General features: G+C 71.7%; 335 protein-coding genes, 2 tRNA genes, 1 pseudogene and 3 riboswitches. Of the genes and pseudogenes, 131 read left to right on the top strand and 207 right to left on the bottom strand.

Annotation, left to right across the window (positions count from 1 at the left end):
* Positions 1-99 precede the first annotated feature (99 nt).
* Positions 100-173, bottom strand: a tRNA-Pro gene (locus tag B0I32_RS28245).
* A gap of 94 nt (positions 174-267) precedes the next feature.
* On the opposite strand from B0I32_RS28245, the gene B0I32_RS28240 reads away from it, so the two are divergent.
* The 4 genes from B0I32_RS28240 to B0I32_RS28225 all read left to right on the top strand — a co-directional run bounded on the left by B0I32_RS28240 (position 268) and on the right by B0I32_RS28225 (position 2,395).
* Positions 268-693: a helix-turn-helix domain-containing protein gene (locus B0I32_RS28240; RefSeq protein WP_106244861.1), complete on the top strand. Its 426-nt coding sequence runs from the start codon at positions 268-270 to the stop codon at positions 691-693.
* Between the two features lie 68 nt (positions 694-761).
* On the top strand, positions 762-1,313 hold the full coding sequence (locus B0I32_RS28235) for a hypothetical protein (protein WP_181307860.1): 552 nt from the start codon (positions 762-764) through the stop codon (positions 1,311-1,313).
* Between the two features lie 113 nt (positions 1,314-1,426).
* Positions 1,427-2,188: a hypothetical protein gene (locus B0I32_RS28230; RefSeq protein WP_146178344.1), complete on the top strand. Its 762-nt coding sequence runs from the start codon at positions 1,427-1,429 to the stop codon at positions 2,186-2,188.
* A 6-nt stretch (positions 2,189-2,194) separates the two neighbouring features.
* Positions 2,195-2,395, top strand: coding sequence for a hypothetical protein (locus tag B0I32_RS28225; protein ID WP_106244858.1), 201 nt, complete (start codon positions 2,195-2,197; stop codon positions 2,393-2,395).
* 103 nt (positions 2,396-2,498) lie between these two features.
* Here the strand turns inward: B0I32_RS28225 and B0I32_RS28220 are convergent, their stop codons facing one another.
* Positions 2,499-2,912, bottom strand: a complete 414-nt coding sequence (locus tag B0I32_RS28220) for an ATP-binding protein (protein WP_106244856.1) — start codon at positions 2,910-2,912, stop codon at positions 2,499-2,501.
* 16 nt (positions 2,913-2,928) lie between these two features.
* The gene (locus B0I32_RS28215) at positions 2,929-3,699 is read right to left on the bottom strand and encodes a SigB/SigF/SigG family RNA polymerase sigma factor (RefSeq protein WP_106244855.1); all 771 of its coding nucleotides are present in this window, start codon (positions 3,697-3,699) and stop codon (positions 2,929-2,931) included.
* A gap of 175 nt (positions 3,700-3,874) precedes the next feature.
* On the opposite strand from B0I32_RS28215, the gene B0I32_RS28210 reads away from it, so the two are divergent.
* Positions 3,875-4,231, top strand: a complete 357-nt coding sequence (locus B0I32_RS28210) for an STAS domain-containing protein (RefSeq protein WP_106244853.1) — start codon at positions 3,875-3,877, stop codon at positions 4,229-4,231.
* A gap of 13 nt (positions 4,232-4,244) precedes the next feature.
* Here the strand turns inward: B0I32_RS28210 and B0I32_RS28205 are convergent, their stop codons facing one another.
* A complete protein-coding gene (locus B0I32_RS28205; RefSeq protein ID WP_106244851.1) occupies positions 4,245-4,964 on the bottom strand; it encodes a GAF and ANTAR domain-containing protein in 720 nt (239 codons plus the stop codon).
* Between the two features lie 58 nt (positions 4,965-5,022).
* Here B0I32_RS28205 and B0I32_RS28200 point away from each other — a divergent pair, with 58 nt between their 5' ends.
* From B0I32_RS28200 to B0I32_RS28170, 6 genes are all read left to right on the top strand, one after another.
* A complete protein-coding gene (locus B0I32_RS28200) occupies positions 5,023-6,855 on the top strand; it encodes a PP2C family protein-serine/threonine phosphatase (RefSeq protein ID WP_245956074.1) in 1,833 nt (610 codons plus the stop codon).
* A 107-nt stretch (positions 6,856-6,962) separates the two neighbouring features.
* Positions 6,963-8,066 carry a glycosyltransferase gene (locus B0I32_RS28195; RefSeq protein ID WP_106244847.1) on the top strand — a complete coding sequence of 368 codons (1,104 nt, stop codon included), beginning with the start codon at positions 6,963-6,965 and terminating at the stop codon, positions 8,064-8,066.
* A 139-nt stretch (positions 8,067-8,205) separates the two neighbouring features.
* Positions 8,206-8,937 (top strand): glycoside hydrolase family 16 protein, encoded by a 732-nt coding sequence (locus tag B0I32_RS28190; RefSeq protein ID WP_181307858.1) that lies wholly within the window; start codon positions 8,206-8,208, stop codon positions 8,935-8,937.
* Positions 8,938-9,013: 76 nt separating this feature from the next.
* Entirely contained in the window at positions 9,014-9,868 is an 855-nt protein-coding gene (gene lgt, locus B0I32_RS28185) for a prolipoprotein diacylglyceryl transferase (protein WP_106244844.1), read from the top strand.
* A gap of 314 nt (positions 9,869-10,182) precedes the next feature.
* The gene (locus B0I32_RS28175; RefSeq protein ID WP_106244842.1) at positions 10,183-10,590 is read left to right on the top strand and encodes a hypothetical protein; all 408 of its coding nucleotides are present in this window, start codon (positions 10,183-10,185) and stop codon (positions 10,588-10,590) included.
* A gap of 88 nt (positions 10,591-10,678) precedes the next feature.
* Complete coding sequence (locus B0I32_RS28170) at positions 10,679-11,554, top strand: alpha/beta fold hydrolase (RefSeq protein ID WP_106244951.1); 876 nt, start codon at positions 10,679-10,681, stop codon at positions 11,552-11,554.
* Positions 11,555-11,558: 4 nt separating this feature from the next.
* Here B0I32_RS28170 and B0I32_RS28165 read toward each other — a convergent pair whose 3' ends face one another.
* Positions 11,559-12,716, bottom strand: a complete 1,158-nt coding sequence (locus tag B0I32_RS28165; RefSeq protein ID WP_106244840.1) for a PucR family transcriptional regulator — start codon at positions 12,714-12,716, stop codon at positions 11,559-11,561.
* A gap of 77 nt (positions 12,717-12,793) precedes the next feature.
* Between B0I32_RS28165 and B0I32_RS28160 the strand changes: the two genes are divergently transcribed.
* The 3 genes from B0I32_RS28160 to B0I32_RS28150 all read left to right on the top strand — a co-directional run bounded on the left by B0I32_RS28160 (position 12,794) and on the right by B0I32_RS28150 (position 16,069).
* Positions 12,794-13,711 carry a proline dehydrogenase family protein gene (locus B0I32_RS28160; RefSeq protein ID WP_106244838.1) on the top strand — a complete coding sequence of 306 codons (918 nt, stop codon included), beginning with the start codon at positions 12,794-12,796 and terminating at the stop codon, positions 13,709-13,711.
* Entirely contained in the window at positions 13,712-15,337 is a 1,626-nt protein-coding gene (gene pruA / locus B0I32_RS28155) for an L-glutamate gamma-semialdehyde dehydrogenase (protein WP_106244836.1), read from the top strand.
* A 108-nt stretch (positions 15,338-15,445) separates the two neighbouring features.
* Positions 15,446-16,069: a DJ-1/PfpI family protein gene (locus tag B0I32_RS28150; protein WP_106244834.1), complete on the top strand. Its 624-nt coding sequence runs from the start codon at positions 15,446-15,448 to the stop codon at positions 16,067-16,069.
* A 78-nt stretch (positions 16,070-16,147) separates the two neighbouring features.
* Here B0I32_RS28150 and B0I32_RS28145 read toward each other — a convergent pair whose 3' ends face one another.
* Entirely contained in the window at positions 16,148-16,756 is a 609-nt protein-coding gene (locus tag B0I32_RS28145; RefSeq protein ID WP_106244832.1) for a winged helix-turn-helix domain-containing protein, read from the bottom strand.
* A gap of 67 nt (positions 16,757-16,823) precedes the next feature.
* On the opposite strand from B0I32_RS28145, the gene B0I32_RS28140 reads away from it, so the two are divergent.
* Together B0I32_RS28140 and B0I32_RS28135 are read left to right on the top strand one after the other, a co-directional pair.
* A complete protein-coding gene (locus tag B0I32_RS28140) occupies positions 16,824-18,113 on the top strand; it encodes an MFS transporter (protein WP_106244831.1) in 1,290 nt (429 codons plus the stop codon).
* Between the two features lie 56 nt (positions 18,114-18,169).
* Positions 18,170-18,976, top strand: coding sequence for a serine/threonine-protein kinase (locus B0I32_RS28135; RefSeq protein WP_106244829.1), 807 nt, complete (start codon positions 18,170-18,172; stop codon positions 18,974-18,976).
* A 48-nt stretch (positions 18,977-19,024) separates the two neighbouring features.
* Here the strand turns inward: B0I32_RS28135 and B0I32_RS28130 are convergent, their stop codons facing one another.
* Both B0I32_RS28130 and B0I32_RS28125 read right to left on the bottom strand, forming a co-directional pair.
* Positions 19,025-19,771 (bottom strand): lysophospholipid acyltransferase family protein, encoded by a 747-nt coding sequence (locus B0I32_RS28130; RefSeq protein WP_106244828.1) that lies wholly within the window; start codon positions 19,769-19,771, stop codon positions 19,025-19,027.
* A gap of 18 nt (positions 19,772-19,789) precedes the next feature.
* Entirely contained in the window at positions 19,790-20,956 is a 1,167-nt protein-coding gene (locus B0I32_RS28125) for a cytochrome P450 (RefSeq protein ID WP_245956073.1), read from the bottom strand.
* 54 nt (positions 20,957-21,010) lie between these two features.
* Here B0I32_RS28125 and dhaK point away from each other — a divergent pair, with 54 nt between their 5' ends.
* The 3 genes from dhaK to B0I32_RS28110 all read left to right on the top strand — a co-directional run bounded on the left by dhaK (position 21,011) and on the right by B0I32_RS28110 (position 23,127).
* Positions 21,011-21,991 carry a dihydroxyacetone kinase subunit DhaK gene (dhaK, locus tag B0I32_RS28120; RefSeq protein ID WP_106244825.1) on the top strand — a complete coding sequence of 327 codons (981 nt, stop codon included), beginning with the start codon at positions 21,011-21,013 and terminating at the stop codon, positions 21,989-21,991.
* Positions 21,991-22,608: a dihydroxyacetone kinase subunit DhaL gene (gene dhaL, locus B0I32_RS28115; RefSeq protein ID WP_106244949.1), complete on the top strand. Its 618-nt coding sequence runs from the start codon at positions 21,991-21,993 to the stop codon at positions 22,606-22,608. Before dhaK ends, dhaL begins: the two co-directional genes overlap by 1 nt.
* 144 nt (positions 22,609-22,752) lie before the next feature.
* Positions 22,753-23,127 carry a PTS-dependent dihydroxyacetone kinase phosphotransferase subunit DhaM gene (locus tag B0I32_RS28110; RefSeq protein ID WP_106244823.1) on the top strand — a complete coding sequence of 125 codons (375 nt, stop codon included), beginning with the start codon at positions 22,753-22,755 and terminating at the stop codon, positions 23,125-23,127.
* Between the two features lie 102 nt (positions 23,128-23,229).
* Here B0I32_RS28110 and B0I32_RS28105 read toward each other — a convergent pair whose 3' ends face one another.
* The 5 genes from B0I32_RS28105 to B0I32_RS28085 all read right to left on the bottom strand — a co-directional run bounded on the left by B0I32_RS28105 (position 23,230) and on the right by B0I32_RS28085 (position 28,073).
* Positions 23,230-24,996, bottom strand: coding sequence for a thiamine pyrophosphate-binding protein (locus tag B0I32_RS28105; protein ID WP_106244822.1), 1,767 nt, complete (start codon positions 24,994-24,996; stop codon positions 23,230-23,232).
* Positions 24,993-25,766 carry a cyclase family protein gene (locus tag B0I32_RS28100; protein WP_106244820.1) on the bottom strand — a complete coding sequence of 258 codons (774 nt, stop codon included), beginning with the start codon at positions 25,764-25,766 and terminating at the stop codon, positions 24,993-24,995. Before B0I32_RS28100 ends, B0I32_RS28105 begins: the two co-directional genes overlap by 4 nt.
* A gap of 64 nt (positions 25,767-25,830) precedes the next feature.
* Positions 25,831-26,733, bottom strand: coding sequence for an endo alpha-1,4 polygalactosaminidase (locus B0I32_RS28095; RefSeq protein ID WP_106244818.1), 903 nt, complete (start codon positions 26,731-26,733; stop codon positions 25,831-25,833).
* 206 nt (positions 26,734-26,939) lie between these two features.
* Positions 26,940-27,608, bottom strand: a complete 669-nt coding sequence (locus B0I32_RS28090) for an Rv1352/Rv1906c domain-containing protein (RefSeq protein WP_483870143.1) — start codon at positions 27,606-27,608, stop codon at positions 26,940-26,942.
* Between the two features lie 36 nt (positions 27,609-27,644).
* Positions 27,645-28,073 carry a CBS domain-containing protein gene (locus B0I32_RS28085; RefSeq protein WP_106244948.1) on the bottom strand — a complete coding sequence of 143 codons (429 nt, stop codon included), beginning with the start codon at positions 28,071-28,073 and terminating at the stop codon, positions 27,645-27,647.
* Between the two features lie 138 nt (positions 28,074-28,211).
* On the opposite strand from B0I32_RS28085, the gene B0I32_RS28080 reads away from it, so the two are divergent.
* The 11 genes from B0I32_RS28080 to B0I32_RS28030 all read left to right on the top strand — a co-directional run bounded on the left by B0I32_RS28080 (position 28,212) and on the right by B0I32_RS28030 (position 39,425).
* Positions 28,212-29,618 carry an aminopeptidase P family protein gene (locus B0I32_RS28080; protein ID WP_106244815.1) on the top strand — a complete coding sequence of 469 codons (1,407 nt, stop codon included), beginning with the start codon at positions 28,212-28,214 and terminating at the stop codon, positions 29,616-29,618.
* A gap of 152 nt (positions 29,619-29,770) precedes the next feature.
* On the top strand, positions 29,771-30,562 hold the full coding sequence (locus B0I32_RS28075; RefSeq protein ID WP_106244946.1) for an MlaE family ABC transporter permease: 792 nt from the start codon (positions 29,771-29,773) through the stop codon (positions 30,560-30,562).
* A 13-nt stretch (positions 30,563-30,575) separates the two neighbouring features.
* Entirely contained in the window at positions 30,576-31,430 is an 855-nt protein-coding gene (locus B0I32_RS28070; protein ID WP_106244813.1) for an ABC transporter permease, read from the top strand.
* 5 nt (positions 31,431-31,435) lie between these two features.
* Entirely contained in the window at positions 31,436-32,455 is a 1,020-nt protein-coding gene (locus tag B0I32_RS28065; protein ID WP_106244811.1) for an MCE family protein, read from the top strand.
* 1 nt (position 32,456) lies between these two features.
* The gene (locus B0I32_RS28060) at positions 32,457-33,500 is read left to right on the top strand and encodes an MCE family protein (protein WP_106244809.1); all 1,044 of its coding nucleotides are present in this window, start codon (positions 32,457-32,459) and stop codon (positions 33,498-33,500) included.
* Positions 33,500-34,540 (top strand): MlaD family protein, encoded by a 1,041-nt coding sequence (locus B0I32_RS28055; protein ID WP_106244807.1) that lies wholly within the window; start codon positions 33,500-33,502, stop codon positions 34,538-34,540. Before B0I32_RS28060 ends, B0I32_RS28055 begins: the two co-directional genes overlap by 1 nt.
* Positions 34,537-35,562 carry an MCE family protein gene (locus B0I32_RS28050; protein WP_106244805.1) on the top strand — a complete coding sequence of 342 codons (1,026 nt, stop codon included), beginning with the start codon at positions 34,537-34,539 and terminating at the stop codon, positions 35,560-35,562. The genes B0I32_RS28055 and B0I32_RS28050 overlap by 4 nt, the downstream gene beginning before the upstream one ends.
* The gene (locus B0I32_RS28045; protein WP_106244803.1) at positions 35,559-36,557 is read left to right on the top strand and encodes an MCE family protein; all 999 of its coding nucleotides are present in this window, start codon (positions 35,559-35,561) and stop codon (positions 36,555-36,557) included. The genes B0I32_RS28050 and B0I32_RS28045 overlap by 4 nt, the downstream gene beginning before the upstream one ends.
* Positions 36,554-37,984, top strand: a complete 1,431-nt coding sequence (locus B0I32_RS28040; protein ID WP_106244801.1) for an MCE family protein — start codon at positions 36,554-36,556, stop codon at positions 37,982-37,984. Before B0I32_RS28045 ends, B0I32_RS28040 begins: the two co-directional genes overlap by 4 nt.
* Positions 37,981-38,805, top strand: a complete 825-nt coding sequence (locus tag B0I32_RS28035) for a hypothetical protein (RefSeq protein WP_106244799.1) — start codon at positions 37,981-37,983, stop codon at positions 38,803-38,805. Before B0I32_RS28040 ends, B0I32_RS28035 begins: the two co-directional genes overlap by 4 nt.
* A gap of 17 nt (positions 38,806-38,822) precedes the next feature.
* Complete coding sequence (locus tag B0I32_RS28030) at positions 38,823-39,425, top strand: 4'-phosphopantetheinyl transferase family protein (protein WP_106244798.1); 603 nt, start codon at positions 38,823-38,825, stop codon at positions 39,423-39,425.
* On the opposite strand, the gene B0I32_RS28025 is transcribed toward B0I32_RS28030, so the two are convergent.
* Positions 39,409-40,335 (bottom strand): cation diffusion facilitator family transporter, encoded by a 927-nt coding sequence (locus B0I32_RS28025; protein ID WP_106244796.1) that lies wholly within the window; start codon positions 40,333-40,335, stop codon positions 39,409-39,411. The genes B0I32_RS28030 and B0I32_RS28025 overlap by 17 nt on opposite strands.
* A gap of 34 nt (positions 40,336-40,369) precedes the next feature.
* On the opposite strand from B0I32_RS28025, the gene B0I32_RS28020 reads away from it, so the two are divergent.
* The 3 genes from B0I32_RS28020 to B0I32_RS60095 are packed head-to-tail and all read left to right on the top strand — an operon-like array spanning position 40,370 to position 43,272.
* Positions 40,370-40,828, top strand: a complete 459-nt coding sequence (locus B0I32_RS28020; RefSeq protein ID WP_106244794.1) for a MarR family winged helix-turn-helix transcriptional regulator — start codon at positions 40,370-40,372, stop codon at positions 40,826-40,828.
* Positions 40,829-40,888: 60 nt separating this feature from the next.
* Positions 40,889-41,539 (top strand): LppX_LprAFG lipoprotein, encoded by a 651-nt coding sequence (locus tag B0I32_RS28015; protein WP_106244793.1) that lies wholly within the window; start codon positions 40,889-40,891, stop codon positions 41,537-41,539.
* The gene (locus tag B0I32_RS60095) at positions 41,536-43,272 is read left to right on the top strand and encodes an MFS transporter (RefSeq protein ID WP_245956072.1); all 1,737 of its coding nucleotides are present in this window, start codon (positions 41,536-41,538) and stop codon (positions 43,270-43,272) included. Before B0I32_RS28015 ends, B0I32_RS60095 begins: the two co-directional genes overlap by 4 nt.
* 118 nt (positions 43,273-43,390) lie before the next feature.
* On the opposite strand, the gene aspS is transcribed toward B0I32_RS60095, so the two are convergent.
* The 5 genes from aspS to B0I32_RS27980 all read right to left on the bottom strand — a co-directional run bounded on the left by aspS (position 43,391) and on the right by B0I32_RS27980 (position 49,148).
* On the bottom strand, positions 43,391-44,713 hold the full coding sequence (aspS, locus tag B0I32_RS28000; protein WP_106244791.1) for an aspartate--tRNA(Asn) ligase: 1,323 nt from the start codon (positions 44,711-44,713) through the stop codon (positions 43,391-43,393).
* Between the two features lie 266 nt (positions 44,714-44,979).
* A complete protein-coding gene (gene der / locus B0I32_RS27995; RefSeq protein WP_106244789.1) occupies positions 44,980-46,371 on the bottom strand; it encodes a ribosome biogenesis GTPase Der in 1,392 nt (463 codons plus the stop codon).
* Positions 46,372-46,410: 39 nt separating this feature from the next.
* Complete coding sequence (gene cmk, locus B0I32_RS27990) at positions 46,411-47,112, bottom strand: (d)CMP kinase (protein ID WP_245956071.1); 702 nt, start codon at positions 47,110-47,112, stop codon at positions 46,411-46,413.
* Positions 47,113-47,163: 51 nt separating this feature from the next.
* Positions 47,164-48,525, bottom strand: a complete 1,362-nt coding sequence (locus B0I32_RS27985) for a carotenoid oxygenase family protein (protein ID WP_106244788.1) — start codon at positions 48,523-48,525, stop codon at positions 47,164-47,166.
* Complete coding sequence (locus B0I32_RS27980; RefSeq protein WP_106244786.1) at positions 48,522-49,148, bottom strand: TetR/AcrR family transcriptional regulator; 627 nt, start codon at positions 49,146-49,148, stop codon at positions 48,522-48,524. Before B0I32_RS27980 ends, B0I32_RS27985 begins: the two co-directional genes overlap by 4 nt.
* A gap of 117 nt (positions 49,149-49,265) precedes the next feature.
* On the opposite strand from B0I32_RS27980, the gene B0I32_RS27975 reads away from it, so the two are divergent.
* Together B0I32_RS27975 and B0I32_RS27970 are read left to right on the top strand one after the other, a co-directional pair.
* Entirely contained in the window at positions 49,266-50,141 is an 876-nt protein-coding gene (locus B0I32_RS27975; protein WP_106244784.1) for a glycosyltransferase family 2 protein, read from the top strand.
* 20 nt (positions 50,142-50,161) lie between these two features.
* Entirely contained in the window at positions 50,162-50,356 is a 195-nt protein-coding gene (locus tag B0I32_RS27970) for a DUF2795 domain-containing protein (RefSeq protein WP_106244783.1), read from the top strand.
* A 73-nt stretch (positions 50,357-50,429) separates the two neighbouring features.
* On the opposite strand, the gene B0I32_RS27965 is transcribed toward B0I32_RS27970, so the two are convergent.
* The 10 genes from B0I32_RS27965 to B0I32_RS27920 form a co-directional block, all read right to left on the bottom strand.
* On the bottom strand, positions 50,430-51,587 hold the full coding sequence (locus B0I32_RS27965; protein ID WP_106244781.1) for an NAD(P)/FAD-dependent oxidoreductase: 1,158 nt from the start codon (positions 51,585-51,587) through the stop codon (positions 50,430-50,432).
* A 106-nt stretch (positions 51,588-51,693) separates the two neighbouring features.
* Complete coding sequence (locus B0I32_RS27960; protein ID WP_106244780.1) at positions 51,694-52,782, bottom strand: prephenate dehydrogenase; 1,089 nt, start codon at positions 52,780-52,782, stop codon at positions 51,694-51,696.
* A gap of 63 nt (positions 52,783-52,845) precedes the next feature.
* Positions 52,846-53,205 (bottom strand): chorismate mutase, encoded by a 360-nt coding sequence (aroH, locus tag B0I32_RS27955; RefSeq protein ID WP_106244778.1) that lies wholly within the window; start codon positions 53,203-53,205, stop codon positions 52,846-52,848.
* A gap of 68 nt (positions 53,206-53,273) precedes the next feature.
* Complete coding sequence (locus B0I32_RS27950) at positions 53,274-55,556, bottom strand: pseudouridine synthase (RefSeq protein ID WP_245956070.1); 2,283 nt, start codon at positions 55,554-55,556, stop codon at positions 53,274-53,276.
* Positions 55,553-56,143 (bottom strand): SMC-Scp complex subunit ScpB, encoded by a 591-nt coding sequence (gene scpB, locus B0I32_RS27945; protein ID WP_393269016.1) that lies wholly within the window; start codon positions 56,141-56,143, stop codon positions 55,553-55,555. The genes B0I32_RS27950 and scpB overlap by 4 nt, the downstream gene beginning before the upstream one ends.
* Before the next feature lie 619 nt (positions 56,144-56,762).
* Positions 56,763-57,581 carry a segregation and condensation protein A gene (locus tag B0I32_RS27940; RefSeq protein WP_106244777.1) on the bottom strand — a complete coding sequence of 273 codons (819 nt, stop codon included), beginning with the start codon at positions 57,579-57,581 and terminating at the stop codon, positions 56,763-56,765.
* On the bottom strand, positions 57,578-58,513 hold the full coding sequence (locus tag B0I32_RS27935; protein WP_393269013.1) for a ParA family protein: 936 nt from the start codon (positions 58,511-58,513) through the stop codon (positions 57,578-57,580). Before B0I32_RS27935 ends, B0I32_RS27940 begins: the two co-directional genes overlap by 4 nt.
* 123 nt (positions 58,514-58,636) lie before the next feature.
* Positions 58,637-59,542, bottom strand: coding sequence for a site-specific tyrosine recombinase XerD (locus B0I32_RS27930; protein ID WP_106244773.1), 906 nt, complete (start codon positions 59,540-59,542; stop codon positions 58,637-58,639).
* A gap of 15 nt (positions 59,543-59,557) precedes the next feature.
* Positions 59,558-60,166: an NUDIX domain-containing protein gene (locus B0I32_RS27925; protein ID WP_106244939.1), complete on the bottom strand. Its 609-nt coding sequence runs from the start codon at positions 60,164-60,166 to the stop codon at positions 59,558-59,560.
* A gap of 146 nt (positions 60,167-60,312) precedes the next feature.
* The gene (locus B0I32_RS27920; protein WP_106244772.1) at positions 60,313-61,980 is read right to left on the bottom strand and encodes a CTP synthase; all 1,668 of its coding nucleotides are present in this window, start codon (positions 61,978-61,980) and stop codon (positions 60,313-60,315) included.
* A 111-nt stretch (positions 61,981-62,091) separates the two neighbouring features.
* Between B0I32_RS27920 and B0I32_RS27915 the strand changes: the two genes are divergently transcribed.
* The 3 genes from B0I32_RS27915 (at position 62,092) to B0I32_RS27905 (ending at position 64,918) form a co-directional block, all read left to right on the top strand.
* Positions 62,092-62,736: an acyltransferase gene (locus B0I32_RS27915; RefSeq protein WP_106244770.1), complete on the top strand. Its 645-nt coding sequence runs from the start codon at positions 62,092-62,094 to the stop codon at positions 62,734-62,736.
* A 118-nt stretch (positions 62,737-62,854) separates the two neighbouring features.
* Positions 62,855-63,979: an NAD(P)H-dependent flavin oxidoreductase gene (locus B0I32_RS27910; protein ID WP_106244768.1), complete on the top strand. Its 1,125-nt coding sequence runs from the start codon at positions 62,855-62,857 to the stop codon at positions 63,977-63,979.
* Positions 63,980-64,159: 180 nt separating this feature from the next.
* Entirely contained in the window at positions 64,160-64,918 is a 759-nt protein-coding gene (locus tag B0I32_RS27905) for a GntR family transcriptional regulator (protein WP_106244767.1), read from the top strand.
* On the opposite strand, the gene B0I32_RS27900 is transcribed toward B0I32_RS27905, so the two are convergent.
* Positions 64,896-67,256: a GcvT family protein gene (locus B0I32_RS27900; RefSeq protein ID WP_106244765.1), complete on the bottom strand. Its 2,361-nt coding sequence runs from the start codon at positions 67,254-67,256 to the stop codon at positions 64,896-64,898. The two genes, B0I32_RS27905 and B0I32_RS27900, sit on opposite strands and share 23 nt — an antisense overlap.
* Before the next feature lie 69 nt (positions 67,257-67,325).
* On the opposite strand from B0I32_RS27900, the gene B0I32_RS27895 reads away from it, so the two are divergent.
* A complete protein-coding gene (locus B0I32_RS27895; protein ID WP_106244763.1) occupies positions 67,326-68,231 on the top strand; it encodes a choline kinase family protein in 906 nt (301 codons plus the stop codon).
* Between the two features lie 4 nt (positions 68,232-68,235).
* Positions 68,236-68,835: a DUF4126 domain-containing protein gene (locus B0I32_RS27890; RefSeq protein WP_106244761.1), complete on the top strand. Its 600-nt coding sequence runs from the start codon at positions 68,236-68,238 to the stop codon at positions 68,833-68,835.
* A 57-nt stretch (positions 68,836-68,892) separates the two neighbouring features.
* On the opposite strand, the gene B0I32_RS27885 is transcribed toward B0I32_RS27890, so the two are convergent.
* Positions 68,893-69,696 carry an alpha/beta fold hydrolase gene (locus B0I32_RS27885; protein WP_106244760.1) on the bottom strand — a complete coding sequence of 268 codons (804 nt, stop codon included), beginning with the start codon at positions 69,694-69,696 and terminating at the stop codon, positions 68,893-68,895.
* Entirely contained in the window at positions 69,697-70,506 is an 810-nt protein-coding gene (locus B0I32_RS27880; RefSeq protein ID WP_281262622.1) for a glucose 1-dehydrogenase, read from the bottom strand.
* Between the two features lie 138 nt (positions 70,507-70,644).
* Here B0I32_RS27880 and B0I32_RS27875 point away from each other — a divergent pair, with 138 nt between their 5' ends.
* Entirely contained in the window at positions 70,645-71,256 is a 612-nt protein-coding gene (locus tag B0I32_RS27875) for a hypothetical protein (protein ID WP_106244758.1), read from the top strand.
* A gap of 59 nt (positions 71,257-71,315) precedes the next feature.
* Positions 71,316-71,891, top strand: coding sequence for a Uma2 family endonuclease (locus B0I32_RS27870; protein ID WP_106244756.1), 576 nt, complete (start codon positions 71,316-71,318; stop codon positions 71,889-71,891).
* Between the two features lie 576 nt (positions 71,892-72,467).
* On the opposite strand, the gene B0I32_RS27865 is transcribed toward B0I32_RS27870, so the two are convergent.
* Positions 72,468-73,109 carry a PadR family transcriptional regulator gene (locus B0I32_RS27865; protein WP_181307856.1) on the bottom strand — a complete coding sequence of 214 codons (642 nt, stop codon included), beginning with the start codon at positions 73,107-73,109 and terminating at the stop codon, positions 72,468-72,470.
* A 59-nt stretch (positions 73,110-73,168) separates the two neighbouring features.
* Between B0I32_RS27865 and B0I32_RS27860 the strand changes: the two genes are divergently transcribed.
* Positions 73,169-73,930, top strand: coding sequence for an alpha/beta fold hydrolase (locus B0I32_RS27860; protein WP_245956069.1), 762 nt, complete (start codon positions 73,169-73,171; stop codon positions 73,928-73,930).
* 101 nt (positions 73,931-74,031) lie between these two features.
* Entirely contained in the window at positions 74,032-74,217 is a 186-nt protein-coding gene (locus B0I32_RS56655; protein ID WP_146178342.1) for a hypothetical protein, read from the top strand.
* A gap of 584 nt (positions 74,218-74,801) precedes the next feature.
* On the opposite strand, the gene B0I32_RS57915 is transcribed toward B0I32_RS56655, so the two are convergent.
* Genes B0I32_RS57915 through B0I32_RS27840 form a run of 3 tightly spaced genes read right to left on the bottom strand, consistent with a single transcriptional unit; the run spans position 74,802 to position 77,927 of the window.
* A complete protein-coding gene (locus B0I32_RS57915; protein WP_181307854.1) occupies positions 74,802-75,488 on the bottom strand; it encodes a PepSY domain-containing protein in 687 nt (228 codons plus the stop codon).
* Between the two features lie 57 nt (positions 75,489-75,545).
* On the bottom strand, positions 75,546-77,657 hold the full coding sequence (uvrB, locus tag B0I32_RS27845; RefSeq protein ID WP_106244932.1) for an excinuclease ABC subunit UvrB: 2,112 nt from the start codon (positions 77,655-77,657) through the stop codon (positions 75,546-75,548).
* Between the two features lie 36 nt (positions 77,658-77,693).
* The gene (locus B0I32_RS27840; protein WP_106244753.1) at positions 77,694-77,927 is read right to left on the bottom strand and encodes a helix-turn-helix transcriptional regulator; all 234 of its coding nucleotides are present in this window, start codon (positions 77,925-77,927) and stop codon (positions 77,694-77,696) included.
* 168 nt (positions 77,928-78,095) lie between these two features.
* Between B0I32_RS27840 and B0I32_RS27835 the strand changes: the two genes are divergently transcribed.
* Genes B0I32_RS27835 through B0I32_RS27825 form a run of 3 tightly spaced genes read left to right on the top strand, consistent with a single transcriptional unit; the run spans position 78,096 to position 81,745 of the window.
* Entirely contained in the window at positions 78,096-79,721 is a 1,626-nt protein-coding gene (locus tag B0I32_RS27835; RefSeq protein ID WP_106244751.1) for an SPFH domain-containing protein, read from the top strand.
* Complete coding sequence (locus B0I32_RS27830) at positions 79,721-80,962, top strand: SPFH domain-containing protein (RefSeq protein WP_106244750.1); 1,242 nt, start codon at positions 79,721-79,723, stop codon at positions 80,960-80,962. The genes B0I32_RS27835 and B0I32_RS27830 overlap by 1 nt, the downstream gene beginning before the upstream one ends.
* A gap of 9 nt (positions 80,963-80,971) precedes the next feature.
* The gene (locus B0I32_RS27825; RefSeq protein WP_106244748.1) at positions 80,972-81,745 is read left to right on the top strand and encodes a sporulation protein; all 774 of its coding nucleotides are present in this window, start codon (positions 80,972-80,974) and stop codon (positions 81,743-81,745) included.
* 1 nt (position 81,746) lies between these two features.
* Here the strand turns inward: B0I32_RS27825 and B0I32_RS27820 are convergent, their stop codons facing one another.
* Positions 81,747-82,553: a class I SAM-dependent methyltransferase gene (locus B0I32_RS27820; RefSeq protein ID WP_106244746.1), complete on the bottom strand. Its 807-nt coding sequence runs from the start codon at positions 82,551-82,553 to the stop codon at positions 81,747-81,749.
* A gap of 170 nt (positions 82,554-82,723) precedes the next feature.
* On the opposite strand from B0I32_RS27820, the gene B0I32_RS27815 reads away from it, so the two are divergent.
* The 4 genes from B0I32_RS27815 (at position 82,724) to B0I32_RS27800 (ending at position 85,524) form a co-directional block, all read left to right on the top strand.
* Entirely contained in the window at positions 82,724-83,752 is a 1,029-nt protein-coding gene (locus tag B0I32_RS27815; protein ID WP_245956068.1) for a hypothetical protein, read from the top strand.
* Entirely contained in the window at positions 83,749-84,366 is a 618-nt protein-coding gene (locus B0I32_RS27810; RefSeq protein ID WP_106244745.1) for a hypothetical protein, read from the top strand. Before B0I32_RS27815 ends, B0I32_RS27810 begins: the two co-directional genes overlap by 4 nt.
* Positions 84,367-84,378: 12 nt before the next feature.
* Positions 84,379-85,176, top strand: a complete 798-nt coding sequence (locus B0I32_RS27805; protein WP_106244744.1) for an inositol monophosphatase family protein — start codon at positions 84,379-84,381, stop codon at positions 85,174-85,176.
* A gap of 105 nt (positions 85,177-85,281) precedes the next feature.
* Positions 85,282-85,524, top strand: coding sequence for a hypothetical protein (locus tag B0I32_RS27800; RefSeq protein WP_146178341.1), 243 nt, complete (start codon positions 85,282-85,284; stop codon positions 85,522-85,524).
* 21 nt (positions 85,525-85,545) lie between these two features.
* On the opposite strand, the gene B0I32_RS27795 is transcribed toward B0I32_RS27800, so the two are convergent.
* The gene (locus B0I32_RS27795; protein WP_245956067.1) at positions 85,546-86,718 is read right to left on the bottom strand and encodes an ArsB/NhaD family transporter; all 1,173 of its coding nucleotides are present in this window, start codon (positions 86,716-86,718) and stop codon (positions 85,546-85,548) included.
* 105 nt (positions 86,719-86,823) lie between these two features.
* Between B0I32_RS27795 and B0I32_RS27790 the strand changes: the two genes are divergently transcribed.
* Positions 86,824-92,421: a WD40 domain-containing protein gene (locus B0I32_RS27790; RefSeq protein WP_106244741.1), complete on the top strand. Its 5,598-nt coding sequence runs from the start codon at positions 86,824-86,826 to the stop codon at positions 92,419-92,421.
* Between the two features lie 4 nt (positions 92,422-92,425).
* Here B0I32_RS27790 and B0I32_RS27785 read toward each other — a convergent pair whose 3' ends face one another.
* The 4 genes from B0I32_RS27785 to B0I32_RS27770 form a co-directional block, all read right to left on the bottom strand.
* The gene (locus tag B0I32_RS27785; RefSeq protein ID WP_106244739.1) at positions 92,426-93,823 is read right to left on the bottom strand and encodes a glycoside hydrolase family 43 protein; all 1,398 of its coding nucleotides are present in this window, start codon (positions 93,821-93,823) and stop codon (positions 92,426-92,428) included.
* 108 nt (positions 93,824-93,931) lie between these two features.
* Positions 93,932-94,534 carry a dephospho-CoA kinase gene (gene coaE / locus B0I32_RS27780; RefSeq protein ID WP_106244927.1) on the bottom strand — a complete coding sequence of 201 codons (603 nt, stop codon included), beginning with the start codon at positions 94,532-94,534 and terminating at the stop codon, positions 93,932-93,934.
* Positions 94,535-94,706: 172 nt separating this feature from the next.
* A complete protein-coding gene (locus B0I32_RS27775) occupies positions 94,707-95,225 on the bottom strand; it encodes a GNAT family N-acetyltransferase (RefSeq protein WP_106244737.1) in 519 nt (172 codons plus the stop codon).
* Between the two features lie 52 nt (positions 95,226-95,277).
* Complete coding sequence (locus B0I32_RS27770) at positions 95,278-96,966, bottom strand: alpha/beta fold hydrolase (protein WP_181307852.1); 1,689 nt, start codon at positions 96,964-96,966, stop codon at positions 95,278-95,280.
* 598 nt (positions 96,967-97,564) lie between these two features.
* Between B0I32_RS27770 and B0I32_RS57910 the strand changes: the two genes are divergently transcribed.
* Positions 97,565-97,741, top strand: coding sequence for a hypothetical protein (locus B0I32_RS57910; RefSeq protein ID WP_181307850.1), 177 nt, complete (start codon positions 97,565-97,567; stop codon positions 97,739-97,741).
* Positions 97,742-97,861: 120 nt separating this feature from the next.
* On the opposite strand, the gene B0I32_RS27760 is transcribed toward B0I32_RS57910, so the two are convergent.
* From B0I32_RS27760 to polA, 4 genes are all read right to left on the bottom strand, one after another.
* Positions 97,862-98,998, bottom strand: coding sequence for an epoxide hydrolase family protein (locus tag B0I32_RS27760; protein ID WP_106244734.1), 1,137 nt, complete (start codon positions 98,996-98,998; stop codon positions 97,862-97,864).
* Positions 98,999-99,439: 441 nt separating this feature from the next.
* On the bottom strand, positions 99,440-100,924 hold the full coding sequence (gene rpsA, locus B0I32_RS27755) for a 30S ribosomal protein S1 (protein WP_106244732.1): 1,485 nt from the start codon (positions 100,922-100,924) through the stop codon (positions 99,440-99,442).
* Positions 100,925-101,116: 192 nt separating this feature from the next.
* Positions 101,117-102,202, bottom strand: a complete 1,086-nt coding sequence (locus B0I32_RS27750) for a polysaccharide deacetylase family protein (RefSeq protein WP_181307848.1) — start codon at positions 102,200-102,202, stop codon at positions 101,117-101,119.
* Between the two features lie 157 nt (positions 102,203-102,359).
* Entirely contained in the window at positions 102,360-105,050 is a 2,691-nt protein-coding gene (gene polA / locus B0I32_RS27745) for a DNA polymerase I (RefSeq protein WP_181307846.1), read from the bottom strand.
* A gap of 143 nt (positions 105,051-105,193) precedes the next feature.
* Here polA and B0I32_RS27740 point away from each other — a divergent pair, with 143 nt between their 5' ends.
* From B0I32_RS27740 to B0I32_RS27715, 6 genes are all read left to right on the top strand, one after another.
* A complete protein-coding gene (locus B0I32_RS27740; RefSeq protein WP_106244926.1) occupies positions 105,194-105,538 on the top strand; it encodes a PaaI family thioesterase in 345 nt (114 codons plus the stop codon).
* Positions 105,539-105,970: 432 nt separating this feature from the next.
* Positions 105,971-107,257, top strand: a complete 1,287-nt coding sequence (locus B0I32_RS27735) for a branched-chain amino acid ABC transporter permease (protein ID WP_245956066.1) — start codon at positions 105,971-105,973, stop codon at positions 107,255-107,257.
* 11 nt (positions 107,258-107,268) lie between these two features.
* Complete coding sequence (locus B0I32_RS27730; protein ID WP_106244727.1) at positions 107,269-108,255, top strand: branched-chain amino acid ABC transporter permease; 987 nt, start codon at positions 107,269-107,271, stop codon at positions 108,253-108,255.
* Positions 108,256-108,259: 4 nt separating this feature from the next.
* Positions 108,260-109,183 carry an ABC transporter ATP-binding protein gene (locus B0I32_RS27725; RefSeq protein WP_245956079.1) on the top strand — a complete coding sequence of 308 codons (924 nt, stop codon included), beginning with the start codon at positions 108,260-108,262 and terminating at the stop codon, positions 109,181-109,183.
* The gene (locus B0I32_RS27720; RefSeq protein WP_106244724.1) at positions 109,180-109,971 is read left to right on the top strand and encodes an ABC transporter ATP-binding protein; all 792 of its coding nucleotides are present in this window, start codon (positions 109,180-109,182) and stop codon (positions 109,969-109,971) included. The genes B0I32_RS27725 and B0I32_RS27720 overlap by 4 nt, the downstream gene beginning before the upstream one ends.
* 88 nt (positions 109,972-110,059) lie before the next feature.
* Positions 110,060-110,461 carry a hypothetical protein gene (locus B0I32_RS27715; protein WP_146178338.1) on the top strand — a complete coding sequence of 134 codons (402 nt, stop codon included), beginning with the start codon at positions 110,060-110,062 and terminating at the stop codon, positions 110,459-110,461.
* A 75-nt stretch (positions 110,462-110,536) separates the two neighbouring features.
* Here B0I32_RS27715 and B0I32_RS27710 read toward each other — a convergent pair whose 3' ends face one another.
* Entirely contained in the window at positions 110,537-111,832 is a 1,296-nt protein-coding gene (locus tag B0I32_RS27710) for an ABC transporter substrate-binding protein (protein ID WP_106244721.1), read from the bottom strand.
* 352 nt (positions 111,833-112,184) lie between these two features.
* Between B0I32_RS27710 and B0I32_RS27705 the strand changes: the two genes are divergently transcribed.
* Positions 112,185-112,874, top strand: coding sequence for a hypothetical protein (locus tag B0I32_RS27705; RefSeq protein ID WP_106244720.1), 690 nt, complete (start codon positions 112,185-112,187; stop codon positions 112,872-112,874).
* Here B0I32_RS27705 and B0I32_RS27700 read toward each other — a convergent pair.
* Complete coding sequence (locus B0I32_RS27700) at positions 112,871-114,172, bottom strand: ABC transporter substrate-binding protein (RefSeq protein WP_106244718.1); 1,302 nt, start codon at positions 114,170-114,172, stop codon at positions 112,871-112,873. The two genes, B0I32_RS27705 and B0I32_RS27700, sit on opposite strands and share 4 nt — an antisense overlap.
* Positions 114,173-114,537: 365 nt before the next feature.
* Positions 114,538-115,752, bottom strand: a complete 1,215-nt coding sequence (locus B0I32_RS27695; protein ID WP_106244717.1) for an MFS transporter — start codon at positions 115,750-115,752, stop codon at positions 114,538-114,540.
* 100 nt (positions 115,753-115,852) lie between these two features.
* Here B0I32_RS27695 and B0I32_RS27690 point away from each other — a divergent pair, with 100 nt between their 5' ends.
* On the top strand, positions 115,853-116,938 hold the full coding sequence (locus tag B0I32_RS27690; RefSeq protein WP_106244715.1) for a helix-turn-helix domain-containing protein: 1,086 nt from the start codon (positions 115,853-115,855) through the stop codon (positions 116,936-116,938).
* A gap of 33 nt (positions 116,939-116,971) precedes the next feature.
* On the opposite strand, the gene B0I32_RS27685 is transcribed toward B0I32_RS27690, so the two are convergent.
* The gene (locus B0I32_RS27685; RefSeq protein WP_245956065.1) at positions 116,972-117,556 is read right to left on the bottom strand and encodes an ANTAR domain-containing response regulator; all 585 of its coding nucleotides are present in this window, start codon (positions 117,554-117,556) and stop codon (positions 116,972-116,974) included.
* Between the two features lie 116 nt (positions 117,557-117,672).
* On the opposite strand from B0I32_RS27685, the gene B0I32_RS27680 reads away from it, so the two are divergent.
* Both B0I32_RS27680 and B0I32_RS27675 read left to right on the top strand, forming a co-directional pair.
* Positions 117,673-117,750, top strand: a tRNA-Leu gene (locus B0I32_RS27680).
* A 60-nt stretch (positions 117,751-117,810) separates the two neighbouring features.
* On the top strand, positions 117,811-118,581 hold the full coding sequence (locus tag B0I32_RS27675) for a helix-turn-helix domain-containing protein (RefSeq protein ID WP_106244712.1): 771 nt from the start codon (positions 117,811-117,813) through the stop codon (positions 118,579-118,581).
* 21 nt (positions 118,582-118,602) lie between these two features.
* Here B0I32_RS27675 and B0I32_RS27670 read toward each other — a convergent pair whose 3' ends face one another.
* Together B0I32_RS27670 and B0I32_RS27665 are read right to left on the bottom strand one after the other, a co-directional pair.
* Entirely contained in the window at positions 118,603-118,968 is a 366-nt protein-coding gene (locus B0I32_RS27670) for a GntR family transcriptional regulator (RefSeq protein WP_106244710.1), read from the bottom strand.
* Positions 118,968-119,951 carry a hypothetical protein gene (locus B0I32_RS27665; protein ID WP_106244709.1) on the bottom strand — a complete coding sequence of 328 codons (984 nt, stop codon included), beginning with the start codon at positions 119,949-119,951 and terminating at the stop codon, positions 118,968-118,970. The genes B0I32_RS27670 and B0I32_RS27665 overlap by 1 nt, the downstream gene beginning before the upstream one ends.
* Before the next feature lie 183 nt (positions 119,952-120,134).
* On the opposite strand from B0I32_RS27665, the gene B0I32_RS27660 reads away from it, so the two are divergent.
* On the top strand, positions 120,135-120,557 hold the full coding sequence (locus B0I32_RS27660; RefSeq protein WP_106244923.1) for a pyridoxamine 5'-phosphate oxidase family protein: 423 nt from the start codon (positions 120,135-120,137) through the stop codon (positions 120,555-120,557).
* An 87-nt stretch (positions 120,558-120,644) separates the two neighbouring features.
* Positions 120,645-121,619 (top strand): 2,3,4,5-tetrahydropyridine-2,6-dicarboxylate N-succinyltransferase, encoded by a 975-nt coding sequence (gene dapD, locus B0I32_RS27655; RefSeq protein ID WP_106244707.1) that lies wholly within the window; start codon positions 120,645-120,647, stop codon positions 121,617-121,619.
* Positions 121,620-121,923: 304 nt separating this feature from the next.
* Here the strand turns inward: dapD and pyk are convergent, their stop codons facing one another.
* The 6 genes from pyk to gltB all read right to left on the bottom strand — a co-directional run bounded on the left by pyk (position 121,924) and on the right by gltB (position 133,676).
* Complete coding sequence (pyk, locus tag B0I32_RS27650; RefSeq protein WP_106244706.1) at positions 121,924-123,354, bottom strand: pyruvate kinase; 1,431 nt, start codon at positions 123,352-123,354, stop codon at positions 121,924-121,926.
* Positions 123,355-123,604: 250 nt separating this feature from the next.
* Positions 123,605-125,242, bottom strand: coding sequence for a S8 family peptidase (locus B0I32_RS27640; RefSeq protein ID WP_245956064.1), 1,638 nt, complete (start codon positions 125,240-125,242; stop codon positions 123,605-123,607).
* A gap of 132 nt (positions 125,243-125,374) precedes the next feature.
* A complete protein-coding gene (locus tag B0I32_RS27635) occupies positions 125,375-126,838 on the bottom strand; it encodes an MDR family MFS transporter (protein ID WP_106244701.1) in 1,464 nt (487 codons plus the stop codon).
* 98 nt (positions 126,839-126,936) lie between these two features.
* On the bottom strand, positions 126,937-127,518 hold the full coding sequence (locus B0I32_RS27630) for a TetR/AcrR family transcriptional regulator (RefSeq protein ID WP_106244699.1): 582 nt from the start codon (positions 127,516-127,518) through the stop codon (positions 126,937-126,939).
* Between the two features lie 98 nt (positions 127,519-127,616).
* Positions 127,617-129,095, bottom strand: coding sequence for a glutamate synthase subunit beta (locus B0I32_RS27625; RefSeq protein ID WP_106244698.1), 1,479 nt, complete (start codon positions 129,093-129,095; stop codon positions 127,617-127,619).
* A gap of 75 nt (positions 129,096-129,170) precedes the next feature.
* On the bottom strand, positions 129,171-133,676 hold the full coding sequence (gene gltB, locus B0I32_RS27620) for a glutamate synthase large subunit (RefSeq protein WP_181307844.1): 4,506 nt from the start codon (positions 133,674-133,676) through the stop codon (positions 129,171-129,173).
* Positions 133,677-133,934: 258 nt separating this feature from the next.
* Here gltB and B0I32_RS27615 point away from each other — a divergent pair, with 258 nt between their 5' ends.
* Positions 133,935-135,545 carry a bis-aminopropyl spermidine synthase family protein gene (locus B0I32_RS27615; protein ID WP_106244696.1) on the top strand — a complete coding sequence of 537 codons (1,611 nt, stop codon included), beginning with the start codon at positions 133,935-133,937 and terminating at the stop codon, positions 135,543-135,545.
* A gap of 46 nt (positions 135,546-135,591) precedes the next feature.
* On the opposite strand, the gene B0I32_RS27610 is transcribed toward B0I32_RS27615, so the two are convergent.
* From B0I32_RS27610 to B0I32_RS27530, 17 genes are all read right to left on the bottom strand, one after another.
* Entirely contained in the window at positions 135,592-136,350 is a 759-nt protein-coding gene (locus tag B0I32_RS27610; protein WP_106244694.1) for a DinB family protein, read from the bottom strand.
* Positions 136,351-136,560: 210 nt separating this feature from the next.
* Positions 136,561-137,601, bottom strand: coding sequence for a hypothetical protein (locus tag B0I32_RS27605; RefSeq protein WP_106244693.1), 1,041 nt, complete (start codon positions 137,599-137,601; stop codon positions 136,561-136,563).
* Positions 137,601-138,452, bottom strand: coding sequence for a hypothetical protein (locus B0I32_RS27600; protein ID WP_106244691.1), 852 nt, complete (start codon positions 138,450-138,452; stop codon positions 137,601-137,603). Before B0I32_RS27600 ends, B0I32_RS27605 begins: the two co-directional genes overlap by 1 nt.
* A gap of 1,283 nt (positions 138,453-139,735) precedes the next feature.
* Positions 139,736-141,151: a hypothetical protein gene (locus tag B0I32_RS61040; protein ID WP_146178337.1), complete on the bottom strand. Its 1,416-nt coding sequence runs from the start codon at positions 141,149-141,151 to the stop codon at positions 139,736-139,738.
* A 312-nt stretch (positions 141,152-141,463) separates the two neighbouring features.
* A complete protein-coding gene (locus B0I32_RS27590; RefSeq protein WP_106244686.1) occupies positions 141,464-142,168 on the bottom strand; it encodes a VIT1/CCC1 transporter family protein in 705 nt (234 codons plus the stop codon).
* Positions 142,165-143,448, bottom strand: a complete 1,284-nt coding sequence (gene lgt, locus B0I32_RS61450; protein WP_425438116.1) for a prolipoprotein diacylglyceryl transferase — start codon at positions 143,446-143,448, stop codon at positions 142,165-142,167. The genes B0I32_RS27590 and lgt (B0I32_RS61450) overlap by 4 nt, the downstream gene beginning before the upstream one ends.
* 110 nt (positions 143,449-143,558) lie before the next feature.
* Positions 143,559-144,323 carry a DsbA family protein gene (locus tag B0I32_RS27580; protein ID WP_106244682.1) on the bottom strand — a complete coding sequence of 255 codons (765 nt, stop codon included), beginning with the start codon at positions 144,321-144,323 and terminating at the stop codon, positions 143,559-143,561.
* Complete coding sequence (locus tag B0I32_RS27575) at positions 144,320-144,799, bottom strand: DoxX family protein (protein WP_245956063.1); 480 nt, start codon at positions 144,797-144,799, stop codon at positions 144,320-144,322. The genes B0I32_RS27580 and B0I32_RS27575 overlap by 4 nt, the downstream gene beginning before the upstream one ends.
* Positions 144,800-145,177: 378 nt before the next feature.
* Positions 145,178-145,972 (bottom strand): tryptophan synthase subunit alpha, encoded by a 795-nt coding sequence (trpA, locus tag B0I32_RS27570; RefSeq protein WP_181307842.1) that lies wholly within the window; start codon positions 145,970-145,972, stop codon positions 145,178-145,180.
* A gap of 287 nt (positions 145,973-146,259) precedes the next feature.
* Positions 146,260-147,483 carry a tryptophan synthase subunit beta gene (gene trpB, locus B0I32_RS27565; RefSeq protein ID WP_407674914.1) on the bottom strand — a complete coding sequence of 408 codons (1,224 nt, stop codon included), beginning with the start codon at positions 147,481-147,483 and terminating at the stop codon, positions 146,260-146,262.
* A 20-nt stretch (positions 147,484-147,503) separates the two neighbouring features.
* Positions 147,504-148,343 (bottom strand): indole-3-glycerol phosphate synthase TrpC, encoded by an 840-nt coding sequence (trpC, locus tag B0I32_RS27560; RefSeq protein WP_106244679.1) that lies wholly within the window; start codon positions 148,341-148,343, stop codon positions 147,504-147,506.
* Between the two features lie 122 nt (positions 148,344-148,465).
* Positions 148,466-148,897, bottom strand: a complete 432-nt coding sequence (locus B0I32_RS27555; protein ID WP_106244677.1) for a DUF2752 domain-containing protein — start codon at positions 148,895-148,897, stop codon at positions 148,466-148,468.
* Positions 148,898-148,943: 46 nt separating this feature from the next.
* Positions 148,944-149,492 carry a CD225/dispanin family protein gene (locus B0I32_RS27550; RefSeq protein ID WP_106244676.1) on the bottom strand — a complete coding sequence of 183 codons (549 nt, stop codon included), beginning with the start codon at positions 149,490-149,492 and terminating at the stop codon, positions 148,944-148,946.
* A 165-nt stretch (positions 149,493-149,657) separates the two neighbouring features.
* A complete protein-coding gene (locus B0I32_RS27545) occupies positions 149,658-150,308 on the bottom strand; it encodes a DUF4190 domain-containing protein (protein ID WP_106244674.1) in 651 nt (216 codons plus the stop codon).
* A gap of 109 nt (positions 150,309-150,417) precedes the next feature.
* A complete protein-coding gene (locus B0I32_RS27540) occupies positions 150,418-151,140 on the bottom strand; it encodes a Trp biosynthesis-associated membrane protein (RefSeq protein WP_106244673.1) in 723 nt (240 codons plus the stop codon).
* Between the two features lie 9 nt (positions 151,141-151,149).
* The gene (gene hisI, locus B0I32_RS27535; protein WP_106244671.1) at positions 151,150-151,497 is read right to left on the bottom strand and encodes a phosphoribosyl-AMP cyclohydrolase; all 348 of its coding nucleotides are present in this window, start codon (positions 151,495-151,497) and stop codon (positions 151,150-151,152) included.
* Between the two features lie 66 nt (positions 151,498-151,563).
* Positions 151,564-151,914 (bottom strand): STAS domain-containing protein, encoded by a 351-nt coding sequence (locus B0I32_RS27530; protein ID WP_106244669.1) that lies wholly within the window; start codon positions 151,912-151,914, stop codon positions 151,564-151,566.
* A gap of 118 nt (positions 151,915-152,032) precedes the next feature.
* Here B0I32_RS27530 and B0I32_RS27525 point away from each other — a divergent pair, with 118 nt between their 5' ends.
* Together B0I32_RS27525 and B0I32_RS27520 are read left to right on the top strand one after the other, a co-directional pair.
* Positions 152,033-152,890, top strand: coding sequence for an MEDS domain-containing protein (locus B0I32_RS27525; RefSeq protein WP_146178336.1), 858 nt, complete (start codon positions 152,033-152,035; stop codon positions 152,888-152,890).
* The gene (locus B0I32_RS27520; protein ID WP_106244666.1) at positions 152,883-153,272 is read left to right on the top strand and encodes an ATP-binding protein; all 390 of its coding nucleotides are present in this window, start codon (positions 152,883-152,885) and stop codon (positions 153,270-153,272) included. The genes B0I32_RS27525 and B0I32_RS27520 overlap by 8 nt, the downstream gene beginning before the upstream one ends.
* Before the next feature lie 64 nt (positions 153,273-153,336).
* On the opposite strand, the gene B0I32_RS27515 is transcribed toward B0I32_RS27520, so the two are convergent.
* Positions 153,337-155,118 carry an ABC transporter ATP-binding protein gene (locus tag B0I32_RS27515; RefSeq protein ID WP_106244665.1) on the bottom strand — a complete coding sequence of 594 codons (1,782 nt, stop codon included), beginning with the start codon at positions 155,116-155,118 and terminating at the stop codon, positions 153,337-153,339.
* Entirely contained in the window at positions 155,115-156,917 is a 1,803-nt protein-coding gene (locus tag B0I32_RS27510) for an ABC transporter ATP-binding protein (protein ID WP_181307867.1), read from the bottom strand. The genes B0I32_RS27515 and B0I32_RS27510 overlap by 4 nt, the downstream gene beginning before the upstream one ends.
* Positions 156,918-157,034: 117 nt before the next feature.
* On the opposite strand from B0I32_RS27510, the gene B0I32_RS27505 reads away from it, so the two are divergent.
* The 3 genes from B0I32_RS27505 (at position 157,035) to B0I32_RS27500 (ending at position 159,585) form a co-directional block, all read left to right on the top strand.
* Positions 157,035-157,664 (top strand): TIGR03085 family metal-binding protein, encoded by a 630-nt coding sequence (locus B0I32_RS27505; RefSeq protein ID WP_106244662.1) that lies wholly within the window; start codon positions 157,035-157,037, stop codon positions 157,662-157,664.
* 336 nt (positions 157,665-158,000) lie between these two features.
* Complete coding sequence (locus B0I32_RS57905; RefSeq protein WP_181307840.1) at positions 158,001-158,162, top strand: hypothetical protein; 162 nt, start codon at positions 158,001-158,003, stop codon at positions 158,160-158,162.
* A 61-nt stretch (positions 158,163-158,223) separates the two neighbouring features.
* Entirely contained in the window at positions 158,224-159,585 is a 1,362-nt protein-coding gene (locus B0I32_RS27500; protein WP_106244660.1) for a glutamine synthetase family protein, read from the top strand.
* Between the two features lie 61 nt (positions 159,586-159,646).
* Here the strand turns inward: B0I32_RS27500 and hisF are convergent, their stop codons facing one another.
* The 9 genes from hisF to hisD form a co-directional block, all read right to left on the bottom strand.
* The gene (hisF, locus tag B0I32_RS27495; protein WP_106244659.1) at positions 159,647-160,408 is read right to left on the bottom strand and encodes an imidazole glycerol phosphate synthase subunit HisF; all 762 of its coding nucleotides are present in this window, start codon (positions 160,406-160,408) and stop codon (positions 159,647-159,649) included.
* Positions 160,405-160,815, bottom strand: a complete 411-nt coding sequence (locus tag B0I32_RS27490) for a Rid family hydrolase (protein ID WP_106244657.1) — start codon at positions 160,813-160,815, stop codon at positions 160,405-160,407. Before B0I32_RS27490 ends, hisF begins: the two co-directional genes overlap by 4 nt.
* 21 nt (positions 160,816-160,836) lie before the next feature.
* The gene (gene priA, locus B0I32_RS27485; RefSeq protein WP_106244655.1) at positions 160,837-161,559 is read right to left on the bottom strand and encodes a bifunctional 1-(5-phosphoribosyl)-5-((5-phosphoribosylamino)methylideneamino)imidazole-4-carboxamide isomerase/phosphoribosylanthranilate isomerase PriA; all 723 of its coding nucleotides are present in this window, start codon (positions 161,557-161,559) and stop codon (positions 160,837-160,839) included.
* Complete coding sequence (locus tag B0I32_RS27480; RefSeq protein ID WP_106244653.1) at positions 161,560-161,889, bottom strand: hypothetical protein; 330 nt, start codon at positions 161,887-161,889, stop codon at positions 161,560-161,562.
* Between the two features lie 97 nt (positions 161,890-161,986).
* On the bottom strand, positions 161,987-162,625 hold the full coding sequence (hisH, locus tag B0I32_RS27475; RefSeq protein ID WP_106244915.1) for an imidazole glycerol phosphate synthase subunit HisH: 639 nt from the start codon (positions 162,623-162,625) through the stop codon (positions 161,987-161,989).
* Positions 162,619-162,774 (bottom strand): hypothetical protein, encoded by a 156-nt coding sequence (locus tag B0I32_RS57900; RefSeq protein WP_181307838.1) that lies wholly within the window; start codon positions 162,772-162,774, stop codon positions 162,619-162,621. Before B0I32_RS57900 ends, hisH begins: the two co-directional genes overlap by 7 nt.
* Positions 162,771-163,364, bottom strand: a complete 594-nt coding sequence (gene hisB, locus B0I32_RS27470) for an imidazoleglycerol-phosphate dehydratase HisB (RefSeq protein ID WP_106244651.1) — start codon at positions 163,362-163,364, stop codon at positions 162,771-162,773. The genes B0I32_RS57900 and hisB overlap by 4 nt, the downstream gene beginning before the upstream one ends.
* Entirely contained in the window at positions 163,361-164,431 is a 1,071-nt protein-coding gene (locus tag B0I32_RS27465) for a histidinol-phosphate transaminase (protein WP_106244650.1), read from the bottom strand. Before B0I32_RS27465 ends, hisB begins: the two co-directional genes overlap by 4 nt.
* Entirely contained in the window at positions 164,428-165,744 is a 1,317-nt protein-coding gene (gene hisD, locus B0I32_RS27460) for a histidinol dehydrogenase (protein ID WP_106244648.1), read from the bottom strand. The genes B0I32_RS27465 and hisD overlap by 4 nt, the downstream gene beginning before the upstream one ends.
* A 384-nt stretch (positions 165,745-166,128) precedes the next feature.
* Here hisD and B0I32_RS27455 point away from each other — a divergent pair, with 384 nt between their 5' ends.
* From B0I32_RS27455 to B0I32_RS27445, 3 genes are all read left to right on the top strand, one after another.
* Positions 166,129-166,323 carry a hypothetical protein gene (locus B0I32_RS27455; RefSeq protein WP_106244646.1) on the top strand — a complete coding sequence of 65 codons (195 nt, stop codon included), beginning with the start codon at positions 166,129-166,131 and terminating at the stop codon, positions 166,321-166,323.
* A gap of 48 nt (positions 166,324-166,371) precedes the next feature.
* Positions 166,372-167,382: a non-homologous end-joining DNA ligase gene (gene ligD, locus B0I32_RS27450; protein ID WP_106244644.1), complete on the top strand. Its 1,011-nt coding sequence runs from the start codon at positions 166,372-166,374 to the stop codon at positions 167,380-167,382.
* A gap of 139 nt (positions 167,383-167,521) precedes the next feature.
* Entirely contained in the window at positions 167,522-169,153 is a 1,632-nt protein-coding gene (locus B0I32_RS27445) for a trypsin-like peptidase domain-containing protein (RefSeq protein WP_106244643.1), read from the top strand.
* Between the two features lie 110 nt (positions 169,154-169,263).
* Here the strand turns inward: B0I32_RS27445 and B0I32_RS27440 are convergent, their stop codons facing one another.
* Positions 169,264-170,421, bottom strand: a complete 1,158-nt coding sequence (locus B0I32_RS27440) for an MFS transporter (protein WP_245956062.1) — start codon at positions 170,419-170,421, stop codon at positions 169,264-169,266.
* Positions 170,422-170,474: 53 nt separating this feature from the next.
* On the opposite strand from B0I32_RS27440, the gene B0I32_RS27435 reads away from it, so the two are divergent.
* Positions 170,475-171,281 carry an AraC family transcriptional regulator gene (locus B0I32_RS27435; RefSeq protein ID WP_106244641.1) on the top strand — a complete coding sequence of 269 codons (807 nt, stop codon included), beginning with the start codon at positions 170,475-170,477 and terminating at the stop codon, positions 171,279-171,281.
* Between the two features lie 20 nt (positions 171,282-171,301).
* Positions 171,302-171,796, top strand: a complete 495-nt coding sequence (gene ybaK, locus B0I32_RS27430; protein ID WP_106244640.1) for a Cys-tRNA(Pro) deacylase — start codon at positions 171,302-171,304, stop codon at positions 171,794-171,796.
* Between the two features lie 20 nt (positions 171,797-171,816).
* On the opposite strand, the gene B0I32_RS27425 is transcribed toward ybaK, so the two are convergent.
* Together B0I32_RS27425 and murA are read right to left on the bottom strand one after the other, a co-directional pair.
* Entirely contained in the window at positions 171,817-174,294 is a 2,478-nt protein-coding gene (locus B0I32_RS27425; RefSeq protein ID WP_106244638.1) for a transglycosylase domain-containing protein, read from the bottom strand.
* 209 nt (positions 174,295-174,503) lie between these two features.
* Positions 174,504-175,814 carry a UDP-N-acetylglucosamine 1-carboxyvinyltransferase gene (gene murA / locus B0I32_RS27420; protein ID WP_245956061.1) on the bottom strand — a complete coding sequence of 437 codons (1,311 nt, stop codon included), beginning with the start codon at positions 175,812-175,814 and terminating at the stop codon, positions 174,504-174,506.
* 63 nt (positions 175,815-175,877) lie between these two features.
* On the opposite strand from murA, the gene B0I32_RS27415 reads away from it, so the two are divergent.
* Positions 175,878-176,396 carry a hypothetical protein gene (locus tag B0I32_RS27415; protein ID WP_106244636.1) on the top strand — a complete coding sequence of 173 codons (519 nt, stop codon included), beginning with the start codon at positions 175,878-175,880 and terminating at the stop codon, positions 176,394-176,396.
* A 33-nt stretch (positions 176,397-176,429) separates the two neighbouring features.
* On the opposite strand, the gene B0I32_RS27410 is transcribed toward B0I32_RS27415, so the two are convergent.
* Together B0I32_RS27410 and dnaE are read right to left on the bottom strand one after the other, a co-directional pair.
* The gene (locus B0I32_RS27410) at positions 176,430-177,812 is read right to left on the bottom strand and encodes an amidase (RefSeq protein ID WP_106244634.1); all 1,383 of its coding nucleotides are present in this window, start codon (positions 177,810-177,812) and stop codon (positions 176,430-176,432) included.
* A 284-nt stretch (positions 177,813-178,096) separates the two neighbouring features.
* Positions 178,097-181,624 carry a DNA polymerase III subunit alpha gene (gene dnaE / locus B0I32_RS27405; RefSeq protein ID WP_106244633.1) on the bottom strand — a complete coding sequence of 1,176 codons (3,528 nt, stop codon included), beginning with the start codon at positions 181,622-181,624 and terminating at the stop codon, positions 178,097-178,099.
* Positions 181,625-181,813: 189 nt separating this feature from the next.
* On the opposite strand from dnaE, the gene B0I32_RS27400 reads away from it, so the two are divergent.
* Both B0I32_RS27400 and B0I32_RS27395 read left to right on the top strand, forming a co-directional pair.
* Positions 181,814-183,175: an amino acid permease gene (locus B0I32_RS27400; RefSeq protein WP_106244631.1), complete on the top strand. Its 1,362-nt coding sequence runs from the start codon at positions 181,814-181,816 to the stop codon at positions 183,173-183,175.
* Between the two features lie 194 nt (positions 183,176-183,369).
* The gene (locus B0I32_RS27395) at positions 183,370-184,308 is read left to right on the top strand and encodes an SGNH/GDSL hydrolase family protein (protein WP_245956060.1); all 939 of its coding nucleotides are present in this window, start codon (positions 183,370-183,372) and stop codon (positions 184,306-184,308) included.
* A gap of 82 nt (positions 184,309-184,390) precedes the next feature.
* Here the strand turns inward: B0I32_RS27395 and B0I32_RS61445 are convergent, their stop codons facing one another.
* Positions 184,391-185,317 carry a chorismate mutase gene (locus B0I32_RS61445; protein ID WP_106244629.1) on the bottom strand — a complete coding sequence of 309 codons (927 nt, stop codon included), beginning with the start codon at positions 185,315-185,317 and terminating at the stop codon, positions 184,391-184,393.
* A 284-nt stretch (positions 185,318-185,601) separates the two neighbouring features.
* Between B0I32_RS61445 and B0I32_RS27385 the strand changes: the two genes are divergently transcribed.
* From B0I32_RS27385 to B0I32_RS58995, 6 genes are read left to right on the top strand one after another with little or no spacing between them, the layout of a single operon-like run.
* Positions 185,602-187,467, top strand: coding sequence for a serine/threonine-protein kinase (locus B0I32_RS27385; RefSeq protein WP_181307835.1), 1,866 nt, complete (start codon positions 185,602-185,604; stop codon positions 187,465-187,467).
* Between the two features lie 10 nt (positions 187,468-187,477).
* Complete coding sequence (locus tag B0I32_RS27380) at positions 187,478-189,109, top strand: serine/threonine-protein kinase (RefSeq protein ID WP_106244625.1); 1,632 nt, start codon at positions 187,478-187,480, stop codon at positions 189,107-189,109.
* A complete protein-coding gene (locus B0I32_RS27375) occupies positions 189,106-189,960 on the top strand; it encodes an AraC family transcriptional regulator (protein ID WP_181307833.1) in 855 nt (284 codons plus the stop codon). Before B0I32_RS27380 ends, B0I32_RS27375 begins: the two co-directional genes overlap by 4 nt.
* An 11-nt stretch (positions 189,961-189,971) precedes the next feature.
* Positions 189,972-190,634 carry an AzlC family ABC transporter permease gene (locus tag B0I32_RS27370; RefSeq protein ID WP_106244623.1) on the top strand — a complete coding sequence of 221 codons (663 nt, stop codon included), beginning with the start codon at positions 189,972-189,974 and terminating at the stop codon, positions 190,632-190,634.
* On the top strand, positions 190,631-190,942 hold the full coding sequence (locus tag B0I32_RS27365) for an AzlD domain-containing protein (protein ID WP_106244621.1): 312 nt from the start codon (positions 190,631-190,633) through the stop codon (positions 190,940-190,942). The genes B0I32_RS27370 and B0I32_RS27365 overlap by 4 nt, the downstream gene beginning before the upstream one ends.
* A gap of 10 nt (positions 190,943-190,952) precedes the next feature.
* The gene (locus B0I32_RS58995) at positions 190,953-192,332 is read left to right on the top strand and encodes a serine/threonine-protein kinase (protein ID WP_106244619.1); all 1,380 of its coding nucleotides are present in this window, start codon (positions 190,953-190,955) and stop codon (positions 192,330-192,332) included.
* A 103-nt stretch (positions 192,333-192,435) separates the two neighbouring features.
* Here B0I32_RS58995 and B0I32_RS27355 read toward each other — a convergent pair whose 3' ends face one another.
* The 3 genes from B0I32_RS27355 to B0I32_RS27345 all read right to left on the bottom strand — a co-directional run bounded on the left by B0I32_RS27355 (position 192,436) and on the right by B0I32_RS27345 (position 194,409).
* Positions 192,436-193,365: an RluA family pseudouridine synthase gene (locus B0I32_RS27355; protein WP_106244617.1), complete on the bottom strand. Its 930-nt coding sequence runs from the start codon at positions 193,363-193,365 to the stop codon at positions 192,436-192,438.
* Positions 193,358-193,951 carry a signal peptidase II gene (gene lspA, locus B0I32_RS27350; protein WP_106244615.1) on the bottom strand — a complete coding sequence of 198 codons (594 nt, stop codon included), beginning with the start codon at positions 193,949-193,951 and terminating at the stop codon, positions 193,358-193,360. The genes B0I32_RS27355 and lspA overlap by 8 nt, the downstream gene beginning before the upstream one ends.
* Before the next feature lie 68 nt (positions 193,952-194,019).
* Positions 194,020-194,409 (bottom strand): TraR/DksA family transcriptional regulator, encoded by a 390-nt coding sequence (locus B0I32_RS27345; RefSeq protein ID WP_106244614.1) that lies wholly within the window; start codon positions 194,407-194,409, stop codon positions 194,020-194,022.
* A gap of 470 nt (positions 194,410-194,879) precedes the next feature.
* On the opposite strand from B0I32_RS27345, the gene ileS reads away from it, so the two are divergent.
* Entirely contained in the window at positions 194,880-198,026 is a 3,147-nt protein-coding gene (gene ileS / locus B0I32_RS27340) for an isoleucine--tRNA ligase (RefSeq protein ID WP_106244908.1), read from the top strand.
* A 76-nt stretch (positions 198,027-198,102) separates the two neighbouring features.
* Here ileS and B0I32_RS61035 read toward each other — a convergent pair whose 3' ends face one another.
* Positions 198,103-198,687, bottom strand: a complete 585-nt coding sequence (locus tag B0I32_RS61035) for a histidine phosphatase family protein (RefSeq protein ID WP_281262621.1) — start codon at positions 198,685-198,687, stop codon at positions 198,103-198,105.
* Here B0I32_RS61035 and B0I32_RS27330 point away from each other — a divergent pair.
* Complete coding sequence (locus B0I32_RS27330; protein ID WP_219912027.1) at positions 198,628-199,269, top strand: NUDIX hydrolase; 642 nt, start codon at positions 198,628-198,630, stop codon at positions 199,267-199,269. The two genes, B0I32_RS61035 and B0I32_RS27330, sit on opposite strands and share 60 nt — an antisense overlap.
* Before the next feature lie 267 nt (positions 199,270-199,536).
* On the opposite strand, the gene B0I32_RS56645 is transcribed toward B0I32_RS27330, so the two are convergent.
* From B0I32_RS56645 to mraZ, 18 genes and pseudogenes are all read right to left on the bottom strand, one after another.
* Complete coding sequence (locus B0I32_RS56645) at positions 199,537-201,798, bottom strand: hypothetical protein (RefSeq protein ID WP_146178335.1); 2,262 nt, start codon at positions 201,796-201,798, stop codon at positions 199,537-199,539.
* A gap of 62 nt (positions 201,799-201,860) precedes the next feature.
* A complete protein-coding gene (locus B0I32_RS27325) occupies positions 201,861-202,739 on the bottom strand; it encodes a DivIVA domain-containing protein (protein ID WP_106244612.1) in 879 nt (292 codons plus the stop codon).
* 106 nt (positions 202,740-202,845) lie between these two features.
* The gene (locus tag B0I32_RS27320; RefSeq protein ID WP_106244610.1) at positions 202,846-203,133 is read right to left on the bottom strand and encodes a YggT family protein; all 288 of its coding nucleotides are present in this window, start codon (positions 203,131-203,133) and stop codon (positions 202,846-202,848) included.
* Between the two features lie 80 nt (positions 203,134-203,213).
* Complete coding sequence (locus B0I32_RS27315) at positions 203,214-203,714, bottom strand: cell division protein SepF (RefSeq protein ID WP_106244609.1); 501 nt, start codon at positions 203,712-203,714, stop codon at positions 203,214-203,216.
* 139 nt (positions 203,715-203,853) lie between these two features.
* The gene (locus B0I32_RS27310) at positions 203,854-204,546 is read right to left on the bottom strand and encodes a YggS family pyridoxal phosphate-dependent enzyme (protein WP_106244607.1); all 693 of its coding nucleotides are present in this window, start codon (positions 204,544-204,546) and stop codon (positions 203,854-203,856) included.
* 119 nt (positions 204,547-204,665) lie between these two features.
* Positions 204,666-206,138: a cell division protein FtsZ gene (ftsZ, locus tag B0I32_RS27305; RefSeq protein WP_106244606.1), complete on the bottom strand. Its 1,473-nt coding sequence runs from the start codon at positions 206,136-206,138 to the stop codon at positions 204,666-204,668.
* A gap of 336 nt (positions 206,139-206,474) precedes the next feature.
* Positions 206,475-207,143: a cell division protein FtsQ/DivIB gene (locus tag B0I32_RS27300; protein WP_106244604.1), complete on the bottom strand. Its 669-nt coding sequence runs from the start codon at positions 207,141-207,143 to the stop codon at positions 206,475-206,477.
* 138 nt (positions 207,144-207,281) lie between these two features.
* Entirely contained in the window at positions 207,282-208,679 is a 1,398-nt protein-coding gene (murC, locus tag B0I32_RS27295) for a UDP-N-acetylmuramate--L-alanine ligase (RefSeq protein ID WP_106244602.1), read from the bottom strand.
* Complete coding sequence (murG, locus tag B0I32_RS27290) at positions 208,676-209,752, bottom strand: undecaprenyldiphospho-muramoylpentapeptide beta-N-acetylglucosaminyltransferase (RefSeq protein WP_106244903.1); 1,077 nt, start codon at positions 209,750-209,752, stop codon at positions 208,676-208,678. The genes murC and murG overlap by 4 nt, the downstream gene beginning before the upstream one ends.
* Positions 209,753-209,764: 12 nt before the next feature.
* Complete coding sequence (gene ftsW, locus B0I32_RS27285) at positions 209,765-211,054, bottom strand: putative lipid II flippase FtsW (protein WP_181307831.1); 1,290 nt, start codon at positions 211,052-211,054, stop codon at positions 209,765-209,767.
* Positions 211,038-212,414, bottom strand: coding sequence for a UDP-N-acetylmuramoyl-L-alanine--D-glutamate ligase (gene murD / locus B0I32_RS27280; protein ID WP_106244601.1), 1,377 nt, complete (start codon positions 212,412-212,414; stop codon positions 211,038-211,040). Before murD ends, ftsW begins: the two co-directional genes overlap by 17 nt.
* Positions 212,411-213,469, bottom strand: a complete 1,059-nt coding sequence (gene mraY, locus B0I32_RS27275) for a phospho-N-acetylmuramoyl-pentapeptide-transferase (protein WP_106244599.1) — start codon at positions 213,467-213,469, stop codon at positions 212,411-212,413. The genes murD and mraY overlap by 4 nt, the downstream gene beginning before the upstream one ends.
* A 1,367-nt stretch (positions 213,470-214,836) precedes the next feature.
* A pseudogene (locus B0I32_RS27265) lies at positions 214,837-216,072 on the bottom strand (UDP-N-acetylmuramoyl-tripeptide--D-alanyl-D-alanine ligase); the annotation flags it as partial.
* The gene (locus tag B0I32_RS27260) at positions 216,072-217,601 is read right to left on the bottom strand and encodes a UDP-N-acetylmuramoyl-L-alanyl-D-glutamate--2,6-diaminopimelate ligase (protein WP_106244598.1); all 1,530 of its coding nucleotides are present in this window, start codon (positions 217,599-217,601) and stop codon (positions 216,072-216,074) included. The gene B0I32_RS27260 and the pseudogene B0I32_RS27265, both read right to left, overlap by 1 nt.
* A gap of 40 nt (positions 217,602-217,641) precedes the next feature.
* Complete coding sequence (locus B0I32_RS62065) at positions 217,642-219,372, bottom strand: peptidoglycan D,D-transpeptidase FtsI family protein (protein ID WP_483870142.1); 1,731 nt, start codon at positions 219,370-219,372, stop codon at positions 217,642-217,644.
* A gap of 1,016 nt (positions 219,373-220,388) precedes the next feature.
* On the bottom strand, positions 220,389-221,189 hold the full coding sequence (locus tag B0I32_RS27245; RefSeq protein WP_146178334.1) for a hypothetical protein: 801 nt from the start codon (positions 221,187-221,189) through the stop codon (positions 220,389-220,391).
* A complete protein-coding gene (rsmH, locus tag B0I32_RS27240) occupies positions 221,179-222,144 on the bottom strand; it encodes a 16S rRNA (cytosine(1402)-N(4))-methyltransferase RsmH (protein WP_106244595.1) in 966 nt (321 codons plus the stop codon). Before rsmH ends, B0I32_RS27245 begins: the two co-directional genes overlap by 11 nt.
* Positions 222,145-222,367: 223 nt before the next feature.
* Positions 222,368-222,799 (bottom strand): division/cell wall cluster transcriptional repressor MraZ, encoded by a 432-nt coding sequence (gene mraZ / locus B0I32_RS27235; RefSeq protein WP_106244593.1) that lies wholly within the window; start codon positions 222,797-222,799, stop codon positions 222,368-222,370.
* A 397-nt stretch (positions 222,800-223,196) separates the two neighbouring features.
* Here mraZ and B0I32_RS27230 point away from each other — a divergent pair, with 397 nt between their 5' ends.
* Genes B0I32_RS27230 through B0I32_RS27220 form a run of 3 tightly spaced genes read left to right on the top strand, consistent with a single transcriptional unit; the run spans position 223,197 to position 227,949 of the window.
* The gene (locus tag B0I32_RS27230; protein WP_425438115.1) at positions 223,197-224,246 is read left to right on the top strand and encodes an AAA family ATPase; all 1,050 of its coding nucleotides are present in this window, start codon (positions 223,197-223,199) and stop codon (positions 224,244-224,246) included.
* Positions 224,243-225,508: a DUF58 domain-containing protein gene (locus tag B0I32_RS27225; RefSeq protein WP_106244590.1), complete on the top strand. Its 1,266-nt coding sequence runs from the start codon at positions 224,243-224,245 to the stop codon at positions 225,506-225,508. Before B0I32_RS27230 ends, B0I32_RS27225 begins: the two co-directional genes overlap by 4 nt.
* The gene (locus tag B0I32_RS27220) at positions 225,505-227,949 is read left to right on the top strand and encodes a transglutaminase TgpA family protein (RefSeq protein WP_106244588.1); all 2,445 of its coding nucleotides are present in this window, start codon (positions 225,505-225,507) and stop codon (positions 227,947-227,949) included. The genes B0I32_RS27225 and B0I32_RS27220 overlap by 4 nt, the downstream gene beginning before the upstream one ends.
* Positions 227,950-228,205: 256 nt before the next feature.
* Here the strand turns inward: B0I32_RS27220 and B0I32_RS27215 are convergent, their stop codons facing one another.
* The 9 genes from B0I32_RS27215 to B0I32_RS27175 form a co-directional block, all read right to left on the bottom strand.
* Positions 228,206-228,616: a DUF3040 domain-containing protein gene (locus tag B0I32_RS27215; RefSeq protein ID WP_106244899.1), complete on the bottom strand. Its 411-nt coding sequence runs from the start codon at positions 228,614-228,616 to the stop codon at positions 228,206-228,208.
* 230 nt (positions 228,617-228,846) lie between these two features.
* Positions 228,847-230,088: a DNA polymerase IV gene (locus B0I32_RS27210; RefSeq protein ID WP_106244587.1), complete on the bottom strand. Its 1,242-nt coding sequence runs from the start codon at positions 230,086-230,088 to the stop codon at positions 228,847-228,849.
* 72 nt (positions 230,089-230,160) lie between these two features.
* Positions 230,161-230,880: a methyltransferase domain-containing protein gene (locus tag B0I32_RS27205; protein ID WP_245956058.1), complete on the bottom strand. Its 720-nt coding sequence runs from the start codon at positions 230,878-230,880 to the stop codon at positions 230,161-230,163.
* A 528-nt stretch (positions 230,881-231,408) separates the two neighbouring features.
* Positions 231,409-231,819, bottom strand: a complete 411-nt coding sequence (gene nusB, locus B0I32_RS27200; protein WP_106244585.1) for a transcription antitermination factor NusB — start codon at positions 231,817-231,819, stop codon at positions 231,409-231,411.
* A gap of 1 nt (position 231,820) precedes the next feature.
* Entirely contained in the window at positions 231,821-232,381 is a 561-nt protein-coding gene (efp, locus tag B0I32_RS27195; RefSeq protein ID WP_106244583.1) for an elongation factor P, read from the bottom strand.
* 26 nt (positions 232,382-232,407) lie between these two features.
* Positions 232,408-233,445, bottom strand: a complete 1,038-nt coding sequence (locus B0I32_RS27190) for a M24 family metallopeptidase (protein ID WP_106244582.1) — start codon at positions 233,443-233,445, stop codon at positions 232,408-232,410.
* Between the two features lie 168 nt (positions 233,446-233,613).
* Positions 233,614-235,161 (bottom strand): serine/threonine-protein kinase, encoded by a 1,548-nt coding sequence (locus B0I32_RS27185; RefSeq protein WP_181307829.1) that lies wholly within the window; start codon positions 235,159-235,161, stop codon positions 233,614-233,616.
* A gap of 194 nt (positions 235,162-235,355) precedes the next feature.
* A complete protein-coding gene (locus B0I32_RS27180; protein WP_245956057.1) occupies positions 235,356-236,636 on the bottom strand; it encodes a dicarboxylate/amino acid:cation symporter in 1,281 nt (426 codons plus the stop codon).
* 218 nt (positions 236,637-236,854) lie between these two features.
* Positions 236,855-237,898 carry an LLM class F420-dependent oxidoreductase gene (locus B0I32_RS27175; protein ID WP_106244576.1) on the bottom strand — a complete coding sequence of 348 codons (1,044 nt, stop codon included), beginning with the start codon at positions 237,896-237,898 and terminating at the stop codon, positions 236,855-236,857.
* Positions 237,899-237,993: 95 nt separating this feature from the next.
* Between B0I32_RS27175 and B0I32_RS27170 the strand changes: the two genes are divergently transcribed.
* Positions 237,994-238,881, top strand: a complete 888-nt coding sequence (locus tag B0I32_RS27170) for an endonuclease/exonuclease/phosphatase family protein (RefSeq protein ID WP_245956056.1) — start codon at positions 237,994-237,996, stop codon at positions 238,879-238,881.
* A 48-nt stretch (positions 238,882-238,929) separates the two neighbouring features.
* On the opposite strand, the gene B0I32_RS27165 is transcribed toward B0I32_RS27170, so the two are convergent.
* From B0I32_RS27165 to B0I32_RS27150, 4 genes are read right to left on the bottom strand one after another with little or no spacing between them, the layout of a single operon-like run.
* Entirely contained in the window at positions 238,930-239,523 is a 594-nt protein-coding gene (locus B0I32_RS27165; RefSeq protein WP_106244575.1) for a nucleotidyltransferase family protein, read from the bottom strand.
* On the bottom strand, positions 239,520-240,647 hold the full coding sequence (locus B0I32_RS27160; protein ID WP_106244573.1) for an XdhC family protein: 1,128 nt from the start codon (positions 240,645-240,647) through the stop codon (positions 239,520-239,522). Before B0I32_RS27160 ends, B0I32_RS27165 begins: the two co-directional genes overlap by 4 nt.
* The gene (locus B0I32_RS27155; protein WP_106244571.1) at positions 240,640-241,716 is read right to left on the bottom strand and encodes a vWA domain-containing protein; all 1,077 of its coding nucleotides are present in this window, start codon (positions 241,714-241,716) and stop codon (positions 240,640-240,642) included. The genes B0I32_RS27160 and B0I32_RS27155 overlap by 8 nt, the downstream gene beginning before the upstream one ends.
* On the bottom strand, positions 241,709-242,575 hold the full coding sequence (locus tag B0I32_RS27150; RefSeq protein WP_106244570.1) for an AAA family ATPase: 867 nt from the start codon (positions 242,573-242,575) through the stop codon (positions 241,709-241,711). The genes B0I32_RS27155 and B0I32_RS27150 overlap by 8 nt, the downstream gene beginning before the upstream one ends.
* 240 nt (positions 242,576-242,815) lie before the next feature.
* Here B0I32_RS27150 and B0I32_RS27145 point away from each other — a divergent pair, with 240 nt between their 5' ends.
* Complete coding sequence (locus tag B0I32_RS27145; protein WP_146178333.1) at positions 242,816-243,055, top strand: hypothetical protein; 240 nt, start codon at positions 242,816-242,818, stop codon at positions 243,053-243,055.
* A gap of 78 nt (positions 243,056-243,133) precedes the next feature.
* Here B0I32_RS27145 and B0I32_RS27140 read toward each other — a convergent pair whose 3' ends face one another.
* The 29 genes from B0I32_RS27140 to pyrR all read right to left on the bottom strand — a co-directional run bounded on the left by B0I32_RS27140 (position 243,134) and on the right by pyrR (position 276,161).
* A complete protein-coding gene (locus B0I32_RS27140) occupies positions 243,134-243,592 on the bottom strand; it encodes a PH domain-containing protein (protein ID WP_245956055.1) in 459 nt (152 codons plus the stop codon).
* A 19-nt stretch (positions 243,593-243,611) separates the two neighbouring features.
* Entirely contained in the window at positions 243,612-244,079 is a 468-nt protein-coding gene (gene ribH / locus B0I32_RS27135; protein WP_106244567.1) for a 6,7-dimethyl-8-ribityllumazine synthase, read from the bottom strand.
* A gap of 67 nt (positions 244,080-244,146) precedes the next feature.
* Positions 244,147-245,364, bottom strand: coding sequence for a bifunctional 3,4-dihydroxy-2-butanone-4-phosphate synthase/GTP cyclohydrolase II (locus B0I32_RS27130; protein WP_181307827.1), 1,218 nt, complete (start codon positions 245,362-245,364; stop codon positions 244,147-244,149).
* On the bottom strand, positions 245,361-246,029 hold the full coding sequence (locus tag B0I32_RS27125; protein ID WP_106244563.1) for a nicotinamide mononucleotide transporter family protein: 669 nt from the start codon (positions 246,027-246,029) through the stop codon (positions 245,361-245,363). Before B0I32_RS27125 ends, B0I32_RS27130 begins: the two co-directional genes overlap by 4 nt.
* Positions 246,026-246,616, bottom strand: a complete 591-nt coding sequence (locus B0I32_RS27120) for a riboflavin synthase (protein ID WP_106244562.1) — start codon at positions 246,614-246,616, stop codon at positions 246,026-246,028. Before B0I32_RS27120 ends, B0I32_RS27125 begins: the two co-directional genes overlap by 4 nt.
* On the bottom strand, positions 246,616-248,076 hold the full coding sequence (ribD, locus tag B0I32_RS60075; RefSeq protein ID WP_245956054.1) for a bifunctional diaminohydroxyphosphoribosylaminopyrimidine deaminase/5-amino-6-(5-phosphoribosylamino)uracil reductase RibD: 1,461 nt from the start codon (positions 248,074-248,076) through the stop codon (positions 246,616-246,618). The genes B0I32_RS27120 and ribD overlap by 1 nt, the downstream gene beginning before the upstream one ends.
* 110 nt (positions 248,077-248,186) lie before the next feature.
* Positions 248,187-248,317: riboswitch (FMN riboswitch) on the bottom strand.
* Between the two features lie 77 nt (positions 248,318-248,394).
* Positions 248,395-249,204 (bottom strand): oxygenase MpaB family protein, encoded by an 810-nt coding sequence (locus B0I32_RS27105; protein ID WP_106244560.1) that lies wholly within the window; start codon positions 249,202-249,204, stop codon positions 248,395-248,397.
* A 153-nt stretch (positions 249,205-249,357) separates the two neighbouring features.
* The gene (gene rpe / locus B0I32_RS27100) at positions 249,358-250,020 is read right to left on the bottom strand and encodes a ribulose-phosphate 3-epimerase (protein WP_106244558.1); all 663 of its coding nucleotides are present in this window, start codon (positions 250,018-250,020) and stop codon (positions 249,358-249,360) included.
* 145 nt (positions 250,021-250,165) lie between these two features.
* A complete protein-coding gene (locus B0I32_RS27095) occupies positions 250,166-251,143 on the bottom strand; it encodes a phosphatase PAP2 family protein (protein WP_106244557.1) in 978 nt (325 codons plus the stop codon).
* Between the two features lie 138 nt (positions 251,144-251,281).
* Complete coding sequence (locus B0I32_RS60070) at positions 251,282-253,054, bottom strand: RsmB/NOP family class I SAM-dependent RNA methyltransferase (protein ID WP_245956053.1); 1,773 nt, start codon at positions 253,052-253,054, stop codon at positions 251,282-251,284.
* Positions 253,055-253,136: 82 nt separating this feature from the next.
* The gene (gene fmt / locus B0I32_RS27080; protein ID WP_106244555.1) at positions 253,137-254,063 is read right to left on the bottom strand and encodes a methionyl-tRNA formyltransferase; all 927 of its coding nucleotides are present in this window, start codon (positions 254,061-254,063) and stop codon (positions 253,137-253,139) included.
* A gap of 4 nt (positions 254,064-254,067) precedes the next feature.
* Positions 254,068-254,616, bottom strand: coding sequence for a peptide deformylase (gene def / locus B0I32_RS27075; protein ID WP_106244554.1), 549 nt, complete (start codon positions 254,614-254,616; stop codon positions 254,068-254,070).
* A 60-nt stretch (positions 254,617-254,676) separates the two neighbouring features.
* Complete coding sequence (locus tag B0I32_RS27070; protein ID WP_106244552.1) at positions 254,677-256,029, bottom strand: hypothetical protein; 1,353 nt, start codon at positions 256,027-256,029, stop codon at positions 254,677-254,679.
* 37 nt (positions 256,030-256,066) lie between these two features.
* Positions 256,067-257,536 (bottom strand): hypothetical protein, encoded by a 1,470-nt coding sequence (locus B0I32_RS27065; protein ID WP_106244550.1) that lies wholly within the window; start codon positions 257,534-257,536, stop codon positions 256,067-256,069.
* Between the two features lie 49 nt (positions 257,537-257,585).
* Entirely contained in the window at positions 257,586-260,390 is a 2,805-nt protein-coding gene (locus B0I32_RS60065) for a primosomal protein N' (RefSeq protein WP_425438114.1), read from the bottom strand.
* Between the two features lie 1,013 nt (positions 260,391-261,403).
* On the bottom strand, positions 261,404-262,591 hold the full coding sequence (gene metK / locus B0I32_RS27050; RefSeq protein ID WP_106244549.1) for a methionine adenosyltransferase: 1,188 nt from the start codon (positions 262,589-262,591) through the stop codon (positions 261,404-261,406).
* A 128-nt stretch (positions 262,592-262,719) separates the two neighbouring features.
* Entirely contained in the window at positions 262,720-263,082 is a 363-nt protein-coding gene (locus B0I32_RS27045) for a hypothetical protein (protein WP_181307825.1), read from the bottom strand.
* 129 nt (positions 263,083-263,211) lie between these two features.
* Positions 263,212-264,447: a bifunctional phosphopantothenoylcysteine decarboxylase/phosphopantothenate--cysteine ligase CoaBC gene (coaBC, locus tag B0I32_RS27040; protein WP_106244547.1), complete on the bottom strand. Its 1,236-nt coding sequence runs from the start codon at positions 264,445-264,447 to the stop codon at positions 263,212-263,214.
* 8 nt (positions 264,448-264,455) lie between these two features.
* Positions 264,456-264,725, bottom strand: a complete 270-nt coding sequence (gene rpoZ / locus B0I32_RS27035) for a DNA-directed RNA polymerase subunit omega (RefSeq protein ID WP_043638590.1) — start codon at positions 264,723-264,725, stop codon at positions 264,456-264,458.
* Between the two features lie 5 nt (positions 264,726-264,730).
* Positions 264,731-265,318: a guanylate kinase gene (gene gmk, locus B0I32_RS27030; protein ID WP_106244888.1), complete on the bottom strand. Its 588-nt coding sequence runs from the start codon at positions 265,316-265,318 to the stop codon at positions 264,731-264,733.
* Between the two features lie 121 nt (positions 265,319-265,439).
* Positions 265,440-265,763 (bottom strand): integration host factor, actinobacterial type, encoded by a 324-nt coding sequence (gene mihF / locus B0I32_RS27025; RefSeq protein ID WP_020541698.1) that lies wholly within the window; start codon positions 265,761-265,763, stop codon positions 265,440-265,442.
* Between the two features lie 487 nt (positions 265,764-266,250).
* On the bottom strand, positions 266,251-266,946 hold the full coding sequence (pyrF, locus tag B0I32_RS27020) for an orotidine-5'-phosphate decarboxylase (protein ID WP_106244546.1): 696 nt from the start codon (positions 266,944-266,946) through the stop codon (positions 266,251-266,253).
* Between the two features lie 121 nt (positions 266,947-267,067).
* On the bottom strand, positions 267,068-268,045 hold the full coding sequence (locus B0I32_RS27015; RefSeq protein WP_106244887.1) for a dihydroorotate dehydrogenase: 978 nt from the start codon (positions 268,043-268,045) through the stop codon (positions 267,068-267,070).
* On the bottom strand, positions 268,035-268,886 hold the full coding sequence (locus B0I32_RS27010; protein WP_245956052.1) for a dihydroorotate dehydrogenase electron transfer subunit: 852 nt from the start codon (positions 268,884-268,886) through the stop codon (positions 268,035-268,037). The genes B0I32_RS27015 and B0I32_RS27010 overlap by 11 nt, the downstream gene beginning before the upstream one ends.
* Before the next feature lie 39 nt (positions 268,887-268,925).
* Positions 268,926-272,213, bottom strand: coding sequence for a carbamoyl-phosphate synthase large subunit (carB, locus tag B0I32_RS27005; RefSeq protein ID WP_106244542.1), 3,288 nt, complete (start codon positions 272,211-272,213; stop codon positions 268,926-268,928).
* Between the two features lie 3 nt (positions 272,214-272,216).
* A complete protein-coding gene (carA, locus tag B0I32_RS27000; protein WP_106244540.1) occupies positions 272,217-273,365 on the bottom strand; it encodes a glutamine-hydrolyzing carbamoyl-phosphate synthase small subunit in 1,149 nt (382 codons plus the stop codon).
* A complete protein-coding gene (locus B0I32_RS26995) occupies positions 273,362-274,660 on the bottom strand; it encodes a dihydroorotase (protein ID WP_106244538.1) in 1,299 nt (432 codons plus the stop codon). Before B0I32_RS26995 ends, carA begins: the two co-directional genes overlap by 4 nt.
* Positions 274,657-275,574 carry an aspartate carbamoyltransferase catalytic subunit gene (locus B0I32_RS26990; RefSeq protein ID WP_106244537.1) on the bottom strand — a complete coding sequence of 306 codons (918 nt, stop codon included), beginning with the start codon at positions 275,572-275,574 and terminating at the stop codon, positions 274,657-274,659. Before B0I32_RS26990 ends, B0I32_RS26995 begins: the two co-directional genes overlap by 4 nt.
* Positions 275,571-276,161, bottom strand: a complete 591-nt coding sequence (pyrR, locus tag B0I32_RS26985; protein WP_106244535.1) for a bifunctional pyr operon transcriptional regulator/uracil phosphoribosyltransferase PyrR — start codon at positions 276,159-276,161, stop codon at positions 275,571-275,573. The genes B0I32_RS26990 and pyrR overlap by 4 nt, the downstream gene beginning before the upstream one ends.
* Positions 276,162-276,433: 272 nt before the next feature.
* On the opposite strand from pyrR, the gene B0I32_RS26980 reads away from it, so the two are divergent.
* The 6 genes from B0I32_RS26980 (at position 276,434) to bldD (ending at position 282,757) form a co-directional block, all read left to right on the top strand.
* Positions 276,434-277,678: an arginine deiminase gene (locus tag B0I32_RS26980; RefSeq protein ID WP_106244533.1), complete on the top strand. Its 1,245-nt coding sequence runs from the start codon at positions 276,434-276,436 to the stop codon at positions 277,676-277,678.
* A gap of 42 nt (positions 277,679-277,720) precedes the next feature.
* Positions 277,721-278,728 (top strand): ornithine carbamoyltransferase, encoded by a 1,008-nt coding sequence (argF, locus tag B0I32_RS26975; RefSeq protein ID WP_106244531.1) that lies wholly within the window; start codon positions 277,721-277,723, stop codon positions 278,726-278,728.
* Positions 278,729-279,664, top strand: a complete 936-nt coding sequence (gene arcC, locus B0I32_RS26970) for a carbamate kinase (RefSeq protein WP_106244529.1) — start codon at positions 278,729-278,731, stop codon at positions 279,662-279,664.
* A gap of 9 nt (positions 279,665-279,673) precedes the next feature.
* Complete coding sequence (locus tag B0I32_RS26965) at positions 279,674-281,098, top strand: amino acid permease (RefSeq protein WP_106244527.1); 1,425 nt, start codon at positions 279,674-279,676, stop codon at positions 281,096-281,098.
* Entirely contained in the window at positions 281,095-281,961 is an 867-nt protein-coding gene (locus tag B0I32_RS26960) for a universal stress protein (protein WP_106244525.1), read from the top strand. Before B0I32_RS26965 ends, B0I32_RS26960 begins: the two co-directional genes overlap by 4 nt.
* Positions 281,962-282,262: 301 nt before the next feature.
* Positions 282,263-282,757: a transcriptional regulator BldD gene (bldD, locus tag B0I32_RS26955; protein ID WP_026214021.1), complete on the top strand. Its 495-nt coding sequence runs from the start codon at positions 282,263-282,265 to the stop codon at positions 282,755-282,757.
* Between the two features lie 1,295 nt (positions 282,758-284,052).
* On the opposite strand, the gene B0I32_RS26945 is transcribed toward bldD, so the two are convergent.
* The 3 genes from B0I32_RS26945 to B0I32_RS26935 form a co-directional block, all read right to left on the bottom strand.
* The gene (locus B0I32_RS26945; protein WP_106244885.1) at positions 284,053-284,499 is read right to left on the bottom strand and encodes an SAV_6107 family HEPN domain-containing protein; all 447 of its coding nucleotides are present in this window, start codon (positions 284,497-284,499) and stop codon (positions 284,053-284,055) included.
* An 829-nt stretch (positions 284,500-285,328) separates the two neighbouring features.
* Entirely contained in the window at positions 285,329-285,520 is a 192-nt protein-coding gene (locus B0I32_RS26940) for a ferredoxin (RefSeq protein WP_106244522.1), read from the bottom strand.
* Between the two features lie 5 nt (positions 285,521-285,525).
* Entirely contained in the window at positions 285,526-286,719 is a 1,194-nt protein-coding gene (locus tag B0I32_RS26935) for a cytochrome P450 (protein ID WP_106244520.1), read from the bottom strand.
* A 96-nt stretch (positions 286,720-286,815) separates the two neighbouring features.
* Between B0I32_RS26935 and B0I32_RS26930 the strand changes: the two genes are divergently transcribed.
* Entirely contained in the window at positions 286,816-287,418 is a 603-nt protein-coding gene (locus B0I32_RS26930; RefSeq protein ID WP_106244518.1) for a TetR family transcriptional regulator, read from the top strand.
* A gap of 116 nt (positions 287,419-287,534) precedes the next feature.
* Positions 287,535-288,071 (top strand): hypothetical protein, encoded by a 537-nt coding sequence (locus tag B0I32_RS26925; protein WP_106244517.1) that lies wholly within the window; start codon positions 287,535-287,537, stop codon positions 288,069-288,071.
* Here the strand turns inward: B0I32_RS26925 and B0I32_RS26920 are convergent.
* Positions 288,046-288,942, bottom strand: coding sequence for an NmrA family NAD(P)-binding protein (locus B0I32_RS26920; RefSeq protein ID WP_106244515.1), 897 nt, complete (start codon positions 288,940-288,942; stop codon positions 288,046-288,048). The two genes, B0I32_RS26925 and B0I32_RS26920, sit on opposite strands and share 26 nt — an antisense overlap.
* A gap of 81 nt (positions 288,943-289,023) precedes the next feature.
* Here B0I32_RS26920 and B0I32_RS26915 point away from each other — a divergent pair, with 81 nt between their 5' ends.
* Positions 289,024-289,425 carry a winged helix-turn-helix transcriptional regulator gene (locus tag B0I32_RS26915; RefSeq protein ID WP_106244513.1) on the top strand — a complete coding sequence of 134 codons (402 nt, stop codon included), beginning with the start codon at positions 289,024-289,026 and terminating at the stop codon, positions 289,423-289,425.
* 8 nt (positions 289,426-289,433) lie between these two features.
* On the opposite strand, the gene B0I32_RS26910 is transcribed toward B0I32_RS26915, so the two are convergent.
* Entirely contained in the window at positions 289,434-290,285 is an 852-nt protein-coding gene (locus B0I32_RS26910; protein WP_245956050.1) for a L,D-transpeptidase family protein, read from the bottom strand.
* A gap of 73 nt (positions 290,286-290,358) precedes the next feature.
* On the opposite strand from B0I32_RS26910, the gene B0I32_RS26905 reads away from it, so the two are divergent.
* The 3 genes from B0I32_RS26905 (at position 290,359) to B0I32_RS26895 (ending at position 293,349) form a co-directional block, all read left to right on the top strand.
* Positions 290,359-290,835, top strand: a complete 477-nt coding sequence (locus B0I32_RS26905) for a YbaK/EbsC family protein (protein ID WP_106244511.1) — start codon at positions 290,359-290,361, stop codon at positions 290,833-290,835.
* 10 nt (positions 290,836-290,845) lie between these two features.
* Entirely contained in the window at positions 290,846-291,418 is a 573-nt protein-coding gene (locus tag B0I32_RS26900; protein ID WP_106244882.1) for a GNAT family N-acetyltransferase, read from the top strand.
* A 236-nt stretch (positions 291,419-291,654) separates the two neighbouring features.
* A complete protein-coding gene (locus B0I32_RS26895) occupies positions 291,655-293,349 on the top strand; it encodes a KOW domain-containing RNA-binding protein (protein WP_106244510.1) in 1,695 nt (564 codons plus the stop codon).
* A 132-nt stretch (positions 293,350-293,481) separates the two neighbouring features.
* Here B0I32_RS26895 and metF read toward each other — a convergent pair whose 3' ends face one another.
* Entirely contained in the window at positions 293,482-294,348 is an 867-nt protein-coding gene (gene metF, locus B0I32_RS26890; RefSeq protein ID WP_245956049.1) for a methylenetetrahydrofolate reductase [NAD(P)H], read from the bottom strand.
* A 148-nt stretch (positions 294,349-294,496) separates the two neighbouring features.
* Here metF and B0I32_RS26885 point away from each other — a divergent pair, with 148 nt between their 5' ends.
* Positions 294,497-295,564, top strand: coding sequence for a polyprenyl synthetase family protein (locus tag B0I32_RS26885; RefSeq protein WP_181307823.1), 1,068 nt, complete (start codon positions 294,497-294,499; stop codon positions 295,562-295,564).
* A gap of 121 nt (positions 295,565-295,685) precedes the next feature.
* Here the strand turns inward: B0I32_RS26885 and thiE are convergent, their stop codons facing one another.
* From thiE to B0I32_RS26870, 3 genes are read right to left on the bottom strand one after another with little or no spacing between them, the layout of a single operon-like run.
* The gene (gene thiE, locus B0I32_RS26880; protein ID WP_106244506.1) at positions 295,686-296,324 is read right to left on the bottom strand and encodes a thiamine phosphate synthase; all 639 of its coding nucleotides are present in this window, start codon (positions 296,322-296,324) and stop codon (positions 295,686-295,688) included.
* Entirely contained in the window at positions 296,302-296,676 is a 375-nt protein-coding gene (locus B0I32_RS26875) for an Rv2175c family DNA-binding protein (RefSeq protein WP_106244504.1), read from the bottom strand. The genes thiE and B0I32_RS26875 overlap by 23 nt, the downstream gene beginning before the upstream one ends.
* A 30-nt stretch (positions 296,677-296,706) precedes the next feature.
* Positions 296,707-297,876 (bottom strand): NAD(P)/FAD-dependent oxidoreductase, encoded by a 1,170-nt coding sequence (locus B0I32_RS26870; RefSeq protein WP_245956048.1) that lies wholly within the window; start codon positions 297,874-297,876, stop codon positions 296,707-296,709.
* A gap of 51 nt (positions 297,877-297,927) precedes the next feature.
* Positions 297,928-298,045, top strand: a riboswitch (TPP riboswitch).
* On the opposite strand from B0I32_RS26870, the gene B0I32_RS26860 reads away from it, so the two are divergent.
* The 4 genes from B0I32_RS26860 (at position 298,035) to pknB (ending at position 302,488) form a co-directional block, all read left to right on the top strand.
* Positions 298,035-299,381 (top strand): FAD-dependent oxidoreductase, encoded by a 1,347-nt coding sequence (locus tag B0I32_RS26860; RefSeq protein WP_245956047.1) that lies wholly within the window; start codon positions 298,035-298,037, stop codon positions 299,379-299,381. Its footprint overlaps the riboswitch before it by 11 nt.
* Positions 299,378-299,578 carry a sulfur carrier protein ThiS gene (thiS, locus tag B0I32_RS26855; protein ID WP_106244501.1) on the top strand — a complete coding sequence of 67 codons (201 nt, stop codon included), beginning with the start codon at positions 299,378-299,380 and terminating at the stop codon, positions 299,576-299,578. Before B0I32_RS26860 ends, thiS begins: the two co-directional genes overlap by 4 nt.
* Positions 299,571-300,326, top strand: coding sequence for a thiazole synthase (locus B0I32_RS26850; protein ID WP_106244499.1), 756 nt, complete (start codon positions 299,571-299,573; stop codon positions 300,324-300,326). The genes thiS and B0I32_RS26850 overlap by 8 nt, the downstream gene beginning before the upstream one ends.
* Positions 300,327-300,562: 236 nt before the next feature.
* Positions 300,563-302,488, top strand: coding sequence for a Stk1 family PASTA domain-containing Ser/Thr kinase (pknB, locus tag B0I32_RS26845; protein ID WP_106244497.1), 1,926 nt, complete (start codon positions 300,563-300,565; stop codon positions 302,486-302,488).
* A 49-nt stretch (positions 302,489-302,537) separates the two neighbouring features.
* Here pknB and alc read toward each other — a convergent pair whose 3' ends face one another.
* The 4 genes from alc to B0I32_RS26825 all read right to left on the bottom strand — a co-directional run bounded on the left by alc (position 302,538) and on the right by B0I32_RS26825 (position 306,718).
* The gene (gene alc / locus B0I32_RS26840) at positions 302,538-303,482 is read right to left on the bottom strand and encodes an allantoicase (protein WP_106244496.1); all 945 of its coding nucleotides are present in this window, start codon (positions 303,480-303,482) and stop codon (positions 302,538-302,540) included.
* Positions 303,479-304,792, bottom strand: a complete 1,314-nt coding sequence (gene allB, locus B0I32_RS26835; RefSeq protein ID WP_106244494.1) for an allantoinase AllB — start codon at positions 304,790-304,792, stop codon at positions 303,479-303,481. Before allB ends, alc begins: the two co-directional genes overlap by 4 nt.
* Positions 304,793-304,795: 3 nt before the next feature.
* Complete coding sequence (locus B0I32_RS26830; RefSeq protein WP_106244877.1) at positions 304,796-305,944, bottom strand: glycerate kinase; 1,149 nt, start codon at positions 305,942-305,944, stop codon at positions 304,796-304,798.
* A 150-nt stretch (positions 305,945-306,094) separates the two neighbouring features.
* Entirely contained in the window at positions 306,095-306,718 is a 624-nt protein-coding gene (locus B0I32_RS26825) for a hypothetical protein (protein WP_146178332.1), read from the bottom strand.
* A 192-nt stretch (positions 306,719-306,910) separates the two neighbouring features.
* Here B0I32_RS26825 and B0I32_RS26815 point away from each other — a divergent pair, with 192 nt between their 5' ends.
* Positions 306,911-308,080 (top strand): winged helix DNA-binding domain-containing protein, encoded by a 1,170-nt coding sequence (locus tag B0I32_RS26815; protein ID WP_245956046.1) that lies wholly within the window; start codon positions 306,911-306,913, stop codon positions 308,078-308,080.
* 81 nt (positions 308,081-308,161) lie between these two features.
* Here the strand turns inward: B0I32_RS26815 and B0I32_RS26810 are convergent, their stop codons facing one another.
* Genes B0I32_RS26810 through uraD form a run of 7 tightly spaced genes read right to left on the bottom strand, consistent with a single transcriptional unit; the run spans position 308,162 to position 312,791 of the window.
* On the bottom strand, positions 308,162-308,374 hold the full coding sequence (locus tag B0I32_RS26810; protein ID WP_106244487.1) for an EF-hand domain-containing protein: 213 nt from the start codon (positions 308,372-308,374) through the stop codon (positions 308,162-308,164).
* Between the two features lie 39 nt (positions 308,375-308,413).
* A complete protein-coding gene (locus B0I32_RS26805) occupies positions 308,414-309,796 on the bottom strand; it encodes an 8-oxoguanine deaminase (protein WP_181307819.1) in 1,383 nt (460 codons plus the stop codon).
* A complete protein-coding gene (locus B0I32_RS26800; RefSeq protein WP_106244485.1) occupies positions 309,793-310,266 on the bottom strand; it encodes a (2Fe-2S)-binding protein in 474 nt (157 codons plus the stop codon). Before B0I32_RS26800 ends, B0I32_RS26805 begins: the two co-directional genes overlap by 4 nt.
* Positions 310,266-311,126 carry an FAD binding domain-containing protein gene (locus B0I32_RS26795; protein ID WP_106244483.1) on the bottom strand — a complete coding sequence of 287 codons (861 nt, stop codon included), beginning with the start codon at positions 311,124-311,126 and terminating at the stop codon, positions 310,266-310,268. The genes B0I32_RS26800 and B0I32_RS26795 overlap by 1 nt, the downstream gene beginning before the upstream one ends.
* A 6-nt stretch (positions 311,127-311,132) precedes the next feature.
* A complete protein-coding gene (gene pucL, locus B0I32_RS26790) occupies positions 311,133-311,993 on the bottom strand; it encodes a factor-independent urate hydroxylase (protein ID WP_106244482.1) in 861 nt (286 codons plus the stop codon).
* 1 nt (position 311,994) lies between these two features.
* Positions 311,995-312,294 (bottom strand): hydroxyisourate hydrolase, encoded by a 300-nt coding sequence (gene uraH / locus B0I32_RS26785; RefSeq protein ID WP_106244480.1) that lies wholly within the window; start codon positions 312,292-312,294, stop codon positions 311,995-311,997.
* The gene (gene uraD, locus B0I32_RS26780) at positions 312,291-312,791 is read right to left on the bottom strand and encodes a 2-oxo-4-hydroxy-4-carboxy-5-ureidoimidazoline decarboxylase (RefSeq protein WP_106244478.1); all 501 of its coding nucleotides are present in this window, start codon (positions 312,789-312,791) and stop codon (positions 312,291-312,293) included. Before uraD ends, uraH begins: the two co-directional genes overlap by 4 nt.
* A 161-nt stretch (positions 312,792-312,952) precedes the next feature.
* Between uraD and B0I32_RS26775 the strand changes: the two genes are divergently transcribed.
* The gene (locus tag B0I32_RS26775) at positions 312,953-313,792 is read left to right on the top strand and encodes a deoxyribonuclease IV (RefSeq protein WP_106244477.1); all 840 of its coding nucleotides are present in this window, start codon (positions 312,953-312,955) and stop codon (positions 313,790-313,792) included.
* A gap of 371 nt (positions 313,793-314,163) precedes the next feature.
* On the opposite strand, the gene B0I32_RS26770 is transcribed toward B0I32_RS26775, so the two are convergent.
* From B0I32_RS26770 to B0I32_RS26750, 5 genes are all read right to left on the bottom strand, one after another.
* Positions 314,164-315,639 (bottom strand): sodium:solute symporter family transporter, encoded by a 1,476-nt coding sequence (locus B0I32_RS26770; RefSeq protein ID WP_106244475.1) that lies wholly within the window; start codon positions 315,637-315,639, stop codon positions 314,164-314,166.
* Positions 315,636-316,004, bottom strand: coding sequence for a hypothetical protein (locus B0I32_RS26765; protein WP_106244474.1), 369 nt, complete (start codon positions 316,002-316,004; stop codon positions 315,636-315,638). Before B0I32_RS26765 ends, B0I32_RS26770 begins: the two co-directional genes overlap by 4 nt.
* Positions 316,005-316,014: 10 nt before the next feature.
* Positions 316,015-316,755, bottom strand: a complete 741-nt coding sequence (locus tag B0I32_RS26760) for a LytR/AlgR family response regulator transcription factor (protein WP_106244874.1) — start codon at positions 316,753-316,755, stop codon at positions 316,015-316,017.
* Positions 316,756-316,821: 66 nt separating this feature from the next.
* Positions 316,822-318,042: a sensor histidine kinase gene (locus B0I32_RS26755; RefSeq protein WP_106244472.1), complete on the bottom strand. Its 1,221-nt coding sequence runs from the start codon at positions 318,040-318,042 to the stop codon at positions 316,822-316,824.
* A gap of 64 nt (positions 318,043-318,106) precedes the next feature.
* A complete protein-coding gene (locus B0I32_RS26750) occupies positions 318,107-318,703 on the bottom strand; it encodes a molybdopterin-dependent oxidoreductase (protein ID WP_245956045.1) in 597 nt (198 codons plus the stop codon).
* Positions 318,704-318,855: 152 nt separating this feature from the next.
* On the opposite strand from B0I32_RS26750, the gene B0I32_RS26745 reads away from it, so the two are divergent.
* Positions 318,856-319,143 (top strand): YiaA/YiaB family inner membrane protein, encoded by a 288-nt coding sequence (locus tag B0I32_RS26745; protein WP_106244469.1) that lies wholly within the window; start codon positions 318,856-318,858, stop codon positions 319,141-319,143.
* 39 nt (positions 319,144-319,182) lie between these two features.
* On the opposite strand, the gene thiI is transcribed toward B0I32_RS26745, so the two are convergent.
* From thiI to macS, 3 genes are all read right to left on the bottom strand, one after another.
* Positions 319,183-320,379 carry a tRNA uracil 4-sulfurtransferase ThiI gene (gene thiI, locus B0I32_RS26740; RefSeq protein ID WP_106244467.1) on the bottom strand — a complete coding sequence of 399 codons (1,197 nt, stop codon included), beginning with the start codon at positions 320,377-320,379 and terminating at the stop codon, positions 319,183-319,185.
* A gap of 63 nt (positions 320,380-320,442) precedes the next feature.
* Complete coding sequence (locus tag B0I32_RS26735; RefSeq protein WP_106244466.1) at positions 320,443-321,123, bottom strand: response regulator; 681 nt, start codon at positions 321,121-321,123, stop codon at positions 320,443-320,445.
* Positions 321,124-321,287: 164 nt separating this feature from the next.
* On the bottom strand, positions 321,288-322,388 hold the full coding sequence (gene macS / locus B0I32_RS26730; RefSeq protein ID WP_106244464.1) for a MacS family sensor histidine kinase: 1,101 nt from the start codon (positions 322,386-322,388) through the stop codon (positions 321,288-321,290).
* A 112-nt stretch (positions 322,389-322,500) separates the two neighbouring features.
* On the opposite strand from macS, the gene B0I32_RS26725 reads away from it, so the two are divergent.
* Both B0I32_RS26725 and B0I32_RS26720 read left to right on the top strand, forming a co-directional pair.
* Positions 322,501-323,349 carry an MHYT domain-containing protein gene (locus B0I32_RS26725; RefSeq protein ID WP_181307815.1) on the top strand — a complete coding sequence of 283 codons (849 nt, stop codon included), beginning with the start codon at positions 322,501-322,503 and terminating at the stop codon, positions 323,347-323,349.
* Between the two features lie 62 nt (positions 323,350-323,411).
* Positions 323,412-324,242, top strand: coding sequence for an MHYT domain-containing protein (locus B0I32_RS26720; RefSeq protein ID WP_106244463.1), 831 nt, complete (start codon positions 323,412-323,414; stop codon positions 324,240-324,242).
* 150 nt (positions 324,243-324,392) lie between these two features.
* Here the strand turns inward: B0I32_RS26720 and B0I32_RS26715 are convergent, their stop codons facing one another.
* From B0I32_RS26715 to B0I32_RS26705, 3 genes are all read right to left on the bottom strand, one after another.
* Positions 324,393-325,418 (bottom strand): 6-phosphofructokinase, encoded by a 1,026-nt coding sequence (locus B0I32_RS26715; RefSeq protein ID WP_106244870.1) that lies wholly within the window; start codon positions 325,416-325,418, stop codon positions 324,393-324,395.
* A gap of 169 nt (positions 325,419-325,587) precedes the next feature.
* Positions 325,588-326,967: a N,N-dimethylformamidase beta subunit family domain-containing protein gene (locus tag B0I32_RS26710; protein WP_106244461.1), complete on the bottom strand. Its 1,380-nt coding sequence runs from the start codon at positions 326,965-326,967 to the stop codon at positions 325,588-325,590.
* A 52-nt stretch (positions 326,968-327,019) separates the two neighbouring features.
* Positions 327,020-327,925 carry a lactonase family protein gene (locus B0I32_RS26705; RefSeq protein WP_181307813.1) on the bottom strand — a complete coding sequence of 302 codons (906 nt, stop codon included), beginning with the start codon at positions 327,923-327,925 and terminating at the stop codon, positions 327,020-327,022.
* Positions 327,926-327,989: 64 nt separating this feature from the next.
* On the opposite strand from B0I32_RS26705, the gene B0I32_RS26700 reads away from it, so the two are divergent.
* Positions 327,990-328,883 carry a bifunctional helix-turn-helix transcriptional regulator/GNAT family N-acetyltransferase gene (locus B0I32_RS26700; protein WP_245956044.1) on the top strand — a complete coding sequence of 298 codons (894 nt, stop codon included), beginning with the start codon at positions 327,990-327,992 and terminating at the stop codon, positions 328,881-328,883.
* Positions 328,884-329,555: 672 nt separating this feature from the next.
* Here the strand turns inward: B0I32_RS26700 and B0I32_RS26690 are convergent.
* Together B0I32_RS26690 and B0I32_RS26685 are read right to left on the bottom strand one after the other, a co-directional pair.
* Positions 329,556-330,578, bottom strand: a complete 1,023-nt coding sequence (locus B0I32_RS26690; protein ID WP_106244458.1) for an alkaline phosphatase PhoX — start codon at positions 330,576-330,578, stop codon at positions 329,556-329,558.
* Positions 330,579-331,021: 443 nt separating this feature from the next.
* Entirely contained in the window at positions 331,022-331,489 is a 468-nt protein-coding gene (locus B0I32_RS26685) for a Dps family protein (protein WP_106244456.1), read from the bottom strand.
* Between the two features lie 116 nt (positions 331,490-331,605).
* Here B0I32_RS26685 and B0I32_RS58985 point away from each other — a divergent pair, with 116 nt between their 5' ends.
* Both B0I32_RS58985 and B0I32_RS26675 read left to right on the top strand, forming a co-directional pair.
* Positions 331,606-332,589: a helix-turn-helix domain-containing protein gene (locus B0I32_RS58985; protein ID WP_106244455.1), complete on the top strand. Its 984-nt coding sequence runs from the start codon at positions 331,606-331,608 to the stop codon at positions 332,587-332,589.
* Entirely contained in the window at positions 332,586-335,114 is a 2,529-nt protein-coding gene (locus B0I32_RS26675; RefSeq protein ID WP_106244453.1) for a VIT domain-containing protein, read from the top strand. The genes B0I32_RS58985 and B0I32_RS26675 overlap by 4 nt, the downstream gene beginning before the upstream one ends.
* Positions 335,115-335,129: 15 nt before the next feature.
* Here B0I32_RS26675 and B0I32_RS26670 read toward each other — a convergent pair whose 3' ends face one another.
* On the bottom strand, positions 335,130-335,393 hold the full coding sequence (locus tag B0I32_RS26670; RefSeq protein WP_106244452.1) for a YciI family protein: 264 nt from the start codon (positions 335,391-335,393) through the stop codon (positions 335,130-335,132).
* Between the two features lie 74 nt (positions 335,394-335,467).
* Here B0I32_RS26670 and B0I32_RS26665 point away from each other — a divergent pair, with 74 nt between their 5' ends.
* Together B0I32_RS26665 and mmuM are read left to right on the top strand one after the other, a co-directional pair.
* Positions 335,468-336,136: a Crp/Fnr family transcriptional regulator gene (locus tag B0I32_RS26665; RefSeq protein WP_106244450.1), complete on the top strand. Its 669-nt coding sequence runs from the start codon at positions 335,468-335,470 to the stop codon at positions 336,134-336,136.
* Between the two features lie 201 nt (positions 336,137-336,337).
* Entirely contained in the window at positions 336,338-337,204 is an 867-nt protein-coding gene (mmuM, locus tag B0I32_RS26660) for a homocysteine S-methyltransferase (protein ID WP_106244448.1), read from the top strand.
* A gap of 165 nt (positions 337,205-337,369) precedes the next feature.
* On the opposite strand, the gene B0I32_RS26655 is transcribed toward mmuM, so the two are convergent.
* A complete protein-coding gene (locus tag B0I32_RS26655; protein WP_106244446.1) occupies positions 337,370-337,795 on the bottom strand; it encodes a DoxX family protein in 426 nt (141 codons plus the stop codon).
* An 82-nt stretch (positions 337,796-337,877) separates the two neighbouring features.
* Between B0I32_RS26655 and B0I32_RS26650 the strand changes: the two genes are divergently transcribed.
* Positions 337,878-338,351 carry a MarR family winged helix-turn-helix transcriptional regulator gene (locus B0I32_RS26650; RefSeq protein ID WP_245956043.1) on the top strand — a complete coding sequence of 158 codons (474 nt, stop codon included), beginning with the start codon at positions 337,878-337,880 and terminating at the stop codon, positions 338,349-338,351.
* A gap of 54 nt (positions 338,352-338,405) precedes the next feature.
* Here the strand turns inward: B0I32_RS26650 and B0I32_RS26645 are convergent, their stop codons facing one another.
* Positions 338,406-339,113: a lysophospholipid acyltransferase family protein gene (locus B0I32_RS26645; RefSeq protein ID WP_106244445.1), complete on the bottom strand. Its 708-nt coding sequence runs from the start codon at positions 339,111-339,113 to the stop codon at positions 338,406-338,408.
* A gap of 190 nt (positions 339,114-339,303) precedes the next feature.
* Here B0I32_RS26645 and B0I32_RS26640 point away from each other — a divergent pair, with 190 nt between their 5' ends.
* Positions 339,304-340,062 (top strand): alpha/beta hydrolase, encoded by a 759-nt coding sequence (locus B0I32_RS26640; RefSeq protein ID WP_106244443.1) that lies wholly within the window; start codon positions 339,304-339,306, stop codon positions 340,060-340,062.
* Positions 340,063-340,108: 46 nt separating this feature from the next.
* Positions 340,109-340,588 (top strand): hypothetical protein, encoded by a 480-nt coding sequence (locus B0I32_RS26635; protein WP_106244442.1) that lies wholly within the window; start codon positions 340,109-340,111, stop codon positions 340,586-340,588.
* Positions 340,589-340,687: 99 nt separating this feature from the next.
* Here the strand turns inward: B0I32_RS26635 and B0I32_RS26630 are convergent, their stop codons facing one another.
* The 7 genes from B0I32_RS26630 to B0I32_RS26600 all read right to left on the bottom strand — a co-directional run bounded on the left by B0I32_RS26630 (position 340,688) and on the right by B0I32_RS26600 (position 346,497).
* Positions 340,688-341,758 (bottom strand): hypothetical protein, encoded by a 1,071-nt coding sequence (locus B0I32_RS26630; RefSeq protein ID WP_245956042.1) that lies wholly within the window; start codon positions 341,756-341,758, stop codon positions 340,688-340,690.
* An 88-nt stretch (positions 341,759-341,846) separates the two neighbouring features.
* Positions 341,847-342,542 (bottom strand): endonuclease/exonuclease/phosphatase family protein, encoded by a 696-nt coding sequence (locus B0I32_RS26625; protein ID WP_106244441.1) that lies wholly within the window; start codon positions 342,540-342,542, stop codon positions 341,847-341,849.
* A gap of 15 nt (positions 342,543-342,557) precedes the next feature.
* Positions 342,558-343,490, bottom strand: a complete 933-nt coding sequence (locus tag B0I32_RS26620; RefSeq protein ID WP_106244439.1) for an ROK family glucokinase — start codon at positions 343,488-343,490, stop codon at positions 342,558-342,560.
* 14 nt (positions 343,491-343,504) lie between these two features.
* Complete coding sequence (locus B0I32_RS26615) at positions 343,505-344,011, bottom strand: DUF5304 family protein (protein ID WP_106244437.1); 507 nt, start codon at positions 344,009-344,011, stop codon at positions 343,505-343,507.
* A 44-nt stretch (positions 344,012-344,055) separates the two neighbouring features.
* Entirely contained in the window at positions 344,056-345,231 is a 1,176-nt protein-coding gene (locus B0I32_RS26610; RefSeq protein WP_106244435.1) for an ArsA family ATPase, read from the bottom strand.
* A gap of 1 nt (position 345,232) precedes the next feature.
* Positions 345,233-345,670: an SRPBCC family protein gene (locus tag B0I32_RS26605; protein WP_106244433.1), complete on the bottom strand. Its 438-nt coding sequence runs from the start codon at positions 345,668-345,670 to the stop codon at positions 345,233-345,235.
* Between the two features lie 59 nt (positions 345,671-345,729).
* Positions 345,730-346,497: a metallophosphoesterase family protein gene (locus B0I32_RS26600; RefSeq protein WP_106244431.1), complete on the bottom strand. Its 768-nt coding sequence runs from the start codon at positions 346,495-346,497 to the stop codon at positions 345,730-345,732.
* A 127-nt stretch (positions 346,498-346,624) separates the two neighbouring features.
* On the opposite strand from B0I32_RS26600, the gene B0I32_RS26595 reads away from it, so the two are divergent.
* The 5 genes from B0I32_RS26595 to B0I32_RS26575 all read left to right on the top strand — a co-directional run bounded on the left by B0I32_RS26595 (position 346,625) and on the right by B0I32_RS26575 (position 352,410).
* Positions 346,625-348,373: an AMP-dependent synthetase/ligase gene (locus B0I32_RS26595; RefSeq protein WP_106244430.1), complete on the top strand. Its 1,749-nt coding sequence runs from the start codon at positions 346,625-346,627 to the stop codon at positions 348,371-348,373.
* 258 nt (positions 348,374-348,631) lie between these two features.
* Complete coding sequence (locus B0I32_RS26590; RefSeq protein ID WP_106244428.1) at positions 348,632-349,051, top strand: coiled-coil domain-containing protein; 420 nt, start codon at positions 348,632-348,634, stop codon at positions 349,049-349,051.
* Between the two features lie 286 nt (positions 349,052-349,337).
* Positions 349,338-350,624, top strand: coding sequence for an ABC transporter substrate-binding protein (locus B0I32_RS26585; RefSeq protein ID WP_106244426.1), 1,287 nt, complete (start codon positions 349,338-349,340; stop codon positions 350,622-350,624).
* Positions 350,624-351,496, top strand: a complete 873-nt coding sequence (locus B0I32_RS26580) for a carbohydrate ABC transporter permease (protein WP_106244425.1) — start codon at positions 350,624-350,626, stop codon at positions 351,494-351,496. Before B0I32_RS26585 ends, B0I32_RS26580 begins: the two co-directional genes overlap by 1 nt.
* Positions 351,493-352,410, top strand: a complete 918-nt coding sequence (locus tag B0I32_RS26575) for a carbohydrate ABC transporter permease (protein ID WP_106244423.1) — start codon at positions 351,493-351,495, stop codon at positions 352,408-352,410. Before B0I32_RS26580 ends, B0I32_RS26575 begins: the two co-directional genes overlap by 4 nt.
* A gap of 9 nt (positions 352,411-352,419) precedes the next feature.
* Here the strand turns inward: B0I32_RS26575 and B0I32_RS26570 are convergent, their stop codons facing one another.
* From B0I32_RS26570 to B0I32_RS26545, 6 genes are all read right to left on the bottom strand, one after another.
* Positions 352,420-353,541 (bottom strand): glycosyltransferase family 4 protein, encoded by a 1,122-nt coding sequence (locus B0I32_RS26570; protein ID WP_106244422.1) that lies wholly within the window; start codon positions 353,539-353,541, stop codon positions 352,420-352,422.
* Positions 353,538-354,944, bottom strand: a complete 1,407-nt coding sequence (locus B0I32_RS26565; RefSeq protein WP_106244863.1) for a M48 family metallopeptidase — start codon at positions 354,942-354,944, stop codon at positions 353,538-353,540. The genes B0I32_RS26570 and B0I32_RS26565 overlap by 4 nt, the downstream gene beginning before the upstream one ends.
* 11 nt (positions 354,945-354,955) lie before the next feature.
* Entirely contained in the window at positions 354,956-355,795 is an 840-nt protein-coding gene (locus B0I32_RS26560) for a gluzincin family metallopeptidase (RefSeq protein WP_146178331.1), read from the bottom strand.
* Positions 355,796-356,068: 273 nt separating this feature from the next.
* Positions 356,069-356,590 carry a C40 family peptidase gene (locus B0I32_RS26555; protein ID WP_106244419.1) on the bottom strand — a complete coding sequence of 174 codons (522 nt, stop codon included), beginning with the start codon at positions 356,588-356,590 and terminating at the stop codon, positions 356,069-356,071.
* A 73-nt stretch (positions 356,591-356,663) separates the two neighbouring features.
* Positions 356,664-356,829, bottom strand: a riboswitch (cyclic di-AMP (ydaO/yuaA leader).
* Positions 356,830-357,363: 534 nt separating this feature from the next.
* Positions 357,364-358,338, bottom strand: a complete 975-nt coding sequence (locus tag B0I32_RS26550; protein WP_245956041.1) for a C40 family peptidase — start codon at positions 358,336-358,338, stop codon at positions 357,364-357,366.
* Positions 358,339-358,421: 83 nt separating this feature from the next.
* Positions 358,422-359,744: an NYN domain-containing protein gene (locus B0I32_RS26545; RefSeq protein WP_106244415.1), complete on the bottom strand. Its 1,323-nt coding sequence runs from the start codon at positions 359,742-359,744 to the stop codon at positions 358,422-358,424.
* Between the two features lie 144 nt (positions 359,745-359,888).
* Here B0I32_RS26545 and B0I32_RS26540 point away from each other — a divergent pair, with 144 nt between their 5' ends.
* A complete protein-coding gene (locus B0I32_RS26540) occupies positions 359,889-360,965 on the top strand; it encodes a phosphotransferase family protein (RefSeq protein ID WP_106244413.1) in 1,077 nt (358 codons plus the stop codon).
* On the opposite strand, the gene B0I32_RS26535 is transcribed toward B0I32_RS26540, so the two are convergent.
* Both B0I32_RS26535 and B0I32_RS26530 read right to left on the bottom strand, forming a co-directional pair.
* Positions 360,947-361,630, bottom strand: a complete 684-nt coding sequence (locus tag B0I32_RS26535) for a response regulator (protein WP_106244412.1) — start codon at positions 361,628-361,630, stop codon at positions 360,947-360,949. The two genes, B0I32_RS26540 and B0I32_RS26535, sit on opposite strands and share 19 nt — an antisense overlap.
* Positions 361,627-362,874: a sensor histidine kinase gene (locus B0I32_RS26530; RefSeq protein WP_245956040.1), complete on the bottom strand. Its 1,248-nt coding sequence runs from the start codon at positions 362,872-362,874 to the stop codon at positions 361,627-361,629. Before B0I32_RS26530 ends, B0I32_RS26535 begins: the two co-directional genes overlap by 4 nt.
* A gap of 109 nt (positions 362,875-362,983) precedes the next feature.
* Between B0I32_RS26530 and B0I32_RS26525 the strand changes: the two genes are divergently transcribed.
* The 3 genes from B0I32_RS26525 to B0I32_RS58980 all read left to right on the top strand — a co-directional run.
* Positions 362,984-363,211: a hypothetical protein gene (locus tag B0I32_RS26525; RefSeq protein ID WP_106244408.1), complete on the top strand. Its 228-nt coding sequence runs from the start codon at positions 362,984-362,986 to the stop codon at positions 363,209-363,211.
* Complete coding sequence (locus B0I32_RS26520) at positions 363,211-363,702, top strand: PH domain-containing protein (protein WP_106244407.1); 492 nt, start codon at positions 363,211-363,213, stop codon at positions 363,700-363,702. The genes B0I32_RS26525 and B0I32_RS26520 overlap by 1 nt, the downstream gene beginning before the upstream one ends.
* Positions 363,699-363,978: hypothetical protein (locus tag B0I32_RS58980; RefSeq protein ID WP_425438113.1), on the top strand; the 280-nt coding region annotated here is incomplete at its 3' end. The genes B0I32_RS26520 and B0I32_RS58980, both read left to right, overlap by 4 nt.

Raw genomic sequence — 363,978 nt, 5'->3', positions numbered from 1 at the left:
ACCCCACCCGCGACTACCAACCTCAGGCAAACCCCAACACGACGAAACCCCCGAACCCGTAGGTTCGAGGGTTTCCGATGTCGTGCGACATCACAACCGTCGGGACGACAGGATTTGAACCTGCGACCCCTTGACCCCCAGTCAAGTGCGCTACCAAGCTGCGCTACGTCCCGGTTGTGTCGGCCGCCCCCTGCGGGGCGGGACGTCATAACCTTAGCGCACATCGGAGGTGTACGCGTACACGGAGAGCGGGAGCGAGGGGGTCAGGTGGGGCGTAAGGCGACCATCGATCGCAAGGAGCTGGCCAGGCTCGTCGCCGAGGGCAGGAGTGTGCAGGAGCTGGCCGCTCACTTCGGGGTGAGTGAGTCGGGGGTGCTGCAGGCCAAGCGGGCCGCGGGGCTGGCCAAGCCGATGATGGACCACAGTGCCGCCCTGCCGTGGAAGCTGGCCCGTGAGCACTCCCAGTCCGGGCCGGCCACGAATCTGCGGAATCTGTCGGCGGCGGCGCAGGGCAGGCCGCCGGCGGCTGAGCGGTTGAACACCGCGCTGCGGTGGGCCGAGCGGCTGGTGGAGGCGGGGCTCGACGTCCGGTACGACCCCGCCGGCGGGTTCAGTGAGGTGGCCGCAGGGGAGGGCGGGTCGCACGTGGCGTCGGTGCTGGCGGCGGCCAGGAAAGCGCTCGACGACCGCTGAATCAGGCGTTTCGACACGCCGTCGGCGGGCAGTCGCTGGTCTCAACACATAGACCGGAGGCGAACATCATGACCACCTGGGCATGGGTGGCCGTCGTCGTGGTCGCGGTGCTGGCGCTCGCCGCAGTGGCTTATTTCGTGCTGCAGCAACAGAAGCGCCGCTCCCATCTCCGCGAACGCTTCGGCCCTGAGTACGAACGCATAGTCGCCGAGCATGACAACAACCGCCGGGAGGCCGAGCAGGAGTTGCTCGACCGGGAGCAGCGGCATTCGGAACTCGATATCAAGCCCCTGTCGGAGGAGTCGCGCGACTCCTACGCCGCCCGGTGGACCGAGGTCCAGGAACGCTTCGTGGACGCCCCCGGCTTTGCGGTCACCGAGGCCGATCAGCTGGTCACCTCGGTCATGGCGGATCGGGGTTACCCGACGGAGGACTTCGAGCAGCGCGTCTCCCATCTGTCGGTGGGTCACGCGGCGACGCTCGACCACTACAGGACCGCGCACGAGATCAGCGGGCGGGCCGCCAGGAAGGAGGCCTCCACGGAGGATCTCCGCCAGGCCATGGTCCACTACCGCGCGCTGTTCGAGGAGCTGCTGCACGAGACCAGCCAAGGACGGTGAAGGATATGAGCAGCGACGAGCTGAAGGTGCCGTCGCAACGCAACGACATCCCCGATGAGCAGCCTGATGAGCGGCCTTACGCAGGGGCCGAGGCAACGGCTGATGAGAAGAGGGTGCACGAGGATCGTCTCGTCGCCGGTGACCCGGATCGGGATCGGTACGAGGACGCGGGGCAGGGCGATCTCTACGGAGACGCGGGTGGCCCCTCCCATGACGCCGCGCGGGACGACTCGGTCGTCGGCGAGCGGGTCGACGACGATGAGCTCGCTCGTAGCGAGGCCGGGACCGATCGGCTGCCGCGGGACGGCGTCCAGGAGGACGTCCCCCTGGCGGGCGGTTCGCGTGATCACGACGCTTACCCCGCCGCCGCTCCCCGAGACGGTGCCGCCCCCGGCGACGAGGACGACGCGTCCTACCGGGACCCGTACGCCAGGACCGGCGGCGACATGCTGGCCGAGCCTGAGCACGCGCACGACGTCGAGCCCGAGCAGGCCGGTCCGGTGGTGCGCGACGGTCAGGCCGCCCCCGGCGAGGTCCCGGCGCATGCCGCCCCCGAGGAGATCGTGCTGTTCGAGCAGGACCCCACGCAGGTGCAGGCCCGCTGGCGCGACCTGCAGGCGTCGTTCGTGGACGATCCCGGCGAGGCGGTCCAGCGTGCGGACGGGCTGGTCGGCGAGGTCGTGGACGCGCTGACCAGCGCGCTGAACGACCGGACGGGCGCCCTGCGCGACCGCTGGAAGGACGCGGGCGGTGGCGACACCGAGCAGTTGCGGCTGGCGCTGCGCGAGTACAGGACCGTTCTGGAGCGGCTGCTCGCGCTCTCCGGCCAGCCCTCGGGGCAGTCCACGCCCGCTTCGAGTGAGGGAATGAGGTGACATGACATGCTCGCGGTTGTCGCAGCGATCGTCTTCGGGCTGGGCTTCCTGCTCGACCTGATCGGCGTGCGGATTCCCGGCGGGTTCTCCGGCATGACGTTCGTCCTGCTGGGGCTCACCCTGCTGGCCCTGCATCAGGCAGGCGTCGGTACGGCCAGCATCCGCACCGGATACAGCAACTGGCGCGGCGGCAGGGCCCGCCGATGACCTACAGGCCGGCCCCGTAGGCCGGTGGAAGACAGTGCGCCGTCCCCCCATCACTGGGCGGGGGCGGCGCGTTGCCATGTGGCCGCTTCGAGCGAACGGCCGGTCAGGCCTTGCCGGGGAAGCGCATGATGACCGTGCTGCCGCCGTTGCCCACCCGCAGCGTCAGATCGGAGGAGAGCAGGCGGGCCACCCACAGCCCCATCCCGCCCACCGCGCCGGGCATCGGCCCCGGTTTCCAGGTGCCCTCGTCGTGCACCTCCACGACCAGATCCCCGCCGGTCACCCAGGTGCGCAGGGCGGCCCGGTCGGCGCCGTGGGTGACGGCGTTGGTCGCGACCTCGTTGACGGCGATGACGAAGTCGCCGATGGCCTCTTCCGGCATGCCGGCGGCGCGGGCCTCGTCCTCGGCGAACTGCCGGACCTGGGGCAGGTCCGGCAGCCGGAAGTCGAGGTCTTTCACGGGCGCGCCGGGTGGCGGGCTCGTGTGGCCCGACTGAGGCTCGACGTCCTCGTTCACCCGGCGACCGTCCTTGTCAGCCGACCAGCTCGGTGCGCAGCTGGTCGAGAACCTTGCGGAGAATACGTGAGACATGCATCTGTGAGATCCCGAACTCGGCCGCGATCTCGGCCTGGGTCATGTTGCCGAAGAAGCGCAGCAACAGGATGTGCTTCTCGCGGGAGGGTAGCGCGTCGATGAGCGGTTTGACGGCTTCCCTGTCGACCATGTTGCTCAGCGTATCGTCGTCCTCGGGGATGACGTCGCCCAGTGAGGCGGCGTCGTCGTCGGTGCCGAGGGGCGCGTCGAGCGACAGGGTGCTGTACGCGGCGGAGGCGTCGAGCGTGAGCAGGACGTCCTCCTCGGTGATGTTCATCTTGGCGGCCAGCTCCGCCACGGTCGGGGACCGGCCGAGGTCCTGGCTGAGGTCGGCGACGAGGCGGTTGAGCTCGGAGCGCCGCTCCTGGTAGAGGCGGGGCACCCGGATGGCCCAGGTGCGGTCGCGGAAGTGACGCTTGACCTCGCCGGTCATCGTGACGACGGCGTAGCCCCTGAAGGCGTGCCCCAGGGTCGGATCGAAGCCGTTGACGGCTTTCATCAGGCCAACATACGCGGCCTGGAGGAGATCCTCCAAAGGTTCGCCCCGGTAGCGGTAGCGCCGGGCGATCTCCATGGCGAGCGGCCGGTGCATCTCGACGATGCGCTCACGCAGGCGCTCCCTCTGACTGCCGGGCGTGTCTTCCCTGACCATCTCGGCTAGGAGCTCTTCTGCGGTCATCTCCTCGAGGATGTATTCCTGCACAGCCATCGCTGCTCCTCATATGGGTCGCAGGCGGGCCGCAACATGCGAAAAAGCCCATGCAGAGGCACGCCTCGCTCGACTCTCGAGACCGAAGCCCTCTGCTGGACTTCGGATCCAGTATCCCCCATCTCGCGGGAAGTATTCCTCGATCGCGCGGTGACAGTAGGGTTGCCCCGTGACAATGCCGGAGAACGGCGGGGAGCCTGTGGCGGCCCTCAGCCTGACGTCGTCGACCGTGGACGAGATCACCGTGATCAGGGTCGACGGCGTGCTCGACGCCACGACACGCGCGCAGTTCGCCGACTATCTCGTGATGGCGGGCGCCGACCTGATCCTCGATCTGGCCGGGGTGACGTTCATGGATTCGCGCGCACTCGGGCTGATCGTTCATCACTGGCAGACGAGCCTGGCGTCGGGCGCCAAGTTCGCGCTGATCGGAGTCGAATACTCCAAGTCTAAGGTGATGTGGATCACCGGGCTGGCGCAGCGCCTGCCGCTCTACGACACCCTGGACGACGCACTCGCCGCCATCAAATAACGCCGGCGGGCTGTCAGCGTTTGGCCGACTTGCGCTGGTGCTCGTCGACCAGGAGCCGGGCCAGGTCGGCCACCTTGACCTGGTGGTGCTGGGAGATGCGGCGCAACTCCTCGAACGCGGCCTCGGCGCTGCATCCACTGGTCTGCATGATGATGCCCTTGGCCTGGTCGATCACGGAGCGCCCGGCGAGGGCCTCCTGGAGCTGCGCGGCGTCGGTGCGCACCTCCTCGAACTCCGACATGTTGGCCATGGCCACGCCGAGCTGCTCGGTCAGCATGTCGGCCAGGGAGTGGGCGCCCTGGGGCGAGAACGCGCCAGGCCGGACGGAGTAGAGGCCGACGACGAGCATGGCCGGCGGCGCCTCGATGGGCACGATCAGCACGGAACGCACGCCCCAGCGGGTGGCCAGGGCGTCGTAGCGGGGCCAGCGGGTCTCTTCGAGCACGTCGGTGATGGTGGCGCGGCCACCGCTCTGGCGGGCTTCGAGGGACGGTCCCTCGCCGAGCTGGCGTTCGCCCTCGACGAGCATGATGAGCTCGCTGTGGGAGCCCGAGACCATGACGCGGTGGTCGCGCCAGTGCTCGGCGGAGGATCCCGAGCAGCCGGGGACTCCGGCGGTCAACGCCGTGGTGAGTCCGCGCAGCACGCTTTCCGTCGAGGTGTCCTCGCCGAGTCTGCCCAGGGTGGCGAGGTCGCGGGCGAGTCCGGGGGTGATCATCGCGGTCGATTCCATAGCAACAAGCCTCTACCCCTTATGGCTAGCATTATCCCGAGTGGCGTAGCGTCAGACCATGACCATGCCGGACCTCGAACACGCGCTTGACGCACTGGCCGGGCGCGTCACCTCGTTGCGCGAGGCGAGGGCCGCCTACCCCGCGGACCTGGCGCCCACGCTCGACGCCGCGCTCGCCGAGCTCGACACCGCCGCCGAGCTGCTGGCCGAGGCGCGCGAAGAGCTGCGCAAGGCCCCCAAGCGGGCGGGAAGCAAGAAGGACGGGACCCAGCGCGAGCTGAAGCTGCTGCGCCAGGTGTTCCGCGCCTTCCCCGTGCCCGTCGTCGTGCTCGACGGCGGCGGCGTCGTCCGGCGGATCAATCCGGAGACCTCGCGGGTGCTGGGCAGCCCGGACGGCTACCTGGTGGGCCGCTCGTTCCCGCTGCTGGTGGACGTGTCGCGGCGGGCGGCGTTCCGCTCGCACCTGACGTCGGTGCTGCAGACGGGGCAGCCGGCGGCGTTCGAGACGCGGCTGGCGCATCAGGGGCGTACGCACACCGTGCAGATCGCGCTGACCAGGCTGACGATGCCGGGCGAGCCGCAGCAGATGGTCGCGGCGGTGGCCCTGCCGACGGAGGTGCAGCTGCCCGAGCCGGGCGTGCGCCGGGCCGAGCAGACCGACGGCGCGCTGCTGCTGGCCACGGCCAAGCGGCAGGACCTGCTGGTCAAGATCGCCAGGCTGCTGCTGGACGAGGAGGCGCTGCTGCGCCCGGTGGCGCTGCAGCGGGCGACGCGGCTGCTGGCGGCGGAGTGGGCCGACTGGGTGATCGCCGACATGGTGCGTGACGGGGTGCCGCGCCGGTCGGTCGTCATGGCGCCCAAGAACCATCCGCTGGGCGAGCTGGTACGGCGGGTGGAGACCGCCGATCCGGCGACCAGCCAGGTCGTGCTGCAGGTGTTGGAGCGCGGCTCCGGCGTGGTGCTGGAGATGGTGGACGACGAGACGCTGCTCGGCTTCAGCGCCGAGGGGCCGCTGCTGACCGTGATGGGCGCGGGCTCGGTGCTGAGCGTGGCCATCGGCCGCTCCGACGGCGTGCTGACGCTCGTCCGCGGGCACGACCGGCCGCCGTTCTCGCTCGCGGATCTGGCCGTCATGCAGGAGGTGGGGCTGCAGATCGGCCTGGCCGTACGCGCTCAGAGCAGTTTCCAGAGCCGTTCGCGGGCCGCGGACGCGCTGTCGGCCAGTGTCGCCCCGCGCAACCTGCCCGACGTGCCCGGCTACGAGGCCGCCGCCGTCTACCACCCGGGGTCGTCGGTCGGCGCCGAGTTCTACGACGTGTTCCCCGTCTCGGGCGGGTGGGGCTTCGCGCTGGGCGGGGCGGCGGGCAAGGGCGAGGAGGCGGCCTCGGTCAGCGCCATGGTGCGCGGCGGGCTGCGCGTGCTCAGCGCCTGGGAGTCCGATCCCGACCTGGTGATGCGCAAGGTCAACGAGGCGCTGGTCGCGCAGGGCACCGGCATGTTCGTGATGGCCGCGGCGGGCTTCGTGAAGGGGCGCCAGATCCGGCTGTCCTCGGCCGGTCACCATCCGGCCGCGCTGCTGCTGCCCGACGGCGGCGTACGGTTCGCGGCCGGCGGCGGCGTGCCGCTGGGCATCGCGCCGGAGGCGGAGACCGGCGTGGAGGTGCTGACGATCTCCCCGGGCGAGACGCTGGTGTTCTACTCGGAGGGCCTGATCTCCTCCAGGAACGAACGCGGCGAGCCGTACGGGGAGGAACGGCTGGCCGACGTGCTCAGCCGATGCGCGGGGCAGGCGCCGTCGACCGTGGTCAAGGCGGTGGAGGCGGACCGGCACGCGTTCTCGGGCGGCCAGGTATGGGATGAGATCGTGGTGTTCGCCCTCAGAGGTGTCTGATCTGTGGGGGTTTGCGATCGCGGGAAAACTGGGTAAGGTCAGAGACAGAGTAACGACGTGCCTAAGACGCAGGCACACCTTGAAGGCTTTCCACGCTGAGGTGTGCCATGAATATCGCGATCGTCGCTTCCACCAACGGTAACCAGCGCCACCGCATCCTGTCGGTCGCGCGTGAGCTGGGCCGCGATCACCACGTCACCATTTACTCCCGTCGTGACAACGCCGAGGGCAAGCCCAAGACGCGGGTGGCCCCGGGCGTCACCGTGGAGCACATCGACGTGGGCCCGGCCAAGCCGCTCACGAGTGACGACGTGGTCCCCTACCTCAACGAGGTCGGCACCCACCTGTCACGGCGCTGGAGCGAGGACAGGCCCGACGTGATCCACGCCCACTCGTGGACCGGCGGACTGGTCGCCGTGGCGGGCGCCAAGGGCATGGGCGTGCCGGTCACGCAGACGTTCCACGCGGTCGACACCGCGCACAAGGAGCTGGAGCGGGCGCTCGGCCGCCGGGCCAACGCGGTCATCGCGGGGTCGGGCGACGAGGAGTCGGCGCTGATCCGGCTGGGCGTCCCCCGCAACAACATCGCCGTCGTGCCGTACGGCGTGGACACCGAGCGCTTCCAGCGCCGGGGCGCGGTCGCCACGCGCGGGTCGCGCAAGCGCCTGGTGCACGTGGGACCGCTCACGGTCGAGCGGGGCGCGCACACGATCGTGCGGGCGCTGCAGGGTCTCGGCGACGTCGAGCTGGTCATCGCCGGCGGGCCCGAGCCCGACGACCTCGACCAGGACCGGGACGCGCGCCGCCTGCGCGCGCTGGCGGAGCAGCTCGGCGTGGCCGACCGGGTGACGCTGCTCGGCCAGGTCAAGCGGGCCGCCGTGCCGAAGCTGATGCGCAGCGCGGACGCCGTGGTGTCGGTGCCGCGCGAGGCCGGAACGGGCATCGTCGCGCTGGAGGCCATGGCCTGCGGCGTGCCGGTGATCGCCTCCGCCGTGGGCGCGCACATGGACTCCATCATCGACGGCGTCACCGGGCTGCTGGTCCCGCCGGACCGCCCCGCGCGCACCGCGCGGCTGGCCCGAGAGCTGCTGTACGACCCCACGCTGCGCACCGCCCTCGGCTACGCGGGCGCCGACCGGGCCCGCTCGCGTTACTCGTGGGAGCGGGTGAGCCAGGAGCTCGTCCGGGTCTACGAGGCGACCTGCGCCTGACATCGCGTCACCCCCATGGACACCGGCAGGTGGCACCGCCACCTGCCGGCACCATGTCCGGGGCCGTCCGGGCTGACGAAAGTGACAGATGGGACGGTTGGGGTGTTATCTGAGCGAGATCTTTGCTTCGATGGTCCGCATGCCTCAACGCAGCCCGATCGTGGCGGCGGCGATGCTCGCGAGCCTCGCCGTCCTTCCCCAGACCGCGCACGCGCAGACCCCGACGCATACTTCGAGGTGGGGAGCCCCCGTCCTGGTGGAGAACTTCTCCGGCTCCTCGATCGACACCCGAAAATGGATGATCTACCACTCGCCGCGGGCCGAGCGTAACCCCCGCACCGGCCGCGCCTCGACCGTCGCGAACGGCGTGCTGCGCCTCAAGGGCGGCAGGTACGGCGGCAAGGACCTGTCGGGCGGGGTGGCCACCAAGCTAGCGCAGCGGTACGGCCGCTGGGAGGTGCGCTTCAAGGCGGAGGCAGGGGCCGGGTACACGCCGGTGGCGCTGCTGTGGCCGGCCGCGCAGGGCGAGGGCTCCGGCTACGCGGAGGTCGACTTCGCCGAGATCGTGGACCCGAAGCGGCAGGGCGGCGGCATCTTCGTCCACGGCGGCCACGGCCGGGCCAGGAAGGTGCTGCGGGCGGACTTCACTCAATGGCACACGGTGGCGGTGGACTGGCTGCCGGGGCGGCTGACGTTCTGGCTGGACGGAAAGAGGCTCTGGGACTACCGCGGGCCGCACGTCCCCGACGGGCGGAAGATGGGGCTGGCGCTGCAGAACGACGTGGTGTGCGAGCCGAAGTGCCGCGACTCCACGACGCCGCGCACGGTCTCGATGTACGTGGACTGGGTCAAGATCTACCGCGCCCGGTGATCTGAAGCCTGTCGGTTCAGCCGCGATCAGGTCACGGAAAGGCCCGGGGCGGCCGGCGTTCGCTAGCCTCACCGGCATGGTCTTAGCCGCCATTCCCAGCCCTCCCCAAGGGGTGTGGCATCTCGGGTTCCTGCCGATCCGGGCGTACGCGCTGTGTTTCATCGTCGCCATCCTGTTCGGCGCCTGGCTGAGCGACCGCCGCTGGCGCGCCCGCGGCGGCGAGAAGGGCACGATCGCCGACATCGCCGTCCCGGGGGTGATCCTGGGGCTGATCGGCGCCCGGCTCTACCACGTCATCGTCGACTGGCAGACCTACTTCGGCCCGCGCGCGGTCAAGGAGCCGTACCAGGCGCTGTTCATCTGGGAGGGCGGGCTCGGCATCTGGGGCGCGGTCATCCTGGGCGGTGTGGGCGTGGCGCTGGCCTGCCGCCGCCGGGGCATCTCCGTCGGCGCCATGGCCGACGCGGTCGCGCCCGGCATCGCGTTCGGGCAGGCGATCGCCCGCTGGGGCAACTGGTTCAACCAGGAGTTGTACGGCAGCCCGACCACGCTGCCGTGGGGCCTGGAGATCGACCGGGCGCACGGCGGCGAGCCGGGTGTGCTCTACCACCCGACCTTCCTGTACGAGTCGATCTGGGACGCGGCACTCGGCTTCGCCCTGATCCTGGCGGGACGGCGGTTCGCGCTGCACCACGGCCGGCTGTTCGCCCTCTATGTCGCCGGTTACACGTTCGGGCGCTTCTGGATCGAGGGGTTGCGCATCGATCCGGTGGGCGGGGTGGACCACGCGGTGGAGTTCCTCGGGCTGCGGGTCAACCAGTGGACGTCGATCGTGCTGTTCGCCGGGGCGCTGGTCTACCTCTGGGTACGGCGCCGCGCGGACGACGAGGAGATCGTGGCGCCCGCGGCGCGGCCCGTCCATACGTCCTGAGGCAGGAGAACGCCCCGGCTGCTTCCCCACAGCCGGGGCGCCTCGGTGGGGTGGGCAATCGATCCCTACGGACTCCTACCCATTCTGTCCGCATTGTATGTATTTGTCCGTTTTGATGTGCTTCCACGGATTTCGAAGCGTGGGCATGAGGCGCGGCGGTGGCGATAGCATCTGGCGCCATGCATCCGCCCCAGCCGCCGTACGGACCACCACCAGGACCGCCATACGGACCACCGTCAGGGCCACCTGGGCCACCTGGGCCACTGCCAGGGCCGCACTCGGGACCGTGGAGTCACGGTCAGCCGCCCCCGCCGATGCCCCAGGGGCCGCAGGCGCAGCTCGTCCTCGACATCCAGCGGCACTGGCTCGGCTTCATGCTGTCCATGATCACACCCACCGTCGTCGTCGACGGGCGCCCGATGCCCGGCCGGTGGGGTCGCAACGCCATCGTGCTGCCTCCCGGCCGGCACCACCTGCACGTCCATCTGCCGTACCTGCTGCCCTCGCAGATCGGCCCGGCGGACCTGACGATCTGGCTGCAGCCCGGCATGTCGCTCGACGTCGAGTACCGCGCACCCATGTGGGCCTACTCCCGCGGCGCGCTCGGCCCCCCGCCTCAGCAGTGGAACGGGATGGGCATCACGATCGCCCTCATGGCGATCCCGCTCGGCCTGCTGGCGTTCCTGTTCCTGCTGATCATCGGGTCGGTGCTGTGGGCCTGAACACGGTCTGAGGGCATGATGGGTCACCTCGCCGATGAGTTTCACCGCGCCCGCCGGTCTGCATATCGTCATCGAGAAGGAGCGACCCATGACCGACCCCAAGACCCACACCATCGAGGTGCCGGGAGCGACCCTCCACTACGACGTGCGCGAGCCCGAGTCCGGCTCCGGCCGGCCGGTGCTGCTGATGATCGGCTCGCCGATGGACGCGACCGGCTTCACCACCCTGGCCGGGCACTTCCAGGACCGCACGGTGGTGACGTACGACCCGCGCGGCATCGGGCGCAGCACCCGCACCGACGGGCTCGTCGAGTCGACGCCCGACCTGCACGCCGACGACCTGCACCGGCTGATCGGCGCGCTCGGCGCCGGGCCGGTGGACATCTTCGCCAGCAGCGGCGGCGCGGTCAACGGGCTGGCGCTGGTCGCCCGGCATCCTGAACAGGTGCGCGTCCTCGTGGCGCACGAGCCGCCCGCGGCCCAGGAGCTGCCCGACCGCGAGCGGGCGCTGGCGGCCATCGCCGACATCCGCGCCACGTACGAGCGCGACGGTTTCGGCGCGGCGATGGCCAAGTTCATCGGCACCTCCGGGTGGCGCGGGGAACTTCCCGCCGACCTGTCCGAGCTGCCCGTCCAGGACCCGGCCGAGCTCGGGATGCCGACGGAGGACGACGGGTCGAGGGAGGACGTGCTGTTCGCGCAGAACCTCATCACCTGTACGCACCACCGGCACGACTTCGAGGCGCTGCGGGCCGCCTCCACCAGGATCGTCGTCGGCGTCGGCGTCGAGTCCGAGGGCGAGATGGCCTGCCGGTCGGCCGTGGCGGTGGCCGGGCGGCTCGGGACGGAGCCGGTGACCTTCCCCAGCAACCACGGCGGCTTCCTCGGGGACGAGTTCGGCATGCCCGGCGACCCCGACGCCTTCGCCGTCACCCTGCGCCGGGTCCTCGACGAGAGCGAGTGACGCCCTACGACGAGGCGTCGGCGCCGCGTAGCCGGGCCGCCTTGAGCCCCAGGTGGACGGCCAGGCGGTCGTCACCGTCCGACAGGTCCCTGTGCGTGAGGCGCTCGGCCTTGCCCAGCCGGTAATAGAGCGTCTGGCGGTGGATGCCGAGCTCGGCGGCGGTCTTCTGCACGTGGCCGCCGCGGTCCAGGTAGACCTCCACGGTCTGGGCCAGCTCGGCGTCCAGCGCCGCCGTCTCCTCGGCCAGCTCGCGCAGGTCCGTCTGGCTCAGCCGGGACAGCAGGCGGTGCACGCCGAGCTCCTCCCAGCGGGCGACGGGGGCGTGGCGGGGGAAGTGCTCGGCGATGCGCAGCGCCTGGCGGGCCTCACGCCAGCTCAGCCAGGCGTCGGCCGGATCGTCCCTGGGCGCGCCGATACCGGCCGCGGTGCCGTACGCGCTCTGCACGGTCTGCGCCACCTCTCCGGCCAGGTGGGCGGGGGCGAGCAGGGCGACCGGCGAGCCGGTGCGGGCCAGGACGCCGCGCGGGAGCGTCCAGAGGGCGGCCACCCGTTCCGGCGACTCGCGTACGGCGATGGCCGCGACCGGGCCGGGGACCTCCAGCGAGGCGCCCGCGCGCACCTCGGGGTCGGGCGACAGCAGCGCGCGCAGGCCGCGCCCGAGGTCCTGCCTGCTCCTGGCCTCCTGGGCGAGCGCGGCGGCGGCCCTGGCGACGAGCGGCGCCACCGCCCGCAGCCTGGCGTCGCTCAGCCCGCCCCGCTCGCCGTGGGGCCTCGGGTCGGCGCGCCCGCCCAGCTCGCCCTGCGGCGACTCCGGGTGCTCAGGGCCGTCGGCCAGCTCGCCCGGGTCCAGCAGCCACAGGTAGCCGTACGTGACGTCGGCGTGGCGCAACGGCCAGCAGACCCTGGCCAGGACCCTGAGCTCGGCGTCGGCGGGGATCCTGACCGGGCCGCCGGCCCGCGCGATGCCGTAGCGCTCGAAGTAGTCGCGCACCTCTCCCGTGGCGCGGCGGCGCAGGATCGACTCCTGGCGGACCGTGTCGATGTCACCGTGCTGCGCCCCGTAGGCGAGCAGCCGGAACGAGCGGTCCTCCAGCGTCGCGGACGCCCCCAGCCGGGCGGCGATCTCGTCGACGATCTCTTGTAGGTCTGCCGTGTTGTGCATTTGTACGACAGCCTGCCACATGCGGCGTTACGCCCGTCGATGGCCCCCGCTGAGCTGCGGTTTCTACACTGGGACACATGCTGGGTCAACTGCTGCTCGCCGCCTCCAGGAGCGGTGCCGTACGCCGTGCCGTGTCGGGTTTCCCGCCCACCAAGAAGGTCGTGGGCCGGTTCGTCGCGGGCGAGAGCGTCGAAGAGGCCCGCAACGCGGTCGAACGCCTGAGTGACGCGAAGCTCGCCGTGACCGTCGACCACCTCGGTGAGGAGACGCTCGACGCGCGGGCCGCCGAGGCGACCGCCGACGCCTACATCACGCTGCTCCAGGCGATCAGGCCGCTCGGGCTCGGATCGCGGGGCGAGGTGTCGGTGAAGCTGTCGGCCGTCGGCCAGCGGCTCGACGACGCCATGGCCCTGGAGCACGCCCGCGAGATCTGCGCCGCCGCGGCGGCCGGCGGCTCGACCGTCACGCTCGACATGGAGGACCACACCACGGTCGACTCCACCCTGTCCATCCTGCGCAAGCTGCGCGAGGACCATCCCGCGACGGGCGTGGCGATCCAGGCGTACCTGTTCCGCAGCGAGCAGGACTGCCGGGACCTGTCCGCGGAGGGCTCGCGGGTGCGGCTGGTCAAGGGCGCCTACCGCGAGCCGGCCTCCGTCGCGCACCAGGGCCGGACGGCCGTGGACAAGGCGTACGTGCGATGCCTGCGGATCCTCATGGCGGGGAAGGGGTACCCCATGGTGGCGACGCACGACGACCGCATGATCGCGATCACGGAGCTGCTCGCCGACCGGTTCGGGCGGGCGATCGGCGACCACGAGTTCCAGATGCTCTACGGCATCAGGACCGACCGGCAGGAGGCCCTGGCGGGGGCCGGCCACACGGTCCGCGTCTACGTCCCGTACGGCGACGACTGGTACGGCTACTTCATGCGCCGCCTGGCGGAGCGCCCCGCCAACGTCGCCTTCTTCCTTCGTGCCCTTGGGGGTAAGTAAATGGATGCCATCAGCAACGTCCCCACGCCGGCCAACGAGCCCGTGCTCGGCTACGCCCCCGGCAGCGCCGAGCGGGCGGCGCTGGAGAACCGCATCAAGGAGCTGGCCGGGGCCTCGATCGACCTGACCATGACCATCGGCGGCGAGCAGCGACAGGGTGGCGGCGCCCGCGTCGACGTCGTGCAGCCGCACAACCACGCCTCCGTCCTGGGCCGTACCAACGACGCTACGGCCCAGGACGTGCAGGACGCCGTCGGCGCCGCGCTGGCGGCGGCGCCCGCGTGGCGGGCCCTGTCGTTCGACGAGCGGGCGGCGATCTTCCTGAAGGCGGCCGACCTGCTGGCGGGCCCGTGGCGGCAGACGCTGAACGCGGCGACCGTGCTGGGCCAGTCGAAGTCGGCGCAGCAGGCGGAGATCGACGCGGCCTGCGAGCTGATCGACTTCTTCCGGTTCAACGTGGCCTACGCCCGCCGCCTCTACGCCGACCAGCCCATCTCGTCGCCCGGCGTGTGGAACCGGATGGAGTACCGGCCGCTCGAAGGCTTCGTGCTGGCCATCACGCCGTTCAACTTCACCGCCATCGCCGGAAACCTGCCGGCCTCGGCGGCGCTGATGGGGAACGTCGTCGTCTGGAAGCCGTCGCCCACCCAGCAGCTCGCCGCGCACCACACGATGCGGCTGCTGGAGGCGGCCGGGCTGCCGCCGGGCGTGATCAACCTGGTCACCGGCAACGGGCAGGCCGTATCCGAGGTGGCGCTCACCCACCCGGCGCTGGCCGGCGTGCACTTCACCGGCTCGACCGCGACGTTCCAGCACCTGTGGGGCACGATCGGCGCGAACATCGCCTCCTACCACGGCTACCCGCGCCTCGTCGGCGAGACCGGCGGCAAGGACTTCGTGCTCGCGCACCCGTCCGCCGACCCGGCGGTGCTCACGACGGCGCTGATCAGGGGCGCGTTCGAGTACCAGGGGCAGAAGTGCTCGGCCGCCTCGCGGGCGTACGTGCCGCGCTCGGTCTGGAACCGCATGCGTGACGACTTCGTCGCCACCGCCGAGTCGCTGACCGTGGGCGACGTGGCCGCCGACCTGTCGACGTTCATGGGCGCGGTCATCGACGCGCGGGCGTTCGCCAAGCACAAGGAGGCGATCGACCGGGCGAAGGCGTCCTCGAACATCGACGTGCTCACCGGCTCCTACGACGACTCCGTCGGCTACTTCGTCAAGCCCACCGTGCTGGAGTGCGCCGACCCGGCCGACGAGCTCTTCGTCAAGGAGTACTTCGGGCCGATCCTCGGCGTGCACGTCTACGACGACGGCGCCTACGACACGGTGCTCGACCAGATGGAGGGCATCGCCCCGTACGCGCTGACCGGCTCGATCATCGCCCAGGACCGCTACGCCATCGCCGCGGCGGCCGAGCGGCTGCGCTTCGCGGCGGGCAACTTCTACGTCAACGACAAGCCGACGGGCGCCGTCGTGGGCCAGCAGCCGTTCGGCGGCGGGCGCGCGTCCGGCACCAACGACAAGGCCGGCTCGATCCTCAACCTGACCCGCTGGGTGAGCGCCCGCGCGATCAAGGAGACGTTCGTGCCGCCGACCGACCACCGTTACCCGCACATGGGTTGATCTCTCCATCACCCATCTCCGGCGAGAGCCCCCGGTCCTGCCCCCGGGGGCTCTCGGCGTTCCGGGGTAGTTTCGAAGCGCACGTCTCCACCGAGGAAGGGCAGACCCATGCACGTGGCCATCCCCCTCTATCCCCGCTTCACCGCGCTCGACGCGGTGGGCCCGTACACGGTGCTGGCCTTCGCGCCCGGCTGGACGGTCACGTTCGTGGCCGCCGAGCGCGGGCCGGTCGCCGACGACAAGGGCACGCTCCTGCTGAACGCCACGGCCTCGTACGCCGAGCTGCCCCGCCCGGACGTGATCGTGGTCCCCGGCGGCTCTGGAACGCTCGACGTCCTGTCCGACGAGGCCCTGGTCGGGTGGATCAGGCAGGCGCACGAGCACACTCAGTGGACGACCTCGGTGTGCAGCGGCTCGCTGCTGCTCGGGGCGGCCGGGCTGCTGGAGGGGCGTGAGGCCACCACGCACTGGGCCATCCTCGACTTCCTCACCCGCTTCGGGGCCGAGCCGGTGAGCGAGCGGGTGGTGACGGCCGGGAAGATCGTGACGGCGGCGGGGGTGTCGGCGGGCATCGACATGGCGCTGACGCTGCTGGCGCAGGCCGCCGATCCGGTGACGGCGCAGAGCGTGCAACTGGCCATCGAGTACGACCCGCGCCCGCCGTTCGCCTGCGGCTCCCCCGGCACCGCGCCGGAGGGCCTGGCCGAACGCGCCCTCGGCCTCATCACGTGACCCCGCACGGCCTCCGCACCTGACGCCGGAGCCCGCGGCCTCGTCGCGTCAGGCCGAGCCGGTGAGTGAGCGGCCTGATCAGTCGTCGTCATCCGGCGCCGGGCGGCCGGCTCCCACCGGCAGGACGTCGAAGTGCACGATCACGCGCCCGAGGTCCTCCGGGGCCTCGGGCGGCCTGCCGTCGGAGACCGCGCGGTAGCGTTCCAGCACCGCGAACACCTCGTCCCGCATCCGCGCCGTCTCCGCCACCGTGAGCCGCAGCGAGCGCCGCCCGAAGACGCTCGCCGCCACCCACTCCTCCGGGGCCGTCGGCGACTCCTCGCGCCATCGGGACAGCTCCTCCCCGCGCTGGCGGACCAGGTCGTCGAGCAGGTACTCGACCGCTCCCGCCGCCTCCGGGTCGGCCTCGGACGGTTCGCCGTAGGAGAAGCCGCCCGGCGTGACGCGCCAGTACTTCTCCTTCCCCCGCCCCATCCCCTCCGCGATCTCGATCATGCCGTGTCTGGCCAGCTCGCGCAGGTGGTAGCTGGTCGCCCCCGTGTTCTGCCCGACCAGGCCGGCCAGCCGGGTCGCCGTGGACGGCCCGTGCTCGTCGAGCAGGTCGTAGAGCCGCAGGCGCAGCGGGTGCGCGAAGGACTTCATGGCGTTCGCGTCGAGCGTTCTGGCGGAAAAGCTCTTGCGTCTCATACTGTGCAAGCCTATCTTTGCAAAGAATTCTGTGCACACTTTCCCTTACACGATAGCGGAGGCTGCCATGGCGCGTCTCGGGCGTTCGTTCGCCTATCTGTGGTCCTCCACGGCCCTGTCCAACCTGGCCGACGGCGTGCTCAAGATCGGCACGCCGCTGCTGGCCGTCTCGATGACCCGCTCCCCCATCCTGGTCTCCCTGGTGGCCGCCGCGACCACGCTGCCGTGGCTGCTGCTGGCGCTGCACGCGGGCGCGATCGCCGACCGGGCCGACCGCCGCCGCGTCATGGTGCGCGCCAACCTCGTCCGGGCCGTGATCCTGGCCGGCGTCACGCTCCTCGCCGTGCTCGGCCTGCTCAACCTCTGGCTCCTGCTGGCCGCCGTGCTGCTGGCCGGGGTGAGCGAGGTCTTCGCCGACCTCTCGGCGCAGTCCGTCCTGCCCATGACCGTCCCTCACGAGGCGCTGACCAGGGCGAACGGGCGGGTGTCGAGCGCCCAGATGATCGGCAACGACTTCGTCGGCGCTCCGGTCGCGGGCCTGCTCGTGGCGACGCTGCCCGCCGTCGTCTTCGGCGCGCCCGCCCTGCTGTACGCCGCCGCCGGGCTGCTCCTGCTGGGGATGCGCGGCGCGTACCGGCCGCCGGGCGAGACCGGAACCACCACGAGGGGAGAGGGAACCGGGGACGGGGCGGAGGCTCGGCGGCCGATGCGTGCCGACATCGCCGAGGCCCTGCGCTTCCTGTGGTCCCACCGCGTCCTGCGCGGCCTGGCGGTCACCGCCGGGCTGCTCAACCTGGCCAACTCCGCCTACTTCGCCGTCTTCGTGCTGTGGGCGGTCGGCGACGGGTCCGAGATCGGGCTCGAACCGGCCGGCTACGGCCTGATGGCCACGGCCTTCGCCGCCGGCGCCGTGTTCGGCTCGCTGCTGGCCGACCGGGCGGCGGGGCTGTTCGGGGAGTTCAGGACGCTGGCCGGCTGCTGGCTGGTCAGCAGCCTGCTGCTGCTCGTGCCGGTGATCGTGCCCTCGCCGTGGACGCTCTATCCCACCGCCGTGCTGTGGGGGGTGATCGGCGCCGGGGGCAACGTGCTGGTGATCTCCACCCGGCAGCGGCTGATTCCGGCGAAATTGCTCGGGCGGGTCAACTCGGCATATCGGCTCGTCGGGATGGGTGGCATGCCGCTCGGAGCGGCCGCGGGAGGCGTCGTGGCCGAGTTCGCCGGGCTTGGAGCCGTCCTCGTGGGCGCGACTGGAGTATGTTTGGTCGGTGTCGGACTGATGCGGCGCGCCTTGTCAGATCAAATTTCTGGGCCTCTGACCAGCGAAGCTGCACTTTCCGACATGTCCGGATCACGTTAGGCACCCAAGAGCCTGTGCTGAGGTGACATGATTATCCCCGAGCTAGAGGGGATGGTATGCGGGAGATCGGCGGACGGTACCTCCTGAACGAGGAGGCCGGTCGTGGGGGTATGGGAGTCGTCTGGCGGGCGTTCGATCAGCTCCTCCACCGTACGGTGGCGCTGAAGGAGCTGACCTTGGCCGGTGAGGCCGAGATGGTCCGCCGCCGGGTGCTGCGCGAGGCCAGGATGGCCGCCGGGCTGACGCATCCCAACATCGTCACGGTGCATGACCTGATCGAGGAGGGCGGGAAGCTCTGGATCGTGATGGAATACCTTGACGGGCTCTCGCTGCACCAGTTGCTGTCACAGGTGGGCACGCTGCCCGCGCAGTCGGTGGCGGCGATCGGGCAGCACCTGCTCGCGGCGCTGCGCACCGCCCACCAGGCGGGCGTGCTGCACCGCGACGTCAAGCCCGCCAACGTCATGCTGACCGGTGACCGGGTGGTGCTGACCGACTTCGGGATAGCGACCGCCGAGGGTGACATCCGCATGACGACCTCGCGGCGGCTGCGCGGCACTCCGGCCTTCATGGCGCCCGAGCGGCTGCACGGGGGGCCGGCCAGCAAGGAGGCCGACATGTGGTCCTTCGGCGCCACGCTCTACAGCGCCATCGAGGGCCAGCCGCCCTACCCCGGCCAGGACGCCGCCACCGTCCTCGGCATGGCCAGGAGCGGCCCCTACCCGCCGCCGCGGCGGGCCGGGGTGATGCGGCCGCTCATCGAGGGCCTGCTGCACCACGACCCCGTGCGCCGCTACACGCCGGAGCAGACGGCGGGGTTACTCGCCGGCATGCGCGCCAGCGCCTACCAGGCGGCCATCTGACCCGCCGGCCGCCCCTCGCGGGACGGCCGGCCAGTGGTGGTCACGTGGTCACTCCTTCTTGGCGCGGGCCTCGGCCTCGGCGGCGTCCATCGCCGCCGCCTCCTCCGGGGTCGGCGCGGAGCCGCCGAGGTGGGCCGGCTGCCACCACACCCCCTGCGGCACCTCCGGATAGGTGCGCTGCGCCCGGTCCACCAGCTCCGACAGGCGCCGGTGCAGGTCGGTGGTGTGGTCGTTGACGTTCTCGCCGCGCTTGGGGTGCATCGGCTCGCCGACCAGGATGGTGACCGGCACGTGCCGCTGCAGCAGGTTGCGCGGCCGCCCCTTGGTCCACAGCCGGTGGTCGCCCCACAACGCCACCGGGATGACGGGCGTGCCGGTCGCCTGGGCCATCCGGATGGCGCCGTTCTTGATCTCCTTCACGGTGAACGACCGGCTGATCGTCGCCTCGGCGAACACGCCCACGACCTCACCGGCCTTCAGCATGCGCAGCGCCGTGGCGTAGGAGCCGGCTCCCGCCTCCCGGTCCACCGGGATGTGGTGCATGCCGCGCATCAGCGGCCCCGAGATCCGGTTGTCGAACACGTCCTGCTTGGCCATGAAGCGCACCAGCCGCTTCGACGGCAGCGCGGCGAACCCGGCGAAGATGAAGTCGAGGTAGCTGATGTGGTTGCTCACCAGCACCGCTCCCCCGGTGCGCGGCACGTGCTCGGTCCCCTCCATGTGGAACTTGATGTCGAGCACGCGAAACAGGGTCCGCGCGGCGGCGATCACCGGCGGGTACACGATCTCAGCCATGAGCAGAAGGTAACGTACTCAGGCGGGTTTCACGGACGTCGGGAGGCTCACCATGCCCCTGACGTTGCCGTGCGCGGTCCTCCTGATGCCGGCCGGATCGATGTCGTAGCCGGGGGAGACGGCCTTCGTCAGCTCCTCCAGCGCGATCCTGGCCTCCAGCCGGGCGAGAGCGCCGCCCAGGCAGTAGTGGCGGCCGACGCCGAAGCTGAGGGAGCGGGCGGTGTCGCGGCTCAGGTCGTAGTCGCCGGCGCCGGGGAAGACCCGCTCGTCGCGGTTGGCGGAGCCGATCAGCAGCCACATCTTGGCGTTCTCCGGGACGCGGACGCCGTACCACTCGCTCTCGCGGGTGAGCCGGCGGGCGGTGCCGTGGGCGGGGGTGTCGTAGCGCAGCGACTCCTCCATCCACGGCGTGATCGCCCCGTCGAAGGCGGCGGCGCGCTGGTCCGGGTTGCGCCAGGCCCAGTACCAGGCGGCGCTGAGCAGGTGGGTCGTGGTCTCCGCGCCCGCGCCGATGAGCAGGAACAGGAACGCCACGATGTCGTCGTCGCTCAGCTCCTCGTCCGCGACGAGGACGGAGACGAGGTCGTCGCGCGGCTCGGCCCGGCGTTCGGCGATGATCGAGCCGTAGTAGCCGCCGAGCGAGACCAGGCTCTTGAGCCCGTCGTCGGCCGTCTCGCCGTCTAGGGCGTACCCGATCAGGGCGCTGAAGTCACGGCGTACGCCCGCGCGCTCGGACGGCGGCACGCCCACCAGTTCGGAGATCACGTCCAGCGGCAGCCTGGCCGCGATGTCGCGGGCGAAGTCGAACGTGCCCCGATCCACCGCCCGGACGATGTGCTCGCGCGCGATCTGCCTGATCATGGGCTCCAGCGCGGCGACCCGGCGCGGGGTGAAGCCCTTGGAGATGGCGGCGCGCATGCGGGTGTGCTCGGGCGGGTCCATCGCCACGAACGACAGGAACCTGCGCGCCTCGGGACCCGAGGCGCCCGGCTCCAGCATGGGGCCGTGGTCGCTGGACAGCAGCGCGCTGTCGGCGAGGGCGGCCGAGACGTCGGCGTGCCGGGACAGCGCCCAGAAACCGAGCTCGGCGTTGTGGTAGAGCGGCGCTTCCGCCCTCAGCCGCGCGTAGACGGGATAGGGGTCGTCGTTGGTCGCGGCGTCGAAGGGACTGTAGACGATATCCACTCCGCCCACGCTACGACGCTTGCGCGGTCGTGAAAACGGGCAGATGTTTCGACCATGAAGAAGCTCATCAACACGGCAGAATCCGTCGTTGAAGACGCGCTGAACGGCATGGCCGCGGCCCACCCCTCGCTGCGGATCCGTGACCACGTGGTCTACCGCGCGCAGGGCCCGCGCCGCGGGAAGGTGGGCCTGGTCTCCGGCGGCGGCTCCGGCCACGAGCCGCTGCACGTCGGTTTCGTCGGCCACGGCATGCTCGACGCCGCCTGTGCCGGCGAGATCTTCACCTCGCCGGTGCCCGATCCGATCATCGAGGCGACCCTGGGGGTCGACGGCGGCGCCGGGGTGCTGCACATCGTCAAGAACTACACCGGCGACGTGCTCAACTTCGAGATGGCCGCGGAGCTGGTCGAGGGCGTCGAGGTGGCGAGCGTGCTGGTGGACGACGACGTCGCCGTCCAGGACTCGCTCTACACGGCCGGCCGCCGCGGCACCGGGGCGACGCTGTTCGTGGAGAAGATCGCGGGGGCGCTGGCCGAGGAGGGCGCGCCGCTGGCCCGGGTCGCGGCCGTGGCGCAGGAGGTGGACGAGCGCAGCAGGTCCTTCGGCATCGCCCTGACCTCCTGCACCACCCCGTCCGCCGGCAAGCCCACCTTCGACCTGCCGGAGACGGAGGTGGAGCTGGGCATCGGCATCCACGGCGAGCCGGGCCGGGCCAGGGTGCCGCTGGCGCCGGCGCGCGAGCTGGCCGAGGTGGCGATGGAGGCCGTCCACCGCGACCAGCCGCTGCGGGGCGACCTGCTGGTCATGGTCAACGGCATGGGCGGGACGCCGCTCATGGAGCTGTACGTCGTGTTCGCGGAGGTGGCCGCGTTCATCAAGGGCAAGGGAGCCCGGGTGACGCGCTCGCTGGTGGGTAATTACGTGACGAGTCTGGACATGCAGGGCTTCTCGGTCTCGGTCTGCCTGCTGGACGACGCGCTGACCCGGCTGTGGGACGCGCCGGTCGAGACGCCCGCGCTGCGCTGGGGGCGCTGATGGACACCGACCTGTTCGTGGCCTGGTTCGAGGAGACGGCCCGGCTCGTGCGCGAGGAGCGCGACCGCCTGACCCGGCTCGACGCGGCCATCGGCGACGCCGACCACGGCACCAACCTCGACCGCGGCCTCACCGAGGTGTGCAAGGCACTGGCCGACTCCGCGCCGGAGTCGGCGGCGGAGGTGCTGACGACGGCGGGCACGACGCTGATCCGCCGGGTCGGGGGCGCGTCGGGACCGCTGTACGGATCGGTGTTCCGGCAGATGGGCAAGGCGCTGCTGACGCCGGTGACGCTGGCCGGGTTCTCGGCGGCCTTCGAGGCGGGGGTGGTGGCCGTCGAGCGGCTCGGCAAGGCGGCCCTGGGCGACAAGACCATGGTGGACGCGCTCGCCCCGGCCTCACGGGCGCTGGCGCTGGCCGTACGTGACGGCGTGAGCGTCCAGGAGGCGCTCGACCAGGCGGCCCGCGCGGCCGCCGAGGGCGCCAAGGCGACCATCCCGATGCAGGCGCGCAAGGGGCGGGCCAGTTACCTGGGTGAGCGCAGCATCGGGCACGAGGATCCGGGGGCGGCGTCGGCGGTGCTGTTCATGACGGCGCTGGCCACCGTGGCGGGCTAGGCCCGTGACCGGACGGACTGTCACTGGACTTGGACGGGCTGCTGGGGGACGGGCTGCTGGGGGACGGGCTGCTGGGGGACGGGCCACTGCCGGAGAGGCCGATGGGGGACGGGCTGCCGCCGGAGCGACTGTGGAGGCGGTGTGATGGTGGGCGTGGTGCTGGTCTCGCACAGTGCCGGGCTGGCGGCCGAGGCGATGGCGCTGGCCCTCGGGATCGCGGGGCCGGACGCCCCCGTGGCGGCGGCCGGCGGCACCTCGGACAACGGGCTGGGCACCTCCATCGACCGCGTCGAGGCGGCGGTGCGCAGCGTCGATCAGGGCCACGGGGTGGTGCTCATCCCCGACCTGGGCAGCTCGGTGCTGACCGCCCGGCTGCTGGAGGAGGAAGAGCGGATCGTGGTGGCGGACGTGCCGTTCGTGGAGGGCGCGATCGCGGCCGCGGTGGCGGCGGGCGCGGGCTCGTCGCTGGCCGAGGTGCTGGAGGCCGCCGAGGAGTCCCGCGCCTTCCGCAAACTCTGATCCGCGCCCCTCGGACCGGGGGTCCCTGGACCAGAGACCCCCGGATCAGGGGTCCTTGGATCAGGGTGCTCGGATCAGGGTGTTCGGATCAGGGTGCTCGGATCAGTGGCCCTTGAAGGCCTCCTCCAGCCACCATGAGCCGCGTTCGCGTGTCACCTTGGCGTGCACCAGCAGCGGGCGGTCCCGTTCGCCTCCGGTCCACTCCGCCACGCCCGCCAGGTCGTCGGGCCCGGTGACGGTCACGGCGGCCAGGCCGTGGCCGCGGGCGATGGCGGCCAGGTCGGCCGGGGGGAACCTGACCGTGTCCAGCGGATGGCCGTGCGGGCCGAAGTGGTGCACCTCCGCCCCGTACGCCTCGTCGTCGTACACCACGATCACCATCGGCAGGCCGAGCCTGACCACGGTCTCCAGCTCCGCCAGCCCCATGAGCGCGCCGCCGTCGCCGAGCGCGGCCACCGGCAGCCGGTCGGGACGGGCCACGGCCGCGCCGATCGCGGTCGCCAGGCCGAGCCCGATCGACTGGAACGCCTGGGTGAAGCAGAACCCGTTCTCATCGGGGACGTCGAGGAACATCGACGGGTATCCCATGAAGTTCCCGGAGTCGATCGAGACGATCCGGTCCTGGGGCAGGAGGTCGTCGAGCGCGATGGTGAGCGTCCTCGGGTCGATCCGGCCGCCGCCGCTCTCGTCCTCGTACGGGACCGCCCGCCAGCGGCCCTCCGCCTCGATCCGGCCGGCCAGCTCCGGCGAGCGGTAACCAGGAGCGCCGGCCCGCACCCGGGCGGTCAGCGACCGGGCGACCTCCGCCACGTCGCCCACCACGCCCACGTCGGCGGGCACGTGCGTCTTGAGCGCCGCCGGGTCGAGGTCCACCTTCGCCACCCGCGTGCCGGGCGAGATCAGGGAGCCGTGCCGGGTGGTCCACATGTTCAGGGCGCAGCCCCAGCCGACGACGAGGTCGGCGGCGCGGATCAGCTCGGCCGTCAGGGGCGTGGCGAAGCCGCCGGAGACGTCGAGGTCCCACGGGCTGCCGCGGAAGAGCCCCTTGGCCACGGCGGAGGTCGCCAGCAGCGCCCCGGTCCGCTCGGCCAGCTCCTCCAGCTCCCGCCGGGCCCCCCGGGCACCGCGCCCGGCGATGAACACCGGCCGCCGCGCGGTTTCCAGAGCCCGCACCAGCTCCAGCAGCCCGTCCTCCGCTGAAGGCACACCTGTGGAAGGCGACGGCTCCGGCCCGGAACCCGCCCCGCCCGCCGGCTCCTCGCTGGAGCGCCCGGCCGGCGTGGGGGTGGAGCCGGTCGCGGTGGAAGCGGAGGGAGCGGTCGAGGGCGGGGCGGCGGTGAGGAGGCGGGTGGTCCGGGTGGTCAGGGTGGTGGGGTCGAGGTCGGGGCAGGGAGTGGACTGGACGTCGAGCGGAAGGTTCAGGAGGACCGTGCGGCGGTCCCCCACGGCCACCTGGTACGCCCGGACCACCTGCTCCACCACGTCCACGGCCCCCGTGACCCGCATCGCCACCGCGCCCACGGCGACGGCCAGGGCGGACTGGTCGATGTGGAAGTTCGACTGGGGCTCGGTGGCCTCGCCGGCCAGGACGATCAGCGGGGTGCGGCTCTTGGCGGCCTCGGTGATGCCGGTCATCGCGTTCGTGAGCCCCGGACCCTGGTGCACCGACACGATGCCGGCCCGGCCGCTCATCCTGGCGTACGCGTCGGCCATGGTGGCGGCCCCGCCCTCGTGGCGGGCGGCGACGAAGGGCACGCCGGCGGCCACGAGGGCGTTGGTGACGTGGAAGTTGCCGCTACCGACCACCCCGAAGGTGGTCCCGGCCCCGCACGCGGCCAGGACCCGGCCCACGGCCTCGGCGACGATCAACGCTCGACCAGGGCGAGCACGCGCACGGGGCTGCCCGAGCCGCCCTCGATGGGCAGCGGCGGCGCGACCACGACGGCGCCGGTCACCGGCAGGCGGTCGAGGTTGCGCAGCTGGGTGAGGCCGTACTTGCCCGCGCCGAGCAGGAAGGAGTGGCAGGGGAAGGGCGGGTCGAAGGAGTGGGCGGCGCCCGCGTCGGTGCCCACGGTCTCGACGCCGAGCCCGAGGATGGGGGTCTCGGCGGCCAGCCACTGGGCGCATTCGACCGAGATGCCGGGCGTGTGCGGGCCGGTCTCGTCGGCGTTCAGGAAGGCGGCCTGGTCGGCGGAGCGGGCGTCCCAGCCGGTCCGGTAGAGCAACCAGCCGCCCTCGGGGAGCGGGCCGTTGGCCCGCTCCCACTCCTTGACGTGGTCGATCTGGAGAAGGAAGTCGGGGTCCTTCGACGCCTCCGCGGCCAGGTCGAGCACCACGGCGGGCGCGATCAGGCTGCGCGCGGGCACCTGGGAGACGTCCTGGCCGTCGCGGGCGGTGACCCAGTGGACGGGGGCGTCGAAGTGGGTGCCGGTGTGCTCGCCGGTGTGGATGTCGTTCCAGTACCAGGCCGGGCCGCGATCGTCGTACCGGCTGATCTCCTCCAGCCGGAACGGGATCGTGTTGCCGAACGGCTCGGGCAGCTGCAGGATCGGCGTCTCCGCCGTCAGCGGCGCGGTGAGGTCGATCACCTCGATCGCCCCGTTGCGCACGCTGTCCACAAAGCTCTGCAACACCGACATGTCTTCCTCCTTGGTGGGCTGAGCGCATCCTCCTACGCTCGCCCTACCAGTGCAAACGCCTGTCCTACCGGCAGGCCACGCGGTAGGAGTCGAGGTCGTAGGTCTTCTTCAGCGAGTTGAAGTTCTGGGCGTTGGACTTCGAGCAGAACTTCGAGGTGGCCAGGTTGTACTCGACCTGGAACACGGCCTTGCCGGCCTTGACGAACTGGTCGTAGCCGTACGACCCGCCGTTCTGGGCGGTGGTGCACTCGGAGTGCTCCCAGCACTCCTCGTTGATCGCGAAGTCGAAGTACGGCAGCAGTTGCGGGATCTGCGCGACGTCGTTCTTCAGCGCCACGGACAGCCCGCGCTTGTGCGCCTCGTTGGCGAACCAGGCGTTGTAGGCGAGCTGGTCGGCGGCCTTGAGCGGGAAGCCGGTGCCGTTGGTGTAGCCGTCGACGTTGTCGGGCTCGACGGCGTCGAACCCGGCCGCCTTGCACATGTCGAGCCGGTCCTTCATGATCTGGCCCAGCTCGCCGGAGTAGCGGCGGATGTCCAGCCACCGCTCGCCCTCCCAGTCCTCCAGCGGGTCGCCGAGGACCGCGGCGGGGAAGCGGCCGGCGTCGGGGCGCCAGTCCTCGTACGTGCCCGCGCTGATGTAACAGACGACGCGACGGCCAGGTTTGCCGGCCTTGAGGGACTTGACGATGGTGCCGTCGTCGGCGGCGTCGAAGCCGTCGATGTCGAACATCTGCACGTTGGGGTACGGCTTCTTCGGCAGGGCGATGAGCTGCCAGTCCCAGCTGGTGTTGAGCGCGGGCTTCCAGCAGCCGTCGCAGGCGACCGGACTGGGCAGCGCGGCGGCCCCGGCCGCGGTCGCCAAGGCCGCTCCGGAGGCGGACCCGGCAGCGGCCGGGGCGGTGGTGAGTGAGGTGACGACGGTGACGGCCGCCAGGGCGGCGGCGGAGACGAGAGCGGACAGACGCATGGACACTCCTCGCGAACAGAACGGTTCGGGATCGGTGGCGACGCGCGCTGTTCCGCACTCTCCGCTACGCGTCCTGGCCAGGGACGCCGGAGTGGCGTGGCCCATGACCGCAGGGCGTCACGCCAGCACGCTGGGGCGTGCCTCCTTTCTGCCGGTGAGCAGAATTGCGCGTTTCTGCGCTGTTGTCCAGCGTTTCCGGCAGGAAGTTACGCCTTGCTCCACTCGACGCAACCACCGGTCTGGAACGCTTTGTCGGTGGCCAGGATGGTGACGCTGGCGGGCCCCGTCGGCATGCCGGAGGTGATGATGTCGCCGGTCGTGTTCCGCAGCCTGGCCCAGTAGCAGAGCGGGAACCCGGCGGTGGGGCCGGTGGTGCGGTAGGTGCCGGGCTGGATGTCCGTGCCGACGACGAGGGTACGCAGGGAGGCGCCGTTCAGCGGCGGCGTCGCCGCGTCACCGGCTCCCGGCGGGGTGGTCTGCCCGGGAGGCGTCGCGGGCGGAGTCTGTCCTGGCTGGGTCTGACCCGGCTGGGTCTGACCCGGCGTCTGCCCGGGTGGGGTCTGGCCGGGCTGCGTCTGACCAGGCGGGGCCTGGTCCGGGAGGGTCTGGCCGGGCGTGGGCTGCCCGTCCTGGGGCGGCGTCGCGGCGGGCACGCTGCTGTCCGGCAGACCCGGCTGACTCTCCTCGACCGTCACCGTGACCCGCGGCTCCGGCTCCTCGGCGGAGGTCGTCTGCGCGCCGAAGCCGACGAAGACGCCCAGCAGGAAGCCCAGCAGGGCGGCGAGCCCCGAGACGAGCACGATGATCGGCGGGCTGCTCGTGGCCCGGGGGTACTCAGGTAACCGCTGATGGTCAGGAGGGGGCGGCCCGTACATCACGGACCAAGCGTCCCATCCCTGTCAACGATGCTGTCAACGATGCAGGTAGTCGACCAGCGACGCCTTCTCCGTCTCCAGCTCCTCGATCGTGCTCTTGACCACGTCGCCGATGCTGACGATGCCGACCAGCCGGCCGCCGTCCACCACCGGCATGTGCCGGAAGCGCTGCGTGGTCATGGTCTGCCGGAGCGAGTCGACGTTCTCCCCCGGGCCGACCGTGGTCACCTCGGTGGTCATGATCGAGGAGACCGGGGAGTCGAGGATCGCGGCGCCGCGGTCGTGCAGGCGCCGCACCACGTCGCGCTCGGAGACGATCCCCTCGATGGTGACCCCGTCGGAGGAGACGACGACGGCGCCGATGTTGTGCTCGGCCAGCTGGGCGAGCAGCTCGCGTACAGTGGCGGCGGGCGCGACGGTCGTCACGTCACTGCCCTTGCCACGAAGGATCGTCCCGATGAGCATGTGCACCACCTCTTGCCCTCAGTGTTCCAACCCTGCGTCCAGGCAAACAACCCCCCGGGGCCCTCGTCAAGCGGTCCCGTAGGCTGCTCCCTGTACTGGATCACGACATCGACCGACATACCACTCAAGGAACGCTCCATGGCCGAGGCGCTCAACATCGGAAGCCACGATCTGCCCGTCACCGACGATCTTGCCGCGTTCATGCGCATCGGCTGGGCCCCTCAGGAGGCGAGCGCCGAGGCCGGGCCGCGGCCGATAGCGCCGTGGGCGGCCAAGCGGCGGGCCGCGCTGGCGCAGCGGTTCCCCGGTGAGCGGCTGGTGATCCCCGCGGGCACGCTGAAAGTGCGCAGCAACGACAGCGACTACCGGTTCCGGCCGCACAGCGCGTACTCCTACCTGACGGGGGCGGGCGAGTCGGACGACGTGCTGGTGATCGAGCCGTCCGGCGAGGCCGTCCTGTACGTCAGGCCGCGCGCTCCGCGCGAGGAGGGCCAGGAGTTCTACCGCGACCGCCGCTACGGCGAGTTCTGGGCCGGACCGCGCCCCGACCTGGCCGAGGCGGCGGCGCTCTACCAGGTCGAGTGCGCCCACATCCGCGACCTGGAGCTGGGCCGCCCGGCCCGGGTGCTGCGGGGCGTGGACGCCTCCGTGGACGCCGCTGTGGACGCCGCCGTCCCGAGGGGCGACGGTGACGCGGAGCTGGAGTCGTTCCTGGCGGAGATGCGGCTGGTCAAGGACGAGTGGGAGGTCGGCGAGCTGCAGTCGGCCGTGGACGCGACCGCGCGCGGTTTCGAGGACGTCGTCCGCGCGCTCCCCCAGGCGTTCGGCCATCCGCGCGGCGAGCGCTACCTGGAGGGCGTCTTCGGGCTGCGGGCCAGGCTGGAGGGCAACGCGACCGGTTACGACAGCATCGTGGCCGCCGGGGCGCACGCCTGCGTGCTGCACTGGATCCGCAACGACGGCGCGCTCGGCCGCGGTGACCTGCTGCTGATGGACGCGGGCGTCGAGGCGGACACGCTCTACACGGCCGACGTGACCCGCACCTTCCCGCTGTCGGGCCGTTTCAGCGGCGTGCAGCGGCAGGCGTACGAGCTGGTCCACCAGGCGCAGGAGGCGGCCATCGCCACGCTGCGGCCCGGCGCCCGCTTCCGTGACTTCCACCTGGCGGCCATGCGGGTGATCTGCGAGGGTCTGCGCGACTGGGGCCTGCTGAAGCAGAGCGTCGACACGCTGATGGAGACGGGCCTGTACCGGCGTTACACGCTGTGCAGCAGCGGCCACATGCTCGGTCTGGACGTGCACGACTGCGCCAGGTCGCGGGCCGAGGTCTACCTGGACGGCGTGCTGGAGGAGGGCAACGTGCTGACCGTCGAGCCCGGCCTGTACTTCCAGCCGGACGACCTGACGCTGCCCGAGGAGCTGCGCGGCATCGGCATCAGGATCGAGGACGATCTCGTGATCACCTCCGGCGGGGCCCGGCTGATGTCGGACGCGCTCCCCCGCGACCCCGACGGCATCGAGTCCTGGATGGGCGCCCTGCTCTGACAGGATGGAGCTGTAACGGGACGGTCACGTTTCGTACGTGGCTGACAAGGCGCGGCCCGGCCCTCATACCTTTTCCGCAAATTACCGCCAAGCCATGGCCTACTGGACAACCCGTCAGTAGGGTTGCTGATCCGTAGGCGGCGGAGGTGGTGATGGCCTGGTCCGGGTACGTCGGACGCCGCGCCGGCTCGGCCCTCGGCCAGGTCGGAGACCTGTTCGTCATCGTCCTGGAGGGCCTGCGCCGGAGCTGGGACGTCAGGCGCTGGTGGTGGGAGTTCGTCGACCAGTGCTGGTTCCTGGCCCGCGTCACCAGCGTCCCCGTGCTCCTGGTCTCCCTGCCGCTCGGTGCGACCGTGGCGCTGCAGGTGGGTGAGCTGGCCCGGCAGCTCGGCGCCGGCTCGGCCACCGGCAGCGCGGTCTTCGTCGGCCTGATCCGCGAGGTGGCGCCGCTGGCCAGCGCGCTGCTGATCGCCGGGGCCGGCGGCAGCGCCATGACCTCCGACATCGGCGCCCGCCACATCAGGGACGAGCTGAGCGCGATGGAGGTCATGTCGGTCAACCCGATCCACCGCCTCGTCACGCCGCGCATGTGGGCGGCCAGCACGATCGCGGTGTGCCTGTGCCCGCTGGTCATCCTGGCGGGCGCGACCGGCGGCTACTTCTTCAACGTCATCGTGCAGGGCGTCACGCCGGGCGCGTACTTCGAGGGCGCGCTGTCGCTGGTCGTGGCCTCCGACCTGTACGTGACGCTGTTCAAGGCGTGGATCTTCGGGTTCATCGCGGCCGGGGTGGCCTGCTACAAGGGCATGACGTGCGCGACCAGCCCGGTGGGCGTGGGGCGGGCGGTCAACCAGGCGACCGTGGTGACGTTCATGCTGGTGTTCACGTTCAACTACGTGATCTCCGCCGTGTACTTCCTGGCCTACCCGCCGAGGTCGCTGTGATGGTGACCGGCTGATGGCGACGCGGACGGCCGGCCTCAGACTCGCCCTCAGGGGGCGGGACGCCGCCGAGCGGTTCGCGGCCCTGGCCGACTGGCCGCTGTTCGTGTGGAAGGTCCTGTTCTACTCCGTCCGCGACGTGCTGCTCAGGCTCAAGTACGCCAAGGTCGTCCTGCGCCAGGTCAGCGACGTCGTGGTGGGCGTCGGAGCCACCGTCATCGGCGGCGGCATGGTCTTCGTGGTGTTCACGATGGCGTTCGTCGTGGGCGCGACCGTGGGACTGCAGGGCTACCAGGGGCTGCAGGCCATCGGCGCGGAGTCGTTCATGGGCCTGGTCGGCAGTTTCGCCAACGTCCGCGAGATCACCCCGATCATCGCGGCCACGGCGCTGGCGGCGCAGGTCGGCTCGTCGTTCACGGCGGAGCTGGGCGCGATGCGGATCTCGGAGGAGATCGACGCGCTGGAGGTGATGGGCATCAACGCCTTCACCTACCTGATCTGCACCCGCGTCGTCGCGGCGCTGCTGGCGCTGGTGCCGATCTACCTGATCGCGCTGTTCGCCAGCTTCTTCGCCACCCGGCTCATGTGCACGGTGCTGTTCGGGCTGGCGCCCGGGGTCTACGACTACTACTTCTACCTGTACCTGCCGGTCAGCGACATCCTGTTCAGCGTCTCCAAGGTCGCCGTGTTCGCCTTCGCCGTCATCGTCATCCACTGCTTCCACGGCTTCCACGCCACCGGCGGTCCGGTGGGCGTGGGGGTGGCGGCGGGAAGGGCCATCCGCCAGTCGATCGTCACGATCGTGCTGCTCAACCTGCTGCTGTCGTACCTGTTCTGGGGCGGCGGCGGCAACATACCGCTGACGGGGTGAGGCCGGTGAACCGAGCGGAACTCTCCCTCGCCACCCGGATGGGCATCGCGCTCGCCGTGCTGGCGGTGTTCGCCGCGGCCACCCTGTACGTGGTGCGCACCACCACCGAGTTACGCGGCACCCGCATCGACGCCGTGTTCGGCCGGGCCGGGCAGGGCCTCGACACCGCCTCGCCGGTCAAGATCCGCGGCATCACGGTCGGCGACGTGACGGGCATCGCGCTGGACGCCAAGGGCAGGGCCGTGGTGACCATGCACGTCGATCCGGGGGTCAAGGTTCCCACGACCGCGGTGGCCTCCGTGGAACCGGCGTCGGTGTTCGGCCCCAAGTTCGTCGATCTGCGGCCCGGCGCGGGCGAGACGACCGGCCCCTACCTGTCCGCCGGAGCCGTCATCACCGACACCGAGGAACCGCTGGACCTGTCCGACACGCTCGGCGACGCCTACCGCGGCCTGGACGCCGTGGACCCGCGCGAGGTCACGGTCATCGTGCACACGCTGGCCAAGGGGCTGGAGGGCGAGGGCGAGAACCTGCGCGAGCTGATCGGCGACGCCGGCACGGTCGTCGGCGTCGCGCACCGGCACCGGGCGGAGGCGCGGCGGTTCCTGCACGACGCGGCGCTGCTGGGCACGGCGCTGTCGGACAAGGGCGACGAGCTCGTCTCCATCTCCTCCGACGTCAACGTCATCACCCCCGACCTGCTCAAGCGGGCCGACAAGGTACGCGCCCTGCTCCAGGAGGTCACCTCGGTCTCCGGGCAGGTCTCGCACGGCCTGGCCAAGCACCGCGGGAACCTGCGGGCCGGCGTGCACTCGGGCGAGCGGGTCGCCGCGCTCATCTACGCCCAGCTCGGCCTGGCCGGAGACGGCGTACGCGGTTTCAACCGGCTGGTGGACCTGCTCAACGAGCTGATCGAGGCGCCGGGCCCGGGCGGCAACCGCCAGTTGCAGGTGGAGGCGTTCATCGCCACCGACGTCTGCGAGCTGATCGTGGGCGCCTGCGGCCCGACCGACGGGAGGCGCTGACGTGGAACGCCTGCGCCGCCGCTGGACCCTCGTGCGGTTCACGCTGTTCATCGGCCTCACCCTGTCGCTGATCGTGGTGATCGCGGTGCAGATCGAGCGGGTGAGCACGGGCGGCGGCTACCGCCTGGTCGCCGTGTTCGACGACGTGTCCGGCCTGATCGAGGGCGACCAGGTGAAGATCGCCGGCGCGCCCGTCGGGCAGGTGGACACGATCAGGGTCGTGAACGGCCGGGCCGAGGTGACCATGGAGGTGCAGGACGCGGTCAGGGTGCCCACTGACACCGAGGCCGCCGTACGCTGGCGCAACGCCGTCGGCCAGCGCGTCATCTACCTGCTGCCCGGCACCGCGCCCGGCCGGCTGCCGCCGGGGGCGCGCCTCACCCGCACCTCGTCCGTCGTGGACATCGGCGAGCTGATCAGCGACCTCGGCCCGCTCACCCGCAGCCTGGACCCCGACCAGATCAACCAGCTTCTGACCGCCGCCGCCAAGTCGCTCAAGGGCAACCAGCACAACATTCCGCGCCTGCTCGACAACGTCAACGCCATCACGACCACGGTCAACGAGCGCAAGCGGACCATCGAGCAACTGCTCAAGGACTACGCCACCGTCACCGGCGTGGTCGCCAGGCGGGACCGGCAGATCGAGCGGCTCGTGGACAACCTGGTCACGCTGACGGAGGCGTTCGCCGACAACCGCGAGCTGGTGGACGACGCGCTGGTGGAGCTGTCGGCCACCGTCCGCACCTCCAACGAGGTGCTCGGCAAGAACGCCGGCGAGCTCGGCCGGCTGGTCGACAACCTGTCCGGGCTGACCGGCGGCATCCGGCGGAACGTCGGCAGGATCGACAAGACGGTCAGCACGTTCCAGCCGCTGTTCGCGCGGGCGTACTCGAGCGTCAACCGCGGCCACTACTTCATCACCGCGGTCCCCTGCGTGGCGCTGAACGCCGCTCCGTGCCCGTACGGGATGAAGACGCCTCCGCCGCTGCGCAACACCAGGATCCAGAGCGAGCAGGACCTGCGGAAACTCCTGGTGGGCCGCTGATGGCGCTCAAGTCCTTCAGCGTCGGATCCTTCAGGGACCGCAACAAGCACGCCGTCGGCCTGGTGTCGCTGGCCGTGCTCGCCGCGGTCCTCGTCACCACGTTCCTGGTCGGCAACCTGGGCCTGCTGGAGGGCGGCTACACCGTGTCGGGCGTGTTCACCGACTCCGGCGGGCTGCGCACCGGCAACGACGTGCGGGTGGCCGGGGTGCGGGTGGGCAAGGTCACCGAGGTGCGCGCCGACTACGCGCAGGGCCACGTGGTGGTCACCTGGAAGGTGGACGACGGCGTGCGCCTCGGCCGGGCCACCCGCGCCGACGTCACCCTGTCCAACCTGCTCGGCGGCCGGTACGTCAAGCTCACCGGACCGGTCACGCCCCCGTACCTGGACCAGCTGCCCGAGGACCGGCGGCGCATCCCCGTGCAGCGGACCGGCGTGCCCACGCTGATCAACGACGCCATCAAGGACGCGACCCGGCTCGTCGAGCGGCTCGACACCGACGCCGTGGACGACCTGCTCGCCGAGCTGGACAAGCTGGACACCGTCAAGAAGGGGCGCGTCACCCGGCTGCTGGACAACATCGGCGACCTGTCCGACACGATCAGCAAGAGCGAGCCGCAGCTCCAGCGGCTGCTCGACAACGGCACCCGGATCATGGACGTGCTGAAGAAGAAGGACGCGCAGCTCGTCCGGCTCATCGACGCCGTCGAGATCATGCTGGACGAGTTGCGCAAACGGCGCGCCGAGCTGCGCACCCTGCTCGGCGACGGCAGCGACCTGGTCCAGAGCACGACCCGGCTGATCGACGAGCACGAGAAGTCGCTCGTCCAGGTGCTCGACGACAACGCGGCGATCACCACCCGGCTCAGCGGCAGCAACGAACGGCTCAACTCGCTGCTGGCGTGGGCGGGGCCGACGTTCTCCGGCCTGTCCACGATGGGCGGCCAGGGGCCGTGGCTGGAGGCCATCGCCACCGGCCTGGGGCCGATCAACCCGGAGGTGCTGGGGGCCATCGCCAAGGACAGGAAGAGCGACAGATGAGACGGCTCGTGGCGGTGCTGCTGGGGTGGGCGCTCCTGGCGTCGGGGTGCTCGGTGACGGGGGCGGAGCCGTACCGGCTGGTGGCCTTCTTCCGCGCCGCGCCCTCCCTGTACGAGGAGGCGCGGGTCAAGGTCATGGGCCTCGACGCCGGCTACGTGGACAGCATCACCATCGACGGGGACAGGGTGCGGACGGAGCTGCGGATCGACCCGCGGGTACCGCTGCCGTCCGACGTCAAGGCCGTGGTCGCGCCGCAGAACACGCTCGGCGAGCGCAACGTCGTCCTCTACCCCCCGTGGAAGCCCGGCGACCGGCGGATCGGCGCCGGGGCGACGATCCCGCTGGAGCGCACGGACCTGCCGGTGGAGATCGACGACGCGCTCGACGCGTTCACCAAGCTCACCGACGCGCTCGACGACGAACGGCTCGGCGACGTGGCGGGCGACCTGGCCGACGGCGTCAGGGGCCGGGGCAAGACGATCAACAACGCCATCGCCGACACCTCCGAGCTGACCGGCGTGCTGGCCGCGCAGGACCAGCGGCTCATCGACCTGGCCAAGGGGCTCAGCGAGCTGGCCGGCAGCCTCAACGAGCGCGAGAGCCAGGTGACGGGCGCCATCGACGCCTTCTCCGAGGCCAGCGCCATCCTGGCGGAGGAACGGCGGCGGCTGCGCGGCTTCGTCGCGTCGATGGCCGGGTTCGTGCGGCGCGGGGACGTGCTCATCGAGCAGTACGCCGAGCGGCTCCCCCAGGCCGCGACCACGCTGGCCGAGCTGGTGCTGACCGTCCGGGCCAACAGCGACTCCATGGCGCGGGCGGTCAAGGGCGCGGCCGACTTCGCCGACGTCCTGATCGACTCCTGGGATCGCGAGCAGCACGTGCTGAAGATCAGAATCGTGCTCAACGCGATGACCAGGGCGTGGCTCCGGCCGCTGTTCGACGCGCTGAACCTGGGCGAGGTGCCGTGCCTGCCCGCCGGGCTGAGCAACTGTCCCTTCTCCCGGAGGGGAGGCGCGCGATGAGGATCCGGCTTCCGGCCGCGCTGGCGGCGCTCGCGCTGACCGCGTCCTGCTCGCTGCAGACGCTGGGCGCGACCACCGGCGACATGACCCTGTACGCGGTCTTCGACGACGTGCAGAGCCTGGTGGCCGGGCACAGCGTGCAGATCTCCGACGTGCGGGTGGGCACCGTCACCGCCATCGCGCTGCAGGGCTACCGGGCCAAGGTGACGATGTCGGTCCAGTCCGCGCACCGGGTGCCCCGGGGCAGCACGGCCACCGTGGCCAAGACGTCCGTGCTGGGCGAGAACTACGTGCTGCTCAGCCCGCCGCCGGGCAAGGACCTGGCCTCGGGCCCCTACCTGAAGGACGGCGCCACCATCGCCGACACCTCGGTCGAACCGGACATCGAGCAGGTCACCGCCAAGGCGGGGCCGCTCATCGAGGCGCTCGGCGCGCAGGACGTCAACGCCGTCCTTGACGCCGCCTCGACCGCGCTCGACGGGCGGGGCGACGACGTCAACCGGCTGATCAGGCAGACGGCGCAGGTCACCGACGCCTACGCGGCCGCCCGCCGCGACCTCGGCACCAGCATCGACGCCCTGGCCAAGCTGGGCGACGACCTGGCCGAGGGCAGCGCCGAACTCGACCGGCTGCCCGGCACGCTGGCCGCGGCCACCGGACGCCTCGCGCACGGGCGCGGCCACGTGAAGAAGACCATCGTCGCGCTCACCGAACTGGCCGAGCAGGCCAACCTCACCGTGTACCCGCGCCACGCCGCCCGGCTGCGCACGCTGCTGCGCGAGCTGGAGGCCATCTCCTCGTCCATGCAGCGGGGCAAGGAGGACCTGAAGGCGCTGGTGGCCAAGCTGCAGAGGTTCATCGACGCACCGCCGATCACGGTGAACGGCCAGGTGATGATCTACGTCTGGCTGAAGGGCGTGCTGCCGTCGGTGCGCGAGGATCCCGTACGCAATCCGGTGGAGGACTTCCGCATGCTGCTGGAGCCGCCACGATGAGACACCGCATCCTCCTCAACCTCGGCTTCTTCGTGCTGCTCGGCATCGTCATGACGGTCTGGGCGTTCAGCACGATCATCAAGCTGGACGCGATCGAGCGGCCCTACCGGGTCTCGGCCGAGTTCGTCTCCTCCCCCGGGCTGATCCGCGGGTTCGACGTGGCCTACCTGGGCGTCCGGGTCGGCAAGATCGGTGACGTACGGCTGGCGCCGGGAAAGATCGTCGTGGGGCTGGACATCGACAGGGAGATCCGGCTGCCCAAGGGCGTCACCGCCGAGGTGCGGCGCAAGTCGGCCATCGGAGAGCCGTACGTGGAGCTCTCGCCGCCCGCCGCCGGCGTGACCGGGCCCGTTCTCGCCGCCGGCGACACGATCCCGCTGGCCAGGACGACGGTGCCGCTCGACTACAAGAAGCTGTTCGAGGGCGTCGGCAAGCTGCTGAACGCGGTCCCGCCGAAGGACGCCGACACCATCGTGCACGAGCTGGCCGTCGCGCTGGACGGGCGGGCGCCCGCGATCAGGCGCATCATCGACAACGCCCACACGCTGACCGGCACGCTCGCCGACAACACCGAGGTGCTCGACGACCTGTCGGTGCAGCTCACCCGGCTCACGCACACGCTGGCCGGCAAGCGCGGGCAGCTGGCCTCGGGGATCACGGACCTGAGCACGGTGACGGCCACGCTGCGGGAGTCCCGATCGGATCTCAACGCCTTCCTCGACCACGGGCCCGGGTTCTTCGCCCAGCTCGACGACGCGGTCAGGAAGTCACGGCCGGGCTTCTCCTGCCTGCTGACCGCGGCCGGGCTGCCGCACCGGCCCGCGTTCTCGGCCGCGACCGAGCGGAACGTGCACCACCTGCTGAGCATCGTGCCGACCGCGCTGAGCCTGTCCGACGACATCAGCGACCGGCGCGGGGACACGGTGTACGGCAAGGCGGCGTTCGTCTTCAGCGTGCCGGGCGGGCCGCAGCCGGCCGAGGAGTACGCGGGGCCGCTCGGCCCGCCCTCCGTGCCCAAGCTCCGCGCCTGCCCCGACCGCGCGCCGGAACCCGACCCGGACGGGGGCCGCGACGGAGGACCGCATCCGGACGCGGCCGGGCGGCCGGGCGGTGAGCGCCAGGACGTCGCCGCCCGGCCCCGCGACTCCGGCGGCCCGGTCTCGGCGAACGACCGGCCGGGCGGCCGCACACCGGAACCCGGCGCTAAGGAGGACAGCACGAACAGGAAGGACGCGGACGGCACGGACAGAACCCCGCGAGCCACCGGGTCATCGGCGGACGCGACCGCCGGCCGGGCCGCGTCCGGAACCCCCGCGAACACCGTCCCGCTGATTGCCGCGATGTTCCTCGCCGTGGTGGCGAGTGGTGGCATCGTGGGCTGGATCGCGGCGGGCCGGGCCGCCCGCCGCCGTGAGGAGTCGTCTTGACCACCAAAGAAGAGCTCGCCGAGCAGGCCCGCCCGGAGACCCCCACCACCCCGCCCGCCGAGGACACGGAGACGGTCGCCGAGGCGACCGGCACCACCGCTCCCGCCCCGGACGCCGAACCCACCGGGAAGTCCAGCGCCGAGTCCGACGCTGAACCCGCCGAGCCCGACGCTGTGCCCGACGCCGTGTCCGACGAGGAGCCCGACGAGGAGCCCGACGAGGAGCCCGGAGCTGAGCCTGCCGGGGAGCGGCGCGGGGGCGGGCGGTTCACGCGGGCCAAGGTGTTCGGCGCGCTGGCCGCCATGCTGGTGACCGCCGTCGCCGCCACCGCCGTGCTCCAGTGGGTCGCCGCCGGCCAGGCCCAGGACGCGCGGGCCGCGCTGGAGTCCGAGCGCGCGCTGCGCCTGGAGGTGTCCGGCGCGGCGAGCGCGTTCAGCCGGGCCCTGCTCAGCTACGACTACCGCGACCTGCAGACCACCCGCTCCACCCTGGCCGCCCAGGCCACGGGCGACTTCCTGGCCACCTACGACACGGCGTTCGGCGGCACGATGGCGCAGGTCATCGTCAAGCTCAAGGCCACCTCTCAGGCCACCGTGCGCGAGGTCTACCTGGCCGACGTGGACGAGGCCACCGCGCACGCCATCGTCGTCGTGGATCAGCAGGTGAACAGTTCGCAGGCGATCCGCTCGGTCAGGGATTCGCACCTTAAGATCAGTCTTGTGAAGGAGAAGGGCAGCTGGAAGATCCATGACGTGACCGCGCTCGGCGCGGCCTCGGAGGACCAGTACTCCCTCGACGGCGACAAGGACAAGAAGGACTGACGATCGGCCCCTTAGCGATGGGCGGGCGCCCCGACGAGGTCCGCGCCCCCGAAGACTGGCTCACCGACGTGGAGAAGGAGCGGGCCGCCCGCTTCGTGTACGAGCACGACCGCGCCTCCTTCGTCGCCGCCCACCTGCTCGTGCGGCTCTGCGCCGCCGCCGTGCTCGACGCCGACCCGGCCGGGCTGACACTGCTCCAGGTCTGCGACCTGCACGGCCCCGGCCACGGCAGGCCGTACCTCGAACAGGCTCCTGAGCTGGGCGTCAGCTTCAGCCACACGCGCGGCTACGTGTGCGCGGCGGCCGGCCCCGGCAAGGTCGGGGTGGACGCCGAACGGGTGCGCCCTGGGCCGCTGGACACGATGCTGGCCGACCGGGTGCTCACGCCGCGCGAGCGCGCGCTGGTGACCGGCAACGACGAGCTGATGCGCCACTGGACCCGCAAGGAGGCGCTGATCAAGCGCGGCGAGCTGACGCTCGACAAGCTCGGCGACGGCGGCGACGACCTGACCGGCCGGCACCTGCTGGAGTGGAGCGCGGGCCCGGACATCAGGGTGGCCGTCGTCACCGACGTGCCGGCGAGCCGGGCGCCCATCCCCGAGCTCAGCGGCGGCGGGTAGGCGTCGGGTCGAGGAAGACCTGCTCGACGCCGGGGAAGGACTCCCGCAGCCGCCGGTCCACCTCGTCGCAGGCGATCTCCACTCCGGCCGCGCTGGCCTCGTCCCTGAAGTCGATCTTGGCGGCGACCAGGACGGCACCCGGCCCGATCATCATCGTGAGCAGCTCGACCACGTTCTCGACCTCGGGCTGCGTCACCAGCACGGCGCGGATGCCGGTCTCCAGCTGCGGGGGCGCGGCCTGGCCGATGAGCAGCGACAGGTTCGCCTGGATCAGACTGAGCGCGATGACCAGGAGGAGCAGGCCGATCGCGACGGACGCGGCGCCGTCCCAGAGCGCCGAGCCGGTCAGGTGCGAGCCCAGCAGGCCGCCGGCCGCGATGAGCAGCCCGGCGAGGGCGGCGACGTCCTCGAACAGCACGGCCTTCAGCGCCGTGTCGGACGTGGCCCGCACCAGCCGGATCGGGGTGACCTCGTATCGCGCCGCCTCGGCACGCAGCTGCGACACCGACCTGGTCAGCGAGACGCTCTCCATGACGAACGAGACCGCCAGCACGACGTAGGACAGCGTGAGGTTCGACAGCCGCTCGCCGTGGGCGATCTCGTGCAGGCCGTGCGTGATCGAGAAGCCGGCCCCGCCCACCAGCGTCGCGACGGCCGCCATCATCGCCCAGACGAACCCCGCCTTGCCGTGCCCGAACGGATGCCGCCGGTCGGCGGGCCGCCCGGAACGGCGGACCGACACCAGCAGGAGGACCTCGGTCACGGTGTCGGCGGCCGAGTGGGCGGCCTCCGACAGCATGGCCGCCGAGCCGCCGACGACGCCGGCGACCAGCTTGGCCAGGGCGATGGTGAGGTTCGCCGCTCCCGCCACGAGTACGGTGGTGAGACTCTCGCCCGACTTCTCGTCCATGGCGCATCACCTTACGTGCGCTAGATTGGAGATCATGAGCGCGCCTCGCTGGCTTTCCCCCGCCGAACAGCGTGCCTGGCGTACACACCTGGCGCTGCACAAGCTGCTCATGCACCGGCTCGACCGCGAGCTGCAGGAGCATTCCCTCTCGTTGAACGACTACGAGATCCTCGTCAACCTCTCCGAGAGTCCCGGCCGCCGGATGCGGATGAGCGACCTGGCCGACGCGACGATCCAGTCGCGCAGCCGGCTGTCGCACCAGATCTCCCGCATGGAGGCCAAGGGCCTGGTCGTCAGGGAGGACTGCCGTGACGACCGGCGGGGCACGTACGCCGTGCTGACCGACGAAGGATGGGAGACGACGCAGCGGGTGGCGCCCGTCCACGTGGGCGGCGTGCGCGAGCACTTCGTCGACCGGCTCACCGACGAGCAGCTCGAAGCGATCGAGGCGGCGTACGCGCCGATCGTGGAGCACCTGAAGAAGCTGCGCTGACATCCAACCGATACCGGGGAAGCCTCACAGCGTTCCCGACCGGTCGCTAGCATCCCGGTCATGCTGAGAAAGCTAGTGATCGTGGCGGTCCTCGCCCTGGCGTCGGCGTGCTCGTCGGCGGGCGGCGGGGCCGAGCTGCCCGCCGGGCCCGATCTCATGAAGAAGGCCTCCGAGGCCATGAAGGCCGTCAAGTCGGCCGGCTTCTCGATCGCGACCGAGGGCAAGCCCAACGTTCCGGTCAAGAAGGCCGACGGCCGGCTCACCGCGGAGGGGAACGCCGACGGCACGATCACGCTCGACGTGCTGGGCACCCTGCAAGAGGTGAACTTCGCCCTGGTCGGCGACACCGTGCACTTCAAGGGGCCGACCGGCGGCTTCCAGAAGATGACACGCGCCCAGCTCGCGCAGTTCTACGACCCCTCGGTCATCCTCGAACCGACCAAGGGCATCGCGCAGCTGCTCGCCCGGGCCACCGACCCCAAGGTCGAAGCCGTCGAGAGCGGCTCCTACCGGGTCGCCACCACCTTCCCCGGCGACGTCGTGGGGCAGATCATCCCCGGCGTCACGCAGGGCGTGAACGGCAAGGTCTGGCTCGACCAGGCCACCAGCCGGCTCACCAAGGCGAGCCTGCCGCTGAAGGACGGCACGGTGACGGTGTCGTTCAGCGACTACGACGCGCCGGTCACGATCACCCCGCCCGCCGCGAAATGAGGCGCGCCCGCCGGGTCGTGCTCGGCGCGGGGGGCGCGGTGGTGCTGCTGGCCGCACTCGACGCGTACGTGGTGGTGACCGTCCTCATCGACATCGCCGAGGACGTCGGCATCCCGCTCAACCACCTGGAGCGCGCGACCCCGATCGTCACCGGCTTCCTGCTCGGGTACGTGGCCGCGATGCCGCTGCTCGGGCAACTGTCCGACCGCTACGGGCGGCGGCCGCTGATCCACGCCTGCCTGGCGGCCTTCGCGCTCGGCTCGGTGCTGACGGCGCTGGCGTCCGGCGAGGTCATGGTGGTGGCCGGGCGGACCGTCCAGGGGGTGGCCGGTGGTGCGCTGCTGCCGATCACGATGGCGCTCATCGGCGACCTGTGGGAGGAACGGGAGCGTCCGGTGGCCCTCGGGGCGGTGGGTGCGGCCCAGGAACTGGGCAGTGCGCTCGGGCCCCTGTACGGCGGGCTGGTGGCGCTGATCCCGAGCACGGTGGTGGCGGGGGTGGAGCTGGGGGAATGGCACGCGATCTTCTGGATCAACCTCCCCCTGGCCGCCCTCGCCGCCCTCGCCGTCCACCTCACCCTCCCGTCCCGCTCCCGGTCCGCGCCGCAAGCGGCCCTCCCGGCCGACACCGCCGCCGCACCCCACCGCGCCGACCCCGAACCGGCGCCCCAGCGCAGCTCAAGCCATGACCCGGTGCCCTCGGACACTGCGGGCGGCCGGCCGCTCTCCCCGGGCACCGAAACGGCCGTCGCGGCCACGCCGACCGGTGGGCCGGACGGTGGGCCGGACGGTGGGCCTGTCGGCGGGCCGGAGGGTGGGCCGGTCGGTGGTGCGGTAGTCGGGCGGGTGGATGTGGTCGGCGGGGTGCTGCTGGCGCTGGCGCTCGGGCTGCTCGTCGTCGGGCTCTACAACCCGGATCCGGCCGCCGCGGTGCTCCCCCCGTGGGGCCCGCCGGTGATCGCCGCCGGGGTGCTGACGGCCGCCGGTTTCGTCTGGTGGGAGATCCGCTCCCCCGTACGCCTGCTCGACCTCACCGGCGCCCGCAAGGGCCCGCTGCTCGCCACCCTGGCGGTGAGCTTCCTGGCCGGGGCGGCGCTGCTGGTCACCATGGTGTTCGTCCAGTTCACCGCCCAGACGCTGCTCGGCGCGGACGCGCTGGGGGCGGCGCTGGTGCTGGCCAGGTTCCTGGCCGCGCTGACCGTGGCCGCCCTGCTCGGCGGGCTGCTGGCGCGCCGGCTCGGTGACCGGCCCGTCGCGGTCGGCGGCCTGCTGCTGGCCGCGGCGGGTTACTGGCTGATGAGCCGCTGGCCGCTCGACCTGGCCGGGGCGGGCCTGGTGGTGGACCTCGACCTGGTCGTGGCCGGGCTGGGCCTCGGCCTGGTGATCGCCCCGGTGTCGTCGGCGGTGCTGCGGGTGAGTACGGCGGCGCAGCACGGCGTGGCGTCGGCGGCGGTCGTGGTGGCCAGGATGATGGGCATGCTGATCGGCATCGCCGCCGTGTCGGCGTGGGGCTTCTACCGGTTCCAGTCGCTGACCGCGAACCTGGACACGCCGCTGCCGTTCGGCGTGGACGCGGAGACCTACCAGCGCAGGCTGGCCGACTACACCGCGAAGGTGCAGGCGGCGCTGCACACCGAGTACACCGAGATGTTCCTGGTCACGGCGTTCATCTGCCTGCTGGGCGCGGCGGTGGCGGCGCTCATGCCGTCCCGGCCGCGAACCGGGACGGCATGAGCCCGCGCCCGATCGTGGGCCGCGACGGCATGGGCCCGTGCCCGGCCGCGCGCCGCGACGGCATGAAACGTCCGTCCGGCCGCGAGCCGGGACGGCATGGGCGTCCGCTACGCCGGGGTCACGGCGACAGGCGGTGCAGGTCGCGGGGGAAGGCGGTGCTCTGGCGGACGTTGGCGGCGCCGGTCAGCCGCGCGGTCCACCGCTCCAGCCCCAGCGCGAACCCGCCGTGCGGCGGCATCCCGTACCGGAACGCCTGCAGGTAACCCTCGTACGCCTCCGTCCCCTCGCCCCGGTCGGCCAGCGCCCGCACGTAGTCCTCGTACCGGTGCAGCCGCTGCCCGCCCGTGACCAGCTCCATGCCCCTGAACAGCAGGTCGAAGCCGTTGGAGTGACCGGGCCTGGCGGGATCGGGGTGGGTGTAGAAGGGCCGCTTGGACATGGGGTAGCCGGTGACGAACAGGAACTCCGACCCGTGCTCCCGCCGCGCCCACTCCCCCAGCCACCGCTCCTGTGCGGGCGCCAGGTCGGGCTCGCCGGACGAGGTCAGCCGCTGCGCCTCGGTGAAGTGCACGGCCGGGATCTCGGCGGGCACCACCGGCGGTTCGACGCCGAGCAGGTCGAGCGCGGGGGCGGCGCGGCGGCGTACCGACTCCAGCATGCCCGCCACCACCTCGCGCAGGACCGTCATCACGTCGCGGTGGTCCTCGATGAAGCCCAGCTCGGCGTCCAGGCTGGTGTACTGGGCCAGGTGCCGCACCGTGTCGTGCGGCTCCGCGCGGAAGACCGGCCCGACCTCGTAGACCCGCTCGAACACCCCGGTCATCGCCTGCTTGTAGAACTGCGGCGACTGCGCCAGGTAGGCGGGGCGGCCGAAGTAGTCGATGCCGAAGACGTTCGCGCCGGACTCGGTGGCCGACGCGACGATCTTCGGGGTGTGGATCTCGGTGAACCCGAGCCGGTCGAGCGTCTCCCTGAACCCGGCCACGCTCGCGGCCGAGATCTCCAGCGGCGCCCGCAGCAGCGGATGCCGCAGCGCGACCGGCGCGTGGTCGAGGACGGTCGGGAGCGTGGCCCCGACGATCGGCCGGTAGAGGTCGAACGGCGGCGCCGTGCGGGGCTCGGCCAGGACCTCGACCTCCGGCGCGACCAGCTCGTAGCCGCCGGGCGCCTGCGGGCTTGCCGTCACGGTGCCGGTGACCGCGACGACGCTCTCCTCGGCGGGCAGGTCTTGAGCGGGCAGGTCTTGAGCGGGCAGGTCTTGAGCGAGCAGGTCCCCCACGGGCGGGTTCGGGCCGGTCACCGCCTGGGCCAGCCCCGTACGGTCCCTGACGACCAGGAAGGACACGGATTTCAGGTGCCGGCGGCGATGGACCCAACCGGCGATCGTCACTCGTTGCCCGGCGTGCTCAGCGAGCTCCGCCGACATGACACGAGAGATCATCACAGCTCCTTGAGAAGGAAGTGCATGACCCCTTGGGAGTGCGGGGGAGAAGGGAGCTCCCGGTGCCACCGCACTTTCGCCGCCCCGTGCGAGGGCGGCCTCCACGACCCGATGACGGGGGTCAGACCGGCGGGGCATTTCCTCCCCGCACTCGGGAGTGTCTTCGCCAGCGGGACACGGCGCCGCCTTCGCAGCGTACGGCGGCTCTCTGGGGCCGTGGGCCCCGCTGGTTACTCGTCTCCGTCAACGCGTTGCCGCGGAGTTTATCACTTGTCCTTCTTGGCCCGCTTCTCGCGGATCTTCATCGACACGTCGATCGGGGAGCCGGCGAAACCGAACTCCTCGCGGATGCGCCGCTCGATGAAGCGCCGGTAGGTGTCCTCCAGCCAGCCCGAGGTGAACAGCACGAACTTGGGCGGCTCGATCGACGCCTGCGTGGCGAAGAGGATCTTCGGCTGCTTGCCCCCGCGCACCGGCGGCGGCGTCTGCTGCACCAGCTCGGTCAGGAACGCGTTGAGCCGGGACGTCGGCACCCGCGTGGCCCAGGAGTCGAGCGCCTTCTCCAGCGCCGGGACCAGCCGGTCTACGTGCCGGCCCGTCTTGGCGGAGATGTTGACCCGCAGCGCCCACGGCGTGCGGACGAGCTGGCGGTCGATCTCCTTCTCCAGGTAGTAGCGCCGGTCCTCGTCGACCAGGTCCCACTTGTTGAAGGCGACCACCATGGCCCGGCCCGACTCGATCACCAGGCCGATGATGCGCAGGTCCTGCTCGGTGAGCGGCTCGCTGGCGTCGATGAGCACGATCGCCACCTCGGTGCGCTCCAGCGCCGCGCGGGTGCGCATGGCGGCGTAGAAGTCGGCGCCCTGCAGCTCGCGGTCGCGCCGCCGGATGCCGGCGGTGTCGACGAAGCGCCAGGTGCGCCCGCCCAGCTCGATCAGCTCGTCCACCGGGTCGCGGGTGGTGCCCGCCATGGGGTCGACCAGCACCCGCTCCTCGCCGGCGAGCTTGTTGAGCAGCGAGGACTTGCCCACGTTGGGCTTGCCGAGCAGGGCGACGCGGGCCGGCCCGCGCTCGGCCTCGAACGTGACCTGCGGAGTCTCGGGCAGCGCGTCGAGCATCACGTCGAGCAGGTCGCCGCTGGAGCGGCCGTGCAGGGCGGAGACGGGGAACGGCTCGCCCAGCCCGAGCGACCACAGCGCGGCGGCCTCCAGCTCCAGCTGCTGGTTGTCGACCTTGTTGGCGGCCAGGATGACCGGCTTGCCGGACTGGCGCAGCACCGAGCCCACGATCTCGTCGGCGTCGGTGGCGCCCACGGTGGCGTCGACCACGAACACGATTACGTCGGCCAGCTCGACGGCGACCTGCGCCTGCTCGGCGATGCGCAGGTTCATGCCGGTCGCGTCGGGGTCCCAGCCGCCGGTGTCGACGACGGTGAAGCGGCGGCCGCGCCAGTTGGCGTCGTAGGTGACGCGGTCGCGGGTGACCCCGGGAACGTCTTCCACGACCGCTTCGCGACGGCCGATGATGCGGTTGACCAGCGTGGACTTGCCGACATTCGGCCGTCCGACGATGGCGACGACCGGCAGCGGCACACTCGGCTCGTGCTCGCCGATCTCAAGGTCGTCGAGGTCAGCCTCGACCCAATCCCCCGTTGTCACGATTTTTCATCCTTTGTGAGTACCGCACCTGAGTTCGGCTCAGGTGCGCTCGTGTATGCGGTCGCTCAAGGACTCGCTTGCCGAGCCCTCTCGCTCCGCGACCAGCCGCAACACCTCGGCGATGACCTCTTCCAGGGTCAGGTCGGAGGTGTCGAGCTCGACGGCGCCCACCGCCATCGAGAGCGGGTCGGTCTTCCGTGTCGAGTCGAGCGCGTCGCGCTTGGCCATGGCCTGCTGCTGCGCCTCCACCGTGGAGCCGGCCAGCTCGGCACTGCGCCTGCGGGCGCGGGCCTCGGGGCTGGCCGTCAGGTAGATCTTGACGGCGGCGTCCGGCCAGACGACCGTGCCGATGTCACGGCCCTCGACCACGATGCCGCCGTCGCCGATGATCTCCCGCTGCAGCGCGACGAGGCGCGCCCGCACCTCGGGCACCGCGGCGACGGCGGAGACCGCGCCGGTGACCTCGGCCTCCCTGATCGGCCCCGCCACGTCGACGCCGTCGACGTGGATCGCGGGGCCGTCGGGGTCGGTGCCGGAGAGCACGGCGGGCTCGCTGCAGCGGGCCGCGACCGCGGCGGGATCGGTCAGATCGACGCCCTGGCACAGCATCCACCAGGTCATCGCGCGGTACATCGCCCCGGTGTCGAGGTAACGCAGGCCCAACGCGCGGGCCGCCCCGCGCGACACGCTCGACTTACCCGACCCCGAAGGCCCGTCCATCGCGACGACCAGACCGGTCACGGCCTCTCCTTCTTCACGTTTTCCCAACCTGAGAAGGCTACCGCCTCCCGCTCAGTCGGCGATCCAGCTTCCGTGGAAGCCGAGCGGCACGCGGGCGGGCAGGTGGACGGTGGCGACGGGCTCGCCGGTGAAGTCCTGGCCGGCCAGGATCACCAGGTCGGCCGCTCCTCTGGCCGGATTGTTCACGTACGTCATGACGTAGCCGTCGTCCTCCGCCTCCCCCGAGCCGACGAAGACGGGCTCGCCCACGTACGCGCCGCGCCCGAACTGCCGCGACTCCTGCGTGCCCTGCCGCAGGTCGTGCTTGATGAGCGTGTTGTCGAACGTCTCGTCCGGCAGGTCCTCCATCTCGGCGCGGCCGGGGCCGACCACGTCGTGGATGTCACGGGTGGCGGCGGTGTAGCCGTAGCGGTAGTCCCGGCCCGTGCGGCGCTCGTCCATCCGCGGGAACTCCTGCGTCCGGTCGTCGAGCGTGCTGACGCTCACGCGGCCGGTGGTCAGGTCGATCCGCCACTGGTCGAGCGTGGGCATGCCGCCCAGGTCGAGCCGGGCGTCTACGAACCCCTTCGGATAGCTCACCAGGTCGACCACCACCTCGTCGCCGTCGTCGTAGGCGTTCAGCGTGTGGAAGACCCAGCAGGACGGCAGGTCGAACCAGCGCAGGTCGCCGCTCTCGCGCGACAGGAGCCCGACGCGGGCGGGGTGGGCCTCGTTCCACGCGTACGGCAGCAGCGTGCCCTTCTCCGCGTGGGGCATGCTGAACGTGACCGGCAGGTCGTAGATGACCACGAACCGCTCGGTGATCGCGAAGTCGTGCACCATGGGCGCGTCGGCGATCGGGATGTCCCTGACCTGCGTCACCGTGCCCTTGGGGTCGAGGACGACGTGCTGGTGGTGGTCCCAGCCGAAGAAGTAGGCCAGCGCGTGCAGCTCCCCGCTGACCGGGTCGAGGTGGGTGTGGGCGGCGAACCCGCCCGGCAGCCCGCCGTCGAAGTCGCAGGCGCCGATGGTGTCGAGCTCGTAGCTCAGCTCGTACGGCAGCGGCCCCGCCTCCACGGTCGCGAACGTGCGCCCGGCCAGCCCGATGACGTGGGTGTTGGGCGCGAAGTCCATGCCCCCGTGGACGGGCCCCGGCCGGACAGGCTCGCCGAGCCGCCCGGCGACGGCGGCGTTGCGCACCCAGCGGTTGCGGTACCACTCCGCGCGCCCGTCGCGCAGCCGCACCCCGTGGACCATGCCCTCGCCGAGGAACAGGTGACTGGCGGTGGGGTCGTCGAGGCTGAGCGGGTTGGGGCCGTTGCGCAGGTAACGACCGTTGAGCTCGGCCGGGATGCGGCCGCTGACCTCCAGGTCGAACGCGGTGACCTCCTCGGTCACCGGGGTGAATCCGTGCTGGAAGGGGGTGGTCGTCATGATGCGTCCTTCTCTGCTGAAGCCAGGAACGGCGTGAGCACCGAGGCGCACAGCAGCCGGTAGCGCTGCTCGGCCTCGCCCTGATCGAAGAAATCCGAGATTTCGAGACTTACGGCGCCGTGCATGGCCATCCACAGCACGTCGGCGATCTCGGTGGCCGTCCCGCCGCGCAGCACGCCGGCCTCCAGGCAGGCGGCCACTCCGCGTACCAGCAGGTCGAACGTGCGCTTGGCCACCCGCACCGACTCCTCGCCGGCCTTGAACCCCGGCATGGCGCCCTGGAACATGACCCGGTAGTAGTCGGGCTCGCTCAGGGCGTAGTCGCGGTAGGCGGCCAGCCCCTCGTGCAGCCGCGCCAGCGGGTCGTCGTGCGCGGGAACCTCCAGCAGCCGCCGCTCGAACCGGGCGAACCCCTCCAGCCAGAGCGCCTCGCTGAGCCCGTCCTTCCCGCCGAAGAGCGTGTAGATCACCTTGGTGGAGCAGCCGACCTCGGCGGAGATCCGCCGCACCGTCAGCGCGCCCGGCCCTTCGCCGACGAGCAGCCGTTTGGCCGCGTCGAGGATGACGTCCCTGACGACGCCCTGCCCCTGCCGCTGGGCCTGCTGATACGCGGTGACCGTCATGCTGGTAACGCCGTTTCTCTCGGGTAACACTGTTACCCTTCTTTTGTACGCCCCCTCCCCCCGCCCGTCAACAGCAGCGGGAGGACTAACGCCGTCCGGCCCGGTTAGTGACACGGTGTGAACGACGGAGCCAGGGTCACGGTGGTCGTGGCCAGCAGGGACAGGGTGCGGACGCTGACCCGTTCGCTCCCCCTGCATCCACGCCCGGTGATCCTGGTGGACAACGGCTCCACCGACGGGACCGCCCGGTTCGTGCACCGCCACTTCCCCGACGTCCACGTGGTCGACGCGGGCCGCAACCTCGGCGCGCCCGCCCGCAACCTCGGCGTCCAGCTGGCCGAGACGCCTTACGTGGCCTTCGCCGACGACGACTCCTGGTGGGCACCCGGGGCACTGGAGCGGGCCGCCGACGTGCTGGACGCCCATCCGCGCCTGGCGGTGCTCGGCGCGCGCGTGCTGGTGGGCCCCGAGGAGCGACTGGATCCCGTGTCCGCGCTGATGCGCGACTCGCCGCTCGGCGTCGAGCCCGACCTGCCGGGGCCGAGCGTGCTGGGGTTCCTGGCGTGCGGGGCGGTGGTGCGCAAGGAGGCGTTCCTGGAGGCGGGCGGCTTCGACGACGTGATCTTCTTCTTCGGCGAGGAGGAACGGCTGGCCCTCGACCTGGCCGCGCACGGCTGGGGGCTGGCGTACGTGGACTCCGTCGTGGGCCACCATCACCCGTCGCCCGCCAGGGACCATCAGGCCAGGAAGTCGCTGGCCGCCCGCAACGCGCTGCTCACGGCCCTGCTGCGGCGCCCGTGGCCCGTGGTGGCGCGGCGCGCGTTCGAGGCGCTGCGCGGCGGGCCCGCCGGCTGGAAGGGGCTGCGCGCCGCCCTGGGCCGGGCGCCCCGGGCCCTGGCCGAACGCCGTCCGCTGCCCGCCTCGGTGGAACGGGCACGGCGCGCATTGGACACCGGACGTACCGTTTCGCACATGGACGGTTACGTACCGTGACGGATGGGCAGCAAGCAGGTATGAGCACAGCACCTAACCCGATCGACCTGCAGCGGCACCTGAGCGGGGTCGACTATCCGGCCAGCAAGGAAGACCTCGTCGAGGCCGCGCGCGAGCAGGACGCGGACGACGACATCATCGAGGCCCTTGAGGCCATGCCGGACCGCCAGTACGACGGCCCCAACGCCGTCAGCCAGGCGATCACCAAACGCTGAACCACGCGTAACCACGCTGAACGCGGCGGGCGGGGCCTCCTGGCCCCGCCCGCCGTTCGCCGTTCGCCGTTCGTCAGAGGGTGTCGGTGAGGCGGAACATCCAGACGGGCACCAGGCCCCGCTTGAGCAGCTTGAACGTCGGCATCGCGCTCGCGCACAGCGTCTCCTTGTACCTGATGGCCGCGCGCCCGGTCAGGTACCACCTGCGCGGACTGTCGTCCTGGTGGGTGAACTGGACGACCGCGTCCCGGCGGCCCAGGCTGACGGGCTGATGCACGTAGCCGAACCGGAAGGCGGCCGGATCCTTCCCGCGCAGCGTGGCGGCCAGCGAGCCGGCCACGTGCAGCCCGGCCGGGATCCCGCCCTGGCAGGTGCCGTGCATGACCCCGAACTTCTGCGTGATCGCGGCGGCGTCGCCGACGGCGTACACGTCGGGGTGGGAGACCGAGCGCAGCGCGGAGTCCACCACGATCCGGCCCTGGGCGTCCACGGTGAGCCCCGACTCCGTGGCGACGGGCAGTCCCTTGGTGCCGGTGGTCCAGAGGGTGGCGTCGGAGTGGATCAGCTCGCCGCCGTCCAGTTCCACGCCGTCGGGCAGCACCTTGGTGACGTCCGCGCCCGAGCGCACCTCGACGCCGAGCCGCTCCAGGGCCGCGTCCAGGTACGCGCGGGCGCTCACTCCCATCATCGAGCCCGGCCGGCCCCTGGTCACCAGCACCACCCGCAGGTGCGGGCGGGTCTCGGCCAGCTCGGCCGCCGACTCGACCCCGGTCAGCCCGCCGCCGGCCACGACGACGGTGCCGCGCGTCAGATCGTCGAGCCGCCGCGAGAGCCGTACGGCGGAGTCGTGGTCGTCATAGGTGTAGGCGTGCTCGTCGACGCCGGGGACGGAGGTGTCGGTGACGGTGCCGAGCGCGTAGACCAGCTTGTCGTAGCCGAGCACCCGCTCGCCGCCGTCCCGGGCGTCGAGGCGCACCTGCCCGCGTACCGGATCGACCGCCGTCACCCGCCCGAGCTCCAGCCGGACGCCGCTGCCGGCGAGCAGCTCGGCCAGCGGATGATCGCCCAGCTCCTGCCCGGCGGCCGTCTGGTGCAGGCGCAGCCGCTCGGTGAAGGCCGGCGCGGCGTTCACCAGGGTGACCCTGCCGCCCGTCTTGCGCGTCAGCCGGGCGGCCCTGATGGCCGCCATCATGCCGGTGTAGCCCCCGCCCAGGACCAGAATGTCGCTCATTGTCCTTACCTCCTCGATTCTGACCTGAAGACGGATCGAGGAGGCACGGGCGTGACATCGTCCAGGAAATCGTCCGGGAACGCTTCCGGCTACGGGGTCGCCGGGGCTACGGGACCTGCCAGCCGCGTTCGCGCAGGGCGTCGGTGAGCGAGGCGGCGGCGTCGGGCTGCACCGCCAGCTCGGCGATGCCCAGGGGCAGGCCCGGCGCGTGTTCGAGGCGCACGTCCTCGACGTTGACGCCGACCTCGTCGCACACCCGGAACAGCCGGGCAAGCTGGCCGGGGCTGTCGCCGATGACCACCTGGACGGCGGCGTAGGAGGAGGCGGGGCCGCCGTGCTTGCCGGGGATGCGGTCGTGGCCCACCACACCGCGCTTGAGCAACTGGGTGAGCTCGCCGGTGGCGGTGCCGTCGCCGTCGGCCAGGGCGCGCAGTGCGCTCGCGGCGTCGGCCAGGTCGTTGGCCACGGCCTCCAGCACCTCGGCGACCGGGGAGGCGTTGCCGGACAGGATGCCCAGCCACAGCCCGGGGTCGCTGCCCGCGATCCTGGTGACGTCGCGCACGCCCTGCCCGGCCAGCCCCAGCGCCACGTCCGTGGCGTCGGCCAGGCGGGCGGCGACGGCGGAGGCGGCGACGTGGGGCGCGTGGGAGACCACGGCCACCGCGCGGTCGTGGTCCATCGCGCTCACCTCGACCGCGTTGGCCCCGCACAGGTCGATCAGCCGCAGCACGGCCGCCTTGGCCTCGGGGTCGGCCTCCTCCGTGGGGCACAGCGCCCACGGGCGGCCGAGGAACAGGTCGTCACGCGCCGCGCCGGGCCCGGACTTCTCGCGCCCGGCCAGCGGGTGGGAGGCGACGTAGGTGGCCAGGTCGCAGCCCAGCTGCGCGGCCCGGTGGATGGGCTCGGCCTTCACGCTGGCGACGTCGGTGTAGAACCGGGCCGCGCCGATCCGCTGCAGCTCCAGCAGCTCAGTGGCCACGTACGCCGGGGGCACCGCGATGATCGCGAGGTCCGCCGGGTCGGTGGCCGCCGTGCCGGGCTGCCAGTCCTCGCCCGCGCCGAGCTCCCGTGCCAGCCGTACGGCTCCCGGGTCGCGGTCGGCGAGCAGCACGCGCACGCCCCGCTTGCGCAGCGCCAGCGCCGCGGAGGTGCCGATGAGACCGGTGCCGACGACGAGCACGGTACGAAGTTCCATCTCGATGTCCTGATTTATCGGGCTATACGGATGTGGAGGGTCGTGCGTCCGGCTGGCCGGTGTTCACTGAGCTATGTCCTGGCGCAAGGCCACCGCCCCGCGCAGATAGACGTGCTGGATCTCCGACCGCGGGCGGTCGGTCTCGATGTGCGCCATCAGGCGTACGACGCGAGGCAGCGCGCCCGGCACGTCGATCTCGGTGCAGCAGATCAGCGGCACGTCGTGGAAGCCCAGCTTACGCGCCGCGAGGGCGGGGAACTCGGAGGTCAGGTCGGGCGTGGCCGTGAACAGCACGCTGATCACGTCGTCCGGGGTCAGCCGGTTACGCTCCATGATCGCGCTGACCAGCTCGGTCGTCCCGGAGATGACCGAGTCGCGGTCGTCGGCGTCCACCTGGATCGCCCCGCGGATCGCCCGCACCATGTGGTTCGTCCCCTCTTATGCCGGAGAGCCCGTGCGGAGGTTCGCACGGGCTCCTGCGTCCGGCCAGATTACAGCTTCACGGCCGCGTACAGCTCGCCGACTTCCTTCAGGCTCAGCGCCCTGACGGTGCCCGGCTTGGTCCGGCCCAGCTTCACCGGCCCGAACTCGATCCTGGCCAGGTCGATCACCCGGTGACCCGCCTCCTCCAGCATCCGCCTGACCACGTGCTTGCGGCCCTCGTGCAGCACCACCTCGACCAGCGCCTGCTGGCCGTGCTCCTGCACGATCGCGAAGGAGTCGGCCCTGGCCAGGCCGTCCTCCAGCTCGATGCCCTGCTTCAGGCGGCGGGCCAGGTCACGCGGGATCGGCCCCGGCACCTTGGCCCAGTACTTCTTCTGCACGCCGTAGCTCGGGTGCGTCAGCCGGTTGGCCAGCTCGCCGTCGTTGGTGAGCAGCAGCAGGCCCTCGGTCTCGGTGTCGAGCCGCCCGACGTGGAACAGCCGCGGCGCCAGCTCCTCGACGTAGTCGGCCAGGCACGGCCGGCCCTGCGGGTCGTCCATCGTGGAGACCACGCCGATGGGCTTGTTGAGCGCGTAGTAGACCAGGTCGGGGGCGGTCGGGATGCGCTTGCCGTCCACGTGGATGACCTGGGCGGCCGGGTCGACCTTGGCGCCGAACCTCCGTACCACCTGGCCGTTCACGGTGACGCGGCCGTCGCCGATCATCTCCTCGCAGGCCCTGCGGCTGGCCACGCCCGCCTGGGCGAGCACCTTCTGCAGCCGTACGCCGCCCGGCACCTCGGTGGTGTCGCGCTCGTCGGTGTAGCCCTCGGGGTAGAAGTCGTGGTCACGGAGCGGCTGGCGGGCGGCCTTCACCCGGTCGCGCTGCGGGCTGCCGAAGCCGTCGCGACCGCGCGAGGAGCCCTCAGAGCCGTCGCGCCCGCGCGGCGCGCCGCCGTAGCCCTCCCGGCCGCGCCCGGAGCCGCCGAAGCCGTCACGCCCGCGCTGGGAGCCACGGTAACCGTCGCGTCCGCCGCCGCCGAGCGTCTGCACCTCGTCACGGCGGGACGTACGCGTGCCGCGCCCGTCACCGCCGCGGCCGCCACCACCGCGCCTGTCACCGGCGGACCCGTCACCGGGCCTGCCGCCGCCGTATCTGGCACCGCGCCCGTCGCCGCCGGGCCTGCCGCCGCGGTCGTCGCCGCCGGGCCTGCCGTAGCGGTCGTCGCCGTCGCGCCTGCCGTAGCGGGAGCGGGTCGAGTTCGCGCCCCTGGGAGCGGCGTCCTCACGACGCCCGCTCCGCCCGGCCCTGAACCCAGCGCCACGCTCGTCACGCCCGCCGTCACGCCCGCCGTCACGGCCGCCGTCACGGCCGCCGTCACGGCCGCCGTCACGTCCACTGTCACGCCGGTCGCCACGGGAGTCGCCGTGCCCACCGTCACGCCGGTCGCCGTACCGGTCACCACGGGAGTCGTCCCGTGCGCCGTCACGCCGCTCGGAGCGGAAGTCGCCGCGCTCGCCGTCACGCCCGGCGCCACGGAAGTCACCGCGCCCGCCATCACGTGCGGCACCACGGAAGTCGCCGCGGCCACCGTCACCACGTCCGCCGTCGCGCCGGTCGCCACGGGAGTCGCCGTACCTGTTGTCCCGGCCCTCGGAGCGGTAGCCGCCCCGGTCGCCGTCGCGGGACCGCTCGTCGCGGCCGTACCGGCTCTCACGCCGATCGTCCCCGCCGCCGAAGCGGCTCTCACGCCGCTCACCACCGCCGAAGCGGCTCTGCCGGTCACCGCCGCCGGAAAGGGAGTCACGACCGTCCCCGCCACCGGAACGGCCGTCACGATCGCCACCGCCGAAGCGGCTCGTACCACGGTCACCGCCACCGAAGCGGCTGGTGCCACGGTCGCCACCGCCGGAACGGCTCGCGCCGCGGTCGCCACCGGTGGGGCGGCTCTCCCTGCGGTCCGCACCGCCGAAGCGGTCCTCGCGGTCGCCGCGCGGGGTGCGCTCGTCGCGCTGGAAGCGGCTCTGGCGGTCGCCGTCGCCGTAACGGGCGCGGGATCCGCCGCGGTCGGCGCGGAGGGAGTCGCGCGCGGGCCGGTCACGGAAGTCGTCGCGGCGGGATCCGCCGCGGTTGTCGTCGCCGCCGCGGGATCCGCCGCGGAAGCCGTTGTCGCCGCGGGACGCGCCGCGGGAGTCACTGTCACCGCGGTAACCACCGCGGGAGTCGTTGTCGCGGCGGAAGCCGCCGCGGCTGTCGTCGGAGCGGAAGGCGGGACGCCCGCCGCGGCCGGAGCCGCCGGTGCGTCCACGACCGCGTCCATCACCGGACGGGGTGCTGCGCCTGTTGATCACTTTGTCGTCTCCTCGAGATTCTCCAAGTCGTCGGGAAGGAAGGGCGCGAGCTCGGGAAGCTCGCTCAGGTCCCGCAGTCCCAGACGTTCAAGGAAGTATGAGCTTGTCCGGTAGAGCACTGCCTGGCTCTCCGGGTCGGAGCCGGCCTCTTCGACCAGTCCCCTGGCGACGAGCGTCCGCATGACGCCGTCGCTGTTGACGCCGCGCACGGCGGCGACTCGGGCGCGGCTCACCGGTTGCCGGTAGGCCACGACCGCTAGTGTCTCCAACGCGGCCTGGGTCAGCCGCGACTGCTGGCCGTCGCGTACGAACCGCTCGACCAGCTGCGCGCAGTCGGCACGGGTGTAGAAGCGCCAGCCGCCCGCGACCTCTCGCAAGTCGAAACCCCGCCCCGACGCGGTGTATTCCGCGGCCAGGCCACGCAGAGCGGCACCCACCTCGTGTGTGGGCCGCTCCAGCACCTGCGCGAGGGTCACCTCGGCGACGGGCTCGTCGACTACAAGAAGGATAGCCTCCAACGCCGCCGCAAGCGTCGGCCCACCCTCCGATCCCCCCTCCGCAGCCTGCTCCACCACATCCGGCCCCAGCCCACTCCGCCCCGGCGCACCAGCCCCCGGCCCCCCGAACCCCGCCACCTCCGGCCCCAGCCCACTGGCCTCCACCACACCGGACTCCGGCCCACCTCGCTCCACCACACCGGACTCCGGCCCACCGTGCTCCACCACGCCAGGCTCCGGCTCACCCTGCTCTGCCGCACCGGATTTCGAGGCGCCAGATCCCGCCACGTCCGGCTCCGGCCCATCCGACTTCGGCGCACCCTGCTCCACCGCAACCGCCGCAGGCTCGGCATCGCCCGTCGGCTCGTCCGCCGCATCCGGCTCCGCCACCACGGCATCCGCGAGCCGGGAATCCTCCGTGGCCTCCTCGGACGTCGCGCCGTCCCAAGCGCCGAGGCTCGGCACGCCCCCCTCGGAGCCGGAGTCGGAGTCCGTCCCGGCCTCCTGAGGCCCCGAGTCCGTCGTGGTCTCCGCGACGGACGCGGTGTCCTCGGCGGGAGCCGTGGCAGGCCGTGCCGGGTCGGGGGCGGTGGAGGTCTCCTCCACCGCGGGCGCGCCCGGTTGCACGAGGGAGCCGGGCAGGGTCATCCAGGCGGGCAGCGGCGGATCGGAGTCGGGTGACCTGCGCGGGTTGGGCAGGGGGTTGTCGTCAGTCATTCGATGGTCTCTCCGCGGATTCCTCGTAGTCGTCGCCCACCGCCACGTCCCCGTCGTCCGTCCCCGTCCAGGTCACGTGCAGATCGCCGAGCGGCTCCACCTGCTCGAACGTCACCGCCGACTCCCGGAACAGCTCCAGCACGGCCAGGAACCGCGCGATGACCTCGAACGTGCCCTCGCAGTCGGACGTCAGCGCCCGGAAGGTGGCCTGCCGGAGCCGGCGCAGGTGCATGACGAGGATCGCCGCCTGCTCCTTGACGCTGGCCAGCGGCTGGTAGATGTGCCCGACGTTGACGGTCGGCGGCAGTTTCGGGGTGAAGGCCCTGGCGGCGATCCTGGCCAGCTGCTCGGGCCCGATGCCGAGGATCAGCTCGGGCAGCAGGTTGGCGAACTGCTCCTCCATCGGCACGGTACGCGGGAAGCGCAGCGCCTCGGCCGCCATCCGCCCGGCGAAGATCTTGGCCACTTCCTTGTACGCCTTGTACTGCAGCAGCCGGGCGAACAGCAGGTCCCTGGCCTCCAGCAGCGCCAGGTCCTCCTCGTCCTCGACCTCGCCCGACGGCAGCAGCCTGGCCGCCTTGAGGTCGAGCAGGGTGGCCGCCACCAGCAGGAAGTGGCTGGTCTGGTCGAGGTCCCACTCGGGCCCCTTGGCCCGGATGTAGGCGATGAACTCGTCGGTGACCTTGGAGAGCGAGACCTCGGTGATGTCCAGCTTGTGTTTGGCGATGAGGCCGAGGAGCAGATCGAACGGGCCCTCGAAGACGTCCAGGTGGACCTGGAAGCCTCCAGGTGTGCTCTGCTCTTCGGTCACCTGGCCATTGTGGCAGGCGCCGGCCAGCGCGAGAGCACCTCGCGGGCCAGCTCACGGTAGGCGTTGGCGCCGAGGGACGACGGGTCGAACGTGGTGATGGGCTCGCCGGCCACGGTGGCGTCCGGGAAGCGCACGGTGCGGTTGATGACGGTGTGGAACACCTTGTCGCCGAACGCCTCCACCACCCGGGCCAGCACCTCGCGCCCATGGAGGGTGCGGGCGTCGTACATGGTGGCGAGCAGGCCCTCGATCTCGAGGTCCTCGTTGAGCCGCTCCTGCACCTTGGAGATGGTGTCCATGAGCAGCGCCACGCCGCGCAGGGCGAAGAACTCGCACTCCAGCGGCACCATCACGCCGTGCGCGCAGGTCAGCGCGTTGATGGTGAGCAGGCCCAGCGAGGGCTGGCAGTCGATGAGGCACACGTCGTAGTGCGGCAGCAGCGGCTTGATCACGCGCCCGAGCACCTGCTCGCGGGCCACCTCGGTGACGAGCTGGACTTCGGCGGCGGACAGGTCGATGTTGCTCGGCAGCAGGTCGAGCCCCTCGACGCCGGTTTCGAGCAGCACGTCCTCGGCGGTGACGCCGCGTTCCATGAGCAGGTTGTAGACGGTCAGGTCGAGCTGGAGCGGGTTGATGCCCAGGCCGACCGACAGCGCCCCCTGCGGGTCGAAGTCGACGAGCAGCACCTTGAGACCGCATTCGACCAGGGCGGCACCCAGGTTGATGGTGGTCGTGGTCTTGCCGACGCCACCCTTCTGGTTGACCATCGCGACCACGCGCGCCGGGCCGTGCACCGCCGGCGGCACCGGCTCGGGGAACACGGGTCTGGGCCGCTGCGTGGGGCCCAGGTTGACGCCGTTGGAAGGCGCGTTGGTCTTCGTGTCGCCCCAGGGGTTGTCGGGGGTCCCCGGGGTCGAACCCTTGGTCGTCACAGTCACCAGCTCGAACCTCCCTGACGATCCCGAACCGGACCGTCCGGACGGACACTATGGCGTCACCACTTAACGCGGCAAGGCGGCACGCCGAGGGTGGCGCACGTGTCAAAAGACTATAGATCACTGACGGGCACGCGGATGCGCGGCCGCGTACACCTCGCGGAGCTTGTCGACCGTGACCAGCGTGTAGACCTGGGTGGTCGTCACAGAGGCGTGGCCGAGCAACTCCTGTACCACCCTAACGTCCGCGCCGCCGTCCAAAAGGTGAGTTGCAAAGGAATGGCGGAGTACGTGGGGACTTATCCGGTCGAGTCCGGCGCGTTCGGCGGCGGCCTGAAGCACTTCCCAGGCTCCCTGCCTGGTCAGCCGCCCGCCGCGGGCGTTGAGGAAGACCCCGGGGGTGCCGCGGCCGTGGGCCAGGAGACCGGGACGGGCCCGTACGAGGTAGGCGTCCAGGGCTGAGCGGGCATAGCGCCCCAAGGGCACCACTCTGGTACGCCCGCCCTTCCCGCGCAGCCGTACCTGGTCGTCCTCCAGGTCGTCCACGGCCAGCCCGACGGCCTCGGAGATGCGGGCGCCGGTGCCGTACAGGACTTCGAGCAGGGCGCGGTTGCGCAGGGTGAGCGGGGCGCCGTCGGGGCCCGAGGCGGCGATGAGGCGTTCGACCTCGTCGACGGCGATGGCCTTGGGCAGCCGGCGGAGCTGGCGCGGCGGGCGTACCTCGTGGGCGGGGTCGTGGGCGGTCACGCCTTCGCGCAGGGCGAAGCGGTGCAGGCCGCGCACGGCGGAGACGGCGCGGGCGGCGGAGCTGGCCACGAGCGCGGGGTGCTCGCCGTCACCCTCGCGCAGCGCGGCGAGGAAGGCCAGCACGTCGGCCTCCCCCACCTCGCCCAGCTCCAGGCGGCCCCGCGCCTGGAGGTGCTCGAAGTAGCGGCGCAGGTCACGCCGGTAGGACGCGAGCGTGTTGGCAGCCAGGCCCCGTTCCACCGCGAGGTGGGCGAGGTAGCTGGAGAGCACCGCCTCCACGAACTGGTCCTTCCGTCACGCCTCCGGGGCGTCGGCGGGGCGCAACAAGGAGTACCCCTCGACCGAAGCCGCATATGCGGCGAGGATACCGGCCACGGCCGGGGAATTGTGGATCATTCCCATGAGCGCCTTCTCGACGGCGTCGGCGAGATGCACCCATTCGACCGGCATGTCGATCTCCTCGTGCCGGTGCACGAAGCCGTTCTCCTCGTCGGGGATCTTGGTCAGCTCGCGGGCCAGGAACACCCTGATCCGCTCGTCGCTCATGCCGGGCGAGGAGCGCAGGTCGACCAGCGTGTGCCAGACGCCGGCCCGGTAGCCGGCCTCCTCGGCGAGCTCGCGGGCGGCGGTGTCGACCAGCGGTTCGCCTTCCACGTCGCGCAGACCGGCGGGCAGCTCCCACATCAGCCGGCGGGTGGGATGGCGGTACTGCCTGATCATCAGGACGCGGTCGTGCTCGTCGAGGGCGAGCACCGCCACCGCGCCGGGGTGCACGACGTAGTCGCGGTCGGCGACCTCGTCGCGGGGCATCCTGACGGTGTCGGTGACGACCTCGATGACGTGACCCTTGAAGCGCGGTCTCGATTCGACGACTTCCCACGACTCGGGCGTGTCCGCGATCATGGTCGCGCTCCGCTCCCGCCGCGGCGCGGCCGGCGCGCCGCCGCCGTCGTACGGACCCTCGCCCTCGCGGTCGTACCGACCCCCGCCCTCGCCGTCGTACGGACCGGAGCCGTCGTACGGACCGGAGCCCTCCGCCCCGGCGCCGTTCACGGACCCACCTTGGTGGCGCCCACGCGGCTGTCGGCGTATTCGAGCGCGGCGCTGACGAGCCCCTTGAACATCGGGTTGGCCCGCGTCGGCCGGGAGCGGAACTCGGGGTGCGCCTGGGTGCCGATGAAGAACGGGTGCAGGTCGGCGGGCAGCTCGGTGTACTCGACCAGGCGGCCGTCGGGCGACAGCCCCGAGAAGATCAGGCCGACGCTCTCGAGCTTGTCGCGGTAGGCGTTGTTGACCTCGTAGCGGTGACGGTGACGCTCGTCGGCCTTGGCCTTGCCGGCGTAGAGCCGCCGCGCGAGCGTGCCCTCGCCGAGCTTGGCGGTGTAGCTGCCGAGGCGCATGGTGCCGCCCATGTCGCGCTCGCCGGCGACGACGTCCTCCTGGTCGGCCATGGTGGAGATGACCGGGTGCTTGGTGTCGGGGTCGAACTCGGCGGAGTTGGCGTCCTCGATGCCGGCCATGTTGCGCGCGGCCTCGATGACCATGCCCTGCATGCCGAGGCAGATGCCGAGGAGCGGGATCTTGCCCTCGCGGGCGTGGCGGATGGCGCCGATCTTGCCCTCGATGCCGCGCACGCCGAACCCGCCGGGGATCAGCACGCCGTCCACGCCGTCGAGCTCGCGGGCGGCCCCCTCCGGGGTCTCGCAGTCGTCGCTCTTGACCCAGCGGATGTTGACGCGGGCGTCGTTGGCGAAGCCGCCGGCCCGCAGCGCCTCGGTGACGGACAGGTAGGCGTCGGGCAGGTCGATGTATTTGCCGACCAGCGCGATCGTGACCTCCTTGGCCGGTCGGTGCACCCGGCGCAGGAGCTGCTCCCATTCCTTCCAGTCGACGTCGCGGAAGGGCAGGCCGAGCCGGCGCACCACGTACGCGTCGAGCCCCTCGGAGTGGAGCACCTTCGGGATGTCGTAGATCGAGGCGGCGTCGACGGCGGAGACGACGGCGTCCTCGTCCACGTCGCACATGAGACTGATCTTCCGCTTGATCGCGGTCTGCACGGGCCGGTCGGAGCGCAGCACGATCGCGTCCGGCTGGATGCCGATGCTGCGCAGCGCGGCCACGCTGTGCTGGGTCGGCTTGGTCTTCAGCTCGCCCGAGGGACCGATGTACGGCAGCAGCGAGACGTGCAGGAAGAACACGTTGTCGCGCCCGACCTCGTGCCGGATCTGGCGTACGGCCTCCAGGAACGGCAGCGACTCGATGTCGCCCACCGTGCCGCCGACCTCGGTGATGACGACGTCCACGTCAGGGCCGGCCATGCCCCGGATGCGGTCCTTGATCTCGTTGGTGATGTGCGGGATGACCTGGACGGTGTCGCCCAGGTATTCGCCCCGCCGCTCCTTGGCGATGACGTTGGAGTAGACCTGCCCGGTGGTCACGTTGGCCGAGCCGTGCAGGTCGGTGTCGAGGAAGCGTTCGTAGTGGCCGACGTCGAGGTCGGTCTCGGCACCGTCGTCGGTGACGAACACCTCGCCGTGCTGGAACGGGTTCATGGTGCCGGGGTCGACGTTGAGGTAAGGGTCGAGCTTCTGCATGGTGACCCTGAGACCGCGCCCTTTGAGCAGGCGACCGAGGCTGGATGCCGTGAGCCCCTTGCCGAGACTGGAGGCGACACCGCCGGTGACGAACAGATGCTTGGTTTGCGATGCGCTGCGCAAAGGGGCTCCCGTGGCTCGAGGTGTGGTCGAAGTGTCCACGGGCTCTCAGGATATCAAACAACGCCCCTCACATGCCCTAACGGCATGACCTAGCGGGTAACTTTGGTCCCTATGTCACTTGTACGCCGGGCTTTGGGCGCTTTTGTACACCGCGCCTACCGGGCGATCCGCCGGGCCGGCGAGATCACTCCGGCCACTCCATCCGGCTACCGGTTCCGCCGCCTCGGCGACGGCGTCAGCATCGCCTTCCCGCCCGGCGCGATCTTCGGCGAGCGGTGGATCGAGATCGGCGACCACACGCTCATCGGCGAGCGGGTGTCTATCTCCTGCGGCATGATGCCGGGCCCCGACCTCGGCCCCGACTCGATCCTGCGCATCGGCGGGAGCTGCTCGATCGGCAGGGGCACGCACATCGTGGCGCACCAGTCGATCGACATCGGCGACGACGTCTTCACCGGCCCGTACGTGTACATCACCGACCAGAACCACGTCTACGACGACCCCGACATCCCGATCGGGCGGCAGTGGCCGCGCAACAGCCCGGTCTCGATCGGCTCCGGCTCGTGGCTGGGCGCGGGGGCGATCATCCTGCCGGGCACCACGCTGGGCCGGCAGTGCGTGGTGGCGGGCGGCGCGGTGGTGCGCGGCGAGTTCCCCGACCACAGCGTGGTCGCCGGCGTGCCGGCCAGGCGGGTCCGCGGCTACACGCCGGAGCGGGGCTGGCACGCGCCCATCACACTGGACGCGACCACATGAGCGTTCCTGGACGCGACCGTACGAGACCCCGCGACCGTACGAGATCCCGCGGACGCGACCGCATGAGAACCCGCGCGGGGATGGACCGAACAAGGTTCTGACCGTTAGCGTCGGGGGCATGCGGACCGCCATTTGCGAGCGTTTAGGCATCGAGTTCCCGTTGTTCGCCTTCAGCCACTGCCGTGACGTGGTGGCCGCCGTCACCAACGCGGGCGGCTTCGGGGTGCTGGGGGCGGTCGCGTACTCGCCCGACCAGCTCGACACGGAGCTGACCTGGCTGGACGGGCAGGTGGGCGGCCGGCCGTACGGCGTGGACGTGCTCGTGCCGGGCAAGGTCGACCCCTCGGCCCACGACCGGCGCGTGCACCTCATGGACGCCGTGCCCGACCGGCACCGGGACTTCGTCACGCACCTGCTGGCCAAGTACGGCGTCAGCGCGCCCGGCCGGCCGATGACGCCGGTGGCCGACGAGATCGGCCGGCGGGTGACCGCGTCCGGCGCGACGGGGCTGATCGACGTGGCGCTCAAGCATCGCATCGGCCTGATCGCCAGCGCGCTCGGGCCGCCCCCGCCCGAGATGGTGTCCAGGGCCAGGGAGGCGGGCGTGCCGGTGGCCGCGCTGGTCGGCACCGTCGAGCACGCCCGCAGGCAGGTGGCCGCCGGCGCCGACCTCATCGTGGCGCAGGGCACCGAGGCGGGCGGGCACACCGGCGAGATCTCCACGCTGGTGCTGGTGCCGCAGGTCGTGGACGCGGTCGGCCCGATCCCGGTGCTGGCCGCGGGCGGGATCGCGTCGGGACGGCAGATGGCCGCCGCCATGGCGCTCGGGGCCGAGGGCGTGTGGTGCGGCTCCGTCTGGCTCACGACCGAGGAGGCGGAGACGTCGCCCGCGGTCAAGCAGAAGATGCTGGCGGCCTCGTCCCTGGACACCGTCCGGTCCCGCTCCCGTACGGGCAAGCCGGCCCGGCAGCTCAAGTCGGCTTGGACCGAGGAGTGGGACGCCGGGCAGGAGAGCCCTGGACCGCTCGGGATGCCGCTGCAGATGCTGCTGGCCGAGGGCGCGATGGGGCGCATCGTGGCGGCGGCGGAGAAGGGCGAGCCTGGGGCGCTGGAGCTGGCCAACTACTTCGTGGGGCAGGTCGTGGGCCAGCTCGACCGGGTCCGGCCGGCCAGGGACGTGGTCTACGAGATGATCGCCGAGTTCGGCGACGCGGTCGAACGGCTGCGACGCCTGTCGGAGTGAACCCGGCGCGCGCTCGGCGAGGCTCCGCGCCGGACCCGATGCGGCCCGGCACCGGAGGTACGGCCCGGCACCGGACCCCGTGCGGCCCTGCACCGGCCCCCGTGCGGCCCGGCGCCTGACCCCGTCCCGCCCGGCGCGGACCCCGTAGGGAAGATGTCCGGCAAAGGGTAATCTGCGCCTGTGGTCGGGATCCCGCCTGAGCTGGAGCGCGGCACCGGCGTCCCCGCGCACGTGCAGATCGAGCGCTGGCTGCTCGCCTCGATCGCCGGCGGCGAGCTGGCGCCGGGCGACCGCCTGCCCGGCGAGCGGGAGCTGGCCGGGCGCCTCGGCGTGAGCAGGATGACGCTCAGGCAGGCGCTGGCCTCGCTGGAGCGCGACGGCGTGCTGCTGCGCGTGCCCGGCAGGTCGGGCGGGGCGTTCGTGGCCGAGCCGCGGATCGAGTGCGACCTGACGGGGCTGGCCGGGTTCACCGAGCAGATGCGCCGCGCCCACCTGCGGGCCGAGGCGCGGGTGTTGGGAGCCGCGACCGTGCCCGCGCCCGCCGCCGCGGCCACCGCGCTCGGGGTCGCGGCCGGGGCACCGGTGCACGAGGTGGCGCGGGTGCGTTCGGCCGGCCGGTCGCCGGTGGCGCTGGAGCGCTCCTGGTTCCCCGCCCTGCCCGGCCTGCTCGACCAGGACCTCACCGGCTCCCTGTACGCGCTCCTGGCGGCCCGCTACGACCTTGAGCCGCGTACGGCGGTCGAGCGCCTCGACCCGGTGATCGCCCGGCCGGCCGAGGCCGCCGAGCTGGGCATCCAGCCGGGCACGCCGCTCATGCTGATCGAGCGCACCGCCTACGCGGGCGACGGGACCCCGGTGGAGTACGCGCTCGACCTGTTCCGCCCCGACCGGGTGCGCATCTCGGTGCGCAGCGGGGTCAGGGAACCACCGGCCCCTTGACCACGGTCCCCGCCACCCAGGCGCCCTCCACCTCGATCTCGACCGGCGTGCCGGGACCGGCTTCCAGGTAGGCGTAGGCGATGGAGGCGCGGGCGGTGTAGCCGTAGCCGCCCGAGGTGACCCGGGAGACCACGTCGCCCGCCACCCGTACCGGCTCATTCCCCAGCGCGACCGCGCGGGGGTCGTCCAGCGTCACGCAGCGCAGCCTGCGCTCAGGCGCCGGGTCCAGCGCGTCGCGGCCGAGGAACTCCTTGTCGTTCTTGACGCAGAAGCCCAGCCCGGCCTCGTACGGCGTGGTCTCCGGCCCGATGTCGGCGCCCCACACCCGATAACCCTTCTCCAGCCTGAGGCTGTCGATGGCCCGGTAGCCGCCGGCCACGAGCCCGAACGGCTCGCCCGCCCGCCACAGCGTCTGCCACAGGCCGAGCCCGTACTCGCTGGAGCAGTACAGCTCCCACCCGTGCTCGCCCACGAACGTCACCCGCAGCGCCAGCACCGGCACGTCGCCCACGGTCAGCTCCCGCGCCGACATGAACGGGAAGTCCAGCGGGTCGGGCGTCAGCCCGGCCATGACGTCGCGGGCGCGCGGCCCCCACAGGGCGAAGCAGGCGTACTGGCCGGTGACGTCGGCGATGCGAGCCTTCGACCCGGTCTGGGCGGCCTGCTTGCGCAGCCAGCCGAGATCGTGCGAGCCGAACGCGGTGCCGGTGACGATCAGGAACTCCTCCTCGCCGCGCCGGGTCACGGTGAAGTCGCACTCGATGCCGCCGCGCCGGTTGAGCGCCTGCGTGTACGTGACCGCGCCGGCCTCGCGGGCGACCCGGTTGTCGCACACCCATTCCAGCAGCGCGGCGGCGTCGGGCCCGGTGACCTCGATCTTGGCGAACGAGCTCTCGTCGAACAGCCCGGCGGCCGTGCGCGTGGCCCGGTGCTCGGCCCCGATCGCGGGCGACCAGAGCCGCCCGGCCCAGCCGCGCGGCCGTTCGTCCTGCCCGGCCTGTTCGTTGGAGGCGTAGTAGTTGACCCGCTCCCAGCCCGACTTCTCGCCGAAGACGGCGCCGTGGGCGGCGTGCCAGCCGTAGGCGGGCGAGAGCCGCAGCGGCCGCCCCGCCGTCCGTTCGTGGCCGGGGTAGCGGATGTCGTAGTACGTCTCGTAGTTCTCGACCGCCCGTTTGATCGTGTACGACGGCGAGCGGTACTGGCGGCCGAAGCGGCGGACGTCCATGTGCCAGACGTCCATGCTCGGCTCGCCGTCGACGATCCACTCGGCCATGATCCGGCCGATGCCGCCCGCGCCCGCGATGCCGTGCGCGCAGAACCCGGCCGCGACGTAGAAGCCGGCCACCTCGGTCTCGCCCAGGCAGAACTCGTTGTCGGGGGTGAACGCCTCGGGGCCGTTGATCAGCTTGCGGATGCCGACGTCGGCCATCGCGGGCACGCGGACCCTGGAGTTGTCGGAGATCTCCTCGAACCTGGGGTAGTCCTCGGGCAGCAGCCGGCCGTTGAAGTCGGCGGGCACGGCGTCGAAGGCGTTCGGCCCGGCCGTCCAGGGGGCGCAGGTGCGCTCGTATCCGCCCATGACCAGGCCCTGGACCTCCTGCCGGTAGTAGACGAGCAGGTCGGGGTCGCGCAGCGTGGGCAGGCCCGCGTGGTCGTGGAAGGCGTCGGTCACCACGTACTGGTGCGACATGGGCACGATCGGCACGCGGACCCCGGCCATGCGGCCGATCTCGGCCGCGAACATGCCGCCGCAGTTGACCACGATCTCGCAGTCGATGTCGCCCTGGTCGGTGCGCACGCCGGTGACCCGGCCGCCGGCCGTTCTGACGCCGAGCACCCGGGTGCGGGTGCGCAGCCGCGCGCCGCCCTCGCGGGCGCGGGTGGCGAGGGCGTAGCAGAGCTGGGAGGGGTCGATCTGCCCGTCCGTCGGCAGGTACGCCGCCCCCACCACGCCTTCGGGGTCCATGAGCGGGAACAGCTCCACCGCCTCGGCCACCGAGATCTCCTGCAGCGGCAGCCCGAACGTGCGCGCCCAGCCGATCTGGCGGCGGATCTCCTCCATCCGCTCGGGCGTCGAGGCCAGCTTGACGCCGCCGCACTCCGTCCATCCGGCGTCCAGGGTGCGGTAGAGCTCGACCGAGTACTGGTTCATCCTGGTCAGCGTGGGGTCGGCGCGCAGCTGCCCGACGAGCCCGGCCGAGTGGAAGGTGGAGCCGCTGGTGAGCTCGTCCCGTTCGAGCAGGACGACGTCGCGTTCGCCGAGCTGAGTGAGGTGGTAGGCGACGGACGCGCCGCCCACCCCGCCGCCGATGATCACGATGCGGGCCGAGTCGCTCATGGTCGCGAGGCTAACCGGCGCGCCGGTAAAGGTCTAGACCGTTCGCGGCGGGGCGGCCTAGCATCGAGCATGGCCGCGCCCGAGGTCCTCGATCGCATCCCCCTGCTGTCCGGCCTGCCGCGCTCCGTGGAGGAGTTGCCCGGCGGGCTCACCAACCACAACTACAAGGTGACCACGCCCGACGGCACGTACGTGGCGCGCGTGTGGGCCAGCGACGGCGAGCTGCTGGCCATCGACAGGGACGCCGAGCACGCCAACTCGATCGCGGCGGCGCGCGCGGGGGTCGGCGCGCCGGTGCACGCCTATCTGCCCGCGCTCGGGGTGCTGGTGGTGGGATACCTGCCGGGGCGTACGTTCACCGAGGCCGACCTGCGCGAGCCGGCCAACCTGCCCCGGGTGGCGCGGGCGTGCCGCCTGCTGCACGCCGGTCCGCGGTTCGTCCGCGACTTCGACATGTTCGACGTGCAGCGGCGTTACCTGAGCATCGTGCGTGAGCGCGGCTTCCGGCTGCCGCCGGATTATCTGGACTTCATGCCCACCGTCGCCCAGATCCAGAAATGTCTGGCGGTACGCGACGAGGGAACCGTGCCCTGCAACAACGACCTGCTGCCCGGCAACATCCTCGACGACGGCGAGCGCCTCTGGCTGATCGACTACGAATACTCCGGCAACAACGACCCCTGCTTCGAGCTGGGCAACATCTGGAGCGAGTCCGACCTGCCGCTCGGCCACCTGGAGGAGCTCGTCACGGCCTACTACGGCCGCCGCCTGCGCCACAAGATCGCCAGGGCGCGGCTGCTGGGCCTCATGTCCAAGTACGGCTGGACGCTCTGGGCCTCCATCCAGGACGGCGCCAACGCGACCATCGACTTCGACTTCTGGTCGTGGGGGATGGAGAAGTACGAGCGGGCGGTGGCCGAATTCACCCATTCCGGGCTGATCAGCCTCATGGACGAGGCGGCACGGGCAGACTAGGGGCATGCTCGCCGCATTGACCGGTATGGGCCTGTCCACGGCCGCCGGGCTGAACGCGTACATCCCGCTGCTGGTCGTGGGGGTGCTCGCGAACTTCACCGACACCGTGAAACTGCCCGACGGCTACTCCTGGCTGTCCGATTGGGGCGTGCTCGCCGTGATCGCGGTGCTGCTCGTCGCCGAGATGGTGCTGGACAAGGTGCCCGCCGTCGACAGCGTCAACGACGCCATCCAGACCGTGGTCCGGCCGGCCTCGGGCGGCGTGGTCTTCTCCGCCACGAGCGCGGCGGCCGAGTTCGAGAACTCGACCTGGATGACCGAGCACCCGTGGGTGGGCTGGCTGCTGGGCATCGGGCTGGCGCTCGTCGTCCACACGATCAAGACCGTCGCCCGTCCCGTGGTCAACGTGAGCACGGCGGGGACGGGCGCGCCGGTCGTGAGCGCGGCCGAGGACGCCGGCGCGTTCGGCATGAGCCTGATCGCGATCTTCCTGCCCGTGCTGGTGATCCTGGCGTTGCTGCTGCTGGCGGCGCTGGCGTGGTGGGTGCTGCGGCGCGTACGGCGGCGCCGCGCCCGGAAGAGGGCGGCCAGGGGTCACCCGTGAGGCCGACCCCGGCTCCGCCCGCGGGCTGATCCGCCGCCGCGAAACCCTTCGCGGCACTCAGAGCCTGCGCACCCAGCCCTCCAGGGTCTGGACGAAATCCCGCGGCCGCTCCTCGTGCAGCCGATGGCTGGCCCCCTCCCAGCACACCACCACGGATCCGGAGTTGTCGATCAGCCCCGCCTCCCAGGCTGCCCGCCCCTGATCGGCCCAGATCGACAGCACCGGGCAGCGCCGGCGGGCCAGGTACTCATCGCTGGCCGGGCGCACCCCGATCGCCTCGGGCCCGGTGAACATGGCCTCGAACGCCTCGGCGAGGACGTGCGGCGCCATCCCGTACAGCCTGCGTTTGTGCCAGCGCCTGATGACGTCGGGGGTGCCGGCGTTCGTGCACCACTCGTCGATGCGCTCGGCGGCGGCGTGCGGGTCCTCGCCGCGCAGCGACGCGATCATCTGGGGAAAGCCGCGGGCCAGGGAGGCGCTCATGCCGTAGCCGGGGTCGAGGGTGACGAGCGCGCGCACCCGCTCGGGGTGCTCGACGGCCAGGATGGAGACCACCTGACCGCCCATGGAGTGCCCGACGGCGATCACCCGGGGGATGCCGAGCCGGTCGAGCAGCACGTCGAGGTCCGCGGCCATCATGCGCGGCGTATTGCCCGTGTCGGGCACCGAGGAGTAGCCGTGGCCGCGCAGGTCCACGGCGATCACGCGGTGCCGGGCGGCGAGCGCGTCGATGTGCCAGGACCACTGGTGCGAATCGGCGCCCCAGCCGTGGACGAGCAGTAACGGGGGCTGATCGTCGTCCGCCTGCCCGTCGTCGGTGTAGAAGAGCCGGACGCCCGGCCCGACCTCCGCGTACGGCATCTACCCCGCGCTCCCCTCCGGCGTCCCCGGCTTTTCCGGTGCCTGCGGCCCTGCGGGCCGCTCAGGTGGGAGCATCAGCGCGCTCTCGCCCGCCGTCCAGCCACCGTCGATGGCCAGCTCCGCGCCGGTCATGTACGAGGCGGCGTCGGACAGCAGGAACGCGATCGCCTCCGCCACCTCCTCCGGCTCGCCCCAGCGCCCGGCGGGGGCCAGCGGGAACGTGCCGTCGCCCGACCGGGCGCCGAGCGGCTGCGTCATGGGGGTGATGATCATCCCGGGATGCACGGAGTTGACGCGGATGCGGTGCCGCCCGAACTCCAGCGCCGCGATCTTCGTCAGCCCGCGCACTCCCCATTTGGAGGCGCCGTAGCCGCCCGTGGCCGGCAGGGCGAACAGCCCCGCGACCGACGACAGGTTGACCACGGCGCCGCCGCCCGACTCGCGCATGGCGCCCACCACGGCCTTGAGCCCCAGGAAGGTGCCGACCAGGTTCACCTGGAGCACCCGCTCGAACTCCTCCAGCGACTGGTCCTCGATCATCGCGACGGAGGCGATGCCGGCGTTGTTGACCAGGCCGTCGAGCCTGCCGTACTCCCGCGTGGTCTCGGCGACGACCGCCGCCCACCCGTCCTGGCTCGTCACGTCGTGCTCGACGAAGCGGGCGCCCAGGTCCTTGGCCGTGGCCGTGCCCTCCTCCGCGAGGACGTCGGTGATCACGACCCGCGCCCCGGCGGCGACGCAGCGCCGGGCGGTGGCCGCCCCCATGCCCCGGGCTCCGCCGGTGATGATCACAACTTTGCCGTCAAGCACGCGCTATGCCTTTCTGGGGTGTTTCAGGAATCATGTGAACTGAAACACACCGCTTGCCCCTGATCAAGGGCTTGCTTGGGCGCGCGCGCCGGATCCCGTCCGGCCGACTATCCTTCAAGGCATCAACACCAACGGGAGGTGGCGGAGATCGGCGAGTTCCTAGTCATCGTGCTGGTGATCCTGGCGTTCCTCCTGCTGCTGGGAGGCGTGGGCATCTACCTCCTGGTCAAGCTGGGCAGGAAGGCCGCGGTGAAGGCCAAGGAGGCCACCACCCGCCTCACCACACACGTCAACGCCATGGGCACCGGCGACGCCGCCGAGGTCGAGCGCCTGCGCCTCGACCTGCGCCGCGAGGTCTCCCTCACCCGCCAGGCCGTCGAGCAGGCCCAGCGCCAGGGCTGGGGCCTGGGCGAGCTGCCCCGCCTGCTGGCCGACCTGACGACTCAGGCCGACGTCCACGACGGGCAGCTCGGCATGTACGCCCAGCAGCGCCGCGTGTCCCCGTACGTCGACCACGCCACCCTCAACCGGCTCAGAGAGCACCAGGCCAAGCTGACGGCCATGTGCGCCCGCATCCGCGCCGACCTCCTCGGCGACCAGGTGCACCACACGGCGACCGGCATCGCCGACCTCTCCTCCCGCACCGACCTGGAGATCGAGGCCCGCCGCCAGGCCCCCGTCAAGGACCCGCTCGACGAGATCGACGAGCTCTACCGCCGCACCATGGAGGAACGCAAAGACCGTCCCTGACGGTTACGCACTGTGGCATCATGGAAACGTCGTGTGAGATTCACTGAGGAGACGCTCTCATGAGCACTGCCTTGCCGGATTGGTTCTACCCCGGCCCTCCCGGTGGCTGGACTGCCGACATGCTCGACCGCCTTCCCCCTGACGCGCCTCGGCACGTTGAGCTGATCGATGGGTCACTCGTCATAATGTCGCCCCAAACCGCTTTTCACCTCTACGCGATTCGGCTGTTTGAGAATCGCCTCAAACCACCGCCGAACCTAGCGGTTATTCGCGAAATGACCGTGACTCTCGGACTACGCCAGCGGCCCGAGCCCGATGTCATGCTCGTCAACAGGCTGGCGATCAGGGAGGACACCACATCTTTCAGGCCGGAAGATGTCCACCTGGTGGTCGAAGTGGTCTCAGCCGAGTCCATCGACCGAGACAGGACTACCAAACCGATCAAGTACTCCAACGCCGGCATCCAGCACTTTTGGCGCGTAGAGAGAGACAACGGTTCGCCCGTCGTATACACCTTCGAACTGGAGCCCGCCGTCAGGGCCTACGTCCCGACCGGTATCCATCACAAGCGGCTGCAGACCCACATCGGCTTCGACGTGGACATCGACCTCCAACTCGACTGGCCGCCCAACTGACCGAGGCCGACAGGCTCCCGCGCCACCACCACACCCCCTCCCGCGCCCCACCGGGACCCCTCCGGCACGAACCACACCCCACCGCGACCCCTCCGGCACGAACCACACCCCACCGCGACTCCTCCGGCACGAACCACACCCCACCGAGACTCCTCCCGCACGAACCACATCCCACCGGGACCTCGCCCCGCCACCCGTTCCCAGCTCGGCGACTCGAGGAGTTCATCCGGACCCGGCCCACCCCTGCCGGCCACCAGGTCCGCGACCGGAGTCGCCCCGCCCCACGAATCTCACCCGCCGGCGGGAACCCTGCCACCCAATGAGAACCTTGCCCACCGCTGAGAACCTCGCCCACCAGTGAGAACCTTGCCCGTCGCAGCCCTCACGAGGGCCCTTCACGAGTTGGGCGAGGAGTTGCGGCGAGGGCTCCATGTGCGTGTGCTCCAGCATCACCCACACGCGGCGGCCGGCTCGTCCCACTCCCGCAGAGCCCGTATCGGCAGCAGACCACCGAGGTGATCCGCTCGCGCACCAGCCCTGATGCCAGGGTGGCTGAACGTCTGTCGAGAGGCCCACTCACTCCCCCGCGCCCGCACCCGCGTCTGCCTCTGCACCAGCACCGGCGCCGTCACCAGCACCACCAGCACCAGCACCAGCACCGGCACCGGCACCGGCACCGGCACCAGCCTCGCCGCGTTCCAGGGCTTCGATGGTGGCGCGGAGCCAGGCGAGCTCGGCCTGGCTGGTGGCGTGGGCGATGGTCAGCAGGCCCTGCCGGAACGGGTCGCCGAACTCCTCCGCCCCCATCGGCCGGTCGCCGTCGTCGTAGAAGAAGCTCGTCGGCTCCTCCAGGAAGGTCAGCCGCCTGCGCAGCACCGCCGCCTGATCACCGGGCTCGTCGAGATGACGCAGGAAGGCCAGCAGCACGAACCACCGGTTCTCATCGCTGATGTCGAGGTCGTCGGGGTCACGCAGCCGCCGCTCCAGCTCCGCCCGCCCGTCGGGCGTCAGGTAGAGCGTGCGCCGGGGCGCGGCGGCGATGCCCGGCTCGTCCTTCCTGATCAGCCGGCCGGACGCCTCCATCCGCTTGATCGCCGGATAGAGGGTGCCGTCGGCCACCGGACGCACGTGCCCCATCAGGGCCGCGATGCGCCGGCGCAGGTCGTAACCGTGTAACGGCCGATCCCTGAGGAACCCGAGTATCGCCAGCTCCAACACGTCTGCCACTATACCTCGAAGCCGATATATATTGAGCCCGATACACAAGGAGACTCGCCATGCACGATGCCATCGTCCATCCCAGCGGCGCTCGCATGCGCTGGGTGGAGTTGCCTGGGGCCGAGCCCGCCCGCGTCTACGTTCACGGCCTCGGTGCCACCTCGGCCCCCTACTACGCCCAGGTCGCCGCCCATCCCCTGCTCCCGCGCAACCGTTCCCTCCTGATCGACCTGCTCGGGTTCGGCATCAGCGACCGTCCCACCGATTTCTCCTACACCTTGGAGGCCCACGCCGACGCCTTGTCGACGGCCCTGCGCGCGGCGGGGGTCGAGGGCGCGTCACTGATCGCGCACAGCATGGGCGGAGCGGTGGCGACGACGCTGGCCGCCCGTGCGGCTGATCTGGTGGCCGGCCTGATCCTGGTGGACGCCAACCTCGACCCCTACCCGCCGTCCCCCGTCCGGCCGGGCACCAGCGGCATCGCGGCTTACGAGGAGGAGGAGTTCGTGGCGGAGGGCTGGAAGGACGTCCGCGACCGGGTGGGGCCGCACTGGTGGTCCACGATGCGCCTGGCCGACCCCCGCGGCCTGCACCGCACAGCGGTCAGCCTGGCCGGAAACACCACCCCCACGACCCGCGAGCTACTGCTCGGCCTGCCGATCCCCCGCGCCTACCTGCACCCCGATGGCGACGCCCCCGCCGGGGCGGAAGAACTCCGCAGGGCGGGCGTGCAGGTCCTGTCCATCCCGGAATCGGGCCACAACATCATGCTCGACAACCCCGAAGCCTTCGCCCAAACCCTACGGTCCCTCCTCCCCTGACCCCACCTCCTCTCCCACGCTCCCTGGCGCTTCCCGACGGTGACGAAGCGCACGATTGCGGCTGAAGGCCGTGGCGTGGTGCGGAGTAGCGGGGTTGCACGGTGACAGGACTGCACGGTGTCGGGCCGCAGGTGTCGGGCCACACGGTGACAGGGCTGCACGATGACGAATTGATGGTGGGCATCCAGGGCGTCGAGTTGGTGGTGGTGCCGGAGGGTGTCGAGTTGGTGGTGGGCGTTCGAGGTGGCAGGACGCGCAATGGCCGCGAGACGCTGAAGGACACGTAGCTGTGGAGGCGGTGGTGTCGTGTCAGGGTGGTGATGAGCGGCTCGTGTCGCGCAGGTACTGCCGGACGCCGCCGACCTGGATCCCAGCGCATCGGCCCGCACGGGACTGGATCGGCCCGTTACTGGACTGGATCGTCATCGGTTAGGCCCGCTGACCCAGACCCCCGCGTAGACCGCGTCGGGCCAAAGGTGACGAAAGTCAGGCAGTGGTGTCGTGTCAGGGTGGTGATGAGCGGCTCGCGTCGCGCAGGTACTGCCGGACGCCGCCGACCTGGATCCCAGCGCATCGGCCCGCACGGGACTGGATCGGCCCGTTACTGGACTGGATCGTCATCGGTTAGGCCCGCTGACCCAGACCCCCGCGTAGACCGCGTCGGGCCAAAGGTGACGAAAGTCAGGCGGTGGTGTCGTGGCCGGACGGCGAGCGGCTCATGCCACGTAGGCGCTGCCGGACGCCGCCGACCTGGACCCCACCCATCGGCCCGCACCGGACTGGATCGGCCTGTACTGGACTGGATCGTCTTCGGTTGGGCCCCGCTGACACGGACCCCCGCCCGGCCGCGTCGGGCCGGAGGTGGCGAAGGTCAGGTGGTGGGTTGGGATGGTTGGCCGGTGGTGGCGTCGATGGTCAGCTGGCGTTTGGTGCCGTTTGGGGTGATCACGTCTGACTCCCACACGGTCTTGCCGCGTTCCGTGTCCAGGTTGAGCTCTGTGATGCGCCCCTCCGGGACCGCGGCGGTGATCTTGTCGGCTGCCTGGGCGTAGTCGAGTTTGGCGGCTGCCACCCGATCCCGGTGCTCGGTCTTGTCGGACTGGTCCTCGTCCTCGGTGGTGGGGCCGTTGGCGATCTTGCCGGCCTCGACGTCCATCTGATGCTCGGTTCCGTCTTTGCCGACGACCTGGACCTCCCAGGTGCGTCCGCCCTCCTCCGTCTCGATGGAGATGAGCGTGGAGCCGGGCACCGCCGCCAGGGCCGCCTGGCCGGCCTGCTTCAGGTCGGCGAGGGTGTCCTGGCCCGGACTGCCCGGACTGCCGGGACCGCCTGGACCACCCGGGCTGCCGGGACCACCTGGGCCGCCTGGGCAGCCCGGGCAGTTCGGAGCGCCCGAGTCGTCCGGGTTGCCCGGGCCGCCGGGGGCCGTGGTCGAGGTGGGGGTGCCGAGGGAGGGGGAGGGCTGGGCGGCCAGCCGCTCCACCTCACGGAACGCGGTGCCGCAGCCGCCCGCGAGCACCGTCGCGCCGACCAGGGCACCGATGATCGTCTTGTTCATATCTGGACGCTGCCCGGCACCAGGTAAAGCATTCGCCCAGGTCAGGCGGGTTATGGTCTATTTGACCCCCGCCTCGCGCATGTCGCGCAGCTCCCGCTTGAGCTCCTTGATCTCGTCGCGCAGCCGCGCGGCCACCTCGAACTGGAGGTCGGCGGCCGACTGGTGCATCTGCTCGGTCAGCGACTCGATGAGCGACTCCATCTGCGCCCGCGGCATCTCACCGGCGATGGCCTTGGCGTGCTGGCCGGCCTGGCGGGCCGCGAAGCCGGGCACGGGGGCCTTGCCGCGCGACTGCTGCCGGCCGCTGCCGCCGAGCAGCTTGTCGGTGTCGGCGTCCTCGCGCTGGAGCGAGTCGAGGATGTCGGCGATCTTCTTGCGCAGCGGCTGCGGGTCGATGCCGTTGGCCTCGTTGTAGGCGATCTGCTTGGCCCGGCGCCGGTTGGTCTCGTCGATCGCCCGCTCCATCGACGGGGTGACCTTGTCGGCGTACATGTGGACCTGGCCCGAGACGTTTCGGGCGGCACGGCCGATGGTCTGGATCAGCGACGTCTCGGAGCGCAGGAAGCCCTCCTTGTCGGCGTCGAGGATGGCCACCAGCGACACCTCGGGCAGGTCGAGGCCCTCACGCAGCAGGTTGATGCCGACGAGCACGTCGAACTCGCCCGAGCGCAGCTCGCGCAGCAGCTCGATGCGGCGCAGCGTGTCGACCTCGCTGTGCAGGTAGCGGACCCGGATGCCCAGCTCCAGCAGGTAGTCGGTGAGGTCTTCTGACATCTTCTTGGTCAGCGTGGTGACCAGGACGCGCTCGTCGCGCTCGGCCCGCTCGCGGATCTCGTGCACCAGGTCGTCGATCTGGCCCTTGGTCGGCTTGACCACGATCTCGGGGTCGACCAGGCCGGTCGGGCGGATGACCTGCTCGACCACCTCGCCCTTGGCCCGCCCCAGCTCGTAGGGGCCGGGCGTGGCCGACAGGTAGACGGTCTGGCCGATGCGCTCCAGGAACTCCTCCCACTTCAGCGGCCGGTTGTCCAGCGCCGACGGCAGCCGGAACCCGTGGTCGACCAGGGTGCGCTTGCGGGAGGCGTCGCCTTCGTACATGGCGCCGATCTGCGGGACGGTCTGGTGGGACTCGTCGAGGACGAGCAGGAAGTCCTCGGGGAAGTAGTCGAGCAGCGTGTTGGGCGCGCTGCCGGCCTCGCGGCCGTCCATGTGACGCGAGTAGTTCTCGATGCCGGAGCAGGTGCCGATCTGGCGCATCATCTCGATGTCGTACGTCGTGCGCATCCGCAGCCGCTGCGCCTCCAGCAGCTTGCCCTGCCGCTCCAGCTCCGACAGCCGCTCGGCCAGCTCGGCCTCGATGCCGGCCACGGCGGCGGCCATGCGCTGCTCGCCCGCGACGTAGTGGGAGGCCGGGAAGATGTAGAGCTCCTCGTCCTCGGTGATGACCTCGCCGGTCAGCGGGTGCATGGTGGCGAGCTTCTCGATCTCGTCGCCGAACATCTCGATGCGCACGGCCAGCTCTTCGTACTTCGGGATGATCTCGATGGTGTCGCCGCGCACCCGGAAGGTGCCCCTGGTGAAGGCCAGGTCGTTGCGGGTGTACTGCATGTCGACCAGGCGGCGCAGCAGCTGGTCGCGGTCGACGTCCATGCCGACGCGCAGCCGGGCCATGCGGTCGACGTATTCCTGCGGCGTGCCCAGGCCGTAGATGCACGACACCGAGGCGACGACGATGGTGTCGCGGCGGGTGAGCAGCGAGTTGGTGGCCGAGTGGCGCAGCCGCTCGACCTCGTCGTTGATCGAGGAGTCCTTCTCGATGTAGGTGTCGCTCTGCGGGACGTAGGCCTCGGGCTGGTAGTAGTCGTAGTAGGAGACGAAGTATTCGACCGCGTTGTTGGGCAGCATCTCGCGCAGCTCGTTGGCGAACTGCGCGGCGAGGGTCTTGTTGGGCTGCATGACCAGGGTGGGCCGCTGCAGCCGCTCGATCAGCCAGGCCACGGTGGCGGTCTTGCCGGTGCCGGTGGCGCCCAGCAGGACGTTGTCCTTCTCCCCGGCCTTGACGCGGCGCTCCAGCTCGGCGATGGCCGTCGGCTGGTCGCCCGATGGAGTCATCTCGGTGACGACCTCGAAGGGCGCCACCTTCCGCTGCAAATCAGTGACCGGTCGCATGGTGCCCACTGTAGGTGGCGCCACCGACAGAAAGCGTCAGGCCGGACGCTCGCCGATGCGGGGGAAGGGCGTGGTGGAGAAGACGACCTCCACCGGAACCTCGAAATAGGCGGCGATGCGCAGCGCCAGGTGAAGACTGGGGCTGTATTCGCCGCGTTCGAGGTAGCCGATGGTCTGGTAGTGCACTCCCAGGGCGTCGGACAGCTGCCTGCGGGTCACGTTGCGCTCCGCGCGCAGCAGCGCGATCCGGTTGTGGACGCTCTCGCTCATCACGGCCTGACTTCCCAGCCCCTCTCATCGCACCCCCCGATAACCGGGATCTGACATCCATAGCATACCTGCGACGAATAGCAATACACCTGTGACACCGCATTGCAAGCGAACAGTAAGTCATACCCGATACGGTCGAATTCGCCTGTAGCGGAAGAGGAAGGTTTCATGTCACGACCCAGAGAGGCACTGATCCAGGCAGGACAGGGCATAGCCCGAACGGTGGCCCAAGGGGGTGACGTACGCCAGGCGGTGGGCCAAGCCGTGGGACAGGTCACCGGCCAGGCCAGCCAGATGCAGGGCCAGGCCCAGGGCTTCGCGCTGAACCCGCACGACTTCGCCGCGGCCCGCGACGGCGGTGTGTCCGTCGGCACCCTCATCGAGGCGCGCACCGCGTCGCTCAACGAGGCCGGCGAGATCGTCAACCGCAGCTTCGCCGAGAACGGCATGCACGTCATCTCCCCCGTGGTGATCCCCAAGGGCAGCACCGCCAAGGTGATCGTGCCGCTGGGCATCCTCGTGCTGCTCGGCCTCATCGGCGCGCTCGGCAACATCGTCCCGCAGGCGGACGTGGTGTTCGGCCCGCACTACTGGGTGGTGCTGGTGCTGTCGGCTGCGTTCCTGTGGTGGCGGCGCAGCGTGGTGATGGTCCCCGAGGGCTGCAAGGCGCTGATCACGCAGTTCGGCAAGCTGGTGCACATCGCGGACCCGGGCCGGGTGACGCTGTTCAACCCGTGGAAGCGGGTCAGCTACATCGTCAACACCACCCGCGAGTACCCGTTCAACGCGCCGATCAGCGAGGCCCCCACGCAGCAGGGCGTCAAGGCCAGCGTGGACCTGTTCCTGCAGTTCAGGATCGAGAACCCGGCGGAGTTCATCTTCGTGCTCGGCTCGGTCAGCGGCTTCCAGTCCAAGCTGCAGAACGCCATCAGCGAGGTCACCCGCTCCCTGATCTACGCCCAGCGCGCCGAGGAGATCTACGACCTGGTCGGCGAGAGCACGCTCGGCATGCTGGAGAGCCTCAACCAGCAGTTCCTGCCCGCCGTACGCCTCACCGACGTCAACATCACGCACGCCGAGCCGTCCAGCCAGGAGTACCGGATGGACCTGGCGGCGCCCGAGATGGTGCGCGTCGCCAAGGAGGCCTACACCTACGAGTACGAGCTCCAGCTGCGCAAGGAGCAGAACGAGGGCGACCTGATCAAGGAGCTGGCCGGGCTGCAGGAGACGCTGAGCGCCATCCAGGCCGAGATCGCCGGCTACCAGGCCCGCATGGACACCGCGCTCGAACGCGCCACCCACCAGGCCACCGCGCAGGCCAGGCAGCGCCTGGTCGAGGCCGAGTCCACGGCCAACGCCAACGCCGCACTGCTGGAGGCCCAGGCGCTCGACATCAGGGCGCTGTCGGCCGCCGAGGCGCCCGAGATCCTCGACTACCGCTTCCAGCAGGACCTGCTGACCAAGCTGGAGTCGGTCTCCACCAGGCTGCCGCAGGTCGTCCAGGTGGGCGACCAGACCGACATCGACTTCCTGGCCCTGGCCCAGCAGCTCGTGGGCGGCAAGGGCGCGGCGCTGTTCTCCGCCGAGGACATGGCCGCCATCCGGTCCAGGCTCGACGAGATCGGCCTGCGCGTACGAGGCCGCGAGGGCGAGATCGCGTCGCTGCTGGCCAAGACGGCCGCCGACGTGGAGCAGCCGCCGCAGGTGCCGGAGCCCGACTCCGACCTCGAATCCACCGTCGAACGGCTGCTGCCCGGCGGCAAGCACCACGGACAGGCTGGGAGTGGGATCTGATGAACCGCGACTTCTCCAAGATCAAGGAATCGGTCGCCTCCTGGGGCGACATCCGCCAGCTCCTGCGCGGCGGCGAGCAGGGCCAGCTCGTGCCGGTCGTCATCCCCAAGGACCGGCGCGGCTTCGCCTGGATGACGCTGATCTTCCTGGCGCTCTACTTCGCCGGCATGGCGGCGCTGACCGACTTCACCGTCTCCGCAGCGCTCGCCGCGCTGTTCTTCCTGCTCATCGCCCTGATCACGATGTGGCGCAAGGCCATCATCGAGATCGAGGAGGGCACCACGGGCGTGCGCAGCCGCTGGGGCGCCATCACCGGCACGCTGCCGCCCGGCCGGCACTACCTCTGGCTGCCGTGGGACCGGGTGGACGCGGTCGTCGACACCTCCACCGAGATCCCGTACTCGGCGCCGATCGTGGCCTGCCCGACCGCCGAGAACGTGCCGCTGAAGTCGATCGAGTTCTTCCTGAAGTTCCGGATCGTCGACCCGGTCGCGTTCGTCCGCACGATCGGCGCGGGCAACTTCGACCTGGTGCTGTCCAGCGCGGTGCAGGACGCGATCAGGCAGCGCAGCCGCAGGGTCAACACCGAGCGCGCGTACGACCTGCGCGGCTCCGACGTCGGCGACATGCAGGACGCGCTCAACCGCCAGCTGGGCCGCTACGGCGTGCGCGTCACCGGCTCCAACATCCCCGACGTGCAGCTGCCCGACCAGTACCAGCAGCACCTGGCCACCCGCGAGAAGGTGGCCAAGGAGCTGTCGGCCTACGAGCGCGAGTGGGAGCTGACCCGCAAGCGCCGCATCGACACCCTGCTGATGGAGATCGAGCGCTCCAAGAAGACCCGTGACGCCCGCGTCGTCGAGGTCAAGGCCGCCCACAACACGGCCCGCAAGGACGTGGCCCGCATGCTGGAGGAGCAGGAGACCGAGGCGCAGCGGGTGACGTGGGAGATCGAGGCGCGCGGCCGCGCCGAGCTCACCTCCGCCGAGAACGAGGCCAAGGCGCTGCGCCGGCTGGCCGAGTCGTATCGGGACAACCGGGCCGTGCTGCAGTACGAGCTGGCCCGCAAGCGTCTCGACGTGGGCGCGAAACTGGCGGAGAATGCCCCCCAGCCGCTGGTCGTACGCACCCAGCAGGGTCAGGCCGACTCCGCGCTGTCCACCCTCCTGCTCGCCCAGTTGCTCCCCCGCATCTCGGGTACGGGAGCGGGTCAAGTGAACGGCCGTACACCTTCCGCATAGGAGAACTCCATGGTGTTCCGCAAGCTGATGGCCGCGTTCGGCGCGGGCGTCGAGGTTGACACGGTGTTGACCGACACGGGCGTGCGCCCTGGCGACCTGCTGCGCGGCGTCGTCCACTTCCGTGGCGGCAACTCCGAGTACAAGGTCGAGGGCATCCACATCGACCTCACCGCCGTGGTCGAGGTCGAGCAGGGCGACAACGAGTACAAGACGTCCTACAGCTTCCTGCGCCAGCAGGTCGCGGGGACGTTCCAGCTCGCCGCGGGCGCGCAGCACCAGCATCCGTTCGAGGTCCCGATCCCGTGGGAGACCCCCATCAGCGCGATCGCGGGGCATCCGTTGCGCGGTATGCGGCTGGGCGTCCAGACGGAGCTGGCGCTGGCGGGGGCGCTCGACAAGGGCGACCTCGACCCGCTGTTCGTCAGTCCGCTGCCGGCGCAGGACCACGTGCTCGGCGCCCTCGACCGGCTGGGCTTCCAGTTCAAGAAGGCCGACCTCGAACGGGGCACCCTGTACGGCTCGACGATGCCGTTCTTCCAGGAGATCGAGTACTACGCGGGCGGTCAGTGGCGGCGGCACTTCAACGAGCTGGAGCTGACGTTCATCGCCGGGCCGCGGCAGGTTGACGTCATCCTGGAGGCCGACAAGCGGGGCGGCTTCCTCAGCTCCAGCCACGACGCCTACAACCGGTTCACCGTGCGGTACGACGACCCGCCGAACTCGGCGGACGCGGCCCTGCAGCGCGGCCTGGAGCAGATGGCCCGCCACCGCGGCTGGTTCTAGGTCACAGGTCTCCTACTGGGGTCACGGCGGGGGTCACGGCCAGCAGGTGGCCGCTGACCCCCAGGAGCGACGGTTCGCACTCAAGCCGCCGGGCGGCGTCGAGCAGCAGCTCGCGCCGCCCGTCGTCGTCCAGCCAGTCGTCCACGTCCCCGTAGAGCCAGAACGCGCCCTCCAGGCCGTGGACACGCGGCCGGGGCAGCCCCGCGTCGGTGAACTCGGCGACGATCTCCTCGGGACGATGGCCGTAACCACGGAAGCCGCCCTCCCGCGCCGAGACGATCTCCCCGGTCTCCAGGGTGCGGTACTCGACCTCCACCCGCCCGTCCAGCGGCAGCGTGCCCAGGCGGACGCTGTCGTGCAGGGCCGCGTACCGGCTGATGAAGGCCGAGACGACCAGCCCGCCCGCGCGGACGGCGCGGCGGGCCTCGCGCAGCGCGCGGACGCGGTCGGCGCGCTCGGGCAGGTGGTAGAGCGGGCCGAGCAGCAGCGCCACGTCGGCCGCGCCGTCGGGGACGGGCAGGTCACGGGCGTCCCCCAGGCGGGCGCGTACGCCGGGCAGCGCCGCGGCCTCCTCGACGTGCAGCGGCACGGGATCGATCACCTCGACGTCGTAGCCCTCGGCGGCCAGCCACTCGGCGTGCGCGCCGGTGCCGCCGCCCACGTCGAGCACCTTCGCCGGCGCCGGCGGCAGCGTGCGCAGCAGCACGTCACGGGTACGCCAGAACTCCAGCCGGCCCCGCCCCTGCCGCAACCTGGTCAGCTCGCCGCCCTGCTCGTAGTAGCGCAGAAGGTGCGGATCCATGATCATGCCGTCGGATCCTACAATCGCCGGTTTCGCGCAGGCGAGGCAATATTCCGGGCCACCTTCCGACAGGGGATCACTCCTTTGCGTGTGCTGGCAGTCGCATGGCGCGGTCGTTACCATGACGTCGGGAACTGACTGATCGTCGGACGGCGGGGCGAGCGATGGCACGGTTCATGGCGGCGTTGAGACAGGCCGCCTCATGGGCGGCGCACAACGCGGACGGCGCCATCGCGCTCGGGCTGGCGATCGTGGTCGGCGTGCTGGGCATCATGCCGGACGAGATCTTCGGCCCCGAGGGCGAGGACATCCAGCGCCAGCTCGTGACCGCCGCGACCCTGGTGATCCTGGCGCTGGTGGCCACCGCGCTGCTGCGCGACCGGGTCAGGCAGGCGCCCGTGGAGAAGACGATCACCTCGGGCGCGCTGGCCGAGCTCCCGCTGCGCCTGGCCAGGCTGGAGGAGCTGGAGAATCTGGCACACAGCACGCGCCGGGCCCTCGACGCGCTCGAACTCGTCAGGGTGCTGGGAAGCAGTCAGGAGATCGCCCAGTCCCACGCCGAGGCCCGTAAGGACACGACCAGGTGGAGCTTCAAGGGCGGCACCGGCACCTATCTGCGCGCGGTGACGCTGCCGGCGTGCGTGGCGGCCGCGCGCAGGGACAAACGCCACCTCACGGTCAGGGTCGAGGTCATCGACCCGACCAACGCGGAGGTGTGCGAGACGTACGCGCACTATCGCCGTTCGCTGCAGGACCATCCCGACGCCACCGGCGAGACGTGGACCACCGACCGGGCCAGGAAGGAGTCGTACGCGACCATCCTGGCCGCCTTCTGGCACCGCCAGCGCTACGGCCTGCTCGACATCGGGGTCGGCCTGTCGGCCACGATGACGACGTTCCGCTGGGACCTGTCCACGACCCGCCTGATCATGACGGTCGAGGACCCCAACATGGCGATGACCGCGCTGGCCGACACGTTCTACTACGAGAACTGCGACACCGAGCTGCGGCTCAGCTTCGAACAGGCGCGGCGGGTGCCGCTGGAGATGTACAAGAAGGTCCCGCTCGGCGACGAGCCCACCATCGAGGAGGTGCAGGAGCTGTTCGAGCGGATCGGGGTGCCCCTGCCCAAGTCGTACGACGGCCGTGACGTCGTCGACATCGCCCGCAAGGCGTTGCGCGCCGTCGATCCCTACGGGTCATGAGCTACTCCGGCGTACGTGACGTGCTGGCCGCGGGCGAGGCCAGGCGGTGGGCCCTGGACGTGCTGGCCCGGCCCGATCTGGGCGCGGTCCGGCATCCGCTGGGATTCGTCTGCCTGCCGCTGGAGCGTGACGGCGGTGAGGGGGTATGCCTCCATCTGTGGTCCGATTCGCTCGCGCACGCCGAGAGCACCACGTCGCAGATCCACTGCCACAGCTGGGACCTGGTCAGCCATGTGCTCTACGGCCAGATGCGCAACGTGCACGCGGTGGTCGCCGACGCCGGCGCGGACGCCACGCACCGGGTCTACGAGGTGGTCAGCGGCGCCGACGGCGACCGCATCTCGCCCACCCCCCGCACCGTGCGCCACGAGACGGGCCTGGTGGAGGTCTTCGGGCCCGGCGACACCTACACGCTGGCCGCCGGCCTCTTCCACAGCAGCGTCGTGCCCGAGGGCGGCGAGGCGGCCACGATCGCGCTCGGCAGTGGCCGCCCCGGCAGCCGCGACCTGTCCCTGGGCCCGCTGCACGGCGGCGCCCACCACGTGTCCAGGCAGCCGCTGGACCCCGGCGAGACGGCCACGGCCGTGCGCCTGATCACCGCGCACCTGACCTGAGAGGGCACCTCGATGGACCTGGACCACGCTCGCAAGATCGCTGTCGAGGCCGCGGAGGCGGCCGGCGCGCTGCTGCTGAAGGGCACGCGGGGGGCACTGGGCGTGCGGGCCAAGGGCGACGCGGGTGACGTGGTCACCGATCTCGACCTGGCCTCGGAGCGGCTGCTGCTGGACCGGATCCTGACGGCGTACCCGTCGCACACGGTGATCGCCGAGGAGTCGGGGCTGGTCGGCGCGGCGGGCGGCGAGTGGACGTGGCTGGTCGACCCGCTCGACGGCACCAACAACGTGGCGATCGGGCTGCCCGCCTACGTCGTGGGCCTGGCGCTGTGCCGCGACGGGCTGCCGCAGGTCGGCGTGGTGCACGACCCGGTGTCGGCGTGCACGTGGTCGGCCGTGCGGGGGCGGGGCGCGACGGCCTCGTCGGGCGCGCGCCTGACCGCCGTCCACCGGCCGCACTCGCGCGGGCCGCTGCTGGCCTGGATCCAGGGGTACGACGTCGCCAGGGACGATCCGACCCTGCGCCGGCTGAAGACGGCGCTCGACCTCGACGCGCGCCGGGTGCTGCAACTGTGGGCGCCGCTGCTGGCGTGGGCGATGCTGGCCCGCGGCGACATCGACGGCGTCGTGGGCTACCGGGCCGGGGTGATCGACCTGCCCGCGGGGGCGCTGCTGGCGATGGAGGCGGGCGCCGAGATCCGGGCGCTGGACGGCGGCCCGTACGAGGAGCGCGTGGACGCCGCGGAGACGCGCAGCTTCGTGGCGGCCCACCCCCGCTCCATGCCTGCACTTCTCTCCCTTCTGGGGTGAGGAAAAGTGCACGGATATTGTGTGTCTTTTGTCGATGAGTTTCGCCGCCGTTCGACGTCTTATTAGAGAGTGCCGCGGAAACGGCACCGCGGAGAGGAGCCCGACATGATGACCACCACCGAACTGGCGCAGGTGCTCTTCGCCACCCCCCTGCAGCCGTCCGACGACCTGTCCGCCTACCGGATCCGCGCGGCCGTGGACGAGCGGCTGTGCGCGTGCGGCGGCGACCCGGCGTGGTGCGCGGCGTACGTGGCGCAGGAGGCCGGCGACCACCCCGAGACGTACGTGCGCCGGATGCGCTGGGCCCTGGACGCGGTCACCGCCGCCTACGAGCCGGCCGCCGCCTGAGCCCCTGAGCCCTGAGCGCGTTCAGCCGAACGTGACCAGCGTCCACACCGTCACGAGCAGGCCGACGACGGCCAGCCCGGCGCCGGTGAGCAGGAAGCGCCGCATCGGGACCTTGACCCCGTGGCGGCGGCACGACTCGAACCACAGCAGCGTGGCCAGCGAGGCCCACGGGGTGACGACCGGGCCGACGTTGGTGCCGACCAGCAGCGCCAGCAGCAGGTCCCGGTCGGCGGCCGGGATGACGAGCTGGACGGCCTGGTAGGCGGGCAGGTTGTTGATCAGGTTGGACAGGCCCGCGCCGACCGCGGCGGCGCGATAGGGGTCGCCGTCGCCGCCGATCATCCAGGTCATGAGGGCGGACAGGCCGTGGTTGCTGAGCGTGGGCACGACCAGGAACAGGCCGGTCACGAAGATGAGCAGCTGCCAGGGCACCAGGCTCCAGGTCAGGCGTTCGCGGGCGCGCAGCAGGAAGGCCGCCAGGACGATGGCCGCCGCGGCGGTGGCGGCGACGGCGACGTGCGCCTTGAACAGCAGCAGGGCGATGAACAGCAGGCAGCCGGCCGAGGCGGCGGCGAACAGCGCGCGGTCGGCCACGGGCTCCAGGATCGGCGGGGTGTAGCGCAGGTCGCGGCGCTCGCCGCGGCGCCAGTAGAACGCCCACAGGAACGCCATCGTGACCGCGATGGCGGCGATCTGGGGGGCCCACATGCGGGCGGCGAACTCCTGGGCGTCGAGGCCGATCTTCCTGATGCCGAGCAGGTTCGTCAGGTTGGACACCGGCAGCAGCAGGCTCGCCGTGTTGGCCAGCCAGATCGTGGTCATGGCCAGGGGGAGGGCGGCGATGCGGGCGCGGGGGGCGAGGGCGAGCATGACCGGGGTGAGCAGCACCGCCGTCGTGTCCAAGTTCAGAAATATCGTGACAAAAGACGCGAAAGCGGTACAAAGAAAGAAGAGGGCGGCGTAATTGCCGCCGCCGAGCACCGCCATCCTCGCCGCGATGGCGTCGAAGACCTGGGCCTCCTTGGTCAGCTCGGCCAGCAGGATGATCGCGACCAGGAAGATCAGCAGCGGGCCGATCTCGGTGAGGCTCCCGACCGCCTCGGCCCAGGGCAGCAGCCCGGTCGCCACGAAGACCAGGCCGAGAAGCAGCAGCCCGACCCTGATCAGGTCGAGCACGCCGAGACGCCGCAACACCCGACGATGATCGCACAAGGCGGGAAGCCGCGACACCCGAGGACGACCGCACACCGCCGGGAAAATGCCGATCCCGTGCCCGCATCCCCGGGGGATACTGAGCAGATGGCACGTGACGGCAGGCCGACCGAGATCTTCGTCAGCTACTCCCCCGCCGACACGGCATGGGCGACCTGGATCGCCTGGGAGCTGGAGGCGGCCGGCTACAAGACCATGATCCAGGCGTGGGACTTCGTGCCCGGCACCAACTTCATCGACTTCATGGACCGCGGGGTCAGCGAGGCGCAGCTGGTCGTGGCCGTGCTCTCGCGCAACTATCTCGGCTCCCGCTACGGGCGCATGGAGTGGCAGGCCGCGCTGCGCGCCGACCCCGACAACCCGTCCAACAAGCTCGTCACGATCAGGCTGGAGGACGTCCAGGTCGAGGGCCTGCTGTCCACGATCACGTGGGTCGACCTGCTCGGGGTCACCGACCCGGGGCAGGCCAGGGCGCAGTTGCTGAGCCGGGTCAGGGAGGCGATGTCCGGCCGGGCCAAGCCGGAGGCCGCGCCGGCCTTCCCCGACGGCTCCCAGGTGCCGCCGTCCCCGCCGTCGCTGCCGCCGCCCGCCGAGCGGGCCAGGACGCGGCGCTCGCCGGTGACGGCGCCGAAGTTCCCGCCGGCGGCGGGCGACGACCGCGGGCGCGAGTCGATCAGCGTGCTGCACATCGGCGGCCCCAGGTTCGGCCGGGCGCTGCCCGACCCCGGCGACCCGTTCACGCCGGAGGACATGCAGGCGCACATCTGGGCCGATCTGACCGCCATGTACGACCGCGGCATGCCCCGCCCCGATCTCATGGTCGTCAGCGGCGACCTGACCGAGTCGGGCAGTCTCGGGCAGTTCGGGCAGGCCACGCGGTTCATCACCGACCTGCGGCTGCTGATCGGGCTGGAGCCGCACCGGCTGGTGCTGCTGCCCGGCCCGCGCGACGTGACCAAGGCCGCCGCGAGCGCGTACTTCATGACCTGCGAGGCCGACGACGTCAGCCCGCAGCCCCCCTACTGGCCCAAGTGGCGGCACTTCGCGAAGCTGTTCGGCGAGGTCTACCAGGGGCTGGACGACCGCGTGTTCGACGCCGCGCAGCCGTGGACGCTGTTCGAGATCCCCGATCTGAAGGTGGTCGTGGCGGGGCTCAACTCGACGATGGCGATGAGTCATCTGGAACGCGACGCGTACGCGCTGCTCGGGGAGGCGCAGGCGGCGTGGTTCGCCGAGCGGCTGCGGCAGTTCGAGGAGGACGCCTGGCTGCGCCTCGGCGGGCTCGGCCATCCGCCGGGCGAGCTGCGCGACGCCCAGACGTTCGAGCGGCTGCTGGGCCACCGGCTCAACCTGCTCCTCCACGGCGGTTCAGGAAGCGGCACAGCCACCGGGTCCGCCGTGGAGGGGCGCATCGCCGCGCCGCGCTCGGGGCGGCACCAGGTCGTCGAGATCGGCCCCGACGGGCTGCGCGTCTGGCTGCCGGAAGGCCGGCCGGACGGGCGCCCCGAGTTGATCCGCTCACGCTGGCGGGCCGCGCGGACCACGTTCACCGGCCAGAGCCCGCCCGCCGCCGCGCCCGCGCCCCAGGCGGCCGAACGCGAGCCGAGCCCGGTGGAGCTGCTGCTCGACCGCATCACCGAGGTGTGCGAGGCCCGGCACGAACGCGCCAGGATCCGCAGGTTCGGCACCCATCTGGTGGTCACCCATCCTGAGGACGGGTTCGTCCGCCAGACGATGATCGGCGCGTACGCGGGCGACGCGGCCGAGGAGGCCGCGAACGAGTTCGCCCGGCGGGCCCACGCCGCCGGCCTGCCCGCCGAGCTCGTCTACCAGGGGCCGCCCGCCTCCCGCGCGCTGCGCGACGAGCTGATGCGCAAGGGCGTACGGCTGCGCAGCTTCACCGAGTTCCAGGGGCTGCTCGATCTGAGCGGCTACGTCGGCGAGCAGACCGCCCGCCTGACCAACGACCGCCGCTACCCGCCCCACCTGTACGTGCCGCAGCGCTACCGCGAGCTCGACCGCCCCGGCAGCCAGGTCAAGCACGGCCTGACCGACGAGCTGATGCGGCTGCTGGCCGCCGACCACGGCCGGTTCCTGCTGCTGCTGGGCGACTTCGGCCACGGCAAGACGTTCGCGCTGCGCGAGCTGGCCCGCCGCATCCCCGCCGAGCTGCCGCACCTGACGCCGATCCTGATCGAGCTGCGCGCCCTCGACAAGGCCCACTCGGTGGACGCGCTGGTCGCGGCCCATCTGGCGAGCCACGGCGAGGAGGTGATCGATCTCAAGGCGTTCCGCTACCTGCTCCGGCAGGGCCGGATCGTGCTGCTGTTCGACGGGTTCGACGAGCTGGTGACCCGGCTGACCTACGACCGCGCGGCCGACCACCTGTCCACTCTGCTGGCGGCGGCCGACGACAAGGCCAAGATCGTGGTGGCCAGCCGCACCCAGCACTTCAAGTCGCACAGCCAGGTGCTGACCTCGCTCGGCGAGATGGTCGGCGTGCTGCCGCAGCGGCGGGTGCTCGGCGTCGAGGACTTCACCCACGACCAGATCCGCTCCTACCTGGCCAACAGGTTCGCCGACGGCGACGAGGCCGGCGCCCGCATGTCGCTGATGGCCGAGATCGAGGACCTGCTCGCGCTGGCGCAGAACCCGCGCATGCTCAGCTTCATCGCCGACCTCGACGCCGACCGGCTGCGCACGGTCGCCGAGGCCCGCCACACGATCAGCCCGGCCCTGCTGTACGAGGAGATCCTCACCTCGTGGCTGGCCTTCGAGGAGCGGCGCGCCCGGGTCCCCGGCTCGGCCGTGGCCTTGACCGTCGGGGAGCTGTGGCGGGTGGTGACGGCGCTGGCGGTGCGGCTGTGGGAGAGCGGCGAGTCACTGCTGGGCGTGGACGAGCTGACCGAGATCGGTGAGACGCTGACCGACCTGGCCGACGGGCAGCTCTCGGCCGCCCACGCCGCGTTCCGGATGGGCTCGGGCAGCCTGCTGGTCCGCACCGAGGAGGGGATGTTCGGGTTCATCCACGCGTCGGTGATGGAGTGGCTGATCGCCCGCCACATCGCCACGACCCTGGACAACCCGGTCCTGCTGTCGCTGCGGCCGCTGTCGGCGCTGACCGTCGAGTTCCTGTGCGACCTGGCCGACGTCCGAGCGCTGCGCGCCTGGGTGGCCGACCCCCAGCCCGACGACCAGGCCAAGGCCAACGCGGTCAAGATCGCCGCCAGGTTGCGCACGCCCGCCCGTACGGACCTGCGCGGCGCCAACCTGAAGGGCGAGGACCTGTCGGCCAGGGACCTGCGCGAGGTCGACCTCACCGGCGCCGACCTGTCGGAGACGACGCTGGCGGGCACCAACCTGTCCAGGGCGACCCTGCGCGAGGCCAGGCTGGTGGGCGCGCGGCTCGACGGCGCCCAGCTCACCGGGGCCGACCTGCGCGGCGCCGACCTGTCGGGGGCCAGGCTGGCCCGGGTCGACCTGAGTGACGCCGCGGTCGAGGGCGCCCGCTGGCACCGGGCCGCGCTGATCGACGTGACCGGCACGCTGCCGCACCTGCCGGGCGCGGCCGTGGTGCCGGGGCAGCCGGTCGAGGTGCAGTTCGCGCCCGCCGGCATCGGCGTCCCGTACGGCTACCACTTCCAGACCAGCCGCCTGCCCGAGCCGATCGCCTACAGCCCCGACGGCTCCACGCTCGCGATCGGCAACGAGGACGGCGGCGTGCTGCTGTGCGCGGGCGGCGCGCCCGTGCGCACACTGCAAGGACACCAGGGCCGGGTGTACGCGGTCACGTTCGGCGGCGGCATGCTGGCCACCGGCGCCAGCGACGGCAACGTGCTGCTGTGGGACGCGATGACCGGCGAGCCCCTGCGGGGCCTGCGCGGCCACCCCGACGGCGTCTGGCCGGTCCGCTTCGACGCCTCGGGCGAGCTGGTCGCCGCGGGCGGCGGCGACGGCGTCGTCCGCGTCTGGGAGAGCGCCACCGGCCGGCTCGTGCACGAACTGGCCGGACACCAGGCCCCCGTCTTCACCGCCTCCTTCGGCCGCTCGTCGCTGGTCATCGGCGACTCGGCGGGCGTGGTCCGCGTCTGGGACCTGCGCTCGGGCAAGGTGCGGGTGACGCTCGGCGAGCATCGGGGCAGCGTCTACCGCGCCGTGCACAGCCCCGACGGCTCGTTGCTGGCCACCGGCGACGAGGCGGGCACCGTCCGGCTCTGGGACACCGCCAGCTGGCGGCTGCTGCACGAGCTGCACGGGCACCTGGGCAGCGTCTACTGCGTGACCTTCGCCCCCGACGGCTCGCTGCTGGCGACCGGCGACACGGCGGGCAGCGTCCGCCTGTGGGACCCGTCGGGCGAGTCGCGAGGGGTGCACCTCACCCACGCGGCGGCCGTCTACCAGGTCGCCTTCAGCCCCGACGGGCAACTCCTGGCGACCGGCGACTCCGACGGCTCCGTACGCCTGCAGCGGCTCGGCGGCGGCCAGCAGATCGAGCTCACCGGGCACCGCAGCTCGGTGTGGCCGTTCGCGTTCAGCCCCGACGGCCGCCAGCTGGCCACCAGCAGCAACGACGGCACCGTGCGCCTGTGGGACCCCGGCAGCGGCCAGTGCCAGCGGGTGCTGCGCGGCCACGGCCGGCGGATCTCCTCGGTCAGGTTCAGCGCCGACGGCACCATGCTGGCCACCAGCGGCAACGACGGCATCGTCCGCCTGTGGGAGCCGCGCACCGCGCGGCGGCTGCGCGAGTTCACCGGCACCGCCGACCGGCTGGTCTCGGCCTCGTTCTCGCCGGCCGGGCCGACGCTGGCCACCGCCAGCAACGACGGCGGCGTGCACTTCTGGAACGCCGCCACCGGCGACTACGAGCGCGAGCTGCACGCCGAGACCGAGCACGTGTGGGCCGAGGCGTTCAGCCCCGACGGCAACCTGCTGGCCACGGCCAACGACGACGACAGCGTCCGCATCTGGTACCGCCCGACCGGGCGGCTGGCGGGCCACCTCACCGACCACCGGGGGCGGGTGCGCTCGATCGCGTTCAGCCCTGACGGCAACTACGTGGCCACCGGCTGCGACGACAAGCTCGTCCGTCTGTGGCACGTCGCCTCCGGCGGCCGGGTGGCGACCCTGGAGGGGCACACCGACCGGGTCTACTCCGTGGCCTTCTCCCCCGACGGCCGCCACCTCGCCAGCGCGGGCAACGACGGCAGGGCCCTGCTGTGGGAGCTGCGCCCCGGCCAGCCGTGGCAGCCCCGCCTGGTGCACACGCTCACCCACGCCGGCGGCAGGTTGTGGAGCGTGGCGTTCGACGCCTCCGGCCGCAGCCTGGCCACCGGCGGCGACGACCTGCTCGTCCGGGTCTGGGACACCGCCACCGGCCGCCCGCGGCACACCCTGGCCGGGCACGCCCGCCGGGTCCTCTCGGTCGCCTACAGCCCCGCGGCCGACCTGCTGGCCAGTGCCGGCGACGACGGCGTGGTCATCCTGTGGGAGGGCGGCGAGCGGCGGGCGACCCTGCTCGGCCTGGCCGAGGGGTGGGCCGCCCTGGCGCCCGACGGCCGGTACAAGGTGCAGGGCGACTTCGCCGGGCAGTTCTGGCACGTCGTCGGGATGTCGCGGTTCGAGCTGGGCGAGCTCGACCCGTACCTGCCCGGGGTGCGGCAGGTGCCGCTCGACTCTCCTTTCTGAGCGCTCAGAAGACCTCGATGCGGTCCATGCTGATCACCGTGCTGCCCGAGGCGGGGTTGCGCTCGCCGGTCACCCGGACCCGCAGCGTGTGCGCGCCGGGCGCCAGCACCGGGCTCAGATAGTTGAGCTGCTCTCCCACCCGGATGCCGCTGTAGTAGTCGACGCGCTGCTCGGGGCCGCCGTCGATGGAGATGGCCGCGATGCCGTTGCCCCGGTCTCGCACGCTCAGCAGCGCCACGCGGGTGCCGGTGAAGCTCACCGTCGCGGTCGCGCCGGCCTGGCCGCTCCAGTGGTCGTCGCTCCAGAAGCACTGGTTGCCGCAGCCCGAGCCGGACTGCCACGAGCCGGCGTAGACGACCTGCGGATCGAAGTCGTTGATCACCGACGTGGCCGCGCCCGGGTCGCCGGATGGCAGCTGCTGCGTGGCGCCCGCGGCGAGCGGCCGGCCGAAGCCCGGAGTGCCGTCGGCGTTCCAGCCGAACCGCTGCACCCGGGTGGTGCGGAAGTCGTAGGTGTACGTGCTCGTGTTCTTGCCGTGGTAGGCGATCCAGTCCTCGGTGCCGTCGGGCGAGCGGAAGAACGAGTGGTGGCCCGGCCCCCACACGCCCGTCGCGTCGTTGCGCGAGAACACCGGCCCGGCGTGCTGCCGCCAGTTCGCCGCCACCATCGGGTCGGCGCCGTCGGCGATGCTCTTCATCCAGAGCTGGTAGTCGGGCTTGCCGGTGTCGCAGGTGGAGTAGGTCAGGAACGTCCTGCCGTTGCGGTAGAGCGGCGTGGGGCCCTCGCGCACCTCCGTGCAGCCGCCGTCGGCCGGGATCGCCACCCGGCCGCCGGTGACCGTCCACGGGTTGCTCATCCTGGCGATGTAGAGCTGCGCGGGCCCGCCCATGCCGCGTCCCGGCCCCGTCCAGACGAAGTACGACTGGCCGTTGTGGGTGATGGGCTCGCCGTCGATGGCGTACTCGCCGAAGTCGGCGATCTTGGCCTTGAACGCGTACGGGCCCATGGGGTCGTCGCCGGCGGACTCCAGCACGTACATGCGGTGGTTGGCGTCCACGCCGTCGGAGGCGGTGTAGTAGATGTACCAGCGCGATCCGACATGACGGAAGGCCGGGGCCCACATCTGGGTGTTGCGGCTGCCGTCGCTGTCGCGCCAGACGACCTGCTCGGGGGCGGCCAGCAGCGTGGCCAGACTGGGCGAGCGCCAGATGCCGATCCGGTCGCCGCGCGTGGTGGCCACGTAGTAGTAGCCGGCGTGGTACATCAGGCTCGGGTCCGCCGACGGGTTGACCGGATTACGGAACGACCGCGTCGCGGCGGCGGCCGGAACCCCGGGGACGATCATGCCCAGGGCGACGGTCAAGGCCAGTAAGGCGGCACGCCAGGGGGTTGGGCGCGGCATCGGCGGTCCTTCCACGAACCTTGTCGGACGATCTTTCCGATGGTCATGGAAGAAAGTCATCCCGTCAACCGACGTACGACCCCGCCCAGCAACCCCCTCGGGTGCTGGTCAACCGCGGGCGGCGCGGCGGAGCAGCTCGGGCCAGACCTCCTCCACCCGCTCGTCCAGCTCCTCCAGCCGGCCGTCGTTGGGGATCACGATGTCGGCCGCGGCCAGCCGGTCCTCCCGGCTCGCCTGGGCGGCGATGCGGGCCTTGGCGTCGGCCTCCGGCATGCCGCGATGCTCGGCCAGCCGCCGGATGCGCAGATCGTCCGGCGCGTCGACGACGATGATCACGTCGTACATCGGGGCCAGGTTGTTCTCCACCAGGAGCGGCACGTCGTACACCATGATCGTGTCGTCGGCGGCCTCCTGCTGCAGCTCCGCCACCCGTTCCCCGACCAGCGGGTGAACGATCGCGTTGAGCGCCGCCAGCCGCTCGGAGTCGGCGAACACCACGGAGCCGAGCCGCTCCCGGTCGAGCGAACCGTCCGCGCGGAGCACCTCCTCACCGAACGTGGCCACCACCCTGGCCAGGCCCGGCGTGCCGGGCTCGACCACCTCACGAGCGATCTTGTCGGCGTCGATCACCATCGCACCCTTGGCCGACAGCCGCTTGGACACCTCGCTCTTGCCGGATCCGATGCCACCGGTAAGCCCGATTTTCAGCACCATCGCAGCCTATCGACCCTCGGGGCGCCCGGGTCCATCACGAGGGCCAGATCCCGACGACCTGAGCCGCCTTCACCGCGGCGGAAGGACTCGATCACGAACGTGACCTAGGCCGTCGTCACCGCAGCGAAAGGATCCGAACACGGAAACGACCTGGACCGGTGGACCTCCATCACCGCGATGGGAGAGCTCCATCCGGTGTCCGGCGCAGGTGGATCATCGTCAGGTGGTCGTCCATCCGCTCGCGGCTCGTCTCCCGATAGCCCAGACGACGGTAGAGCCGCAGATTCCCCTCCGACAGGTGACCGGTGAACAGGTCGAACGCCGTCGCCTCCGGCACCTGCTCGTGCAACGCGCGCAGCAGCGCCGTACCCACTCCCTGGCCCTGCCGGTCGGGAGCGACGACGAGGCGGCCGGCCAGACAGGTCGCGCCGGACATCTGCCCACGCACCGCACCGACGATCCGGGCTCCATCGAGCGCCTTGAGCACGACCGCGCTCTCAATGACCTTGCGCACCTGCTCCAGCGACTCGATCAGCGGCGGGATGTAGGGGTCGCCGTAGAGCTGCGCCTCGCTGACGTACGCCGCCCGCTGCAGGGTGAGGATCTCGCCCGCATCCGCCGCCACCGCCCGTTCGATCACCACGTCCAGCACCCTATCCCAGGGAGATACACCCGACCCCGAGCTCATCTCAGAGGAAGGCCGGACCGCAAGCTGATCTCGGGCCGACCATGAGCCCACCTCAGTGGAAGCGCCCGGCCGTGAGCTCTCCGGGGCACAGGGTGCGGGGCCTGGGCAGCACACCGTTGACGAGGTAGTCGTGGACACGGGCACGCAGACAGGCCGCACGCAACTTGCCGGCTCCCTGCAACAGATACGCGTCCTGCCCATCACCGTGCCACAACACCCTCGCCCCAGGAATCCGCCTGGCAGCCCTCGCCGCAGCGGCAGGCGGGTTACCCGCATCCAGCCTGCCGATGCCAACCAGCACCGACGACCTCCCACCCGCCGCCACCGACACCATGGAGTCCTCACCACCGGCCATCGTCCCCGGCAGCACTGATCCTTCACCTCCAGCCATCTCCAGCGGCAAGACGAAACCCCCGCCACCAGGCGCCATCCACACCACGGAGCCCTCGACCCCAGCCGCTGCCACCGGCGGCACTGCTCCCTCTCCACCAGCCATAGCCACCCGCGGCACAAAACCATCGCCACCGCGTGGCACCCCCACCACGGAGCCCCCGCCCTCAGCCGCCACCGGCGATACGGGGCTCTCGGCACCCGCCATCGCCCCCGGCACCACGGGGCTCTCGCTCCCAGGTATCACCGGCACTACGTCGCCCTCGCTCCCAGCCCTCGCCAGCAGCGGCACAGACCCCTCGCCACCGCGCGCCACCTGCCCCACGGAACCACCGCCCCCAGCCGCCGTCACCGGCACCACGGAACCGTCGTCACCGGTGTCATCCCCTGGGCCGCCGGCACTCTCTCCGACCGGTGTCGCCGCGTGGGGTGGCCGGGGTGGGAGGGGTCGTAGGCCGAGGCAGCGGGCGATTTCGTGGCGGCCGGTCAGCCATCCGACGCGCGGAGCCACCGCACGCAGGCGTGACTCCATCGCCAGGAAGCGCCGGTAGCCGGGCACGACCGGCATGAAGTCGTGGCACCACGTCGAGCGGGCCACTGTCCCGGGTTCCGCCGGGCGTGTCACGGACGCCATCGCGGCCAGGGCGCTCAGGTCGCCCGCTTCGGCCGCCGACAGTGCCCGTGCCAGCTCGGGCCAGCGCTCCGGGGTGAGTCCGGCGAGTACGGCGGCCACCACCTGGTAGCCGCTCACCACACCAGCCCCGTGCCCCGGGCCCGCCTTGCCCAGCCGGCCCGACGGGTTGGCGGCCGACGGCGCTCGTTCGAGGAGGTCGTCGAGCACCGCCACGGCGTCGTCGTCAGCGAGGGGGCAGCCCGGCTGGTTGGCGCACCAGTCGCTGAAGGCCGACAGCCGGCGTTCGGCCGCGCGGGCGTGGGCGATCAGCCGCCGTCCCAGGCCGGTACCGGGATGGTCGGGCAGCCCCTCCAGGTACATCCGCCCCACCCGGCGCGGGAACAGCTCCGCGTACGCCCGCCCGTACACCGCCCCGTACGCGTTGCCGAAGTACCGCAGCCGGTGCTGGCCGAGCGCGGCGCGCAGGGCGTCGAGGTCGTGCGCCACCTGCCAGGACGTGAGGCCGGCGTACGCGGGACCGGCGGCGAGGCGGCAACTGCGGTCGTAGGCGGCGTTGTCACGGGCGTAGGCGCGCCAGGCGGCCGGGCCGGGGGCGAGCTGGATCCGGCGCGGGTCGGGCGGCGGCACGGAGCAACGCACCATGGCGGCACTCCCCCGGTCGCCGATCCCGCGCCCCTCGACGAACACGACATCAAACCACCGCGCCAGCTCACTCACCGCATCGGGCCTGGCACGCACACTCTGAAGGGTGGACCCCTCACCGACGTTCACCACCAACGGGCCCAGACTCCGGGCGGGGTCACGCGCGGGCATCCTGGCCACATCGACCTCCGTACGGGGGCCGCGTGGAGCCGCCCAGTCCACAGGCACGGCCAGCTTCGCGCACTCCAGCCCGTCGCCACACCCCCGCCACACCACCCCGCTCCCGTCGTTCACCAATCCCCCCGAAGGAGGCGGCGAGGGCGAAACCCACGGCCGCGCTCCCCTGGACCCGGCCGCGACAGGCCCGGCCACCTCAGACCCGTTCACCCCAGGCCCGCTCACCCCGGGCCCGCTCACCCCGGGCCCCGTCACCACGGGTGTGCCGACGGGCCCGGCAGCACCCGTCTGCGCCCCGAAGAACCTCACGTCCCGCGCCTCCGCCCGGGACGACTCGTGCTCGCGCCCCTCCACGCCGAAGGCCCCCTGATCACGAACCCTCACCTCGGAGGACGCGTAATCCCGAACCTCCGTTTCAGAGAACCTCCGATCGCCGACTTGTGCCTCGGAAGACCCCTGATTGCGGGCTCCCACCCCGACGGTCGGTGGTGGAGCCGTGGCGGTGGCGGCTGTGGCAGTTGTGAAGGTGGCGGACGTGGAAGTGGCGGCTGTGGCAGCTGTAGAGGTGGAGGTCGTGGCGGTGGCTGGGGTCAGGGTCGGGGTTGTTGCCAGGGCTGTTGCCAGTGCCGTCAAGAAGAGCGGCCGGAGGGGTGTAACGCAGATCGTTCGTTGAACCATGCCCACCGCGCAGCCCCCGAGAAAGTCGTGACCAACAGCAGGACGACAGTCTCCCAGCAGCCAAGCGCGCAGGTCAGAGCCTTGCAAAGAGCGGTGGGTAAAATCTTGCCGCTCCTCAGCGGACTGTCCGGAAAAATGCGCGTATGCCGTCCACCAGCGGCTCGGGGGCCGCCATGGCGACCATGTGGCTGGGGCTCTGGGCTGTTCCCCAGTAGACGATGTCGTTCCCGTGCTCGGCGATCCGCCGCATCGCCGCGGGCCCGCCGTGTGTCACCCCGGTGGGTACGGCGCGCTGGTCGCGGGGCAGGCCGGCGGCCCCTTCGTAGTACGTCCAGGAGGAGGAGCCGCCGGTCTCCGTCAGCCAGTACAGGGTGGCGTTGGTCAGGACGAGGTCCCGGTCGATCGGCTCGGCCCCCGGCCCCCACCCGTCGAACTCCTTGTACCTCTCCACCAGGTACGCCAGCTGCGCCACCGGCGAGTCGGCGAACCCGTACGCGAGCGTCTGCGGCCTGGCGGCCAGGTACGGCCCGTACCCGCTGCCCTGGCCCATCCACTGCGTCAGCTCCTTCAGCTCGGCGAGCTCCTCGTCGGAGAGCCCGTCCAGCTCCCCCGGATCGCCTGTGGGGATGCCGAGGCCGGCCGTGATGAGGGAGCCCACCACGTGCTCGGGAGCCAGGGCGGCCAGCCGCGGGGTGACCAGCGCGCCCGCGTCGTTGCCGTGCGCGCCGTAGCGCTCGTACCCGAGCCGGCTCATCAGCTCGGCCCACGTGCGGGCCACGCGATCGACGCTCCACGGCCGCTCGTCGGCGGGGACGGGGAACGGCGAGAAGCCGAAGCCGGGCAGCGACGGGGCCACGACGTGGAAGGCGATGCCGGGGTCGAGCCCGTGCCCGCGCGGGTCGGTGAGCGGCCCGATGACGTCGAGGAACTCGGCGACGGAGTTGGGCCAGCTGTGCGTGATGATCAGCGGCAGCGCGTCCGGCTCGGGTGAGCGGACGTGCATGAAGTGGAGGGGCTGGCCGTCGATGGTGGTGGTGAACTGGGCGAACGCGTTCAGCCTGGCCTCCTGGGCGCGCCAGTCGAACCCGTCGGCCCAGTAGCCGGCCAGGTCCCGCAGGTACGCCACGGGCACGCCTCGGCTCCAGCCGCCGGGCAGTTGCGCCGCCCAACGGGTACGCCGCAGCCGTTCGCGCAGGTCGTCGAGGTGTGCTTGCGGGATATCGATGCGGAAGGGCTTGATGATCTCGTCCATGCCGACGACGGTAGAAGGACATGCGGAAAGCCTGCTTCCGCGTTACCCCGCCACACGCGATGATTTCGCCACGAATCGCCGACCAGGTCTACGAATCGCCGACAACGTCCACGAACCGCGGGCAAGGTCCGAAAATCATCGGCAAGGTCCGGAATCGTCGGCGAGGTCCGAGAGATCCTGCCCGGGCGGAGAGCTCGCGGGAACACACGGCTCGCACGAAACGCCGCGAGCCGCTCGCATCCAAATGCCCCACGCCGCTCGCACGAGACGCCGCATGCCGCACGGATGAAACATCGCACCCCGCTCGTACAGACATCCGTGCGGACCCGCCCGGGCAGACCGAGCCCGGCCCGAGCAGCCGGGCACGCGAAAGGCCCCGCACGACGTTCCGTGCGGGGCCTTTCGTTCTAGCGGTGCCTCAGGCGGCCGAAGTCAGGGACTTCAGCTCTGGCCACCCGCGAGCTTCTCGCGCAGCGCCGCGAGCGCCTCGTCAGAGGCGAGCGCGCCACTGGCCGGAGCCGACGAGGAGGAGCCGCCCTGCGGGGCCTGCGTCTCGCCGCTGTAGGACGAGGGAGCGGCCTCGCCGGCCTCCGCCTCGGCCTTGCGGGCCTCCTCGATCTGCTTCTTGTGGGCCTCGAAGCGGGTCTGGGCCTCGGCGTACTGCCGCTCCCAGTCCTCGCGCTGCTTGTCGAAGCCCTCGAGCCACTCCCCGGTCTCCGGGTCGAAGCCCTCGGGGTAGATGTAGTTGCCCTGGTCGTCGTACGTGGCCGCCATGCCGTAGAGGGTCGGGTCGAACTCGACCTCGGTGCCGACGCCCTCGTTGGCCTGCTTCAGCGAGAGGCTGATGCGGCGACGGTCGAGGTCGATGTCGATGATCTTCACGAAGATCTCGTCGCCGACCTGGACGACCTGCTCCGGAATCTCCACGTGGCGCTCGGCCAGCTCGGAGATGTGGACCAGGCCCTCGATGCCCTCCTCGACCCGGACGAACGCGCCGAACGGCACCAGCTTGGTGACGCGGCCCGGCACGACCTGGCCGATCTGGTGGGTGCGGGCGAACTGCTGCCACGGGTCTTCCTGGGTGGCCTTGAGCGACAGGGAGACGCGCTCGCGCTCCATGTCGACGTCGAGGACCTCGACCGTGACCTCCTGGCCCACCTCGACGACCTCGGACGGGTGGTCGATGTGCTTCCAGGACAGCTCGGACACGTGGACCAGGCCGTCGACGCCGCCGAGGTCCACGAACGCACCGAAGTTGACGATCGAGGAGACGACGCCCTTGCGGACCTGCCCCTTCTGGAGGGTGTTGAGGAAGGTCTGGCGGACCTCGGACTGCGTCTGCTCCAGCCAGGCGCGGCGCGACAGAACCACGTTGTTGCGGTTCTTGTCGAGCTCGATGATCTTGGCTTCGAGCTCACGGCCGACGTAGGGCTGCAGATCGCGGACCCGGCGCATCTCGACGAGGGACGCGGGCAGGAAGCCCCGCAGGCCGATGTCGAGGATGAGGCCGCCCTTGACGACCTCGATGACGGTGCCGGTGACGATGCCGTCCTCGTCCTTGATCTTCTCGATCGTGCCCCAGGCCCGCTCGTACTGAGCGCGCTTCTTGGACAGGATCAGCCGGCCCTCCTTGTCCTCCTTCTGGAGGACCAGGGCTTCGACGTGCTCTCCGACTTCCACGACGTCAGCAGGATCGACATCGTGCTTGATCGAAAGCTCGCGCGAGGGGATGACACCCTCGGTCTTGTAGCCGATATCGAGAAGAACCTCGTCTCGATCGACCTTGACGACGGTGCCCTCGACGATGTCGCCGTCGTTGAAGTACTTGATGGTCTCGTCGATCGCCGCGAGGAAGGCTTCCTCGGACCCGATGTCGTTGACCGCTACCTGCGGGGTGCTCGAGGTGGCCTCAGTGCTGGACGTCATGTGTGGAATTGCTCCGAACGCGGACAGGATGTCGATGTGGCGGATGCGCGGCAGGCCCTCTTCCGCATCAAGCCGAGGAATTACGACATCGACGTGACCGAGCGCGAGCCCGCTCCGTCTGAGGCGCGCGCGAGCCCACAGCGCAGCGATCAGCATATGAGACCTTCGCCACTGGGTCAATCCGGGGAGGATTCAGTAGGCGATGACCTGGAGCCCTCGCTTGGCGACGATATTACCCCGCCGTTTCTCCGGGATGGAGATCCGCTCCGGGTCGCCGTCGCTGACGTAGCGCTCACCAGGGTGCCTGTCCAGCCAGTCGAGCCAGTACTGCGAGCACCACTTGCGGCACTCGCCCTTCTTGCCGTTGCTCTGGATGCGCTGGATCGCACCACGATCGAACTTTTTCGCGTAGGGCGAAAGCGACGGCTCGGCTCCCGCGAGGAACACGCCCGCGAAATCATACCTCGTGCCGTCCCATGATCCGCTTCTGGCGGATTTCTTGCTCCGCGGCATGGATCCGTACGGCAGGGCCATGGTCTCCGACGGCGGCGCGCCGAGCTTCTTGAGCAGCCGTTCGACCCTGACGATCTGCTCGCGGACCTTCTTGCGTTTGAGCACGCGCAGGTTGGGGTGGGTCCAGGTGTGGTTGGCCACCTCGTAGCCGTGCTCGGTCAGCCACCGTACGGCGGCCGCCTGCGTGTCGTGCTCGCGCAGGCCGAACGGCTCCTTGTTGACCCAGAACGTGGCCACCGGCCGGAAGCCGGGATGGCGGGAGGCGACGTCCTGGATCACGCCGACGGCCGTGTCGGGCCGGGGATTGCCGCTCGCGTCCAGCCCGAAGTGGCTGGGGTGGCCGTCGTCGAAGGTCAGCACGACCGGGAACTTGCCCGCCGGCACGTGGATCTCCCCGCGGGCGAACTCCCTGGCGGTGATCGGCACGTAACCCCGCTTGGCCAGCTTCTCCAGCTCCTTCCTGAGCTGGGCGGGCGTCCGGTCGAGCGAGGCGAGCCGCTTGGCCAGGATGCGGTGGTACATCAGCACCGGCACCAGCCCCGCCTCGTTGGCGCGCACCTGCCGGGCGAACTCCGGCGTGGAGACCACGCCGGGCGGCAATCCGACGGGGGCCGGCGTGGCGGGCGGGCGGGCGGCCTCGTCGGCGCCCTTCACCGTGGCCGTCTCCTGAGGCTTGGCGTGTGGTCTCGGCTCGCCGGGTAAGAGGCTCAGCCCGACGATGGCGACCGAGATCACCACCACGTTCGCCAGCCCGATGATGCGCATGAGGGAAGCTGGTAGCCGCACAGAACTCCCGGCCGATCGGTGAAATCCGCTCCAGACTAGTGCAGAAGCCGCGCGCCGGCCCGCCCTGCCGCGGCGGCCGTCCGCTTCCGGCCCGCCGCGGCCGGCCGGAAGCGGCTCAGCGGCCCGCCGAGCCGGCTCAGTGGCCCGCGTCCTCCCACGTACGGCCGACGCCCACGGAGACCTCCAGCGGCACCCGCAGCGTGTACGCGGCGTTCATCTGGTCGCGGACGAGCTGCCTGAGCCGCTCCAGCTCGCCCGGCGCCACCTCGAACACGAGCTCGTCGTGCACCTGCAGCAGCATCCGGGAGGCCAGCCCCTCCTCGCCGAGCGCCTGGCGCACGTTGAGCATGGCGACCTTGATGATGTCGGCGGCCGAACCCTGGATCGGCGCGTTGAGCGCCATCCGCTCGGCCATCTCCCGCCGCTGGCGGTTGTCGCTGGTGAGGTCGGGCAGGTAGCGGCGGCGGCCCATGATCGTCTCGGTGTAGCCGTCGGTGCGCGCCTGGGAGACGATGGCGTGCAGGAAGTCGCGTACGCCGCCGAACTCCTGGAAGTATTCCTCCTTCAGCGCCCGCGCCTCGGCCACCGGGATGTTGAGCTGCCCGGACAGCCCGAAGTCGGACAGCCCGTAGGCCAGGCCGTAGTTCATCGCCTTGATCCGGGCCCGCAGCTCGCCGTCGATCTGCTCGGGCGGCAGGTCGAAGACGCGGGCGGCGGTGGCCTGGTGGAAGTCGTGGCCGGACTCGAACGCGGCGATCAGCGACTCGTCGCCGGACAGGTGGGCCATGATGCGCAGCTCGATCTGGCTGTAGTCGGCGGTCAGCAGCGTCTCGTATCCCTCGCCGACGGTGAAGCCCTGCCGGATGCGGCGGCCCTCGGCGGTGCGGATCGGGATGTTCTGCAGGTTGGGCTTCTCCGACGACAGCCGGCCCGTGGCGGCGATGATCTGGTTGAACGTGGTGTGGATGCGCCCGTCGTCGGAGATCTCCTTGATCAGGCCCTCGACGGTGGTGCGCAGCTTCTGCTGGTCGCGGTGCCGCAGCATGATCGTCGGCAGCTCGTGCTCGGTCTGGGCGGCCAGCCAGGCGAGCTGGTCGGCGTCGGTGCTGTAGCCGGTCTTGATCTTCTTGGTCTTGGGCAGGTTGAGCCGGGTGAACAGGATCTCCTGCAGCTGCTTGGGCGAGCCCAGGTTGAACTGCTCGCCGACCGAGCGGTGGGCCTCCTCCACGGCGTGCTTGACCGCGGCGCCGAACTCGGCCTCCAGGCCGGTGAAGTAGGAGCTGTCGACGGCGATGCCGGCGCGCTCCATCTCGGCCAGCACCGACAGCAGCGGCAGCTCCACGTCGGCCAGCAGCTGGGTGCCGCCGCGCCCGGCCAGGAAGGCCTCCAGGCTCTCGGCCAGCTCGCGCACGGCGTGGGCGCGCAGCGCGAGGTCCTTGGCGGGGGCGTCCTCGTCGTCGCCGAACAGCGCGGCCTGCCCGCTCGGCTCCTCCTCGGCCCGCAGGTCGCGGTGGAGGTAGCGGCGGGCGAGGTCTTCGAGGGCGAACGTGCGCTGCCCCGGCATCGCGAGGTAGGCGGCCAGCGCGGTGTCACAGCTCAGCCCGCGCAGCTCCATGCCCTGCGCCCAGAGGGCCAGGATGGGCCCCTTGGCGTCGTGGACGGCCTTGGCCTTGGTGTCGTCGCCCAGCCAGGCGCGCAGGGCCGCCTCGTCGGCCTCGGTGAGCTTGACGGGGTCGATGTAGGCGGCGGTGCCGTCGGGCGAGGCGACGGCGATGCCGTCGACGCGGCCGGTGCCGCTGCCGTAGGCGCCCTTGAAGGCGAGCCCGGCGCGGCCCTCGGGCAGGGCCGCCAGCCAGCCCTGGACCCGGTCGGGGCCGAGCAGCACGGTCTCGACCTCGAAGCCCTGCTCGGGCTCCTGCTCGCCGGTGCCGAGCACCTTGAACACCCGCTCGCGCAGCTCGCCGCGGATCTGCAGGGTGTCGAACAGCTTGTTGATCTCCTCGCGCTCCCAGGCGCCCTGGACGAGGTCGCCCAGCTCCACCTCCACCGGGACGTCGCGCAGCAGCTCGGTCAGCCGCCGGTTCATCAGCACCTGGGCGACGTGCTCGCGCAGCTTGTCGCCGACCTTGCCCTTGACCTCGTCGACGCGGTCGACGAGCGCGGTCAGCGAGCCGAACTCGCGCACCCACTTGGCCGCGGTCTTCTCCCCCACGCTGGGGATGCTGAGCAGGTTGTCGCTGGGGTCGCCGCGCAGGGCGGCGAAGTCGGGGTATTGCGCGGGGGTGAGGCCGTATTTCTCCTCGACCGCCTCGGGCGTGAAGCGGGTCATGTCGCTGATGCCGCGCCGGGTCATCAGCACGGTGACGTGCTCGTCGACCAGTTGCAGCGCGTCGCGGTCGCCGGTGACGATGAGGACGTCCATCCCCTCGCCGGCGGCGCGGGTGGCCAGCGTGGCGATGAGGTCGTCGGCCTCGAAGCCGGCCTTGGACAGGTGCGGCACGCGCAGCGTGTCGAGCAGCTCGTAGATGAGCTGCATCTGGCCGCGGAAGTCCTCGGGCGTCTCGCTCCTGTTGGCCTTGTAGTCGGCGTATTCCTCGTGGCGGAACGTCGGCTCCGACCGGTCGAAGGCCACCGCGACGTGCGTGGGCCGCTCGTCGCGCAGGATGTTGGTCAGCATCGAGGTGAACCCGTAGACCGCCTCGGTGTGCTGACCGTCGGTGGTCATCAGGTTGGCGTCCTTGAGCGCGTAGAACGCGCGATAGGCCAGGGAATGCCCGTCAAGCAGCAGCAGGCACGGGCGGCTGGGGGTCACTTCACTCTTCGGCACGTACGCAGCCTAGTCTGCGTCTGCGACAGAAAACCTGAGCTCGAAAGAGTGGAGGCGTCCCCTTGACGCAGACCGACCCCTTGAACCATCCGCTCGACGCCTCCCTGTTCAACGGCCTGCACGAGGGCACGCTGGCCGACCGGATGGGCATCGAGTTCCTCGAGGCCGGCCCCGAGCGGGTCGTGGGCCGGATGCCGGTCGAGGGCAACACCCAGCCGTACGGGCTGCTGCACGGCGGAGCCTCGGCGGTGCTGGCCGAGACGCTGGGCTCGGTGGGCGCGGCCGTGCACGCCGGTCCCGGCCGCATCGCCGTCGGCATCGAGCTGAACGCCACCCATCACCGCTCGGCGACCTCGGGCCACGTCACGGGGATCGCGACCAGGCTGCACGGCGGCCGCACCCTGGCGACGTACGACATCGAGATCTCCGACGAGCAGGGGCGGCGGGTCTGCACCGCGCGGCTCACGTGCATGTTGCGTGACCGCTGACCCTTACGTCACTTTCACCGACCCTTTGCGCATGCCCCCCGCGGGTCGCTACGGTTGTTGCACCAGAGCCCGCGGGGAGGCTTAGTAGAAAACGTGTCCGGCCCCGCGTACGCGGGAGGTCTTCCGCGCACGTCGAGGGATGAGACCGGACACGGCCCCAAAGGCCACCCCGCGGGCTCGTCGCGTGCTCCCGCGATCGTTACCGATTCGTTCCGTCGAAGCGCCAGGCGTCAAGCCCGATTTAGCCCCTGACCTGGCTCGTTGTTTGCTCACATCAGTGACACACACATGTCTCTAATTGGTGACGAACGATACTGAAACGGGCGACACCAGAATAGGCTCCCGCCATTGCATCCCAGTTGTGCCTGCGATGCGCGCGTGTCGAGATGGAGGGGCACAACCCCGCCTTGACTTACTTTCGAGGGAGCACCATTGCGCAGAGCCGTGATCGCGTTCACGGCCTTCCTGGGTGGACTCATCTTCCTGCTGGCCGTACCCGCCCATGCGGATCCGGCCGACTGCCAGGGACTGAGGGGAACACTCAAACTCCAAGGCCAGCCAGTGAACGGCGCCAAGATCTCTGTCACCACCGAAGGCGGACAACCCGTCGAGGAGGTAACGAGTAACGCACAAGGCACGTGGGACGTTCAGGTCGACGAACCGGGCAAGTACAAGGTCACCCTGGATCCGAGCAGCCTGCCGGCCGACTCCGAGGTCCGCGGCGGCAGCAACGTCCGCACGCCGACCGTCTACGAGGGCAACTGCTCCACCGTGCTGTTCGCGCTGCAGCCCAAGGCCGCCCCCGGGGCGGCCCCCGAGGACACCGGGCAGAGCACGTTCTGGGAGCAGGCGGCCCAGCTGACCTTCGAGGGCGTCAACCTCGGCCTGATCATCGCCCTCGGCGCGCTCGGCCTGTCGCTCATCTACGGCACGACCGGCCTGACCAACTTCGCCCACGGCGAGCTGATCACGCTCGGAGCCGTCATCGCCTACGCCTTCAACGTCGGGTTCGGCCTCCAGCTCATCCCGGCGGCGATCATCGCGATCATCGTCTCGGGCGCCCTCGGCTACGGGCAGGACCGGCTGTTCTGGGGCCAGCTGCGCAAACGCGGCACCGGCACCATCGCCATGATGATCATCTCGATCGGCATGGCGATCCTGCTGCGCAACCTCATTCAGTTCTTCTTCGGCGCGCAGAACGACAGCTACACCGACTACAACACCCAGGCCGGCATCGAGATCGGCCCGATCAGCGCCGCGCCCAAGAACCTCTGGGCCATCGGCATCGAGCTCGCGGTCCTGATCGTCGTGGGCATCGCCCTGATGAAGACCCGCACCGGCAAGGCGGCGCGCGCCGTGGCCGACAACCCGGCCCTGGCCGCCTCCTCCGGCATCAACGTCGACCGCATCATCCGCATCATCTGGGCCTCGGGCTCCGCCATCGCCGCGCTGGCCGGCATCATGCTCGGCCTGTCGCAGTCGCTGAAGTTCACCATGGGCCAGGACATCCTGCTGCTCATCTTCGCGGGCGTCACGCTCGGCGGGCTCGGCACGGCCTTCGGCGCCCTGGTCGGCTCGCTCGTGGTCGGCATCTTCATCCAGGTGTCCACCCTGTGGGTGCCGCCCGAGCTGAAGTCCGTCGGCGCGCTGGCCGTGCTGATCATCGTGCTTCTCTTCAGGCCGCAGGGCATCCTGGGCCGCCGCGAGCGGATCGGGTGACGGGGGTAACCATGGACTGGCTCACGATCATCACCACCACCGTCCACGCCGCCATCGGCTGGGAGTCCGTCGTCTACGGCCTGGCCGCGATCGGCGTCAACATCCACTTCGGCTACACCGGCCTGCTCAACTTCGGCCAGGCCGCGTTCATGGCCGTGGCCGGTTACGGCCTCGCCGTCGCCGTCACCGTCATGAACCTGCCGTTCTGGATGGGCATCGTGATCGGCCTGGCGGCCGCCGCGATCCTGGCGCTGCTGCTGGGCATCCCGACGCTGCAGCTGCGCGCCGACTATCTGGCGATCGTCACCATCGCCGCCGCCGAGATCGTCCGGCTCGTCTTCCGCTCGGTGTACTTCAAGGACATCTTCGGCGGCTCCGACGGCCGGCGCGGCTTCACCGGCGACTTCTACGCGATGAACCCGTTCCCGCCCGGCCACTACGGCATCGGCCCGTTCGGCTTCGACGAGCGCGTCATCTGGTTCCTCGCCGTCGGCTGGAGCGTGGTGCTGCTCAGCTGTCTCGTCGTCTACCTGCTGATGAAGAGCCCGTGGGGCCGCGTGCTCAAGGCCATCCGCGAGGACGAGGACGCCGTACGCGCCCTGGGTAAGAACGTGTTCTCGTACAAGATGCAGTCGCTCATGCTGGGCGGCATCATCGGCTGCCTGGCCGGCTTCTTCTACGGCCTCTACAACGGCGCCGTGCAGCCCGACATCTTCGGCACCGAGATGACCTTCTTCGCCTACACGATCGTCATCCTCGGTGGCGCCGCCCGCGTCTTCGGGCCCGTCGTCGGCGCGATGATCTTCTGGGTGCTGTTCGTCTTCGTCGGCAACACCCTCGCGGAGCTGGTCCGCAACGGGTTCATCCCGTTCATGACCACCACCCAGGTAGGCCCCATCCGGTACGCCCTGGTCGGTCTCGGATTCATCCTGTTGCTGGTCATCCGGCCACAGGGCATCTTCGGGGACAAGAGGGAGATCGCCATCAATGCCCGATGACACGATGACCACCAGCCGGAAGGCGTCCGCGCTGGCCGCGTTCAAGGACATGCCGCGCGAGCCGGGCGTGCCCAAGCCCGACCCCATCCTCGTGGTGGACAAGGTCGTGCGCCGCTTCGGCGGCCTGACCGCCGTCGACGTGGACCACGTCGAGATCCAGCGGGGCTCCATCACCGCGCTGATCGGTCCCAACGGGGCGGGCAAGACCACCTTCTTCAACCAGCTCACCGGCTTCGACACGGCCGACGCCGGCGCGTGGACGTTCAACGGCCGGGCCATGAACGGCGTCCCCGCGCACAAGGTCGCCAGGAACGGCATGGTGCGCACGTTCCAGCTCACCAAGGCGCTGTCGCGCCTGACGGTGCTGGAGAACATGCGCCTGGGCGCCCAGAAGCAGAAGGGCGAGAGCTTCTGGCGGGCGATGATCCCCGCCTTCTGGCGCGGCCAGGAGGACGAGATCACCGAGCGGGCCGAGGAACTGCTCGTCCGCTTCAAGCTGGACGCCAAGCGCGAGGACTTCGCCGGGTCGCTGTCCGGCGGCCAGCGCAAGCTGCTGGAGATGGCCCGCGCGCTCATGGTCGAGCCCGAGCTGGTCATGCTCGACGAGCCCATGGCGGGCGTCAACCCGGCCCTGACGCAGTCGCTGCTCGGCCACGTCAAGGACCTGCGCGAGCAGGGCATGACGGTGCTGTTCGTGGAGCACGACATGGACATGGTCCGCGACATCAGCGACTGGGTGATCGTCATGGCCCAGGGCACCGTCATCGCCGAGGGCCCGCCCTCGACGATCATGTCGGACGAGCGCGTGATCGACGCCTACCTGGGCGCCCACCACGACGCTCCGCTGTCGGACACCGAGCTGGAGTCTCAGCTGCACGAGGCCGAGGCGGCTCTGGAGGCCGAAATCGAGGAGGAGACGCAGAAGTGAACGCCGAAGAGCCGGCCGAGTCGAAGGCGGCCATCACCGACCGCTCCGCCCACCTGGCCGGGGCCGAGGACGCGGTGCTGCGCTGCGACGAGCTGATCGCCGGCTACCTGCCGGGCGTCAACATCCTCAACGGCTCCGACCTGTACGTGAAGCAGGCCGAGCTGATCGGCATCATCGGCCCCAACGGCGCCGGCAAGTCGACCCTGCTCAAGGCCATGTTCGGCCTGGTCAACATCCGCAGCGGCAAGGTCCTGCTCAAGGGCGAGGACATCACGAACATGAAGGCCCACTCGCTGGTCTCACGCGGCGTCGGCTACGTGCCGCAGACCAACAACGTCTTCCCCAGCCTCACCATCGAGGAGAACCTCGAGATGGGCGCCTTCCAGGTGCCGGGGAAGTTCAAGGAGCGCTTCGAGTTCGTGGCCGAGCTGTTCCCCGCGCTCGCGGAGCGGCGCAAGCAGCGCGCCGGCTCCCTGTCCGGCGGTGAGCGGCAGATGGTGGCCATGGCCAGGGCCCTGATGACGGAGCCGTCGGTGCTGCTGCTCGACGAGCCGTCGGCGGGCCTGTCGCCCAAACTGCAGGACCTGGTGTTCATCCAGGCCCAGCAGATCAACAAGGCCGGTGTGACGGTGATCATGGTGGAGCAGAACGCGCGGCGCTGCCTGCAGATCTGCCACCGCGGCTACGTGCTCGACCAGGGCCGCAACGCCTACACCGGGACCGGGCAGCAGCTCGCCAACGACCCCAAGGTCATCCAGCTCTACCTCGGGACGCTCGCCAAGGCATGACGGGACGCGGCGTCCGTACGTAACGAAACGGTCGAGAAGGCGAAGGGGCTCCTCCCGGGGAGCCCCTTCGCTGTTTTTAATACGCGATGTGAAACGTTTGGCGACAGTCGCGCTCATACTGCCCGTCCTGCTCGTCGGGTGCCAGGACGACGCCTCCTCGGCCGCGAAGTTCAGCACCGGCGGCGACCCCACCGACAGCCCGTGCGCCCGCGTGGTCTCCTCCATCGGGTACGCGGGCCTCATGCTGGAGCCGGCCGGCCGGGAGGAGCGGCAGACGTTCGAGGACGCCCTGACGGGCCGCCTGGCGGAGGTGCACGGCACGACGCTGGAGTTCGGCCCCAGGCTGCCGGACTCGCTCCAGGAGGCCGTGGAGGCCGTCAGGACGACCACTGAGGGCCTGTCGAAGAACGACGTGCCCAGGGAGCGGCGGGTGGCGCTGCTGAAGCGCTACCGGCAGGCGGCGGACCGGATCGTGGCCGGCTGCCGCTGAGCCCCCGCGGGAAGCGCACGCGAAAGGGGCCCGGTCGCGGACGACCGGGCCCCTGCCGTGCTGACCTGTGACCGACTAGCCGGCGATGTTGCCGGTGCGGTACTCCAGCGCCTTGGTGGCGTACTTGTTGTCGTCGCCGTACTGGTAGATGCCGATGGTGGCGACGGCCGGGTCACCGGCCTCGTTGAACTCGACCGGGCCGCTGACGCCCTCGTAGTCGATGTCCTTGCCGGCCTTCAGCAGGTCGACGCAGGCCTTGAAGCTGGTGCACTTCTCGCCGCCCTTGCTGACCTCGGCCAGCTTCGCCGCGATGTCGACGCCCGCGTCGCTCTTGGCGGCCTCGGCGGCCAGGGCGATCAGGTTGGCCGCGTCGTAGGACTCGGGGGCGTAGCTGAAGTCCTCGAGGTCCTTGTTGACCGACAGCAACTTCTTCTGGAACTCCTCCGGAGCCGCGGCGCCGGGGATGGTGCCCTTGACGCCGTCGAGCGTGCCCTTGGGCATCTTGATGTAGTTCGTGTTGGACGTGTTGCCGTCCACCATGTACCACTTGTGCTTGTCGGCGGGCAGGCCCTGCTTGACCAGCTCCTGGACGACCTTGGCCGTCTCCTCGAACCCGATGAGCACGATGCCCTTCGGGTTCTTGGCCTTGAGCTTGGCGACGTCGGCGGAGAAGTCGGCCGCCTTCGGGTCGTAGTCGACGCGCTCGACCACTTCGGCGCCGCCGTCGGTGACGGTCTTCTGGACCTGGTCGGCCAGGCCGGTGCCGTAGGAGTCCTGCATCGCCATGATGCCGACCGTGTCGTTGCCGTCGGCCACCACGAGGTCACCAAGCACACGCCCCTGCAGCTTGTCCGGCGGCGAGGTGCGGAAGTACAGGCCCTTGTCAGCGATGGTGGTGAACTTGTCGGAGGTGTTGGCCGGCGAGAAGTGCACCACACCGGCGCCCGTGATCTTGTCGATCACCGACTCCGACACCGACGAGGAGGCGGCGCCGATGATGGCGTCGGCCTTCTGCGCCAGCAGCTTGTCCACCGACTGCGAGGCGATGTTGGTCGTCGTGTCGCCCGAGTCGGTGTCGAACTTGGCCACCGGCTTGCCGAGCACGCCGCCGGCCTCGTTGATCTCCTTGAGAGCCAGGTCGACACCCGCGAACTCGGGCGGGCCGAGGAATGCCAGCGAACCGGTCTGGGGCAGCAGCGTGCCGAGGGTGAGCGTGCCGTCCCCCTGCGCCGCGGGCGCGGACGAGGCCGGCGCGGCGCTCTGGGACGTTTGCGTGGCGGTGTCGCCGCCGCCACCGCCGCAGGCTGTCAGGGCGAGGCTCGTGGCGGCCACGACAGCCAGCGCCCGTCCCACGGGAGCAATGCGGATCATGAAGTGTCTCCTTCAATCCAGGCCGGGATCCGTCAGCACCGCCGAGCGTTCCCGATCGAATGACGGAAACGTACAAAATGGTGAAGGACTGTAACTAGGTCCCCGTGGGAACTGTCGGCACTTGGATGCGGAGTCGTAATCACTCCTCAACTTACGGACCTGCGCAAGGACGCCTAATGTGCGACAGGTGAAGCGCATTAAGCCCCTCCTGGCGCTGACCGTCCTCGCCGCCGGTTGCGGTTCCGCCCAGGGGACCACTCCCCCGCCGTCGCCGCCACCGGCCGGACCGCCCGCCGGCGTATCCGTCTCCTTGGCCCAATGGCGTTCCGACGAGCCGGCGCACGCGCTTCAAGTGGCTGTCCGAAATACGAGTGAAACGCCCGTTTATTTCGCTGATGTCCAGCTTGTCACGGAGTCCTTCAGGACCCTCCCGCCGCGACGGGCCGACGCCGTCATCGGCAAGACCGAGCGGACCGACCTGCCCATCCCGTACGGCGCCGCCACCTGCTCCCCCGGCGCCCTGCCCGAGGTCCGCCCCGCCACCGTCGTGGCCCACGTCGCCACCGGCTCCGAGCCGCCGCACAAGGTCGTCTTCGACGTGCCGCACCCCGACCCTCTCCTGGCCAGACTGCTGCGCGACGAATGCTCCGAATTCCTCATCAAGCAGGCGGCCAGCATCGAGTTCGGCCCGGACTGGAAGCAGTCGGGCAAGGTCATGCGCGGGAGCCTCGTGGTCACCAGGCGCGGTCCCGGCGAGGTCTCGCTGAACGACATGGGCGGCACCACCCACTACATCGCCACGCCCCGCAGCAGGCCCATGGGCCTGCTGAAAGCCGGCGCGCGGCGGCTGGAGGCGCCGGTCGAGCTCACCCCCGGCCGGTGCGACCCGCACGCGTTCGCCGAGGCCAAGAAGGCCTTCCAGTTCCCGGTGCGGGCCGCCGTCGACGGCGGGCAGGAGCGCGTGGTCATCGTCACGCCGCCCAGGCCGCTGCAGGACCGGCTCATCGCCTACGCGATGGCCGCCTGCGGGCTCGGCTCCTAGCCCTCGATGTTGCCGGTACGGTACTCCAGCGCCTTGCCGGGGTACTTGTTGTCGTCGCCGTACTCGTAGACGCCGATCGTGGCCACGGCCGGGTCACCGGCCTCGTTGAACTCGATCGGGCCGCTGACACCGTCGTAGTCGATGTCCTTGCCCGCCTTCAGCAGGTCGGCGCACTCCTTGAAGCTCTTGCACTTCTCGCCGCCCTTGCTCACCTCCGGCAGCTTGGCCGCGATCGACTTGCCGGTGTCGTCCTTGGCCGCCTCCGCGGCCAGCGCGATCAGGTTCGTCGCGTCGTACGACTCGGCGGCGTAGGTGAAGTCGTCGAGCTCGGGATTGAGCTCCAGCAGCTTCTTCCTGAACGCGTCGGGAGCCTCGGCGCCGGGGATCGTGCCCTTGACGCCCTTGAGCGTGCCCTTGGGCATCTTCAGGTAGTTGGTGTTCGACATGTTGCCGTCCACCATGTACCACTTGTGCTTGTCCGCGGTCAGGCCCTGCTTGACCAGCTCCGCGACGACCTTGGCGCCCTCCTCGAAACCGATCAGCACGATCGCCTTCGGGTTCTTGGCCTTGATCTTGGCGACGTCGGCGGAGAACTCGGCCGCCTTCGGGTCGTAGTCCACCCGCTCCACGACGCTCGCGCCGGCCTCCTCGGCCGTCTTGGTGACCTGGTCGGCCAGGCCCGAGCCGTAGGAGTCCTGCATCGCCATGATGCCGATGGTGTCGTTGCCGTCGGCCGCGATCAGGTCGCCCAGCACCCGGCCCTGCAGCTTGTCCGGCGGCGCCGTACGGAAGTACAGGCCGTTGTCGCTGATCGTGCTGAACTTGTCGGAGGTGTTGGCCGGCGAGAACTGCACGACGCCCGCGCCCGTGATCTTGTCGATGATCGACTCCGACACCGACGAGGAGGCGGCGCCGATGATGGCGTCGGCCTTCTGCGCCAGCAGCTTGTCCACCGACTGCGAGGCGATGTTCGTGGTCGTGTCACCGGAGTCCGTGTGCTGCTTCTCGACCGGCTTGCCGAGCACGCCCCCGGCCTCGTTGATCTCCTTGACGGCCTGGTCGACCCCCGCGAACTCGGGCGGGCCGAGGAAGGCCAGCGAACCGGTCTGGGGCAGCACCGTGCCGATGGTCAGCGTGCCGTCGCCCGCAGCCGCCGGGGCCGAGGAGGCCGCCGTGGACGGCGCGGCGGTGCCTGACTGCTCGGCGGCCGTGTCGCCGCCACCACCACAGGCCGTCAGGGCCAGGCTCGCCGCGGCCGCGACGGCCAGCAAGCGCCCCGCTGGAGCAATGCGCATCATGAAAGAGACTCCCCCTATCTCAGCGAAGTGACGATCACCTTCGCCGGGTTTTCCGAGCTCAGCATGCCTCTTTTGGGCGGTTGTGGGGAGTTCTTCTGGGGCTTTTATGCCGATTCGTAATGTCCTAAACACCCATAGTAATGGTATGTTTCATGAGAGTTACGGACACTCCACGATTTGAGATGACCTGATCCGAAATTTCCGGATCTAGATAATATTGCCGGGAGACGCGGCCTCAACCGTGCGATGCCACCCTGAGGCGCCGGCTCGGAAAATCGGGCCATAAGCCCCGAACGGCGTCGATCCTCCTCCGGACGGCGTGGATCCTGCCCAGGACGGCGGTGATCCTGCCCTGACCGGCCTGGTCAATGCCGGTCATGATCGCGCCGCTCCCGGGACTCCCGGTCCGTCCCGACGGCGACGGCCGAGGCGGACAGCAGCGTCGCACCGGCGAGGCCGCCCCAGAGCACGGCCGGACCGTGCGACGCGAGCGCCGTGATGACCGCCGGGGAAACGGCCAGGCCGAAACCCGTGGAGAGCTGGAAGCGGGCCAGAGCGCGTCCCAGAACCCGCGCCGGGGCACGCGCCGCGACCAGCGCGGTGGCGCTGCCGGCATAGACGATCTCGCCCACGGTGCAGACCACGGACACCACCGCGACGGCCGGAGCGCCCCACCCTTGCCCCAGGGACATGGCCACGAGAAAACCGAGATAGGACACGGCCAGCACCACACCGGCGAGCGCCAGCACGATCCGCCGGCGGAAACGGGACAGCAGGACCGTGACCGGAACCTGCAGCGTGATCACCAGGACCGTGTTGGCCACGAAGACGGCCGCCGGCCAGACCGGCGAAGCGTGCAACTGCGTCACCAGGACCAGCGGAAGCGCGATCTCCGGCACGTTGAGGCAGAAGACGTAGATCACGTTGGCGGCCAGCAGCACGCCCATCCGCGGCGCGGGCTCGCCGTCCCCCTCCATGGCGACCGCCGGATGAGCGCGCACGCGGACCGACCACGCCAAGCCCGCCGCGGCGAGATAGGCGAACCCGGTGACGACCGCCGACACCCGCGATCCGGCGGCCCCGCCCGCCAGGCACACGGTGGCGAGCAGCGCACCCGCGCCCAGCCCGGCATTACGCAACGCGCGACCCGCCGCGAGGGCGGCATCCCGGTCCCGGCCATGCGCGACCGTGGCCACCAGAGCCGCATGGGCGGTCGGCCACGCCTGGTTGCCGACCCCGAGGAAGAGCGCCGCCGCCGCGAACAACCACACGTTCCCCGCCGGAGTGGCCACCAGCAGCACCACACCCACCACCCGTACCAGCATCGACGCCGCCACGACCGCGCTGCGCGCACCCCGGTCCAGCCACCGGCCGACCCCCGGCACACACACCAGACCCACGACGACACCCGCCGTCATGGCGACGCCGGCGACCGGCGCGGACAACCCCAGCACCGTCACCCCGTACAGCAGCAGAAAAGGCCGCAGCAGGCCCGTGCCGAGCGCGTCCACGGCAAGGGCGACGGCATAGCGAGGGCCTCCCGAGGCACGGACGAGGGCCCGAGTGTCGATGGTCGCCATGGCGTCAACCGTGCGTCCAGCCGCCCGGACCGGCCGCGACGATTGACGGATACCGTCAACCGACGCCGACCCCGGCCGTCCCACCAGCGATGATGAGAGGATGACGCTGCGGATCGACATCAGCGGCCTGCCGCCCGAACGACTGCGGTTCGCCGCCTCCCCCCTGGCCGAGCTGACCGCCATGCTGCACGTCCTGGCCGAACCCGGGCACCACCCGAAACTCGCCGGCTGGGCCGCGGACGTCTGGGCCCGGATGCGGCCCGAACTCGCCGAGCGGCTGCGCGAGGCGGAGTTCCTCTGGCGCTCCTCACGAGCCGACTTCCTCGTCCCCGCCCGCCCCCGGCCCACCCTCGCCGAAGAACTCGACGACGTGGACCGGATCGACGACGAGACCTACGTGACCGCCGCGCTCATCACCACCTGCGGCAGCAACCGCGTGCACTTCACCGCACCGTCACCGCTCACCGACACCACCGCCCGCGACCGGGCCATGAACCTGGCCCAGGCCCGCGGCACCCTCCAGGAGACCTTCGCCGAACGCCTGCTCGCCGACCCCGCCGCCGTACGGGCCCGAGTCCGTCACACCCTCGAACAGTGCGCCGAAGCCTTCTTCGACGCCACCTGGACCCGCGTCGCCCCGCAACTCGCCGCCGACCTGCGCATGAGACACGACCTGCGGCAACGCCACGGCATCGGAGCGGCACTCGCGTCGATCTCCGACGCCCTCACCCTGACCCCGGACGGCGACCACCTCATCGTCGACAAACTCCAGGACAACGCCACCACCGCCCGGCACACCGGCATCACCTTCCTGCCCAGCGTCTTCGGCCGCCCGCACCTCGTGGCGATCCACGCACCCGGCCGGCCGCCCGTCGTGCAGTACCCCGTGGCCGACGCGGACCCGCCCAAACCGGTGACGCTGGAAACCGTCACCCTCCGCCTGGAGGCACTCGCCCACCCCGTACGGCTACGACTCCTCCGCACCCTGGCCCGCGGCCCGCACACCACCGGCGAACTGGCCCACGCCTGGGAACTCACGCCCCCGGAGGTCTCCCGCCACCTCGCCGTCCTGCGCCGCGCGGGCCTGCTCACCACCCAGCGGCACGGCCGCCACGTCCGCTACAGCGTCAACCTCCCCGACCTCACGGCCCTCGGCGCCGACCTGCTCACAGCCGTACTGCGCTGACCATCCACGCCCCCGCCCCGACGGCGGACTCCCTCAGGACCGCTCAGCAGCGTCGTCTATAACGATCTGAGCAACCTCACGCATGCTCAACCGCCGATCCATCGACGCCTTCTGAATCCACCTGAACGCCTGCGGCTCACTCCAGCCGTGCTGCGTCATCAACTGCCCCTTGGCCCGCTCGACCAGCTTCCTGGTCTCCAGCCGCTCCGACAGACTCGACACCTCGGCCGCCAGCGCGACCATCTCCTCATGCCTGCTGACCGCCATCTCGATCGCCGGCACCAGATCCGCCTTCGTGAACGGCTTCACCAGATAAGCCATCGCCCCCGCGTCACGGGCCCGCTCCACCAGATCACGCTGGGAGAACGCGGTCAGGATCAGACAGGGGGCGATCCGGTCCGCCACGATCCGCTCGGCCGCCGAGATGCCGTCGAGCACCGGCATCTTCACGTCCAGAATCACCAGATCGGGTCTCAGATCGGCGGCCAGCCGGATCGCCTGCTCACCATCACCGGCCTCGCCCACGACGACGTAGCCGTCCTCCTGGAGCATCTCCTTGAGGTCGAGGCGGATCAGCGCCTCGTCTTCCGCGATCACTACTCGCCGCTGCGTACTCACGAGCAGAAGAGTACAGACGTCCGGTAGATTAGATCCACGCCGGATCGATGTGGCCCAGGTTGAGCTAAGCTTCAGGTCCGTGCATCACGGATGAATCTGGATTTCTCCGGATATCAGCCCCGGTACCCCAACTGGCAGCAGGGAACGGATTCAAAACCCGTACAGTGTGGGTTCGAATCCCACCCGGGGCACCATCAGCCGCCCGGCTTCCTGGCCGGGCGGCTTTTGTCGGACCCGACTGCGACACTCTCCGCATGCATGACCTCGCTCTGCGCGATCGGGCGCGCCGACTGCTGAGCTCCGGGCTGAGTGTCCATGAGACGAGCCGCCGGATCGGGGTCAGCCCTGCCACGGTTCGCAGGTGGCGCGACCGGCCGGGGGACGACTCGCCCATGACCGGCACCTGCCCTCGCTGTGCCGCCTCTCCTCGGCTGCCCTCGCCTCCTGAGGCCTACGCCTACCTCCTGGGCCTCTATCTGGGTGACGGCTGCATCTCCTGGGTGGGCGACCGCGCCAAGCAGGTCTGGGCGCTGCGGATCGCCTGTGCCGACACGTGGCCGGGCCTGGTCCAGGAATGTGTCGACGCGCTGCGCGCCGTCCGGCCGACCAACAGGGTCCGCGTGCTGCAGAAGCAGGGCTGCAAAGACGTCAACTCCTACTCGAAGCACTGGCCTCATCTGTTCCCCCAGCACGGCCCCGGCAAGAAGCACGAGCGTGCGATCGTGCTCGCCCCTTGGCAGCGAGAGATCGTCTCAGCACACCCTGGACGGCTGGTCAGAGGGCTCATGCACTCCGACGGCTACCGAGGCGTCAACCGCGTCCGCCGCGACCTGCCCAGCGGTGTCCACTGGTACGAATACCCCCGCTACCTGTTCAAGAACGAGTCCTCCGACATTCTCGCCCTCTGCGGCGAGGCGCTCGACCTGCTCGGGGTCGCCTGGCGCTTCAACAAGCGCAACGAGCTGTCCGTGGCCAGGCGGGAGGCCGTGGAGTTGCTCGATCGGCATGTCGGCCCCAAATACTGACCGTCTGAGGCCCGGCGCCGGTCAGCGGCTCAGGGTTTTCCAGGCCGCGCGAGCCGCCGCCACGGCTTCCTCTTCGGAGGCGCCGGTGTGGAGGGCGGCGCGGGCGAACTCCTCGGCTGCTTCGGCGAGCCGGAGCCGGAGCCGGTCGGCGTTGTCGGTGATGACGGCCGCCCGGCCGCGGCGCAGCTCCACCAGGCCTTCGTCGCGTAGTTGCTGGTAGCCGCGCAGGACGGTGTGCAGGTTGATGCCGAGCGTGGCGGCCACGTTGCGGGCCGAGGGGAGCCGGTCGCCGGGTGCCGCCGTGCCGCCGGCCAGCGCGGCGCGTACGGAGGCGGCCACCTGGTCGGCGAGGGGTTGGGGCGAGGCCGGGTCGATGCTGATGAGCATCAGGCCGTCTCTCCCTGGCGCTGCCTGCTGAGCCATCCGTTGACGAGTGCCGCGGCGGTCTCGGCGGCGCGGGTGGAGTAGACGAACTGGCGGTCGTCGCTCAGCCTCGCCACCAGGGCCGGTCCTTTCCCGCTGATGATTCCCCAGCCTTCGTCGCCGTCGTGCAGCCGGTAGCGTCCTGGGGGACGTCCGGCGCTGGCCTGCGCGAACCGTATCAGGGGGTAGGGCAGGGTCCGGTGCAGGGCGGGCAGCCAGGCGGCCCGTACGGTGATGCCCGAGTGGTCGATCTGCAGGCGGGTGCGCGCCTGCGCCACCTCGAAGATCGTCCATGCGCCCAGCAGTACCGTGCCCTGCCAGGTTCCGGAGCCGTAGGGGACGCTGAGCCCGGTCAGCATGCCCAGGACGGCGGCGACGGCCAGCCTGGGGGCCGACCAGGACGACGTCACGAAGAGGACGCGTTGCGTCGGTGCGAGTGTCATGGTGGGCGCGTGCGCGGGTGGTGCGGCGGTGGCTTCGGGCGGCGCCGGGATCCGGCCCGCGGCCAGGTAGCCCAGTGCGGCTGCCGCGATGGTCACGGCGATCTCCACGGCCCGGTGCCACGGTGGCGCGGGGACCGGGCCCGGCTGCCCGGCGAGCGCGGTCACGGAGAGCACGACGACCGCCGTGCGGGAGCCGCCGACGAAGAACGCCAGGGCCACCAGGCCGCGCTGCAGCTGGGGCAGGCGCCAGTAGCACACGAACGGGAAGAGGAGCGACGCCTCGAACAGCACCAGCGTGAACCACTGCTGGGAGAGCCAGCCTTCCCAGGAGGGCGCGTATTGGGGCAGGGCCGCCCAGCTGTCGACGTAGGCCCGGTCGGGCAGTCGCTCGCCGTACCAGCTGAGCATGATCATGGGTGCGGCCACCACCAGCAGCAGGGGAACCGCGGTCAGGGTCAGGCGGCGCAGGCGTCCTCGCGCCGCGAGATCGGAGGAACGGTTCATGGCGACCTCCAACTGTTTGCTTTTGACTATAACACTGCAAACAGTGGCTGCGGAGGCGCGTGGCCCCGAGTCCATCAGGTCGTTGCGAGCAGGAGCGGCCGGGCTGACGTGGGTGGGGACTTTTCGGGATCGCTCCCAGGGGGAATAGCCGTTTCAAGATCGATGAATACGGGGGTGGGCGGGATGCCGTTGAGCGTGGCGGCGCGGGAGGCGTTTCTGGCGGAGACGCACATCGCGGGTCTGGCCGTGGAGTCCGGCGAGGGGCGGGCGCCGCTGACCGTGCCGGTCTGGTACGACTACAGCCCCGGCGGCGAGATCCGGTTCCTGACCGACGGCGACTCGCACAAGGCCAGGCTGATCGCGAAGGCGGGCCGGTTCTCGATGCTGGTGCAGCGGGCCAGCCCGACCTACCGGTACGTCTCGGTGGAGGGGCCGGTCGTGTGGTCGGGGCCGACGACGCTGGAGGAGCTGACCCGCATCTCGGCTCGTTATCTGCCGCCCGACGCCGTGTCGGGATATGTGCAGGGCTCGGATCTGAACGTGCTGGTGACGTTCAGAATGCGTCCAGAACGCTGGCTCTCCGCGGACCTCGGCGCCCTGGGCTGATCTGCGATGTGCCGCTGACCTGCCGGGTGCCCGGAGCTGACCTGCCGGGTGCCGTGGGCTGACCTGCGAAACGGTAGTTTTGGGCCCGTGACTGCTATCGCTCCCGACTCGACCGGCGCCTTCGGCGTCGGCCTCGCGACCATCGCCGCCGACGGCACCGTACTCGACACCTGGTTCCCCGCTCCCCAGCTGGGCGCGCCGCCCGTGAAGGGCACCGAACGGCTCTCCGCTGAGGAGGCGGGGCAACTGGACGGGGAGCTGGCCGAGCTGGCCGGCCCGGACCCGGTGCGCGGCGTGGAGGTGGTGGCGGTGCGCACCGGCATCGCCGACCTCGCCGAGCCGCCGGTGGACACGCATGACGTCTGGCTGCGCCTGCACCTGCTGTCCTCCCGGCTGGTCCGGCCGCACGGCGTCAACCTCGACGGCTTGTTCGGCCTGCTGGCCAACGTGGTGTGGACGAACTTCGGCCCGTGCCCGGTGGCGGACTTCGAGCGCACGCGGGTGCGGCTGCGGACGAAGGGGCCGGTGTCGGTGTACGGGGTGGACAAGTTCCCGCGCATGGTCGACTACGTGATGCCGGCGGGTGTACGGATCGCCGACGCCGACCGGGTGCGGCTGGGCGCGCATCTGGCCGACGGCACCACGGTGATGCACGAGGGGTTCGTGAACTTCAACGCGGGCACGCTGGGCGCGGCGATGATCGAGGGCCGGGTCTCGGCCGGGGTGGTCATCGGCGACCACTCCGACGTCGGCGGCGGCGCGTCGATCATGGGCACGCTGTCGGGCGGCGGCAAGCAGGTGATCTCGGTCGGCGAGCGCTGCCTGCTGGGCGCGAACTCGGGGCTGGGCATCTCGCTGGGCGACGACTGCGTGGTGGAGGCGGGCCTGTACGTGACGGCGGGCACGAAGGTGGCCCTGCCTGACGGCACGGTGGTGAAGGCGGCCGAGCTGTCCGGCACGAACGGCGTCCTGCTGCGGCGCAACTCGCAGTCGGGCGCGGTGGAGGCGGTGCCGCGCAAGGGCGGCGGCATCGAACTGAACGCCGCCCTGCACGCCAACTGACCCCGGCTCAGCTTCACGGGGCCTGTGGTCGGCCGTCACTCCCCATGGGGTGACGGCCGGCGACTCGCCGTGGGGGTGACGGCCAGCCGGGGGCTCGCCATCGGCGTGACGGCCAGCCGGCCACTCGCCATCGGCGTGACCGCCTGATCGACCGCGGCGACCGGCCGCTGTAACCACGGAGAGGGCCCACAGGGCGCGCCGTGACGGCGCCCGGCCGGTGCAGGGTCAGCGGCCGTTTCCCTGGAGGGCCCTCAGGGATCTACGACGGGTGGCCGACCACGTCGCAGCGTAAAATATTCGAGCTCTAATGCGCGTGCGAGACGGCGGAGCCGATCGTGTGGACGCGCAGAGCGTTGGTGCTGCCCGGGGTGCCGGGAGGCGAGCCGGCCACGATGACCACCTTGTCGCCCTTCTCCAGCCGTCCGAGCGACAGCAGCGAGGCCTCCACCTGCCGCACCATGTCGTCGGTGTGGTGCACGAACGGCACGTGGAACGTCTCCACCCCCCACGTCAGCGACAGCTGACCGCGCACGTGCGGCGCGGAGGTGAAGGCGAGCAGCGGGATCGGTGAGCGGTAGCGGGCCAGCCGGCGCGCCGTCTCTCCCGACATCGTGAACGCGATCAGCGCCTTGGCCCCGACGATGGCGCCGACCTCGGCCGCGGCCCTGGCGATGGCGCCGCCGGTGGTCTCAGGCATGCGTTCGAGGGTGTGGGTGGCGTGCAGGAAGGACTTCTCCGCGGCACAGGCGATGCGGTCCATCGTGTTGACGGATTCGATCGGGTAGTTGCCGACGGAGGTCTCGCCCGACAGCATGACCGCGTCGGCGCCGTCCATGACGGCGTAGGCGACGTCGGAGGCTTCGGCGCGGGTGGGACGCGGGGCGTTCATCATGGAGTCGAGCATCTGGGTGGCCACGATGACCGGGTGGGCCTTCTCGCGGCACAGCTCGATGATGCGCCGCTGCACGATCGGGACCTCTTCGAGCGGCAGCTCGACGCCGAGGTCGCCGCGGGCGACCATGATGCCGTCGAAGGCGTCGACGATCTCGGGGAGGCGGTCGACGGCCTGCGGCTTCTCGATCTTGGCGATCAGCGGGAGGCGGACGGCCTCCTGCTCCATGATGTTGCGCACCACGTCGGCGTCGGAGGGGCGGCGGACGAAGGACAGGGCGATCATGTCGCAGCCGGTGCGCAGGGCCCAGCGCAGGTCGGCCTCGTCCTTGTCGGTGAGTGCGGGGGCGCTGACGTTGACGCCCGGCAGGTTGAGGCCCTTGTTGTCGGAGATCATGCCGCCGATGACGACGCGGGTGACGATGCGTTCGGGGTCGACGCGGGTGGCCTCCAGGACGAGGCGGCCGTCGTCGACCAGGATCGTGTCACCGGGGCGGACGTCGTTGGGCAGCCCCTTGTAGGTGGTGGAGACCTGCTCGCGATCGCCGGGGACGTCTTCGGTGGTGATGGTGAAGACGTCGCCGAAGCCCAGCCTGACGGGGCCTTCCTCGAACGTGCCGACACGGATCTTGGGGCCCTGCAGGTCGGCGAGCACGCCTACACCGCGGCCGAGGTCGGCCGCCACCTCCCTGACCCGGTCGTAGACCTCTCTGTGCATGTCATGATTGCCATGGCTGAGGTTGAACCGTGCCACGTCCATGCCTGCGGCGATCAGCTCGCGGAGGCGTTCTTTGCTGGAGGTGGCGGGGCCTAGGGTGCAGACGATTTTCGCGCGACGAGTCACGAGTCCTACCTTAATTGGTACAGACCACTTGGCAGTCATTGACGACGGAGAACGTACCCGACGGAGGCGAACAGAACGAGAACCGAGACCCCCAGACGTGCCAAGTTCGGGTACTCCTCCGGGTGGACGACGCCGTCGATGCGGTGGTCGATGAAGCCGCCGGCGGGCAGGCCCGGGTGACCTGCGCTGCGCCGGGCCCAGTCTTCCACGTGCGTGGGGCGGCGTCGGACGCCGGAGGCCGCGCGGCACGTCATCGCTCTACTGTGGCGGCCTTCCAGGCGTTCACGATGCCGTGGCCGTAGAAGCCGTTGTCGGACTCGCCGCCGTCGCAGGCGTGGGTCTCGCTCTGGCCGAAGGACTTGTAGACGTACTGGCGGGGGGTGGGGCAGGCCTTGGGCGTGGCGGTCTTGAAGAGGAGTTCCTCGGTGGTGGCGGGGGCGAGTTCGAGTCCGCCTCTGCCGGGCTTGCCGAAGCGGCTGATGAGGATCGCGGCGACGCCGGCGGCGTGCGGTGAGGCCATGGAGGTGCCTTCGAGGTACTGGTAGTAGGAGCAGACGCCGTTCTCGCAGTCCTTGACGACGTCGGCGCCCTTGGGTTCGCCCTTGGCGTCGATGCGGCCGGCGGCGCGCAGCACGCGTTCGGGCGCGGCGGCGAGGATGGTTCTGGTGACCTTGATGCCTTCGCCGTCGAGCGCGTCGCCGCCGGGGGCGGCCACGTCGGTCTGCTCCTCGCCGTAGTCGCTGTAGACGGCCTTGCGGCCGGAGGGCCCGACGGAGGAGACGGAGATGACGCCCTTGGACTCGGCGGGCACGTTGATGCAGGAGTTGTCGACCTGGCGGGTCTTCTCGTCGCCCTTGGGGTAGCCGGGGCTCTGCTTGTCGACGGTTGGGTGGCCGAGGTCGGTGGAGCCGTTGCCGAGGGCGGAGATGAGCGTGACGCCCTTCTGCCTGGCGTAGTCGAGGGCGCGCTGCATGCCGGTGATGATCGCGCGCTGTTCGAGCTGCTCTTTCTTGCTGTCGGCCTTGTTGGCGGCGCAGTTGAACAGCCAGGGGTCGACGTAGTAGCTCATGTTGACGACGTCCACGCCGATGTCGCCGGCGTAGGTGAGGGCGTCGAGGCTGGGCTTGAGGAAGAAGAAGCCGGAGTCCTGGCCGGCCCTGAGGTTGACGATCTGGACGCCGGGGGCGACGCCGGCGATGCCGATGCCGTTGATCGGGGAGGCGATGGTGCTGGCCACGTGGGTGCCGTGGCCGTCGTCGTCGGCGTCGACGGGGTCCTTGCAGTCGGCGGCCTCGCAGGGGCCGTCGAGGGTCTCGCCCTTGTCGTCCTTGGGCCGGTCGGTGACGAAGTTGCGGCTGAGCTCGCGGTTGAAGTTGGCGGCGATGTCGGGGTGTTTGCCGTCCACGCCGGTGTCGATGACGCCGACGAGGACCTTCTTGGTGCCGGGGGCCTTGGCGTTCGCGCGGTCGGCGCCGATCATCCGCATGTCCCACTGGCGGCCCGCCAGGGGCTCGCCTCTGGTCTTGGTGAACGACTGCTCGTCGGGGAACCGGCCCGACGAGCCGGTGCCCGAGGTGGCGGGGCGGGCGGTGGCGAAGCCGATCTGGCGGTCGGGGGAGACGCCGACGATGGACGGGTCCGCTCCGACGGCTTCTTCGAATCCGGCGCCCGAGCCGCCGGCGAGGAGGTAGCCGAGCTTGGTCTCGGCGGAGTACGTGGAGCCGCCGGCGCGTTCGATGGCCGCCTCCGCCTGATGCTGCTTGCCGTCGGCGTAGAAGACGAGGTATTCGGCTTTCCTGGGGGCGGGTTCGCGGGGGGTGGCCGACGCGCAGGCGCCGGCCGCGACGACGGCGGCCAGCGCCATAATGCCAGAGGCGACCCGCCGCATTGTTCCCCCATCCGCCGACTTGCCGCAGAACCTGCATCTTCCCGACAGTCATCGGCTGATGCAACTTAGTGGTGAAATTTCGGTTGATGGCGGGCGAAGCGGACCCCTTGCGGGGCCCGCTTCGTGGGCCTGTCAGGTGTGGTGGGTGAGGCGTACGTTCCGCAGGCACGCCAGCAGCACCGCGACCGCCAGCATGATCGGCCCGACCCAGGCGAACACCCCGGTGATCGCGTCGGAGAAGACCAGCTGGGTCGCGTGCCGCACCCCTTCGGGCAGCGCCTGGATCGCCTCGGGCGTGAGCGCGGCCTGCCCGCCGCCCAGCCGTCCGCTGAAGACGCCGCCCAGCACGGCCACCCCGACCGCCCCGCCGACGCCTCTGGCGAACGTGACGGCCGAGGTCGCCGCTCCCCTGTCGGCCTCGGGCGTGGTCGTCTGGACGGCGAGCAGCAGGTTCTGCCCGATGACGCCGATCCCGGCCCCGGCCAGCACCATGTACGCGCTGGAGGCGAACGTGCTCGTCTCCAGTCCCATGGTGGCGAACAGGAACCCGGCCGCGGCCGCCGACACCGCTCCCCCGACCATGAGCCACTTGTAGTGCCCGAGCCGGGTGACGATCTGCCCGCCCAGCGTCGAGGCCGCGATCATGCCGGCCATCATGGGCAGGAGCAGCAGCCCGGAGTCGGACGCGCTCGCGCCGGAGGCGAGCTGCAGGAACAGGGGCAGGAACGTGGCCGTGCCGAGCATCGCGGTGGCCAGCAGCACGACCGCTACCACGGGGATGGTGAAGGCCCTGTCGCGGAAGAGCCGCAGCGGCAGCACCGGTTCGGCGACCCGCCGTTCCACCAGGACGAACAGCACGGTCAGCAGCACCGCCCCGGCGCCGAGCCCGAGGATGACGGGCGAGGTCCAGGCGTAGGCGGAGCCGCCCCAGGAGGCGAGCAGGGTCAGGCAGGTCAGCAGCCCGGCGATGAGCGCGGCGCCGAGCCAGTCGACGCGGTGGGGGGAGGTGCGGCGGGGCAGCTTGAGCACGGTGAAGGCCACGGCCAGGGCGATGGCGCCGAGCGGCAGGTTGATGGCGAAGATCCAGCGCCAGGAGGCGTGCTCGGTGAGGTAGCCGCCGACGACGGGGCCGGCGATGGAGGCGATGCCGAAGACGGCGCCGAAGATGCCCTGGAACTTGGCGCGTTCCCGCGGGGTGGCCAGGTCGGCCGCGATGATCATGGTGAGCACCATCACGCCGCCCGCGCCGAGGCCCTGGAAGGCGCGGAAGGCGATGAGCTGGCCCATCGTCTGGGCCAGGCCGCACAGGGCCGAGCCGGCCAGGAAGACCACTATGGCCGTCAGGTAGAGGGTCTTGCGGCCGTACATGTCGCTGAGCTTGCCGTAGAGGGGGGTCACGATGCCCGAGGCCAGGGCGAACGCCGTGACCACCCACGACAGGTCCTGCAGGCCGTTCAGCTCGCCGGCGATGGTCGGCATGGCGGTCGCCACGACGGTCTGGTCGAGCGCGGCCAGGAACATGACCATGATGAGTGAGCCGATGCTCACCCAGAGTGATCGCCGAGGCGGAGCCTCGGGGGAGAGTGTCGCTACCATGGGGGTCGACTCCTTGCTTCTTTTCGCAGAGGGCAGGAGGAATCCGCGGCGATCGGGGGTGCCACCCCGGTCGCCGCTTTTTCACTGAGACATGGAGATCAGAGCCCGTTTTCCAGCAGGGTCAGCGCCTCCTCGAGCAGTTCTTCCACCGATCCGCCCGACTCGGCCGCCTCCTGGACGGCCGAGATCGTGGCGCCGAACGTCCCGATGACGAGCAGCCTGGCGTGCAGTTTGCCCGACACGCCCGGCCGGTCCCTGACGGCGGCGAAGACGTCCTCCATGAGCTTCGTCTCGTCGGCCGCCCTGACCTTGGCGGCCAGCTCGGGATGGCGCCGGCGCAGCTCTCCGAACAGCCGCGCGTCCGCCCAGATCGGGCCGACGCGGGCCGCGAGGATCCGCGCCACCGCCTTCAGCGACTCGAACGCGGGCTCGTCGTCAGGACGGGCGGCGAGCAGGCCGGTGAACTCCTCAGGGCGCCACAGGGGCTCCATGACGAGCGCTTCTTCCTTGACGGAGAAGTAGTTGAAGAACGTGCGCGGCGAGATGTCGGCCGCCGCGCTGATCGCCTCCACGGTCGCGGCTTCGAGACCCTGGTCGAGCGCGATCTTGACGGCGGCCGTCCTGATGGCCTGCCGCTTCTCGGCCCGGCGCCGGTCACGCCGCTCCTGTGGAGTCTCCATGCCTTGCACTCTACGCACCTTTTGCACACTCTGCAAGTTTTGCACGGGATGCAAAAGGAAACGGCCCGGCCGAAGCCGGGCCGTTCCGGGAAGCGGCGTCAGACCAGCGGACGCGCCGTCGGCAGGATCGGGTACGGCAGCGCCGTGTCCCCGGTCAGGAACCGGTCCACGCCGGAGGCGGCGGCCCGCCCCTCGGCGATGGCCCAGACGATGAGCGACTGCCCGCGCCCCATGTCACCGGCCACGAAGACGCCGTCCACCTTGGACATGTACGTCTTGTCGCGGGCCACGTTCCCCCTGGCGTCGTAGAAGCCGTCACCGGCGGCCTCGGCCAGGTCCTGCAGCAGCGCGCCCTTCTCCGGGCCGAGGAAGCCCATCGACAGGGTGACGAGCTCGGCGGGGATCTCCCGCTCACTGCCCGGGATCGGCTTGAAGCCGGCCTGCGGCCCCTCGACCTCGACCAGCCGCAGCGCGCGCACGTTGCCGTCCGCGTCGCCGACGAACTCGGTGGTGGAGACCGCGTAGACCCGCTCTCCCCCGCCGTCGGCCAGCTCCTCGTGGGCGCTCTCCATCTTGAACAGCATCGGGTAGGTCGGCCACGGCTGGCCGGCGGGCCGCTCCGCCGGCGGCCGCGGCATGATCTCCAGCTGGGTGACGGACGCGGCGCCCTGCCTGATCGCCGTGCCGATGCAGTCGGCGCCGGTGTCGCCGCCGCCGATCACCACCACGTGCTTGCCCTCGGCCGAGACCGGCGGGGTGGCGTAGTCGCCCTCCTGCACCTTGTTGGACAGCGGCAGGTATTCCATCGCCTGGTAGACGCCCTTGAGCTCGCGCCCGGTCACCGGCAGGTCGCGCCACTGGGTGGCCCCGCCGGACAGCACCACCGCGTCGAACTGCTCGCGCAGCTCGGCGGCGGTGACGTCGACGCCGACGTTCACGCCGGTGCGGAACTCGGTGCCCTCGGCCCGCATCTGGTCGAGTCGGCGCTCGATGTGCCGCTTCTCCATCTTGAACTCGGGGATGCCGTAACGCAGCAGGCCGCCGGCGCGGTCGGCCCGTTCGAACACCACCACGTCATGCCCGGCCCTGGTGAGCTGCTGGGCGGCGGCCAGGCCCGCGGGGCCCGAGCCGACGACCGCGACCCGCTTGCCGGTCTTCACCGCCGGCGGCTGGGGGGTGACCCAGCCCTCGGCGAACGCCCGGTCGATGATCTCGACCTCGACCCGCTTGATCGCCACCGGGTCGGAGTTGATGCCGAGCACGCACGCCGCCTCGCACGGAGCCGGGCAGAGCCGGCCGGTGAACTCGGGGAAGTTGTTCGTGGCGTGCAGCCGCTCGATCGCCTCGCGCCAGTCGGTGCGGTAGACGAGGTCGTTCCACTCGGGGATGAGGTTGCCCAGCGGGCAGCCGTTGTGGCAGAACGGGATGCCGCAGTCCATGCAGCGGGCCGCCTGCTTGGTCAGCTTCTCCTGGGAGAAGTCCTGGTAGACCTCACGCCAGTCGCTGATGCGGACGTCCACGGGACGGCGTGCCGGCAGCTCCCGGTCGTGCGTGAGAAAACCCTTCGGGTCAGCCATTCGGTACGCCTCCCTTGTCGTGAACATGCGTGTGCCGGGTCAGCCCGCCAGGACGGCGGGATTCGTGACGGCGGGTCATGACCGCACCGCGGCCGCCATGACGGCCTCGTCGATGTCCCTGCCCTCGATGCGGGCGGCCTCGGCGGCCTCCATCACCCTCTTGTAGTCGCTCGGCATGATCTTGCCGAACCGGGCCAGCGCCGCGTCCCAGTCGGCCAGCAGCTGCTTGGCGACCGGCGAGCCGGTCTCGGCGAAGTGCTTCTCGACCGTCTCCTTGAGGAACTCGGCGTCCTCCTCGGTGAGCGCCTCGATGGCGACCATCTCGCGGTTGACCCGCTCGGGCCGTACGTCCAGCAGGTACGCGATGCCGCCCGACATGCCGGCCGCGAAGTTGCGCCCGGTCGGGCCGAGCACCACGGCCTTGCCGCCGGTCATGTACTCGCAGCCGTGGTCGCCGACGCCCTCGACGACGGCCGTGGCGCCGGAGTTGCGCACGCAGAACCGCTCGCCCACGACGCCGCGGACGAACACCTCACCGGACGTGGCCCCGTACAGGGCGACGTTGCCCGCGATGATGTGGCCGTCCAGCGGGGCCTCGTCATGCGGCCGGACGGTGATCCGCCCGCCGGACAGGCCCTTGCCGAGGTAGTCGTTGGCGTCGCCGGTCAGCCGCAGCGTGATCCCGCGCGGCACGAACGCGCCGAACGAGTTGCCCGCCGAGCCGGTGAAAGAGATGTCGATCGTGTTGTCGGGCAGGCCCTTGCCGCCGTAGCGCTTGGTGACCTGGTGGCCGAGCATGGTGCCGACCGTGCGGTTGACGTTGCGGATGGGCAGCTCCAGCGTGACCGGGGTGCCGTCCTGGATGGCGCCCTCGGCGAGCTGGATGAGCGTGTTGTCCAGCGCGTGCTGGAGCCCGTGGTCCTGCTCGACGAGCCGGCGCAGCGCGGTGCCCGCGGGCAGCTCGGGCCGGTGCAGGATCGGCGACAGGTCCAGGCCGCTGGCCTTCCAGTGGTCCTCTGCCGCCGTCATGTCGAGCATCTCGACGTGCCCGATCGCCTCGTCGAGCGAGCGGAAGCCCAGCTCGGCGAGGTATTCGCGGATCTCCTCGGCGATGAACTCGAAGAAGTTGACCACGAACTCGGGCTTGCCGGTGAAGCGCTTGCGCAGCTCGGGGTTCTGCGTGGCCACGCCCACCGGGCAGGTGTCGAGGTGGCAGACCCGCATCATCACGCAGCCGGACACGACCAGCGGAGCGGTGGCGAAGCCGTACTCCTCGGCGCCGAGCAGCGCGGCGATGACGACGTCGCGGCCGGTCTTGAGCTGGCCGTCCACCTGCACCACGATGCGGTCGCGCAGGTCGTTGAGCAGCAGCGTCTGCTGGGTCTCGGCCAGGCCGAGCTCCCACGGGGCGCCCGCGTGCTTGAGGCTGGTGAGCGGGGAGGCGCCGGTGCCGCCGTCGTGGCCGGAGATGAGCACCACGTCGGCGTGCGCCTTGGACACGCCCGCCGCGACCGTGCCGACGCCGACCTCGGCGACCAGCTTCACGTGGACCCTGGCCTCCGGGTTGGAGTTCTTCAGGTCGTGGATGAGCTGGGCCAGGTCCTCGATCGAGTAGATGTCGTGGTGCGGCGGCGGCGAGATGAGGCCGACGCCGGGCGTGGAGTGGCGGGTCTTGGCGATCCACGGGTAGACCTTGTGGCCGGGCAGCTGGCCGCCCTCGCCGGGCTTGGCGCCCTGGGCCATCTTGATCTGCAGGTCGGCGGCGTTCACCAGGTATTCGGAGGTGACGCCGAAGCGGCCGGAGGCCACCTGCTTGATCGCGCTGCGCCGGGCCGGGTCGTACAGCCGCTCGGGGTCCTCGCCGCCCTCGCCGGTGTTGGACTTGCCGCCGAGCCGGTTCATCGCGATGGCGAGCGTCTCGTGCGCCTCCATGGAGATGGACCCGTACGACATCGCGCCGGTGGAGAAGCGCTTGACGATCTCGGAGACCGGCTCGACCTCCTCGATCGGGATCGGCTCGCCCGCGCGCAGCTTGAACAGGCCGCGCAGGGTCATCAGCCGCTCCGCCTGGGAGTCCACGAGGTTCGTGTACTCCTTGAAGATCTCGTAGCGGCGGGTCCTGGTGGCGTGCTGCAGCTTGAAGACGGTCTCGGGGTTGAACAGGTGCGGCTCGCCCTCGCGCCGCCACTGGTATTCGCCGCCCACCTGGAGCCTGCGGTGGGCGTTCTCCACCCGCGGGTAGGCGTGCGCGTGACGCTGGGCGACCTCGCCGGCCAGCACGTCGAAGCCGACGCCGCCGAGGCGGGAGGTGGTGCCGGTGAAGCAGGCGTCGATGACCTCCTGGCTCAGGCCGAGCGCCTCGAAGATCTGCGCGCCGGTGTAGGAGGCCACCGTGGACACGCCCATCTTGGACATGACCTTGATGACGCCCTTGCCGTACGCCTTGATCAGGTTGCGCACGGCCTTGCGCTTGTCCATCTGCAGGGCGCCGGTGTCGACCAGGTCCTCGATGGTCTCGATGGCGAGGTAGGGGTTGATCGCGGCGGCGCCGTAGCCGATCAGCAGCGCCATGTGGTGGCACTCGCGGGCCTCGCCGGTCTCGATCACCAGGCCGATCTTGGTGCGGGTCTTCTCCTGGATCAGGTGGTGGTGCACGGCGCCGGTCAGCAGCAGCGACGGGATCGGCGCGAGCGCGTCGGAGGAGCCGCGGTCGGACAGCACGACGATGCGCGCCCCGTCCGCGATGGCCTGGGACGCCTCGGCCCTGATCTCCGCGAGCCGGCGCAGCAGCGCCTCGCCGCCGCCGGCGACCTCGTACAGGCCGCTGATGACGTACGGGTGGAAGCCGGGCAGGTCGTGCTCGTCGTTGATGTGGATGATCTTCGCGAGTTCGTCGTTGTCGATCACCGGGTACGGCAGCACGAGCTGGCGGCAGGAGCTCGGCCCCGGGTCCAGCAGGTTGCCCTCGGGCCCGAGGGTGCTGGCCAGCGAGGTGACCAGCTCTTCCCTGATGGCGTCCAGCGGCGGGTTGGTGACCTGCGCGAACAGCTGGGTGAAGTAGTCGAACAGGAGCCGCGGCTTCTCGCTCAGCACGGCCACCGGCGTGTCGGTGCCCATGGAGCCGATCGGCTCCTGGCCCGCCTTCGCCATCGGCGACAGGATGATGCGCAGCTCTTCCTCGGTGTAGCCGAAGGTCTGCTGCCTCTTGACGAGCGCCTCGTGGGTGGGGATCTCGCGCTGGCGGGCCGGCAGCTCCTCGAAGCGGACGAGGCCGGCGTGCAGCCAGTCGGCGTACGGCAGCTCGGCCGCCAGCTCCGCCTTGATCTCGTCGTCCTCGATGATCTTGCCGCGGGCGGTGTCGATGAGGAACATGCGGCCCGGCTGCAGGCGGCCCTTGCGTACGACGTCCTCGGGCTTGAAGTCGAGCACGCCGGCCTCGGAGGCCAGCACGACGAGGCCGTCGGCGGTCACCCAGAAGCGCCCCGGGCGCAGGCCGTTGCGGTCGAGCACGGCGCCGGCCAGGGTGCCGTCGGTGAACGTGATCGAGGCCGGCCCGTCCCACGCCTCCATGAGGGTGGAGTGGAACTCGTAGAACGCCCGCCGCGCGGGGTCCATCTCGGTGTGGTTCTCCCACGCCTCGGGGATCATCATCAGCACGGCGTGCGGCAGGCTGCGCCCGCCGATGTGCAGCAGCTCCAGCGCCTCGTCGAAGCTGGCGGTGTCGCTGCCGTCGGGGTCGCAGACGGGGAAGAGCCGCGAGATGTCGCCGGGGATGCGGGCCGAGGCCAGCATCGCCTCGCGGGCGCGCATCCAGTTGCGGTTGCCCTTGACCGTGTTGATCTCGCCGTTGTGGGCGATGTAGCGGTAGGGGTGGGCCAGCGGCCAGCTGGGGAAGGTGTTGGTGGAGAAGCGCGAGTGCACCAGCGCGATCGCGCTCTCGTAGCGCTCGTCGCTCAGGTCGGGGAAGAACGGCTCGACCTGGTCGGGGGTGAGCATGCCCTTGTAGACCACGGTCCTGGCCGACAGCGAGGGGAAGTAGACGTCGGCCTCGTGCTCGGCGCGCTTGCGCAGGCAGAAGGCGAGCCGGTCGAGCTCGAGCCCCTCGTGACCGCCGGTGGAGGAGACGAACAGCTGGGCGAAGTGCGGCATGACGGCCCGCGCGCTCGGCCCCGGCAGGTCACGGTCGACCGGCAGCTCGCGCCAGCCGAGCACGGTGAGGCCCTCTTCGGCCGCGATCTCCTCGATGAGGCGGGTGGCCACGCCTCTGGCCTGCTCGTCGAACGGCAGGAACGCGATGCCGGTCGCGTACGACCCGGCGGCGGGCAGCGCGAACGGCACACTCGCGCGGTAGAACGTGTCGGGGATCTGCGTCAGGATCCCGGCTCCGTCGCCGGTGTCCGGCTCGCTACCCTTGGCCCCCCGATGGTCAAGATTGCACAGCGCCGTCAGCGCCTTCACCACGATCCCATGTCCACGGCGTCCCGCGACGTCGGCAACCATGGCGACACCGCAGGCATCGTGCTCATTGGCGGGGTGGTACAGGCCCTGGGGCTCGGGGATCCCGAGGTGGGCAGCAGGCATTGAATCCCTCCCGTCGTCTTCGTCTGTCTGAACTGCGCTACAGGCGGGGACGACGTTGGCCCTGCTGCATATCGTGGATAGAGGTTACCCCACCCTGCCGGAATGGTGCCCGCCGCGTCCGCATTGAGAACATTCGCACTACTCCGGCATCCGAACGCTCTATCCCAAACCTCCGGTGCAGGGCCCGAAATTCCCCGTGCAGGCCGCGGATTCGCGTCACGGAGATCGAGTGTCCCCGGCCCCCGATAGGGTTCACCCATGGAGCGTGACGGGGTCGAACGGCTGCTCGCCGGGGCAGGGGCCGACAGCAGGCGGCTGAGGCACGCGCTGGCCCTGCTCTGCGAGGGCCGCTGGTGGACGCTGGCCGAGCTGGTCAGGCAGAGCGCCACGTCCAGGCGCACGGTCGAGTCGCTGCTGCGCGAGGTCGTCCTGGAGCGCGACGGCGACCGTTTCCGCGTCGCGCTCGTCGACACCCCCTCCTACCAGGACCTGCTCGCCGTGGCCGCGCCTCCGGAAGACCCGGTCGCCCACCTGCTGCCGCACTACGCCCACGTGCTCGACCGCCTGACCGCCCTCGTGGCCAAGGCTCCGCGCGCCCGCCACGTGCTCGACCACGTCTCGGCCACGCCGGAGACCGTGCTGCGCCGGGCGCTGCTGCTCGGCGCCCGCTTCTGGCTGCCCGGGGCCCGCCTGTTGTGCGTGGGCGACCACGACCTGACCTCGCTGGCCGTCAAGCTCGTCCACCCCGAGACCGACGTGACGGTTGTCGACGTCGACGAGCGTGTCCTGGCCTACATCGACGAGCAGCGGCTGGGCGTCCGCACCCGCTGGGCCGACCTGCGCCTCGGCCTGCCCGCCTCGGCCAGGGACCACGACCTCGCCCTCACCGACCCGCCGTACACGCCCGAGGGGATCGGGCTGTTCGTGGCGCGCGCGGTGGAGGGGCTGAAGGACGACGGGCGGGTGCTGCTGGCGTACGGGGCGAGCGAGCGCACGCCGATGCTGGCCTTCAAGGTGCAGCAGGAGTTGTCGGAGCTCAACCTCGTGTATGAGGCCATTTATCCCGACTTCAACCGCTATTTCGGGGCGGAGGCGATCGGTTCCGCCGCCGACCTCTACCTCCTGCGCCCCACCACCAAGACCCGCCCCGCCGTCCAGTCCCGCCTCACCCGTCAGACCACCGCCATCTACACCCACGGCCCCCAGTCGGTCGAATCCACCTCCGAAGCAAAAGCCTCCTCCGGGGGAAGCGGCTCACCGCTCTCCGGACGACCGGCCTCCGAGGTCGTCGGGCCGGCGGGCTTCGAGGACGCGCTGGCGGGCTTCGACGCGGACCTCCTGGTGGGCGACTGGCCCAAGGGCCTCTCACAGCCGCGGGTCCGCCTCTCGACCTGGCTGGCCAAACCGTACGCCGCCGCACCGCAGCGGGTCGCCGTGGCGGTGCCGCCCGGCCTGGAGGCCGCACTCCCCCGGCTCCTCCTCGCCACCCGAGCCGCCCACGTCCGCCTCGTCGGCACCGCCCTCCCACCCCTGCCCAAGGCCCTGTCACCCGTCTACGAGGTGAACGAAGCAGGCGAAGGCATCCTGGACGCCGTACGCCGGCCGCAGCCGGAAGGCGAGGCGGACACGGTGCTGCGCCGCATCATGGACAACAGCCACGCCAAACTGGCCAACACCTGGCGCGAGGCCCTCATCGCGGTGGCCGCGGCACAGGGCACGTCCCTGACGAAGAACGAGGCCCGCTCCCTGATCCGCGAGGCCGCCGACTGGTCAGACGACCTGACCCCCCTGGACGCCCCTCTCCACCGCCTGTCCTCCCTCCGCGAAGCAGTCACCAGAACGATCACCGCCCTGACCACCACCACCTAACCACCCACGCGCCCGAAGACAAGCGCCGCCTCAGGCACCGGCTACCTCAGGCACCGGCTGCCTCGAGCACGGCGAGATCACGTACCGCATAACGATGGTGCTCGGCCTCCTCCTTCAGCACCACCTTGAGACACCTGCGCACGACATACTCCTGGTCGGGATACGGATCCGCAGGCTTGCGACCGCATACCCGATCGAGCTCAGCCTCGGTGAGCCCGTCGACGACACGCCGCATCGCGGCCATCCGGGCCAGCCGCGGCGCCAGCACCTCGTCCAGCGTCGGGGCAACATCGCGGGCGAGACCGAGCTTCGCCATCGCGTCGGGCGACATCCAGCCACCACAGAGGCCCAGCGGATGGTACGGCGCCTCCTCCTCCAGCACCGCACTGCCCAGCCAGGCATCGCCGGCGAACAGCAGGTGCCGCAGGGTCTCCACCAACGACCACTCGCCGTCGACCCGCTCGTGCAGCCTGGCCTCGGGCAACAGCCTGGCGCGGTCGAGCGTCGCCGCCCACAGCGTCTCGACGGCCTCCCAAGCAGCCCGGTAGTCGTCGGGGGACGCGGCATCACGCGCCAGCACCCGCGCGGGGTTCCGCCGGTCGAGCTCGGCCTCGACGTAGGCGGTCACATCGACGTCGTTGACGACGACCCGCTCGAAGTCACCACCGAGGTAGACATCGCTCCCATAGCAGTCGACGACCTTCAGCCCACTGACCTCACAATCCCGGATCTCCAGCCCGGCAAGATCGCACAGGTGAATGCGGCCACCACGGAACTGGTCACTGTGGGCGTACTCAGCAGTCATCGAGGCAGTATCCCGCGCTCCTCCCACCCACCGCCACGCTCGGCAACCAAGATTCGGACACCAACAGTGGGGCGTCCTCACGCCTGCGTCCCACCCGGCCGCACCAAAGCGAGCTTGACCACCGCCGACGCCGGCACTCGTCGACCGCACGACACCCTGACCAGTCCCAGCACGCCAAGCCTGAGCAGCATGGTGAGCGGCCCGAGGTCGTCAGGTGGCGGCGACGACGCGGCCCTGCACTGCTCGGCCGAGGCCGTCGAGCGCGACCAGGGCGGCGACCAGGTCCTGCGTAGGTTGGGCGGGTTGTGAAGCCTGCCCAGGATCCTGAGGCTGTGTGGACCCCGTCGGTTGCCCCGCCTGCCCAGCGTCCGCGGGCTGCTCCACCTCGCCGGGGTCCCCAGGTTGCCCCACCTGACCGGAGTCCGCCGGCTGCCCCGGCCGGCCGGTGCCCGCGAGTCGCCCTAGTTGGCCAGTGTCAGCCGGCTGCTCGGGCCGGCCGGCGTCCTCTGGCCGAGCCAGTTGACCGGTGTCCGCGGATTGCCCGGGCCGGCCGGTGTCCGTGGGCTGACCAGGCTGACCTGTTTCCGCGGATCGCCCAGGTTGGTCCGTTTCTGCGGATCGTCCTCTGCGGCCTGTATCTGTGGGCCGGCCCGGTTGGCCGGAGTCGTCGAGTTGCTCGGGGTGGGTGGGCTGGTTCAGCGGGCCGAATTGTTCGGAGCCGGCCGGCTTCTGGCCTGGTTGGGTGGGCTGGGTGGTGCCGGTCCAGCTCACCGTTACGTAGTGGCCCATCGCCCGGACCTGGGCCAGGCTGCCGGCGGGCTCGAACGCCACGTCCTGGCGTACGAACCCGTCCTTGCGCAGGGCGGACACGAGACCGTCGGCCGCGCGCCCGTCGCTGAGGTTGAAGATGACGAACTGACCCGCCATGGAGCCGCCCTCGTACGTGGCCTGCAGCGCCTGCGTGCACCCGGTGGCCGACGTGCCCCAGAGGAGTTCGTCGCAGTCGGTGAACTGGCGGGTGGCCACCTGCCCCATGCCCGCCAGGCTCTGAGCGGCCGGCGGGAACACCTCCTCGATCGTCAGCGGCGTGGCGTCACGCTGGCGGGTGTCGATGGCCGCGTAGAAGGCGGAGGTGAGCTCGGCGTGCAGGGTGGTGGGACGCGGGTCGTCGCCGCGCAGCCACAGCCAGCCCGACACGGCGGCGCCTGCCAGGACGGCGGCCACTGCGGGGAGGACGATACGGCGGGACATCAGGAGGACGGCCCCGTGATCGCGACGACGCGACGGTAGACGGCCTTCTCCGCCCCGCGCAGAGCCAGGGTGAGGGAGACGAAGTCGTCCTTGGCGGTGGGTTCGGTGCCGTCCAGCCTGCCGAGCCACACCAGCCCGACGTAATGGCCGAGCGCGTAGCCGCCCGCCTCCGAGTAGCCGCCCGGCGGGAAGGCCGCCTTGGAGGAGGTCAGCGGGCGGGCCCAGCCGCCGCGGTAGAGGGTCTTCAAGGACTCGACCAGTTCTGAGGCCGACTTGCCGTCCTTGAGGTTGAGCAGCGTGTACTGGCCGACGTACCGGCCGTCGGAGCTGGCGTACAGGCCGCGGGCGACCTGGGTGCAGCCGGCGTTCGACGTCAGTTCGTGCAGGCGCTCGCCCCAGAGGGCCGTGGAACAGTCGGCGTCGAGTTGCTTGGCGACGAGCTTGAGCTTCAGCTTCTTCGAGACGGCGAGCCCCTTCTGGCTGAACACCTCCTTCTCGGTGAGCGCCTTCGGGTCCTTGGCCCGCTCGGTGACGGGATTGAACAGCTTGGGCGAGTTCCAGCCGTGGAACACCTGCGGGACGGCCGCGTCGGGGCCGAGCACGGAGGCGGTGATCTGCCGTTCCGGCGAGTAGGTGCCGAGGGAGCTGACGACCGCGACGAAGGCTCCGGCGGCGACCAGCACTCCGGCGACCGTGGCGATGATGACGAACAGGCGCTGCTGCTCGGGGCGGAAACCCATGTCGGTGAGTACGGGGAACTGCCAGTCGGAACGTGGGGTCCGGCGCCGCTTGTGGTAGGCGGGCTCCCGTCGCCCGGATCCGTCGTCGTCACCCGCGCCACGGCCGGCCACCGTCAGCCCTTCGGCGTCGAACTCCCCGGTCGCAGGCCCACCAGCCTCCGCCTTCCGCCGCCCGGCCCCAGCTTTCCGCCTCCCGGCCACCGGCTCCGGCCCACCCGAGTCGGCTTTCCGCCTCCCGTGCGCAGCCTCCGGCCCGCTCGGCTCCCCCATCCGCGGCCCGGACGTCGCCTCCGACCCACTGGACTCCGCTGTCCGACGCCTGGACATCGCCTCTGAACCACCGGACTCGGCATGCCCACGCCCGGACGCCGCCAGTGCACCACCGGGCCCGGCCTGCCCACGCCCAGACGCCGCCAGTGAACCATCGGACTCGGCCTGCCGACGCCCGGACGCCACCTCCGGCGTACCGGATTCGGCCCTCCGCCCGCGCCCGAACACGCCCTTCGAACCGCCGGACTTGGCCTTCCGCCTCCCGGACGCCGCATCCGCACCGTCGGAGTCCTCTTCCGGCCACCCGAACGCCGACGCCCGGTCACTGTCCTCACCGTTCAGCCAGCCGGACTCCGCCTCCCCATCACCGGGCTCGGCCCCCCGCCCGCCGGACGCCGCCTTCCGCCCACGCCCGAACCGCCGCCTGCCCTCCGTCTCCGATGCCTGCCGCGCACCACCGTCCCCGCCACCAGCACCACCGACACCGTCGGCACCGCCGGCACCGCCGGTACTGCCAGCGCTGTCGACCGACCAGCCACCGTCAGCCGTTCCGGCCATGAACATGGCGCCACTGTCAGCACCCGCCGACCTGCCATCGCCCGGCCGCTGTCCTCCGGCCACACCCGCCGACCACCCATCGTCGGCCGACCGGCCGCCGTCCGGGTTCGCGCCCCGGCCACGAGCCGATCGCCGGCCACCGGTCCCATCCGCTGACCGCGCATCATTCGCCGAACGGCCACCGTCCGCACCCACACCTCTGCCACGACCACGGCCCCACCGCCGGCCGCCGGTCGCACCCTCCGGCCCACCGCCGGACGCATCCGCTGACCAGGCGTCATCCGCCGGTCGACCGCCGTCCGGGTTCGCGGCTCGGCTGTCGGTTGCTGACCGGTCGCCTGCCAGCAGTCCGGCGCCGGGTGCGTCGGTGGACCAGCCGTCGTTCGAGAGCAGGCCGTCGCCTGTGCTGGACGCCTGCCAGTTGCCGTTCACCGGCTCCTCGGATCGGCTGCCATGGAAGCGGCCGGCTCTGCGACCGCCGCGGCCGCCTTCCGAACGCCGGTCGTCCGGTTCGGCCGCCTGCGGGCCGCCGCCGGTGGCGTGCCAACCGCGGCCGTCGGTGCCTGTCAGGGGTTGGCCACCCTCCGCGCCCATACCCTCGGCACCGCCTGCCGGCCAGCCACCGCCGTCAGTGTGCGCGCCGGACCGGCCATGCCCTCGACCGAAGCCGCCACCGTCCGAACGGCGGCTCCGACCACCTGCGCCCGCTCCCGACCGGCCGTCACCAGCCGCCGGCCAACCACCACCATCCGTTCCGGCTGTCCCGGCCATCCCGGCCGTCCCAGCGGCTTGCCAACTGCCACTGTCCGGACCAGCAGTCCGCCGACCGTGACCATCCGTCCCGGCGGTCCCGGCCGTCCCAGCGGCTTGCCAACTGCCACTGTCCGATCCAGCAGCCCGCCGACCGCGACCATCCGTCCCAGCGGTCCCGGCCGTCCCAGCGCCTTGCCAACTGCCACTGTCCGATCCAGCAGCCCGCCGACCGCGACCATCCGTCCCGGCAGCGCGCCGACCACCGCCAAGCCCAGCGGCCTGCCTACCACCACCATCGGTCCCGGCGGCGGGCCAGCCACCGCCGTCGGTCCCAGCAGCCTGCCTACTACCGCCGCCATCGGTCCCGGTGGCGTGCCAGCCTCCGCCATCGGTACCGGCAGCCTGCTGAGCACCACCGCCGGTCCCAGCGGCGTGCCAGCCGCCACCACCGCCGGAACCGGCATCCGGCCAGCCTCTGCCATCCGTCCCGGCAGCCGGTCTACCGCCGTCGGACCCCGGCCCGCGCCGCCCAGCCTCGGGACCGACACCGTGCCGGCCCCCGTCCGCACCCGCGTAGGACCGGCCGCTGTCGGCACCGGCACCGTGCCGGCCGCCGTCCGCGCCCGCGTGGGACCGACCGCCGTCGGCGCTGGTACCGGGCCGAGCGCCGTCAGCGCCGACGCCGCGACGCCGGCTCTCTGGAGCGGCACCATGTCGGCCGCCGTCCGCGCCCATGCCCTCGGCGCCGCCTGCCGGCCAGCCGCCGCCGTCGGTATGCGCGCCGGACCGGCCACGACCCCGACCGAAGCCGCCACCGTCCGAACGGCGGCTCCGACCACCTGCACCCGCTCCCGACCGGCCATCACCCGCCGCCGGCCAGCCACCACCATCGGTCCCAGCCGCACCAGCGGCCTGCCAACTGCCACTGTCCGCAGCGGCAGGCCGACGACCGCTACCATCCGTCCCGGCAGCGCGCCGACCTCCGCCATCGCTCCCACGGGCCTGCCAACTACCACTGTCCATACCGGCAGCCCGGCGACCACCGCCATCCGTCCCAGCAGCCCGCCGGCCACCGCCGTCGGTCCCGGCAGCCTGCCAACTACCGCTGTCCATACCGGCAGGCCGACGACCGCTACCATCCGTCCCAGCAGCGCGCCGACCTCCGCCATCGCTCCCACGGGCCTGCCAACTACCACTGTCCATACCGGCAGGCCGACGACCACCGCCATCCGTCCCAGCGGCCTGCCAGCCACCGCCGTCAGTGCCGGGGGCGGGCCAGCCGCCGCCGTCCGTCCCAGGGCCGGGCCGAGGGCCTTCGGTGCCCGGGTCGTGGTGGCCGCCGTCCGGACCGGCAGCGGCGCCACGGCGGCCGCCCTCCGGGCCCGCGCCGTGCCACCCCGTGTCCGGGGGTGTGCCCTGAGAGTCGGTGGCGGGCCAGCCTGTGCTGTCTGTGGGCGGGGTCGAGCGGGTGCCTCTGGTGCGGCCGGTTCCGTCGTTGCCGCCCGTGCGGCCGCCCTTGGAGGGTGATCTTTTGCGGGCCATCACAGCCCCGCCGCCCCGACGAGGTTTCCGACGGTGAACGTGACCGCCGCCGCCAGCGCTCCGACCAGCAGCTGGCGTAGCCCGGAATACCACCAGCTGCGCGCCGTCACCACCGAGACGATCGCCCCGGCCGCGAACAGCGCCACGCCGGACACTCCGGTCGACCAGAGCAGGTCGTGCGCCCCCAGCAGGTACGGCAGCAGCGGCAGCAACGCCCCCACCCCGAACGACAGGAACGACGACACCGCCGCCACCACCGGCGACGGCAGATCGCCTGGCGCGACCCCGAGCTCGTTGCGCGCGTGCACCTCCAACGCCTGGTCAGGGTGGAGGGAGATCTGCCTGGCCACCTCGGCGGCCAGGTCGGGCGCCACACCCCTGTCCACGAACGTCTGCGCCAGCTCCTCCCGTTCGTCATCGGGATGGCTGGCCAGCTCGCGCCGCTCGACGGCGATCTCGGCCTGGGCCAGCTCGCGCTGGCTGGCCACCGAGACGTATTCGCCGCCCGCCATGGACAGCGCCCCGGCGGCCAGGCCGGCGGCTCCGCCGAGGGCGATGATGCGGGTGTTGGCGGTGCCGGCCGCGACGCCTGCGATGAGCGCGAAGTTCGACACCAGGCCGTCCATCGCGCCGAACACCGACGGCCGTAGCCAGCCTCCGGTGACGTCGCGATGTCGGTGGTGGGCCTCCGCGCGACCGCTCATCGCGAGTTCTTCTCCTTCGTCACGGGTTCAGGCTCGGCGAGCGGCTCGGGAGAGGTTGTTGTGCCGGAGGGCTCTCCTGGCTCGGAGGGCTCTCCCGAATCGTCGTCCGCTGCCTTGGTGCCCGTGTCGGCCTCAGCGGCTGGTGCGGAAGCCGTTTCGGTGGAAGCGGCGCCGGTGGAGCCGGTCGTGGTGGGTCCGGGGTCTGCCGGGGTGTCGTCGGCGGCATCCGCGGTGCTGCTCTGGGAGTCTTCCGTACGCGCCGCGTCCGCTGACTCGCCGGCGTCGGCCGTGCCCGGCTGCTGCTTCCCGGTCTCCGGCTGGTCGGAGGCCGCGGAGTCCTGCGCGGAGGCCGCCGGAGATTCTCCGGAGGTCGTCGCCGACGGCTTCGCGGCCGTCTCCGGGTCCGGCGTCTCGCCGGCCGTGGAGTCGCCTGGAGGGGCGTCGGTCGTGGAGGACTCGCCCGTGCCGGGATCGGCCTGGCCCGCCGCGTGTTCCGGGTCCGCTTCCGCCTGCGCGTCCGGGTCGTCCGCCGACGGCGGCGACACGATCTCCACGCCCGTCTTGTTGCGGGTGGCGAAGAAGTAGACCAGGGCGAGCACGAACAGCACGATCGAGGTCCACTGGTTGATCCGCAGCCCGAGGAACTCCACCGCGTGGTCGACGCCGCCGACCGGGTCGATGCGCAGCCCTTCGATCCAGAAGCGGCCGAGCGTGTAACCGGCGACGTAGAGGGCGAACAGCCGCCCGTGGCGCAGCGCCAGGCTGCGGCCCACGAAGATGAGCGCGAAGCCGAGCGCGACGTCCCACAGCGACTCGTACAGGAAGGTCGGGTGATAGAGCACGCCGGGCTCGCCGCCGTGCTCGATGTCGATCTCCAGCCCCCACGGCAACGTGGTCGGCGAGCCGTAGAGCTCCTGGTTGAACCAGTTGCCCCAGCGGCCGATGGCCTGCGCGAAGGCGATGCCCGGCGCGACCGTGTCGGCGACGGCGCCCATGGAGATGCCGCGCTTGCGCACGGACAGCCAGACGCCGAGGGCGCCGAGGGCGACGGCGCCCCAGATGCCGAGGCCGCCCTCCCAGATGAACAGCGCCTGGATGGGCTCCTTGATCGCGCGGCTGCCGAAGTAGGTCTGCCAGTCGGTGATGACGTGGTAGAGCCGGCCGCCGATCAGGCCGAAGATGACCGCGGGGACCGCGATGTCGATGATCGTCCCTTGCTGGCCGCCGCGGGCGCGCCAGCGCCGCTCGCTCAGCCAGACGGCGACGATGACGCCGAGCACGATGCATAGCGCATAAGCCCGGATCGGGATGATTCCGAGATACCAGACCCCCTGGGAAGGGCTGGGAATCGAGGCAAGGGGCATGTCAGGTGAGGGTAGCGGAAGCGAGGCTACTTGGCCGCCTTCGTAATCTCATCGCGAAGTTGCGACGGGCTGAACAGTACCGGATTGTCTATCTCTGTACCGTTCAATTTCACTGTCGGAGTGTGATCGAGCTTCTGCTCCTCGCTGACCTTCTTGCTGTACGCGAGCTGCACGTCGGCGTTCTTGTTCGAGGTCACGCACGCGTCGAAGCCGGGATCGGTGACGCCGGCGTCCTTGCCCCACTGCTTGAGCTGGTCGGCCGTGAAGCCCACCTCGCTCTCGGGGGGCTGGTTCTTGTACAGCAGGTCGTGGAAGGCCATCCACTGCTTGCCGTCCGCGATGCACCTGGCCGCGCTGCCCGCCCGTACGGAGTTGGACTTGGTCGGCTCCTGCGAGAAGATCGTGATCGGGTGGAAGACCACCTTGGCCTTGCCCTCCGCGGCCAGATTCTTGAACGTCGGGCCGCTGACCCGCTCCAGCTCCTTGCAGGCCGGGCACTGGAAGTCCTCGTAGATGTCCACCACGGGCGCGGCGACGCCCGCGTTGGCCATCACGACGCTGCCGTCGGGCTGCACGGTGACCGGCGCGAGCGCCGCCCCGGCCTCCTCGGAACGGGAGATGCTGGCGGCGTACCACACGCCGAGCCCGACGGCGGCCACCGCGACCACGCTCGCGGTCGTGTAGGCCACCACCCGGCGGCGCTTCTCCCGCGCCCGCGCCTCCGCCTGCTGCGCCTTGATCTTCTCGCGCGCCGACTGCGACTTCGTCTTGGTACGTTCGCCCTTGCTCATCGGTCGTCCCCCTCGTCGTCATCACCTGTGTCGCCCCCGATTCCGAGGGCACCGTCGAGCGCGAAGCGGCCCGGCGGGAAACGCACCGTCCAGACGCCGAGCAGGACGAGGCCGAAGTCGCGCAGGATGTCGAGCAGGTAGGTCGGCTCCTGGCCCACCCCCAGTTGCCCGCCGCCGCCGAAGCAGCCGCAGTCGATCCGCAGGCCGTTGGCCCATGCCCAGGCGATCCCGAACACGAACGCGAACATGAGCAGCCCGGCGATCACCGCGGCGACCCTGGTGAGCAGCCCGACGATGAGCAGCACGCCGACCACGATCTCCAGGATCGGCAGGGCGTATCCGACCGCGACGGCGACCGGCTCAGGCAGCAGCTGATAGGCCTTGACCGCCACGACGGAGTCGGCCGGGTTGCCGATCTTGAGCGCGCCCGCCGCGACCAGCACCCCGCCCAGCACGAGCCGGGCAACGGTTGTCACCCAGGGTATCGCCGTTGTCGCTCTCGGCAACGCTAGTGACGCGGCCACGTGTGTTCTCCTCTGGATCTGCGCGGAAGTCGCGCACAGTACCGGGATCTCCATCTGACCACGCCGGAGATAAGCATCAGCTAAGCGGGTTCCCCCTGGCCGACCTGGGAGAGTCACCGCTTTTCACGACAAACGACACGAAGGCTGCGCGGCACACTTCAGCGCATCGGGCGGCAGGCTCGCGCGGCGTCACGCGCCCGTACCGGCCCGCGCCTTCTGGCCGGCTCGCGTTCAGGCCACCGTCGTATCGCCCGCATGTTCTCGCGGGCTCGCGTTCAGGCCGCCGCCGTATCGCCCGCGTGTTCTCGCGGGCTCGCGTTCAGAACGCGGTCAGCGGCGTACGCCTCGCGCCATGTCCCTGGCCAGCGTGGCGACGGACTCGAGGCCGGCCGCCTCGTCGGGCGCGTCGAGGATGCGGCGGATGAACGCCGACCCGACGATGACGCCGTCGGCGTAGGCCGCCACCTCGGCCGCCTGCGCGCCGGTGCCGACGCCGAGCCCGACGCACACGGGCAGGTCGGTGTGGGCCTTGGTCCGCTCGACCAGGCCTTCGGCGGCGACGTTGACGCTCTCCCTGGCGCCCGTGACGCCCATGAGCGAGGCCGCGTACACGAAGCCGGTGCAGCAGTCGACGACGGCCTTGATGCGCTGCTCGGTGGAGCTGGGCGCGACCAGGAAGACCGTGTCGATGCCCGCCGCAGCGGAGGCGGCGCGCCACGGCTCGGACTCCTCGGGCGTCAGGTCGGGCGTGATGGTGCCGACGCCGCCCGCGTTGGCCAGGTCGCGCGCGAACCGGTCGGCGCCGTACTTGTCGATCGGGTTCCAGTACGTCATGACGAGCGTGGCGGCGCCGGTCGCGGCGACGCCCTCCACCGTGCGCATCACGTCGGCGATGCGGGTGCCGTTGGTCAGCGACCTGTGCACGGCGTCCTGGATCGTCGGCCCGTCCATGAGCGGATCGGAGTAGGGCAGGCCGATCTCGATGACGTCGCAGCCGGCTTCCACCAGGGCCGCGGCGGCGGCGATGGCGCCGTCCTTGGAGGGGAAGCCCGCGGGCAGGTAGCCGACGAGCGCGGCCCGGTTGTCCGCCTTCGCCTTGGCGAAAACCGTCTGAAGAGTCGTCATGTCTATCCGTTTCGAAGGTCGAGTCTCACCATGATGCCCTGCCCCCCGCCCGCCCCAGAATCCCCCGCGCCGGTCGGACGCCGATGTGTCGCGGGCGGCAACCCGGCCCGGCCCGGCGTGGGTCGTCAGCGGATCGTTCCGGGCCGCCACCGGCGCCCGGAGCCGGATCGCCCCGAGCCGCCGGCACCGGAGGCCGGGTCCGCCGGCATCCGGCGCCGTGTCACCCCGAGCCGCCGACGCCGGGAGCCGGGGCGCCCGTTCGCGGCGGGGTCACGGAGTCTCAGGTGTCAGAGGTTGAAGTACTTCATCGCCGTGCCCATGTCCTTGTCGCCGCGCCCGGACAGGTTGACCAGGATGGTCGCCGCGGGGCCGAGCTCGCGGCCCAGCTCCAGCGCGCCGGCCAGCGCGTGGGAGGACTCGATGGCGGGGATGATGCCCTCGGTCCTGGCCAGCAGCGAGAACGCGGCCATCGCCTCGTCGTCGGTGACGCCGTGGTAGGTGGCGCGGCCGGAGTCCTTCAGCCAGGCGTGCTCCGGGCCGACGCCCGGGTAGTCGAGCCCGGCGGAGATGGAGTGGGACTCGATCGTCTGGCCCTCGTCGTCCTGCAGGACGTAGGTGCGCGAGCCGTGCAGCACGCCGACCGAGCCGGCGGTGAGGGTGAGCGCGTGCTCGCCGCTCTCCAGGCCGTGGCCGGCGGCCTCGTAGCCGTGCAGCGCGACGTCCTGGTCGCCGATGAAGGCGTGGAAGACGCCGATGGCGTTGCTGCCGCCGCCGACCGCCGCGCACACCGCGTCGGGCAGCTTGCCGGTCAGCTCCAGCATCTGGCGGCGGGCCTCGACGCCGATGATGCGGGCGAAGTCGCGCACGATCTCGGGGAACGGGTGCGGCCCCGCGACGGTGCCGAACAGGTAGTGGGTGGTGTCGACGTTGGTCACCCAGTCGCGGAAGGCCTCGTTGATGGCGTCCTTCAGCGTCTGGGAGCCGTTGGTCACCGGCACCACGGTGGCGCCGAGCAGCTTCATCCTGGCCACGTTGAGCGCCTGGCGCTCGCAGTCGACCGCGCCCATGTAGATGACGCACTCCAGCCCGAGCAGGGCCGCGGCGGTGGCGGTGGCCACGCCGTGCTGGCCGGCGCCGGTCTCGGCGATCACCCGCTTCTTGCCGAGCCGCTTGGTCAGCAGGGCCTGGCCCAGCACGTTGTTGATCTTGTGGGCGCCGGTGTGGGTGAGGTCCTCGCGCTTGAGCACGATCCTGGCGCCGCCAGCCCGCTCGCTGAAGCGCGGCACGTCGGTCAGCGTGGTGGGCCGGCCGGCGTAGGTGCGCAGCAGGTGGTCGAACTCGCGCAGGAACTCCGCGTCGTTCTTGGCCTTCTCGTAGACGGCGGCCACCTCGTCGAGCGCCGGGATGAGCGCCTCGGGCACGTAGCGGCCCCCGAAGATGCCGAACTTGCCGTGCACGTCGGGGTCGTCGCCGCGCGCGCCGTTGCCGGCCAGGTCGGCGGCGGTCAGGATGGTGCCTTCGTTTGCCACTGCTATCCCTCTGCTGAGTGGTCGGGGCGCGTCGACGGGTGGGCGCCGGCGGTGACCAGCGCCTCCACTGCCTTGCGCGGGTCCTTTCCGGTGACCAGGCTCTCCCCCACCAGCACGGCGTCGGCGCCGCCACGGGCGTAGGCGAGCAGGTCGTGCGGCCCGCGCACCCCCGACTCGGCGATCTTGATCACATTATCGGGGATCTTCGGCGCCAGTTTCGTGAAGACGTCGCGGTCGACCTCGAGTGTCTTCAGATTGCGCGCGTTGATGCCGATGACCCGGGCGCCGGCGGCGACCGCCCGGTCGAGTTCCTCGTCGGTGTGCACCTCGACCAGCGGGGTGAGCCCGATCGACTCGGCCCGCTCGATCAGCGACACCAGCGCCTCCTGCTCCAGGCAGACGACCATGAGCAGGGCCAGGTCGGCGCCGTGGGCGCGGGCCTCCCAGAGCTGGTAGGAGGTGAGGATGAAGTCCTTGCGCAGGATCGGGATGTCGACGCGGGCGCGGACCGCGGCCAGGTCTTCGAGACTGCCCCCGAACTTGCGCCGCTCGGTCAGCACGCTGATGACGTGGGCGCCGCCCGCTTCGTAGTCGGCCGCCAGCGCCGCCGGGTCGGCGATCGCGGCGAGCGCGCCCTTCGACGGGCTGGAGCGCTTGACCTCGGCGATCACCGAGATCCTGTCGCCTCCGAGCGCGGCCATGGCGTCTCTGGGCGGCTGCGCCCGCTCGGCCCGCTGCTTGAGCTCGTCCATGGAGACGTCCCGCTGACGTGCGGCGAGGTCGGCGCGCACCCCGTCGAGGATGTCGTCGAGGACACTCGGCCCTTCCGTCCGCTCACTCACGCGCTTGAGGTCCCTCCGGTCGGCTGCTGGGGGTGGCGGAGAGTTCGCGTCGCGTCCGCTCTCTCGCCTTTATCCTGCGATGGTATCGGCCCGCATGGGGTCACCTCGCCACCGGCACCCGGTCAGGGAGCGAGGAACGCCCCGAAGGGCAGATTACGGACGACCCAGTAGACCATGACCACTCCGATGAACACCCACAGCCACGCCGGATGCGCCAGCGTCGTGCGCCGCGGCCGGCCCTGCCACGACCGCAGGACCCAGCGCCCCCACCAGAACAGCAGGAACGGGATCATCGCCAGGGCGAGCGGGTTGAGCCCGAGCGCGGCGACCGGGTCGAGGTGCGCCAGGGCGTGCATGGTGCGCAGCGTGCCGCAACCGGGGCAGTAGAGGCCGGTGATCATCAGGAACGGGCAGGTCGGGTAGTGACCCGGCTCGTTGGGGTCCACTGCGCCGACCACGGCGAACGCCAGGCCGGCGGCGGCCGCAACACCGAGCGGCGGAAGCAGGGCCTTGAGGCGTCTCGTGCCGCGCCGCTCGGTTGTTGCGAAACTCATGTCTCCAGTATCCGCCTTCCGGTACGTGCCCGTCGTCTTCCGCGGCCTAGTACGACGAGTACGAGGACATGCTGGCGGCGAAGATCACGAAGAACAGCACGTACGCGATGATCAGCAGACCGTAGCCGACGGCGCCGATGATCAGGCTGCGCTTCCACCACGTCTTGGCCTCCTCGGAGGCCTGCTGGGCGCCCGCGAAGTCGCCGATCTGCCACTTCTGGTTCACCTGCGACGACTTGACGATCGACACGACGCCGAGCGGGAGGCAGCAGAACAGGGTGGTGAGGATGGCGGGGACGAGGTGGTTGTCCGGCGGGTTGCCGCCGGGGCCGCCACCGTAACCGCCGCCGTAGCCACCGGGAGGCTGCTGGCCGTAGCCGCCGCCGCTCGGGGGCTGCTGCCCATAACCACCGCCGTAGCCGCCACCGCTGGGGGGCTGCTGGCCGTAGCCACCGCCACTCGGGGGCTGCTGGCCGTAGCCGCCACCGCTGGGCGGCTGCTGGCCGTAGCCACCGCCACTCGGAGGCTGCTGACCGTAACCGCCGCCGGGCGGCTGAGCGCCGTATCCGCCGTCGCCCTGGTTACCGTAACTCATGCTAATGACCCCTCATGTCGTCATCTTCGAGTCTGAGTTGCGCGCGGCAGCCTAGCGAGAAACCATCTACTACGAGGACTAACGTCCATCTTGCGGACAATTCGTAATCGGACCGCAAGCGGGTCGTCACGGTCCGGCTACGCGCGCCGCAGGTCACCGCCGGTTTCAGTAGTCGTACGAGGACGACGTGGCGGCAGCGCTCAGGCCCATCAGAGACAGCAGCATGCCGCCGAAGATGAGCCAGCACAACACCCAGATGGCAACCGTGATGTACGAAGTGACCAGACCGCCCACGGCCATGCCGGAGCCCTCCTCGCCCGTGCGCTTGATCCGGTTGAGCGCCACGTGGCCGAGGATCACGCCGGGGATGCTGGTGAGACCGCAGGCGACCAGGCCGATGATGCCCAGGACCAGCGAGGCCACCGCCATGCCGTTGGACGAGCGGGGCGGCCCGTAATAGCCCGGCTGCCCGTAGCCCTGCTGACCGTGACCGCCGTAGCTGGGGGGCTGCTGGCCGTAACCGCCGCTGGGCGGCAGTTGCCCGTAGCCGAGCTCCTGCGGATGGCTGGCCGGCTGCTGGCCGTAACCTCCATGGCCGGGCTGCTGCTGGCCGTAACCGCCGCTCTGGGGCTGCTGCCCGTAGGCCCCCTCGCCACTGTAGGGCTGCTGCCCGTAGCCGCCCCCCGACGGCGACTGCTGGCCGTACCCTCCGTTGCCGCCCTGAGGCTGGCCGTAGCCGGGTGGCTGCTGGCCATAGCCTCCCCCCGGCGGCTGGGCCCCGTAGCCGCCGTTTTCACCCTGATCCCCGTAGCTCATGAGCCGGCTCCTCAAATGTCCGTGGCGAGTTGCAACGGCAGCCTATTGAGGAAATGTTCGCCGGGCGGCCAAGGAATCAGAACAATGCGGGATTCGCCAGGGCCGGTGCTCAGCGGGAATCGGTCGGGTCGTCGCCGCGGTCGAGCGCGTCCCAGAGCGCCCTGTCGTCGGCGACCTGCGCCTCGCCGCCGGCCGGCGGGCGCCGCTCCCGGTCGTAGCGGGCCGACATGCCGCTCCACGCGCCCGCGCGCACGACCGCGACCGCTCCTCCGGCGATCATCAGTACGGCCCCCGCGCCGGACACGACGGGCCACCAGGCCACCGGCTCCCAGGGCAGGTCGGTGACGCCGTGCAGCACGTTGCGCTCGCGCAGCCAGCCGGTGACGCCGGCGTCGTCGAGCGCCGTCCACGTCCCGGCCGCGGCGGCCACGCCGCAGAGGGCGAGCAGCACGCCGACGACGCGGCGGCCGAGCCCCTTGGCGGCCAGCACGGCCACCACGCCGGCCAGCCCGGCCAGCGCCGCGGGTGTCAGCACCGGGCTGAGGTCGCCGCCGGTGGGCGCGGCCGTGTCGCCGTTCCCGAGCACCCGCGCCCAGGTCTGCCCGGCGGCGACGAGCACCAGGAGGCAGCCGAGCGCGGTCGCGACGACCCAGCCCCACAGCTCCCCGCGCCGGAGCGCCGCCCGGCCGGCCCCGCCGGCCTCGCCGGCTCCGCCGAGCCTGTCAGCTCCGCCAACGCCTCCGACCTCGTCAGCTTCGCCGACCCTGCCGGCGCCGTCAGCCCGGCCGGCGCCGTCAGCTCTGTCGGCCCCGTCTGATTTGTCAGCCCGCATGCCGTCCGCCTAACTCAGCACGACGTCGAGCCGGTCGGCGTCGAAGCAGGTGCGCTCGCCCGTGTGGCAGGCCGCGCCCTCCTGGTCGACCTTGACGAGCAGGGTGTCGCCGTCGCAGTCGAGCGCCACGGACTTAACATGCTGGACGTGGCCGGAGGTGTCGCCCTTGACCCAGAACTCCGCGCGGCTGCGCGACCAGTAGGTGGCCCGGCCGGTGGTGAGCGTGCGGTGCAGGGCCTCGTCGTTCATCCAGGCCAGCATGAGCACCTCACCGGTGTCGTACTGCTGGGCGATGGCGGGGATCAGGCCGTCGGGGTTGCGCTTGAGCCGGGCGGCGATCTTGGGGTCGAGCGACATGCTGCCATTCAACCAGCCCCGCCTCGTGCCCCCGTCACCGCTGTGCCGCACCCGCCTCCCCCGGTATCAGGCCAGGGCCTGGGAGAGCGTGTCGTAGATGGGGAAGAGCGGCGCCAGGTTGGTGCGCCGCAGCCGCCGCAGCACCAGCCCGTCGGGGACGACCAGCGCCATGGTGCCGTCGCGGTCGCGCAGCGCGGCCAGCTGCCGCACCAGCACGCCGAGCCCCGTGGTGTCGATGAACGTCAGCGCGCTCAGGTCGACCACCAGCCGGGGGCCGTGCGCGCGGACGGCCTCGTCGAGGCACTGGCGCACCCGGGAGACGTTGTCGACGTCGAGCTCCCCCGCCAGGCTGACCACCACCAGCTCCCCGTGTTGGTGTCGTGACATCTCCAGCACATCCACGCCCATGCTCCTCATGTCCCCTCCCACGGGTGGCCCCGCCGAAAAGGTACACCGGTCTGGGGCGCGTCACAGTGGGTTTTACTGAGAACGCGCTACGTGATGGCGTGGACCGGAGTAATTTCGGAGCCGACGCGTGCTAGGGGAGGACACGATCGTGGTGCACGTCGCGGGCTCCGTCCTCGATCCCGATCTGGGTGATCACGTCTGCCTGCCGTTCGAGGGCGAGCGGGAGCGGATGACGGCCGCGCAGGCGTTCACGATGAACGGCCTGCGCCGCCGCACCAGGGTGGTGCTCATCACGCACGCCGACAGCCCCGAGCGGACGCGCGCGTGGCTGGCGCCGCTGGTGCCGGGGTTCGCCGACGCCGAGCACGCCGGCCGGATCGAGATCCTGGCCTGCGCCGACACCTACTTCACCGGCGGTTCGCTCGATCTCCAGCGGGTGCAGGCGAAGCTGACCGGCGCCCACGACCGGGCCCGCGAGCACGGACAGCACGGCGTGTACGCGCTGATCGACGCCTCCTGGGGCGTGGGCGACGCCCGCAGGCAGGCGGCGTTCGAGGCGGCGACCAACGAGCTGTTCGGGGAGCGGTGGCTGGCCGCCGTGTGCCAGTACGACCGCCGGCTGTTCCCCCGCGACGCCCTCGACCGGGCCGCCTCGGTGCATCCGATCTCCCCCGAGCAGGCGCTGCTGCGCTTCGCCAACACCTGCTCGCCGCCGGGGCTGCGGGTGTGGGGGGACATCGACCTGACCAACCGGCCGGCGTTCGCCTCGCTGCTGGCGCGGCTGGAGCACGAGCCGGGCGAGGTCGTGGTCGACGCCACCGGGCTCGACTTCATCGACGCCGGCTCGGCCCAGCTGCTCACCGTCACGGCTCTGGCCAGGCCGTTCGGGAGCACCTCCGTGGTGTGCGGGGCGTCCGTGGCCCGGGTGCTCAGGCTGATCAGGGCCGACGAGGTCATCGCCGTGCGCCGGGTGGGCGATGTGTAGACAGGTGTTCTGCACGAGCTTCGCCCGGGGACGGATCACGTTCCTGCGCAGGGCCGTCGCCGAGCACGCCGGCCGCGCGGGGCTGACCGGCAGGGGTTTGGAGGACTTCGTGCTGGCGGTCAACGAGATCGTCACGAACGCGGTCGTGCACGGCGGCGGGCACGGGCGGCTGCGGCTGTGGACGCGGGGCGAGCGGCTGTGGTGCGAGATCACCGACGAGGGCCCGGGGCTGCCGGCGGGGTGGATGGGCGACATGCGCCCGCCCGCGGGGTTCGACTCCTGCGGGCGGGGGCTGTGGCTCACCAGCATGTTGTGCGAGCACATCACGATCGTGTCGGGTCCAGCGGGCACGAGCGTCACCTTCGCCGCCATGCGCGCCTGAGCCTCGACGCGTTCCTGAGCCCGCACGTCCGTGCACAGATAAGGCGTCCGTGCGGGCGGGAGCGTCAGGAGCGGGCGGCGGAGATCCAGGAGGCGTGCAGGTCGGCGTACACGCCGGGCTCGTCCACCAGCTTCGCGTGCGGCCCCCGCTGCACCAGGCGGCCGGAGTCGAAGACCAGCACCTCGTCCGCGTTCTCCGCCGTGGACAGGCGGTGCGCGATCGAGACGGCCGTGCGGCCCCTGGTGACGCCTTCCAGGGCGCGCGCCAGGCGTACCTCGGTGGCCGGGTCCACCGCGGAGGTGGCCTCGTCCAGCAGCAGCAGGTCGGGGTCGGCGAGGTAGGCGCGGGCCAGGGCGACGAGCTGGCGCTCGCCCGCAGACAGCGACTCGCCGCGCTGCCCGACCGGCGTGGCCAGGCCGGCGGGCAGGCCCTCCAGCCAGTCGGCCAGGCCGAGCTCGGTCAGCGCCAGCTCGATCTCCTCGGCGGTGGCCGCCGGCTTGCCGAAGCGGATGTTGTCCTCCAGGGTCCCGTCGAACAGGAAGCCGTCCTGCGGGACCATGACGATCCGTTCGCGCAGGGAGGAGAAGCGCACGTCGCGCAGGTCGTGGCCGTCCACCGTGACACGGCCTGAGCCGGGGTCCATGAGCCTGGTCAGGAGTTTGGCGAACGTGGTCTTGCCCGAGCCGGTCTCCCCCACGATCGCGACGCGGGAGCGCGGCGGGATCTCGATCGTGACCTCGCTCAGCACGGGCACGCCGCCGGGGTAGGAGAAGTGCACGTTCTCGAACGCGACCTCGATGGGCCCCCGGGGCAGCTGCACGCCCTGCTCGCCGGGGTCGGCGACGTCGGGCGGGGTGTCGAGGACGCCGAGGATGCGGCGCCAGCCGGCGACGGCGTTCTGCGCCTCGTTCAGCACCTCGGTGGCGGTCTGCAGCGGCGAGACGAACAGCGTCACGAGGAACAGGAACGCCACCAGCTCGCCCTGGGTGATGTCGCCCGACATGCCCAGCCGCACCCCGAGCAGGACGATGCCGGCGATGGCGAGCGCGGCCACGATCTCGGTCAGCGGGAAGACGAAGCCGACGATGGTCTGCGCCCTGGTCTGGGCCTTCTTGTTGGCGTCCACGGCCTGGTCGATGCGCTCGGCGGTGCGCCGCTCCGAGGCGTAGGCCCTGATGACGGCGGCGCCGACGACGGACTCGCTGACGGCGGCCAGCATGTCGCCGGTGCGCTCGCGCACGACCGTGTACGCCCGCGACAGCAGCCGCTGGAAGCGCGGCAGGGCGATCATGAGCGGGACGAAGCAGGCCCAGACCAGCAGCGTGAGCTGCCAGGAGTAGACGAACATCAGCACGGTGGCCACGAACAGCTGGCCGAACGCCACGATGATCATCAGCCCGCCCCACTGCATGAAGGTGCTGATCTGGTCGATGTCGTTGGTGACACGGGAGACCAGGGCGCCGCGGCGCTCGGTGTTCTGGGTGAGCACGGACAGGTCGTGGACGTGCCGGAAGCCCCGCACCCGCAGGGTGGCCAGGGAGGACTCGGTGGCCTTGTAGAGGCGCACGTTCATGACGTACGCGGCCAGGGCGGTGAGCACGACCGCGGCGGCGCAGATCACGACCGCGCGGGTGATGTACGGGACGTCGGGGGTGCCGCCCTTGAGGCCGGTGTCGATCGTCTGCTGCACCGCGACCGGCACGATGATCTTGCCGATGGTGGCGATGACGGCCAGCGCCAGCGTGCCGGCCAGGCCCTTGCGGAACTCGGGGGTCAGGGAGAGTCCGTGGCGGACCGTGGCCAGCGCGGAACGTTCCGAATCGCGCCGGATGCTCTGGACCGTCATGCGCTGATCTCTTCTTCCTCGATCGGGGGAATGTCGATGGCCGCGCGCTCGGCCTCCTCGCGCTCGTAGGCCGTCACCAGGTTGCGGTAGCCGGGGCAGCGCGCGAGCAGCTCCTCGTGCGTGCCGCGGTCCACGACGCGGCCCCGGTCGAGGTAGACGACCTCGTCGGCCAGCGCGATGGTGGCCATCCGGTAGGCGACGACCACGACGGTCGAGGCCTGGGCGGCGTCGCGCAGGCCGTGCAGGATCCTGGCCTCGACCTGGGGGTCCACGCTGGAGGTGGCGTCGTCGAGGACGAGCAGGCGGGGGCGGCGCACGACGGCCCTGGCCAGGGCCAGGCGCTGGCGCTGGCCGCCGGACAGGGTGGCGCCGCGCTCGCCGACGCGGGTGTCGAGCCCGGAGGGCATGCGGGCGACGAACCCGTCGGCCTGGGCCAGGCGCAGCGCGGCCCACACGTCCTCGTCGCCGATGCCGGCGTCGCTGTCACCGCCGCCGAGCGCGATGTTGCCGCGTACGGTGTCGTCGAACAGGAACGTCTGCTGGGGCACCAGCGCGACCGACTCCGCGACGCCGCCGTAGGGCAGCTCCCGCAGATCGACGTCGTCGAGCAGGACCTGTCCCGAGTCGGGGTCGACCAGGCGGGCCAGGAGCTGGACGAGCGTGGACTTGCCCGAGCCGGTGGGGCCGACGAGGGCGACCGTGCGGCCGGCGGGCACCTCGAAGGTGACGTCGTGCAGGACCTCGGCCTCGCCGTAGGCGTAGGAGACGTCGCGGATGCGCAGCTCCGCCGGGGCGGTCGAGGTGGCGGCGGCGGAGCCGTACTCCATGGAGCCGGTCGCGTCCAGGACGGCCTGCACCCGCTCCCAGCCGACCACGCTGCGCGGCAGCTCGGCCAGCACCCAGCCCAGCGCCCTGATGGGGAAGGCCAGCAGGGTGAACAGGTAGGCCACCTGCACCAGCCCGCCGGCGTCGATCGCGCCCGCCGACAGGCGGCCCGCGCCGACGGCCAGGACCGCGAGCACGCCCAGCGTGGGCAGGGCCTCCAGCATGGGGTCGAACAGGCCGCGCACCCGGCCGACGGCGATGTTGGCGTCGCGCAGCTCGTGGGCGCGCCGCCGGAACCGGTCGGTCTCCAGCTCCTCGCGGCCGAGGGTCTTGACGACGAGGGCGCCGTCGAAGCTCTCGTGCGCGATCTCGCTGACCTCGGCGCGCAGCTGCTGGGCGCGGGTGGCCAGCGGGCTGAGCCGGCGTTGGTAGACCAGGTTGAGCACGGCGATGGCCGGGAAGATGAGGAAGCCGACCAGGGCCAGCACCAGGTCGGTGAAGAGCATCGCGATCGCCGCCGTGACCAGCATGACGATCACGCCGACCGCCATCGGCAGCGGCGCGAGCGGCGCCCAGGCGGCCTCGGCGTCGGCGCTGGCGTTCGACAGGAGCTGGCCGGTGGGGTGGCGGTGGTGCCAGGACAGGGGCAGCCGCAGGTATTGCTTGGTCACGTCGCGGCGCGACCTGGCCTGCATGCGGTACTGCATGACTCCGGCCAGGATCCGCCGCCCGGCCACGCCGATGGCCTTGAGCAGCGCGGTGCCGAAGATGAGCAGCACGCCGGTCCACAGCGCGCCCGTCGTGACGTCGCCTGCGGTGAACGAGGTCAGCACCACGTTCTGCGTCGCCCAGCCGAGGGCCCAGGCGGAGGCGACGGTCATGCCTCCGTACAGGGCGCTGGCGGTGACCGCCAGTGTGAAAACCGCCTTTTCGGTGCGGATGGCCACCCCAAGGACACGGAGTCCTTGACGCATCACGGCCGAGGTGACCTTGCTCGCCACGCGGGGGATTTCCTCTCAGACTCGCACGTTTATACGTATGTCAGTATCACGTCTGATCACTTCGTTATTCCCACCGGTAGGGTTGGGCCCGTGACACATGCTCGTGGCGAACGCGCCGCGCTCTGCGACCTGCTCGACCGGCTCGGCCCGGACGAGCCGACCCTGTGCGCGGGCTGGACCACCGCCGACCTGGCCGCCCACCTCGCCATCCGCGAGCGCAGGCCGGACGCGATGCCCGGCATCGCGCTCAAGCCGCTGGCCGGCTACACCGCCTCGGTGCAGAACCGCCTCAAGACGCGCCTGCCCTACCCCGAGCTGGTCGGCCTGGTCCGCGAACCGGGCGGCGTGTACGGGCTGCTGCCCGCGCTCGACGAGGCGGTCAACACGCTGGAGCTGTTCGTGCACCACGAGGACGTGCGCCGCGCCCAGCCGGACTGGGAGCCGCGCGCGCTGCCCGACGACCTCGAACGGCTGATCTGGAAGCGGGTCTCCAGCGGGGCCCGGCTGACGCTGCGCAAGTCGCCGGTGGGCGTGGTGCTGCACCGGCTCGGCGGCGGCGTCGCGCTCGGCGGCCCCAAGGGCGGCTCCCGGGTCGAGGTCACCGGCCGGGCGGGCGAGCTGCTGATGTTCTGCTTCGGCCGGCAGGCGCACGCCAGGGTGGAGCTCACCGGCGAGCCCGACGCCGTCAGCGCGCTGCGCGAGGCGACCCTGGGGGTCTGACGACACGCCGACCGGCCGGGCCCCGCCGGCCGGGCCCCCGATCGGGCCACGCGACTCGTGCTCACGCCCGCCGAGCGACCCTCCGAGCGGCCCTCCGCTCAGGCCCGATGACCAGGCCGGAAGCCGATCAATCTTCTGTCATGAGGCACTCACCTGCTGCGCCCCGGCCGTCACGGAAATCCCGGCGCGGCAGGCGCTCGCGCGCGGATTCAAGCCCGTACCATGGCAACAGAAAGAAGCCCCCCGGTTAGGATCATGTACATCTTCACAGAAGATGCCTAGTGATCGCCCAGATCCGGGTATATACGGCTGGGAATGGACTGCAGGAGGCCCCCCATGCAGGTCAAGAAGGTGATCACCTACGCGGCTGTCGCGTTCGTGGTCTTCTACCTGTTCACCCGGCCGGCCCAAGCCGCCGCCGCGGTCAACGGTGTGTTCGACGGAATCATTCAGGGAGCCAATCAGTTGGCCGTGTTCTTCTCGAGTGTTCTGACCTGACGGATGGTTCTGTCTGCGTCAGGTGCTTCCCCGCGCTGCCGGATCGTGTTACGCAGGCAGGATGACAGATCGCCCGAGCGGCACCAAGATCAATCAGCTCGATCCCCACGCCCGGCGGATCCTCGAACGGGCTGAGCTCGAGGGTATCGAGCTGATCCGGTTCCTGTACGCCGACCACGGTGGCGTGATCCGTGGCAAGGCGGCGTCTCGGTCGCGGCTGGCCGAACGGCTCAGCACAGGCATCGGGCACACGGTGGCGATGATGGCGATGAACATGCTCGACCAGCTCCAGGACGTCGAGCACATGGGTCCGGTGGGTGAGGTGCGCATCGTTCCCGACCCCGCCACGTATGTGCCGCTGCCCTACGCTCCCGGCGCCGCGGCCATGCTGTCGGACCTGCGCCGTCCCGACGGCACTCCGTGGGAAGCGTGCGCGCGGACGTTTCTCAAGGACGCCATCGCCGACCTGGCGACCGAGGGTTACACCCTCATTGCCGCGTTCGAGCCGGAGTTCACCCTCGGCCGCAGGCTGCCCGACCCGTCGGGCGGGCCCGACCGGCTGGTGCCGATCGACGACTCGCTCTGCTACGCCGGGCTGGGCTTCGACACCGCCCACGACTACACGATCAAGCTGATGCGCGCCCTGGAGACGCAGGGGCTGCGCGTCGAGCACTACCATCCGGAGCTGGGTCCCGGCCAGCAGGAGCTGTCCGTGCGCCACGCGCCCGCCCTGCGGGCCGCCGACAACCACGTCATCTACCGCGAAACCGTACGCGGGGTGGCCCTGCGCATGCAGATGTGGGCCTCGCTGGCTCCCAAGCCGCTGGCCGACCAGGCCGGCAACGGCACCCATCTGCACCTGTCTCTTTGGAGCGACTCCCGTAACCTGTTCGCCGAGGACGGCGAGGTGCGCTCCGGCTTCATCGGCGGCCTGCTCGCCCACCTGCCCGCCCTCACCGCGCTGACCTGCGGCAGCGTCAACAGCTTCCGCCGGCTGGCGCCGCGCATGTGGTCCAGCGCGTACGCCGTGTACGGCCCCGACAACAGGGAGGCGGCCGTGCGCCTGTGCTCCCCGCTCGGCGACAGCGGCGAGCCGAACCTGGAGCTGAAGCCCTCCGACTCCTCGGCCAACCCCTACCTGGCGCTCGGCGCCGTCATCCACGCCGGGCTCGACGGCATCCGGCGCAAGCTCGACCCGGGCGAGGCCGTGGACGTCGACCCCGACACGGTGCCCGGCCGCTATCCCCGCCTGCCGGCCTCGCTGGACGAGGCGCTGGACGCGCTGGAGGGCGACGAGGTGCTCATGGAGGCGCTCGGGCCGCTGCGGCGCAGCGCGTACCTGACCGTCAAACGGTCCGAGGCGGCCGCGTTCGCCGCCAAGGACGTCTCCTACGAGCTGTTCAACCACCTGCGGGTGTTCTGAGGCCCGCGACAGGAGCGGAGCGGCGCTGACGCCCGGGGCGCCCCGGGCGTCAGTCCGTCGTTCAGCGGACCGGGTGGCCCGCCATCCGCAGGGTCTCCTTGACCTCGGAGATCTTCAGGGTGCCGAAGTGGAACACGCTGGCCGCCAGGACGGCGTCGGCGCCCGCCGCGACCGCCGGCGGGAAGTCCTCCAGCCGGCCGGCGCCACCGCTGGCGATCACCGGCACCCGGACGGCCGCCCTGACCGCGCGCAGCATCTCCAGGTCGTAACCGTCGAGCGTGCCGTCGCCGTCCATCGAGTTGAGCAGGATCTCGCCCACGCCCAGCTCTTCGCCCCTGGCGGCCCACTCCACCGCGTCGATCCCGGTGCCGCGCCGGCCGCCGTGGGTGGTCACCTCGAACCCGCTCGCCGTGCCCTGCGCCCGGCGGGCGTCCACGGACAGCACGACGCACTGCGCGCCGAAGCGCCGGGACGCCTCGGTGAGCAGCTCGGGCCTGGCGATGGCGGCCGTGTTGAGTGACACCTTGTCGGCTCCCGCGCGCAGCAGCCGGTCGACGTCCTCGACCGCGCGGACGCCGCCGCCGACGGTGAGCGGGATGAACACCTGCTCGGCGGTCCTGCGCACCACGTCGAGCATGGTCTCGCGCTCGCCCGACGACGCCGTGATGTCGAGGAAGGTCAGCTCGTCGGCGCCCTCCTCGTCGTAGCGCCTGGCCAGCTCGACGGGATCGCCCGCGTCGCGCAGGTTCTCGAAGTTGACGCCTTTGACCACACGCCCGGCGTCCACGTCGAGGCAGGGGATGACTCTTACCGCAACGGTCATGCTCGCAGTGCCTCTATCTCGATCTCGACCAGCATGCGCGGGTCGACCAGTCCTGCCACCCGCACCCCGGTGCAGGCGGGACGTACCTTGCCGAAGACCTCGTTGATGGCCCGCCCGGCGAGGTCGAAGTGGCGCTGCTCGACCACGTAGTAGCGGACCATGATGACGTCCTCCCGCGTCAGGCCGCCCATCAGGACGGCTTCGAGCGCGATGTCGATCGCGGTCATGGCCTGCCGGTAGGCGTCGCCGACGTGGCGCACCTCCCCGTCGACCGTGGACGTGCAACCGGACACGATCACCCGGTCACCCGCCACCACGGCACGGGCGTAGCCGTACTTCTCCTCCCAGATGCCGCCCGAGAACACCCTGTAGCCGGTGCTTTCCATACCGATGCTGCTGACGCTCATCTCGCCCCCTCCCGGCAAGAGCTACACGCGCACCGCGGCCAGCGCGTTTTCCAGTGTGAACGCGTGAGCGTAGAGCGCCCTTCCCACGATGGCGCCTTCCACTCCCTCGGGGACGAGGGAAGCGAGAGCCAGCAGGTCATCGAGGCTGGAAACGCCGCCGCTGGCCACCACGGGCCTGTCGGTACGGGCGCAGATGCGGCGGTAGAGGTCGAGGTTGGGGCCCTGCAGCATGCCGTCCTTGGTCACGTCGGTGACCACGTAGCGGGGGCAGCCGTCGGACTCCAGCCGGTCGAGCACCTCCCACAGGTCGCCGCCCTCCTCGGTCCAGCCGCGGGCGGCCAGCGTGGTGCCGCGCACGTCGAGCCCGACCGCGATCCGGTCGCCGTGCTCGGCGATGATCTTCCGGCACCACTCGGGGTTCTCCAGCGCGGCGGTGCCGATGTTGACCCGGCGGCAGCCGGTGGCCAGCGCGGCGGCCAGGGACTCGTCGTCGCGGATGCCGCCGGACAGCTCCACGTTCACGTCGACCCGGCCGATCACCTCGGCGATCAGGTCGCGGTTGGTGCCGCGACCGAAGGCGGCGTCGAGGTCGACGACGTGGATCCACTCGGCGCCCGCCTCCTGCCAGGCCAGCGCGGCGGCCAGCGGCTCGCCGTGGGCGGTCTCGGTCCCGGCCTCGCCCTGCGTCAGGCGTACGGCCTGGCCGTCGGAGACGTCCACGGCGGGCAGCAATACGAGTGACATTCAGATCCTCCGGTCGAAAGCGAGGGTCACGACAACGGGCGCGAGCAGCAGGGAGAAGATGAGGACGCCGAAGCTGACCGGGAGCGAGCCCCACATCAGCCAGGCGATCACCTGGACGATCAGGAAGCCGAGCGCCACCACCGCGTTCTGGGCGCGGTGGCGGCGGGCGAGCAGGCCGCCCTGGCGGTAGAACCGGATCGGCCGCGGGACCAGGCGGGCCAGCGAGGCGCGGCGGCGGGCCCTGCGTGCCTGCCGCTCCTCGTTGACCTGGATCGCGCGGGCCCGCTCGGCCTCGCGCTCGGCCCGCCGCCGGGCGCGTTCCTTGCTCACGGCGCCTCCCGGCGGCGGCGCACGGCGTGCCTGGCCGGGTGCACGGCGGCGCGGCGGCGGTCGGCGTGCCGGGCCGGACACGCGGCGGCGCGGCGGCTCATATCGTGCCGAGCCAGTTGCGCAGCAGCGCGGCTCCGGCGTCGCCGGACTTCTCGGGATGGAACTGGGTGGCCATGAGCGGGCCGTTCTCCACGGCGGCCACGAACGGCACGCCGTGCTCGGCCCACGTGACGAGCGGCTCGGCGAAGCCGTCGCCGGGGCGCAGCTCCCATTCGCGCACCCCGTAGGAGTGCACGAAGTAGAAGCGGGTGGCCGCATCGAGGCCGGCGAACAGCACGCTGCCGCCGGGCGCCTTGACGGTGTTCCACCCCATGTGGGGCAGCACCGGCGCTTCGAGCCGCTCGACCGTGCCCGGCCACTCGCCGCAGCCCTCGGTCTCGACGCCGTGCTCGACGCCCCTGGCGAACAGGATCTGCATGCCCACGCAGATGCCCAGCACCGGGCGGCCGCCGGCCAGCCTGCGCCCGACGATCTGCTCGCCGCGCACGCCCTTGAGGCCCTTCATGCACGCCTCGAACGCGCCCACGCCCGGCACGACGAGGCCGTCGCAGTCGAGCGCCGCGCCGAAGTCGGACGTCACGGTCACATCGGCGCCGATCCTGGCCAGGGCGCGCTCGGCCGAGCGCAGGTTGCCCGAGCCGTAGTCGAGCACCACCACGTTCTTCTTGCTCACCACCACAACACCCCCGCCGTGATCGCCAGCGCCGCGCCGACCGCGCACACGGCCGCGCCGATCTTCAGGCCCTGCTTGAGCAGGGAGAACACACCGCCGCCCAGGAACAGCCCGATGAACACCATCACCCCGGCGAGCAGGTTGTCGGTCATAGCACGCCCTTGGTGCTGGGCACCCCGGTGGCCCGCGGGTCGAGCTCGGACGCCTCGCGCAGCGCCCGGGCCAGCGCCTTGAACTGCGACTCCACGATGTGGTGGGCGTTGCGGCCGTAGGGGACGTGCACGTGCAGGCAGATCGCGGCCTGGGCGACGAACGACTCGAGGATGTGGCGGGTCATCGTCGTGTCGTATTCGGGGCCGATCATCGGCGCCATGCCCTCGGGCTCGGAGTGCACCAGGTAAGGGCGGCCGGACAGGTCGACGGTGACCTGGGCGAGCGACTCGTCCAGCGGGCACGACGCACTGCCGAACCGCCTGATGCCCGACTTGTCGCCCAACGCCTCGCGGAACGCCGCGCCCAGCGCGAGCGCGGTGTCCTCGATCGTGTGGTGGGAGTCGATGTGCAGGTCGCCCTCGGTCTTGACGGTCAGGTCGAAGAGCCCGTGCTTGCCCAGCTGGGCCAGCATGTGGTCGTAGAAGCCGACCCCCGTGGCCACCTCGACCCGGCCGGTGCCGTCGAGGCCCACCTCCACCAGGACCGAGGTCTCCTTCGTGACACGCTCGACGCGACCTACGCGACTCACAGGACTCCTTCCAGGGCGGCGCGGAACGCCGTCATCTCTTCGCCCGTGCCGATCGACACACGCAGCCATTCGGGCGGGCCCACCTCGCGGATGAGCACGCCGTGCTCCAGCATCCCCTCCCACACCTTCCGCCGGTCGGGGAACCGCCCGAACAGCACGAAGTTGGCGTCGGAGTCGGCCACCGACAGACCCTTGGCGCGCAGCCACGCCACCGTCTCGTCGCGTTCGCGCCGCAGCGCGTCGACCGTGCCGAGCAGCTCGGCCCGGTGCCGCAGCGCCACCAGCGCCGCGGTCTGGGTGAGCGTCGACAGATGGTACGGCAGCCGTACCAGCAGCAGCGCCTCCACCACGGCCGGATGCGCGGCCAGGTAGCCCAGCCGGGTGCCGGCCATCGCGAACGCCTTGGACATCGTCCTGGTGACGATCAGCCGCGGATGGGCGGGCAGCAGCGTCAGCGCCGACGGCGTGCCCTCGCGGGCGAACTCGGCGTAGGCCTCGTCCACCACGACCATGCCGGGCGCCGCGGCCAGCACCGCCTCGATCGTCTCCAGCGGCTGCGCGGTGCCCGTCGGGTTGTTGGGCGAGGTGAGGAAGACGACGTCGGGACGGTGCTCCTCGATCGCGGCGGTGGCCTTGCCCGGATCGAGGGAGAAGTCCTCCTCGCGCGTCGCCCTGACCCACTCGGTGCTGGTGCCGCCGGTGATGATCGGGTGCATGGAGTAGGACGGCTCGAACCCCAGGGCGGTGCGGCCGTGGCCGCCGAACGCCTGCAGGATCTGCTGCAGCACCTCGTTGGAGCCGTTGGCGGCCCACACCTGCTCGGTGCTCAGGCCGTGGCCGAGGTAGCCGGCCAGGCCGGCGCGCAGCGCCACCGCGTCCCTGTCGGGGTAGCGGTTGAGCGTGCCCGCCCGCTCCCCGATCTCGCGGGCCAGGTCGGCGACCAGCTCGGGCGAGGGCGGGTAGGGGTTTTCGTTGGTGTTGAGCCGGACCGGGACGTCGATCTGGGGAGCGCCGTAGGGCGTCTTGCCCCGCAGATCGTCGCGGATCGGCAGATCGTCCAGGTTCACGCGGTCTCCGTGGGCACTCGCCAGTCGAATCGGGCGCGGATCGCGGCGCCGTGGGCGGGCAGGTCTTCGGCGTCGGCCAGCACCGACACGTGCGCCGCCGCGCCCGCGAGCGCCTCGCGGCTGTAGTCGACGACGTGGATGCCGCGCAGGAACGACTGCACCGACAGACCGCTGGAGTGGCAGGCGCAGCCGCCCGTGGGCAGCACGTGGTTGGAGCCGGCCAGGTAGTCGCCGAGCGAGACCGGTGCGTAGGCGCCCACGAAGATCGCCCCCGCGTTGCGCACCCGCGCCGCGACGGCCGCCGCGTCGGCGGTGTGGATCTCCAGGTGCTCGGCGGCGTAGGCGTCGACCACCTTCAGCCCGTCGTCGATCGAGCCGACCAGCACGATGCCGGACTGCCGGCCGCTCAGCGCCTCGGTGATGCGCTCGGTGTGGCGGGTGGCCGAGACCTGGCCCGGCAGCTCCTTCTCGACCGCGTCGGCCAGCTCGGCGCTGGTGGTGACCAGCACGGCGGCGGCGATCGTGTCGTGCTCGGCCTGGCTGATCAGGTCGGCGGCGACGTGGACCGGGTCGGCCGTCTCGTCGGCCAGGATGGCGATCTCGGTCGGGCCGGCCTCGGAGTCGATGCCGATGCGCCCCTTGAGCAGCCGCTTGGCCGCCGCCACCCAGATGTTGCCGGGACCGGTCACCATCGTGGCCGCCGGGCACTCCTCGGTGCCGTAGGCGAACATGGCCACCGCCTGCGCCCCGCCCGCCGCGTAGACCTCGTCCACGCCGAGCAGCGCGCACGCGGCCATGATGGTCGGGTGCGGCAGCCCGCCGAACTCCTTCTGCGCCGGGCTGGTGACGGCCAGCGAGCCGACGCCGGCCTCCTGCGCGGGCACGACGTTCATCACCACGCTGGACGGATAGACCGCCCGGCCGCCGGGGACGTAGAGACCCACCCGATCGACCGGCACCCACCGCTCGGTCACGGTGCCGCCGGGCACGACCTCGGTGGTGACGTCGGCGCGGCGCTGGTCGCGGTGGACCAGCCTGGCCCGCCTGATCGACTCCTCCAGCGCCGCCCGCACCCTCGGGTCCAGCTCGGCCAGCGCCCGCTCCAGGGCCTCGGCGGGGACGCGGGCGGAGGCGATCTCGACACCGTCGAACCTGGCGGTCAGCTCCCGTACGGCTGCCGCCCCGCGATGGCGCACGTCCTCGCAGATGGGCCGCACCTTCTCCAGGGCGGCCTCGACGTCGAGCTCGGCGCGGGGCAGCACGTCGCGCAGATTCCCGGGCAGGGAAGCGCGCATGTCGATACGGGAAATCACCCTGACAGTCTACGGAGTCCGGACCCTGAATCCGGTTCTGTCCACATGGCGGAACGTCTCGGCGGTCGCGGGGCGGCGCTCGCCGACGCACGCCCCGCGACCACCGCACCCCGGACCGGGCCTGCCGGGGTGGCGCCGTGGCCGTCACGGGGGTACGGCCACGGCCGGGAAAAGCTCCGAGCAAGCACCACTGCCCCAGGCGTGGGCCGGCTAACGCGTCACACCAAGAAAAACGTGGAGTAACCCAAAGTTAACGTTGCGTCGTTTTTACCCGCTTCGCGGGCGCCGAGGGCGTGTTCACCGGCCTTTCCGGCCCTTCTCCGGCGACGGGTGGGTCCGGCGGCATTACGTGTCCATTATGTCCGGTCGCTTACGCTTACCGGCATGGGACAGTGGCACGGCCCCGACGGCATCCTGGTGGAGGCGATCATCCTCGACGATCGCCCGCTGCTGCGTGTCTCCCACCGCGTCAACGGCCGCACCTACCTCCGCGGCTACTGCGCCACCGTCTCCGAACTCGGCCAGCACGGCGTCGACCTGGCCGAACTCGTGGAACACACGCCACTTGACCATCTGTAGACGCCTCCCCGTCACTGTCGATCAAGCAGACGGGGTACGGCATGCACCATGTCGCGGCTGCCGGCCTACTCGCCGATGCTGGCCCAGCTCGGCACCCTGACCTCCGTCCAGGGTGCGGACTGGGCCGTGGAGATGAAATGGGACGGAGTGCGCGCCCTCGCCTACGTCGAGGACGGCGCCGTCCACCTGATGTCGCGCAACGGCAAGGACATCACCCCCGCCTACCCCGAACTCCAGCTCATGGCCGGCGCCACCGGCCGGCGCCCAGCCGTGATCGACGGGGAGATCGTCGCCTTCGACGAGGCCGGGCGGCCCAGCTTCGAGGCGCTGCAACCCCGCATGCACCAGCGCAACCCGGTCGCCGTCGCAGAGCTGGCCAGGGCCACGCCCGTCACGTTCATGGCCTTCGACCTGCTCCACCTCGACGACGACAGCGTCATCGCGCGCCCCTACACCGAGCGGCGCGAACTCCTGGAGAGCACGCTCACGCCGGGCTTCCGCTGGCAGGTGCCCGTCTGGTTCGCCGACCACGCCGCGCGGGCCTTCGACTCCTCGCGGCAGCTCGGGCTCGAAGGGGTCGTCTGCAAACGCATGACCTCGCCGTACCGGCCCGGCCGGCGCAGCGGCGAATGGACGAAGGTCAAGAACGTCAGCACCGTCGAGGTCGTCATCGGCGGCTGGAAACCCGGCGGCGGACGCCGGTCGGGGACGATCGGGTCACTGCTGCTCGGCGCGTACGACCCGCGCGGGCGGCTGCGCTACGTCGGCCACGTCGGCACCGGATTCACCGAGTCCATGCTGCGCGACCTGCTCGAACGGCTCACACCCCTGGAACGCCGCGACCCGCCGTTCGGCGAGCCGGTGCCGCGCGAGCACGCCCGCGACGCGCGCTGGGTGGAGCCACGGGTGGTCGGCGAGGTGCAGTACGCCGAGGTCACCGGCGACGGGCGGCTGCGGCACCCGTCCTGGCGCGGGCTGCGGCCCGACCGCGAACCGGCCGAGGCCGGCACGAACGAGATTCTGCCCCCGAACACGACCGGCGACGCAGCCGCCGGCTGACGTTTCCTCCCTTATCTGGATGAGGGGGTACGGACCGCGTTCGCCGCCATCCTCACGACACGCCACCCCCGGCCACCCTTCGCGCCCTTATGGTGACTTACAGTGATCGAGACGTCGATCGAGCTGCTCGGGGGCAACTGTGCGGAGAACTCTGGTCACCACCCTGATCACGCTGACGGGCGCCGCGCCCGCGCTGCCCGCGACGGCGGACCAGCCACCCGCGATGCCCGCCGCCCTGTCGGCCGATCAGCCGGCCGAGCAGATGGTCGAGCAGATGGCCGAGCAGGTGGCGGCTCCGATCCGGCCCGCCCGGCCCGTATGGGGCGCCGAGGCGTCGCCGCTGATGCGCCCAGGGCGGGCCGTGCGCTACTGGACGCCGGGCAAGCAGGCCAAGGCGACCGCCTCCGACCTGCCCGAGAGCCTGCGGAGCGCGAGGCGGGAGAGTGCGGGGCCGCGAAACACCGTCCACGGAAGCCCGGTCGCAGGGAAGGCGGTCCCAGGCAACGCGGTCCCAGGGAAGGCGGCCCCAGGCGACGCGACCCCCAAGAGCGCCGCCGCGCGGCACAGCGTCCCCTCGGCCAAGCGGATCACCCCGGGCGGCGACGACAACGGATACGCCCGCGTGCCCAGGCCGTACACCGGCGCGCCCTACAGCCGCATCAGCGGCCGGCTCTTCTTCGTCAACGCCGCCGGCAGCGGCGACTCCTGCAGCGCCTCCGTCATCCGCTCGGCCTCCAAGCTGCTCATCGTCACCGCCGCCCACTGCGTGTACGGCGTGCCGGAAGGATCGTCCACCGGCCGGTGGCACACCAGCTTCGCCTTCGTCCCGGCCTACGACGGCCGCGGAGCCGGCGTACGGGAGCGGGAGCCGTACGGGCGATGGGGCGGCCGGCGCGCGTGGAAGCCCGACGGATACACCGGCGCCGGCGGCGGCGACTGGAACAGCGTCTACGACATCGCCCTCATCGAGGTCGGCAAGCGCGACCGCACCCTTCAGGACGCCGTCGGCGCCTTCACCCCCATGCTCAACCAGGGCGGCAAGCACACCATCACCACCACCGGCTACCCCGGGCTGCTTGGCAGGAAGCCGTACGACGGCAGGGACCAGCTCTGGTGCCTGGGCAGGACCCGGCAGGCCGCCGGCGTCAGCCACGCGGAGAGCATGCTCTCCGCCCGCAGCGCCGCCGGGCAGGCGACGCGGGCGGGGCGGCTGGAGACGTACAACTGCCACCTGTTCAAGGGGCACAGCGGCGGGCCGTGGATCATCAAGGGCACCGGCGACCTGGTCGGAGTCCTGTCGGCGGGCAAGGAGGACGGCGAGGCCGACGGCAACTCCGTCGCCAACGCGCTCAACGTCGAAGGCTACGGCGCGATCGTCAAGCAGGCCGACCCGGACGGCGTCTACGACGCCCTGTCCGTCAAGCTGAGCGGCCCCGCGCGGCCGGTCGCGCGCGGCGGCTCGGCGACCGTCACCGCCACCGTCACCATGCGCGGGCTGGCCGCCGCCGCCCAGGTGCCGGTCCAGCTCACGTTCCCGGCCGGCCTGCGCCCCACCTCGGCCGGCGGGGCCGCCTGCAAGAGCACGGGCAGGAACGTCGCCTGCACGATCGCCGCCGTGCACCCGGGCAAGCCGGTACGGATCACCGCCCGGCTCGACGTGGCGGACGACGCCGCGCGCCGGCTGCCGATCACCGCCCGCGTCACCTCCACCCGCCTCGACCCGACCCAGCGCGACAACACCGGCACCCTGCGCCTGCACACCCGCGCCTGACCACCGCCTGGACACCGCCTGGACACCGCCTGGGCACCGCCTCGCCGCCTGCGCCAACGAGACCGTTCCCGGCGCGATCCCGGCGCGGAGGACGAAACGGACGGGCCGGGTCAGGCCGGGGACGGGGCGGAGCGGCCCTCGTCCGGCCGGGCCGGCACCGGAGCCGGATCCTTCAGCGTCCTGGCCAGCAGCCAGGCCAGGGCCGGGAACACGATCAGGCAGGCCAGCGCCACCCTGAGCGACGACGCCTCCGCCACCGCGCCCACCACCGGGCTGGCCAGCCCGCCCACGCTCACCGCCAGCCCCAGCGTCACCCCGCTGGCCGTGCCCACCCTGGTCGGCAGGAAATCCTGGCCGAGCGTGACATGCAGGGAGAACGGCGCGTACAGGGCGATCGACGAGGCCGCGACGAACGCGTACGCCACCGGCCCCGGCACCAGCACCACACCCGCCACCGCCGGGACGGCCAGCGCGTACGCCAGCCGCATCGTCCGCGCCCTCCCCCACCGCCCCGCCAGCCTGCCACCCAGCACCGTCCCCACCGCCCCGCCGGCGAACAGCACGAACAGCGCCACCGCCCCCGCCGCCCCGCCCCCCATGTAAAGGGCCACGAAGGCGCTCAAACCCACGTACACGACGGAACGGAACACGATCACCAGCGTCAGCCTGACGAACGACGGCCAGTCGTCACTCCCCGAGACCGGCGCGGCGGCCTCGGCCGCCCGCTCACCCCCGGACAGCGCCCTGATCGCCGGCAGCGTCACCACGGCCCCCAGCACCGCCGGCAGCAGCAGGAACGGCGAAGCCCCCAGACCCCACCCCGCCAGCAGCGGCGTCACCAGCACCGGAGCCGAGGCGAACCCCAGCGTCCCGCCCAGCGAGAACCAGCTCATCCGCACGTGACTGCCTTCGCTCGCGATCCTGGCCAGGCGCGCCGACTCCGGATGGTAGGCCGCCACCCCCAGCCCGGACAGCGCCACCGCCAGCCAGGTCAGCACGTACGAGTCCGTCACCCCGCCCGCCGCCACCCCCGCCCCGGCCAGCACCATGCTCACCGGGATCAGCCACGGCATGCGCCACCTGTCCGTCAGCACCCCGAACAGCGGCTGCACGATCGACGACAGCAGCGTGGCGGCCAGCACGATCCCGGACACGGCGACGTACCCGTAACCGCGCCCGGCCACCAGGAACGGCACGAGGGCGGGGACCGCGCCCTGGTAGAAGTCCACGGTGGCATGGCCGGCGGCGAGCATGGGGATCCTGTTCACCGCTCCATCGTTCATCAGGGTGTTCTGGCTCGCTTCCGATAAAATGCCAACTCATGCCGGAAATCCGCCACCTGCCCGAAGCGCCCACCGGCCGCCGCCCGCTCCCGCCCGGCGCGGGCATCGACGCGCACCGGCACGACACCCACCAGATCGTGTACGCCTGCCGCGGCGTCCTGTCCGTCACCACCGGCACGGGCATCTGGGTCGCGCCCGCGAACCGGGCCATCTGGGTGCCGGCCGGAACCGTGCACGAGCACCGCGCGCACGGGGACACCGACCTGCGGCTCGTGGGGCTCACCGGCAACCCGCTCGGGCTGGAACGGCCGGCGGTGCTGGTGGTACGGCCGCTGCTCCGCGAACTGATCATCGCCTACACCGACCCCACCGGCCCGTCGGGCGGCCCATCCGGCGGCGCGCCCGTCGGTCCGTCGTCAGGGCCGGCGGCCGGCGGGCGCGAGGGTGACGGCGGGGAGCGGGAGCGGTTGCTGGCCGTGCTGCTCGACCAGCTCAGCCGCGCCCCGGAACAAGCCCTGCACCTGCCCGCGCCCAGGGACTCCCGCCTGGCCGCCGTCTGCGCCCTGCTGCACCGCGACCCCGCCGACAACAGCACCCTCGACCAGCTCGCCGCCCGCGCCGGCACCAGCGGCCGCACCCTCGCCCGCCTGTTCAGGGCCGAGCTCGGCATGAGCTTCCCCCAGTGGCGCACCCAGCTCCGCCTGCACCACGCCCTGCTCCTGCTCGCCGACGGCGTCCCCGTGACCGCCGTCGCGCACCGGTGCGGGTGGGCGTCGGCGAGCGCGTTCATCGACGTGTTCCGGCGGGCGTTCGGGTACACCCCGGGCCGGGCCTTTACAATGTAGATTCGCTACACTGGGATGTCGTGAGCAAGACGAAAGGCAAGGGCGGCACCCCCGCCACCGTGGCGCTGACCAAGGCGAAGGCGGAGTTCACGCTCCATCCGTACGAGCACGACGCCTCGGCCCAGGCGTACGGCGAGGAGGCCGCCGACGCGCTCGGCGTGCCGTACGAGCGGATCTTCAAGACCCTGGTCGCCGAGGTCGAGAGCGGGCTCGCGGTGGCGGTCGTGCCGGTGGCGGGCAAGCTCGACCTCAAGGCCCTGGCCGGCGCGCTCGACAGCAAGCGGGCCGCGATGGCCGACGCCGCGAAGGTCGAGCGGGTGACCGGCTACGTCGTGGGCGGCATCAGCCCGCTGGGGCAGCGCAGGCAGCTGCCGACCGTGGTCGACTCCTCGGCGCTCGGCTTCGACACGATCTACTTCTCGGCCGGGAAGCGGGGGCTGCAGATCGAGACGGCTCCCGGCAACCTCATCACCCTCACCCGAGCCGTGACCGCACCCATCGGCAAGGCCGGCTGAGCGCGTCCCCGCACGGGCGCTCAGTGACCGGCGCGACGGCCCTCGCCGGCCTGTTCCGGACGCTCACGCACCGGCGGCCGGACGACCCGCTCGGGCCGCCGCGGAGCCTGAACGACCGGCCGCTCGAGACGGCTCCGTACCGGAGGCGGCACGGCGGGCCGCTCAGGACGGCTCGGAGGCTGAACGGCCGGCTGGGCGGGACGGCTCGGGGCCGGAACGGCCGGCTGGGCGGGGCGGACGCGTACCGGCGGCGGTGACGGCGCGAGGGCGTCGTCGGTGAGCCACTGGCGCAGCCGCTGCGACCGCAGCGGCCCGGGATCGTCCGTGGCCGAGTGGCCGAGCAGCCACTCGAACAGCCGCCGGTGCCGCCGGCCGAAGGGCCGCACGCCACGCTTCTTCCGTTCCTCCTCGGCGAGCGCCTCCTTCAGCCCCGGCGTGTGCCCGCCGCCGAATCGCGCCATGTCCGGCCCGGGGAACCCGCGCGGCTCCGTACGCCGCAGCGCGGGCCCCATCGACTCCACCCAGATCGGCCCGGGCAGCGACGCCCCCTGCACCGACCCGTACGAGCGGCCCCCGATCTCGACCCCCCGCAGCGGGAACTTGTAGGACCCGCGGATGTCCCCCACGCTGACCGCCGCCGCCAGGGCGGGCGTGTAGCCGGCGAACCAGGCCGAGGTGTAGCCGTTGTTGGTGCCGGTCTTGCCGGCGGCCGGCCGGCCGATGCTCTGCCCCTTCATCGTGCCCTGGTCGAAGACGCCCTTGAGCACGTGGTTGACCGCGTCGGCGATCGGCCGCTCGATGACCTGCTCGCACGAGGGCGGCACGTGCGTACGCCGCCCGTCCCTGCCGATGATCTCCATGATGGCCAGCGGCCGGCAGTAGAGCCCCCTGGCCGCGAACGCCGCGAACGACGCCGCCACCGTCACCGGGTCCATCTCGTTGACGCCCAGCGTGAACGTGGGCACCTCGCGCAGCGGCCCGCCGTCCGCGCGGGCGATGCCGAGCTTCTTCGCGGTGCGGACCACGTTGCAGAGCCCGACCTTGCGCTCCAGCATCATGTAGAAGATGTTCACCGACTTCCAAGTGCCCGTCTCGATGCTGTGCGGGCCGCCCGAGCCCTCGCCGCTGGCGTTCAGGATGCGGGTGTCGGGGTCGTTCACGGAGTTGCCCGAGCAGTCGCGGTAGCCCTGCGACGGCGACATCGCCCCCGGCGTCTGGAAGCCGTCGCCGAAGCGCCAGCCCTGCTGCAGGGCCGTGGCCAGGGTGAACACCTTGAACGTCGAGCCGGCCTGGAAGCCCTGGCCGCCCCCGTGCGCCACGTCGGCGGCCAGGTTGAAGGTGGTCCTGGAGCCGTTCTTGCGGTTGCCGGGGTTGCGGCCGAAGCGCTTGCTGGCCGCCATCGCCCTGATCCGCCCGGTCCTTGGCTCCACCATCGCCTCGGCGGCCACCTCGGTGTCATCGGGCGAGACGTGCTCGCGGATGGCGCGGTCGGCGGCGCGCTGGGCGATCGGGTCGAGGCTGGTCCTGATCACCAGGCCGCCTCTGGCCATCCTGGCCCCGCGCTCGCGGGCGGTGTTGCCGAAGACGGGGTTCGACAGCAGCTCGCGCTGCACGTACAGGCAGTAGTACGGGTAGTCGCTCTGCGCGCAGCCGCCCGGCTCGGGCTTGAGCCTGATGTTCAGCGGCGCGGCCTTGGCGTCCGCCGCCTGCTGCTGGCTGATCAGCTTGAGCCCGGCCATGCGGTCGAGCACGAGGTCGCGGCGCATCTTCAGCCGCGCCTGGTGCGTCGCGCCGAGCGAGGGATCGGTCGAGTACGGCATCCGCACCGCCCCGGCCAGCGTGGCCGCCTGGGTCAGCGTCAGCCGGGAGGCCGAGGTGGAGAAGAAGCGCCTGGCCGCCGCCTCGACGCCGTAGGCGCCCGCGCCGAAGTAGGCGATGTTCAGGTAACGCTCCAGGATCTCGTCCTTGCGGTACTTCTTCTCCAGCGCCAGCGCGTACCGCAGCTCGGTGATCTTGCGGGCCAGGTTCGGGGCGCGGGCCTTGTCCCGCTCGGCGTCGGTGCGGGCGCTCTCCACCAGGATGTTCTTGACGAGCTGCTGGGTCAGCGACGAGCCGCCCTGCTTGATGCCGCCGGCCTGGGTGTTGGTGAGCAGCGCCCGGAGCGTGCCTCTGACGTCGAGGCCGCCGTGCTCGTAGAAGCGGGCGTCCTCGATCGCCACGATGGCCTTGCGCATCAGCGGCGCGACCGCGGCGAGCCGGACGGCCGTCCTGTTCGCCTCGTAGAACTGGGCGAACTGGCGGCCGTCCTTGTCGAGCAGCCGGGTCACCTGCGCGAGCGGCTCCTCGTGCGGGGCGGGCGGCAACTCCACGAACGTGTTCGCGACGCTCATCGTGGCCAGGCCGCCCCCGCCGACCACGGGTGCGGCCACCGCGGCCACCAGCACTCCTCCGAGTGCCCCCGCCAGGCCGAGCGACACGACCGATCTGAGTAGGCTCACGCTAGATGATCTGCGACGTCCGGATCAGCGGCAAACGCCCGCTTGGCACCTCTTTACCGGGGCGTGTTCACCGTTGACGCGCCACGTCGGAAAGCCCGGGGCGTCACCGTTGACGCGCGACGTCGAGCTCGTGTGACGCGCCCGGCCTCACCGCTGGCGGGTGACGTCGCGCCCGGCCTCACCGCTGCGGGGTGACGTAGCGCCTGGCTTCACCGCTGGCGGGTGATGTTGAGCCCCAGCGAGGCGAACTGCTCGAACGGCCGGTGGTAGCCGCGCTCGATGTGGTGCACGCCGCGCAGCGTGGACGTCCCGTCCGCCACCGCCGCCGCCAGCACCGCCGAGAAGCCCGCCCTGATGTCGGGCAGCGTCACGTCGGCGCCCTTGAGCTTGGACACGCCGCGCACGACGGCCGAGTGGCGGGCGTTGGTGTCGTGGTAGCGGCAGGCCGGCCCGCCCAGGCACTGGTCGAACACCTCGATCTCGCAGCCCATCTTCTGCAGCGCGGGCACGTACACCAGGCGGTTCTCGAAGACCGTCTCGTGCAGCACCGACATGCCCTGGCTCTGCGTGAACAGCACCATCAGCGGCGTCTGCCAGTCCGTCATGAAGCCCGGGTGGGTGTCGGTCTGCACGGCCGCCGCGCGCAGGCCCTCGGGGGGCGCGGTGGCGCACACGTACTCGTCGTTGATGTCGAACCGGGCGCCCATCCTGGCCAGCGTGGTGATCGCGGTGACCAGGCGGTCCTGCGGGCAGCCGTGCACGCGTACCTCGCCCTGGGTGACCAGGCCCGCCGCCAGGTAGGAGAACGCCTCGATGCGGTCGCCGGTCAGCCAGGTGGAGGCGCCGCGCAACCGTTCGACGCCCTCGATGACGATCCTGCGGTCGGGCGACAGCTCGATCCTGGCCCCCATCCGCTGCAGGAACAGGGCCAGCTCCACCACCTCGGGCTCCATGGCGGCGTTCTTCAGCACCGTCTTGCCCTCGGCCAGCACCGCCGACATCAGGATCGTCTCCGTCGCGCCCACGCTCGGGTACGGCAGCTCGATCCTGGTGCCGTTGAGCCGCTTGGCCTTGGCGTAGATGCCGGTGTCGCCCACCTCCACCTCGGCGCCCATCGCGCGCAGCGCCTCGACGTGGAAGTTCACCGGCCGCCGCCCGATCGGGTCGCCGCCGACCAGCGGCACGAACGCCTCCCCCGCCAGGTGCAGGAGGGGGCCGAGCATGAGGATGGGGATGCGGTTCAGGCCCGTGAACGCGGCGGGCACCCGCGGCTCGATCTCGGGCCCCTGCTCGATCCTGATCTCGGTACGGGATATGTCCACGTTGATGCCGAGGGCGCGCAGCATGGCGGCGGTGATCTCGACCTCGCCCACCTCGGGGGCGTTGTGGATGCTGCTCTCGCCGTTGCCCAGCATGGCCGCGACCATGTGCTTGGACACGCCGTTCTTCGATCCGCGTACTTCGACGTCACCCCGGAGCGGGCCGGAGGGTTCTATGAGCCAGACCTCTTCTGCAATCACGAAATGAGCCTAACCGGGGGATACCATCGAGCTGATTCGGCCGTACATGCGAGGGGGAGTGGCGTGACGAGGGAAGTACGCGCTTTTGCGGTAACTGTCCTCACACTCGCCGCTCTCGGGGTCGCCGCCGGGCTGCTCTGGTCAGGGCTGACCCCTCGCGCTCCGTACCAGGTCACCGAGCGCGGCACGGTGCTGGCCGACCCGACCACGCAGGCGCTGATCGCGGCCGACGGCTGGTTCGCGGTGATCACGGGCGGGCTCGGGCTGCTGTGCGGGGGCGTCGCCTGGTTCTCCGGGCGGCGCTGGATGCTTCCCGTGCTGCTGGGGCTGTGCGCGGGCGGGGCGCTGGCCTCGTTCCTGACGTTGTGGACCGGGTCCACGTTCACGATCGGCGCGGTCACGGTCGAGGCCGCCGCGGCGCCCGGGGTGAAGGTCGTCCCCGGCGCGCTCAAACTGACGGCCTCCGGCGTGATGGTGTCGTGGCCGCTGCTGGCCGTGGGCTTCTTCGGGCTGCTCGAAGGCATGCACGGCTACCGCGACTCGCCCCTGCGGCAGCCGTACGGCGGCCTCGGCCCGAGCTGAACGCGCCGAGCCTGCCCGCTTCCGGGACCACCGTCACAGGGGTGGTCTGCGCAGGCCGTGGCCGGTGGCCTGTTCGAACGCCCGCGCCACCCGCAGCACCCTGGCGTCCTCGAACGGCCTGCCCACGATCTGCACCCCCACCGGCAGCCCGTCCCCGGTGAACCCGGCCGGCACGGAGGCGGCGGGCGCGTGCAGGACGCTGATCCAGTACGCCGAGCGCATCCAGGCCAGGTAGTCGGGCAGCGGCTCGCCGTTGATCTCGCTCACGTGCGGCTGCTCGACCGGGAAGGGCGGCACCTGGCTCACCGGCGCGATCAGCACGTCGTAGGTGTCGAAGAAGGCCGCCATGCGCTGGTAGAGGCCGCTGCGCGCCACCTCGGCCCGGACCAGGTCGGCGCCCGTGACCCCGCGGCCCTGCTCGACGTTCCAGGCGGTGTTGGGCCCGAGCCCGCTCTTGTCGCCGTGGGCGAGCAGGTAGAACCAGGCCCGGTAGGTCCTGAACGCCTCCTCCGCGCCGCTCAGATCCAGCTCCACCTGCTCGACATGAGCCCCGAGCCGCTCCAGGACGGCGGGCGCGGTCGCGGTCACCGCCGCCGTCCGCTCGTCCACGGGCAGCCCGCCCAGGTCGGGGCTCCAGGCGACGCGCAGCCCCGCCACGCCCTCCTCGGGCTCGGGCGCGAAGACCTCCTTGATCGAGTACGGGGAGCGCCGGTCGAACCCGGCGACGGCCCCGAGCATCAGCGTGACGTCGTCGACCGTCCTGGCCATCGGACCGGGCACGGACAGGGTGTACCAGGCGGCGGTCTCGGAGTGGCTGGGCACCCGGCCGGGCGTGGGCCGCAGGCCGACCACGTTGCAGAAGGACGCGGGATTGCGCAGGGAGCCGCCCATGTCGGAGCCGTCGGCCAGCGGCACCATGCCGGTGGCCAGCGCGGCGGCCGCTCCCCCGCTGCTGCCGCCGGCGGACTTGGACAGGTCGTAGGGGTTCCTGGTCGCCCCGAACACCTCGTTGACGGTGTGGGAGCCGGTGCCGAACTCGGGGGTGTTCGTCTTGCCCATGGTGATGGCGCCCGCCGCGCGCAGCCGCTGGACGACCACGTCGTCCCGGTCGGGCACGTTGTCGGCGAACAGCGGCGAACCGTACGTGGTGCGGATGCCGGCCGTGTCGGCCAGGTCCTTGTGCGCGACCGGCACCCCGTGCAGCGGCCCGGCGGGCCCCTCCCGCCGCAGCACGGCGTCGGCCGTCTCGGCCGCTTGGAGCGCCTGGTCGGCGACGAGGGTGACGACGGCGTTGACGTGCGGGTTGACCTGGTCGATGCGGTCGAGGTGGGCTCGGACGACGTCCACCGCGCTCACCTGCCTGGTCCTGATCAGCTGGGCCAGCTCGGTCGCGGTCAGGTAGTGCAGTTCACTCACGCCTGCGATCCTGCCCCAAGCCCGCCCGGAGAGCGACGGCGACCCTTGCCCACGAACAACCACCTCCCACAGGCGATCATTGCCCACCTCACCACGAACCAGGCCCACTGAGCGCACCTCATGACGGAACGGCCGGGGGTGCCCCCATCACCACGGACCCGGCCCACTGAGCGCGCGTCACGGCGGCCCGCCACGTCCACCTGGTGAGCGTCCCCCTGGACAGAGCCCAGCCCCGTACGGCGGCAGGAGCCGGCCGCCGCGGAGCCGTGAAGATGGAAAAGAACTCAGGCGCCCAGACAGGCAGGACCGAGCAACTGCTTGAGCTCGCCTATGAGAGCCGGGGAGGGTGTGACGCGGAGACGATCATCGAGGCGCAAAACAGTCGTCCTGGGGCCGTTGTGGATCTGGAGGTGCACTTCCGACGGGCCCGGATGCGTCGCCAGGATCTCCTTCAGCCGCGCCACCACCGGCGGCGTGCAGCGCCGCAGCGGCAGGCTGACCAGCAGCGGCCCGCCCGTCACCTGGGACAGGTCCGGCGCCGTCACCTCCATGGCGATCAGCTTGGCGACGTCCTCCCGCTTGTCTATGCGCCCCTTGACGAACACGATCGCGTCCTCGGCCAGGATCGTCGAGCACAGCTGGTACGCGGACGGGAAGATCATCACCTCGATCGCGCCCTCAAGGTCCTCCAGCTGGGTCAGCACCCACGTGTCGCCCTTCTTGGTGACCTTGCGCTGCATCCCGCTCAGGATGCCGCCCACGGTCACCACCTGCCCGTCGGCCCGGCTCTCGTCCTGCACGGCCGCGATGGAGCAGTCGGCTCCGGCGGCCAGGACGTGCTCGACGCCGAACAGCGGGTGGTCGGACACGTAGAGGCCGAGCATCTCGCGTTCGAACTGCAGCAGCGTGCTCTTGTCCCACTCCCCCACCGGGATCCGCACGTCGAAGGTCCGGTCCTCGCCGCCGTCGATCGCGCCGAACAGGGAGTCCTGGCCGATGGCCTCGTTCCGCTTGATGTCGATGATCGCGTCGATCGCCTGCTCGTGCACCATGACCAGGCCCTTGCGGACGTGGCCGAGCGAGTCGAACGCGCCCGCCTTGACCAGCGACTCGATGACGCGCTTGTTGCAGACGACGGCCGGCACCTTGCGCAGGAAGTCGGTGAAGTCGGTGAAGCGGCCCTTCCGCCCGCGCGCGGAGATGATGCCGTCGACGACGTTGCCGCCCACGTTGCGCACCGCCGACAGGCCGAAGCGGATGTCGGTGCCGCGCGGGGTGAAGTCGAAGTCGGAGTCGTTGACGTCGGGCGGGAACACCTTGATGCCCATGCGGCGGCACTCGTGGAGGTAGAGGGCCGACTTGTCCTTGTCGTCCTTCACCGACGACAGCAGCGCCGCCATGTAGGCGGCCGGGTGGTTGGCCTTGAGATAGGCGGTCCAGTAGGCGATGAGGCCGTAGGCGGCGGTGTGGGCCTTGTTGAAGGCGTAGTCGGAGAACGGCAGCAGGATGTCCCACAGCGCCTTGACGGCGGCATCAGGGTAGCCGTTGTCCTTCATGCCCTGCTCGAAGGAGGCGTACTGCCGGTCCAGCTCCGCCTTCTTCTTCTTGCCCATCGCGCGGCGCAGCAGGTCGGCGGCGCCGAGCGAGTAGCCGGCCACCCGCTGGGCGATGGCCATGACCTGCTCCTGGTAGATGATCAGGCCGTAGGTGGTGTCGAGGATGTCCCTGAGCGGTTCTTCCAGCGCCGGGTGGATCGGCGTGATCTCCTGCTGGCCGTTCTTGCGCAGGGCGTAGTTGGTGTGGGAGTTGGCGCCCATCGGGCCGGGGCGGTAGAGGGCGAGGGCGGCGGAGATGTCCTCGAAGGTGTCGGGACGCATGAGGCGCAGCAGCGAGCGCATGCCGCCGCCGTCGAGCTGGAACACCCCCAGCGTGTCGCCCCTGGCCAGCAGCTCGTAGCTCTTCCTGTCGTCGAGCGGCAGCCCCAGCAGGTCGACCTTCTCCCCCGTGGTCGCCTCGATCAGCTTCAGGCAGTCGTCCATGATGGTGAGGTTGCGCAGCCCCAGGAAGTCCATCTTCAGCAGGCCGAGCGCCTCGCAGGTCGGATAGTCGAACTGCGTGATGATCGCGCCGTCGCTGTCGCGGCGCATGATCGGGACGTGGTCGGTCAGCACCTCGGCCGACATGATCACGCCGGCGGCGTGCACGCCGGTCTGCCTGATCAGGCCCTCCAGGCCCTTGGCGAGGTCCATCGTCGCCCTGACGTCGGCGTCCTCGTCGTAGAGCCGGCGCAGCTCGCCCGCCTCGTCGTAGCGCGGGTGGTCCTGGTCGAAGATGCCGGCGAGCGGGATGTCCCTGCCCATGACGGCGGGCGGGAACGCCTTGGTGACGCGGTCGCCGAGCGCGTAGGGGTAGCCCAGCACGCGGCCCGCGTCCTTGATGGCGGCCTTCGCCTTGATGGTGCCGAACGTGGCGATCATGGCGACCTTGTCGGCGCCCCACTTCTCGGTCACGTAGCGGATGACGTCGCCGCGCCTGCGTTCGTCGAAGTCGATGTCGACGTCGGGCATGGACACGCGCTCGGGGTTGAGGAACCGCTCGAAGATCAGTCCGTGCGGGAGCGGGTCGAGGTCGGTGATGCCCATCGCGTACGCCACCAGCGACCCGGCCGCCGAGCCGCGCCCGGGCCCGACCGGGATGCCGCCGGCCTTGGCCCACATGATGAAGTCGGCGACCACGAGGAAGTAGCTCGGGAAGCCCATCTGCTCGATGACGCCGATCTCGTACTCGGCCTGCCTGCGGTGCTCCTCGTCGTAGCCGCCGGGCCAGCGGCGGTCCATGCCCTCCCAGACGGTCCTGCGGAAGAACTCGCTCTCCGTCATGCCCTCGGGGACCGGGTAGGTCGGCATGAGGTTCTTGAACGGGAAGAACCCGGCCGGATCGACCTTCTCGGCCACCAGCAGCGTGTTGCGGCAGCCCTCGGCCCACAGGTCGGAGGAGTCGGCGGCGCGCATCTCGCCGGCGCTCTTGAGGTAGTAGCCGCTGCCGTCGAAGCGGAACCGGTCGGGGTCGGACAGCTGCTTACCCGTCTGGACGCACAGGAGGGCGTCGTGGGAGGCGGCGTCGGACTCGTAGGTGTAGTGCGAGTCGTTGGTCACCAGCGGCGGGATGCCCAGCTCCCGGCTGATCCCGCTCAGCCCGTCGCGGACGCGGCGCTCCAGGTCGAGGCCGTGGTCCATGATCTCCAGGTAGTAGCCGTCCCTGCCGAAGATCTCCTGGTATCTCGCGGCGGCCCTGACCGCCTCGTCGTACTGCCCCAGCCGCAGCCGCGTCTGCACCTCGCCCGACGGGCAGCCGGTGGTGGCCATGAGGCCCTCGGCGTGCTCGGCCAGGATCTCGGCGTCCATCCGCGCCCACTTGCGCACGAAGCCCTCGGTGTAGGCGCGCGAGGACAGCCGCATCAGGTTGTGCAGGCCCGTCTTGTCGCGCGCCCAGATCGTCATGTGGGTGTAGTAGCCGCCCGCCGAGACGTCGTCGCGCTTCTGGTGCGGCTCGCCCCACAGCACCGGCTTCCTGTCGTGGCGCAGCCCCGGCGCGACGTAGGCCTCGATGCCGATGATCGGCTTGATCCCGGCGGCGGTGGCCCGCCGGTAGAAGTCGTGGGCGCCGTGCAGGTTGCCGTGGTCGGTGATCGCGATGGCGGGCATGCCCAGCTCGCCGGCCCGCCGGAACAGCTGCTCCAGCCGGGCGGCCCCGTCCAGCATCGAGTATTCGGTGTGGACGTGCAGGTGGACGAACGAGTCGCGGGACGACATGGAGCGGCGCCTCCCAGTCTCGAATCGGTGGGCGATCCGACTCTATTGGCCGCCACCGACAACTCCGGGCCCCCGGCCCGACCTGCGGGAGGACGCTCGCGCCGGCCCGCGGGACCGGCGCGCCGGGACCGCCGCGATCGGCCGCGCCGATATCCTCGTGGTCACGCTAGGTCATCGAGGAGTCACGCGATGCGCACGCAGACCGACGACGGTTACCTGCCCGCCCTGGGCAACCGGCAGATCCAGATGATCGCCATCGGCGGGGCGATCGGGGTGGGGCTGTTCCTCGGCGCGGGGGGCCGGCTGGCCGCCGCCGGGCCGGCGCTCGTGCTCTCCTACGCCGCCGCGGGGGTGGCCGCGTTCTTCGTCATGCGGGCGCTGGGCGAGCTCGTGCTCTACCGCCCGGTGTCGGGCTCGTTCGTCGAGTACGCGGGCGAGTTCATCGGTCCATGGGCCGCGTTCGCCAGCGGCTGGATGTACTGGATCAACTGGGCGTTCACCGGCATCGCCGAGCTGACCGCGATCGCCGCCTACGTCCATTACTGGGCCCCGGCCTTCCCCCAGTGGCTGACGGCCGTGCTCGCCCTCACCGTCGTCATGACGGTCAACCTGCTGTCGGTGCGGCTGTTCGGCGAGCTGGAGTTCTGGTTCGCCATGCTCAAGGTGCTCGCCATCTCGGTCTTCCTGGTCGTCGGGCTGGTGCTGGTGGTCTTCGCGGTGGGTCAGGCGGGGCCGCACAACCTGGTCTCGCACGGCGGGTTCTTCCCGACGGGGTTCCCGCTGGTGCTGATGAGCCTGCAGTCGGTGGTGTTCGCGTACGCCTCGATCGAGCTGGTCGGCATCACCGCGGGCGAGACGGCCAGGCCGCGCGAGGTCATGCCGAAGGCGATCAACGGCGTCGTGTGGCGGATCGCGATCTTCTACGTGGGCTCGGTGCTGCTGCTCGGCATGGTGCTGCCGTGGACGTCGTACGAGGCGGGCACGTCGCCGTTCGTGACGGTCTTCTCGGGCATGGGCGTGCCGTGGGCGGCCGACGCGATGAACCTCGTGGTGATCACCGCGGCGCTGTCGTCGTGCAACTCCGGCCTGTACGCCACGGGCCGCATCCTGCGCTCGATGGCGATGAAGCGGGAGGCCCCCCGCTTCGCCGGCGCCCTCAGCTCCAGGCACGTGCCGATCGGCGGCATCGTGTTCACCGCGGCCATGTTCCTGGCCGGGCTGGTGCTGTTCTACTTCATGCCCGAGCGGGCCTTCAACATCGCCACGGCCGTGGCCTCCCTGGGCGTGATCACCACGTGGGGCGTGCTGGTCTACTGCCAGCTGCGGCTGCGCCGCACGGGTCACCGCTCCGACTTCCCGATGCCGGGCACGCCCTGGACCAACTGGCTGACGCTGGCGTTTCTGGCCCTGGTGGTGCTGCTGATGCCGTTCGCCGACGCGGACCAGCGGCTGGCGTTCTACCTGGTGCCGTGCCTGTTCGTGGCCATCGCCGTGGGCTGGTGGCGGCGCACCGTCTACCGCCGCCGCGTCCCGGCCCAGGCCGAAGCCTAGCCCGCGCGACACGCCCGCCCGGATGATCGGCTGGGTAGTCTCGATGGCGCACGTACGAGGGAGCCGTCATCGGGGAGGTCGCGCTGGACGGGACGAGACGGAAGATCGTCCGGATCTCAGCGGCGGCGGCCATCGGCGTCGCGCTGGCGCTGGCGTGCCTGCCCCTGGGCGTCTACCCCAGGCTGGCCTGCGCCGTGCTCGACGCGGGCTGTCCCACGACCGCGGAGCCGCGCGGCGACCTGCCGAAGGTGGTGCCGATGACGGCGCTGCAGGTGGCCCAGGGCGGCACGTACGTCGCGCTCGGCGACTCCTACTCCTCCGGGGAGGGCGTCTACGACCTCGACAAGTCGCCGGTCAACGACGGGGCCGCGCGCTGCCACCGGGCGACCGGCTCGTACGTGCCGCTGGTGGCGGCGACTTACGAATTCGGCGGGGGCACCGCCTTCTACGCCTGCAGCGGCGCCACCACCCGCCAGCTCCTGACCGGCCAGCACGGCCAGCCGCCGCAGATCACCCGCGTCGGGCCCGCCGCCAGCCTGATCACGCTCAGCATCGGCGGCAACGACGCCGGCTTCAGCAAGGTGCTGACCGGCTGCATCGTCAAGATCCCGTGGTCGTCGGCCTGCGTCGACCAGGACACCGCCGTCCGCAGGCGCATCGACGAGCTGCGCACCGACATGGGCAAGGTGCTGCGGGAGCTGCGCGTGCGCGCCCCAGGAGCCCGTGTCATCGTGCTCGGCTACCCCCGGCCCTTCCCCGAGCACCCGGTGGCGAGCGTCGACAACATGAGCGTGGCCGACCAGCGCTGGCTGAACGGCATGACGCGGCGGCTCAACGACACCGTGGGAGCCGTGGTGGCGGAGTTCGACCGGGGCATCGCGGCGTTCGGCGCGCCGGGCAGCGCCGAGTACGTGGACGCCTACGCGGCCTTCTCCGGGCACGAGGTGGGGCAGCCGCAGCCGTACCTGAACGGGCTGGCGGTGAACATGGAGGAGCTGACGGTCAACGCGCGCAGCTACCACCCCACGGGCGAGGGCTACCGCCGCTTCGCCGACCTCATCACCAAGCAGGTCGCCGCCGGCCCCGGCCGCCCGATGCACAACCACCGCCTGGTCACCCCCGGCCCCGCCTGACCGCTCGCCTGCCGCTCGCCTGGCCGCCCGCCTGGCCGGCGCCTGCCCGCCGCCCGTCGTGCGCCCGCGATCCGGCGGCGGGTCACTCGGCGGCGCGTTCCTCGGCCAGGTGCAGGCCCGCCTCGATGACCGCGTTCATGATCGGGGCCAGCCGCGCCTCGCCCAGCGCGGGCGCGCGTACGGCCATCCGCGCGACCAGGGCCCGCTCCCTGCCGAGGTCGCGCCCCGCGAAGCCGCCCACGGGCTTGATCCGCTGCACGATGCCCGCCAGCTCCGCCCGCCGCTCCAGCAGCGTGGCGAGCGCGGCGTCCAGCCGGTCGATGGCCTGGCGGCACTCCGGCAGCGTGGCCGGCGCCTCGTCCCTGAGCAGCGCGCCCACGAGCACGACCGCCTCCTCGGCCACCAGCCGGTCCGCGCCCGGTCCCGGGCCCGCTGAGCCCGTTCCAGCGCCCGGGGAGGCCGTTCCTGCACCCGTTCCCTGAGCCAGGGCCGGATCGGGGGAGCCGACGATGAGCCCGTCGGCGCCGGCCGCGACGGCGGCGGCCGACAGGCCGACGTCGGCGGAGACGTCGGCCAGCACGGGACGCCCCGAGGCGACCTTGGCCGCCCGCATCAGCCCGAGGTCAGGCCGGCCGCCCTCGCACAGGATCACCTGCCCGTCACCCTCGGCCGCGCAGTAGTCGGCCAGCTCCAGCCACTCCGCCACGGACGCCTCCCGCCGCCGCTCGACCACCACGGGCAGCCCGAGCCCGGCCGCCGCGCGCACGAGCGGGATGTCGCGGGTCCACGACGCCCCCACCACCACGGCGTCCGCGTGCTCGGCGATGGCCGGCAGGTCGTCCGCCGAGTACGGCTCCACGAGGGTGGCCCCCTCGATCGCCACCGACCCCGCGCCCGCCTGCCCGCGCCGCGCCCGCAGGCTCACCCGGCCGCCGATCACCACGGCGGGCCCCTCGCCCACGAGCAGCCCGCCCACCGGCACCGCGCGCCGTTCCAACGTCGATGACATCCCGACTCCCTGCTCGGCCGGCCCAGGAGCCGGCGGACAACGAAAAAGGCAGAGACGGGTGTCTCTGCCTCGTGCCGACTCCAGGTGGTCGCTAGCCTGCGACCGGCTCTCCCGGAGCCGGCTCGGTAAACGCGTAGCGACGGCAAGTCATATCTGAACCCTACACCCCCGTCTCCACCTGCTGGGCAGCACATCTCGTATGGCGGACTGTCCTTCACGCGAGTCGCCGTTGATCCCTGCCTATGGGAGTATTTCTTGGCCTAGAGGAGGGTTTGAGGCCGTTGATGTCGGATCGCAAGCAGGACGGACGCCGCATCGCCGGCCGCTACCAGCTGCAGGAACCCATCGGCAGGGGCGGAATGGGCATCGTGTGGCGAGCCTACGACGAGCTCCTCGACCGCACTGTCGCGGTCAAGGAGGTCAGGTACGCCGCCGCCCTGGGCGAAGAGGTGCAGCTGCTGAACCGGCGCACAATGCGCGAGGCGAGGGCGGCGGCCAGGTTCGAGCATCCCAACGTGATCGTCGTTCACGACGTGATCGAAGAGGACGGCAGGCCCTGGATCGTCATGCAACTCGTCCAGTCACGCTCCCTCGGAGCCGTGATCAAGCAGGACGGGCCGTTGCCGGCCACAAGGGTGGCGGAGATCGGCCTGGCCATGCTCGACGCCCTGCACCGCGCCCATGAGGCGGGCGTGCTGCACCGCGACGTCAAACCCGAGAACGTGCTGCTGGCCGACGACGGCCGGGTCGTGCTCACCGACTTCGGCATCGCCACGCTGGAGACCGAGACGCAGCTCACGGTGACGGGCCTGGCGGGCACTCCGGCGTTCATCGCACCGGAGCGGCTCAAGGGGCTGCCCGCGCGGCGCGAGTCGGACCTGTGGTCGCTCGGAGCCACGCTCTACACGGCGGTGGAGGGCCGCTCGCCGCACGAGCGCGGGATGGCGCTGGCGACCATGCACGCCGTGCTCACCGACGAGCCCGACCCGGCGCAGAACCTGGGCCCGCTCGAAGGCGTGATCCACGGGTTACTGAACAAGGAGCCGGTGCAGCGGCTGACGTACGAGGAGGCGCAGCGCCAGCTGCGCAACGCCATCGCGCAGGCCGGCGCGCCCCCGACCGCCCAGTTCCCGGCGGCGCAGGAGCTGCACGTGCCCGCCCCGGCCAGGCCGAAGCGGCCGGCCGCCGCGACCACGCCGAAGCGGCCGGCCAAGGCCAGGCGCCCGTACGCCCCCGTCGAGGACGACACGCCGACCGACCCGGACCTGATCCCCGCGGCGGCGCCGGCGCCGGAGCCGATGGTGCCGCCCCAGACCGGGGCGCGCATCCCGCGCCCGCCGGCCGATCCCCCTCGCCAGGAGACCGCGTCCACGATCGAGTCGGGACGGCCCGAGCAGCAGCGCAAGGCCGGGACGATCATCGCCGCGGCCGTCGCGGTCGTGCTCGTCGCCGGTATCGGCGGCTACCTCGGCCTGCGCTCGGTCCCCGACGAGCCCGCGGACGACGCGCGCACCTCCGGGGCGACGGGCGCGACGGCGTCTCCGGCACAATCTCCGGCGCAGTCGCCGCCGGGCACGGCCTCCTCGCCGCCGCCCTCCCCTTCGGAGACGGCCGAGGAGCCCAGCCCGAGCGCGACCACGAGCCCGCCGGCCAGCCCGTCCCCGGAGAAGAAGAGCCCGATGGACGCGGCGAAGGCCGCGCTGCCCCCCGGGTGGAAGATGTACACGGACAAGAAGCTCGGCTTCTCCCTCGGGCTGCCCCCGAAGTGGGACGTGTGGACGCGCGGCGGCAGGCAGGTCAAGTTCAAGGGCCCCGGCGCGGCGTCCAACGCCTACGTCATGATCGAGCAGGCGGCCAAGCCGGGCAAGGACCCGTACAAGGACTGGAAGAAGCAGGAGCCGCGGCTCAAGCAGGGATTCGGCGGCTACAAGAAGATCGGCATCAAGAAGGTCGAGGGCTTCCACAAGGCCGCCGCGGACTGGGATTTCACCTGGAACACCAACACCGGGCCGACCCGCGTCCGCGACCGGGGCTTCGTCACCGAGAACGGCAAGGCGTACGCGATCTACTGGCACACGCTGAAGAGCCACTGGAAGGCGGACTACGACTTCTTCGAGGGCTTCTGCGCGACGTTCGTGCCCGCCAAATAGACTGCGCGGCGTGCACGTCAGCAAGCGCTACCGACTGATCGAGCCGCTCGGCGAGGGCGGCATGGGAGTGGTGTGGCGAGCCCACGACGAGTTGCTCGACCGTACGGTCGCGATCAAGGAGGTCCGCTACACCGGCGTCGGCGACGCCAAGCGGGCCGAGCTGAACCGCAGGACCATCAGGGAGGCCAGGGCGGCGGGCCGCCTCGACCACCCCTCGGTCGTCGTCATCCACGACGTGGTCGAGGAGGACGGCCGGCCGTGGATCGTCATGCAGCTCGTCCGCTCGCGTTCGCTGGCCCAGGTGATCGGCGAGAGCGGGCCGCTGCGCGAGGGCCAGGCCGCCGTGATCGGCGGCCGGGTGCTCGACGCGCTGCGGGCCGCGCACGCGACCGGGGTGCTGCACCGTGACGTCAAGCCGGAGAACGTGCTGCTGGCCGACGACGGCCGGGTGGTGCTCACCGACTTCGGCATCGCCACGCTGGAGACCGAGGCGGGGCTGACCGCGACCGGCGGGCTGGTGGGCACGCCCGCCTACATGCCGCCCGAGCGGCTCAACGGCGAACCGGCCCGACCGGAGTCGGACCTGTGGTCGCTCGGGGCGACGCTGTACGCGGCCGTCGAGGGGCGGCCGCCGTACAAGCGGGACTCGTGGGCGGCGACGGTGGCGGCGGTGCTGCGCGACGCCCCTGAGCCGCCGGTGCGGGCCGGGGCGCTCGAACCGGTCATCATGGGGCTGCTGCGCCGCGACCCCGCCGCCCGGATGCCCGCCGAGGAGGCCGCCAGGCTGCTGTACGCGATCGCCGCCGCCCCCCGCCCACCGGCCGTCCCCGATCTCCCCTGGAGGGAGGAACCGGCCGGCCGGACGGGCGGCCCGGCCGGACACCGCGGGAGTGACACGAGCGGATCCGTCCCCTCCGGCGGCGGGGCGCACCCGACGCTGCCCAAGCAGCGGCCGGCCCGGCGCGCGAAGGCGCTGTGGATCGGCGTGCCCTCGGCCCTGGCCGCCGTGGCGGCGCTGGGCACGGCCGGCGTGCTGCTGTCCGACCGCTGGTCCGCGCCGCCCGCGACGCCGCGCCCGACGCCGACCTCCGGCCAGGTCACCACCACGCCGAGCGGTGACGCCACTCCTGAGCCCACCCCGACGCGCACCCCCACGCCCGAGCCCACCGTCACGCGCACGCCGCTCCCGGCGGGCTGGAGCTCCTACAGCAACGCGGCGGGCCGCTTCCGCATCGCCCTGCCGCCGCGCTGGCAGGCCAGGAAGGACCCGGAACGCGACAGCATCCGCGTCACAGGACCCGGCAGCCCGGGAGCGCTGATCGTGGAGTGGACGGTCCCCACCATCCCGTGGGACGACCCGGTCGAGCACTGGGCCGGCCTGGAGAGGGAGATCAGGGCGAGGGGCGAGTTCGCCGGATACCGGCGGATCGGCATCAGGGCCACCGGCTACCTCGGCCTGCGGGCCGCCGACTGGGAGTTCACCAGGGTGCGCGGCGGCGAGACGATCCACGTGATCAACCGGGGCTTCCACACCCACGACGGCCGTCCCTACGCCCTCTACTGGGAGACCACGCACGCCCGGTGGAAGCAGGACCGGCGTTACTTCGACACGTTCGCCAGGACGTTCAAGCCGTCCCGATGAGCCCGTCCGCGAACGAGCAGGCCCGGTTCTGGCGGCATCCGGCGGTGCCGGAGACCGACCTGCTCAAGGCCCGCTACGTCACCCACCGCTTCGCCCGGCACGCGCACGACGGCTACGCGATCGGCCTCATCGTGTCGGGGGTGGAGGAGTTCGACTATCGCGGCACGCTGCACCGGGCGGGGGCGGGCGAGCTCGTGCTGGTCAATCCCGACATCGCGCACACCGGGCACGCGGGGGTGCCGGGCGGGTGGGCGTACCGGATGCTCTACCCGTCGATCGGCGCGCTGGAGACGATCGCCGCCGAGCTGGGCGCGCCCGCGGGCACGCCGCACTTCCCCGCGCAGGTGGCCCGGGACGACCAGGTGGCGCGGCTGCTGGCCCGGGCGCACGAGGCGGCCGAGCAGGGCGACGCGCTGGCCGCCTCGACGCTGAGCCGGACGCTGTTCGCCCGGCTGCTGACCCGGCACGCCGCGCCCCGGCCGCCCGGCGGCGGTCCCGCCGATGGTCCCGGGGTGGTCCGCGAGGCGCTCGACCTGCTGCACGAGAGCCTGGTCGATCCGCCGACGCTGGACGACCTGGCGGGCGCGGTGGGGGCGCGGCCGTTCGCGCTGCTGCGGGCGTTCAAGGCCGCGACGGGGATGCCGCCGCACGCCTACCTGATCTCGCTGCGGGTACGCCGGGCGGGCCGGCTGCTGCGTTCCGGCGTACGTCCCGCGCAGGTGGCCGCCGAGGTGGGCTTCACCGACCAGGCGCACCTGAACCGGCACTTCAAACGCATCATGGGCGTGCCGCCTGCCGCGTACCAGCGGGCCGCAGGATCGTACAAGACCGGCACATTTCCCACCACCTAACCTCGGGTGGCATGGAAGAGACAACACACCGCTCCGCCGCCGTGCGGGACGGTCTCGGCGTCGGCCTGGCGGTGGGGCTGTCCGGCCTCGCCTTCGGCGCCGCGGCGATCACCGCGGGCCTGTCGGTGCCGCAGGCGTGCGTGCTCAGCCTGCTGGCCTTCACCGGCGCCTCGCAGTTCGCGCTGACCGGCGCGGTCGGCGCCGGCGGCGACCTGGCCGCCGCCGCGCTCGGCGCGCTGCTGCTCGGCGGCCGCAACACCCTCTACGGCCTGCGCCTGGCCGACCTGCTCCGGGTACGCGGCCCGCGCCGCCTGCTGGCCGCCCAGGGCGTCATCGACGAGACCACCGCCGTCACGCTCGCCCAGCCGACCCCTGAGGCCGCCCGCACGGGCTTCGTGACCACGTTCGCCAGCCTCTACGTGACCTGGAACCTCACCACGCTGGCCGGCGCCTACGGCACCTCCTCCCTGGGCGACCCCGGCGTGCTGGGCCTGGACGTGGTCGGCCCGGTCGCGTTCCTGGCCATCCTGTGGCCGCGGCTGAAGGCCGGCGGCGAGCTGCCCGCGCTGGCCGCCGGCGCGGCGGTGATCGCGCTGTGCGCCACCCCGTTCTTCCCGCCGGGCGTGCCCGTGCTGCTGTCGGCCGTCGCCGTGCTGGTGGTGATGGCGCGATGACGCTGTGGTGGGCGATCGCCGTCGTCTGCGCGGGCTGCTACGCGCTGAAGCTGGCCGGGCTGGCCGCGCCGCGCAGGGTGCTGGACCATCCGACGGTGCGCAGGTTCGCCGAACTGGTGCCGGTGGCGCTGCTGGCGGCGCTGATCGCGGTGCAGATGTTCACGGAGGACGGCGCGCTGCGCTTCGACCCGGCCCGCGCGGCGGGACTCGGGGCGGCGGTCGTGGCGCTGCTGCTGCGCGCCCCTTTTCTGGTGGTTCTGGCGGCAGCGGCGGCCGTCACGGCGCTTGTCCGGATCGTTCTTGGGTAGTCGCCGGTGCATGTCCGATTCAGCGGTGATGGTCGGTGGGCGATATCGGCTGCTCAGGACGATCGGCCGGGGCGGCATGGGCACGGTGTGGCACGCGCACGACGAGGTGCTCGGCAGGGACGTGGCCGTCAAGGAGGTGCTGCCCCCGACCGGCCTGACGGGCGAGGAACGCGAGGAGTTCGCCGTCCGCACGTTCCGCGAGGCCCGGGCGGCGGGCCGGGTGGCGCACCCCGGCGTGGCCGCCGTCTACGACGTCCTGGAGGAGCAGGGTCACCCCTGGATCGTCATGCAGCTCGTGCACTCCCGCACGCTGGGCGAGCAGATCCGCGACGAGGGGCCCATGTCGCAACTCGACGTCGCGAGCGTCGGCCTGCAGCTCATGGAGGCGCTGCGCGCCGCGCACGCGGCCGGCGTGCTGCACCGTGACGTCAAGCCCGACAACGTGCTGCTCACCGAGGACGGCCGGGCGGTGCTCACCGACTTCGGCATCGCCACCACCGAGGACGAGGCCCCGGTCACGAGGACCGGCATCCTGATCGGCACCCCCTCCTTCATGGCGCCGGAACGCGCGGCCGGCGGGCGGGCCCGGCCGGCGTCGGACCTGTGGTCGCTGGGCGTGACGCTCTACATGGCGGTCGAGGGTCACTCCCCCTTCCACCGCGACAACGCCCTGGCCACGCTGGGGGCGGTCATGCACGCCGAGCCGGAGCCGCTGGCCCGGGCCGGCGTGCTCGCCCCCGTGCTGATGGGACTGCTGCGCAAGGATCCGTCCGAGCGCATGACGCTGGACGAGGCCGAGCGGCGGCTGAGCGTGATCCTGGCGGGCGGCTCGCCCGAGCAGACCAGCCCGGTCACCCTGCCCGCCGCTGGGCCCGGCGTGACGCGGCGTGGCGGGCCCAGCGGCGGACACGGTGGAAGGCGCGGGTACGGGCGGGCGCTGCCGCTGGCCGCCATCGCCGGGGGCGCGCTCGTCGTGGCCGTGGTCACGGGCGGCGCGGCCTGGTGGTCGAACCGCTCGGACGACCTGCCGCGCGTGCCGGACACCGTCCCCGCCGTGGTCGGCAGCTCGGCCCCCGGGACGACGCCGGCCGCCACCGACCCGGCCAAGTCCTCCAGCCCACCGGTTTCCCAGCCCCCTGAGCGCCGTACCGTACCCCAGAGCACCGTTCCGCAGCGGGCCGGACCCCGGAGCACCGGCCCGCGCAGCACCCCGCCGCCCACGCGCGAGCAGCCGAGGACGCCCGCCCCCAAGCGGAGCGCGACCCCGTCGCGGGAGGCCACGGACGACAAGAAGGACGACAAGAAGGACGACAAGAAGGACGACAAGAAGGACGACGAGAAGAAGGACGACACCCCGACCAGGACGCCCGGCCAGGTCGAAGGCCAGTAGCACGCCCTAGCGGCCGCTCAGGACTCCTCGCCGACGAGAGCGGCCGCTCAGATCTCCTCGCCGACGAGGCCGGCCCCCTGGGCCGGGCCTCGCGGACGACGCCTCAGGACTCCTCGCGGACGATGTCGAGCGCCTTCTGCAGGTCCTGCGGATAGTCGGTGCTGAACGAGATCCACTCCCCGCTCGACGGATGCTCGAACCCCAGCGCCACCGCGTGCAGCCACTGCCGGGTCACCCCCAGGCGGGCGGCCAGCGTGGGATCGGCGCCGTACATCAGGTCGCCCACGCACGGATGGCGCAGCGCCGACATGTGCACCCGGATCTGGTGGGTGCGCCCGGTCTCCAGTTTGATGTCCAGCAGCGACGCCGCCCTGAACGCCTCCACCGTGTCGTAGTGGGTGACGGACGGCTTCCCGCCGGCCACGACGGCGAAGCGGCCGTCGCCCGACGGATGCCGGTCGATGGGCGCGTCGACCGTCCCCCTGAACGGGTCGGGATGGCCCTGCACCAGCGCGTGGTAGCGCTTGTCGACCGTGCGTTCCTTGAAGGCCCGCTTGAGGTGGGAGTAGGCGTGCTCGCTCTTGGCCACGACCATGGCACCCGTCGTGTTGGCGTCGAGCCGGTGCACGATGCCCTGGCGCTCGGCGGCGCCGCTGGTGGCGATGGTGTGCCCGGCGCCGAGCAGCCCGCCGATCACGGTCGGGCCCGTCCAGCCGACGGTGGGGTGGGCGGCCACCCCGATGGGCTTGTTGACCACGATGACGTCGTCGTCCTCGTACACGATGGTCATGCCCGGCACCGGCTCGGCCACCGGCATCGGCGTGGTGACCGGCGGCGGCATCGTCACGTCGAGCCACGCTCCGGCGTGCACCCGGTCCGACTTGGCCGGCCGCTGCCCGTCCACCAGCACCTCGCCGGCCAGGATCAGCTCGGCCGCGCGGGTGCGGGAGAAGCCGAACAGCCGCGACAGCGCGGCGTCGAGCCGCTCTCCCTCGAGCCCGTCGGGCACAGGCAGGCTGCGCTGCTCACTCACCGTCGCCCGCCTCCTTCGACCCGTCGATCTGCACGTTGCGCCAGGCCAGGAACACCGCCAGGATGCCGCCGCAGACGATCGCGGAGTCGGCGATGTTGAAGACGGGGAAGTAGTCGATGACGGGGAAGTTCCCGGGCAGGACCTCGATGAAGTCGACGACGTGGCCCTGCAGTTGCGTGGAGCGCCCCCATCCCGACGGGTAACGCAGCAGCCTGTCGGTGAGGTTGCCGAGCGCGCCGCCCAGCAGCAGCCCGAGCGTGACCGCCCAGGCCCGGCTGCCGAGCTTGCGCGCGGTGCGCACGATGGCCACGACCACCCCGGCCGCGATCAGCGTGAAGACGAACGTCATGCCCGTGCCGATGCTGAAGGCGGCGCCCGAATTGAAGATCACCCGGAACTGCAGCACGCCGGGGAGCACGACCAGCGGCGGCTCACCTTCGAGCGTGCGCAGCGCCACCGTCTTGGTGACGAGGTCGGCCGCGTAGATCACGGCCGCCAGCGCCACGAGGACGGCGAACAGGCCCCGGCGCGGCCCGCGCCCCGCCGGGCCCTCCCCCTCCTGCCGGCCGGCGGAAGAGCCCCTCACCGGGTCTTCCGCCGAGCCCTTCTCCGGGCTTTCCGCCCGGCCCTCGGCAGGCTCGTCAGGGGTGCCCGCTACCGGCGCTCCTCCTTCTGCTTGCAGGCCACGCACAGCGTCGCCCTCGGGAACGCCTGGAGGCGTTCCTTGCCGATCGGCTTGTGGCACGATTCGCACACTCCATAGGTCCCTGCGTCGATCCTGGCGATCGCACGTTCGTTCTGCGCGACCAGATCGCGCGCATTCAGGGTAAGGGCGATCTCGCGTTCGCGCTCGTACGTCTTGGCTCCCGCGTCCGCCTGGTCGTCGCCGGCGCCCTGGGTGACGTCGCCGGAGGCTATCTCCGACTCGTGACGGTGGATGTCCGCCTCGAGCTCGTCGATCTCGGTCTGGAGCCGGTCGCGTACCTCGGCCAGCTCCTCCTCCGACCACATCGACGGTGTAGCGGTCTGCGTGACTGCCGCCATGCCTGTGCCTCCATGCTGAACAAGGGCCTAAAGGGTGCGGGCAGCTTAGGATCCTCATAACGGAACGGCAAACGACCCGCCGGACGGTTTACCTCCCCCGTACTATCCCGCCTCGCGCATTCAACTCCTTCTCAGCGGCGTCCATTCCCACAACTTTGCGCCGTTTACGACTCACGTACCGAAGCGCGGGCGCCGGCAGGGCCGCCACCCGGGAAAACCTGGAAGCCTTCGCTCCCGCTCTGCGTTATGGTTTGAGTCTGCAAGGTGTTGATGGGGCCCCGAATGTGAGGGATATCACCCCGGAGCCGCCGGAAGAACGGCTCTTCGAGCTCATTAGACCCGGCCGCAGTTTCAATGAAGAGGGCCCCGCCCCGGGCGAGGCCAAGAAGGGTGGTACCGCGGAGCCTCCTGGCTTCGTCCCTTCACGCAACAGCCCTGCCGGCCGATCAAGCGTGGAGGTCCCGCCCGAGATGTCTTCTCCGTATTTCCGCTCTCTTTCCGCGCAGGTCGACCTGCCCGCGCTCGAGCGCGAGGTCCTCGACCGGTGGAGGGACGGGAAGATCTTCGAGCGTTCGGTGGAGCAGAACGCCGGCAATCCCTCCTGGGTCTTCTACGAGGGCCCGCCCACCGCCAACGGCCTGCCCGGCGTCCACCACGTCGAGGCCCGCGTGTTCAAGGACCTCTTCCCCCGCTACAAGTCCATGCGCGGATTCAGCGTCCCGCGTAAGGCCGGCTGGGACTGCCACGGCCTGCCGGTCGAGGTCGGCGTCGAGCGCGAGCTGGGCCTGTCCGGCAAGAAGGACATCGAGACGTACGGCATCGCCGAGTTCAACGCCAAGTGCCGCGAGTCGGTGCTGCGGCACGTGGACGCGTTCGAGCAGATGACCGAGCGGATGGGTTACTGGATCGACCTGTCGCAGGCGTACCGGACGATGGACCCGTCCTACATCGAGTCCGTGTGGTGGTCGCTGAAGGTCGTCTTCGACAAGGGGCTGCTGTTCCGCGACTTCCGGATCACCCCCTACTGCCCGCGCTGCGGCACCGGGCTGTCCGACCACGAGCTGGGCCAGCCCGGCGGCTACGAGACCGTCTCCAGCCCGTCGGTCTACGTCCGCATGCCCGTGACCTCGGGCCCGCTGGCCGAGCTGGGCGCGGCGCTGCTGGTCTGGACGACCACGCCGTGGACGCTGGTGTCCAACACGGCCGTCGCCGTCCACCCCGACGTCACCTACGTGGCCGCCCGCACGGCCGAGGGCGAGGTCCTGGTCGTGGCCGAGCCGCTGCTGTCGGTGCTCGGCGACGACGTGACCGAGGTGTCCCGCCACACCGGCCGCGACCTGGAGCACACCACCTACACCCGCCCGTTCGACCTGGTCGACATCCCCGGCGCCCACTACGTGGTGCTCGGCGACTACGTCACCGTCGAGGACGGCACCGGCCTGGTCCACCAGGCTCCCGCCTTCGGCGCCGACGACCTGGCCGTCATCAAGCGCTACGACATGCCCGTCGTCAACCCGATCGGCCCCGACGGCCGCTTCCTCGACGACGTGCCCATGGTCGGCGGCCGGTTCTTCAAGGACGCCGACGAGGAGCTGACCGAGGACCTGCGGGCGCGCGGGCTGCTGTTCCGCGGCGGTCACTTCGAGCACAGCTACCCGCACTGCTGGCGCTGCCACACGCCGCTGCTCTACTACGCGCTCCCGTCCTGGTACATCCGCACCACCGCGGTCAAGGACCAGATGCTGGCGGAGAACTCCGGCACCAACTGGTACCCCGACACGATCAAGTGGGGCCGCTTCGGCGAGTGGCTGCGCAACAACGTCGACTGGTCGTTGTCGCGCTCGCGCTACTGGGGCACGCCGCTGCCGCTGTGGGTGTGCTCGCAGGACGAGTCCCACGTGACGTGCGTCGGGTCGCTGGAGGAGCTGAGCACGCTCGCGGGTCACGACGTCTCGGCGCTCGACCCGCACCGCCCGTACGTCGACGACGTCACCTTCGGCTGCCCCTCGTGCGGCGCCGAGGCCCGCCGCGTGCCCGACGTCATCGACGCCTGGTACGACTCCGGCTCCATGCCCTTCGCCCAGTGGGGCGAGCGCGGCAAGCCCGAGGGCCTCTACCCGGCGCAGTTCATCTGCGAGGCCACCGACCAGACGCGCGGCTGGTTCTACTCGCTGATGGCCGTCGGCACGCTCGTCTTCGGGCAGTCCTCCTACGAGAACGTGCTCTGCCTCGGCCTCATCCTGGCCGAGGACGGCCGCAAGATGAGCAAGCACCTGGGCAACATCCTGGAGCCGATCCCGCTGATGGACCAGCACGGCGCCGACGCGCTGCGCTGGTTCATGGCCTGCTCCGGCTCGCCCTGGTCGGCCCGCAGGGTGGGACACAACACGCTGGAGGAGATCGTCCGCAAGGTCCTGCTGACGCTCTGGAACACCTCCTCGTTCTTCACCCTCTACGCCAACGCCGAGTCGTGGACGCCCGAGCGGCTGCCGGAGGCCACCGCCCCGGCCGAGCGCCCGCTGCTCGACCGCTGGGCGCTGGCCGAGCTGCACCGGACGGTGGCCGAGGTCACGGCGGCGCTGGACGAATACGACACCCAGCGGGCCGGCCGCCGCCTGGCCGACTTCCTCGACGACCTGTCCAACTGGTACGTACGCCGCTCGCGCCGCCGGTTCTGGCAGGGCTCGCAGGACGCCTTCGCGACCCTGTACGAGTGCCTGGAGACGGTCATCAGGCTGATGGCGCCCATCACGCCGTTCGTCACCGACCACCTCTGGGACGTCCTGCGCACGCCGGGGGCGCCGTCCTCGGTGCACCTGACCTCCTGGCCGCAGGTGCGCGAGGACCTGCTGGACCCGGCGTTGTCGGACCAGATGGCCCTGGTGCGCCGCCTGGTGGAGCTGGGCCGCTCGGCCCGCGCCTCCTCGGGCGTCAAGACCCGCCAGCCGCTGCGGCGCGCCCTGGTGGGGGCGCACGGCTGGCCGGCGCTGCCCGCCGAGTTGCGCGGCCTGGTCGCCGACGAGCTCAACGTCCAGGCCATGGAGGACATGTCCGGCTTCAGCGCCGACCTCGTGTCCTACTCGGTCAAGCCCAACTTCCGGGCCCTGGGCAAGCGCTTCGGCTCCCAGACCAAGCTCGTGGCCGCCGCGATGGCCGCCGCCGACCCGGCCCGCGTGGCCCGCGCCCTGCGCTCGGGCGCCACGGTCATGGTGGAGGCGGACGAGCTGGGCGAGATCATGCTCGGCCCCGACGAGGTGATCGTCAACGAGCAGCCCCGCTCGGGCTGGGCCGTCGAGACGGGCGCGATCGGCACCGGCACCGGCGAGACCGTGGCCCTGGACCTGGAGCTCGACGACGACCTGCGCCGCGCCGGCCTGCTGCGCGAGGTCATCCGCCTGGTCCAGGAGGCCCGCAAGTCGACCGGCCTGTCCATCACGGACCGCATCGACCTGTGGTGGACCGCCACCTCTGCCGACCTGGCCGCGGCGCTGCGCACGCAGGGGCAGGTGGTGACGGAGGAGGTCCTGGCCACGACCTTCACGGAGGGCACCCAGACCGGCCTCCCGTCACACGTGGACGAGGACCTGGGCCTGACCTTCCAGCTCCGCCGCGCCTGACCTGGAGGGGCGCCCTGCCACAGGGCGCCCCTCTCGCTCTCCACGGGCTCAGCGACAGCACCGGAACAGGTCGAGGTCAGCCCGCTTCGGATTCTGCGGAGCCGAGATGGCGGATGTCACCCAGGCCGACGACCGCACGGTTGTGGAAAGAGTCGTCCTCGCGCAGCGTGGTGATGCTGCCGGACGGCACCGGGAAACCGACCTGGCCGACCGCCTGGATCGGCATCCTGATCCAGGACGCCACGACGAAGGTCAGCGAGCCGCCGTGCGTCACGATGACCTGGTGTTCGCAGGGCCGCCGCACGATCTCGTCCATGGCCGCGTAGACGCGCCGGGCCAACATCTCTTTGGTCTCGGCGCCCGCCACGCCCTCGTCGTGCTCCAGCCGCTCCCCGTCCGCCGGTGGCGGGACGAACCGCTGATCCAGCCACTCCTGCGGCCTCGGCCGGCCGCGCGGAGGCCGGCTGGTGTCAGCTGTGAGTCGTGCCGGCCGCCGACCACCCTCTCGACGTGGTGCGTCGCCTCCGGATGGGTGACGACGTAAAGGGTGCGCATGCGGGGTCTCTTCCTGTGTGAGGGGGACGGGCCGAGTTCGGCATCCATGACGGCGAGGCTGATCGTGGGCTTGCCGCTGGGGATCGTTACCGATCCGGCAGATCATATGACGCGGATCACCGGCTCGGGCCGCTCGTGCAGCAGGTTGTCGGTGGCGCCTGCGATCGTGTCCCGCATGGGTGAGCTGGTCGAGCGGGTGGACGAACGGGACCGCGTGCTGGGGGTCGTGGATCGCGCGGAGGCGGAGCGCCGGCGATGGACGCATCGGATCGCGACGACGATCTGCCGCGATCCGACGGGCCGGATCCTGGTGCTGCGCCGAGCGGACCGGCACCCTCGCTTTCCCGGCCGCTATGACGTGATGGTCGGGGGTGCCGTGAACGTCGGTGAGTCATATGAGGACGCAGCGGCTCGCGAACTGGCCGAGGAGCTGGGCGCCGGCGTTCCGGTGCGTTTCCTGTTCACGTTCCTGTGCCGGGACGGGGTCAGCCCGGTCTGGTTCGGCGTGCACGAGGCCGTGATCACCGAGCCGTTGGTGCCGGATCCGTCCGAGATCGCGTGGCACGCCTGGCTCACAGAGCTCGAATTGCGGGAAGTCGTGGATCGATGGCCTTTCGTTCCCGGTGGGCGAGAGGCGTTGCGCCGATATCTGGCATTCGGGAACGCGGACCGGCCGGCGGCCGGATGATCGGCGGCGTCGTGTCCTGTGGGTGGCTCAGCTGCATGGCCGGATTCCCCGACCGGGGGTCAGTCGTCATCCGTCACCGACATCCGGGTGGGCGACGGGTGACAAGATCCTTCACCCGCCGCCCAGCGGGCACCTCCCTGCGGTGAGAAGCCCGAGCCCCTCGGTCTCGCACCCGAAGCGTCGGTGTGTCGGACCGGCGTTCGGTCGAGGCAGAGGTGAGGGCGTGGGGGTGCTGGGTGGGCGGGGATGCTGGGTAGGCGAGCGGGGTCAGGAGACGGTCTGGCGGTCGTGCTGGCATACCGAGCAGCTGGTCAGGCCGGCTGCCTCGGCGGCGGCGAGGGTCATCGTCTCGACGCCGGTGTCGCCCGCGCCCCTGACCAGGGGGCAGGCGGTGCTGTGGTAGCGGCGGGTGCCGACGATGACCTTCACGACTCCCTGGCGTTCGCTACCACCGGAGCCGGAGGGGGGCTTGCCGCTACCGGGAGCCGTCTCGTTCTTGGCGCCGGACGCCGGGGGCTTCGTGGAAGCGTCGGAGGCAGGGGGTCGGGGTGCGCTCGCGGCAGGTCCGCCCTTGGTTGCGGGAGTGTCGCCCTGGGTTGCCGGGCCGCCGTCAGCTCGCGGTGTCTCTCCCTTGCCGGTCGCCGCCTTGGGGTCGTCGTTCTCGGCCTTTCCCGGAGCGGCGGCGGGCGTGGTGCCCGTCGGACGGGCCGGGGTGCCGGGAGGCAGCGGGCCCTTGGGCTTGGCCTGCGATTCGGACGAGGAGGCGGGGCGCTCGTGCAGGATCACGGTCTCCCCCTGCGACGGCCCCTGCTCCGGAGGCCCAGAAGGACGCTGGGACGGCTTGGCGCCGGCTCCGGTGCTTCCTGTACCTGTACGCCCCGATGCCGGTGAGATGGTGATACGAGGCTGCGGCGCCGTGGCGGGTCCTGGGCCGTCGTCATCCCGGTCATCCGCGTCCCCGGGCCGCCCTGTCTTGCCCGTGGACTGCCCGGGCTTGCCGCCGGACTGGCTGGGCGTGGGGCCCGACTGACCGCTCTTGCTCCCGGACTGACCGGACGTCGCACTCGACTGGCCGGGCGTCGAACCCGGCTGACCGGGCTTGCCCCCGGCCTGGCCCGGCGTCGTGCCCGACTGACCGCTCTTGCTCCCGGACTGGCCAGGCGTCGCACTCGGCCGGCCGCCCTTGGCATCAGAGCCAACGGTCCTGGAAGCGGGTTCGCCGGTCTGGCCGCCCTGAGAATCGGCTCCAGCCGGCTGTCCCGGTGTGGCGCCGGACCTGGGGCCGGACGGTTCCGGGGACGATCCTGGCCGCTGCGTGGTGCCCGTGGCGGGCTGACCAGGCTTGCCGGCACCCGTCTGCGACTTGCTCGGAGTGCCGTCGTCGCCGGGTGAGGTGTCGCCGGTGGAGGGCTTGCCTGGTGCGGGCGTGCCGGACACACCCGCACCGGCCGCCGGACTCGCAGCCCCCGTCCCAGAGCTGGGCTTCCCGGGCCCGGGCGTCCCGGAGGACGGCCGGCCCGAGGTGGGCGTGCCAGAAGACGGACGACCTGAGGCAGAGGTGCCGGAGGACGGGCGGCCGGAAGACGGCGATCCAGGGGCGGATGCGCCCGAGGACGGCCCGCCCGAAGCGGGCGTGGCCGGAGCGGGGCGGCCTGAGGAGGGCTTGCCGGACGTGGGCTTGCCCGCAGCGGACGTTCCTTCGGCTCTCTGGACGAAGGGGGGCGGCCGGAAGTATGAGGTCTCCGCCTGCGCGGCGGCCGAGCCGGGCTCGGGGGCGGCGGACGGAAAGTCGGTGCTGTCGGCCGAAGGACGGCCGAACCACCCGGGCGCGCCATCCTCGTGGGCGGCGGCAGGCTCCGGGTCGGGGGTGGAAGCCTTCGTGTCGGGCTTCGGCGGGGTGACCGGCGGACGGAGGTCGCGGGTCTCCGCGGAGTTTTCGGCCCGGCTCGCCGTGACGTCCTTGACGGGGGCGGAACCGGGGGCGACGACGGGCTCGGGGTCGGCGGCAGGCGGCAGTTGCCGTCCGCCGAGCGCTGCGTCCGGCAGGCACGCCGTGCAGGGCGTGAAGCCCTCCTCGCGTGCCTCCTCGTAGGTGAGCTCCTCGTGATCCCGGCCGGTCAGCTGCCTGCAGCCGGGTACGTGGTAGCGCTTGCGTCCCGGGATCACCAGCACGATCGCGTCCGGCGCGACGCCGCCCGCGGCGGGGCGGCGCATGGCGGGCGCGGGGACCGTGGCGGTCCGCTGCGGCGCCTGCGGCTGCGGTCGGGGGTGCGGCTGGGGCCGCATGGGTGGCTGGTGAGCCGTGGGACCGGTCTGGTTGTACGGCGGAGCCGGCGGCATGAGCCCCTTCGGGGGGGTGGCCGGCGCAGCGGCCTGCCCACCTCCGGGAAAAAGCTCGTTACGCCGTAGGAACGCCCCGATCACCAGGAACAGCGCGGACAGCACGCTGACCACGATGGACCACATGATCAGGAACGGCTTCGCCAGTACGAAGCCCGCGATCAGCAGAACCACTGCCGCGAGCACCAAACCAGCACTGATAAGGATCACAGAGGGCTCTTTCGAGTGACAGGTCCTAGTGACCCGTTACTTTACCGGCGGTCGTTGTGGGGACCGTCACCGCCGGGGAAGGCGCCCTGCGGAGCCTCGCCGCCGAACGGGTTGGGGCCACCGGGCAGAGGCTGCTGGCCACCCTGAGGCACGGCGTGCGACATGGCGGGAGCCTGACCCTGCGGGCCGCCGGACATGACCGGGAAGCCGCCGCTGCCCTCCGCGGACACGTTGAGCTCGGCGAGCTGGTTCTCCAGGTAGAGCTTGAGCCGGCTGCGGTATTCGCGTTCGAAGCTGCGCAGCTCCTCGACCTTGCGCTCGAGCTCGTCGCGGGTCTGCACGAGCGAGCCCATCGCCTGGCGGTGGCGCTCCTGCGCGTCGCGCTCGAGCGTCTCGGCGCGGGCACGGGCGTCGCCGATGACCTGCTCGGCCTGACGGCGAGCCTTGGTGAGGATCTCGTCGGCCTCGCGGCGGGCGCGGGTCACCGTCTCGTCCGCCTCCCGGCGGGCGTCGGCGATCGCCTGGTCGGCGGTCTGCTGGGCGAGCGCGAGAACGCGGGCCGCGGTGTCCATGTTGTCCTCGGCGGGAGGCATGTTCATGGCCACGGGGACCGGCGGCTGCTGCTGCACCGGCGGCGGCTCGGGGGCCCGCATGGGCTCCGGCTGCGGCGGCGCCATCATCTCGGGCTTGGGCTGCTCCTGGACCGGGGCGGAGGCCATGGGCATGTTCATGCCGCCCGGCACCTTCCCGCGCAGGCACTCGGCCAGCTTGGCGCGGAGCTCCTCGTTCTCTTGGATCAGGCGGTCGAGCTCAGCTTCCACCTCGTCGAGGAAGGCGTCGACCTCCTCCTCGTCGTAGCCCGGCCGCAACCGGGTGGTACTGAACTGCTTGTTCCGCACATCAGCGGGCGTCAGCGGCATTTTTTGGTCTCCTTGGCGCGCTTGGAGTCTGTCCGGAGGACGGTTACCCGAATCACCTCAGCGCGGACACGAGTTGGATCACGACCGAGCGCCGCACGGGCCCGGCTCATCGCAGCGTTCCGGCGATCTGGATCAGGATCAGCACCACGATGAACAGGACAGTGAAGCTTAGGTCAAAGGCCACCGTACCCAACCGGAGCGGAGGAATGAAACGGCGGAGGAACTTGAGGGGCGGGTCCGTGGCGGTGTATGTGGCCTCGGCCAGCACCAGTACGACGCCGGAAGGCCGCCACTGCCGGGCGAAAGCCTGCACCGTCTCGAAGATCATCCTGCCGATGAGCAGCACCAGATAGAGGGACAGGACAACGACCAAGATCCCACCGACGACATCCACGGCCCGGCCGCGCCTCCACTTCTGATGTGCCCGCCCGGCCTCGGTGAGACCGGGTTGGGTCCGATAGGCATACAGAGACTCTAACTCTGGTTGAAGAATCCGCGTTCCGCGATTCGGGCCTTGTCCTCGGCGGTCACCTCGACATTGGCAGGGGACAACAGGAACACCTTGTTGGTAACACGTTCAATGCTGCCATGTAGGCCAAAGACGAGACCTGCCGCGAAATCAACGAGCCGCTTGGCGTCGCTGTCAACCATCTCGGTCAGATTCATGATGACGGGGGTGCCGTCGCGGAAGTGCTCGCCGATCGTCCGCGCCTCGTTGTACGTCCTGGGGTGCAGGGTCGTGATGCGGGCCAGATCGGTCGTGCGGCGTTCCAGGATCGTCGTGGTGGGCCTGGGCGCGGGCACCCCTGCCTCGGGCTCGTCGTCGCGGTCCTGGACCGCCACGGGCCGTTCCTCACCGCTGCGCTGCACCTCGTCGTCGTAGGCGTAGTCGTCGGTGTAGGTCTCATATCTCTCGTAGCGGTCGTCCTCCACGAGACCGAGGTAGACCGCCATCTTGCGCATCGCGCCGGCCATCGCTACGTCGTCCTCCTGCTCATGGTCGCACTTCCCCGGGGCCCGTCACCGGGTCCGGGGCGGTAGGCGTGCCCCCTGGAGCTCACCGCTAGATCGACCTCTACTTGGTCGCGGGCTTGAAGACCCACTTGAGGGGACATTACCTGACGAAGGGCTTGCGACGACCGAGCAACGCCGTACCGACGCGCACGTGTGTCGCGCCGTACGCGACCGCCTGCGCGAGGTCCTCGCTCATGCCCGCCGAGATCATCGTGGCCCTGGGGTGCTGCTCCTGCAGGCGCAGCGCCAGGTCCCTGAGCCGGTCGAACGCCCTGGCCGGCTCCTCGCCCAGCGGGGCCACCGCCATCACGCCGCCCAGCCACACCCCGTCGGCCAGGGCCACCTCGTCGGCGAGCGCGAGCAGGTCGGCGGGGCGGGCGCCGCCCCTGGCCGGGTCGTCGTCGAGGGCCACCTGCAGCAGGCACCCGACCGAGCGGCCCTGACGCACCGCCTCCTTGCTGATCGTCTCCAGCAGCCTGAGGCGGTCGACGGAGTGGATCACGTCGGCGTACCCGACCACGGAGCGGACCTTGTTGGTCTGCAGCTGGCCGACGAAGTGCCAGGTGAGCGGCAGCCCGGCCAGCTCCCGCGCCTTGAGCGCGGCCTCCTGGTCGCGGTTCTCGCCGACGTCGCGCACGCCCAGCTCGGACAGGATGCGGACGTCTTCGGCCGGACGCGTCTTGGTGACGGCGATCAGCGTGACCTCGCCCCGGTCGCGGCCCACCGCGCGGCACGCCGCCGCGATGCGCGCGTCCACCTCGGCGAGACCGGCCGCGATCTCGTCCCTTCTCACGTGCCCTCTCCCCTCGCTCTCCTCGGTACGCCCACCCCGTGCACCCGGACGCGCACACGACGGCGCCGCTCCCGTGTCCCTGCGGGGAGCGGCGTCAGGCGATGTGCGGTTTCCGACGGTTATTTGAGGAAGTCGGGCACGTCGAGTTCCTCTTCCTGCTCCTCGAAGATCACCCGAGGACGTTTGGGCGGCTCCGACATGCGGGAGGTGATGGGCGTGGGCGGGGTGGTGGGCTCAGGCGTGGGCCGGGGGATCGAGACGGGGCCCGACGGCTCGTCCGCCGGCTCGTCGGCGACGGCCTCGGCCGACTGCGCGGGCTCCACCGGGCGCACGGGCTCGGGGCGCGGCTCGGGCCTGGGCTCGGGACGCGGCTCGGGCCTGAACTCCGCGCGCGGCTCCGGCCTGAACTCCGTACGCGGCTCAGGCCGCGGCTCCGCGCGGAAGTCGGAGCGCGGCTCGGGCCTGACCTCCCCGCGGGGCTCAGGACGCACCTCAGCGCGCGGCTCAGGGCGCAGCGCGGGCGGCTCGGACTTCACACTCGGGGACGCCATGCTCGGCCGTACAGGAGACGAAGGAGGCGGCGCGGCGGGCTGTGCGGCGGCGGGACGCCCGGCCGGGCGCGGCACCTGCTTCTCCGCCGGCCCGGGCACGTCGTCGAACCCGGCCGCGATCACGGTCACCCGCACCTCGTCGCCGAGCGCGTCGTCGATGACCGTGCCGAAGATGATGTTGGCGTCGGGCGCGGCGGCCATGGAGACGAGCTGGGCCGCCTCGTTGATCTCGAACAGGCCGAGGTCGGAGCCGCCCGCGATCGACAGCAGCACACCGTGGGCGCCGTCGATGCTGGCCTCCAGCAGCGGGCTGGACACCGCCATCTCGGCCGCCGCCACCGAGCGGTCGTCGCCGCGCGCGTGGCCGATGCCCATGAGGGCGGAGCCGGCGCCCGACATGACCGACTTGACGTCGGCGAAGTCGAGGTTGATCAGACCGGGAGTGGTGATCAGGTCGGTGATGCCCTGGACACCCGACAGCAGCACCTGGTCGGCCGCCTTGAACGCGTCGAGCACGCTCACCTGGCGGTCGGAGATCGACAACAGGCGGTCGTTGGGGATCACGATGAGGGTGTCGACCTCGTCGCGCAGGGTCTCGATGCCCGCCTCGGCCTGCGAGGCCCTGCGCCGCCCTTCGAAGCTGAAGGGCCTGGTCACGACACCGATGGTGAGCGCGCCCAGCGATCTGGCGATGTTGGCCACGACGGGCGCGCCGCCGGTGCCCGTGCCACCGCCCTCACCGGCCGTGACGAAGACCATGTCGGCCCCCTTGAGGACCTCCTCGATCTCCTCACGGTGGTCCTCGGCCGCCTTGCGGCCGACATCGGGGTTGGCGCCCGCGCCAAGCCCGCGCGTGAGCTCACGGCCCACGTCGAGTTTCACATCGGCGTCACTCATCAGCAGCGCCTGGGCGTCGGTGTTTATCGCGATGAACTCGACGCCCTTGAGTCCCTCTTCGATCATCCGGTTGACGGCGTTGACTCCGCCGCCGCCGATGCCGACGACCTTGATGACCGCGAGGTAGTTCTGCGGTGCTGCCACGACGAGGGGCCTTTCCGCTCGTTGACTTGCCATTTCGGTGCGGATCATCTCCGCTTTTTGTTAGTTCGGGTAACTCTCAACCTCAGGTTGAGATTTAGATTTATGTCAACCTGAGGATTGATACGGACAGTAGGAGTTACGCTCCAGGCGGGTCAACTAACCGCGCCGCAAGCACGTCCGGCGTGTCGCGGGCTGTCCGTTTCGCTCCGCAGTCACGCCTGGTCGCGGGCCTCCACTGCCGAAAGTCCGGCTTACAGGCTCTCACGGCGCGACCCCCGCCTCGCACAGGCTCGGCGATGCCGTTGCCCCTCGGTTGCCAGACCCTGACGATCACGATCACTTCAGGGTCACCACGTCGGGTGAGCTGACGTCGTACAGGGTGACCGCTCTCTCTTTCTTGAGCAGCGCGACCAGGATGCGGCCCTTCTCCCCCGGCCGGTCGGTGCCGCCCCACAGGACGGTGCGGCCGTCGGAGAGGATCAGTGTCACCCCCTCGGCCGTGCCCGCGCGGACCTGCCTGACCTTGGCCGCCACCTCGTCCGGCACGGACTGCACGACCTGCAGCGCCGCCGTCATGACCGGGTCGCCCTGGGCCGGGCGGTCCACCTTCAGCAGCGGCAGCATGGGCGGCACCGCGTTCTTCACCTCGATCACCACGCCCTGGCCGTCGACGATCGCCACCTTGTCGCCCGTCTGGACGGCGGCGACCGGCTCGCGCTCGATCACCTCGATCTTGAGCGTGCCGGGCCAGACCCGGTCCACCTTGGCGCCGGCGAGCTGTCTGATGGCCAGGACGCGGCTCTCCACGTCGGCCAGGTTGACGGTGGCGAGGGGGTGGAGGTCGGGCACGCCGGCCTGCTGTTTGATGCGCTCGCTCGGCACTGTGAGATTTCCCACGATCTCTATCGAACGCACTCCCAGCACGGGCGAGAGGAACACCAGCCACGCGGCCGTGCCCACCACCCCCGCCGTCAGCAGCACCAGGAAAGCCGTGCGCGCCTTCATCGCCCTCCCACCAGCATGCGCCCATGTCGGCACCGAACCTACGCCGACGCGCGGCCCGACACCGCGCGCCACGCCCAACCCGCGGCCCCGCCGCACCGCGCCCGGCGCCGCGCGGGAGAGGCGCCCGGGAACGAGGGCTCAGGACAGGCGCGCGACGATCTGCGGCCCGAGCTCGGTCACGTCACCCGCGCCCATGGTGAGCACGATGTCGCCGGGCCTGGCCCGCTCGGCCACCAGCCCGGGCACCGAGGACCGGTCGGGCGCGTACGCCACCCGCTCGGGCAGCAGCGGCACCCGCTCGGCCACCATCGCGCCGGACACCCCGGGCTCCGGATCCTCGCGGGCCCCGTAGACGTCGAGCACGATGGCCTCGTCGGCCAGCCCGAGCGCCGCCCCGAACTCGTCGGCGAAGAACCGGGTGCGCGAGTAGAGGTGGGGCTGGAAGATCGCGATGACCCGCCCGGTGCCGGAGTAGGAGGCCACCACGTCGCGGGCGGCCCGCAGGTCGGCGGCCAGCTCGGTCGGGTGGTGGGCGTAGCTGTCGAACACCGCGATGCCGCCCGCCTCGCCCTTGGCCTCGAAGCGCCGCTTGGCCCCGGTGAAGGCGCCCAGCCCCTGCCTGATCTCCTCGAACGGCAGCCCCAGCTCGTCGGCCACGGCGATCACCGCGGTGGCGTTGAGCGCGTTGTGGGCCCCGGGAACGGCCAGGCGCACCTCGCCCCTGCCCTCGACGGTGAACACCGTGCCGAACCCGTCGGGCCTGACGCCGGAGATCCGGTAGTCGTCGCCGGTCACGCCGTAGGTCTTGACCCGCAGCCCGCGCTCCGCCGCCCGGCGCGCCGTCTCCGCCGCGCCCGGGTCGTCCGCGCACGCGATGAGCAGCGAGCCGATCCGGTCGGCGAACCTGGCGAAGCTGTCGTGGACGGCCCGCGGGTCGCCGTAGTTGTCGAGGTGGTCGGCCTCGACGTTGGTCACCACGGCGATGTCGGGGGCGAGCATGAGGAAGGAGCCGTCGCTCTCGTCGGCCTCGGCCACGAACATCCGGCCCTGCCCGTCGTCGGCGCCCAGCCCGGTGGTGACGAGCTGGCCGCCCACGCAGTAGGACGGGTCGGCGCCGCACTTCTGCAGCGCCACGGTCAGCATGGACGTGGTCGTGGTCTTGCCGTGGGTGCCGGCGATGGCGACCGCGGTGCGCCCGGCCATGACGGAGGCCAGCGCGGCGGCCCGCGGGATGATCCGCAGCCCCTGCTTGAGCGCCTCGCCCAGCTCGGGGTTGGAGTCGCGGATGGCGGTCGAGACGACCACGGTGTCGACGTCTCTGATGTGGGAGGCGGCGTGGCCGATGTGCACGGTCGCGCCCAGCTCGCGCAGCTCGGTGATCAGCTCGGAACTGCGCGCGTCGCTGCCGGTCACCCGTACGCCGCGCTTGAGCAGGATGCGGGCTATGCCCGACATGCCGGCGCCGCCCACGCCGATGAAGTGCACCCGCCCCAGCTCTTCCACGGTGACGGGATCGACCAGCTTGACAAGACTCATCGGGCTATCTCCAACACTTTCCTGGCAAGCATGATATCGGCGTCCTTCCTCCCGAGTCTGGAGGCGGCCTCCGACATGACGACGACCCGCTCGGGGTCGCGGAGGACGGGCAGCACGTTGTGGATGATCCATTCGGGTGACAGCTCGGCGTCGTCGGCCATCAGGCCGCCGCCGCCGCGGACGATGCGCTCGGCGTTGATGCGCTGCTCGCCGTTGCCGTACGGGAGCGGGACGTAGGCGCCGGGCAGCCCGACCGCGGTCAGCTCGGCGCAGGTCAGCGCCCCGCTGCGGCACAGGGCCACGTCGGCGGCGGCGTAGGCGAGGTCCATGCGGTCGACGTAGGGCAGCAGCACGTATTGCGGGTCGCCGGGCGGCGGCTCGTGCTCGACGGTGTTCTTCGGGCCGATGACGTGCAGCACCTGCACGCCGGCCCGGCGCAGCACGGGCGCGGCGGCGAGCGCGGCCTGGTTGATCGACCTGGAGCCCTGCGAGCCGCCGAACACCAGCAGCGTCGGCCGGTCGTTCTCCAGCCCGAACCACGAGCGCGCCTTGTCGCCCGTGGACAGCCGGTCGAGCGTGACGATGTCGCGGCGCAGCGGCGTGCCGATGTATTCGGCCTTGGGCAGCGCGGTCTCGGGGAACCCGCTGAACACGTGGTCGGTCAGCCGGGCGCCGAGCCGGTTGGCCAGGCCGGGACGCGGGTTGGCCTCGTGGACGACGATCGGCAAGCCGCGCCGCTTGGCCGCCAGATAGGCGGGCGTCGCCACGTAGCCGCCGAAGCCGACCAGGACGTCGGCCTGGACCCGGTCGAGTATGGCGGCCGTGGCGTTGATCGCCCCGGCGAGCCTGCCCGGCACGGTGAGCAGGCTCGGAGTGATCGCCCTTGGCAGCGGCACGGCCGGCACCAGCTCCAGCTCGTAGCCCCTGGCGGGCACGAGCCGCGACTCCAGGCCGCGCTCCGTGCCCACGCAGGTGATGCCGACGCTCCGGTCAAGATGGCGCAGCGCGTCCGCAAGGGCCAACGCGGGCTCGATGTGCCCGGCCGTCCCCCCACCGGCGAGGACCACCCTCATCTCGGTCACTCCCTAACGTGTCGCTCGGCCTTTGGACGTACCCCCCAGGCCAAGCCAGCTTAGGGCCCGCACGGCCGGTCCGGGGCCACGAGCCGCCAAGGCCTCCCGCGCGCCGGGCTCGCGTTTGGCGAACGACAGCAGCATGCCGAGCGCGGCGAGCGTGGGCAGCAGCGAGGAGCCGCCGTACGAGACCAGGGGCAGGGGGATGCCGGTGATCGGCAGCACGCCGAGCACGGCCCCCATGTTGACGGTGGCCTGCCCGACGATCCAGGCCACCATGGCGGCGGCGGCGAGCCGGGTGAAGGCGTCGTTGACCCGCACGGCGACGCGCAGCCCCGCGTAGCCGAGCAGCCCGAACAGGGCGACCACGATCAGCGTGCCCATCAGCCCGAGCTCCTCGCCGAGGATGGCGAAGATGAAGTCGCTCTCGCCGTGGGGCAGCCAGTTCCACTTCTGCCGGCTCTCGCCGAGCCCGAGGCCGAACCAGCCGCCCGACCCCATCGCGATCTGCCCCTGCACGGCCTGGTAGCCCGCGCCCTGCGCGTCGGCCCACGGGTCGAGGAAGGCGCCGATGCGCGCCATCCGGTACGGCTCCACCTTGATCATTATCAACGCCGCCAGCACCGCCAGCGCCATGATGCCGCCGAACAGCTTGACCGGCGCCCCCACCACCCACAGCAGCGACAGGAAGATCATGAACAGGACCAGCGTGGTGCCCAGGTCGCGGCCGAGCATGACCATGACGGCCAGGATCGCGGTGCCGGGCATGAGCGGGATCAGCATCTGGCGCCACTCGATCCTGCCCTGCCGTACGCGCTTGGACAGCAGGTCGGCCCCCCACAGCACGAGCCCCAGCTTGGCCGGCTCCGACGGCTGCACGGTGAACGGGCCGATGTAGATCCACCGCTGCGCGCCCAGCTCGGCCGAGCCGATGAACAGCACCATGACCAGCGCGATGATCGACAGCGCCATCAGCGGGTAGCCGGCCCACCGGAAGAACTTGACCGGCAGGCGCGAGCACAGGTACATCACCGGCACGCCGACCGCGGCCGACAGCGACTGCTTGATGAACCACGAGAACGGGCTGCCGGTCTTGGCCAGCGCCTCGATGCTGGAGGCCGACAGCACCATCATCAGCCCCAGCGCCAGCAGCAGCGCGCTGCACATGATGATCAGGTAGTAGGTCGTCAGCGGCTTGTCCAGCAGCTCCTTGAGCGTGCCCAGCTGCTCGCGCGCCCAGCTTCCCGGCCCCTCCTGCGCGGCGGCGGGACGCCGCACCCGTTCCTCAGCGCTCGTGCTCACGCCGCGCCCTCAGCTCGCGTACGGCACGCGCGAAGGCCTCCCCCCGCGCGGGATAGTTGGCGAACATGTCCAGGGAGGCCCCCGCCGGGGAGAGCAGCACGGTGTCCCCTGGGGAGGCCAGCCGGGCGGCTTCGGTGACGACTCTTTCCATCGCACCAGTGTCCCGATCGGCGATGTCCACGAGGGGGACATTCGGCGCGTGTCGCGCGATGGCTTCGGCGATCCGGGCGCGATCGGCGCCCAGCAGCACCGCTCCGCGCAGTCGCGGCGCCGCCTGGCGCACCAGCTCGTCCACGTCCGCGCCCTTGAGCAGCCCGCCCGCCACCCACACCACCGACGGGTACGAGGCCAGCGCGGCGGCGGCGGCGTGCGGGTTGGTGGCCTTGGAGTCGTCGATGTAGTCGACCTCGCCGATCCGGTCCACGTGGGCCAGCCGGTGCGGGTCGGGCACGAAGTCGCGCAGCCCCTGCCGTACGGCCTCGGACGGCACGCCGAGCGAGCGGGCCAGCGCGGCGGCGGCGAGGGCGTTGGCCACGTTGTGCGGGGCGAAGGGGCGCACGTCGTCGAGCGTCGCGAGCTCCTCGGCCGCCTCGACCGGGTCGGCCACGAACGCCCGGTCCACCAGCAGGTCCTCGACCACGCCGATCTCGCCCCGCTTCGGCACCCGCAGGGTGAACCCGACGGCGCCGGGGTAGGGCGCGGCCAGCCGGGCGGCCTCGGGGTCGTCGGCGTTGAAGATCACGGTGCCGGCGCGTTCGAAGACGCGGCCCTTGGCGGCGGCGTACTCCTCCATGGAGCCGTGCCAGTCGAGGTGGTCGGGGGCCACGTTGAGCACGGCCGCGGCGTGCGGGGCCAGCGTGCTCGACCAGTGCAGCTGGAAGCTGGACAGCTCGACGGCCAGCGCGTCGTACGGCTCCGCCACCGCCCGCACCACGGGCGTGCCCACGTTCCCCACGGCCAGGGCCTTGTGCCCGGCCGCCAGCAGGATGGAGGTGAGCATGCGGACGGCGGTGGTCTTGCCGTTGGTGCCGGTCAGCGCCAGCCAGGGGGCCGCCTGGGCGGGCCGCAGCCGCCAGGCCAGCTCCACCTCGCCGACGACCTCGACCCCGTCGCGCAGCGCGGCGGCGATCAGGGGGTGATGCGGCGCCCACCCCGTGGTGATCACCCGCGTCACGCCTTCGGGCAGCGTCATCTCGCCGAAGCGGGTCTCGACGCCGACCCTGGCCAGCTCGGCCGCGGCGGCCAGCTGCCGCTCGCCCTCCGCGGCCTCCACGACCACGACCCGCTCGCCGCGCGCGGCCAGCACCCTGGCCACCGCGGTGCCGGACACGCCGAGCCCGGCCACGCAGGTGAGACTCATCGGGGCATCCACTCGACGTAGAACAGGCCCAGACCGAGCGCCGCGCACAACATCGCGATCAGCCAGAAGCGGACCACGATCGTGGTCTCCGCCCAGCCCTTGAGCTCGAAGTGGTGCTGCAGCGGCGCCATCCTGAACACCCGTTTACCGGTCATCTTGAAGAACCCGACCTGGATGATCACCGACAGCGTGATCATCACGCACAGGCCGGCCAGGATGATGAGCAGCAGCTGGGTACGGGTGGCGATGGCCAGCCCGGCCAGCACGCCGCCCAGCGCCAGGGAGCCGGTGTCGCCCATGAAGATCCGGGCGGGCGGGGCGTTCCACCACAGGAACCCGATCAGCGCCCCCAGCACGGCGGCTGCCACCACGGCCAGGTCGAGCGGATCTCGTACCCAGTAGCAGTTGGGGCCGAGCTGGTCGATGCAGTTGTTGCGCAGCTGCCAGTTGCCGATCAGCACGTACGCGGCCAGCACGACGCCGGTCGCGCCGCTGGCCAGGCCGTCGAGGCCGTCGGTGAGATTCACCGCGTTGGAGAACCCGACGATCATGATGAGCACCCAGATGGTGAACCCGACGATGCCGATCGAGGGCGGGCCGAAGTCGCGCAGGAACGACAGGCGGGTCTCGGCGGGGGTGATGCCGTACACGTTGGGCTGGCGCGTCACCAGGACGGCGAAGACCGCGCCCACGATCAGCTGGCCGAGCGCCTTGGCGCCGCTGCGCAGGCCGAGGCTGCGCTGCTTGTAGATCTTGATGAAGTCGTCCAGGAACCCGACCGCGCCGAGCCCCGTCATCAGGAACAGCACCAGGCCGCCCGACACCGTCGGGGGCTCCAGCATGGCCAGGTGGGAGGCGCCGTAGGCGAGCAGCGACGCCAGGACGAACACGATGCCGCCCATCGTGGGGGTGCCGCGCTTGCCGAGGTGGGCCTGTACGCCCTCCTCGCGGATCTCCTGACCGTAACCCCGCCGCGAGAACAGCCTGATCGCCAGGGGGGTGCCCAGCATCGAGAGGATCAGGCCGACCGCGCCGGCGATGATGATGTTGGTCACTGGGGGGAACCTCCGAGGATGATCTCGGCCGTGCGCTCCAGACCCATGGCCCTCGGTCCCTTGATCAGCACCGCGTCACCGGGCCGCAGCCACGAGCCCAGCTCGGCCGCCGCGGCCTCGGCGTCCGGCACGTGCACGATCCGCGTCGGCTGCCCGTAGTGCGCCCCTCCCCCAGGCCCCGCCGCCGGCCCACCGACCGGCGGCCCGCCCGGCCCTCCTGGCGGCATGCCCGGTGGCGTTCCCGGTGGCGTTCCCGGCGGCGTTCCCGGCGGGGGTCCGGACGGCATCCCTGACGGCAACCCGGGCGGAGGCCCGCCCGGCGCTCCAGCGGGAGTCCCGCCGGGCACACCAGGAGCTCCTCCCGGCGTCTCCGGCGCCATGCCCATCGGCACACCCCCCGACCCTCCGGGAAGCCCACCCATGACCGGCCCACCGGGCACCACGGGAGGCGCACCTACCGGGGACCCACCGGGGGGCGCGCCCACCGGGAGCCCGCCGGGCACCGTGGGAGACCCATCTGCCTGGGGCCCGCCGGGTGCTCCGGGAGGCCCGCTCACGGGGGCTCCGCCCGGCAGTCCGCCTATGAGCGGCCCTCCGGCGGCGGGAGGCCCCTGCCACCCCTGACCGGAGCCGTCATTTTCCTGCCCGTGCCAGCCCGGCCCAGGAGGCGCGGCGCCTTCGTCGGGCACCTGCCATCCCGGCCCAGGAGCCGGCTGCGGCACACCCGCCTCAGACCCGTACCACCCCTGCGGCTGCCCACCGCCCGCCTCGGGGCCGTGCCAGCCCTGCGGCTGTACGCCACCCGCCTCGGGCCCATGCCAGCCCGGCGACTGCGCGCTGCCCGCCTCAGGGCCGTACCAGTCCGGCGGCTGCGCGCCGCCTGCCTCTGGGCCATGACCGCCTTGCGGTCCGCCCGCGTCCGGAACCGGCCGGCCGGGCTGGGGCGCGCCGTGCTCGGCGGCCTGCCCATACCAGCCCTGCCCAGGAGGCACCGCGCCTTCGTCGGGCACCTGCCATCCCGGCCCAGGAGCCGGCTGCGGCACACCGGTGTCGGGCCCGTACCAGCCCTGGGGTGCGCCGTGCTCGGCGTCGGGCCCGTACCAGCTCTGGGCCGGCCCTTGCTCGGGGCCGGTCGGCTGCCGGTCCTGCGGCGCGGGCCCGTGGGGGCCGGAGAGCGGCCCAGGGGGCGTCTGCGCGGGCCCAGCGGGTGTCTGCGGGCCGGAAATCCCCGCGCCCGGCACCGAAGGCCAGGCGGGAGCCACAACGCCCGGCACCGCGCCACCCGGCCCGGCGCCCGTCGTCCCGGCACCGATCGGGCCGGGGGCTCCTTGGGAGAAGGTCGTGTGGGCGGCCGACTCCTGGGCGGTGGCCTGGGCGGCCTCGTGGGCGCCGTCGAGGACCGGGCCCGCATCGGGGCCGGCCACGATCAGCCCCGCGAGCCCCGCCCCGCCGGCCAGCCGACCGAGTTCGGCGTTGAGGGCCGGCCCCTCGTCGCCCAGTTCGCGCAGCGCCGCGATGACCGCGAAGCGCCGGCGTCCCTTACCGAGGGTGGCGAAGGCCGCGAAGGCCGCCTTCATGGAGTCGGGGTTGGCGTTGTAGGCGTCGTTGACCACGGTCACGCCGTCGGCCCGGTCGGTGACCTCCATCCGCCACCGGCTGCGCGGCGTGGCCTCCGACAGTTCCTCGGCGATGGTGGCCACGGGCAGCCCCAGCTCGTAGCCGGCCGCCGCCGCGGCGAGCGCGTTGGAGACCGCGTGCGCGCCGTACAGCTTCAGTGACACGTGCGCGGCCCCGGACGGGGTGCGCAGGGTGAAGGAGGCCCGCCCTCTGTTGTCGATCACGACGCCCTCGGCCCTGATCGCCGCGGCCTCGCCGCACCCGAAGTAGGTGACCCGCGCCTCCGTACGGGAGGCCATCCCCCGCACCAGCGGATCGTCGGCGTTGAGCACGGCGACGCCCGTGCGCGGCAGCGCCTCCACCAGCTCGCCCTTGGCCTTGGCGATGGCCTCCTTGCCGCCGAACACGCCCAGGTGCGCGGTGCCGACGTTGAGCACCACGCCGATCTGCGGCGGCGCGATGCGGGTCAGGTCCTTGATGTGGCCGATGTTGCGCGCGGCCAGTTCCAGCACCATGAAGCGGGTCTCGAGGTCGGCCCGCAGGACGGTCAGCGGATGGCCGAGCTCGTTGTTGAAGCTGCCGACGGGCGCGATGGTCGAGCCGATCCGCCCGGTGAGCTTGGCCAGGAGGTCTTTGGTGCTGGTCTTGCCGGCCGAGCCGGTCACGCCGATCACGGTGACCTTGGGCAGCGTGCGGACCTGGGCGGCGGCCAGTTCGGCGAGCGCCGCGGCGGCGTCGGGCACGATCACGGCGGGCGCGTCGACCGGCCGGCCGGCCAGCACGGCGACGGCTCCCGCGCGTACGGCCTGCGCGGCGTAGTCGTGACCGTCGACCCGCGCGCCCTTGATGGCGACGAACAGGGATCCCGGTTCTACGGCCCGCGAGTCGATCACGACGGGCCCGCGCACCACCGCGCGGGGATCGGCCATGCCCGACAGGGCGCCCGAGGTTATCTCGGCGATCCTGGCCAGAGGCAACGGGATCATTAGTGCTTCCTGCTTTCCTTGCGTGCGTCGATCGCTTCGGCGACCACTTCGCGGTCGTCGAAGGGGATCACCTCGCCTGAAACGTACTGACCCTGCTCGTGGCCCTTCCCGGCCACGACGATCACGTCGCCGCGCCCGGCCCGGGCGATCGCCAGGCCGATGGCGGCCGCGCGGTCGGGCTCAATGATCACATGAGCGCGGTCGTGCTGCGGAACGCGGAGGGCCCCCTCCATCATCGTCGCGAGGATGGCCAGCGGATCCTCGGATCGGGGATTGTCGCTGGTAAAAATAGCGACATCTGCCAGTTCGGCGGAGATTTCCCCCATGAGAGGGCGTTTGCCCTTGTCGCGGTCGCCGCCGCAGCCGAGCACGATCGTCAACGTCCCGGCGGTGACCGACCGCAGCGAGCGCAGCACCGACTCCACCGCGCCCGGCTTGTGTGAGTAGTCCACGACGGCCTGGAACTCGTCGCCCGCCTCGGTGACGCGCTGCATGCGGCCGGGCACGCCGGTCAGCGTGCCGACGCCGTGCACCGCCGTCTGCAGCGGCACGCCGGCCTCGACCAGCGTGACGACGGCCCCGAGCGCGTTGGCGACGTTGAACGGGCCGGGCAGCGCGATCTGCGCGTCGGCCTCGACGCCTCCCGGGCCGACCACGCGGAACGTGCTGCCGTCGGCCCCGAGCCTGGCGTCGACCGCGCGCCACTCGGCCTCGGGGTCGCCGAGCGCGGAGAACGTGGTCATCGGCACCTTGGCCAGGCCGATCAGCTCACGGCCGTAGCGGTCGTCGATGTTGGTCACGCCGGCCCGGCTCAGCTCCGGCTGGAACAGCTTCACCTTGGTCGCGAAGTAGTCCTCGAAGTCCTTGTGGAAGTCGAGGTGGTCCTGCGACAGGTTCGTGAACAGGGCGACGTCGTAGTAGAGGCCGTCGACCCGGCCGAGCGCGAGCGCGTGGCTGGAGACCTCCATGGCGGCGGCGCTGACGCCCTCCTCGCGCATGAGCGCGAACAGGCCGTGCAGCACGGACGCCTCGGGCGTGGTGAGCGTGGGCTGGAAGCTCAGCTCGCCGGCGTGGATCTCGACTCCGCCCACCAGGCCCGACCGGTGGCCGGCGGCCCGCAGGCCGGCCTCGATCATGAACGTGGTGGTGGACTTGCCGCTGGTGCCGGTGACGCCGAGGACCTGGATGTCGTGGGCCGGCTGCCCGTACACCCAGGAGGAGATCTGCCCGAGCAGGGCGCGCGGGTCGGGCACGATGAGCACCGGCAGCCCGGTGGCCACGGCCGCGTCGCGGCCGGCCCGGTCGGTGAGCACGGCGACGGCGCCGCCGGCCATCGCGTCGGCGGCGAACGTGGCGCCGTGGACGCGGTTGCCGGGCAGCGCCACGTACAGATCTCCGCGTCTGACGGCGCGGGAGTCGATCGTGACGCCGGTCAGGGCGGCGTGGGGCGACCTCGACGTGCCGGAATCGGCGTCGAGCATGGTCGCGAGCCCGGTCAGCGGGCGAGGCGGGCTGGTCGTGGGACGCATAGACGACGGGGGACGCACGGCGAGAGCGTACCTTCCCTGGTCACTGTCCCGCGCGCATCCGCACCTGCGGCGCGGCGGAGCCCGTGGGTGGAATCTTCATGCTCTTGATGGCGAACGTCATCACATCCTTGAACACGGGGGCCGCCAACTGCCCGCCGAAGTGGCCGTTCTTCGGGTTCTGCAGCACCGAGAGCACCACCAGCCGCGGATCGTCGGCCGGTGCGAACCCGACGAAAGAGGCGGTGTAGCCGTCGTAGCGGCCGAGCCTGGCGTCGTAGCGGTTGGCCGTGCCGGTCTTGCCCGCCACCCGGTAGCCGTCGATGGCGGCCAGCTGGCCGGTGCCCTCCTCGCCCACAGCGCTCTCCAGCATCGTCGAGATCTCCCTGGCCGTCGTCTCACTCACCACCTTGGTCTGCTTACCGGGAGGAGCGGGGACGAACCTGCCCGTCGCGTCCTTCGTGCCGGCCACGATCCGCGGCTCGATCTTGACGCCGCCGTTGGCGATGGTCTGGTAGACGCTGGCCATCTGCAGCGCGGTCACCGACACGCCCTGCCCGTAGGCGACCGTGCAGTTCTGGCTGCCCGACCACTTCTTGTAGTCGGGCAGCAGGCCCGCCTCGGCGCCGGGCACGCCGCCACCCGGCGTGCTGCCGAAGCCGAACGCGGTGAGCATCCTGTGCAGCCGCTCGCTGCCCACCTTACGCGCCGCCATGACCGTGGCCACGTTGCTGGACTGGGCCATGGCCTGCCGGAACGTCATCGACTCCGTCTTGTGCGCGTGGGCGTCGCGCAGCACCTGGTCGGTGCACCTGATCCGGTCGGGCACCTGGAAGACCGTGTCGGGCGTCACCTCGCCGGCCTCCAGCGCGGCGGCCGCGGTGATCACCTTGTTGGTGCTGCCGGGCTCGAAGACGTCGGCGGCGGCCTTGTTGACGTAGTGGGACTGCGGGGCCTTGCGCCAGTTGTTCAGGTCGAGCTCGGGGGCGTTGGCCATGGCCACGATCTGCGCCGTCCGCACGTCCATGACGATCACGGTGCCGCTCTCGGCGCCGGACTTGCGCACCTGGTCGCCGATCGACTTCTGGGCGGCCCACTGGATGTCGCGGTCGATGGTCAGCCGCACGTCCTGGCCGTCCTCCGGCGCGGTGCGCTCGCTGCTGGTCATCGGGATCTGCTGGCCGTCGCGGCCGGTCTCGACGCGTTTCTTGCCGTCGCGGCCGGCCAGCAGGGAGTTCTTCGCCTGCTCCATGCCGCCGAGGCCGCTGCCCTCGTCGCCGACGAACCCGATGAGGCTGCCCGCCAGGTCGCCCGCCGGGTAGAGCCGCCGGTACGTCTTCTTGGCCGCCAGCGCGGGGATGGGCGCCTGGAGCAGCCGGGTGGCCACGACGGGGTCGACGTCCCTGGCCAGGAGCTGGTAGTGGGTGCCGGTCCTGCTCAGCTTCGCGGCGATCTCCCGCTCGTCCTTGCCGAGCTGCTGGGCGAGGAGCTTGGCCGCGCCCGCGCGTACGGCCGCGGGGACCTTGGTCGGGTCGATCGACACCTCGCGGGCTTCGACCGTGACGGCCAGCTCGTTGCCGTGGACGTCGGTGATCGAGCCGCGCTTGGCCGGGATCGTCTCGGTGTGCTGGCGCTGGTCGGCCGCGGCCGCCGCGTACACCTTGGACTCCAGGCCCTGCATCTGGATGAGCCGCCCGGCGAAGATCGACAGCACGAACGTCATGCCGATGAGGCCGATGTTGATCCGCCTGCGCGGGCTGCCCAGCCGCAGCACCAGCGGCGGGCGCGGCGGCGGTGGCGGCCTGCGCGGGCCCCTGGGCGGCGGCCCGTCTCCGTCGCGGCGCCCCGTGGTCCGGCCCGTGGTCCGGCCCGTCGTCCGGCCCGTGGTCCCCGCCGTGGTCCGGCCGCGCGCCGCGTCCGGCCGGGATCCCCCTGCGGGGGGTCTGCTCGCGGGCGTACGGCGTCCGGGCGCGTCCTCCTGCCGGCCGGGCCTGCGCCGGTCCTCCGCCCGATCCGCGGCCCGATCCGCGGCCCGATCCGCGGCCCGATCCGCGGCCCGATCCGCGGCCCGATCCGCGGCCCGGTCGGCCGCCCTGCCGGCGGAGCCGTCACCCGGCCTGCCGGGGCCTCGCTCACCGGCCCTGTCACCGGCCCTGTCACCGGCTCGATCGCCGGAACGGCCGCTCGCGCGCTCGTCGCGGCCCTGGACACGTCCTCTGAGCCGCTCGTCCTCGTCGCGTGACCGGGGCGCGCGGCCTCTGGGCCGGTCGCCGTCGTCGCGCGACTGCGGGGCGCGCCTCCTCGGCGGGTCGTCGTCGTCGCGGTCGCGCGAGCGCCCGCGCGGGCCGTCGTCCCGTGAGCGGCCCTGTGAGCGTCCCCGTGAGCGGCCCTGTGGGCCGTCGTCGCCGGGCCGCGACCGGCCGCGCGGCTCCTCGCCCGGCTCGCGCGGCGGGCGGGTCCGGCCGTCGTCGTGCCCGAACGGCAGGTCGAGGGGGTCGAGCCGGTCGCGGGGCCGCCGCGGCGGATTCTCCGCCGAACCGGAGCGGCCCGTACCGGAGGAACGACCGCCGTCAGAACGGTCACCGTCGGACCGGCCGTCGTCGGAGCGCCCGTCGTCGAAACGATCCTCGTCGAAACGGCCACCGTCAGAACGGCCGCCGTCGGAGCGGCCGCCCTGACGCCCGCTCCTGCCCGGTCCCCCCGGCGTACGACGAGCGGCGCCTGGCCCTCCTTGAGAGCCGGCGCCGCCTGCGCCGCGGCCGGGTCCCTGCCCCCTGCCGCCCGAACCGCTCACCGTGTGCTGTCCGCCTGGCCGGGCTGTGTGTCGGTCGTGCCGCCGGTCCACGGGTTGACCTCGTCCCACCTGCGGCTGAGGCCCTGCTTGTCGGCCAGGTCGGCGATGACGCCGGGCTGCGTCTTGCGCTGGTACTCCTGCTCGATCTTCTCCTTCTCCTGCTCGGCCACCGCGATCTGCTCGCGCAGCGACGCGTCGGTGATCGCGTCCTGGGCCAGCATGGTGTTGAGCAGCAGCAGGCTGACGAGGCCGCCGCAGAGCAGGCCGACGACGAGCAGCACGAACGGCGCCCGCTGCCGGCGCGTCGGCTGCCGCCGTGCGGCGGGACGGGACGACGTCGCGGCACCGGTCTCGGGGCGTGCCGTACCGGCCGGCCGCTTGCCCGCGCCGGCGGGACGCGCCCGCTCGGCGGGCGGCGCGGTGCGGCTCGTCGCGGGACGCGTGCGGACCGGCGTCGCGCCCGCCTTGGCCCGGCCGCGCGCCGGCGCCTTGGGCTCGGCGCGCGGCCGTTCGCCCGGCGTCCTGCCCTCGGGGCGGGCCCGCTCGCCGACCGGGCTCTTGCCCTCGGCACGCTCGCGCTCACCGGCGGCTCTCCTGCCGTCGGCGCGCTCGCCCACGGGCCTGCTGCCGCCGGCGCGCTCACGCTCGCCGGCCGGCACCTTGCCGTCGGTCTCGGGGCGGGTGTCGGGACGGGGACGCGGCTTGGGCTGGTACGACGTCGCCGACCGGCGCGTGCCCGTCTTGGGCACGGCACGGCGGACAGGCGCACCCCTGCCGGTCTCCTGCTCAGTCGTCAACACGGATCCTCTCTGCCGCCCGTAGCCGGGCCGAGGCCGCCCGCGGGTTGCGGGCGAGCTCTTCGTCGCTTGGGAGCTCCGCTCCCCTCGTCAGCAGGCGGAACCTCGGCTGGTGAGCCGGTAGCGGGACGGGCAGCCCTGGTGGGCCGGTGTCCTTGGTTCGCGCCGTGAGGGCCTGCTTGGTGAGCCGGTCCTCGAGTGAGTGGTAGGAGAGCACGACCACTCGCCCACCGAGCGTCAGCGCGTCGAGTGCCGCGGGCAGCGCCGCCTCCAGGGCGGACAGCTCCGCGTTCACCTCGATACGCAGCGCCTGGAAAGTCCTCTTGGCGGGGTTGCCCCCGGTGCGCCGGGTAGCGGCGGGGATCGCGTCGCGCACGATGTCCGCCAGCCGCTTCGTCGAGGTTATTGCCTCTTTGGCCCGTTCTTTGATGATCAGGCCCGCGACACGCTGAGCGAATCTCTCCTCGCCGTAGTCGCGCAGGATGCGCGCGAGCTCCCGGGCGGAGTAGGTGTTGACCACCCGCTCGGCCGTCAGCTCCTGCGAGGTGTCCATCCGCATGTCTAGCGGGGCGTCATAGGAGTAGGCGAAGCCGCGCTCGGCCTCGTCGAGCTGCGGGGAGGAGACCCCCAGGTCGAACAGCGCCCCGTCGATGACCGGACGGCCCGCCTGGTCGAGCACCTCGGCCAGGTCGCCGGAGGAGGCGTGGACCAGGGTGGTCCGGTCCGCGTAGGGGCTGAGCCTGCGGGTGGAGAACTCGATCGCGAAAGGGTCGCGGTCGATCCCGATCAGGTGCAGTGCGGGGTGTGCGGCGAGCAGGGCCTCCGAGTGGCCGCCGAGGCCGAGGTTGGCGTCGACGACGACGGGTGCGGGCCCGGCCAGCGCGGGGGCGAGCAGCTCCAGAACGCGCTCGAGCATCACCGGAACGTGACCGCCCGTGCCGACGTTGTCGTCCATCTCCAACCCCCCTCTCGCGTCCTTGCTCGCGGATGACGCGTATCGCCGATCGTTCGCCGGTTCTTCCTGGGTCCCCACCCCGGCGCCGTCCGGCCAGGTCCCCATCCGCACCCTCTTCGTGGACGCCCGCCATCTGACACCGGGGAAGGTGCATCAGCTGGCGGACAGTGGTTGCGGGTGGAGACCTCGCCGAACGACATCACCGACGGATCGACCGTGGTCACTACAGAATCCCTGGCAGCACCTCCTCCGACAGCTCGGCGAACGCCTGCTCCTGCGCGCTGAGATAGGTGTCCCAGGCCTGCGCGTCCCAGATCTCCAGCCGGGTGTTGGCCCCGATGACGACGCAGTCACGTTCCAGCCCCGCGTACTGGCGGAGGCTCTGCGGGATCGTGATGCGTCCTTGTTTGTCTGGTTTCTCGTCGGACGCACTGGCGAAGAAGACGCGGCTGTAGTCACGCACCGCCTTGGCGGTGACCGGGGCGGTGCTGAGAGCCTCGGTAATGCGCTGGAACTCCTCCACGGGAAAGACGTAGAGGCATCGCTCCTGGCCTTTGGTGATCACAAGACCCTCCGCCAGCTCCTCACGGTACTTAGCCGGCAGGAACAGCCGTCCCTTGTCGTCCAGACGCGGTTGATGGGTGCCGAGGAACATCGGCCCCACCTCCCGTGCCTCGTGAAGCGCTCAGCGCTGGTGAGCCGGGCTCTCCACTGCGCACCACCATACTCCACTTCTCCCCACCGTCAACTGATTCGAACCGTCTTCATCATCGGTTTCCCTTGCGTTACCGCAGGTCAGAGCGATGGAGCGGAGTGGAGGGGGGTGAGCGCGCGGTCAACCCTCATGGGCGTGTCGAGGGTTTGAATCGCCGTGGAAATAGGGGCGGAGGGCGTACGGGGAGCCCGGCGGGGAGGAAAGTGGAGCGCTTGGCGGGTGCGCTGTGTCACGGGATTCGCACCTGTATGCGACATGAACCGGAACATCGCCGGGGTTCCCTGAATATCCACAAATGTCGCTGAAGAACCCACAGCGTCGTAGGGTCGTACAGACAATGGAAAAGGAATGGCATGGCTCCCGCAAAGGCACCGAACGGGACAGCCGTCGCACTTCTCATGGAGGCCTGGTGGCAGTAACCCATGACGTCCCTCCCCAGCTCGACGAGCTGGTCTCCACCGCCCACCGGATTCGGCAGGCGATCGAATCGGTGATCGAGGGTAAGAGCGACGCCGTCCGTCTGACGCTGACGGTCCTGCTCGCCGAAGGCCACCTGCTGATCGAGGACGTGCCCGGCGTCGGCAAGACGATGCTGGCCAAGGCGCTCGCGCGCTCCATCGACTGTCCCGTCCGGCGGGTGCAGTTCACCCCCGACCTGCTGCCCAGTGACATCACGGGGGTCAGCGCCTACAACCAGCAGACCCGGGAGTTCGAGTTCAAGCCCGGCCCGGTGTTCGCCAACATCGTGGTGGGCGACGAGATCAACCGGGCCTCCCCCAAGACGCAGTCCGCGCTGCTGGAGTGCATGGAGGAGCACCAGGTGACGGTCGACGGGAGGACGTACCCGCTGGACGCGCCCTTCATGGTGATCGCCACCCAGAACCCCATCGAGATGGAGGGCACCTATCCCCTCCCCGAGGCCCAGCGCGACCGCTTCACCGCGCGCGTGGCGATGGGCTACCCCGAGCCGCACGCCGAGCTGGAGATGCTCGACGTGCACGGGGGCACCTCGCCGCTCGACAAGCTCCAGCCGGTCGCGACGACGGCGGAGGTGCGCGCGCTCATCGAGGCCGTACGCGGCGTCTATGTCTCGCAGGCGGTCAAGAAGTACGCCATCGACCTGGTCGTGGCCACCCGCCACTCCCCCGACCTGCGGCTCGGCGCCTCCCCCCGGTCCACGCTGCAGCTCGTCCGGGCCGCCAGGGCGCACGCGGCGCTGACCGGCCGTGACTACGTCATCCCCGACGACCTGCAGGACCTGGCCATCCCCGTGCTGGCCCACCGGCTGCTGCCCAGCGTCGAGGCGCAGGGACAGCGGCGGCTGCCCGAGCAGGTGGTGACCGATCTGATCAGGCGCGTGCCGGTGCCGGAGACGCGAGCGTCGTGAGGGCCGGACTGCGGGCGCTGACCTCCAGGGGCAGGTCGTTCCTCGCCTCCGGGATCGCGGCCCTGCTCATGGCCGTCATCCTCGGGGAGAACGACCTGTTCAGGATCGGGGTCCTGGTGACGGCGCTGCCGCTGCTGGCCGCGATGGTGGTGGCGCGCACGCGCTACCGGCTGAGCTGTGCCAGGCGCCTGGACCCGCCGCGGGCCGAGGTGGGCGGCGAGGCCACCGTGACCCTCCGGCTGGAGAACGTGACCCGGCTGCCGACCGGCCTGCTGCTGATCGAGGACACGGTCCCGTACGCGCTGGGCGTGCGGCCCCGGTTCGTGCTCGACCGGGTGGAGCCGCGCGGCGTGCGCGAGATCGACTACCGGGTGCGCTCGGACCTGCGCGGCCGCTACACGATCGGGCCGCTGGCCATCCGCATCGCCGACCCGTTCGGGCTGGTCGAGCTGACCCGCTCGTTCACGATCAGCGACACGCTCGTGGTGACGCCGCACGTCGCGGCGCTGCCCCACGTACGGCTCTCGGGTGAGTGGACGGGCGGCGGCGACAGCAGGACCAGGAGTGTGGCGGCGGCCGGCGACGACGACGTGGCGCCGCGCGAATACCGGCAGGGCGACGACCTGCGCCGGGTGCACTGGCGCTCGACCGCCCGCTACGGCGAGCTGATGGTGCGCAGGGAGGAGCAGCAGTGGCAGAGCCGCGGCGCCCTCCTGCTCGACACCCGCAGGCACGCCCACCGCGGCGAGGGCCCGCGCTCGTCCTTCGAGGTGGCGGTCTCCGCGGCGGCCTCGATCGGCGTGCACCTCGCGCGTGAGGGCCTCGGCCTGCGGCTGGTGACCGACCAGGGCGCCGAGCACCTGACCGACGACGGGCTCAGCTACTCGCTGCTCGACACGCTCGCCGTGATCCGGCACAGCCCGGCCCGCTCCCTGGAGATGGGGGTGTCGGCGCTGCGGCAGGGCGGCGGCGACGGGCTGATCGTGGCGGTGCTCGGCGCGCTCGACCCCGAGGAGGCCAGGGAGCTGGCCCGGCTGCGGCACAGCGGCATCACGGGCGTGGCCGTCCTGCTCGACGTGGGCACCTGGGAGAGCGGCGGCGGCCAGGCCGCCGCCGAGAACCAGCAGGCGGTGGAGACGGTCCTGGCCGGGTACGGCTGGCGCATCGTCCGCCTGCCGGCGGGCACCTCGATCGCCTCCGTGTGGCAGGACGCCGCCAGCCGCGGCAGATATACGGTCGACCGCACGGGGGGCGCGGCATGAGACTCACGATCGCCTCGGGAGTGGCCTCGTTCACCGCGGCCATCCTGCTCTATCCGCTCTTCCAGGGCGGGACCTGGTTCTGGACGTCGCTCGGCGCCGTGCTGGCCGTGGTCGCGGCGGGCCTCATCAGCTCCCGCCTGTCCCTGCCCGCGTGGGCGGCGCCGCTGCTCGGCCTGGCCGCGACGTGGGTCTACCTGACCGTCGCGTTCGCCGCCGGCAAGGCGTGGGCGGTGGTGATCCCCACCAAGTCGTCGGTGCTGGAGCTGGCCAGGCTGCTGGGCACCGGCTGGGACGACATCCAGCGCTTCGCCGCGCCGGTGCCGGAGACGAGGGGCATCACGCTGCTGACCGCGGGCGGGGTGGCGGTCATCGCCATCGCGGTCGACCTGCTCGCCGCGCGCGTACGGCGGGCGGCCCTGGCCGGGCTGCCGCTGCTGGCGCTGGCCACGGTCCCGGCGACGATCCTGGCCGAGCCGATCAGCTGGCCCGCGTTCATCGTGGCCGCGCTCGGTTTCGTCAGCCTGCTGATCTCCGACGGACGCGAACGGGTCGGCCACTGGGGCCGGGCGGTGCTGGTGCGCAGGACGCGTTCGGCCACGTCGCCGTCCCCGTCCCGGTCCGCGCCGGGCGGCGCTCGCGCCGCGGCCGACACCAGGGGCCTGCGGCTGTCGGGCAAGCGCATCGGGTTCGCCGCGATCCTGCTGGCGGTGCTGCTGCCCGCGGCGCTGCCGGCGATGGAGCCGGTGTCGTTCTTCACGTTCGGCGTGGGCGGCAGGGGCTCGGGACCGGGCAACTCGATCAGCATCGCCAACCCGATCGCCAGCCTGAAGGGGCAGCTGGACCTGCCGGAGCGGCGGGTCGTGCTGACCTACACCAACAACGACGACACGCCGCGCTACCTGCGGATCTACGCGCTGGACACGTTCGACGGGCAGCAGTTCGGGATGACGCAGCCCAAGGGGGCGCCGCAGAACAGGACGGAGAACGGCCCGCTGCCGCCGCCGCCCGGGCTCGGTCGCGACCCGCAGATCACCAACGTGGTCACCAGCGTCCAGATCAGCGACGACCTGGCGCGGCTGCGGTTCCTGCCGCTGCCGTACCCGCCGCGGCAGATCAGGGTGGACGGCGACTGGCGGGCCGACGTGGACACGCTGATGGTCTTCTCCACCCGCGAGGAGGCCGCCGGCATCGAGTACGAGGTGCTCACCAGCGAGCCGAAGCCGACCGCGTCCCTGCTCGAATCGCTCGACGGCGCGCAGCCGAACACCGACCCGCGCTTCCTCCGGCTGCCGGAGAACCTGCCCCCCGAGATCGCCCAGCTGGCGGACGAGGTCACCGCGGGCGCCGGCACCACCTACGAGGCGGCGGTGAAGCTGCAGGAGTTCTTCACCAGGACCGGCGGCTTCACCTACAGCCTGCGCACGCAGGGGCACGGCAACTCGGCGCTGCGGGACTTCCTGCTGCGCGACCGGACGGGCTACTGCGAGCAGTTCGCCGCCTCGATGGCGGTGCTGGCCAGGCTGGTGGGCATCCCGTCGCGGGTGGCGATCGGCTACACCGGCGGCGTCAAGATGGGCGACCGGTGGGAGGTGGGCACGAACGACTCCCACTCCTGGCCGGAGCTGTACTTCGAGGGCGTCGGCTGGCTGCCGTTCGAACCGACCCCGTCGGGGGCGGCCGGGCAGGGCAGCGCCCGCGTGCCGGAGTACACGCAGCCCCGTCCTGAGACCACGGAGGAGTCCACGTCCCCGACGCCGGGGGCGACCAGCTCCTCGGCCGACGAGCCGCAGGACCCGTCGGCCCGCCGCAACCCGCGCGAGGTGGACCGCGAGGGCACGGTCCTGCCGGGCGAGCTGCCGCCGGACGACTCGATGCCGCTGATCGCCCAGATCGGCATCGGGGCGGCGGCGCTGCTCCTCGTCCTGCTGATCCCCGCGGGAGTGCGGATGGTGACCAGGAACAGGCGCGTGCGCAGCCTGGGCTTCAAGGTCGCGCAGCCCGCCGACGAGCTGACGGCCAGGATGGCGTCGAGCAGGAGTCACACGTCGGTGGCCGCCGCGTGGGCCGAACTGGACGACGTCCTGTACGACTACGGCATGGCCCGCGGGGCCAGCGAGACCCCGAGAGCGCTGGCGCGGCGGCTGACCCAGCAGTACGAGTTCGACGCCGGCTCCGCTGCGGCCATCACGAACATCGCCTCGGCGGTGGAGCGGGTGCTGTTCGCCAGGGACGCGGGCCGGATCGAGCCCATGCGCAAGGACCTGCGCAAGGTGCGGCAGGCGCTGGCGGCGACGACGTCACGCGGACGGCGGGTGCGCGCGGTCCTGCTGCCCCCGTCTACGCTGCGGCGGCTGCGGCTGCTGGGTGAGCGGCTGCTCGACGGGTTCGACCTGCTGGAGAACATCGGGTTGCGGCGGACGGCGGCCCAGAAGGGCTCCTGAGCGGCGGACGAGGCGACGCGGCCGTTTCCCCTGGAGGGGGCGGCCGCGTCGTCGTCTCCGGCACGGCCGTTACTCCGCGCGGGCCTTGTCGCGGTCCCGTCGCGGGCCTTTCGCAGCGGCGACCCTGACCTTTCGCAGGCCGTTCGCAGGTGGGGAACCCCGGTCTTCACGGGGCCTTCTGTGCAAGAAGGAACCCCGGCCCGACGCGGCCGCCCCTCCGTGCGGAGGGACGGCCGCGACCGGTCGGTCTGGCGGGTCAGCGCTCGTCGTGACGGCGGCGCCAGCGCTCTTCCATGCGTTCCATGAAAGTGCCCCGGTTGCTCCGGCGGGCCTGCTTGCCCGGAGGAGCGGCGGCGCCGGCGGCGGGGGCGGAGGAGTCACCGAACCCGTTCATCTTTTTCCAGCTGGACAAGCCCCACAGACACGCGGCGAGCATGACCACGAAACCGCCGACGCCGAGCGGGATCAGAGCGCTGCCGCTCATGACGACGCCGACCATCATCACCACGACACCGAGGGCAAAGCCGATGGAGGCTTTGACCAGGCGGCGCTTGTAATGGCTGCGCGGATCACTGATCCTTACGGTGTTGGCCCACTTCGGGTCCTCGGCGTAGAGGGCCTGCTCGATCTGGTCGAGCAAGCGCTGCTCGTGCTCAGAGAGCGGCACGGCGCCTCCCAAGGACGGCCCCAGGACGGGGAAGACGGCAACGGACGACACGGGGTGTCCGAACCTCGCGGTCGGTCATCCCCAGAATACGAGGCTGTAGACGTAGGCGAAAGCAAACGTCCAACGCAGACCAAACCGGAGGTGACGTCATGGCTCTATTGTGGACCATCTCGCCCCCCTCTCCCCAAAATCCTGACACGGATGCCCCCACCAAGTCCGGACATCGAACGTCATGTCTCTATTTCATCAAGCTTGCCACGTACTAGCGACGCCGGGAGCACCGCATCGGGTCCGAATCTCTGAATGGCCTTGTCCATGGCCTGCTCCGCCTCGCGCCACCCGGTCTCCTTCTCGCCGAGACCGAGCTGACGGGTGGCCTCCGCGGCCGGTCGCAGATTTTCCATCCTGACCCCTACCAGGCGCATGCGCACCCGATCGAGACCGGCCGCCTCGAACAGCTCGACGGCGGTGGCGTAGACGACCTGGGCCACGTCGGTGGGCTCACGCAGCGTGCGCGAGCGGGTGATCGTGCTGAAATCGGCTCGGCGTAGCTTCACACTTACAGTTCTTCCCACGTGACCGGCCTTACGCATCCGCGCCGCCACCCGCTCCGAAAGACGCAGCAGCTCCCGCTTGATCACCTCGGGATCGTCCACGTCCGCCGCGAACGTCTCCTCGTTGCCGATGCTCTTGTCGGGCACGTGGGAGGTCACCGGCCGCTCGTCGCGGCCCCAGGCCAGCGCGGCCAGATGGCCGCCCGCCGCCTGGCCCAGCTCGCGCTGGAGCGTCGCGGGCGGCACCCTGGCCAGGTCTCCGACCGTACGGATGCCCAGGCGCACCAGGGACTGCTCGGTACGCTCACCGACGCCCCACAGGGCCGAGACGGGCAGCGGATGGAGGAAGTCGACCACCTGACCGGCGGGCACCACCAGCAGCCCGTCGGGCTTGCACTGCTTGGAGGCGAGCTTTGCCACGAATTTGCTGCTGGCCACGCCCACGGAGCACGTGATGCCGAAGCGGTCGAGGACCTGCTCCCTGATCATGGCGGCCACGGCCGCGGGCGGGCCGAGCCGCCGCCTGGCGCCGCCGACGTCGAGGAACGCCTCGTCGGAGGCGATGGGCTCCACCAGCGGGGTGATGGCGTGGAAGATCTCCATGACGCCCTTGGAGACCTCGGCGTATTTCCCGTGGCTGGGCGGGATGATCGTGGCCTGCGGGCAGAGCCTGCGCGCCCTGCTCATCGGCATCGCGGAGTGGACGCCGTGGGCCCTGGCCTCGTAGGTGGCGCTGAGCACGACGCCGCGCCCGGCCGGCGAGCCCACGATCACCGGGCGGCCGCGCAGCTCCGGGCGCTCGAGCAGCTCGACGCTGGCGTAGAAGGCGTCCATGTCGACGTGGAGGATCGGGCAGCCGCTGTCATCGGCCCCGGTCCGTGGAGCGGGGCCGATGCCGGTGATCTGCTTGCGGGACACGCGACCGATTCTATCCGAACAGACGTTCTATACCGAGGGGGGCCACCATCGTTTCTTTCCTCTCCGCGAGCCCTAGATACGGTGCCCCAGGACGTGCAGCTGAGTCGCGACGTCACGCAGCACGGGATGGGTCGCGGCGGCCTGCTCCAGCGCCACCAGGGCCTCGGCCGCGCCGGGTTCGCCGTCCACCAGCCGGCTCGGCACCAGGTCGGCGAACACGCGCACGCCGTGGACGGGACCGGGCGAGAAGCCGGTCGCGGTCAGCAGCTCGACCAGCGTGCCGGCGGCGAACCGCCGGGGCGTGGGGTCGCGGTCGCCCCAGCTGCCCCGCGGATCGGTCAGCACCGCCCTGGCCTCGTCGAACTGCCCCGACAGCGCGCGGTGGATGGCGCTGGCCACGGGGTTGGCGGCCAGCACGCTGACGGCGCCGCCCCGGCGCAGCAGGCCCGCGACCGCGGTCAGCGCGCTGATCGGGTCTTCCACGTATTCCAGCACGCTGTGGCAGAGCACCAGGTCGGCGCAGTCGCGGCTGAGCAGCTCGCCGAGGTCGGCGGCGTCGCCCTGGAGGCCGCGCACGGCGACGCCCTTCTCCTTGGCGCGGCGCTCCAGCGCGGCCAGCGAGTCGGGGCTCGGGTCCACGACCGTGACGGCGTGCCCGAGCAGGGCCAGCGGCACCGCGAACCCGCCGGTGCCGCCGCCGGCGTCGACGATGTCGAGCGACTCGCGGCCGGTGGCCGCCGTGCGCTCGGCCAGCATGGACCGCAACGCGTCCCAGACGACGGCGGTCCGCACCGCCGGGGTCCTCGTGACGCCTTCAGCGCGCAACGTCGGCTCGCCTCCCTCTCCCTCGCGACGCCCGGACGACGACCGCCCTCGCGACCGTCGCCCTCGCGAACGTGCACGTCGCGCCGGGCTTTCCTCGTGGACTCGACTCGTGGACTGGTGGACGGGCCCAGCCTACGCCGTACGCGGGAGCTCCCGCTCGCCGTGGAGCACATGGGCTGCCGCGGATCGGAGGGAGGTGCGGGACACGCCCGGCCGGGCAGACCGGGCGCACAGGTCACACGGGCGCAGAAACGGCCACGGAAGCGGGGGTGCGGGGATGCGGGCACAGGACCTGGGCGCCGGTGTCGGTGTCGGACACACAAGCACGGAAAGGGGCGCGTCGCGGCTGGTGACGCGCCACTTGTCCGTACGGCCGCGAGGTGCGCGGTCACAGGCCGGGCGGATGTCGCCAGACCTGGCCACGCGTGCCCGCGCGGGCCGGCGTGGTTGGAACGTACCCCGAACTCGCCCTCCAGGCCCGCCGAAACGGGGTGTCTAAAGGGTGAGGCTTGGCTTGAGTTGTTTGAAGCGGGCCAGCAGCCCGTTGACGAACTGGGGTGATTCGTCGGTCGAGAGCTCTCCCGCCAGGTGCACCCACTCGCTGATGACCACGCCTTCCGGCACGTCGGGGATCCACAGCAGCTCGTAGGTGCCGCCACGCAGCAGGTTACGGTCGACCGCGGGCATCCGGTCGAGCGTCCAGCCCTCGGCGTAGGTGGTGATCAGTTCGTCGATGCGCGCGTGGTGCCTGGCGACGCCCTCGACGATGGCCGAGGTGTATTCGTTGACCGGCGGCTCCTGCCGCTCCACGCGCTCGGCGAGGATCTTCAGCGGATCCTCGCCGCGCAGCTCTGCCTCGAAGAGGATGTCGAGCGCTCTTCTGCGTGCTTTGCCGCGTGCCGACACCTCAGGCCCGGCCGAGGTATTCGCCGCTGCGGGTGTCGACCTTGACCCTCTCGCCGGTGGTGATGAACAGCGGGACCTTGATCTCGGCGCCCGTCTCCAGCGTGGCGGGCTTGGTGCCGCCGGTGGAGCGGTCGCCCTGCAGGCCCGGCTCGGTCTCGGAGATGGTCAGCTCGACGGCCGCGGGCAGGTCGACGTAGAGCGCGGAGCCCTCGTTGAACGCGACCGTGGCCAGAGTGTTCTCCAGCATGTAGTTGGCGGCGGTGCCGACGGTGCCCTGGGGCACGTTGACCATGTCGTAGGTCTCGGTGTCCATGAAGACGAAGTCGTCGCCGTCCTTGTACGAGTACTGCATCTCGCGCTTGTCGACGTTGGCCACGTCGACCTTGACGCCGGCGTTGAAGGTCTTGTCGACGACCTTGCCGGAGAGCACGTTCTTGAGCTTGGTGCGCACGAACGCGCCGCCCTTGCCCGGCTTGACGTGCTGGAACTCCACAACGGCCCACAGCTCCCCGCCGTCGAGCTTCAGCACCATGCCGTTCTTGAGGTCGTTGGTCGTCGCCACTCGTTCTTCTCCCGCGTGTGGCCGCTCTAAAGGACGAGCAGCTCCTTGGTCGTCTTGGTGAAAAGTTCCGGCCCGCCCTCACGTGTCACCAGGGTGTCCTCGATGCGAACCCCGCCCCGGCCAGGAAGATAAACCCCGGGCTCGACGGTGATCGGAACTCGATCCTCTAGTCTACCGGTCCTGGCGGGGCCGAGGAACGGCTCCTCGTGGATCTCCAGGCCGACACCGTGGCCGAGACCGTGCCTGAAGTGGCCTCCGTGGCCCGCCTCCGCGATGACGGAACGGGCCGCCGTGTCGACCTCCCTGGCCGTGGCGCCGGGGACGAGGGCGTGCCGGCCGGCCCGCTGCGCCGCGGCGACGAGGTCGTAGAGCTCGCGCTGCCAGGCGGCGGGCGCGCCGAGGCTGACCGTCCTGGTCATGTCGGCGTGGTAGCCGTCGTACCGTGCGCCGAAGTCCATCGTGACCAGGTCTCCCGCGCGCAGCTCCCTGGAGGTGGGGGCGTGGTGCGGGACGGCGCCGTTCTCCCCCGCGGCCACAATGGTGTCGAACGCCGGCTTGTCGGCGCCGAGCTCGGCCATGCGGCTCTCCAGCAGGCGCGCCAGTTCGCGCTCGGTCATCCCGGGGGCGATGGCGGGGCAGACGTCGGTGAACGCCTGGTCGGTGATCTCGCACGCGGTACGGATGCGGTCCAGCTCGGCCTCGTCCTTGACCGCCCGCAGCGGCTCCACCACCGGCCCCAGCGGCACGAGCCCCTCCCCGAGCCTCTGGTAGGCGGCCACGCTCATGCTCGCCGCCTCGATCCCCGTACCCGGCTCGGCCAGCCGGCCCGCCACGTCGGCCGCCTCCTCGCTGGGGACGTCGAGCGCGCGGGCCGCCTCGATGTAGCGGTTGTCGGTGACCAGCAGCGCGCCGCCGTCGGCCCGGACCAGGACGGCGGCGTTCGAGCTGGCCAGCCCGGTGAGGTAGCGGACGTTGACGGGCGAGGTGACGAGCAGGGCGTGGACCCCGTGGGCGGGCAGCAGCCCGGCCACCCGCGCCCGGCGCGCCGGATAGTCGAAGGTCATGAGATCAACCTACGCGGTATGCCCCGATCGTCACCGCCGTCCGCTTCGCCCTGTCGGGCGAGCGGGATCGCCACCCGTCACGCGAGCCGTTCAGCCCCGTCAGGCGGGCCGGTTCGCCGCCGTCAGGCGGGCCGCTTCACCTCGTAGGGCGGGCCGGTTCGCCCGCCGTCAGGCGCCCCGGCCGTACCGGTCGGGGATGCGCCAGTCGAGCAGGAACCGCGCCGCGGGGCCCGACCCGTTCATGTCGCCCTTCTCCTGGGCCCGCACCAGGTCGCGGTAGACGCCGGCGGCGTGGTCCAGCGCGGAGTCGACGTGCCCCTCGCGAGCCTTCCTGGCCGCCTTCCGCAGCTTCTCGTGGGCCTTGCCGGCGACCGCGGGGTTGATGCCGTTCACCTTCTCCTGCGCTGTGATCGCCTCGTCGAACCGCTGCAGCCACTTGCCGTACCCGCCGGCCGGCGCCACGTCCCCGAGGGTCGCCTTGGGCGCGGCGGTCTCGATCAGCGAGGTCGGCTCGTCGTCGGGATCGAGCGTGCGCACCAGGCCGGATCCGTCGTCATCGTCGGTGGGCGTGGGGAACGGCGTCGTGGGGGGCGGCTCCTCGGTCGTGAGTGTGGGGGTCGGCGTCGGGCTCAGCACCGCGACCGGCGGCTCTCTCCTCGCTCCCGCCCACATCACCATGCCCACCGTCACGGCCGCGATCACCAGCACGGCGACGCCGAGCTGGATCATCAGCTTGCGGTTGAGGCCTGAGGGCGGGGCGGGCTCCAGGTCGCCCGCCTGGTAGATGGCGGTGTCACCGGCACGCGGCGGCGGCCCGCCGAGGTGCTGGAACACCTCGGTGGCACCAGAGCCGGCGCCCTGCCCGGACCCGGCCACCGCCCCCATCGCCCCCGCCACACCGGGCGCCGCGCCCATCGCGCCCGTCTGACCGGGCGCCGCAGGAGGAGCCTGGGGGGCGGGTTTGGGCCGGGCGATGGCGGCCAGGGTCCTGCGGATGTTCTCCCCGCTGGTGGGCCGCTGCGCCGGATCCTCGGCGAGCATGGCCAGCAGCAGCCGGTCGAGCTCGGGCGAGACCTCGTTCCTGATCGCGCTGGGCGGGACGGGCCGTCCCCCGTTCTCCCCCGCCGTCTCCACGGGCACCCGCCCGCACAGCAGCTCGTAGCAGACGCAGCCGAGCGCGTACACGTCGCCGGGGGCCTGCGCGGGCTGGCCCGCGGCCCGTTCCGGCGCCGCGTACCGCTCGTCGCCCCGTACCGGCTCGCGGTCGTCCATCCCGAACCCGACGACCTTGAGCACCCCGCTGCCCGCCAGGCGGAAGCTGTCCGGATCGACCTGACCGTGGACGACGCCGGCGCGGTGCGCCGCGTCGAGCCCGGCCGCCGCCTGGCCGACCAGGTCGCACACCTCCATGATCCGCAACTGCCCGCGCGCGGCGCGCTCCTCGCGCAGGCTGTTCCCGGTGAGGTACTCCATCACCAGGAACGGCGCCCCTTCGTGCTCGCCGACGTCCAGCACCATGGCCACGTTCGGATGGATCACCCTGGCCACGGCCTGGGCGTGCTGCCTGAGCACCTCCCGGGTGCCGGCGCCGGCGGCCTTGGCGCCGAGCACCTTCACGGCCACCACCCAGTCGGCCCGCGTGTCGTATCCGCGCCACACCTCGCCCATCGGGCCGCTGCCGATGCGCTCGTCGAGCCGGTACCGGTCAGCGATCAAGGACGGCGCGCGCTCCGTCGCGTCGGACATATCCCCGCCAATTACTCGAAAGTTGAGATTTCCGACCACCATAGGCCCCCACGGCCACCGCCGCCCCTCCAACGCCCCGGACGCGTCCCGTGCGAAGTTCAGCGGCGTTCACGGGAACGCGAAAGGGAGGGGACGGAACTCCGCCCCCTCCCTTCGCCGCACTGTCAGGCCAGGGCCGGCTGCGGGACGCGCGGCGCGGGCGCGTCGTCGAGCGACTGCGGCGGCGCGTTGAAGACCGCCGTGTCCAGGCGGCCCTCCGACCGCGCCACCAGCACCGGCACCACCATCTGGCCCGTCACGTTGGTCGCGGTGCGGATCATGTCGAGGATCGGGTCGATGGCCAGCAGCAGGCCGACGCCTTCCAGCGGCAGCCCCAGCGTGCTGAGCGTGAGCGTCAGCATGACGGTCGCGCCGGTCAGCCCCGCCGTCGCGGCCGAGCCGATCACCGACACGAACGCGATCAGCAGGTAGTCACCCACCCCGAGCTGCACCCCGAACACCTGCGCCACGAAGATCGCCGCCAGCGCGGGGTAGATCGAGGCGCAGCCGTCCATCTTGGTGGTCGCCCCGAACGGCACCGCGAAGGCGGCGTAGTCGCGGTCCACGCCGTTGCGCTCGATGGTGACCCGCTGCGTCAGCGGCAGCGTGCCGACCGAGGAGCGGGAGACGAAGGCCAGCTCGATCGCGGGCCAGGCGTTGCGGAAGAAGGCGACGGGGCTGACCTTGCCCCAGAGCGCCAGCAGGGCCGGGTACACGGCCAGCAGCACCACGAAGCAGCCGATGTAGACCCCGGCGCTGAACTTGGCCAGCGGCGCGAGCAGGTCCCATCCGTACGTGGACACGGCCTTGCCGATCAGGCCCGCGGTCCCGATGGGGGCCAGGCGGATGACCCACCACAGCGCCTTCTGCACCAGCTCCAGCACGGAGCGGGCGAGGCCGAGGAACGGCTCGGCCTTCTCGCCGGCGGCGAGGGCCGCGGCGCCGAGCACGGCCCCGAGGAAGACGATCTGCAGCACGTTCATCTCGGTGAAGGCGGTGACGATGTTCGTCGGCAGGACGCCGGTGACGAAGTCGAGCCAGGTGCCGGCGTGCTCGGGGGCCTTGGCGGCGCCGGTGTCGAGGGTGACGCCCTGGCCGGGGTTGATGACCAGGCCGAGGGCGATGCCGACGACGACGGCGACCAGCCCGGTCGCGAGGAACCAGAACAGCGTCTTGCCCGCCAGGCGGGCCGCGCCGCTGACGTTGCGCAGGTTCGCCACGCTGACCAGCACGGCGGTGAAGACGAGGGGCGGGACGGCCAGCTTGAGCAGCTGGACGAAGATCTGGCCGACCCGGGTCAGGGTCTCGGTCAGCCAGGTCACGTCCCACGTTCTGGCGGCGAAGCCCAGCGCCACGCCGGCGACGAGGCCCAGCAGCAACTGCAGGGAGAAGGAGAATCTCTTCACGGAGGGGTACGACTTCCGGTGCGAGGGCATGCCGAGGGCGCGCCCGGGTGAGGACAGGGACGAACGCGGGGGCGGCGGTCAGTGACACATCGATCCGTGCCACCGGCACAGATCGATGTGCAGCCGCTCGACGAGCCACACGATCACCACGGAGAACCTCACGAGGCGCTACAACACCGGTAAATTCAGCCGGATTCCCCCATCCGGGGTGATTCACCTCACTCGGCGGCGATCTCCCTGATCGTCTCGATCAGCCGCAGCCGCTCCTCGTGCGTCCGGCCCAGCGGCGTCACGTTGAGCGTGGTCACGCCCGACTCCTTCAGCGCCCGCACGCGGTCGCGGACGAACCCCTCGCTGCCGATCAGCGACATCTTCTCCAGCAGCTCCGCCGGGACCTGCGCGGCCGCCTCCTCCTTCCTGCCCTCCAGGTAGAGCTCCTGGATCAGCTCGGCCTCCTTCTCGTAGCCGTAGCGCCTGGCCAGGTCGTTGTAGAAGTTCCTGCCCTTGGCGCCCATGCCGCCGATGTAGAGCGCCGCCATCGGCCGCCCGAACTCCAGCAGCCCCGACACGTCGTCGCCGATCGCCAGCGACGCCTGCGCGATCACGTCCAGCTCGCCCAGCTCGGGATCGCGCCTGGCCCTGCCCGCGGCCAGGGCGGGGCCCCAGACGTCGGCGGCCTTCTCGGGCACGTAGAAGATCGGCTCCCAGCCCTCCGCCACCTCGGCGGTCAGCTCGACGTTCTTGGGCCCGATCGCGGCGACCACGATGGGGATGCGGGCGCGTACCGGATGGTTGATCAGCTTCAGCGGCTTGCCCAGGCCCGTGCCCTGGTCGGCGGGGAGCGGCACGGTGTAGTGGCGCCCCTCGAAGCTGACCCGCTCACGCCGCCAGACCTGGCGGCAGATCTCGATGACCTCCCTGGTACGCCCGAGCGGCGCGGTGTACGGCACCCCGTGGAAGCCCTCGATCACCTGCGGCCCCGAGGCTCCGAGGCCGAGCGTGAAACGCCCGTCGGAGACGTAGTCCAGGCCCGCCGCCGTCATCGCCAGCAGCGTCGGCGTGCGCGAGTAGATCGGCAGGATGCCGGAGGCGATCTGCAGCCGCTCGGTCTTCGCCGCGATGTAGCCCATCTGGCTGACGGCGTCGAACGAGTACGCCTCCGCCACGAACACGATGTCGAGCCCGGCCCGCTCGTAGTCGGCCAGCTCGGCGACCGTCTCCTTGAAACCGCCCGAGTAATTGAGTGCCATCCCGATGCGCATGCCCGGCTCTCCCGCCCAACCGAATGATGTTCTGTTATGCCTGGACCACCCTATCGCGTCGGCGTGGCGCACCGGGAGCCGCTAGCCTGGATCAAGTGCTGAGCCGGGTCGTCGTCGTCGTATCCGCCGTGGTGGCCGTGGCCCTGGCGGGTCATCAGCTGATCCCCGCGTTCGGCGGATTCACCCCTGTCATGGAGAGCCTGCTGCCCTGGCTGGGGCTGGCGGTCCCGGTGCTGCTGGCGGCCGCCGCCATGGCACGGTCCACCAGGGCCGCCGCCGTCGCGCTGGTGCCGGGGGTGGTCTGGGCGGTGATGTTCGGCTCCGCGCTCCTGCGCACCCCGCCCGGCGGGCCCAGCGACCTCACCGTCGGCACCGTCAACGTGGGCGTGCGCAACAGCGCCTCGGGCGAGGCCGTACGTGCGATCGCCAAGGACCTCGACGTCCTGGCCGCCCAGGAGCTGACCAGCGGCGGGCCCGCGGCCAAACAGCTCAACAAGATGTTCAAGTACCACTACCCGGTCAGCACGGTCGGCCTGTGGAGCCGCTATCCGATCAGCGACACCAAGCCGCTCGACGTCGGCATGGGCTGGCCGCGCGCGCTGCGGGCGGTCGTCTCCACGCCCAAGGGCAAGGTGACCGTCTACGTCATGCACCTCGCCTCGGCCAGGCCCGGCCACACCACCTCGCGGGACGCCTCGCTGGCGCAGGCGCGCAGGCTCATCGACGCCGACCCGAGCAAGCGCATCCTGCTGCTCGGCGACCTCAACACCGCCACCACCGACCGGGGCATGCGCGGGCTGACGCCGCCCCTGACCGACGCCCAGAGCGCGGCGGGCGACGGGTTCGGGTTCACCTGGCCGGCCGAGTTCCCGATCACCCGGCCGGACCACATCCTGTTCAAGGGCATGACCGCCACCGAGGCGGGCGTCGCCCCGGCGACCGGCAGCGACCACCGCGCCGCCATCGCCTCCCTGCGCTTCTGAACGTCCGCGCGTCCGGGTACGCGCGCGTCCGCGCACCCGGGCGTCCGGCTAGGTGAGCGCCGCCCCCGGGCGGCCGGCCTTGAGCCGCAGGCGGTCCAGGTCCTGCGGGGTGTCGATGTCGGCGGGGTCGCCGTGCTCATCGCACGCCACCTCGGTGACCAGCTCGGGATGCGCCTTCATGAACGGCCGCGCTCCCACGTCCCCCACAGCCAGCGCGGACACCTCGGCGAAGTGCTCCCTGGCGATCAGCACCGGGTTCCTGCGCCGGCCGCCGTAGGTCGCGACCGCCAGCCCGGCCCCCGAGGCGATCAGCGCGCGGACCGCGCCCGGCCCGATCAGCGGCTGGTCCACCAGCGCCACCACCACCGACTCCGCCCCCTCCGGCAGCGCGGCCAGCCCCAGCCGCAGGGAGGAGCCCATGCCGGAGGCCCAGTCCGGGTTGCGCACCGTGACCGCCCCGCGTACCTGCACCGTGGCCGCGCCGAGCACGACCACGACCGGATGGCAGCCGCCCTCGTCCAGCAGCCGCACGCCGCGCTCCACCAGCCGCTCGCCACCGAACTCGACCAGCGCCTTCGGCCGGCCCAGCCGGGTGCCCTCGCCGGCGGCCAGCAGCAGCCCCGCGACCCCGCCGGTCCTCACGGCGTCTCGGGCCCGGCGCCGGGCCGGAGCTCGGGCTGCTTCTCGTGGTGGATGCGCCCCTCCGTCACCGACAGCGGGCGTCCTGAGCCGCCCCAGCGCAGCTGGATGAGCTCGGCGGCGATGGACACGGCCGTCTCCTCTGGCGTACGCGCGCCGAGGTCGAGGCCGATGGGCGAGCGCAGCCTGGCCAGCTCGGCCTCGGTCAGGCCGGACTCGCGCAGCCGTTCGAGACGGTCCTCGTGGGTGCGGCGGGAGCCCATCGCGCCCACGTAACCCGCGCCGGTGCGCAGCGCCACCTCCAGCAGCGGCACGTCGAACTTGGGGTCGTGGGTCAGCACGCAGATGACCGTGCGCTCGTCCACCTGCACGGAGGCCAGGTAGTCGTGCGGCCACTTGACCACGACCTCGTCGGCGTCGGGGAACCGCTTGGCGGTGGCGAAGACCGGCCGCGCGTCGCACACGGTGACGTGGTAGCCGAGGAACTTGCCCACCCTGGCCACCCCGGCGGCGAAGTCGATCGCCCCGAACACCAGCATCCGCGGCGGCGGCGCGAACGAGTGCACGAACACCGCCAGGTCGTCCAGCCGCCGCTCCCCCTGCCCCCCGTAGTGGCGCAGGCCGGTCAGGCCCTGGGCGAGCATGCCGCGGGCGTCGTCGTCCACGGCCTCGTCGAGACGGTCCAGGCCCAGCGTGCCCGCCGAGCGGTCGGTCCAGATGATCCGGCGCGCGCCCACCTGGCCGGGGCCGGAGACGATCGTGGCCACCGCGACCGGCTGGTGCGCCTCCACCGACGCGGCGATCTCCCCCAGCTCGGGGAAGGTCTCCAGCGAGACGGGCTCGACGAGGATGTCGATGATGCCGCCGCAGGTCAGGCCGACGGCGAACGCGTCGTCGTCGCTCACCCCGTACCGCTGCAGGACAGGGGTGTCGACCTCGGCGGCCAGCTCGAACACCGCGCCCTCGACGCAACCGCCGGACACGCTGCCGACCACCTCGTCACCCCGCACCGCCATGGCCGCCCCCGGCTGCCTGGGCGCGCTGCTCCACGTGCCCACCACGGTGGCCAGGCCGAACTTGAGCCCCGACCGCCACCACTTCATGATCTCCGGCAGCACGTCACGCATGGGCGAGCCTTTCGCTGAGTCGCTCGTAGGCGGCCAGGCTGTGCCCGGCCACCAGGTCGTCGAGGTGGGGCAGGGCGGCGCGCATGCCGCCGGTGAGCGGCTGGTAGTCCGCGTATCCCTTGTGCGGGTTGACCCAGATCACCCGGTACGCCTGCCGGGCCAGCCGGGCCATCTGGGTGCCCAGCAGCTCGGGATCGCCGCGTTCCCACCCGTCCGAGGCGATCACCGCGATCGCGCCCCTGGCGCTGTAACGGGTGAGGAATTCCTTGAGTTCCGCGCCCAGCCGGGTGCCGCCGCTCCAGTCGGGGATCACCTTGGACGCCTCGTTCAGCGCGGTGCCCGGGTCGCGGTGGCGCAGCTCGGCCGTGATCGGGGTGAGCCGGGTGCCGACCGAGTAGACCCTGGTGGCCCTGGGCTCGCTCCTGACCAGCGCGTGGGCGAAGCGCAGCAATGTCTCGGCGTACGGGGCCATCGAGCCGCTGACGTCCACCAGCAGCACGACCGTGCGCGGCCTGGAGGTGTGCCTGCGGCGGCGGAGCCTGGCCACCTCGCCCTTCCTGAGCGCGTCGCGGATCGTCCTGCGCTGGTCCAGGCCGCCTCGGTGGGCGCTCTCGAAGCGGCGCGAGCGCCGCCGGGCCCGGCCGCCCTTCAGCATGGCCAGCATCCGGTGCACCTCGGCCCGTTCGGCCTCGCTCAGCCGGGCCACGTCACGGTGGCGGAGCACCTCCATCCGGCTGGCGGTCGCGGGGGCCGTGGTGCCGTCGTCCTCGCCCGCCTCGCCGTCGCCGTCGCGCGCGGCCAGGTGCCGGGTGACGCTCGTGACCGTCGTCCGCGCCGGCGCCGCCCGTTGCCCGCCGAAGTAGGCGGCGAAGCAGCGGTCGTAGCGGGGCAGGTCGTCGGGCGTGGCGCACAGCGTCAGCCGCCCGGCCCAGTAGACCTCGCCGGGATCGTCCACGTCGAGGTGGTCGAGGGCGCGCAGCAGGTTCTGGGTCCGCTCTTGATCGGCCGCGACGCCCGCCGCGCGCAGCGTCCTGGCGAACCCCGTCATGGTGGCGGCCAGCTCATTCATGGGAGAGCAGCCCGTTGCCGAGCACCGCCGCGACGTCCTCCCGGTATTTCAGCGCCGCGCCGAGCGTGGCGGCGGCCCGGCCGGGGTCGAGCTCCTTGGCGCCCAGCGTCAGCAGCGCCTCGGTCCAGTCGAGCGTCTCGGCCACCCCCGGCGGCTTGACCAGGTCGGCCCGGCGCAGCCGTTCGGCCGCCCGCGCCACCTGCGCCGCCAGCGTCTCGGTGCACTCGGGCAGGCGGCGCAGCAGGATGGCGACCTCGCGGTCGAAGCCCGGGTGCTCCAGCCAGTGGTAGAGGCAGCGGCGCTTGAGTGCGTCGTGCACCTCGCGGGTCCTGTTGGAGGTGACCACGACGACCGGCGGCGTGCTCGCCTTCACCGTGCCCAGCTCGGGGATGGAGATGGTGAAGTCGGAGAGCACCTCCAGCAGGAACGCCTCGAACTCGTCGTCGGCCCGGTCGATCTCGTCCACGAGCAGCACGCTGGGCTGCGTCTCGACGGCCTTCAGCAGCGGCCTGGCGATGAGGAAGCGGCGGTCGTAGATCTCGCCCTCCAGCCTGGCCACGTCGGTGACCCCGGCCGCCTCGGCGGCCTTGAGGTGGAGGAGCTGGCGGGCGAAGTCCCAGTCGTACAGGGCCTGGGCCGCGTCCAGCCCCTCATAGCACTGGAGTCTGATCAGCGGCGCGTCCAGCAGCGCGGCGAGGGTCTTGGCCAGCTCCGTCTTCCCGACCCCCGCCTCGCCTTCGAGGAAGAGCGGCCGTCCCATGCGCAACGCCAGGAAGGCCGCCGTGGCCAGGCCCTCGTCGGCCAGATAGGCGTGCCGGTCGAGCAGCTCGATGAGCTTGTCCGGCGACTCGATGTCCATTGCCCTGATTGTCCGCCGCAGCACCCCTTCAGGCTACGTCCCCACCCGGCCTCCGCGATATTCACCCGCGTATTCACCCGGAGCGACCGTCACGAACTGTAAGCTTCTGCTCACCGAACGAGAGGACGACAAGGCATGCCCCCGAGCCTTGCCCAGGCAATGCCGATGGAGACGCTCCGCCGCCCCGATCTCGGCGTCGAGCCGCCGGCCCGTACGGAAAATCGGTGAGGATTGATGCTGATGCAGCTCAGTACGCCCGAACCCTGGGACAGACCCGTGTCCCATGAGGCCAGGCAGCAGAGCAAGATAACCGCGGCGCGGCGGGCGATCGACGTCGCCCTGCAGACCCGTTTCCTGTGGATCAGCCGGGAGGAGCACGAGGCCATCTTCTCCTGCGAGGACCTCGATCACCTGCAGCACCTGCTCATCCGCATCCTCACCGTCGACACGGTGGACGAGCTCTTCCCCGAGCCGGGCTAGCCGCACGGACCGGAACCCCGATCCCCCTGGCGCTTGCGGATCAGGGCCTTTCCTCGTGCGCCTCCCCGCGCTCGCGGATCAGGGCCTTTCCTCGTGCGCCTCCCCGCGCTCGCGGATCAGGGCCCTCAGCTCGGCCAGGGCTTGGCGGGCGCGCTCCTTCTCCGAGCCCTGGATGCCCATGGCGCCGACGGTGTGGCCGTCGGAGAAGTCGATCCGCGGCCACGGATCACCCACCACCATCGTCACCTCCAGCGCCTCCGGCCACGTGTAGCGGTGGGTGCGCACGGCGTTGACGATCGTCAGGCCCTTCTCGTCGGCCTCCACGCGCACCCGGCCCAGCAGATGGAGCACGTACGCCACCGCGCACCCGAACGCCACGATCGCCACCCGGTCGGGCAGCTGGAACGGCCGCGCGATGAAGACCGCCATCACCACCGCCCCCAGCACGATCACGACGGCGAAGCCGTAGGCGACGACGCGTCCCCGGCGCGGGCGCCAGGTGACGGGCAGGGGCGGCGGGGACACGGGCTCTGACACGAGGGAAACCTACCGTAACTCAGGCCAGGTCCCTGAGGAGGAGGGCGGTCTCGAGAGCGGCGACGGCCGACTCGTACCCCTTGTCCTCCTTGCTGCCCGGCAGGCCCGAGCGGTCGAGTGCCTGGTCCATCGTCTCGCAGGTGAGCACGCCGTTGCCGACCGGTGTCCGTTCGTCGAGCGAGATCCGGGTCAGGCCGGAGGTCACCGAGTCGCAGACGTAGTCGAAGTGGGCGGTCTCGCCGCGGATGACCGCGCCCAGCGCCACCACCGCGTCGCAGCGGCGGGCCAGCGCCTGGGCGACCACCGGGATCTCCAGCGAGCCCGGCACGCGTACGACCGTCGCCGTCGCGCCGCTGTCGGCGCACGCCTGCACCGCGCGTGACACCAGCTGGTCGGTGATCTTGGCGTGCCAGCTCGCCGCCACCACGCCCACCGTCAGCCCCGACGCGTCGGGCGCCGTGGCGCCCGGCCGTCCTTCCCCGCTCATGCCTCCTCCTTCACCGGCCGCGGCCGGTCGTGACTGCTGTGCCCGACGTGCCCGGCGCGGGCCCGACTCACGACGCCTCCGAGATGTCGTGGCCGAGGCGGTCGCGCTTGGCCCTGAGGTAACGCTCGTTGTACGGGTTCATCGCCACGGGCATGGGCTCGCGGCCGAGGACCTTGATGCCGTAGCCGTCCATGCCCTTGAGCTTGGCCGGGTTGTTGGTCAGCAGCCGTACCGACTTGACGCCGAGGTCGGCCAGGATCTGGCCCGCGTTGGAGAACTCGCGCGCGTCCACCGGCAGCCCCAGCTCCACGTTGGCGTCGACGGTGTCGCTGCCGTTGTCCTGGAGACTGTAGGCGCGCAGTTTGGCCAGCAGCCCGATGCCGCGCCCCTCGTGGCCGCGCAGGTAGACGATCACGCCCCGGCCCTCCTGGGCGATGGCGGACATGGCGTGGTCGAGCTGCACCCCGCAGTCGCAGCGCAGCGAGCCGAACACGTCACCGGTCAGGCATTCGGAGTGGGCCCTGACCAGGATGTTCTCGCCGCCGGCCAGGTCGCCGAAGACGAGCGCCACGTGCTCGCCGCCGTCGAGCGCGCTGGCGTAGCCGAAGGCCCGCCACATCCCGTACGCGTTCGGCAGCCGCGTCTCGGCGACCCGTGTCACCATGCTCTCGGCCCGCCGCCGGTAGTCGACGAGCTGCTCGATGGACACCAGCGCGAGATCGTGCTCGTCGGCGAAGCGGCGCAGCTCGGGCAGCCGGGCCATGGTGCCGTCGTCGTTGACGACCTCGGCCAGCGCCCCCGCCGACGACAGCCCGGCCAGCCGGGCCAGGTCGACGGCCGCCTCGGTGTGACCGCGCCGGGCCAGCACGCCGCCCTCGTGGTAACGCAGCGGGAAGACGTGTCCCGGGCGGACGAGCTCGTTGGGCTCGGTGGCCGAGTCGGCGAGCGTGCGGATCGTCCTGGCCCGGTCGGCCGCCGAGATGCCCGTGGTGACGCCGTCGCGGGCGTCCACGGTGATCGTGTACGCCGTGCGCATGCGTTCCTTGTTGTGGAACACCATGAGCGGCAGGCCGAGCCGGTCGAGCTCCTTGCCGTCCATGGCCACGCAGATCATGCCGCTGGTGTGCCTGATCGTGAACGTGCACAGCTCGGGCGTGGCCTTGGCCGCGGCGAAGATGAGGTCGCCCTCGTTCTCCCTGTTCTCGTCGTCGACGACCACCACGGGCTTGCCGGCCCGGATGTCCTCGATCGCGCGCTCGATCGGGTCGAGCGTGATGCCGCTCACTGTGCCACCGCCACTTCCGCTTCCACCGGCCGCGCGGAACGGTATTCGCGCAGCCATTTCACGAACCCGACCAGCACCAGAACGAAGAAGATGCCGTACACGTAGCCGGAGACCACCAGGCCCGAGCTGAACGCGAGCGGCACCCCGACCAGGTCCACGGCCACCCACACGATCCAGAAGTCCACGAACGCCCGGCCCTGCGCCCAGGTGGCCAGCGCGCTGCCGACGAAGATGTAGGCGTCGGCGGCCACCAGGAAGGCGCCCTTCGGCAGCGGCTCGTGCGCGCCCCACGACAGGCCGGTCGCGTAGAACAGCAGCCCCACCACGACGGTGCCCAGCACCATGAGGCCGATCATGACCAGCCGCTCCCACACCGGGGCGGGCCTGACGGCCAGCTTCCTGCCGTCCTGGGTGCCGCGCCGCCACGCCCACCAGCCGTAGATCGCCAGCCCCGCGAACAACGCCTGCTTGAGCGCGTTACCGGTGATGTGCGCGTTGATCGAGGCGATGAACAGCAGCACCGAGCCGGTGAACTGCACCGGCCACGTCCACATCGACTTACGCATGGCCAGCAGGACCGTCGACAGGGCGGCGATGTTGCCGACCAGATCGGTCCAGAGCACATGGGTGCCGAATATCTCGAATCCGGCCTCGGCCCAGTTCACTGCCTGACCACCAGCCTCTCCACATACTTCGCGATCACGTCGACCTCGATGTTCACCATGTCTCCCACCTGGCGTCCGGCCATGGTGGTGAGCTTCAGCGTGGTCGGGATGAGGCTCACGCCGAAGCTTTCGTCGTCAACCGTGGTGACCGTCAGGCTGATTCCGTCGATCGCGATCGAGCCCTTCTCCGCGACGTAGCGGCCCAGCGCGGGCGACAGGGAGAAGCGCAGGTCGTCCCAGCTCTCGCCGGGGTCTCGCGACAGCAGCACGGCGGTTCCGTCCACGTGGCCCTGCACGATGTGGCCGCCGAGGCGCTGGTCGGCGCGGACGGCCCGCTCCAGGTTCACCGCGGAGCCCTCGGTGAGGGCGCCGAGTGAGCTGCGTTCGAGCGACTCCTTGATCACGTCCACCGTGAACACGTCGCCCGTGACCTCCACGACCGTGAGGCACACGCCGTTGACGGCGATCGAGTCGCCGTGTTTCGCGTCGGAGGTGACGACCGGGCCGCGCACCGACAGCAGGGCTCCGCCGCCCTCCTGCCTGATCGCCACCACTTCGCCCAATTCCTCGATGATTCCGGTGAACATCACTTCTCCCTGCCTGGTTGGGGGTTGGGCCGGGCGATCAGCCGTAGGTCCGGCCCTATCTGGGAAATTTCGTCAAATGTCAGGCGAGGCAACTCGCCGATCGTGCGGACCCCGGCATCGCCGAGCGCCGCCCGCCCGGAGCCGAGCAGCGCCGGCGCCACGTACGCCACCACCCGATCGACCAGGCCCTGCCCGACGAACGAGCCGGCCAGCGTCGGGCCGCCCTCCAGGAAGACGCTCACGACGCCGCGCGCGGCCAGCTCCCGCAGCAGCGCCTCCAGGTCCAGCCCGGCGCCGCGGCGCGGCACGCGTACCAGATCGACCTCGTGGGTCGGCGCGGACGACTCGCCGCTCTCACGGCCCGGCGCGGACGACTCGCCTGCCTCGCGGTCCGGCGCGTGCGGCGGGGCGGCCGCGCGACCTGGCGCGGGCAGCAGGTCGGTCTCGATGCCGGTACGGGCGTCGTCGGCGACGGCGACGAGGGTGGGCGCCTGGCCGTCGAGGACCCGGGCGGACGGGGGTGTCCTGCCGTCGGGATCGACCACCACCCGCAGCGGCACCCGCACCCGCGGGCGATCGCCCGCGTGATGGCCGGGGTGATGGCCGGGGTGATCGCCCGCGTGATGGCCTGGATGATCGCCCAGGTGATTGCCCGGGTGATCGCGGGGGTGATCGCGGGGGTGATCGCCCGCCCGATCACCGGGGAGACCGGGAACGCTGGGGATGCCCTGGATGCCCTGGATGTCGGTAATGCCGGAAACGCTGGGGATGCCTGGAACGCCGGGGACGCGGGAGACGCCGGCGGGCCCCTCGCCGGGGGTGGAGGGGCGGGCCGTCAGGCGGGGGTCGTCGGCGAGGACGGTGCCGATGCCCGCGACGATCGCGTCGGCGGCGGCCCGCAGCCGGTGCACGTCGGCCCTGGCCTCAGGGGAGGTGATCCACTGGCTGGTGCCGTCCTCGGCGGCCGACCTGCCGTCGAGGGTCGCGGCGAACTTCCAGGTCACGTGGGGCCGGCCGAGCCGCGCGTACGTCAGCCACTCCTCGTTGACCCGCTCGGCCCGCTCGGCGAGCACCCCGGAGGTGACCTCGACGCCGTGGGCGCGCAGCCGGGCCGCGCCGCCGGCGGCCTTGGGGGTGGGATCGGGCACGGCGATGACCACGCGGGCCACTCCGGCGTCGAGGAGGGCGCGGCTGCACGGCCCGGTGCGGCCGGTGTGGTCGCAGGGTTCGAGGGTGACGTAGGCCGTGCCGCCCTTGGCCCGCTCTCCGGCCTGCGCCAGCGCGACGATCTCGGCGTGGGGCCCGCCCGCGTACGCGTGGAAGCCCTCTCCGGCGACCTGGCCCGCGGAGTCGAGCACGACGCAGCCCACGACGGGGTTGGGGCTGGTGGTGCCGTGTCCGCGCCCGGCCAGCTCGACGGCGCGCGCCATGGGGGCGACGTCTTCGGCGGGTATCTCCACCCGGGGTCTCCTACTCGCCAGTAGCTCCAAGCCATGGCGGGCCCCGGGGGATCTCGCCGCGGCGCAACCTCGTGCACCACGGCAGGCGCCCGGCTGGGACGCCGGACACCTCGCGCGCTTCCTCCCATCCGGACTTTAACCGTCGGTCCCGGAATTTCACCGAGTCAACCGGCCGATGGCATCGGCCGGGTCGCGGACTGTCACCGCCGGTTCGGAATTTCACCGACCCCGGAGCACGCTAGCTCTCTTTCGCCATCCAGTCTGCCATGCCCGTCGCGGGAAGCGCGACCGCCCCCGCCTGTTTGACCAAGCGCTCGTTCAAGCAGCCATGATCCGGTGCGCGCGCCGCGCCGCCGGGCTGTACCGCACCTGCCCGGGGACCAGGCCGAGCCCGGTGTGCAGCGTACGCAGCGTCGCGGTGGCCCACAGGTCGCCGACCGGTGTCGCGGGCAGGCCGTAGAGCCGGCGCGCCCAGCGCGGCAGCGTGGCGAACGCGAGCAGGGTCAGCGCCGGCATGGCGGGCTTGAGCGGGGTCAGCAGGCGCGGGAGCGGCGCGTTGAGCGACAGCCGCAGCGGATGGGCCGCCTCGGGCACGAAGCGCAGCCCGGGACGTTCGGCGTCGATGTAGTCGCGCAGCTCGCCGACCGAGCCGGGCACGTCCTGCGGATCGAGGCCCACCACCTCGGCCGCCCGCCGCCACTCGGCGACGAACGTGTCGGCCTCGTCGTCCGACAGGCGCACCCCGGCGCGGCGGGCCACCGACAGGTAGGAGTCGACCTCGCCCACGTGCACCCACCGCAGCGCGTCGGGTTCGTCGAGGCGGAAGGTGCGGCCGGTGTCGGGGTCGTAGGCGGTCAGGCTGGCGTGGATCTTGCGTACGCGGCGGCCGGCGCGCTCGACCTCGGCCAGGGTGCCGTAGGTGCGCACGCGGACGAACTCGGTCGTGCGGACGAACCGCGACCAGGACTCGTGCGGATCCATGAGCGCGGAGTTCTGCAGGACGCCGCGCATCGCCCGCGGATGCAGCCCCTGCATCAGCAGCGCACGGAAGCCGCCCACCAGCAGGATCGGCTCACCCATCACCCGCCACGTCACCGAGCGGGGCCCGAAGATGCCATGGTCGCTCATAAGTGAAGAGTTACCCAGCTGACGGGCCCTTCATGTCACACCTTCCGGCCCCGCCGTCACGTCACGGCTCCACGTTCACCGCTTCGTGCCACCACTCCACGTCACGGCTGCACGTCACGGCTGCACGTCACGGCTTCGTGCCACCGCCGCGTGTCACGAAGTGGCGCGGACGGCGGCGGCGCGGAGCTCGTCGATCGCGGCCACCGGGTCGGAGGCCCCGTAGACGGCGCTGCCCGCGACGAACACGTCGGCGCCCGCCGAGGCGCAGCGCTCGATGGTGCCGGCGTCCACACCGCCGTCGACCTGCAGCCAGACCCTGCCGCCGTGCCGGCCGATGAGCTCACGCGCCCGCCGGATCTTCGGCAGCACCACGTCGAGGAACTTCTGCCCGCCGAACCCCGGCTCCACGGTCATCAGCAGCAGCATGTCGACCTCGCCCAGCAGGTCCTCGTACGGCTCCACGGGGGTGGCCGGGCTGAGCGCGAGACCGGCCCTGGCGCCGAGGGAGCGGATCTCCCGCAGCGTACGGATCGGCGCCTTGGCCGCCTCCGCGTGGATCGTCACGCTGCCCGCCCCCGCCTCCGCGTACTGCGGCGCCCAGCGGTCGGGGTCGGCGATCATGAGGTGGCAGTCGAGCGGCGTGTCGGTCGCCTTGCGCAGCGCCTCGACCACGGGCAGCCCGAGGGTCAGGTTGGGCACGAAGTGGTAGTCCATGACGTCGACGTGCAGCCAGTCGGCATTCGGCACGGCGGCGGCCTCGTCGGCGAGCCTGGCGAAGTCGGCGGCGAGGATGCTGGGCGAGATCTGTACGGCCATGATGGCCCAGTCTATTGACACCTCCAGGTCTCCTGGCCGCCCACGCCCGCACTGCCCCGGCTGCTCTGGTCGCTCGTCCACGCCCCGGGCCGCCCTGGCCGTCCGCCCGCAACCGCACCGCCTCGACCGGCCTCGTGGGACCGTCTCAGCGGACGGCCTGCTCCCGGGCGGCTCGCGACATGAGCCCGAGCCTGATGAACAGCACGGGTGCGCCCACCTGCACCCACAGGGCCAGCAGCACGTATCCGGCGTACGTCGTCACCGCACCGCCCGGCAGCAGTTCGCGTCCGGCGTACCAGATGGCCACCGCCACGACCGTGCCGAGAGCCCAGCGGGCGGCGCGCAACCGCAGCGGACCGCCCGCGTCGAACCAGCCGAGCCGGTACATGATCGAGGTGCCGGCCAGCGTGCCCAGCAGCACGCCCGCCATGATGACGATCGGCTCCAGGCTCTCGGGATCGATCGTCCCGGCCGAGCTCCAGCTGCTCGGCACGACCCATCCGGCGTACGGCGAGCCGGCCAGCGCGGCGGCGCCGATCAGCGCGGCCGACAGGCCCGCCGAGGCGACGAGCTGCGCCCACAGCGGAAGGCCCCGCCACCAGCGCGTGGCGGGCCGCTCCAGCCGGTTCGCCACGAGCAGCACGACCAGCCCCAGGAGCACCCCGGCGACCACGTCGGAGATGAAGTGCACGCCCAGGTACACCCTGCTCAGGCACACCAGCGCGATCAGCGCCCCCGCCGCCCACCACGCCCACGGCCGGCCCACCGCGGCGGCGAGCCGGCCCAGGCCCGCGGTGCCGTTCTGGGCGTGCCCCGACGGCAGCCCGAACGCTCCCTCGGCCGACAGCGGCTGGACCCTGGCGTCGATCCAGTACGGCCTGGGCTGGTGCAGGGCCAGCTTGCCGATCACGTTCGTGGCGGCGGCCAGCAGCACCACGAAACCGAGCCGGAGACCCAGCGCCGGGCTGACGCACCAGTAGAGCACCGGCAGGCAGAGCAGGAAGAACGTGTCCGTGCCGAACACCGACACCGACGCCAGCACTGGGCGTACGGCGTCGGGCAGGCCCTGCAGCCAGATGATCGGCCCCAGCTCCGCCATGTGCAGGTCGTCGAGGAGATCCACGCCGTCGATCGGACCACACCCCCACCCCCCACACCAGACCACACGCCCCGACGCCCCCGAGCCACTGAGACACACGGCACCCGCGCTCCCCCACACCCCAGCACAGGCAGCCAGAGGCCGAAGCTCCAGGGGCGGGGGTCAGGGGCGCTTGCGCAGGAGGGACAGGAACATGGCGTCGGTGCCGTGGCGGTGGGGCCAGAACTGGGCGTGCGGACCGTCGCCGAGCCCGTCCACCTCGGGCAGGTAGGCGCGGGCGTCGAGCTGTTCGACGTCGTCCCTGCGGGCCAGCACGTCGCCGATCACGACCCGGGTCTCGGCCAGGTGCGGGGAGCAGGTGACGTAGGCGACGACGCCTCCTGGACGTACCGCGTCGAGTGCCGTCCGGAGCAGGCTCCGCTGCAGTTTGCCCAGCTCGGCGATGCCGGCGGGGTCGCGACGCCAGCGCGCCTCCGGTCGCCGCCGCAGCGCGCCCAGCCCGGTGCAGGGCGCGTCGAGCATGACCCGGTCGAACACGCCGGGCCGCCACGCGGGCTCCGTGCCGTCGGCCGTGACGACCGTCGCGTCCCTGGTCGTCTCCCACACCAGCCGCGCCCGGTGATACTGCACGTCGGCGGCCAGCACCCGCGCCCCACCGGGAAACGCCTCAGCCGAACCCGAGCCCGGCTCCGAGCCTGAGGCCCTACCGACACCCGAGCCCGTACCGACACCCGAACCTGTACCGATGCCCGAGCCTGTGCCGACGCCCGAACCCGGTTCCACGCCCGAACCCGAACTCACTTCCGTACCGGAGTCCACGCCAGAACCCGAGCTCACGCCCGTACCGGACTCCACGCCCGAACCCGAGCTCACGCCCGTACCGGAGTCCACGTCCGAGCCCCCGCCGGCCCCGTCCACCGTACGAGCGGCACCGGCGCGGCGGGATTCGCTGTCCAGGCCGGCCAGGTCGCCGTGGACGGCGATGGCGTCCAGGAGCCCGGCCTTGCCTCCGGGCCCCGCGCACATGTCGAGCCACACCTCGTCCCCGTCGCCGTCGAGCGGCACCCGGGTCAGGGCGAGCGCCACCAGCTGGCTGGCCTCGTCCTGGACGGCGGCGCGCGTCTCGGCCACCGCCTCGATCTGCCCGGGGTCGCCCTCGCGCAGGTAGGCGGCGTACGGGGAGTAGCGGCCCGGCAGGGCGCCCGTCTCTTCGAGCTCCTCCACCGAGCTGCGCCCCGGCCGCGCCACGAGCGTCACCAGAGGCCTGGCGTTGTCGGCGGCGAGCAGGTCGGCGAGCTCGTCGGTGCGCCCCCCACCCGGCCCGAGCGCGTCGCGGAAGGCGGAGACGATCCACCGGGGATGGCCGTGGGCGACGGCGAGGTGACCGACGGGGTCGGCGGCCGGGTCGGGCGCGACGATGGGCACCCATTCCTCGATCGTCCTCGACCCGATCTTGCGCAGCACCGCGTTGACGAACTTGGCCGCTCCCTGACCGATGCGCAGGCGTACGAGATCAACGGTGGTGCCGACGGCGGCGTGCGGCGGGACGCGCATGCGCAGCAGCTGGTGGGCGCCGAGCCGCAGCGCGTCGCGCACGTCGGGGTCGGGCTCACGGTCGCTGCACATCTCGATGACGGCGTCGTAGGTGCCGAGCCCGCGCAGGGTCCCGTAGGCGAGCTCGGTCGCCAGCGCGGCGTCGCGCCCCTTGATGCCGCGCTCGCGCAGGAGACGTGGCAGAAGCAGGTTGGCGTACGCGTCCCGCTCGTCGACGGCGCGTACGACGTCGTAGGCGGCGTTGCGGGCCGGGTCGCGGGCGGGCCTGCGCGGCCCTCCCGAGCGGTCGCCGCCGCCCCGGCCGCCACCCGATCCACCGCTCCTGCCGCGGCCCGAGCCGTCGCCCCGGCCGCCGGATCCCTGGTGCCCCCTGGTCTTCATCCCGTCGAACTCTCATCCAGGCCCGGACGGGCGGTCGGTCGTACGTGTGCGGCCCGCTTGGGGCAGGAGGCGGCGGGCTCGGTCACGTGAAGCTCTCCTTGGCCTCCGGGCGGACCCCGCGGGCCCACTCGCCGGCCTGCATCTGCCGTTTGCCCTGCGGTTGCACCTCGCCCAGCAGCAGCGCGTCGGTGGCGGTGCCGACCAGCACGCTCGTCTTGGTGGCGACGATCTCTCCCGGCGCCGGGCGCTCGCCCTCGGCCACCCGCGCCGCCCCCAGCTTCACCCGCTGGCCGCGGAACTCCGTCCACGCTCCCGGGCCGGGCGTGCAGGCCCGGATCAGCCGGTCGACGTGCATGGCGGGCTTGGTCCAGTCGACGCGGGCGTCCGCGACGGAGATCTTGGGCGCGATGGTGACGCCGTCGGCCGGCTGCGGCCTGGCCTCCAGGGTGCCGTCCTCGACGCCGTCGAGGGTGGCGGCGAGCAGCCCGGCCCCGGAGACCGACAGCCGCTCCAGCAGCGTCCCGCTGGTGTCGGAGGCACGGATCTCCTCGGTCACCACGCCGTAGACGGGCCCGGCGTCCAGCTCTTTGACGATCTGGAACGTGCTCGCCCCGGTGATCTCGTCGCCGTGCAGGATGGCGTGCTGCACGGGGGCCGCTCCACGCCAGGCGGGCAGGAGCGAGAAGTGCAGGTTGATCCAGCCGTGCCGGGGAATGTCGAGCGCCACCTGCGGCAGCAGCGCGCCGTAGGCCACGACGGGGCAGCAGTCGGGCGCGAGGGCCCGCAGCCGGTCGAGGAAGGCCGGGTCGCCGGCCTTCTGCGGGCGCAGCACCTCGATGCCCGCTTCCTCGGCGAGCTCGGCCACCGGCGACGGGTGGACCTTGCGCCCCCGGCCCGACTGGGCGTCGGGGCGGGTGACGACGGCCACGACGTCGTGCCGGGGCGAGTCGATCAGGGTGCGCAGCGACGGCAGCGCCGTCTCGGGCGTGCCCGCGAAGACCAGGCGCATGCTGTCAGAGTGCCTTTCCGCCGGTGGCGTGGGGCGACATCCTGATCACGGGGGCGGCCAGGCCGCTCCACTCCGCCTCGCGCACGGCCTTCATGGCCAGCTTGCGCTGCTTGGGGTCCATCCGGTCGATGAACAGGATGCCGTCGAGGTGGTCGGTCTCGTGCTGGAAGCACCGGGCCATCAGGTCGGTGCCCTCCAGCATGACGGGCTCGCCGTGCATGTTGAAGCCCTTGGCCACGGCGCGGACGGCGCGCGGCGTCGGGAACGACAGGCCGGGGAAGGACAGGCAGCCCTCCTCGCCCTCCTCGTCGCACTCGTCGGACAGGTCGAGGTCGGGGTTGATCAGGTGACCGACCTGGTCGTCGACGTAGTAGGTGAACACGCGCAGCCCGACGCCGATCTGCGGCGCGGCGAGGCCGGCGCCCGGTGCGTCCATCATCGTGTCGGTGAGGTCTTTGACCAGCTTGCGGAGCTCCTTGTCGAAGTCGGCGACGGGGGTCGCCGGGGTGCGCAGCACCGGGTCTCCGAACAGCCGGATGGGCTGGATCGCCAAGGGGTCACTCCGTTTCTCGGTACGCGGGACCAGGTCAGTTTAGTGCAGGCACGGACCCCGCTACCGGCCCTGGCCCGCCGTCCGCGAGCGGGTGTGGGCCAGCGAACGGGCCTTCATCGCGGCCTTGCGCGCGGCCTTCACCACGGCCTGGTCGTCGTGGGCCGTGGCCAGCATGTCGAGGACGGCGATCGTGTCGGGATGGCCGACCGCGGGCATCTCGCGTACCAGCTTGATCAGGTCTTCGCCCGGCTCGGGCGGGTCGAGCCGGCCGGCGGCGGGCGCCGACAGGTGCATGAGCGCCGCCAGGGAGTCGACCGCGATCCAGGTGTGGTCGTCGGAGCTGAGCGTGGGGGCGGGCAGGTCGCGGATGTGCAGCCAGGAGGCGGCGTAGCGGCGCATCAGGGGATGGTCGAGCGCCTCCCGGACGGGGGCCTCGGCCTCGGGGCCGAGCTCCTCCAGGATGGCGCCGACGGCGCCGCGCTGGCCGGCCGTGCCGGACTTGGCGATCTCGATCAGGTCGCGGGCGGCCGACTCGGGCGCGCGGCGCTCCAGCCACCCGGCCACCGCGCTCTGCGTGGCGCTGCCCTTGACCAGCGCCTCCACCAGCTCGGCCGCGGACAGGTCGGCGAACACCTCCACCTCGGCCGCGGTCGGCGCGTCGTGCCCCTCGCGCAGCAGGTCGCGGCGGACGGCCCAGACGCCGAGCGGGGTGAGCGCGGTGCGGCCGGCCGGGGTCTGCTCGACCAGGCCGCAGTAGGTCAGCAGCGACAGCGCCTCCAGGAGCTCCGCGGGCAGCGCGGCGGCGATCCTGCGCATCTCGACCGGGCCGGGCGCGCAGGCGACCTCATGGGACTGCAGGATGCCCCGCGCGAGGTTGGCGGTGGCCACGCCGGAGCGCACGGAGTAGATCGTGGCCAGCATCTCGGCCAGGTGGCCGTCCACCACGGCCGAGCCGGTCAGCCCCTCGTCGGCGCGGTCGAGGACGTCCATCACCACGCCGTCCCAGAACTCCAGCGTGGCCTCCACCGTGAGCTGCATCGACAGCGGCCCGCGCGAGGCCCGCCCGCCGAGGATCTGCAGCAGCCCGGTGTTGACGGCGACGATCCAGATGAGGCGCAGCCGCGCCGCAGGCAGGCCGAGGTCGTCTGCCGCGGCGGCCGCGTCGGCCTCGCTCAGGTGCCCCTCCTGGCTGACCTGGCGGTTGCCCGTCCAGGTGGTGAGCCTGATCGCGTCGGCGACGAGCGGCACCGCGGGCACCGCCTTGGCCAGCTCCGCGTCGGGGGCGAGGAGGACCGGCGGGAACGTCAGCGCCTCGTGCTCCACGGGAGTCTCCTCAGGGGGCCGTGGCGGCACGGCGGCCTGCTCATCGATCAGCTTGCGCAGCTCGGCGAGGTCGAAGACATTGTTTGCCACCCACGAAACTTACTGCACACCGGTCACATGAGCGTACTCAACGGATGGCGCGGGAGCGGGCTTTGAACGCGGCCTTACGCGCCGCCTTGGCCACCGTGCCGTCGGTGATCGAGCGTCCGAGCAGTTCGAGTACGTCGACGACGTCGGGATGGTCGACCCGCCACATCTCCTCGATGAGATGAGCGGGAGGACCGGAGGCCGCCATGTTCTCGGCGAAGATCTCCGGCTCCTCCTGGGCCGCGGGCATCGCCAGCGCCAGCATGTCGACGCTGACCCAGAGCAGCTCCTCCTGGGTGAGCTGCGGCGCGGGCAGGCCCCGCGCGGCCAGCCAGTGGATGGCGTGCGGCCGCAGCTCCTGGTCCTCCAGGTAGTCGCGGATCTGGGCCTCGGCCTCCGCGCCGAGCCGGTCGACGATGGTGATGGCGATGCCGCGGGCCACGGCGGGCGCGCCGGAGGCGGCGGCGAGCAGCTCGGCGGCGGCCTCCCCCGGCACCCGGCCGGACAGCCAGCGGTCGATGTCGGCCTCGGCCAGCTCGGTCGGCACGCCTTCGAGCAGTCCTTCGATGAGCTCGCGCGCGTCGGCCTCGGCCAGGTCGGGGGCCTGGGGAGCCTCGACGCCGAGGGAGAGGTAGTGCTCGCGCAGCGCCCAGACGCCCAGCGGCGTGAGCTCCGCGGTGTCGCCGGAGACCTGGAGCATGCCGCTCCACTCCAGCCTGCCGAGCACGGCGTCCAGGTCGGCGCCGCCGTCGCCGGCGATCTCGTCGAGGTAGTCGCCGACCACGGTGACGGGCACCCGTACCTGGAGGCGATAGAGCATGTCGAACAGGTCGTAGAGGCTCTCGTCGAGCTCCGCCGAGCCGGTGACGGCGCCGGCGTTGTCCTGTTCGAGCAGGCGGGCGACACGCGCCGCCCAGGCGTCGAGCGGGTCGTCGCCGCCGGGCAGCGGCTCCACGGCCAGCATCGGGACGCCCGCCAGCGCGGCGCGCAGCTCGTCGGGCCCGGCCAGCCGGACGGCGGGCAGCGGGGTGCAGCCGGGGCAGTCGCAGGGCGCCTCGCCCAGGTCGGGCAGCTCGCCCGAGGGGATGGCCACCGACTGCTCGAGCGATTCCGGGCCGATGGAGCTGAACAGGCTCTTGGCCATGCCGAAGTTCGCCTCGTCGGCGAGGGCGCCGGGCATGCGGGTGGCGATGTCGTCGAGCCGCTCGCGCATCAGCGCCACGGTGGCCGCGCTCACGTGGCCCGCCTCGCTGAGGTGGTCGACGAGGGTACGGGCGGCGGCGACGGTCTCGGGCGCGCTCTCCGGCGGGGCGATGACCTTGCGCGGGTAGATGGACAGCAGCAGCTCGTCGAAGGTCTCGGGAGTGAAATCGCCCAGTTCGTTGACGTTGAGGTAGTCGCTGGCGTAGTCGCAGAGCAGGCGGACCTCGTCCGCGTCCACTTCGACTTCCCGCGCCCGCCCCCAAGCACGCAGGTCGTCGATGGCCTGGTTCACCCATTCGATCGACACAGGGGCACGCTAACGGCTACCCACGGGATGAGCGAATCGGGGAAACGGTCTAAATCAGGTCGAGTGGGTCGACACTCACCCTCACGACATCAGGCGTCTTACGCGCCGCACGCACCCCACTGGCCCCTTTGAGCGCGGCGGCCAGCGCGGCGCCTCCCGCCCGGCGTACCCGGATCATGGCGCGTTCCTGGCCGGCCTCGTCCACCGGCACGGGGCCGAGGACCTGGGCGTCGGCGGGCAGGCGTACCTCGTCGAGCATCTGCCTGACCGCGCTCGCCACGCCGGTGAGCGTGGCCATCCGCACCGCCGGCGGGAAGCCCAGCTCGGCGCGGTCGCCGAGTTCGCGCTCGGCGTGGGTGACCGGATCCCACCGCAGCAGCGCCTGTACGGCGGGCAGCGCGGCGTCACCGAGCACCACCAGCTCGGCGGCGGGGCGCAGGAGGGCGGCGGCGTTCATCCACCTGCGCACGGTCTCCTCCCCCGCCCGCAGGTCGGCCCGCCCGAGCAGCGCCCATCCGTCGAGCAGCACGGCCGCCGCGTAGCCGCCGTCCGCCACCGGCTCCGCGCCGGGGGTGGACACGACGAGCGCGCGGGTGCCCGGCACGGTGGCCAGCACGCCGTCACGGCCGGACGTGCGGACCGGCACGGACGGGAAGGCCCGGCCCAGCTCCTCCGCCGTGCGCCTGGCCCCCGTGACCACCGCGCGCAGCCGCGGGCTGCCGCAGGAGGCGCAGCGCCAGTCGGCGTCCACCCGGCCGCACCAGCGGCAGTACGGCGCCGCGTGGCCGCCTCTCAGCGCGAGCGGGCCGTGGCACAGCGGGGCCGGCTCGGCCAGCGGCACCTCGGCCTGGGGCTCCCGCACGGCCGTCTTGGTGGGGGGCAGGGCGCAGCGGGCCGGGGTACGGCAGTGCTGGCAGGCCAGGGAGGGCAGATAGCCGCGCCTGGGCACCTGGACGAGCACGGGGCCGCTCTCCAGCCCGTGACGCAGGGCCCGCCAGGCGATGCTCGGCAGCCGGGCCTGCCTGGCCGCCTGGTCCTTGGCCAGCTCGGCGTCCTCGCCGGCCGGGTGCACGCGCGGGGCCAGGCTCCTGATCGTCGTACGGGCGGCCACGATCGGCCTGGCCCAGCCGCCGGCGACGAGTTGGGTGGCCTCGGCGGTACGCGCGTAGCCGCCGATCAGCATCCCCGCCCCCGCCCTGTGTGCGCGCAGGCCGAGCACCTCGCGGGCGTGCGGGTAGGGGGCCAGGCGCTCGGCGTGCAGGTCGTCGCCGTCGTCCCAGATGGCGACCAGGCCGAGCCCTGTGACGGGGGCGAACATGGCGGCCCTGGTGCCCACGACGGCGCGCACCTGACCTCTCAGCACCTTCAGCCACCGCCGGTACCGCTCCGCGGGCCCCAGGTCGGCCGTCAGCGCCACGTGCCTGCCGGGGCCGAGCAGGCGGGCGAACGCGGCGTCGGCCAGCGCCACGTCCTTGCCGTCGGGAACCACGACGACCGCTCCCCTGCCACCGTCCAGCGTGGCCCGCACAGCCTCGGCCACGGCCCCCGCCCAGCCCTTCGCACCGGGCAACGCCGACCACACCGCCCGGGGTGCCCGCCCGTCCCGCAACGCCCCGAGAAACGAGGCCCCCGCCGGATACGCATCCCACGCACTCGCCTCCGCCGCCACCTCCCCGACCCGACCCGCCTTACCACCGGCCGGCTTACGGGAAGGCTCGGGAGACGCGGCTTGAGTGGACCCGACCTCGGAGGACCCGGCTCCGGAGGAAACCACCCGTTCAAGCGCAGACCCCTCCGCCTGCGAAGCCCCCGCCGCCTTGCCCTCGCCCACCTGGCCCACGGCCTTCGGGATGGCTGATCCCGGGACACCTGATCCCGGGACACCTGATCCCGGGACACCTGATCCCGGGACACCTGATCCCGGGGTAGCGGATCCCGGGGTAGCGGACTCCCGGGTGGCCTCTCCCAGGACGGCCGATCCCGGGGTGGTCGCTCCCGGGACAGCGGATTCCGGGGTGGCCGATCCCGGGGTGGCGGACTCCCGGGTGGCCTCTCCCGAGACAGCCGATCCCGGGGTGGCCGATGCCGGCGTGGCGGATCCTGGAGTGGCGGATCCTGGAGTGGCCGATCCCGGGACAGCGGATTCCGGGGTGGCCGATCCCGGCGTCACCGCGTGCGGCGTCGTTGCTTGCGGCGTCGCGGGCTCCGGCCGATCGGGCAGTCCCGCCTCCTTGCGAACCTCCGCCTCCTTGCGAACCCCTGCCTTCTCGGGGACTCCCGCAACCTGGGGGACCCCCGCCTCCTTGGGGACCCCCGCCTCCTTGGGGACCCCCGCCTCCTTGGAAATTCTCGCCTTGGAGACCCCCGCAACTTGGGGGACCCCCGTCCCCTTGGAGACCTCCGCCTCCTTCAGGCCCTCTGCCTCCGCCTTGGCGTGGCGGGGTGGCACGGCCAGGCGCAGGACGTCGGTCAGGGTGCCCGCGTATCGGTCGGCGACCGCCCTGGCCAGGCCGGCGATCTCGGGGGTGAGCACCTGCTCGGGCGACACCACCCGTTCGAGTGGAGTGAGCTTGCCCTCGTGCTCACTCGCCGCCACTCGTTCCAGCAGGAACCCGTCCACGAGCTTGCCCGCGAACCGCACCCGCACCCGCACACCCGGCTGAGCCGTCTCATGCAGTGATGCGGGGATCAGGTAGTCGAAGAGCCGGTCGAGGTGCGGCAGCGGACTGTCCACGGCGACCCGCGCCACGGGGTCCTCCGGAGCCGGGACAGGCGCCCCTTTGGTGTCCTTCGCCGACGTCGCGGGCCGCACGGCTTCGAGCGGCAGGAGGGCGTCGTCGGAGGAGTGGCTCACGCATAACGTCTACCAGACCTCCACCCCCAGCAACGCCCACGCCCCATCGCCCACCCGAACGCCCACCGTCATGTTGCTCCAGCCCACCGACGACACCCCAGCAGCCGCCAGCACCACGGCGGGCCTGGCACGGCAGGGCGCGTCCGCACCACGGACGCGTCGGCCCGACGCGATGGCAGCGCCCCCACCGCAGACGACACCAGTGCGGGCATGGCACGGCACTCCCCCCACACGGGCATGTCCGGCACCCCGCCAGCCGCAACGGTAAGCCTCGTGAGAGTCCGACCGTGTCCACCCCACCATGCCGCTGATTCCTGCGCGGCCCACACGGCGCCATCGCACTCCACGCGCCACCGCAACGGCGCAGCACAGCACAGCTGTCACCGAGCCCCCCTGACATCCGTGCGGCACGGCATCCCTGCGTCACGGCATCCTTGGGCCTATAGCGGCCGTGACGCCATCGCGACCGTGACGCCATCGCGACCGTGACGGCAGTGCGACCGTGACGGAGCCGCGACCGCGACGGAGCGCGCTTGGCCTATGGAAGGCGTCGCGCGACCGCTCCCCCACGAGGCGCATCCCCTTGCGAGGAGGTACTTCGTCCCGTGGCAGCACCGGCGCCCGCAGGTGCGCCGACCCGTCGGGGCGCGCCGGGCCGGGCGAGCACGCCCCGTCGGGGCGCAAAGCCTTGCCGACGCCATTGACGCGGGTACGCCGTCACACAGGTACGCCAGTCGCGCGAGTACGCGGCCCGTACGACGCGCGAAGCCGTGTGGAATGCGTGACGACCGGTGCCACCCCGAGGAAGGCGCCGGTCGTCGGGGACAGTCTGGAGCGCCCGCAGCGCAGGCCAGACCGCAGGGTGAGGCCAGACCACAGGTCAAGTCAGGCCGTAAGCCAAGCCCAGCCAGGCCACAGGTCAAGCCAAGCCCGGCCAGACCAGGCCCGGCGGCCGGACCGGGTCAGACCAGGCCCGGCGGCCGGACCGGGTCAGGCTGGGCTGTGGTGGGTGGTCAGAGGCCGGCGGCGGTGCGCAGGGCCTCGGCGCGGTCGGTGGACTCCCAGGAGAAGCCCTCGCGGCCGAAGTGGCCGTAGGCGGCGGTCTCCGAGTAGATCGGACGCAGCAGGTCGAGATCGCGGATGATCGCGGCCGGGCGCAGGTCGAACACCTGCAGCACGGCGGCCTGGATCTTCTCCACTTCCAGCTTCTCGGTGCCGAAGCACTCGACGAACAGACCCACCGGCTGCGCCTTGCCGATCGCGTACGCCACCTGCACCTCGCACCGGTCGGCGAGGCCGGCCGCGACGACGTTCTTGGCGACCCAGCGCATGGCGTAGGCGGCGGAGCGGTCGACCTTGGACGGGTCCTTGCCGGAGAAGGCGCCGCCGCCGTGGCGGGCCATGCCGCCGTAGGTGTCGATGATGATCTTGCGGCCGGTGAGGCCGGCGTCGCCCATGGGCCCGCCGATCTCGAAGCGCCCGGTCGGGTTGACCAGCAGCCGGTAGCCCTCGGTGTCGATCTCGATGCCCGCGAGCACGGGGTCGACCACGTGCTCCTTGATGTCGGGCGTCAGCATCTCCTTGAGGTCGATCTCGGCCGCGTGCTGCGTGGAGACGACCACGGTGTCGAGGCGGACCGGCGTGTCGCCGTCGTACTCGATGGTGACCTGGGTCTTGCCGTCGGGGCGCAGGTAGGGGACCGTGCCGGTCTTGCGCACCTCGGACAGGCGCTGGGCCAGCCGGTGGGCGAGGGTGATCGGCAGCGGCATCAGCTCGGGGGTCTCGCGGCAGGCGTAGCCGAACATGAGGCCCTGGTCGCCGGCGCCCTGGCGGTCGAGCTCGTCGCCGTCGCCGCCCACGCGGTGCTCGTAGGCGTCGTCGACGCCCTGGGCGATGTCGGGCGACTGCGCGCCGATGGACACCGACACGCCGCAGGAGGCGCCGTCGAAGCCCTTGTGCGAGGCGTCGTAGCCGATCTCGAGGATCTTCTCCCGAATGACGCCGGGGATGTCGACGTAGGTCTCGGTCGTGACCTCGCCTGCGACATGGACCTGGCCGGTAGTGATCAGAGTCTCGACGGCGACACGGCTCTTGGGGTCGTCCTTCAGCATGGTGTCGAGAATCGCGTCACTGATCTGGTCAGCGATCTTGTCCGGGTGGCCCTCGGTGACCGACTCGGAGGTGAACAGGCGACGTGACAACTCAGTGGCTCCTCATGCAGCGGCTGCTGACGTATGTAAGGCCCGGGGCGCATGAGCATGCCTGGGCCTCGCCGAAGTCTAGCCCTACCCGGCGCCCGGTCGCGAAACCGTCCACCATGTGGCCGCGGTCACAGTTCGGGCAGCGGATCGGGCGGGAGGGTCTCCGGCGCGAACATCTCCGCGTCGGCGGCCGACACCACGGCGGCGTACTCCTCGTCGAACTCGAACACCATCGATCCCACCTCGATCACGTGGCCGGGCAGGATGGGCCCGAGCCTGGTGTCGCGCGGGAACTCCGCGAACACCGACACGGGCCGATCGGAGCGCAGTGTCCTGGTGGCCAGGACGGATATGGCGGAACTGGTGACCACGATGAGGAAGTTCCCCGTTCCCTCCGCCCCCGAGCAGAAGGCGGGGAAGACGTAGTGAATCTCCCCTTGGTCTCCGAGCAGCGTCCTACAACGATCCCTGACAGCGGAACCCACCGGCATTCCATCCCCCTTCGACCTCAGTATCCGCAGGCGTCCGGGGGTGTTGCAACAGGTGATCGAGTAATTGGTTATGAACGGTTTTGTACGACAGATGGATGTCGTGTCCAGTACGCGGGGTTTGGGGGCGTTTCAGGGGAGACGGGCGGCCACGAGGTCCCAGACCACGTCGGCCAGGTCCTCCTTGGGCCCGAACGGCACCTCGACCGCCTCACCGCCCGCCACCAGCACGGTGGCCGCGTTGCCGGCGGTGCCGAAGGCCAGCCCCTCCCCCACCTGGTTGACGACCAGGAGGTCGCACCCCTTGCGGGCGAGCTTGGCCTGCCCGTTGGCGAGCACGTCGTGCGTCTCGGCCGCGAACCCGACGATCACTCGTGGCGGCACCGCACCCGGACCCGCTTCCCGATCTCCGTCCGTGAGGGCGGTGCGCGCGGCGCGGCGGCGTTCGCCGAGTTCGGCGAGGATGTCGGGGTTCTTGACCAGCCGGATGGCCTCGGGCTCGCCGTCCGTCTTCTTGATCTTGGCGTCGTGGCGCGACTCGGGACGGAAGTCGGCGACCGCGGCGGCCATGACCACCACGTCGGCGTCAGCGGAGGCGGACAGCACGGCCTCGCGCAGCTCCGCCGTGGACTCGACCCGTACGATCGCGGCCCCGGCGGGGTCGGGAAGGGTGACGTTGGCCGCGACGAGCGTCACCTCGGCGCCCCTGGCGGCGGCGGTCCTGGCCAGGGCGTAGCCCTGCAGCCCCGAGGAGCGGTTGCCGATGAAGCGGACGGGGTCGATGGCCTCGCGGGTGCCGCCCGCGGAGACGACGACCTTGCGCCCGGCCAGGTCACGGGGCCGCCCGGCGAGCACGCGCAGGCACGCCTGGAAGATCTCGGCGGGGTCGGGCAGCCGCCCAGGCCCGGTGTCGGCGCCGGTGAGCCGGCCGGCCGCGGGGTCGATCACGACGGCCCCGCGCGAGCGGAGCGTCGCGACGTTGGCGCGGGTGGCGGCGTGCTGCCACATCTCGGTGTGCATCGCGGGCGCGAAGACGACCGGGCACGTGGCCGTGAGCAGCGTGTTGGTCAGCAGATCGCCGGCCAGCCCGTGAGCGGCCCTGGCCAGCACGTCGGCCGTCGCGGGCGCCACCACGACGAGATCGGCACCCTTGCCGATCCGCACGTGGGGCACCTCGTGGACGTCGTCCCACACCTCCGCCGACACGGGGTGGCCCGACAGGGCGGCCCAGGTGGGCGCGCCCACGAACTTCAGGGCCTCGCGGGTCGGGACGACCCGCACCTCGTGGCCGGACTCGGTGAACAGGCGCAGCAGCTCGCACGCCTTGTACGCGGCGATGCCACCGCTGACGCCCAGGACGACCTTCATCGAAGGGGTCAGACCGCGCCTTCGATGGGCTCGGCGTTGAGCAGGCCCTCGGAGACCTCCCGCAGCGCGATGGACAGCGGCTTCTCCTGAGCGTGCGTCTCGACCAGCGGCCCGACGTATTCGAGCAGGCCCTCGCCGAGCTGGGAGTAGTAGGCGTTGATCTGGCGGGCGCGCTTGGCACCCATGATCACCAAAGAGTATTTGCTGTCGACGATGTCGAGCAGCGCGTCGATCGGCGGGTTGGTGATGCCCTCCGCGGCCGGGGTGGTGCCTGCCACGATTGTCAGACCTCTCGGTTGGTGGTTGTCGTGACCCCCTGAGGGTCAGTCATCAAGGCTATCAGGCGATGGCACACGTCTTGGACGCTCGTGTTCACCAAGGTGAGGTCGAACTCGTTCTCGGCCGCCATCTCGACCCGCCCGGCCTCCAGCCGGCGCGCGATGACGTCCTCCGGCTCGGTGCCGCGTCCGCGCAGCCGCTTCTCCAGCTCTTCCCAGCTGGGCGGGGCCAGGAAGATCAGCAGCGCCTCCGGCATGCTGGCCCGCACCTGGCGGGCGCCTTCGAGGTCGATCTCCAGCAGGGTCGGGACCCCGTTGGCGAGTTTCTTCAGCACCGGCTCGCGCGGCGTGCCGTAGCGGTTGCCCGCGAACTCGGCCCACTCGAGCAGCTCGCCGCCGTCCACCAGCCGGTCGAACTCCTCGCCGTCGACGAAGAAGTAGTGGACCCCGTTGACCTCGCCGGGCCGGGGCCTCCTGGTGGTCACCGAGACCGACAGCCACACCTCGGGGTGTGCCCGCCGGAGCTCGGCGACTACCGTGGACTTACCGACGCCCGACGGCCCGGAAAGGACCGTCAGGCGTTTCTCTCTCAGGGGCGGGAAGCCGACCTCCGCTCCGGGTCCGACCGCCTCGTGGGCACTGACATCGCCGGACCAGGACCTGTCGGTCACTTCCTACCCCCCGTTGAACCCGCGCTTTCCTGTGGAACAGAGATTAGCTCTCGTTGCCACCGAACTCGCGCTCGAGGGAGGCCCTCTGGTTCGCACCGAGACCCCGCACGCGGCGGGACTCGGCGATGGCGAGCCGCTCCATGAGCTGCTTGGCGCGGACCTTGCCCACGCCGGGGAGCGATTCCAACAAAGCCGACACCTTCATCTTGCCGATGACGTCGTCGGTCTGCCCATCCTTGAGCACCTCAGCCAGAGAAACCGCGCCATGCTTGAGCCGGTTCTTGACCTCGGCACGCTCTTTACGGGCCTTGGCAGCCTTCTCCAGGGCTGCGGCGCGCTGCTCAGGGGTCAGGGGAGGAAGAGCCACGCCGGGTCACCTCGAATTTCTGTCGATGTACTCGGACGGGAAGGGAAACTAGCTGGTCATCGCCCCCTAAGCAACGTCAAGAGCGGTTTCTCTCCCCACAAAATCCACTTCATCACTCTCCGTGAGCGTAAAATCACCTTGTGCTGATCAAATCGCCCTCACATCCGCCTTCGCGCGTCGGCTCGCGCCGATGTCGCGAAACGCAACGATGATCGCCTTTCCGGCAGCGGCCGATGTCCGAAACCCGGCCCGCACCAGGGCCGAAACCAGATCGATCAAGAGGGCGCGGCGGCCTGAGCGGATGCATTATGATCTTGTGAGCGGTGCGTCGCGGGCGTGTCGCACGCGACGCCGCGGCACCGTGCCCATGCGCCACCGGACGCCGGCCCCGCCGCGTCCCGGCGTTCGGCGAGTCGCCGGGAGGCGGGCGTCAGAAGGCGCGACCCCTGAAGCGGGCGTCAGAGGACGAGTCGCTGAGGGGCGGGCGTCAGGAGGCGCGGCGCAGGGAGGCGGCGATGGCGGCGGCGGCCGCGCCCGGGTCCGGCGAGCCCGTGATCGGCCGGCCGATGACGAGCAGGTCCGCCCCGTCCGCCAGAGCCTGCTCCGGCGTGGCCACGCGCATCTGGTCCTGCGTGGCGGCCCCCGTGGGGCGCACGCCGGGCGTGATGAGCGTGATCCCGTCCCCGACCTCCGACCGTACGGCGGAGACCTCGTTGGGCGAGCACACCAGGGCCGTCGCGCCCGCCTCGACCGACAGCGCTGCCAACCGGCGTACGGCGTCCTCGGCGGGCCCGGCGAGGCCGATGCGCTCCAGGTCGCCCTCGGTCAGGGAGGTCAGGACGGTCACGGCGGCGATCTGGGTGTGCGGGGCGGCCTCCACGGCGGCCCTGATCATGGCGGGCCCGCCGGCGGCGTGCACCGTGAGGATCGAGGGCCGCAGCCGGGCCACGGCACGCGCGGCGCCGGCGACGGTGTTGGGGATGTCGTGCAGCTTGAGGTCGAGGAACACGCGCACCCCGCTGGCCCCCCGCACGGAGGCGATCACGTCGGGGCCGTAGCGCAGGTAGAGCTCGAGGCCCACCTTGACCGTGCTGACATGGGGGGTGACCAGCGAGGCCCAGCGGGCGGCGGTCTCAAGGTCGGGGGCGTCGAGAGCGACGGCGATGGGTGCGGCGGTGGTCAAGACGTGCTCTCCTGGCGTTCGGTGATCAAAAGCGTGCTCTCTCTTCAGTGTCAGGGAACCGAGGCCCGGCGTGCGGGAGTCAGGACGCGCCCTCCCCGGCGTGCGGGAGTCCGTGCGGGAGTCAAGGCGTGCTCTCCTCGGTGTCGACCAGCAGGTGCCGGGGCGCGCTCCCCGGCGGGCGGTGCGCCAGGCCGACGGCGTCGGCCAGCCGCTGGAAGCCGCGGGCCCGGAGCAGGTCCTCGAGCTCGCGTTCGATGCGCAGGCAGGCGTAGGGGTCGTGGAACAGCGCGGTGCCGACCCCGACCGCGCAGGCGCCGGCCAGGACGAGCTGGAAGGCGTCCCGGCCGCTCATCACGCCGCCGATGCCGATCAGCGGCACGCCGGGCAGGGCGGCGTGGACCTGCCACACGCACCGTACGGCCAGCGGCAGGATGGCCGGCCCCGACAGCCCGCCGGTGACGGCGGCGAGCGAGGGCCGCAGCGCCTCGGTGTCGATGGCCATGCCGAGCGGATTGTTGATCATGGACAGGGCGTCGGCCCCGGCGTCCACGCAGGCGCGGGCGACGGAGACGATGTCGGCCACGTCGGGCGCGAGCTTGGCGACGACGGGCACGTCGTAGCGCATGATGGAGCGTACGGAGGCGATGACCTCGGCGGCGGCGCTGCCCTCGCGGGCGAAGACGCGCCCGCGGTCCTCCATGTTGGGGCAGGAGAGGTTGACCTCCAGCGCGGTCACCCCGGGCGCGTCGGCGAGCCTGCGGGCGAGCTCGGAGTATTCGGCGACGGTGCCGCCGCCGATGGAGACGATGGTCTTGATGCCGCGCTGGGCCAGCCAGGGCAGCTCGCGCTCCAGGAACGCGTCGATGCCCGGCCCCTGGAGGCCGACGGCGTTGAGCATGCCGGAGGGCGTCTCGGCCATGCGCGGCGTGGGCCGGCCCGCGCGCGGCGCCATGGTGATCGAGCGGGTGGTCAGGGCGCCGAGCCGGTGCAGGTCGAAGAACTGGGCCAGCTCACGGCCCGATGAGGCGCAGCCGGCGGCGGTGGTGATGGGGTTCGCCAGCTCGACGTGAGCCAGGAACGTACGCATATCAACTGACATGTCGTGCACCGCCTCCGGGGGCGCCGAGCGCGTCGAACGGGATCGTTCCCACGTCCTCGAAGCGCACCCGCTCCCCCCGGAACACCGGCCCCTCCGCGCAGGCCCTGACCATCCTGGTCGCGCCGTCGTCCCCGATGACGGGCAGCACGCACGTCATGCACACCCCGATGCCGCAGGCCATCGACTCCTCGACGGCCACCTGCACCGGGATGTCGAACTCCATCGCCACCGCCGTCACCGCCCGCAGCGTCGCCATGGGCGCGCAGGCGTAGACGGCGTCGGCCCGCGTGTCGGCGATGACCGCGGGCAGCGCGTCGGTGACCGTGCCGCGCAGCCCCAGGGAGCCGTCCTCGGTGGTCAGCGTGGTCGTCTCGGCCATCCGCCTGGCCCGCATCGCCCCGAACACCCGCTCGGCCCCGCTCCCGCCGAGCACGAAGTCCACCCGGCAGCCCCGCTCCAGCAGCGCGTCGGCCAGCGGGAACAGCACGGCGGAGCCGTACTCGGAGCCGACCAGCACGCAGTGGACGGGGTCGCGCGGCAGCGGGAAGGGCCGCCCGAGCGGCCCGACCAGGTCGAGCGTGTCACGGGCGCGGCGGTCGGCCAGCCAGGCCGTGCCGGGCCCGCGGGTGGTGAAGACGAGTTCGACCGTGCCGCCGTAGTCGGCCTTCACGTCGTGGATGGACAGCGCGCGGCGCGTCACCATCGACGTGTGGGCCCCTCCGACGGCCACGGAGACGAAGTGACCGGGACGGTAACGCTCGGCGATGCCGGGCGCCACCACCGTCAGCGCATGGTAGGCGTCGACCCGGCGCGTCGTCAGCACCGTGCCCGTCACCTGCACCGGTGTGCCGGCCAGTCGTCTTCACCTCCCGCTGCGGGGTCAGCCCCGGAGTGCCCGTGCGTGCTCTTGCAGGGACCGTACGCCGATGTCGCCGCGCACGATCGCCTGGATGCCGGCCGCCGCGGCGGCGAGCCCCGAGACCGTGGTGATGCACGGGATGCCCCGCAGCACCGCGGCCGTGCGGATGTCGTAGCCGTCGAGCCGCGGCCCCGACTGTCCCGGGCTGCCGAAGGGCGTGTTGACGATCAGGTCGACCTCGCCGTCCAGGATGGCCTGCACGCTCGTGGGTTCACCTCCGGGACCCGTCCCCTCGCTGTGCTTTCGCACGATCTTGGCATGGACGCCGTTGCGGCGCAGCACCTCGGCGGTGCCCTCGGTGGCGAGGATCTCGAACCCGAGGTCCGCCAGTGCCTTCACAGGGAAGATCATCGCACGCTTGTCCCTGTTGGCCACGGATACGAACGCGCGTCCCTTGATCGGAAGCCGGCCGTAGGCGGCCGCCTGGGACTTGGCGAACGCGATCCCGAAGAACTCGTCGATGCCCATGACCTCGCCGGTCGAGCGCATCTCGGGCCCGAGCACGGTGTCGACGCCGCGGAACCGGTTGAACGGCAGCACCGCCTCCTTGACCGCGATGGAACTGTCGAGCGGCAGCGTGCCGCCGTCGCCGGAGGCGGGCAGCATGCCCTCCTCGCGCAGCGAGGCGATCGACGCGCCGAGCATCACCCGGGCCGCCGCCTTGGCCAGCGGCACCGCCGTGGCCTTGGACACGAACGGCACCGTACGGCTGGCGCGCGGGTTGGCCTCCAGGACGTACAGGACGCCGGCCGACATGGCGTACTGGACGTTGAGCAGCCCGCGCACCCCCACCCCCGCGGCGATGGCCTCGGTGGCGGCGCGGATGGCCTTGATGTCGGCGCTGCCGAGCGTGATGGGCGGCAGGGCGCAGGCGGAGTCGCCGGAGTGGATCCCGGCCTCCTCGATGTGCTCCATGACGCCGCCCAGGTAGAGCTCGGTGCCGTCGTAGAGGGCGTCCACGTCGATCTCGATGGCCTCGTCGAGGAACTTGTCGACCAGCACCGGATGGCCGCCCTCCTGGGCCGCCATGTAGGTGGTGAGCGTCTCCTCGTCGTACACGATGGCCATGCCGGCCCCGCCGAGCACGTACGAGGGCCGGACGAGCACGGGGTAGCCGATCTCGGCGGCGATCTCGACCGCCTCGGCGACGGTCACGGCGGTGCCGTGCTTGGGGGCGGGCAGGCCCGCCTCGGCCAGCACCCGGCCGAACGCGCCGCGCTCCTCGGCCAGGTGGATCGACTCGGGCGAGGTGCCGACGACGGGCACGCCCGCGTCCTTGAGCGCCTGCGCCAGGCCCAGCGGCGTCTGCCCGCCGAGCTGCACGATCACGCCGGCCACCGGCCCGGCCTGCTGCTCGGCGTGCACGACCTCCAGGACGTCCTCCAGCGTGAGCGGCTCGAAGTAGAGCCGGTCGGAGGTGTCGTAGTCGGTCGAGACGGTCTCGGGGTTGCAGTTGACCATGACGGTCTCGAACCCGGCCCGCGACAGCTCGAACGAGGCGTGCACGCACGCGTAGTCGAACTCGATGCCCTGCCCGATGCGGTTGGGGCCGGAGCCGAGGATGATCACCTTCTGCCGGTCGCCGCCGGGGACCTCGCTCTCCTCGTCGTAGGTGGAGTAGAGGTAGGGCGTCTTGGCGGCGAACTCGGCCGCGCAGGTGTCGACGGTGTTGTAGACGGGCCGCAGCCCGAGGGCGTGGCGCAGGTCGCGCACCCTGGCCTCGTCGATGCCGCGCAGCTCGCCGATCTGCACGTCGCTGAACCCGAGGTGCTTGGCCCGCTCCAGCACCTCGGTGGTCAGCTCGTCGGCCGCGGCCACGGCCCCGGCCTCCTCGTCCAGCAGGAAGAGCTGGTCGATGAACCACGGGTCGACGCTGGTGGCCGCGAACACCTCGTCCGGCGTGGCGCCGGCCCTGATGGCCTGCTGCATCGTGCGCAGCCGCCCGTCGTGCGGGGTCCTGCACGCCTCCAGCAGCTCGTCCTTGGGCGGCACGTCGCCGGCCCAGGAGAAGGAGGAGTCCTTCTTCTCCAGCGAGCGCAGCGCCTTCTGCAGCGCCTCGGGGAAGGAGCGGCCGATGGCCATGGCCTCGCCCACGGACTTCATGTGCGTGGTGAGCGTCTGGTCGGCGCCCCTGAACTTCTCGAACGCGAAGCGGGGCACCTTCACCACGATGTAGTCGAGCGTCGGCTCGAAGGAGGCCGGCGTCTCCTTGGTGATGTCGTTGGGGATCTCGTCGAGGGTGTAGCCGATGGCCAGCTTGGCCGCGATCTTCGCGATCGGGAAGCCGGTGGCCTTGGAGGCGAGCGCGGAGGAGCGGGACACGCGCGGGTTCATCTCGATGACGATCATGCGGCCGGTGCGCGGGTCCACCGCGAACTGGATGTTGCAGCCGCCGGTGTCGACGCCGACCTCGCGGATGACGGCGATGGCGACGTCGCGCATGTTCTGGTATTCGCGGTCGGTCAGGGTCAGCGCGGGCGCGACGGTGACGCTGTCGCCGGTGTGGACGCCCATCGGGTCGATGTTCTCGATGGAGCAGACGATGACCACGTTGTCGGCCTTGTCGCGCATGACCTCCAGCTCGTACTCCTTCCAGCCGAGGATCGACTCCTCCAGGAGCACCTCGGTGGTCGGGGAGGCGTCGAGCCCGGCGCCCGCGATGCGCCGCAGGCCCTCCTCGTCGTAGGCGAACCCGGAGCCGGCCCCGCCCATGGTGAACGAGGGCCGCACGACGACGGGATAGCCCAGCTCGGCCGCGCCGGCCAGGCACTCGTCCATGGTGTGGCAGATGACCGAGCGGGCCGACTCGGCGTTCAGGCCGTGCTCGCGGGCGACCTTGGCGACGATCTCCTTGAACCGCTCGCGGTTCTCGCCGGCCTGGATGGCGTCGAAGTCGGCGCCGATGAGCTCGACCTCGTATTTCTCCAGTACGCCCGACTCGTGCAGCGCCACGGCGGTGTTGAGCGCGGTCTGGCCGCCCAGCGTGGGCAGCAGCGCGTCGGGGCGCTCCTTGGCGATGATCTTCTCGACGAACTCGGGGGTGATCGGCTCGACGTACGTGGCGTCGGCGAACTCGGGGTCCGTCATGATCGTCGCCGGGTTGCTGTTGACGAGGACGACGCGGAAGCCCTCGTCCCGCAGCACGCGGCACGCCTGGGTGCCGGAGTAGTCGAACTCGCACGCCTGCCCGATCACGATCGGCCCCGAGCCGATGACCAGGACGGACCTGATGTCCTCACGCTTGGGCACGGCTCATGACCTCACAGAACTGGTCGGAATCGGATGCTCGGCGGCCTCGCCCCTGGCGGCGGCCATCACCGCGCAGAACTCGTCGAAGAGGTAGGCGGCGTCGTGGGGGCCGGCGGCGGCCTCGGGGTGGTACTGGACGCTGAAGGCCCGCCCGTTCAGCAGGCGCAGCCCCTCCACGCAGCGGTCGTTGAGGTTGACGTGGCTGACCTCGGCCGGCCCGTACGGGGTCTCGAACGGCCCGTCGAGCGGCGCCTCCACGGCGAACCCGTGGTTGTGCGCCGAGATCTCCACCTTGCCGGTCCGCACGTCCTGGACGGGCTGGTTGACGCCCCGGTGGCCGTAACGCAGCTTGTACGTCGACAGCCCGAGTGCCCGCCCGAACAGCTGGTTGCCGAAGCAGATGCCGAAGAACGGCACCCCGGCCTCCAGCACCTTCCGCAGGGCGGTGACGTCGGCCGTGGCCGGGTCGCCGGGCCCGTTGGACAGGAACACGCCGTCGGGCGAGACCGCCATGATCTGCTCGAAGGTGGCGTCGGCGGGCAGCACGTGCACCTCGCAGCCGCGCTCGGCCATCCGGTACGGAGTCATGCCCTTGATGCCCAGGTCCACGGCGGCGACCGTGAAGCGCCTGTCGCCGGCCGCGGGGACCACGTAGGTCTCGCCGGTGGCGACCTCGCGGGCCAGGTCGGCGCCCTCCATCCGGGGCGACTCGCGGACCAGCTCGACCAGTTCTTCGACCGGCGCCGAGGGCGCGCTGAAGATGCCGGCCCGCATGGCGCCGCGCTCGCGCAGGTGGCGGGTGAGCGCGCGGGTGCCGGGGATGGCGATGCCGACGACGCCCTGCTCCTTGAGGTAGTCGTCGAGCGAGCGGGAGGCACGCCAGTTGGAGACGACGCGGGACGGCTCGCGCACGACGTAGCCGGCCACCCAGACGCGGCCCGACTCGGGGTCCTCGTCGTTGACGCCGGTGTTGCCGATGTGCGGGGCCGTCATGGCGACGATCTGCCGGTGGTAGGAGGGGTCGGTCAGGGTCTCCTGGTAACCGGTCATACCGGTGTTGAAGACCATCTCGCCGAACGTCTCGCCTTCGGCTCCGTACGGGGTTCCGTGGAAGACGCGGCCGTCTTCCAGGACGAGCAGCGCTGTGTTCAAACCAGCTTCCCTTCGAGAACGGTCGGCCTGCCGCGCAGGAACGTGGCCACTACCCGGCCGGGCAGCGTCATCCCCTCGTAGGGGGTGTTCCTGCTCTTGGAGGCGAAGGCGGCGGGGTCGACCTTCGTGCGTACGGACGGGTCGTAGAGGGTGAGGTTGGCGGGGGCGCCCACCTCGATCGGGCGGCCGTGGCCGCCGAGCCGGCCGATGCGGGCGGGCGCGACGGACATGCGCTCGGCGACGCCGGCCCAGTCGAGCAGGCCCGTCTCGACCATGGCCTCCTGGACCACGCTGAGCGCGGTCTCCAGCCCGACCATGCCCATGGCCGCGGCCGACCACTCGGTCTCCTTGTCCTCGACCGGGTGGGGCGCGTGGTCGGTGGCCACGACGTCGATCGTGCCGTCGGCCAGCGCGGCGCGCAGCGCCTCGACGTCGGCGCGGGTGCGCAGCGGCGGGTTGACCTTGTAGATCGGGTTGTACGCGCCCACCGGCGACTCCTCGACCAGGTCGTCGGTGAGCAGCAGGTGGTGCGGGGTGACCTCGGCCGTGACGTTCCAGCCCTTGGACTTGGCCCAGCGCAGGATGTCGACCGAGCCGGCCGTGGAGACGTGGCAGACGTGCAGCCGGGAGCCGACGTGGGCGGCCAGGAGGCAGTCGCGGGCGATGATCGCCTCTTCGGCGACGGCGGGCCAGCCGGTCAGGCCGAGCCGTCCGGAGACGACGCCTTCGTTCATCTGCGCGCCGGAGGTGAGCCTGGGCTCCTGGGCGTGCTGGGCGATGACGCCGTCGAACGCCTTGACGTATTCGAGGGCGCGGCGCATGAGCACGGCGTCGTCCACGCACTTGCCGTCGTCGGAGAAGACGCGCACGCGGGCGGCGGAGTCGGCCATCGCGCCCAGCTCGGCCAGCTGCCTGCCCTCCAGACCGACGGTCACGGCGCCGACCGGGTGCACGTCGCAGTGGGCGAACTCGCGGCCGAGCCGCCACACCTGCTCGACCACGCCGGCCGTGTCGGCGACGGGCGAGGTGTTGGCCATGGCGTGCACGGCGGTGTAGCCGCCGCGCGCGGCGGACTGGGTGCCGGTCTGGACGGTCTCGGCGTCCTCGCGGCCGGGCTCGCGCAGGTGGGTGTGCAGATCGACGAGGCCTGGCAGCGCGATCGCGCCCTGGGCGTCGACGGTCTCGCCGGCGGACGGGGACGCGGCCACGCCCGGCCCGATCTCGGCGATGACGCCGCCGTCGATCCTGATGTCGACGGGCTCCCCGCCGAGGATCCTGACATTGGCTAGGTTCATGCGGTCTCTCCCCCGAGGAGCAGGTACAGGACGGCCATGCGGATGGTCACGCCGTTGGCGACCTGCTCGACGATCGTGGATCGCGCCGAGTCGGCCACCTCGGCCGCGATCTCCATGCCCCGGTTCATCGGCCCGGGGTGCATGACGATCGCGTCGTCGGGCATCTTGGCGAACCTGTCCCGGTCGAGGCCGTACCGGCGGGAGTATTCGCGCTCGCTGGGGAAGTACGCGGCGTTCATCCGCTCCTTCTGCACCCGCAGCATCATCACCACGTCGGACTTGGGCAGCACGGCGTCGAGGTCGTAGGACACCTCGCACGGCCAGGTGCCGACCGAGACCGGCAGCAGCGTGGGCGGCGCGACGAGGGTGACCTGGGCTCCGAGCGTGTGCAGCAGCAGCACGTTGGAGCGGGCGACGCGGCTGTGCAGCACATCGCCGACGATGGTGACGTTGCGCCCGTCCAGGTTGCCCAGGCGGCGGCGCATGGAGAAGGCGTCGAGCAGCGCCTGGGTGGGGTGCTCGTGGGTGCCGTCGCCGGCGTTGAGCACGCTGCCGCGCACCCAGTTGGCCAGGCGGTGCGGCGCGCCGGAGGCGCTGTGGCGGATGACGACCGCGTCGGCGCCCATGGCCTCCAGGGTGAGCGCGGTGTCCTTGAGCGACTCGCCCTTGGACACGCTCGACCCCTTGGCGGAGAAGTTGATCACGTCGGCGGACAGCCGCTTGGCCGCCGCCTCGAACGAGATCCTGGTCCGGGTGGAGTCCTCGAAGAACAGGTTGACCACCGTGCGCCCGCGCAGCGTCGGCAGTTTCTTGATGGAACGTTCCGAGACCCTCGCCATCTCCTCGGCGGTGTCGAGGATCAGCAGGGCGTCGTCCTTGGCCAGGTCGCCGGCCGAGATGAGGTGCCGCTTCACTTGGCGTCCCCCTTCATGAGCAGGACGGCGTCGCGGCCGTCGATCTCCTGCAGGTAGACCTTGACCTTCTCGCTCTTGGCGGTGGGGAGGTTCTTGCCGACGTAGTCGGCGCGGATGGGCAGCTCGCGGTGGCCGCGGTCGACCAGGGTGGCGAGCTGCACGGCGGTGGGGCGGCCGAGGTCGTTGAGCGCGTCGAGCGCGGCGCGGACGGTGCGGCCGGAGTAGAGGACGTCGTCGACGAGCACGACGACCCTGCCGTCGATGCCGTCGGGCGGCAGCTCGGTCGGGCCGAGCGGGCGGACGGGGCCGCGCCGCAGGTCGTCGCGGTACATGGTGATGTCGATGGAGCCGATGGGGACCTTGCGGCCTTCGAACTGCTCGATGCGGTCACCGAGCCGGCGGGCCAGCGTCGCGCCACGGGTGGGGATGCCGAGCAGGACGACGTCGTCGGCGCCCTTGGTTCGTTCGAGGATCTCGTGCGCGATCCTGGTCAGCGCCCGGTGGATGTCGGGGGCCTCCAGCACTGCCCTGGAGCCGGACGCTCCGGGCTTCGCCGCGCTGGAAGGGGGCGCGCTGGAATCGGACATGGCGAATCTCACCACCTTTCCCGCCTCACGGGACGGGTCTTAAAAGGGTGTCGGTCGGGACACACAGTACCAGGGGCTACCAGCCACGATGCGTGACCCCCCGTGGGGGGCGGCCGGCCGGCCGCCGGTTCAGCCGATGGCCTCGATCAGGTAATTTCCCGGGCCGCCGCGGCGCCGCGGGGGTGTCGGCGCGGCCCCGGCTGGGCAGGTCAGACGCGCGCGGGGCGGTGCTGCTGAGTGATTTACGCCCTTTTGAGGGGGATAGAGCAGGGATGACCTTCCATGTCGAGTCCGAGGTCGGACGGCTGCGCCAGGTTCTGGTGCACAAGCCCGACCTCGCGCTGAAACGGCTGACCCCCACCAGCAAGGACGCCTTCCTCTTCGACGACGTGCTCTGGGTGCAGCGGGCGGTCGAGGAGCACGAGGAGTTCCAGCGGGTGCTCACCGACCGGGGCGTCCGCGTCCATCAGCTGGCCGACCTGCTCAGGGAGACGGTGGAGATCCCCGAGGCGCGCAAGCACATCCTGGACGCGGTCATCGACGAGCGCTGGCTCGGCCCCGTCGCCATCGACGACATCCGCAACACCCTCGACGCGCTCGACTCCGCCACGCTGCAGCTCTACCTGACCGGCGGCATCACCAAGCGCGAGCTGATCGCGATGGGCTGCGAGCCCAAGGCGGTGACCTTCCACGCCACGGGCGACGACGGCTTCATCCTGCCGCCGCTGCCCAACCACCTGTTCACCCGCGACACGTCCTGCTGGATCTACGACGGCGTGTCGATCAACGCGATGAAGAAGAAGGCCCGCATGCGCGAGACGGTCAACATGGAGGCCGTCTACATGTACCACCCGACGTTCGCCGGCGGCTTCAACCGGCCGGGCCAGGGCGGCTACCACTGCTGGATGCCCGGCCAGTCGGTGGCCCCGGCCACCATGGAGGGCGGCGACGTGCTGGTCATCGGCCGTGGCGCGGTGCTCGTCGGGATGAGCGAGCGCACCCAGCCGCAGGCGGTCGAGATGCTGGCGCAGCGGCTGTTCAGGGCCGGCTCCGCGCACACGATCGTGGCCCTCGACATGCCGAAGGCGCGCGCGTTCATGCATCTCGACACCGTGATGACCATGCTGGACGTGGGGGTGTTCACCAAGTACGCAGGCCTCGGCATGCTGCCCGCGTACACCATCGAGCCCGGCGACACCCCCAAGGAGCTGAAGGTCACCGACCACCCGCCCGAGGACATGCACAAGGCCATCGCGCACGCCCTCGACCTGCCGGACATCACGGTCCTGACACCCACCCAGGACGTGTACGCGGCCGAGCGGGAGCAGTGGGACGACGGCTGCAACGGCCTCGCGCTCGAACCCGGCGTGGTCGTGGCCTACGAGCGCAACACCACCACCAACAACTACCTGCGTGACAACGGCATCGAGGTGATCACGATCAGGGGCAGCGAGCTCGGCCGGGGCCGCGGGGGGCCGCGGTGCATGAGCTGCCCGCTCGAACGTGACGCCGTCTAGGGGGACAGATCCAGATGAGTGCAGCCCGGTGAGCGTCACCCGATGACGGCCGTCGACCTGCGCGACCGCAGTTTTCTCAAGGAGCTCGACTTCACGCCGGAGGAGCTCGGCTTCCTGCTGCGCCTGTCGGCCGAGCTGAAGGCGGCCAAGCACGCCCGCGCCGAGCGGCGGCGGCTGCGCGGCAGGAACATCGCGCTGATCTTCGAGAAGACCTCCACCCGCACCCGCTGCGCCTTCGAGGTGGCCGCCCACGACCAGGGGGCGCACACCACCTACCTGGATCCGGCCGGCACCCAGCTCGGGCACAAGGAGTCGGTGGCCGACACCGCGCGGGTGCTCGGCCGCATGTACGACGGCATCGAGTACCGCGGCAGCAGGCAGGCCCACGCCGAGGAGCTGGCGGCTCTGTCCGGGGTGCCGGTGTGGAACGGGCTGACCGACGAGTGGCATCCGACGCAGACGCTGGCCGACATGCTCACCATGCGCGAGCACGCCGGCCGGCCGCTGCACGAGGTGTCCTTCGCCTACCTCGGCGACGCGCGCAACAACATGGGGCACTCGCTGCTGGTGACGGGCGCCATGTTCGGCATGGACACCCGCGTCGTGGCCCCCAGGGCGCTGTGGCCCGACCCGGAGTCCGTGCTCGGGCCGGCCGAGCGGGTGGCGGCCGGCACCGGCGCCAGGATCACCGTGACCGACGACGTGACCATGGGCGTCAAAGGGGTCGACTTCCTCTACACCGACGTGTGGGTGTCGATGGGCGAGCCGGCCGAGGTGTGGGACGAGCGGATCAAGCTGCTGCTGCCGTACCAGGTGAACGAGACCGTGGTGAAGGCCACCGGCAACCCCTCGGTCCGGTTCATGCACTGCCTGCCCGCCTGTCACGACCGCGGCACCGAGGTCGGGCGGGAGATCTACGACAGGACCGGGCTGGACGCGCTGGAGGTGACGGACGACGTGTTCCAGTCACCGCGTTCGATCGTCTTCGACCAGGCCGAGAACCGGCTGCACACCATCAAGGCCATCATGGTCGCGACCTTGGGAGACTGAATGCGGGTCATCGTGGCACTGGGCGGCAACGCCGTCCTGCGGCGCGGTCAGCGGCCTGACGCCGACACGCAGGTCGCCAACGTGCGCACCGCCGTCAGGACGCTGGCCCGGCTCGCGGCCGAGCACGAGCTCGTCATCACCCACGGCAACGGACCCCAGGTCGGCCTGCTGGCCGCCCAGTCGGCCGCGGACCCGGGGCTGACCAGGCCCTACCCGTTCGACGCGCTCGGCGCGCAGACGCAGGGCCTGCTCGGCTACTGGATCCAGCAGGCGCTGCAGAACGCGCTGCCCGGCCGCCAGGTGCTGGCCATGGTCACGCAGACGCTGGTCTCGGCCGTCGACCCGGCGTTCGAGCAGCCGGCCAAGTTCGTCGGCCAGGTGTACGAGCGCGAGGAGGCCGAGAAGCTGGCCGCCGAGCGCGGCTGGACGGTCGCCCAGGACGGCCGCCAGTGGCGGCGCGTCGTCCCCTCCCCCGCCCCGCAGCGCGTGGTCCAGACCCGGCTGATCCGTCGCATGACGGGCGAGGGCGTGATCGTGGTGTGCGCGGGCGGCGGCGGCATCCCCGTCGTGCGCGACGAGCGCGGGCGGCTGACGGGCGTGGAGGCCGTGATCGACAAGGACCTCACGACCTCGATGCTGGCCGAGGCGCTCGACTGCGACGCGTTCCTGAGTCTGACCGACGTGCCGCGCGTCATGCGCGGTTTCGGCACGCCCGAGCAGAGCGAGATCGGCCACACCACCCCGCACGAGCTGCGGGCGCTCGACTTCCCCGCCGGGTCGATGGGGCCGAAGGTGGAGGCGGTCTGCCGGTTCGTCGAGACCACCGGCGACATGGCCGCCATCGGGAAGCTCGACGAGGCCGAGCGCATACTCGACGGCTCGGCGGGAACGATCGTCACACCCAACGGCAGGTGGCCGCTGACGAGCACGTTGTAGGGGGCGTCCATGACACTGGCCGGGCGTCTGCTCCGTACCAAACCGACCGACCGCATCGTGGCCGAGGGGGGCCACGGCGAGGGCGGCGAGCTGCGGCGCACCATGACGTTGTGGCAGCTGACGCTGTTCAGCGTCGGCGCGACGCTGGGCACGGGCATCTTCGTGATCCTCGGGCAGGCGGTGCCCAAGGCGGGTCCCGCGGTGGTGCTGGCGTTCGTGCTGGCGGCGATCACGGCGCTGTTCTCGGCGCTGTCGTACGCCGAGCTGGCCGGCACGATCCCGGTGTCCGGCTCGTCCTACTCGTACGCCTACGCGACGCTGGGCGAGCTCGTGGCCTGGATCTGCGGCTGGTGCCTGATGCTGGAGTACGCCGTCTCCGTGGCGGCCGTGGCCGTCGGCTGGGGCGAATACCTCAACTCCTTCCTGCACTCCCTGTTCGGCTTCGAGCTGCCGGACGCGATCACCCGCTCCCCCGGCCAGGACGGCGGCGTGGTCAACGTCACCGCGATCGTCATCGTGCTGCTGGCCACCTGGCTGCTGCTGTACGGGGCCTCCGAGAGCGCGAAGGCCAACGCGTTCTTCGTGCTCATCAAGATCGCGGTGCTGCTGTTCTTCTGCGCGGTGACGTTCACCGCCTTCCGGTCCGGCAACCTCGCGCCCTTCGCCCCGCTGGGCGTGGCCGGCGTCACCGCGGCGGCCTCCCAGGTGTTCTTCTCCTACATCGGCTTCGACGCCGCCTCCACGGCCGGTGAGGAGGCCAAGAACCCCCGGCGCGATCTGCCGCTGGCGATCATCCTGTCGCTGGTCATCGTGACCGCCGTCTACGTGCTGGTCGCGCTGGCCGCGGTCGGGGCGATGCCGTGGACCGAGTTCGACGAGAAGGGCACCGAGGCGAGCCTGTCGTACATCGCCGACCTCGCCGTGGGCGCCACCTGGCCCGGCCTGATCGTCTCCTTCGGCGCGGTCGTCGCCATCGCCAGCGTCGTGCTCACCGTCATCTACGGCCAGACCCGCATCCTGTTCGCGATGTCGCGCGACGGGCTCATCCCCCGCGTCTTCCAGCGGGTCAACCCGCGCCGGCAGGTGCCGGTCGCCAACACGCTCATCGTGGCCGCGTTCATCTCCGTCCTGGCCGGGCTGGTGCCGCTCGGCCAGCTCGCCGAGGCGACCAGCATCGGCACCCTGTTCGCCTTCGCCATCGTCAACGTCGGCGTGCTCGTGCTGCGTTACCGCAGCCCCGAGCTGCCGCGCAGCTTCCGCACACCGCTGTTCCCGGCCACGCCCGCACTGGGGGCGATCCTGTGCCTCGTGGTCATGGCGGGGCTGGCCGGGGTCACCTGGGTGGCCTTCGGGCTGTGGATGCTCGTCGGCCTGATCTGCTATTTCCTGTACGGCTATCGCCATTCACGGCTGAACGCCGAGGTGGGCAAATGAAGCTGGACAACATCCTGGCCGGATACGTCGCGGGGCCGCGGGGGCGCGACGGGCTGGCGCTGGCCGTCCTGCTCAAGGAGGCGGCGCGGGCGCGGCTGACGGTGGCGAACGTGCTGCCGCCGGCTTCCTCCGCGCCGGGGCCGGCCAGGGCCGAGGAGAGCGCGTGGCGGGCCTACCTGCACGAGCAGGCCACCGCCACCCTCGCCCAGGCCCGCGAGCTGGCCGGGGACGACGCCGAGTACGTCACGCACACCCACCGGGGCAGCGGGCGTGGACTGGTGGAGCTGGCGCGCAGGCGCGGCGCCGACGTCGTGGTGATCGGCTCGGCGCCGGGACGCGGCAGGGGGCTCATCTCGGTGGGCAGCACCGCCGACCAGCTCCTGCACAGCTCCTCCGTTCCCGTGCTGCTCGCGCCGCGCGGCTGGGGCGAGGAGCCGCCGGCCGCCTTCGACCGGCTCACCGTCGCCTACCGGCGCGGCCCCGGCTGCGACGTGGCGGTCAAGGACGCGGCCAGGACGGCCGCGGCGCTCGGCGTGCCGCTGCGGCTGGTCACGCTGGTGGTCAGCAGCGGCAGGCGGGTGCGGATCGAGGAAGAGATGCTCGCCCGTCTGCGCGACCAGGCCGCGGCCGACCTGCGCGCCGCGGCCAGGGGGCAGCGGCGGCGCTCGCCCGTGGAGGTCGAAGTGCTGGAGGGCCGCAACGTGGCCCAGGCACTCGCCGCGACCTCGTGGCTGCCCGGCGAGATGATCATATGCGCTTCCAGCGACACCGGGCCACTCAGGCGGGTGTTCCTCGGGGACACCTCGATCAAGATCGTCAGGGCCTCGACCTGCCCGGTCATGGTTCTCACCCGCCAGCCTTGACCGTGCCGAAAATGTCGTCAAACCCTGACGAAGCAGCGTTACCAGTGGGGCATGAGGGGCGTTTGCGGCGTTCCCTACCGGACCGGATTCGGCATCTTTTTTCCAATCAGCTTGACCTTCGGCGTCCACCCCTTTACCGTCACTGTGCGTAACCACACCGCGCGGCGTCCTGGGGTAAACCCAGGGCCATGGCTACCGATGGTGCCGAGCCTGGCATCAGACCCCCCGGTGGCCGGGGCATACGCCGCAAGGGAGCACAATCTACTGAGAGCGATACATACGAGAGCCGGGGGGCCACACGATGCCGTCTGAGTACGCAAAGTCGCTGGGTGCACGACTCCGCGCCATCCGCACCCAGCAGGGGCTGTCCCTGCATGGAGTCGAGGAGAAGTCGCGTGGCAGGTGGAAAGCCGTAGTCGTTGGCTCTTATGAGCGCGGCGACCGAGCGGTGACCGTGCAGAAGCTTGCCGAGCTTGCCGACTTCTACGGGGTGCCCGTCTCCGAGCTGCTGCCGGGCGGAGCCGCCCCCAGCCCGCTCGGGCCGACACCCAAGCTTGTGATCGACCTGGAGCGCCTGGCGACCCTGCCCAAGGAGAAGGCCGGCGCTCTTGCCCGTTACGCCGCGACGATCCAGAGCCAGCGCGGCGACTACAACGGCAAGGTGTTGTCGATCCGCCAGGAGGACCTGCGCTCCCTGGCCGTGATCTACGACAAGTCGCCGAGCGAACTGACCGAGGAGCTCATCAGCTGGGGCGTCCTCGACGCCGAGGCCCGCCGGGCCGTCGAGTCCTTCTGAGACCGTCCTTAAGGTCGTCCGGCCTCGGGCCTGCTGGTCCTCCAGCCCGAGACCACCCCTTTGAGACAGTCAGCTTTGAGGCCCCGGCCGGATTCCTCCGGGTCGGGGCCGCCGGTTCGAGACCCTGAGTCCGGGGTCGCAACCTCGAAACCGCCCGCCTCACCCTGGGGCCCGCCACCCACCGGCGGGCCCTTCGGCATCCCCGACCCCGACCCGGCCCTTGTTCCCATGCCGGTCCACCGGTGCCGTTCAGGGACGCCGCACCGTTCAGGGACGCCGCACCGTTCAGGGACGCCGTACCGTTCAGGGACGCCGTGCCGCTCGAGCCGGGATGCGCCTGGTGCCAGAGTGCATGCCGTCGCCCCTGAACGCGGCATGGACAGGACCATGGAGTGCTCCCGTGGGCGGGTGACTCGCCGGAGCAGCCCTCGCCAACAGGGCCCATCCACCGCCCAGCTGACAGTGCCCGGGTGACGATGCTCTGGGTGCCGCGCCCTAGTGACGCCCTCCGGTGACGGCGCGCTTGGGTCGGGACGCCGTGGTGCCGCGCGCCAGGGACGCGCTCCAGGAACGGCGCTCTTGGGTGAGGGGTGCCATGGCGCTGTGCCGTGGTGACGATGCCCGGGCGCCGTCCATGGTGCCGTGCCGTGGTGCCGTCCGTGGTGCCGTGCCGTGGTGCCGTGCCCGGGTGACGTGCTCCGGTGCCGGCCCTTTGGCGGTGCCTGGTCATAGCCTTGGCGGCAGCACCAGGCTAGCCATCGGCGGCGTGCCGAAGGCATGAGAGGGGCACCGCCCGAGCATGGGTGCGCCGGAAGTGCGGTCCGGTCGGGCGAATGAACGTCCGGAGGAATCCCGCCAGAAGGACGGCCGCGCAGGGCAGATGACCCACCGCATGGCGGTCCAGTCGGGCAGGTGATCTCGGGAGGACATCCCACCGGAGGGGTTGTCCCGTCGAGGCAGACGCCCACCGCAGGGGACGTCCCGTTGCGGCACGTTACCCACCGCAGGACGGTCCGGCCGTGCGGGTGACCCCCGGAGAGCATCTCACCGGAGGGGCGATCCGGTGGAGCAGGTGATGTCTGGACGGCATCCCACCAGTAGGGCGGTCCCGTCGGGGCAAGTGACGTCTGGACGGCATCCCGCCAGAGGGCGGTCCGGGTGGGGTGAGAGCGCGGCCGCATGGCGGTTGGTCTGCCGATGGCGTCTTCACCGGAAGATGGCGCCGTCGTCGGAGAGGCTACGGAGCTCTCTGGGCTGCCGCAGTTCGCCGAACCAGGCGGAGGGGGTGGGGTCGGTCAGCCTGCCAAGGGCACGTTTACCGGGAGTTGTGGCTGGCCTGGTACGCCGAGAATGTCTTCGACAGCTGAGACGAAGGTCTCGGCCTCGGCCAGGATCTCGTCGGCGTCGGCGGCGCTGATGCGGCGCACCATGCCCGCCTCCGCCGCCGCGCGCTTGTCGGCGGTGGTGGCGAAGTAGGCGGCCCACTCCGCGAGGTGCGGCTCCGCCTCCGGCAGCAGCTCCCACGCGCTGCGCAGGCGGCGCCGGCGCCCCTCCATGGGGCGGGGCCGGGCGGCCAGGATCGCCGCCGCCGCTCGGAGTGCCGCCAGGTGGGCGGCCACATATCGGGATGCCGGGGTGCGAGCGCCGGTCGCCTCCGCCAGGCAGGAACGTGAATCGGTCAGGTGTGCCCGAACCGCAGCCGACAACCGGGGCCCGGGCGTTTCTCTAGGCCGTGGTGCCATCTTGCGCGCCTCCTTGGAGTCGTGGGCGGCGTCCGGCGTCTCCGCCGGTAGTGCCAACAATCGCAGACGCCACCGACATTTCCGCCGGGCAGGCCGGACGAGGAGCTTCCCCTCACCCCGTCCGGCCAGGACACGCCCGCTCGTCTCCGCCGACGACGAGGACGCACCCTTCGCCCGTGGAGCCTGGCCGCGGGGATCGCTTGGGGAAGCGAACGGCCCGCGACCAGGTCCTGGTGACGTTGAGCCGCGAGCCTCACCGTCACTAGGTCGAACATAATTTCGATCACGCTCGGTGTCAACCGATTCCACGAACACAGGTTCGATGACCATGAAGAAAAAGTACCCGCCGGTGACCGCTCACCACCGCGTTCGCGCCACGGGATGGGGAACGGAGGCGGGCCCGGGAGGTGCCACCCCCCGGACGGGACACGCTCGGGAAGCGAGCGGGTCCCGGACGAGGTAAGTCCAGATGGCACCCTAACGGGACGCGTTCGGGAGCGAGCCGTCCGAGCGAGGCAGGTCCGGGAGGTGCGCGACGAGGGCGGGGCAGGTTCAGGAGGTGCGCGGCCCTAGACGAGGCAGGTCCGGAAGGTGTGCGGTCCCCGGACGGGGCAGGTTCGCGAAGTGCGCGGCGCCGGAGAAGCCGGCCCAGCGAGCCGCGACCGAGACCGGCCCGAAAGGAGCCGGTCCGGGCGGAAGCAGGCCCAGCGGCCCTCGGCCGAACCCGGTCCCCATGGAGCCGGGTGGAAAGACGAGAGCCGCCGTCGCGGGACAGGGCGCGACGGCGGCCGGTTGGGGTGTCAGGAGGGCGTCAAGGGCGTGCCGGCCCTCACTCGACCGAGATGGCCCCGGACGGGCACAGGGTCACGGCACGGCGTACGGCCTCCTCCAGGTCCTGTGGCGGCGCCTCCTGAAGGAGCACGACCGTGCCCTCCTCCTCACTCTGATCGAACACCGCCGGCACCGTCAGCGCGCACATGCCCGCCCCGATGCACACCGATTCGTCTGCCTTGATCTTCATGTGACCTACCAAGTGACAGGGAGGCGGTGCACTCCGTAGATGGACATGTCCGAGCGCATCGGCACCTCCTCGGGTGTTACCGCCAAGCGTAGGCCAGGCAGGCGGCGCAGCAGCGCGGGGAAGGCGATGCGCATCTCGGCGCGGGCGAGCTGCTGGCCGAGGCACTGGTGGATGCCGTGGCCGAAGGTGAGGTGCCCGCCGGCGGGGCGGGCGAGGTCGAGCTCGTCGCCGCCGGGGAAGCGGGAGGGGTCGCGGTTGGCGGTGGGCAGGTGGAGGGTGACCGTCTGCCCGGCCTCGATCGTGACGCCCTCGATCTCCACGTCCCGCAGCGCCGTGCGGATCGGGCCGAGGTGGATGATCGTGAGGAAACGCATCAGCTCTTCCACGCCGTTGTCCACCGCCGACGGGTCGTCGCGCATCGCGGCGAGCTGGTCCGGGTTCGTCAGCAGCGCGTACGTCCCCAGCCCGAGCATGTTGGCGGTCGTCTCGTGCCCGGCGATCAGCAGCAGGAGCGCGACACCGGTGAGCTCCTCGTCGTTCAGCTCGCCGGTCTCGACGAGCCCGCTGATGAGGTCGTCGCCCGGCTCCGCGCGTTTGCGCTGGATCAGCCCGTACATGAACGCGGAGATCCGCCCCAGGGCCGCCAGGGCGTCGTCGGCGGCGGTCTCCAGGCTGGCCAGGACCTTGGTGTCCTGCTGGAACTCCGAGCGGTCCTCGTACGGCACCCCGAGCAGTTCGCAGATCACCAGCGACGGGATCGGCAGCGCGAACTCCTGCACGAGGTCCACCGGACCGCCGGCGGCCTCCATGGCGTCGAGGCGTTCGCCGACGATCTCCGCGATGCGCGGTTCGAGGAGTTTCATCCGGCGTACCGTGAACTGCCCGGTGAGCAGCTTGCGGAAGCGCGTGTGCTCGGGCTCGTCCATGCGCAGGAAGAACCCGGGCGGCAGCTTGGCCTTGCCCTTGTCCGACAGGTTCATCCTGGCGGCCTTGATCGGCGGGTGCTGCTTGTCCGTCAGGTTGCTGAAGTGCGGGCTCGCCAGCACCGCGCGGGCGGCCGCGTAGCCGGTCACCAGCCAGCCCTGGTGCCCGTCCGCGTACGTCATGCGGTGCAGGGCGCCGTGTTGTCGCAGCTCCGTGAGCTGTTCCGGCGGGTCGAGCGGACGCTGGCGGGTGGTGGGCATGGTCAGTTCGGACATGATCGGGCTCCTTTCCCAGTCCCCTTCCAGAAAACCTCAATGGATGCAAAATTTCAATGGATGCAACACCTCAATCCATGCAGTACGATTCCGGGCATGGCGGGTCTACGGGAGCGCAAGAAGCAGCGCACGCGGCAGGCGCTGGTGCAGGCGGCGTTCCAGTTGTTCGGGGAGCGGGGCTTCGAGGAGACGACGCTCGCGGACATCGCGGCGCAGGCCGAGATCTCGACGCGCACGTTCTTCAGCTACTTCGCCAGCAAGGACGACCTGATCTTCCACGACACCGAGGAACGGCTGGAGACGGCCGCCCGCGCCGTCGTCCGCAGGACGCCGGAGGAGCCGCTGATCGACGTGCTGCGCAGGCTCGTGGACGCCAGCGTCGAGAGCGCGCTGAACCAGACGCTCGGCAAGAAGGAGGCGGCGGTACGCACGCGTCTCATCCTCACGGAGCCGTCGCTGCAGGCCCGGGGGCTGCATCTGCTGTTCGACACCCAGCTGCGGCTGGCCAGGACACTGCACGGATCCTTCGCCGGGGAGCTGAGCATGGTGGAGGCCGCGGCGGCGATCGGGGCCCTGATCGGGGCGGTGAAGCTGGCCGTCGTGGCCGACCTCCAGGACGACCGCTCGTTCGACGAGATCCTGGACACCGCCCGGCGGGCCGCGGAGATCGCGATCTCCGGCCTGCGCTCCCTCGCCTGACCGCGCCCGCCGCCTCTCGCCCGGGAAGGGACGAGCGAGCGGCCGATGCCGCCGGGTCGCTCGGACCAAGGTCTTTTGAGAGGCTGTCCCCCGGAGCCGAGCGGAGAGGAGCGCCGATGGCGGGCAGCGGCCGGGGACGGCTGGTCGGTCTCGTTCTGCTGGCCATGGGGCCGGTCCTGGTCGCGGCGTACGCGGGCGCGGGACACGCGGCGGTCCGGGCCGGGGTACGCGCGCAGGTGACGGGCCGTGGGTGGCAGGGCGGCCGGATCGACGCGGGCGGCCTGACCTCGCTGGGTGTGGACGCCTGGCGGCTGACCTGGTGGACCGCCGCGTTCGCCGGTCTGGTGGCGCTGGCGTACCTGGTCATCGGAGCGCTGCTGAGGCGGGGGCGCAGGGGGCGGACACCGCTGCTGGTGATCGCGGGCCTGCTGATCGCCCCCTACGCGCTGAGCTTCCTCGTGGCGCTGATCAACCCCGTCGCGCTGCTGGCGCGGCCCTACCAGTCGCCCGACTTCGCCGCCGGCCTGCCCCCGTGGCAGCCGGCCACGGCCTTCCTGCTGCTCGCCGCCGGACTGGTGCAGGCGGTGGGACTGGTGCTGGCGGCCGTCGCGGGCCGGCGCGCCGCCCTCAGCGAGCCGCCGCCTCGGAGCTGAGCCCCACGGCCGCTGTCACGGCCGCCGCGATCAGGTCGCGGGCCGGGCGCGGTGCGTCCAGGAACGCCGGCAGGTCGCTCCCCCGGGCCTCCAGCAGCCCGGCGACGGCGTTGGCGTACGTGGAGATCGTGTGCCCCGCCTGGTACGGCTCCATCCCCGCCAGCGCCGGCCGCACCGCCCCCAGCGGCACCGCCGCGTACGTCACCGGCCGTCCCAGCGCCTCGGCGAGGATCGCGGCCAGGTCGTGCCCGCCGACCGCGCTCAGCCCCTCCAGCTCGTACGTCCGCCCCGCATGCCGCCGCTCCCCGCCCGAGACCACGTCGCGCCACGCCTCGGCCGCCACCCGCACCGCCACGGCGGCCAGGTCCTCCCTGGCCACCACCGACACCCGGCCCTCACCGAACGGCGCCGCGAACACCCCGTTCTGCGCCGCCATCGGCAGGCCCGCGAGCGCCATGCCCGCCGCGATCTCGGTGTACAGGCCGTTGCGCAGCACGGTGACGTCGAAGGGCGCCCCGGCCAGCCGCGCCTCGGTCCACCGGTGCGCCAGGGCGATCGTGAGCCGCTCGCCGGATCCGGCCAGGCTGGTGTAGATCACGTGCTCGACGCCCGCGGCCCCGGCCGCCCCGGCCACCGCGTCATGCCGGGCGAGCACCACGTCGTCCTCGGCGTACCCGGCCGAGACGAACACCAGCACCTTCGCCCCCGCGAACGCCTTCTCCAGCGTCTCAGGACGGTCGAAGTCGGCGTGACGCACCCGCTCCCCGTCGCCGGAGCTGCTGGCCCCGGCCACCTCCACGCCCTCCACGGCCCGCAGGCCGGCGAGGATCGAACCGCCCAGCGCGCCGGACACACCCGTAACGACGATCATGGAACACCCCTAATGTGGTCCTTGCAGGTCAACGACCCCACAATGGGGGCGTTCCGGCGTTCGCCGTAAGGAGGCACTCTCATGTCGGTCGCGCACACCGGGGTAACCCTCCAGCCCACGGGCCCGTGCGGTGACGACGACTGCGGGATCAGGGACGTCCTCGACCGCATCGGCGACAAGTGGACGGTGCTGGTGCTCGTGGAGCTGGCCAAGGGGGTGCGCCGGTTCAGGGAGCTGGAGCGGGCGGTGCCGGGGATCTCGCAGCGCATGCTGACGCTGACGACGCGGCGGCTGTGCCGGGACGGGCTGGTCGAACGTACGGCGTACGCGACGATCCCGCCGCAGGTCGACTACCGGCTGACGCCGATGGGCGCCAGCCTGGCCGAGGCCGTGGCGCGGCTGGCCGACTGGTCACGCGACCACAAGGACGCCATGCAGGAGGCCCGCGGGCGCTGGGACGCCGCGCACGCGGACGAGACCTAGCAGAGCGCTCAGGCGCGCCTGAAGCGGCCCTTGACGTGCACCGGCACGCCCTTGCCGAGCATGCCGGGCAGCTCCTCGGCCACGTTCATCGGCATGCGCACGCACCCGTGGGAGGCCGGGTGGAGCGGCACCGACAGCGCCCCGTGGAAGGCGATGCCGCCGTTGAAGAAGATCGGGTTGTACAGCTGGCCGAGGTAGGACCGGTGCCAGCCGTTCGCGCGCCAGGTCGTGCGGTAGTCGCCGGTCGGGGTGGTGGCCGAGCCGCAGAAGCGCTGCTTCCTGCCCTGCCAGGTGGCGCTCTCGCAGTAGGGGACGCCGCTGCCCGAGGAGACGTGGGTGATCAGCTCGACCTTGCCGCCGACGTACAGGACCATGATCTGCTTGGTCAGGTTGACCTCGGCGCGGGTCGATCTACCGTTCCTGACCAGCACCTTCGGCGCCTTGGGCGCTTCGAGGGCCGCCCAGGTGCGGCGGGCGACGGTGCTGGTCGGCCTGATGCCGTTGACCTTCTGGAACGCCCACACGGCCGCCAGCGTGGTGCCGCCGTACTGGCCGTCGGCCTTGCCCGGCCGGTAGCCGAGCTCGGTCAGGCGCTTCTGCATCCAGGTGACGGCCTTGCCCTTGGCGCCCAGTTTGAGCGTCTTGCGCGGGGCGACGACGGCCGGAGTCACGGGGGCCGCGCCGGCGGCCTGGGCGTTCTGTACGGCGGCCGGCCGGGCTGAGACGTCGGACGAGAGGGCCGCTCGCTCGCGCTCCGCCCCCGTCGCGCACCCCGAGAGGACGACCGCGCCGGCGGTCAGGAGAGCAGCCACCCCGGGCAGCCGTCGAGCCACCACCGTCACCACCTCATCATCGGTCAAGAACGGATCAGAGGACCCTACACCACCCATCATGAAGGGGTAATGAGGGCGCCAACCTGTTTAGAGTGTCGTCATGTCTGAGAAGTTGCCCGCGAACGCCCTCATCGTCGAGTCCGCACTGCGCGAAAGGGGTGCCGGCGGCGAGATCGTGGTCCTGCCCGAGAAGGCCCCGACGGCCGCGACCGCCGCCGCGCAGCTCGGCTGTGAGGTCGGCGCCATCGCCAACAGCCTGATCTTCGACGCGGACGGCGCGCCGCTGCTCGTCCTGACCAGCGGCGCGCACCGGGTGGACGTCGAGTTGATCGCGCGTACGGCGGGCGTCGAGCGGGTGCGCCGGGCGACGCCGGAGTTCGTCAGGCAGGCCACCGGCCAGCCGATCGGCGGCGTGGCCCCGGTCGGGCATCCGGCGCCCGTGCGCACGCTGGTGGACACCTGGCTGAGCAAGCACGAGGTGGTCTGGGCCGCGGGCGGGCATCCGCACACCGTCTTCCCGACGACGTTCGACGAGCTCGTGCGCATCACCGGGGGTACGCCGGTGGACGTCGAGTAGTGTGCGACGGGTGATCGAGTTTCGCGGAGCCGGTCCGGCCGAGTTCACCGAACGGCTGGAGACAGTGATCGACATTTACGCGGCCGCGATGAAGCCGCCGGTGGACCAGATAGCCGGCCGCAAGACCATCATGCGAAACCACGGGACATATCCCCATTTTCAGTGTTATTTCGCGGAATTGCGTGATTCATCCCCCGATGGGGCGGTGACCGAACCCCAAATTGTCGGTTTCGCGTACGGTTTCCGCGGCGCGCCCGGTCAGTGGTGGCACGACGTCGTCTGGCGCGGCCTGGCCGACCGGCTGGGCCAGGAGGCGGCCGACGCCTGGATGGGGTACGCGTTCGAGCTGGCCGAGATCCACGTGCACCCCGACTGGCACGGCAAGGGCATCGGCCGCGCCATGATCACCACGCTGTGCGCGGGCCGCCGCGAGCGCTCGGCCATCCTGTCCACCCACGACCAGCCCACGGCCGCCCGCCACCTCTACGCCAGCATGGGCTTCACCGACCTGCTGACGCGCTTCGTCTTCCCCGGCGGGCACGAGGAGTACGCGATCGCCGGTCGCCCGCTCCCGCTCACCTGAAGTCGCGCACGTGACCCGTGGTTTACCAGGCATGACGCGGGGCAGAAACTAGTCACGGAAAGTGATCGACCCTTTACCGATTGTCCGGTGTCCCCTGCCCGTCACCCGCCCGGTCCCCCTGCGGGCGGGTGGCGGGCCCGCACGTCCGGCGGTCGTGGTGATCAGCGGCATTCGCCTGCCGGTGGCGATCTCTATCATGCTGCCCAGAGATCGTTCGCATCGTTGGGGGTCGGGCCGTGGAGCGTCAGTTCGTCAGGATCGTCGAAGGCCCCTTCGCCGGCTGCGACGCGGAGCTCGTCTCCGCGGACGGCCCGCGGTTGACGGCCCGCGTGCCGGTCTCCGGCCGGCAGACGACGGTCGACCTCCGCCGCGACCAGGTCGAGCGCCCCGAGGACGTTCCCGTGCGGTGGCCGGGCGAGGCGGAGGACGACCGGCAGGACCTCGCGGTGCTGCGCGAGCGGACAGCCGCCCAGTACGACGAACTCGCCCACGTGAAGCGGTTCGACTTCTTCCTCGAACGCGCCGGCCTCCCCGAGGAGGATCCGGCCCGGGAGTGGGACGCCTACACCGCGTCGTGCGCCGAGATCGACGCCCAGGTGCGGCGGCGGAAGGCGGCGGCGCTGGAGGCGTTCGACCAGGAGATCGCTCCCCTGCCGGCCGCCGAGGCGAGCCGGCGGGTGGCGGCCGACCCGGGCCGCTGGCTGCCCGCCGAGGCCGCCATGGCGGAGCGCCGGTCACGGTTCCCGGGCATCGACGGCCCCACTGCCGAGGAACGTCTGCAGGCGGCGATCTTCGGCGCGTCCGATGCCGCGCCGGCGCCGCGCGAACGGGCCCACCATCGGCGGGCCGCCGCACGTTCCGCCGCCGAACTGCGCGACTACGCGGTGTGGAAGGCGGCGAACCGGCCACGCGAGGTGGGCGAACGGGCGAGGCCGGCCGCCCTCGCCCAGGTGGAGCGCGAACGCGCCGTGGTCGAGGACCGCTTCGCCCGCGACTGGGGATTCGCGTTGCCCGGTTCGATCTTCCGGTTCCGGGCCTTCCTGCTGTCCCTGTGCCCGGCCGGGAAACGGGCCCTCGACGAGCTGGAACTGGCCCCGTACGGGATCATGGACCTGTTCACCGATCCCGGACGCGGCACCCAGGCCGGCATCGACGTGCGCGTGCACGGCCGCTACTACCGTGACCCGCCCGAATTCGTCACATTCATGCACGGCGGCACCGACGGGCTGCACTTCGGGCTCTGGTACGACGACGGCCGCACCTGCGCCGGCGTCGCCTCCTACTACAACAACGACGGTGGCGGCGTGGGCCTGCCCTCGGGCACTCCTCTTGAGGCCGTCCGGCGCAGGCTCGAATGGGGATGGCGTGACCTCGAAGACGAGGACGACGAGCCGGCCGGCCCCCTGGACCCTGATCTGGCCGCGCGACGGCACCGGCTACGGCTCCTGCGCGAGGTGCTGATGACCTTCGAGACCGGCGACCGCGACGAACAGGGAAGGGACTACCACGACACCTACGGGCCCTCCCCCGAGGTGTGCGAGCGGGGGGCTCCTGATCGGCTGGAGACCCTCGACGGCGGCGGGGCGCTCGTCGACGGTGACCCCGCGATCGAGCGCGGCCGGCAGCGGCCGTGGAGCGACTACGACTTCTGCATGACCTTGCAGAAGGAGCTGACCGGCGACCCGGCCGCCCGCGACGCCCTCGTCGCCGAGGCACTGCGCCGGTGCGCCGCCGGATTGCCCGCCGACGCGCTCGCCCTCGGCCGCGACCTGCACTGGATCAGCGCGGGAGACCCCGGGCGCGAGGCCCAGGCGAACGAACTGCTCACCACGGCCTACCGGGCTCTGGGCCGCGACAACCTCGCGGCGATCGCCGAAGCCCACCACCGCCACCGCGATCTGCCCCAGGTGCACGTCCTGGAAACGACCTGACGCCGCGCACCGTCCCCAGGCGGCCGTCCTCGAACGACCGCCCCCAAGCGGCCCCGCTCAGCCGACCGCACTCAGGCGGGACCGCGGCCAGGCGGCCTGTCCTCAGGCGGCTCGCGCTCAGGCAGCTCGCGCTCAGGCGGACAGCGGGATGCGCTCCAGCCGCTGGAACACCTCACGCGAGGCGCTCGACCGGTTGAACGTGATGAAGTGGATCCCCGGCGCGCCCTCGTCGAGCAGCCGCTGGCACAGCTCCGCCCCGTGGTCGATGCCGAGCCGCCGCACCGCCGCGGGATCGTCCTTGACCGCCTCGAACCTGGCCGCCACGTCCGGCGGGAACGGCGCCCCCGACAGCTGCTCGGAGCGGGCGATCGTGCTCATCTGGGTGACCGGCATGATGCACGGGATGATCGGCGTGTCACAGCCCCGGGCCGCCACCCGGTCACGCAGCCGCAGGTAGTCGTCGGCCCGGAAGAACATCTGCGTGATCGCGTAGTCGGCCCCAGCCTGGCACTTGCGGACGAAGTATTCGGTGTCGGACTCGATGGAGGGCGAACGCGGATGCTTGTAGGGGAAGGCGGCCACCCCGACGCAGAAGTCACCCGCCTGGCGGATCAGGCGGACCAGCTCCTCGGCGTAGAGCACGCCCTCGGGATGCCGCACCCACTCGGCCGACGGGTCGCCGGGAGGATCGCCGCGGACGGCCAGGATGTTGCGCACGCCGGCGTCGGCGAAGCGCCCCACGAGGTGGCGCAGCTCGCGGATGGAGTGGTCGACCGCGGTGAAGTGCGCCACCGGCGTGAGCGTGGTGTCGTGGGCGATCCGCTCGACGATGTCGACCGTGCGGTCGCGGGTGGAGCCGCCCGCGCCGTACGTCACCGAGACGAACGTGGGCCGCAGCGACTCCAGCTCCCTGATCGCCCGCCACAACTGCCGGGCCCCCTCGTCGGTCTTCGGCGGGAAGAACTCGAAGGAGAACGACCGGCCACCGGCGGCGAGCATGTCGCGGACGGTGGGAACACGATCGGGCCTTACGGAGGGTCGACCAAGAGCCATGCCCACAAGATTAGCGCCACATCTCGCAGACCTGCCGGTCAGACAGACACCCTGGAGATCCGCACCCTCGCTCCCGGCCACTAGTCTCATGGACATGACCACTGACGCAGCCGGCCTGGAGATCCTGCGCGCGCAGGTCGAGCGCGCCCTCGGAGAGTTCGTCGAACGGCAGCTGCCCGACGGCGGCGACCCCGAGTTCGCGCCGCTGCGCGAGGCGGCCGACAAACTGCTGTCCGGCGGCAAACGGCTGCGGCCGGCGTTCTGCTACTGGGGCTGGCGCGGCGCCGGCGGCACCGACGTGCCCGGCATCTTCACCGCCGCCGCCTCGCTGGAGTTGCTGCAGGCCAGCGCGCTGGTGCACGACGACGTGATGGACAAGAGCGACCTGCGCCGGGGCATGCCGTCCGCGCACCGCCGCTTCCAGGCGATGCACGAGAACTCTGGCTGGCACGGGTCGGCGGAGCAGTTCGGCGAGGGCGCGGCGATCCTGCTGGGCAACCTGCTGCTGATCTGGTCGGGCGAGATGTGGCGGGCCAGCGGGCTGCCGCGCGAGTCGCTGGAGGCGGCCCAGCCCGTCCACGACCACATGCGCACCGAGCTGATGTGCGGCCAGTATCTCGACCTGCTGGAGCAGGCGCACGGGGAGAACTCGTTCGAGTCGGCGCTGCGGGTGGCGCTGTACAAGAGCGGCAAATACTCGGTGGAGCAGCCGCTCAGGCTGGGCCTCGCGCTGGCCGGGCGGGAGCTGGCGCCGTGGATGGACGAGCTGTGCGCCGGTTTCGGGCAGCGGGTCGGGATCGCGTTCCAGCTGCGCGACGACATCCTCGGAGTCTTCGGCGACCCGGCGCAGACGGGCAAACCCGCCGGCGACGACCTGCGGGAGGGCAAGCGGACGATGCTCGTGGCTCGCACCCTGGCCGCGGCCTCGCCCGCCGAGGCCGGCACCGTGCGCCGGCTGCTCGGCGACCCCGCGCTGGACGAGCGCGGGGTCGAGACGCTGCGGCAGATCATCGACGACACCGGGGCGCTGCGGGAGTGCGAGGACCTGATCGGCGACTACCTGGGCGAGGCGCTGGCGGCGCTCGACTCGGCCCCGGTCACGGCGCAGGCGCGCGCCGCGCTCACCGGCCTGGCCATCGCCGCCACATCCCGCAAGACCTGACGACCAGCCCGCCGGCCCGCCGGCCGGCCAACCGACCAAGCGGTCAGCCGGCCGTCTGCCGCCGGTCAGCCGGTCGCCCGCCGTCTGTCAGGCGCGCCGACTGTCAGGCGCACGCCGATCGTCACGCGGTCGAGAGGCGCTTGGCGAACTCGGCGGCGGCCGCGCCCGGGTCGTCGGCGTCGGTGATCGCGCGTACGACCACCACCCGGCTCACCCCGTGGGACATCACCTCGTCCAGGTTGGCGAGATCGATGCCGCCGATCCCGAACCACGGCCGCGAGCTGCCCAGCGACGCCGCGTGCCGCAGCAGCGGCGGGCCCGGAGCGGGACGGCCGGGCTTGGTCGGCGTGGGCCAGACGGGGCCGCAGCAGAAGTAGTCGACGCCCTCCTCCACGGCCGCGGCGGAAGCCTCGGCGGCGGAGTGGGTGGACCGTCCGATGACGATGTCGTCGCCGAGTATCTCTCGCGCGACCGTCACAGGAAGGTCGTCCTGCCCCAGGTGGAGCACGTCGGGCCGGGCGGCGTACGCGACGTCCGCCCGGTCGTTGACGGCCAGCAGTTTGCCGTGCCGGTCGCAGGCGTCGCGGAAGACCTCGAGGAGCGCGAGTTCTTCGCGCGCCTCCAGGTTCTTCTCCCGCAGCTGGATGATGTCCACGCCGCCGGCCAGCACCGTGTCGAGGAACTCCGCCAGATCGCCGCGGTCGCGGCGGCCGTCTGTGCAGAGATAGAGGCGCGCGTCAGAAAGCGAGGGCTTGGGCACGCCGCTTGACCTCGGTATGACGGCCGGCCCTGATCGCCTCGATGGGCGATCCTGGCAGCGACTCGTCGGGGGTGAAGAGCCAGCGCAGCGACTCGACGTCGTCGTAGCCGGCATCCTGCAACACGGTCAGGGTGCCTGGCAGGCCCTTCATCACGTCCTTTCCGTCGAGGAACACCGCGGGCACCTGTGGCCCGCCGCCGCCCCGGCGTACGCCGAGGAGCTTGTGGTCCTTCAGGAGTTGCTTGGCCCGCCCGATCGAAAGGTCAAGGCGCGTAGCCACTTCGGGGAGCGTGAGCCACTCGTCTACGAGCTGGTCGGTCTCCCGGTCGATCTGTGCAACAGAAAGCGTCACGAAACCACAACTACCACATGGCGTGCTTGCTCAAACAACACAATCCCGTAGAGGGACTTGTGGATCTACCAGGCGTTCCGCGTCCAGGCGGTGGCCGGCGTCGATGATCCGCCGTCCCTGTACGAGGTCGCGCGGCCGGTCCACGGCCAGCACGGCGGCCAGGGTGTCGTCCGCGGTGAGCCAGACGGCCGACCATTTGCCCTCGGGCTCGCCCCGGTGGACGAGCCGTTCGCCCGCCGGATGATGGCCGGCGTACTGGATCATGTGGCCGAACTGCTCGGACCAGAAGTAGGGCACCGGGTCGTAGACCGCCTCCTCCCCCAGCAGCGTCGCGGCGGCGACGTCGGGGGCGTTGAGCGCGGTGTCCCAGTGTTCCACCCTGAGCCTGGTGCCCCAGCGGCGCGACCACCAGGCGGCGCAGTCGCCCACGGCGACGGTGCCGGGCAGCGAGGCGCGCAGGTGCTCGTCGGTGACGACGCCGTTGTGCAGGTCGATGTCGGCGTCGGCCAGCCACCCGACGGCGGGGCGCACGCCGATGCCGGTGACGACCACGTGAGCCTCGACGAACTCGCCGCCCACCAGCCGCACGCCGCCCTCGTCGACGGCGTCCACCATGGCGCCGAGGCGCAGGTCGATGCCGTCGTACCAGGGCACGGTGCGCGCGCCGATCTCGGCGCCGACGGCGGTGGTCAGCGGGGCCGGCGCGCTCTCGATGACCGTCACCTCGCATCCGGCGCGGCGGGCCGCGGTGGCCACCTCGGCGCCGATCCAGCCGGCGCCGATGATCGCGACGCGGGCGCCGGGGACGAGCACGGCACGCAGCTCGTGGGCGTCGTCGAGGGTGCGCAGCACGTGCTGGAGGCCGTCGCCCGGCAGCCTGATCGGCTCGGCGCCGGTGGCGATGACCAGGCCGTCGTAGCCGAGCTCGCCCTCGGTGGTCTCCACGACGCCGGCCCGCAGCGACTTCGCGCTGACGCCCGGCCAGAAGTCGACCTCCAGGGCGTCGAGGTCGGTGTCGACGAAGCTCGTGTCGGCGTCGCCCTTCAGCACGGCCTTCGACAGGGGCGGGCGGTCGTAGGGCCGATGACGCTCCTCGCCCATCAGCGTGATCCGGCCGTCGAATCCGCGCCCTCGCAGGGCCTCGACCGTACGCAGCCCGGCCAGGCCCGCTCCCACCACCACGACATGGTTCACGTTCATGACCATAACGGGGGCGGTGCGCGGCCGCCGCACCGAGGCCGTAGGCTGTGAACGAAGACGCGCGGGAGTCCGGCCGTTCACCGGGCTGAGAGGAAGGCTGCTACGGGCCTTCGACCGCAAGACACCTGATCCGGATCATGCCGGCGAAGGGAGCGCAGGTGGATGTGATCGTGGGCGGCGGGGTCGTCGGCCTCTCCGTGGCGTGGCGGCTGGCCCGCGCGGGGCGGCAGGTCACCGTGGTCGATCCGGCGCCCGGGCGGGGCGCCTCCTATGCCGCGGCGGGGATGCTGGCCCCGGTCAGCGAGGTGACCTACACCGAGGCGCCGCTGCTGCGGCTCGGAGTGGCGTCGCTGCGCCGCTGGCCCGCCTTCGCCGCCGAACTCACCGAGGACGCCGGGCTCGCCGGCCCGACACCAGGTGAAGATCGCGATGCCGGGCCGGGCGCCGGTGCCGGGCGTGCGAGCCCGGGATCGGGCGCCGGTAATGGGCTCGCCGGTGGCGGCGCGGCGGGCGGCGATCCGCTCGCGCTGGATCTGCGCTCCGAGGGGACCCTTGACGTCGCGTTCGGGGCCGACGACCTGGCGGCGCTGGACGAGCTGGCGGCGTTCATGGACAAACTCGGGCTGCCGGTCGAGCGGCTCACCGGGCGCGAATGCCGCCGCCTGGAGCCCATGCTGGCCCCGTCCGTGCGTGGCGGGCTGCTCGCGCCCGGCGACGCCTGGGTGGATCCGCGCCGGGTGACGGCGGCGCTGCTGACCGCGCTGGAGCGGCGCGGCGCCGAGGTGGTGCGGGCCCGCGTCACCGAGCTGCTGCGTGAAGGCGACCGGGTCACCGGGGTACGCCTCGCGCCGCCGGAGCCGTACGGGACCGGAAATGGCGGGACCGGGAACGGCGGGACCGGGAACGGCGGGACCGGGAACGGCGGCGGGCACGGTGAGGTCAGACCGGGCGCCAGGGCGACGACCGGAGCGGAGACCCGGGCGGAGACCAGCGCGGACATCAGGGCCGAGCGGGTGATCCTGACCGCCGGGGCGTGGAGCGGCGAGCTGGCCGAGGTGCCGGTGCGGCCGGTCAAGGGCCAGATCATGCGGCTGCGGTCGCCGCAGCCGCTGCTGAACCGGTGCGTACGCGGCACCGTGCACGGCTCATCGGTCTACCTGGTCCCCCGGGGCGACGGCGAGCTGGTGGTCGGCGCCACCCAGGAGGAGATGGGCTTCGACACCAGGGTCACCGCCGGCGGGCTGTACGAGCTGCTGCGCGACGCCAGGGAGCTGGTTCCCGGCATCACCGAGCTGGAGGTCGCCGACGTGGTGGCGGGGCTGCGGCCGGGCACGCCGGACAACCTGCCGGTCATCGGCCCCAGCGGGACGCCGGGGCTGACGTTCGCGACCGGGCACCACCGGGGCGGAGTGCTGCTCGCCCCGCTCACGACGGCCATCCTGCTGGGCGAGGAGGGCGAGCTGGCGGCGCTGTGCTCGCCGGAGAGATTTCAGGGAATTTCATGATTGTTACCATCAACGGGGCCGCGCACGAGGTGGCCGACGGCACCACCGTGGCGCAGGCCGTACAGACATTGACCTCGGCCACCACCGGCGTGGCCGTGGCCGTGAACGACGAGGTGGTCACCCGCAGCGCCTGGGAGACGACGGCGCTCGGCGACAGTGACCGCGTGGAGGTCCTGACGGCGGTGCAAGGTGGATGATCTGATCATCGCCGGGGAGAAGTTCTCCTCCCGGCTCATCATGGGAACCGGCGGCGCGCCCTCGCTGGAGGTGCTGGACCAGGCGCTCGCCGCGTCGGGCACCGAGCTGACCACGGTGGCGATGCGCCGGCTCGACCCGGGCTCGCGCGGCTCCGTGCTCGACGTGCTGCGCCGGCGCGACATCAAGGTGCTGCCCAACACGGCGGGCTGTTTCACCGCGGGCGAGGCCGTGCTGACGGCCCGGCTGGCCAGGGAGGCGCTGGGCACGAACTGGGTCAAGCTGGAGGTCATCGCCGACGAGCGGACCCTGCTGCCCGACCCGATCGAGACGTTCGACGCGGCCGAGCGGCTGGTGGCCGACGGGTTCGTGGTGCTGCCGTACATCGGGGACGATCCGGCCCTGGCCCGGCGGCTCGAGCAGGCCGGGTGCGCGGCCGTGATGCCTCTGGGCGCGCCGATCGGCTCGGGGCTGGGCATCCGCAACCCGCACAGCATCGAGCTGATCGTGGAGGCCGCGTCCGTCCCGGTGATCCTCGACGCGGGCATCGGCACGGCCAGCGACGCCGCGCTGGCGATGGAGCTGGGCTGCGACGCGGTGCTCCTGGCCACGGCGGTCACCAGGGCGCAGCGGCCCGACCTCATGGCGGCGGCCATGAAGGGCGCGGTCGCGGCCGGGCGGCTGGCCCGCCAGGCGGGACGCATCCCCCGCCGCCGCTACGCCGAGGCCTCCTCTCCAACGTCCCCGTGACCAGGAGCCGACCTCCTCGCACCGCGCCGGCCGACGTCCCCGTGACCCACGAGCCGACGTCCCCGTAACCCACGGGTCTGCGTCGCCGTAACCCATCAGCCGACGCCGCCGAACCCGCCCGGCCGGGTTCGGCGGGGCCTCTCGACGAGAGCGGGGCCCTGCGACGAGAAACGTCTCCGCATCGGTTTCGGGCGGTGGGGCCCTGCCAGTGGCAAAACGCCCGTAAACTCAGCGGGGTGGATACGACGACTGCGGACCCCCTGGTCGGACGGCTCCTCGATGGGCGCTACCGCATCGAGAGCCGAATCGCCCGGGGCGGTATGGCGACCGTCTACCTCGCGCTGGACATCCGGCTCGACCGGACGGTGGCGCTGAAGGTCATGCACCGCTCGCTCGCCGAGGACCCGGCGTTCGTCAGAAGGTTCATCGGCGAGGCGAAGTCGGTCGCCAGCCTCTCCCATCCCAACGTGGTGCACGTCTTCGACCAGGGCACCGACAACGACGTCGTCTACCTGTCGATGGAATACGTCCCCGGCCGCACGCTGCGCGACATCCTGCGCGAGCGCGGCAGGCTGCCCGCCCGCGAGGCGCTGGAGCTGCTGATCCCGGTGCTGGCCGCGCTCGGCGCCGCCCACCAGGCCGGACTGGTGCACCGCGACGTCAAGCCGGAGAACGTCCTCATGACCGACGACGGCCGGGTCAAGGTCGTCGACTTCGGCCTGGCCAGGGCGATCGAGGCGACCAACCAGACCCGTACCGGCGTGATGATCGGCACGATCGGCTACATGGCGCCCGAGCAGGTCACCACGGGCGCCGCCGACGTGCGCAGCGACGTCTACGCGGCGGGCATCATGCTGTTCGAGCTGGTCACGGGGCAGCAGCCGTACGACGGCGAGACGCCGATGTCGGTGGCCTACCGGCACGTGCACGACACCGTGCCCGCGCCGTCCTCGGTGACGCCCGAGGTGCCGCCGCTGGTCGACACGCTGGTGGCGCACGCGACCGCCCGCGAGCCGCAGGACCGGCCGGCCGACGCGACGGCCATGCTGGTCGCCGCGGTGGACGCGCACCGGATGCTGCCGCGCACGACGACCCCGCCGGGCTCGGGCCCGATGGCGCCGGGCGTGAACCCGACGACGGTCTACGCCCATCCGGCGGGCGGGCCGGTCACAGGCGCGCGCTCGATGCCGCAGGCCGCGCCGGCGCACACGATGATCCAGCCGCGGGCGGAGGAGCCGCGGCGGCGCGGGTTCCGGCCCAGCTGGTTCCTGGTGGCGCTGGCCGCCGTGATGGTGGTGGCGGTCGGGCTGACGGGCTGGTACTTCGCCCAGCCCGAGCTCGTCACCGTGCCCGACCTGGTCGGCAAGAACGTGGCGGAGGCCGAGCAGACCATCACCGGCCGCGGGCTGCTGATGCGCCAGGCCGACGGGAAGTACGACGAGAAGGTGGCCGAGGGCCTGGTGCTCAGCAGCGACCCGGCGGCCAAGGCGGAGCTGGAGAAGGGCTCGACGGTCACGCTGGTGCTCTCCCTCGGCCCCGAGCGGATCGTCGTGCCCGACGTGTCGGGCCGGTCGAGCAACGAGGCCCGGGCCGCCATCGCCAAGTCGGGGCTGACCGTCGGCACGGTCAAGCGGCTGCCCAACCAGCAGGTCGAGCGCGACAAGGTGATCCGCACCTCGCCGCAGGTGGGCGAGAAGGTCAGGAAGAGCGCCAAGATCAACATCTTCGTCAGCGCCGGGCTGGTCATGCCCGACGTCGGCGGCATGCCGAAGGACGAGGCGGCCGGCTTCCTCGGCGGGCAGGGCTTCAAGGTGCAGGTCAACGAGGTCGACGACGACGCCGAGCCGTGCTCGGTCATCGCCCAGTCGCCCAAGGCCAAGTCCGAGGTCGACCAGGGCGCGGCGGTCATGATCACGGTGGCGCGGTGCCAGACGGACTGGTGGCAGTGGTTCCGCGGCGACAACGAGGCCCGCGACGACCAGCAGTTCAGCGTCGTGCCCGGCGTCATCGGCAAGAACATCAACGACGCCAAGCCCGAGCTGGAGGCGCTGGGGTTCAAGGTGCGGGTCAACCGGCTGAGCAACGGCGGTGTGGTGCAGTTCCAGCGGCCGCTGCCCAACAGCGAGCGGCCGCCGGGCAGCGTGGTCTTCCTCTGGCAGTGACGCGGCCGGTCCCGCCGCCCCAGCCGGCGGCCGGGGCGGCGGGACCGGCTCAGGCGAGGTGGCCGTGCAGGCGGACGCGGGCCAGGCCGCCGTCAGGGTAGATGTCCACCCGTACACGGGAGACCGGCTCCCGGTGGTCCAGGCGGAAGCGGTGCGGCGTGTCCGGCAGCAGCGGGGTCCTGGGCAGGAGCGGCACCTCGCGCTCCCCGTCCAGCCCCGTCAGCGCGACCGCGGCGGGCGCGTTGAACAGCAGGTTGGTGGTGTCGATCTCGGCCAGCTTGATCAGCCCGCGACCGGCCAGCCTGATCACGATCCAGTCGTTGCCGTCGTCGCGCCGCCTGGCGGTCTCCCAGCCCTCCGCCTGGTGCCGGGCCAGGCCGGGGGCGATGACGTTGTTCGGGGCGGAGTAGAACTCGTCGGAGCAGGCGGTGACCAGGCCGCCGTTGGCGAGCGCGGCCAGGTCGAGCCCGAGGCCCTCGTGCACGGACAGGTCGGGGCGGGCCTCGCCGTGCACGCGCAGCCTGGCCACGCCGCCGTCGGGGTGGATGTTGAGCCGCACGTGGGTGCAGCGGTCTTCACCGGCGACCTCGAAGTGGTGCTCCGTGTCGCCCTTGAGCTCCGCCCGCGGCACGATCTCCGTCCACCGGGCCCGCGCCAGGTCGTCCGGCGACGGATGACCGTCGACCGCCGTCGCCTCCACGGACGCGTACGGCGGATAGTTGCCCTTGAACCAGGCCGTGTCGATCACCACGCCCCTGATCACGCCGGGCAGGCCCAGCCGCACCACGGCCCAGTCGTGCCCGGGTGAGCGGCGCCGGCGGGTCTCCCAGCCGTCGTACACCTGCCCCTTGCCGCCGAACGTCTCCGGGCTGAACGCCGGACGCCCCGGCCTGATCAGGCTCTCCTTCTCAGCGAACGACTCGTCGCTGGCCGCCACGACGGAGCCGCCGAACGTGCGCAGGGCCAGGTCGGGCAGGCGGGTGAACGGGGTCATCGGCGGGCTCCCATCAGCAGTCGTCCGTGCGGCTCGCCGTCCACCGGGCGGCCGCGCAGCCAGGTGGTCAGGACGGCGCCCTTGAGCGTGCGGCCGTGGTAGGGGGTGACGGGGTTCTTGTGGTGCAGCCGGGCGGCGTCCACCAGCAGGTCGGCTGCCGGGTCGAAGGCCACCAGGTCGGCGTCGTTGCCCGCCTCGATCCCGCCCTTTCCGGAGATCCCGGCCAGCGCGGCGGGGTTGGCGGACATCCAGCGGACCACGTCCCCGAGCCCGTGCCCCCGGCGCGCGGCCTCCGTCCAGATCGCCGGCAACCCGAGTTGCAGCGAGGCGATGCCGCCCCAGGCGGCGGCGAAGTCGGGCACCTTGAGGTCGGCCGTCGAGGGCGAGTGGTCCGACACCACGCAGCTCAGCACCCCGCGCGCCAGCCCGTCCCACAGCAGGTCGCGGTTGGCCTCGGAGCGGATCGGCGGGCAGCACTTGTACGTGGTCCCGCCCTCCGGCACCTGCTCGGCGGTCAGCGTCAGGTAGTGGGGACAGGTCTCGGCCGACACCGCCACTCCCCTGGCCTGGGCCGCCTCCAGTACCTCCAGGCAGTCGGCGCTGGAGACGTGCAGGATGTGCACCCGGGCGCCGCACTCCTCCGCCACCCGGACGACCTGCTCGACGGCGCTGCGCTCGGAGGCTCCCGGCCGCGAGTCCAGGAACTCCCGGTAGCCCGGCCCGGCCGGCTCGGCCAGCAGCGCCGGGTCCTCGGCGTGCACCACGGTCAGCCCGCCGAACCCGGCCACCTCCTCCAGGGCGAGCCGCAGCTCGGCGACCGTCAGGTGCGGGAACTCCTCGACCCCGGACGGCGACATGAAGCACTTGAACCCGTACACGCCGCGCCGGTGCAGCGGCGCGAGGTCCTTGACGTTGCCCGGCACGGCCCCGCCCCAGAAGCCGACGTCCACGTGGCACCGCCCGCCGGCGGCGCGCAGCTTGGCGTCGAGGGCCGGCTCGTCGATCGTGGGCGGCAGGGAGTTGAGCGGCATGTCCACGATCATGGTGACGCCTCCGGCGGCGGCGGCCCTGGTCGCGGAGTCGAAGCCCTCCCAGTGGGTCCGTCCCGGCTCGTTGACGTGCACGTGCGTGTCCACCAGGCCGGGCAGCAGGGCCACGTCGCGCAGATCCACGTCCTCGGGGGCGTCGAGCGGCGCGGCGTAGTCGTACAGGGCGGCGATCTTCTCGTCCCGTACGGCGACCGCCGCCGCCCGCTCACCTTGGGGCGTGACGGTCCTGCGGGATCTGACGACGAGGTCGAACGAGGTCATCCATCACCTTCCAAGGCGGTCTTCGGCGATCCGGGCGGCGAGGCGTTCGAGCAGCGGGCCCGCCTCGGCCATGCAGCGGCTCACGTCGGGCTCCAGATCCGTCAGGGCGTAGGCGGCCTCGATGCCCGCGGCCTTCAGCTCCTCGTCGCCGAGCGTACGGCGGCCGCAGACGGCCACCACGGGCACGCCGGCGGCCGCGGCGGCCCGCGCCACGCCGACCGGCGCCTTGCCGCGCAGCGACTGCTCGTCCAGCGAGCCCTCGCCGGTGACGACCAGCCGCGCGCCGCGCACGACCTCGCCGAACCCGAGCAGGTCGAGCAGGTAGCCGATGCCGGGCCGCAGCTCGGCGTGCAGGAACGCCATCGCGGCGAACCCGACGCCGCCGGCCGCGCCCGCGCCCGGCGCGCCCGCCACGCCCATGGCGCGCGGGGGGCCGTCGTGCTCGACCGCGCCCATGAGCCCGTGGGTGGCGGTGGCGATGGCCGCCAGGCGGGACAGCGCCGACTCCAGCGTCCTGACGTCGTCCGGGGTGGCGCCCTTCTGGGGACCGTAGACGGCGGCGGCGCCGTGCGGGCCGAGCAGCGGGTTGTCCACGTCGCTCGCCACCACGAACTCCACGCCCGCGAGGTCGATCAGTCCGGACAGGTCGATGCGGGCCAGGCTCTTCAGCGCGGCCCCGCCGCGCGGCAGGTCGCGGCCCTCGTCGTCGAGCAGGCGGGCGCCCAGGGCCTGGGCCATGCCCGCTCCGCCGTCGGTGCAGGCGCTGCCGCCCAGGCCGAGCACCACCCGCTTGGCGCCGCGGCGCACGGCGTCGGCGATCAGCTCGCCGGTGCCGTAGCTGGTGGCGGTCAGCGGCTCGTGCCCGCCGGGCAGGCGGCGCAGCCCGGACGCCTCGGCCAGCTCGACCACGGCGGTGCCGGTGGGCTGCCAGGCGTACGAGGCGGGGATCCGCTCGCCGGTGGGCCCGGTGACCTCGATCGTGATCCGGCCGAAGCCGCCCGCCACGGCGGCGTCCACCGTCCCGTCACCACCGTCGGCGACCGGCAGCTCCACCGTGGGCACGCCGAGACCCGCCGACACCCGGGAGGCCACTTCGGCCGCCGTCAGCGTTCCCTTGAACTTGTCGGGGGCGACCAGTACGTGCTGAACCACTACGAACTCCCACCTGATGATGAACAATGTCCTGACACGCCTTCCTGCCCGGTGCGAGCGGGCAGGAAGGCGTGACTCATCATCCTGACATCGGGGTCCCTCAGGAGACCACGCCGGTCCCCGTCCTGGTGGCTCGCGTGAAGATCACCCCTACCGGGCGATGCTCCACACGCCGTCCGCCTCGACGGTGGCGTAACGCGTACCGGCGGGGAGGAGCACCCGGCCCCTGTAGTCGCCGACCCTGTTGGCGAGCAGCTTCGTGACACGGCCCCGGTTGTCGAGGGCCCACACGATGAAGTTGGACTCGCCCTGGTGGCGGAGGGTGATCCGCCGCGCGGCCCTGAGCGGCGCGGTCAGGCGGATCACGTCGGGTCCGGCGCCCTTCGCCTTGATCGCCCAGTACCGGGCCTTCGTGATGGGCAGCACCTGGAGCGTCCACGCGCCGTCCGCGGTGACCTCCAGGGCGCGCACCTTACGCGGGAAGACGGTGTTGAACGCCCTGACCCCCTTGTACTCGCCCACCTCGTTGGCCACCAGATCCACCTGCTTGCCCCCGGCGACGGCCCAGACGATGAAGTTGGACTCGCCGCTGTGGGTGCCCTTCACGATGGCCGGCCCCGCCGTGACGGGAATGCGGACGACATCGTCCCCTTCTCCCCGGTACGTGGCCACCGCGCTGACGTCGTGCGCGACCTGGGCACGGGCCGGGGACCCGAGCAGGAGGGGCGCGACCAGGGCGACGAGGACGGCGAGAGCGCGTGGGCGGAGACGCATGTGGGGCTCCAGAGCGTAGAGGGATGGGCGGGATTGGACGCTCCGAAGTACACGGGGGTGTACATCCTGTCGCGGACTGTCACGATGTGTCAGGCGGAACAGTCGCCTGACGTCCGCGTCCTCGGATGAGGGTGCGGCCCCTCCCCGGTGGCCGGCCTGGTCCACTAGGCTCAGCGCGGGATTGGGGGTTTCGTGCGAATTGCTACGCGGGAGCGGCGGGCGCGGCTCGGAGTGCGGCATCGGCTGGCCGTCAAGGCGGGCACGCCCGAGGAGGTGGCGGCGGCCGTGGTGGCGTTGCACGGCACCGATCCGGCCACCGTGTTCCTGTCGGCGGGCGCCCGGCTGCTGGCGCCCGGGCCCGAGCCGGTCGAGCGGGCCCTGTACGCCGAGCACACGCTGGTGCGGATGACCGGGATGCGGCGCACGGTGTTCGTGGTGCCGGCGGAGCTGGTGCCGGTCGTGCACCACTCGACGATGCCGGCGATCGCCCGCAGGGAGCGCGCCTCGATGCTGAAGGCGTTGGCACCGGGCGGCTGGGACGAGGCGTGGTTCAAGGACGTCGAGGCGTCCGTGCTGCGGATCCTGGCCGAGTCGGGCGATCAGACGGCGACCGGGCTGGGCGTGCTGGAGCCGCGGCTGCGGGAGCAGGTCAGGGTGGCCGTGGGCAAGCCGTACGAGGGCGTGGTGAGCGTCGGCTCGCGGCTGCTGCCGCTGATGGCGATGGACGGCCTGCTGGTACGCCGGGCGCGCGTGTCCGGCACCTGGGTCAGCGGCACGCACTACTGGGCCCTGGCCCAGGAGCCGGCCCAGGAGCCGGCGCAACCGACCGCGGACGAGGCGCGGACGGAGCTGGTGGCGCGCTGGCTGGCGGCGTTCGGCCCCGGCACCGAGGCGGACCTCAAGTGGTGGACCGGGTGGACGCTGAAGGACGTGCGCGGCGCGCTGGCCGGCACCGGGGCGGTGGCGGTGGAGCTGGACGGCGGCGGCACCGGCTACGTGCTGCCCGACGACCTGCCGCGGGAGCAGGAGGCCGGGGAGCCGTGGGCGGCGCTGCTGCCGGCGCTCGACCCGACGCCGATGGGGTGGCAGGAGCGTGACTGGTACCTGCCGGGCGAGCACCGGGCCGAGCTGTTCGACCGCAGCGGCAACGTGGGCCCGACCGTGTGGTGGGACGGCCGGGTGGTGGGCGGCTGGGCGCAGCGGCGGGACGGCGAGATCGTGTGGCGGCTGCTGGAGGACGTGGGCGCGGACGCGAAGGCCGCGATCGAGACGGAGGCGGCCCTCCTCGCGTCGTGGGTCGGCGAGGTCAGGGTGACGCCCCGGTTCAGGACCCCGCTGGAGCGCGCCCTGTCCGCCCCCTGATCCGTTACGAGGCGGACAGGGGTGGATCCGCGCGACGTGATGCCGCGTTCCCGCACGGCATCACGTCGAACCGGGCGCGGGTCAGCCCATCGTGCGGACGAACTCCTCGAAGGAGTAGCGGCCGTCCTGGTCGGAGTCGGCCTCCTGGCTCATCGCCCCGAGTGCCTCCGCAGGCAGGTCGGGGAAGTGCCGCTGCAGCTCGGCCTCGCTGATGTAGCCGTCGCCGTCGGTGTCGATCGCGGCGAAGGTGCTCTTGAGCTGCGCCAGCCGCTCGTCAGGGAGTTGCGCCGACACGGGGTCCGCCTTTCCTACACGTTTCCGACATTTCCCAGCCTAGTGTGCGCCCTCCGCCAGCTTGGCCAGCCGCCCGCGGGCCTCGGCTCCGGCCCGCCCGGCCGCGTCCTGGGCCACGGTCCTCAGCTCGCCGCCGGCCACCACCGTCCGCCCGCCCACCAGCAGCAGGGCCAGCGGCGGCGGCGGCCCGAAGACCAGCGCGCAGACCGGGTCGGCGACGGCGGCGGTGAACGGCCCGTCCACCCGCCACAGCGCGAGGTCGGCGAGCTTGCCGGGCTCCAGCGTGCCGAGCTCGTCCTGGCGTCCCAGGTTGCGGGCGCCGCCCAGCGTGGCCAGCTCCAGCGCCTGCCTGGCGGTCAGGGCCCGCGGCCCGTACCGAGCCCGCTGGATCAGCAGTGCCTGCCGCATCTCGCCCACGAGCGGGGTGAGCTCGGACGAGGCGGCGCCGTCGACGCCGAGGCCCACGTTCGCGCCGCGCCGCAGCAGCTCGGAGACGCGGGCGATGCCCGCGCCGAGCCGCCCGTTGGAGGAGGGGCAGTGCGCGACGCCGGTGCCGGTCTCGGCCAGCTTGTCCAGGTCGCCGTCGCTCAGGTGCACGGCGTGCGCGAACCACACGTCGGGGCCCAGCCAGTCCAGCCGCTCCATGTAGTCCACCGGGCGCACCCCGAACTGCTCCAGGCAGTGCTCCTCCTCGTCGAGGGTCTCGGCGAGGTGCGTGTGCAGCCGTACGCCCCTGGCCCTGGCCAGGGCGGCGGACTCGGTCATCAGCTCGGCACTGGCCGAGAACGGCGAGCAGGGCGCGACCACCACGCGCAGCATCGAGGAGGGCGACGGGTCGTGGTAGGCGTCCACGGCCGCGGCGGTGGCGGCCAGGATGTCGTCCAGCTCCTCGACCACGGAGTCCGGCGGCAGCCCGCCCTTCGACTCGCCCCTGTCCATGGAGCCGCGCGCGGGATGGAAGCGCAGGCCCACCTCGCGGGCCGCCTCGATCTCGGCCGCGAGCAGGTCGCCCCGGCCCTTGGGGAAGACGTAGTGATGATCACTGGCGGTGGTGCAGCCCGACAGCGCCAGCCAGCTCAGCCCGGCCGTGGCCGCGCCCCTGACCACCTCGGCGTCCAGCGCGGCCCACACCGGATAGAGCGCCGTCAGCCACTCGAACAGGGTGGCCTCCTGGACGAGACCCTGCGAGGCCCACTGGTAGAGGTGGTGGTGGGTGTTGACCAGGCCGGGGGTGGCCAGGCAACCACCGCCGTCGATCCTGGTCGCGCCGGGGACGTCGGGCGCGGGCCCGGGGCCCAGGCTCGCGATGCGGTCGCCCTCGATCCTGATGTGTCCTGACCGGATCTCGGGGCCGGCGACGGGGGCGATGTGCACGTTGTCGATGAGTATGGTGCCGGTGGGCAGGTCGTCGGGCAGGTTCATGAGGCGGCGCCCTTCCGTGCGGCGGCGAGCCGTACCGCGTCGAGGATCTTCTCGTAGCCGGTGCACCGGCACAGGTTGCCCGCCAGCGCCTCCCTGATCTCGGCGTCCGACGGCTCGGGCACGCGTTCCAGCAGGTCGTGCGCCTGCACCAGCAGTCCGGGCGTGCAGAAGCCGCACTGTACGGCCCCGCACTCCACGAACGCCTCCTGCACGGGATCGAGCCGGTCGCCCTCGGCCAGGCCCTCGACCGTGCGCACCTGCCGCCCCTCGGCCTGCCCGGCGGCGACCAGGCAGGCGCAGACGGGCACGCCGTCGAGGTAGACCGTGCAGGAGCCGCACTCACCCTGCTCGCAGGCGTTCTTGGAGCCGGGCAGGCCGAGGCGCTCGCGCAGCACGTACAGGAGGCTCTCGCCCTCCCAGACGTCCTGCGCGCTCTGCTCGCGGCCGTTGACGGTGAACGTGACGCGCATCAGGCGGCCCTCTTCCCCAGGTGGTCGTTCCAGGCCCAGGTGAGCGTACGGCGGGCCATGACGCCGATCGCGTGCACCCGGTAGGCGGCGGTGCCGCGCACGTCGTCGATGGGCGCGGCGGCCCGCGCGCACAGGTCGCCGAAGCGGCGCAGCAGCGCGGGGTCGAGCGGCGCGTCCCAGTCGAGCTCCGCGGCCAGCAGCCGCTCGGCCTCGATCGCCCGGCGCGGCGTGGGCGCGGCCGAGCCGAGGCCGGTGCCGACGCGCCGCTCGCGGGGATGCAGCGCGAGCGCGAACGAGCACACCGCGATCACCATGGCGTTGCGGGTGCCGACCTTGGAGAAGTACTGGGGCCCGGTGGCGGGCGGCACGTGCACGGCCCTGATCAGCTCGTCCGGCTCCAGGGCGCTGCGCTTGACGCCGAGGTAGAACTCGGCGGCCGGGATCATCCGCACGCCGCGCCCGCGCGACTCCACCTCGACCACGGCCCCCGCCGCCAGCAGCGGCGGATGGCTGTCGCCGGCGGGTGAGGCGGCGCCCAGGTTGCCGCCGACGGAGCCGCGGTTGCGGATCTGCGGCGAGCCGACCGTGCGCGCGGCCTGGGCCAGGCCCGGCAGCGTCGCGCCGAGCTCCTCGATCACGGCCGTGTACGGCACCCCGGCCCCCACCCGGCACATGCCGCCCGCGGTCGACCATTCGCGCAGTTCGGCCACCTGGCCGAGGTCGAGCAGCGCCGGCGGCCTGCGGACGTCGAAGTTCAGCTCGACCATCACGTCCGTGCCGCCCTGGATGGGCACGGCGTCCGGCTGGTCCGCCTTGGCGGCCAGCGCCTCGTCCCATGTCGTGGGGCGCAAGAAATCCATTGCTGCCTACTCCCAGGCGAATCCGGCGTCGGGCGCGTCCTCCCGCAGCACGCCGCCCTCGATGAGGCCGTAGGGGCGGTCGGCGGCGAAGAAGACCTCGTTGTCGTTGTCCAGGCCGAACGGGGACAGATCGACCGGGAAGTGGTGCTTGTTCGGCATGGCGAGCCTGACCTCGCAGATCTCGGGACAGGCCGTGAGCGCGCGCTCCCCCATGGCGTACAGGGTCTGCTGCAGCGAGAGGCTGTGCGTGCCGGCGAACGCGTCGAGCAGGCAGCGCCGCACCTCCGCGTACGCCGTCCCGTAGTCGGACCCGGCGTCCGAGTGGCGCCACTGGGCGGCGACGGCGGTGGCCAGGATGCGGTCGGTGGTGGGCTCCAGCGTGGTGTACTCGTCCACGATGTAGCCGTGGAACTCCGACCCGGTCGAGTTCATCACCACGAGGTCCTTCAGCCCGGACACCACCGTGCTGCGGCCGTCCTCGTCGTGGTGCACCACGCACGTGCGCACCTCGCCGCCGTCGCGCACGAACGAGTGGGGCCCGGTCCGGTTCCAGCCGTACTCCTCGATCTCCACCCTGGCGTGGTGGATCGAGCGCTGCGACGCGACGAAGTGCCTGGCCAGCCGGAGGGCGAACGCCTCGATCTGGCCGACGCCGTGGCGTCTGGCGAAGGCGTAGACGGTGTTCTTCTGCGTGTCGGTCGGCAGCACGGTGGCGTTGTCGCCGGTCAGGTGGACGGCCTCCATGTCGCCCGACAGCGAGGTGCTGACGCTGACGTCCTTGACGTGGTGGACGGGGCCCTGCCTGACCACCTGGACGAGCCTGGTCTCCGCCTTGCCGTAGCGGTTGGCGCCGAGCTTGACGGTCAATCTAGCTCCCTCGGTAGGTGGAGTAGGCGTACGGGCTGAGCAGCAGCGGCACGTGGTAGTGCTGGGCGGGGTCGGTCACGGCGAAGGTGACGACCACCTCGGGGTAGAACGTCTCCTCCAGGTAGGAGCCGGTGTCGAAGACGACGCGGTGCACGCCGGCCACCGGGTCCCAGCCCCTGAGCCGGCCGTCGGCGTCGGTGCGGCCCTCGGCGACGACCCGGCCGTCGTGCTCCAGGCGGACCCGCAGGCCGGCGGCGGGGCGGCCGGTGACCGCGTCGAGCACGTGGGTGGAGAAGCTCATGCCCCCTCCTCGATGAGCCGGCCCAGCCGCAGCCGGGTGATGGCGGCCAGCTCGCCGCGGACGACGTCGCGCTCGCGCGCCTCGTCGTTGCCGAGCCGCTCGTTGAGCCTGTCCAGCATCTGGGCCCCCGTCAGCCCGGTTGCGCAGACGAGGTAGACATGCCCGAAACGCTCCTCGTAAACGCGGTTGCCCTCGGCGAGCGCCGCGCGCAGGTCGTCCTCGACGCCGGACTGCTCCCGCCGCGACCAGGACGCCTCCCGCCCGCTCCCGGCCGGCCGCTCGCCGATCCTGGGGTGCGCGCTCAGGGCCTCCAGCACGTCGTCCCAGCCCAGCGCCAGCACGGCGGCGCGGGCGGTGGCGAGGAGCCGGTCGAGGCTCTCGTACGGCCGCCGGGCGGCCACCTCGCCGGCGAAGGCCTTCGAGGCGCAGCAGCTCAGCAGCCCGGCCTCCGCCTCCGCCGGTGATCGCGCGTTGAACGCGGTCAGCGTTTGTGACATGTCAGCAGTACACACATGCGCTACGTGCCCGGTCCATCCGTGAGAACTCCAACCGGCGGCCCCCGCGCGGGGCGGTTTTCGTGTCATGCTCCAATCGCCGGGGCGCGCCCCGGCCGTACCTGCCGCCGCATCCGCCCGCGGGTCCTAAACTGAGGGTCATCATGACCGTGAAATCCCTGATCGGCGGACACGTATCCGTCGCCGGCGGCCTGGCGACGGGCGGCCTGAAATACATGGCCGAGATCGGCGCCGAGGTGATCCAGGTGTTCGTCACCAACCCGCGCGGGTGGGCGCTCACCGAGGGCAAGCCCGCCGAGGACGCCAAGCTGGCCGAGTCCGGGGTGGAGACCTACATCCACGTGCCCTACCTGGTCAACTTCGGCTCGCCCAGCCCCGAGACGCTGGGCAACTCCATCGCGATCGTGCGCCACACGCTGCGGCGCGGGGTGCAGACCGGCGCCAAGGGGGTCGTGGTGCACACCGGCTCGGCGGTGACGCAGTCGCGCGAGGAGGCGCTGCGCCAGCTGCACGACAACCTGCTGCCGCTGCTGGAGGAGATCCCCGAGGGCGGGCCCGATCTGCTGCTGGAGCCGATGGCGGGCCAGGGCGCGATGTTGTGCGCCACCGTGCAGGACCTGGAGCCCTATCTGGCCGCGCTCGACTGGCATCCGCGCGCGTGCGTCTGCCTCGACACCTGCCACGCCTTCGCCGCCGGCCACGACCTCGCCGCAGCGGGCGGGGTGAAGGAGACGCTGGACGCGCTGCACACGATCGCGCCCGGGCGGCTCAAGCTGATCCACGCCAACGACTCCAAGGACGTGTGCGGCGCGAAGAAGGACCGCCACGAGAACATCGGGGCCGGCCACATCGGCGCCGAGCCGTTCGGCGACCTCATGCGGCATCCGGCGGCGGCCGGCATCCCGCTCTGCATCGAGACGCCGGGCAAGGCGCCCAAGCACGCCGAGGACATCACGCTGCTGAAGAAGCTGCGCGACGGCTGATCGCCACGGACGCGGGCGAGACGCCCGAAGGGTCGGCGCCCGTGAAAGGGGCGCCCGCTCACGCGATCCGGCCGCCCCCGCGTGCCGGATCACGAGGCCCGGTTCGACGGCCTCGCGGGCGCCCCTTCACGGAACCGGCGTGGCGGGCCCAACCCCCCGGTCAAGGGCCCGACAGCCGCGGCGACCTGCGCGTCGCCGGTGAATCCCGCGCATCGGGCCGATCGTGAGCCGTGCGGCCCGTCCCTCCCGATGCGCCGGAAGAGCTCTCCGATGCCGAAACACTACGGTTGCGATCTTGCGGGAGAAACCCTGTTCAAGGACAGCTCGCCGAACGGTGCGTAGTCAGCGATGTACGGAGAGTACTACCGCGATCAGCGGTCGTCCCGGTGCGACGAGCGGTAGGTCAGGGGGCCTGCGAGATGCTCGGGCAGATGCATCCTGGCCATCATCCGGCCCACGTCCCGGGGCGTCCTGCCGGGCGTGGCCAGGGAGACCAGGACCATCGTGGCGAAGGCGACCGGCACGGCCACCGGCGCGGGGCAGGAGGTCAGCGCGCCCATGCGCACGCCCGTCTGCTCCCCGATCACCAGGACCGCCGTCGAACCGCCCCCGAGTACGATACCGGCCGCCGCGCCCGCGTCCGTCAGCCGCCGCCACCAGATCCCGAGCACGAGCAGCGGGCAGAACGTGGCCGCGGAGAGGCTGAGACCGAGCAGGACGAGCGCCACCGACGCCCCGGGGGCGGTGACCGCCGTGAGCCCGAGCGCGGCCGCCAGGACCGCCACCACGGCCGCCCGGAAGGAGCGCGCCCCGGCCCTGGACGCGCGGGCCGACAGGGCGCCGCCCACGGCCGCCAGGACGCCCGCCGCGGTGGCCAGGAAGGCCGCGAACGCCCCCGCGGCCAGCAGGCCCGTCAGCACCTCCCCGGTGGCCCCTGGGAACAGCCTGGCGGGCAGCAGCAGCACGATCTCGTCCGCGGCGGCGCCGCGCAGCCGGGCGTGCCCCATGAGCCCGTACAGCGGCGGCACGACGCAGAAGGCCGCCAGCATGGCCTGGGTGGCCACCATGGAGCGGCGCGCGGCGTGGCCGTCCCTGTCGGTGTGCACCCGCATGATCACGTGCGGCAGCCCCATCGTGCCCAGCGCGCACGCCAGCAGCACGGCCAGCACCCCCGGCAGCGAGGGGTCGCCCGCGCCGGCCAGTCCGGCGCCCCCGCCCCGGTACGCGCCCTCGAACCAGGCCACGGCCCCCTCCTCCGCCAGCCACCAGCAGACGATCCCGACCCCGAGGAAGACGATGAGCTTGAGCCAGAACTGCGCGGCCTGCACGCTCGTCACGCTGCCCAGCCCGCCGCCGACGGCCACGGCCAGCGCCGCCGCCGCGACGGCCGCCCAGCCCAGCCACGGCGGCAGCCCGGTCAGCAGCCGCACGACGACCCCCGCCGCGTGCAGCTGGGCGACCATGAACGCCAGCCCGACGACGAGGACGCAGCAGGTGGTCAGCCGGCGCAGCCGCGCCGAGCGCAGCCGCCACTCGGCGAACCCGGGCAGCGTGTACGTCCCCGAGCGCCGCAGCGGCGCGACCACGAGGGCCAGGATGACGACGAACCCCGCGGCGGCGCCCGTCGGATACCACAACATGGGCGAGCCGTGGGTGGCGATGAGCCCGGCCGTGCCCAGGCAGGCGGCGGCCGAGGTGAACTCGGAGCTGATCGCGGCCCCGTTCCACCAGGGAGGCACTCCCCTGGCGGCGACGAGGACGCCGGACACGCGGCGGGGCCGCGCGGCGCCCGCCATGACGCCCAGCACCAGGACGAACGCGATCCCGGTCAGCACCGCGACGTTCATCTCTCCATCCGCTCCGCCCGTCTGAGCTGCAGGACGGCCAGGCCCACCCAGACTCCCTGCACCACCAGGGACAGGACGACCCAGGCGCGGGGGTCGGGCACCCACATCGCCAGCACCGGGGGCCCGGCCAGCAGCGCGGCGACGGCGCCCACGGTGCGCAGCGCCTGCCGTATCTGCCGCCCGACGAGGGCGGCCACGGGATCGCCCGGCACGCCGTCGCGCACGGAGCCGGGCGCGGGGCCTGACGTGGGGCTGAGGGCGGGGTCGGGTGCGGGACCCGGCGCGGGGTCGGGCCCGGGGTCGGGTGCGAGACCTGGCGCGGGGTCGGACCCGGCGTCAGGGGCGGCCCCGGGCGTGGCGTTCACCGGGCCGTCCTCACGAGATCACGTCCCGGTGCTGGCGGACGAGCTGCTCGCGTACCTGCCGGCTGTGCCGCCTGCTGACCTGCAGTTCCTCGGTGCCGACGGTGAGCGTCACCCGCCCGCCCTCGAACCTGAGCTCGCTGACGTGCCGCGCCGCGACGAGCGTGCTGCGGTGCACGCGGATGAAGCCCGCCTCCGCCCAGCGCCGTTCCAGGGCGGCCAGCGACATGCGGACGAGGTAGCTGCCGTCGGCGGTGTGCAGGCGCACGTAGTCGCCCTTGGCCTCGGCGTACCAGACGGCCTGCTGCGGCACGAACCTGGTGCGCCCGCCCAGCTCGACCGGGATGACGTCGTCCTGCCCCGGCAGCGGCGCGGGGCCGCTGGCGGCCTCCAGCCTGCGCACCGCCTCGGCCAGCCGCTCGGCCCTGACCGGCTTGAGCAGGTAGTCGACGGCCTCCAGCTCGAACGCCTGCACGGCGCACTCCTCGTGCGCCGTGACGAACACGAGCTTGGGCGGGCTGGGGAAGCCGCCGACCAGCCGGGCGAGGTCGAGCCCGTCGAGGCCGGGCATGCGGATGTCGAGGAAGACCCCGTCGAGCCGCTCGCCGCCGCCGACCATCTGGACCATGTCCTGCAGTGCGGTGACGCCGTCGGCCGCGGTCGTGACGTGTTCGATCCGGTCGTCCTGGCGCAACAGATAGGCGAGCTCCTCCAGAGCAGGCACTTCGTCGTCGACGGCCAGAACTCTCAACATGTCCATCACGCTGCCGTAGGAAAGCAGAGGTCACCAGAGCCACGCAAGCATAGCGTAATGATTCGGCTACAGAGAGCTGAGATGACTCTTGGGCACGCGCAGCCGGACCTTCGTGCCCGCGCCGAGCGCCGTCTCCACCACGAGCCCGTAGCCGTCGCCGTAGATCTGGCGCAGGCGCAGGTCCACGTTGGCCAGGCCGATGCCGCTGCCCTCGCGGGCCGGGTCCTCGTCGAGCATGCGCCGGGCGCACTCCGGATCCATGCCGGCGCCGTCGTCCTCGACCGTGATGTGCGCCTCGGGGCCGGCGTCGCGGACGACGACGCGTACCTCGCCGGGGGTGCCGGGGCCGCGCATGCCGTGCTTGATGGCGTTCTCGACCAGCGGTTGCAGGCACAGGAACGGCACCAGCACGGACAGCACCTCAGGGGCCACCTGCATGCTGAAGCGCAGCTTGTCGCCGAAGCGGGCGCGCTCCAGCAGCAGGTACCGGTCGACGCAGGTCAGCTCGTCGGCCAGGGTGGTGAAGTCGTGCGCGCGGCGCAGCGCGTACCGGGAGAAGTCGGCGAAGTCGAGCAGCAGCTCGCGGGCCCGCGCGGGGTCGGTGCGGACGAACGAGGCGATCGTGGTGAGCGCGTTGTAGACGAAGTGCGGCGAGATCTGCGCGCGCAGGGCGCGCATCTCGGCCTCCAGCGCGCGGCGGCGGGAGACGTCGAGCTCGGCCAGCTCCAGCTGGCCGGAGACCCAGCGGCCGACCTCGGCGACGGTACGCACGAGCGCGGCGCTCACCTCGTCGTCGAAGGCCGCCAGCGCGCCGACCACGGTGCCGTCCACGGTCAGCGGCACCACGACCGCCCCATGCTCGGGCCCGCGATCAGGCCCGCGATCAGGCCCGCGATCAGGCCCGGCGTCGGAGGCGCGCTCGTGCGGCAGCGCCCGGCCGGGGAAGACCTGGGTGCGGCCGGCGGCCAGGGTGGCGCGGGCGTAGGTGAGCACGTCGTCGGTGCACGGCCCCTCCCAGGCCAGCGCCGCCTCCGTGGAGGTGATCGCGACGGCGCGGGTGCCGAGCAGGACGCGCAGATGCCGCACGGCCCTGCGGGCGGAGTCACGGTCGAGGCCGGCCCGCAGGGCGGGGGCGGCCATCGCGGCGAGGTGCAGCGCGGTGAAGGTCGCGTCGTCCGTCCTGTGCTCGCCCGGCGGCGCGGGACGGCACCACAGGAGCCGCGCCAGCGCGAGGCCGAGCAGGAAGGCCAGGAGGGAGGACAGCGCCACGCACGCGGTGGTCAGCATGCCGAAACCGTAGTCGACAACCTACCGTGTCCGAAGCGAAACAGAGGGTGAAGAGGAGGTGACGTCAGGCCGGGCCTTCGCCGGGTTCTTCCTGGTAGGAGTAGCGCTGTTCGCGCCAGGGGTCGGCCAGGTTGTGGTAGCCGCGCTCCTCCCAGAAGCCTCTGCGGTCCTCCAGGAGGTATTCGATGCCGCGCACCCACTTGACGCTCTTCCACGCGTACAGGTGGGGGACCACGGCCCGCACCGGGAAGCCGCGGTCGGGGCTGAGCGGTTTCTCGTCGAGCTCCAGGGCGAACAGCGTGTCCTGCGCGGCGAAGTCGGCCATCCGCAGGTTGGCGCTGTAGCCGTATTCGGCCCAGATCATCACATGGCGTACGCCGGGGGCGGGCGGGGCGGCCCGCATGATCGTGTCGGGGGTGACTCCGCACCACTCGTTGGCCATGAGGGAGAACTTGGTGACGCAGTGGAAGTCGGCGACGCGGGTGGTGCGGGGCAGCTGCTCGAACTCGGCCCAGGTGAAGTGGCGCTCCTCGCCCGAGGCGGTGGCGCCGAAGACGCGGAAGTCCCAGGTGTCCGGCTTGAAGGCGGGCACCCGGCCGTAGTGGATCACGGGCCGGCCGCGCGGGACGTACTGGCCTGGAGGCAGGCGCGACTCCTCCACGATCACTCCCCTCACCGGTCTCGCGTCTTGGGCCATCCTGCCATCGGAGCCCCGGCGGCTCGCGCCCGGGTACGCGCCCGATGTCCTACTCATGGGTAACTTGAGTACGAATCCTCATGCGCGCGACGCCCGCGCGACGGCACGATGACCGCATGACGAAGCCCATCCAGCCCACGAGGACCGCCGCCTTCCACGCGCAGGCGATCCTGTCGTTCGCCGTCTCGCTGACCTCCATGGTCATCGCCCTGGCCTACCTGCCCGCCCAGGCGTGGGTGAAGGCCTTCCTCGCCCTCGGCCTGCTGTACGTCGTCACCTCGACGATCACCCTGTGCAAGGTGGTACGCGACCGGCAGGAGCTGTCGGAGGTCACCAACCGGGTCGACCAGGCCAGGCTGGACAAGCTGCTGGCCCAGCACGACCCGTTCAAGGTCGACGCCTGAGCCGCCGTCCCGCCGCCTACGGGGCCGGCGGCGGGGCGGTCACAGGGTGTATTCCTGGATCGAGTCGGCCAGCTGCACGCACAGCTCCTCGGCGTCGAGGCGCTTCTCGATCTGCTTGAGATCCTCGATCTTGGCCCGGGTCTCGGCCCGCTTGGGCGCCAGCAGCGAGCAGCAGTCCTCGTCGGGCAGCTCGGAGATCTCCAGCGTGCCGATGCGCCGGGCCTCGGCCATGATCTCGGTCTTGTCCCAGCCCACGAGCGGGCGCAGGATCGGCAGCTCGACGGCGTTGTCCTGGGCCGTGATGTTGGTCAGTGTCTGGGAGGAGACCTGCCCGAGCGCGTCGCCGGTGATCAGGGCGGAGGCGCGGATGCGGTGGGCGACCTCCTCGGCCGTCTTCAGCATCAGCCGCCGCTGCGCGATCACCGCCAGCCGGTCCTGGCCGGAGGTGCGGATCGACTGCTGCGCCTTGCCGAACGGCACCACCCACAGCCGCGACCTGCCCTGGAACCGGTCGAGCTTCCTGACCAGCGCGTACGCCTTGTAGATCGACTCCGACGTGGTGAACGGGATGCCGGAGAAGTGCAGGAAGTCGACGTGCAGGCCGCGCCGCATCATCCGGTACGCGGCCACGGGCGAGTCGATGCCGCCCGACATGAGCACCAGCGCCCTGCCGCTGCTGCCGACGGGCAGGCCGCCCTGGCCGGGGATGCCGCCGGTGAAGACGAACACCTCGTCCCTGTCGACCTCGATGAACACCGTCAGCTCGGGGTTCCTCAGGTCGACCGGCAGGCCGTACTCGTCGTTGATGGCGCCGCCGACCAGCCGGTCGAGCTCGTTGGAGCGCAGCGGGAAGCGCTTGTCACGGCGGCGGGAGCGGACCGCGAAGCGGGCGCCCCGCTTGGCCTCCTCGCTCTCGCCGACCAGTTCGAGCCCGGCCTTCAGCACCGCGTCGGGGTCCTTGGCGATCCGCCAGGCGCGGTGGATCCAGACCAGCCCCGGCACGTCGGCGACCCGCTGGGCCACCGCGTCGGCCTGCTCGGCGGTGGCGCCCTGGGGCAGGAAGATCGCGATCACGCCGTGCCGCTTCCGTACGTCGGTCCTGACGCCGAGCGGCTCGATCGCCTCGCGGATGTTGCTGATGAGGCGGCGCTCGAAGAGCTCGCGGTTCTTGCCCTTGAGGACGATCTCGCCCAGCTTGAGCAGAACGCACGGCTCGCCCAGGGCGGACATCGTCATGGTGGAACCTCCGGGGATGATGGGGAAATGCGCCGTTGATGGCAACGTCGCGACCCATCGAGTTTAGTCCGCGTCGAGTCCCCGCTCGATCGCATATCGAACGAGCTCCACCCTGTTGTGCAACTGCAGCTTGCCGAGGGTGTTCTGCACGTGGTTCTGGACCGTGCGGTGGGAGAGCACGAGTCGTTCGGCGATCTGTCTGTACGACAGCCCCTTGGCGACCAGCCTGAGCACCTCGGTCTCCCGCTCGGTCAGCCGCGGCCGGCCACCGGAAGCACCGCCGGCCGCCCCGGCCGATCCGTCGCCCGGGCCGGTGGGCTGCGCGGCCAGGCGCCGGTATTCGCCGAGCACCAGCCCGGCCAGGCCCGGCGTGAACACGGCGTCGCCGTCGGCCGTGCGCCGGACCGCGTCGAGGAACTCCTCCCGGCCCGCCGATTTCACCAGATATCCCGATGCGCCGGCCTTGACCGCCTCCAGCACGTCCTCCTGCTCGGCGCTGGCCGACAGCACCAGCACCCTGGGCGCCGGCTCCACCGCGGCCAGCCGCGCGGCCACCTCGGGGCCGGGCAGGTCGGGCAGGTGCAGGTCGAGCACCACCACGTCGGGCCGCACCGCCCCGGCCACGCGCACCGCCTGCCGCCCCTCGCCCACGGCGGCCACGACCTCGTAGCCCGCCTCCGTGAGGTCTCTGGCGACGCCGTCACGCCACATGGGATGGTCGTCCACCACCATGACCCGCACCATGCCGTCACTCTAACGCGGCACCGCACCCCGCCCGCGGGTCGCGGCGGCCCCGGATCCCCGCCCCAGATCCCCGTCCAGATCTCCGCCTCGGATCTCCGCCTCGGATCCCCGCCACGGATCCCCGCCACGGATCCCCGCCTCGGAGCCGGGCCGCGTGCCCAGGGTCAGACCGGGACCGTGATCTCGACCTCCGTGCCCTGGCCGGGGACGCTCACGATCGACACCCGCCCGCCCAGCTCGGCCACCCGCCCCCTGATCGACCTGGCCACCCCCATCCGCCCGTCGGCCGCCGCCTGCTCCAGCCGCCCCTCGGGGATGCCGGGCCCCTCGTCCCTGACCGTGACGGTCACGGCCCCGTCGCACGACTCCGCCAGGACCCACGCCCGCGCCCCGGCCCCGCAGTGCGCGCGCACGTTGTCGAGGGCGGCCCCCACGGCGGCGGCCAGTTCCTCGGCCACCTCGGTGGGCAGCACCAGCGGCGTGGCGGGAGTGGAGATCGTGACCTCGGGCGAGCCGTGGCGGCCGAGGAGCCCGCGCAGGTCGGCGCCGCCCCGGGGTGGCGGCGGGCCGGCCGCGACGAGCTGGCGCAGCGCCGCCTCCTGCTCGCCCGCCAGGCGTCCCAGCTCGGCCGCCTCGCCGCCGAGCCGCTGCCCGCGCCGCTGCACCAGGGCGAGCACCTGCAGCACCGAGTCGTGGATGCCGCGGGCCAGGCGCTCGCGCTCACGCTGGGCGGCCTCCATCTCGGTGGCGCGCTGCATGCGTTCCTCGGCCCGCCTGGCCAGCCGGGCCACGTCACCGACCACGACGCCGGCCAGGAACAGCAGCACCGTGCCGTTGATGGAGACGGGCACGTCCTCGGCGCGCACGCGCAGCCACAGGTCACCGGCCGCGACGACGGCGGCGGCCAGCGCGCCGGCCCGCCGGCCTCCGTGCACGGCCCAGGCCAGCACGGGGCCGGCCACCCAGGTCGCGGGCACGGGCAGCGTGCCGGCCCCGTCCTGCCGCGCACCCTCCACGTACGGGCTGGCCAGCAGGCAGGCCAGCGTCACGACCAGGTCGGCGGCGAGCAGCGGCCACCGGCGCAGCGCCGCGCGGGCGTAGGCGAACGTGGCCCCCGCGGTCCACAGCGCCATCACGCCGATGACCAGCCAGCCGAGCACCGGCCGGGCGTAGCCGCCGTGCTGGGCCATGAGGACGGCCGCGTACGCCAGCGAGGCCACGCGGAAGACGGCGATCGCCCGCCAGAAAGGGCCCTCGATAGCCATGAGACTCTCTCACGTTTCCGACACGCCGGGTTGACCGATAGTTGCGATATCCATGCGAAAGGGACATCCCGGATGGCAGAATCCGGGGACCCCTAATGCAAGGAACCGATAGATGACCGCCGTGAATCATTTCACCTACGGACTGCTCACGCCGTTGCTCGCATACGTCATGTCCTGCATCGGCTCGATGCTCGGGCTGCGGCTCACCGCGCAGGCGCACGCCTCGCGCGGCGGCGCCCGCGTGCGCTGGCTGCTGGGGGCGGCCATCTCCATCGGGGGCACCGGCGTCTGGGTCATGCACTTCATCGCGATGATGGGCTTCGAGGTGGAGGGCATCCAGATCAAGTACGACGTCTGGCTCACCGCCGCGTCGGCCGTGGTCGCCATCGTGGTCGTCGGCACCGGTCTGTTCCTGGTCTCCTACGGGCGCGGGCGCGCCATCGCGCTGCTCGGCGGCGGCCTGCTCACGGGGCTCGGCGTGGCCTCCATGCACTACCTCGGCATGTACGCCATGAACATGTCCGCCCACGTCTCCTACGACCGCCTCACCGTGGGCGCCTCCGTGGCCATCGCCATCGTGGCCGCCACGGTCGCGCTGTGGTTCACCCTCCGCGTCAAGCGGCCCATCTGGATCACCGGCGCCGCCCTGGTCATGGGCCTGGCCGTGGCCGGCATGCACTACACCGGCATGTACGCCATGCACGTCTCCGTCGACCCCGAGGCCTCCCCCGTCTCCGGCGCCGACGCGCTCGACTTCCTGGTCCCGCTCATGACCGTGATCAGCCTGATCACCCTGACCATGCTGCTCATGGTGATCCTGTCGCCCTCGGAGGAGGAACTGCACGAGGACGCCGAACTCGTGGCCAAGCTCGAACTGCGCCGCCGCACCGCCCAGCAGCAGCAGCTCACCTATCCCGCCCCGGTGCCGCAGCAGCAGCCGATGCAGGCCCGACGAAGGTAGTTGCGCGCGCGACGACTCCCTGTTCATACTCCCTTATCGGTGCGTAAGGGATGGGTGGGGGAATGTCGCCGGTTGATCACTTCTCTTTCGGGCTGTTAACGCCCGTGCTCGCGTACGTCATGTCCAGCGTGGGGTCGATGCTCGGCCTCCTGCTGACCTCGCGCGCGCGGCTGACAGGCGGCCGCGAGGCCAAGTTCTGGCTGGCCGGGGCCGCGTTCGCGATCGGCGGCACCGGCATCTGGACGATGCACTTCATCGCCATGCTCGGCTTCTCCGTGCACGGCTCGGTGATCCGGTACGACGTGCCGCTCACCGCCGCCTCGGCGATCCTCGCCGTCGTCGTCGTGGGCATGGGCCTCTTCCTGGCCTCCCACGGGGCCACGCGCGGCGGCGCGGGAACCGGCTTCCTGCTCGGCGGCGGAGTCCTGACCGGCCTCGGCGTGGCCGGCATGCACTATCTGGGCATGGCCGCGATGAACATGTCCGGCATGGTGTCCTACGACCCGGTCATCGTCACGCTGTCCGTGCTGATCGCCGTCGCCGCGGCCACGGTGGCGCTGTGGTTCACGCTGCGGGTCAGCGGCGCGCTGCGGATCGGCGGGGCGGCGCTGGTCATGGGCGTGGCCGTCTCGGGCATGCACTACACCGGGATGTACTCGATGTCGGTCGCCGCGCACACGGAGATGATGCCGGTCGCGGGGGCCCAGGCCATCGACTTCCTGCTGCCGCTCATCGTGGGCATCAGCCTGATCACGGTCGGCCTGCTGCTCACCGTGATCCTGTCGCCGTCGGAGAAGGAGCTGCGCAGCGAGCAGGAGTACCGGCGGCGGCTGCGCGTGCGCGACGACGAGGGCGCGCCGGAGGTGGATCTCTTCGGCACGCCCCGCGCTTGAGCTATGTGCTGGGTACGGCTTGCGACGCGTAGTGGGCCGCCGACTCGCTGCGGCGCAAGCCGTACCCCTCGGGGGTTGTAGCGGTAACCCCGCTGCCCCAGAAGGTACGGCCGCCCGCTTTCACGTCACTTACAACCGGCCGGACAACGGCTAACCGAAGAACACCTCCGCCTCGGAGTAACGCGACACGGGAACGGTCTTGAGCTCGGCCGTGGCCTCGTCGAGCCCGACCCGGACGATGTCGGTGCCGCGCAGCGCGACCATCTTGCCGTAGTCGCCCTCGTGGGCCGCGTCGATGGCCTGCAGGCCGAACCTGGTGGCCAGCACCCGGTCGTAGGCCGTCGGGGTGCCGCCGCGCTGGATGTGGCCGAGCACCGTGGTGCGGGCCTCCTTGCCGGTGCGCTTCTCGATCTCCTTGGCCAGCACCTCGCCGATGCCGCCGAGGCGTACGTGACCGAAGGCGTCGAGCGTGCCGGCCTGCAGCTCCATCTGGCCTTCGATGGGGTGGGCGCCCTCGGCGACCACGATGATGGGCGAGTAGCGGGTGCGGAAGCGGGACTCGACGTATTCGCAGACGCGGTCGATGTCGAACGGCTTCTCCGGGATGAGGATGACGTTCGCGCCGCCGGCCATGCCCGCGTGCAGGGCGATCCAGCCCGCGTGGCGGCCCATGACCTCGCAGATGAGCGCCCGGTGGTGGGACTCGGCGGTGGTGTGCAGCCGGTCGATGGCCTCCGTCGCGATGTTGACCGCGGTGTCGAAGCCGAAGGTGTAGTCGGTGCCCGACAGGTCGTTGTCGATGGTCTTGGGCACGCCCACGACCTTGACCTGGCGGTCGTAGAGCTGTTTGGCGACGCCCAGGGTGTCTTCGCCGCCGATGGCGATCAACGCGTCCACGCCGGTCGAGGCGAGGTTCTCCTTGATCCGGTCGACGCCGCCCTCGATCTTGATCGGGTTGGTCCTGGAGGAGCCCAAGATGGTTCCTCCGCGTGGCAGGATGCCGCGGACCGCTCCGATGTCGAGCGGCATCGTGTCGCCTTCCAAGGGGCCGCGCCAGCCGTCGCGGAAGCCGACGAACTCGTGGCCGTAGACGCTCACCCCCTTACGCACCACTGCCCTGATCACGGCGTTCAGGCCGGGGCAGTCGCCGCCTCCGGTGAGCACTCCAATACGCATGGCGGGTTCCTCCCGATAGGGGGTCACGAACCAGACCTTCATGTCAGACTGGCATTGTGCCCGCCCTCACACGCAGTGGTCTAGACCAAACGCCAGGCCCGGAGACTAAACCCTGATTTGGCGGAGATTTCGTGCAGGTGTCGGCTACCGACGCCGGGGACATCAGGGGCTATAGCCCTCGTTGTCCCCGAAAACGGGCAGATCCCGTCCGAGGCGCTTCCGGCTTCCCCGCCGGGCCCGCGGCGAAGCGGGTGAGCAGATTGGTCGTGGCGCGGCGGGTGAAGGCAGCGGCCGCCCCGGTGACGCCGTGGCCGCAGCGTGAGCCGCGCAGCGCGCACACCCAGCGCATCGTGCCGGAGGCGAAGACCCCCGCCCCGTTCGGCGCCGTGTAGTACGTGCTGTGCGTGACGCTCGCCCGGCCGCCGCACGAGAACGGCGACTCGGCCAGCACCTGGACGTCGCGCGGCGAGCCCCGCGAGACCCGGTCGGTCTCCACGCCCACCATGCCGGGGAAGCTGCGCCCCTTCGTCCCGGCGAAGATCCAGTGGCCCGGCCTGGTCACCCGGTAGACGCCCTCGGCGGGGAAGCAGTCGTACATCTGCCCCACCAGCGCGCTCTCCGGCTTCGACGCGCGCCACAGGGGGCAGTCGTCCTCCTTGTCGCAGACGACCTTCCTGCCGTCCACGGCGATGCGCCAGTAGACGGCGTTGGCGCCGAGGAAGGCGAGGTTCGTGCCCCGGTCCCTGGCCCTGGTGACGACCTGGCGCATGCCCGGCGACCAGTACTCGTCGTGGCCCAGCGACACGACCGCGCGGGCCCCGTCGAGCGCGCCGGGTTCGAGGTCGAGGCTGGTCAGGTACGCCAGCGGCACGCCGCTCGCCTCGGCCACGGCCAGGGCCTCCTTCTCGAAGTCGAGGAAGAGACGGGCGCCGGTGCCGTCGTAGGGGCGGTCGAAGCTGACGGCGCGGGAGCGGTCGGCGTACCCGGAGGGGCCCTTGTAGAGGCTGCGCCCGCCCCACAGGTTGTACGCCTGCCAGGTGGTGACCGCGTTCACGATCACCACCCGCCCGGCGGTGGAGGCCGAGCGCACGGTGATCGGCACGTAGCGCTGGGCGCCGGTGGAGGCGTCGAGCCGGATGAGGTACGCGCCCTCCGCCCAGCCCGTGGTGTCCACCGTCAGCGACGGGGTCCAGTGGGCGGCGCTCACCGTGCCGCGGACGAGCCGCATCGGCGCCTGCCGCGTCCCCTTGACCCGCTCCGACTGCCACACCTTGGCCGGGTTCGCCCCCATGCGGAAGGCACTGGCCGTGAAGCGCGGCGCGGTCGTGGAGACGCGCAGCCCGAACCGCTCCCCCGGCAGGACGCTCACCCGGTCGGCGTACCCCTCGATCTCGTGCTCGGCGCCGTGCCGGGTGATCCGCCACGACTCCTGCACGTCCGGCCGGGCCGGCTCGGCGGCCGGCGCCGCCCTCGTGAGCGGCGGGGCGGCGGGCGGCGGCTCGCCACAGGAGGCGACCAGCAGAACCAGGGCGAGAAGGATCTTGCGCACGAGGCCATGGTCGCCTCCGGGCTCCTCTTACGGTGCCGGCTTGGCGAAGTGATTAACGGATCAGCACACAGGCCGGGCTCTCCACCTCGTACCTCTCCCCCGACGGCTCGGGGACGCCGTCGCGCAGCGTGAAGATCGTGACCTCGCCGGAGTTCTGGTTGGCCACGTACAGGCGGTCCCCGTCGATCGCGAAGTGCCTGGGCCAGTCGCCGCCCGAGGGCACCTCGGCGACCGGCGACAGGTCGGCGGCGCGCAGCACCGCGATCGTGTTCGGGCCGCGGTTGGCGACGTAGACGAGGTCGCCGTCGAGCTGCAGGTGGGAGGGGGCGTTGGCGCCCTCGTGGCGGGAGGCGGGCACGGTCGTGCGGCGTTCGCCGTCGATCAGGGTGACGGTGCCGTCGAGCTCGCCCGCCACGTACAGGCGGGAGCCCGAGAAGGCGTAGTGACGCGGTCCCGTGCCGGGCGGCAGGGTGATCGGCTCCAGCGCGGTGCCGTCGTAGCGGTAGCGGCGGATCTCGTCGGTGCCGAGGTCGGAGACGTGCACGAGCCCGTCGCGGAAGACGGCCTGGTGGGCGTGCGGGCCCTCCTGGCGGTCCTTGTCGGGGCCCGAGCCCTCGTGGCGCAGCACGATCGTCTCGCCCTCGAACGCGCCCCGCTCGTCGAGGCGGTAGAGGGTGGCCGTGCCGTCGCCGTAGTTGGCCGCCGCGAGCAGGCCGCCCTCGGGCGCCACGGCGACGTGGCAGGGGTGGGAGCCCTCGCTGGGGCGCTCGTCGAGCGGGCCGAGGTCGCTCCCGTCGGCCTGGAAGGCGGTGAGCCAGCCGCGTTCGAGCTCGCCCACGGCGTACAGGACGGGCAGGGAGGGATGGGCGGCCAGGAACGACGGTGACGTCACCCGGGTGAGCCCGCCGCCGACCGTGACGATGCCGGGGCCGTATCCGCCTATGCGCACGTACTTCACAGCGGGGGTCCTCCTATGGTTGACTTCGGCAATGAGTTCGTTGACGGAAGCAAGGGTCTCTGAGGTGAGAGCCTTCAACCGGTTCTATACGAAAGTGATCGGCGCGCTCCAGGCAGGGATGCTCGACTCGCCGTACTCGCTGACCGAAGCCAGGGTGCTGTTCGAGCTCGCCCAGGCGGAGCGGATGGAGACCGGCGAGCTGCGCGGCCTGCTCGGCCTGGACGCGGGCTACCTCAGCCGCATCCTGACCCGCTTCGAGGCCGACGGCCTGATCACCCGCGAGCGCTCCGCCGCCGACGCGCGCAAGCAGCTCGTCCGGCTCACCCCGGGCGGCGACGAGGTCTTCACCGGGCTCGACGCCCGCTCCGCCGAGGTGATCGGGCGGCTGATGTCCGGCCTGGCCGAGGCCGACCAGGAGCGGCTGGTGTCGAGCATGGCGGCGATCAGGTCCCTGCTGAGCGCGGCGGAGCGGGAGCGCGAGCCGTACGTGATCAGGCCGCCGCGCCCCGGCGACCTCGGCTGGGTCGTCGAACGGCACGGCGCCCTCTACAGCTCCGAGTACGGCTGGGGCATCGAGTTCGAGCAGCTCGTCGCCCGGATCGTCGGCGACCTCGACCTCACCCGCGACACCGGCTGGATCGCCGAGTCCGGCGGCCGGCGGGTCGGCTGCGTCTTCTACGTCCGCCAGGACGCCACCACGGCCAAGCTGCGCATGCTGCTGGTCGACCCGGCCGCGCGCGGCCTCGGCATCGGTCGCCGCCTCGTCGAGGAGTGCCTGCGGCACGCCCGGGCCGAGGGCTGCAAGCGGATCACCCTGTGGACCCGCGACAGCCTGGTGAGCGCGCGTCGCATCTACCAGGCGGCGGGGTTCTCGCTGGAGTCGCAGGAGGCGGGGATGGAGAACGGAGTCCCGGTCAACGAACAAATGTGGTCCCTAGCCCTCCACCCCACCACCTGACCCACCCCACCACCCGAACCCGCCCACCGACCCACCACCCCACCGCTGACCCGGCCCACCGTCTGAGCCGCCCCGGCCAAGCCGTCGCACCAGTTCACCGCCTCACCCACCCACCGGCTGACCGGCTGAGCGGGGTCCGTCGAGACGTCCACGGTCCGGCACAAGCGGCCCGGGGCAGGCCACGAACGGAGCTCGTCCAGGCTCCCTGGGCTTGCCCGAAAGCCCACCCCCGGCACGGAAGGCCCACCGCCCGAACCGTCCCCCAGGCCCACCGCCTGCGCCGACCCACCGGCCGGGCGGCTGAGCTGGCCGAGCGAGCCCGCCAGAACATCCCCGGCCAGGTGCAAACAGCCCGGGGCAGCTCACGGACGGAGTTCGCCAGGCTCTCCGGGCTTGCCCGAAAGCCCGACCCAGGTGCGGAAGGGACCCACTGCCCGAAGGCCCGACCCAGGTGCGGAAGGGACCCACTGCCCGAGCCGACCCACCAGCCCACTGCCCCACCGCCTGAGCCGACCATTAGCCCACCGGCCGAGCCGACCCACCGGTTCATCGGCTCACCGGCTGAGCCGGCCGAGCGGGTCCGCCGGGACGCCGCCAGGCCGGCACAAGCGGCCCGGGACAAGCGACGGACGGAGCTCGTCCAAGCTCTCCAGGGTTGTCCGGAGGGCCGGCTCAGGTGCGGAAGGGGCCCGTTACCTCGAAGGTGTGGCCCTCTGTGCGGCCGCGTCTGGCCGAGAAGTAGAGGCGCTCGCCGGCGGGTGAGAAGGCCAGCCCGGTCAGCTCGGCCCCGTCGTAGCCCTCCAGCCGCAGGAACGGGGTCACCGCGCGGTCGGGCGCGATGACGTCGATCTCCGCGCGCTCCCTGGCGACGTAGAGGTCGCCCGACGGGGCGGCGGTGATGGCGCGCACGCCCTCGCAGAGCCGGTCGAGCGACGAGGTCTGGGCGTCGTACGCCCACAGCCCGGTGTCACCCTTGGTGGTGAAGTAGCAGACCCCGCCCGCGTAGTGGCAGCCGTCGCCGCCGTCGAAGTGGCGGGCGTCGTCGACCTGGTGGCGGGCCTCCTTGAGCAGGGCCGCCGGCGACGGCACCGCCTGCCAACGGCCGGAGCCGCACAGGACCTCCAGCGTGCCCTCGGTCAGGTCGCCCCAGTCGCCGGGCCGGAACCGGTAGAAGCAGCCGTCGGGCTCGTCCTCGGTCATGTAGATGACGCGCCGCTCGGGATCGCAGGCGGCGGCCTCGTGCTTGAAACGCCCCATGGACAGGCGGGGACGCGCGGCCCGCGCGCCGTAGGGGTCGCACTCGAACACGCGCCCCCGATGGCCGAGCTCGCACGACAGCCACGTGTGCCACGGCGTCGCGCCGCCCGCGCAGTTGAGATCGGTGCCCGACAGGATGCGGTAGGCGTCGGCGACGCTGCCGTCGGCGCGGAAGCGCAGCGCCGAGGCGCCGCCGAGCAGGGGCAGCTCGGAGTTGGACACGTAGATCCAGCCGGCTCCGTCGGGGAAACAGGCGCCGCCGTCGGGCGCCGAGTGCCACGTCAGGCCGGCGACCTTGTCGCCCGAGCGGGCCACGACCCTGCCGGTGAACCCCGGGGGCAGCGCGAGGCCGCCGGGGCCGGTCAGGCCGAGCGGTCCGTACGGGCTGATGCCGCCCGCCAAGAGCGGGCCCGTGCGGAGGAGAGTCTTGCGGGACATCGTTGGGCCTCCCTCTAGGTGCCACGCTAGTCGACCGCACCGACATGAATGGCAGGGACTCGCGAGTTCAAACTCTGCGCAAACCTCGAAGACCCGCGCCGGGCACGCGAAACCCCAGCCCGGACCACCTGCTACCGGGCACGCGAAAAGCCCGGCACTGCGACCTCCTACCGGACATGCGCAAAGCCCGGCACGAACCTTCTGCCGCCGGGACCGCGAAACCCCGGCACGAACCACCCGCCGTCAGGCGCGCGAAACCCCAGCACGGCCACCTCCTACCGGACATACGCAACGCCCGGCACGGGCCTTCTGCCGCCGGTCCCGCGAAAACCCCGGCACGAGCCCACTTGCAGCCGAGGGCACGCGAACACCTCGACACGGGCGCCCCGACCTCCAGACATGCGAAAGCCCGGGCTGGCGAGCCCGGGCTTTCCGCCCCCGCATCAGCGCTGGGCCTGGAACATCCAGTGCTGCTTGTCCAGTTCCTGCGTCACCGCGATCAGCAGGTCCTGGCTGACCGGGTCGGCCTCCTCGGTGGCCTGGATGCGCTCGTACATGCGCTTGCTGATGCCGTCGAGGATGTCCGTCATCGTCGCCGCCACCTTGCCGTCCTCGATCCAGCCGCTCTCCGGCTGAGGCAGCTTCGTGGAACGGGAGACCGTGGCGGAACGGCCGTCCGGGCTGATCCCGAGGGCGACGGCGCGTTCGGCGATGGTGTCCATGTGGGTCCTGGCCAGCTGGGTGACCTCGTCGAGCTGGAGATGGAGTGCGCGGAAGTGGGAACCGACGAGGTTCCAGTGTGCCTGCTTGGCGACCAGGGACAGATCGATCAGATCCACCAGGGCGCCTTGGAGGGCTTCCGCGACGGTGTTCTTTGCATCGCCCGAAAGTGGGCCGGTGATCGTAGCCATGCTGTTCTCCTCCCCGAGGGGTGGGCTTTACACCTGGATCAACGTCCTATTTGGGGTGGTTCTTCCCACATTTTCCGTAGTTGACAGTGTAATAGTGACAGTGTCAGTGTGGTCGTATGAGTGACACCTGGACGATCGGCGAGCTGGCCGAGCACGCGGCGCGCGCCCTGCGCGACGGCGCGCCGCCTCCTGCCAACGGCCGGGTCCGCGACGTGCCCGGGGAGCGGCTGATCAGGTGGTACACGACCATCGGGCTGGTCGACCCGCCACTGACCCGGCGCGGCCGGATCGCCCGCTACGGGCGGCGGCACCTGCTGCAGCTGGTGGCGGTGAAACGACTACAGGCCGCCGGCCGCTCGATCGCCGAAATCCAGACGGCCCTGGCGGGAGCCACGGACCGCATGCTGGAGTCAGCGGCAAACCTGGCCCACCCACCAGACCCCAAGACCGCCACCTTCCGAGACAACCCCTCCCCTGCGGGCTCCCCTCCGGACAGCGCCACCCGGGGCAACGCATCCTCGGGCAGCACGTCCCTGGATGCCGCGCCCTTGGATGCCGCATCCCGGGGCGGCGCCTCTCCGGGCAGTGCATCCCGGGATGCTGTGCCCCCGGGCAACACATCCTCGGATGCCGCATCCTCGGACATCGCGTCTCTGGACGGCGCTTCTCCGGGCAGCACGTCCTCGGGCAACGCAGCCCTGGATGGCGCGTCCCTGGAGAACGGACCCGTAGACGGCGCATCCCCGGATGGCGCATCCCTTGGGAGCGGATCCGTGGATTCCGGGTACCCGGATGGTGCCTTCTTGGATGGCGTGTCCCGTGAGGACAGGAGCGTGGAAGGCGGTCTGCTGGGGGACGGCGGGCGGGCGGGGCGTGGGCGGTTCTGGGCCGAGCGGCCGGATGCGGCGGGTACGCCCACCCCGGCGAAGGCGGCGCGGCGGGAGGGGGACGGTCGCCGGGTGGTTACGGGGGTCAGGCTGGGCGACGGGGTGCGGCTCGTGCTGGACGCGGGGCGGGTTCCGTCGGAGGAGGACGTTCAGGCGGTGCTGGCGGCGGCGGGACCGCTGCTCGCGGTGCTCGAAGAGAGGGAGCTGATATGAAGATCACTTCGCTGGAGCCCGCGCGGTGCGTGCCGGTGCCGGACGCCGGGTTCGGCGCGCTGCTGACCGAGCGCGGCAACCTGCCGCTGGAGAGCGTGGACGTGGCCGCGGACATCTCGGGACTCATCGCCGGGGTCGAGGTCACGCAGGGGTTCAGGAACCCGTTCGACGTCACCCTGGAGGCGACGTACGTCTTCCCGCTGCCCGACCGCGCGGCCGTCACCGCGTTCCGGATGGAGGCCGACGACCGCGTGGTCGAGGGCGTGCTCAAGGAGCGTGGCCAGGCCAGGGCCGACTACGACCGGGCGCTGCGCGAGGGCAGGCGGGCGGCCATCGCCGAGGAGGAGCGGCCCGACGTGTTCACGATCAGGGTGGGCAACATCCTGCCGGGCGAGCGCGTCACGGTCAGCCTGTCGATGAGTCAGCCGCTGCCGTACGAGGACGGCGCGGCCACGTTCAGGTTCCCGCTGGTCGTGGCGCCGCGTTACATCCCCGGCCGGCCGATCGACGGGCCGCCGGCCGGTGACGGCACGGCGCCCGACACCGGCGCGGTCCCCGACGCCTCCAGGATCAGCCCTCCCGTGCTGCTGCCCGGCTTCCCCGACCCGGTGCGGCTGTCGCTGACCGCGCGCGTGGACGCCGCCGGTCTGGAGCTGCGCGAGCTCGCCTCCAGCCTGTACGTCGTGGAGGAGGAGACCGGCGGGCCCGATCAGGCGATCCGTACCGTACGCGTGCGTCCCGGCGAGCGGCTCGACCGCGACTTCGTGCTGCGGCTGTCGTTCGACGCCTCAACGGCGCTGCAGCTCGACGGCCGGGGCACGTTCGCGCTCACCGTGCTCCCACCGCCGCTGCCGGCTCCGCGCACCCCGCGCGACCTGGTGCTGCTGCTCGACCGGTCCGGCAGCATGGGCGGCTGGAAGATGGTGTGCGCCCGGCGGGCGGCCGCGCGCATCGTCGACACGCTGACGCCGCAGGACCGGTTCGCGGTGCTGACCTTCGACTCCGTGGTGGAGCAGGCGTTCGAGGGGATGGCGCAGGCGTCCGACCGCAACCGCTACCGCGCGGTCGAGCACCTGTCCCGGGTGGACGCCCGCGGCGGCACCGAGCTGCTGGAGCCGCTGCGCCAGGCCATCGCGCTGCTGGACGGCGAGAGCGGGCGCGAACGCGTCGTGGTGCTGGTCACCGACGGCCAGGTGGGCAACGAGGACCAGATCCTGGAGCAGGCGGGCGGCGCGCTGTCGGCCATGCGCGTGCACACGGTCGGCATCGACAGGGCGGTGAACGCCGGGTTCCTCGGCCGGCTGGCCGGGCTCGGCGCGGGCCGGTGCGAGCTGGTCGAGTCGGAGGACCGCCTCGACGCGGCCATGGAGCACATCCACCGCCGGATCGGCGCGCCGCTGGTCACCGACCTGGAGATCAAGGATCTGGACGTCGAGCCCGGCACGGTCACCCATCTCGGCTCGATCTTCCCCGGCGTGCCGCTGCGCGCGTACGGACGCCACCGCGAGGGCTCGTCGGTCACCGTGCGCGGGATGGCGGCGGGCACGCCGTGGGAGGAGCGGGCCGAGGGCGTGACGGTCGACAATCCGGCCGTAGGCGCCGTCTGGGCCCGCGCCCACCTGCGGGAGCTGGAGGACCGTTACGCCATGGGCGAGCACGGCCTGGAGGAGCAGATCGTGCGCACGTCGCTCGAGTACGGCGTGCTCTGCCGTTTCACCGCGTACGTGGCCGTCGACACCAGGCAGGTCGCCGGCGAGGGGCCCGAGCACCGGGTGATCCAGCCGGTCGAGCCGCCGAGCGGCTGGGAGATGCCGGCGCCGCCGCCGATGGGCGGTTTCGCGGCCGGCGTGATGCTGGCCTCGGCGCCTCCGCCCGCGCCCCGGATGCGGATGCCGGCGGTGCCTGGGATGGCCGAACTGGACCAGGGATTCGTCGGCGGCGGCGCACCGGAGGGCCGGCCCGGTGGTCCTGGAGGCGTGCCCGCGTCCGGTGGGCCGGAGAACGGGCCCGTGTTCGGCGGGGGCGCGCCTACCTTCGGCGGGCCGCCGGTGCCCGCGCCTCCGTACGTGGGGAGGGGCAGAGGCGGGTCCGTCCCCCGGCCGGGGTCCGCGGGCGGGCGCGCGGGGCACCGGCTGGAGTCGGTACGTCCCCAGCTGGCCGCCGAGCTCGACCGCCTCAACGCCCTGCCTCTGCCGGACCTGCTGTACCTGGCCGACCTGGGCACCCGGCTGGCGGCGCTGGCCGCCTACCTCGGGGGTCACGAGGAACTGGAGCGGCTGGCCGGCGAGCTGGAGGCGGCGGAGCGGCCAGGGGCCGACGCGCGCTCCCTGCACGACCACGCCGTCGAGGTCCTGACCACGCTCCTCGGCACCAATCGCCGGTCCGCCGGCTCTGGCGTAGGTCCTGCTGCCGGCTCCGGCTCGGGAACGGGTCCTGGCTCCGGCCCCGGTCACCGCGAGTCCGGCGATGGCGCTCCGCCCGAAACCGGCGGCAGGCGGCGCGGGCCGTTCTGGAAGCGCGGCTGACGGCGCGGCGGGCGGCTACATGATCGGGCTCCACTCCCGTAGGAGCTCGATCTTGTAGCCGTCCACCGCCGTGTACGGGTCCCGCTGGAGGATGTCCCGCAGCTCCGCCTCGTCGGTCACCTCGTAGACGTGCAGGGCTCCGCTGTCGTCGGTCCAGGGGCCGGCGGTGACCAGCCGGCCCTGTTCCTTGAGGCGGCGCAGGTGTTCCCGGTGGGCGGGGCGGGCCGCGAGCCGCCGGGGGTCGCCGTCGAAGGACATGTGCACCACGTATCTCGCCATGCCCCGTCACGTTAGGGCGCGGTGACCCGGCCGGTCAGCATCGCGGGTCACGGGGGTGGTGTATCACGGGATACATGACGTACACACTGGCCGGTCTGCCCATGTTCGGCGGGCTCGGCGAGGAGCGGCTGCGCGCGCTGGAGGCGGTGGCCCGCGCGCGGCGGTACGCGGCCGGGCAGGTCCTGTGCACCGAGGGCGATCCGGCCGATCAGTTGATCGTGCTGCTGGAGGGGCGGGTCAAGGCGGGGCGGGTGAGCGCGGAGGGCAGGGAGGTGGTCCTGACCGTGGAGGCGGCCCCGGTCGCGTTCGACAAGACGGCGCTGCTGGTGGACGGCACGCACCGGGCCACGCGCACGGCCATGACGGCGGTGCGGGTCGCCTACCTGCCGCGCGCCGCCGTGATGGAGCTGGTCGCCTCCGAGCGGTCCGTGGCGGCGCGGATGTTGCGCACGCTGGCCGCCACCGTACGGGATCTCGACGAGCGGCTGCTGGACGCGGCGACGCGGGACGTGCCGTCGCGGGTGGCCTCCTGGCTGGTACGGCGCTGCGCGGGCGGCCGGGTGCCGCTGCACGGCGGGCAGGCCGGTCTGGGTGCCGAGATCGGCGCGACGCGGGTGAGCGTCAACCGGGCTCTGCGGGGGTTCGAGCGCCGGGGCTTGATCGAGATCGGCGCGGGTGAGGTGGTCGTGCTCGACCCTCGCCTCCTGGCCCGCCTCGCCGCCGTGCCCGCCCCTCCCCCGTGAGCCCGCTTCGACCGGACGTCCGGCAGGGAGCCCCCGCTCTCCAGGGCAGCTCGCACCGGAAGGCTAGGTGGGGCCTTCACGCGAGTATCGTGTCCGGTGGTGCCGGGCGATCACGGTGGGGCTGCTGCGGAACGGCCTGACCTGCCCGGCCGTGTGATCGTCGCGTTCCGGGGGTGGTCATGCCGCACATACCCTGGATAAGTGACGACACTTGTCCTGGACGGCGGGCTGGCGACGCAGCTCGAAAGGCTCGGCGCGGACCTGCGTGACGAGCTGTGGTCGGCGCGGCTGCTGCTGGAGGAGCCGGAGCTGATCAGGCGCGTGCACGCCGACTACTTCGCGGCCGGCGCCGACGTCGCCACCACGGCCAGCTACCAGGCCTCGCTGCCGGGTTTCGCGCGGCGCGGGCTGGACGCGGCCGAGGCGGCCCGGCTGCTGCGGCTGTCGGTCGAGCTGGCCGGGCAGGCCCGCGACGAGGCGGGGCGGGGGCTGGTGGCGGCCTCGGTGGGCCCGTACGGCGCCTACCTGGCCAACGGCGCCGAATACACCGGCGACTACGACCTCGACGAGGACGGCCTGTACGCCTGGCACCTGCCGCGCTGGGAGATCCTCGCGGCGGCCGGGGCCGATCTCCTGGCCTGCGAGACGATCCCGTCCTACCCGGAGGCGCGGGCGCTGGACAGGCTGCTGCGGAGCACGCCCGAGGTGAAGGCGTGGGTGAGCTTCTCCTGCCGCGACGGCGAGCGGCTCAACGACGGCACGCCGATCCGCCGGGCCGCCGCGCTGTTCATGGGCAATCCGCAGGTGGTGGCGGTCGGCGCGAACTGCACGGCGCCCCGCCACCTGCCCGGGCTGATCTCGTGCCTGTCCGGTGGCCTGCCCGTCGTGGTCTACCCGAACTCGGGCGAGACGTGGGACGCGGCCGGCCGTCGCTGGCTGGGCCTGGCCGACCCGGTGGAGTTCGGCGTGGCGGCCGTGGAGTGGCAGCGGGCGGGCGCGTCGCTGATCGGCGGCTGCTGCCGTACGACGCCCGAGTACATCGCCCAGATCCGCGCCCGGCTGACCTGAGCCGCCGGCGGAGCTACCGAAGCACCGCGCGCCCGGCTGGATCAAGCCGCCGGATCCGTGGTGGAAGCCCCCTAACGACCGGCCTGAGCCTGAGCCGCCGGCAGGCTCACCGCGGGATCCCGCGCACGGGTGAGTGCGCGGGTCCTGGGCGTCGGGTTCCGGCGGCTATGCGATGGCCGGGGCGGTGCCGCGGCGGCGGCCGAGTACGCGGTCGAGGGCGAACGCGCCGCCCCCGGTGAAGCCGACGGCCAGACTGGCCGCGGCCAGCGCCAGCACGAACTCGTAGCCGCCCTCGCCCGCCAGCCCGTTGGCGCCGTGGACGAAGACGATCGCGCCGATCATGTCGAGGGCCAGCAGCGCGCCCGCGACGGGCAGCGCCACGCCCAGGATCAGCGCCAGCCCGCCCGCGATCTCCAGGACGGCCACGGCCGGAGCCGCCAGGCCGGCCAGCGGGATGCCGACGGACTCGAAGAACTTGGTCGTGCCCGCGATCCCCATGGTCGCGAACTTCTGGTAGCCGTGCACCAGGAAGATCACCCCGACGGCGATCCTGGCGAGCAGCAGGACGACGGGACGCGCCTGATCCACCATGCGCTCTCCTCGATGATTGTTTGAATTTGAACGACAACTCTAGCAGTGGTCGTTCAAATTCGAACGACAGTACACTGATGCGGTGACGGACCCCCGGACAGACCCCCGCTGGCTGGACGCGACCGAGATGGCGGCGTGGCGCGCCTTCCTGTCCACCTCCCACCTCCTCGAACGGCGCATCGAAGAGCAGCTCAAAGCCGCCGCCGGGCTCACCCACCCGCAGTACGAGATCCTGGTGCGGCTCGCCGACGCCCCCGGCCGCCAGCTGCGCATGACGGAGCTGGCCAGGGGCGTCGTCGCGTCGAAGAGCGCGCTGACGTACCAGATCACCCAGCTGGAGAAGGCGGGCCTGGTCAGGCGGGCGACCTGCCCGTCCGACGACCGCGGCGTGCTGGCGGTGCTCACCGAGGCGGGCATGAGCTGTCTGGAACGGGTGGCGCCCGGCCACCTGGAGATCGTCCGCGAATACCTGATCGACCGGCTCAGCCGCGAGGAGCTGCGCGCCATGACGAGCGCGATGCGCAAGTCGGAGGAGGCCTTACGCTCCTCCGTGTGACCGCCTCAGGCGGGCCCACGGAGCCTGCGAAAGTCACCGCCCTGACCCTAGGGTCTAGTGCTTGGCCGCCGCGGCGCGGGCGGCGCGTTCCATCTCGACCCTGGCGCTGGCGGCGTACTTGTCGACGTATTCCTGCCCCGACAGCTCCATCAGCGCGTACATGATCTCGTCGGTCACCGCGCGCAGCACCAGCCGGTCGTCCTCCATGCCGTAGTAGCGGGAGAAGTCGAGCGGCTTGCCGAACTTCACGCCCGGCCGGATGCCCAGCTTGGGCAGCGGCCGCCCCGGCGGCATCATCTCGTAGGTGTTGACCATCGCCCACGGGATCACCGGCACCCGCGACTCCAGCGCGAGCCGGGCGACGCCGGTCTTGCCCTTGTAGAGGCGGCCGTCGGGCGAGCGCGTGCCCTCGGGGTAGATGCCCAGGATGTTGCCCTCGCGCAGGATGCGCAGCCCGGTGCGCAGGGCGGCCTCGCTGGCCTTGCCTCCCGAGCGGTCGATCGGCACGGTGCCGACCCCGCTGAAGAACAGCCGGGTGAAGAAGCCCTTGACGCCGCTGCCGGTGAAGTAGTCGGCCTTGCCCAGCGAGATGACCTTGCGGCGGATCTGCAGCGGGCCGAAGAAGTGATCGGCGAACGACAGGTGGTTGCCGGCCAGGATCGCGGGCCCCTGCTTCGGCACGTTTTCGCCGCCCTCGGTCCACGGCCGGAACACGAGGTGGAGGAACGGCCCCAAGATGGCCTTGACCACCCAGTAGAACACCTGGCACCTCTTCCTGCGCACGTCGTCCTGCGGGCACTTCGTCCGGCCGTCATCCGCCGGCGGGCAGAGTCATCTTCCCACCTTGACGGCCATGCTCCTACATCACCTCTCGCACAAACACCTCGAAACATGCGACGATCGGGCCGTTCTGGAGGAAATTGCCGGAATGAAACAGCACAGAGGAGCTGTTATGCCGCTCATGCCAGGCGCGGAGCCCTACCACCACGACGCGGGTCAGATCGGCGTGCTGTTGTGCCACGGTTTCACCGGGACGCCGCAGTCGCTGCGACCGTGGGCCGAGTACCTGGCCGGGCACGGGGTCAGCGTCTCGCTGCCCCGCCAGCCCGGGCACGGCACCAGGTGGCAGGAGATGAACCGCACGCGCTGGGAGGACTGGTACGCCGAGGTGGAGAAGGCGTTCGCGGACCTCCAGGGCCGGTGCGCGGAGGTGTTCGTGGCGGGGCTGTCGCTGGGCGGCTGCCTGGCGCTGCGACTCGCCGAGGTGCACGGCGCGGCCATCAGGGGCGTGATGGTGGTCAACCCGTCGATCGCCCTCGACGTGCCGCTGCTGCGGCTGGCCCCCCTGCTCAAGTGGTTCGTCGCGTCGGTCCCCGGCGTCGCCAACGACGTCAAGAAGCCCGGTGTGACAGAGCTGGCCTACACCCGCACCCCGGTGAAGGCGGCGGCCTCGCTGCCCGGCCTGTGGTCGCTGGTGCAGGCCGACCTGGCGAAGGTGACACAACCGCTGCTGGTCTTCCACAGTACGGAGGACCATGTGGTCAAGCCCGCGAGTGTCGCGATCATCCGGGCGAAGGTCCCGCAGGCCACGATCGAGGAGCTTACCGATAGCTACCATGTTGCGACGCTGGACAACGATGCCGACAGGATCTTTGCCGGTAGCCTCGACTTCATCCGGACACATGCCTCGGTACCCTTGCAGAGGGACTGATCGCACCCAGGGGGAAGTCGCGATCGCTGCGGAGAGGCCCATCTAGGTGACGCCCCAGAGTGACGAGGACGAGGTCTGGCGGCAGATCGTCGCGTCCTTCAACGACACAGCCGAGCGCGACTCGGCCGACCAGCCATGGCCGGACAGCGAGAACGTCCCCGCCGAGCCGATCCGCCGGGTGGTCAAACCGCCGGAGCACGCGGACGGCGACGACGCCTCCGGCCGCGATCCCGAGGACGATCCCTCCGGCCGGGACCACGACGAGGACGAGGAGGACGAGGGGCACTTCGAGCCTCCGCCGCCGCCTCCGCTGCCCAAGGTCGACCTGGCGACCAAGCTGGCGTGGGTGGCGCTGTTCGGCGGCCCCGCCTACCTCCTGGTCGCGGCGATGGCCAGCTGGCACATGGAGGGGTGGGCGCTGTTCACCGCGGTGGCGGCGTTCATCGGCGGGTTCGTGGCGCTCGTGGTCCGCATGGGCGACGGCCCGCCCAACGACTCGGGCTGGGACGACGGCGCGGTCCTCTAGCGAACGCGCCGCGGACGCCGGCGCCGTTCTCCGGACGCGCGCCGGGACCGGGACGCCGGCGTGGTCCGCCGAAGGTCCGCTGAAGTCCCGCGGGGTCTCTCAGGACTTCTGGGTGGTCGTCTTGGGCGCGAACGTCTCCACGACGTCGGTGTAGCGATCGGCCTTGTCGACCGCGTGCCCGACCGCCCACACCGTCCCCTTGCCGGCGAGGTAGGTCACGGCCTGCAGCCGTACGCTGCTCCTGCCCTTCTTGGCCTCGCCCCTGATGACCTCGCAGCGGCCCTTCTCGCACCGCGTCATGAACGGCTCCGCGGCCTTGGCGGGGTCGTAGCCCGTCATCCAGTAGCGGCCCTTGCCGTCGCCGGTCACCCCGTAGATCCTGGCCTCGGCGCCGGGCAGCCGCAGCCGGCGCCAGCGCTTGCCGTTCCAGGCCAGGGCGAGCGGCGAGATCTCGCCGGGCCCGCGGTAGATTCCGCCCACGGCCAGCGCCCGCTTGGAGTTGTCGACCTGGAGGTCGCGCAGGTAGCCGCCGGGGACGGACGGCACCGGCATGGACTTCCAGGTGCCGCCGGAGCTGTGCATGATCAGCGGCCCGGTACCGGTGTCGCCGACCGCGAACCCGCCCGCCACCGCGTAGAGCGCGCCCTTCTCCTTGGTCTCCTGCGCGGTCCAGGAGTTGCCCTGGCCGGTGAGGATGAGCGCGTTGCGCTCGCGGCTGCCGACCGCCACGACCTTGCCCGACTTGGCGTCGATGCCGCCGAGCCAGTCGCCCGCCCGCATCGCCTGCGGCCGGAGCCGGTCGAACCCGCTCGTGTCGCCGTGGGCGAGGAAGGGGACCCCGTCGTGCCCGTCGCCGACCGCCCACACGTCGGACGCCGACGCGGCGGCCAGCCCGCGCAGGTTGCCCGCGGCCGTGGCGTCGCGCACGCTGACCTCGGACCACTTGCCGCCGTCCCAGTGGCGGATGGTGCCGCGGTTCTTCCATACGTCCCAGATCTCCTGCTGCCCCACCGCCCACACGTCGGTGGGAGAGATCGCCAGCACGTCGGACAGCGAGCCGTCGGGCTGGAGGCGGACGCTGGTCGACTGCTGCCACGCCTCGATCTGGGCCTCGCTCTGGGCGGGACGGGGATCGGCATGCGCGGCGGGCGTGACCTGCGTCAAGGCCACGGACGTCGCCAAGATCAAGGAGAGCGCACGCCGCTGAGAGCGACGAGTCATGAGGAAATGCTACGGGCTGGAGAGCCTGTTCTGCCCTCTAGTGCCCAAGTCGCAACTCCGCGGCGACGGGCAGATGGTCGCTGGCCCCGGCGAGATCGGCGCCCGGCGCGTCCACTCCCCCGCACGACAGGACGCTCGCCCCGCGCGCGGCGAAGACGGCGTCGATCCGCGCGGACGGCCGGTCCGCGGGGAAGGTCAGCCCGTCCCCTTCCGGCGCGACGGCGTAGCAGTCGGCCAGCCGGCCGGCGAGATAACGCCAGGCCGGCTGGTGCGCCCGCTCGTTGATGTCACCGGCGAGCACGATCGCGGCGTCGTGGCGGGCCGCCACCCGCTCCATGATCGCCATCGCCTCTGCGGCGTGGTGCATCCTGGCCGCCTGGTGCAGGTCGAGGTGGAGCGAGCCGACAGCCAGGCACGCCCCCTCGGCGCGCACCACGGCGACGGCCAGCCCGCGCCGCTCCAGGCCGAGGAAGGAGCGCAGCGCGTGGCTCTCGGCGTGCAGCACGCGCACGCGCCGGCCGGTCAGCACGGCCACGCCGCCGGTCCTCGCGGGGGTGGCCACGGCGAGGCCGGCCGCGGCGGCCAGGGCCGCGCGCCCGGCCCGCCAGCGGCCGAACCTGGGCGCCTCCTGCACGCACAGCACGTCGGCGCGCGCGGCGGTCATGACCCGGCCCAGCGCGGGCACGCTGTCGCGCATCCCGTGGACGTTGTAGGTCGCGATCCTGATCGTCACGTACGGGCTGCGGTTCTAGCGCCGCCTGGCCAGGTCGGCCGCGCCCACCACCCCGGCCGAGGCGCCCAGCTCGGCCAGCTTGATCTCGGCCAGCGGGCGGTGCCCTCTGCCGGTGATCCGCTCGCCGAAGGCCTCCCTGGCCCGGTCGATGAACAGGTCGGCGGCGCGGGAGACGCCGCCTCCGACGATGAAGCAGCCGGGGTCGAGGATGGCGGCCAGGTCGGCCATGCCCTGCCCGAGCCAGTCGCCCAGGCTTTGGAAGGCGGCCAGCGAGGCCTCGTCGCCCAGCCGGGCGGCCTCGGTGATCTCCTCGCCCTCGATCTTGCCGCCGGCCAGGCCCAGCAGGGTGCGGGCCCGCTCCGGCTCCGCCTCGGCGATCTCCCTGGCGTCCTTGACCAGTGCCTGGCCGCTGGCGTACTGCTCCCAGCAGCCGACGTTGCCGCACCCGCACAGCCGCCCGCCGGGCAGCACCTGCATGTGGCCCAGCTCGGCGCCCATCCCCCAGCGGCCGCGGTAGAGGGCGCCGTCGAAGACCAGACCGCCGCCGATGCCGGTGCCGAGCGTCAGGCAGACCACGTGGGACTGCCCTCGGCCGGCGCCGAACCGGGTCTCGCCCCAGGCCATGGCGTTGGCGTCGTTCTCGATCACGACCGGCAGGCCGACCATGCCGCTGATCTTCTTCTGCAGCGGCTCCTCGCGCCAGGCCAGGTTGGGGGCGAAGCGCACCATCGACCGGGTCTCGTCCACGAACCCGGCCGCTCCTACCCCGACGGCCTCGACGTCTCTTCCCTGCGAGAGCTCGCGAACGACGTCGGCCACCGTCTCGGCCACCACGTCCGGCCGGTCGGCGGCGGTGGGCCTCAGCGTGTGTTCGACGATCTCGCCGTTGTCGTCGACCACGCCGGCGGCCACCTTCGTCCCGCCGATGTCGACACCGATCGTGAGCATGCCCCGTGTCTCCTCTATCCCAGATCTATGTGTTCCACGTCGCCGCGATCGCGTCCGTCGCGGTCGTCGCGCGGCCTGCTGTCGCGCGTCGCGGGCCGGCCCAGGGCGTCGAGCGCGCCGCGGAAGGCGGCGAACAGCTCACCGCCCGCGGCGACCAGGTGCCCGGTGACGTCGCCGCCGGACTCGCGCTGCGCCGCGATCGCCCGGCAGACCGGGCAGGCGCGGCAGATGTACTCGTCGTGCGGTTCGGAGACGGCCTCCTCCCACACGTCCCGCTCCCTGCGGCCACCGCCGCCGGTGAAGGAGTTGAACACGCTCCTGCCGACCTGGCGGGTCGCCCGGCCCTGGATCGAGTCGAACAGCTTGCGCGCCTCGTCGGCCACCGTGCCGATCGGGTCCCTGGTGTCCCCGGCCGCGGTGTTCCTGTCTCTGCCGGTGTCCCTGCCAGTGTTTCTGCCGGTGTCCCTGCCGGTGTCTCTGCCGGTGTCTCTGCCGGTGTCTCTGTCGTTGCTCTCGGTCATGCTGGGCCCTCCCTGACTTGTGGGTCGCTCATCCATTCAACTCATCAGGTCGCGGATTCGCTCCCGGAGTCGTACGGCTGTGCGGCCCAGGTCACGCGGAGCACCCCGTCGCGCAGCGCCGCCCCGCTGATCTTCCTGCGGGCCAGCGCCGCCGGCAGCGCCAGAATCCTGCGGTACGGGCCCGCCGTGATGATGAGCTCGTCGCCCTTGCGGGCCAGGTCGACGTCCTCGCGGCCGGCGCCGGGCAGCGCCAGCGACAGCTCGTCCGCGCTCATCCGCAGCGGCGGCTCGACGGAGTGGGGGGCGAACGGATCGGCGTCGCCGTACATCGCGGCCCCGACCTCGGCCAGCGCGTCCTTGCCCACCGGCTCGGCGGGCAGGTAGGGCACGACGTGGATGGGCAGCGGCGCGAACGACTGCTCCGCCTCGGCCAGCAGGCGCGACTGCGCCGCCACCCACTGGGCGCGCCACTCGTCGGCGCCTCCGGCCGGGAAGACCCGGTTGGCGACGACGGCGTCGACGCGGTAGCCGTACAGGCTGAGTGAGGTCAGGGTGCGCCTGGCCTCGGCGAGGACCACGGCCTCGGGGGTGAGCACGAGCCGGACGGAGGCGTGGTCGCCGGTGAGCAGCTCGCGCACCTCCATGAGGCCGCGGTGGAAGCGCTCGCCCGCGTTCATCACGTCCTCGCCGGGCGCGCTCACGTGGGCCACGCTGCGCACGAACGGCGAGACCAGCCGCAGCACCTTGCGGCCGACCGGCATGAGCCTGGAGACGTGCCAGTCGAGCGCCTCGGGCAGGGCCAGCAGCCGCAGCGTCTCGGCGGTGGGGGCGCAGTCGACCACGATCACGTCCCAGCGGCCCTCGCGGGCGTGCTCGCGCAGTTCGAGCAGGGCGATGAGCTCCTCGGCGCCGGGCAGGACCGTGATCTCCTCGGAGGTGATCTCGTCGAGGCCCAGCTCGCCCAGCACGCCCCTGGCGTAGTCGCGCAGCTCGCCCCAGTGGCGCTCCAGCGTCTTCTGCGTGTCCACCTGGCGCAGGTGCAGGCCGGGCGCGATCTCGCCGGGCTCGACCGCGAGCGCGTCGGCCAGCGAGTGGGCGGTGTCGGTGGAGACGATGAGCGTCTTGAGGCCGCGGCGGGCCGCGAGCGTGGCGGTCGCGGCGGCGGCCGTCGTCTTGCCGACGCCGCCCTTACCGGTGAAGAGCAGGACGCGCGGGCTCAAGTCAGCGGCCTTCTACGCGCTTCTTGAGACCCTTGAGCGCGGTGTCCACGATCACTTTCTCCGCCTTGCGCTTGATCAGGCCGATCATGGGGACGCTGAGATCGACCGTCAGCTCGTATGTCACCTCGGTGTCACTGCCCGCGCCGGCCAGCCGGTAACTTCCCTTGAGCTCGGAGACCATCCTGCCCGGCTCCGCCACCTGCCAGCTGACGCCCTCGTCGCCCTGCCAGGCGTAGGCGAGGGTGTAGGAGTCGCTGATCGGGCCCGCGTCCAGGGCGAACCGGACCGTGCTCGGCCGGCCGTCCTCGTCGCGGGAGAGGACCTCCGCGCTCTTCACCTGGCCCGCCCACTGCGGGTAGGAGGGGAAGTCCGCGATGACCGCCATGACCTCGGCGCGGCCGGCGCCGATGGTGGTGCTCGAAGTGGTGCGATCAGCCATGCGAACACCGTAGTGCACAAACCACCGGTCGCGGCGGACCCGTGGAGGTGGCGGCCAGATCACCATTCCATGGCATACGGGACGCCCTTTCCGCGGAAGTGACCCACGTTCACGCACTCGGTGCGCCCGATCCTGGCGCGCGGGTGCAGCGGGTTGTGCACGTGGCCGAACAGGGCGTAGCGCGGCTGGGTGCGCCTGATCGCCTCCAGCGTCGCCTCGCTGCCGCGCTCGAACCTCCTCGCGACCACGTCGTAGAGCAGCTCGGGCACCGCGGGCGGGATGTGGCAGCAGAGCACGTCCACCTCGCCGACGGCCTCGACCTTGGCGGCGTACTCCTCGTCGGCGATCTCGTACGGCGTGCGGTAGGGCGTCTTGAGCCCGCCGCCCACGAACCCGAACCGCAGGCCGCCGATCTCCGCCACCTCGCCGTCGAGCACCCGGTGGCCGGGCCTGAGGTAGTCGGCCCACAGGCGCGGGATGTCCACGTTGCCGTAGGTGAGGTAGGCGGGGGTGGGCATGGCGGCGAAGAGGGTGGCGTACTGGGCCCGGACGTTGCGCTCGATGTGCTCGCGCGGATCGCCGTCGAGGGTCGCCCACAGCCGCGCCGACATGGCCCTGGCCTCGTCGAACCGCCTGGCCGTGCGCAGGGCGATGAACCGCTCGGCGTTCTCGGCGCCGAACAGGTCGGCGAAGATGCCCTGCGCGTGGTCGTCGTAGTCGACGAACAGGATCAGGTCGCCGAGGCAGATCAGCGCGTCCGCCCCGTCACCCGCCCTGGCCAGTGCGTCGGCTCTGCCGTGGACGTCGCTGACGACATGGACCTTCATGAGGGGAATCCTAAGAGCCGCTGCTGCTAGCGTGAGAAATGCCCTTCATAACGCCTCAATGACGGAGCTACCGGCGCGTAACTTCAGCCGGTAACGTCCAGGCCGTCCCCGAAGAGGAGTTGAGTTCGTGCGCGAGTACAGCGTCCCCGTCCTGGTCGACGTGCCTGCGTCCGCGGGTCTGGCCGACACCGTCTTCCGCCGGGCGGAGCAGGAGCCGGGCGCCGTGGTGATGCGCCGCAAGGCCGGCGACGGCTGGCCCGTCGTCACCGCCGCCGAGTTCCGCGACCAGGTGGCCGCGGTGGCCAAGGGGCTGATCGCGGCGGGTGTCGGCCACGGCGACAGGGTCGCGCTCATGTCGCGGACGCGGTACGAGTGGACGCTGGTCGACTACGCCATCTGGGCCGCCGGCGCGGTGACCGTGCCGATCTACGAGACCTCCTCCGCCGAACAGGTCAGGTGGATCCTGGAGGACAGCGCGGCCAAGGCGGCGTTCGTCGAGCTGGACACCCACGAGGAGGCCGTCAAGGAGGCCGCGCCCGGGCTGAAGTCGCTGTGGCGGGTGGACGGCGAGCTGGAGACCGGCGCCGTCACCGACGCCGACCTCGACGAGCGCAGGCGGCAGGTCGGCTCGTCCGACCTGGCCACGATCGTCTACACCTCCGGCACCACGGGCCGGCCCAAGGGCTGCCGGATCACCCACGACAACCTGCTGTTCACCGCGCTCAACGTGCTGCGGGGGCCGCTGGAGCCGCTGTTCGCGCGCAAGGACCCGGCGGCGCTGCTGTTCCTGCCCCTGGCCCACATCTTCGCCCGCATGATCCAGGTGGTGCTGTTCGAGGCGGGCGCGATCATCGCGCACACGCCCAACATGAAGAACGTCGCCCCCGACCTCCAGGACTTCAAGCCGACGTTCCTGCTGGGCGTGCCGCGCGTGTTCGAGAAGGTCTACAACGGCGCCGAGCAGAAGGCCATCTCCGGCGGCAAGGGCAAGATCTTCGCCCGCGCGGTGGACGTGGCGGTGGCCTGGAGCAAGGCGGAGAGCTCGGGTGGCGCGCCGCTCGGGCTGCGGATTCAGCGGGCGGTCTTCGACAGGCTGGTCTACTCCAAGCTGCGCGCGGCCACCGGCGGCCGGCTGTCGGCGGCGGTGTCCGGCGGCTCCGCGCTGGGCGATCGGCTCGGCCACTTCTTCAAGGGCGTCGGCATCGAGGTCTTCGAGGGCTACGGCCTGACCGAGACCTCGGCTCCCGTCTCGGTCAACATGCCCGGCGCCAACAAGATCGGCACCGTGGGCAAACCGCTGCCCGGCGTCACGCTGCGCATCGGCGACGACGGGGAGATCCTGGCCAAGGGCCGTAACGTCTTCACCGGCTACTGGGAGAACGACGCCGCCACCGCCGACGTGATCGACTCCGACGGCTGGTTCCACACGGGCGACCTGGGCGAGCTCGACGCCGACGGCTACCTGCGGATCACCGGCCGCAAGAAGGAGATCCTGGTCACGGCGGCGGGCAAGAACGTGGCGCCGGGACCCCTGGAGGACGCGCTGCGCGCCCATCCGCTGATCTCCCAGGCCATGATCGTGGGCGACGGACGGCCGTTCGTCGCGGCCCTGATCACGCTCGACCCCGAGGCCGTGCCGGCCGGCTCCACCGTGGCGGGGCTGCGCGAGGACCCTGCGACGCGGGCCGAGATCCAGGGTGCCGTGGACCGGGCCAACCTGATGGTGTCCAAGGCCGAGCAGATCAAGAAGTTCGTGATCCTGGACGCGGACATCACGGAGGAGAGCGGGCATCTGACGCCGACGCTCAAGGTTAAGCGCAACGTGGTGATGCGGGACTTCTCCGGCGAGATCGACAAATTGTACGACGGGCGCTAGGTCCTTGGGAAAAATGCAGTGCCCGATTCGCACACATAAACACGGATAAAAAGCGAGATATTCTCACGAATAAGCCGCCACAACATGTGCGGATTTTTCCGAATCAGGCCAGTTATATGCCTTCCGAACAGGGGAATCTCCATTCGATTCCCCTCTTCCCGGCGCCGATTCCCGGTGTATCCTCGGGGCAAAGAAAAGCACGGGACCGGAGATACACTGAATCCCCGGTCCCTACCTACAAAGGTAGAGGATTCAATCGTGAGTATCAAGGAAGCCACCATCGAGGAACTCGGCGTCGAGTTCGCCACCAAGGTTCACAACGAGTTCGTCCAGACCCGCACCGACCAGCTCATGATGGGCGAAGACCTCACCCGCCGCATCAACGGCGTCGGCAACCAGGTCAAGAGCCTGAATGGAACGGTCCAGAAGCTCGACGCCAGGGTCGGGCGTCTCGAGAGCAAGGTCGATCAACTCGACGCCAGGGTCGGGAGCCTCGAGATCAGGGTCGGGAGCCTCGAGACCAAGGTCGACCAGCTCGGCGTCAAGGTGGAGTGCCTCGAGGCCAAGGTCGACGCGGGGTTCGACAAGGTCGACGGACAGATCTCCGACCTGCAGAAGGGCCAGATGGACATGATGAACATCCTCATCGCCATCCAGCGCAAGCTCGACGTCAACTGACCGTGAGCATGTAGCCGCGAGGTGACGAAGAGGGCGGGCCACGTACGCGGCCCGCCCTCTTCGCGTTTCTCAGGGGCACCGGCCGGCCGGGAGGGTGAGCGGCGAGGCGGCCGGATCTCAACAGGTTCCGACAGGGCCCGCCCGTCCTCGTGACCGGGGCACGGCAGCACCACTCTCGGGCATTCGTTCTGAAACTGTGCGTTGACAGTCGGAAATGTTCGATTTCTGATGAAAGAAGGTGAGGGAACTCGGGGGAATTTGAAGGGTCCGGCAAGGAGGAACCACCATGGCCCAACGCTCGCCGATCACCCGCCGTCATCTCCTGCTCGGGGCCGCCGCCACGTTCGGCGTGCCCGCCATACTCGCCGGGTGCGGCTCGGAGGCCCCGGCCCCCGCCCCCGGGCGGCCGGGCGGCGATCTGGGTACGGTCACGATCGGCTCGAACGCCTCCGACGAGATCCCGAAGAAGAGCCTCGACACCGTGGTCAAGGGCTTCACGCAGGCCACGACCAGGATCAACACGGTCGACCACAACACCTTCCAGGAGAACATCAACCGCTACCTGCGCGGCACGCCGGAGGACGTCTTCACCTGGTTCGCGGGCTACCGCATGCAGTTCTTCGCCGAGCAGGGGCTGGCCACCGACATCTCGGACGTGTGGCAGGAGATCGGCGGCGGCTACACGCAGGCGTTCAAGGACCAGTCGACCGGGGTCGACGGCAAGCAGTACTTCATCCCGTTCACGTACTATCCGTGGGCGGTCTTCTACCGCAAGAGCGTGTGGCGGGAGAAGGGGTACACGCCGCCCGCCACGCTCGACGAGTTCACCGCGCTGGCCAGGAAGATGAAGACCGACGGGCTCATCCCGATCGCGTTCGCCGACAAGGACGGCTGGCCGGCGATGGGCACGTTCGACATCCTCAACATGCGCACGAACGGCTACGACTTCCACGTCTCGCTCATGGCCGGCAAGGAGTCGTGGACGGACCCGCGGGTCAAGCAGGTGTTCGACACCTGGCGGGGGCTGATGGAGTTCCACCAGCCGGCCGCGCTGGGCCGCACCTGGCAGGAGGCCGGGCAGTCGCTGGCGCAGAAGAAGACCGGGATGTACCTGCTCGGGATGTTCGTCGCGCAGCAGTTCCCCGAGGCCGACCGCGACGACCTCGACTTCTTCACCTTCCCCGAGATCAACCCGGCGTACGGGACCGACTCGATCGACGCCCCCATCGACGGCTACATGATCTCGGCCAAGGCCAAGAACGTCGAGGGCGCCAAGGCGCTGCTGAAGCACTTCGCCCAGCCCGCCTCGCAGAACATCGCCACCGGGCTGGACCCCGGCACGCTGGCCGCCAGCTCCCAGGCCGACACCTCCGGCTACAGCGCCCTGCAGAAGCGCGGCGCGGAGCTGGTGTCGAAGGCCACCCACATCGCGCAGTTCCTCGACCGCGACACGCGGCCCGACTTCGCCTCCACGGTGATGATCCCGTCGCTGCAGTCGTTCGTCGGCGAGCCGGACGAGATCGACTCCCTGCTGAAGAGCATCGAGCAGCAGAAGGCGAACATCTTCCGCTGATGGCCGTCAAGACCCGTCGCTACTCCGCCCGCGACGTGACCATCCTGGTCATCGGGCTGGGGGTGGCCATCGTCGTCAACGTGGGCCTCATCTGGGGGCCCACGCTGGCCTCCGTCGGGCTCTCCGGCACCGGCTGGAACGGCATCGGACCGATCGAGTGGATCGGCGGCCGCAACTACCACGACCTGGCGGCCGAGTATCCGCCGTTCTGGTCGGCGGTCCGCAACAACGTGCTGTGGCTGGGCTTCCTGGGGCTGGTCGCGACGCCGTTCGGGCTGTTCTGCGCGGTGCTGCTGGATCGGCGGCTGCGGTTGTCGCGGTTCTACCAGAGCGCCCTGTACATGCCGGTGGTGCTGTCGCTGGCCGTGGTCGGCTTCATCGCGCAGCTCGTCTACTCCTCCGACTACGGCGTGCTGAACGCGGTGAGCGGGCTGAGCGTGGACTGGCTGGGCGACAGCTCCATCAACATCTGGGTGGTCATGGTGGCGGCGGCCTGGCGGCACGTCGGCTACGTCATGATCATCTATCTGGCGGGGCTGAAGGCGGTCGATCCGGCGCTGAAGGAGGCGGCGGCGATCGACGGGGCCGATGAGCGGCAGGCGTTCTTCCGGGTGGTGTTCCCGACGCTGCGGCCGGTGAACGTGATCGTGCTGGTCATCACGGTGATCGAGGCGCTGCGGGCGTTCGACGTCGTCTACGCCATCAACAAGGGCAGGAACGGGCTGGAGCTGCTGTCGGTGCTGGTCACGGAGAACATCGTGGGCGAGGCCAGCAGGATCGGGTTCGGCTCGGCGATCGCGGTGATCCTGCTGGTGATCTCGATCGGGTTCATCGTCACGTACCTGTCGCAGCTGTTCAGGGAGGAACGATGACGCTCACCGCCCCCGCCGCCGCTCCCCCCGCCCAGGAGCGGCCCGCCGCGCCGCGGCGCCCGGTCCGGCCGCTGCGGGTCCTGCTGCACGTCTTCCTGGGGCTGGTGGCGCTGGGGTGGCTGCTGCCGCTGGCGCTCGCGGTGTACGCCTCGGTACGGCCGTACGAGGAGACCGCCCGGCTCGGCTACGTGTCGATGCCGGAACATCTCACGCTCGACTACTACGTACAGGCGTGGACACAGGCCGAACTGCCGCGCTACTACCTGAACACGCTGATCATCGTGGTGCCCGGCGTGGTGGTGACGCTCTTCCTGGCCTCGTTCACGGCGTTCGCGATCGCCCGGCTGCGCGTTCCCGGGCGCAAGGTCCTGCTGATCGTGTTCACCGCGGGCAACCTGCTGCCGCCGCAGGTGCTCATCACCCCGCTGTACACGTTCTACACGCTCGTCCCGCTGCCCGAGTGGCTGTCGGACTCGCAGTCGCTCTATGACTCCTACCTGGGGTTGATCCTCATCCATGTGGCCTTCCAGTTCGGCTTCTGCGTGTTCGTGATGGCGAACTTCATGCGCACGATCCCCGAGGAGATCACCGAGGCGGCGCTGGTGGACGGGGCGGGGGTGTGGAAGCGGTACTGGCGGCTGACGCTGCCGCTGTGCCGGCCGGTGCTGGCGGCGCTGTCGACGCTGCAGTTCACCTGGATGTACAACGACTTCCTGTGGGCGCTGGTGCTGATGTCGTCGGGCGACAAGCTGCCCGTCACCTCGGCGCTGAACAACCTGCGCGGCCAGTTCTTCACCGACTACAACCTGCTGGCGGCCGGGTCGATGCTGGTGGCGCTGCCGACGCTGATCGTCTTCCAGTTGCTGCACAAGCAGTTCGTCGCCGGGCTGACGCTGGGCTCGACCAAAGGCTGAGAGCCGGAACTAGAGCAGGGCGTGGAAGCGGGCGGCCACCTGGTCCCACGCCCACTCGCGGACGATCCAGTCGCGGCCGCCCCGGCCCAGCTTGCGCGCCTTGTCGGGGTCGCTCAGCAGCTCCACGACGGCCTGGGCCACCACGCCCGGGTCCTCGCCGTCGACCACGAGCCCGGTGTCGCCGGGCCGCACCGCGTCCGGCGCGCCGCCGGACGCGCCCGCCACCACCGGCAGCCCGGTCGCGGACGCCTCCAGGAACACGATCCCGAGCCCTTCCACGTCCACCCCTTTCAGCCGGGTACGGCACGGCATCGCGAACACGTCCGCCACCGCGTAGTAGCCGGGCAGGCTCGCCGCCGGAACCGTGCCGGTGAACCTGATCGACTCCCGCCCGGCCGCCAGGCGCTCCAGCGTCCGCCGGTAGGGGCCGCCGCCCACCAGCAGCAGCACCGCGTCGGGCACCGCGCGCAGCACCTGGGGCCAGGCTCTGATGAGCTGGTCCTGGCCCTTGCGCGGCACCAGGCGCGAGACGCACACGACCACGGGCCGGCCCGCCAGGCCGAGCGCGGCCCGGAATCCCGGCGGGGCCGCGCCGGGGTGGAACTGCTCGACGTCCACGCCGGGCGCGAGGCGGACCAGCTTGGCCTCCGGGATGGCGGCGGTCAGCCGTTCGCGGGTGTAGTCGCCGAGGTAGGTCACCACGTCGGCGTGCGCGCCGATCCTGCGCAGCACCGAGCGGAAGCCCGGCGCGCTCGCCCAGGACGCCTCGTGGCCGTGGGTGAGCATCACCGTCCGCCGCGCGCCGGCGCCGCGCAGGCGGGGGGCGAGCAGCCCGAGCGGGGCCGCCGCCCCGAACACGACGGTCCGCGCGCCGTGCTCGGCCACGAGACGGGCCGCCGTCCGGGCGACGGCCGGGGTGGGCAGCATCAGCCGCGTCGGGTGCCGGACGACCCGGTACGGCTGGCGCCGGTCGAACTCCGCGCAGCCCGGCCAGGCGGGGGCGTAGACCACCGCGTCCGGTGTGCGCAGCGCGAGCCCGTGCACGAACGACTGGATGCCGCCCGGCCTGGGCGGGAAGTCGTTGGTGACGAAGAGCACGCTGCTCGGCCGGCCGCTCGCGGGGTGGGTCACGGTCGCGGGACGCCGTTCAGCTCGGCCCAGGCGCGGGCCAGCGCGATGCGCTCGGGGGCGGAGGGATGGGAGGCATAGAGCACATATTCCACCGCATCCGGCGACAAGTCGGAAATATTGGTCAATGCGAGGCGTTGCTGCATGGCCACGAACGTGGCCGGGTCCCGGGTGAGGTCGAGCGCGTGGGCGTCGGCCCTGGCCTCGACGTGCCGGCTGATCAGGTTCTGGGCGGGGCCGAGGAGCAGCGAGCCGAGGGTGATCAGGCCCATGAGCGCGCCGGTCGCGCGGGGGTCGGTGATCGAGGTGACGCCGGTGCGCCGCCGTACCGGGCCGAAGATCAGGAACAGCGCGATCACGCCCAGCGCCGACCCGAGGGCGCCGAGGAGCGTGCCGTGCAGCACGTCGTCGTGCTCGGCGTGGCCGAGCTCGTGCGCCACGACCAGCGCGACCTCCCGCTCGGGGGCCCGCAGCAGCGTGTCGTAGACGACGATGCGCCGGGTGGCGCCGAAGCCGGACACGTACGCGTTGAGCGCCGTCGTCCTGCGCGAGGCGTCGGCCACCAGCACGTCCTCGACCGGCACGCCGTCACGCCGGGCCAGCTCCAGCAGCTCGGTACGGAGCGGGCCCTGCCGCATGGGGGTGAAGTCGTTGAAGATCGGCTCGAACACCACCGGATACACGAACGACGCCGCCACCGTCAGCGCGAACGCGCCCGCCGCCGCCGGGATCCACCAGCGCCTGACCTTGCGGGCCAGCGCCATCAGGGCCAGCAGCATGACGCAGAGCAGGAACGCCTGCACGCCCATGCTCTTCAGCCGGTCCCCCGCCCAGCCGGACCAGTCCTGGACCGACAGTCCGTAGTCGCGCAGGATCGTCTCGTACCAGACGCCCAGCGGCCACCTGATCAGCTCGGTGATCGCGGTGATCAGCAGGACGCCGAGGATCACCCGCAACCACCACGGGCCCCTGAGCCGGCCGGTCACCTTCGCGCCGAACGGGGTGGCGACGAGCAGCCCGGCGACGATCACCGTGAGGGCGAGCGAGAGGTAGGCGGGCAGGCTCGTGGCGGCGTCGAAGGCTCGCGCCTTCGCGATCTGGGCGGCGGTGAAGTCGCGGGACGGGTCCGGCGGGCCGCCGGTCAGCGCCTGCCAGGGCGTGCTGAACGCGGCCACGGCCAGGACGGCGAGGCCGAGCAGCACGAGCGTGATCGCCGCCGGCCGCCTGAGGCCGCTGCCGGGCTCCTGCTTCCCCACAGCCCCCTCCTCCCCTCCCTCCGGCCCGCCACGCCTCTCCCCCGCGGCGGCAGGCCCAGGGGCGAGTTCCGGGGCGGTCACCGCCGTCGTGGCGCCGTCCGGGGCCTCGTCCTGTCCCGGTGAGTCCTCCGCGTCCTGCCGTTCGCTCATCTGCCTGCCCTTCACGCGAGCTGATCCCGCACGTACGCGCGCCACGCTGCCGTCAGCGTGGCGGTCGTGAGTCCACGTGCGGCGAGCGCCCGGTCGGCGCCGGAGGCCCTGGCCGCACGGTAGAGCCTCACCAGGGTCTCCTCACCCAACCGGCCGGCGAGGAAGCGACACGCCAGCCACGCCTCCTGGTACGCCCGCGCCGGCCGCGCCGGGTCCCGATCGTCCATCGCGAAGTCAGCGGGGCCGGGCAGCGCGTCCGGCAGGCGTCCGGCCCGCACCTCGGCGGCGAGTTCTGCGGCGACGGTCATCACGGGCAGCCCGGCGTCGCGGTAGCCCACGTAGTCGGCGAACCCTTCGTACAGCCAGACGGGGAGGCCGTCCGTGCCCGCCACGACGTGGGTGAGCTCGTGGGCGAGCACCACGTCCTTACCCGTGGGGGTGAGGGTGGCGAAGAGCTCGGGAACGACGATCACGCGCCCGCCGTCGGCCAGCGCGGCCAGCCCGTCGGCCCGGGCCACGCGCGCCAGCCGGGCGGCCTCCTGGGCGGATTCCGGCACGATCACCAGCGGGCGCACGGGCCTGCCGAGCACCCGGCCCACCCTGAGCCCGGCCCTGTCGGCCCGAGCCGCCATCTCCTCCAGCCCGCCGCCATCGCGGCCGTCGCGGCCGTCGTCACCCCTGCCGTGGCCCACGATCGTGGAGTGCCGTCCGCGGCGGATCACCGTGTCGCCGCCCGGCCAGAGGTCGCGGGCCCCCGGGGGAAGGATCGGGGAGTCGGGGAGCGGCGCGCCGCCGGAGGCGAGGAGCAGCAGGCCGGCCACCACGGCTCGTCGGCTCACCTGCTCGGACACGAAGCCCGATCGTAGCCGGACCGGCACGGGCTTCATCCCGGCCGAGCCGCACCGGCGTTCCGGGTGCCGGCGTGCCGTGGGGTGACCCCGGACGGGCGGGGAGCCCGGCGGGGTGGCTCCGGACGGGTGGGGAGCCCTGTGGAGTGGCTCCGGGCAGGTGTGGAGCTCCGTGGGCTGGCTCCGGGCGGGTGTGGAGCTCCATGGGGATGGTCTGGACGTGCGAGAGCCCCGTCCGGGTCCGGGAAAGTCTCCGTGGATCCGGGCGGGGCTTCTTCACATGCCGGGACGGACCGCGCCGACGAATGACGACCTGCGCCAACCGCCCAGCTTGTCGATGCGCACCCGTTCGCCTGTCCGAGGCGAGTGGATCATCTTGCCCTTGCCGACGTACATGCCGACGTGACCGAGCCCGTTGAAGAACATGAGATCACCGGGCTTCAGGTGCCGCCAGGAGATCTTGTTCCTGATGCGGGCGAACTGGCTGCTCGCCACCCGCGGGAGCTTCACCCCGGCTCGTTTCCAGGCGAACTGGACGAGACCGGAGCAGTCAAACGAACCAGGACCTGTGGCTCCGTACCGATACGGGTCACCGATCTGGTTCTTGGCCACGGCGACGGCCTTGCGGGCCTTCGCTTGCTGCCGAGCGACCTTGGCTGCCCTTCGCTGGGCGGCCGTGACCTTCTTCGAGGTCTTAGCGGTGGTTTCCGCTTTCACCGTCGTGACGGTCGATTCGCTCGTCGTCTCCGCCTGAGCCGTTGGGGCATGGAGGATGGCACCTCCGGCCGTCACGGTCATGGTGAGCGCTACGCCACTCAGGGCAAGGCGGGACAGACGGGGGTTCTGCAGGGAGCTGGACAGGATTTCTCCTTGTGTCTTCCACGAACGCCTACCGGGTTAGCTGACGGATTCGGGCCTGGAAGTCGCCCTACGGCGCGATACGCGCGCCGATTCACCCCTGATCCCTGGGGAAACGTGGGATCGCTGGGTCCCCGGCTCCGTGCCTCCTGGCTGCACGGATTCGGCAGGTCGAAGCCCCGATGAACATGGGGATATCGGGGGACGACCGGCGGATCTCTATCTGTCTCACATCGGGAGGGGACCGATGCGGGTTCGCGGCGCCATGGCTTGTGCACCGCGACGACGCCAGAAGCTACGCGCAAAGTTCAAGGATCGGCAAAGCGTGAGCCTGGCTGTAAAGATCAGACAGAGGACTTTGTCAGATTCGAAACCCCTGCTGGAACACCAGGTTCTGTTATGAAAATGTGACCCTGCTCACACTTGCGTGGACCCAAGATTGTCAGGTCCCAATTGTCGCTTATGTCACAGATTTCACGCCTAAATCATGCGTTCTCCACCTGGGAGCGCTCCCGAGGCATGTGACCGCCTTACGGGAGAGTCACGGGAAATATCCGCATATGTACGGCAGACACCGTAGGCATCGCAGCAGATCAAGAAAGACCTTCACTGCCCGAAGCCGTCGTTGAAACGATGATCCATAGTAGCAGCAGGCAGAAAAGAGGTCCCGCCGGAAGCCGCGAACGGCGAGACGGCGGGACCGGAAACCAGCGTTACGGGCGGACGGCCCCCACCAGGGTGCTGCCGTACGCCGAGAGCTTGACCACCTTGACGACGTCGCCCGTCTGCGGCGCGTGCACGATCTGCCCGTTGCCCGCGTACATGCTGACGTGCCCCAGCCCCGCGCTGAAGATGAGGTCACCGGGCTGCAGCGACTTGATGTCCACCTTGCGGCTGGCGCCCCACGACCACTGCTGCCACGTCGTCCGGGGCAGCGATACCCCGGCCGCCCGCCAGGCCGCCTGGGTCAGCCCCGAGCAGTCGTACGCGCCCGGGCCCGTGCCGCCGAACCGGTAGGGCTTGCCCACCTGCGCGAACGCGAACCGCAGCGCCGCCGCCGCGCTGCCCGAGGCGGGGCCGGTGTACTTGAGGCCCACGCTGTTGGGGTTACCCGGGTTGTAGGCGCCCAGCTTCTCCAGCAGTTTCTTCTGATCCTTGATCAGCTTCAGGATCTCCGAGCGTTCCTTCTCGACCGCGTCGCGTTCCTTGTCGGCGTCCTGCAGCGCCTTCTGCGCCTTGCCGCGCTCGACCTTCAGGCCCCGGTTCTCCCGGTCGAAGGCCGCCAGCTTCTCGGCCTTCTCCTGCGAGACCTGCCCGGCCAGGGCCAGCCCGGCGAGCATGTCCTGCGGGTCGGGCGAGCCGAAGATACCGGGCCATGAGGTGACGTCGTTGCCGGCCTGGTAGCTGGAGACCGCCATGCCGACGACCTCCGCCCGCAGGTCCGCGACCGTCGCCAGTTTGCGCTTGTAGCTCGTGTTCAGCTCGCCGTACGTGGACCGGGCCTTCTTGTAGCGCTCGGTCGCCGTGTTGTAACGGTCGACGACCTTGTCGGCCTTGTCGTTGAGCTTGTCGAGCTTGGCCTTCGCCTGCGCGAGCGTGGGCTTGGGGTCAGCTGTGGCCGCCCCCATGGGGATCAGCATCAGCCCGAACGCGAGACCCGTGGCCACCGGCACCCGGCCAAACCTCACTGTGTCGCCTCCCAGGGATTATACCTGGGGCGAAATAGTACAGAAGTGGCGGGTGTGGTTCATCAAATCCGCCATTTCGTAACTTAGGCGCGACCGAGCCTGCGCAGCAGCAAACCTGACGGAACGGGTCTGGCGCCCATCCGCCTGACGGACTCGGCGACCTCGCGGTCCGACGACACCACGGCCATGGCCCGGCCCGGCGGTTCGGCGCGGACGAGCTGGCGGATGAGGTCGTCGGCGATCTCCCCCGGCGCGCTGAACAGCACCCGCACCCCGCGGGGGGCCGTCACCTGCACGGGGGCGTTGAGCTCCGCCCCGTCGAACACCACGGTCACCTCGACCCTGGTCTGCGCCACCAGCCCGCCGAGCCCGGTCATGAGCCGGTTGCGCTGGTCGGCCAGGGTGAGGGTGCCGTAGCCGGTCTTGGTGACGTTGTAGCCGTCGATGATCAGGTGCACCTGGGGCAGGGCGAGCAGCTGGTCGAGCAGCTGCGGGTCGTCGTCGGCCAGGGCCCGCGCGGGGACGCCGCGCACGCCGGGGCGCTCGCCGGTGACCGCGGCGACCGAGTCGGCCGGCCGGCTGATCGTGGTGGGCAGGGCCAGCTCGCGGCGCAGCCCGGCCGAGGCGTCCTGCAGCGCGTCGAGCAGCACCCGTACGCGGGCGTCCTCGATGCTCCTGCCCTCGCGGGCGGCCCGGCGTGAGGCTTCGAGCTGCTTCTCCACGTCGGCCAGCCGCTCGCGCAGCCGGCGCAGCTCGGACTCGCCCGCGCTGCCCGCGGCGGTGGCGGCGTGCCTGGCCTCCTCGGCGGCCTGCTCCATCTCCTCGGCGCGGCGCACCGCGCCCTTCGCGCGCTCGCGGGCGTCGTGCAGCTTGCGGCGCAGGTCGGAGTTCTCCGCGCGGGCCGCCCTGATCTGCTCGCGCAGCCGGTCGGCCTCCTCCTTGGCGGCGCTCTTCTGCGTGGCCAGCTGCTCGCGCAGCCGGGCCACCACCTCCTCGCGCTCCGAGCCCTCGGCCGCGACGGCGGAGCGCTCCAGGTCGGCGCGGGCGGTCTCGATCATCTCCTCCCAGCCGGGCGGCCGGGTGAGATAGGCCGCCGCGGCCACGAGCACGGGATCGGCGGCGGGCGGCACGTTGCCCTCGGCCAGCGAGGCGACCAGCTCGGGCCAGCCGGCGGCCACGGACTCGGCGACCAGCTCACGGAACTTCTTGTCGTTCTCCAGCTGCGCCGCGATGGGCGCGCTGCCCAGCTTGGCCCGTTTGCGGGGATCGAACTTGGCGATGCCGCGCAGGGGCGGAGGCACCGAGGCAGCGGGCATCGTCCCGAGAACCTGAGAGGCCAGATCGACCACGTTGAGCCGCACCTGCTCGGGAAGCGGGCGAGACAGGCCTTCACCCGCTGAACTCATCCCACTTGTCCCTTCGTGACATGCCCTTTCAGACAAGGGTACGGCTGTTGCGTACCTGACCGTAACGACCACCCGTATATGGACAAGCGCTTGCTAGGCGGTATACGACTGTCGAAGGACAGATGTCCATCCGGGAGGCCCGTCGTGACGGAGCAGATGCGCACCTCCACCCGTGACCTGGAAGAACTGCGCCGGCGCGCCACCACGTGGCTGCGCGCCAAGGTCGGTGACGGCGCCACGGTGTCCGAGATGTCCAGGCCGTCGGAGAACGGCATGTCGAGCGAGACCCTGTTCTTCACCGCCACCTGGAACGGGCGCGCCACCCGCTGCGTGGCCAGGCTCGCACCAGCGCCGGAAGCCATTCCGGTCTTTCCCTCCTACGACCTGGAGGCCCAGTTCACCATCATGCGCCTGGCCAGGGAAAAAGCTGGGATTCCAGCGCCGCGCACGCTCTGGTTCGAGCCGGATCCCGGGCCGCTCGGCACGCCGTTCTTCGTCATGGAGCGGGCCGAGGGCGAGGTCCCGGCGGACGTGATGCCGTACACGTTCGGCGGCTGGTTGTACGACGCCTCCCCCGAGGACCAGCGCCGGCTGCAGGACGGCAGCGTGGCCGTGCTGGCCGCGCTGCACCGGACCGCGTTCACCCCGGCCGAGCTGGCCCCGTTCGGGGCTCCAGGGCTGCGCGCGCACGTCGACGCGCAGCGCGCCTACTACGAGTGGGCGCACGGCGCGCACCGCATTCCCCTGCTGGAGCGGGCCTTCGACCGGCTGGAACAGCTCTGGCCGGACGATCCGGGGCCCGACGTGCTGCTCTGGGGCGACGCCAGGATCGGCAACCTGATGTTCCAGGACTTCACCCCGGTCGCGGTGTTCGACTGGGAGATGGCCGCGGTGGGGCCGTGCGAGCTGGACCTGTCCTGGATGATCTTCTTACACCGCTTCTTCCAGGACCTCACCACCGGCGGCGGCCTGCCCGGCATGCCCGGCTTCATGCGCGCGGAGGACGTCTGCCGCACCTACCGCGACCTGACCGGGTACGAGCCGCGCCACCTGCACTTCTACGAGTTGTACGCCGCCCTGCGGCACGGCGTCATCATGGCCAGGATCTGGCAGCGCAGGATCCGCTTCGGCGAGCAGACCATGCCGGACGACCCCGACGACATGGTGCTGCACCGGGCCACCATCGAGGAACTGCTGGCCGGCTACGAGCCCGCGTCGTAGACGAGCAGCGCCACCTGGACCCGGTTGTTGAGCTCCAGCTTGGTCAGGATCCGGGAGACGTGCGCCTTGACCGTGGGCACGCTCATGTACAGCTCGCGCCCGATCTCGGCGTTGGACCTGCCCTGCCCGACGGCCATGGCGACCTCGCGCTCCCGCTCGCTCAGCCGGTCGAGCAGCTTCCTCGACCGGTGGGTGCGCTCGTCCGCGCCGCCGTCGGAGACGTGGGTGATGAGCTGCCGGGTCACCGCCGGCGACAGGATCGGCTCGCCCGAGGCCACCTTCCTGATCGCCTGGACCAGGTCACCGGGCGCGATGTCCTTCAGCAGGAACCCGGCCGCCCCCGCGCGCAGCGCCCGCAGCACCTGGGCGTCGGCGTGGAACGTGGTCAGCACCACCACCTCGGGCGGCGCGGGCCTGCGGCGCAGCGTCTCGGTGGCGGTGAGCCCGTCGATGCCCGGCATGCGGATGTCCATCAGCACGACGTCGGGCCGGTGCTCGGCCACCAGGGGCGGCACCTCGGAGCCGTCGCCGGCCTCCGCGACGATCTCGATGTCGGCCACGCCGCCGAGGATCATCGACAGCCCCGCGCGCACCATCGCGTCGTCGTCCACGATCAGCACCCTGACGGGCTGCGCGCCGGTGTGCTCCGCGGCGGGCGTGCTCATGTGTCGTCCTCCCGAGTCGTCTCCACCGGCCACGGCAGCCAGGCGCGTACCACGAACTCCCCCTGCGGCGTCGCGCCGTGCTCGAGCCGGCCGCCCGCGAGCTCGGCCCGCTCCGTCAGCCCGATCAGCCCGGCCCCCGCGCCGGGGATGCGCCCGGGAATGCGCGCCGGCTGCCGCGCCCACAGGGGGTTGCTCACCTCCACGGACAGCTCCTTGCCCCGCTCGCCCGCCACGACGACGCGCACCGGCACCGCGCCCGCGTGCTTGCGGGCGTTGGTGAGCGCCTCCTGGACGATGCGGTAGAGGTTACGGCCCAGCCCTTCCGGCGCGCCCGCGACCCGCTGGTCGAGCTGGACGTCCATGCCCGCATGACGGCACTCCTCGACCAGCGCCGGCAGGTCGGCGAGCGTGGGCTGCGGCCGGTCGGGCACCACCTCGTCGCCGTCGGGCGCGGAGTGGCGCAGCACGCCAATCACCTCGCGCAGATCCTGCAGCGCCAGGTGGGCGTTGGTCCTGATCGCCCCGGCCGCCCTGGCGATCTCGGCCGCGGGCGCGTCGGGCCGGAACTCCAGCGCCCCCGCGTGCAGGCTGAGCATCGAGATGCGGTGGGCCAGCACGTCGTGCATCTCCCTGGCGATGCGCTCGCGTTCGAGCCGTTTGGCCTCCTCGGCGGCGCCGTCGGCGCGCTGCCTGAGCGACCAGACGAGCTGACGCCTAGCCCTGACCACGATGCCCCACGCGAAGACGGTCAGCACGACCGCGACGCCGAGCGCCGCCGCCCACCCTCGCTCCATGTCGGTCTGCGGGCGCAGGACGACGTACGGGGCCAGGGTGAGCAGGTTGAGCAGGGTGACCGGCCCCGACACCTTGAACGGCCGGTGCACCGCCACCGTGAACAGCGCGACCACCGCGGCGCCGCCGACCAGCTCCAGATAGGACGAGAGCACGGCGAGCACCACCGCGAGGCCGACCGGCCACCTGCGCCGCAGCCACACCGACACGCACGAGAGCGCCCCCGTCACCTGCTCGACCGCCATCAGCGGCACCGGCTGGTTCTGCGCGTCGAGCTCCACCATCGACAGGAACGTCAGGCCGCAGGCGAACAGGAACATGGCGGTGTCGACGATCCAGTCGCGGGTCGAGCGCCGCACCCGCCCGCCCGCGCCGCCGTCGCCGAGCAGCACCGACGGCAGCGCCCACCGGTATTCGTGGGCGCGGAGGCCGTCTTCCCGCGGTCGCGTCACGTTCACCGAGGTTACGGCCTGTCCGCGCGCGGCGACAGCGACCAAAGTCGGTGTCCGCGCAGACCTACGGCGGACGCGGAGGCGGTTCCGGCGCGATGAGACTTGCGGCATGCAAGCGGCATTGACGGCATTCGGCTGGCTGCTGCTCCTCCAAGGGGCGGGCGGCCTGATCAACTCGCTGCTGGGCTGGTGGCGGTGGGCGCACGACCTGCTCGTGGTCAACCTCCTTCCCGTGCTGCGGGGATACGAGGTGTTCGCCTCCATCGTGCTCGGCGTGCTCGGCTTCGCGCTGCTCGCCGTCAGCGCGTCCGCGAAGCGGGCGGAGGAGGAGGGATGATGAGCGCGACCGCGTTGCGGCCGCCGCGGCACCGGGCCGATCCCCGGGCGGTGGCCTGGTGGACCGTGCAGTGGCTGATCCTCATGGCGCCGGTGGCGGGGGCGGCCGTGGCGGCGTACTGGTTCCTGTCGGAGCGGCCGGTCTGGCTGGGTTGTGTGGTCGCGGTGTTCGCGGCCGGGTGCCTGGTCCTGGCCGTGGGGGCGCCGCGGGCGGCGTACCGGGTGGAGCGGTGGGAGGTCACCGACCAGGCGGTCTACACGCGCAAGGGCTGGCTGACGCACACCTGGCGGGTGGCGCCGATGTCGCGGATCCAGCGGGTGGACACCGCGAGGGGGCCGATCCAGCGCCTGTTCGGGCTGGCGGACGTCACGGTGACGACGGCGTCGTCGGCGGGGGCCGTCAAGATCGAGGCGCTGGACCACGAGGTGGCGGCCGGCCTGGCCGAACGCCTGACCGCGATCACGCACGCCACCCAGGGGGACGCGACGTGACCACCCATCGACGCACCACCGCCCGTTTCCCGGCCCCTGAAGCCGAGCCCGTCGCGGGGGCCGGCGTCGGAGTAACGGCCGACGCCGACGCGGGGCGCGCGACGGACGTGGGGTCCATGACGGAAGCCGGACGCGTGCCCGAGACCGGCGGCATGGCGGAAGTGGGACGCGGGGCCGGGGCCGGTGGCGGGGGCGGGTCCGGTGGCGGGGGCGGGTCCGGGGCCGGGGGCGGGTCCGGGGGCGAGGCAGGGGGCGAGGCAGGGGGCGGGGCCGGGG

The sequence above is a fragment of the Nonomuraea fuscirosea genome (assembly GCF_003001935.1).
GTDB lineage: Bacteria > Actinomycetota > Actinomycetes > Streptosporangiales > Streptosporangiaceae > Nonomuraea > Nonomuraea fuscirosea.
This window is presented reverse-complemented; position numbering and strand designations above follow the sequence as displayed.

Bases quoted from the DNA above. Each gene is read 5' to 3' on its own strand.
- B0I32_RS28235 (WP_181307860.1), top strand. From the start codon at position 762: ATGACCACCTGGGCATGGGTGGCCGTCGTCGTGGTCGCGGTGCTGGCG.
- B0I32_RS28225 (WP_106244858.1), top strand. From the start codon at position 2,195: ATGCTCGCGGTTGTCGCAGCGATCGTCTTCGGGCTGGGCTTCCTGCTC.
- B0I32_RS28215 (WP_106244855.1), bottom strand. From the start codon at position 3,699: ATGGCTGTGCAGGAATACATCCTCGAGGAGATGACCGCAGAAGAGCTC.
- B0I32_RS28210 (WP_106244853.1), top strand. From the start codon at position 3,875: ATGCCGGAGAACGGCGGGGAGCCTGTGGCGGCCCTCAGCCTGACGTCG.
- B0I32_RS28205 (WP_106244851.1), bottom strand. From the start codon at position 4,964: ATGGAATCGACCGCGATGATCACCCCCGGACTCGCCCGCGACCTCGCC.
- B0I32_RS28200 (WP_245956074.1), top strand. From the start codon at position 5,023: ATGACCATGCCGGACCTCGAACACGCGCTTGACGCACTGGCCGGGCGC.
- B0I32_RS28195 (WP_106244847.1), top strand. From the start codon at position 6,963: ATGAATATCGCGATCGTCGCTTCCACCAACGGTAACCAGCGCCACCGC.
- B0I32_RS28190 (WP_181307858.1), top strand. From the start codon at position 8,206: ATGCCTCAACGCAGCCCGATCGTGGCGGCGGCGATGCTCGCGAGCCTC.
- lgt (WP_106244844.1), top strand. From the start codon at position 9,014: ATGGTCTTAGCCGCCATTCCCAGCCCTCCCCAAGGGGTGTGGCATCTC.
- B0I32_RS28175 (WP_106244842.1), top strand. From the start codon at position 10,183: ATGCCCCAGGGGCCGCAGGCGCAGCTCGTCCTCGACATCCAGCGGCAC.
- B0I32_RS28170 (WP_106244951.1), top strand. From the start codon at position 10,679: ATGACCGACCCCAAGACCCACACCATCGAGGTGCCGGGAGCGACCCTC.
- B0I32_RS28165 (WP_106244840.1), bottom strand. From the start codon at position 12,716: ATGCACAACACGGCAGACCTACAAGAGATCGTCGACGAGATCGCCGCC.
- B0I32_RS28160 (WP_106244838.1), top strand. From the start codon at position 12,794: ATGCTGGGTCAACTGCTGCTCGCCGCCTCCAGGAGCGGTGCCGTACGC.
- pruA (WP_106244836.1), top strand. From the start codon at position 13,712: ATGGATGCCATCAGCAACGTCCCCACGCCGGCCAACGAGCCCGTGCTC.
- B0I32_RS28150 (WP_106244834.1), top strand. From the start codon at position 15,446: ATGCACGTGGCCATCCCCCTCTATCCCCGCTTCACCGCGCTCGACGCG.
- B0I32_RS28145 (WP_106244832.1), bottom strand. From the start codon at position 16,756: ATGAGACGCAAGAGCTTTTCCGCCAGAACGCTCGACGCGAACGCCATG.
- B0I32_RS28140 (WP_106244831.1), top strand. From the start codon at position 16,824: ATGGCGCGTCTCGGGCGTTCGTTCGCCTATCTGTGGTCCTCCACGGCC.
- B0I32_RS28135 (WP_106244829.1), top strand. From the start codon at position 18,170: ATGCGGGAGATCGGCGGACGGTACCTCCTGAACGAGGAGGCCGGTCGT.
- B0I32_RS28130 (WP_106244828.1), bottom strand. From the start codon at position 19,771: ATGGCTGAGATCGTGTACCCGCCGGTGATCGCCGCCGCGCGGACCCTG.
- dhaK (WP_106244825.1), top strand. From the start codon at position 21,011: ATGAAGAAGCTCATCAACACGGCAGAATCCGTCGTTGAAGACGCGCTG.
- dhaL (WP_106244949.1), top strand. From the start codon at position 21,991: ATGGACACCGACCTGTTCGTGGCCTGGTTCGAGGAGACGGCCCGGCTC.
- B0I32_RS28110 (WP_106244823.1), top strand. From the start codon at position 22,753: ATGGTGGGCGTGGTGCTGGTCTCGCACAGTGCCGGGCTGGCGGCCGAG.
- B0I32_RS28100 (WP_106244820.1), bottom strand. From the start codon at position 25,766: ATGTCGGTGTTGCAGAGCTTTGTGGACAGCGTGCGCAACGGGGCGATC.
- B0I32_RS28095 (WP_106244818.1), bottom strand. From the start codon at position 26,733: ATGCGTCTGTCCGCTCTCGTCTCCGCCGCCGCCCTGGCGGCCGTCACC.
- B0I32_RS28090 (WP_483870143.1), bottom strand. From the start codon at position 27,608: ATGTACGGGCCGCCCCCTCCTGACCATCAGCGGTTACCTGAGTACCCC.
- B0I32_RS28085 (WP_106244948.1), bottom strand. From the start codon at position 28,073: ATGCTCATCGGGACGATCCTTCGTGGCAAGGGCAGTGACGTGACGACC.
- B0I32_RS28080 (WP_106244815.1), top strand. From the start codon at position 28,212: ATGGCCGAGGCGCTCAACATCGGAAGCCACGATCTGCCCGTCACCGAC.
- B0I32_RS28075 (WP_106244946.1), top strand. From the start codon at position 29,771: ATGGCCTGGTCCGGGTACGTCGGACGCCGCGCCGGCTCGGCCCTCGGC.
- B0I32_RS28070 (WP_106244813.1), top strand. From the start codon at position 30,576: ATGGCGACGCGGACGGCCGGCCTCAGACTCGCCCTCAGGGGGCGGGAC.
- B0I32_RS28055 (WP_106244807.1), top strand. From the start codon at position 33,500: ATGGCGCTCAAGTCCTTCAGCGTCGGATCCTTCAGGGACCGCAACAAG.
- B0I32_RS28050 (WP_106244805.1), top strand. From the start codon at position 34,537: ATGAGACGGCTCGTGGCGGTGCTGCTGGGGTGGGCGCTCCTGGCGTCG.
- B0I32_RS28045 (WP_106244803.1), top strand. From the start codon at position 35,559: ATGAGGATCCGGCTTCCGGCCGCGCTGGCGGCGCTCGCGCTGACCGCG.
- B0I32_RS28040 (WP_106244801.1), top strand. From the start codon at position 36,554: ATGAGACACCGCATCCTCCTCAACCTCGGCTTCTTCGTGCTGCTCGGC.
- B0I32_RS28030 (WP_106244798.1), top strand. From the start codon at position 38,823: ATGGGCGGGCGCCCCGACGAGGTCCGCGCCCCCGAAGACTGGCTCACC.
- B0I32_RS28025 (WP_106244796.1), bottom strand. From the start codon at position 40,335: ATGGACGAGAAGTCGGGCGAGAGTCTCACCACCGTACTCGTGGCGGGA.
- B0I32_RS28020 (WP_106244794.1), top strand. From the start codon at position 40,370: ATGAGCGCGCCTCGCTGGCTTTCCCCCGCCGAACAGCGTGCCTGGCGT.
- B0I32_RS28015 (WP_106244793.1), top strand. From the start codon at position 40,889: ATGCTGAGAAAGCTAGTGATCGTGGCGGTCCTCGCCCTGGCGTCGGCG.
- B0I32_RS60095 (WP_245956072.1), top strand. From the start codon at position 41,536: ATGAGGCGCGCCCGCCGGGTCGTGCTCGGCGCGGGGGGCGCGGTGGTG.
- aspS (WP_106244791.1), bottom strand. From the start codon at position 44,713: ATGATCTCTCGTGTCATGTCGGCGGAGCTCGCTGAGCACGCCGGGCAA.
- B0I32_RS27985 (WP_106244788.1), bottom strand. From the start codon at position 48,525: ATGACGACCACCCCCTTCCAGCACGGATTCACCCCGGTGACCGAGGAG.
- B0I32_RS27980 (WP_106244786.1), bottom strand. From the start codon at position 49,148: ATGACGGTCACCGCGTATCAGCAGGCCCAGCGGCAGGGGCAGGGCGTC.
- B0I32_RS27970 (WP_106244783.1), top strand. From the start codon at position 50,162: ATGAGCACAGCACCTAACCCGATCGACCTGCAGCGGCACCTGAGCGGG.
- B0I32_RS27965 (WP_106244781.1), bottom strand. From the start codon at position 51,587: ATGAGCGACATTCTGGTCCTGGGCGGGGGCTACACCGGCATGATGGCG.
- B0I32_RS27960 (WP_106244780.1), bottom strand. From the start codon at position 52,782: ATGGAACTTCGTACCGTGCTCGTCGTCGGCACCGGTCTCATCGGCACC.
- aroH (WP_106244778.1), bottom strand. From the start codon at position 53,205: ATGGTGCGGGCGATCCGCGGGGCGATCCAGGTGGACGCCGACGACCGC.
- B0I32_RS27925 (WP_106244939.1), bottom strand. From the start codon at position 60,166: ATGATCGCGGACACGCCCGAGTCGTGGGAAGTCGTCGAATCGAGACCG.
- B0I32_RS27915 (WP_106244770.1), top strand. From the start codon at position 62,092: ATGTCACTTGTACGCCGGGCTTTGGGCGCTTTTGTACACCGCGCCTAC.
- B0I32_RS27910 (WP_106244768.1), top strand. From the start codon at position 62,855: ATGCGGACCGCCATTTGCGAGCGTTTAGGCATCGAGTTCCCGTTGTTC.
- B0I32_RS27900 (WP_106244765.1), bottom strand. From the start codon at position 67,256: ATGAGCGACTCGGCCCGCATCGTGATCATCGGCGGCGGGGTGGGCGGC.
- B0I32_RS27895 (WP_106244763.1), top strand. From the start codon at position 67,326: ATGGCCGCGCCCGAGGTCCTCGATCGCATCCCCCTGCTGTCCGGCCTG.
- B0I32_RS27890 (WP_106244761.1), top strand. From the start codon at position 68,236: ATGCTCGCCGCATTGACCGGTATGGGCCTGTCCACGGCCGCCGGGCTG.
- B0I32_RS27885 (WP_106244760.1), bottom strand. From the start codon at position 69,696: ATGCCGTACGCGGAGGTCGGGCCGGGCGTCCGGCTCTTCTACACCGAC.
- B0I32_RS27870 (WP_106244756.1), top strand. From the start codon at position 71,316: ATGAGCACTGCCTTGCCGGATTGGTTCTACCCCGGCCCTCCCGGTGGC.
- B0I32_RS27860 (WP_245956069.1), top strand. From the start codon at position 73,169: ATGCACGATGCCATCGTCCATCCCAGCGGCGCTCGCATGCGCTGGGTG.
- B0I32_RS57915 (WP_181307854.1), bottom strand. From the start codon at position 75,488: ATGAACAAGACGATCATCGGTGCCCTGGTCGGCGCGACGGTGCTCGCG.
- uvrB (WP_106244932.1), bottom strand. From the start codon at position 77,657: ATGCGACCGGTCACTGATTTGCAGCGGAAGGTGGCGCCCTTCGAGGTC.
- B0I32_RS27840 (WP_106244753.1), bottom strand. From the start codon at position 77,927: ATGAGCGAGAGCGTCCACAACCGGATCGCGCTGCTGCGCGCGGAGCGC.
- B0I32_RS27835 (WP_106244751.1), top strand. From the start codon at position 78,096: ATGTCACGACCCAGAGAGGCACTGATCCAGGCAGGACAGGGCATAGCC.
- B0I32_RS27830 (WP_106244750.1), top strand. From the start codon at position 79,721: ATGAACCGCGACTTCTCCAAGATCAAGGAATCGGTCGCCTCCTGGGGC.
- B0I32_RS27825 (WP_106244748.1), top strand. From the start codon at position 80,972: ATGGTGTTCCGCAAGCTGATGGCCGCGTTCGGCGCGGGCGTCGAGGTT.
- B0I32_RS27820 (WP_106244746.1), bottom strand. From the start codon at position 82,553: ATGATCATGGATCCGCACCTTCTGCGCTACTACGAGCAGGGCGGCGAG.
- B0I32_RS27815 (WP_245956068.1), top strand. From the start codon at position 82,724: ATGGCGGCGTTGAGACAGGCCGCCTCATGGGCGGCGCACAACGCGGAC.
- B0I32_RS27810 (WP_106244745.1), top strand. From the start codon at position 83,749: ATGAGCTACTCCGGCGTACGTGACGTGCTGGCCGCGGGCGAGGCCAGG.
- B0I32_RS27805 (WP_106244744.1), top strand. From the start codon at position 84,379: ATGGACCTGGACCACGCTCGCAAGATCGCTGTCGAGGCCGCGGAGGCG.
- B0I32_RS27800 (WP_146178341.1), top strand. From the start codon at position 85,282: ATGATGACCACCACCGAACTGGCGCAGGTGCTCTTCGCCACCCCCCTG.
- B0I32_RS27790 (WP_106244741.1), top strand. From the start codon at position 86,824: ATGGCACGTGACGGCAGGCCGACCGAGATCTTCGTCAGCTACTCCCCC.
- B0I32_RS27785 (WP_106244739.1), bottom strand. From the start codon at position 93,823: ATGCCGCGCCCAACCCCCTGGCGTGCCGCCTTACTGGCCTTGACCGTC.
- B0I32_RS27775 (WP_106244737.1), bottom strand. From the start codon at position 95,225: ATGAGCTCGGGGTCGGGTGTATCTCCCTGGGATAGGGTGCTGGACGTG.
- B0I32_RS27760 (WP_106244734.1), bottom strand. From the start codon at position 98,998: ATGGACGAGATCATCAAGCCCTTCCGCATCGATATCCCGCAAGCACAC.
- rpsA (WP_106244732.1), bottom strand. From the start codon at position 100,924: ATGACGTCCAGCACTGAGGCCACCTCGAGCACCCCGCAGGTAGCGGTC.
- B0I32_RS27750 (WP_181307848.1), bottom strand. From the start codon at position 102,202: ATGCGCATCATCGGGCTGGCGAACGTGGTGGTGATCTCGGTCGCCATC.
- B0I32_RS27740 (WP_106244926.1), top strand. From the start codon at position 105,194: ATGGGCATCGAGTTCCTCGAGGCCGGCCCCGAGCGGGTCGTGGGCCGG.
- B0I32_RS27730 (WP_106244727.1), top strand. From the start codon at position 107,269: ATGGACTGGCTCACGATCATCACCACCACCGTCCACGCCGCCATCGGC.
- B0I32_RS27725 (WP_245956079.1), top strand. From the start codon at position 108,260: ATGACCACCAGCCGGAAGGCGTCCGCGCTGGCCGCGTTCAAGGACATG.
- B0I32_RS27710 (WP_106244721.1), bottom strand. From the start codon at position 111,832: ATGATCCGCATTGCTCCCGTGGGACGGGCGCTGGCTGTCGTGGCCGCC.
- B0I32_RS27700 (WP_106244718.1), bottom strand. From the start codon at position 114,172: ATGATGCGCATTGCTCCAGCGGGGCGCTTGCTGGCCGTCGCGGCCGCG.
- B0I32_RS27695 (WP_106244717.1), bottom strand. From the start codon at position 115,752: ATGGCGACCATCGACACTCGGGCCCTCGTCCGTGCCTCGGGAGGCCCT.
- B0I32_RS27690 (WP_106244715.1), top strand. From the start codon at position 115,853: ATGACGCTGCGGATCGACATCAGCGGCCTGCCGCCCGAACGACTGCGG.
- B0I32_RS27675 (WP_106244712.1), top strand. From the start codon at position 117,811: ATGCATGACCTCGCTCTGCGCGATCGGGCGCGCCGACTGCTGAGCTCC.
- B0I32_RS27670 (WP_106244710.1), bottom strand. From the start codon at position 118,968: ATGCTCATCAGCATCGACCCGGCCTCGCCCCAACCCCTCGCCGACCAG.
- B0I32_RS27665 (WP_106244709.1), bottom strand. From the start codon at position 119,951: ATGAACCGTTCCTCCGATCTCGCGGCGCGAGGACGCCTGCGCCGCCTG.
- B0I32_RS27660 (WP_106244923.1), top strand. From the start codon at position 120,135: ATGCCGTTGAGCGTGGCGGCGCGGGAGGCGTTTCTGGCGGAGACGCAC.
- B0I32_RS27640 (WP_245956064.1), bottom strand. From the start codon at position 125,242: ATGCGGCGGGTCGCCTCTGGCATTATGGCGCTGGCCGCCGTCGTCGCG.
- B0I32_RS27635 (WP_106244701.1), bottom strand. From the start codon at position 126,838: ATGGTAGCGACACTCTCCCCCGAGGCTCCGCCTCGGCGATCACTCTGG.
- B0I32_RS27630 (WP_106244699.1), bottom strand. From the start codon at position 127,518: ATGGAGACTCCACAGGAGCGGCGTGACCGGCGCCGGGCCGAGAAGCGG.
- B0I32_RS27625 (WP_106244698.1), bottom strand. From the start codon at position 129,095: ATGGCTGACCCGAAGGGTTTTCTCACGCACGACCGGGAGCTGCCGGCA.
- gltB (WP_181307844.1), bottom strand. From the start codon at position 133,676: ATGCCTGCTGCCCACCTCGGGATCCCCGAGCCCCAGGGCCTGTACCAC.
- B0I32_RS27615 (WP_106244696.1), top strand. From the start codon at position 133,935: ATGGAGCGTGACGGGGTCGAACGGCTGCTCGCCGGGGCAGGGGCCGAC.
- B0I32_RS27610 (WP_106244694.1), bottom strand. From the start codon at position 136,350: ATGACTGCTGAGTACGCCCACAGTGACCAGTTCCGTGGTGGCCGCATT.
- B0I32_RS27605 (WP_106244693.1), bottom strand. From the start codon at position 137,601: ATGTCCCGCCGTATCGTCCTCCCCGCAGTGGCCGCCGTCCTGGCAGGC.
- B0I32_RS61040 (WP_146178337.1), bottom strand. From the start codon at position 141,151: ATGGCGGTGGTCGTCGGCCTGCCGGTATGGACAGTGGTAGTTGGCAGG.
- B0I32_RS27590 (WP_106244686.1), bottom strand. From the start codon at position 142,168: ATGAGCGGTCGCGCGGAGGCCCACCACCGACATCGCGACGTCACCGGA.
- B0I32_RS27580 (WP_106244682.1), bottom strand. From the start codon at position 144,323: ATGAGCAAGGGCGAACGTACCAAGACGAAGTCGCAGTCGGCGCGCGAG.
- trpA (WP_181307842.1), bottom strand. From the start codon at position 145,972: ATGACGACTCTTCAGACGGTTTTCGCCAAGGCGAAGGCGGACAACCGG.
- B0I32_RS27555 (WP_106244677.1), bottom strand. From the start codon at position 148,897: ATGAGTTTCGCAACAACCGAGCGGCGCGGCACGAGACGCCTCAAGGCC.
- B0I32_RS27550 (WP_106244676.1), bottom strand. From the start codon at position 149,492: ATGAGTTACGGTAACCAGGGCGACGGCGGATACGGCGCTCAGCCGCCC.
- B0I32_RS27545 (WP_106244674.1), bottom strand. From the start codon at position 150,308: ATGAGCTACGGGGATCAGGGTGAAAACGGCGGCTACGGGGCCCAGCCG.
- B0I32_RS27540 (WP_106244673.1), bottom strand. From the start codon at position 151,140: ATGCGGGCTGACAAATCAGACGGGGCCGACAGAGCTGACGGCGCCGGC.
- hisI (WP_106244671.1), bottom strand. From the start codon at position 151,497: ATGTCGCTCGACCCCAAGATCGCCGCCCGGCTCAAGCGCAACCCCGAC.
- B0I32_RS27530 (WP_106244669.1), bottom strand. From the start codon at position 151,914: ATGAGGAGCATGGGCGTGGATGTGCTGGAGATGTCACGACACCAACAC.
- B0I32_RS27520 (WP_106244666.1), top strand. From the start codon at position 152,883: ATGTGTAGACAGGTGTTCTGCACGAGCTTCGCCCGGGGACGGATCACG.
- B0I32_RS27515 (WP_106244665.1), bottom strand. From the start codon at position 155,118: ATGACGGTCCAGAGCATCCGGCGCGATTCGGAACGTTCCGCGCTGGCC.
- B0I32_RS27510 (WP_181307867.1), bottom strand. From the start codon at position 156,917: ATGCGTCAAGGACTCCGTGTCCTTGGGGTGGCCATCCGCACCGAAAAG.
- B0I32_RS57905 (WP_181307840.1), top strand. From the start codon at position 158,001: ATGCAGGTCAAGAAGGTGATCACCTACGCGGCTGTCGCGTTCGTGGTC.
- B0I32_RS27500 (WP_106244660.1), top strand. From the start codon at position 158,224: ATGACAGATCGCCCGAGCGGCACCAAGATCAATCAGCTCGATCCCCAC.
- hisF (WP_106244659.1), bottom strand. From the start codon at position 160,408: ATGACCGTTGCGGTAAGAGTCATCCCCTGCCTCGACGTGGACGCCGGG.
- B0I32_RS27490 (WP_106244657.1), bottom strand. From the start codon at position 160,815: ATGAGCGTCAGCAGCATCGGTATGGAAAGCACCGGCTACAGGGTGTTC.
- priA (WP_106244655.1), bottom strand. From the start codon at position 161,559: ATGTCACTCGTATTGCTGCCCGCCGTGGACGTCTCCGACGGCCAGGCC.
- B0I32_RS57900 (WP_181307838.1), bottom strand. From the start codon at position 162,774: ATGACCGACAACCTGCTCGCCGGGGTGATGGTGTTCATCGGGCTGTTC.
- B0I32_RS27455 (WP_106244646.1), top strand. From the start codon at position 166,129: ATGGGACAGTGGCACGGCCCCGACGGCATCCTGGTGGAGGCGATCATC.
- ligD (WP_106244644.1), top strand. From the start codon at position 166,372: ATGTCGCGGCTGCCGGCCTACTCGCCGATGCTGGCCCAGCTCGGCACC.
- B0I32_RS27435 (WP_106244641.1), top strand. From the start codon at position 170,475: ATGCCGGAAATCCGCCACCTGCCCGAAGCGCCCACCGGCCGCCGCCCG.
- dnaE (WP_106244633.1), bottom strand. From the start codon at position 181,624: ATGTCGTCCCGCGACTCGTTCGTCCACCTGCACGTCCACACCGAATAC.
- B0I32_RS27400 (WP_106244631.1), top strand. From the start codon at position 181,814: ATGCGCACGCAGACCGACGACGGTTACCTGCCCGCCCTGGGCAACCGG.
- B0I32_RS61445 (WP_106244629.1), bottom strand. From the start codon at position 185,317: ATGTCATCGACGTTGGAACGGCGCGCGGTGCCGGTGGGCGGGCTGCTC.
- B0I32_RS27385 (WP_181307835.1), top strand. From the start codon at position 185,602: ATGTCGGATCGCAAGCAGGACGGACGCCGCATCGCCGGCCGCTACCAG.
- B0I32_RS27375 (WP_181307833.1), top strand. From the start codon at position 189,106: ATGAGCCCGTCCGCGAACGAGCAGGCCCGGTTCTGGCGGCATCCGGCG.
- B0I32_RS27370 (WP_106244623.1), top strand. From the start codon at position 189,972: ATGGAAGAGACAACACACCGCTCCGCCGCCGTGCGGGACGGTCTCGGC.
- B0I32_RS27365 (WP_106244621.1), top strand. From the start codon at position 190,631: ATGACGCTGTGGTGGGCGATCGCCGTCGTCTGCGCGGGCTGCTACGCG.
- B0I32_RS58995 (WP_106244619.1), top strand. From the start codon at position 190,953: ATGTCCGATTCAGCGGTGATGGTCGGTGGGCGATATCGGCTGCTCAGG.
- B0I32_RS27345 (WP_106244614.1), bottom strand. From the start codon at position 194,409: ATGGCGGCAGTCACGCAGACCGCTACACCGTCGATGTGGTCGGAGGAG.
- ileS (WP_106244908.1), top strand. From the start codon at position 194,880: ATGTCTTCTCCGTATTTCCGCTCTCTTTCCGCGCAGGTCGACCTGCCC.
- B0I32_RS27330 (WP_219912027.1), top strand. From the start codon at position 198,628: ATGACGGCGAGGCTGATCGTGGGCTTGCCGCTGGGGATCGTTACCGAT.
- B0I32_RS61035 (WP_281262621.1), bottom strand. From the start codon at position 198,687: ATGATCTGCCGGATCGGTAACGATCCCCAGCGGCAAGCCCACGATCAG.
- B0I32_RS27325 (WP_106244612.1), bottom strand. From the start codon at position 202,739: ATGCCGCTGACGCCCGCTGATGTGCGGAACAAGCAGTTCAGTACCACC.
- B0I32_RS27315 (WP_106244609.1), bottom strand. From the start codon at position 203,714: ATGGCCGGCGCGATGCGCAAGATGGCGGTCTACCTCGGTCTCGTGGAG.
- B0I32_RS27300 (WP_106244604.1), bottom strand. From the start codon at position 207,143: ATGAAGGCGCGCACGGCTTTCCTGGTGCTGCTGACGGCGGGGGTGGTG.
- murC (WP_106244602.1), bottom strand. From the start codon at position 208,679: ATGAGTCTTGTCAAGCTGGTCGATCCCGTCACCGTGGAAGAGCTGGGG.
- murG (WP_106244903.1), bottom strand. From the start codon at position 209,752: ATGAGGGTGGTCCTCGCCGGTGGGGGGACGGCCGGGCACATCGAGCCC.
- murD (WP_106244601.1), bottom strand. From the start codon at position 212,414: ATGAGTCTCACCTGCGTGGCCGGGCTCGGCGTGTCCGGCACCGCGGTG.
- B0I32_RS27260 (WP_106244598.1), bottom strand. From the start codon at position 217,601: ATGCGTCCCACGACCAGCCCGCCTCGCCCGCTGACCGGGCTCGCGACC.
- rsmH (WP_106244595.1), bottom strand. From the start codon at position 222,144: ATGGACGACAACGTCGGCACGGGCGGTCACGTTCCGGTGATGCTCGAG.
- mraZ (WP_106244593.1), bottom strand. From the start codon at position 222,799: ATGTTCCTCGGCACCCATCAACCGCGTCTGGACGACAAGGGACGGCTG.
- B0I32_RS27230 (WP_425438115.1), top strand. From the start codon at position 223,197: ATGGAAAAGGAATGGCATGGCTCCCGCAAAGGCACCGAACGGGACAGC.
- B0I32_RS27220 (WP_106244588.1), top strand. From the start codon at position 225,505: ATGAGACTCACGATCGCCTCGGGAGTGGCCTCGTTCACCGCGGCCATC.
- B0I32_RS27190 (WP_106244582.1), bottom strand. From the start codon at position 233,445: ATGACCTTCGACTATCCGGCGCGCCGGGCGCGGGTGGCCGGGCTGCTG.
- B0I32_RS27175 (WP_106244576.1), bottom strand. From the start codon at position 237,898: ATGCGCATCGGGATGGCACTCAATTACTCGGGCGGTTTCAAGGAGACG.
- B0I32_RS27160 (WP_106244573.1), bottom strand. From the start codon at position 240,647: ATGCGTGACGTGCTGCCGGAGATCATGAAGTGGTGGCGGTCGGGGCTC.
- B0I32_RS27155 (WP_106244571.1), bottom strand. From the start codon at position 241,716: ATGAATGAGCTGGCCGCCACCATGACGGGGTTCGCCAGGACGCTGCGC.
- B0I32_RS27150 (WP_106244570.1), bottom strand. From the start codon at position 242,575: ATGGACATCGAGTCGCCGGACAAGCTCATCGAGCTGCTCGACCGGCAC.
- B0I32_RS27145 (WP_146178333.1), top strand. From the start codon at position 242,816: ATGCAGCTCAGTACGCCCGAACCCTGGGACAGACCCGTGTCCCATGAG.
- ribH (WP_106244567.1), bottom strand. From the start codon at position 244,079: ATGAGCGGGGAAGGACGGCCGGGCGCCACGGCGCCCGACGCGTCGGGG.
- B0I32_RS27120 (WP_106244562.1), bottom strand. From the start codon at position 246,616: ATGTTCACCGGAATCATCGAGGAATTGGGCGAAGTGGTGGCGATCAGG.
- B0I32_RS27105 (WP_106244560.1), bottom strand. From the start codon at position 249,204: ATGAGCGACCATGGCATCTTCGGGCCCCGCTCGGTGACGTGGCGGGTG.
- rpe (WP_106244558.1), bottom strand. From the start codon at position 250,020: ATGGCCGTACAGATCTCGCCCAGCATCCTCGCCGCCGACTTCGCCAGG.
- B0I32_RS60070 (WP_245956053.1), bottom strand. From the start codon at position 253,054: ATGAAGACCAGGGGGCACCAGGGATCCGGCGGCCGGGGCGACGGCTCG.
- fmt (WP_106244555.1), bottom strand. From the start codon at position 254,063: ATGCGCCTGGTCTTCGCGGGCACGCCCGAGACGGCGCTGCCGTCGCTG.
- B0I32_RS27045 (WP_181307825.1), bottom strand. From the start codon at position 263,082: ATGCCGGTGGGTTCCGCTGTCAGGGATCGTTGTAGGACGCTGCTCGGA.
- coaBC (WP_106244547.1), bottom strand. From the start codon at position 264,447: ATGAAGGTCGTCCTGGGCGTCAGCGGTGGCATCGCCGCGTACAAGGCG.
- B0I32_RS27015 (WP_106244887.1), bottom strand. From the start codon at position 268,045: ATGTCAGTTGATATGCGTACGTTCCTGGCTCACGTCGAGCTGGCGAAC.
- B0I32_RS26995 (WP_106244538.1), bottom strand. From the start codon at position 274,660: ATGAACCTAGCCAATGTCAGGATCCTCGGCGGGGAGCCCGTCGACATC.
- pyrR (WP_106244535.1), bottom strand. From the start codon at position 276,161: ATGTCCGATTCCAGCGCGCCCCCTTCCAGCGCGGCGAAGCCCGGAGCG.
- B0I32_RS26980 (WP_106244533.1), top strand. From the start codon at position 276,434: ATGACCTTCCATGTCGAGTCCGAGGTCGGACGGCTGCGCCAGGTTCTG.
- argF (WP_106244531.1), top strand. From the start codon at position 277,721: ATGACGGCCGTCGACCTGCGCGACCGCAGTTTTCTCAAGGAGCTCGAC.
- arcC (WP_106244529.1), top strand. From the start codon at position 278,729: ATGCGGGTCATCGTGGCACTGGGCGGCAACGCCGTCCTGCGGCGCGGT.
- B0I32_RS26965 (WP_106244527.1), top strand. From the start codon at position 279,674: ATGACACTGGCCGGGCGTCTGCTCCGTACCAAACCGACCGACCGCATC.
- B0I32_RS26960 (WP_106244525.1), top strand. From the start codon at position 281,095: ATGAAGCTGGACAACATCCTGGCCGGATACGTCGCGGGGCCGCGGGGG.
- bldD (WP_026214021.1), top strand. From the start codon at position 282,263: ATGCCGTCTGAGTACGCAAAGTCGCTGGGTGCACGACTCCGCGCCATC.
- B0I32_RS26945 (WP_106244885.1), bottom strand. From the start codon at position 284,499: ATGGCACCACGGCCTAGAGAAACGCCCGGGCCCCGGTTGTCGGCTGCG.
- B0I32_RS26940 (WP_106244522.1), bottom strand. From the start codon at position 285,520: ATGAAGATCAAGGCAGACGAATCGGTGTGCATCGGGGCGGGCATGTGC.
- B0I32_RS26935 (WP_106244520.1), bottom strand. From the start codon at position 286,719: ATGTCCGAACTGACCATGCCCACCACCCGCCAGCGTCCGCTCGACCCG.
- B0I32_RS26930 (WP_106244518.1), top strand. From the start codon at position 286,816: ATGGCGGGTCTACGGGAGCGCAAGAAGCAGCGCACGCGGCAGGCGCTG.
- B0I32_RS26925 (WP_106244517.1), top strand. From the start codon at position 287,535: ATGGCGGGCAGCGGCCGGGGACGGCTGGTCGGTCTCGTTCTGCTGGCC.
- B0I32_RS26920 (WP_106244515.1), bottom strand. From the start codon at position 288,942: ATGATCGTCGTTACGGGTGTGTCCGGCGCGCTGGGCGGTTCGATCCTC.
- B0I32_RS26915 (WP_106244513.1), top strand. From the start codon at position 289,024: ATGTCGGTCGCGCACACCGGGGTAACCCTCCAGCCCACGGGCCCGTGC.
- B0I32_RS26905 (WP_106244511.1), top strand. From the start codon at position 290,359: ATGTCTGAGAAGTTGCCCGCGAACGCCCTCATCGTCGAGTCCGCACTG.
- metF (WP_245956049.1), bottom strand. From the start codon at position 294,348: ATGCTCGCCGCCGGTGGCCGGTCGTTCTCCTTCGAGTTCTTCCCGCCG.
- B0I32_RS26885 (WP_181307823.1), top strand. From the start codon at position 294,497: ATGACCACTGACGCAGCCGGCCTGGAGATCCTGCGCGCGCAGGTCGAG.
- B0I32_RS26870 (WP_245956048.1), bottom strand. From the start codon at position 297,876: ATGAACGTGAACCATGTCGTGGTGGTGGGAGCGGGCCTGGCCGGGCTG.
- thiS (WP_106244501.1), top strand. From the start codon at position 299,378: ATGATTGTTACCATCAACGGGGCCGCGCACGAGGTGGCCGACGGCACC.
- alc (WP_106244496.1), bottom strand. From the start codon at position 303,482: ATGACCCCGTTCACCCGCCTGCCCGACCTGGCCCTGCGCACGTTCGGC.
- allB (WP_106244494.1), bottom strand. From the start codon at position 304,792: ATGACCTCGTTCGACCTCGTCGTCAGATCCCGCAGGACCGTCACGCCC.
- B0I32_RS26825 (WP_146178332.1), bottom strand. From the start codon at position 306,718: ATGCGTCTCCGCCCACGCGCTCTCGCCGTCCTCGTCGCCCTGGTCGCG.
- B0I32_RS26805 (WP_181307819.1), bottom strand. From the start codon at position 309,796: ATGAACCTGCCCGACGACCTGCCCACCGGCACCATACTCATCGACAAC.
- B0I32_RS26800 (WP_106244485.1), bottom strand. From the start codon at position 310,266: ATGCGCGTCACGTTCACCGTCAACGGCCGCGAGCAGAGCGCGCAGGAC.
- B0I32_RS26795 (WP_106244483.1), bottom strand. From the start codon at position 311,126: ATGGATTTCTTGCGCCCCACGACATGGGACGAGGCGCTGGCCGCCAAG.
- uraH (WP_106244480.1), bottom strand. From the start codon at position 312,294: ATGAGCTTCTCCACCCACGTGCTCGACGCGGTCACCGGCCGCCCCGCC.
- uraD (WP_106244478.1), bottom strand. From the start codon at position 312,791: ATGTCACAAACGCTGACCGCGTTCAACGCGCGATCACCGGCGGAGGCG.
- B0I32_RS26775 (WP_106244477.1), top strand. From the start codon at position 312,953: ATGACCGTGAAATCCCTGATCGGCGGACACGTATCCGTCGCCGGCGGC.
- B0I32_RS26770 (WP_106244475.1), bottom strand. From the start codon at position 315,639: ATGAACGTCGCGGTGCTGACCGGGATCGCGTTCGTCCTGGTGCTGGGC.
- B0I32_RS26760 (WP_106244874.1), bottom strand. From the start codon at position 316,755: ATGTTGAGAGTTCTGGCCGTCGACGACGAAGTGCCTGCTCTGGAGGAG.
- B0I32_RS26755 (WP_106244472.1), bottom strand. From the start codon at position 318,042: ATGCTGACCACCGCGTGCGTGGCGCTGTCCTCCCTCCTGGCCTTCCTG.
- B0I32_RS26745 (WP_106244469.1), top strand. From the start codon at position 318,856: ATGACGAAGCCCATCCAGCCCACGAGGACCGCCGCCTTCCACGCGCAG.
- thiI (WP_106244467.1), bottom strand. From the start codon at position 320,379: ATGACGATGTCCGCCCTGGGCGAGCCGTGCGTTCTGCTCAAGCTGGGC.
- B0I32_RS26735 (WP_106244466.1), bottom strand. From the start codon at position 321,123: ATGGTGCGGGTCATGGTGGTGGACGACCATCCCATGTGGCGTGACGGC.
- macS (WP_106244464.1), bottom strand. From the start codon at position 322,388: ATGGCTATCGAGGGCCCTTTCTGGCGGGCGATCGCCGTCTTCCGCGTG.
- B0I32_RS26725 (WP_181307815.1), top strand. From the start codon at position 322,501: ATGACCGCCGTGAATCATTTCACCTACGGACTGCTCACGCCGTTGCTC.
- B0I32_RS26720 (WP_106244463.1), top strand. From the start codon at position 323,412: ATGTCGCCGGTTGATCACTTCTCTTTCGGGCTGTTAACGCCCGTGCTC.
- B0I32_RS26715 (WP_106244870.1), bottom strand. From the start codon at position 325,418: ATGCGTATTGGAGTGCTCACCGGAGGCGGCGACTGCCCCGGCCTGAAC.
- B0I32_RS26690 (WP_106244458.1), bottom strand. From the start codon at position 330,578: ATGTCCCGCAAGACTCTCCTCCGCACGGGCCCGCTCTTGGCGGGCGGC.
- B0I32_RS26685 (WP_106244456.1), bottom strand. From the start codon at position 331,489: ATGGCTACGATCACCGGCCCACTTTCGGGCGATGCAAAGAACACCGTC.
- B0I32_RS58985 (WP_106244455.1), top strand. From the start codon at position 331,606: ATGAGTGACACCTGGACGATCGGCGAGCTGGCCGAGCACGCGGCGCGC.
- B0I32_RS26675 (WP_106244453.1), top strand. From the start codon at position 332,586: ATGAAGATCACTTCGCTGGAGCCCGCGCGGTGCGTGCCGGTGCCGGAC.
- B0I32_RS26670 (WP_106244452.1), bottom strand. From the start codon at position 335,393: ATGGCGAGATACGTGGTGCACATGTCCTTCGACGGCGACCCCCGGCGG.
- B0I32_RS26665 (WP_106244450.1), top strand. From the start codon at position 335,468: ATGACGTACACACTGGCCGGTCTGCCCATGTTCGGCGGGCTCGGCGAG.
- B0I32_RS26655 (WP_106244446.1), bottom strand. From the start codon at position 337,795: ATGGTGGATCAGGCGCGTCCCGTCGTCCTGCTGCTCGCCAGGATCGCC.
- B0I32_RS26640 (WP_106244443.1), top strand. From the start codon at position 339,304: ATGCCGCTCATGCCAGGCGCGGAGCCCTACCACCACGACGCGGGTCAG.
- B0I32_RS26620 (WP_106244439.1), bottom strand. From the start codon at position 343,490: ATGCTCACGATCGGTGTCGACATCGGCGGGACGAAGGTGGCCGCCGGC.
- B0I32_RS26615 (WP_106244437.1), bottom strand. From the start codon at position 344,011: ATGACCGAGAGCAACGACAGAGACACCGGCAGAGACACCGGCAGAGAC.
- B0I32_RS26605 (WP_106244433.1), bottom strand. From the start codon at position 345,670: ATGGCTGATCGCACCACTTCGAGCACCACCATCGGCGCCGGCCGCGCC.
- B0I32_RS26600 (WP_106244431.1), bottom strand. From the start codon at position 346,497: ATGAAGGTCCATGTCGTCAGCGACGTCCACGGCAGAGCCGACGCACTG.
- B0I32_RS26585 (WP_106244426.1), top strand. From the start codon at position 349,338: ATGGCCCAACGCTCGCCGATCACCCGCCGTCATCTCCTGCTCGGGGCC.
- B0I32_RS26580 (WP_106244425.1), top strand. From the start codon at position 350,624: ATGGCCGTCAAGACCCGTCGCTACTCCGCCCGCGACGTGACCATCCTG.
- B0I32_RS26575 (WP_106244423.1), top strand. From the start codon at position 351,493: ATGACGCTCACCGCCCCCGCCGCCGCTCCCCCCGCCCAGGAGCGGCCC.
- B0I32_RS26565 (WP_106244863.1), bottom strand. From the start codon at position 354,944: ATGAGCGAACGGCAGGACGCGGAGGACTCACCGGGACAGGACGAGGCC.
- B0I32_RS26555 (WP_106244419.1), bottom strand. From the start codon at position 356,590: ATGACCGTGACGGCCGGAGGTGCCATCCTCCATGCCCCAACGGCTCAG.
- B0I32_RS26545 (WP_106244415.1), bottom strand. From the start codon at position 359,744: ATGAGTTCAGCGGGTGAAGGCCTGTCTCGCCCGCTTCCCGAGCAGGTG.
- B0I32_RS26535 (WP_106244412.1), bottom strand. From the start codon at position 361,630: ATGAGCACGCCCGCCGCGGAGCACACCGGCGCGCAGCCCGTCAGGGTG.
- B0I32_RS26525 (WP_106244408.1), top strand. From the start codon at position 362,984: ATGCAAGCGGCATTGACGGCATTCGGCTGGCTGCTGCTCCTCCAAGGG.
- B0I32_RS26520 (WP_106244407.1), top strand. From the start codon at position 363,211: ATGAGCGCGACCGCGTTGCGGCCGCCGCGGCACCGGGCCGATCCCCGG.